Origin of the sequence: Methanolobus zinderi (genome assembly GCF_013388255.1) — an archaeon.
Lineage (GTDB): Archaea > Halobacteriota > Methanosarcinia > Methanosarcinales > Methanosarcinaceae > Methanolobus > Methanolobus zinderi.
In genome coordinates this window covers 460923-922295 of the sequence record NZ_CP058215.1, presented here as the reverse complement: position 1 = coordinate 922295, position 461373 = coordinate 460923, and the positions used below count along the sequence as shown (strand labels likewise).

Here is a 461373-nt window from a genome sequence, read left to right as displayed (position 1 = left end):
AGCCTATAGTAAGGAGTTATATCCATTGATTCTGCGATCACTCCCTGCGATTTTACAAGCAGGTAAACAAAAGAGACTATGAGGAAATATGGCAGAACACTGTATGAAAAGAAATTGCCTAGCTTGTCGGAGATGGCAGAAGAATCATACAGGTTTCTGTATTTCTTTGGAACAAGAAAATAATATGCTAAAAGGTTAAGCATTATTACAACCGGGACCATTACTGTCATCAGGGCAATAGCTGTCATTTTATCATTTCGCCTAAATTTTTTAACCAGAGTTACTATAAATTAGTATAATTAATAAATAATGTTTATGCCTGAACTCTTTATGGACAGATACTCAGGAATAAAGGCCAACACACTTCCTGCAAGAAATATTATCCTGAGACACTTAGATGTTTCGTTCGAAACGGGTCTTAGGGAAGAGGAACTCTGGAATATACATGACAGAGGAATGAAGAGATACAGAAATCTTGAGAGAAAGATATTCCAGACGGGTAAAGCTGTAAATCTTCCTGAAGCTGAAAAGAACTTGCTTGATCTGAAGATCGAACTATCGGAAAGAATCATAAGCTACTGCCACCTTTGTCAGCACCGTTGCATGGTTGATCGCCCTGCAGGTGAGAAAGGGTTCTGCAGACTTACGGACGTATCACGATATGCTGCGGAATTCATGCATATGGGAGAAGAGCCACAGCTTGTGCCCTCCCATACGATCTTTTTCACAGGATGTGTCTTTTCCTGCGTATTCTGCCAGAACTGGGATATTTCCACACACCCTGAAAACGGCAGGCAGGTCATACCGGAAGAGCTCGCACATATTATAGACAACATGCGTGCAAAGGGTTCTGAAAATGTCAACTTCGTTACACCCACACCTCACCTGATGAATGTACTGAAAATCGTCAGAAATATAGAAGTCAACATACCGGTGATATGGAATTCGAACATGTATCATTCTCCTGAATCTGCGAAATTGCTTGAAGGGGTAGTGGATCTCTACCTTGGTGACTTCAAGTACGGTAATGACAGGTGTGCATTCAGGTATTCAAAGGTCAGAAACTACATGGATACGGTGGGGCAGAATTTTAAAGCTGCAGCCCGTCAGGCAGAGGTGCTTGTACGACACCTCGTCATGCCGGGACATCTGGATTGCTGCACACGACCGGTCATGAAGTGGATAGCGGAAAATACTCCACAAGCAAGACTAAATCTGATGTTCCAGTACAGGCCGGAGTATATAGCCTGCAGATATCCTGAGATCAACAGACATCTTACAAATGAGGAAATAAAAAAAGCTCTCTTGATCGTAAAAGAGGAAGGACTTGAGGGGTAATAGTAATAACCAAAAAACGCAACGCTTTAAAATTAATGATACATTTCAAATTTCAATACATATTAAAAATTTACTAATGTTGGATACTAAAAAAAGAAATTTTTATTTCCTTAAATAATAGTATTTTTCTAGCAGCTTAATCGTGTATGTTGCCATTAGATAATTCAGATGCATTTGAGGATAGTCTTGAATATTAATTTGCTCACTTAATTGAGTGAGATTTTTTAATCGAGTTGAGACTAAAAAATTAACAAAATCTTCATTTAGAGAATCTAGCTTACTGTAGCTAAGTGTACCACAAATTTCATCGAATGCTAAAACTAATTCTCCATACAAATCACTTTCAATATCACCATCTGGAATTTCTCCAAAGTGAAGCAAGAAACAAATTTCTTTTAGCTGGTTTATTACATTAACAGTTTCTTCATACTTATCAATTAAATCTATGACAATATCAACACATTCTTCCATGTATCTGTGTAATTGTTCATAGTCTCTAGTTCTTTTATCATAAAGAAAGTCTTCCCAATTACAATTCTTGACAACCACAATCCTGAAGGAGCCATCAAGTGAAAAGGCAGGATACCACCCTACATCAATTGTATAGCGAATATCTTCAATATCATAATTCACTTGGAACAAATCTTCGTCTAAATCTTGTTCATCAAGGTTTCTACCAAGAATATATTTTTCTGGATTATAGATAGGACTTTTTGATTTGAACTCTATGTCTTCAAACATTGAATCACCATTAAGCTACAAAATATCAAAAAACTCACTAACATATACTATATCCTTCCTAAGCTTCAATTTTCAGATTTCAGTATTGTTCTTGAGAGCGTTTATGTAACTGTCTGCCTTCTCAGGAGATAACTTTCCCATGAACTCATTAAGTTCTCCACAATCTCCATCAGCATAATTACCCCACAATAAAGGGGCTTCTAAATTAGCTACTACACTTGCAATTGTCTCATAGCTTTCTTCACAGTAATCATACCATTCAGACAACATAATAAATTTAGCCCATCTTGCTATATCTAATTCTGTTACTTCATTTTGCTTGTATTTCTCTAAAACACTTGTTGCGTGTTCGTTACAAATAATTATGGAATAGGAATATTCAGGCGGAGCAAATGAATTCACATCAATAACATTAGATAGCTCTTCCATTGAAATTGATAAATCCCTGTATTGTTTGATCATATGAAGACTATCCATTTTCAGCACCCACTCCACATCTCCAACCGTTCCCTCACATGAGCATTAAGAGTAAACGGTTTATCCCCTTTTGCATTTTTCTTCATGTAGTGTAGTGTTCCCTTAGAAAATCCCAATTCCTTCCATTCAGAATAACTGATAGCTAATATCTTCTTCCTGATTTCATCAGTATCCTGTCTTTCAATCACGTAAGAAGGATTAACAAAATCAATTTTCCTCTTTTTCCCATTCAGGTATTGAGCCAATTCCCTTGTTTTGAATAAAAGGACATATCTCCACATCATTGATTTCTCCTGATAGGTTACTTTCTTGTTCATCCACGTCTGGAACTCCTCTGTAAGCTTCTTAGCTCCACTTGGTCTGAGTCTGAGTGAGTAGTTATCAGTCCTGATAAAGTCCTTCTTTTCCATCCTGTCCGTCTCAATGAGGTTAATTACAGCTAGATCAACAAGGAATCTGAAAGGCTCTTGAATGTCATAGGCTAAACTGTTCTTACCTGATGCCATCTCATGCAGGAAGCCTACATGAACGTCCATACCAACCGCATTGATAGTTCTCATACACTCAGCTTCAAGGAGTGCATAGCCATAGTTAAGCATACAATTGACCATATCACCTGCACCACTAGGACGTGTTTTGTATCTGCCTGTACGGTCATCAAATTCGTATTTTTCAGGAATGAACTTTTCAAACTGAGTCCAGTAATAGACAGCAACAGCCCCCTCAACACCCATGACTTCCTTGATGTTACTTGCATCAGCAAGCTTGGAAGAGTCCTTTGAAAAATCGTTGTCAATTTCAGGATAGCGTTGTTTCAGGTAATCCAGAACTACCTGAGTCTTGTCAAACTTGGCTTTAATGAACTCCTTGGCAAGCTTTAGCCTAGTTTCCTGATTCTCATAAGCGTGATACTGTGCAAACTTGGTTTTGACATTGGTACTTTCAGGAGGGAGCATGGTTGTTAGTAACTTACCATCCCAATCCAGAATAGTGACCTGCACATTATGTTTTATCAGCCATCTGATAGAATCAATGGTCATATTCCCATTCTTACCATAGACAACTATATTGTCTATGTCTATTTTCTGGGGAGAAAAGACATACTTTTCTGGTTCTATGTCTGTGGTATGTCTACCATCCTTAATATGCAATTTAGACCCATTCACACGTGTGTCTATTCCGTGTCCGTTGAGCAGTAGGAGTTTCATTGGGAGTCACCCTCCCTCATTTTCTTTTCTGTTTCTGCAAAGGCTTTACTTGCTTTTTTCTCATCAGAGTGGTCTATCATTCCCAGGTGATCCATACACTTGTATCTAATGTTAGACACAAACTGAGCAGGATCATGTTTTCCTTCTTTCATTAACTCTCGTTCAAGATGGAATAGCTTGGAAGGGTTGTTTACAACAATCTCTGCAATATAGGCGGGATGATAATCTTCTTCGACTTCAAGAGGATTGGCTAGAGTGGTGGCATCCTTAACAATTTGATCAATAATCGACTCATCTTTGTAGTAACTCAATAGATAAAGAGCAACGTTTCTAATATGTCCACTTTTACCTTTTGGCTCTCCATTTTTGTCTAAAACGTCTCTTAGAGCCTGCAACAAAGACTCTTTATCCTGGGGTTCTTTGCCTTTATTAGTAATATAATCGGAAAGTGTCACTAAGAATCTGTTTATCAGTTCAGGATTATCTAAAGCAAGGTTTTGCACAAGCAAATCTAACTGACTCTCATCAAAAGAATACATCATCTCAAGACGATTTAGTTCTTTCAAAGCCAGTTGTTTGTCAATATCATCACCATTTATTAAAAGATCGAGGACATCGTCAATATGTTCTTTAATTTTTAATCCTTCAGGTGTGAACAGGTACTTTGCTCGTTTGTCAGTTACCTTAAACCCATATTTATTAAGATCCTCATAACCTAAACTAAGGATTTTGCCTGATTCAATTAGCTCTTTTAGTCTTCTGTTAAGGGTAGGCTTGCTATATCCAAGGTCTATGATTTCTTCTCCCTTTTTATTAAGGGTGGTATGTTTTTTTATAAGGGCATCAATTAAGTGTTCCCTACGCATCTTACCGTTCTTGTTTAAATAGGCTATAACCTCTTCCTCGAATTCGATATCATCTTTTGACATACCCTATATCCTCACTTACTCTTAATGATATCATAATTGTTATAGTTTATATCATTTACTCTAAATTTACTATTATTATAGTTATCATTGTTAATATCAATAATTATATCATTTTATTAATCACCTAATAAGGTGATTGAAATGAATAGCAGAACAATAGCAACTTTGTCTCCTTACCTAAAGGAGAAACTTGAATTGATGTCAGACTATTTCGGGTGCTCTCAGGCTGAAGTTGTCAGAATAGCGCTTATGAAACTCTGGGAGGCTGAGAAGTGAGCAGACCTGAGTTTACCAAGGATTTCAGAACCTATGGTCAATGGCTCAAGGCTATGCCCAGAGATACCAGGTATGCAAAGGAGATCATCAGAAAACACAAGATGTTTCCAGACAAGAGTCTGAAGCAACTCAGAGACCTTAAAATAAGTGACTATGACCTTTCTAAAGCAGGATGGGAAACTCTGACATCTCAGCAAAGAATGGAGAGGCACAGGTCACTTCAGATTCTCAGAGCCATGAGAAAGGGTGCAAGTCTCAACCAAATGACAGAGAAGTTTGGGATGAAAAATAAAGATGCAGTCAAGCTTCTGGGACGTAACCTGTACAAAGAGAATGGAAGATGGAAGGCTACAAAAAACGATAGTCTTGAAGTTGAGATGAGGTTTTATGATCGAGACGCGGGTCATATAACGATAGTAACGCGGAATTCTAAAGACCGTTATTTGATCGCGGAATACAAGGACGCGGTTGATAGAACACTGAAAGGTGGTGATACATCCCGATTAAAGAAGTTCGAGGGCGTTAAGATTGTCGATAACGCGGGAAAGGAGCATTCATTTGAAACGCGGTTAGACCGCCTTTACGATATCGAGGAAGCTCAGGTTGAAGGTGAATTTCAGGAATTATATGTTAATTGAGGAGTGGTAACTATGAACAAAATTGAGTATAAGAGAAATATGAAAAGGCAAAAATTGGAAGGAAGAACAGCACTTAGGTGCATTCAATGTGGTGAGGATGACCCTGAACTGATAGAATTACATCATGTTTATGGAAGGAATAATTCAGAAGAAACAGTTCCCTTGTGTAAGAACTGTCATTTCAAGGTCACAAAACAGCAAAATAAACTACCTCGTAAGGTTAGATCAAGTAATGCTTCACGTGAGGATAATCTAAGGTTCATCCTTGTTTCTGTAGGAGCATTAATGGAAGGTCTGGGTAAACAGCTTCGTCTCATTGGTTTGGAGGCTGATTCAATATGAGCAAGATAGCTGTAAGGGGCTATACTGTGAAAGTAAAGAATCAACAGTATAACCCTTTTTACAATAACAATCTTCAATTAAGGCATGATAGGATATTTGTCTTTGATACTGAAACCACGATAGACCAGTATCAGAATCTGAAGGTTGGTTTCTTCCAGATATATCAAGATGGCTATATTCAGCATGACGGTCTCTTTTATAATCATCAAATGCTCAACGATAGAGAAACAAAGACCCTTCTAAACTATGCCAAAGAACAAGACATAGAATTGTACCTTTGTGAAGAGTTCGTTGATGATGTGTTTTATCCAGAGGTATTTGGATTAAAAACACTTTGTGTAGGATTCAACCTTTCATTTGACATAAGCAGACTGGCAAAGTTCGGTAATAATTCTAAGGCAAAGAACAGAGGAGGATTTACATTCACACTTTCAGATAACAAATTCAACCCTCCTATCGTGATCAAAAAACTTGGAGCAGCTAACAGTTCCAAGTTCACAACAATGTGGAATCAAGACGATGAGTATTTTTCAGGACATTTTCTTGATGCTCAAACGCTTGCAGAAGTCCTGCTTCAATATCATCATATATCCCTTGCAAATGCCTGTGAATTGCTCGATACAAGACACAAAAAGATGAAGGATATTAAACACGGTACTGTTACCAAAAAGTATCTTGATTATCTGATAAGGGATGTAGAGAGTACTTTTGATGTATATGAAGGATTGATCAATGAACTTGATCTCTACAATATTGATGTTCCTCCAACCAAAATATACAGTCCTGCTTCTCTTGGAAAATACGCTTTGAAGCAGTTGGGAATGAACTCATTGAGTGAACGGAATTTTGATTTTCCCGATAATATGAAAGGTCAGATAATGACCTCATATTATGGAGGTAGGTGTGAGTGCCGAAATAGGAAAGTTCCAACAAAAGTTACAACTCTTGATTTTACAAGCATGTATCCAACGGTTACAATGGTAATGGGTCTATGGAATCTCATGATTGCAGATTACATTGAAACACAGAATGTAACTGCGGAAATCAGAGAGTTACTGGAAATAGTCAATCTGGGATATCTGCAAAATGCGGATAATTGGAAAGACTTTGTTGTAATGGTTAAGCTTCGTCCTGATAGAGATATATTACCTGTGAGAATGGATTACAAGGAAGATAATGGTTCATTTAATGTTGGTGTCAATTATCTTTCCTCAGAGCATGAACTATGGTATGCATTACCTGATGTCATAGCTTCTGTAATTCTCACTGGCAAAGCTCCAGAGATCATTGAAGCTGTCAGATATGTTCCAATAGGCATTCAGGAAGGATTAAGAAGGTCTCAGATACTTGGAATTGATATTGATCCTGAAATGGATAATCTTGTTCAGGTTCTTGTTGAGGAAAGACAAAATATCAAAATTCAAATGAAGGGCATTGATTCAGAAAGTCCAGAGTATCAACAGCTAAAGAGCAGAGCACAGGCAATTAAGATACTTGTAAATGCCATGAGCTATGGGATATTTATTGAGCTTAATCCAGAGGACAGGAAAAGTGACATAGAGGTTTACGGACTTGACTCTTTCAGTACATCACAGAATAGGTATGAAAAGCCAGGTAACTTCTATCACCCTCTATTAGCAGTTATGATTACCTCTGGATCAAAGCTGTTTTTGGCAATGGCAGAGGCAAAAGTAGAGGATTTAGGGGCTAGACACTCCTATATGGATACTGACTCTATTTTTGTACCTCCTGAATATGCAGAGGATATTACAGAGTATTTCCAACCTCTAAATCCCTATAACTTAGATATTCCATTGCTAAAGCCTGAAAAGGTGGATTACTGGTTTTATGGAATCTCATCTAAACGCTATCCATTGTATAAATTCAGAAAAGGTAAGATCATATTCAAGGATTACAAGCTTCATGGATTAGGTCATCTGACAAATCCTTTCTCAAAGGATGGAAAAGGGGACTGGCATGAGGAAATATGGGAAGATCTACTGCAATTAGAATATGATATGATTAGTTCTAGAGATATTGTGGAAAAATACAGCAACATGTATGCTATCTCAAAGCTTGCTGTTAGCACTCCTAATGTATGGAATAGGTTCAAGAAGCTCAATAAAGGCAAGTCTTGGAAGGAAATGATTAAGCCTTTCAATTTCTTTCTTGTGGGATTTCAGGCAGTAGAAAAAGATGGCAGAGCAATAAAACCGCTTGCTCCTTTTTGTGACAATCCTCAAAAGATAGTTCATGAACCATTCATTGATTATGAAACAGGAGAGATCATGCAAGGGTCACACTACTTCAAATCGTTGAGTAAAACCATATTGCAGTATGCAGAGCACCCAGAACATAAGTTTGAGGGTGATATTGGACTTCTGGAAAGGAGACACATTCATGCAGATGGTGTCCTTTACATTGGGAAGGAAGCCAACAACATTGATGAAGAGGAATTAGAGCTTCAGAGAGCACAGACCTTCATTGATGAGGAAGGTATCAAGCAAAAGATACTGGCCATGACTCCAAAAGAAGCAAGGAAATATGGAGTTATGGAGAGGAGCACTCTCAAGAGGATGAAGGACAGGATTAAAAGTGACAAGCCTTTTAATTTCTGGACAAAGGAAGTGAGGAAATTGGTAAGTGTCTTTTGACGCTTACTTTTTTTTTTTGTAAATCTATGTTTTATAAAATTAAAAGAATGATAAATTAATTCATGTTTTTTCTTTTAATGTCTTCAAATACTTCTATTAACCCTATACCTCGACCAATATTCTCCAATCCCCAATTGCATAATTCAATTGCTTCATTCTTATTGCCCAGGAAAGTATGAACTCGTGCAAGTGTTAATGCTAATCTTACTTCAGTCATTGAATATTCTCTTAATCCATTCTTTCTTGGAATATCGGTAACAATGTCTTCAACAGTTATTGATGACAAAGGTTCTGGGAAGTTTTTGAATTTATCAAAGTAAGCAATTCCCTCTGTTTCAAAGACCTGAATCATTTCTTCTATGCTTAAATTAGCTTCATCTTCTGTATTTCCGTATGGCCACATAGAATCATTTATTGTGCTAGTTGGAGATTTTAATCTCTTTCTGAACTCACATTTGTATGGAGTCACTTTTTTAACATCAATCTCTTTTCCTAGGGTGTCAGGTAAAAAGTCTGTTGTAACTCCTAATTCAATCCAGCATCCTTCTCCCCATGTACAAGATTGGACAGTAGCAGTATAGATATAATGTTCATTGGTTATTTTTCGGTAATTAAATCCTGAACCTTTGAATCCCAGATTTCGAAGAGCTGGTGAAAACTCATTTTTAAGCAGTTTCTTGAATTCTGATGCCTTCATATCTATTTCGCTCTTTTAAGTTTATACAAAAGTTATTAGCGAAATTTGTGTACATCCAATATAAGTGTATTTAATCAAGAAACTATTTTAAAATAATTAGGAACTATCATATCCATTTTATTATCGTTGCGTTTTTTGGTTATTACTATTACCCAGGAAGGACTTGAGAGCATACTGGTCTGAACCGATGCATCCGGGAAAACTTATTCTGCTTCGACCACCACGATACCTCCGGGAGCCCAGGGATGTGAAACTATCTGGTAATCATAGTTTCCCGCTTCGGTAAACGTATAGCTGAAGGTGTCTCCCTCCCTCAGAGTGGGTGACTGGAATACATTGCTTTTGATGATCTGGGCAGGATGATCCTTTTTAACCCACTTGACAGTATCGCCTTCGGAAATTGTTACCATATAAGGCTCAAATTTGTAATTCTCAAGGTAAACAACAACGGTATCACCTTCAGTGGCGTTCTCATCTACCATGGAATCCTCCGATCGGGGGAACTCTTCTTCCATTTCCGCTACATCGGAAGGCCGGTCTTCCACACAACCTGCAAGGACCAGGAATACAAATACCATCAATAATGTAAGAATTGATTTTTTCATAAAGACCACGACTATTCAAAGTACGGCTCTTACCTAGATAAATGTTCGCAAGGAGGCGAATCTTAGCTTCTTTCCCTCTGCATCCTGTACATTTCCTCGATACGCCCAATGCTCTCGACATCTTCAAGGGATTTGTCATCCCGGACATTAACAAGTCTCGGAAAACGTAGAGCATAGCCGGATTCGTAATTGGTGCTTTTCTGGATCTCTTCGAAGGCTATCTCAAAGATTATCTCAGGTTTGACTTCAATCTTCTTTCCTGCTTCCATTATTATCAGATCCGAGAAAAGAGCGGTAAGTTCAGCCAGTTGTTCATCGGAAAAACCGGTTGCCACCTTACCAACAGGCAGGAAACGGCCGGTTTCGGGATCATGGCATGCAAGTGCATAGGAACCTATATAGCTGGTACGCCTTCCGTATCCCCATTCGGCACCTATGACCACAAGGTCCAGTGTTTCCATCACGGGTTTTTTCTTCAGCCAGTTCTTACCACGTTTACCGGGAGAATAGGGAGACTCTGGATTCTTTATCATTATTCCCTCATGGCCTGCCTTGAGAGCCTTCGAGTAGATCTCATTGATCATTTCCGGATCGTCCGTTACAACCTGGCTGTCCACCCGAATAGAATCCGCATTCTCGACACAGCTTTCAAGCAGTTCTCTTCTCCTGATAAGAGGCTCATCAAGAAGATTTTCCCCGTTAAGATACATGATATCAAAGATATTCAGAGTAAGGGGAATTTCTTTTGCGGTCAGTTGAATATCGTATTTTCTTCTGAAACGTTTCAGTATATCCTGAAAAGCCCGTGGATGTCCGTTCTCATCAATCGCCACTGCTTCTCCGTCAAGTATCGCAGAATCCGCATGAACATACTTTTTGATAGAGGCTACAATATCAGGCAGTGAATTGCTTATATCCTCAAGGCGGCGAGAGTAGAGTTTCACATTGTCCCCGTCCTTGTGGATCTGGACCCTTGCACCATCGAATTTCCACTCGATTGCAGGTGTGCCTATATCCGAGATGGCGGCCTCCAGTGTGGGTGCCACCTGTGCAAGCATCATCCTTATGGGACGATTCAGTTGCATGTCAAGCCCTGAAACAGCTTCCACGCCTCCCTGCTTTGCAGTGGTTGCCACAAGCCCGAGATCATTTGTGAGCATGAATCCGCGTTCTACAACTTCGACCGGAACATAAAAAGCAGCTGCTATGGCATCGCGCACTATACCTTCTCCCACGCCTATGCGCATATCCTCAACTGCAAGCCTTGCAATATAGCTTACTTCCTCAGGAGAAGCCGAGTTGAAAAGATATTGGAGGTTTTTTATCTTTGCTGTCTGTGATCCTTTTCCCGATGCCTTTGATATGGATTGGAAACGCTGGAATACCTCTGTCACCGAAAGCTCATCAAGCTCAGTTAAAAAGGATGAGAACGTTGCCTGTCCATTCGAATTCTTGCCAAGCGCTCTGACAGCGGTCTTGCCTATATCACCCGTCTCCTTCACAATATCCTCGATCTCATCAACTGAGAAACCGGACGATTTTGCAAGGGCTGAATAAAGAATTCCCGCACCGACACCTATATCCTCGCTACTCCACGCAGGAAAGACCTCACCCATCACAAAATGAGTTACTATGGGAAGCTCCTCTATGCTTACCCTGTCCAGCAGCTCAGCAACCTGTGAGGTCATCTCAAGTGAGCCCGGAGTATCTTCAATTACTTTACAGGCCTCTGCGAATTCTCTAAAGCTGGTCATGGTGATCTGTTAATCTACAGGACGATAAAGTCAGTTTTTGTAGAGAGATATTATGTCACTCAGGATAGCACTTGCGGTTTCGATGGAGCCCGCACCCCTTCCGGTGATAGTGATCGGACCGGATATATCAGTCTGTACGGAAAATACGTTCAGCGTACCTCCCACAGCAAGAGGATTATCCAGTGGTACCAGCTTAGGAGCAACATTTATCTTACCATCGTTAACCTCACCGATGAGCTTGATAGCATAACCGTCCCTATTTGCAAGCAAAAGGGCTTCCGGGGTTATCCTTGTGATCCCGGTTACAGTTACATCCCTGTAACTGGCATTCATTCCGAATATTACATTTGCAACGATCACAAGCTTGGAAGCCGTATCTATACCCTCAACGTCATATATCGGGTCAGCTTCGGCTATACCAAGTTCCTGAGCCTCTGCGAGCATCTGCTCATATGAGGCATGCTCTTCCACCATACGGCTGAGAATATAGTTACAGGTACCGTTGAATATGCCTTCCATACTCAGTATCTTATTACCTGCAAGGGTATCACATGCCAGATTGATGACAGGCATGGCTCCTCCGACGGTTGCCTCGAACTTGAGCTTTGAACCTGATCTGTTTGCAGTTTCGATCAGTTCACCGTATTTCAGAGCGAGAGGACCTTTATTGGATGTAACCACATCCATTCCTTTCTCAAACGCTGCAAGCATATTGGTAAGACCCACGCCTCCGTCATCGATGTTTGTAGGAGTGGTCTCGATCACAAGTTCATGATCGATGGTCTTTATAATATCAGTACCGCTGATCTTCTCGGAACCCACTACACCTTTTTTCTTTTTAGAATCAAGGACTGCAGCCAGATTCACACCTTCACTGTCAATTACAGCAGTTCTGGAGTCAGCTATCGCAACTATCCTGAGGTCTATACCTATGCTTTGCAGGTAATCTTTCTTAGCAAGCAGGACCTTTGCGACACCCTGACCTACAGCACCGAATCCTATCAATGATGCACGTATCGTTTTCATTCCATCAACCTCAACTGGCTCTCTACAGGTTCTATTACCAGCAAGTCCTTCTCTTTGGCAATATACTTGAGCAGGTCGATCACAGCCTGTAATTCCTTTTTGCTCACAGCATCTATTTTCAGCGAAGCCGACGATGGCATATTGATCTTAGGCATGGACAGGTTAAGATCAACTACCTCGGCGTAGCCCGTATTATCGATCTGATCGATGGTGTCCTGTATATCGGTGTGCACGATGTGACCGATCAGTATAACAGCACCGTGTTCCAGGAATCGTTTCTCATCCATGCTTACTACACGGACACCCCTTTCCTCAAGGTCGGCTACCAGATCCTCAAGGTGATCGGATTTGATCTCAAACTGCACCTGAACGGGAATTGTTCCGCGGGGTGTTTTCTTTTCGTGATGGTGAACCACGGAGATCAGATTACCTTTAAAATCGGAAATCGGTTTTAGCGCAAGCAGTAATTGGCCGGGGATATCTTGTAACTCAAGGTCCATTGAAACTCGCATATATACCCTCGTGTATAGGTTTAACTAAATTCAGTAATTTGCTACCCATACTCATTAGATACAGTTATACATTTTGGTTTGTATGATCAGAGCCTTCAAGGATTATAACATTGCCACGGCCTTTTTTGAATTTACGGATAATACCACGGTCCTCAAGATCGGACACCATGAGACTTACCTTTGCTTCGGAATGTCTGAGCCGGTCCCTCAGGTCCTTCTGCTTGATACGTCCCCCATTGCCTGCAATAATATCCACAACTTCCCGAAGGTCATCAGGCAGATCCGCAAGTTCATCTGAAAAAGCTGCAAGGTCACTGCCCTCGAAGTGGTCACTTCCCTCATGCGCATTTCCACCGTTACCGTCTGTTTTTCTTCTTGACAGCACATATGCCCCTGCAACTGTCATAGCCAGAGCTGCAAGGACATATATCAGCGTAGATGACAGGATACTGTTATCCTGATCGTCGTTCTCTGCAAGGTCGGCAAGCTCATCAAGTTCATCAAACTCTGTTCCGTTAAGCTCCTCTTCTTCATAATAGGTGGGAAGGAAAATTATGTCTATCACGTAGTCCCCATCATTGGTTATCGTGATCTCTTCCTCCGTATAGTGAACCAGGGTTGAATTCTGATAGTAACTGGCAGATATCACATAGTTTCCGGGAGCCAGATTGAATGAATATATACCATACCTTGCAACCATTGACTGGGGTGGGGTTGAATTTACCTCCACGATGACATTTTCCAGTGGTTGGAATGTATCCCATTCATAGATCGCACCATGCACCGTTGCCATTTCCTGAGCTCCGGTAATAGATATAATTGAAATGAGAATTAAAAAGAACAGAAAATATTGCTTTTTTTGTATCGACACAGACTGTATATTTATTCATTACATGCATATAATAGTTTCTCAAAGCCAAGAAAATAAAGCCAATTAAAGTATTATCAAGTAAAATAAGGCCTTATAAGGCTTGAAATCGAAGTATCAAGTATGAAATAATTGTCTAAAGTAAAGTATGCTTATATGCTCATCTGATCAAGGAAGAATTGCAGGCGCAAGTCCTCAGGATTATATTCCGGGACTGCAAATGCACGGGAATAAACAATTGAAATATGATTGAGGTAAAATAGATGAGAATCGGACAGAAATTAATAGCATATGTTGCTGTTGCACTCTTAGTAGGAAGCATATTCACAGCAACAGCTTTTGCTGCCGGAGACCGTATACAGGACCAGTTAAAAGATCAGGATAAAGACCAGTTGCGTGATGGATCATGCACAAGTTCTGTTTCCCTGTCAGCCGATACGGCAGAAACACCGGGTGACCAGGACAGAGATCGCCTGAAAGACAGATCTTGTAATGATGATTGCGACGGAACACCTGATCGTGATGGCTCGTGCCAGGAAGATTATGAAACCGTCGTTGCAACAGCTTCAGGACCTTCTGAACAGAAAGGGTACGGTGATTGTGATCGCCTGCGTGACGGTTCATGCCTGGACTAAATAAATATAGGGGTTAGCCCCCCTAACCCCTATTATATTAAAACATTGGAGAGAGAAACACAGAAGAGGTTGAAAAGATGAAAAACATGGGAATGAAAATTTTTGCATATATTGCCATTGTGTTGATGCTGGTAAGTGTTATTCCGGCTGTGGCAATCGCTGACTCGGATAACGGGCAGAAAAAGGGAATATATGGAAACAGTGGTCAGAATACAGATTCAGATAGTGATGACAGTTCTGAAGATAATGATGATGATGCCGGTACCGGTGATAAGATACGCGACAGGGACAGGGTAAATGCAACTGAGGATGCACCTCGCAATGCATTCGAAAACCGTGGTAATAATAACAATAGCGCAAAAGCAAACTACGGACAGACCAAGGATAAGTTCCTGAAGATCAAGGCAAACAACAAGAACCTCGATACAGCGGAAGCCATCAATGCAACCAAGGAATATCTCAACAGCACAATCGATGTGATGATCGAATCACTTGATGATGAGGAATATATAGAAGCGCTGAACGCTGAAAAGGAAGATATTGCCGCTGCAAGCACAAGGGCCGAACTTGCCGAATCCGCAAAGGATATCAGGGATATCTGGAAGGATGCCCGCAAGGAAAAAACAGTCACAAAAGCAAGATCTGTCAACAACAGGCTAAATGCAGTTATAAGGACATCCGAGGCCATGGCCCTCCGCCTTGAGAACGAGATCAAGCGTATGGAGCAGAACGGCGAAGATGTGAGTGAACTCGAAGCAATGCTTGAGGACTACAATGCACTCATTGACGAAGCAAAACAATACCAGGAACAGGCACGAGAAGCATATTCCGGTGGTGAGGACCAGGAAGAGATCATACGCAACATGAACCAGGCAGGAGAGAGTATAAAAGATGCCAACGCCATTCTCAAGAAAATGCTCCAGGCACTCAAACAGAACCGTGAAGGACTCGTTGTCCTGACAGGAGATGGTGCCCTCAATGCAGAAGGTGACGGAACAGCAGTCATTTCCGGTAACTTCACACTGAACTTTACGGCAAATGATTCCATGCTCGTGATTAAGGATATGGCACAGGATGCGGATATCAACACCACTGATGCAAGTTTTGCATCATCGAACGTTGATTCAGGTAACAGTGAATACAACAACAGGGCTTTTGTCTACCACAACCTGACAGGAGATGTGACAATTGAGGGCAGCCGCCTTACTGTAATGATACGCGGAACGGACATATCCCTCGAAGCGGACGGAAAAGGTACCGCCATGCTTTCCGGAGACGGAAGCTATGAAGTGAACGGGGCAGAAAGTTCATGGGCTGTGCCTGATGAAGATGAGGAGGAAGAGGAATCTGAAGAAGAAGAAGAAGAAGAAGAAGAAGTAGAAGAATCAGACGATGAAACGGAAGATGATTCATACGACAACGAAACTTCCAATAACGAGACAAACTATAATTCCTCGGACAATTCTTCATCCGGTTACGAAGGAAGTGGTAACTACACCTACGACGATGGCAACAACAGCTCTGATGAAGGAATAGGAAATGAGTCCACAGATTCTGGAAATCAGACCAGTACTTAAATGAGACATTTGAGGAGATAAAATGTTCAGGAAAAAATACATTCTAGTACTGGCAGTTCTGGCCCTGGGACTGATTGTATCAGGTTGTACGGACAGCACATCAACAGATGATGGAAACGTTTCAACTGTTTCGGAAAACGAGGATAACCCGGATGTCTCAGTTGCTGATGAGACGTTAAATAATGAAATGGTGGGGGTCACCGATTCAGAGATCCAGGATCTTGAAGCAGAGATGGAAGAGATTGAAAATCTGATCAACGATATGGATCAGGGAGAGGAAATATCCGTTGAAGAGATATGAAAAAAACTTTTCATGTCTCTCTCCTTTTTTGCTTACTCTTGTGACAAGCTGACAAAATATATAGAAGCTTTTATATAGAACAACAAACAATCAGCTATTGCTCATTACAGATTTGAAAAAATATCTCTACGAGGTAAATAATGGGGAATATGTTAAAAACCACAATTCTTCTTGCATCCCTTACAGGCTTACTGATATTGGTCGGACGCCTTGTAGGCGGGGTGTCAGGAATGATAATCGCATTTTTATTTGCGATTGTTCTGAACTTTGGCAGTTACTGGTACAGTGACAAGATAGTACTCAAAATGTACCGTGCTCAGGAAGTCACAGCTTCGGAGCAGCCGGAGTTGTATGGCATTGTGCAGAAACTTGCAATGCGTGCAAACCTTCCCATGCCAAAGGTATACATAGTTAATACATCCATGCCGAACGCATTTGCAACCGGCAGAGATCCACAGCATGCAGCAGTTGCAGCAACCACAGGCATAATGAACCTCCTGAGCTCAGAAGAGCTTGAAGGAGTACTTGCTCACGAGCTTGCGCACGTAAAGAACCGTGACACACTCATAAGTGCAGTCGCTGCGACCATAGCCGGTGTTATCACAATGATAGCCCACTGGGTTCAATGGGCTGCCATCTTCGGAGGATTTGGCGGAAATGATGATGAAGGAAACAATATAATCGGATTCATTGCACTCGCCATAGTTGCACCTATTGCAGCAACGGTAATCCAGCTGGCCATCTCAAGGTCCAGGGAATTCGCAGCAGATGAGGGCGGTGCACGCATATCACAAAAACCATGGGCACTTGCAAGTGCGCTGGAAAAACTTGAATATGGCTCTTCGAACTACAGGGAAAGAAGAGGAGACGTGCAGGCATCGGAAAGTACCGCACATATGTTCATCGTGAATCCCTTGAAAGGAAAAACTCTGATGAGCCTTTTCAGGACCCACCCCGAAACAGAGGAGCGTATCAGGCGCCTGCGTGCAATGTAAACAGAAATTTATTCACAGAATTTGAAAAGGCTCATCTGCCCCGGTTCGACCAGGTGGATGACCTCAATACTATTTTCTTCAAGCTTATTGGACAGATAATGCCTGTGGCATCCCTTGGGACTTTTTTCAGCACACATCAGGACGATCCTGCCACCGGTTTCGTTAACTTTTACTATCAGATCCATTAACTTCTCAAAGCCAGCCCTGAATTCGTCGGTATTCATATATTCGATATATGCAGAGTCTCGCATACCTCCGACATTTTCACAATGTACATAGCGTATACCGTTTTTAGGAAGGACTTTTTCCAAGGACTCCCTGTTGAAATCCTCAAAGGTGGACTGTGGGTATCTCCGGATATCCACTAGGTCCGTTATCCCGTTATTCAGAAGCATTTTAAGAAACTCATCAGGGGACCTGTTACCATACCCTATGGAATAGCATCTGTGCTTTGATGCATCTGGCAGGACCATCAGACAAAGAAAAGGATTCATTGATTTGATACCTCGATTTTTTCCAGCTTAGCAAGACCTGTTCATGAATGGAACATGTAGGGTTTATTTCTTTCGTTTGATCTCATATATCTGATCATGCTTTTGATACACATTATAATCGATAAGAATATCATTCAGAACGTCTATTTTTCTCATACTGAACCATGGATAGATGGAAGATAGGTCAGGGTTTACGTTAAAAGAGAAGTATGTAATATCCTTTTGTGTTAAGGAAGGTGTATTCCTGTGCCAGCAATCTTTTATAATGTCCTGTTCATTTCAACCCCATATCAAAGAGGTAAAAATGAAAGTAGCAGTCAATATCTCGAAAATCGATGGTGAATTATATGCGCCATCTTCAAAGAGTTATACCCACAGGGCAATAACAGTAGCTTCCCTATCTGATGAGTGTGTAGTCCACAGACCTCTCATTTCTGCAGATACACTTGCAACAATCCGTGCATGCGAAGCCTTCGGTGCCGGCATTGAGAGAAAGGATGACAGGTTAATTATCAACGGAATAAAGGGGAAACCCGCTGTTCCCGAGAATGTTATAGATGTTGCAAACTCAGGCACTACACTCAGGTTCATGACAGCCGTCGCAGCCCTGACAGATGGTGTGACCGTACTTACCGGAGATAGCTCTATCAGGACACGACCGAACCAGCCGCTTCTTGATGTTCTTGGAAGGCTTGGAGTCGAAGCATTTTCTACAAGGGACAACGGTTGTGCACCCCTGGTCGTAAGGGGAGGACTTAAAGGTGCCATCACGACCATTGACGGTTCAATTAGTTCCCAGTTCATTTCCGCACTGCTTATAGCATGCCCCCTCACAACAAAAAGTACAACACTGTCCATCAAAGGTGAAATGAAATCAAGACCCTATGTGGATGTTACTACCGAAATCCTCGAGGCTGCGGGCTGTGAGATCCTTCTTGAAGAAACAAATAATATCAAGTTCATCATCCCCGCTAACCAGAAGTATAACCTGAAGGACTATAAGGTACCGGGAGATTTCTCCTCAGCTTCCTATATACTGGCTGCTGCTGCAGTTACAGGCTCCACTGTGGCTGTTAAGAATATGTTCCCTTCAAAGCAGGGAGATATTGTGATAATCGAAGTACTCAAACGCATGGGTGCTGATGTTTCATGGGACAAGGTAAAAGGTATCATCAGAGTCACCGGAAACGGACTTAAAGGCACCACATTCGATGCCGGTGCAACCCCGGATCTGGTACCCACCATAGCTGTTCTGGCTGCATGTGCCGATGGCGTGACTGTGATCGAGAATGCAGAGCATGTGCGCTACAAGGAAACAGACAGGCTCCATGCCATGGCACTTGAGCTTACCAAGATGGGAATTACAGTAAAAGAGGAACCTGACCAGCTTACCATCACCGGTGGTGCATTAAGAGGTGCCAACCTGCACGGCTGGCATGACCACAGAATAGTAATGGCCCTGAGCATTGCAGGTATGGTGGCGGGAGATACGACCATCGATACCATTGAATCCGTGGAGATATCCTATCCTAACTTCTTTGAGGAAATGCAATCGATTGGAGCAGATTTCAAGATTTTTTAAAATATCTGAAATATGAAGAGGGATTCACTCCTCTTCATTTTCCGGAATACGAATGTTCAGCGGCCCTGCGGGAGCTGATCGCCTTCTTTCTCATGTAATCAGGGATCACGTCTTTTTCAACGACAACTCTGGAAGTGCCAACTCCCACAACTATCACCTTTGTTTCCACAGGTTCTTCGTTATCCCTGATGGACAGTTCTTTTTTGGTAACCTCAAGGTCCACTTCCTTCTCGGAATAGCCTGCTGATTTCATGTAATCCATTACATACCGCTTTGCAGTATTCGTAGCAAAATCAACGGCTTCAAGATATTCAGAGAACATCTGTCTTCCGTCCGGCGAGAACACGAAGTACCTGATGACCTCCTTTGCGTTCTTCAGTTCTTCCTTTGTTACATTTTCACCGGTGATAGGAGCAAAGTCCCTTTTTATCAGAATCTCCATACGCTTGATGCCCTTACCCACCAGTGCACCCACTGCATTTCCGACACTGGAATGCTCGGGCAGGACGATGTTGGCATCAATGAGCCTTTCCATCTCTTCCTTGAATGCGACAACAGGACCACCCAGAAGCACCACCGGAGTCTCGACCTTAAAGCGGGCGAAGTTATCACCAGAAAGCATATTTTCGATAACATGTTCAGGGATATCCTTAACCAGATAGGATATCAGGTCTGATGCCATGTTCCATGCGACCTTTCGTTTGATATCCTTACAGAGAATTTCTTTTTTGGTATTCATGAACTTGGCAAGTCTCTCAGCACCAAGCACCGATGCTTCCGTTTCCCATCTCTGGAAATCACCAAGCACATGAAGCGCGTCAGTGGGTGTGAAACCTATTGCCTGGATAAGCCTCTTCTGGATAAGACTGTCAAGTGCCTTTACACTTGGCTGCCTCTTGAGCCTGAGAAACAGTTCGGTGTATGATATCGGCACTCCCTGAATGGCATCATAGATCTCTTCCTCGGTCCTGCTGAGATCAATAGGCAAAAAGCCGGTCCTTACATAGAACTTGGTGGGCTGTATGTTCTCACAAAACAGTTTCCTGGAAGGGTTCTTACACTCCTTCAGTTTTTCCAAGAATCCCGTATACTCCACCGCAGCACGACATAGAGGGATTACCCTCCTCGGACCTACATGGAATTTCTGGTCCTTTGTCCATATATGACTGTCACCACCTGTTGCGGATGTTTCCATCCTGATGGCTTTGACCATGGTCTTCCAGCCACCTACGACAGCACCCTGACTGCTCAATTCAGGTATACCGTTTTTGATAAGAGCCACATCCGTACTGGTACCACCGACATCTATCATCGCACAGGTGTCATACTTTGTGAGATATGCGGCTCCGACCAGACTGGCAGCCGGGCCTGAGAATATAGATTCGATAGGTCTCTCAAGGGCCTCTTCCATGCCCACCACCGAGCCGTCACATTTGAGCATAAGCAGATTGGCATCAATACCCCTGGATTTGATATCCTGCATAATTGACTTGATGAAGCGATGTGTTATCGGCAAAAGCTGGGCATTCAAATAAGCGGTGATGGACCGGTCATAAGCACCCACTTCCTGAGATAACTCATGTCCGCAGACCACCGGCAGTCCAGTGAGATCACGTATGATTTGTTTTACCCGCAATTCATGCTCTGAATTCCTGTTACTGAAAAAGGATGAGACAGCAAATGCGGAAACCTGGTCCTTGATCTCCATGGCAAATCTTTTCACACCTTCTTCATCAAGGGGAGCAGACTCTTCCCCGTTACTTGTGTGACCACCGCTCAGCTGCACATAATATTTTGCGGGAAATCCTTCCTCAGGGATAACATAGTCTCCAACAAGTATCACACCAACAGGAAAACCTGTGTCTTCAAGTATGGTATTTGTGGAAAGCGTTGTTGAGACGGAAACCAGTTTTACATCTTTCACACATTCGGGCTCAAGTTCGTCGATGGCTTTCTTTATACCACCGATCGGGTCGGGATAGGTGGTCAGCACCTTCGTGCTATCAACGATCGCTCCATCCGAATCACGGACTATGACCGCATCGGTAAACGTTCCACCAGCATCGATTCCCAGACTGTATTGCATATCGGTTCACTCCTGGAAAATAAAGATAAAATTTACTAATTAATAGTGTAAAAAACAATGGTTTTGCAATATTTAAGCATTACCATACTATGTAGCAGGGTATAAGAAAAGAACAGAAACCGGAATTTAAACGTAAATTCAATAAAAAGAGTAAGTAGCAGGCATTAAGCCTGCACTTGTTTTAAATTTATTTTGCTGGTATGATGAGTGATCTCTCACCAGCAGGCTCGAACTCTCTGAGAGCTCCTCTGCCGAACTCCTTCCTTGGTGCGGTGAAGTCAAATGGCAGGAGGTTGTCTGCGAAAGCGACCTTGATCAGTGGGTTGACTGCGAATGCGTCTCCACGTCCTGCGTGTGCAGAAGCTGCAATAGCTGTGTAACCACCCTGGTGACCTACGTTCATTGCGTAGTTTGGATAGTTTGGTCCACGGAGTTCAACTGCCAGACCTTCGTCGGACTGGTAGGAGAGTACGTTTGTAGCACCACACTGGTCCTGCAGGTCGTATCCGAAGAAACCGAGTCTTCCGAGTGCTTCCTTGTGCAGGTACATTGAAAGGTACCATCCGGACAGACCGGCGTTTCCGTTTCCGGTTGCAATTGATACTGCGGAACCTGCTGCTGCGGAAAGGCTGGTTGCTCTCTGTGATCCACCGAAGTGGTCTTCGAGGGTTGTTGGGTACTTCTCGTAGTTCTCGAGACCGTAGATTGTGGACTCTGTTGCGATGTCCTTTACTACATCGAGGTTTGCTGCGATCTTGTTGTCTTTACCCTTGTTTGCTGCACCATCGTACTTGTCGTTGATGTAGTCAACGTTGTAGTAGAGGTTGTCATCAAGGATGTTGTTACAGTATGCTGCTGTTGCGTACTGGGTGAAACCTACACCACCGGACATGTATGATCCTAGCCAGATCTGGTCGTAAAGCATACATCCTGCACCGACTACTTCAAGAGCTACGTGTGCTGGGTCCTCTGCGTCTACACGGCTTGTCTGTACGATATCTGCCATGTGACCGAATGGAATTCCTCCAGGCTCGTTTGGTGCACGTGCACGTCTTGCTGGAAGCATGTCACCCATCTGGATAACACCAGCGTGCTTTGCTGCATATGAAAGGTCAGCTACTGCTGCTTCACCAGCACACATGCTGTATGCTGAAATGAATGACATACCGACCTGCATAGCCATCCACCTGCTTGTCTGACCACCGTCTGTGGTTCTGCTGACAATGGTTGGGATGTGAGCTGCCTGCCATGATGTCTTGCCTATTGCTTCCTTGATCTGCTCTGCCTGCTCTTCTGGGAATTCCTTGTTGATGTCAATAAGGAACTGGCTGTCGATCTCGTCTGCGAGTTCATCGTCACCGGTGAACATCTTGACGTAACAGTCATCTACAAGAGCTGGGTGTGTCTCGACCATGTGTTCCTGGACAACTGCTCCACCAGGAAGTGCGTGGTTGAGTGTCTCAAGGTAGTGGTTGATTGTTTCTGGTGTGACCTCGATACCGAGCCTCTTCTCGAGTGTCTCGTGTGCAAGGTCCATACCGACAACGATACTCCTTCTGATGTCATCCCACATCTGCTGCATTGCAGAGTTGTTGACGTAGTGAAGGTCATCGATCTCGACCATCATGTCTGTACCGGACAGGAATGATGGGGTAAGTGCTCTCTGACCGAGTGGGATACCACCACAGTGCATCATTGGGTTGTAACCGACAAGTCCTCTCTTCTTTGCAAGTTCTGCACCTGCCTTTTTCATCTCTAATTTTCTAGGGTTCTGATCGACACCAAGCCTGTAGTATTTTACATGCTTGTCTGTGATCTCACCGCCTTCCATCTTGTTGGTACCATGTTCTTTAGTGAACTTGATCTCCATCTGTTTTGCAAATTTCCTCTGTCTGTCATCTGCCATTATAATCACCTCAGTTCTCTGGCTTGAAGCCGTAGATGGTTCTCTGGTCAAATACTCTCTGGACCCACTCAATGACTTCGTCGTCGTCCCTGAATGCAACGTTGTCAACACGGTAGATTGTTGTCCTCTTTGCTGCTTCCTCTTCGGACATTGGCTTTCCGAGGTTGACCTTCTTGTCGATTGGTCTTCCTACCTGGTCCTTGTGCATAATGATGTTGTCGCCTTCTTTTCTTACCCTCTCGAGCATGTCGAACATTACACCGTCTTCAGGAAGCCTGAGTGAGTGACCGTGTACTGTTGCGCCCCTGAGGCCAGCGAGTGCCGGACAGGTCATTTCAGTCTCGATCTGGAACTTTGCAAGTTCTTCCATGTCCCTCTCACGAGCTTCAACTACCTGACGACCGGAAAGTGTACCTGGGTCGACACCTCTGAAGTTGATTGCTGCTGCGTAGGATCTGAAGTATGGGGTTGAAGGTGCGTTGTACATTGAGTCAACGAACTGTACGTACCTTACCCTGTCACCGGCCTTTGCGCCTGGTGTTGGCTCTACCAGTTCCCTGATTGAGTCTTCCGGTTCACCCATTTCTGCAAGAGGTGGGTGTGTGCTTGGGTAGTCACTGCCTGGTGCACGGTGACCAAGTATTAATGTCAGGTCTTCGTCGGAAATGTCTCTGAGCTTCTCGACCTTTCCTGACATGTGTTTCCTTCTGTTTTCTGCAACGGATGTTGCTCCTGGATAATATTGTGGTTCATATGCCATAATTAATCACTCCTGATTCTCTAATGATCTCATTGTGGTTTTCACGGCTTTCACGAGCTCGTTCAGCTTTTCCCTTGAACATGATTCTCCTCGTGTCACTCCGCTCACAATTTCCATCACCCTTCCTTTGGTTAAAATATCACTTTCCTGTGGTTTTACAAGCCGTGTCTTTACTCCTGCCATTGCAAAATCCTCGAAATCTACGGGGATCTGACAAACAACTACTGCAGGGACACTGGCTTCTTCAAGTATCGCCTTAACCTTCCGTACTACATGTTCCCTGATGTTCCCTGTGTGGATAACGGCAACCTTGTGCCTGTTAATCTGTGCTATCTCTTCAGGGTTGATACCGAAAGAGCCCGAACCCATATTGGTGTCCGGAACACCTGAACCGGTGCTTAGCACAAGCACACTGACCTGGATCTCCTCTCTGCGCATCCCGTATGTTAGTTCACAAACGGGTTTTGTTATATGTCTTCTTCCGGGACTCATTGCAACTGCAATCACATCGGCTCTGCCGGTCTCGGAAAGAGTTCCTCGCTGTGCAAGTCCTCCTCCTCTGCCAAGGCCCATGCCGTGTCTGCAGTCTACAACCTGTGTTTCCCGGTCAAACATAATTATTCATCCAAAAAGTCAGGTTTGAGGATACATACAGGATTATGTTTCAGTTTTCCCTTGGGATCGGTCATTCCCAGCATCAGAGGATCTGCACCAGGCCCGCGTTTTGCGTAGTCTGTCACAGTCTGTTTTGTAGGAATGAACTGACCTTCCCTGAACTCAAATGAGACCGGAAGGATATTTTCACAAACTTCCCTGACCTGCTCCTTTACATCGACATCGATGACTTCCATACGGATGCCACCGACATAAACGGCAAGTTCCATAGCCTGCCCTGCAACCTCAATTACTGTTTTCCCTAGATGATGCACAGGTTCACCCTTTGCAGGTCCGTACGGGACAGTATCGGGAAGTCTGGGCCCATGGACAAACAACCTTGTAACACCGTTGATATCAGCGATTGCGTTCAACAACTTCTGGGCTGTTTCCGGTTTGAGCAGTCTCGAAGGGAATATTTCAAGCTGCACACAGTTTGTGTCTGAAGAATTTACCATTTGTAATTACCTGTGATATTTTAGGAGGGTTTTGTGTCTTAGAGAGCTCCTGCCACTGCTTTGATTGGCTCCTTGAACTCTGGAATTGATCCGAATACGCTGCCGACAAGTCCTGATGTCTTCTCGATTGAGAACATCTGTGTGCCTGCGTCAAGTGAGACTGCTGCACATACACAAGGAATTGCGAAACCTCTGGAGTGCCTGGTTACAACGTGGTTACCGTTGAAGATACCTGGTCCACCGCCACCGTAGATAGAGTGGCTGAAGAATGAGAATCCTACTGCAGTACCCTGTGCCCTACCCATGTCACAGCCTGGAAGACCTGTTTCCTTCTCAAGCATATCGTTGAAGTAGAGGATGGTTGATGATACGTTCTGAGCTGCCCTGCCTGCACCACAGTTTACCATGGTTGCTGCAAGCTGACCGACTGCTGCGCATGCATTCCACATGGAAACGTCGTTTGCCTTGTAGAAGTTGTATCCGGATGGTGCTGTCTTGTCAACTGATATGATACCAGCTTCAAGAGCTCTGTCTACTGTAGACTCGATCACACTGCCTATTGTACCGTTCTTACCGTTCTCCTTTACGATGTCGTAAACGAAGTTGTTTGCGTTAAGACCCTGGTATGCAAGACCGAGTAACTGGTGTCTCTCGAATGGTCCTACAGCGTTACCCATCTCGTACATACCTACCTGCTCGAAGATGGATGAAAGTGCTGCTGCATTAATTGCCTTCTTTCCGGTAATTGCTGCGATGTGGTTTGTTGTGATGTTCCTCAGTGAGTAACCAAGACCTTCGTTCTTCTGTGGGATGCTGAGAATGGATGCGATGTTACCACCGGACATGTCCATGGTCTGTGGGTAGCTTCCCCATACAGCGGACTTTACGATTGGTGCATCGAACATGTCAGTGTTGAACATGTCAATGATTGTCTGGACAACAGCTGCACCTGTTACTGTACTTGCGGATACGAAGTCAGCACCTACCTGTGATCTTACACTAGGTACCTGTACAAGAAGCTGCTTTCCACCACCAAGCTCCTTTACATTGGTGTCGTCGCCTTCGTCTACACTTACGAGATCTGCTACAGCATCCTGAATTGCACCGGAGTTGCCGACAATATCATAGTCAAGTTCCCTACCAAGGATCTTTTTCTTTGCTCCACCCATGGAACCTGTCTTGAGTGCTTTCTCGATTCCTGCGAGATTGACTGCAACAGTTCTCTTGGTGTCTTTAATGATATTTTGTATCGCTGTGTTTCTTGTTGGCGCAATATCCATAAGATCGACGCCGCTTTCCAACAGTTTACCTCTGTCGTCGTAGATGTCTATTTTATCAGACACTTATATTTTCCTCCTATGTTTCTATACAGAAATAACCCTCCTGGAACCGCACATCCTAGGCAATGATAAGCAATTGCTCTGTACCACATCACATGTTATGTACGCAAAACTTTCCAGTGGGAATTCTCGGGAGTATTAAGTAACGATGATGTTTAAACCTTTTGCATCATGCCAGGCAAAGTTCAGTAACCGCCGATGACGGAATTAATTTTTTCAATAAAATAATTTAATATGATGGCAAAGGCATGACGGAACTTCGAATCATTTTCAGATGATACCTGTTTGCCACAAAGACTTAAGTAAGACATACATTATGTAAAAACCATTATGGAAATCACGGCAGACGTGGGTGGGAATCCAGGCATCGACTGCAAGGGATTCTGCACCTATTGTTATTTTAAGAAGGTAAAGGAAGTACAGCCTTTTGGTTGCAAATACTGTTTTCCCTTCCAGAAAGGTTGCGATTACTGCACAAGAGGTGTAAAGGAAGCCTATTCAGGATTCAAGCCTGCACAATACGTATTCCAGGAAACCTACCAGAAGATCAATTTCAGCTCAGGGAAGATCGATAAGATCACCGTCAGTGGCGGAGGGGATGTCAGTTGCTATCCCGAACTCATGCCACTTGTTGCCAACCTTGCACAGTTCGGCCTGCCCATTCACCTTGGATACACCAGTGGAAAGGGATTCAGTGAAGGCAATGAAGCAGAGTTCTATGTGAACTATGGTGTGACCGAAGTAACATTCACAGTATTTTCAACTGACCCTGAGATCAGAGGAAAATACATGAACGATCCAGAACCCGAGGCATCCCTGCAGGTCCTAAGAGATTTCTGTGCAGAATGTGATGTCTATGCTGCCGTTGTGGTGGTACCGGGAATAAATGACGGGGCAGTGCTTGAAAAGACACTTGATGACCTTGAAGAAATGGGTGCAAAGGGAACTATACTCATGCGTTTTGCCAACAGCCGGGATGAGGGACTTATACTTGAAAACTCACCGATAATGGAAGGTATAGAGACACACAGTATCGAGGAATTCACCGATATCGTCCATAGGGCAGCGGAAAAATACAACATGAGGATCACAGGAACACCCCTTGAGGACCCGCTTATCGGCTCACCCTTTGCCATCAGGAATGAAAAAGAAGCACTTGCCAGACTTCCAGAGGTCACCAAGGAAGCTACCTTGCTTACAAGCAGGGCTGCGGCTGACAGGCTTGCAACTGTGTTCGAAAAACTGGGTAGTAACGTCAATGTCGTACCTGTCGGAAAGGATATTGGCTGCCTGATGACAATCGATGACCTGCAGGAACTTGACCTGACCGATGTCAGGGAAACTGTCATACTTCCCGGCAGGGCATTTGTGCACGATCCCGAGGCAAAGAAGGTGCTCTCGCGTGACGGCGTGGACAGGTTCGTTCGCAGGGGACCGGATATGCTTTCCTATGACGGGGAAATGTCCATAGGAATGACAAAACAGGAAGTACTTGAATTTGAAATAGAGCAATTCACCGAGCTCATACAGGGAATAAACGCATACGGACTTGAATCCGAATAAAGGTGTTACATAAATTCCATCAGATCCATCTGTTTGGCCTTGTCGTTCTCGAAAAGTGACTGAATGTCAAGGCCTATCAGATCTATTCTCTGCTTGGTGTAATTGGAAACATTATATTTTTTCGCAACCAGCTTGGATACCTCAAGGTATTTCTTGACAGCACCTTCGTGAACGGTAAGGATTACCTTACCACCGCATTTCGGACAGATTCCTGTCAGAGGAGGTCTTCTGAACTTAGCCGCACATTTGAGACACCTGGTCCCCTGACGTGAGAAAGCCCGCAGATTTCCGAACATGTCAGGAAGGAAATGCGAGATAAGCACCCTTTCAGCAACATTGGGAGCATCAACAGCACGTATCTTATCAGCAAGCGCAAGCTGGGCATCCATCTTTTCCACCATGCTTCCCAGTGTCTTATAGGCACTGTTCAGCGGCCCGGCTGCAATATCGGAAGTATGGTGTGTGAACATGAAATTATCATACTGCAGGGGCGTACCAAGTCTGCCGCTTACCAGGTCGATCTTTTCTTCAAAATCCTTGGGGTTGGTATATTCCAGCGTTGCCTCATAGAACTCCAGTGGATAGTGATCACAAACATCGATATTGTGTGCTTCCTTATCAACCTCGCTGGGATCTATCCTGGTCGTGAGCACAAGGGGTGCGTCCATTTTCCCTCCCCTCTTCTCGGGAAGGTAATCACGGGAGAAGTTGAGCAGGCCGTCAAGTAGCAGCATGACACAGTCCTCATCCCCGTCACAGTTACGCCTCTTTGCAGCATGGAAGAAAGGATGAGCATATCCCACAGATGCCTTGGTAAAACCGACAAGTCTTCCGAGTACACCTGCCGATGTATGCGGCGCAAGTCCCATGAGCATGGCACCTACCATATCGTCAACGGTCTTTGCATTGTAATATGGCTCCTCACCGTAGTATTTGACCAGAAGATCGTCAATGTACTGCATCGTCCGTAAAAGATATTCGGCACAGTTATGTGAAACAACAAGATCCTGTACTTTAAGGCATATTATCTGGTCGTCACGCTCCAGCGGATTGCCATAGATATCCTCGGTATAGCCTATCTCCTTTAGTTTTGATACCGGTACACTCAACTCGTCGGGACGGATGTGTGTCAGAGGGATATCCGACATATCATATCTGACCGTACCATCCTTGAAGGTGAACAGCTTGTATTTTGCCCTGAGTATGCCCTTCTCAAGAGGTTCGGGTGTCATGTGCCTTGACATCATGCGCTTGACGCCCTTGAGTTCTATATTATCCCTTTCGCCCAGTTTCTGGAAGGCCTTCTGGTAAATTGTCTTGAAATCAAGGTTCTGCATCTTAACACAGGTGGTCTTGGTTCCGCATTTTGGACATTCTTCCTTCTGTACTGCGATACCGCATCTGGGACAGGACAATCTGGGAACAGTGAATTCCCCGCAGTCACACCTGTGTTCATAGCTGTTCTGTCCGCAGGAAGGACAGATCCTGTTGCCGATCTCAACACGGATATGACCGACCTTGCCATTCATGGAAGATTTATAAGAGGCTGCTGTCTCCATTTTTCTGGTATTTCCGCCGGCCTCACCTATGGGAAACAGTGCGTGCGGGGCAGGTGACATCTTTCGTCTGTTGGACTTTTCCGGACGGCCCATCCTTGCCCCGATCCTCATAGGAGCCCGGGCACGGACGATCAGACCGCTGATCCCGCATACCGCCTCAAGTATATCATCCGATGGAAGGCAGTCCCATGTTCTGTTCAGATTATCATCAATTCCGAGACATCTGATAAAGGGCAGAGGATCCTTTATGGAGATTTTGTCGTTTTCAACTCTGTGCAGCACAAGAAGGTTCTCAAGTATTGTCTTTATTTCCTTCTCAACTGCCAGCTTGTAAGGTAGTGTGATACATGACACCCCATCATCCACAGACCCATTTTCAGAAACAAATGACGATAACGCTTCAAGTTCCTCGATCCTGATATCATGCCAGAGATACGTGAATTTCGGATGAAGCGGTACACTATACTTCTTACAGATATCAAGTGCAAGTTCCTGTGACGGATCCCTGAGAACAGAAATATCGATCTTATCTTCAGGGGCTATCTTTTCATACTCCTGCATCCACCATTCAATGCAGTAGGAAGCAGGGATCAGCGGATGGTTGTTTTCAAGGAAATCCCCGTAGTTGATGAGAATTTCACCTATATCTATAATGTATTCTACCTCAGGGTGTAACTCATAGGCAAGTTCCTCATCATCTACCCGTATCACATCCCCGGACCTCAGGCGTACTGTCGGACCTTCAAGTGAATCCACGGGAGCCATGCCTGCGGCCTTGCCAGGTCTCTCCACCTTCAACTGGGTCCCTGCAACTATAAAGCTGTCAAGCAGGACCATGCTTGCAGGGCTTATTCCGGCTGCTGCAAAGGATGTGTTTCGTGAGCGTCCGTACCTGAGCCTGAAACCTCCCGGACGCATGGGGTGAGAGAACACCGGCCTGCCTGCTATCAGATCTGCAAGGTATTTTTCCTTGGGTTTTATTCCCTTTGATTCTTCCTTCGAATCATCGCCCCCTCCTTTGGGGCCTGAGATGATCTGATCCAGCCACTCCCAGCCATCCATTTCCAGCTTCTTTACGTGCTTCTGTACCTTGGGAGCTTTCAAGGCAAGACCTTCCGCAAGTACAAGAGCCATTCCTCCACGTACCCTGTTGGTTGGTATCCTCTCCAGATTACGGTAACCTTCCACCTCTTCAGCCTCTGTTGGTTCCCCGTCAAGGCAGATGGGGCAGTTCTCAACTATAAGCCGGATCTCTGCCTCGGAAGGCGTATACTGCAGGGTGGCAACACGTCTGTAAAGCAGGATCTCCTCCACGTATCTTTCAACCTCTTCCTTACGTGGCTTGAACCGGTCTATGCCAACGGCACGTCTTACATAATCACCCACAAGTACAGACAATGCCTGCGCGGTACCTCCCGCACTGCGTATGGGTCCTGCATAATATATCCTTATGAATTCGCTGCCGTCATCGTTCTTGTCGATATCCACGCGGTCGATACCTTCAATGGGAGCGGCCACAACACCTTCCGTAAGCATTGCAACTGACACACGAATAGCAGCTTCGATTGCCTCGGCCCTTGAAGAAAACTCGCCTACAACACCTTCAGCTACCGCCTTACCGATCGCAAGGGCTCCTTCCTCACGTGACATGCTCTCCTCGAACTTGCGTATCTCCTCGGCAACACCTTTGACACCTATCAGGTTCTCGACCCTGTCCGCAAGGTCCTTGGCAAGGGGAATCTCGATCTGGGGTTTGGGGTCCTTGCCCTTTGAACGTGCACTATTGGCAATCTCGATCTCACGCCGGAGTCTGGACTCAAGCCTTTCAAAATAAGCCTTCATGGAGTCGCTGACTACTATTTCGCCCACTTAGCTACCTCTGTTTTGGAATATGAATTGTGATCTATGCGTGTACGCACTCAAAGCTTAAAAGATATTGTTATGATATAAAAGCTACAGATTAATATTTAATATATAATTAAAACATATATATACAATATCAAATGATTTCCTGAAAAAGATTGAGAGGTATAAGATGAAAAAGATACTACTGACAGTTTTGCTTTTGGCAGCGATCTTTATGCAGCCCGCAAGCGCTGATATTTTTAGCGATCTTGATATGAAGGTCAACGAATACAATGAGAATGCAAGCCAGGTACCCTCTGCGCTCCAGAACATGCTCGGTAACGAGATTATCTATCTGATCATAGAGATGAATGATGGCTCAGAGCTACACATCAAAGCAGTTACTGAAAATGCCAGGATAACAACCTTCGAGCAGATAGAACCTGAAGAGAACATCGGAGCTACTCTCGAAGTGACCGCAAAGGAGAGTACCGTTCAGCAACTAATGAATTCAGAGAATCCACTGGGAATATTCATTGATGCAATGGAAAACGGCGATATCGTGATCGAACCCGTGGGCCTTGTTGACAGTATCAAATTCCAGGTAGCAAACGTCCTGCTTAAACTGTCAAGCATGCTTGGACTTGTGTAAAATAAGTTTTTAAGATCGTTTTAAATTTGGTCGTGCAGCTAGCGAACATCCAGTTCGCTGGCAAGATCTTTATAGACCCGGCCTTTGTCGGTGGTAATGAAGATGTTACCTTTCTGTTCTATAAGCTCTTTATCCTCCAGCCTTGTAAGATATTTGTTTGCTATTGTTGAATTTAAGTTCGCTCCATAAACGATCTGTGTCTTTTTTAGCGCCATTCATTGCGATCTTCAGAATAGCAAGTGTAATATCCAGTCTACTTCTTCTAATAAGAATGCCCCCCCGCATCTTTGTTCGTACATATAGTTCCGTTTCTGTTTTCCCTTGTTGTTATTATTGAGGAACAGCTATTTAACCTAATCGTTTTTGAATATTCTTTCGTAATAGAAATCGCGAATACAATACTACTTTCAGTACCCTTGATGCAACAAATCATTAACGGGACAACAGATAGATTTATAATTAATACCGCTGTACAAAGACCGAATACTCACATGCGGGAGTAACCAAGCGGTCAACGGTGGCAGACTCAAGATCTGCTCGCGTAGGCGTTCGGGGGTTCGAATCCCTTCTCCCGCACCAAGTTTTCATAAAAGCCGATTTTTAGTCCTTACCTTGCTTTTAATTAAAGTTTGAATACCTAAATGATTCAAACTACAGTAATGTCCAATTCTTCAGACGAATTTGTGGATACATTTGAATTACTCACAACCGTACGAACGTCCATCCCCGGATAACCGGCAGTATCAGCCCATACACGGGCCGAAAAAACTCCAGCATTTATTCCTATTGCTTTGAAAGTAATTATTTGTTCTTTGCCTGCTGGAATATCAATATCATAGTGATGATATTCTTCACCGAAAGTACTGGAGGTCTGTTTAAATTGAGGATCTGAAGAGATTATTGCTATACCCTCCAGATATTCATCCGGAATTACAATAGACCCTAGTATTTGGGGTTCAGTGCCGTTATTCATTATACTAACAACTATATCGAATTCCTGATCACTTTGAACCAATGATGGAGTTTGCACATTCATTAAAATTGTGTCAGGATAAGGATAAAAAATAATATATCCAAAAACAAGCACAAAAATCAATAATCCAATTTGCAGCAGGTTTTTTGCCATCTGTCTATTCTTATTCCTTATTGCAAAATAAGCAATAATTCCTCCAATAATATTGAAGATTATTGGAAGCAGATACCAGACATTACCTGGCTTTTTTGTTGAAGTAGCGTAAAGGTGTGTGCCACACATCCTGCAGTATTTACTATTGACCTCATTTTCAGCACCACATTCAGTACAATAAAACTTATCAGAATTCATTTTGCTCCCCAGCCCGTATCCACACTTTGTGTATATTCATTATAGGTACACAAATGATAAAAAATTATTTTTTAGATACAAAAATATAAAGTATCATACAGCCTTCTGAGTGCATTTGTTTGTACTAAAAAAGAGACAGAGACTACACCCTGCACCATTCACTTAAATTTTGAACTACTCACTTTAAAAACAGGTTGAGATGAAATCAGGCCCAATCAGAGGAAAATAAATAACATAAGATCTTATTCTATTCAAAAAATACAGACTATTACAATTATACTTATTCTGGCGTTCAAGACCAATATCCATTCCTGCGCCAGAATCAAAAGGTGATCCTTTTTGTCAGATATTTCCCATAATGATGTTGTTAGTGCCACCGTAGACATATTGAAAAGTGCCGAAACCGTCCTCCCGGAAGACGTTGTGAACTCCCTGAAAGCTGCAAAGCAAAATGAATCCTCATCTGTTGCAAAGGCACAGCTTGAAGCCATACTTAAAAACATTGAGATCGCCGGCAAAAGCGGAATACCCATGTGCCAGGATACGGGCATACTCATCTTTTTTGTTGAGATAGGCAGAGAGATCAGACTTGATTTCGATCTGGAGGATGCTATCATCGAAGGTGTCAGACAGGCAACCGAATCCATACCCTTACGCCCGAATGCCGTGCACCCCCTCACCCGCAATAACAAAGGCGATAACGTAGGGGATGGAATTCCCGATATCAAATACGATTTCGTGGAAGGAGACAGGATCAGGATTACCGTGGCCCCAAAGGGTGCGGGTTCGGAGAACATGAGTGCCCTGAAGATGTTCAATCCAACGGAAACTGAGGAGATTAAACGATTTGTTCTCGAAACCATCCTGAATGCCGGTGGTAAGCCATGTCCGCCGGTTGTTGTCGGCGTGGGTATCGGAGGTTCATTTGATAAGGCAGCAAGGCTTGCAAAATCAGCCCTGCTGGAAGATATGGATAAAATGAACGAATTTGAAAAAGATATCCTTGTAGATATCAATTCCCTTGGCATCGGACCCATGGGACTCGGAGGAGATACAACCGCCCTTGCAGTACATGTCAAGAAGGCCTTCTGCCATACAGCCTCCCTTCCTGTTGCGGTGAACATACAATGCTGGGCCAACAGGCATGCATCCGCCGTACTTGGAGGTGATGAGTAATGGAATACCACCTGACTACGCCTTTAAAGAAAGAGGATATCCTCAAGTTCAATACCGGCGATGTTGTCTACATATCAGGAACTATATTCACCGCAAGGGATGAAGCCCATGCACGCATACTGGAATTGACTGAAAAGGGAGAGGAACTTCCCTTTGACCTCGAAGGTTCTGTGATTTACCACTGCGGACCCCTGATGCAGAAAAGAGAAGAAAAATGGGAAGTTGTGGCAGCAGGACCTACCACAAGTGCACGTATGTCGAAAATGACACCACTGCTTCTGGAAAAACATAACGTTCTTGCACTTATAGGAAAAGGTGGAATGACAAACGTCAGCGAGGCTCTGGAAGATAGCTGTGTCTACCTGGCATTCACCGGAGGATGTGCAGCCCTTGCTGCGGAGAATATAAAAGATGTGCCGACCGTCCACTGGCTGGATCTGGGGATGCCTGAGGCAGTATGGGAACTTACGGTAGAGAATTTTGGCCCGCTCATAGTCGGTATTGATACAAAATGCAGTGACCTTTTTTCAGAAATAGAAGAAAGGGCCGGAAAGGTACTTTCCGACCTTAATATCTAATTTTGTGTATCAGATCAGGAATGTGAAAACGATCCATGCTATCATTGTCATGATTATGGAATGCTTCAGTCCTCTGGACACAGCTCCCTCACCCATCTGACCCGCAACGAGTCCGCTCATGAAACCCTGTATAACTGCGGTATGAAGCATTAACCGGGTATACTTAGCAGGGTCGAACGCACCTATGAACTGATTACCGGCACCTGCTGCAGATGCGGCTCTTCCGGCCTCGGCCATGGTGGGGACAAACGTGGAGGTAAGCATTGCTATTACAAAAAGGAAGACAAAGAACGACATGTAAATGATGACCACGTAGACCATCATATTTCCACGTCTTTCCTGCTCAAGCAGTTTGACTTCCCTTGCATCACGGGCTGCAGCTTCCAGTACGGATGAGACACGACCTCCGGCCCTGCTTGCCTGGTTGATAAGGGATACGGATCTGAGTATGATGGGAGTTGGTACCCTGTTTGCAAAGTTCTGAAGAGTTTGCTCGAAGGAAATACCCCACGACATTGACAGATCCATCTTCCTGACTTCTGTTGTCAGGGCCCCGTATTCTCCCTTGGAAACAGTATTAACAGATCTTGGAAGAGTCAGGCCGGCCCTGCTCATTTCAGAGATATCCCTCAGAAAAGTTGGCAGATATTCCTCGATCTTATCAGTATTACTGTACTTCTTCTGATATGCAATGGCAGGAGGCGTGATTATTATCAATGCAGTAAAAACGATAACATCATCTATAAGTGGCGTACCCCATGTCATGGACATTCCGAAAACAAATACCAGCAAAGCTACCGGAACACTCAGGATGAACGTATATTCAGGATTCCTGAAAAGTGTTTTTCCGGGACTTTTGAGGAATTCTTTAAAGACCACAAATTTCTTTGAATCTTCCATTTTCCTGGCGACCATGGAGTCTTCAAGTGCACACAACTCCTCCTCAGTAAGGCTCACTTCAGCAGGATGCAGGTCTTTCTTGAATAATTCCTTGAACTTCATAATCAGGTCTCCGGAGTCATACTGCTTATAAGGATAACATACATAATGCTACCAATCGGGATGATGGCATAGATTATCAGATACAGAAAGATCATCTGCGCATTACCCATGATAGACATGATCGATATAACCACTATCAGGAAAAGAGGTCCGGCCACAAAGGCAGTGACATATGTCTCTCCAAGAAGGCCCAGTGTCTCCAGAAACTCTTTTTGACGCTGTCTGTTTTCCAGAAGATACTGTTCTGTCTTTATCTCGAAATAGGTCTCAAGTTCTCCTCCTGAAGTTACAACCGTTATTGCTCCCTGCAGGAAATCCTGCAACATCAGAGACGGAGTTGTCAACGAAAGGTTCTTCATGGCGGTTACAAGGTCCGTACCAAGAACTTCAAGGTCACGCACCATATAACGACATTCAACAGAAACCTCACCATAGATGGGATTACTTGCAAGAGACCTGAAAAGGTCTGCAGGAAATACACCTGCTCCGGACATGGCGGACATATAGTTGACCGCATAAGGAAGCATTATATCTATTCGTCGTTTCCTGTCGCTTGACATCAATACAGGATAGAGCAGGAACAATTGATAGATTACAATGAAAACCACAATTGTGATTACGACTGCGCCAACTAACGCTATTAGCAGGGATTTGTACTCCAGATATGGCGCAAACCATGCAGGAAAGGTCAATCTTGTTGCCCTGAATTCGGGAACCCCAATGAATGTAATTATTAATATAAAGCCTATTAATGCAACAAGCGAACCTATTATGGAAGTCAGTACTGCGCCTGAAAGATAGGCATCATATGCTATATCCATCCTGTTTTTCAGCAGGTTATGCCGCAGATCGAAATATTCAAGTCTCTTCCTTGTGAAATAGTTCCCGAATATGTTGAATGCGAAAGTGAAATACGGATTAACCATAGAGATCCTGCCTTACAATCTTCATTATTGTTTCCGGTTCACGGTTGTATGTGACCACGATCTTTGCAAATTCCCTGAAGTGAATAATATTCTTCTCACGGGCCCACTCAAGGATGTCCTGGCGTCGCTTTAGTTCTTCACGCACCCTCTCTTCCGTCCATCCCCGGCTCTCCATCACACTTTCAACAACATACGACCTTCCTGAATACTGGAACATATCCCTGGAAGCATCCCAGGTGAATACATCGTTTGTGAGTAACTCACCGGTCCTCGGATCAACTCCTACGATCTCGGTCAGCGTCTTACACCTTCTGACACGTTCATCACCGACCTTTACCTGAACCTGGATTGATACAAGATCGAGAGCCTGTATCATGATCCTTGGAACATTTATCGGCGGGTTCTCAAGCCTGTGAACCACTGACTGCACCGAATCTGCGTGCATGGTGGAGAATGTTGTGTGACCCGTGGACATTGCCTGGAACAGCACATAGGCTTCTGCTCCTCGGACCTCACCCACAAGAATGTATTCCGGCCTTTGTCTCAGGGAAGCCCTCAATAGCTCGTACATCTCAATGGAGCCCTTGTCACCACCTGCAAATGATTGTCTGGTGACACCCGGAATCCAGTTGGGATGGGAAAGATTGAGCTCCCTTGTATCCTCGATGGATACTATTTTCATCTCAGGCTGGATGAAAAGAGAAACCGCGTTCATGGCAGTGGTCTTTCCTGATGCCGTACCTCCTGCAAAGATAAGACTCTTATTGGATTCCACAGACAACCACAAATAAGCCATCATGGCAGTTGAGAAAGTATGGAAATCTATAAGGTTGGTAGGTGTTATCGGGTTGTCCTTGAATCTCCTAATAGTGAAGGTACTTCCACGGGTAGTGATCTCCCTGCCCAGTGTCAGCTGTATACGGGAACCGTCCGGCATTGTTGCATCCAGAAGCGGATTTGCAATCGACACATGTCTGCCACATATCTGTGCTATCCTTATTGCAAAAGAGTCCAGTTCATCATCGTCTACAAACTCAATACTGGTAGGTATGGAGTTGTATTCCTTATGGTAAACATAGATCGGAGTATCAGGACCATCACATGAGATATCCTCGAGGAAGCTGTCCCTCATCAGTATATCGATCTCTCCGTAGCCCACATAATCCCGTATCAGGTGATAGATTATCCTTTCACGCTTCTTGGGAGAAATATCGATCTGATATTCCTGAAGATACGCCATTATATTATCACGTAAATATGTCTCTGCATTCTTTCTGGATATTTCTTTCAAATTTATGTCAAGAGTTTCCACGAATTTCAGTTTTATCGACTCAAGCAATTCCTCTTCCTTTTCAGTAAGTACAGGTTCAAGGGCCTGATACTGGAATTCATGCGTGGCCGGGTCGTATGCAATTCTCACATAGGCATAGGGAGGGTTTACCTCGTACAGTTCAACTTCCTTGTACGGACTGTCCGCAGGTATGGTGAAATCAACGATCGGGCCATGCTCGATCATGTTATAGGGATCAGTGTTGATTTTCTTTCTTGCAAAAATCTTGTTTACACGGTCCAGAAGGGTCTCGGTCTCTTCCTCTTCCTCATCTGTTTCTTCTTCAACAGGCTCTTCCTTGAAAACTTCTGTTGCTACCTTTTCCCACCTGAGCTCTAATTCATCGGATACCTCATCTACATATGAGCTGTCTGCCAGTGAAGCATCTACTTTACTTTTGAGCTCCTCTATGCTTACTACTTCATCATCAGGCAGGATCAGGTCTGCAAGTTCATCCACAAACGCATCCTCATCAGCAAACGGTACGGCCTCAAAAGTATTATCGTCAGCCAGACTTTCCTCCGGATCATTGATTCCGGAAAGACCATCAGGTAGTGAAACAGAACCATTATCCTTATCTGAAAGTTGCTCAGAAGATAAACCGGACTGCATTGAAGCAGATTGGTCCTCTTCAAGCACAATATGATCTGATGACAGCACTTTTCCAGTGTCTGTCGAAGATGTAGGATTCCCGGCTTTATTATTATCAGAAAGATTGGAGGAATCCTTTTTAACATCCTTTTCTTTAGCTATATCATCATCCATTTTACCAGCCCCGATCAAAACTAAACCCTGATACAGGAACTGTGCGATCTGCATTGTTCCCTTGTATACACACGAAAGACCTCACTTGCGGTTTATAGACAACAGTTTTCGTTTGCCCTTCTTTTTACTGTTCTTTTCCTCAACGAAAGTCTCAACCGCAGGAACTTTGATACCTGATATTTCAGCTGAGAGCCTGTTAAAGCCTACAGACACGGGAGATCCGGGATATTTAACTACAACAGGTGCTTTGAATGCCACAGAGTTCCTGATGTTAGGATCTTCAGGAAGTATCTCAAGGATCTTTAGGCCAAGAGCGGTCTCTATACGCTCACTGCTGAGTTCATTCTTTACTACTCCTGTCCTGTTCACAATAATCCCGAAGAACTGCTTTTCCAGAGAGTCAGAGATTGCTTTGACCTTCATCGCACCGGCCAGAGACGCAATATCAGGGTTCATTAGCTGTATAAGCTCATCTGCCAGAGATATTGCTGCCATGGAATTCTTACTGATACCCGTTGGAGAATCGATAATTATGAACTCGAAGTCGTCTTTGACACTTTCGACCAGACCTGCCAGCTTATCAGGATCGGTATTCAAAAAACTATGCAGAGAAATGCTGCCGGGTAATATCTTCAGGTTGCTTGGCCCATCATATATGGCATCCTTGATATCGGCATCACCTGAAAGAACATCATGCAAAGTTGTTTTTGTTTCAAGGCCAAGCATCAACCCTACGGTGGGCATACCCAGATCCATGTCAATGATAAGTGTTTTTTTTGCAAATCCTGCAAGAGCAGCTCCGATATTGATCACAGTAGTGGTAGAACCTGTACCACCTTTTCCTGATATGATTGTGTATATTTTTGCGGTCATAGAACACCCCGAGATCGAAAACAATCTTCTATAATTTTATTTAATTAAAAAAGGATGTATAAATATAAAAAGATATCTATAATATTTCCTTATCGGTACCGTAAGACCAAGCATTTATACAATGAAACTTACAGAGCCAGTAATGAAAGATAAAGACATCAAACTCTTCATATACCATGCAAGCCAGTGCGATCCAAAAAAGTGTACGGGTAAGAAGATGGCACGTTTTGAGCTTGCCAGGATGTTTGATAAGATCAACAGGATTCCCAGAGAATCCATTCTCCTGGACCCTATGGCTGAGAAAGCTCTCTCACCACATGACAATGCAAACAAAGGTATTACAGTACTTGATTGTTCATGGGAGCATGTGGAAGAGGTATTCCCGAAACTGTTGAAGCTCAGGCTGCAGCACAGGGCACTTCCTTTCCTGGTTGCGGGAAATCCGGTGAATTTTGGAAAGCCTTTCAAACTTACCTCTGCAGAGGCCTTTGCCGCTTCACTATATATTCTTGGCAATAAAGAACAGGCACACACAGTTATGAGCAAGTTCAACTGGGGACACACATTTCTGGAATTGAATCACGAACCCCTGGAAGAATATTCAGCCGCAAGGGACAGTAAAGAAATACTTGAGATTCAAAGCGAGTATATATAATAGTCCAAATAAGAATAACAGGTTATGACTATGAAACTGCAGATAGGTGTGATCGGTGCCGGCACATGTGATGCACAGCTACAGGAAAAAGCCAAACAGGTAGGTCAGGAGATAGCAAAAAATGATGCCTTCCTGTTATGTGGAGGACTTGGCGGAGTCATGGAAGCCGCTTCAAAGGGAGCAAGAGAAGCAGGCGGTACAACCGTGGGTATCGTTCCCGGAAACGACAGAGACAGCCCGAACCCTTATATTGACATTGCCATTCTCACAAACATGGGACATGCAAGAAATGCAATCATTGCCCAGTCATGTGATGCCCTGATAGCGGTGGGAGGAGAATACGGGACTCTCTCGGAAATTGCTCTTTCCCTGAAAATGGGAAAAAGTGTGATCACACTCGAATCAAAATGGGATATCGAAGGTACGACCAGGGCAGACTCCCCGCAACAAGCCGTAAAACTGGCCATCGAAGCTGCAAAGAAATCAAAATCAGCTCATATATCAAGTTCCAATCCGATGGGACAGTGATCCGAGCCTGTTACATCCGGCATAATGTAGGAATCAGTTATATTGCCCATGGCATTTTCGCTTGCATAGAAATAATCGATTCTCCAGCCGACATTTCTCTCCCTTGCACGGGTGCGCATGCTCCACCAGGTATATTGTTCAGGTTCCTTGTTAAAGTGCCTGAAAGTATCAACATAACCATGGCTCAGCAATTTATCGATCCATTCCCTTTCCTCCGGCAGGAAACCTGATACCTTTTCATTCTCTTTAGGTCGGGCAAGGTCAATTTCCCGGTGGGCTGTGTTGACATCCCCGCAGATTATCAGTTTTCTGCCCTTTCCTTTCAGTGTATCGGCATACTCCAGAAACGCATCATAGAATTCCATCTTATAATCAAGCCTTTCACTGGATGCCTTGCCGTTTGGGAAATAGGTGTTGAACAGTACAAAATCTCCGTAATCAGCTATCAGTGTACGTCCCTCACGGTCAAACTTCTCGATACCGAATCCGCATCTGATACTTTCAGGTTCGTTCTTGCTGTAGATCGCAACACCGCTGTAACCCTTTCTTTCAGCCGAGGAAAAATAACTGTTATAGCCATCAATGTTGATAAGCTCGTCCTTGAGCTGCTGCTTTTGTGCCTTTGTCTCCTGTACGCATAGAATATCGGGCTGCTCTTTCTGCAGCCACTCCACAAAACCCTTTTTTTGGACTGCCCTTATACCGTTCACATTCCAGGAAATAATATTCATTTTTGTCATCGTTATCCCTGCCTGACTTTTTTTAGTTATTGGGTATGCCACATCTAATTAAGTTTCCCCTGTAGCATACCAGTCGCCATTCTTCACGTTATCCGGGATCCTCTCCAGATACCGGATTATAGAACTATTTACAACTATATAGATTCCGATAAAAAGAGTTAAATAATAATAATTATTACTTAGTACTTGTTGTCAAATGGTATTTGCCACTAAAAGGCAAAACCGTTATTAACCCGAAACAACACACAAAAAGATATGATCAAAAAGGAAGCAAAAGACATCAAGTACACAAATCAGCGGATAGAGATACTGGATTTCCTCAGGAAATTCGATGGTCATCCCACTGTGGAAGATGTCTATGAAGGAGTAAGAAAGAAACTGACAAGGATCAGCAAAGCTACCGTATACAAAAACCTCAGGTTCCTGGCAGAAAAGGGTCTGATCAAAGAGGTTAACATAAAGGGTGTCTCAAGATTTGAAGCAAACCTTGTTCCGCATCACCATATAATCTGTATCGGATGCGGAAGTATAACCGACTATGAGTCAGAGGATCTGACCGACTATTCCCTCAAAGTAGCCGGGGACATTGAGAATTTCGAAGTGGAGAGTACAGATACGAATTTCTATGGAATATGTAAGGATTGTAAGGAGGAGTAAATGTGGAAGATATAGTAACAATGCCACTTATAGGGGACGATGCACCGTCTTTTAAAGCAGAAACGACCAACGGACAGATCAATTTCCCGACAGATTACAAGGGTAAGTGGGTGGTCCTTTTCAGCCATCCGGCGGATTTCACACCGGTATGTACCACCGAGTTCATGACCTTTGCAAGCATGCAGGATGAGTTCAAAGAGCTCAACTGTGAACTGATCGGATTGTCAATTGACAGCATATACGCACACATTGCATGGCTGAGAACCATCAAAGAGAAGATCGAATACAAGGGAATGAAGGACATTGAGATTACCTTCCCGGTAATCGCCGATCTTAAGATGGATGTGGCAAAGAAATTCGGAATGGTACAGCCAAATGCTTCGGACACCCAGGCCGTAAGGGCGGTATTCGTGATGGACCCGAAGGCAAAGATCAGGGCAATACTCTACTATCCGCTTTCCAACGGAAGGAACATGGATGAGATCAAAAGGCTCCTGCTGGCACTGCAGAAATCAGATGCTGAAGACATTGCAACCCCTGCAAACTGGCAGCCAGGAGATGATGTGATCATTCCACCACCAGGATCATGCGGAACAGCAAAGGAAAGAGTCGAGTCAGCAGAGGAAGGCAAGTACTGTCTTGACTGGTTCATGTGCTTCAGGAAACAATCCTGAGCAGTTATTTTATAAATACAGAGGTGAGAAAAATGGGAACAAAAGGAGTACAATTACTTGAAACACTTGGAGTGGATGTAAACGACCTGATCGAGTCCTTAAATAAGGCTCTTGCAGACGAATGGCTTGCATACTACCAGTACTGGGTCGGTTCAAAAGTGATCAAGGGTCCGATGAGAGAAGCTGCTGCTGCCGAACTTCTCGAACATGCAAATGACGAGCTCAGGCATGCGGATATGCTGTCCAACAGGATCATGCAACTCGGGGGAACCCCGGTGCTCTCACCGGAAGAGTGGAGCAAGATCGGCAACTGTGGTTATGAATCACCGGAAGATCCCTTTGTCAAAAGAATACTCGAACAGAACATAAAGGGTGAGCAGTGTGCGATCCAGGTCTATAATTCCATACTTGAGAAAGTAAAGGATAAGGATCCCGTAACATACGAGATCGTATTGGAGATCCTTACCGATGAAATCGAGCATGAAGATGACCTTCAGGCAGTGCTTGAAGACATCGAGCTTATACAGAAACAATAAACGGAGTGGTCTTATCCAGTCATCCCCTGAGTCACATGGCCGGGGGATGCATCCCCTCATTATCAGATAGATACTTTTTTTATTTACGCTACATCCACAGGAAATACTCGGCATACTGCGGTCGTTTTCCATTAGCTTCATGAGAATATTTCAGACTTTTTTTGATTGCGATAGATATATTTATCAGAATGTTTTTTAAACTAGAACATAAAAAGCCGATTAATATAAGTATTTTTATTATGTTACCGGTCTTAAATATTCTATTATTCATTTCATGAGGGACTCTGGAGATAATATGCATCTCATCATAGCAGAAAAACACATTGCAGCAAAGAGGATAGCAAATATCCTTTCACCGAAGAAGCTGAAAAAAGTACGCGTCAGCGGAGTTGATACCTACGAATTCGGCTCTGAAGAAGATAAGAAGGTGTTCATCGGACTCAGCGGGCATATAGTAAAGCTGGATTTCCCGAAGGCATACAACAACTGGCAGAAGGTTGAGTCAAAGGATCTTATTGACGCCGAGATCGTCACAGCTTCCACCCAGGTAAAAATCGTGTCCGCACTTAAGAAACTGGGTAAGCAGGCCACAAAGGTGACAATTGCCACTGACTATGACAGGGAAGGTGAGCTCATCGGTGTCGAAGCCCTTGACATACTGAAAAATGTGAATTCGGAAATCGAATTCGACCGTGTTCACTACAGTGCCATCACACCAAAGGAAATAGAGCAAGCTTTTGGAAATCCCACTAAAATAGATTTCAACCTGGCAGATGCGGGACATTCAAGACAGGTCATCGATCTTGTATGGGGTGCTTCGCTTACCCGTTTTATCTCTCTTGCCGCCGGGCGTCTCGGGAACATGTTCCTTTCCGTGGGAAGGGTACAGTCACCGACACTTGCCCTGATCGTCGAGCGGGAAAAAGAAAGGGATGTATTCATTCCCAAACCCTACTGGGAACTTTCAGCCAATCTCAGGACGGGAAAAGGTGAAGAATTCAAGGTCGAACACAAGACAAAGCGCTTCTGGAAGAAGGAAGAGGTTGACGAGATATTAAAAAAGATCGGAGACACCGCCACGGTATCCAGTGTCAACACATCCACCAAGACGGACAAACCTCCAACACCATTCAATACCACGGAGTTCATCAGTGCGGCAAGTTCCATCGGTTTCACGGCAGCAAATGCCATGAGGATAGCCGAATCCCTGTATATGAACGGTTTCATCTCGTACCCAAGGACAGATAATACAGTCTATCCCGAAAGTATTGACCTGAGGGCACAGATCGAGGTATTCAGCAAGGGACCCTTCAAGGAATATGCAAAGAAGCTTCTTCAGAAAAAAGAGCTAAAACCCACAAGGGGTAAGAAAGAGACAACAGACCACCCTCCTATCTATCCAGCATCCCTTGCAAAAAAGTCAGAGCTCAATGAACAGGAATGGAAGGTCTACGAACTTGTTGTCAGGCGTTTCTTTGCAACCTTTGCAGAACCCGCCCAGTGGCAGACCATCAGAGCGAGATTTGACATCGATTCCGAGGAATTCAAGGCCAATGGTGCGCGGCTGATAGTTCCCGGATGGAGATGGTACTATCACTATAATGCTCCGGAGGACAGGCTCCTGCCGGAACTTAAAGAAGGGGAAAAACTCGAGGTCCTGGATAAGATCATTGAGGACAAGGAAACAAAACCGCCCGGAAGATACGGACAGGGAAGACTCATACGTATCATGGAAGAGCTCGGACTCGGTACCAAGGCCACACGCCATGAGATAATAAGCAAACTATACTCAAGGGCATATATTCATGGAAACCCTCTTCAGCCCACCAAGACCGCCTATGCAGTGGTGGAAGCACTGGAGAAGTTCGCACCCACCATATCAAAGCATGATATGACAAGTAAGCTGGAAGCTGACATGGACCGGATAGCAGAGGGTCAGATACCGGAAGATGAAGTCCTGAACGAGTCAAGGGAAATGCTGTTCTCCATCTTCGAGGAACTTGAGGAGAACAAGGACAATGTCAGTGAAGCCCTGCGTGCCGGTCTGAGAGAGGATAAGATCATAGGTAACTGTCCTAACTGTGGCTCCAACCTCATGGTAATGCGTTCCAGAAAGGGATCAAGGTTCATCGGATGTGAGGGTTATCCCGACTGTAATTTCGCACTGCCGCTTCCAAGAGGAGGCAAGATCATAGTTACGGATAAGACCTGCGAGGATCACGATCTTTATCACGTCACAATTATCAATTCCGGGAAAAGGCCCTGGAAACTGGGATGTCCCCACTGCAATTTCGAAGAATGGCAGAAGGCCCAGGAAGAAGAGAAAAAGAATAATAATGGCAAGATCAAACCAAAGAAGATAACGGATATATCCGGTATCGGAAAGGTAACTGCAGGGAAACTTGAAGATGCAGGCGTATCCGAGGTCGATGATCTGATCGAAGTTGATGCTTTCGAACTTGCAAAGACCACTAACATACCTGTGAAAAAGATCAGGAACTGGCAGGATGCCATTGCCTGATAAAAAGGTGATTTATCTGAAATTAGAATTCAAAGGAGCTTCCAGGGAAGTAGGGCGTTCGGCAGTACTTGTTGATGACAGTATCATGCTGGACTACGGATTAAAACCAGGGGAACATACACAGTATCCACTCAACGGTTCAAAACCGGATGCAGTACTTGTATCACACGCACATCTCGACCATGCCGGCGCCGTTCCGAATCTTATGGATATGGCACCGGAAGTATTCATGACCCCGCTTACCTTCGATCTTGCGGCCATGCTTGCCAGGGATACCCTGAAGATCGCAGATAGAAAAGGAGAAGATGCAGGTTTTGACAGTATGGACCTGTCCCGGTTCATGCAAAAAACAAACACGATCGATCCGGATATTGAGTTCCATACCCACGGCTACAGGGCACAGTTCCATGACGCAGGTCATATTCCCGGTGCTGCTTCCATATATCTGGAAGGAAAGGATTCAAAGAGCCTCTTCTATACCGGTGATATAAATACGCTTGACACCAGACTGGTTTTTGGTGCAGGGGATTTCCCTGATGCTGATACCCTTATTATCGAGAGTACCTATTTCGGAGAGGATCATCCTCCGAGAAAGGAAATGGAAAACGCATTCATAGATTCTCTTATGGACACACTCAACATAGGAGGAAATGTGATCATTCCTGCCTTTGCCATCGGAAGAACACAGGAAATACTAATGCTTCTTGAGTCGCATGGCATCGGGGCGTATGTTGACGGGATGGGAGTTTCCGCCTACAAACTCATGATGAAGTATCCGCATTATCTGCGTAACCCCAACCAGCTCAAAAGGGCGTTCAAGAACGCTACCATTGTTTCGGGCAGAAAAAGGGATAAAGTACCCCTTGAGTCCTCAGTAATAGTCACCACCGCAGGAATGCTTAACGGCGGACCTGTTATGTATTATCTTAAGAAGATATTCAAGGACCCAAAATCCAAGATACTGATCACAGGTTACCAGGTTGAAGGAACAAACGGCAGAATGGCCCTGGATAATGGGGTCATAGAGAATGATGGTGTCATTCAGCAACTTGGAATAAAGGTTGAACAGTATGATTTCTCAGCCCACTGTGGTGACAGAGAACTGAAGGCCATCGTCTCCGAATTCTGCGACAGGGGTACCGAGCATGTATTCACCATGCATGGTGATGATACGGAAAGTTTTGCCGAATGGATTAGAGAAGAGATAGGTGTGGATGCCCACGCACCTGAGCTTGGAGAGAAATTCAACGTATAGATTCAGGCGTTTATGAGCCTGTCATTTTTCTTTTTAGCTTCTTCCACGGCAACCTTTAAATGCTCGATTGCCTCGGCATGCTCGGGATCGATCTTAAGCACCTTTGAGAAGCACTCTGCCGCATCGGCATAGCGGCCGATACCAAAATAAACAAGACCTTTTTTGTTCCAGACAATAGCAAACTTATTATCAAGTTCTATCTCCTTGTGAACCTTGCTATAACATTCAATAGCTTCGTTATGCCTGCCTGTGTATTCAAGGACATCACCCATATTGATCCAGGCATTATCATTCCTGGGATCGATGGACAAAATCCTGTTATAACATTTTATGGCTTCTTCGAACCTTCCAAGCTGGAAAAGTGCAACACCTTTGTTATACCAGACATCAGTGTCGTTCTTATTGAGTTTTAACGATCTTTCAAAACAGTCAAGTGCTTCCCCGTACATCGCGAGAAAAGAATAAGCAATACCTTTGTTGTTCCATATGAGTGCAATAGCCTCATTGCTCCAGATTTCAGGATTCCTGGTCTTGCACTCAAGTATGAGATCAAAGTACTCGATCTTTTCTTCCGGGTCCTCAGCTTCGAAAGCAAGCTTGAACCACTCTTCAGGGGTATCGTTTTCCATCCCGCCAACCAGCTCCGAGATTGCGACAACGAAATGAATGAACATATTTTAGCACATGCCATTAACATTCCAGTATATTCTTGTACGCATGACAATTGAGTTGTCAGATGAAACGGCATTCATTACAGGCCATTCGGAAGCATGTTCTTCGCATCATTTTAAACAAAGACAGCTCCTTTCAGCTAGCACCGAACAGATAACAACTATAATATTTTATTCATGCATGTATCACTGTGATGTAATGAAATATATTTTATTTGATATAAACTTTAGTATTTTAGGCTGACAGTGTCAAATCACAGAGCATAAGTCACATTCACAACATTGTTAGATACCAGATACCGACTTTCTGATCTCATGTACGGATCTTACCCTGTCCGCATCTTCACCAACAAGACACATTCCCTGTTTATCCACTGCCCATACACGGCATCGACCTTCAATGTCCCCGGGGACCTTTTCAGAAGGGATCTTTTCTATATCAAGACCGCAAGAAGCAAAACCGGGATAATCATCGGGATTTAGTTCCATGATACTGATAGCTTTTTTCAGATCAGACAGAAGGGCGTTAGCATCCTCTCTGTCCCAGTTCCTGATCCTGGAATAGATCACACTTAAAATCGCATCAGCCACATCCCTGTTGGCAAGTATCTTGTTCGATAGACAGATCGACGCATTATCATAACGTACCTCATCATCGGGACCCCTGAAGCAGAAGATACCTTCCTCCACCATTTTTACAAGATCAAGCGGTTCCCCCAGCTCGTAAATAGCATTCCTGATCACGGAGATATCCACATCGTACGTATCGGAGATTCTACTGATAGCTTTCTCGATGACCAGATCCTTATCAACATCCTTTATTTTCGTAAAATCACCTGGGTTTGTCCTTTCCGAGCATATCCATATCCCGGGCTGTGTTTATATTGGTAAATGAAAGAAGGTCTTTATCTATCTTAGATATTTCCTCACTTTCCAGAAACAGTACATCATCAAGTGCGGAAACAGGAGCCATCACCGACCTTAGACCCTCACCCACACACCTCTTCGTCTCAGAGAGCATGGGCTTTCTCCTGTACACCGCATGAAGTGGTTCTTTCTGCCCGGAGCTGTTTACCGGAAGTACTGCATCATGACCTTCCAATCTTTCGAAAAGCAGGTTGATAAGCTCCCCGTTAAGATAGGGCATATCGCACGCCACAACAAAAACATATTCACCTGATGCTTTTTTGAATCCTTCAAGCATACCCCCGAGAGGACCGATGTTTCTGAGCTTATCTATCACTGTTTCTTTTCCACAGACATACTCCCGAAACAGGTCGAGCTGTTCTTCATCCCTGAATGATACTACAACTTCGTCACTAACAGATTCCAGCACCTGCAGAGTATTTTCTATAAAAGTTCCTTCTTCCAGGGGTAACAATGCCTTCTCATATCCGTTCAACCTTGTTCCAAGGCCACCGGCCAGCAGAATTGAGGATCTTGTCACAGGCAAATCCCTCTGAAAAGTAGATATGAAATCATACGAGACCTCTTCTGCGTTCACTTCTGTATTCATCCAGAATTGACTGGAATTGTTCATGATCCTTTTCCTTGCGACGCTCCCTGGCCTTCTCTTCCCATTCAAATATCGCCTTATCAAGTGCTTCCGGATCGATGGTGGCAAGGTCATCCACCCTCTGCAGTTTCAGACCCCTGATCACAGGGATATCGGAATCATAGAAATACTCAAGGGCTGCATGAGGCATTTCTTCCGAGATGAGTACCGCCCTGACACCCGAATCCGCAAGTATGGAGGCTGTGACCGGGCCACCTCCACTCGGATCTTCAAGATATACAAGATCACCTTCCCTGATACCATAGGTGTCCTTTGTATGCTGTATTGCCTCCTTTGCAAAGGAAGCGATTATCTTCACAGACAGACCCTCACCCCTGATCTCCTTTTTATGAATCTGCTTGATACGTTTGGCCCGTTTGCGTTGTCTTTTGAGGGATTTGCGAACCTTCTTAATATCCCTCTTAAGCCGCTCTATCTCCCTGTCCCTGATAACTATTTCCTTGTCCTTGCGGACCTTCTGGTAACTTTCACTTCTTATCTTCCTGATCCGCATCTCAAGATTTTCTATGGTGCGCTCTTTCTGGTTTGATTCGTACTTGAGTTCCGCCACATAGTCCTTGAGCTGTTTTATCTGGGAGTTCTTCTGGTTTACCTCATCCCTGAGCTTGCGGACAAGATCGTTCAGAGCCGTCTCTTCTTCGGATTCAGGCTCGGGTTTTGACTCTTTCCTGACCACCGGTGAGGGCGTTATTTTCTCAATGGCATCCTCGATGGAGGCACCATGGATAACATGGAATTTCACCTTGTCAATATCAAGATGAGCAGGAGTCTTCTTCTCCACCCTGGAGAATACATTTTTGTAATTCTTATAAGTGGTCAGCGCGGCTGCAAGTGCATCTCGCTCATGATCGTTGGAATAACCAAACGGACGGGCCAGGGCTATTTTTTCTTCCGCCCGAATCTCCCCGCCCGGAGTGCCTATGACAGCATTGAAGCTGCGCCGTATCTTCTCAACAGCAGCAGGAGTCGGGAAAACATCAGTGGCTACAACTGCAGGTTTACCATAATCCGCTATCAGCTTGACAACTTCATCATGCGATATGCCCCGTATGCTCTGCAGGAAAAGTAATTCACCTTCAAGGGAAAGTATTGCCATACCAACGGTTGTACCGGGATCTATACCCACTATGGTATACTTTCTGCCTTTCTTTTTCAGTGGCAGATACTTTATCTTGTCCCTTTCCACACTTTTTACCGTCACCTGTACATCAGCCGTAGATGAAGGTTTCACAGGTACCCTGTCCCGCCTTGCTCTGACAGTGTATTCTGCTCTTACATACCCCCCGAAACCTTCGGTAATCTTGGACGTATACTCAAAACCCGTTTCCCGGGAGAACTTACGCAGTATGTCCTCTATCTCCCGGCTTTTTTGCCTCACAGCACCATGAACCTTCCTACGGTAGCGGTTCTGGCTCCAGCCGCCTCTGCCAAGGGAACGTGCCCTGCTGACCTTGATCTTAGTAAGGTCCTCAAAGAGCGAGACCTCACAGCCAACGCCGAGACTTGCAAGTACTGCACATGCTTCTGCTTCCTCATTGGGATTGAACTGATTGAATGTAAAATTGTGTTCCCTGGCAAGCCGGGTCAGGGGTCGCTGGTGAATGCCACCTGTAACCTGGACGAGTTTGGTGTTTTGCGGCAGTTTTTCCAGAAAACGGATAAGGTTCCGCTTATCAGCCGCAAGTTCGTAGATATTGTCCACAGCAATATATACAGGACGGTCTCTCTGGATCATGCGGAGAATCTTATGTCGGCGAAGCATCGTGTGATGGACGACCTCACCTTTCTCCAGAACAGCTACGGCGTATCTTGGTGCTTCCTGGGCCCTTGAGGAACCCTTTGCAATATCGATCCCGTAAATAACCCCATTTTGCATATATATTTGATTTATGTTGGTGATGTAATATAGTTATGACTCTTCAGATGCCTTTATTTCGTCAAGTATTGCCGGAATATCCCTGTCCAGGTCGTACTTGCGTTTGAAATACTCCAGAAGATTGCGGACATCCCTCTCAAGCAGCTCGTCGGCATGCGGATGGTTCGTCTCAACATATTGTGGCCAGTCAATGATCTGCACGCCTCCGTCATATACAAATACATTATACGCGCTGATATCCGAGTGAATAATACCTTTCTCATATGTTTTCTTCAATTGATCCATTATACGGTCAAAGAACCAGCCCGGATCCTCAAGCTTTGTTCTGTAGAGCAGGTCACCTTCTGCAATTTCCATGACAAGAGCATGTCTGTTATTATCAATAAGTCTTGGAACGGACACATCAGGATAGAGCCTGTTCATGATATCGGCTTCCCTTTTTGCGGCAAGCCTGGCTGCGTATATCCATGAAAAGTGTTCCTTGTTCTCGAGATGGGAACGCACACGTTTGACGCTCTTGAAGCTGGTCCGCCCCTCCCTGTGAAATTTTATGATGACACCCTGCAGCTCTCCCAGACCAAGTTCCGGCTCCTTTATGGCCTCAACAACCACGGATTCCTTACCGACACCGATCTCATCACCAATGGCACTTATTGTACCCCTTTTAACAAATGTGTTCACAGCAAGCGTATCATATGCATCGAAATATATCTGGTAGCCTTCATAAGGTGCATTTGTCATCACTACAAGATTTTTCTTTTTCAGCAGCCTCAACTTATATTCCAGAGTGGAGAATGGTATTTTTGTGATCTTGAGCAACTCATCCATGGGCACCCACTCATAGTGCTTCATACCCACTTCGATACCCTGTAGTATGCGAAGGTCCTTGCTGTCAAGTTCTTTGAAAACTTTTATGACGTCGCCTATCATTTGCTGTGTGATTGTCGGGATTGTTTACATGATTTGTGGTAAAAAGTACGATTTTTAGATGAAGTATTCAGAGGAACTTGTTCCATGCTTCCTCCTCAACCCTTCTGATAACTTCCTTCAGCGGTAATTTCATCTGTTCCGCAACCCTGCGGCAGTCCTCGTACTCTGCAGACATGTGCAGGATCTCACCGCTTCTGTCCTGTGCGATCTTGACCGCGACGGTAAATTCCCTGGAACCGAGCATAATATCCACACTGTCCATCCTGCGATCTGCAACATAGCGGTGTTTGGTGGAGATCACCCGTATACCGAGCGTGCCCGTCTCCTTCATGAGCTCTCTGGCCACACGGTCACTATTCTCAGGCTTTGTGATCACCTTGATTATATGACCGGACCTTCCTTTTTTCATGGTCGCGGGTATGATCGTTACATCCCTTGCACCAACTGACAGGAGTTTCTCAAAAAGGCTCCCGAGGATCTCACCGGTCACATCATCCACGTTGGTCTCAAGCACCTCAATCGTGTCCTTTGAAAGCGTATCCTGCACGTCCATCATCATTGAGCGTAGTACGTTAGGATCTTCGGTATCCGCATCTCCCGCACCATAGCCGGTCGATCTCACTATCCCGCGCGGCAGGTCCTCCAGGGGTTTTGCAAAATAGGCAAGTATGGCTGCACCGGTTGGGGTCAGCATCTCCATGCTTCCCTGTCCGTAGAATATCAGACCACTCTGTCTGAGTATCTCAAGGGTTGCAGGTGCCGGAACCGCCATTGCACCATGTGCCGAGTGAACCTTCCCACCTCCCACATTGACAGGGGTTGTAAATACCGCATCTACTCCAAGTTCATGGATGGCAAAACAGGAACCGATAACATCCGCAAGCGCATCCTTCTGTCCGACCTCATGGAAATGCAATTTGTCAAGTGGCAGGCCGTGAACCTTTGATTCCGCTTCTGCCAGTATCTTAAAAACACCCAGTACACTCTGCTCCACAGCAGCAGGCAGTCCGACTCCTTTGACTACATCAACTATTTCGGAATAATGTCTGGAATGGGTCTCATAGGGTACATCTATCCTCACATTTACAGCATCAATACCCTTTTTGTCGACCCTGTCAACAGACACCGATACATCAACAGCGGATTCTATCAACTCACGCAGCTTCTGACTGTCAGCTCCAAGATCTATCAGGCTGGCAAGTATCATATCCCCGGCGGCACCTGAGAACGGTTCGAATATTAGAGACCTCATTTCATCACATCTGTAAATTCATCTGTTTGGATTTTGAAACAATTAACGCTGATGGAAAACATCCACAGCAAACATCATTCCCTATCTACATCCCCATTTCTGGCCTTTGCAACTGTATTTGCGATCCTGGCTGCAAAAGAGCCAGCCACGAAGCCCGCGTCAATGTTCACAACCGAGAGAACTGAACATGATTGTAACATGGAAAGCAACGCAGCCTCACCCCTGGCTCCCGCACCATAACCTGTCGATACGGGAAGACCGATGACAGGCACATCCACAAGGCCTGATACCACTGTGGGAAGAGTACCTTCCCTTCCGGCTGCAACAACGATCGAATCAGGCTTTTTCTCCTGGAGTTTTAGCATCTCACCCACAAGCCTGTGAAAACCCGCAACACCCACATCGTAGATGGCAATTGTCTCGCATCCCATTTCATTTGCCACCATTCGCGCCTCCTCCGCAACATCAATATCAGCGGTCCCGGCTGTGATAATAGCAACAACACCACCGGTTCTTGGAGCCGGGGTGCCGTCATGGACCACGGCCAATGTTCTGTGAAGGCTCCATTCAAGTTCCTCAGGATCGAAGCCAGCCTCCAGCGCTGCTCTGTGATCTTTTCCAAGGCGGGTAATCAGGACACGACCTGTTGCTGAGACCTGGGCCTTTGCTATCTCCACGATATCATCAGGGTCCTTTCCTTCCGCAAGTATAGCTTCCATGATACCTGTCCTGTGCTTGCGGAATATGTCCACCTTGGCAATATCCGAAACCGGGACATAACCCATGCACCTGATCTGCTCTTCCGCAGCTTCAAGGTCCATCTCGTTATTCTTTATCTTATTGAGTATGTTCTTAAGTTCCATCTTAAACTCCGATATTGGGTCCATGGGATAGTATAATTTAAGATAATCTGACATCAGTTATAGTTTTAATTTCATACCGTTGCAGATACATACAGATACATGTACTAACTCTGTCACAAGTAGAGAATCAACAGAAAACTATAATATACATGAAACTGAGTCTCCAATATGGAAGGACCACTTGAAAAAATATATAGTTTGCCGACCGCAGCCCTGATGATCGTTGGTATTATACTGAGTGCCTTTTTGTTCTACGCCATGATGAGGTCTGCAGAAAACGGTAATGTAGTTATGGTAATCCTGCTTGCGGTTGCTATCTCGATCGTTGCGTTTGTTGTGTCACAGGCTGTTAAGTTCCAGAAATTCAAAGACCTCTGAAAAAGAAATAAAGATCATTCCATTCTTTTTCTGGCTTCTTCAACTTCATCGACAATACCGGGATATTCCCGGAACATGGAAAGTATATCCAGAGCTGCGACAAGATCTACAACACCGATAGCCCCGATAGCTTCACCTGCAAGAGTTCTTATCGGTGCCACTATTACGGATTTTCCCCTGTACACCCCTTCAGAAGGAACCGTCCTGACCACTGTATTGGTCCTGATCACCTCTTCGAGTACCGGACCCGTATATTCCCTGTCAACGATAATACCTCTTTCCATCCGTATACCCCTGGAATTCATACTACGGATAGTTATGGGAATACCCAGCAGGGTGTGTATGGCTACTGCAATGGGTTCCAGATCTTCAGCAGTGGAATCTGCACATATCTTCAAACAATAAATGCCATCATTTTCATTGTTGCATTCCATTTTACATCATTCCATATGTGAGGGGAGGATCATCCCCTCTTCTGAGCTTATTCAAGACCCATGATATACTTGTAAGCCGATACTGCAGCAACAGCACCATCGGAAACCGCAGTGACCACCTGCCACATTACAGTTTCACGACAATCACCTGCTGCAAATATGCCGCTGACAGAACTTTGCATTAAACCATCGGTCTTGATGAAACCATTCTTGGTTTTTTCGACATCAACGATTTCCGTTCTGGGACTTATGCCCACAAAAATGAATACCCCGTCAATATTCATCTCTTTGGTCTCGTTCGTCTTCACATTTTTCAGGCGTACCTTTTCTACAAGTTCATCACCCAGGATCTCTTCCAGAGTTGTGTCCCAGATGAATTCGATGTTCTCCTTTTCAGTAGCCCTTTTCTTCAGGAGGTCACAGGACCGGAGCTCATCCCTTCTGTGAATAACGTAGACCTTACCGGCGATATTGGAGAGGATCAGAGCTTCGGTGATGGCTGAGTCGCCCCCTCCAACCACAATGACCTCCTGACCGGCAAAGAAAGGACCGTCACAGGTTGCACAATAGGAGACACCTTTTCCAAGGTATTTACTCTCACCGGGAACTCCAAGCCTTCTGGGTTCCGCACCTGTTGCCATTATCACGGCCTTTGTCTCTATTTCCTCGTCAAAGGTGATAATGGTCTTGCTATCACCATTGTCCTTTATTGTCTTCACCTCTGCAGCCTTCATTTCGACACCTGCTGCGGTGGCATGTGCCTTGAAATGCTGCATGAGCTCACGCCCTGAAATCGAGGGGAAGCCCGGGAAGTTCTCAATTACGCTGGTAAGTGATATCTGCCCCTGAACTATGGATTTTTCAAGTACGATAACATCCATGCCATACCGGACGGCATATATACCCGCTGCCAGACCTGCAGGCCCTCCTCCTATAATGACAAGATCATACATTGTACCGACCATCAGGTTACGACATTACTTGCCTGTTCTCTGTCAGGAACACCAACAAAGGCAACCTCATCATCAATGATGGTTGTGGGTATCGAACGAATATGGAACTTCTGGGCAAGCTCTTTTCCTTCGGGAGTATCAAGTTCGACCTCATTATATTCAAAGCCATACTTGTCCTTCAGATCTCTCCAGAGACTCTTTGCTGCCGGACAGAAATGACACCATTCCGAATGTACTAGAGTTACTTTAACCAATTATACCACTCCTTATGATTTTGTTGATTTTAGTTAGTATTGATATATCTTGTTCCAGATTATATAAATTTGTAGGCTCACAGAGCAGGGTATTAATACCACCTGTCCACAAAAACAGGAGTGGCTTAGAAACAGGAAAAGGAGTTGATCGGTATACCACGATATTCAGTAGAAGAGTTCATTGAACAAACCTCCCAGAAAGATCTGGGCGAAGGAAAGTTCGAACTGGAACGGGACAGATTGCTCGAAGTGAACCTCGATGGAAGGCTGTGGACCAAGAAAGGCACCATGGTGGCCTATCACGGAGATGTCAAGTTCACACGTGAAGGAGTGCTGGAACACGGACTCGGGAAATTCATGAAAGAAGCATTTACAGGAGAAGGATTGTCCCTTACAAAAGCCGAAGGAGAAGGCAAGGTCTACCTGGCAGATAACGGAAAAAAGATATCCATAATTAATCTTCAGAACGACTCATTCTATGTCAATGGTAACGACCTGCTGGCCTTTGAAGAGGGAATAGACTGGGACATCAAGCTCATGAAAAAGATGGCAGGAGTGGTTTCAGGGGGATTGTTCAGTATAAAGCTTGAGGGTACCGGCATGGTAGCCATCACTACCTACTACGACCCCATAACATTGAAGGTTAACAAGGATGCACCGGTCTACACCGATCCCAATGCCACCGTCGCATGGTCTGGTAATTTAAAGCCGGACATGAAAACCGATATGTCGCTTAAGACCTTCATGGGAAGATCAAGCGGCGAGAGCATACAGATGGCTTTCAAAGGAGAGGGTTTTGTCGTGATACAGCCCTTTGAGGAAGTAGCATACCTTACAAACACGCCCTGATAGAACAAAAAAATGTGAAATATCTTTTTTTAGTTCTTTATTTATTTTTATCATCAGGCCTTGGTGATGCAGTCATATCTTACATTGGCCCTTATAAGCTCAGGGACATCACCCCACAGGCCCATGAACTCACCCTGTATTACAATAGCACCTTTTATCCCCGCAACATTTCTCACAACCTCAAAAGCTTCCTGTACAGCTTCCTTACCGATCCCAGTTGCGTTACCCAGTGCCGTTGCTGCAGAATCCGCAAGGGAGACATTGTCTGAGAAAACAACCGCCGCATCTGCCATCCCGAAACTGATGGAGGGTCCGACAGTACCTGAGGATGTGCATACACCTTTAATGGAATCTCCCGGCTCAAGGGTAAAACCCAGATCCTTCAGTGGCGATTCACCTGCATATATACCCATGACAATCGGACGATCATTGATAACAGCGATATCGCCGCCATTGTCCACAACGGCAAAGGATGCTCCGTTTTCAACCATCTCTTCCACTGCCAGGGATGAGATGGTACCTGCCACAGCGCTCATGGGCCCGATGCCCATTGCATTTCCAGCCTCTACCAGCCTCCTGACGATCTCCGGGGCATCACCCTGCAGTTCATAGGGTTCCAGGCTTGTTTTGAAAAATGGGTCTGAGGATATATACCGCTCAAGCTCCATGCGGTGATGGACAATGGCCTTCTTGGCAGCCTCTATATGTGACTTTTCATCTGCCTGTATGCTGACGATGGTTTCTTTCAGGCGATAATTCTCTTTCATGTTAGATCATTAAAATAAAAAAATAGCCTGAAAGGCTTTTTGTTTGCTAATCACAATATTAACCGTTATCGATGAGGCTCAGGGCGTTGTGCGGGCACATTTCAACACAGGTGCCACACTGTATACACTTGCTCTTATCAACAAGAAGGCTGTAATCCTCATCCAGTGAGAACACTTTTGTGGGGCACACGGACATACAGGCACCGCATTCCACACATTCATCCTCATCCCATTCTATGGGAGTGTCAAGCTTTCTGACAACCGCACCTTTTGATACCAGCGCAGACTTCATCTTCTCGAAGAGTTCTTCCTGGACATCAGCAACGACCTCACCGTGTGAGCGGTCAAAGTGTGCCTGGGAAACGTTCAGGAGTACACCGGTCTCAACAATAGCTTCCGCAAGAATGGGTTTTGTGACAATCTCCGATGATATATTGATCTTTACTTTCATATCAGTGCCTCCTAGCATACAGTTTACTGATGTCATCACTTGTGATAATACCTATAACGTGATTCTCCTTGTTCAGAACCGGAAGCGCAGACACTCCTTTCAGATCAAGGCGCCTTGCCACAACATCCACACGCTCATCAGTCTTTGCGGTTATGACCTTTCTTGTCATCATATCTTCCACAAGGTCGAACTTGTCCTGGGAGACCGCTTTTGAGATATCCCATGCAGTAACAATTCCCACAAGTGAACTATCCTTACTCACCACAGGGAGATGATTGAATTCGGAATCCATGATGATCTTTGCAGCCTTGTAGACACTTGCATCCTTCTCTATCGTCACCACATTTGTGGACATGATCTCTGATACAAAACTAACGCCTTCTGTCTCTTTCATTGGTTTTGCCGAAGTATTGGCAGGCAGGTTCTCCACCGGCATGGATACGAAGAAATCACCCTTTGATATCCAGTCCTTCAGCTCGGCTGCAATCTTCCTGGCTTTCTTGAAACTGGAAAGTGACGATGTTGCAGCCTCTGTGCCGTTGATCTCAATTGATCCTGACTTCAGCTCCGCATACGTAACCTGACGCAGTGCAGGACGATCTCTGCTGGGTACACTGTAATCAAGTATATTAGTAGTGATGTCCGCATCCGTTACTGCTGTAGCTTTTGCTACATTCTCGTCGAGTACCGGGATCGGAATACCCATTCCCACATACAATGATGTACCGTAACCTGTGAAATTCGCAGCTCTGATGTAGTCCGAACTCATCTTCTTCATATCACCCTGAACCATAAGGGTGCCGAACTGGCCTGCGGATGCATGCTGCGTACCCTGTCCCACGATGTATCCCTGGGTACCACCAAGGAAGATACGACTGCCTGTTCCTATGGTACGGTATTCAGGATCATTTGAAAGAGGGGACAGTACACCTGCACCCGAATAGGTCACATTTCCGTATTTGGGAAGCAAAGAGCCCATATAGGTGTGAATGGTCTGCTTGGTACCATTGGTCGCTGCATTATACTTCTGATATGCATTCCTCGGATTGACCATGATCGCCTGGTTCATATCATCAAGGGCCAGTGAAGTATCAAGTATCTTGCGCGGATAACAGTCAGTCCCGTGGGAGATCGCATGCAGATCCACAGATTTACCTCTTATGAGGTCTTCCATCACATGCGCTCCGCCATATTCCATGCCAAGTGAGTCCGAAAGCTGTGTAGCACCCAGGAACGCATCCACGGCGGCCACACCCGTGTAGGCCTCAACATCGTTCATCCACACCTTCTGCATTTTGATCGGCGGCTCAGAATGGCCGAAATTGAACCATACTCCGGATGAACACATGGCACCAAAGGTACCTGTGGTCACAACATCTACGTCCCTGGCAGCATCCTCCGGTCCAAGTTCCGCAACGATGTCCACCATTTCCTCCGCTGTGACAACGTTGACACTGCCATCCTTTATCTTTGAATTGATCTCATGAATTGTTTTTTTAACCATGCACTATTACCTCGGATACCATGAAAGGAATAATTTAGACTACTATAAATTACTTATGGTAATTTGAACTGAAGGATTACCGGACTAAAACAAATATCAATATAAGCTTTTTATCTACCGGGCAGATATAATATACGGATGATAAAACGAAGCATACCTGCGTCTTAAAAAGAAGGAAAAAGGCAGGAATGAGGACCGTACTGTCAGTCTATTTGGATTAGTCGCTTTTTACCGAAGTCCTTTGCTGTCAGAATGACCTCAAGGACGCCGTTCCTGTAATTTGCCTGTGCGGTGTCAGGGTCAACAGTCACAGGGAACTCTACATGCTCAAAGTATTCGATGTCACCACTGGAAGCCTTCAGTTCCATTGAGGACTCACTGGCATTCACTTCGATATCACTTTTCTCAACGCCCGGCAGTTCTGCTACTACATGCACCATATCATCGATCTCAAAGATATCGATTAATGGCTGTGTTTGTTCAATACGGACCTGATGTCTGTTCTCCGGGCTAAGATCTTCTTCGTAGTCCGGCATGTTGCCGAACTCCCTGATCTCAGGTTCTTCCCCTGGACGTTTAGATACGGAAAAACCATAGACGAAAGGCTGTTTAGAAATGTCGTCCAGATCCAGCCCGAACTTTTCCATCATGTGTTCAATGATATCCTCTATATCTCTGAAATCCTCATCATCCGGGAACTTATCAAAAAATCCTCGTCTTTTTCTTTTGTCCGACATTGAAACACCACGTTGATTTAGGAATAAGCCAATTAATTAAAGTACTCACAACTATTTTTCTCTTTTTGTATCCTAGCAGAATTGTAGAATAGGGCATCCCATATAAAATGACTCATTGAAAAGTAATGATCCATGTATTGTTCCTGAACTAAAGGATGAAAAAAAGCTTCGGAAGAAGATATTCTTATAAAGGATAGCACAAGCATATTTTATATGGCACAGAGTCCCGGCATCCCGGCTAAAAACGGGAAGGAACTCTTTCCACTATACACAGTCACGTTCATTGGTACCCTTGGCTTTGGTATAATACTTACCTTCCTTGTGTTCCTTGTAACTGAATACGGAGGCAATGCATTGATCTACGGACTACTTGCCTCAACCTATCCTGCCTTTCAGCTCATAGGAGCTCCCATACTGGGACGGTGGTCCGACATCCATGGCAGGAAGAAGATATTGCTTTTAAGCCAGATCGGAACACTTGTGGCATGGATAATCTTCCTTGCGGCCCTGTTCTTACCGGTTACCGAACTGATAGATGTCAATTCCGACATATTGGGAATCTTTACGATCACCCTCCCACTGCTTGCAATGTTCTTTGCACGAGCACTTGACGGGGCGACCGGTGGTAACGTGTCGGTTGCCAATGCATATCTTGCCGACCTGACATCAGAAGAAGAAAGAAACAAGAACTTTGGCAGGATGTCCGTTGCATCCAACCTTGGTTATGTGGTCGGACCCGCACTTGCCGGGGTCCTTGGTGCGACAGTCTATGGAGAGATCCTGCCAGTGTCCGCGGCACTGGTCATTTCGGTGATCGGTACATTGATAATCATTTTCTTCCTCCCGGAAACATCGGCATGTACCATGGAAGAGTATCCTGAGACAGAAAGTATCCGAAAGGTGCTCGGACAAGAACAAAAGGAATGTTTTGAGGTCGAAAATGGAAAGGACATAAAACTGCGGGACGTATTCAGGCTTGAATATATCCCTTTCATGCTTATGCTGTACTTTTTGATATTTCTGGGGTTCAACATATACTATACAGCCTTCCCCGTATATGCCGTGGATCTTCTTGAATGGAACCCGGCTACCCTGGGAATTTACTTCTCGGTCATCAGTGCCATGATGGCATTCGTACAGGGACCGATTCTCGAAAGACTGACACAGAGATACATGGAATCTGTCCTGATAGTTGTCGGTGGTTTCGTACTCGGATTACAATTCCTTCTAATAATTCCCGGTAACATATATCTGATCTACCTTGCAGCCATCTGCTTCGCATTCGGTAACGGAGTTATGTGGCCCAGTATCCTTTCTGTACTTTCAAAGTTTGCGGGAAAGACATACCAGGGGTCTGTCCAGGGTTTTGCCATGAGTTCCAGCAGTTTTGCAAGCATACTGGGACTTCTTGCCGGAGGAATTCTTTACACCCAGATCAAAGCCTTCTCCTTCCTCATAGCAGCAGTCATCATTTTTACCGTGGTATTCCTCTCATTCAGACTTATAAAGCTGGAGAAACAGAAAGAATGAGAAAACGTTATTGGGACAAAAACAAATATCATTTTACTGAAAAGATAAAAGGAGAATATATATGGTCGATCTCAAAGGTATGTTTACCAACGAAAATGTGGGTGGTCTTGACCTGCTCATAAGAGCTTTTTTAGGAACATTTGCTCTCACAACCCTGGCAGCAGGTATACTTAATGACAGCAAGCTGAAATGGGTGCTGGCAATAATAGGATTTGCAGGGGTCTTCACCTCCCTTACAAGGCATTGTACACCATATAACCTGCTTGGAATCAACACTGCAGAAAAGAATGAAAGTATATGCCAGATCACAGAGGAAGCAGAAAATGAAGAATAATTAACTGTAAACCTGCAGATCAATCTAATTCGAGCGAATCCGTTGTTTCAAATGACAACAGCCTGAAAGACATCAGGAAAGCTGCATAGACGATAACCGCTGCAATAATAAAGGTCCATATCCCGACCTGGGCATATATGAAGCCGCCGAACACAAGGCCTACGATACTTGCAATACTTGTAAAACTGGAAGATACACCCTGTACCACACCCTGATGTGTCCTTCCCGCAAGCTTTGAGAGTATCGACTGGATCGAAGGCCACATGAAGCCGTTGCCGATCGCAAAGAGAACTGCAGCAGCGTATGCAAGCAGAACATCACTGAATGCAAGCAGAACAAAATTCGTCCCGAGTATCAGACTACCTATGATCGCCAGCCTGCTGTCTGAAAGCTTCTTTGAAGCTCTGCTTAACACCGGACCTTCAACGATCACAAGCAGAAAGCTCAGCAGGGAAAAGAAAAAGCCCATTTCCGCAACATCCCATTCAAGCCTGTCTATGGCATATACCGGAAAAGCCGCATAGAACATATTAAAGGCAATGAAGAGGAGGAAATAGATCAGAAGCATATAAGGTATATGTTCGATAGCGAATGCATCCCTGAAACCTGATCTCTCTTTTCTGTCAGAGCCTGCACAATCCTTGTGCTCATTTACAAGAATCCTTTTTACATTGGATTTGCCCCTATCAGGATTTTGCACACACTTCCGTGATTCCGGAACAAAGAAGGCAATCAACAGAACTCCTACCAGTGATATTATGATGGCCGCCAGAACCGGCAATTTTTCCCCGTAGACCGTTACACTCAGAAGACCGGCAAGTGCCGGACCTGCTATGAATCCAAGGTTCATTGCCACCGACATACGGCCGAAATTCTTACTCCTATCCTTTTCCTCGGTAATATCAGCAACATATGCGTTTGCGACTGAAACATTACCACCTGTCAGGCCGTCAAAGGCCCTTGCAATGAACAGTAAGATCAATGGAATTGTTATTACGAACTCACCGAGAAGGTTCGAGTCAACATCACGGAGTGCCACGACCGGGATAAAGAGAGCCAGCATGAAGATCAACCAGGAGAGTAGGGTGCCTGTCTGACTTAAAAACAGGATCTTCTTCCGGCCGTAGGTATCAGACCACTTACCCAGCAGTGGAGCTCCAACTAGCTGGAAAGCAGGGTACATGGAAGCCAGTATACCATAGACAAGTGCATTCCCACCAAACCTCTCCACCAGGAAAACCAGAAACGGAAGTACAAGACTCAAACCCAGAGTACCGATAAAGTTCACGGAAAGGATCGGATAAATGGAGATCTTGCTGGAGTTGTCTTCTGACATTGTCGATTTAAATTAAAAATGAATACTATTTGGTTTTTTTGTACAAAGATGGTATCCTGCTCTGGCCAGAATGCCAGGTAAAAGATATATCTAAGGTGAACCCTACCCGGAAGGTATGGAAGAACTATACCTAAAGGACTGTTACCTAAAAGAATTTGAAGCTACGGTTGAAAGCGTGAAGGATGATAAATTCGTGGTGCTGGACAGAACCGCCTTTTACCCGAAATCAGGAGGCCAGCCGCATGACACAGGAGTGATCGTGCGTGACGACGAGGAGTTCCCTGTTGTTTTTGTAGGCAAGTTTGACGGAACAGTCAGTCATGAAGTATCAAAAGTCGGCCTCAAAGAAGGAGACAGGGTGAAAGGGATCATAGACTGGGACAGAAGGCAGCTTTTCATGAAATACCATACCGCATGTCATATACTCAGTGCGATAATCCATGATGAGACAGGTGCTAAAATAAGCGGGAACCAGCTTGCTGAAAATAAGACAAGGGTTGATTTCAATCTGGAGAACTTTGACAGGGAGCAGATCAAGGCCTATGAATCAAAGGTCAACAGGATAATAGATATGAACATCCCGGTGGATATCAGTCTTCTGACAAGGGAAGAAGCTTTCAGCATCCCTTCGGTGGTTAAGCTCAAGGACGCATTCCCTCCTGAACTGGAAGAAATAAGGGTGATAAGCATAGAGGACGTTGACAGGCAGGCCTGTGGAGGAACACATGTATCAAACACGGGAGAGATTCCTCATATCGAGATATTCAAGGCAGAGAATAAGGGAAAGAACAACAGGAGAGTATATTTCAGATTCAGGGACGAATAAGGACTGACATTGCTTCTGAGCGAATCTGCTCTTAAGAAAGCTGATCTGCCAGAGCAGGTTCTGCAATTTCCTCATTTTCCACATACACAGGTAAAAGTATATGGACATTGGTACCCACTCCTTCGGTACTTTCGATCCATATCTTTCCTTCGTGGACCTCGACAATGTTCTTTGAAAGATAGAGGCCAAGACCGTTACCACCATAACTGCGGCTCATGGACCCGTCAACCTGGTAAAAGCGTTCGAATATGCGTGAAAGATGGTTCTCAGGTATGCCGACACCATAATCCGAGATCTCAATGTGCATCCACTCGTTCTCCTCGGACAGCGATATTTCAACCTTCCCCGAATCGGTGGAGAACTTTATGGCGTTATCCAGAATATACACAAAAAGCTGCTTAAGTATCTCCGTATTGCCGTAAACAAAACGCATGTTCTTTCCGAATTTCCTGTCAATGGAGATATTCTTATCCTCGATCTTGAAGGAGAGACTGGCAATGGCATTTTCCATGAGGTCGGTCAAACAGAGGGGAGAGAATACATGTTTTTTCTTGAACTGAAATGAATTCATGTGCAGGAGAGATTCGATCAATGTGTAAAGGCGTTCGGAATTCGAGACAATTACCTTGAGACCATGCTTCTGCTTCTCGTTAAGTTCACCCAGCATGCCTTCGTACATGATCTCACTGTATCCTTTGATGGATATCAGCGGGGTCTTGAGCTCATGAGTCACATTGGATACGAACTCATCCTTCATCTGGTCCAGCGATCTGAGTTCTTCATAGGACCTGGTCGTCTTTTCCAGAAGTTCTATGTTCTCAACAGTTATTCCAGCAAGTTTACCCACGCTCTCAAGGACATACAGATCCTCCTCATCCAGGTAATAGCCCTCTTTAATGGATAAGGTGAAAAAACCGATTATTCTATTACGCGCCAGCATCGGGAAAACAACAAAATCACCATTCTGGCCTTCGGGGAATCCCGGATCTACCGTGGTGGCAAGAGATCCGTCCCTCTCACCGGATATCTTATCGTTTTCAAGGATGGCAGATACGAACGGATGGTCAAGAGAGATATTATCCACATGTTTTTTAATCCTGGCAGGAGCACCTGCATTCGCAACCATAACAGCTTTGCCTGCATCATGCCTGATCATATGTATAAAACCGTAGTCTGCTCCCAGGTAGGAAAGGACTTCATTTAACACATCATCTAAAAAAGAGTCACCATCAAGAGAATTAGCGGATATGGAAGTTGCTGAGTGCAGGATCAACAGGTCCTTTTCCTTTTTCGATACTTTTTTCTGCGCAATATCACACTTTGCCGACATGCCGGCAACCGAAATACCAGATAGCATGAACACCAGAAAGATAAAAGATGGAAGGTAGAGCTCACGTGAAGATAGCTCTGTGAAACGGCTTAGAATACTTCCATTTTCAATAACAGGGTTATTCAAAAAGTCAAAGCAAAGCAGCACAAGAAAGGCAAAAATCACTGAGACCAGAATAACTGAGAGTTTTTTATTCATGCACCACCTGTGAAAAACAATGCTGACTTTCTATAAGCTGTCATTGTTCTTATATTAAATATATAAAATCCACCTATATACCATATATATGTTCCGATTATGAAGTTCCTACACGCGGATAGGTAGTGCATACAGGTCTGCTACGTCATCTGATGCTTAACTTTTTAAGTAGTTAGAGATATCTAAAGTTGCTATCTCAAAGCCGATGAGCGTGAGATAAAAACGTAAGGCTTATGGGCAGCTTGCAGACAATTATAATACATATGGTTACTTAGTTCCATACCATAATGCAGAGATAATTATCATCAAATACATAATAATTATATTGATCTTGTGGAGATAAACATAATGAAAGTATTGGTCAGCGATCCGTTATCAGAGCAGGGATTGACAAAGCTCAATGAGCATTTCACAGTTGACGTGTTAACCGGTCTCTCAGAAGAAGAACTGGTGGAAAAGATACCTGATTACGAAGCTCTTGTTATCCGCAGCGGTACACAGGTTACAAGGAAGGTAATCGAGGCTGCGGACAAAATGAAGATCATCGGGAGAGCAGGAGTCGGAGTCGACAATATTGATGTAGAAGCTGCTACTGAGAAAGGAATTATTGTTGTTAACGCTCCGGAGGGTAATATGCTCTCGGCCGCCGAGCACACCGTCGCAATGATGCTTGCACTTTCAAGGAATATCCCTCAGGCCAATTCATCATTGAAGTCCAAAAAATGGGAACGCAAGAAGTTCATGGGTGTTGAGGTCAATGGTAAGACCCTTGGTGTGATCGGACTCGGACGCATCGGCGCAGAGGTGGCAAAGAGGGCACAGGGACTGGAAATGGATATTCTGGCATATGATCCTTTCATATCCGAGGAGAGGGCCAAAGAGCTTGGTGTCAAACTCATGAGTGTGCAGGAGATCGCAAAGGAAGCCGACTTTATCACAGTCCACACACCACTTACAAAGGAAACAAGGAACATCATCGATAAAGAAGAATTCGACATGATGAAGGACAATGCAAGGATCATTAATTGTGCACGTGGAGGCATAATCAATGAGGAAGCACTGGCCGAAGCTCTCAAGAACGGTAAGATCGCAGGTGCCGCAGTAGATGTGTTCGTAAACGAGCCACCCTTTGATAGCCCCTTGCTTGAATGTGAAAATCTCATAGCTACTCCGCATCTTGGTGCATCCACACAGGAAGCACAGATAAATGTTGCAGTCTCCGTTGCCGACGAAGTCATCTCGGTACTCAGAGGAGGAAGTGCAAAGAACGCACTCAACATACCATCTGTAAAGCCGGAGATAATGACCATGCTTGCCCCATATATCCAGCTTGCTGAGACCATGAGCAGTGCCTGCGCCCAGTTAATGGGAAAGAATTACGAGAGCATTGAGATCAGCTACCACGGAGAAATTGCGGAAAAGGATACAAGACCTATGACCGTTGCAGCGTTAAAAGGAATGCTCCAGGTAGCTCTCGGATCAGGGGTCAATTATGTCAATGCACCTTCGGTTGCAAAATCCAGAAAAGTCGAAGTTATTGAAAGTAAATCCGAAACCTCAGAGGAATATGCTTCCACCATAGGAATTAAGATCACAAAGGGTAATGAATCCGAGTCGATCATGGGTGCTGTAATAGGTGATGCAGGCAAGATTATCAGTATCAATGGAGAGCATGTAGATATAGTCCCATCCGGGTTTATCGTTGTTGCAAAGCACATCAATAAACCAAATGTCATAGGCCCTTGCTGCATTGTGCTTGGTAAGAACAATATTAACATATCAGGCATGCAGGTTGGCAGAGTTGAGGTTGGCGAAACAACCATTATGGCATTAAATGTTGATTCAGAGGTTTCCGAGCCAATACTCAAAGAAATGAGATCAGTAGAAGGAATTATTGACGCAAAACTGATCAGCCTCTGATTACACCTGTAGTAATATATTTAGCATATAGTCAGCAATATAGTTACAAAGGCGGAAGATGATCGTTTAAAATGATGCGAAAGCGAATATATCACCGGTTTCCTCACAGAGAGGTAGAATTCGAGCAGAAGTACCGCTATCACTCGGATCTACCCTTTTTTACAAAGGTCATGGCGAATATGGATGGCAAATTCGGAATGTTTGTCACCGAATCCGTGTCCCAGCGAGGGCACAGGATACAGGCCAAAAGGGAAATCCGTGTGGAGATCGTGACCAACGGTATAGACTTCGCCCCTCTGAGCTACGAAAATGTTGATGAGATCATCGGGACCATCGAAAATGAAGGAATCATCGATTTCAGGATATCTCTGAATTATAGTTACCTGGATGGCAAATATAACAGAGTCCCTTTCAGAGGCGACATCTACCTGGTGCGCGCAATCCTTGAGAATGAGTTACTGGTCCTTCAGATAAACCATATAGACGGACAGAAACGCACGGAATGTGGCAGGCTTGCGGATACGATCATCGATGAGCTAAGACGCGGATCATAAATGGATGAACTTAAACTGGTTGTTGCGAGCCCATTCAAGAAAAAAGCAACTTCCTCCCTTTCAATAAAGGATTTCGAGTTTGCTCTCTCCTTTGATCTGAAGTGGATGGCTCCGGATCTTGCATCAAAGGTACGGGACAAGGCCATCAGTTCCCGGCTCCTGCGGCTTGAGGGAGACAGGCTCATACCTTCTTTTGCAGTTGATAAGATAGAGATACCGCATGGTTTCAGGCCATCGGGGAATGTCTTTGCCGAGAAGAGCCCGATAGAGGAACTCATTACCATGATCTCAGCAAAGAGCGGTAAGAGTGAAAAGGAAACCATCGCCGGAATAAATACCCTTCAGGAACGCTTCGGTGACCTGGTTGATATTGAGATCGCGGCACTTATCCTTGCAAAGGAAAAGGGCTGCGATATCGAGGGCATATATCAGAAGGTCTATGACAAGTTCATGGATAATGACTGAATACATAAGCTTTATGTACTAGTAATGTTATTCAGAGTCACGAATCTATCCATGATAGATTACATGTTCTTACTTTACTGGCACCTTACGGATGTTCGAACGCGTTTAATGCGTGAGTGAGAATAATCTTGCGGAGGAACATTATGAGCAAGAAAACATATGTTAAAATAGTTAGAAAGACAAATCCAAGGATACCAAAGTTGATTGAGAATCTCAAACAGGTATCCCGTGATAATGATGTGCTCATCTGGAAGGATGTGGCAAGCAGGCTTGAAAAACCAAGGCAGAACTATGCTGAAGTCAATCTTAGCAAAATAAACAGGTATGCAAACGAGAATGAAACTGTTCTTATACCTGGTAAGGTCCTGGGTTCAGGAGCCATCGCTAAGGCAGCAAACGTTGTTGCACTGGGCTTTAGCGCAACAGCAAGGGAAAAGATCACCGACCTTGGCGGAAAGTGTTTGACGATCGAACAGATCCTTGAAGAGAATCCAAAGGGATCCGGCATAAGGATTTTGCAGTGAAGGTGATCAGAATGACAATAATTGATGCAGACGGACTCATTATGGGAAGGCTTGCAAGTACTGTTGCTAAAAGATTGCTTGATGGCGAAGAGATAGACATTATAAATGCTGACAAAGCAGTAATATCAGGTTCCAAGCTCAGTACCATAAAAGAATACGACGAGATGTTGAAGATCGGAAGTCGCGAATTTGGACCGTATTTCCCAAGAAAGCCAGACAGAATACTTAAAAGAACTGTCAGGGGAATGCTTCCTTACAAACGTTCAAGAGGAAAGGATGCAATGGCACGCCTTAAGATCTATATGGGTGTCCCTGAGGAATTCAAGGATAGGGAAATGACCACTGTTCCGGAAGCAGACATGAACCGTCTGAGCTCAAACAAGTACATAACCCTTGGAAGAGTCAGCAAAAAACTGGGTTCCAAATTCTGAGGAGATAAGAAATGTCGACTAAAATTGTAACTACATCCGGTAAAAAGAAGACAGCAATTGCACGCGCAACTGTTAAAAAAGGAACAGGAAAAGTGCGCATTAACAAGAAACCTCTTGAGATATACGATCCTGAGTTTGCCAAGCAGAAGATAGACGAAGCAGTCATGGTCGCAGGAGAGACTGCATCCACCCTGGATATCGATGTCACTGTAAGCGGCGGCGGAATCATGGGTCAGGCAAATGCTATCAGAACCGCTATTGCAAGAGGCATAGTAGATTGGACAAATGACACTGAGATCCGTGACACCTACATGGAGTACGACCGTAACCTGCTGGTAAACGATTCCAGACAGAAGGAAACCAAGAAGTTCGGCGGACCTGGTGCACGTTCCAAGTATCAGAAATCTTACAGGTGAGCTTTAAGAAATGATTCCAGTCCGGTGTTTTACCTGCGGAAAGGTAATTTCAAACTGTTGGGAAGAATACAAAAGACGTGTTCAGGAAGGAGAAAATCCCGGCAATGTTCTTGATGACCTCGGGGTCACAAGATATTGCTGCCGAAGGATGATCCTTTCACATGTCGAACTTGTAGACACGCTGGCTCCATACCAGTAAAGGGACCGTAGGGTAGCCTGGACCATCCTTCGGCGTTCGGGACATGAAGATATCATGCGGATCACGCCGGTACCTGAGTTCAAATCTCAGCGGTCCCATACCTTTTAAGGTAAACACTGGGGAGCCTGCAGCAAGTCATGAAACCACATTCGGAGGGATTCCGAATAAAAATCATTCAAATTAATTAAGACCATAGCAGGGTTGATTACAAGAGACTGTTTTGATGCTGATAGTGACTATGGTCGACTTATTTTAGTTATTATTGTTACGGAATTGTACGTTAGGTGATCGATTGAACACAGAACACTATACAAGGTATGAAAAAGCAAGGATCATTGGAGCCAGGTCATTACAGATTTCAATGGGAGCACCAGTGCTAATCGATGATCAAAATACAAATTCCCTTTATCTTGCAAGAAAAGAGTTTGAACTTGACATAATCCCGATTACTGTTAAAAGAGATTATTCATAAGGTGATAGTATGGATACAAATGAAGATATCAAAATTACTGAAGATACTAATACAGAAGTAGAGAGTGAAGAAACAACCGCAACCACCGAGGCAAAAGAAGCAGGGGAAGCAGAGAAGACCACATCACTTGTCCCGATCGATGAATATCTTGCAGCCGGAGTACATATCGGTACTCAGCAGAAGACCGAGAATATGATGAAGTTCGTATACCGTGTCAGAACCGACGGCCTCTATGTACTTGACATCCAGGCTACAGACGAGAGGATCAAGTTAGCTTCAAACTTCCTTTCCGAATATGACCCTGCAAGGATACTTGTGGTATCTGCAAGGCAGTACGGACAGTTCCCTGCAAAGATGTTCGCAAAGGCTATCGGAGCAAAGTCAATGGTCGGAAGGTTCATCCCCGGTACACTCACAAACCCTACGGTAGAGAACTTCTTCGAACCTGATGTGGTTATTGTTACCGACCCGACCGGTGACGCACAGGTCATTAAAGAGGCAAACGATATCGGAATACCTGTAGTGGCACTCTGTGACACTAACAACATGACATCCTTTGTCGATTTTGTCATCCCTACAAACAACAAAGGTAGGAAGGCACTTTCACTTGTGTACTGGTTGCTTGCAAGAGAAGTTTCAGAGTCAAACAATTCAGTATTCAACTACGATCTTGAGAGTTTCGAAGCAGGCGTCTGAGCCTGCCGTTTAGCTGTACAGGCATACTACAAATATAAAAAACCCGTATATCCCAGTAGGGGTGAACAGTAGTATGAGACAGACAACAGTTGCCGGCCAGTTTTATCCGTCGAATCAGAAGAGTCTTAAGAAAGAACTTAGCAGATGCTTTAGGAATGTAGAGATCCGGGAAAGGGACATCACAGGTGCTGTGATTCCCCATGCCGGATATATCTATTCGGGAGAAGTTGCAGCACATGCATATGCAGCACTTCCGAAAGCGGACACTTACGTATTCTTCGGTCCCAATCATACGGGATACGGATCTGCCATCGCTCTTTCACAGGAAAGCTGGTCAACTCCGTTCGGAAAAATAGAAGCCGACCAGGAAATGGGAAAACTCCTCGCCGGAACTATCATGGACTATGACGAGCTGGCACACAGGTATGAACATTCCATAGAAGTACAGCTACCTTTTCTCCAGTACAGATTCGGAGAAGGTTTTAAGATACTACCAATCTGCATGGGACTTCAGGATGAGGAAACCGCCGTGGAGGTAGGACAGGAGGTCGCACGTGCTGCAAAGGCAAGCGGTAAGAAAACCGTCTTCATCGCATCCAGCGATTTCACACATTACCAGCCTGCACAGGTGGCAGATGATAACGACCACTACCTGATAGATTCCATAATAAAGGGAGATATACCGGAATTTTACAGAAGACGTGAAGAGAGGAATATCACAGCCTGTGGTTTCGGACCCATCGCAGCCATGCTTACTGCATCAAAAGAATTCGGAGCAGAAAAAATAGACCTGCTAAAGTATGCAAACAGCGGAGATGTAAGCGGAGATTATTCACAGGTTGTGGGATATGCAGCACTGGTGGTTGAATAAGATATGCGGATGGATCTGGAGTTAATATGATAACGTGTTCTGCACCCGGAAAAGTTTACCTGTTCGGTGAGCACGCAGTTGTTTACGGACAAAGTGCCATATGCTGTGCCATCGACCTGCGTACAAGGGTGCAGGCAGAAGAACATGACTCCATTGTTATCGAATCGGTGCTCGGGACAACAGGTCTGGATCAAGAGGTGCATCCCTATGTTTCCAGAGTGATCGAAAAGATGAAGGCTTTCGGCAATATCCGGGGTGTGAGAATACATATAGATTCAGAACTTCCCGTGGGTTCAGGTCTCGGATCTTCCGCAGCTGTCACCGTGGCAAGCATACAGGCTTTGAACCAGCTTTATTCATGCGGACTGCAGCTTGAGGAAGTTGCGAGCATGGGGCATATAATCGAAAGGGAAGTGCAGGGAAATGCAAGTCCAACCGATACCTATGTGAGCACCATGGGCGGAGTGGTGATGATACCGGAGCGCCGCAGACTCAATGGTCTGGAATGCAGTATCATTGTCGGGAACACAGGAAAGTTCTCTTCAACCAGGGAACTTGTGGCAAATGTCGCAAAGCTGAGACAGGAATTTCCGGATATAATCGATCCCATATTGAATAACATAGGCAGGATGTCCCATCTGGCCGAAGAGCATGTCAACAGGTATGACTATGAGACCATGGGTAAGCTCATGAATGTCAACCAGGGTCTTCTTGATGCCATCGGCGTGGGAGGAGCTGAGCTTTCAGAGCTGGTATATGCAGCAAGAGATGCAGGTGCGATCTCAGCAAAGATCACAGGAGCAGGCGGAGGAGGATGTATGGTTGCACTTGCCAGTAAGCAGGATGCCGGTAAAATTGCCAGTGCGATCAGGAACAAGGGAGCCGAGGCAATTCTTACAAGTAACACGCAGGAAGGCGTCAGACTGGAGCCATAGTATGAAAAATAAAGGTATTACGATTTTAAAGATAGGCGGAAGTGTCATTACCGATAAAGGAAAAGATGAAGGCACTGCCAGACCTGAAGAAATAGAACGTATTGCCAGAGAAATATCAGGCTGTGATGCAGGACTTGTTATTGTACACGGAGCAGGCTCTTTCGGCCATCCACAGGCAAAGCGCTATGACCTTAACGCAAAGTTTGACCCCGAAGGAAGTATTATTACACATAACTCGGTAAAGAAGCTGAACAAACTCATTGTCGATGCTCTGAACGATGCCGGCGTCAACGCAATTGGAGTACATCCCATAAACTGCGTTGTTTCAGAGGACACCAGAATAAAGGACATGTACCTGGAACAGATACAGGCAATGATCGACAGCGGTTTTGTTCCTGTCTTGCACGGCGATGTGGTGATGGATAGAAAACTCGGTACATCGGTCCTTTCGGGAGATCAGATCGTTCCGTACCTTGCAGCTCAACTGGAAGCAGAACGTATCGGCATCGGAAGTGCCGAGAACGGTGTGCTTGACGCAAACGGCGGCACCATCGAAAGGATCACACCAGGGAATTTCGACCAGGTCAAAAGCTTTGTCAGCGGTTCCGCAGGTACCGATGTGACAGGCGGAATGCTGGGAAAGGTACTTGAACTGTTAAACCTAAGTGATTCATCAAATATTACTTCATACATTTTCAACGCAGGTCAGAAAGGAAATGTCTCTGGCTTTTTAAACGGAGAGAACATTGGCACTGCTATTTCAAAAGCTTAAGATCAGGGACCATTATTATGACTACTTCACAGAGAAAGATCGAACACCTTCATTTATGTGCTACGAGTCCTGTTGAATCAAGAAGATTGGGAGCGGGATTTAACGATATAATGCTTGTACATCGGGCTCTTCCGGAGATTTCAATGGACGAGATTGATCTGTCCGTGGAGTTCCTTGGAAAAAGGCTAGAAGCACCTTTCATGATAGCTTCCATAACCGGAGGACACCCCGGCACCACACCGATCAACGCAGCTCTTGCAGGTGCAGTTGAGGAGCTGGGTCTGGGAATCGGAGTCGGCAGCCAGAGGGCAGCCATAGAGGACCCTGCACAGGAAGAATCCTTCAGAGTGGTTCGTGACGAGGCACCAAACGCATTTGTGTATGGGAATATCGGTGCAGCCCAGATAAAGCAGTATGGCGTTGAAGGTGTGGAGAAACTTATCGAGATGATAGATGCCGATGCCATGGCAATACATCTGAACTTCCTGCAGGAAGCAATACAGCCAGAGGGTGACAGGGATGCCTCAGGTGCACTGGAAAGCATCAGGGAGATCTGTACACTCAAGACCCCGGTCATTGTTAAGGAAACTGGAGCCGGGATATCCCTTGAGGATGTAAGGCTCTTAAAGGAAGCCGGAGTTTCCGCCATAGATGTAGGCGGGGTCGGAGGAACCAGCTGGTCAGGTGTGGAAGTATACCGTGCCAGAGACAGAGAGGATATTATGTCGGAACTGCTGGGTGAGCTTTTCTGGGATTTCGGAATACCCACGGTACCGAGTATAATCGAATGCAATACAGCACTTCCAGTTATTGCCACCGGCGGTGTGAGGACCGGTCTGGACATGGCAAAATGCATGGCTCTGGGTGCATCTGTTGCAAGTGCTGCACTCCCCTTTGTTGAGCCGGCCATGAAAGGAAAAGCCGAAGTAGAAGAGAGTATCATGCGCATGCTTGATGAGCTTAAAGTGGCGATGTTCCTCTGCGGCTGCGGAGATATCAAAAAACTACATTCAGCGCCTACTGTAATCACAGGATGGACAAAGGAATACATTGAACTTCGGGGCTTTGATGCAAAGGAGTTTGCATTGCGCTCTGAGAAGAGTGATTTCCAGATAGTTTAACTGTCATCTATAAAGGATTAATAAGATAAAACAGATATTTTTATAAATATAAGAGGATAATATATGACTGAAATAGGTATAATCGCTGTTGGCGGCTATAATGAAATGGGCCGCAATATGACTGCGATCAGGATAAATGATGATATAATAATCATTGATATGGGTCTTCGCCTGGACAGGGTCCAGATACATGAAGATGTGGACACAGATCGCATGCACTCCCTTGAATTGATAGAGATGGGAGCCATTCCGGACGACACCATAATGAATGAGGTTAACGGGAATGTGCGTGCCATAGTCTGTACTCACGGACATCTTGACCATATAGGTGCGATCTCAAAACTCGCACACCGCTACACTGCACCAATCATCGCAACACCGTACACCACCGCACTGGTTAAACATCAGATCGATTCCGAGAGGAAGTTCGGTGTCAAGAACAATATCGTTGCATTGAAGGCAGGCGACTCAATGGAGATCACAAAGGACATATCTCTTGAGTTCGTGAACGCCCAGCACAGTATCATTGATACTGTCTTTGTGGCAATACACACACCAAGCGGGTCTATCATATATGCATGTGACTTCAAGCTTGACAGGACACCAACTGTTGGTGAGCTTCCGGACTTTGAGAGACTTAAGCAGCTCGGACAGGAAGGAGTCATTGCACTGATCACCGAGAGTACCAATGCGGGCAGGAACGGTAAAACACCTTCCGAAATGATCGCACACATGATGCTAAGGGACGTGCTTCTGGGTACCGAAGAAGCGGATGTGGGTATGATCGTTACAACATTCGCATCCCACATTGCCCGTATGAACTCCATTGTAAAGTTCGCTGGCGAGATGGGAAGGATACCCGTACTCCTTGGAAGGTCCATGGAAAGATATGTGGCAACCGCCCACCAGCTAGGATACATTGACCTGCCTGAGACCGTGGAGATCTACGGAAACCGCAGGGATATCGACAATGCACTGAAAAAGATCATGGATAAGGGTAAGGACAAGTACCTGCCGGTCGTTACCGGACATCAGGGAGAGCCCGGTGCAGTGCTTGGAAGGATCGCAACCGGAGAGACACCCTACAAGATCGAGACAGGTGACAGGGTAATCTTCTCTGCAAACATAATTCCAAACCCCATGACACAGGCAAACCGTTATTCACTTGAGACAAAGCTCAAGATGAAAGGAGCCAGGATATACGATGATGTGCATGTTTCAGGACATGCATACAAAGAAGATCACTGGGAACTGCTTCGTATGCTCAAGCCCGAGCATGTGATCCCCGCACACGGAACCATACAGATGCACAGCGAGTACATCAGGATGGCAGAAGATGCAGGCTATTCACTTGGCGACACACTGCATCTGCTGAGGAATGGAGAAGAACTCTACATCGAAGAAGAGTAATCATATATAAAAACCAGAAAAACAGTGAGAATTAGTATGGACTTAATTGGAGAGATAAAAAAAAGGTCTGTGCATGTTGATGAAGGCATCGAGGACTACCTCCCTGTCTCCAGACCCATAGAACTTTACAGGGCAGCCCGCTACCTGCCGGATGCAGGTGGAAAAAGACTTCGCCCTGCCATTGTGATGATCACTGCTGAAGCGGTGGGTTCAGACCCTGAAAAAGTGATTCCTGCTGCCGTAGCCGTGGAACTGGTGCATAATTTCACACTGGTGCATGACGATATAATGGACAGGGATGATATCCGCAGGGGAATGCCCGCAGTACATGTCAAGTGGGGAGAGGCAGCTGCCATACTTGCCGGGGATACGCTATATTCCAAGGCTTTTGAAATACTCACACACGCAGAAGGAGACCCCGAAAGGATCCTGAAGTGTATCGACATATTGTCCAGAACATGCAGGGATATCTGCGAGGGACAGTGGATGGATGTTGAGTTTGAGGAGCGCATGGATGTGACAGAGGAAGAGTATCTTGAGATGATCGAGAAAAAGACCGGAGTACTCTATGCTGCTTCATGTCAGATAGGTGCGATCCTTGGTGGAGCATCCGATGATGTCGCAGACGCCCTTTATGAATTCGGACGGCTGATAGGTATCGCATTCCAGATATATGACGATGTCATCGACATGATCACCCCGGAAGAGGTTCTCGGCAAGGTAAGGGGAAGTGACCTCATGGAAGGCAAGAAGACCCTTATAGCCATCCATGCCCTAAACAGTGGTGTAAAGCTTGACATATTCGGCAAAGGCAATGCCAGCAATGAAGAGATAAACAACGCTGTTCATGAACTTGAAGAATCAGGATCCATAGCATATGCAAGGGATCTCGCACTCTCATATATAGCCAGAAGCAAGGAATTGTTAGATGTTGTAGATGATTCCGAGTCAAAGGACATACTACGGGCAATCGCAGACTATATGATCCAGAGATCATACTGAACCTGCTACAGGAAAGCAGGTTTTTCTTTTTTTTATTTCAGCTTTTTATCTTTTCAACTTAGTTCATGACCTCACGGTTCATAAAATAGTAAGAACTACTAAGTGGCAAGTTATAAAAATCATATACGACCACCGGAATTTAAATGCCGGATGGCCGTTAGAATTAAAATGATACGGAGAAGACCGTATCACTAAACTATAGAATTATTCTTCCTCATTTTCAATTACAGCCTGTGCCGATGCAAGCCTGGCTATAGGCACACGGAACGGAGAGCAGCTTACATAGTTCAGTCCGATACTGTAGCCGAACTTAACAGAACTTGGTTCTCCCCCATGCTCACCGCAGATACCGATCTTGATATCCGGCTTTGTGGAGCGGCCTTTTTCAATACCGATCCTGACAAGCTGGCCAACTCCCTCCTGATCAAGAACTGCGAACGGATCACTTTCCAGGATGGTGTTTGTAACATATGAAGGGAGGAACTTACCTGTATCATCCCTGCTGAAACCGAATGTTGTCTGTGTCAGGTCGTTAGTACCAAAGGAGAAGAAATCAGCTTCCTCTGCAATCTGGTCAGCTGTCAGTGCTGCCCTTGGAAGCTCGATCATGGTACCTACCAGATAGTCCATCTTAACATTCTTATCCTTAAGAACAGATTCAACAACATTTACGATATGCTCTTTGACAGATTTGAGTTCGTTCACATGACATATCAGCGGGATCATGATCTCAGGTACTATATCTATACCCTCATGTTTGAGTTCACATGCGGCTTCAACGATCGCCTGCACCTGCATCTCATATATCTCGGGATATGTGATACCAAGGCGGCAACCCCTGTGACCGAGCATGGGGTTGATCTCTGTAAGGGATTCCACACGTTCCATCACATCCTTGAGATCATTGATCTCATTCATGTTGGCATCCGACATGGTAGCTTCGAGTTCCCTTAACTTTTCAGCCAGTTCATCATATTTTGGCAGGAACTCGTGAAGTGGCGGATCAAGCAGGCGTATGGTTACGGGATAGCCTTCCATTACACGGAAAATTCCTATGAAATCCTCCCTTTGCATTGGCAGGAGTTTATTGAGAGCCTTCTTTCTGGTCTCTTCATCTTCCGCAAGGATCATTTCCCTGACAACAGGTATCCGGTCATCTCCGAAAAACATGTGCTCCGTTCTGCACAGACCGATACCTTCTGCACCGAATTCCCTTGCAACAAGTGCATCATGGGGAGTGTCGGCATTTGTCCTGACTCCCATCTTTCTTACTTCATCGGCCCATGTGAGCAGGGTTTCCAGTTCCCCGGTAACTCCGGGAGTTATGAGGTCCACCTCTCCCTTGATGACACATCCTTTTGCACCATCAATTGAGATGAATTCACCCTCGCTTATCTGGAGCTCGTCAATGGTAAAGACCTTTTCAGTCATATCTATACTCACAGCACCACAGCCTGCCACACAGGGTTTTCCCATACCTCTGGCAACAACTGCAGCGTGTGATGTCATACCGCCACGGACCGTAAGTATTCCCTGAGCCGCATCCATACCTCCAATATCTTCAGGAGAGGTTTCAGCCCTGACCAGAATTACTTTTTCTTCCATGGCAGCCATTTCCTCAGCGTGCTCGGCAGTGAAAACAACCTTACCCACAGCAGCACCCGGTGATGCAGGCAGACCTGTGGCAATGATCTCATATTCGGACTCCGGATCGATCATAGGATGCAACAGCTGGTCGATCTGCTCCGGTTTTACCCTTGTAAGAGCTGTTCTTTTGTCAATGAGACCTTCATTGACCATGTCAACAGCAATATTTAAGGCGGCTGCAGCAGTCCTTTTACCGGTCCTGGTCTGGAGCATGTACAGATTACCTTCCTCAATGGTAAACTCGATATCCTGCATGTCCTTGAAGTGATTCTCAAGTTTCTGGTAGATGTCGACAAGCTGTGCATAAGCATCCGGCATTGTCTGCTTGAGGGTGTCAATGGGCTGTGGGGTCCTGATACCTGCCACAACGTCTTCTCCCTGTGCATTGATCAGATATTCACCGAAGAATTCCTTCTTACCTGTTGCAGGATCCCTTGTAAAGGCAACACCGGTACCGGAAGTCTCGCCCATATTCCCATAGACCATTGACTGTACGTTGACAGCAGTACCCCAGTCCTTGGGAATATTGTTAAGTTGTCTGTATTTTATGGCACGCTGGTTGTTCCATGAATTGAATACCGCATCAATTGCCATCTGAAGTTGTTCACGTGGATCCTGGGGGAAATCATTACCCGTCTTCTTACGGATTATCCCTTTGAAATCTTCCACCAGTTCTTTGAGTGCATCCACTGTCAGTTCCGTGTCAAGGTTTACATTGAGCTGTTCTTTCTTGGCCTCAAGAACCTTTTCGAAATTCTCATGTTTTATGCCCAGCACCACATCTCCGAACATTGCAAGGAATCTGCGATAACTGTCATATGCAAATCTTTCATTGCCTGTTTTTTTTGCAAGACCTTCCACGGTATCGTCATTAAGACCCAGATTAAGGACAGTATCCATCATACCAGGCATAGAGACACGTGCACCTGACCTTACCGAAACCAGTAAAGGATTATTCACATCCCCGAACTTCTTACCTGTTACCCTTTCAAGGTTCCCGATCGCGTCATTGACCTGATCGAGTGCACCATCAGGGTAAGCTCCCTTTTCAAGGTAGAGCACACAAACCTCAGTTGTGATAGTAAAGCCCGGAGGAACCGGAATTCCCAGGTTGGCCATTTCTGCCAGGTTGGCACCTTTGCCGCCCAGCAGATCTTTCATGCTATTTTTACCTTCTGTATCTTCGTTCCCGAAAAAATATACGAATTTTCTATCTGCCACCGAATTTCCTCCATGCATAAGGTATATGATGGATCATTAAAGTATAATTCGTGCCAACATAGACCTGTTATAACTTTAAACTTGTGGTCTGCTACGACATATCAGGGCTTGACCGGTGATTAAAATGCCCGGAATTTATCCGGAAAAACAACGATATATTTTTGTATAGATTTGCTTATGATATTAAAAATCCTGCGCAAACCATATATAGTATGGGGGTAAGATAGAGACCACATAAAATTAAGGAAACAATATTCTAAATACTACAGACATGAAAAGACTGGGTAAAATACTACATATTTCAAAGCAGGATGATATCATCATCAGAGGGAATGAAAAGAAATACTCCGGATCCATAAGAGATATGCCTAGAATCAACTCTTTTGTTCTTGATAAATCGATAAAAAGAATAGGGAAGATCTCCGGAATCTTTGGACCCGTTGATTGTCCTTTTTTTATTGTGAAACCGAACAAGGGATTAACCGATCCTGACCTGAAGAATCTGATCAACGACCGGGTATACGTTCAGTGAGAGTAAGGTAGTTTTGGATATTGAAGATAGCAGCTTGATTGAGAAATGTAAAACTTGGGGAATATATTTTATATCTATGATGAAAGGTGATTGAAATGGTCGAAGTCGAAAGAGTACGTTATTCTGATACCTCCGAAAGGGAGAAAATACGTGCAATGATCAAAGCACGTAAAGAAAAAGAAAAGGACATGGAAGTTGAGAAGGCAAAGGTCCAGTGTCCTGAGTGTGGGAGCCGCAGTTTAGTACAGGACTATGAGAGAGCCGAACTCGTATGTGCTGATTGTGGGCTGGTAGTTGACGCAGAATTCGTTGATGAAGGACCTGAATGGCGTGCATTTGACCATGATCAGAGAATGAAGCGCTCCCGTGTAGGTGCGCCTATGACCTACACCATCCACGATAAGGGTCTCTCCACTATGATAGACTGGAGGAACCGTGACTCGTATGGTAAGTCCATCTCATCCAAGAACAGGGCACAGCTTTACAGGCTGAGAAAATGGCAGCGTAGGATACGTGTGAGTAACGCTACCGAGCGTAACCTTGCATTCGCACTTTCCGAACTTGACCGTATGGCATCAGCACTCGGTCTTCCGAGGACGGTACGTGAAACCGCTGCTGTGGTTTACAGGAAAGCGGTCGATAAGAACCTTATCCGTGGAAGGAGTATTGAAGGTGTAGCAGCAGCAGCATTGTATGCAGCATGCCGCCAGTGCAGTGTCCCGAGGACACTTGATGAGATAGGAGAGGTATCAAGAGTAAGCAGGAAAGAGATCGGTAGAACATACCGTTTCATCTCAAGGGAACTGTCGCTTAAGCTCATGCCAACCTCACCAATTGACTATGTACCAAGATTCTGTTCAGGACTGAACCTTAAAGGAGAAGTGCAGTCCAGAGGAGTGGAGATCTTAAGGCAGGCTTCCGAGAAAGAGCTTACAAGCGGACGTGGTCCAACCGGTGTGGCAGCGGCAGCAATTTACATCGCATCCATCCTTTGCGGTGAGCGCCGTACACAGCGCGAGGTCGCCGATGTTGCAGGTGTGACCGAGGTCACGATCCGTAACAGGTACAAGGAACTTGCAGAAGAGCTCGACATCGAGATCATTCTCTGAGCACACATGTAATTAAATACAACAAACAAGGGAACAGCCATGCTGCTTCCTTTGTTCTGATTCTTTTTTGCCAAAGCTTTTTTTAACAACTGATCCGATTAAGCAGTGTCGACCATGCTGGAATTATTTGAGATGCTGGCCATAGGTTTTGCTGTGGGAATGACAGGTGCACTTGTACCCGGTCCGATGCTTTTTGCCACAATAGATACATCCCTGAAAAAAGGATGGAGAGCAGGCCCGGAACTGGTCCTTGGTCACGCTGCTCTTGAGCTGGTGATCTGCATACTGATATTATACGGGATTACAGCTGTAAGTGACAATACTATTCTTGCGATCTCCATCATTGGAGGAGCCACACTGATAATTTTCGGCTTACTCACGATCAGAGGGGCAAAAAAAGCGTCTGATCCGATAAACGAACATACAGGAACGAGTACAAGCCCCATTCTTGCGGGAATTGTCACGTCAGCATCAAATCCATACTTCTGGATATGGTGGCTTGCTGCCGGCAGTGCACTTGTATTACGAGGACTTGAGATCAGCATGTTTGCCGCGGCAATGTTTGTTATCGGGCATTGGACAGCCGATCTTGGCTACTTCACTTTTGTTTCCGCATCCTTTAGCAGGGGAAAGAAGCTCATGTCACCAAAGCTTTATGAAAGGGTACTGATGTCTTGCGGGCTGTTCCTTGTCCTGTTCGGGTCATGGTTTATCATAGGTGTATGAACATGAGGAAAACGTGTATCAGGGTTTTGAAAAAAGAAGGCGAGCCGATCCGCAGGGAATTAATTGAAAGGGAGATACTGGATAATTCCGCACGAATCGGCTCCGAAGGAGAGTACCTGTACCTGCCTCTGACAGAAGAAGCAGATGCAGAGTCCCTTGAGGATATACCGGGAAATTTCAAAGTTACAGAATATGATTTCGAGGAGCAGAAAGGACAATTGAAACTTGAGGACCTTCTGGATGAAGTTCCCCATTTTGAAGTTGTGGGCGATATTGCGCTTATTGAGGATGACATTACAGAACCTGAGGAGGTGGCTGATGCCATCATGAAGGTAAAGAAAAATGTCAAAACCGTACTTGCAGCCCTCGGACCTGTGGAGGGAGAATTCAGGACCCGCAGGTTCAGTACAGTTGCGGGAGAGGACAGGACAGATACGATTCACAAGGAATACGGATGCAGATATCATATCGACCTTGAAAGGGCTTATTTTACGCCCCGTCTGGCTACGGAGCGCTCACGCATACTGGAGCAGGTCAAAGAAGGACAGACAGTAGTCGATATGTTTGCAGGTGTCGGACCCTACAGTATAATGATAGCTAAAAAAAGTCCCGACATACGCGTTATTGCCATCGACAAAAATCCCGATGCAGTAGAGTTTTTGAAAAATAATATAGAATTGAACTCGGCCAGCAACGTGGAAGCCATAGAAGGCGACGCAAATCTGCAAGCCGAAAAACTGGGCCGGGTTGCCGATCATGTGATCATGAACCTGCCACACAACGCACAGGATTTTCTTGATGCTGCAATAAAGGTATGTGCACCCGGTGCAGTGATCCACTATTATGACATCACACCGGAAGATGAGCTGTTTGACAGCTCTTTAAAGCTTATAGAAGAGGCTGCCGGGCGCGCAGACCGCCGGATCAAGTTGATTGATCAGCGTGTTGTCCGCTCTTATGCTCCCCACCAGTTCAATGTCTGTATCGAGGTCAAAATTATATGATATTGACAGGGAATAAGCGAAATGATTAAATCACTGGATACGATTATAGGGTTCGCTCACAGTGCCTCTGTGGCTTAGCGGTATAGCGGCTGATTCGTAATCAGCAGGTCGGGGGTTCAAATCCCCCCGGGGGCTTACTAAAGGATACAGGTTTGAGTTATAGTTCGTTCAGAAATTATGAGTGGGAACAAAGTTCTGAATGCAATTCCGGACAAGTAAGCTTGAAAGAATAAATAGATATGATATAACTGAGAATAATATATTGTTGATTGTATCTGAACCAGGGAAAGTAATTATATAGTGATTTAGATGTGCGTAACATTTAATCATTTAAGCTGTATCATGAAATATACCTGCCAGAGGAGTGGTTATAAACATGACAAAACAGTTCACATTCGATCTGACATCTTAGAGAAAAGATGATCTGATGTGGAGCTGAAATGATAACTGTGGGAAGGGACATTAATGGGGAAAGATGAACACAAGCCGGCGGATAGCCTTTGGGGTGACTATCCGACCGGATACAGAGCATTATTTGATAACAATCATGCAGCTATGCTTCTTATAGACTCCGCAAGTCTTGAAATCGTGGATGCAAACAGTGCCGCATGTAACTTTTACGGATGGTCACGGGAAGAGATTATCAGTAAAAAAATATCCGATTTTAGTATTTTACCGGAGCAGGAACTAATAGCTAAGATCCAAAGGGCAAAGGATGAAAAACTCGATCATTGCCTTTTCGAACATAGGCTTGCAGATGGATCCCGGTGTAATGTTGATGTTCATTGTATTCCTTTAATAGTTGAAGATAAGGAACGTCTCTGTTTTACAATAACCAGGATTACTGATACAAAGAAACAAGAGATAACTTCAGAGGAAGCCATAGTACAGAGCGAAAAAAAGTACCGTGAGCTTTTTGAGAACAATATTAGTGGCATACTTGTCACGAAAAGCGTCAGAGATGGGAACGGATATCCGGTCGATTTCATTTTTCTGGAAGTGAATGATGCCTTTGAGACACATAGCGGCTTGAAAGCTGAAGATGTAATAGGAAAGCATGCAACTGAAGTATATCCTGGTATCGAAAACAGGAAAAACACCTTTATCGATATACATCGGGATGTAGTACTTAATGGGACCCCTATAAATGTTGAATTATATTCTGAAGAATTAAAGAGACATCTTAGTGTCACTGCATATCCAGTAGAGAAGAACATTGTTGTTGGTGTTTTTGAGGATATTACCGAGCGTAAGTTGATGGAAGAAAAGCTCAGGAAAAGCGAAAAGCGATTCCGGACACTTGCCGAAAATGCTGACGATATAGTATACAGCTATGAATATGTCCCAAAAAGGCGATTCACTTACATCAGTCCCGCCGTCACAAGAATATCCGGTTACACTCCCGAAGAATTCTATGAAGACCCGGACCTGCCTTTCAAGATAATGCATCCTGACGATCTGCCTGATACAAAGAATATATTGAAAGAACATAACGAGAGAACCACTTACACTTTCCGCTGGATAAAAAAAGAGGGGGATGTAGTCTGGATCGAACAAAAGAGCCTCTGGCATTATGATGAAAATGGAAAGGTCGTAGCATTTGAAGCAATAGCCAGAGACGTTACTAAAAATAAACAAATAGAACAAGAGCTGGCAGAGAACCAGGAAAAATACCAGATGCTTGCTGACGCCTCCTTTGAGGGTGTTATCTTTCACGATAATGGTGTCGTGATCTATGCAAACGATGCCATATGCCGTATAACAGGATATTCAAAAGAAGAAATACTGGGAAACAATATCCTGGAACTGGCTGTCCATCCCGATGATATTGAAATCACCATAGAACAGATGAAAAATAAGGTTGCACAACCCTATGAAGTCCGAGCTATCAGAAAGGATGGTACCCTGTATCCGGCAGAAGTTGAATCCTATGATGTAAATTATAAGGGACGCCGGGTTCGTGTGGCAGCAATAAGGGATATCACTGAACGCAAAAGGGCAGAAAAGGAATTACTGGAAAGCGAAGAAAGGTTCAAAGCACTTCACAACGCATCCTTTGGAGGAATCGGCATCCATGACAGGGGTTTGATCCTTGAATGCAACCAGGGTCTTTCCGACATGACAGGTTATTCCCAGGAAGAGCTGATAGGAATGAACGGTATGCTTCTCATAGCAGAAAAAGACCGGGATGAAGTGATGGAAAAGATACGTAGTGGTTATGAGAAACCGTATGAAGCAATGCTACATTGTAAAAATGGCAGTGAATATCATATCAGGCTGGAATCAAGAAATATACCCTACAAAGGAAAAGAGGTAAGGGTTACTGAGTTCAGGAATATCAGCAAACAGAAAAAAGCAGAAGAAGCACTCAGAGAGAGTGAAAGAAAATACCGTGGACTTTTTGAGAACAATATTAGCGGCATAGTGATAACGGAAATTATCACGGATGAAAAAGGATGTCCAATAAATTATGTTTTTCAGGAAGTAAATAATGCTTTTGAGAAACATACAGGTCTCAAAGACGAAGATGTAATAGGAAAGCGTGTGACTGAAGTGTTGCCAGGTATTGATAAAAAGAAAAATACTGCCTTTAATCTGCACAAGAAGGTGGCACTTACCGGAATTCCTACCAGTATTGAAACATATTCAGAGTACTTAAAAAGACACTACAATATCAATGCCTACAGAGTTGAAGAGAATATTGTTGCTAGTGTTTTCCAGGATATCACTGAAAGAAAAAATGCTGAGAACAAACTGATTGAGAGTGAAGAAAAACTTAGGTTGTTCATAGAACATGCCCCGGTGTCGTTAGCGATGTTAGACCGAGATATGCGACATATAGCCGTAAGTCGTAGATGGCTTGAAGATACCAGCGCTACTGAAAATATCATCGGCCTGTCACATTATGAACTATACCCTAATCTGAGTGATGAAATCAAGGAAGCACATCAGCGAGCCCTGAAAGGAGAAATTGTCCGCAAAGAAGAAGACTTTGTTAAACTACCTGATGCAAATGAGATATGGTCACGCTGGGAGGTCAGGCCATGGAAAGCAGCTGATGGCACCATTGGCGGAATTATCATCTTCTCAGAGAATATCACTGAAAGAAAAGAAGCTGAAGTCGCACTAAAAGAAAGTGAAGCCCTTCTGAATGAGGTAGGAACCATTGCTAAGATAGGAGGATGGGAGTATGATGTGGCAAGTGGAACCGGCAAATGGACCCCCGAGGTTTACAGGATCCATGAAGTGGAACTCAACTCCGACATAAGTGTCGCAGATGCTCTTGATTTTTATTCAGCGGACTCAAGAAAGATCATTGAAAAAGCATTCAACGATGCTATCAAAAAGGCAGAACCATATGACCTTGAACTGGAATTGATCACTGCAAAAGACAATCGTAAGTGGGTCAGGGTAAGTGGCCGTCCAAAAGTGGTTGATGGTAAGGCTGTGAAAATAACAGGTACAATGCAGGATGTAACCAATCGTAAACAGGCTGAAATTGCACTTCAGGAAAGTGAAAGAAAATACCGTGGTCTTTTCGAGAACAACATGAATGGCATACTTGTCACGAAAAGCATCAGAGATGAGAACGGATATCCGGTTGATTTCATTTTTCTGGATGTGAACAGTGCTTTTGAGGTACATACCGGATTAAGACTCGAGCAGGTAGTAGGAAGACGTGCAACTGAAGTGTATCCCGGGATCGAGGAAAGGGAGAACACCTTTATCCATCTGCACAGAGATGTGATACTGAGCGGAAGTCCACTCAATGTTGAAATTTATTCTGAAGAACTGGAAAAACACCTCAGTATTGCTGCATATCCCGTAGAAGAGGACATTGCTGCTGCCGTATTCCATGATGTGACCGAACGCAAAAATATAGAGACAGCACTAAAGAATAGTGAAAGTCAACTGCGCACATTGATAAATACTATTCCTGATCTTGTATGGCAAAAGGATGTCAACGGAGTATACCTTTCATGTAATACCAAATTTGAGGGCTTCTTTGGTGCAAAGGAAGAGGAAATCGTTGGAAAGACCGACTATGATTTTGTTGATAAGGAACTTGCTGATCTATTCAGACAGAAAGACATAGAGGCACTAGAAGCTGGCAGGCCTTTAGTTAATGAGGAATTCATCACCTATGCAATTGATGGACACGAAGAATATCTGGAAACCAGAAAATGTCCCATGTATGATCAAGATGGGAAACTCATCGGAGTTGTGGGCGTTGGTAGAGATATCACAGAGCGTAAACATAATGAGGAAAAATTACGTCAAAGTGAATCTCTCCTGAATGAAGTAGGGATACTCTCCAGAGTTGGAGGATGGGACTTTGATGTGGCAACTGGAGCCGTTAAGTGGACGCCTGAGATTTACAAGATATTTGACCTGGAGCCTGACTTCGAACTTGCTTATGGAAATACACTGGAATTCTATTCTACTGTTTCAAGGAAAAGTGTGGAAAAAGCATTCAACGATGCTATAGAAAAAGCAGAAGCATATGATCTTGAGCTTGAATTAACTACTCCAAAAGGCAATCATAAATGGGTCAGGACGATCGGACGCCCAACGATGGAAAATGGAAAAGTTGTAAAGGTAACCGGATCATTCCAGGACATCACGCAACGCAAAAATGATGAGAATAAACTCATTGAGAGTGAGGAAAAACTTAGATCATTTATAGAACATGCACCTGTCGCAATGGCAATGCTGGACCGTGATATGCGACATGTGGCAGTGAGCCGTTACTGGATCGATAAATATTCTCTTGCTGACAGGAATATTATCGGAATATCCCATTATGATCTTTTTCCGTATTTAAAAGAAGAACACAAAGAGGCACATCGCCGTGCTTTGAATGGCGAAGTTGTCCGAAAAGATGAAGATTATATTGTGCGGGCTAATGGAAGTGCAGAATGGGTACGCTGGGAGGTCAGACCTTGGAAAACAGCCAGTGGAGCCATTGGTGGCATTGTTATCGTAACAGAAGATATAACTGAAAGAAAACAAGCACAAGACAAACTGCTTGAAAATAAAAAGCTTCTCAGTGAAGTCAGTCGGATAGGTAAAATTGGCGGATGGGAACTGGACCTCATATCTGGTGAAACTACATGGACACCTGAAGTTGCAAAGATACATGAGCTGGATACAGATAGGGCAGCAAGTGTTGAAGATGGCTTATCATATTACCCTCCTGAATCAAGGGAGATAATTGAAAAGGCAGTAAATGATGCCATTGAAAATGCTGAACCATATGAGCTTGAGCTGGAGTTTGTAACTGCTAAAGGAAACAATAAGTGGGTCAGAACAAGCGGTTATCCGAAAGTGGTAGATGGAAAGGTCGTTAAAATCACCGGCACATTGCAGGATATCACTGAGCACAAAATTGCAGAAAACAAACTGCTTGAAAGCGAAGCTCTACTCAATGAAGTTCAGTAGTTCTCTAATTTTACCTTCATCTTGTTCCTTCTACTATTGAATTACCTTAAACATTGCACTACTAACTGGATTCTTAACTTTCTCCTAAGCCATTCTTCAACAAACAGAATAAACCTGGCAAATCTAAACTTATCCTCATCAATGGTTATTGGACCCGGTTTTACTATTGTGAAATGTTTTTTCTGGAGACAGAGCCATGCATTTCTCAGCAGGAACGATATTAGTGTAAAGAAGTATCTGAAAGTTACATCTTTTGTTGATGTTCTTGGTTTAACGATATTTCTCATCCTATATGATGACTCGATAGCAAACCGTCTTCTGTAGACGTTACTAACCTTCCTTTGAGACCATTTAATTCCATAAACAACAAAAGCAAGGTTTTCACACCCATATTTGCCTCTTTTACCTTTCAGATACTTGACATCAATTACAATATCCAGATGAACTTCTTTCTTTTGAGCATTCTTCATTACATATTCAGCAGACCTTGCTTTTCTCCCTTTAAGCAGTTGCTTGATTGCTTTTCCTCTTCTTACGACTGGTGTAATGTGAGGGATATCTTTGTTCTGTAAGAACTCAAACACATCAACTGAATAGAACTCTCGATCCAGACAAAGCACCTTGATATTGAAATCCAGTTCATCGATAAGATCTATGAAATAAGTGAGGTAATCAACCTTTGTTTTATTCCTTTCAACAGGAATAACTGCAAGAGTATATCTCTCGTTCTTGTTTATGATAGAGAGTGATACATATGAATAAAAAGAGTTAGTGGATTTCTTGGCCTGACTACGTATCACGTAGTCTTCATTGGATGAATCAACTTTTCCATAATATGGATCATTTGTAAAATCGATAGCAAACTCATACTTTTTCTCTGGTTTTAGAGTACTGACAGAACTTTGAAGAAGAATGCTTTGATTTGCCTGAACAAGCTCTTCAAGACTTAGTTTCCTGAGATGGTACCGTAAAGATGTCTCGCAGGGAATCTCTTGATAGTGTTTTGACGCAGAATGAACTGAACTTTTATCCACTGCCATACATATGGCAGTGTTAAATAGATCTTTAGAGCTAAGTTGACCGTTTATCTTGATATCGATATTATCTATAAGTGGTTTCAGAACAGCATCAATACATTGTTTTGGTCTTAATTCAAGTTTAGAATTGGTTCGTGAATTGGATGCTAGAAATGACATATGGCGGCGTTCCCGCCGCATATAAAGCTATCGGGAAGTATAATTCGGTGGCCTATTCAAAATTAGCGAAGTACTGACATTCTAAAAACGTCAAAAGCTGTAAAAACAAATGATAGATTCTTTATTCGCCATAGAAGTATAACCCGCACAATGGAGTATGATGAAATAAAGTATTTCCATTCATCAGAAACAAAAATTAATCAGGATATTCCAGAAGAAATGGATATTATAACTGTTCTCAACTACGGAAATAATAAAAATATTATAATAGATTCTGGAAAATCAATCCTTACATTGAATCAAGAGTTAAAAAATTTTCCGGAGTGCACAATTTATGCAAAGAATTATAATCGGTTTTACGACAAATGTTTCAATCTCAATGCATTTTTTCTCTAATCAGTGCTTCTTAAAACATATAATATATAAATATATTTCTCTAAAATTCCTGTATTTACGGAGTGCATATAAAAAACTAAATGGCATATAGTTTCAACTTAACTAAATTATTTTGCAACCGTATCTCAGGTTGTAAGCTAAAATATACTGGCATTGTAGTGTCTTAACGAATCCAAAAAGGTATTGTTAATCAACCATAGCTAATTCTTTATTCCTATACTTCATTAACAGAAGAACAGAGTATTTTAGCATTTCAAGACTTTTGGTATAACACTTTGTTTTTCTCCTCAGTCTTGCCAGAAAGTGTCTGAATATACTGTTATATCCTTCTACTGTATATGTTTCTGCCTTTGAGGTTGTATGAATGTTCTCAGGAAGGAATTCTGAATATGCTCTCCAGCTATCGGTCATTACTTCTCCGATCTGCTTTTTCTCTAGTTTTCTCCAGAGCTCTTTTCCAGTTTTGGTTCCTCTGTTCCCAAAAGAGCAGTTGATGAATCTTTTCCCAGTTCTATCAACAGCAATCCAGATCCAGCAGTAATTTTTTTTTGGTTGATGTAAGTATGCATTTCATCTAAGTCAACAACACCTATCTCGTTTTCGCTTTTTAGATCCTCTAACTCCTGTCCAAATTTCTTTATCCATTTTTGGACAGAAACATGACTAACTCCTAAATAACGTCCGATTGAACGAAATCCCAATCCTTCAAGATATAGCTGCAAGGCTTGTCTTTTGACCGATCGGGGAAAAGCAGTTGATTTAAGTTCGACTGTATAATTATATCCACAATCATGACATTTATAACGTTGACGTCCATTGATTATACCATTCTTTTTGTTACTGAAACTATTGCACTTTGGACAATCCATGATTAAACATACGTTGTCATAGTATATAACTATATATGGTTACCAATACCACTTGTTTTTTTTTAATTTATTGAGTAAACTTAAAATCTCCTGCCTGCTGTCAAAAAAAAGGATACGTAGAAAATTATTCGCCAACTCTTTTTTGGGCGGACTGTTCATCCGCCACAGAACCCTATAATGACCATGATACTGTCTCCGTCCTCAAGTACATGTTCGAACTCTGTCGATTTTTGTTTCCGTAAGGAAAGTTCCGTTAATATAAGCCTGGGTCCTCTCATCCTTTGGATTTTCTAATACTTCATCAGCCTGACCATGCTCGATTATTTCTCCGAGATAAAGATGAATTACATAGTCGGCAAGCCTCATTGCCTGGTGGATATTGTGCGTGACTATTACAATGGTATAGTCATTCTTCAATTTCAGAAGCTGCTGCTCGATATACTGTGATGATACGGGGTCAAGGGCGGATGTAGGCTCGTCGCAGAGAATGATCTCCGGTTCAACTGCAAGTCCTCTTGCAAGGCATAGTCTCTGTTGCTGACCTATTGATAACTGCGATGCCGGAGATTTTAGTCTGTCTTTGACTTCTTCCCACAAACCGGCAAGCTTGAGATATTTCTCAACAACAATATCAAGATCACGTTTCTTTTTCATGCCATGAATTTTTGGACCGTATGCGATGTTCTCGTAAATAGACATTGGAAGCGGGGTGGGCTTCTGAGCAAGTAATCCCATTTTCTTCCTGATGTTTACAACATCTGTTTTCCTGTCAAAGATGTCTTCGTCGTCTATCAGGATCTTCCCTGAATAGGTAACCTCATCTGTAAGGTCAATGAGTCTGTTCATGCACTTGAGCAACGTGGATTTACCGCAGCCAGAAGGGCCTATTATAGCAGTGATCTGATTTTTCGGTATTTCCACGGATATATTCTTTAACGCATGTTTTTTGCTGTAAAATACTTTTACATTATCGATTTTAATATGGGTTTCGGACATTTCATACACCTATTTTATGATGTATCTCGCATATTTTCTTGAAAGAATCCTTGCAGTTATGTTGATGACTAAAATTATTATCAAGAGAATTATAGCCGATGCATATGCTTTCTGCTGAATCTGCGGCAGGGGCGTCCCTAGCTGGAAAAATATAGCAAGTGGGAGAGATGCTGTGGCATCAAAAAGAGAAGTGGGAATGCGATCAGTATATCCTGCTGTGAAAAGTACGGATGCGGCATCCCCTATTCCTCTTCCAAAAGCTATCAACACTCCGGTCATAAGACCGGGAAGAGCCTGTTTTGCAACAACTCTCTGTACGGTCTCAAGTCTTGTTGCTCCAAGGGAAAATGATGCTTCTTTAAGTTCATAGGGAACTGTTTTTATGACCTCTTCCATTGATCTCGTCATGATAGGGAGTTCCAGAAGTGTGAGAACTATTATTCCCCCAAGCAGGGATGCTCTCATGTGAAAAAGCATCAAAATTGTGAACCCAAATGCCCCGTACACAATGGAAGGGGTGCCCCAAAGAATATCAAGTGAGAGGCGTGTCAGGTTTGATAGTTTTGTTCCTCCAGAATATTCTTTCTGGAGATAGAAAGCAATCCCGATGCTCAGGAAAAACGCCAGTATAGTACTAGCCGATGCAAGATACAGCGAACCTATGATGGCATTCAGGATACCTCCTCCTTTTCCTAAGTAATAACCGCCTTCTGCTGTCTTTGTGAGCATATCAAGGCTCAGAGCAGGTAAGCCTTTCCAGAGTATTATCCCGATCACTGTAAGGAGGCTGCTCACTACTATTGCAAGAGACAGTATCATCAATACACGAAAAATCAATTCCTCAATCCTTCGAATCTCCATCTAAATAACACCCTTTTCTATTTTAATAAGTACCATCCTTGCAAAGATATTGAATACCAATACAACGATAAAAAGCATCAATGCCGCAAGCAGTATCGCTGAATCGTAGAGAGGGACAGACATCATTTCACCGAAAGTATTTGCGATAAGAGCGGGAAGGGGATAAGCCGGATCAAAAATTGATGAAGGTACTCTGGATACGTTTCCTACAACCATAAGCACAGCCATTGTCTCACCAAACGCTCTTGAAAAACCAAGAACTATTGCCGCAAATATCCCGGGTTTTGCCTTCCTCAGAACTACATATTTGATGGTCTGCCACTTTGTAGCACCGACGGATAGGGAAACTTCTCTCAAATCCTGGGGAACGCTTCTTATAACTTCATTTGTAACCGAAATAATTATTGGGAATACCATAATCGAAAGCACAATTCCTCCTGCAAGGACACTGTACCCTCCTACGGTTTCCACGTCAAGGGCAGGAGCAAGGGTATTTTTAATGAAAGGTACTACTGCGAGCACACCCCAGAGACCGTATACAACCGAAGGGATTCCTGCAAGCAGATCAATCAGAGGATTGACAGCAGTCCTCAGACCTTTATCTGCATATTCTGAAAGGTATATTGAGCTTAACAGGCTTACAGGTACTGCAATTGCAAGAGCAAGTACTGTAACCCACAGTGTCCCCAGGATAAACGGAAAGAAACCAAACTTTCCTGAATAAGGGCTCCATTCTTTTGAGAACAGGAGATCGTAGATAGGTACTGTCGATAATATGGGACTTGCTCTGTAATAAAGGCTAGTAAGCATGAAAAAGAACAGCAGGCAGGCAAATGCTGTCATTGCGAGCATCATCCTGCTTGAAATACTGTCCTTGAGTCTTCTGATGTTCATAGTAATTTCTGCTCTTTCTTACATCCAGTGGGTTTTTCTTGTTTGTTCATGCCGGTTAATCGACTTTTTCTATTCCCTCGTTTATCTGATCCTGTGGAAGAACGATGTACCCTGATTCAGAAATGAACTTCTGTCCGTCAGTGAGTGTCCATTTGATGAAATCATCCACAATACCGGTTGGTTTGCCTTTTGTTACGAGGTTCAGATCTCTTGCAGGCGGTGAAGGAAACTGGTCATTCCCGATAGCTTCTACTAGCTCATCCAGTGTTCCGTAGAAGTCCTCATCAGTATCGATCTTGCCGTTCCCATTCAGATCAAGAGGTATTATCTCGATACCTTCTACAGGTTTTCGTGTGTTTGGATCATATGCAAAGTTAATGTTGTTATAACCGATTCCCAATTTGTCCTGCCTAACAGCTTCGGCAAGTCCCGGATCACCATTCACACCAACACCCTTAAGGTCTTCCTGCTTATAGTTGCCCAAGTATTTTGCCCATGTTGCAGGTGCACCTGCGGCATCCGAGCGAGTGTATACGTTGATCTTGTCATTGTTGCCCGTATCCCCTGTCGCCTGTCCCCATGTTTTTATGGTACCATTGATGTATATTTGCTCAAACACATCTCTTTTTAGTCCATTTTCCTTAAGTTGTGTAACTGCAGGATTATTACTATTGACTGTTGGCACAACGGCATCTTTTGTTATTGCTATCCAGTATGCACCTTTTTCCTCTTCTTCAGGTGTAATTTCTCTTGAGACCATGCCGATATCCACAAGCCCTCCCAGAGTATCAGCCATACCTTTGCCCGCTCCTCCGGCGCTGATGTCAAACTTCACTTTCGGATGCAGTTTTTGGTATTCCTCTCCCCATTTGAGCATCATAGGATACAGAGCAAAAGCACCTGAGATACGTATTGTACCTTCAGGTTCTTCCGCTGCTGGTGTCTGTGTATCGCTCGAAGATGTAATCTGGGTTTCGGATTCAGACCTGTCAACGCATCCGGATAACAATGCTACAATGAAAACCGTAAGTATAACAGTTATGAGAATTTTTCTATTCATTAATTCACCTCGAATTGTTTAACTTTTTGTTGGCCGTTTACAACAAATCAGGCTACGAATAAACCGGGACGTATAAATTTGTAACGAAATGGGTAATAATTGGCAGCGTAACTATAGTCTTTAACTCAACAAATCACACTTTTAATTTGTTCATTCAGTAGTTCTCTAATTTTACCTCCATCTTGTTCCTGCCACTATTGAATTACCTTAAACACTGTATTACTAACTGAATTCTTAACTTTCTCCTAAGCCACTCTTCAACAAACAGAATAAATCTTGCAAACCTGAACTTGTCCTCATCAATGGTTAGAGGACCTGTTTTTACTATTGTGAAATGTTTTTTCTGGAGACATAGCCATGCATTTCTCAGCAGGAACGATATTAGTGTAAAGAAGTATCTGAAAGTTACATCTTTTGTTGATGTTCTTGGTTTAACGATATTTCTCATCCTATATGATGACTCGATAGCAAACCGTCTTCTGTAGACGTTACTAACCTTCCTTTGAGACCATTTAATTCCATAAACAACAAAAGCAAGGTTTTCACACCCATATTTGCCTCTTTTACCTTTCAGATACTTCACATCAATTACAATATCCAGATGAACTTCTTTCTTTTGAGCATTCTTCATTACATATTCAGCAGACCTTGCTTTTCTCCCTTTAAGCAGTTGCTTGATTTCTTTTCCCCTTCTTATTACTGGTGTAATGTGAGGGATATCTTTGTTCTGTAAGAACTCAAACACATCAACTGAATAGAACTCTCGATCCAGACAAAGCACCTTGATATTGAAATCCAGTTCATCGATAAGATCTATGAAATAAGTGAGGTAGTCAACCTTTGTTTTATTCCTTTCAACAGGAATAACTGCAAGAGTATATCTCTCGTTCTTGTTTATGATAGACAGTGATACATATGAATAAAAAGAGTTAGTGGATTTCTTGGCCTGACTACGTATCACGTAGTCTTCATTGGATGAATCAACTTTTCCATAATATGGATCACTTGTAAAATCGATAGCAAACTCATACTTTTTCTCTGGTTTTAGAGTACTGACAGAACCTTGAAGAAGAATGCTCTGATTTACCTGGATAAGTTCATCAAGACTTAGTTTCCTGAGATGATACCTTAAAGATGTTTCACATGGAATCTCTTGATAGTGTTTTGACGCAGAATGAACTGAACTTTTATCCACTGCCATACATATGGCAGTGTTAAATAGATCTTTAGAGCTAAGTTGACCGTTTATCTTGATATCGATATTATCTATAAGTGGTTTCAGAACAGCATCAATACATTGTTTTGGTCTTAATTCAAGTTTAGAATTGGTTCGTGAATTGGATGCTAGAAATGACATATGGCGGCGTTCCCGCCGCATATAAAGCTATCGGGAAGTATAATTCGGTGGCCTATTCAAAATTAGCGAAGTACTGAAGTTGGAAGAATTGGAAAAATTGGTGGATGGGAGTTAGATGTAGCAACAAATGTAATTACATGGACACCTGAGGTCGCAAGAATCCATGAAACTGAAGAAATTGGCACCTTTGGGAAAGCAATAGAGCGTTTTACTCCTGAATCAAGAATTATACTTGAAAAAGCAACAAATGATGCTATAGAAAAAGGCGAGCCATTCGACCTTGAACTGGAAACTATCACCGGAAAAGGCAATTACAAATGGGTAAGAGCAAGTGCCCGCCCGAAGATAGTGGATGAGAGGGTCGTTAAGATAACAGGTACATTGCAGGATATAACAGCGCGCAAAGAAGCCGAAAAAGCACATATTGAAAGTGAAGAACGGTTTAAAGCACTACACAACGCCTCTTTTGGTGGAATTTTCATCCACAAAGACAATATCATAATTGACTGCAACCAGGGACTTTCAGAAATGACCGGCTACACGGTTGAGGAATTGATCGGGATGGACGGACTGCTGCTTACAGCCAAAGCGTACAGAGAGAAAGTAGTGGGCAATATTAATGCAGGTTATGAGAAGCCATACGAGTTGATGGGGCGTCGAAAAGATGGAAGTGAGTATCCGGTTTATGTACATGCAAAAGTTATTCCATATAAAGGAAGGAAGGTCAGAGCTGTTGAGTTCAGAGACATTACAGAGCAGAAGAAAGCAGAAGAAAAACTGCGTGAGTATGCTGATGAACTAAAGTTAAAAAACATTGAACTTGACAAAGCCCTGATAAAGGCAGAAGATGCCACAAAAGCAAAAAGTGATTTCCTTGCCAATATGTCACATGAGATACGCACACCAATGAACGGCATTATCGGAATGACGAACCTGCTCCTTGATACAAAACTTACCGAGCAGCAGAAACACTATGTTGATACCGTGAATAAAAGTGGTGAGGCACTACTCGAGATCATCAATGACATACTTGATATCTCCAAAATAGAGGCAGGTAAGCTGACTCTTGAAAAACTGGATGTTAATTTGAATGATATCCTGGAAGAAATGGAACCCATATTGTCTGTAAAAGCTCATGAAAAAGGACTTAAACTCAGATACGTGACAGATCCCGACGTACCATCTTACATCAAAGCTGACCCTGTAAGACTGAAACAAATACTGATAAACCTGGGCGGAAATGCCATCAAATTCACCCATGAAGGCGAAATTGTCATCCGGGTGAGCCAAAAATCCGAAACTGAATCAGATGTAACATTGCACTTTTCTGTAAAAGATACTGGCATTGGAATTCCTGATGACAAAAAGAGCCTGCTTTTCAAAAAATTCAGCCAGGTTGACACATCAACAACACGCAATTACGGAGGTACAGGACTTGGACTTGCAATCTCCAGGCAGCTTGTGGAGATGATGGGAGGCAGCATGGGTGTTGAAAGTGAGGAGAACAAGGGGTCTGAGTTCTGGTTTATTGTGAATTTTGAAAAGCATTCAGTATCCGGATTAAAAGATAAAGTGGCACAGGAAACACAGGATTCCACAAATAATGATGGCGCTAAAATACACAATGCTGATATGAGGATCCTGCTGGTTGAGGATAACATCATAAATCAGAAAGTTGCACAGAGTATCCTGAGTAAACTCGGACTTGACGCAGACATTGCAAATAATGGCATAGAAGCAATAAAGATACTTGAAAGAAAAGACCATGACCTTGTTTTTATGGACGTACAGATGCCAGATATGGACGGTTTCGAAGCTACCCGAATAATAAGAAACCCCAATTCTGCAGTCCGCAAACATGATATTCCTGTCATCGCAATGACCGCACATGCAATGGAAGGAGACAGAGAGCGCTGTCTCGAAGCAGGTATGGATGACTACATCTCAAAACCAATTGAGATTGAGGCACTTACCGGACTGCTGAACAGATATTCAGTAAAATCAAGTGAAAAAAACCATATTGATGATACATCTTCTGAAAAGAAGAATGCCTTTGAAAGTTTGCCGGTATTTGACAGCGAGGCATTCATGGAAAGAGTGCTGAATGATGTGAAGATAGCCAGATATATAATTGGGATCTTCCTGGAAAATGCGCCCAAAATGATTACTAGTTTAAAGGATTCTGTGGAGAAGGAAGACATAGGTAGTATCAGCAGCTGCGCACATTCCCTGAAAGGTTCTTCTGCAAACCTTGGAGGAGTGGCTCTGAGTGGTCTTGCCAATGAAATAGAAGCAGCAGTAAAAGCAGATAATATCGAGAACATAAGGGCCATGGTGCCAGAAGTAGAAAGGCATTTTGAATTGCTTGTGGCGGAACTGAAGGGCTTTGAAGCTGAGCACAGATAGCTGATCTGATATTTTGTATAATGTTCCGGATTCACAGAAGATGATCTGACAACTTAAGTATAACCTGTCTTCCCTGGACTTAATCCCCGATAAAATAAGCCTTGACAGTCCACATGGTTCCGATAAAGACCATGAACACACCGGTTAAACCAACATTGAAGATGATAGACGCAGGAATAGATATATTTCCGGTCTCACCACATGAACCTTCAGGAACCAGGTCAATTCCGAAAAGCCCGCATGTGGATGACAGGATAGCTACCAAGAAGACAATAACAAGACCTGCACCCACCATATATACCGGCGTTTTTAAGTGGTTCATACGCCGGTAATAATGTTCAAAAGATATAACTGTTGGCATATCAAAATTGTTTCAAACATATTTGAAATGGGTGTGTATACACCCGAATATGAATTTGTTAATTATATGAGCACATTCATAGTCGGTCCTTAGTTACAACTGCTTCAAGTAATCTACAGTATCGTTAAGGTCCCCTTCGGTCATATGCCACCTTGGCATCACAGGATCCAGTTCTTCTCCTGTAGGATCAACACCTTCTCTTATGGCTCTTTTGATGGTCTCATCAGTATAAGGAGGATGCTCTTCACCTTCTTCTGCTTCATGTTCTTCAGATGTAAGCGAATCATATCTTATGTCTGCCGGCAGTTCATAGGCCATCATGATAGGAACGCCGCCTTCACCGTTTACTCCATGACAGTTTACACAGCTTCCACCATGAACATAAAGCCAGTTCGGACCGTATGAGAATGGGATACGCTGTCCGCTTTCATTGTACCCTGTATAGTATATCATTTCACCATTTGAGTCAAACTGTGCATTATTACCCGGCTCTTCATATGGATAGACAGTGTCAGGATCTCTGATCCCACCCTGACCCATCATTCCTCCGGGCTGATTATAGCCCGGCATATAGTCCGTATAGCCCGGTGCGGGGTTATTCATCATACTAATTACCCATACCAGAAGTATGACTATGACAAGCCCCAGAAGTGCAAAGAAATATCTTTCGAATTTATTCACTCTCAAGTTCCCCTATTAATAGTGGGAATGAGAGCAATAAATACTTTAGGTAATTCTTGGATCACCATTTACGAATAAGTCTAAAATCCAGGGAATAAACTGAATTACATGCAAGTTATGCATGAATAAATATATTTTTATATTAGTACTGCATATTAAATTATAGGCCGGGTTCATAACGTACCACCAACAACCAACCACCAACCATTTTTATCCGGCCAATCTTCTTTTACAATCAATCTTATAAACCGATTATTTCAGGAAATATCGCCTATCTGCAGAAGGTTAAGAATTCCATGACAGTTACATGTGGTTGCTATAAACGGGAGCCTGTTTTCCAAATCGGCGTCTAAAGGCAGACACTCTAATTGATTCACATACTTCATGAAAGAAATCAGATTATCTTTGAGATCCCTGCCCTGTATCCCACCGATACCCGGTCCCATCTGACGGCTTTCGAATACCCAGCCGGGCCTACCCTGTTTAATTTCACGTGCATAACTGGTGATTGTCTTTGGTTTTTCCCCCTTGAAGTTATAACAGTAATTTTCCTGTCCCCTGCAGTTATCAGGACACAGTTCCCCGGGGCGGGCGTAAGAGAGGAAGATCGCACCATGCTCAGGAAAAGTTCCTGCCACAATATTTTCGGGAAATTCGGATACAATGCTCTGGAAAACATCCAGCCGATCCCTGTCAGCTTTATCCATGGAGACCTCACGGATAAGATCGGCATCCATATCAAGATTCACAAAGTCCGCAATAATATCAACGGCCGCATGTGACGGAACCGCAGGAATGATATATTCAGGTATGCCGTAACCCAGTAGAGAGGGAATGTCCTTTGAATCCATGCAGAAAAAATAGATTTCAGTGTTTTGAACGGTCCTGTTCTCCTCCGGTGGAGAACTAGCTCTAAGATAAGTATCTGTGTTCAGTGAATCGAGAATATCAGCCAGATCCTTCCTGTCCTCAAAAACCTTCCCAAGCTTTGAGGCCGGAGCCTTGCAATCGATATCTATGACAAGTACAAATGGCAGACCATGATCTTCTGCGTATTCCACGAATTTGCTCCCGATCTTCCCGCCGCCGATTACAAGATAATAACCGCTGATTATCGAAAGTGCGTTTACCCTGTCAATTTTAAGATCAATCTGTCTGCTTAAATCCGGGTCCATTATCCGATCACCCCTTCCAACACTGAATATTAAAGTAATTACTTCAAAGAAGATCATATTTTGCATATACCTGCATGATTTAATCCTTCCCGGAGAGCACGCTGTCAATACAGCTATTCAGATGATCACGTACTCTCCGGATATCAGGGTCCTGTGGCAGTTGAGCAATTGTTCTTTCAATATACCCTTTTTCCGCAACAAGACGAAACGTCTCAGGGAAGTGCATGTCAAAGACCCAGGCAAGCCTTGCGAGCCTTAAATCGTTGCAGGTCCTGACACCTGCAGTGCTTGAGATCCTGTTATTGAGTATATCATCGACCATATAGTGGGAGTATTCCGGAATATCCGGCAAACCCAATTCCAGTGCAGGGTTCGGCGATTTATCTTTCATGGAATAATGGTCGTCCAGGACCTTCAGAATATCCAGCTTATCCGCATCCCTGACAAGCCTACAATGGAAGAGGCACTCACGATCCAAATTCTGTGGGAGCTTTTTGGCATTGTGATGGGATATAGCTGTACAGATAATCTCCTGCTCTTCTGAAGGCAGGGGGGAAAGAACTTTCTCAAATCTCAATATATTTACACCCAGAAGGGCATGGTTCTCGGATTCCGAGTCCTTGAATGTACGATATTTCTGAAATTGCTCGAAGCGACCGATGTCATGGAAAAGTGCGATTGTCATTGCAAGATACAGCTCATCATCCGGCAGTTGTTCTGATCCGCAGATCAAGGAAGCATTCTGACAGACCCTCAGACTATGATCTTCCTTGAGTTCTATGTTCTGTGCAATGTAAGGGTCGTCCGAATAAAAGGACCTTACATATTGCGAAAACCATTTCCTGAAATACTGATAGTTATCTTTTTCCATCCAGTTCAAGATGCCATGAATATGTAAAGTTTTTTTCGATATATCATATAAATCAGATTTTTTACAACATGTTTAAATAACAAAAGAAACAAATTTTCATTTAAACGGGGTTGGAATGTTTCATCACTGAAGCATTTACTGGTAGATCAATTAGAAAGGGGTACATATAATGGCAAATCCATCGGTAACGAGTAGTGTATACGATTTAACGGGTGAAACTATCAATTTTCTCCCGACTTTACTGGCAGTAATAATACTGATCATCGTTGGCTGGATAGCGGGAAGAGCACTTGGTAAAATTGGAGCAAGTGTCCTTGACAGGATAGGACTTGATGATCTTATAGAGAAAACATCACTGGGAGCGATGTTTGACAGATCGCAGGTTACTGTAGTAGAATTCTTTGATGCAGCCATAAGATGGTTTGTTTATATTGTTTTCGCGGTTATTATTATTGACCTTTTGCAGATACAGATAGTAGCGGATTTCATCACAACGATAATTCTCTATATCCCGATCATACTCTCAGCATTGTTAGTCCTGATAATAGGTTTGCTTGTGGTTGATTTCCTCGCAGACCTGATAGAGAATATAATTGTCGCATCAGGAGTTGACGAACGTCTTGAGAGTACAAGTTACGGAAGTGCGATGAAGTCAAGCGGAGTCACTTTTTCCAGCTTGACAGCCTGGATCTTCAAGCTTTTCGGATATCTTGTATTCATTGTTGCCGCACTTGACATCCTCAACCTGCCAATGATAGCAGTGGTTATCGGAGAGATACTGGCATATCTTCCGAACCTGTTCGCAGGATTGCTCATACTTGTAGTAGGACTTCTTGCGATAGATCTCTTTGCAGACTATATCGGCAGTATGATGAAGACAATGGACGTTGAAGGCAGCGATATATGGATTCCCGCGCTCAGAGGTTTCCTGGCGCTGATAGTGGTCCTGCTTGCCCTTGACACATTGCTGATCGACACAAGTATATTCTATATACTTCTCGAACCGCTAGCATGGGGTATTGCGATTGTGGTTGCCTTCCGCTGGGGCATAAAGGAAGCCATAGTTGCTTACGCCAGAGAAAGGAAATAAACTTTCTATACCAGGCTCACAGGCCTGGTCACTTTTTTTAGAAGCGCACTACAGTGCGACGAAAACTGTTTTATATTTTTACCCGTTCCTGAACCTATAGACCAGTTCAGGGAACGTGCACTACAATGAAAATCAGTCTGTCAGACAAGATTGTTAATATGCCGCCATTCCATGTCATGGAAATACTGGAAAGGGCACAGGAACTTGAAAGAGAAGGAAGGAAAATCATCCACCTTGAGATAGGAGAACCCGATTTTCCCACTGCAGCACATATTTGTGAAGCCGCAACTGAGGCTATGTGTGCGGGCAACACGAAATACACTCACAGCCAGGGCCTGATCGAACTCAGGGAAGCCATAGTTGAAAAATATAAATCTCAATTCGGTGTGGACATCATTCCCGAACAGGTAATAATTTCTTCCGGAACCAGCCCTGCAATGCTTCTACTGTTCATGGCGCTTTTGAACCCCGGGGACGAGGTGATAATGTCAAATCCCCATTATGCATGTTATCCCAATTTTGTAAGGGCAGTGAACGGAGTTCCCGCTTTTGTTTATACCGACAGGGATGATGGATTTGTACTGCACGCTGAAGCTGTCATGGAAAAGATCAATGAAAAGACAAAAGCGATACTCATCAATTCACCATCAAACCCCACAGGTCAGGTACTGAGCCCCGGAACTTTACAGGATCTTGCGGACGTCGCAGGCAATGTCCCGATAATCTCGGACGAGATATATCAGGGACTTGTGTACGAAGGTGAGGACCACACCATTCTGGAATACACGGAAAATGCTTTTGTACTGAACGGTTTTTCGAAGCTATATGCAATGACCGGATGGAGATTGGGTTACCTGATAACCCCGAAAGAATACATAAGGACCCTGCAGAAAATGCAGCAGAACTTTTTCATATCCACGAACGCATTCGTGCAATATGCCGGAATTGCAGCCCTGCGAGGACCCCAGGATACTGTGAGAGAAATGGTCTCAACATATGACAAAAGACGTCGTTACCTCTTACAGAGAATAAAAGAAACGGGCATGGAAGTAAAGAGCGAACCAAAGGGTGCCTATTACATACTTGCTGATGCACGCAAGTTCGGAGAGAATTCCCTGGAGCTCAGTCAGAGGATACTCGAGGACATTGGTGTTGCAGTTACACCTGGAATTGATTTTGGAGACGGTGCCGAAGGCTATCTGCGCTTTTCTTACGCAAACAGTCTCGAAAACATAAAAGAAGGCATGGACAGACTACAGGAATATCTGGCTTCCAACAGATGACAGCCGATCATATATCAGTAATCAGTACTGACTTATTCCTATAGTAGTCAAACAACTCCCTTCCCCAGCTCAGTGCACCGGGGCTTTGCAAAAGTATGTGTTTATAGTCATATTTGATCTGGTCAGAGTTGGAAAGTAATCTTAGCATTATACCGTAATCATTCAGCGTAAAAGAAATCAGGTCGATATTATTATCATAGCGATACATTTCCATATTACTGTAGCCAAGAAGCCATTTTAAGTCCCCGGACCTCTCCTTTTTCAGCTTATTGAAAAGTTCACCGGTAATTATTACGGAAACTGATATATCCCTTTCCATATACTCTGAAAATATATCCCTGAAATTCGGGAATAAAAAAGTGGTCATACCCATAACGGATTTTGATTCTACCGAGCTTGTTTGAAACTCTTTATTTGCTTCACAGATTTCAAGAGGTGAGGGGTTAAAAACAGTGCACGGACCAATATCACTCATCTTTGTTAAGAGATGCGAAGGAATAAAATCCATGTTATATTTGCCCATAGCACTTAACAGTTCAAGCGTATTGATCAATGGGATCATTTTTTCGCTTATCATCCTGCCCATTACTGTTAATTGACATGAACCTTCGCTTACTGAAATAAGGTTCCACTCTTCCATCATCCTGATCTGGGGAAAAAGAGCCTGCCTATTGACATCGAAAGTTGCTAATATGTCCCAAATATCCCTTTTGCCATTTCTTAACAACAGAAGTATATCTTTCACCAGGCTTGAGGTGAATAAGATATTGAGTAGATTTTTATCCATATAGATCACATCGGAGATTCACGGATCCTGTTTTCCGGATATCAATATATTTATAGAATGCATCTGGAATAAAATGCTAACCGTATGGAAAATACAGGTCGATATTCCTGTAAATTATACATCCCATTATATAATTTTCCTATTGATAATATTATATTAGAAATCAGATGTATAAATATCTTATTCTTTGGTATTTTTTTACTATGTTAAAGAGATTTAAATAATTCTTAAAACACATTTCTCAAAGCCTGATAGAGAAAAGTCTGCAATCTGAAAGCTTTGAACTTAACAATTTTAGCCAAAGCTACAAAATATAGTAAACTTAGGAAGGTATATATAGGGATTCAATCATAGAAATTAACTATATAGTCGGCTTATTAAAAAATATTTTTATATGCTTACTTTATCCAGACTGCCCGCCAGAGAACACAAACCCGCATAGTGAGAATCCATGACAACAGAAAGAGTTGAAGATTACCTGAAGGCGATAGAAAAGGTGATCGAGAAAAAAGGTTATGCCCAGGTAAAAGATATATCAAGAGAGCTTGAACTGAGCTCTCCAAGTGTTACAGGAATGTTTAAGAAGCTTACCAAACTCGGCTACATAAACTACGAGAAGTATGGCGGAGTCACATTAACACCCGAAGGAGAAAAAATTGCCAAATGCACCATGGAAAAACATGGTGTGATAAGGGATTTCCTTGAGATACTGGGAGTTGAGGAAGAGACGGCAGATCAGGATGCATGTAAGATCGAACATGTTCTTGCCCCCGAGACCTTCGAGGTTCTTACAAAGTTTGTTGAATTCATTGACAGAAGGGAAGAGTGGCCATACTGGCTGGACCATTTCAGGCATTACTACACTACGGGCGAATATATCGAGTGCACCCCCGCAGCAAAGGATAGCTGCCCCCTGCATGGAAAAAAGACAAAGACTACATGATCTTGTTTTAAAATATTCCCACCTTTGAACTTAGAAAAAGGGAAATATCCCGTATAGATTTCAATGAGATCCCTGTCTAAAAAATACTAAAGACAGGGGCACGAAATCACTAAATATTAAAAGTGCGATTACGCTAAGTCAGTAACAGGGTGGAATAATTGCCCAGGGAATAAATTAAATGTCCGAGATCACACTTGATACCCTAATGCCCGGAGATCTGGCCAGAATTACCAAGGTACGGGTAAAGGGGCCTGCCAGGAGAAAGTTATTTGATATGGGGATGGTTGCGGGTTCGGAGGTAGAGCTCATAAGAAAAGCCCCGCTGGGAGACCCACTCGAATTCAGGATAAAAGGGTATAACCTTTCAATAAGGAAAGACGAAGCAAAACAGATCTTCGTTCATTTAATAGAATAGATCCTCACCTTCTTCAGAAGGAATGAACTCCAATCTTTTATTACTATAATACAGAGGACACAATGGAAAACAAAAAGATCAGAGTTGCCCTCGCAGGTAATCCGAATGTCGGTAAGACCACTTTATTCAATGCGATCACAGGCTCAAGGCAGCATGTGGGTAACTGGCCCGGAGTAACCGTTGAGAAAAAGAGCGGTATGAGGATCTACAAGGGTTATGAGATCGAGATCATAGACCTGCCGGGAACCTATAGTCTGACCGCTTATTCCATGGATGAGATCGTTGCAAGGGATTTTATCATCGAGGAAAAGCCCGACATAGTTATCCAGATAGTCGATGCCTCAAACCTGGAAAGGAATCTCTATCTTACCACACAGCTCATGGAGCTTGAAACGGAGATGATCATTGCTCTTAACATGTGTGACCTAGCACTGGAAAGAGGAGACAAGTTATACCTCGATAAAATGGAGGAGATACTGGCAGCCCCTGTTGTAAGAACAGTTGCAAGCAAGGACATTGGCATTGACGAATTGCTGGACAAGGTCATTGAGGAGAAAAACAATGAACAATATCATGGTCACGAGATAGGTTACGGCGATGAGATAGAGGCAATGATACTCGAGATCGAGAAAATACTTACAGAGGACCGGGAACTTGCCAACAAATATCCGCTCCGCTGGATGAGTATACGGCTGCTTGAAGGTGATGCGAATGTCCATGATAAGGTCTCGAGAAGTCCGGTTTCAAAAAAGATAAACGATCTGCTTGATTCCATCGACCAGGAGGAATACGAAGCAGATATCGCGGATAAGCGGTATGTGGCGATCAATGCCATCTTCCCCCAGTTATGCACCCGGTGCGATGTCAAACTGAGCAAATCGGATATGATCGACAGGGTGCTTACCAACAAATACCTTGGAATTCCCATATTTCTGGCCCTGATGTGGGGTGCCTTTGAACTTACATTTGCATTTGCCACCCCTTTCATGGACATGATCGAGATGGCATTCACCTGGCTGGCGAGTAATGTTGCAGGATCACTCCAGCCGGAATGGCTTGCATCCCTGATCGGTGACGGTATCATCGGAGGTGTCGGAGCTGTCCTGACATTTGTCCCGAATATATTCATATTATTCTTTCTGCTATCTCTTCTTGAGGGCAGCGGATATCTTTCAAGGGCTGCTTTCATCATGGACAGGCTTATGTACAAGATCGGCATGCACGGGAAGTCCTTTATCCCCATGCTCATGGGATTTGGCTGTAACGTACCGGCGATCATGGCAACCCGCAGCATAGAGGATGAGAAGGACCGACTGATCACCATACTTGTGGTTCCCTTCGTATCCTGCGGTGCCAGGTTACCTATATATGTACTATTTGCAGGGACTTTCTTCGGAAGGCAGGCAGGAACCGTCGTATTCATGATGTATGTACTCGGGATTGCGGTGGCGGTAATTTCCGCGAAATTCTTGCGGTCTACGATTGTCAGGGGCAGGCCCTCACCCTTTATCATGGAGATGCCACCTTACCGGGTACCCACTCTCAAGACCAGCCTGATCCATATGTGGGATAACGGAGCAATGTATATCAGGAAAGCCGGTACCATCATACTCTTTGGTGTTGTGGTCATCTGGCTGCTGGCATCATTCCCATGGGGCATAGAATACGGAAGCGAGGGAAGTTATGTTGGAATGATCGGTCATTTCTTCGAACCGTTAATGGAACCGCTTGGTTTTGACTGGAAGGTTACGGTTTCACTCATATTCGGATTTGTGGCAAAGGAAATAGTAGTGGCTTCCATGGGAGTCCTGTACGGAGTGGGAGATAATCAGGAGGCTCTGACACAGAACCTGATCGCCGACCCAGCCATCACAGCGCTAAGCTCATTGAGTCTTATGGTCTTCAGTTTGTTGTACATGCCATGCATTGCAACACTCGGAGTCATTAAGAAAGAGACAGGTTCCTGGAAGTGGACACTTTTTGCATTGATGTATGGAATAATTGTTGCCTGGATAATTGCCTTTATGGTATACCAGGGAGGAAAACTGTTCGGGTACTGAGGTTATGACATGAAAGGAAATAATGGCCACAAGATCGTATTCGCTCTTTTAATGGGTGCAATTTACACTCTTTTCGGGCTCATTCAGCTTATCACCGGATTCTCGAGATCACTGGGGATCTCAGCACCCGAAACCTTAAGCAGATTCATAGCAGATGTCCTGTTCATCCCTCCTGACGCAATCGGGGGGTTTGTGCTGGTACTGGTCGGAAGCGTATTTATTTACGGTTTTGCAGAACTGCATTCCGGAAAAGATGAAGGCATCGCCTATGTTTATGTGGGAATACTGCTCTCGCTCATATTTGCAGGCATATATGTACTTGCAGCATTTGGAAATGTACTTGAGGTCTATCTTTTGAAGAATGAGGCATTTGCCGGCTGGTCCATACTTGATGACCTGAGGCCTGAAATATACCTTGGAGCCGTGTCATTAGTTGCCTACCTGCAGTGGAAAGACCATTTTGATATCGAGAACTGATTTCAGGCGGGAGCATATGATAAAGGATCTATTGAAATACCTGTACGTAGAGAAACTTTCCATGGCTGAAACTGCCCAAAAGCTGGGTATTAGCTCTGAAAGACTAAAAGAGATACTGCAAAGCATGGAACACATGGGATATATCAAAATTGTAGAAGGGGACAACAGTCCCGGCTGTTCAGCCTGCGGATCCTGCTCATCGACATCTGTCTGCCATACAGATGGTGTTCAGACAACAGGGAAAAAGCTGGTCCTGACTGAAAAGGGACAGCGATTGTGCGAAAAGATATAGCTTTTACGCACACAGGAGTAAATCAAAACAACTTGATTTACCATACTTCCACCAGAGTATTCAATGGTACTGCTATTTTTTAATAATTCCATAAGTACTACAATCAATTTAAATAGTACTGTATATAGACATCAGTACCGTAACATATATTTTTAAGTTAGAACTCAGTACTTATGTTATAACTTCAAAAAATACTTCAAGGGATTCATATGAGAACAGGAGTTGCAATTGATCTAGGAACCAGTGGTATAAGAGCACAGAAGATAGACCTTGATAGCGGGGATATTCATAAGACGGTGATTACCCTTCGCAATCCTATTCCGGGTGCAAATGTAATGGACCACCTTGATTTTGCCATTACATACGGGCTGGAGCGTGCCCATGGCCTCCATGTAAATGCTGTCAGAGAAATTGTCGAGGCACTGGGAGTAAAAGCTGAGGAACTGCAGAGAATGGCTATCTGCGGTAACCCTATACAGCTTTCCATATTCCAGGGAATCCCTATCGACGATCTTGCATACGCAGGTGAGAGGAAAAAGGAGAAACTCAATATCAAGGAGCAGAACAGGGATGCACGTATCGTGGACTGTTCCGAGATTACAGGTCTTGAGGTCTACCCGAATGCCAAACTGGTAGTGCCGCCTGCTATCAGACATGAGGTCGGCGCCGATGCTCTTGCACTAATCATCAAGTCAGGTTTCCTTGACACAAAGGAAACTGCCATAGCCACTGACTACGGAACCAATGCCGAGATGGCCCTTATCCACGACGGTACCATTTATACGGGTTCTGCTGCTGCCGGTCCTGCAATGGAAGGACAGCAGATAAAACACGGAAAACTTGCATCTCCTTTTGTAATATCCGATGTTGAATTCGAGAACGGCAATATCCGCAACTATGTACTTGATGCTGAAATGAACACCGTAAAGGCAAAACTCATCAATCCCAAGAACGGTGACGTCGTAGAGGATGACAGTATCACTGCAAAAGGAATCACAGGAACAGGTGTAATTGCAATCCTTGACGCAGGTATGAAGAACGGCATAATACAGCTTCCAAAGATCGATACACCCGACCATATACTGTATCTGCAGGACAAGGTCAAGTTCTTTGAAAGCGATGTTCAGGAAGCAGGACTTGCCATCGGTGCCATACGTGCAGGACACCTTGCACTCTGTAATGCCGCGGGCATAGAGGTGGCCGATGTGAAGAAAGCATACATGTCCGGTGCTGCCGGAACCTATATGGATGCTGTCAAGGCCCATCAGATCGGTATGGTCCCGTATGATGTAAACGAGGTTATACAGATCGGTAACACTTCACTGCTTGTGGCACGGGAAGTATTGCTCTCTGAAGACAGATTGTGGGAGCTCCAGGAAATTGCATCCAGGATCGTAAGCAACCACGTCATGTTCGCAACGGATCCGGGCTTTAAGGAAGCATACATTCAGGAAATTTCATACTGGACGGAGGGAATGCCCTTTAAGATGCTCAAGAAGTTCCTGAAGAAGAAGAAGCTTCCAAAGATAGACCTCCCGGACCATGTTACCGAAGTTGACAAGCGGGTAGAGAAAGATATTCCGGTTCTGGGTGACGAAGGTCTTGAAGTGCTTGAGCAGGTCGGTACCTACCTTACAATGAAGATCGATTGTCCGGAGTGCCAGAAATGTGCCAAGGTCTGCCCCACTGATGCCCTATCAATTGATGACGAAGGTCTGGTGATGATAAGATCCGATCTCTGTGACGGAGCAAACTGTAAGAGATGTATTAATGCCTGTCCGAAGGACAAGTTCAAGTGGGAGAACCTGGAAGTTATGGAGATAGCAGAATAATCTCCATTTATCCTTTAACTAACAGAAGGACATATCATGAAAGTACTGGTGATAGGTGGATTCTTAGGAAGCGGTAAAACCTCCACCATTTTAAGGCTTGGAAGAGAGTTCAGTAACGCCGGCAAGAAAGTTGCCATTATAGTCAATGAGATCGGAGAAGTGGGCATAGATGGTGATGTTATCTCCAAGTACGGCCTGCAGACAACCGAGCTCACCAGCGGATGTATATGTTGTTCACTGAAGGTCAACATGAAGACCACTATCAATCTGTTGACCAAAGACTATGATCCGGAAATATTACTTATCGAACCTACAGGTATAGCGTTCCCTCAGATCATTAAGAACGAGATCAAATTAATGGATCTGAAAGATGTATCTATCCAGCCTCTTGTAACCCTGATTGACGGGAGCAGGTTCAAGCAGCTCATGAAAGAGGTCAAGAACTTCGCCATGAGGCAGATAATAGATGCGGAGATACTTGGTATCAATAAGGTCGATCTTGTGGAAGAGATACGCATACCCATCATAGAGGCCTCGGTACAACAGCTTAACCCCAAGGCCAGGGTAGTACTGCTCTCTGCCAAGCATGAAGATGAACACTGGCATAACTTTGTCAGGCTTACGCTTGGCGAGGAAGCCGAGGAAATTATACGAGAAGCGGAGCCTGCTGAGCTGAAGACAACCAGTCCTGACATACAGGTACTCGATAAAGATACAGGTCTGCCTATCGAGATGACAATGGATTCGATCGAGGCATCCGGTGTCACGAGTTATGCTACAGAATACGGCATTGCAAGCATTGATACACCCCTGGCCAGGTCCATTGGTCAGGAAGCCATGGAAAATATCAAGTCAGAGGTAATTCAGCACAGCCCTGAGTTTGTAGGACACATAAAACTGTTCGTGGAGTCGGAAACAGATACAGTTAAAGTGAACCTGACAGCCTTTGACAAAGAGGTGACCACGGAAGTATTCCAGACAGAGAACTCGAAAACTCCGCGCATGAAAATACTTTCTGCAGTCTCCGGCATACCATATGATACGCTCGTAGGTATCGTACAGGACACCATTGAAACCAAACTTCAGGCAAACGACATCCGTTTTACTCATAAGGTTCCGGACCATGGTCATGAGAATGATCATGAACACTGAGCTTGCCAGATGAAATAAATCATGCTCCTCTTTAAGAGGAGATTCTTTTACTTTTTTTGATGCAGATAAATTCAGAGATTATACAGCGCATATTCAGGAGGCAGCCTATAATGCCGGGACTGATGTCCTATATAAAGCTAACGTATAAGCCAGATTTGAATGTACTTCAGAAGCGTATAATAGATCTGAAGATATGTCGACCAAAAACCACTCATACTTAAATCGAACGGTAAACAAAGTTGTGATAAAACAGAATTTCTGACCAGATCCCATGTCACTGTGTTAACTCATGCATATATAATAAGTAGAATAAAAATCAGACATTTGATTTTTGGATTTTCAAAAGAAATAAATTTGTAAAGATAAGCAAAACAAAACAAAGCAACTTTATATAAAACAATTAAGCTTGAATAGAATAATCATTTTATTTAAAACTGACCCTTATACAACAGAACTATAATAATATAAAATTGTAAAAACTAAAATACTTATAATTGTGAGATAATCACTTTTCAAATATACTACCTCAGTAGACATTGGTTTTTAAAAAAAAAAAGATATCAGACGAAGGCCTGTGAAATATATTATTGAAATCTATTCCAACTCTATTATAAAATATCGAAACCGCTAGCTTTATATATCTGCCTCGATTAAGTGCTTGTGTGGAAATATGAAGTTGGCTAAAGGTTAAGGATGCTTGTCAGATTGTGGAGATCTTTCATGCGTCAGTTGTGCCTTTGCTAATGGATATCCATTGCCGCTTTAACCGTTGTTTTATACGGTGAGTGGCAGAAATCAATCTAGATACTAAGGAGGTAGAATAGATGGATATAGACCCAACCAAAATATTAGTCAGGTACAATGTGCAGAAAGAAAAAGCACAGACACCTGAAGACATGGCAGCTGAAATGTATCCTAAAGATGAGCCAGCAAGAACAATTGCTGCTGCAATCTTTGAGGGAGAAGAGGATGACGTAGTCGAAGGTCTTGAGAAGGCAATCGATGGTGGTGCAGACCCAATTGCACTTATCGATGATGTCCTCATGCCAGGTATGAAGATCGTCACCGACTTATATGACCAGGGTGTCATTTTCCTGCCAAACGTCATGATGTCTGCAGACGCAATGCTTGACGGTATAGAATTCTGTAAGGACCAGGGTGCATCACCAAAGGCAAAAGGAAAGGTTGTTTGCCACGTAGCAGAAGGTGACGTACACGACATAGGTAAATCAATTGTAGCAGCTCTTCTCAGAGCAGCTGGCTACGATGTAGTAGACCTTGGCCGTGATGTACCAGTAGATGAAGTTATCGCAGCTGTGAAGAAGGAAAGCCCAATGATGCTTACCGGAACAGCACTGATGACAACAACAATGTATGCATTCAAGGAAGTCAACGACAGACTTCTCGAGTCTGGAATCAAAGTACCATTCCAGTGTGGTGGCGGTGCAGTAAACCAGGACTTCGTTACCCAGTATGAACTTGGTGTATATGGTGAAGAAGCAGCAGACGCACCAAAGATGGCAGATGCAATACTGGCAGGCAAGGGCCTTGCACAGCTGAAAGATCAATTCCACAAACACTAAAGAGGTGAGAAGAAATGGTTAAAAGATACACTGATATGGCATACAAAGCTGCTGACGACATGATCTTCGGTAAGTCAGTATACCCAGTAAAAGCAGAACTCGGATTAGAGGTAGGTGCAGGATACGTAACAGCAGAAGTTAACTATGCACCAAGACCAGAAGCTGGTGTCTCCAAGGAGAAACTCGTTTCTGAATACCGCAGACTTACAACCGACATTATGGCAAGAGCTGTACAGATCGGTTTCCCAGCAGTATCACTTGAGACAGAGCACGTAGAGCAGATGACCAACAACCCAGACTGGGGAGGAGAAGTCGCTCACGTACAGAAGACAATCCTTGAAGAATACCACGAAGAATACGGAATCAAATGTGGTCTCAGGCACACACCTGGTGACATCCGTGAAGACCGTGACCTTCTTGCACTGATCGGTCCAAAGTACGACAAGCTCATGGAGTCATTCGAAGCAGTTGCAGAAGCAGGTGCTGACTTCCTGTCCATCGAAACAATGGGCGGTAAGGAAATTCTTGACTACGCAGTTCTTAGGAACGACGTACCAGGTCTTATCTACGCAATTGGCTGCCTCGGTTCAATGGACATGACCATGATCTGGGAAGACATCAGGAAGATCGCTGACAAGAAAGGCAGAATTGCAGCTGGTGACACAGACTGTGCACAGGCAAACACCGCAATGTTCATAGCTGGTGGTCTCCTTGACAAGAACCTTGCACACACCCTTGCAATCATCGCAAGAGCAATCTCTGCACCAAGGACACTCGCAGGATATGAAGCAGGTGCCCAGGGTCCAGGTAAAGACTGTGGATACGAGAACACAATCGTAAAGGCAATCACAGGATGCCCAATCTCACAGGAAGGAAAGACCTCAACATGCGCACACGCTGACGTAATGGGTAACCTTGTCATGCAGTGCTGTGACCTGTGGTCAAACGAATCTGTAGAATACCACGGTGAATTCGGCGGTACAACCGTACAGTGCTGGTCAGAGTCCCTTAACTACGATGCAGCAATGCTCAACGTAGCAACTGAGACCGGAAATGCAAAGATGCTCCGTGACATCCTCGTACTCTCTGACAAGTACAGAGACCCACAGGGATACGTCCTCGCATACGACAACGCATACAAGGTTGCAGAGTCAATCGTAAAGGACGGAGACGACCTGTACCTCCGTGCAAAGAACGCAGCAATCGCCTGTGTCGACATACTCAACGATGCAGACTCCAAGAAACTCATGATGTCCAAGTTCGAACAGAACGCACTTGCAGACGCAAAGGCATCCCTCGACGCAATGACCGACGAGGCAGACACCTTCATGAGCGAGAGTCTCGAGAAGTACAAGGCAGAAGTTGCAGTCTTCAGACCAGAAGACAACTACAAGTTCTAAATCTAGAACTTGTCTCTTTTTTTCTTTTTTTCTTAGTTTCAGTATATTTTATCATAGTGTAAAGTATGTATTTTGAAGGTAAAATAATAAAAAATAGAACCTTCAGTCACATCATGAACCTCTTAGGGTACCCTATTCCGGTAATTTGAATCACAGTCTCAAGAGGATCTTTTTTCCAGCCTTCGGGCGAAAATGTTTTCTGGATCACTTTAATTTCAACGTTATCTTTGCTTACTCCACATTCACCCATATATCCTATAACCGATTCTTTTCCATGGGCATTGGCATACCCTACAGCTTCACGATATCCTTGAAAAACACTCCTGCCCATTGGAAAAAATACAAAATAACCTTCATCAGGGTCTGCTACTGAAATTGGCCTTATAATAATTTCTATTCTTTTAATTCCTTTTCCGAATAGAGCACCTGCAGCATTTCCTACTTCTGCATGCCCGGGAATGACTATCCTAGCATCAATAATATTCTCCATATTTTCTTTATATGCAGAAACCGGTCCTCCAAGAAGAACAACAGGAATATCTACCTTAAATCTTGAATTAAACTCCCCGTCAACTATCTTTCTAATTCCGGAGCGATCAATTCCCGGAAGCATATATGACATCAGATTAAATGCCATGTTTCTTGATACGATCTCCTTAACGTTATTACAGAACTCATGAATGCTAACATTGCTAAGTCTTGCAAGTTTTTCAGCACCTGCTTTTGATGCCTCGACATCCCAGTAAGTATATTCCCCAAGGACATGGAGAGCATCTGTTGGGGTAAAACCAACAGCCTGTATCAGTCTTTTCTGTATAAGAGAATCAAGAATAGTGGTTGAAGGATATTTTTTTGATAAAACGGCAATCTCATCAATGTTTATCGGTTCATCACCAATCGCATTTAGAACTTCGATTTCATACTCATCCAGCCCGATTGGTTTAAACCCGGACCTCATGAAGAACTTCGTAGGCTGCACATTCCTGTCCAGAGAGCTTCTCAGCGGAACCGGACTTTTCTTTAATTTATTTAAAAAATCCGGATATCTGGAAGAAGCAAGGCAAAGAGGAACGACCCTCCTTGGACCTATATGTGTCTTTTTAGAATGTACCCATACATGACTATCTCCTCCCATGGCAGAGGTTTCCATTCTTGTAGCACGTACCCTTGTTTTCCATCCACCTACAATTGCCCCCGTTTCAGACAATTCCGGGACACCATCTATTATTGCTGAAACATCGGTACTCGTACCACCTACATCCACCACTGCACAGGTATCCAGACCTGAAAGGAAGGATGCACCCACAAGACTTGCAGCCGGTCCGGAAAATATTGTTTCCACAGGCTTATCCAGTGCATCCTTCAACCCCACAACTGTGCCATCACATTTCAGCATCAATAACCTTGCATTGATCTTTTTTCTTTTGATCTCATCCATTACGGAACGAATAAATTTATGAGAAATCGGAATCAACTGAGCATTCAAGGCCGCAGTAACTGCCCTTTCATAAGCACCAAGATCCTGAGACAACTCATGGCCACATACAACAGGCAGTCCTGTCACCTCATGTATTAGATCAGTAATGGCCAGTTCATGTTCAGGATTACGAGTACTAAAAAAGGAAGAAACTGCAAAAGCAGCGACATCATCCTTTACTCTTTCAGCGAATCTTCTAACATCATCAATGTCAAGTTTTTCAATTTCCTCACCATTGAAACCATGACCACCTGACGTCGAAAGTACATGTACCGCCGGGAAGTCCCCGTTTACAGGATGGTCCCCTACAAGAATAAGAGCTACCCGACATCCCGTACCTTCAAGAACCGTATTTGTTGCAAGAGTTGTTGATACAGATATCAGATTGATCTTTTCAAGGTATGTTGGATCAAGAGCTTCGATCGCATTTCTTATACCACCCACAAGATCAGGATAAGTTGTTAGCGCTTTACTTGAGCTCACCACAGAACCATCTGAATCCCTTACCAGAATTGCATCCGTATACGTACCCCCGGCATCTATTCCAAGACTAAATTGCATGATATAGAACTCCTTTAAAATTAGTTTCCCAACCGCAGTTGACAAACATAGTTTGTTTATTTTTTTATAAACAAAGATAAGATTTAGGTTCTATTAAAAATTTGTGAAAATATCAGAAAATACATCGGATTGATTAAAGAAAAAGTCTTGAAATGTCCAGGAAACAGAACTCAAAAAAGAAAAGGTTTGCATGCATAGTTAAGAACTATGTCATGCAGGTTGAATTTATGCGAAGTATTCGTCTCTTGCTTCGACCATTGCCCTGAGGTTTGAGCACTTGGTGTCAGGTGCGATACCACAGCCAGGAGCAAGTACGTCGATTCCGTCGTCAAGAGCTTTCTTTGCAGCTTCCTTTACCTTTGCTTCGTCGCCTGCAAGAAGTACGAATGGGCTTGAAACGTTACCGCAGATTGTTACCTTGTCGCCGACCTTTGCCTTTGCGCCTGCAAGATCCTTTACCTTCTCTTCAATACTGATGGATTCAAAGTGGCAGTCTGCCATCATTTCAAGAATTGGGGTTACGTCACCACAAACGTGGAGAATCATTGGACCGTTGACACCGTCAGCGAATTTCTGAAGTACTGGCTTGAGAACCTTGTCGAATGTGTCAGGAGCCATGAGGTCAGGAGAGGCTACAGGGTCTGGTACACTGATTACATCTGCACCTGCATCAAGGAGTGCATTTGCGTATTCGATACATGCATCACATGCGAAGTCGAGGATGGTCTGGAAGTCTTCTGGCTTCTTGATTGACCATTTCATGAACTTCTTAACACTTGCAAGGTCGGATGCGAGTGTGATAGGGCCTTCCATACCAGCGATAACAGGTACTTCTCCACCGGTCTTTTCCTTGAGGATTCCGAGTGCTTCTATTACTGCTGGGATCCTTCCCTGTTCAAGGAGGTTCTCTGGCATTTCAAGGTTGTCAACACCTTTTGGATATGGGTGACCTGTAACGGATGGCTGTCTGTTCTTTGTACCCATGTTGACTTCACAGCCCATTGCTTCTGCAAGTACTGTGAGACAGTATGGAGCCCTTACACCTTCGAGACCACATTCTGTGTATGTTGCCATTGCAAGGTCTGCCATCTTCTGTGCGTCGCTGTGTGCTTCTGGCCATTCAGCACCGGTCTTGTCCATCATTTCGACAATAGCGGTCTGGGTTACGGACAGTACAGGAACTTTGTCTACTTCTTCACCTTTCAACGCTTTTAAAAACCTTTCTTTCATGTTCATAATGAATCCTTCTCTTTAGAGTAGATTTTAATCACCTTGATTTACGTTACATCAGATATAAAACTATTGGATTGAAGCCGCTTTTGTGGGATTGTCCGATGAGAATACCAGCATGAAAGAGTGTTTTTATAAATTATATAGTGCATACGTAGTATGCATTCATTCATGATTGATGCTTAAGGCACTTAAAGAAAATGAGGTCAAAATCTGGCAGGATCCATCCCGGGATTTAATTCGTATAATCAACAAAAATGCTCAACAAGCTAATTCAAAATTAACTCCAGAACCTCTTGTTCTTTGCATAGTTTCTTTCAGCTACCAATATATCCCTGTAGAAAGCCTCTTCATCATGCCTCATCTTCTGGATCACGCGGGTTGCCATCTCAGGACCCACACCCCTGCTGGCAAGTGCAATCACAGCCTGTTTCCCGTGGGTCATTACGATATTGGCATTCCTGTAGACTCTTCTGATACGTTTTATATCATCAGGAGAACTCGCCTTATCCTGCTTCTGGACAAGTTTAACCTCATCTTCTTCCCAGGGTTTTAAAGAAGCTACCATACCGGAATCACAGACCGGACAGATAATCTCATCAGGAACGTTCTTGACCTTTCTTCTTGAGATCCATTTCTTACAGTGTACACAGAAGAGAATCACCCTGTCGTTCATTATTCTCTCCTTCAGAGCCATCACTATGGACCTGTCAGCCTTTTCAGGTGCTGTCAGGTCCCTTTTCATGGAAAAGCCCGCTCTGCCGATAGGGGTCGAAGGGGTTGTGATCACAACGATCTCACCTGAGTATATCTGCATAAATAGTTCCGATGCCCTTCGAACATCCAGCATGGTATGGAATATCTCCCTGATAACCTCGTCATACATGGCAGTTCCGCGATAGATCTCGAGCAGCTTCTTCATGCTTATCCGGTCATAGTCTATGTCCTTACTCAGAGCACCGAACTTCCTGGCAACATGTACCATTTTCCATTTCATGAGCGAGGTGTTCTTCAATGTCATCTCTATGATAGGTTCAATATGCTCGGGCTGGATATCACGTATCAGTTGTTCTATCTCACGTGCCTTTATCCTTCTTGGAAGCTGCAATCGTATCCTGTACGGATCTATCTCCTGGGAAACACTGCTGCCATATCTTGCAGCAAGAAGTGATGTCAGGACCTTTGCAAAAGTCTCGTTTGTATTATGTCCGAAGCAGGCATTGATAAGTACCGCATCCTCGTCATTCTCAATAAGCAGTATTTTTGAATCCGGAACCGGATAGTTACCTAAATATTGCTCTCTAATCAGGTTTACAAGTAGCAAAGCTCCGTTAAGATCCACCGGATAATCATGTGTAAGCTGCAGTGCTATATTCTCATCTTCCAGGCCCTCAATCATCCGGTCGGCAATAGTCCTTCGTATGGATCCGACTTCTCCGGCAACCTCAAAAGGTACTGGAATTTCCTCACCCACCCAACTCGGTATCTCTCCCATCCCGCGTACAGGCTCCACCTTGATCCTGTCACGGTCACTGTTCATCTCAATCACCCTCCACATATCACCCTTTGTAATGAAAACCGCCCCTGGAGTTACGAAATTGATGACAAAGGCCTCATCGAGCACACCAACGGTCCTTCCGGTAACCATATCGAATATCTCGTACTTTTTCTCATCCGGGATCATGGAGAGGTTATCATAATAGTACTGCCAGCTCTTCCTTCTGCGTGAGAAGACATCAGAACCCTCCTCATTCCAGACCATCCTGTAATCGTTTACCTGTTCCACTACCTTTTTGAACACATCAAAGCTCATGTCCCTGAAAGGATAGGCACGCTTGAAGATGGAGAACATCTTTTCAATCCCGACTTCTCCAAAGTCGAGCACAAGTCCTGATATCTGGTTGGCAACCACATCAAGGGAGTTCATATGCGGATCGATATCCTCAACCCTGCCGTCAAGTGCAAGTTTGCATATTGCCATGCTCTCGGCAACATCATCCACACCCATTGCCAGAACAGTTCCCCTGGAAACCTCATGTATCCTGTGACCCGCACGACCCACACGCTGCAGAAGCCTTGAAACCTGTCTGGGAGAGCCGTATTGTACAACGTGGTCCACATTACCGATGTCAATTCCAAGCTCCATGGATGACGTACATATAAGACCCCTGAGATCACCATTCTTGAAGGATTCCTCTGCCTCAATTCTTGAATCCACCGAAAGCGAGCCATGGTGCACGCCAATGGGCAGCTCGAGCATCTTAAAGCCGGATGCAAGAGCCTCAGCACTCTGTCTGGTATTGACAAAAATCAATGTGGAGACATTATCCTCGACAATATCCCGGATATAGCGCAGATGAGCTGCAAATTCAGGATCAGAACCTATTTTCTTGGCAAGCTCTATATCTTCTTCAATGGGAGCAGGTGTGAGTACAGTGAATTCCAGAAGTTTCAGCAGGGTCACGACCACAACCGAAACATCTCGCTCAGCACCCACAAGGAACTTTGCAACCTCTTCAGGATTACCTACTGTAGCTGAGAGTCCTATTCTCTGGAACTCGCCTGCCAGCTCCACAAGTCGCTCAAGACCGACAGCAAGCTGAGTTCCTCTTTTAGAGGATGCCATCTCATGTATCTCATCCACGACTACATGTGTCACGTAACTCAGGTTCTTCCGTAGGCGTGAACCTGTGAACATGGCCTGTAGTGTTTCGGGAGTGGTGATCAGAAAATCAGGCGGTTTGCGTGATTGCTTCTGCCTTTCGTACTGGGAAGTATCCCCATGACGCACCTGTACTTCAATTCCAAGTTCTGCACCCCACCACCGGATACGTGAGAGCATATCACGATTCAGTGCACGCAGGGGTGTGATGTAAAGTGCTGAAATACCTGTTCTTTGTTCTTTGGTTTTTGAGAGAATTGCATTGAATATCGGCAAAACGGCAGACTCGGTCTTTCCAGATCCCGTCGGAGCTACCAGGAATGTATGCTTTCCCTGCAAGATATACGGAAATACCTTTTCCTGTGGTTCTGTCGGAGCTTTAAAACCCTGTTTTTCCAGAGCTTCCTGTATCCGCGGATCGAATGAATCAAAGATATTCCCGAAACTCATTTATTCACACCTTTTTTCCTGCGTTTTAAGCGAGGTCTGCTCTCTTCCATCTTTCGAATAAATTTCAATGCTCCAAGTGGTGTCCCGTCAAGCAGATAGACCTGTGCATCATCGATATCCACTGCACCGGACGAGAACATGGGACCAAGCAGGTCATCATGCAGGGACTCATTGAACGCTACCCCGCCGCAAAGTTCGTTGAAGGATGGGACTATTATCAATTCCGGACCCTTCCATTTACCTTTCCCGGAATTCAGATCAAGACTTCTGAAATGTCCCTTGATCACGTCTGCTTTGAGTCTTGTCCTGATCCAGCTCTGCTCTGTTATCGAATAGCCAAGGGAATCTGTCAGGCGTATTGTCGGATGATTATGTGCGGTGATCATGTAATCCGCAAAGAGCAGATCAGGGTCTGGCCATGTATGACCATGCAAATAGCCAATTCCCTCTATTACTGAACCCCTCACAGGATGTACGGTTATATCCGATCTTTTCGGGACCAGATATTCGATACCTCCGTCATGGTTTCCCGGAAATATGTCAACTTCCGCATGTTCTGCCAGGGATTCAAGGAAATAGGGGATCTCATCTCTTTCCTGCCAGGATATCTGTGGAACGTTATGCTTCACGTCTCCCAGAAGGATGATCCTGCCCGGAGATTCTTTTTTTATATAGTCCAGCATACGGTCGAGTCCGAACTGCATGCGGCTCGGTATGGAAATACCACTCCTGTACAGGTCCCACTCTATACCCAGATGTATATCCGCAACAACAAGTGTCTTTGTTTCATTTTCCACCACAAGGGCGGGCTCATCGATAATAGGTCTCAGTTCTGTGGTCATTTGTTTGAAAATAATTCTTAGTTCCTTTCCTCAGCCATCCGGTCGACCTTTTCGGAAAGCGAGTCAACTGTGGTCCTCATCTCATTAAGTTCCTTCTGGATCTCCAGTATCTTCTGATACATAGGACTGCGATCATCCTTTATAGCCTGCTCCTGGGAGAACTTCTGCTTGCTTGGAAAAATGTAGACATATGTGAACATCATCCCGATAAATGCAATTACAGATAATCCGATTAAGAAGACAATGTAATGCGGGAAAAGAGTCCGGATATAACTGTCCCCTGAACTATAATACTGCAGCCTTGTTATCATGATGAAGTTCAATATGGAGAAAAGGAACATGGTCTCTCCTACCATGATAAGCAGGCCGCCAACTCTGGTGGACATTTTCCGCTGCTTCGGAACGAAGCGATCAATTATGGAACTCATCCAGAAGAGATTGGTTTGATGTGATATTTATATTTGTAGTTTATTTCTTAGAGAATTGTTTACTATGAAGATATGTTTTTATATAAAGAGTTCATCGTTGTTTTAGTTATATAATTAACTTACACAGTTTTACTAAGTTAAAATATAATCAAAAATATATAAAACCGTCCTGAAAAAGAAATATAATTTGGGCTGGTGGTAAAAATGAAATCAAAACTACTATTAGTACTACTTTTGATAGGCTTAGTCGCCTTTTCTGGATGTACAGACATAAGTGACTCATACAAGCCTGGAAGCTTTGGAACAACCGAAGAAGAACAACAGATCGTCGAGGCAGTAACAGAAAAGTATGGTGACATGACGGCCAGTGGCGAGCCAAGACTCCTTGAAGTGATGATGACATCATCAACACAGAACTTTATACCGGTAGATAAAGTACTCAAATATTCAAAGGATTCAGGAGAACTATACGCATGGTTCATCTACGACAACTTTGAGAACGACGTGATTAGTGTAGAATGGATATACCTTGATAACGATTACTCAATCCATACCTTTGAATCAGAAACAGGTGAAGACTTTGGGCGTGGAACATTCATACTCGAAAAGCCAGATGACGGCTGGCCGCTTGGAGATTACAAGGTAATAATAAGCGGAGCAGGAGTAGAAGAATCAGTAGAATTTGAAATAATTGACGGACAAACTGTTTCAATACCACTGGAACTGCTGGAAGGCATGGCAACAGACAGCCAGCAAGCTGAATTCGAAAGCACGGAAACAAGCACAACTGCATCCGGAATAACACCTGGCTGGTATCTTACAAAAGTTGAGGACTACGGCGACAAGGTAGCAAGTACAAATGACTACTACAGCTACGATGTAGACTATGAAAGAGGTAACGTCTGGACCAGTAACACAGGAGACAAAGGAGAGACGGTACAGGTCAGAACTATCAGCGAGGAACCAGAAGACTTCTACGCTGCTGAAGAAGAGATAGCTATCAATGTCAGAAAGGAAGGCGAACTGATAGCACCTGGTCAGCTTGGAATTGGAGACTCAAGTTCCATTACCATAGACATGGCAGACGTAGCAGTTGACAGAGGAACTTCAAGCCACTATTATCTTGAAGACGATACATACGGATCTTTCTTCTATATGGACTGGCGAGATGAAACCGGTGATGTAAAGGAAGGCACATTCAAAGCAAATGCACCTTCAGCAAACGCATTCGGCGGTTCATTCAGAATACTATATGGATATAGTAATGGTGCATACTACAGAACAAACTACATATACGAATGGAGAGAGTAATTCTCTACCATTCTTCTTTTTTCTTTCTGTTTATGAAAAGCTGAGATAGGTACTAGGCAATAAATAGAAGGTATACATACCCTATTTAATGAAAAATATTCAATTATTCAATTCTTGATAATACACAATCATTGAACCATGCCGGTACAGGACATTCTTTTGACAGGACCAGAGAGCCATCCGGCTTTTTTTCAGCAATCAATTGCATTTTGATAGAATTATCAAAAATATATGCCCTCCTGCAATGCTTTAGTGCAGGATATAGATTATCATGAGCCTTTGTATATCGTTCACGGATCTTGTCCTGTGGAACATCATGTTTTCCCCTTAATACACGCTCTGCCACCCGTTCACAATTGATCTCGGGGTCCTGTGTGCTAACGAAATATAAATATACAGCCCACCCATGTTCTTCTGCCATTTTAAGAAAATCAATTTTTGATGGATGAGAGAAGACTGTTTCAAATGAGAACAGTCTTTCTTTTGTTCTTATGAGGGAATGCCTCAGATAATCAGCAAGCATTGCGCCCATATATGAGTTACTGTTAACTATGTTAAAACGATTATCTTCAATCTTGATATCCTGAACATCAATGCCACAATTCCTGTAGAATGGAGATTGGAAAATAAAATCCCGAAATTCGTCCTCATCAACTGTTAACCCGAATTTGTCGAAATCAAGTACATCAATAGAATTTAGCTCATCAGGATTTATGTGAAAAGCAGGGTCAATAAGCCTGTCCTTTTCTTCAATAAATTGATCGACAAGTGAAGTTTTACCAGAGCCGTTCGGTCCGGCAAATACCCTCATGCGCTGTATCATATACGATATCGTCTCTTTTCCGGTGTAACTGAACTATTCTCAAGTCTTTTAATGAATTCAGTACTACCGTCAGGATAGACTTTGACAATATCATTACCACGTATTCTTGTTACAGGCAGACCGCAATTGAATGCGTTCATTATGGCATTGTCGGATGCATCTCTGGCAACCTTTTCAATTGTTCTTGTCCGTGTTCCACGACTTCGCTTACCTGATGATCGCATTGCAGATACCTCCGGTTCCTGAATTTAGATTATATAGTCGTTATACACAACATTTACATAAATACATTTGTGCCTGTTCTCTGATCGATACCTTTGATATAAAGAGGTAAATAAAAAAACGCTACAAGTTAGATGTGAGTAATGTCGCATGAAATCCGCAGACAACTCGAAAAAGGCCCGGAAACATCCACCTGAACAACTCTACGTAACTGATCGTGATGAGTGGAGGAACTGGCTTGATAAACATCACAATCAGAAAAAGGAGATCTGGCTGGTATACTACAAAAAACACACCAACAAGCCCCGTATACCGTACGATGATGCTGTGGAAGAGGCAATTTGTTTTGGATGGATAGACAGCACTGTAAGAACGCTGGACGATGAGAGATATATGCAGAAGTTCACTCCCCGCAAAAAGAAAAGCAACTGGTCCGACCTGAACAAAGAAAGGGCCAGGAAGATGATAAAAGCCGGGAAGATGACAGAAGCCGGCTGCGAGAAAATAAGAGAACTGCTTGTAGAGGATAAGAACGGTTTGAAAACCGGTAAAAAAGAAACGAAGAAGCAACTTGTGATCCCACCTGAGATAGAGAAGGTCCTTTCTGCAAATAAAAGAGCATGGGAGAACTTCAACAACTTAGCACCCGGATATAAAAGACAATACATTGAGTGGATACTCGATGCAAAGAAAGAGGAAACAAGACAAAGAAGACTCAAAGAAGTTATAAGCAGACTTGAGGAGAATAAAAAGCCAGGGATGCTATGAGCTGCTTTGATTTATAGCAGAAAATACAAGCGAGTTAAAAGGTATTAGTGTGAAATGGATTCAACTAAAGAGACTACAAGGATATTAGAAGATGTGAAGATGTGCCTAAAAAGGAAGCATGAATGGAAAAAGATGGGATTCTCAAAAGGTAATCTTTATTACATGAAAAAGAATGCTGAGGCTGATGAGCCATTTTCATCAAACTCTCATATAAAGGAAAGATTTGAGATGTTGGAAGGATGTAAATTAGAGATTTAACCGTCCTTTTTCGTTAATCTAAGAGCAATTGTTCCAGAAGAATTCTTTTCAAGACGTACATAGGTTAAGATCAATGTTTCATCTTCTATAGTATAACCTTGAATGCCACCACGATAGTTTGCAAAGAATTGCGTTTTTACAAAATCTTTTTCCGTGAGTGTATAGCCATCTGATATTGGAATTATTAAAGTTTCTATTTCAACATCGTTCGGAAGGTAGTTTGTAAGTGAAATATTCATGGAAATTGAATCGTTAGTAAAAGTAGGGTCTTCGAAACTCACCATTTTTGAATAAGTTGCTTCTGTATTCTTATAAAGAGCTACAGTAACATTCACTACTTTTGAAGTCTTATTCACTACAAAGGCATTTTCATCTTCTAGCACTTTATAACTTGAATAACCTTTATCTTCTAACTTATTATTTTTGAGAACAAGTTCTGGTTCTACCTTTGCCCATGAAATCAATACAGGCATTTTGATGGAGTAATCTCTGTATATCAACTCTTTTGCAGGAGAGATTTCATTTCTGAGAATATCTATTTCCTTTATCGAAATAAGTTCTACTTTCTCTTCATTTTCCATTACTTCATAACTAAACAAAAATGTTCCAAAGATATAAGGTATCAAAATTAACAGAAGCAAGAATACAAGAAAAGGCATCTTTTTTTCATTCTACATTTAAAAGATAAAAGTTTAATTTCTTTAAATATTGCTGGGATTGACTTTTTGTGAACTGCCAAATAAACACAGAAAAACAAAGACATAAAAAAAATGCTTGTAGAAATATTTCCGTTTACATGAGGATAGTAATCTCTAAATTGAGTAAACATAATCGCTAAAACGAGTTCTATATCAAGAAAGCTTAAAAAAATTACAAAAAGAAGATATCCAACAAAAATTTTTTTGAATATTCTTTCATTTTCATATAGTGGCTTATGCGAGATAAATAGAAGGACAAATATCCCAAAAAGTAAAAAAGAACAGATTTGTTTATATGTTCTAATTATTTCTTCTGTTCCTATATTTACAAAATCATACCCATTAAAAAAGTAGTTTAATGTGAAAATAATTCTAGCTAAAGGAATGACCAATCCTAAAAGTACAATGAATCCGCAGGTGATTGAAAAAGAAAGTTTGTCGAAATCTGAAAAACTATCCCATAATTCACTTCTGTAAAAATACATAATGAAAATTAAGAAACCTGTAACTATCATTATACTTAATAAACGAATATCTATTGATCCAAAAATAATGCTAGCAAAATAATCTTCCATTGTTTTTTATAATAAAGCTACTAACTTAAAAATTTTTGTACTTCAAAATGTAATGGAATTTATTTCAACGTCTCTAATTTTGATTCAAATTACGGTAGCGTAGGATGATAAGAAAAGCGTACACTTTTTTTAGTTGTATATATCCCATACCTATAATGAGATAGGTTAAATTTGACCCCCATAATAACCTTAAAGAACAACCTCAACATAACCCCTGCTAAATACAGAGGCTTTCAAAATGGAACATTGTCATTCACATGGAGAGAAACTCCAGAATCCTGTCAGACAGGCGAAGATCACCGGGAATATGAGCGTGGACGAACTTGTGTGTGCCATCGATGGCTGTGCCTTTGGAGCAGGCAAGCTGGCAGATGCGGTTGACATCTACACCGAGATGCTTGCAAACGGATCCACCAGTTTTTTCGGGCTTGCAGGTGCAATGGTACCTGCGGGAATGCGACAGATAGTAACCGATCTCATCTATGACGGTTACATCGATGTGCTTGTCACCACCGGTGCCAACATGGTACATGAGATAGTGGAATCAATGGGACTGCATCACTACAAGGGATGTGCGGAATGTGATGACGTCGAACTGAAAAACGATGAGATAAACAGGATATACGATGTCTATCTCCCTGAACCTTATTTCGTTGACTTCGAGGAGAAGATCAAGAGCATACTCTCAGATATTGGTCCCGAGACCATCTCCATCAGGGAATTCATGACACACCTCGGTAACAACATCGATGACAGGGACTCCATCCTCAGGGCTGCAGCCGACATGAACGTTCCAGTATACTGTCCTGCAATACAGGACTCCATGATAGGACTTCAGGCATGGCTCTACAAGCAGACCAACAAACTCAACGTCGATGTCTTTGCGGACATGAAAGAGATAATCGACATCTGCTACGAGGCAAAGAACCCCGGGGCAGTACTTATCGGCGGCGGTGTCCCAAAGAACTACATATTCCAGTCCATGTTGATCACACACCAGGAATTCGAGTACGCCATCCAGCTCACAATGGACACCCCGGAAACCGGAGGCTTAAGCGGTGCGACACTTGACGAGGCACGCTCATGGGGAAAGGTCAGCGAGACAGCACGCTCCGTAACAGTCCACTCCGATGCCACCATCACACTTCCGATAATGGTCGCAGCAGCAAGGAGCCGGCTGGCAAAGAAAGCCTGAGGAAAGTATCTGCTTAAAATCAAATCTGGAAGATAATTATGGAAAAGAACACAAGGCTCATACTCGCACTTGATGTACTTGACAGCGATGAAGCCATCAGAATATCAGAAGCTGTTACAGGTCACGTCGATGCCATAAAGGTTGGTTACCCCCTCGTACTTGCCAGCGGACTTCAGATCATAGGAAAGCTTGCAGAGTATGCATCCATAATAGCTGACTTCAAGGTGGCCGATATCCCTAACACGAACCGACTTATATGTGAGCAGGTATTCGATGCCGGAGCAGATGCGGTAATAGTACAAGGATTTACCGGACACGACAGCCTGGAGATATGCGTGGACCTTGCACGTGAGAGAAACAAGGACATCTTCGTGGTCACAGAAATGAGCCACCCAGGTGCGCTTGATCTAATGCAGGATGCAGGTGAGAAAATAGCACGAATGGCTGCAGACCAGAAAGCATCCGGTGTCGTGGCTCCTGCTACCCGTCCTGAAAGGGTTAAAGAGATCAGAAAGATAATAGGCAACGAACTTGCCATAATATCACCAGGGGTCGGTGCCCAGGGGGGCAGTGCTGCTGATACTATAATGGCAGGTACTGACTGGGTGATCGTCGGGAGAAAAATCTATCAGTCAGATGACCCTGCAAAAGCTGCAAAGGATATTGTTAGTGAAATTAAGGATGTACTCTAAAAGACTGAAGCTTTAAGATTAAACTAAGAAAAATGTGCCTGTGATGATAAAACCCTGCTGATTCGTGATGAACCCTATGAGTTCTGAGGCACATTCATATTACCTATAGCTTTTCTATACAACCTATAAAGACTATTTTTGATTCTTTGAGATATTCTTGCCTATGCACAAATAGATGGATGGAAAAATCCCACCATCTGAATTATTTACAATACTTAGATGTATTCCATTTTGTACACTTTGAATTTTTTATGCAAATATTAAATCAATACTAAAAATATGAAGTCCTGCAAACTTATAATTGTTTTAATCTTATACCGGGCAATACATGTAAAATAATTGTTATATGTAATATTGCTTCTTAAACCATATATTAAATAAAAATCCTATAAACATTAATACAATAGTTTTTGCATTTAAATAAATGCTTTTGGTATTTATATAAATAAATCATGGAGTGGTGGTAAATGAGGATTGGACAGTTTACGATTTGTTCTTTGGGAATAGTATTGCTAATAATGAGTATAGGAACTGCAGCAGCAGCAACAATAACAGTTGATGATGACGGTGGGGCAGACTATATTTCAATACAGACTGCCGTAAATAATTCAACTGATGGAGATACAATTCTTGTGTATCCGGGAACTTACAATGAGAATGTGGATGTCTACAAGCAGTTAAACATCACGTCAACAGGTGGTGCTTCGGTAACAAACGTGGTGGCTGCATCGGAAGGTGACCATGTATTCGACATCACTGCAGATGGAGTGTCAATAAATGGTTTCAGTGTAAGTGGCGCAGGATATTACAAAGCAGGTATCTATCTGCAATCTTGCAGCAACAACATACTTAAAAACAACAACGTGGAAAACAATTACTACGGCATCTATCTTCATTATTCCAGCAAAAATACGCTGACAAGCAACACAGCGGCAAATAATGATGACAAAGGTATCTGGTTACATCATTCCGACAACAATGTGTTGACAGACAACATAGCAGTAAACAATAATGATATCGGTATCTTTTTGAGTTCTTCCGACAACAATATGCTGGCAAACAATAACGTAGAAAACAATGCCATGGAAAGCATACGTCTTTTCTCCTCCAGCAACAACAAGCTGATAAATAATACAGCAGAAGACAATAACTGCGGCATTTCCCTGAGTTCTTCCGACAACAATGTGTTGACAGACAACACAGCAGCAAGCAGTAATGGCTATGGAGTCGAGCTGTATCATTCCAGCAACAACACACTGACAGACAACAACGTAGAAAACAATGTTCGCACGGGCATATATCTGTCTTCTTCCAGTAACAATAAGATATACAACAATTTCTTCAACAATCCGGACAATGCTGAGTTAGACGGGATCAACACCGGCAATATCTGGAACAGCACAAAGGCCGCAGGAACTAATATCGCAGGTGGCCCTAACCTGGGAGGTAACTACTGGGCAAAACCAGATGGTACAGGTTTCAGCCAGACACACATTGCTTCTGATGGGGATGGGATTTGCGATGTAAGTTATGTTCTGGACGGGGATAATACAGACTATCTACCATTGACGAATATCACAACTTCAGACAATCAGAGCACTGGAAATGTGATCACCGTAGATGATAGTGGTAGTGCAAACTATACCTCGATTCAGGCAGCGATAAATGCCGCCAGTCCGGGTAATACCATCCTTGTGTACCCAGGGACCTATACAGAGAACGTTGATGTGAATAAAGAGGTAATAATAAAATCTTATTCTGGTAACCCAGACAATACTATTGTTAAAGCTGCATCTTCAAATGATCATGTGTTCTATCTAAATGCAGATAATGTGACCATTAGTGGTTTAACTATAAAAGATGCTGATGCAGACGGTATTCGTGCTGGGGAGTTCCGAGGTTCTTCAGGTACAAGCAATAATAACACTCTGATCAATAATATTATAACAGGAAACGATTTTGGCATCAGTCTGAGTTATTCCAGTGGCAACGTTCTGGATAATAATAGTATATCAGGGAATAATATTAGCATATATATGGGTTTATACAGTGGCAATAATATTCTGAACAATAATAGAGTGTCTGACGGTATCTATCTGGAGATGTCCAGAAACAATATCCTGAGCAATAATAGGGTGACTGCCGACGACTACAGCTACGCTGGCATTCTACTGGAATTCGATAGCACCAACAATACTTTGCGTAATAATACGATTCTGGACAATAATCATGGTATCGTGCTGGAGAATGCTGCCTACAACAAGCTGGACAATAACACAATACTTAACAGTTCCGTGCATGGGATAATGTTAGATGGAGCTTACAAAAATAAATTTAATAATAATACGATAGCTAACAGTTCCAGCTTTGGTATTACGATATATCAGTCCGTTTACAATATGCTTGAAAACAACACTGTTTTAAGTAACGGAATCGGCATTTACCTCAATTTAGATAGCAACAATAATACCCTGACGAACAACATAGTGTCGGATAATGGGGATGGCATCAGTCTGAATTTCCATAGTGATAACAATGAATTGACTGGCAACACAATATCAAATAATAATCGTGGGATATATGTGGCAGATTCTGTTAACAATATGATTTTCAATAATTTCTTCAACAACTCTATCAATAAGGAATTCGGAACTGATTATGACATGGAATCTGATAATATCTGGAACACCACACAAACCGCACGCACAAATATCATGGGCGGTCCATACCTTGGAGGAAACTACTGGGCAACTCCCAAAGGTACAGGTTTCAGCCAGACCTGCACTGATTCTGACGGTGATGGCATTTGTGATTCGGCCTATGTTCTGGATGGAAACAATACAGACTATCTACCATTGACAGAGATCACAGCTCCTGAAAAGAAGATCAGTTCTTCGGGAGGAGGAGATGGCTTTGGTGAAGCAACAATAAGAGAACCGGAAAATGCAATTGATAATGCAACTATGTCGGCTCAGGATGATAGCAAGCTTTTGAGCGTGGAAAGCATAGAATATTCCGAGGAAGGAGAAGTTGAAACAATAGATGAAGCAACCGAGGAAGGCTCCGGAACAATTCCGGGATTCAGCGTTCTGCCGGCAATCGGTGTACTGCTGATAGCATACATAATTCACAGAAAGAAGGATCACTGATCGATCCTTCTACTTACTTTTTTATTCTGGTCGAGTTTAATGCAATGATGTCCTGCTTTCCGAAATTCAATTTTCAATTGAACGTATCTGTTCCATCACTTCCGGATTTCGAGGTTCATTTTCACAATATCTGCAAACACACCGTATTCCTGTGAATTCTCCACCGACTTCTGCATGTCTTCCAGGGACTTTTTCAGGGTCTGGATATAGACAGACTGCTGCTCGAGTTTGGTGCTCATCTTCTTGATATCCAAATGCTGGCGGTGAATCGTTACCTGTGTTCCGATGTCCTTTCTCGTAGTTTCCAGAAGCTCCTCCAGTTCCTTGCGTTGGGTTTCCAGTTCACTGGATGTGCTTTCAAGTTCCTTTTCAAGACGCTCGTTATTCTCACGCTTTGATTTGATGCTTTCAAGCTCGGATTCGAGTTCTGTTCTCTGAACATCAACCTCTTTCTGGTGAGCAAGAAGGCTTTCCTTTTCGATCTCAAGTTCCTTTTTGTGGCTGTCGATCTCTGACTGCTTCTCTTTGAGAGCATCTTCGGATTCGGAAAGGGATAGCTTTAGTTTTTCCAGCTCAGAGCGCTTCTCTTCATGAACCTTCAGTTCGGACTCATAATTTGAGACCGCTTCATTGAGTTTTTCTTTATTCTCAGTATGTACCCTGAGCTTCTCTTCGTAGCTCAGACGATCGGTCTCGTAATTTGCGATATTTTCCTCAAACTCACGGACCTTTCCTGCCAGCTCCTCGGATAGGGAATTTATTCTGCAAACTTCGGATTTCAGCAGCTTTCCGGATTCGAATGCAGCAAGCTTTCTCCTGACAAGATCGTATTCCTGTTTTTCCTGTACGCTTTTAAGTTCCCTGAGTTCACTCTGCTTCTGTTTGAATAGGGAATACTCCGCATTGTATCTTGATATGATATCCGTAAACATGCGTTCGTTCTCGCTATGCTTTTTGGCTTTTTCCTCATATCCACTGATAGCGTCCTCCAGCTCGTTTGCCCTTGGTTTGAGTTTGGAGAACTCGTTCTCGATCTGTGCCTTGATCTCCTCGACACCTGAGTTCTTTGCCATTAGCAAAGCTTCCTCGTTATCAAGTTCCTCTCTTAGTGTTCTCAGGTCGGCACGTTTGCGGTTCAGGTCCTTTAGTTCAGAAAAGTACCTTGACCTGACGATCTCTACGGCCCCGGAAAAGTTCAGACCTTCAATATCAAGTGTAATATCTTCTCCGGAGGATAGTTGTTCCTCCAGAAGTCTTGTTTTCTCATCAAGTTCGCCTTTCTTTTCCAGATAGGCCTGCATCTCTTCTTCATAAACGGATTGCTGGCTATGGAGTTGTGACCTGTTATCCTCAAGTGCTGAAAGCTGTTTTTCATAGTCAGTTCTTAACTCTTTCAATTCACTGAACTTTGCCTCGAGTTCTGATTTCTCTTTTTCAAAGGCCGAGCGTTTCTCATTCAGGTCATTTATTTCTACATCAGGAATCCGGTCCTCAACTTTGGAAGCTGCGGACTTGAGCAGAGCACATTTGCGGTTCAGGTCCTTTTCTCTTTTAGTCACTTCTTCCATCTGCTTTTTCAGAAGATCCTGTTTTTGGCGATACTCTTCCATTTCAGATTCGTACCTTGTCTTTACTTCCGCAAGGACGGTCTCTTTTTCCCTGTACTGTCTTATTTCAGCTTCATATTTTTCCTTGATATTTTCAAGATCGTATTCCAATTCTTTAACCCTGGGATTTTGCCTGTATGAACCGTTTTTAGCCTGTTCGGGGGAGTATGTAGCCCCATTTGCATCTCCTTCCTCGCCATTACCCTTGACAGGTTTCCGGTAGATATTGGGTGTGAAATCCTTCCGATTCTTATTTGCCTTATTTTCATTTTTTGACCAGGTTAATGAACTCATAACACCACATCCAGATCTCTAGATCAAACATTCATCTGCGCCCAGAATTCCCGGGGCATCCTCTCAGTTAGCTTCCTGGCACCTTCAGCCACAACGAAGTCCGGATCTTCAAATAAAGAGACCTTTCCTCCACCCAGCTCTTTCAGCTCGCCCTCAATAAAATTATCAATATTCTTTATCTTGCTGCAACCACCGCATACATAGATATTGTTCCTGACCAGTTCCCTCATATCAGGCTGAATATCGGATATCATTTTGGTCAGACCTGAAACAACATCAGGTATAACTGACTCACATGCAAATCTTAGCTCTTCTGTTATGGAGACATCCCTGGAAGAGTCCTCCAGCGGAAGTTCCACCTTACATTTAACATAGGAAAATCCCACATAGCCATGATCTTCCTTCCATTGCCTTGCAAGTTGCTTCGTAAGCTTTGAATCTTCATGTTTTTCTTTTATGAGGTTGATCAGTTCCTGGTCTATATTGTCCCCTGCAAAGGATATTTTCATATGGTCCTCATCCCCTGGGACATTACCGTTAACATGGCAGATATCCAGTTTACTCGCACCCATGTCCACAATAAGGGAATTTTCCAGAAGGCCGTTTCCATAGGCTACGCAGAAACTCTCATCGGCCACCATTGCACCGGTGAAGAGCCCCTCTGCCATTTCAAGGACGGCCTGCTTGTAAGCAGTATCAGCACCTGCGGGAACACCTATTATTGCATAACTTTCCCCGGAATCAAGCTTAATTCCCGCGCTTTTGAAACTTTGTTCCAGAATATATCTCAAAGGTCCGGGATCACTGCTGTTTCCCTGGATCATTTCCCTTACAGGTTCTTTTACAGGGAGGTCTGTTTGTTCAAGGGCAGCTTTTCCGAAAAGCACTTTCACATTTTCCGGGTCCTTCGGAAACTCTTCTCCTTCATAGGCAACAGCACAGTTCTCTACGATCTTTGTCCCCTCGCTTGTGCATACCGCTATGGTATAGGTACCGATATCAATACCGAGATAAAGTGTTTCCTGGCCATCTACAGGCTCGTTTACTTCATTTTCTGTTTGTTTCCCGTTCTGGATCTGTTCAGAATCTTCCAATTTAATACCCCGAGTCTTTGTCTGACCTCAAACAAGGAAAAATTGGAGTAAATCAGTATTTATGCATTATGAACATGAAACCGGGGCCTATGGCTATAATTTAATCGTGTATATACGAACAAATATACAAAAACAGACGTTACTGAGCTATCCAGCATATTCCAAAACATGTACAAAAAAATCACTGATTGGGAGCTTTTAGTTCAAACATACTTTTCCTTATGTTTGTGATATAGTACGTGTATAATACCGTCTGCCAGACCAAGACGTGGGACATGCATTTTATCGATCTTACCCCATTTCATGACCGAGAAGTAGATCTTGGAAGCCGGGATAATGACATCGGCTCTGTCAGGACGAAGACCAAGCTTTGTTATGCGTTGTTCAAGTGAGTATCCTTTCAGGAACTTATACACTTTATTCAGTTTCTTAAAAGAAATAGGCTTGCCCTCTTTTGTATTTGACATGGCGAATACTTTATTTATATTTCCGCCACTGCCTATTGCTGAAACTGGCTTATATTCCTCTGTTACAGATTTTACCCATTTTTTCATATCTTTCCATTCGTCTTTTGACACGAAGCCTTCAAGCATCCGAATTGCCCCGATATTGAAAGATCTGTAGGCAAGTACTTTTTTCCTGTTGAATACAATGATCTCAGTGCTTCCACCTCCCACATCTACATGCAGGTAGGAAGAAGAATCACCATCCGCGATGATCTTTTCGATACGGTTGGAATAGATTATCTTCGCTTCTTTCCTGCCGCTTATCACATTGAGATCGATACCACTTTTATCTTTTATCTTTTTGACTACCTTATCACTGTTTTCCGCTTCCCTCATGGCAGATGTGGCACATGCCATATAATCCATGGGTTCATAGGCATCCATCAGGTATCTGAAAGCGATCATAGTCTTAACAAGCTTTCTTATCTTTTCATCGGAAATGTTCCCATGAACAAAAGCATCATCTCCCAGGCGTATAGGCATGCGGAACTGGGATATTTTTTCATAGACGGGTTCAACACCTTCGGTATCAACTTTTGAGAGAAGCAGGCGAACAGCATTGGAACCCACATCTATTGCAGCAAATTTCATTAAGTGTCTCCAGTAGCTAATTCTTTTTCAAGGTAATCATAGATGTCTTCCTGGGCACGGAAAGAACCGTCACCATCTCTTTTGTAATGATTGTCCTGATGCTCATTGATTATCCTTGCCTTTGTATTATCAAGAAATTGCAGCTCCATGTATTCTTTCAGTTCCTTTTGTATCGATCTGTCATAAATAGGGGTGGCAACCTCCACACGCCTGTCCAGATTCCTTACCATCCAGTCGGCAGAGGAAATGTAATACTTTTCGTCGCCATCATTACAGAAAATGAAAATGCGTGAATGCTCAAGGTACTTGTCAACTATACTGATTACCTCTATATTCTCACTCTGATCCTTAACACCTGGCACTAGAGAGCATATACCTCTTACGATGAGCTTGATTCTGACACCTGCATTACTGGCATCATAGAGTTTGTTTATCATTCTGCTATCCACAAGACTGTTCATCTTCGCATGGATATAAGCCGGCTTTCCTGCCTTCGTATTCTCTATTTCATTCTCAATATATTGCTCGAATACATTGCGCATCTGAAGGGGAGATACGATCAAATGCTTATAATCATAGACTTTGTAGTTGTGGGCAAAGAAATCAAAGATCTTGTCCACTTCAAATGTCAGGTCCGGGTCTTTTGTCATAATCATATGATCACAATATAGCCTGGCAGTGGATTCATTGAAATTACCGGTTCCGATGCAGGAATAATGAACGAGCTCATTACCTTCGTTTCTTGTTATATGGCAGAGTTTTGAATGCACCTTCAATCCAGGAACTCCATCTATTATCCTTGCACCTGCCTGCTCAAGTTTCTGGGTCCAGTAAATATTGGATTCTTCATCGAAACGCGCCTGAAGTTCAATAACGACTGTGACCTTCTTCCCGTTCTTTATTGCATTTATAAGTGCATTGATTACGTTGGAGTTGCGTGCAACCCTGTAGAGAGTGACCTTTATGCTTGAGACATTCGGATCAATTGCCGCTTCCCTAAGTAGATCGATAAAGTGATCGAAGGACTGGTAGGGATAGTGAAGCAGGATATCCCCGCTTCTTATGGCAGCAAAAATACTCTTATGGCTCACAAGGTCTTTATGAGGCAGAGAAGGCTTCTTTTCGTAATAGAAGGAAGAAGGGCCGATCTTAGGGAAATTCATGAAATCCTTTGCGTTGTGATATTTTCCACCCGGAACAAGATTCTCAAATTTCTGAATACCCAGCCTCTTAAGTATGAAATCCAGAAGATAATAAGGCATATTCCTGTCATAAACAAAACGAACTGGCTGACCCCTCTTTCTTTCTTCAAGGCTTTCCGATACCTTCTCGAAGAAACTTTTCGTGACATCATCATCAATATCCAGTTCAGCATCCCTTGTCAGTTTGATCGTATATGCCTCAATAAAATCATATTCAAATGTCGAGAAAATATCCTTTAGGCCAAAACGGATTATATCGTCAAGCATTATCACACATTTCTTATCACCGGACTCAGGTAACATGATAAAACGTGGTAGCACATCGGCAGGAACCTCTATAAGAGCGAATTTTGAAGCATTTGGGTCCCATCTTTTTCTGACGTCGATAACAAGATAGATCACCTGGTTCTTAAGGTACGGGAAATCCGGGATATCTTTCAGCATAACAGGAATCAGACGTGGTCTTACCTTTTCCTGGAAATACTGTTCAATAAAAGAGCTCTGGTCTTCATTAAGTTCAGTTTCATCAACAATTATAATATCATTCTCTTCCATTTCCCGGGTCAGCTCAGCAAACACCCCGTCAAAATCATCACGTAATCGCAGTACCTTATGGTGTACTTCCTTCATTATATTTTTAGGAGATGCGCTTACCATGGCATTTGACTTCACCCCTGCGTCTATCATACGTTGCAGGGTTCCGACCCTTACACTGAAGAACTCGTCCAGATTCGAAGAAAATATCCCCAGAAACTTCAAACGTTCAAGTAAAGGGACCGAAGGGTCCTTTGCTTCCTGGAGTACTCTTTCATTAAATGAAAGCCAGCTGATCTCTCTGTTTATATAATCATTTACTTCGCCAGACATGGTATCCATTTTAAGTGATCTTAGGAATAGAACGATGCTTTCGTATTTTGGTAAAAGGACGGTAAACCTATTATATAAAATTTCATACAGGTCCATATATAGTCATATATAAAGCAATATAGTCATACTGTCGATACGTATTTGAATGGATTCATTCTTCAGGATGTGTAAATACCCGATATTGCCTTTGAGAACCTCAAGCTGAAATCAGGTTCAATGACATTCGCCCACGCTTGGGGGAAGGCATCAAGCAGATCCTGAAGTTCCTTTTTCCTGTATTCGATATAGGCATCAACACCAGGATAATCCTGCAGGCTACCGCTTTCAGATGATTTATTATTACCATCTTCACCCCATTTACCGGATTTCTCGAAGTTTTCCAGAAGCTCAAGTGCCACAACGGCATCATGCATATCTCCAAGATTATCCTGGAGCGCCTTCAAATCCTTTATTACACTTTTTGATTCCGAATCAAGTACCTCCCTGAAGAACTCAAGGGTGTAACGCAGTATCTTCACATCTATTCTAAGTTCATGGTACTGATCAAAAGAAGGAGTATGCTCTGTTTCGGGAGAGACAAGCACATCGTATGCCCTCACGGTTGCAAACTGTTCATATAAAAGCACCGGAAGTACGTCTTTTACTCTTGTAGGGACAGGTTCGCCTTTCTTAAAGGATTTCATTTTCCAGGATTTTTTGTGAAGGAGATGATCGGTAAAATTATTTTTGAATTTGTTAAATTTGGAATCATCAAGATAGACAAGCATCTTTCCCCGGTTCTTCGCCCTTTCTATCAAGATAGAGTCTGTGAGAGGGTCCATTTCCGCCCTTCTTTCAGGAGGGTGGTCTTCAAGGAACTCGTCGATCTTTTCAAGGAATACATCCAGATCACGCACTTTACCAAGCACCTTTCTAGTGGATTTTATGTTTTTGTAATGATCGGACATCTCCTTCATATCAAGGTAGTCTTCAAGAACTTCGATGGCAGAACGCATGCGCATGGCAGCAACCCTCATATCATGAAGTTCCTCGGTATCTTTTCCGACCTTGGTACCTCTTTCGTGCTCGACCATTTTACCGAAATGGTACATCAGGAGTTTGCGTGAGGCTTCACGCATCGTATCATCGGCTTTTACATTGGTCTTCTTCATGAAAATGAAATCAGAAAACGGAACCGAGGCTTTAGTTCCATTTGCTGTAGAGACGGAGTCCACATCTTTTTCAGACCCCTGCTGATCGGCCTTTTCAGCGACCTGATCATCTATAACTGCATCCTCTTCAGCTTTCACACTATAGTTAAAGGCCCGGGTCTCATCCGGCAGATCTGCATTATCAAAAATATCATCTCTGGTTTCAGTGACCTCATTAAGACCATGCCCGACGGTTACAAAGGTCTCGTCGTCTTTATCAGACACGGAATATTCAGATTTATCCGGATGTCCGGGCAAAAGATTGGTCAGAAGTATACCTGCAAATGTTCTCATAACGGAACCATCCCTGATATTGTTATCATTATATTCATTCTCCGACACGTTTATGTTTTTTGCAAGAGCCGACCTGTCTTCCATAAAGCTTCCCTGGTAAAGATAATAAACAGCATGATAATTGACAAACAAATTGATCATCAACAGGAATATCCCCAGAGAATAAGGTACTACTGCATATGCGAGCTCCGGATAGAACCAGCTTTCAGGATATAATACGGAAAATAGCAAAAGACCGCCCATGGAAAGAAAAACACCTGCAAGGAAGGATCTGCTACTAAAAGGAGTATTCTTTAGCACACTCAGGTTGATTCCCGCCATGGTCAGCATAAGCCCGAGTCCTGTAAGGATACATGAGGTCATGATCACCTGAGGTTCGGAATATCTTGATACCTCCGCAACCATAACAAAAAGTATTCCTGTCATTGAAAAAACAAGACCAGCGAAAAAAGAAAACACTGCTAAAGCAGTTTGTCCGGATCGTTCTGGAGATGACACTGTAACACCTGGATAATCGAATAGACCGGGTTTGCTTTAATATTATAATTTCAAATGTTTCATTTCCTTGATGGTCTTTCTGATTATCCGGTCCTGCATCTTTAGCTGGCGCATCCTGTTCTTTACCATACGCTTTCTGGACTTTTTGTTTTTGGATTTTTCAAGTCCCTTTTTCAGTGACTTGATATTAGATTCCACTTCAAGTTCCACAATTTCCTTGTTCTTGAGGATAGCTTTGACCGGACATATCTTGATACATTTGCCACAATTGATACAAATATCATTATCGATCAATGCCTTTCCCTTATTCATGGAAATCGCATCAACAGGGCATTTTTTAACACACTTTTTGCATGAAACACATTTCTTTTTAATTACCAGGGGCACAGTATCAACTCGACATAGTGTATTTATATAGACATTCATAATTAAACAATAAAAGCATTTCTTAAGGAATTGTATATAGTGAACAATAAAATAAATAGAACATATAAAAAGACGCTAATATCAATAGGTATTGAATAGATTAAAAAACTTATTTCCATAGATAAATTATCGTATTAGCTAAAAATAGTAGTGATTAAATGCTTGATAAGGTGGACCTGTCAAAAAGTATAGAAAAGGACGAATATGAAGACCTGATCGATGAGTTCACCATACGGCTTGGTGAACTACAGAGAAAGGCCTGGAAGCTGGGAATACCCGTAATTGTCGTTTTTGAAGGATGGCATGCATCCGGTATGGCAGAGATAATAAACCGATTTCTTATGCCTCTCAATCCCATGGGATTCGAACTCCATACCACAGGAAAACCATGCGCACAGGAATTGAGAAAACCCCTGATATGGAGATTCTGGACAAAGATCCCTGCAAGGGGTGAGATTGCCATCTTTGACAGAAGCTGGTACCGCAGAGCACTCCTTGAACATTTCATACATGACATACCCGAAAAAGAGATCACAAATTGTCTCAAAGGAATAACATATTTTGAAAAGCAACTTGCAGATGACGGTTACCTTATATTCAAGTTTTTCCTGCACATCAGCAAAGAAGTACAGCAAAAAAGATTTGAATATATAAATGGCAAAGGCATTCCACTTTTCATTTCCGAAGAAGAGGAACAGGACTATATCAAAGAATACGACAGGCTAATGCCTTTGACCGAAAAAATGCTTGAAAGGACAGACACATCCCATGCTCCGTGGAATATAACAGAGGCAAATGATCTCAATTTTGCAACTGTCAGGATCATGGCTACATTTATACAGGCTCTGGAGAACAGAATCGCAAAGGTGGAAGAAAAACACAAAGAGTCGGAAAATGAGAGAGACCATACATACATCAATAAATCCCTTAAGCCTTCTATACTGGAAACAGTCGATCTTAGCAGGAAACTTTCAGGCCATGAATATAAGAAAATGAAGGAGGAATATCAGGAAAGGCTCTGGAGCCTGCAATACAGGCTTTTCATGCAGAAGAGGCCTCTGGTACTGGTCTTTGAAGGCTGGGATGCATCCGGTAAAGGCGGAGGCATAAAACGGCTGGTACAGGTGATGAACCCGAGACTCTACAGGGTGATACCCATCGGAGTTCCTTCTGACGTAGAGCTTTCACATCACTATATGTGGAGATTCTATAATGAAATACCTGAAGCAGGCCATATGGCGATCTTTGACAGGAGCTGGTATGGACGGGTACTGGTGGAAAGGGTTGAGAATCTCTGCACCGACAGGGAATGGAAACGCGCCTACAGGGAAATAAACGAATTCGAAGAGATACTTTCCAATTACGGAACTATTGTATTGAAGTTCTGGATTCATATAGACCCGGAAGAGCAGCTCCAGAGGTTCAAAAAAAGAGAAAAAATACCTCATAAAAGATGGAAGATCACTGAAGATGACTGGAAGAACAGGGAAAAGTGGGACCTGTACGAAGAAGCAGCAAATGAGATGCTACAAAAGACCAGTACCACCTATGCACCCTGGACCATTGTTGAAGGTAATAATAAGAAATATGCAAGGGTAAAGGTACTCAGGACGGTTGTGGAAAAACTGGAACAGGAACTCGAATGAAATTGAAAAAATTCATGCAACCGGCCTGAATTTAACTGCCCTGTCAAGTACAAGACCCCACAGATCGCTCTTTTTCTCTGCTCTGCGGGCATCTATCTCTGATCCCGGCCCTTTTATTTCAATGATCACATCTTTATTCCTGGTCTCTATATTACTGATAACACTATCCATGCGGCTGTAATCCATCCCGTCGGCAATCCTGAGGATCGCTGCCATCCTCAGAATGTCATCCCTCATTTTTTGAGGTAATGCAGAGAACTTCTTTTTAACAAACAGTTTTGCCAGTTTGTCCTCGTGAATTTTCTTTTTATGGAGAAAAGTTGTCCACGGAAGTATCAGGTATAATGGAAATGGTATCTCTGCAGGGGACTGTCTCAGCAGTATATCCCTGCCTGCCTTATGATGCCCCTTCACATCGGTCGTTACTCCTACATCATGGACAAGTGCAGCCATTATCATTGTGTCTCTGAGGTCCGGGTCCAGACGGTGCACGGATATCAGCTCGTCAAAGAGTGCAAGGGAGTTTTCAGTAACCTTTCGTGCATGATTCCTTTCAACATCATAGTCATTCAATAATTCAGTAAAAGTTATTGGATCGATCTTTTTCCTGGAGGGAACTTTGCCGTAATCAAGTTTTCCTGCAGTCCGGGAAATATTCTCACGCCAGAGCTCAAGTCCGTTGTCAAACTTTGAGCTGCTGCCCGGCATCAATCCAAAATCCCCGACCATCACCTCTGCAAGGGACTGGAGCTCATCTTCGCTACCTTCCTGTAGTTCCACCTCAACTTCAAGGTAGGCTTTTTCATTCCCCTTACATTTAATAACAACATCATCAAGACTTAGCTCGGCAACATTTCTGGAATCATCCATAAGGTCACAACTTGTCCTTTCGTGTATAACCTCAAATAAAGAGAATAATTTGCCAGAGCCTATCACATTTAAAACAAAACTCTTAAGCCTTCCCTCATCGAGTTCGGAGACTTCACATTTTTCCGGAACTACAACTTCTATCTCTTCACGCTTCCGGATAACAGAATCTGTCTTTTCAAGCGATTTTAGAGTATAGGTGATCTTCCCGGGTTTTTCCCTGCATCTGAAAGAATAGCCTGCTGAATACAAAGCCATATCCAGCGTATCAAAATAAGTGTCTTTGAAATTGCTTTTTATTCTGTTAGCAACAGTAAATGTATCAATGGAATCAATGCTTGAAAGCTTTTCAAAAACAACTTCATCAGACAACAGGAACTTGGCTTCTATCTCCATCATTCGCCTCATTAGAAATACGTTCACAAAGATAAAACCTTTTCCTTATCTGAAACTAAGGACTCTCATCCAGATAATTCGAAGATATTAACAAACTTTCCGGTACAGCTGTGCGTTGGAAACCACCGGTTCGAAATAATCTTCAAGCTCTTCGGGCATTTTCTGGGTCTGCTCCATGGCAAGGTATCCTCCGTCCAGGGCATCATGGAACATCCTGATAACCTCTATCCGTTCACTCTCCTGGAAATGCAGCAGTACGTTCTTACAGAGTATAAGGTTCAGACCCTTACGTATGGGCTGCAGTTCCAGAAGATCGTGTCTTGTGAAATAAACACTCTTTCTGATCTCTTCAGAAAGAACGAAATGTCCAGGCTCATCGGCTGGCGAGAAGTACCTTTCAAAAATATTCTTTGGTATTCTCTGAACCTGTTCCCTGGGATAGACAGCTCTGCTGATGATATCACCAAAGAGATTACTGTTATCAATATCAGTTGCGTGTATCTTCACATTCCTGAAGATCATACCCATGTTCTCACGCAGCACCATTGCAAGTGAATAAGGTTCAGGCCCCATGGCACAGCCCGCATCCCAGATATGGATATACCGGCGGGTCCTGAGTTCAGGGATAACGTAATCCCTAATCATTTCAAGAGTCTGCATATCCCTGAAAAAGTATGTAAAAGCCATATTATATCTCTGAAGATTGTACCAAGAAAATATTACTTAATAATAAAATAAGTAACGTATTATATAAATTAATTGTTTTTGGGTTTCAAAGCATCAAACATATGCTGAAAAAAAGAAAAGTAAAATCCCCTGCCGATCAGGCAAGGGCAGCCACTTCATTCATTTCCTCGATTGTCAGAACTCTGGCAAGATCCAGCAGTATCAGAAGACGTTCATTGATCTTTCCGACACCTTTGATGTAATCCCTGCTGATCTGTGAAAGCACGAGATCAGGTGCTGGTTCCACACTGGATTTGGGGATTCTTAATACCTCATTGACAGAGTCTACGATCATACCCACAACATTGTTCCCGATCTCAACGACGATAACCCTGGAATTATCATCGGCATCCTTCAGGTTGAGATTGAATCTCTTTTCGAGGTTTACAACCACAATTACATTTCCGCGAAGGTTGATCACACCCTCTACAAAATCAGGAGATTGAGGGATCTGAGTTATCTCAGGCATCCTTATGATCTCCTGAACCTTTACAATCTCGACACCGAACTCCTCGCCACCAAGCTGGAAGATCACCAGCTGAAGCAGATCTTCGGTCACATTTGTTCCATCAAATGACAGTTCGTCCATGGATTTTCCTCACAACTTGATCAGACAAGAGCACTGTCCTTTGGTCCCATTTCAATTTCGCCCTGTTTCTTCTCAGGAGAATCCGGACCACTTCCCGGAGAGGTGGTTGCGCCTGTCGCCATTTCATCGAGCATGAACTTATCGACCACAGACTTCATCTCACCTGCAAGCAGAGCAAGGTCTTCAGCCGATCTTGAAAGTTCCTGCATGGTGGCGGTCTGCTCCTGTACGGCTGCAGATGCTTCTTCAGTACCTGCTGCAGATTCTTCTGAGATCGCACTGACCTCTTCAACAGAAGATGTTACCTCTTCTATGGAAGCGGACTGCTCCTGTGCAGCGGCTGCGATGTCCTGTACCATACTTGCGATCAGATCGCCGGCGGATACAACCTTCTCAATAACACTGGCAGCTTCATTAAGCGCTTCAGCACCTGTGGAAACCTCTTCGGATCCCTGCTGCATTGAAGTTACAGCATTGGAGGTTCCTTCCTGGATCTCGTGGATAAGACCTGCTATCTGTTTGGCGGCATTTCCGGAATCCTCGGCAAGTTTTCTGACCTCGTCAGCAACCACCGCAAAACCTCGTCCATGCTCGCCTGCACGTGCTGCTTCTATTGCTGCATTGAGTGCAAGCAGGTTTGTCTGGTCAGCGATATTGGTTATGAGATTTACGATCTCTCCTATCTGCTTGGACTTGCCGTCAAGTTCCATTATTACATGGGATGATTCTGAAGATGCGTCCTTGATACCATCCATCTTCACAAGCAGGTCCTTGGCAATGACACCCAGGTTGTGGATAAGCTCATTGGACTGCATAGCAGTCTCAGCTGCTTTCTGGGAATTGGTGGCTACTTCCTGGACAGTCCGGGTCATATCATGCATGGTGAGAGATACTTCTTCTGTCTTCCGGGACTGATTCTGCGAACCCTGGGATATCGCATTCACGGTCTCGGCAACCTCTGTTGCAGAGGAGGAAATTTCAGCTGATGAAGCAGACATATCACCTGCAATGACCACAACATCATCAGAACAGTTCTTTACAAGTGAAGCAATATTATTCATTGAGAGTCTTGTCTGCTCCACACCATCAGTAAGTTTTTTGAAATCACCTACACCTTCGATATGAACAGGACGCGTCATATCATTATCTGTTATTGCAGCCAGAACTTCCCCGGAGTCCTTGATAATTGATCGCAGGTCTTCACCAAACCCGTTCAGCGTTTCGGCAAGTGCCTTGAAATCACCTTTCATATCAGTTGTAATCCTTGCATCAAGCCTTCCCTCGGAGAATGCATTGATGACCTCTGAACTCTCTTTAACAGGAGTGACAATGGCATCCAGCGTCATATTAACACCCTCTACGATCTCTCTGAAATCACCTCCGTGCCTGGATGCATCCGCCCTTACTGCAAGGTTGCCGGACATTCCGGCTTCAGCAAGCATCCGTGAGTCATCCACAAGAGCATTTATAGCATCAATAGAAAGGTTCAGATTGTTCTTGATCTCATTGAAGTCGCCATAATATGTATCTGTGATGTTGTCGGGGATATCACCCTTTGCTATCCTCTCAATGTACTCGGCTGCTACATTAAGAGGGCCTATGACCGCATCGAACGCTGTATTGACAGCAACCAGGGCTTCATTGTACGTACCTTCGAACTTCCCGGTATCCGCCCTGAAATCAAGCTTACCCTGCGATGTTGCATTGCCCATTTCAACAAAGGCATCCACTAGACCCTGAATATTTTCCATCATTTCAATGTAGGCAGGTACGAACTCATCGTTCTCGCATCTCTGGCCTATTTCCCTGTAGACCTCCAGCATCTTAAGATCACCCTTAGATATCAACTTGGTAGTATTAAGTACTACAAGCTGATGTTCTATTGCCTCGTTGACACCCTGAGCCAGCTCACCAAAAATACCCTCGTAATCCTCACTTGCTTTTACAGTTAGATCGTTTACTGCAAGACTCTGTAGTACGGTATTGCATTCAGTCAGAGCACCCAGACCATCTATACACTGATTAAGGTTATTCTTGATCTCATTGAAATCACCTTTATATTCATCGGTGATCTTTTGCGGGACCTCACCTTTGGAAATGCGGTCCACATATTCCGCTGCAACTATTAGTGGTGATATAAGAGCATCAAGTGTTTTGTTTACACCCATTATGATCTGCTGACAATTGCCTTCAAATCTGCATTCATCAGCCCTTGCATCAAGCCTTCCGTTAATGGCCGCATCTGTAAGCTTGATGACTTCTTCGGTCACACCTACCTCTGTGCTGATGTCTGCCACATACTCCAGGGCACCTACAATATTTCCTTCTTTATCTTTGAGAGCAGAACCGGTATACCGTATCGGTAGTTCACCTGAAGGTAAATTTGCAGTGGTATCCGCAGTGCATACTTCACCTGTCTTCATAGCCTTGGCCAGTTGACAGTTTTCCGTATTACAGTGGGGAGTATTGAAAAGATCATAACATTTCTTTCCGGTGCAGGCTTCTGGAACCATTCCCACTGCAGCTGCACCTGCGGGATTCATGAAGGTCACATTGAAGTCGGTATCAATTGCCATAACAGGTGCTGGAATACTGTTAAGCAGCTCTACCTTAGATCTGGTATCTGCCAATGCGTTCTTTATCTCAGTCTGGTCCATAAATACTTCCAGAGAACCGATCACATTACCTTTGCGATCTTTTAGGGGTAATCCGCTGCAACTAATATGCACATCTGACCCGAGATCTGCCACAGCTTCCCCATGCTCTAAATTCCGTGTCCTCATGGACCTGGTACATACACAATCATCTGTCTGACAGATATTTGTCTTATAGTGACCATAACATTTTGTCTCGATCATTACTTCAGGATCCAGGCCTGCCGCTGCGGCGGCTTTGTCGTTGACATAAGAGATATTATAATCCTTATCTATGATCATAAAGGGCACGGGTACACTATTAATATGACCTACAAGGGTCCCCACAACATCGTTCATTCCCTGCACAAGTTTTGAATATTCGCCCTCTACCTTTCCGGCATCAGCACGTACTGTGAGCTTGCCCTCAATTGCAGCCTCTGTCAGTAACCCGGCCTCTTGAAGAAGAGTATTGATGGAATCTATACAGATATTGAGATTATTCTTGATCTCATTGAAATCACCTTTGTATTCATCGGTGATCTTCTGAGGGATATCACCTTTGGATATACGGTCGATGTATTCAGCAGAAACGATCAGAGGACCTATAACCGCATCAAGAAGTTCATTGATACCTTCAAGTACCTTTCTTGAATCACCATTATAGTTCTCAACCTGTGCACGTGCGTCAAGCTTACCCTCCACAGCCGCATCGATCAGGTGCATCACTTCGTCTACAAGAGTGTTATTTCCGGAAGGATGAACAGAAGCAGTATTTGTTTTTTTATTGTCCCCATATTTTAAACGTAAGTAATCTTCAAGGAGCATGTTCACCGATTCGGCTGCCTCTTTTTCCAGTGAACCGTTCTTTGGAGATATACGTGCATCCAGATCTCCCGAGTTCACAGCGTTTATTACGCTAATAAGTTCTGTTTTAAATCTGTCGTTCGTTCCAAACATATGTACCCGTCCATTGATGATATTGACGTTTTGATACTATTCAGCGCAAATGCGAATATGTTGAGCTTACGTCACCCATATTCGATAATCAGCTTTGATTAGCAAAAAGAAATTGCGAAGTATATTATATAAATATTTGGATATATTATTAATATAATATTATATGCCTGCGTATTTTTAGCAAAATCAGAAAGATCAGATGAAGAGACAGAAAGATTATCCAGATGTAATAATTTATATTGCCAGCAAATCACATATTATAAATAGAAGTTTGTGCAATCAAATATATAAAAACCTTAAAATTAAAAATGGCGACTGCAATGGAAAATCAGGGATCCGAACAGGATAGAATAAAAAACCTACTTAGATCAAATCCCAGGGGTATGAGCGTGACTGATATTGCCAGGGAATTGAAAATAAGCAGGAACACGACTGCAAAGTACCTGGAAATCTTACGCATCAGTGGCCATGTTGACATGGATTCCATCGGCACTGCCAAGGTATATTACCTGTCCCACAGGATTCCTGTGTCTACATTGCTCAACTTTTCATCAGAGTATATACTCGTGGTAAACAGCTACCTCCAGATAATCCAGGTAAACAGACAATTCCTGGATCTGCTGAAGATGGAAAAAAATGATGTTGTCGGAGAAAAAGCGGACAGGATTCTGAACTCGGTAAGCAGGGATAGAGAGATCATCTCAAAGTTACACGAAGCTATAATGGGAAAAGAACAGAAAGAGAAGCTTCATTTCTGCCGGGATGACAGAGAATGTTATTTCCGTGCCAGGATCATACCATCTACTTTTGATAATGGTGAACATGGAGCGACCCTTATCCTTGAGGATGTTACCGAGGAAACTTGTGATCATAATTCCTTACTTGAACATCGTGATAAGCTGGAGAAGCTTGTCCGTGCAAGAACAAAGGAACTGGAAGAAGCCAACAGTGCTCTTAAAAAAGAAATTGCTGAAAAGGAAAAAGCACAGAAGCTTCTCAAAGAAAGAGAGGAACGCTATCGAAGACTCTACATGGAATCTCCCCTGGGATATCAGGTCATGTCCATGGACGGAATTCTGCTGGATGTAAGTTCCGAATGGTTGCACACCATGGGATACACTGTAGAGGAGGTCATCGGACAAGCTTTTGAGAACTTCTTGCCCGAGAATAACAAAGAAATGCACATAAAACCGATTGACCTCAGGAATAGTGATGATACATTCCATTCATATTGTGAAATGGTCAAAAAGGACGGGTCGACAATTGTAGCAAGCTTTAGTTGCAACCTGGGCCATGCATCCGAGGAGAATAAGGAGCAAGTCCAGTGCATAATGAGAGATGTAACTCAACACAGGAAACTAGGGGAGAGTATCCAGAAAAACGAGAAGAGGTTAAAAGCGATACTGAACTCCCTGCACAATGGCATCGTTGTTGTTGATCCTGAAAGCTATGAAATAGTCTATGTCAATGATGCGGGCTGCAGTATCCTTGGAGATTCCGAAAAGAACATTCTTGGTAAAAAGTGCAGTGACCTCATCTGTTGCTCACCCGGTGAAAAATGTCCTGCTGCATCTGAAAATTCCGGAATACTTACCTCAAGTTGCATACTTGCAAAGTCCGACGGAAGGAACGTTCCCGTGATAAGGACAGTTACAGAAGCGGAGATTGACGGGAAAAAGCAGTACATAGAAAACCTTATTCTGGATGAGCGATAATATGACTTTGCTTCAATGATAACCTGTACCCGACAGGGTCTAAAAAAGCTATATTCATGCTAATTTTTTTATGTAGACTTTGTCATGAGAGTGCTGTTTTGAAAGATATATAAGTGCTTACCAGAAACTACATAAAAGAACATGATATATAAGATAGAAATTCATCTGAGACCTATTGCCAGATGACCTTTAATAATTATTCATAGTAATTATTCACAATAGTAGATATACTAAACACTGATACAGGAATTATTTCCCGGAGGAGTCCCATGAAAGTAAAAATAACTGAAACCATTCTTCGAGATGCGCATCAGTCTCTTATTGCGACCAGAATGCGCACCCGCAATATGCTGCCAGTAGTCGACAAACTGGACGAGATAGGATATTTTTCACTTGAGATGTGGGGTGGTGCTACATTTGACAGTTCCATAAGATACCTGAACGAAGACCCTTGGGAGAGGTTGAGGGAACTGAAAAAACACATGAAAAACACACCAGCCCAGATGCTCCTGCGGGGACAGAACCTGGTAGGTTACAGACACTATTCTGATGATGTAGTCGAGAAGTTCGTCAAAAAGGCTTACGAGAACGGAATCGATATATTCAGGGTCTTTGACGCGGTGAACGATATCCGCAATATGGAAAAGGCGATCACCGTAGCCAAAAAAGAAGGCGCACATGTCCAGGGAACTATCTGTTACACCATAAGTCCAGTACATACAATTGAGAAGTATGTAGAGCTTGGAAAGGGACTTGCAGAACTTGAATGTGATTCCCTGTGTATCAAGGATATGGCAGGACTTATCTCACCACAGCAGGCATATGACCTTGTAAAAGCCCTTAAAAGCGAAGTCAATCTCCCCGTGGATCTGCACTGCCATTGTACATCCGGAATGGCACCCATGAGCTACACTGCCGCATGCAGGGCAGGGGTTGACGTACTTGATACCGCACTCTCACCATTCGCTTGGGGTACTTCCCAGCCACCTACAGAGTCCATAGTTGCGGCACTGGCAGAAACAAAGCGTGCCACCGGACTGGACCTCGAGCTCATAGCAGAGGTTGCGGAATACTTCAAGGAACTCAAAGAGGAATACAGATGTGTCCTCAACCCGATATCCGAGCAGATCGACACCAACGTGCTGCTTTACCAGATACCCGGAGGTATGCTTTCAAACCTTGTGTCCCAGCTTAAGGAACAGAATGCTCTTGATAAGTACAACGACGTACTTGCAGAAATGCCAAAGGTCAGGGCAGAGCTCGGATACCCTCCGCTTGTTACACCAACAAGCCAGATAGTTGGAACCCAGGCGGTGCTGAACGTCCTCATGGGAGAGCGTTACAAGGTCATTCCCAAGGAAGTAAAGGACTACGTGCGCGGCCTCTACGGCAGACCACCCCAAAAGATCGATGATGCAATGGTCGGAAAGATCATAGGAGACGAAGATCCTATCACATGCAGGCCTGCAGACCTTCTCGAGCCTGAATACGAGAAGATGAAAAAGCAAGCAGAGGAAATGGGCCTCGTGAAAAAGGAAGAGGACATACTGACATACATCCTGTATCCTGCTATCGCTCCGGCATTCCTCAAGGGAGAAGTAGAGGAAGAGGAGCTCGTACCAGTCAGCACAGAGCAAAATCCGTGTGCATCAGCCAGCCCTGCTATAGTACCCACAGCTTTCAAGGTAGAAGTTGACGGAGAGATGTACAATGTTAAGGTCAATCCCGTGGGAGGCGTAGCAGTTGAGGAGACAAAGGAAGAGGTCACACCTGAATCCGTGGCCGGAGCAGTTACCAGCCACATGCAGGGAATGGTACTGTCCCTAAAAGTAGACGTAGGACAGCAGATCAACGAAGGTGACACTGTCTGTGTGATAGAAGCCATGAAGATGGAGAACGCCATCCATGCACCACACGGAGGAACTGTAAAAGAGATATTTATCGCTGAAGGTGATGCCGTAACCTCCGGTTGTGTGCTTATGAGTATCGATTGAGGGAGTAAGTATGTTCAAAAAGGTACTTGTTGCAAACCGCGGTGAGATCGCCATCAGGGCGATGAGAGCATGTCGGGAACTTGGAGTCCAGACGGTAGCGGTTTACTCGGAAGCTGATAAGAACGCTCTCTTTACAAAATATGCAGACGAAGCTTACTATATCGGCCCCGCACCCTCCAGCCAGAGCTACCTCAATATTGACAAGATAATAGAAGTAGCACTTGAGAGCGGAGCGGAAGCAGTACATCCGGGCTATGGTTTTCTTTCTGAGAACAGCACATTTGCCAGAAAGTGTGAAGAAGCAGGAATCGTGTTTATCGGTCCGCCAAGCAAGGCAATAGACCAGATGGGTAGCAAGATTGCTGCAAGAAATACAATGATAAAGGCAGGCGTCCCTGTTGTTCCAGGAACCGAGGGAGCCGTGGCAAGTGAAGAAGAAGCGGTGGAGATCGCAGATTCCATAGGCTATCCGGTAATGATCAAAGCATCTGCCGGTGGCGGCGGAATCGGAATGAAGATCGTACACTCCAAGGAAGGTTTCAAGACCGCGCTTCAGTCCATCCAGTCAGTTGCGTCTTCGGCTTTCGGAGATCCCACAGTATTCATTGAGAAATATGTGGAGGAACCACGGCACATAGAATTCCAGATCCTTGCCGACAAGTACGGGGATGTAGTCTATGTAATGGAAAGGGAATGTTCCATACAGCGCAGACACCAGAAGCTCATAGAGGAAGCTCCATCTCCGGTCATGACGCCCGAACTCCGTAAAGAAATGGGAGAGACCGCAGTCAGAGCTGCCAAAGCAATCGGTTATGAGAACGCAGGTACCGTTGAGTTCCTCTATTCCAAAGGAGAGTTCTATTTCCTTGAAGTCAATACCAGGCTGCAGGTAGAGCACACCATCACCGAAATGATCACCGGTATCGACCTTGCAAAACAGCAGTTACGTATTGCATGGGGAGAGAAGCTGCCCTTCAAGCAGGAAGATATAACCCACAGAGGCTGGGCGATCGAATGCCGTATAAATGCAGAGGATCCTCTTAACGATTTTTCACCATCACCAGGTAAGATCAGAAGATATCGTTCCGCAGGTGGCCCCGGAATACGGGTTGACAGCGGAGTCCACATGGGATACACAATATCTCCCTATTACGATTCCATGATCTCAAAACTCTGTGCATGGGGACAGACCAGAGAAGAGGCCATTGACCGCATGAAGCGTGCCCTGTACGAGTATGTGGTCGTGGGTGTTACAACAAATATCCCGTTCCACAAGGCTGTACTGCAACATCAGGCCTTCAGAGAAGGTAAGCTTACCACACATTTCATCGACGAACACAATATCATAGAGGATGTAAAGAAGGTCGTAAAAGAAGAGTTGGAAAAAGGGGTTACCCTGGCATCAGCACTCGATAACCGGGAGCAGAAAATTGCAGCTATCACTGCAGCCGTAGGTTCCTATATGGAAGCTGTGGAGAAACAGAAAAAATAATTAATCTGTGAGTAATATATAGTTTAGGGACTAATTATTCACTGGTGAGATAGCTGTGAATGGGAACAAAGCCGAGATTATCAGAATACTTCAGAGTTCGGGAGGCAAACCGGTATCCGGGCAGGAGATCGGATCAAAGCTTGGCATAACACGTGCAATGGTCTGGAAATACATAAGAGAGATCAGAAAGGACGGTTATGAGATCAAGTCCTCCCCAAAAGTAGGCTATGCCTTGAAATCCTCACCTGACATGCTTTATCCCGAGCAAATAAAAGCCGGGCTTGAGACGAGCCTGCTTGGGAGAGAGATTCTTTACTATAACGAAGTGGAATCCACCAACAGCATTGCAAAAGAGCTTGCGGCAAAGTGTCCAGAGGGTACCGTTGTCATAGCGGAAACCCAGAAAAAAGGGCGCGGGCGCATGGGAAGTGAATGGCAATCACTTCCGGGCGGCATCTGGTTCTCGGTCATTCTAAAACCTTCTGTTCCCCTTGAGTACACAGCAAAGATAACACTTGTTGCCGGCCTGGCCGTCAGCAAGGCTATGCGCGAGCTGGGAGTGGATGCCCGCATCAAATGGCCGAATGATGTGCTCATTCATGGGAAAAAGGTCTGCGGGATACTAACGGAAGTAGATGCTGAAGTGGAGAAGATAGACCATGTAATTCTCGGAATCGGCATCAATGCAAATGTCAGGCAGAGTGAATTCAGGGAAGAGATCAGGGAAGATTCCACAAGTCTTGAAGAAGAAGTCGGAAAACCCATCGACAGGATCGCTTTCATGAAACAACTGCTCTTTGAGCTCGAGCAGCAATACATCAAATTTACCACACAGAAGTTCTCGGATATCGTCAGTGAGTGGATATCCCTCTCCGATACCATCGGAAAAGAAGTGACCGTCACAACGCCTGTAAAGATAATCGAAGGTAAGGCGGTAGGCGTTACCGACAAAGGTGCACTTCTTGTCAAAACAAAGAACAACGTCAGAGAGGAGATCATTGCAGGACGCTGCCGGTATAGCAAATAATGGTCCGATCAGAAAGAAAAATCCAAAGGACCTCCGAAACATCATAATCACCCTAGTTCTGGTACTTTTTTTATTATCTTCTATTCCGGCCGTCACATGCGCAGAGGATGAACTGCTTTTAAACGGAACAGGCATCTTCCTGACTACCGGTGAGAGCTGGTCATTTGACCAGGGATATCAGCTCAGGGTCAAAAGCGTCAATCCGGCAAATGACAGAGTCTGGGTAGAGCTTTCTCTTAACGGGGAAATCCTGCACGAAGGCATACTGGGTGAAGGCGAGAGTCTTGTCTACTCCCATAACAGGGAAATCCTGAACATCACCATGGATACCATATACACAAGCCCCAGCGGAGAACTTGTCACATTCAAACCGGTTTACCAGTACCTGGATCCGGCACTTCCGGAACCTGAGGTACATGAAGACACAGAGGATAACCAATCGCAGGACGATATAGCAGATGACCAGTCAGAAGACAACAGCAGGTCAATACCCGGATTTGGGATTCTAATTGCATCCATAGTACTGACAACTGTCACATACTATTTTGCCAGGAAAGAACGTGACCAAAAATAAACAGGAAAAGTAAAAATAACGGGACATACCCGTCATTTCAGAATTTAAGATCTCCCTTTTCCATCAGGACCTTGAGATCCTCAAGGCTTAATCTGCCATTCTTATCAAGTTTCTCTTTAGCTGATTCCAGATGTTCTTCCTGTTTCTTCTCATCCTTTTCAAGATTTATTTCGTTGAGTTTCTCCAGATAGACATCCAGTTCTTCTCTCAGGTGAGCTATTTTTTCCTTGAGAGGATCGATCCTTTCCCTGATAGGTGCGGTAGCTTCGAACTTTGCAGTGATCTGGGAATGTGCAAGATCAGCCTCCTTGCGTACTTCATCAACCTGCTTGTATATATCGATCATCTCAAGATGATACTTCTGTGACTGTTCCGCAAGCCCCTGGATCTCATCACCCACATCCGCATGGGTATCGAATACTTCCTTTGAACTTTCATATGCTTGTATAAGTTCCTGATGAACCTCGTTCGCATCAAAGGCTGCATCAAGACGCTCCTTCATTGAAAGCAATCTCTCATACAGATCTATTTCATGATTTAAAGGGATGTCAGCATTTACGAAAACATCAAGGTCAGCAACATAGGATTTTGAAAGAGTTTCAACACTTCCCTTTGAAATTTTATTCAGGTCATCACGCTTGCTTTTTAGTTCGGATATCTCGGAAGAACACTGGCGTTTATTATCCTGGATCTCATTCCTTGTAGATTTAAGAGAAGCTATCTTTTCATTGAAGGCATCCCTTTTGGATTTGGCTTCACGGGCCTTTTTAACAAGTGCTTTTACCTGAGAGTTCAGTTCATTGCGCTTTGTTTTGAGATCATCCATATTGGTGCGGTGGAGTTTTAACTCCTTATAGATGGATTTTAACTCCCTGTCATGCTGGCCTATTTGGGTCCTGAGATCATTGACCTTGTTCTTTAACTCTTTTTCTGACATGTTTGAAAGATCATCGGTCATGCCTTCACCTCATTTACCTGTCCTGATGACAGTTTCTTCCAGTAGTCCAGCGCTTCCCTGTGACTGCCTATACGGTTCTCAAGCCATTTGTGCCGGGGAGCTATTTCATTTAGTTCTTTTTCAGAATCTGCCTTCTCTTTATCAAAATCCACATCAGAGTTCTTTATAGAGGACAGCTCCGTACTTGATGCAAGGGCATCGTTTACCCTTGCTTTGGCTAAAGCCACAGCATCCCTGATATTGGAATTGTCTGGACTGAGCGAGGACAGATTCTCAAGAATGGAATTGACAATCTTTTTCTCCTCTTCCGGCGGAAGCTGGGTCTTTGCCTTTGAGACCTCTGCTGAAACTTCCCTTAAAGCCTTCAGGAATGCAGAATCACCTTCAGCTAGTGATTTGAGATCATCCAGTTCCTTTTCAGCCTGATGGTAGAATAACTGCCTCTTTTCAGCCAGGATATCCAGCTTACTGTTCATTTCTTCTTTTTTCTGCTTGGAAGAACTTATGACAGAGTTCAGGGATTCCATCCGGTTCTCTATCCCGCTTAGCTCTGATGTATATTCGTCCAAAAAACGTTTATGCTTGTCAATTACCTTTTCAAGGAGTTCCTGTTTCTCATAGGTAGTAATATCTACAGCAGTTCCATCCTGGGCACTGTCACTCATAGATACACCTCACAATCTTAAATTCTGAATACCTGGGCATGTGCAACCCCATCGATAAATCTGACACAGTCCTTATCCACAACACCACATTCTATGGCACAGGATACGGACCGTTCCCCGAAGATATTGATATTGCCGGCACCTGCCAGGGTGTCCCTTACCCTATCTTCCGATACAAGGTCACCCTTATAAAAATCCTCCGAAATAGTGATACTTATATCGCCTTCTTTCAGGGTCTTTCCGATCAGTTCCCTGTCGCAAAGGGCAACGATCACATTATCACCGGATCTATGTATTTTAAGATACATCAAATCACATCTATTATACTACTTTTACATGGTCTTTATCTGGCTTGAGCAGATCACCTGTGCGGCGCATCTTGGAAATAAGCTCTTCAGCATGTTCTTTGTCTATCTGCTGTGCCTGTGCTTCAGCATAGACTTCCTCAAGAGGGGCTTTGCCTCCGGGGTGCCTTTCACCAACCGTTTTGATTACTTCTTTAATCAACTTTATCTTATCCCTCTGGCTCTTGGTAGTGCCCGAGGCGATAATATCAACATCCATTACACCGGTATCAGGGTCAACTCCAACCTGTTTAAGGCATGCATATACTATCCTGGTCGTCCTCTTGGCATCATCCATAGTGGCCACGTTACTGAGCCGAAGCCTTGCACTTGCCTCCGCAAGCCTGACCAGTGCTTCAAGCTGACGGGCTGTTACCGGAACGGGTGAATCTTTACCCTCACCCATTTTACGCAGGTCCATGTAGAACTTGACAAGGTGATCACGGGCATCATCCTCCATTACAGGATAGATGTTCCTCCGGGCATATGCAACGTATTTGCGCAAAAGGTCGGGATCGATGTCAGGCTTGACTACCTCCATATGTTCATCTACCTGATCCTGGGTGATCTCACTTGACATTATATTCTTACGCTGCTCGGAAAGTTCGCCTGCGTAATGGGATTTAAGAATGTGCCTGGCAATCCTTGAGTCCATGTCCTCGTTGGGAGTATCCAGCAACACGAAGATCATATCAAATCTCGACATTAGTGCCGGAGGCATGCTTATCTGCTGGGCTATACCTTCATACCTGTCAAACCGCCCGTACTTGGGGTTTGCAGCTCCCAGAAGTGCACAGCGGGATTTCAACGTGGCAATGATACCTGCCTTTGCCACGGAAATGGTCTGCTGTTCCATTGCTTCGTGAAGTGCACTCTTATCCTCGGAACTCATCTTGTCCATCTCGTCAATGGAAGCTATACCCATATCTGCCATCACAAGAGCACCTGCTTCCAGGGTCCAGCGCCCGTCTCCGAGATCGTCCCTGACAGCCGCTGCGGTAAGACCGCTCGAAGATGCACTTTTTCCTGATGCAAAAACACCCCTTGGTGCAAGTTTTACCATATAGCGTAGCAACTGACTCTTAGCAACACCCGGATCTCCCACGAACAGCATATGAATATCCCCACGCACCCTGGAACCATCCGGCAGGTGTTTTGGAACACCTGAGAAGAGCTGAAGGGAAAGTGCCTCTTTTACATCCTCGTAGCCGTAAATGGAAGGTGCAATGGATTTGATCACCTTATTGTAGATCTCAGGATTGTTGCTGAGTGCGAGTATCTCTTCCTCATCCTCCGGTGATATCGCGAGTTCATCGAACTCCTGATCCACATATTCGATTGAGTTGGCGTGCAGGACAAGGTCATAGAAAGGTGATTTTCCCTCCCTTGTAGTCCTCTGGTGGGACCGGAGAATTCCGTTGATGATCACACGATCACCGGGTTTTACTATCCCTGCAAGGTCGTCCTCAACATCCACGTCAAGACTCTGCGGCTGTGAGCCACCTTTAAGGTTCTCTGGCGATTCCTGAACCTGCAGTTTCTGTGCATCGATAAAAAGAGACTGGTTGATCATTATTTTGAAAGGACCTTTTCTACCACAGGTTTCTTCCTCACATTCCATGGGTTCCACAAACTTGAGCTCAGTTTGAGGAAGCATGGTGATATGTTCACAACGCATGCACTTAAAAGCTGCATTGAGGATCTTAGGGCGAACCTCTGTGGCTTTTCTTATCATACCGTCAATGGCCACCAGTTGCAGAAGATGTTTACTTCTAAGATCACGATTTGGTATTTTATTCGGAATCTTCACAAAACGAACCCTTGCATCTTCCAGCGATTTCTCAACAGGGAGGTCTATATCCTGGAGTGCATTATCAGCAGACGGAATGACATCATCGGGATGAAAAAGAAGTTCATCCGCCAGTTCCCTGTCAAATATTTCAAGATCGGAAAAATCAACATACAGACTACGCTGGTCAGGATAGTCGTTTGCAAGCTGGAGAATATTATCCCAGTAATACTTTTTAAGAAAAGTTCTGAACTTTTCGTCCCACTTACCTTCGGTCATTTTTACACAAGAATTTACGCAGAATTTCGGTTAAAGCATTATGTACACCGGACAGAATCCGGCAGGTTTGCAAGATGCACCTGAAACAATATGAATATTTCGAAACATCATTGAGTGTCAAAGATTATTCACGGATGTGCTGCTGTATCTTTCTCAGTATTCCCCTCAGGGTTTGCACTTCACGTTCAAGCAGACAGGCCCTTCCGAATATTCTCTTGATCATGAGCCTTGTCTTTTCCTTTTTATGTTCGGGGTAATCTATGTCATCCAGAAGCTCTGCAATGTGCTCATGCAGCAGGCGTACATCAAAGGCATCCGCAAGCGGCAGATCACCGGTTGTCAGCTCACTCAATTCATATAGTACAACCGCAACCGCATGTGACAGGTTCATGACCGGGTAGACCTCGGACGTGGGAATGGTCATTATCATGTCACAAAGGCTTAGCTCCTCCCTGCTAAAGCCCTGATCCTCCCTGCCAAAAAGTACTGCAACATTACCATCCATTCCGGATAGCCGTTCCCTGACCTCACGTGGTGAGAATGGAGGGATTCTCAGATGTTCGTCGAACTTAAGACCTGTAATACCGGTGGTACCTATAACAATACTGGAATCCTCTATGGCACCCTCAAGTGAGGAAACAACAGTCGCATTCTGAAGCAGATCCCAGGCATGGGATGACATCGCCCTGGCCTCAACTTCCGGTTTGCATGGGTTTACGAGCACAAGATCGGAAAAACCGAAGTTCTTCATTGCACGGGCCACAGAACCTACATTACCCTGGTACAGAGGTTCAACGAGTACTACTTTTAGATCCATGAGAATATTCCTTAAGTTTTTAAGCTGAATTATTAGGAGGTGATTATAATATAATCTGTGCCATCTTTGATACACCAGATGTCAGGATACTATTTATTTAAGCAGGTAGGAATTTATTGCCTGGAAAGTTTTTTGAGCATCGAGTCCCCTGATGCAGATATTTTCGATGCAAATCTTTAAATAATATCGATACTACAATCATGCAAACCAAAGCGGTTACTCATAGGTAAAAATGGATTTTGATTCTTTAAGATGGTAATTATATTTTGTGATGATATATCAGGAGAAAGGTAAAAATGAGTATGGAGTACTTTGCTGGCATTTCTGATGCCCTGAGACTTACTTTCGTACAGGTTATGATACTGGCTAACCTGTCAATTGGTATTTTCCTTATTGGAATGTATATAAATCTGAAAAAATGGGGAATGGGTTCCACCGGATACGGTCTTGAACCCTCTGGCAGTATTTTTGCGTTCCCCAAGATGCTCGCATATCAGATGAGCGAACATGCACATATCCATAATCAATCTGTGCTGGAAACGTTCTTCCTGGATATTCTATTCCAGAGAAGGATATTAAAAAGAAGCCCGCTCAGATGGTTTATGCACTTCACCATATTCTTTGGATGGATGGCACTCTTTGCACTCTCACTTGCGATGTTCCTCGTTGAAATGATATTCCTGATAGGTGAGGAGGTAGGATATGCACATTCACTGCCTGAATTCCTCGAACCTGTTGTATTCAGAGAGTTACTCGCAGTACCAAATGATGTATTCAGTTACATACTGCTTGTAGGTATCGTAATAGCAATATACAGAAGGCTTTTCATGACAAAGGTAAGAGAAGCAACCATAGCATACGACTCAATCCTTCTTATAGGCCTTACAGTTATCACGATAACAGGATTTGTTGCAGACGGAATCAGGACCGGAAGATTCTGGGGATTTGACATGCCAATCGAGTATGCACCACCTGCAGCACTGTTCCACGTGGTTATTTCACTGCTGTTCTGTATAGCATACATACCCTTCAGTAAATACATACACATGATAGCAATACCGCTTGCACTCCTTGCAAATAAAGGAGGAGAATAATAATGGCTAAGCGCGAACCTTCAATTAATACAGAAAACTTTACAGCTGTTCAGTTAATGGAACTTGATTCATGCAGCCGCTGTGGCGAATGTGTGAACTGGTGTCCAACCTACGATGCTTCCGGAGAGGACCCTGGTCTTGCACCAAGGGACAAGATCCTCAGATGGAGAGAGTTCATGAACAAGTCCTATGGCTTAAGAGCCAGACTCTTCGGACCAAAAGAGATATCGGAAGAAGAGATGGAAGAATTCAAGGACGACGTATATGGTTGTACCACATGCGGAATGTGTGCAACAGTATGTGAGTCCGCGATCAATACAGTTGAGCTATGGGAATCCATGCGTGCAAATCTTGTAAAGCGTGGAAACGGACCATTCGGCAAGCAGAGTGCTTTCCTCAAGCTCATCGGAGAATACAAGAACCCTTACATGGAAGACAATGCAAACAGGGTCAACTGGTTCCCTGAAGATGTAAAGGTCGAGGATGAAGCTGAGATCCTTTACTTCGGAGGATGTACCGCAGAGCTCAAGCAGCGAAAACTTGCACTTGCAACAACACGTCTTCTCAACAAGCTCGACATCAAGTTCACAATGCTCGGTGAAGACGAGATCTGCTGTGGATCAGCACTTATCAGGACCGGACAGTACTTCATCAATGACACTGCAAAGGTCAATGCCCAGAAGAACATCGACAACATCAAGGCAAAGGGTGCAAAGATCGTACTCTACGCATGTGCAGGTTGTTTCAGGGCATCACTTATCGACTGGCCAAGACTCACAGGGAAGGAGCTCCCATTCAAGGTAATGCATATCACAGAGTACCTGCAGGGCCTTATAGAGAAGGGAGATATCAAATGGGAGAAGTCCATCGACAAGAAGGTCACATACCATGACCCATGTCACCTTGGCCGCCACGTAGGTGTCTTCGAGCCACCAAGGGCTGTTCTTGAAGCAATTCCAGGTATCGAGTTTGTCGAAATGGAAAGGATCGAAGAGAACCAGCGCTGCTGTGGAGCCGGCGGTGGTGTGAAAGCAGGTATTCCTGACCTTGCACTGGGAGTCGCATCAACACGTGTTGACGATGCACTTGCAACAGAGGCTGACCTTCTGTCAAGCGCCTGCCCGTTCTGTAAAAGGAACCTCAGTGACGGAAGAGATGCAGTTGGCGCAAAGGATCTTGAAGTTGAGGACGTTGTAGTTCTCGCTGCTGAGGCAATGGGAATTGACCTCAGTGACGCACCTGAATGATTACGAACGCATAGGCAGAGTGATTATTCACTTTGCCATTTTTGACTTTTTAGCGATAATCTAGATATATTTTTAAGCCTAATTTTATGTGCTCATGACCATACCTTATGATTTTCTTGGAAAAGTATTCATAATCATCTCCCTGCTTGTTATAGCAGGAATACTGCTGGCACTGGTACTGGGCGCCTACAGCTACAAGAAGCGTAAGATACTGTTCCCGAATTTCACTCTCTTTGTGTTATACCTTTTCTACGGACCTGCTAAAATAATATGCAGGGTATTTTTCATTAATGATGCTATAGTGGATGAGATACTGGTGGAAGTGCGCAATGCCGTCATGATAGATAAATTCAAAAAAACCAAAGGTAATCGCGCAATTTTCCTGCCACAGTGCATGCGTCATCCCAACTGTAAGGCACGTTGTGATCCGATCAAGGGATACGAGTGCAAGATGTGCGGCCTGTGTGATATCAGCAGAATCCATGAAGCTGCAAAGGAACATGAATTTGACGTCTATATCATACCCGGAGGCAGTTTCGTTAAGAAGATAATCAAAACTCAAAGGCCTGAGAGCTGTATAGGTGTGGCATGCTATCCGGAACTCACAGAATCCATGCAGGGTGCATCACCGTTTATGGTGGTTCAGGGAGTTGCACTGATCCAGGACGGATGCTTTGATACAAAGGTCGATGTAGACGAGGTCATAAGGAAAATGGAGGAATGTGATGTATAGTCTTCTTGGAGAGGCCATACTTGTACTTTCCGTAGTATCCGTATTGCTGGCAAGTGTATCCCTGGCTGTAAGCAGGATGAGTTTCAATCACAATGTCTGGCTTGCAGGGTTCTTCGCAGAAGTTCTTGACTTATTCTATCTTCCGGTAAAGTTCTTTTTCTTCAGATTATCCGATACCAGGAAACTTGATAAGTGGATGGTTTCCCTGAAAAATATCGCCCATAGGAACAAGTTTGCTAAAACAAGAACAAGGATGATAATAGCCCCCCACTGTATGCGTTTCCTTGATTGTCCGGCATCCTCGACCAAATCCGGAATACAGTGTGTTTCCTGTGGAAAATGTGTTTTCACCAGGCTTAAGGAAGATGCGGAAAAGTACGGCTACAAGCTCTATATCGTTACAGGCTCTTCCTTTGTCAAACATATAATCAAGGATGGAAAATATGAAGGTGCCCTTCTGATCGCCTGCGACTACGAGCTAAATAAAGTAATGATGGGGCTCAAAGGAAAGAATATTGTCACATACGGTGTCCCCATGCTGAACGACGGGTGTTTTAACACAGAAGTTGAATACAGTGAGCTTCTAGAAACACTTGAAATGTTTGATGTAAATCGAAAGTTCTACAACCGGTGAAACTGATGTATGACCTGATTATTGTAGGTGGCGGCCCTGCAGGCTCTGCAGCAGGAAGGATCGCAGGAAGAGCAGGACTGAAGACACTGCTTCTAGAAAAAGAAATATTCCCACGATACAAACCATGCGGAGGAGCACTTTCGGACCATGCGATATCACACTTTGATTTTGAGTTCCCTGACGAACTGATCGAAAAAGAACTATACGGAGCCAGGATCTGCTTCAGGGACCGGGTTATCGAGCGCTACAAGGACTATCGCATAGCTGTGACGATCACACGTAGCAAGCTTGATAATTTTTTGCTTTCTAAGGCTCAGGAATCAGGTATAGAGATCCTTCAGGGTGAAAAGGTCATCTCCATATCAAATGAGGATGACTATGTTCAGGTCAAAACTAAAAACTCATCATACGAATCCAGATTCGTCATAATAGCGACAGGATCGCAGGGTACCCTTAAGAATATCGTCCGCAGAAAGGACAGCAAAAAAGAATATGGAGTCTGCATAGTCACGGAAGTCGAAGAAGAGAACGAAAGGATAGACAATTACATCCGTGACAGTATTGAAATGAGGTTCGGAGTTGCGGGCATGGGATACGGATGGATATTCCCGCACGATAATTATTATTCAGTGGGGATCGGAGGACTTGCAAGTCTTTTGTCAGATCCTAACAGTGCCATGCGGGAATATCTTGAGGACAACGGGTTTAAAGAGAAATACAGGTTCAATGGCCATGTGATACCATGTGGTGGCTACAAAAGAAAGATCACAGATCAGAGGATCCTGCTTAGTGGTGATGCAGCGGGCTTTGTAGACGCATTCAGTGGAGAAGGACTTGCATATGCCATAAGGTCCGGACAGATCGCAGCAGAGGTTATATCAGAAACATTGCACACAGGCAATAAAGATCTTACACATCTCAGAGAATACGAAAAAAGGTGTGACTTAGAATTCGGAGAGCATCTGAAGTATTCACTTGTCTTCGCAAAGATGATGCACAATTTCCCGGAAATATCCTTCAAGATATTCACAAGTGAAGAAGCTATCATTGACCGCTTCCTTGAGGTCGCAGCCTTCAGGTTAACTTACAAAGAGTACCTCAAGTGGTTGATCTTCAACTTCAGGCCCGGATGGCTTCTTAAAAATATATCCCGAAAAGCTTGATATGAGTGAGGAGAGTAAGCTCCCTTCTGTTAATGCAATACATCTATCTGCCTGGCAGGAGATGCGCTCCGAAGAGTTGCATTGACGGCATTCGGCTAAGCGTCATAAACCCGGATGATCAAAGATCAATCCTTTTCGACTTGCACCCACGAGGATTCGCCGTTCCATCCGCAATCCATGCGACCTCAGCCTCTCAGCATCACAGCATTAACATGGTACGGTATCGTTTCTGTGCCAGCACGCAGAAAAACTGCATGAGTTGCAACGCAACTGCCCGGACTCTCGCCCGGTGCCCTTTACAGGCACTCGTGTGTTTAAATGGTGGGGAGACTTTCCTCAGGCCATAAGGCCCGGCAGCCGTCCTTCCTCTCTCATGAAATTGAGCATAATCCTGCATAACGTATATATGTTTCGCATAAGCCGTCTGCATAGCTGATAAAATAATCATGGATATCACACAAAAACCAACGAAACCGTAAGACAGAAAATTTATAAAGAAACAGATTAAACCTTACAGGAAGGTGGTACTGTATGCTGTATAAGCGATATCTTCTGGCAGGCGTTATTCTTCTTACAATAATTCTACTGATAATGTTTGCAGAATTTATGGCAGGACCAACCACAGAATATCTGCAGTCGGAGAATACGCATAATCTTAAAATCGACACGATCGGTACAGCCGTTTTGGTCTTTATTCCACCAGCTCTGGCAGGATTTTATATTGTAGCCAGGCACAGGATGAAAAAGAGAGAAAAATAGAAGACAGGATATCAGAGTTTTAATACACCGCAGCCACAGCCACGTGTAAGCAGGAAGTCCATTTTGGACATAATTTCTTCTTTGTGGAAATCAGAAAGTTCCCCGAACTCATCCTTGTGTTTATCCAGAATATGCTCTTTCATTTTTTCTTTTACTTTTACAGGATCGTTATCTACAACAATGAAATCATCATTGAACCCGAGATCCCTGCATTTTAGTATATGAACTATGATAAAACCTCCCTGTCTTAAAATAACTGCTAATGGTTTATTAATCTTGTTTAGGTACCGGTTATTCCGCGATATCGTCGGACTACAACAGGAAAGATACACCTATCAGTATGAACAAAGCACCTGCCACAAGGGATATGGTTCTTTTATTGATCCTCTCCATTATCAGTTTTCCAAGGAAGATGGCAGCAGCTGAGAGTATAAACAGAGCAAAGACCACACCTATGAAAACCAGGATCGGTTCATACTGCGTGGCAAACAGGGCAGAGGCAAGCTGGGTCTTGTCTCCCATCTCGGCAACAAGTATCAGAGCAAATCCGGAAACAAATGGACTTTTCAACTCATAAGAGCCTTCATCGTCCTCTTCATCCCTTTTAACCAGAGTGATAATACCAAACAATATGAATATCAGTCCAGCACCTATTCTCACATACTCCATGGGAACCCTTTCGCTAATGAAACTTCCAAGTAATATGGCTAGTCCGTCTGTCAGGACGAATGCCAGCATAACACCTGCAAGCAAAGACAGGTATTTCCGGGTTTTTGTGGACAGGATCAGCACCGCAAGCTGGGTCTTGTCACCCAGTTCAGCAAGACCTACCAACAAAAAAGGAATCAGAATGTCCTGGATCATGAAGCAAATACCTGCAATGTCTTATTTAAAACAAACCATTGATGTTCATATATGAGGGGACTTTGTTTTTGGCCAGAAATGGAAGTTTAATGAAAATCAATTATTTGCTGTTGTAAAGACTATCAAATAAAATCAACAATAAAATATATATAGTAATTTACAGCCGATTTCCGACTTCCGGAATAAAGTTTATTAGCTAAAACAAGAAAACGGCTTCCTTATACACCATTGGACAAGCCAAAAAGAGGGGAAAACAAAAAAATATAAATATATCTTGAAGCCAACCGCTAGCCTACTATTGCTAGCCTAATTTAGGAAGAGGCCGGAAGTAGGAAGACCGGCCTAAAAATAGTATTTTAAAATAGAGGAAGTGAATATGCATGGTAAATCTTAGGCAACCAAATGCAAATGAAGCTACGAAGACCTTTAACAGGTCAAAGAGCGTTGTACCAATGTCAGGTATCTGTACACGTTGTGTGGACGGATGCCGTGGAAACTGTGAAATTTTCAAGTCTTCATTCAGAGGACGTGAAGTTCTGTACCCCGGACCTTTTGGTGAGGTCACAGCCGGTGCTGACAAGAACTACCCCATAGACTATTCCCACATCAACATTCAGGGATATGCTGTCGGCGCCGAGGGTATGCCAGAGGATATGGAACCAAGTCCCGAAACCGCAAGATTCCCGAACGTCAGTACTGAAACCGAGTACGGCTGGGATAAGAAGGTAAAGATGAGAGTACCGATCTTTACCGGAGCACTCGGTTCCACAGATATCGCAAGGAAGAACTGGGAACACTTCGCAATCGGTGCGGCTATTGCCGGTGTCACAATCGTTTGTGGTGAGAACGTATGCGGTATCGACCCCGGACTTAAGAGGGGAAGCGACGGCCTGGTGACAGAATCACCGGAAATGGATCGCAGGATCGAGCTTTACAAGAAGTTCTATGACGGCTACGGTGAGATGTTAGTCCAGATGAACGTCGAGGACACAAAACTCGGTGTTGCTGAATACCTTTCCAGCAAGCACGAAATGGACACCATTGAGCTGAAATGGGGACAGGGTGCAAAGTGTATTGGCGGAGAGATAAAAGTAAGCGACCTGGACCGTGCGATCGAGCTCAAGAAGAGAGGTTACATCGTTACACCTGATCCTGAACTTGCAGCCGTACAGGAAGCATTCAAGATGGGCGCCATCAGGGAATTCGAAAGACACTCAAGACTCGGCTTTGTCACTGAAGAAGGATTCCATGAGGAATGTGACAGACTCAGAGACCTCGGTTTCAAGCGTATTACCCTGAAGACCGGTGCATACTCCATGGCAGAGACTGCAATGGCAATCAAATACAGTTCAGATGCTAAGATCGATCTTCTGACATACGACGGTGCACCGGGAGGTACCGGTATGAGCCCATGGCCGATGATGGAAGAATGGGGAACTCCGACATTCTATCTCCAGTCACTGGTATACGAGTTCGCAGAGAAGCTCAAATCAAAGGGTAAGAGAGTACCTGACCTTGCAATGGCAGGAGGTTTCTCAAGTGAGGACGGTATCTACAAGGTACTTGCAATGGGTTCACCTTACTTCAAGGCAGTATGTATGGGCCGGGGCCTTATGATTCCGGGCATGGTTGGTAAGAATATTGGCAAGTGGCTTGAAGAAGGCAACCTTCCAAAGACAGTATCCGAATTCGGACACAGGCCTGAAGAGATCTTTGTTCACTACGAGGAACTCGAAGAACGCTATGGCAACGACATCAAGGATATTCCACTTGGTGCCATAGGTATCCACTCATATGCCGAAAAGACAAGGGTCGGACTCCAGCAGCTCATGGCAGGTTCCAGAAGGTTCAGCCTTCCGACACTTCAGCGTAAGGACCTTATGGCGCTTACAGAGGAAGCCGCAAAGGTATCAGGCATATCTTACGTGATGGACGCCTACAGAGACGTTGCAGAAGAAATACTCGATGGATAAGTAAGCCCTGCTTACTTTTTCTTTTTTACTTTTTTAAAAATAATAATTGCCGGAAGTCTTTAATCCTCGACTTCCATTGCCTGGATGATGTCATTTACCGTAAGCTCCCCCCTTGCAACCCTCAGAACCATGGGATAGATGTAAGAGCAGTCATCCATAGCAGCCCAGCGCTCCTCACCCACTCTCCTGATAAGTTCGTCCATAACCTTTCCGCAATCGTTACAATATCTTGTATTACTTTCAGCTCCGCATACAATACAATTCATAATTAACCTCCACTTTTGTATCCATTGTGAATCAATGGTTATTTTAAATGTGTGCTTTGATAGTATTTAGTTCTTGAGTATAGCAGTATAAAGCTGCCCTGACCTTAAACCCCGATCCCACTTTCAATACCGGTGAGAATATACCGCAGCGTTATATTAATATCGGACCAACCAGTATTGAGCAGCACACATAGCTAAAATAGAAAACACAGACCTGAGGTGAAAGTGTGTCTGATGATCTTTTTAATCTTAAAGCAGGATATGTCAATTTTAAAAATCCCATTGCACTAGCCCCAATGGGAGGTATAACAGATAGTGATTTTGCTAATAAGCATGCAGCCGATGCAGGGCTTGTGATACTCGGAGGATATAACCTTGATGAGAAAACACAGCAGGCTGCAGCTGACATGGTAGCAAGGGGAAGGGAAGAGTTTGTCTCAGACGATCCTTTCGAACATATAGAACAGGAAATCAATGCTGTAGGTAGCGGACCTTCAGTTGCCGTGAATGTGAGAAGTACCGATCCGGAACCATTGGTCAAGGCAGCTAGAATTGCAAAAGATGCAGGGGCCATTCTGGAGCTGGATGCCCACTGCCGCCAGGAGGAAATGACCTCCATAGGTGCAGGACAGGCATTGTTAAAAGACATACCCAGGCTCACCGAATTCGTGAAGAAGATAAAGGAGACCGGTGTTGTCCTCTCCGTAAAGGTCAGAGGAAATGTGGTCAACGACATTGAGCTTGTAAAGGAGTTGGAGTCCGCAGGTGCCGATATACTGCATCTGGATGCAATGATGGAAGGAGCAGGAGCAGACCTCAGGCTCATCAAGAATGTACGTGACTCCACATCAATGTTCCTCATATGCAACAATTCAGTAACCGATTTTGGAACGGCCAAGAATATGTTCTCAAGGGGTGCTGACATGGTCTCGGTTGCAAGGGGAGTTATGGACAACCCTGCACTTATAGGCCAGCTTGTCAAAAACGTTACAATGCTCCATGAGGACATGGGATGGTACAATGCTCCGAAACATGTATGCAGAGGAGAGGGTGATCTCAGAGGGCTTACATTCTGCTGTCTGCCTGTTAAACAGTGTCCGGTGCATGGAAAGATAGAAAAGCTCGGGTTTACTGCACAGGAGTTTGCAGATCTGAAAATGGACTTTGCAAAGGGTACAATGCTGGAGTACGGAGACAGCACGTGCTTTGGCAGTCTCGTATGGTGCTGTAAGATCTCAAAACCATGCTTCCTCAGGGACGGCGTGCTGGAAACTCTTGGACTTTCCGATGCTGAATACATGCGCCTGAAAAAGGAACTTGCAGACCATATACTTGAGAAGTCGAAGAGCCGGTAAGTATCACATATCGGATAGATGAGCCAAAAGCAAAGCTTCACTGTCAGAAGGGATGGCTATCCCCTGAGATCATATATCGCACGCTGTGCCCAGCTTGCCATGTGCCTGGAAGTGTCGGCTTCCCCGAAACCAGGAAACATAGACCGGCATGATGACTATGAGGACACACGTTACGAGCATTTCCTGGCATCCGCCATAAGCATGTATCCTGTGATGGAGGAGGCAGCTGAAAGTTTGCATGGTGCCGGGGAGCTGATAAAAAAGGCAGTCAAGGAAAGTGTCAGCTGGCAGAATGGAGGAAACACTCACTTTGGTGCCATTATACTGCTTGTACCACTTGCCATGGCAGCAGGAAAGACCTTTGATCAAAAGGATATGTTCACAATCGACGAGCTTACGAAATGTGCGCATAATATAGTGAAAAATACAGACACTTCTGATGCTATTGAGTTCTACGGTTGCTTTGACACTGCCGGTGTAAAGGTAAATCCCGTGGACGAGTTCAGCCTGCAGGATGAAAGGGCAACAAATGAACTTACAGAAAAAAACGTCAGTCTCTATGAACTCATGGAAATTGCAAAGGAATATGATCTGATAGCAAATGAATGGGTCTCGGGTTTTAAGAGATGTGCAGACTGTGCGGAGATTATTATAGGAGGTTTGCAGGACAGGATACTTCCGGGTAAGATTGATGTCGATATCAATGATGTGGTGGTTTACTCTTTTCTGAAAATACTGTCAGAGAATGAAGATACTTTCATTACCACCAAGTTTGACAGTAAAACTGCCCTCACGGTTTCATCTCAGGCAAAGTCTCTGCTACAAAATATATATAGTAAAGAAGTTAATTTTACTGATATAAAAGCCTCAATTGAAAAAATGGACGCAGAACTCCTGGAAAAGAAGATCAATCCGGGATCAACTGCCGATATAGTAATTGCCGGCATATTCATTGCTTTGCTTGCAGGAGTCAGATATTAATGTTGGATAAGGATTTTGATATTGACAGTTTCGGACTATATGAAGGAATATCCGAAACAATTGTTACAACTAACAAGGGCTGGACACCGAACGCAGCACCCATGGGAATCATACGCAAGAAAGACAAGCTGTTTATCAGACTCTTCAAGGGATCGAATACCTATGAGAATGTGCTGGCCGAGAAGAAGCTGGTTGCAAACATCACAAACGACCCCATACTATTTGCCCTTTCCACATTCACTGAACTGGATGATTCTGAGTTCGAATCAAAGACCTTCAACAATATAACGATATCCACATTAAAAGAAGCACAGTGCTGGGTTGCCTTTGAGTGCGTGAATTCGAAACTTACAAGTGAAGCTTTTATTTCCGAGCTTGTTCCGATCTATGCACATATTAACAAGTGTAAGATACGGGCTCCCAATCGTGGATTATACGGTGTTATCGAAGCCTGCATACATGCAACCAGGTATCAGCTTACAGAAGATGACAAATACCTGAAGTTGATCAAGGCATATGGTGACATTGTGGAAAAATGCGGCGGGGAAGCTGAGAAAGAGGCTATGAAGCTTATCTACGAGTATCTCTAGAAAGGCGGCGGAAAAATATAACCTGGAAAAATCGTTGTGGTCGCTATGAGAAAAACAGTCGCATGGGGCATCACAGGTGCCGGACATTTCCTTACATCAAGTTTTAAGGTATTCGACCAGATAAAAAAAGAACATGACATCAGAGTTAATACTTTTCTTTCCAGTGCAGCCGAAGAGGTCGTCAGGATGTACGGGCTTGAAAAAGAAATGGAAAAGATATCATGCGGAGAATACCTGGAGGAAATCTTTCCAGAAACACAGCAGGGAAAAAGCTGGCCTAAAACCGGTCGTTTTCTCCTTGACAAATACGATGCGCTTTTTGTGACACCTGCTACATCCAATACCGTATCCAAGATAGCAAGCGGTACCGCAGACTCACTTGTCAGCAATGCTGTGGCACAGGCTGTTAAGGGAAGTGTGCCTGTCTATGTGGTACCTGTGGATATTGCAGGGGTTGTTGTATCAGAACTCCCCTTCGGGATTGATAGAGAAATGTGCCGCAAATGTGATCCATGTCCTCCGTGGGAAGCATGTCCCAACGAAGCCATCACCGATCAGATAGACCTGCTAAAGTGCAGCGGATGCGGCATATGCAAGGAACTATGCGAGTTCGATGCTATCAAGGGCGGACCTGTTACGCTGAAAGTAAGGGACATAGATGCAAGAAATGTCGAAATTGTAAGGGAACTTGAAGGAATAACTGTTCTCGAGCAACCTGAAGATATACTAAACATTCTTTGAGCGATGTGATCTTCTGGACCTTCTAAGTCGGGTCTTTGCCTTTTTTAAATGACCTGCAAACATCTGCTTCACAACGTATGAAGCCGGGGTCAGGCGTCCACCGGCACTTGTCCTGCCTTCCCGAATAGCATCCAGAACCGCTTCCACGCTTCTCTCAGAGACATCGATCTCCGCATATGATCTGCCAACCATAGGAGCTTCGTGCGCATCACTTCCTCCGACATGAGGCAGACCAAGCTCATCCGCAACTTTTCTGGCCTTATTATTCGGTCCCTTCGTCATGCAACGGGAGTTCAGGACTTCCACAGCATCCGCATCAAGGCCCTTCAGATACCCTATTCCATGGGATGTTGTCTTGTAAGGATGTGGAATCACTACTACAGCGCCCTGTTCATGCGCTATTCTGATAGTCTCTTCAGGACTTAAGCCCGGTTCTATTTTTTCCTTAACACCTAAAACCAGTATGTGTCCCTTTGATGAGCTGACCTCCACACCAGGGATAACAATCTGTTCGGAGCCGATCTCAAGCGCCCTTCTGGCACACTCAAGACCACCTTCAATGGAATCATGGTCACATATTGCAAATCCGTCCAGACCGTTCTTTGCAGCATATTCCAGTATTTTATCATGCTCTGCATAGCTGTCCTTGGAAAAAACAGAATGAACATGGAGATCGAATCGCATAGGAGAATCTAAGGGCTGAGAGCTTATAAGGATTTTTATGGAAGATTAGTAGAAAAGTAGTGGCGAACGGGAAAATAGAAGTTTGTGGTTGGTTGGGTGGTTGGATAGGATTGGTGGTACATTAGAGAAGTTACCCGTTCGCATGTTTACAAACAACTTTATCGTATTTATATGTTACGTATACCGGAAACTTATATAATTTATCACTGATTTACTTTTTTTCCTGTAAAAGATTTTGCTTTGCTAATGATACTTTCTCTGGCTTCGAGGTCAATATTTATCGAATCGTCGTAATCAACATTGTGAACAACACCCTCATCGAACAACCAGGAGAGTGTGGACATTCCCTCTTCGGAAAGGGGCAGAGAAAGCTGCACACGGTCCCACTCTGGTAAATGCCTGCGTATTTCCTGCTTTAATGCATCGATCCCAAAACCTGTTTTTGCTGAAACTGCCACTGGATTCGGTGCAAGGTATCCAAGATTGAGCATGCGGTCATCCAGTTCTTCTTCCGTGAGCAGGTCGGCTTTATTGAAAACCGTTATTATTTCCACTTCCTGCAACTGCTCCCACATTGTCTCATGGCTCACGGAAAGTTTACGGTGGATGGTTTCCACGAGCTCACTGGAATCCACCACAAGGAGAACAATATCCGCAAAGAAAATCTCATTGAGAGTGGAACGGAACGCATCCACCATCCAGTGTGGCAAATCCTCGATGAAACCCACCGTATCAGTCAGCAGGACCTCCCTACCCTGAACTGTCAGGGACCTTGTCGTTGGGACCAAAGTTGTGAACAGCATGTTCCTTACGGTTTTGCTTTCATCAACAAGCATATTGAACAGGGTGCTTTTGCCGGCATTGGTATAACCTGCCAGGGCTACAAGGGAAAAGCCCTTGGAGTGACGGAAAGTGCGCAGTGAATCCCTGTCACGGTCCACATCACGTAGCTCATCCTTTATACGTGCAATACGATTCTTAACATCCTGTGCATAGGAATCCTCATAGCCTCCAAGACCCATAAAACCAGGGCGCTCTTCCTTTTTCAGTATGGATACTATTGCCCTTGCCTTTGGCAGTTCGTATTCAAGCCTTGCAAGCTCGACCTGTAACTTTGAGCGGTGTGTTGTGGCACGGCTTGCAAATATTTCCAGGATAAGCTGGAATTTATCGATCACTTCACAGCGACAGATCTCGGATATGTTGTAGACCTGCATTGTACTGAGCTGATTATAAAAGATGATCTTGTCAGCTTCCACATTCTGAACAAGCTGGGCAAGCTCCTCCACTTTTCCACTTCCGACCTGGTACTTGGGATCAGGATGCCTTGTCTGTGTCAGTTCAGAGACCACGGTATAACCTGCGGACCCTGCAAGCTCTTCAAGCTCCCTCAAACGAAGTTCGTTATCATGATCCTCGCTGCGGGGATCGTTTCTTTTAACAAGAATAGCACGTTTCATGATATGACAACAATAAGTTTGTTTACCTGATATTGAGTTCCCTGAGCAGAAGATTCCTTGCACTGAGAGATACATGGTGCGTGATCTCCATACAACGCCTTTCACTTAAGGATTCTTCATATTTGAAATCCATTGTGAACATACTGTCTATTAGCCATTGCGGCCGGTTATACATGTCGCCCGGCTCGGTGACGATTGTACCCTCGAAGCGTATTTCTGAGACCGTATCCTCGATCATCCTCACAACCATGGGAACATCGGGTGCGGAATCTTCCCTGAAGGAACGTATGCTGATCTGGTTCACCTTTTCAACATGATCCGGGGTTACGGATGCAGCAACCGCAGCACAGACCATAAGATAATAATCATCCACCCTGTGCCTGCCCGAAATGTCCACCGCAATTATCTCAAACATCCTTTGAAAGAAAATGGCGTATGATATTTAATGTATACGACTGCTCGGTCCTGAGCATTATTAAAACCAAAATTACATCTTGATCCTTCTGATATCAAGATACATCATCTGTTCATGCTCTTCAATAGCATAGAGTATTCTTTTTCTTACACTATTGGCAAATCTTACTGCTCTTGACATTACAGGAAGTATAAATTCATAGTTATATACCCTAAAATGAGTTTCCAAATTAAAATCCAGTTTTTGGTACAATTCTTGAATATCTAAGGTCAGAATATGCTGCAAGGTTTTTGGAAAATCTGACTCAATTGATGATGCAAGTGATGAAGAAATATCACTGTCAAGATAGTAGCCTGTATCTATTTTTAGTGTTTATAATACATAAGATGATTATAATAAAAGTGGGCTTAAATTAAAATAATGACTTAAAATCAGCAAACAAGAATAAACATAATCAATCGACCTAACTCAACTATTGATAAAAATACTTATATAGTAGCAAATACTTATATAGTAGCAAATACTTTAGACAAACGTTACATTGTAAAAATAACACAATACCACCTAAAAAAATACTATATTGCAATGTAAAATTAAAAAGGAGCCAAATATAATGAATATGAAACGAATAGGTATTGTATTTTTAGCTTCGTTAATCTTGATGGCAGGATTTGCGAGTGCGTCTGATGAAAAATCAGTAACAATAACTGATGAAGAGCGACTAGAATTAATTACTAAATTAGAAGGTACAAATATAACAAACGGCGAATTTATCAAAATAGCATTACCTGAATTATATGATGAATCCCCAAGCAAAGCTACTAGTGGATATTATCAACAAGAAAAAGTATGGTTTGGTTCATCTGATGTAACAAATAAAACAATTGATACTGACTTGGGTACAAAAAGTTTACCATTTGGTATTATGATGGGTACATCATCTATTGAAAAAGAGTCATCAAATATTAAATTTTCAAGCAAGTCAAATTTCTATGGAGCAACTCCAGTAGAGGTATATGTATACTCGGGATTGTATGATTCTAGTAGTAACTTAATTGGATTTTGTGCAAAAACAGCTGCATCAACCAAAGAAATAGAAGTAACGGCATATAAGCATTATTCATCTGGAACCTATAAAGTTGATGGTGTCCATGAGGCAGTTGCTCCACCTGGTTATGCTCCAGCAGTAATTACTTGTACATCATCATCTGGATGGGAAAACTTATAAAAATTAAATATGAACTAAAGCATATTCATTTTTTTTATATTTTGAGGAAACTATGAATCTAGCAGCCCTGAAATCAAAGAAAATATCAATAGTTCTTGGTACATCAGTAGCGATATTATTAATTGTGTTTGCTATTTTACAAATGCAATCAATAGGCTTTATAATGAGGCCTGGTCCTAAAAATAGTACTCTTGTATATGTATTAAGTTGCATTTTGCTGACTATTATAGCATTTGTATGTGAAAGAGAAGATAATAAAATATTAAAGTTGCTGGCTAACATTTTGTGGATTGTACTGTGGATTTTAATTATGTCTGGATTAATAATAGCAATGATTTATCTAGACATATTAATGGAACTGTAAAATGTAAAAAATGATAGAATAAGATTACATCTTTATCCTGCCAATATCAACATACGTGATCCCATCCCTGTCCTCAATTGCATAAAGCATTCTTTTCCTGACGCTGTTGGCAAGCCTTATGGCCCTTGACATAACCGGGAGCATGAACACATGATCTGTTGCAATGGAGTGTATCAGGTATTCGGAGTGCGGAATTTTGTCAACGGATACCATCTCTGCATAAACCCTGAAATGTGTTCCGAACTTAAAACCGGTCTTTGGTACAAGGCCGGAGTTACGCAGATCATTATATGCCATGTACTTACGCATGAAATCAGGTTCGATGGAAGAGGCTACAGAAGAGAAATCATTCAGGTCCATACTTTCTTCTGAGTCGCTTTTCTGAATATCTATCAGACCAAGTTCCAGAAGATAGGCCGATTCCACAAGAGAGAGTTGCAGACGTTCATTATCAAGAGGCTTTCCGTAGAATCCGTTTCCATGAAGATACTGAGAGGATTCTGAATCCCATACGATTACACGATCTTCGAGAAGAGTGGTCCTGATCTCATCCTGAGCCGGATTGATAAGTTTTGTTTTACCTTTGACCTTTACTTTTTTGACCTCATAGTAGGTAAGATCACTTTCTTCGTCAACGATTGCAAGGATCATCTGCTTGCGTACGTTCTCTGCTGCATTGACCGAAGGAAGCAGGTCTGACAACGGCATTGGTATACGTTCGGACCTAACATACACAAAACTCTTTGCAGGAGTTTTCCCAGGATGACCGCCTCTGGGATATACCCTGAAGTCGGTGACACCGGACTGCACATAAAAGCCCCTTTCCCTGAGGTCTTTGTAGACGATATACTTGAGCTCGAAGTATTGCTGTCTTTTTGCAGCTTCAGTGAAGAAATCCTCAAATCCCAGGACCCCATCATCCAGTTCAATATCAAGCTTGTTCTTGTAAAGGAGATACGCCGCTTCTACCAGTGTCAGTTCGAGGCTATCGTCTTTGGGACGTCCGTAATAGCCATTTCTGTAAAGCTCGTTTATTGCCTGTTTTCCGGAAATTACACGGTCCTGCATTAGTCTTCCTATCAATGAGCTCACCTGTGAATTGAAAAGTAAATCAGGGGACAGATATCATACAATCTATTTAATCATAGTGGAACTGATAAACAGAAGACTCTCAGGTCAGGATAAGCTTATCGACATCTTCATGCAATAAATTAAAGTGATTATTGGAAGGTGACCTGGTTGAAACACTATAACATAGAGCACATTGGAATCATTGTGAAAAATCCCATAGAAATGGGACACTGGTACAAAAAGGTCATGGGATTCAATATCAGATTCGAAGCACAGGATGAAGAGAAGGCAGTTGCCTTTGTCACAGATAGCAGTGAAAAAGTTATGCTCGAATTCGGAAAAGTCCCTGATGTATCACCACTCAGCAGGCAAACAGACCATCACCTCCAGTTCCATATAGCCGTTGAAAGCAATGACCCGGAAAATGATGTGGAGCATTTTGTCAGCAATGGAGCCAGATTTATTGAAAAATGTCCTCTCAGCAGACCCGGAGATTATCTTATCGTACTGGAGGATCCGTGGGGCAATTGCATACAGCTTGTGAAGAGAGAAAGCAAAATATTAACCCCTAAAGCATCATACAATAAACCAGAAAACAAATAATCAATGGAGATATCGAAATGGAAGAACATCCTTTAAAGACAATCATGGACGCAGACCCGGAACTTTTCAACCTCACGGAAATAACACGCAACACAGCACTTGGGGAAGGAACTATTCCTCTGAAGTATAAGTTGCTCATGGCAATGGCCCTTGATGCAGCCGACGGCGCGGTGGAAGGCGTGAAAGTGCTCGCCATGCAGGCCATGGATGAAGGAGCAACAAAAGAAGAGATAATGGAAGCAATACGTATAGCCCAGTATATATCAGGGATTGGCAGTGTTTTTATAGCTTCCAGAGCCCTTCAGGAAGTGCTATGAACTTTTTTGCCTGACGGGTCTGGACACCTGTCAGGCTCTCAATGATCTGTCATTTGCGGATTGAGTATAAAGATATTGTAGTTCAGCAGAGCTGCAAAGGATACCCATATCAGATATGGAATAAGCAGCAATCCTGCAGCTCTTGATATTTTGTAGAAGAGCCAGATAGTTGCCACAATGGCTATCCAGAGAAAGATGATTTCTATCAAGCCCAGAAGTGGTGACTGAAAGCCAAAGAATAATAGCGACCACAGGAAGTTCAGGAACAACTGAATACCAAATATACCTATGGCTGTTCTTACATCACGTTTCTCCCATCCTTTCTTCCATATAAGATACAGGGCTATACCCATCAGAAGATAAAGTATGGTCCATACCACCGAGAATGTCCAGCTCGGGGGCACAAAGAAAGGCTTTTCAAGAGAAGCATACCAGGTCGGGATCGCAGGCGCTGTGAATATCGATCCAAGTATTCCAACAAGCTGACAGATAACTATTGATGCTATCAGTTTTTTCCAGTCGATATTCCCGGTATCCAACCTTACCACCCGTTTATAGTTAGAACTGAATGCTATATATTAACCCCGGTACAAAAATTCTGGATAAAGAGATATTAAAACAAAATTTATTATCCAGGCAGGCATAAACAATACCCGGGTGGTAAATATGGTTTACATGTCATATATGGCAACGGATATCCAGTCTACAGGATTCTGGATAATCATAATAGCACTTGCTATCTGGGAGCTTATCTGGAAAGGTATCGGTCTCTGGAAAGCTGCAAGAAAGGATCAGAACTACTGGTTCATTGCCATGCTGATATTGAATACAGCAGGAATACTGCCGATATTGTACATTTTCTTTTTCCAGGAAGGGGAAAAGGGATTATAAAAACCTTATTTCATTTATTTTTCTTCACAAAATCCACAAAACTTCCCGCAAATTCCCGGTATGAGCTTGCAACCAGATGAGCGTAGCAGCCCAGCGTATTATTTACAGTGAGTCCGTCCCAGCCATCAATTATACCGGTTCCACGGGAGAGTTTGATTGCAAAGCTTGCATCCTTTGGAAGTTCGGTAACTTCAGAATGATGGAACTCATGTCCACGGAAGGAATTACCTGTTTTGCCGATCACTGAATCCGTTGCCAGGGAACCTATATTGTAACTTACCACACGTTTATGACCCATAAGGGTATGTCCGGGGAGAGCTCCCACCATCTCATGTGTGGATTCGGGCATTTCCGCCATGTGGTGTGCCCCTTTGCCTTTCACACCTGTGCTCAGCTTCTCTGTAAGATACATAAGCCCCCCGCATTCAGCATAGATTGGCATTCCAGAACATGAAGCATCGAGGATATCCTCACGCATGGATACATTGTTCTCGAGTTGTTCTGCGAAAAGCTCAGGGTAGCCTCCTCCAAGGTACAGGCCGTCCACATCCGGTAACTTGCTATCGTTCACCGGGCTGAAGTATTCGATCTTTGCTCCTGCCATCTCCAGCAGTTCAAGATTATCGTGATAATAGAAGTTAAAAGCCTCATCAAGAGCAACTCCAATGACCGGAGCTTCATCCTCAATATCCCTTGGGGAGAAAACAGTTTCTGAAGGCCTCTCAAGATCAGGAGCTGCGTTGGCTGTTTCCAGCAGCCTGTCAATCCGGATGCCGTCCTTGATTGTGTCCCGGATAAATTCGATCCTCTCATCGAAATTATCAGCACGGCGACGCTCCTCTATAGCCGGTACAAGACCGAGGTGCCTCATGGATATCTTCATGGAACTGTTGCGGCGGATCACACCAACAACAGGAATACCGGTATAATGTTCAATTGCCTCTGTTGCTTTTTTCTCATGTCTTGGGCCGCCGATATTGTTGAGGATAACACCTGCTATGTGAACATCCTTATCGAATTCCTTGAATCCGCTTACAAGGGCAGCCGCTGAGCGGGTGATACTTCTTGCATTGATGATAAGTATAACAGAACATTGCAGGATCTTTGCTATCTGTGATGTGCTGCCTGTATCCGTAAAGCTGTCAAAACCTTCATACAGGCCACGCACACCTTCAATGATTGCGATATCGGCTTCCTCATCCACTTCCGCACCATGAATGAAAACATCTCTCACACCTTCCTCATCCATCAGGAAACCATCGATATTCCTGGCCCTGCGACCCGTGATCTCGGAATAGTAGCTCGGGTCGATATAATCAAGACCCACCTTATAGGGCTGGACTTTATATCCAGCCTCCGTAAGAGCCGCAAGCAGACCGATGGTTATGGTAGTCTTGCCAGAGGAAGAACTTCCCGCTGACAGGAGTATTCTTGGTATATGTTTTTTTTCCAAAGATGAAGAAGCAACTGACATGATTACCAGCTTTTATCTTGTGAGCTCACGCAGCCTTGCATCCTCAAGAGCTGCAGGCATGACCGAGCTGTCGTTGTTCATTATAGCATTTGCAAGTTCGCGATAAACACTCGCAACAGAGGAATCCGAAGCTTTTTCAAGAACGGAGAAGCCATCTCTCTCACAATCCTGAACTATCTGCTCCTTCGGGATAAAAGCCATAAGCTTGCTGCCGATCTCCTCCGAGAACTTCCTGACGATCTCCTCTTCCCTTGTAACACTTCTGGAATTGCAGATAATACCGGACAGAGGCGTGTTGATCTTGGCAAGTCCCCGGCATATGTTATTAGCTGCATAGAGGGGCATGTATTCCCCGGAGGTAAGAATATAGGCTTCATTCACCAGACCCTTGCGAATGGGGGCAACAAATCCGCCACAGACGATATCGCCTGGCACATCATAGATGATCAGGTCCATATCTTTCATGGATTCACAGACCTTACTCAGCTTCTGGATCGCAACAATGATACCGCGTCCCGCACAACCAATTCCAGGCTCGGGTCCGCCGACCTCCACACACTTGACACCTTTATAGCCTTCGAAAACAACGTCCTTTTCAGTTACATCGATCTTCTGCCTTAGAAGGTCAAGGATGGTAGGTATTCTCTTTCCACCAAGAAGTGTGATGGAGGAATCGCTTTTCGGATCGCATCCAATTATCATTACCCTGTGACCCTGGTCGGCACAGGCAGCCGCAACATTGGAAGCAGTACTGGATTTACCGATTCCGCCTTTTCCGTATATGGCAATCCTCTTCTGTGCCATTATACTCCCTCCTCAGTATCAAGCATATCCTTTGCTACCTCGCGCATGGTGGCTCCGAAATCGGATTCCACAATATTGCTAACACCCAGGGTCTTCGGGTGCAGGTCAATCTCAACAAGCACATGCTCATGGCCCATTTCCCTTAGTGGAATCACCTGTCTCGGCCCATTGGTCACGGATATTACCTCCATTTCCTGCATACTGTCCATGGGTATTGCATGAGGCACACCGGAAATCACAGCAAAATCAAAACCCGAATACTTTTCAGCGATAATATTACTGACCTTCTCCCCGGTAACCGGATACTCATCCATGCCGCCTATATTCTCATGGATTGTAACTCCCTTTTCCCTGAAATCATTCATTATGCTCTTTGCATGATGACGTACACGAGGAAGACCGAGACTGTCATCCACATTTGCCATGTTGATAACATTGTCTTCTTTACCAAGCTGTGCAGCGACTTCGTTAATGGCAACCGTGATATCAGCGAACATGTAGCCGGTCTCTTTCTTGGCATTCATAATGGTCAGACAGCGCTTGCCTTCTTTCAGATAGTTGATGATCTTCTGGGCAACTTTGTATTTCACATCGCCCCTGGAAGGTTCAAGATACTCCCTACTGGCCGCACCATGACGTTTCTCAACATTTGTGGCCTCTTCAAGCAGGAATTTCTGTCTTTCAAGTTCTTCCGGATCTATGATACCTGCATCACAAGCTGATTCCAGTGCCAGAAGCACGCCTTTGGTATTGTTCGGATATCCTGCATGAACCTCAACCTCTATAACAGGCACATCAAGATTGGCATCCTGGACAGGTTCGCGAAGTTCCTCACCGATGATCATGCTGGCACATGTTCCCACCACGCCTATTAACTTCGGCTGGAACATATCATTGACCTTTTCAAGCAGAGAAGAGAGCTCATCACGGCCTCCGAAAACAAAACCGTTCTCATCAAGAGCTGTTGTCACAACATGTATCCCGTCCTCTTCCAGAAGCCTTGCGTGTTTGAAAGAACAACCAGGCGGACCATGAAGGATGGCAACATCAACATTCAGGTCACGTAAAGTGTAAAGCGCCGCCACTATAGAGCTTGGCCGCGGATGTATGATTGCTAAATCGTTTCCCATCATATTCATTCCGTAACTGTGTTTGATAAGTATTATATGATTGACAGGTGATTGTCAAAGTGTCTCTGGAACTTATATTTTATTGCTATTTATGTCAATATAAGTATGAAATTGTATACTGCAAAGGCTGCAATTTTTCTGCATAATCTACTTCTTCATCTTATAAAAGCATCGTTCATTCTAAAAAAAGCCATATTTTGAAAGAGTTTAAGTGACAGATATCCGACTATCAACGGAAACATTTCACACATGACAGGATCAGATCACCTTTTGATGACAGGTCCAGAGCATGTTCAAGCCCTTCTTCCAGATGTGACAGATGGGTGATCTTATCATGCTGAACAGATCTCATTCTCTCACCGACAAGTATGAGTGAATCAATGTCCTCAATCCTCCTTGAGACAAGATCCGCTACATCCCCAGGAGGAAGGCCCTCACACACCTGTGCAGCCTCTTCGCCAAGCACCATTAACACCTTTCCGGAAGCATCCTTATCAGGCCTTGCAAGTCCGTAGTCAAGGGATTTCTCTGCAGAGCGGATATCCATTCCTGAGTTAGAGTTGTCTATGAGGATCCTGCCTTCAAGTTTTTTTTCCTGCATGCGGCCCGCAAGACCTGCAAAACCGGATATTCCATCAGCAACCACGTCTTCAGCCACTCCCATGTACAGGGCAACAGTACCCGCAACTGTAAAAGCGGTCGTATATGAAGAGGCATTATAAAATGAATTCACCACAGCAGTAAGCTGTGAATTATCAAAGGATAGAGTCACTTTTTCCCCGTCAAAGATCATCTGAGAATCAGCGGAAAAGCTATCCGAATCACTGAAAGTAAGGAATTTTATGCCACGTTTACGGGCCAGTTCCACAGCTTTTGCGTCCTGTGCATTGAGAAACAGAACACCGTTCTCTTTTGTATATTCCACCATACTCAGCTTCGCATCGCTTGCCATGGAACTGGAGGCGGCAATACCATAGTCCGGCTCCAGAGTGGTGATAATACCGATATCAGCATTACCTGTACCTCCGATGGAGATCTCGAAGATACAGCAATCCATGTGAACTTCTTCAGACTTGAGAATATCAACAGCATGAAGCACACTGCCAGGTGCTATACTCAATCCCGAATATATCCTTTCAGCTTCACCATTTTTCCATATCTCCAGCCCACGGGAGGTATGGAGGGCCACAGTCATATTCCTTGACAGAATTTCAGCAAGCAGAGATGCGGTACTGGTCTTGGCCTTCGAGCCTGTGACCTCAATGACCCTGACACCATCAAGGGATCTCTCATTTGACAGGATCAGTCCCACCGCACGGTGATGACTGATGATATCTGTGCCTTCCTCCATTGCGGACCTCAACATCTCATATGAAGGATCCAGGTGAACCGGGCTTATGATCAGATCCAGATTGTCCACGGGAACAGCTTTTTTTGATACCCTGATACCGTAGTCACTTTCCAGACCATGGAGAGTATTATCATCTACAGTATCATAGACATCAATCGCGGTGACATTCAGGCCAAGCTCACTGAGTTTACGGGTAATTATCATACCCGCATGTGTCAGGTCGAGAACTGCAACATTGCTTTTCGGAGAGAACATGAAAACTCAGGCCAGAGGATGTTACATGTCTATTTAACGCTATCCTGTGGTATCGGCATATACGAAGATAGAAAAAAGGTGAAAAGGTAAAAAGTATACAAAGATCTAAACTAAACAAAGAATAAGGAGGCGAGTATCAGCAGAACTCGTCGTCCTCTTCATCTTCCTTGTAGCTGTCAGCACCTACCATTGCAGCAGATATTGAGTCTATACCATCAAGCCATTCCGCCACAAGTCCGAACGGAACTTCCTCCATGGTCTTGTCGGACAGCTCGTTGCCTTTCAGGATCAATGCCCCGATCTCTGCGACAGTGGCAAGGGCAATCTCTATATCATCCGATGACTCGGCTTCAAGGGCAACCTTTACCAGATCATCAACATTATCCTTTTCATCGTAGTCCCCGCTCAGGTAGCATTCACATGCTGCGAAGCTGCCTATCAGGGATGTCTGAAGGGAATCGATCATAAGGTCCGCATCCTCGGATATGGGATCGACTTCTGTAAGCGCTATATCCCTGATGCGAGACAACATCTGCATTGCGGATTCGGCAGATATCTGACCGCGATCGTATTTTGCAATGATCTTAAGACAGGCAAGGATGATGTCGTCTTCCATATTGACAAAGATCGCTCCTTCTTTCCCCTGTGGCTCCTCGGACTCCTCAAACTTGAAATCGCTTTCCCTGACCTTGTTCAACCAGTTCTTCCAGCGTTCTTCCGTATAAAAATCATGATGAAGAAAATCATCTTCAGTACCAGACATTTCCTTACCTCTATTTTTTTTAAATTATTAATCGTAAAGTTTGCTATATTAATACGATTTATGTCGTTATATAAAACATATTCGAGACAAATCTCAATATTAGATATTCAGTTATAACTTAAGTTCCACCTTTTTCAGGGAACATCCCGACAGGAGTTTTTCGTCAATGTTTTCTATTACATTGCTTACGACACACTTGTCTCCCTTTTTGATACCCTCAGGGTATATCAGATCATAAAGACTGTCATCGAAATCAGTGCATTTCGGTGGTTCATAACTTATTTTTGCACCGGCGATCGCTTTATTGGAATCAATGGCAGCTACGATTGGGGAGCTAACTACCTCAACTGCAAGTACTCCGTTTTCATGGATGAAACATTCGTGAACCGTATCACTCCTGATCTTCACAACACGGTACTTGCGTCCGGTATCCAGGCTCAGACATGTTCTTTTCAATTTACATTTCTGGCATTCGCGTGACTCGCCGAGGAATACGAACTCCTCCCCTTCTTTTGCAAGTCTTGAGCCAACAAGAGTGATAATAGTATCTGTATCTGTCATTGGGTCACCTTGAATAATTAATTATGAGATTACTTTCGTTATGCGTGCAACTTTTTCAGCGGCAGCAGGCGTCAGGCCTGTTCCAAGTATAGTGTATCTTTCAGGTCGGATCGTATGTGCAACAAGAAGCGCCTCTAATATATACTTATCTTCAATACCAAGTTCTTCAGCAGTTGTGGGCGCCCCTATGGTTTCAAGAGATTCCTTAATGCTGCGCCAGTCACCACCATGAAGATACATCATCATAATTGTTCCCAGTCCGCACTGCTCTCCGTGCAGGGCATGTTCCGGGGCAACCATATCAAGAGCATGGCTGAACATATGTTCCGAGCCGGACGCAGGTCTTGAAGATCCTGCAATGCTCATGGCAACACCACTTGAAACAAGGGCTTTGACAACCATCCGGACAGAGCTTTCAAGATCTGGCTTAATCGAATCCGCCGAGTCGATAAGTATCCTCGCGGTCATAAGGGACAGGGCAGCAGCATACTCGCTGAAAGATTCATTGGTCAGCCGGTGTGCAAGTTCCCAGTCCTTCACAGCAGTATAGTTGGATATGATATCACCACATCCCGCCGCAAGTAGCCGGAAGGGAGCCTTTGATATGATCTCGGTATCGGCAATAACAGCCATGGGTGCATTCGCTTCCACAGAAGTGGCCTTACCCTCGGTACGGATCGATGCTCTTGAAGACACAATGCCGTCGTGTGAAGCTGCAGTTGGGACACTCAGGAACGGAACATCCGCCTGTGTAGCTGCATATTTTGCAACATCTATGGATTTACCGCTGCCGACTCCAATGAGATAGGAAGATTTGTGTTCGGTTGCTTCTTTTTTAACCCTTTCAACCTCGGACATGGATGCATCGGTGGAACTGACTACATGTGCATTGTAGCCGCAATCTTCCAGAAGATCACAGACAACATCACCTGCTATTTTCTTAGTGGTAGTACCCGTAACGATCAAAGGGTCCTTTCCGAGCTTCAGGTCTCTGCAGACATCACTGATATTATTTATGACACCATGGCCTACCAGAATATCTCGTGGTAGCTGCATCCATTTCTTCATTCCATCTTGCATCGGGATCAATTCTATACCTGCTGATTCACTTTGGATATACTTTGTAATATGATAGCAATATAGAAGGTCTGCCCTTATAAAATAATACCTGTTGTCAGAATTACCTTCTACCATAAACTCTTAAATGTTGGTTGTATTAGGATATTCCTATAGTAGTTACTTGTGATCTAAAATGATTTCACTCATACAAGATATAAATCAGCTCATTAACAGGTACTATATTGAACCCATCTTACAGGATAGCGGTTACAATATTGTAAATACCATAACATGGGCCATCATTCTGGGAATCTGTGTATTCGGAATGGTAAAACTTCTCAAAAGATATGATGTCAGTATCAATGACAGACTGATAGGTTCCCTGATACCCTATATACTGGCAGGTGCGTCCTTCAGGGTGATAGAAGATACGGGTGCCATCGATCCACCCCTTAGTTATCTGCTCATAACCCCCAATATCTATTTCCTTGTAGCTTTCATTACTGTGATACTGCTTTTCATTTCAAGATTGATAAGCAATTTCGACAGCAAAAGAGACTTCCATCGTGTTTTCGCCTTTTTTGGAACCGCCTGGTTTGCTGTCAACATCGCTGCCCTGCTGTATATTGAAAATGTTGTGCTTCCCTGGGTGCCGTTCTTTGTTATCGGCGCTGCCGGCCTGATCCTCTATCTTACATACCTCGTGTTTGACAGGGCAGGCTCCTCAATGCTTAAGGACAAGCTTAACCTTTCGATACTGTTTGTCCACCTGCTTGATGCATCCTCCACAATAGTGGGAGTGGACCTGCTTGGATACTATGAGAAACATGTGGTACCGGCCTATCTCATTGACCTCACTGGTACGGCACTGGTAATGTATCCGTTAAAACTTTCAATCTTCATACCAGTGATATATATACTGGATACCCAGTTCGACGATGATGACGAGTCAAAGACCCTCAAAGAATTCCTGAAACTTGTTATAATAGTTCTCGGACTCGCGCCTGCATGCAGGAATACCATCAGAATGACCCTGGGAATCTAATTTATGGGGAGTGTTTAAATAATGTTCAATGAAGAGATCAGAACTACTTTTGGAAGCTATATTGCAGAGCTTAAACCTTATATACTGATAAGTACACTGCTTTTTGTTTTCTCGATTGCTGCAGGTTACATAGGATACGGCCTCAGTCCGGAATCTTCCGCAGATTCACTCTCAGGCCTTGAAGAGCTTGCGGAAATGCTTCAGAATCTTTCAGCCATTGAGATCATGCTTCTGATCTTCATAAATAACGCTTCCAAGATGTTGTTTTCAATACTTCTGGGACCTTTGCTTGGTATAGCACCACTGGCATTCCTGTTGATCAACGGTTTTGTCCTTGGTGTCTTTGCCCATATTCAAATAGTTGAGAACGGCCTTCTGTTCATTATCGCAGGCCTGACACCTCATGGTATTATTGAACTGCCCATGCTGATAATTTCATCGGCAATCGGAATAAGGCTTGGCCATGAAGCCTTCAGGACAATTCTTGGCAGGCCATCCGACCTTAAGGGTGAGCTTATAAAAGGAATCAAGTTGTTCTTTTATGTACTTCTGCCACTGATATTCATTGCCTCAGTTATCGAGACATTTATAACACCACTGGTTATTTTCCTTGTTTCAGGAACATGAAACAATGAAGCAGGCCTGTTGAAAGTGTGAACAGGTTTATTAACCACAATTTACATCTTTCGGACAAAATCGAGGTCATAAGATGATTGACAGAAAAGAGATCATAGAGATTATCGAAGATTATGATACTGATAAATTAAAGATAGGTGCCGTGGCCTCACACTCGGCACTGGATATCTTTGATGGTGCTGTTGAAGAGGATTTCAGGACACTGGCTGTTTGCCAGGAAGGGCGTGAGAAAACTTATACTGACTACTTCAAATCCCAGAGAGATGCAAGCGGTCAGATCACCAGGGGCATAGTGGATGAATCCGTGTGTCTGAAAAAGTTCAACGAGGTCATAAGGCCTGAGAACCAGCAGAGATTGGTCGATGACAATGTGCTTTTCATCCCCAACAGGTCATTTACTTCATATTGTGGTATTGACGATGTGGAGAACAAGTTCAAAGTACCACTGGTCGGCAGCAGGAACATGCTCAGAAGTGAGGAGAGAGGTCTGGAAAAGGACTACTACTGGCTGCTTGAGAAGGCAGGCCTCCCGTTCCCTGAAAGGATAGAGGACCCACAGGATATCGACGAGCTTGTGATGGTCAAGCTGCCGCACGCTGTCAAGAAGCTGGAAAGGGGTTTCTTTACTGCAGGCACGTACGAGGAGTATCAGGAAAAGTCACAGTCTCTTCTGAAACAGGGAGTTATCACTGAAGAAGCACTGAAAGAAGCAAGGATCGAGAGATACATCATTGGTCCTGTATTCAACCTGGATATGTTCTACTCACCCATAGAGTCCGAGATGAACAAACTGGAGTTACTTGGCGTAGACTGGAGGTTCGAGACAAGCCTGGACGGTCACGTAAGACTGCCTGCACCACAGCAGATGAACCTTGCAGAGCATCAGCTCACTCCGGAATATACCGTATGTGGTCACAATTCCGCAACCCTCAGGGAATCCCTGCTTGAAGAGGCATTCAGGCTTTGTGAAAAGTATGTGGAAGCCGCAAAGAAGTATTATGATCCCGGAATCATCGGTCCCTTCTGCCTGCAGACATGTGTCGATAAAGATCTGAACTACTACATATATGATGTAGCACCAAGGGTCGGCGGCGGAACAAACGTACACATGTCAGTCGGTCACCCGTATGGTAACACTCTCTGGCGCAAGCCCATGAGCACAGGAAGACGTCTGGCTTATGAGGTTCGCAGGGCCATCGAGACCGATCAGCTTGACAGGATCATAACATAAATATCAAAATATAGAACATTTGACGTGTAACCCGGGAATCGCTAAACTAATTTGGTGCTCCCGGACATATTTTTTTAGTTTTCTTACAAAACAGAGAAAAGTAAATACAATAGTTTTTATATAATTACATATATTATAATCTCTGTATGAATGTCCAGAGAGTAGCGACCGGAATATCAGAACTTGATAGCCTGCTTGAAGGCGGATATCCGAAAGGACATGGCATGCTTGTAAGCGGACCCCCAGGTGCCGGGAAGACCATACTTGCAACTCATTTTCTGCATCAATCATGCAAGGACGGGAAAAAATGCATGCTGATGCTCACACACGTAAATGTCGAAAGCTTTCTGGAACAGGCAGAGAACATAGGTTTTGATTTCAGGCGCTGCCTGGAGAACGGAACACTTCTGATAACAAAATCCTTCGAGGTACGCACCAACAAGATACAGAACGCCTCCAGGCTGGGAAGCGGAATCGGTTTTGTAGAGAAGGACTGCGTTGAGAACGTACAGGAAATACCCGATGATATTGAGGTCGTTGTCATTGATAACCTTGACATGCTGTCTCTCTATCATAATGTAGAGGAATTTGCTGATAAGTTCTTTACCATCAATGACCTGCTTTCAACAAAAAGATGTACCAGCCTTTTTCTCATAGGGCAGGAAGAATCAGGTATAAAACACAGTATCGCAGAACACATTGCCTTTGGCAGCCTTATGCTCTATACCAACAGGGATGAGAGAACAGGAAAGGGCATAAGGCAGCTATATATACCGAAAATGAGGTGTACCAACATTTCTCTGGAACCCGTGAGTTTCAGGATAACACCAGCAGGTATAAAGATAGAGAATATCTTCCAGAGGGATGAGATACTCAGGGACGCACTGGAATCGGCTGTCTGAGGATACTGCATCGGTTTGTACAGCATTGATCTGCCGTAGCTTGCTCAACTGTTCCGGTAGAGATAAATATCCTGCAGGAGCAAAATATTTACTATATAAAATGAATAATGTCTCGATTCAGAGTATGGTGAATAAATTTGATTATTGATTGAGCGGTTGAAATCATTTAAATATGATTAATTGAATGATAGCACAAATCTAAATTGCAATCAATAAGATCTTTCATACATTTTGTACATTCGAATTATTGCTCAACCCGGAGGGAAATTAAAAATTGAGTCAACCTAGCGTTAATATCGGCATGGTAGGCCATGTCGACCATGGAAAAACCACACTTGTCAGCGCACTGTCAGGTGTCTGGACAGACACACATAGCGAAGAGATGAAGCGTGGTATATCAATCCGCCTCGGATATGCGGATGCAACATTCAGGAAGTGCCCCAACTGCCCGGAACCGGAATGTTACACCGTTTCTAAAAAATGTGAAGGATGCGACGAGCCATCCGAAGAACTCAGGACAGTATCCTTTGTAGATGCGCCCGGGCACGAAACACTTATGGCGACCATGCTCTCAGGCGCTGCCATCATGGACGGAGCAATCCTTGTAATTGCTGCGAATGAGGAATGTCCGCAGCCACAGACCAAGGAACACCTGATGGCCCTGAATATTATAGGGATCAAGAACCTCATAATCGTGCAGAATAAGATAGACCTGGTGTCCAGGGAACAGCTCATCGAGCACTATCACCAGATCAAGGACTTTGTCAAGGGAACCGTCGCCGAGAACGCGCCTATCATACCGGTTTCCGCACAGCAGAACACAAATGTTGATTTCCTGATACAGGCAATGGAAGAGATCATACCCACGCCTGTACATAAAATGGATAAAGACGCGCACCTGCTTATCGCAAGATCATTTGATATCAACAAACCCGGAACTCCTATCAAGGACATAACAGGCGGAGTTATCGGCGGTACTCTCACAGAAGGCTCACTGAGTGCAGGTGATGAGCTGGAGATATGTCCCGGTATCAAGATCGAAAGTGAAGGCACTACCAGATGGGAACCCATAAAGACCACGGTTACCAGGATCGTAGCCGGAAAAGAGCCTGTGGAAGAAGCAACCCCCGGAGGTCTGCTTGCAGTGGGAACAACCCTTGACCCTTCACTGACAAAGAGTGACACCCTCACTGGACAGGTTGCAGGTCTGCCCGGAACACTTCCACCTACTCATGATGATTTCACACTTGAGTTACACCTTCTCCAGAGAGTTGTAGGAGTAAGCGACGAGGAAGAGATCGACCCCATAAAGACAAGTGAACCACTGATGTTAAATGTCGGTACTGCTACCACTGTGGGAGTAGTTACCAGCGCCAGAAAGGATGTTGCAGAGGTCAAGCTCAAAAGACCGGTGTGCGCAGACATCGGAGGGACAGTGGCCATCAGCAGACGTGTAGGATCCAGGTGGCGCCTTATCGGTGTAGGAGTAATCCAGGATTGAAAGTAATTATAGATACAAACGGCCTGATGATACCTGTACAGTTCAATGTCGATATTTTTGATGAGCTCAGAAGACTTGGATATAACAGGTTCATTGTGCCGCTTTCTGTGATAAGGGAACTGGAATCGCTTCAAAAGGGACTGAGAGGGAAGGATAAAACCGCTGCAAAGGTCGCGTATTCACTTGCCCGCAGATGTGAGGTCGTCGAGACATCAGGACATGCCGACGATGTCATAGTAGACCTTGCAGGAAACTGTGATGCAGCCGTACTTACCAACGACATAGGCCTGAAAAAAAGACTTGAAGACAAAAATATTCCCATCATATGCCTGCGCCAGAAGAACAGGCTTGAAAGGATCACAGATGAAGTTTAAAATCAAATGAATATCAAATTAATCATATCAGGATAATTGGAGCCGATCACATGTACAAAAAGATGAAACTAGCGGACACGATTCGTGTGGCACCAGACCTTCTTGGCGGAGACGTGAAAACAAATGTCAAAGCTGCCCTGAAGGATAAGCTGGAAGGCAGGATAGACAAAGCCCTGGGTGCCATTGTTGCCGTTACCGAAATAGATAAGATAGGAGAAGGGCACATCCTTGTGGGCGATGGTGCTGTGTACTATGATGTTACTTTTGAAGCTATAGTCTTCGTTCCGGTGATACAGGAAGTCATTGAAGGAGAAGTTGTCGAAACCGTTGATTTCGGTGCCTTTATCAGTATAGGCGCAATGGACGGGCTTTTACATGTGAGCCAGATAACCGACGATTTCATGTCCTATGACGGGAAGAACGGCAGGCTTGTAAGCAAAGGTGGCGGTAGGTCCCTTTCAGAGGGTGACAGGGTAAGAGCCCGCATAGTAGCAGTAAGTATCAACGAAAGGGAACCCAGGGAAAGTAAGATCGGACTCACCATGAGGCAGCATTCCCTCGGAAAGATAGAATGGATAGAAGAGGCTAAAAAGCCTAAAGCCGAGAAGGCGGAATAATAAGGAGGCAGACAGATGAGTGACCAGGTTTGTCGAGAATGCCATCGTATAATCTCCGGACAGACATGCCCCATATGCGGATCCAGTAACCTCAGTGCTGACTGGAGCGGCATGGTCATAGTAATTGATCCGGAACGTTCAGAGATCGCAAAGAAGATCGATGTGAAAGTTGCCGACAAGTATGCTCTGAAGGTGCGTTAATTGGGCTCGCAGATCGTTCTGTACGAAGAGCTGAGGCCACTTTTTAACAAAATATTTGGCGTTCTGTATACAGGGAACGGTGATGACACCATCAGGGAGCTTTCCTCAGACCTGGAAAGTCCCACAAAACTTATATCCGTCGGTGATGTTACTACATTCCACTTGCTCAACTTAAATATCATACCGGATGTCCTGATAGTGGATGACCGGACAAAACGCGGACCGGCTTCAGACCGGGTCGTTGTAGGCACAAAGCATAAGGGCTTCACTGAAATATTCGTAGACAATCCAGCCGGGGTAATAACCGAAGATCTGATAGATGCCGTTGATAACGCCATCAGTTCAGATGAAAATGTCAGGATATTCGTGCGCGGCGAAGAAGACCTTGCAGCTTTACCCGCCATTCTCATGGCACCACAGGGTTCAGTTGTTCTGTACGGACAACCGGATCAAGGTGTCGTACTCGTAAAAATCACTCAATCCAAAAAGGAAGAGATCAGAGACCTGCTAAGCAAGATAATTGGCGCGCAGGATAATAAGGAAGAATTAAGAACCATTTGGAGAAAATTAGATGGACATCAAAATCATTAAGGAGAAAAACAACGCACTCCTGAACAGGCGTGAGTTGAACCTGGATATCGGCTTTGACGGGGCAACCCCCTCCCGTAGCGAGCTTAAAGCAAAAGTGGCAGCTATGCTTAACGTAGCCCAGGAACTTGTAATCATCCAGAAGATGGAAAAGCAGTTCGGTAAGCAGGCAGTAAGCGCATATGTGAAGATATATGAGAATGCCGACCGTATGAAGCAGGTCGAAGCAAAGTATGTCATTGAAAGAAATGCAATGCCTGAGCCTGAAGTTGAAGAAGAGGCAGAGGAAGCTGCTGAAGAAGAAGGTGCAGCAGAAGAGACTGAAGCTGAGGAAGCCCCTGCAGAATAAGGTGATACAATGGCAGTAAAGGATTACTACAAGGTAAGCGGCGATTCTATCGAAAGGACACACCAGGCATGCCCCCGCTGCGGTGAAGGCGTATTCCTTGCAGAGCACAAGGACAGGCGTTCCTGCGGAAAATGCGGCTACACTGAGTTTAAGAAATAATTTATTTCATCTACTTTTTTCACAGCCTCCGGGGTTGTGAACTTCTTTTTTAATTTCCCATAAAATTCTGGTTTTTTGAGCAACTACCACCAGCCTTAGCTTTGGGCTTTTGAACTGATATCAATTACATCATCGTACTGTACAAACCCATGAGCATAGTTTTTTAATTTTATTTTTTAGCTTTGTTCAGTAAGATTAAAATAGAAGATGTGTATTATCTGAACCAGTAACATATGATAATGTCATATTTATTTGTATAAAGCATTGGCAGAATAAAAGTTGCAATTATAAATAATGTATACTATCTAAAACGAACTAAAATCTTATTGGTTGGTAGGTTGAAATGAATACACTTTACGCAGCAGTAGTAGGCATCCTTATCGGCATATCCATATTCGGCCTGAAGACAGGAGTAGGATGTGGATTTTCAAATCTGGAAAAGAAGAAAGTGCTCTTCCTGGCAGGTTCTTACTTTTTGTTATCTGTGATACTGGGAAGTCTCGTGGGCTTTGTGAATCAATCATATCTGGAAAGTATTGCAAGCCTAGGGATGACATTACACGTATTTATCGCAGTTATCCTGATAGCGGCAGGGATCTATACGCAGAAGAAATGGAACTGCGGGCATGACGTCTCAAAGAAGACATTTCTGGTGATATCAGTTCCCTGCCCGGTCTGCCTGACGGCTCTGTTTGTTTCCTGTATGATACTTGCTTCAAGTCTTGAGATCAGTGGATGGAAAGTAGGTATTATAGTCGGAATCGTTTTCTTCTTATCAGTAGTATCATCAACCTTTATTTTCAGGAAGATGAAACGCTCTCCCGAAGATCTGGGAACCGTGATGATGTTCCTCGGGATATTCTATATGCTCGGAGCAATGCTTGTTCCGGCATATATCAAAGCAAAGCAGATGAATATCTCAGCTATCGAAAGCGCTAATTTTGAGATACTTCCATTGATCGTTTTTTCAATCTTCATCCTTGGAGGTTTTGCTTTTAATCATATGAGAGGTCAATAAAAATGGATACAACTTCGTCTTTGTACGGTATATTATACACGTTCTCGTCTTCACTACTGTACCCGGTAGTGATCATACTCCTGTTACTGGTACTTTTTTCACTGGTACTAATCGGAGAGTTCCTTTCGGAATATGCAAAACGCAACCGTGATATGAAAAACCTTGAGAGTTGCTGCCTTGAGGTCAGGGACAGACTCACTGAAAAATCCTTCGGAACAGCAGCAGATGGCCTTCGCAACCTCAAACAGAACTTCATGGTCACAAGTTTTGCAAAGGAAGCTGCAGCTCATCTTGAAAAGAATACTATTCCTGCAATAGAGTGGCTGTCACAGGAATATGAAATAAAGATGGCAAAACGTCTTGAGCAAACACGGATCGTGGCAACCATCGCACCTATGCTTGGACTTATGGGCACACTTATCCCACTGGGACCGGCACTCATCGGATTGTCCCAGGGTGATATCGTACAGCTTGCAAATAATCTCATGATCGCTTTTGCAACAACCGTAGTAGGGCTGTTCGCCGGAACCATAGCCTATGTGCTCACACAGGTCAGAAAGAGATGGTACTGGCAGGACATGGCTGATATTGATTACATCCTTGATACACTGGAGGTAAGCGAGTGAAAAGAAGGAGAAGATACAGACGAACAGGACTTCTTACCAATGAGGATGAGCAGAGCCCTCTCACAGGTGTTGCCAATCTCTTCGACATTGCCATGGTCTTCTCTGTGGCACTGCTTATTGCACTCGTAATGTCATACCAGCTCCCGGAACTCCTGAGTCCCACGGATGATATCACCATCGTAAAGAATCCGGGACAGCAGGATATGAAGATTATTGTAAAGGATCAGGGAAAACCCATTGAGGTCCTTAACATGACAGACGAGATAGGAGGCGGAACCGGGGAGGCTCTGGGAACGGCCTACAAACTGGCTGACGGAAGAGTGGTATATGTACCTGAGGAGGAAAATAAAACTTCAACTTAATTTTTTCTCGATTAAAACAACTTAATTTGCTTAAAAACAGATAATATTGATTTAGTATAATATGAAATAGATAAAAACAAAAGATGGTTAGAGCACTTCGGAAAAAGCTTGGCGGCACTCCCGAAGTGCTCTGCACGCTATCGGGTGGATAACATGCAAGAAAGAACTATACTGGTAATGGTATTAAGTGTATTGTTGTTTGCATCAGCAACAACGGTTGTATCGGCAGAAGAACAGAAGATAAACATAACATATATCTCATTTGCACCCCACGCCTCTCTTAAAGAAGCCAGTGTGAACGGTTCCATTGCAGATGACATTTCATACACATATATACAGGGTTATGGGACTTCAGGTCCCAGCGACGAATTGCTGAACGCATCTGAAAACGGATACCTTAACACGCAGGATGTTATTTTCTGCTATATGCTGAACTCTGCGGTTTATGAGCCACTGGAACAGTATTTTGAAGAGGCTCATGAGAACGGTGTTTCTTTAATAGACCTGACATCTGCAGGAGTTCCCGTTTGCTTTGATTACACTTCCGATGGAGATCGGGATGATCCCATATGCTATTATTACGATAATATGGGAATCGATTCCAATATCAGCAAGAGATACGGAGAGAATTTGTTGATGTATCTTGCCAAAGAATACGGGAATAATTCTGAAATTACCGATAACTGGCCGGTTATAAAAATTACATATGCCGGATGGGGGACGTATGCCAATACCCTGGAAAGGGCAAGCTGGACAAATCCGTACAGCCAGAACATGGAATTCAGATTCATCCCTACATACAACTACAGCGATTTAAGCGCACATACAGATGAGATAATAGCTGCCGGAGAGAATGGGACCCTGGCTGAGCAGGATGCTATCTTCTGCGAGATGATGAAAGGTTCCATTTACAATGCCACCGATCAGTGGTTACTTCAGGCACATGACAATGGAACTACACTAATTGATATCTATACATCCTCATCAGAAGTACCTGAGTACTTCGACTACAAATACAATGGTTCTGAAAATATAACGCTGATCAATTCATACAACAACATTGAATCGGAATTTGCCAGCGCTCCAAAGAATGCCGAGAATTTCCTGATATGTCTTGCAAAGGAGTATTCTGATAAAACCGAAACTACCGGTAGCTGGAATTACGTGAGTGTGAACCAGACACTGCCAGCCATGGGTCTGTATCATCCGGATTATACTGATGGTTACTTTGAGACCACAGAACAGTACCTCGAATGGTACCAGCAGTACAATTACGGGGAGCACCGGATCTATGATCCAGATCGACCGACCATTGGAATGTGGTTCCATAGGGATGACGTCCAGAACGGAGATCTTGAAATAATTGATGCACTCATAAGAGATCTGGAAGCCAAGGACTGTAACGTGATAGCAGGATTTGATGTATTCAATGACAATATCATAAATTACTATTGTAACGACTCAGGTGAACCACTAGTACAATGCGTTATTTCACTGAAGAGTTTCAGGCTTAATTACTGGGATAATGAAAAAGGTCTTGAGGAACTTGAAGAGCTGAACGTGCCGGTTCTCCGGGGAATGGTTGTCGGAGAATCCACTGATCCTGCGGACGCTAACAGGGGAATCCCGAGCGGACAGGTAGTCTACAAAACTATCGGCCCGAACGTAGACGGAATATTCGAGTTTATCGTACTTGGCACTGAAGTGTATGACGAGGAGACCGGGGCCAGTGAATATGTGCCAATGGATTATCAGATCGACTGGATAGCAAACCGTTCTATCAACTGGGCTGAGCTCAAACTTAAAGAGAACCAGGACAAAAAGGTAGCTATTATCTATTACAATTATCCGTCAGGAAAAGATAATATCGGTGCAAGCTACCTCGATACCATCTCAAGTATGCGATTATTGCTCGACAGGATGGAAAATGAAAATTACACTGTTAGCAATGTCCCCGAAAACAACAGCCAGCTTCTGGAGATGATATGGGCACAGGGTATAAACGCAGGTTCTTGGGCACCGGGAGTTATGGATGAGATGGTCGAGAACAGAACGGAGTGGGGACTTCAACTCATACCCATGGAAACATACAGGCAATGGTTCGAGCAGGAAATACCGGAAGACCTTAGAGAGGATGTTATCGAACAATGGGGAGAGCCCTGGGCAGAGGAGCTACCACAGAATCAGAGCTTAATGATATGGGAAGATAATACAGGAGAACAGTATATTGTTATACCCACAGTCCGATTTGACAACGTGTGGATCATGCCACAACCTGCAAGAGGATTCATGCAGAACGATGATACACTCTACCATAGCAGTCTTGTTCCACCACCACATCAGTACATCGCATTCTATCTCTGGTTGAATGATGACTGGGATGCCGATGCAATAATCCACCTTGGAACACACGGTACACATGAATGGCTGCCAGGACAATCATACGGAATGAATCGTTCGTCCGAGTGGGCCCCTCTGCTACTGCAGGACCTTCCCAACATCTACCCGTATATCGTTGCAAACGTAGGTGAAGGATTAACCGCTGAGTATAGGGGCAATGCGCTCATCATAGATCATCTTACACCTACGATAGAAAGAGCAGGCACATACGGTGAAATCGCCAATATGTCCCTGCTAATGCAGGAATACTACGGACCTGAACTTTCAGTCCAGACCAAGCAGGCATACCAGATGTCAATTATCGATGAAATGGTAAGCTGCGGACTGGATACGGACCTGGAAGTCAATGCAACAGAACTTTATCTCTATAATGAGACACAGTTCGATAACTTCATCCGGAACACCCTTCACGAATATATCGAAGAAATTGAGGGAGAGAATATACCTTACGGGATGCATGTTCTTGGAGTGGTGCCTGCAATGAATACCTCCGGTCCCGAAAGAGATGAACTCTCTGCAATGGTGAGGCAGATGATGGGAAGCAAGTTCGAGGCAAATGTCACTACAGCTTTTTATCCGGAAGACGAATATCCGCTTGGTATCCCTTCAAATGATACAAAAGTGGACAGACTCGTCTGGGAAGTTGTCACGAATGAGACCGACATCAACGACTCACAAATAATGGTCTACGGGGGTACAAACGAATCTGTCACTCAAAGCCTTAGCTCAGGACTCCTGTACAGGCAACGGCTTCTTGATAGCGCCATCGAGATGGACAGAGTGATCTCAGCTCTTAATGGCGGGTTCATACCGGCCGGACCGGGTACGGACCCTATAATGAACACAAATGCAGTACCAACCGGCCGCAACTTCTATGGAGTGAACCCTGACCTTTACCCATCAGTTGCGACCTGGAACCTTGGAAAGGCACTTGCACAGGAATTACTCATTGACTATTATGAGGAACATGGAGAATATCCGCGTAAAGTATCATTTTCCAGATTCGGAGTGGAGTTCATAAGAGACCATGGAACACTTGAAGCAGAAGCACTCTATCTGCTGGGTGTGAAGCCACACTGGGACGAGAACGGAGTTGTTGACGGTCTTACACTTCTCTCAGAGGAAGAACTTTTACCAAACTACGATTCCTCAAAACCTGGAAGACCGCGCATTGACATTGTTTACACCACCGCGGGCATGAGAGATGCATTCCCTGACAAACTGAAGATGCTGGATGAAGCTGCCAGGATGGCAAACCTTGCAGAATCGACCAATTATCCAAACTATGTCAATATCAGCACCCAGGCAATCTATGGAGAGCTTTACAGTTCTTTCCTCAACAGTACAGGCAACGAGACATATGCTGCCGAAATGGCTTCCAAACTATCTACAATGCGCTGTTTTGCCGTAAAGGATGGTACCTATGAGATAGCCGTGGCAAATGCAGTCGATTCAAGCGGAACCTGGGAGAACGATACCGAAATCGCTGAACTATACATTGACAAGATGGGATATGCCTACGGTACTGACCTGTGGGGATTCGATTGTTCAGAGCTTCTCATCGGCAATCTCAGAAATGTTGATGCATCTGTACACTCTGACTCCTCAAACCTCTATGATACACTTGACAACGACGACTTCTACCAGTATTTCGGTGGATTGAACATTGCGACAAGATATGTCAGCGGCAAAACACCGGAAATGTATGTCTCGGATACCCGCAATCCTGACGATGCACGCATAATAGGCATGCAGGAGTACCTGAATATCAACATCCGCTCCAGATATCTCAATGACAAATGGATCGAGGGCATGATGAACTCGGGTTATTCAGGAGGCAGGATGATGGCCGAATTTGTGGACAATCTCTGGGGATGGGAAGTTTCAAATCCGGAGCTTGTTGATGATAGCATGTGGGAGACCGTCTATAACACCTACATAAATGAAGAGATGAAGGAATTCTTCAATGCAAACAATCCCGGAGCCTATCAGTCCATTACCGGAAGAATGCTGGAAGCGGTTCGTAAAGGATATGTAGACCTGCCGGATGAGATGGTCAATAACCTTGTGAAAGAATATACCGAATCAGTTGCGGAGAACGGAGCTACCTGCTGCCACCATACATGTGGAAACATGTTACTCGATGAATTCGTGCAGGGGAATATGGGAGCTGCCGGCGTTAGCCAGGAAGTTCAGGATGAATATGAAGCTAAATTGAATGATGCAATCCAACATAAGGCGCCTGAGTCACAGCCACAGACGAAATCATCTTCCGGAAGCAGTTCAACCGGATCAGACTTAAAAGTTACTGAGCCGGGAACAGGTACCTCCAACCAGACAATGATAAGTGATTCCGGAGCAGGAACAGATATGAACTCACCGGCCCAGGATTCGACAAAATCCGCCCCAGATGACTATGTTGAGGGCTACGAGATGACAAAGGAAAGTGTCAGCAATCCGGATAGCAGTAGCTTCTCATTTACAGGTTCGGATATTGTAGCCTCTATTCTGGTGTTTGCCGGAGTCGGGGCTATGTACTTCGGATTCTGGAAGAGGAGGAAGTTGTAAAACATTTTTGGCGCTTTTATCTAAAAAGCGCCTATTTTTACTTTTTTATGCATCTGATTTTTATTATTTACTTTTTTAAAAAAAATTGCAAAAAGATATATAATATTGAATGTTTTACCTTTTTAAGGATGTAAAGCAGGGGCTGGCTATTAACATTCTTTTGATCACTTGCGTATCTCATACTTAGAGATATATTGTGAGTTCAAATTTCAAACAAAAAGGTGGATGTCTGGTAATGTACACAAAACGTACCTTGTTCTTTTTGATTCTTGTTTTTTTAATGATCTTTACAGCATCATGTTCAGATAATGAAAACATAAGTCTGGCAGATAACAGCGGAAATCATATTTTTCTTAAAACAACTACGATAAATACGGATAAACTTGCAGAGGAAGACGGACAGGAAGTTGCCGTATCTTCAAATTCAATTGAAGAAGCCATTGATGTTACAGAACAATACTACATTGCACAGTTCAGAGGACCTGTCTTTGAAGATCAGAAAGAAGAACTGGGTCAGACAGGGGCAGTACTGTACGACTATCTACCTGACAATGCATTCATTGTGAGAATGAACGCTTCTGTTATACCAGAGGTAAGTTCACTAAACTTTGTAAAATGGATAGGCGAATACCGGGCCTCCTACAAGTATGAACCTGCAATCACAGTCACAGCAAACAAACTGACGTCTGAATCAGAAGTGGAAAAAGCAGATTTGCTGGTAATGGTCTTTGATGCAAGTGAAAATTCCAGAATAGATGAAGAGATCACTGAGATACAAGGAACTGTGACAGAGAATTCCAATAATATCCTTCGGATAAAGATCCCAAAGAGCAGAATAGATGAACTTGCGGCTATCAATGGTGTTAGCTGGATAGAGGAATATCGGGAACCTGTTCTTTTGAATGACATTGCCGCAGGTATTGTCGGCGTAACGCCTGTTCACGATACACACGGATTGAATGGTAGTGGACAGATAGTTGCCGTTTGTGATACCGGTGTAGATACAGGTGTTGATGATGAATCCATGCATGCAGATATTAGAGGAAGGATACTGGATTTTGTCTATCTTTCTGATGACGGTGCAGCAGATATGCATGGTCATGGAACACATGTTGTTGGTTCGATCCTCGGTAATGGTGCGGAGTCAGGCGGCCAGTATAAAGGAATGGCACCCGAAGCAAGCCTTGTTTTTTTAGAATTTCTGAATTCAAATGGTACTTTGTCTGTTCCATATTATATTAACCAATCAGTTTTTCAGCCTGCGTATGATCTTGGTGCAAAGATGCACTCCAATAGTTGGGGTTACACAGGAGAGTATGGAAATTATACGATATTTTCAAAGCAGGTAGACCAGTTTATGTGGGAAAATCCTGATATGCTGATTTTGTTTGCAGCTGGTAACTACGGTGTAGACCAGGATGATGACGGTATTGTGGATCAGAATTCTATACAGGATCCGGCAACTGCTAAGAACTGTATTGCAGTAGGCTCTTCTGAAAATAACAGAAGCAGTTTTATTAATACATGGGGAGATTCTTACGGTTTCCCGATTGATGTAGATAAAAGAGCAGATAATATTGAAGGCATTGCAGCCACAAGCAGCAGGGGACCTACAACTGATGGAAGGATAAAACCCGATTTGATCGCACCTGGAACATATATCGTGTCAGTAAAGTCCAGCCAAGCCAGTATTAACTCATGGTATTTAAATGAAAACTATGCCCCTATGAGTGGAACCAGTATGGCAACACCGATAGTCGCCGGCTCTGCAGCTCTTATCAGGCAATACTACAGTGATACTGAAGGTTTTTCAAACCCAAGTGCGGCACTAATCAAGGCAACCCTGATTAATGGTGCCCACGACATGACCCCCGGACAGTATGGAACTGAAGAGTATCAGGAGATTGAAGGCAGGCCAGATTACTCACAGGGATGGGGGCGAATCGATTTGGAAAATTCATTGTTCCCACGATATCCGGAAGTCATCGCCTATTTTGATAAGGAGACAATCTCTGACACAGATGATTTCTGGGAGTTTGATTACGGATACATAGAAGAAGGCGAGCCCCTGCGTGCAACACTCGTATGGACCGACTATCCGGGATCCGAGGCTGCAGGAAAAGTACTTGTGAACAATCTTGATCTTACAATCACAGACTCATTTGACACATACTACGGAAATTATGATCTGAATAATGCTCCAGATACTGCTAACAACGTAGAGGGAGTGGAAATAGATGAAACCATAGCCGGAGATTATAAAATCAGAGTTGACGGTACAAATGTACCGGAAGGACCACAGGACTTCTCCCTTGTACTGTCGTTCACCTGCGACAACAATGAATTCCCCGCAAACGGATCATCTACAGATGATAGTTCTACAGTTGTTTCCACGAATGTAGTTCATCCTGGAGGAGTGGACCGGAGTTCCATACAGATGATGATCAACGACTCAACTGTGGACTTTACTGCCGTTGAAATCGACGGTGGATATAGAATCTCTTATAGTACGCCAACTGCTTACCAGAATGGAGATTATAATGTTTCAGTGAATGCGCAGACGATTAGCAGACAGGAATTCTCATATAATTGGGAATTTAATATGAATGCTTCACCTGTCACTAACCATGCTCCTGTTCTTGATACAATCGGTGATCAGACGGTTGATGAACTTACAGAACTTACATTTACAGCAACGGCAAATGATTCAGATTTGCCGGAAAACACACTTACTTTCAGTCTTTCAGGAACAGTACCAAATGGTGCAGCAATAACATCTGATGGAGTATTAACATGGACACCAACAGAGTCACAGGGACCTGATTCTTACACGTTTGATGTAGAGGTATCGGATGGTTCTCTGACAGACAGTGAGACCATAACAGTAACAGTTAAAGAAGTCAATGTTGCTCCGGTACTTGATTCAATAGGCGATCAGACAATTGATGAACTTACAGAACTTACATTTACAGCAACGGCAACTGATTCTGACATTCCTGAAAACACACTTACTTTCAGTCTTTCAGGAACAGTACCAAATAGTGCAGCAATAACATCTGACGGAGTATTCACATGGACACCAACAGAGTCACAGAGACCTGATTCTTACACGTTTGATGTAGAGGTATCGGATGGTTCTTTGACAGACAGTGAAACTATAACAGTAACAGTTTATGAGGACAATGCTCCTCCTGAATTTGACTCAATTTCCCCAAAGATTATAGAAGTAACCAAGAATCTACAATTCTTCATCAACGCAACCGACATAGATAGTAATGACCTTACGTACTCTAATGAAAGTATTTTGCCAGATGGAGCAACATTCAACGATACTTCCCTTCTATTCAACTGGACCCCAACAACTGACCAAAAAGGAACTTACGATATAAATTTCAGCGTGACCGATGGTGAAAAAAGTGATAATCAAACAGTTACAATAACTGTAAAAGAATTATCAGCATCCACAACACCAGCCACATCAATAAGCTCCGGCAGTTCAGGCGGTGGCGGTGGCGGAGGCACCACCGGGGAAGAATATGAGAACATCGAGATCAAAGACGTAAACTCACTCTTCGTAGGAAAGGACAAGGTAGCCAGATTCGAGTTCGATAATCCGGATCTTGACATAATGTACGTTGAATACACTTCATTGAAGAATGCAGGCACAATAAGCGTAACAATCGAGTCCCTGAAGGACAAATCAACATTTGTTCATACCTTGCCTTCCGGAGAGATCTACAGGAACATGAATATATGGGTCGGTAAAACCGGCTATGCTATTGATGCAAACATTGCCGACCCTGTCATAGCATTCAGAGTCGACAAATCCTGGATCAATGAAGAAGACATAGATGATGACTCTATTAGTCTCAACAGATACAGCGATGGTTCATGGAGCAGATTGGCAACTGAGATCGTGGACTCTGACGAGGATTTCCTTTACTTTGAAGCAGAGACACCGGGCTTTTCTCCCTTTGCGATCACAGGAATAAAGATACAGGATGAAGCAAAACTGGCCGATGGGTCGGAAACTCTGTATTCCACACCGGAAAATGGCGATAACGATTCAGTACTGGAAGGAGAAGTCACGGTAAACGAGACTGAAGCAGAACGTACTTTAGATGCACTATCCGGTCCGATCAGCCTTTTGCTTATTTGCCTTGCCTGTTTGCTTATAAGGAAAAAGTGATTCATGTTTCAAAAGGACTATTATAAGAAACTGTATCAACAAATCTTTTTTTATTAATCAGTATGTATAAATATATTTAGGCCAATATCCAGACATCCCAAATAGCCAAGGATGTTGGTTCATGCATACTAAAAACACGATACTTGTAGCCATTATTCTCATATTATTACCCACTACGCTTGCAGTTTCCGGAAGTACGGATAATACAGATCTTAATGACAATAATCTCATCCTCTTAAAAGCCGCTCATATAAATACAGATACTTCAGGAGAAGAGGAATTGCAGACTGAAGAGAAGACGACCAGTAAATACTCCATCCAGTCTGCAGAAGATGTTGATAGATATTATATCGTACAATTTACCGGACCAGCCCGGGAAACATGGAGACAGAATATAACAGCCAGAGGAGCCACCATCTACAATTATGTTCCCAACAACGCTTTCATTTTCAAGATGAGCACTGATGTAAAAGCAAATGTCGAATCCCTGGATTTTGTCAAATGGGTAGGCGAATATCAACCATCATACAAGTACGAGTCAGAGCTGACAGGCGAGGAAGGGATTCTGACATCCAAAGCAGATACAGATACAGAAGAAACATACCATGTAATCCTGTTTTCTGAATCCGATTACAAGAGAATTATTTCTAATATTGAAAATCTCGGAGTCAGGATCCTTTCCGGTTCAGGAAATGTACTTCGAGTAGAAACTTCTGCCGACAAAATTCCTGAGATAGCATCCATCAGTGGTGTCAGCTGGATCGAAGAATACGTCCTACCGACTATTAACAATGATGTTGCCGCAGGAATCATCACTGTGGATACCGTCCGCAACACATACGGATTAAACGGTAGCGGACAGATCGTGGCAGTCTGTGATACCGGACTTGACACGGGAAATAAAGAGACGGTGAATGACGATTTTAGAGGAAGAGTAATAGATATTTTTGATGTGGCAGATGACGGGGATAAGCGAGACTTATATTCAGGCCATGGGACACATGTAGCTGGTTCTGTTCTGGGAAATGGAAATCTTTCAAATGGACTGTATGCAGGGATGGCGCCTGAAGCAAAATTAGTATTCCAAGCAATTGGGGAATATAGTCATGAGAAAGAAAAAGAAGTTTTAGATTTGCCAGCTAACCTGAAAGACGTTTTCTTTCAAGCCTATAACACCGATACGAGTACAAGAATACATACCAATAGCTGGGGAGGAGATTCAAGTGGTGAGTATACTACTGAATCTCAACAGGTTGATTCTTTCGTATGGGAACATCCAGACATGCTAATCGTTTTTGCTGCTGGCAATGAAGGTCCAAATAGTAACACAATTGGTTATCCGGCAACTGCAAAAAATGCGCTGACTGTAGGTGCTTCTGAAAATGACAGACCTGAAGAAGGACACTATTCAGATAACGTCAATGATGTTGCATCTTTTAGTAGTCGTGGACCTACCGCAGATGGCCGAATAAAACCAGATGTTGTTGCTCCGGGAACATTCATTGCTTCTACAAGATCGAGTGAGGCAACAACCGATACTATACATGGTAAAGCAATTAATAGCAATTATCTTTACCTGAGCGGCACAAGTATGTCAACACCAATTGTTGCAGGTTCTGCTGCTCTTATCAGACAGTACTACACCGATATAGATAACGTGTCCAATCCGAGTGCTGCACTCATAAAAGCCACATTGATTAACGGAGCATGTGATATAAATCCGGAAAGTACCGGCAGACCAGATTATTCCCAGGGATGGGGTCGCGTTGATATTGAGAACTCGATATATCCCCAGTATCCTTATGTCATTGAATATTTCGATAATCCTGAAGCATTAAATGATGACCAGGATAATGTTAGTTACAATCCTGAATGGAATATCAGTTATAATGTAGCTGAAAATTCAGACAATTTAAGGGCAACGCTTGTCTGGACAGACTATCCAGGATTTGATGCTGCAGACAACGTGCTTGTGAATAACCTGGATATGATATTAGTCACGCCAGACAACAGCGAAAAATATGGAAATCTTGGATCTGTACCTGATACTTTGAATAACGTTGAAGGTATCGAATTACAAGACCCTGCTCCTGGAACATATAACATAATAGTGAATGCAACAGCAATCCAGAAAGGACCTCAGAACTTCTCACTTGTCCTATATTACAAAGCTGATGTAAATGAATACCCTAAAAATAATAATTATACAACTAATGGCTTAACTCCTGTTTCGATTAACCTTACACATGCACATGGAATCAACCCAGATTCAATAAACATGACAATAAATGGTTTGTGTGTTAATTCCACCCCCTATCCCATAGATGGCGGATTCAATGTATCGAACCAGACTGCAGAACCATACCAGGAAGGATATTACAATGTATCCATAACTGCTCTGACAAACCAGAGCGAAGAGATAAGCTACGAATGGACATTCTACGTAAGTGTAGAAGATAATGTAATAACAATAGACGATATTGCAGAGAGTTCAGTAATACAGGAAAATACAGTCAATATCAACATCAGTGACAGTAAGTACTGTAACTTCTGGTACAACGTTGACAATGGAGAGAATTCCTCCACAGAAACAGGATTCTGGTTCAATACAACCCTCAACCTGACAGAAGGTCAGCATAACTTTACAGTCTTTGCTGAGGACATAACTGGATTCGTAAATTCAACCACTGTGAACTTCACAGTATTCAACAGTCAGCCAACAATTGATTCACCAGAGTCAGGAACTATCTACTACCTGCCAGCAGATAATTTCTCACTTAACGGAACTGCAGGAATAGCGACCAATATATCAGTATATGTCAATGGAATCATTACCAATGAGTCATGGCCTGTTTCAAACGGCATGTTCAATTTAACAAACATCCCATTGTCGAATGGAACGAATACCATCAACGTTACTTCAATTTACAATAATTCCGAGAACAACTATTTCAGTTCCAACACAACAATATATCTTAGTCTTGGAGAGACTTTCAATACTGAAGGAAATGATGAAGCCATCCTTTCTGTCCCGGGTATCAGCAATAATGTCAGTCATTCTGTCCTTAACTTCAATATCACAGGCACATCAGCAAATCCCGGAAACATCTCTGCTGCTATTGTAAGAGGAGAGGAGCCTGTGGACGGTTCGATTCTTGCAGCAAGTCCAATCGATATCAGAGTGATTAATGAGTCCGATGTTAACTATTCGTATCAGTTCGGAAGAAATGTATCCCTTACCCTCGGATATGACACCTACCTTGTAACAAATGCAGAAAAATTGATGCTTGCCTGGTACAATCCAGAGGAAGACGCTTGGATTTCCTTCAGGACTAGTAGAAATACATCTGCACACACGGTAACAGCAAATATCACCCACCTAAGCATTTATGCGCCGCTGGAAGATAATACTGCACCTGTAATCAGTGATCTTACGTACTCAAGTACCCGGTCATCAGTAACACTGACATGGAACCAATCTCAGGACACAGATCATGTGGAGATATGGAAGAACGGAGTATTCTTAAAGAACAGTTCTGCAGGACAGACCACGGATACAGGACTTTCTGAAGCCACAGACTACGATTACGGGCTCAGAGCCATAGATTTTGCAGGCAATACAGGTAACTGGTCCAATATCAGTGCTACAACGGCTGCAGTAATAACTACCACATCCAGCTCCTCCGGCGGAGGAGGCGGTGGTGGCGGAGGCGGCTCCACAGGTGAAAAATATGAAAATATCGTCTTCAAGGATGTACTCACATTATATGCCGGAAAGGACGAGGTTGTGGACTTTGATTTCAATGATGATAAGAACGACATAGATTATGTCCGCTACCTGTCACTGAAGAATGCGGGAAAAATCACTGTGACTATAGAGGTTTTAAAGAATACTTCCACATTTTCCAATAGCGTAGCCTCCGGCACAGTTTATAAGAATATAAATATCTGGGTCGGAAAAACAGGTTATGCCACAGAGGAAAACATCAGGGACCCTGTAATCGGATTCAGGGTTGACAGGGAATGGTTGCTTGAAAATGATATTGATCAGTCATCCTTAGAGCTTCAGAGATACTCAGGAGGGGTATGGAATAAGTTATCCACCGAACTGTGTGGCTCTGATGAGGAATACCTTTACTTTGAAGCAAAGACACCTGGTTTTTCACCTTTTGCCATTACAGGCATGAGTACGGAGATTCAAACAGAGAATATCGTTGACGGTACTGTCCTGATGGAAGAAGAAATCGAAACGAATGAAGATCCTCTTGCAGAGAACACATCAAGATCAGGAACGGAATCTTCAACATCTTATGCAATGTTATGGGTCTATGCCGGATTTGCAGGACTGATCCTTGCCATCGCCTATCTCCTCGTAAGAAAACAGCAAAATTAATATTATGATGCTGACCATTAAACGCTGGAGAATCAGACTTGAAAAAAGCAGTCCTTGGTATAGAGGGCACCGCATGGAATCTCAGCGTTGCTATCGTAAATGAAAAAGATGTCATATCAGAAGCCACTGATATGTACGTTCCTCCGAGCGGAGGGATTCACCCACGTGAAGCGGCACAGCATCATGCAAAGTATGCTTCACTTATGGTAAAAAAGGCCCTGGACGAAGCTCAGGAAAAGGGTATCGAAGTATCCGATATCGACGCCATCTCTTTTTCACAGGGACCCGGACTTGGTGCCTGCCTGCGTACCGTGGCAACCGCTGCAAGGATGCTTGCGATAACTCTGGATGTTCCGCTCGTTGGTGTGAATCACTGTCTGGCCCATGTCGAAGTGGGTCGCTGGAAGACACCTGCTGATGATCCCGTTACACTTTATGTCAGTGGTGCCAATTCACAGGTGCTTGCATACAGGATGGGAAAGTACCGCGTTTTTGGTGAAACCCTGGACATAGGTCTCGGAAATGCCCTGGACAAGTTTGCAAGGAGTGCCGGTCTCAGCCATCCAGGGGGTCCGAAGATCGAGCAGCTGGCCGGACAGTCAGATAACTACATACCCATGCCCTATGTTGTAAAGGGAATGGATCTTTCTTTCTCAGGACTCTCGACAGCAGCAACCGAAAGCCTGACAAAGTATCCTCTTGAGGATGTGTGTCACTCCCTGCAGGAAAATGCCTTTGCCATGGTTGTGGAGGTGACGGAGCGTGCACTTGCCCATACAGAAAAGAATGAGGTTTTGCTTGCCGGTGGTGTGGGAGCTAACGCACGTCTCAGGGAAATGCTGGACATAATGTGTGAGGACAGGGGAGCATCCTTCTATGTGCCTGAAAAGAGGTTCATGGGAGATAACGGGGCCATGATAGCGTATCTTGGACTTCTGATGTACGAAGCAGGAGACACTCTGGACATTGAAGATTCACATGTGAACCCCAATTTCAGACCTGATGCCGTGGATGTAAGCTGGCGTGAGTAAAATGATGAGGTTATAAGATGTATCTTACAAGGGGTGCCGAAGCCACTGTCAAACTGGAAAATGAATTAATTGTCAAAGAAAGAGTGCCTAAAAGGTACCGCCTCAAGGAACTTGACGAGCGAATCCGGAAGGAACGTACAAAGGCCGAGGCACGCCTGATATCCGAAGCCAGGCGTCTGGGAATTCCTACACCAATAATACATGATATTCAGAACTCGACAATTGTGATGCAGTACGTTCCGGGAACCCCACTCAAACATGTGATCGACGAAAGCCTTAGCCAGCAACTTGGGGAGCTCGTGGGCAGACTGCATACAGGAGGAATCATTCACGGAGACCTCACGACTTCAAATCTCCTGCATTACAAGGACAGGATATATATGATAGATTTCGGACTGGCTTTCATGGATCCCGGGATAGAGGCAAAAGGCGTGGACATACATGTCCTCTTCCAGACTTTTGAAAGCACACACCACGATCATGAAGCACTTACAGATGCATTCTGCAAAGGATACAGACAGACATGCGAAAATGCAGAGGAAGTTCTGGAAAGAGTAAAGGAAATAGAAAAGAGAGGAAGATATGCATAAGATAGTTTTTGTGACGGGAAATAAAGGCAAGTTCGGAGAGGTAAAGGAAATACTTGAGGCAAAAGACATCGAAGTTATCCAGAACAGGGACGGATACCCCGAGCTACAGGAAGATGACCTTGAGCCAATAGCAGCCTACGGTGCAAAATGGGCTTCTGAAAAACTGGGAATGCCGGTAATGGTAGATGATTCCGGCCTGTTCATCAAAGCACTTAATGGCTTTCCCGGACCATATTCCGCTTTTGTAGAGGAGAACCTGGGTAATAAGAAGGTTCTCAGGCTGATGGAAGATGAAAAGGACCGATCTGCGACATTTAAATCCGTCATCGGATACTGCGAACCCGGCGGCGAGCCCGAAGTGTTCACAGGAACCGTAGGGGGAAATATATCCTTTGAAGAACGCGGCACAGGTGGTTTCGGATACGATCCTATTTTCGACTATAACGGAAAGACATTCGGCGAGCTTGGAAATGAAGAAAAGAATAAGGTCTCACATCGCAGAAGAGCCCTGGATAAATTCTTTGAGTGGCTGGATTAAGACATAATGCACAGGGGAGGATTGGGTTGAAAGACAGAAGTTTCTGGAAGGACACGAACGGTATCGATACAGTTCCCCAGAAAATGATCTTTTACCTCATGATCACCGGAGTAATCCTTGTACTTGTTGCAGTTTCGTGGAACAATGTTTCTATATACCTTACTGATTCACAGATTGAAAAAGAGGTCAACAGCCTTTCGGTAGAACTGCTTTCAATACAGAAAGGATACCCGAGGGACCTGAGTGAAGTGGACGGTACCGAAGGCTCCATGTGTGTGGTACAATTATCTCTCCCTGACAGCGTGCAGTACCTGTCGCTGGGAGTGGATCCCGATCCTGACCTTGACGGAAATCTCAGTAACTCCGTCTGGAATGCTGAAAACAATACCATTATCATCCAGCATTATAATGGTGTTAAGAAGAGATTTCTGATCGGCGGTGAGAAAATTAATTTCCGCAAAGGTAGTCTTGATAAAAACGGAAACTGGAACCTGGATACCAATAATCTCTCCGAAAATAAAGGAATCGTGGTTCAGAATCCTGTTACAGGTGAATTCATATTCGAACTTGTACTATACGATAAAAAATACACCCTTTCCCATTTTTGAGTTGCCGATCCGGATTACCGATCAGTATCTCAGCAGGATATACTTTTCATTGAAGTAAGCACCAGGAGTTGTAAAGTCGAACACCACAAGAGCTCCTGCTTCCGGCCTGACCTGGAATGATACTTCGGTTCTTGGTTTGAGACCTTCGTAGTCCTCATCATCTTCTCCGAATACCTGACGGATATCCACTATGATCTCCATGATATCCCCGGTCCTCAGCACAGGCTGAGTGGCTTTGAATGCTGCCTGATCACGGGAGCGTATCGGACTGACTGAGAAGTACTCTTCTGTAGGAGTGTGTATCTCAGTGCTTGTATCCGCTGTATCGTATCTTATATTGGCAACATGCTCACCGTCTGAAAGATATATGATCAGTTGTGAAAGATCTACATCCTCACTACCCGGACCAAGGGATACTGAAATGTGCAGTTTTGTGATCTCACCGTAATCCACAATATCATCAACAACTATAGTACCGGAAGTAGTACCTGAAGTCGTATCTACCGTGAAATTATGATTGCCTTCCTGTGAAAAACGATACTCATAGAAAGAGCCAGCCTCTATGGGAACAGCAGATTGACCATCAACTGAAACATTGAAAGCTTCGGCATCAGATATCCATTCAACCATATGGCCTTTAGAAATCGATAAATTAGCAGGAGACACAGTTCCGTTTGAAACCGTTACTGTAGAATAAGCTGCACGTTCACCTTCCACACGGTCAACACGCATGTTGGAAGCTACCTCCCTGGTAGTCTCCTGACCTGTCTGAGATGCCTTCTGCTGAAGTACACCGGATGTTTTGATAAGGAGTGCTGATGCTACTGCAGCTACCAGTACCATGGATATGAAAATGATTAGGGTACCTATACCTACCTGTGCACGGCTGTCGCTGTGCATTGTCTGCTTCTGATTTGCTTTCGTGCGACTTCCCTCATCAACGTTTTAGCAATCGTGTAACAAGAGTATATAGTTTATAGTATATTAATGCTGTTATTTAACAGAAGTTGAAATTAACAGACTAATATACTGAGATACCATATCATCTCAAACGTTACACAACATAATATAACATACCTAATATTTAAATTATACCATTAATATGTTATTTCAAATATAATATGAAACATATCAGACAAAATAAGCTTTATCCAGAAGAATAGCTCTTGCCGGTGCTGCCTCGCATCCATGAAGTTTCAAAGGAAGGCAGATAAAACTATACAGACCGGACTCAGCTTCGCAAAGGTTCAGGTTTTCCACAATATTTATTCCATTCTCCAGAAAAAGTCTGTGATTTTCCAGAGACGGAGCGATATCCACGGAAAGAGTGTCAATGCCGACTGTCCTGAAACCATGATCCACTATCCAGGAACCTGCATCTGATCCCAAAAATATTGGATCCGCCGGAGAACTTCTATCCTCACTGTCACAGGAAGAACCGGTCCTTATCAGCAAAATACAGGCATCATCAGCATCACCATTAAAACTTTCCAGAGCAAGGTCCAGATCCTCAGCGGAAATGTCCGCGCTCACAAAGGACAGATCAAGAAGAAGAGCCAGACCCATCAGTGATTCAATTGGAATCTTTTCAACATGAGACCCGCCTTCAAATATATGAGCAGGGGCATCCACATGGGTCCCTGTATGAGTACCGAATGTGACCCTGGAGACAGCATATCCTTCGAAATCAACCGAGGCAACAGATTCAATCACAGTTTCCGGGTCGCCAGGATATACGGGAGTCTCAGGAGATATGCCTTCAGTGATGTCGATGATTTTCCTGTGCATTTTAAACACTTATAACAGGACTAACTTTTCAGAAAACGCAAGGAATTATCAAGTACCGCATTTGCCTGTCTTTCACTAAGTCCTGCGCCCATGGCAATCAGTTTCGCATAATCACGGGTAATGAGATTATCGGGACTATGTGCATCGGTATCCACAACAAGTGTGGCACCTGCCTCCATTCCGGTATTTGCTACATGACCGTTTGTCCTGTTATGTCCGTTACGTGCAGTGATCTCAAGGCACACATCATTTTCACGGGCATTCTCAGCTTCCTCAAGAGTGATAAATCCGGGATGTGCAAGAATGTCAACATCACTGAGTTCAACGGATGCGGCATTGGTACCAGGCATGACGGGCTCACTGATAGTTTCACCATGCACTACAATGATCTCAGCGCCAAGATCCTTTGCCTTTTTTGCCAGCGGAGCGATCTTTCTTGGTGGCACATGTGTTATTTCGACACCCACTACAACCTGTATGTCAAGCTCATCTTCCAGATATTTGGCCTTGCTGACATTTTTCAGGACATGCTCGACATTGGAGAAATCAACATGGTCGGTAATTCCGATCGCCCTGTAACCCTTTACCACAGCCCTTCTTACCAGCTCACTGGGAATCAGTTCCCCATCACTGAAAATAGAATGAGTATGCATATCTATCATGAAAACACCTTTATCCGAAATTTATACATGCCTATGCATCTAACTCTAATAAAACCATCCATGAGCTTAAAATCCGGGAGCCTTTATTTATCGGCAAGATTCATATTCCATAATTATAATCTAGCTACTATCGTATTTCTATCAGGAAGGATGAAAAATTGACAGGAATCAGAAGACTGGTGCTTGATGTACTAAAGCCTCACCATCCATCGATCGTAGAGTTCTCCCAGACACTCAGTGTAATTGACGGTGTCTATGGTGTAAACCTCAGTCTTTATGAAGTGGATCAGCAAACAGAAACTGTAAAGATAACGATCGAAGGGGACGATCTGGACTATGAGGCCATAAAAGATTCTATAGAGAATCTCGGTGCCGTGATACACAGCGTGGATGAGATCGCTGCAGGTAAGAGGCTGGTTGAGGAAGTGGAAACGCTTCAGGAAAGATAAAATCTTAAATCTGTAATCATAGTCTAGGTATTTTTGTAAGCCTTTACAAGATTGTCCATGATTCCTTCATGTTCAACAGGGAATCGATCAGAGGTGAATATCTTTAATGATTCGTGATAGGCATTTACTGCATTTTCTGAATTTACTTTCTTGTTTTCAATCTTAGAAAGTTCGAAATATGAATTGCCCAGATTATTTTGAACAGTAGCATATTCCAATGGTTGAGTATCCATGGACAGAATTGTAAGAGCTTCTTTATACGCAGTAATTGCCTTATTGATATGAAATTCCTGATCAGAAATCTTTGACAATTCCAGATAGGTGTTCCCGAGATTGTTCTGTACACCTGCATATTCAACGGGATATACATCTTTTCTGAAAACCCTTAATGACTCATTATAGTGACTTATGGCAGTCAGGAAGTATTCTGAATTATTGTGATGAACACCCATTTTCCTGTAGGCATTTCCAAGCTTGTTGTTAAGCGAAGCAAAATAAAAAGAATCACGTGCCATTGAGAAGTACTGGAGCGATTGCTCATAGGAAGCTATAGAAATTTGAATATCATTTTCCCTGTTGTTCATTCCATGTAACTTTAAATATGCATCACCCATACCATACCGGACAAGGGCAAACTCCCGGGGACAAGAATCCTGCGTAAGATAGTTTTCCGCCATTGTGTATGAAGAGATACTTTTTTGTAAATCTGTAGAATTATGAGTCTGATAAGCTATTTCTTCGTAGGTTTTACCGAGATAATAATAATTAAGACCGTATTCTTTTTGAAAATTATCAGGTGAGATTAATCCAAAAACCGAGTTATAGGTATTTACAGCCTGTTCATAATTCCCGTTTTTGCGGTGATTATCAGCTCTTTCCCATAAGCTTTCTACTTTACTTATTGTTTGCTCTGTTGTATAATAATCAAAAAGCATGGATCCAGCTACTATGAAAATCGCAAGTAACGCAATTATAACAATGTATTTGGGAAATTTCATTGGAACATATGACATTGAGCCGGATCCCCACCGTTATTATGAACGTAGTATTAACGCAGCGGTAAAAATAAGTTACTATGTCAGGCAAATCAATAATATCCAGCCGGACTAAAAAACGAAATTTCAGGAATCCACTTTACTGACAACATCCGCAAAGGCGAAATTGGGTTTTACGTCCTTAATTTTAATCCTCACACGGTCGCCAATTTCAACATTCTTGACAAAGACCACGAAGCCTTCTATAAGAACCGCTCCGTCTCCGCTTGAGCCAAGCTCATCTATCTCAACATCGAACTCATCCCCTCTGCGAACCGGGGCCGTAAGGAATTTCTTACCAACCACATAGGTCTCGGCACTCTGGGAGCGTGAAGCCTGCGGAGAGTAGGAACGTGTGAATGTGAAATTATTTCTCACTTCATCAAGGAAATCCTTGAACATATCGCCCTGGAAGACCTTTACAACGAAGTTGCCCCCGGGTTTTAATATCTTCTTGGCACATTCAAGGGCTGAGGTGGTGAGGTCTATGGATCTTGCGTGATCCAGGCTCCAGTTTCCCGAAAGGTTCGGTGCAGCGTCACATATGACAACATCGGCACCCGCCTTACCAACCATATCAAATATCTGTGCTATGGTCTTATCCGAGGTGATATCGCCTTTTATGGTTTCAACACCTTCGATGGGACTGATCTTCTTAAGATCTACACCAACTATCCTACCGCCGGAGAGCTTTTTTGCAACCTCGAGCCATCCACCGGGTGCGGCTCCAAGATCCACTACCGTGTCCCCGCGTTTGATCACATTATGTTTTTCATTGATCTGGAAAAGCTTGTAAGCAGCCCTGGATCGAAAACCCTCGTCCTTGGCTCTCCAGTAATAAGTATCCCGTCTGTCTCTTGCCATAAGAATCTGCTACCTGATTAAATCCAACTATCAAATAACTTATGCCGATTTCAGGGATTCTATTCTCTCACTGAGAGTACTTATCTCCGACTCAAGATCAGACATATCGTCCTGAAGCCAGAAACTATAATCATAATACTGGTTCAGAATGTCACTGTACCACTCTTCAAGTCCCTCAAGGTCTTCGAAGCAGGCCTTTCCCTGCTCCAGAGAATCGATCTTACTTTCAAGGTTCTTTATTCTTTTATGGAGGTTGCTATGAAATCTGTCTGCTGCCTTACTAAGGTCCACTTCCCTTTCAGACATCTGCAGTATATCAATCACTTCGCTCAATTCGAAAGGCACTTCAGGAAAAGCATTCGGACCGGGAATATAGTATGAATGCTCATCTTCTTCAAGTCCTGCAACTTCCTCCCAGGAAACAACGGCTACAAGATGCCCCTTTTCAGCTTCATCACACATATCCCTTATAGAAGACTCGGATAGCGTAACATCATCCCTTAGAAGAGAGAGTTCCTTTGATATGGAATATAATTCTTCGATATTCAGGGCACCTAACGCGTCGATAATTCCACAGAGCTCTTCTTTATTTTTCATCCTAATTCAACCTGTTAAATCCTGTATCTGCGATAGATCAGCAATTGTTTCATCAGATCGGGGATATTGTGCTTCTCGACACGGATATCCGACGAAGAGAAGACCCGCTCAATATCCAGAGCCAAGTCAGAGGTCATTTCTTCTGCGAGCTGGCGATCACCTGCTATGACAAAATAGTCCGCTGAATCTCCATATTCATCGATCAGGTCCCTGAGAGCCGGCTTCACCTTGTCGATATGGTGTGCTATATCCTCATCCCTGAGACGTTCAAACCTTCTCTGACTGAATCCTCCTTTAGCATGTTTTGCCTTGACACTGCTTTTTACCAGCTGAAAAGAATCAAGATTCTCCGAATCATGAGAATATCCAATCAATGATTCCCCCGCATGTGCTACCAAAAACAGGATGCTGGCTCTGGTCCTTAGCAGTTTGAGTACAGGAGCGGTGTCAAAAGTATTTCCTGTGCTCCAGCAGGATCGTTTTAAAGGCAAAGGAGGCACAATTAATTCAGTGATCATGAAATCCGGAGAATAGAAAAGCACAAGACCGGTGGGTGAATCCACTTTATCCACCATTGCAATGGTTTCACTGTCCAGCACTTTCAGAGCATCATCATGATACTCTAAATTTTCCATCTTTGAACCTGCAGCAATATACACAGTAACCAGAGAATCTGCAGGATCTTTTACGGATGAGAGTGCCAGAAGGAATTCTTCTGTCCTTTGTTTACTGAACCGGTCAGTACGACTGAAATATAGTTCTCCCGACGTGTCCTTTCTTGCCTTTTCAAGTTCATGTTCGAGAGTTTGTAGTCTTACCTCAGCTGCTTTGAGCTTCTCCTCAGCTTCCTGTTTTGCAGCAACCGCCTTCTTTTCCGATACAGCACTTTTTTCATACCTTTTATTGGCGGTATTTACATCCAGTTCAAGTTCGAAGAGATGCGACTGAAGCTTACTGATCTCTTTTTCCAGCTCTTCTTTACCGGAGTATTTTCTGAAGATGTAGTTGATATTGTCAAAGACTCCTTCTTTTTCAGACATCTAAATGCAATAGAGATGTCCTGTATAAAAAATCTGTCTATTGTCGAATGCCGGATAACGCTGCTTTGCGGCGATTAAAAAGAATAATGAAATAAAAAAATGAAAAATATCAGGCATCCATCGCAAGACGGAAGCCTATGGTAGAATCACCGTCACGGGGATCCTGTCTTTTTCTGTATGCTGACTCCAGTGCATTTGCATTGCTAGAATAGCCACCGCCTCTGGCAATCCTTAAGGATCCGGCCCCTTTATCGACTGCACTGCCATCTTCCTGTGCATCTGAATAACTGTCCAACCAGCTATCCTGTACCAGCTCCCATACATTGCCATGAACATCGTAAAGGCCCCAGGGATTAGGGAGTTTTTGACCTACCTCATGTGTTTTATCGTAGGAATTTTCCTGATACCATGCGTAGTCACCGAGGAAAGGACCTTCTTCGTCATCAACCTCCCCGAAGGAATAAAGAGTGCTTGTCCCTGCCTTTGCAGCATATTCCCATTCGGCCTCGGTCGGAAGCCTGTACTTTGTAGTATCTTCCATCTCATTGAGTTTGTCGATGAATTCCTGTACCTGATTCCATGATATACTTTCAACAGGCAAATCATCGCCCTTGAACTCGGAAGGATTATTTTCCATCACTTCTTCCCACTGTGCCTGGGTTACTTCATAGGTTCCGATATAGAATGCATCGTTGAACCTTACTTCATGAATGGGTTGAGAGTATGCATACTTTGATGTACCCATGTCAAAACTTCCGGCTTCTATTTTCTGAAATTCCATTCCGATAGAGTTGGTAAACTCATCACCGGAATCGCCGCTTGCTGCCGAGCTGCTTACTGTGCTACCGCTGCCACTATCATCGGAAGCGCATCCTGCAACTGATATAGCCACAAGGAGCACTGCCAGGATCGTTATTAGTTTTTTTCTGCCAATCCGCATAATACCACTTGATTCATTTTTTCAGACATTATGATATTAATAGATGTCTATTTTGTTGCATGGCGACAGTAGTTACTTATGCATTATTTTCATATAACCATAAGGCAGTGTACAGTTTTAATTCAAAATAAATATATAAATAATAACATCATTCAGACTGGTTTGTGGTTAGAAGATGAAAAGAATAAGAGTACTACTTATAAGCATATTACTTATAGCAAGCACAGGACTGGGTTGCGTCGGCTTGTCTGAAGAAGCATCTCCTGAATCAGGCGATATTACAATAGGTGCATTATTGCCACTTACCGGCAATCTCGAGTCAATAGGGCAGGCAAGCCAGACTGCGCTTGAAGAATCGCAAGAGGATGTAAACGGTTATTTTTCAGGACTTGGCTCCGAAAAAAATGTGGAAATTGTCGTGAAAGATACTGAGAGCGATCCGGAAACCGCACTGGAGAAGCTCAGGGAACTTGACGAGATGGGAATAAAGATCGTTATCGGACCTCAGGCAAGTGAGGAAGCTGAAGCTGTTCTTGAATACGCAACTGAGAATGGTATCGTACTTATCAGCACTGCATCAACGGCTCCCTCTTTAGCAATCCCCGATGATAATCTGTACAGGTTTGTTCCTGATGACACAAACCAGGGCGCAGTACTGGCCACACTCATGGGAGAAGACAATGTTACCGCGGTTGTACCTGTATACAGGGATGACGTATGGGGAAGCGGATTAACTGATGAAGTGAAAAAGAACTTTGAAGATCGTAATGGCACATTCCTCGAAGGTGTGGTCTACGATGCAGATAATGAGAATCTCTCCACAGAGATAGAAAAGCTAAATGATGAGGTTACGTCAGCCACTACAGAATACGGAAATGAAAATGTAGCCGTGTTCCTTGCCTCATACAGTGAAGCAACTGAGATTTTCTCCCTTGCACAGGACTATTCTGCACTCTCTGATATCAAATGGTATGGCAGTGACGGCATAGCACTGAACGAGGAGCTCATAAGGGACAATGATTCTGCCGCATTTGCTGCTGAAGCGAATATTATGACACCGATATACGGATATGAGGAAGAGAATGACAGGTACATGGCCATCGAATCAAGAGTGGAGGAAAAACTGGGAAGACTTCCTGAAACATATGCACTGGCCGCATATGATGCACTCTGGATAGCTACATTCGTAGATCTTGATTCTGTACCGGAAAGCGATGAAAGTATCAGGCTGGCAATGAACACCCTGACTGACACATACTTCGGAGTCACCGGCTGGACAAAACTCGATGAGAACGGTGACAGGGAAAACTGGGACTATGACATCTGGACAATTTCCGAAACGGATTCTGGCCATCAGTGGGAACGTGCCGCAAGATACCAGGTCGATCCGGGAGAAGAAGGAAAATTGATATTTGTTGAGTGAATGGTGGTGCCTTGCACCACTATCTTTTATTTTTCTATTGATTTTGCTACCTGTTTTCAATTATAAGCCGAACATATCCAGAGGGATTGGTATCGATTGAATTAAAAGATACACAGATTAGAAATTACCCAACCTTCTTAAATACTAAAAAGCCACTTACCACAAATATATCGGACTTAAAGGAAGAAAAACTAATGGACTTAGAACCACTGAAAAAACTAGACAATTTAAGAAGTGTTTCTTTCGAAGGCTGCAATTGCTTTATACATGAAGATCATCGGTGGGTTTTACCAGTTATCCATGATGCCCAGGTAAAAGAAATACTTCCAAAGCCCTGTACAATAATTATATTTGATGCACATCATGACGCTTCAGATCCAATTTGTCCTGAAGATATTCGTGAGTTAAGAAAATCTGGTTTTGACACTTCTGATTTAATTGATTTATGCAAAAACAAGTTGAAAAAGATGGATGACGATTGGTTAAAAGCAGGAATGGAACTGGGACTTATTGATGATGTAGTCATATTTGGAGTTGATAACTATTTTGATAAAGAAAAACTTCGAGAATATGAAGATCATTGTGGAGTTAAACACAGAATCGAAATGATACAGTCCATAATTAGTGAATTAAGTGATAATCAAGGAGATCTGAATGATTTAGCTAGAAGTAAAGAGCTTTGCGGGTTATGGGATATTTTAGGTTGGGAATATAGTCCCGAACATGGGTTCATGTTTTCAGACGATAAAAAAAGTATTCTTTTAGATATTGATCTTGACTGCTTTGCTGTCTTTTGGAGAGAATACCATTTTCCATGGCCACATGAAGTCTTTGAAAATGAATTTTTCAGACCTAGCCAGCATTCAACAACGTCTGGATGGAATGCTGCAAAATTTTTGGAGGAATTTATTAGTCGAGCTGCTTTAATAACTATTGCTGAGGAGCCTGATTTTTGTGGTGGAATCGAAAAATCAAATATTATTTTTGATCGTGTCAATAAATATCTATTTCAAAAAAGACTTTCAATTGAAGCTGAATAACAAAAATAATGAATATTATTGACAATTCTATCAAAATTAATATGGCTTGAATAAATGATAGAAATAGACAATGCTACATATAAAAGTAATAATGTGGATCCAAGTACTCCATATTTTGTGCTTCAGTTTCTCCCATTACTTTACCCACTTTTCGCGAAACTGAAATAGTAACTGGCATTTTAGAATATACAAATGTATTATTCCAGTCAAGCTTAGTTAGTGATATTATTTCCTGACAAACCTGTAATAAAGAGGTATCTAGATTGAAAGGTTTAATTTTAAGAGCGCTAGGGATTGAAAAACCGGGATAGGTACCTAGTGATGGAACAAAACCTGTTGTGAACAAAAATCCGATAGACTCATCTTTCAGTGACAAAAAAGTTCCTCGTAAAACAGGATAAGATGTTTGAGTGAATAACTTTAAATTTGAATTTAAAATAGTTATGAAATCTCTTAACTCAACATTGTTTGTGGCATCTTTGAATCCTTCTAGTTCATCATCCCAGAAGTTGGAACTCTTGTGAACTACAATTCTTGAAGGATAATTTTTTCTTATTGATTTATAATGTTCTAAAACATAAGTTATTAGATTATAAGCATCATTTTTAGAAAGATGAGGACTATTAGGATATTCTTTGTTTATCCAACTGAAAGATTCACCTCTCAACACAAAACTTTCTCCTGTATCTAAGAAAATTTGCGCTAGACTTGCCCTTCTTGTCTCTTCTCCTTTTTCTTTGAAGAAGGAAATACCTACATAACAAGTATTTTCCTCTAAATGTGTTAGTTTCCAAGGGTGACCTCTTTGGCATTTGTATAGCATTCCTACAACAATATTCCAAGCGACTAAACATCTCTCTTGGGTTCCTTTAAGCAAGAGCGTTTCATATCTTATTACCTGTGTAGGGATTTTCAATTGCATCCCAACTAGTTTAATTCGACTATGAAAATCATCGACTCCGACTTTTATAGTAGGTTTATTTGTACCAGAACATTCGCATATTTCATAGAATTGTTGAGGTATACTTATTAAAATAATATCAGGAGGAGTTTCCTTTTCATAAATTATTTTTAATTTCCATTTTATAATATCCAAAGCTTTCTTCGACGAAAATCTTGCATTTTTTATTTCATGAAAATCATGCATATCGATAACAGATTCCCACTCTGGATTAAATACAAATTTAAAACCCAAGTTTGAACTGGAATCTAACCCTGGAAAAGGGATTTTCCATGGTTTAATCTCACCTGAGGGAGAGATTTTATTTTGGAACGATTTGAATAATTGTTTTGTTAAGGCAATTGATTTCGATGAACCAATTATACCAACTTTGAATTCCCTCAAATCTTGAATCTGTAAACCCGAAAAACGTGGCCCATATTTAATTAATCCAATACAAGGATTTAATGAAGTGCCACCGTTTTTGAAAAGTAAATGTGGTTCTTGGATATAATCAACGTGAAAGTCATCCACAGTTATTCCTCATAGTCGGTTATTTGAGAATAGAAATTATCCTCATAATCAAAATTTTCATTAAATACTTCTCCAATTTGTGCTTTGCAGTCTATTTCAAATAACATTTCTTTAAAAGAAAACTGATTCTTTGAAAAATGATCAAAGTTAAATAAATTTGATTGCGAATGCTTAGTCCACTCTGGAAGACCAATAGCCTTCAATAAAAAGAATAATTTACTTTTTTCATTATCGTTAAATGCTTTAATTGGAGCAAACTTATAATTCAATTTCTTTGCATTTTCACCTTTAATTAGTCGCTTCCCATTAGTACTAAACAATCTAAAGTTGTCAAATATAGCGTAAAACTTGCCATTTAGTTCTATAACATCAAATTTAATACTTCGATGAGATACAAAATTAACTGAACCATCAGCCCTTCTATATACTTTTGATAGATATCTTAATTTTTCATCTTTGACTTTTACCTTTATTTCATCTTGATTTAAATTTCTATGAGGATTATACAGAGCCTTTCGTTTTCGATCATAATAAAAACCCTTTTGGAATGCACTTAAGATAATTTGACTTCTAATTAACTGAGAAACAAGCTTATTCTCCTGTACTATATCAATATTTGAAAACTTAAAACTGCCATATGAATTTACTTCACAATATTCTGACAATACATCCTCAGGAATTTCTTCAACTGAGTACAATATACCATTGTACTGTACAAAACTATCGGCAAATGGTTGTTTCCAAAAGTCAGTAGTTCTCTAATTTTACCTTCATCTTGTTCCTTCTACTATTGAATTACCTTAAACATTGCACTACTAACTGGATTCTTAACTTTCTCCTAAGCCATTCTTCAACAAACAGAATAAACCTGGCAAATCTAAACTTATCCTCATCAATGGTTATTGGACCCGGTTTTACTATTGTGAAATGTTTTTTCTGGAGACAGAGCCATGCATTTCTCAGCAGGAACGATATTAGTGTAAAGAAGTATCTGAAAGTTACATCTTTTGTTGATGTTCTTGGTTTAACGATATTTCTCATCCTATATGATGACTCGATAGCAAACCGTCTTCTGTAGACGTTACTAACCTTCCTTTGAGACCATTTAATTCCATAAACAACAAAAGCAAGGTTTTCACACCCATATTTGCCTCTTTTACCTTTCAGATACTTGACATCAATTACAATATCCAGATGAACTTCTTTCTTTTGAGCATTCTTCATTACATATTCAGCAGACCTTGCTTTTCTCCCTTTAAGCAGTTGCTTGATTGCTTTTCCTCTTCTTACGACTGGTGTAATGTGAGGGATATCTTTGTTCTGTAAGAACTCAAACACATCAACTGAATAGAACTCTCGATCCAGACAAAGCACCTTGATATTGAAATCCAGTTCATCGATAAGATCTATGAAATAAGTGAGGTAATCAACCTTTGTTTTATTCCTTTCAACAGGAATAACTGCAAGAGTATATCTCTCGTTCTTGTTTATGATAGAGAGTGATACATATGAATAAAAAGAGTTAGTGGATTTCTTGGCCTGACTACGTATCACGTAGTCTTCATTGGATGAATCAACTTTTCCATAATATGGATCATTTGTAAAATCGATAGCAAACTCATACTTTTTCTCTGGTTTTAGAGTACTGACAGAACTTTGAAGAAGAATGCTTTGATTTGCCTGAACAAGCTCTTCAAGACTTAGTTTCCTGAGATGGTACCGTAAAGATGTCTCGCAGGGAATCTCTTGATAGTGTTTTGACGCAGAATGAACTGAACTTTTATCCACTGCCATACATATGGCAGTGTTAAATAGATCTTTAGAGCTAAGTTGACCGTTTATCTTGATATCGATATTATCTATAAGTGGTTTCAGAACAGCATCAATACATTGTTTTGGTCTTAATTCAAGTTTAGAATTGGTTCGTGAATTGGATGCTAGAAATGACATATGGCGGCGTTCCCGCCGCATATAAAGCTATCGGGAAGTATAATTCGGTGGCCTATTCAAAATTAGCGAAGTACTGACATTCTAAAAACGTCAAAAGCTGTAAAAACAAATGATAGATTCTTTATTCGCCATAGAAGTATAACCCGCACAATGGAGTATGATGAAATAAAGTATTTCCATTCATCAGAAACAAAAATTAATCAGGATATTCCAGAAGAAATGGATATTATAACTGTTCTCAACTACGGAAATAATAAAAATATTATAATAGATTCTGGAAAATCAATCCTTACATTGAATCAAGAGTTAAAAAATTTTCCGGAGTGCACAATTTATGCAAAGAATTATAATCGGTTTTACGACAAATGTTTCAATCTCAATGCATTTTTTCTCTAATCAGTGCTTCTTAAAACATATAATATATAAATATATTTCTCTAAAATTCCTGTATTTACGGAGTGCATATAAAAAACTAAATGGCATATAGTTTCAACTTAACTAAATTATTTTGCAACCGTATCTCAGGTTGTAAGCTAAAATATACTGGCATTGTAGTGTCTTAACGAATCCAAAAAGGTATTGTTAATCAACCATAGCTAATTCTTTATTCCTATACTTCATTAACAGAAGAACAGAGTATTTTAGCATTTCAAGACTTTTGGTATAACACTTTGTTTTTCTCCTCAGTCTTGCCAGAAAGTGTCTGAATATACTGTTATATCCTTCTACTGTATATGTTTCTGCCTTTGAGGTTGTATGAATGTTCTCAGGAAGGAATTCTGAATATGCTCTCCAGCTATCGGTCATTACTTCTCCGATCTGCTTTTTCTCTAGTTTTCTCCAGAGCTCTTTTCCAGTTTTGGTTCCTCTGTTCCCAAAAGAGCAGTTGATGAATCTTTTCCCAGTTCTATCAACAGCAATCCAGATCCAGCAGTAATTTTTTTTTGGTTGATGTAAGTATGCATTTCATCTAAGTCAACAACACCTATCTCGTTTTCGCTTTTTAGATCCTCTAACTCCTGTCCAAATTTCTTTATCCATTTTTGGACAGAAACATGACTAACTCCTAAATAACGTCCGATTGAACGAAATCCCAATCCTTCAAGATATAGCTGCAAGGCTTGTCTTTTGACCGATCGGGGAAAAGCAGTTGATTTAAGTTCGACTGTATAATTATATCCACAATCATGACATTTATAACGTTGACGTCCATTGATTATACCATTCTTTTTGTTACTGAAACTATTGCACTTTGGACAATCCATGATTAAACATACGTTGTCATAGTATATAACTATATATGGTTACCAATACCACTTGTTTTTTTTTAATTTATTGAGTAAACTTAAAATCTCCTGCCTGCTGTCAAAAAAAAGGATACGTAGAAAATTATTCGCCAACTCTTTTTTGGGCGGACTGTTCATCCGCCACAGAACCCTATAATGACCATGATACTGTCTCCGTCCTCAAGTACATGTTCGAACTCTGTCGATTTTTGTTTCCGTAAGGAAAGTTCCGTTAATATAAGCCTGGGTCCTCTCATCCTTTGGATTTTCTAATACTTCATCAGCCTGACCATGCTCGATTATTTCTCCGAGATAAAGATGAATTACATAGTCGGCAAGCCTCATTGCCTGGTGGATATTGTGCGTGACTATTACAATGGTATAGTCATTCTTCAATTTCAGAAGCTGCTGCTCGATATACTGTGATGATACGGGGTCAAGGGCGGATGTAGGCTCGTCGCAGAGAATGATCTCCGGTTCAACTGCAAGTCCTCTTGCAAGGCATAGTCTCTGTTGCTGACCTATTGATAACTGCGATGCCGGAGATTTTAGTCTGTCTTTGACTTCTTCCCACAAACCGGCAAGCTTGAGATATTTCTCAACAACAATATCAAGATCACGTTTCTTTTTCATGCCATGAATTTTTGGACCGTATGCGATGTTCTCGTAAATAGACATTGGAAGCGGGGTGGGCTTCTGAGCAAGTAATCCCATTTTCTTCCTGATGTTTACAACATCTGTTTTCCTGTCAAAGATGTCTTCGTCGTCTATCAGGATCTTCCCTGAATAGGTAACCTCATCTGTAAGGTCAATGAGTCTGTTCATGCACTTGAGCAACGTGGATTTACCGCAGCCAGAAGGGCCTATTATAGCAGTGATCTGATTTTTCGGTATTTCCACGGATATATTCTTTAACGCATGTTTTTTGCTGTAAAATACTTTTACATTATCGATTTTAATATGGGTTTCGGACATTTCATACACCTATTTTATGATGTATCTCGCATATTTTCTTGAAAGAATCCTTGCAGTTATGTTGATGACTAAAATTATTATCAAGAGAATTATAGCCGATGCATATGCTTTCTGCTGAATCTGCGGCAGGGGCGTCCCTAGCTGGAAAAATATAGCAAGTGGGAGAGATGCTGTGGCATCAAAAAGAGAAGTGGGAATGCGATCAGTATATCCTGCTGTGAAAAGTACGGATGCGGCATCCCCTATTCCTCTTCCAAAAGCTATCAACACTCCGGTCATAAGACCGGGAAGAGCCTGTTTTGCAACAACTCTCTGTACGGTCTCAAGTCTTGTTGCTCCAAGGGAAAATGATGCTTCTTTAAGTTCATAGGGAACTGTTTTTATGACCTCTTCCATTGATCTCGTCATGATAGGGAGTTCCAGAAGTGTGAGAACTATTATTCCCCCAAGCAGGGATGCTCTCATGTGAAAAAGCATCAAAATTGTGAACCCAAATGCCCCGTACACAATGGAAGGGGTGCCCCAAAGAATATCAAGTGAGAGGCGTGTCAGGTTTGATAGTTTTGTTCCTCCAGAATATTCTTTCTGGAGATAGAAAGCAATCCCGATGCTCAGGAAAAACGCCAGTATAGTACTAGCCGATGCAAGATACAGCGAACCTATGATGGCATTCAGGATACCTCCTCCTTTTCCTAAGTAATAACCGCCTTCTGCTGTCTTTGTGAGCATATCAAGGCTCAGAGCAGGTAAGCCTTTCCAGAGTATTATCCCGATCACTGTAAGGAGGCTGCTCACTACTATTGCAAGAGACAGTATCATCAATACACGAAAAATCAATTCCTCAATCCTTCGAATCTCCATCTAAATAACACCCTTTTCTATTTTAATAAGTACCATCCTTGCAAAGATATTGAATACCAATACAACGATAAAAAGCATCAATGCCGCAAGCAGTATCGCTGAATCGTAGAGAGGGACAGACATCATTTCACCGAAAGTATTTGCGATAAGAGCGGGAAGGGGATAAGCCGGATCAAAAATTGATGAAGGTACTCTGGATACGTTTCCTACAACCATAAGCACAGCCATTGTCTCACCAAACGCTCTTGAAAAACCAAGAACTATTGCCGCAAATATCCCGGGTTTTGCCTTCCTCAGAACTACATATTTGATGGTCTGCCACTTTGTAGCACCGACGGATAGGGAAACTTCTCTCAAATCCTGGGGAACGCTTCTTATAACTTCATTTGTAACCGAAATAATTATTGGGAATACCATAATCGAAAGCACAATTCCTCCTGCAAGGACACTGTACCCTCCTACGGTTTCCACGTCAAGGGCAGGAGCAAGGGTATTTTTAATGAAAGGTACTACTGCGAGCACACCCCAGAGACCGTATACAACCGAAGGGATTCCTGCAAGCAGATCAATCAGAGGATTGACAGCAGTCCTCAGACCTTTATCTGCATATTCTGAAAGGTATATTGAGCTTAACAGGCTTACAGGTACTGCAATTGCAAGAGCAAGTACTGTAACCCACAGTGTCCCCAGGATAAACGGAAAGAAACCAAACTTTCCTGAATAAGGGCTCCATTCTTTTGAGAACAGGAGATCGTAGATAGGTACTGTCGATAATATGGGACTTGCTCTGTAATAAAGGCTAGTAAGCATGAAAAAGAACAGCAGGCAGGCAAATGCTGTCATTGCGAGCATCATCCTGCTTGAAATACTGTCCTTGAGTCTTCTGATGTTCATAGTAATTTCTGCTCTTTCTTACATCCAGTGGGTTTTTCTTGTTTGTTCATGCCGGTTAATCGACTTTTTCTATTCCCTCGTTTATCTGATCCTGTGGAAGAACGATGTACCCTGATTCAGAAATGAACTTCTGTCCGTCAGTGAGTGTCCATTTGATGAAATCATCCACAATACCGGTTGGTTTGCCTTTTGTTACGAGGTTCAGATCTCTTGCAGGCGGTGAAGGAAACTGGTCATTCCCGATAGCTTCTACTAGCTCATCCAGTGTTCCGTAGAAGTCCTCATCAGTATCGATCTTGCCGTTCCCATTCAGATCAAGAGGTATTATCTCGATACCTTCTACAGGTTTTCGTGTGTTTGGATCATATGCAAAGTTAATGTTGTTATAACCGATTCCCAATTTGTCCTGCCTAACAGCTTCGGCAAGTCCCGGATCACCATTCACACCAACACCCTTAAGGTCTTCCTGCTTATAGTTGCCCAAGTATTTTGCCCATGTTGCAGGTGCACCTGCGGCATCCGAGCGAGTGTATACGTTGATCTTGTCATTGTTGCCCGTATCCCCTGTCGCCTGTCCCCATGTTTTTATGGTACCATTGATGTATATTTGCTCAAACACATCTCTTTTTAGTCCATTTTCCTTAAGTTGTGTAACTGCAGGATTATTACTATTGACTGTTGGCACAACGGCATCTTTTGTTATTGCTATCCAGTATGCACCTTTTTCCTCTTCTTCAGGTGTAATTTCTCTTGAGACCATGCCGATATCCACAAGCCCTCCCAGAGTATCAGCCATACCTTTGCCCGCTCCTCCGGCGCTGATGTCAAACTTCACTTTCGGATGCAGTTTTTGGTATTCCTCTCCCCATTTGAGCATCATAGGATACAGAGCAAAAGCACCTGAGATACGTATTGTACCTTCAGGTTCTTCCGCTGCTGGTGTCTGTGTATCGCTCGAAGATGTAATCTGGGTTTCGGATTCAGACCTGTCAACGCATCCGGATAACAATGCTACAATGAAAACCGTAAGTATAACAGTTATGAGAATTTTTCTATTCATTAATTCACCTCGAATTGTTTAACTTTTTGTTGGCCGTTTACAACAAATCAGGCTACGAATAAACCGGGACGTATAAATTTGTAACGAAATGGGTAATAATTGGCAGCGTAACTATAGTCTTTAACTCAACAAATCACACTTTTAATTTGTTCATTCAGTAGTTCTCTAATTTTACCTCCATCTTGTTCCTGCCACTATTGAATTACCTTAAACACTGTATTACTAACTGAATTCTTAACTTTCTCCTAAGCCACTCTTCAACAAACAGAATAAATCTTGCAAACCTGAACTTGTCCTCATCAATGGTTAGAGGACCTGTTTTTACTATTGTGAAATGTTTTTTCTGGAGACAGAGCCATGCATTTCTCAGCAGGAACGATATTAGTGTAAAGAAGTATCTGAAAGTTACATCTTTTGTTGATGTTCTTGGTTTAACGATATTTCTCATCCTATATGATGACTCGATAGCAAACCGTCTTCTGTAGACGTTACTAACCTTCCTTTGAGACCATTTAATTCCATAAACAACAAAAGCAAGGTTTTCACACCCATATTTGCCTCTTTTACCTTTCAGATACTTGACATCAATTACAATATCCAGATGAACTTCTTTCTTTTGAGCATTCTTCATTACATATTCAGCAGACCTTGCTTTTCTCCCTTTAAGCAGTTGCTTGATTGCTTTTCCTCTTCTTACGACTGGTGTAATGTGAGGGATATCTTTGTTCTGTAAGAACTCAAACACATCAACTGAATAGAACTCTCGATCCAGACAAAGCACCTTGATATTGAAATCCAGTTCATCGATAAGATCTATGAAATAAGTGAGGTAATCAACCTTTGTTTTATTCCTTTCAACAGGAATAACTGCAAGAGTATATCTCTCGTTCTTGTTTATGATAGAGAGTGATACATATGAATAAAAAGAGTTAGTGGATTTCTTGGCCTGACTACGTATCACGTAGTCTTCATTGGATGAATCAACTTTTCCATAATATGGATCATTTGTAAAATCGATAGCAAACTCATACTTTTTCTCTGGTTTTAGAGTACTGACAGAACTTTGAAGAAGAATGCTTTGATTTGCCTGAACAAGCTCTTCAAGACTTAGTTTCCTGAGATGGTACCGTAAAGATGTCTCGCAGGGAATCTCTTGATAGTGTTTTGACGCAGAATGAACTGAACTTTTATCCACTGCCATACATATGGCAGTGTTAAATAGATCTTTAGAGCTAAGTTGACCGTTTATCTTGATATCGATATTATCTATAAGTGGTTTCAGAACAGCATCAATACATTGTTTTGGTCTTAATTCAAGTTTAGAATTGGTTCGTGAATTGGATGCTAGAAATGACATATGGCGGCGTTCCCGCCGCATATAAAGCTATCGGGAAGTATAATTCGGTGGCCTATTCAAAATTAGCGAAGTACTGAAAGTTGTTAAATTTACTTTTAGCCTTCAATTTAGCTTTAAATAAAAATTGAGGGTAAGAATCAACTAAAAATATATTGCTATCCAATTTCTCAGTTTCATATACAATTTTTTCAGTATCATCGAGATAATCTGCTTTAGAATCGTAAATATTATCAGCTTTTATTTGCTCAATCGTCTGCAACAGTTTAATGTAACTAGTTTTCCAAACATCGGTAGAATTCACAAATGAACAAAATTTTTCAAAATTTAAACTTTGTTCTTTTAATGTACCACAAACTTTAGTATAAAATGATTTTAACTCTGTTTCAGATTGTTTCGTTAATTCAAATATTTGTTTCCATTTGCGTGCATTAGATACATCTGCAGCGAAAATAATTAAATTAAATTCCTCTTTTGAATATAATAAACAGTACTTTCCGTATTCTACCAAAAAATTTAAATCAGTCAAGCTTAATTTTGTATCTTTTATTTCAACTACGGTTTTTTTATTACCATCGACTTTTGGATTCCTAAAAATCTTATCTTGAAAAACGCCTTCAATATTTGAATCATACTCTAAGAAATAACCCTTTAGACCTAACAACTCAATTACTTTTTTTCCATATTCCTCACTTTTTTGAGTTGTTGCTTCCCTTTCCCCTTCTAAATTGATAAAAGCCATATAATCATCTTGACTTAGGAAATAATGAAATATTTGAATACAATATCAGTTTAATTCCTTAAATAAGTTAAGAATTTTAAGGATAGAAAGGATAAGTGATTTCAAATGCATAATTCAAATTACTACCCAACCCCCTTAAATACTAAAAATCCACTTATTTAATCAAAATAAGGACATAATATGCCTCAAAATCCAAATGAACACCCCACCCTCTGGATAAAATCCAGCAAATCCCGGTCACTCCAGGGAAAGACCATCGTGCTTGCAGTCACAGGCAGCATAGCTGCTGTCAGGGCAGTGGAGCTTGCACGGGAACTTATCCGAAGGGGTGCTGATGTACATGCTGTTATGAGCGAGGCAGCCACCTGGATAATCAACCCCATGGCCCTGCACTATGCCACGGGTAACGAGGTTATCACCTCAATCACCGGGAAGGTGGAGCATGTGGAATTCTTTGGGGATCAGGGCAGGGCGGACCTTCTGCTTATCGCACCTTCTACAGCAAATACCATAGGGAAAATAGCTGCAGGTATAGACGATACACCTGTGACAACCTTTGCTACAACTGCTATAGGGGCAGGAAAGCCTGTGATGGTGGTGCCTGCAATGCATGAAGACATGTACAATCATCCCGCCGTTGTGGAGAATATAGAGAAAATCAAGGAATGGGGCATCCTTTCTGTCGGCCCCAGGGTTGAGGAAGGGATTGCCAAGATAGCAGGCAATGACGAGATTGTGCTAGAGGTCGAACGCCGGACAGACAACAAAAGCCTGGAAGGGAAAAAGATACTCATTACAAGCGGTTCCACTGCCGAAGCCGTTGATCCGATACGTATACTCACTAACAGGGCATCGGGAAAAACCGGAATCGAACTGGCACTGGAAGCCTACCGCAGAGGAGCAGAGGTAACCATTACACACAGGGAAAGGCTTGGAATAAGCGGAATTAATGAGATCCATGCAGAAAGCGCAGAGCAGATGACAAATGCTGTGCTTGAGGAGCTCGGAAGAGGTTATGATTTACTAATAAGTGCGGCTGCAATTGCCGATTATACAGTTGACCCGGCTCAGACCAAGATCAAGTCAGGAGATGATCTTACATTATCCTTTAAACCCACACGCAAGCTCATCAAAGAGGCAAGAGCCGCATATCCTGAAGTGAAAATCGTTGGATTCAAGGCTGAAACCGGCATTGGTAAAGAGGAACTTTTCAGGCGTGCACAGGCTACACTGGAAAACTCGGGGCTTGACATTATCGTTGCTAATGATGTCAGTTCCGGAGGAATGGGAACGGATGAGAACAGTGTACACATAATCCGACCGGGCAGGAAAGATCAGCCCAGTATCAGCGGTTCTAAATCAGCGATTGCTGCTGCCCTCATAGATGAGATCACTATAATACTTTCTTCAGGGGAAGAAAACTAATGCCAGCGGACAGGATCAGTGCAAAGGCTTTTGCACCGGCTCATATTACCGGATTTTTTGAAGTGCATGATAGTACTGACCCCTTAAGAAAATGCTCTACAGGTTGCGGAATAGTACTTAATGAAGGTATTGAGACCACCGTAAGTTGCGGAGAGGGGATTGAAAAAACAACCGTACTGCTTGACGGTGTAGAAGTAAAGGGAAGTACGATCCGTACTGTTGTTGAAAGTTTAACTGACAGACCTGTGAAAGTAGAATGTAAAGCATACATACCCATTGAATCAGGCCTTGGCGCATCGGGTGCAGGCGCCCTCGGAACGGCATATGCACTCAATTGCGCACTTGAGCTGAACCTCACAGCCAGTAAACTGAACCAGATAGCACATGTTGCGGAAGTTAAGAACAGCAGCGGGCTTGGGGACGTGGCTGCCCAGTCACTTGGAGGAGTGGTGATAAGAAAGACACCCGGTGCTCCTGGAATCGGAAACTATGACAGGATTCCGGTAAAAAAGCAGGACATCTGGTGTGTGGTGCTTGGCGAGCTGTCAACATCATCCGTACTCAGCAACAGGGAAGCTGTTGAGAGCATCAATCTTGCCGGAAGGTCTGCAATGCAGAGGTTAATGGAAAAACCCACACTGGAGAACTTCATGCTCTGCTCCAGGGATTTCACTGTTAATACAGGCCTGGCGGACAATACGATAACAGATATAATGGAAACTGTGGAATCCAAAGGCGGAATAGCATCCCAGGCGATGCTCGGGAACACCGTGTTTGCGGTGGCAAGGGAAACAGAAGCTGATGAAAAGATCACAGATGCACTTTCCGAATACGGGGAAGTGCTGAATTACAAGATCAATACCGGCAGTATAAAGATCATTTGAGGATATGGGTAATTATAGATGCACCCTGAAATAGTATCTTAACTCATTGAACAAAGGTCTCAAAAGGAAAAGAACAGCAAAATTCTTGATTTAAATACACCACCAGGACAAGGAGAAGACAGACCCAATGACAGACATTCCCAGAGAACATCCCAGATATGAATCCCTTATGACAAGGGAAAAGATCGTAGAGGGAATCGGTATCGGCATTACGAGCAAACAGGGCCTGGTGGCACAGGGACGAGGAGAGGCTTTCGATTATCTCATAGGAGAACGGACGACCGAATCCGCTGCATTTGCCGAAAGGGCTGCTGTGGCGCATATTCTTCTTGCTGAAAATCCCATAATCTCTGTAAACGGAAACACTGCAGCCCTTGTACCTGAAAGTATGGTCACGCTTGCGGACGTGACCGGGGCTACGCTGGAAGTAAATCTTTTCCACAGAAGCGATGCCAGGGTTCACAGGATCATAGAACATCTCAAATCCCATGGTGCCGGGAGGGTACTGGGTGGCAGTGCAGAAAAAAGACTTGACCTGTCCCATGACCGGGCGATCGTTGACGAGGAAGGTATTTTCAGTGCGGATGTGGTACTTGTACCACTTGAGGACGGGGATCGCTGTCAGAAACTGGTGGAAATGGGAAAAGTTGTTATCAGCATAGACCTGAACCCCCTTTCCAGAACATCCCTGAATGCCAGCGTATCTATAATAGATAATGTGACCCGTGCACTGCAGAACATGACCCAGTTTGCAAGGGATATGAAACACGACAGCAGAGAATCCCTTCAGGAGGTTATTAACTCATACGATAACCGTAAATTCATACCTGATGCCCTGTATGCGATTCAGGAAAGACTGAAGCACCAGGCAGAAGAAAGAGGTGTACAATGGATCTGATTGAGCGTACAAGAGGATTTGTTACAGAAGTACTTGCCGATGAGCCAAGTACACACGACATTTCTCATATAGAGCGTGTAGAGACACTTTGTGCCAGGATACACAGGGAGGAAGGTGGTGATCTCCGGGTGTTAAGACTTGCGGCCCTTTTACATGATGTGGGAATCGTTAAAGAGCATCAGGAAGGAGGTAACCATGCAGAATACGGTGCTCAGATCGCGAGGGATTTTCTGATATCCGAAGGTGCTGACAGTGATCTCACAGACCATGTTGCATCCTGCATCCTGACCCACAGATTCAGCAGGGGAATGAAAGCCGAAACCATGGAAGCCTGCATACTCCAGGATGCTGACAGGCTGGATGCACTTGGAGCGGTGGGAATATTCAGATCACTTGTTTCCATGGGAGCGTTGAGGTCCCTGAAGCATACGATAGGTACTGTCAAGGAGACTTCCATGAATGCATACACGGAAGATCCTTTTGACGGATTCTATGATTATATGGAAAGAAAACCTTTCAGGATAATGGACAGACTTAACACTGAAACCGCAAAAGAAATAGCAAAGGAGCGGCTCAGGATAATGCACCTGTACCTTGAAGAGCTAAAAAGAGAGACCAACCGGGAGAACTAAAGATGGCTGACATCATAATTAAGAACGCATACATACTGACAATGGACCCCGATAGAGAGGATATAGAAAACGGGGTAGTGGTTATCGAAGATGGCAAGATCAAGGAGATCGGTAAGTCCACAGAGAGTAAGGCTGATAAAGAAATAGATGCCGGAGGGAATGTGGTAATGCCGGGCCTGGTGAACACCCATTGCCATGCGGGAATGACACTGTTCAGAGGGTATGCGGATGATATGCCATTGCAGGACTGGCTTGAGAATCACATATGGCCTGCGGAGGCGAAGGTAAGCGACGAGGATATCTATATTGGTACACAGCTTGCCTGCCTGGAGATGATAAGGTCCGGTACAACAGCTTTTGCTGACATGTATATCCATATGGACAAAGTTGCGCAGGCTGTAGATGAATCCGGAATAAGAGCAGCACTTTCCTACGGCATGATAGACTTTGGAGATAAAGAGAAGGCGGATGTCGAGCTTGAAGAGGGCAGCCGCTTTGTAAGGGAATGGAACGGAAAGGCAGACGGCAGAATTACCACAATGTACGGACCTCATGCACCCAACACATGTTCCAGGGACTTCCTGATAAGGGTCAAGGAGCAGGCCGTAAAGGACAATGTCAGGATACATATCCATGTCCTGGAAACAGAGGCCGAGTTAAACTATATGAAAGAGCAATTCGGAGTCTGTTCGATACATTTCCTCAAGGATATCGATTTCTGGGGAGATGACGTGCTTGCAGCACACTGCATATGGCTTTCCGACGGCGACATCAAGATACTTGCAGAACACGGAGTGAATATCTCACACAACGTGACAAGTAACATGAAACTTGCCTCAGGCATAGCCCCTGTTGCAAAACTGCTTGCTGTTGGTGCCAATGTCTCTCTCGGAACCGACGGATGTGCTTCCAATAATAATCTTGACATGTTCGAGGAAATGAAGACCGCAGCACTTCTCCAGAAGGTAAGCATTATGGACCCAACGGTCCTTCCTGCACGCCAGGTCCTTGAAATGGCGACCGTGAACGGTGCAAAGGCACTTGGTATAAAGAGCGGCATGATCAAAGAAGAGTACAATGCAGACCTGATTATCGTCGACATGAACAAGCCACATCTTACACCCGCATATGATATTGCATCACATATGGTATATGCCGCAAACGGTAGGGATGTGAAGACCACCATCGTAAACGGAAAGATCCTGATGGAGAATTATGAGGTCAGATGTCTCGATGAGCAGAGTATCATTGAGAAGATGAAGAAGACTTCAAAGGATCTGGTCTCAAGAATTAACTCTTAAATATAATATGAGTGAGTATAAGCAGCAATAATTTCAGAATATCCAGATTATCAGAGGCGATACTAAATGAGTAATAAAGAAATGATTGAGTCCGGAAACCAGAAGATAGAGTGGGCTCGCAATCACATGCCGGTCCTTGCAGCGGTGAGGAAGCAGTTCGAGAAGGAAAAACCACTTGAAGGTCACAGGGTCGCAATGGCACTGCATGTGGAAGCTAAGACTGCAGTACTTGTGGAGACACTGGCAGCAGGTGGTGCGGAAGTTGCGATCACCGGATGCAACCCCCTGAGTACGCAGGACGACGTATCACTTGCCCTTGATACCAGGGAGTGCATTGATTGTCATGCAAGCTATGACTGTTCCACCGAGGATTACTACGAGGCCATAGACAAGGTACTTGATTTTGAACCTGACATCACGATCGACGATGGTGCAGACCTTATCTTCAAGATGCACACCGAGCGTCCTGAGATGCTTGCAACAATACTCGGAGGGTGCGAGGAAACCACCACAGGTATCCACAGACTAAAAGCAATGGAAAGGGAAGGCGCACTGAAGATGCCTGTAATTGCTGTCAACGATGCCATGACAAAGTTCCTCTTTGACAACCGCTACGGTACGGGACAGTCATCATGGGATGGCATCATGAGGACCACAAACCTGCTTATTGCCGGAAAGAACGCTGTTATCGGCGGATATGGCTGGTGTGGAAAAGGTGCAGCACTGCGTGCCAGAGGGCTCGGTGCAAACGTAATTGTTACCGAGATCGATCCTATCAGGGCTCTTGAGGCCCGCATGGACGGGAACGAGGTCATGCCTATGAAAGAGGCTGCAAAGATAGGAGACATATTCCTCACCACAACGGGCAACCGTGATATCCTCTCAAGGGAACACTTTGAGGTGATCAAGGACGGTGCAATACTTGCCAACTCAGGTCACTTCAATGTGGAGATCAATCTTGAGGATCTTGAGGACATGGCACGATCGGTACGTACTGTCAGGAAGAATATCAAAGAATATGACCTTGGTGACAGGAAGGTCAACGTGCTTGCAGAGGGCAGGCTTGTAAACCTCGCTGCAGGCGACGGACATCCTGCGGAGGTTATGGATATGAGCTTTGCAAACCAGGCACTATGTGTCAGATACATTGCAGAGAATACACTTGTTGACGGTGTCCATGCCGTCCCCCATGAGCTTGATGTCAGCGTAGCCGAGATGAAACTCGAATCAATGGGAATCAGCCTTGATAAACTTTCATCGGAACAGGATGAATACATGAGCAGCTGGTCATGCGGCACATAAGCCGCATACATTCTCTTTTTTACTCATAATCAGATCGAATAAGTATGAGTATCACTGCCATGTCTTTTTCTGACCATCAGCCTTAACTAAGGTAAACGTTAAGTAGGAGCGCGGTTGTAGCAATTGAGAAAGAGAATTCCTGTCAACTGTATAAAAAGCCTGACTAATCATATATATACATTATGAGATTTAATTATTTATTCTGATATAAATAAAATACAAAACAAATAAATATAAATAGTCAGATAGCTTTACAGGATGCAGATGTCAGCAAAGACCAAGGTTCCCACAAGGTATTTATACCATGGATTCCTTTTGTCACCGCTACACCGAAGAAAGGACGTGCAGTACCTCCAGCAAAAACCACACAAACCACAATGGGCTCGTAGCTCAGTCAGGCAGAGCGTCTGGCTTTTAACCAGACGGCCTAGGGTTCAAATCCCTACGAGCCCGCCACTTTTTGCGAGGAGTGTTCACGTTCACATTTTTGAGGGAGGAGAATAAGTGAGAAAGTTTAGCCTGCTCGACCATGAGTTAATCCCGAAACATGAGATCATGTCGGAAGAAGATTTAAAAACTGTTTTAAAAATGTACAATATCGGGAAAGAACAGCTTCCAAAGATCAAAGTTGATGACCCTGTAATCCAGGAGATAGGAGCACAGGCAGGGGAAGTTGTAAAGATTACCCGAAACAGCCAGACCGCCGGGGAAGCGTATTATTATCGACTTGTCATTGCTTGAGATCATAGATGCATTTCACAAGCGCACAAGGACATTTCACCATGTTTTTTTCATTATACCATTAATTGCATAAAGAGGGTGCTATCATAGCGTTAAGTAAAGGACAGATTGCGAACTCATTTTTCACGAAAGATAAGATCGTGCAACATCACATCGATTCCTACAACAAGTTTCTGGAGAGCGGGCTTCAGAAAATAATCGATGAACAGAAAATAATTGAGACGGACCTTGAAGATACATATATCAAGCTGGGCAAGATCAGGGTAGAGAACCCTATTGTAAAAGAGGCTGACGGAGCCATCGAAAGACTCTATCCGAACGAAGCCAGGCTCAGGAACCTCTCATATTCCGCTCCGCTTTACCTACAGATGAGTGTGGTCGAAGGTGAAGAGGAAAAGGAACCACAGAAAGCAAAGATCGGACAGCTCCCGGTTATGATAAAGTCCAATATCTGTAACCTGCAGGACATTACAGATGAAGAGATGGTCAAGTTCGGAGAAGACCCCCTTGACCCCGGAGGATATTTCATCGTTAACGGAACCGAGCGTGTGGTCATGACGCTCGAGGACCTTGCTCCGAACAAGATCCTCACCGAATTCGGAGAAAGATACGGTGACACCATAGAGGTTGCAAAGGTATTCTCCCAGAGGAGAGGATACAGAGCACTTGTTGTTGTGGAAAGAGGAAGAAAGTCACTGCTGGAGGTATCATTCCCGTCCATATCAGGACGTGTCAATTTTATCACACTCATGAGGGCGCTCGGTGTTGAGACTGACGAGGATCTGGTAAAGATCGTATCCACCGACCCCGAGATCATGAAGTTCATGTTCGAGAACCTTGAAGAGGCAGAAGTCGATACCATGGAGGAAGCCATGGAGAAGATAGGTTCCCGTGTGGCCTCCGGACAGGCAAGGGACTACCAGATAAAGCGTGCCAATTACGTGATCGACAGATATCTCCTGCCACACCTTGGAAACGAACCCGTGAACAGAGTGGCAAAGGCGAATTTCCTGGGAAGGATGGCCGAGTCATGTTTCGAACTTGCCCTTGGAAAGAGGACAGAGGATGACAAGGACCACTATTCCAACAAGAGACTGAAGCTCACAGGAGACCTGATGGAGGATCTTTTCAGGGTTGCTTTCAACAGACTTTCCCGTGATGTAAAGTATCAGCTTGAAAGAGCAAATATGAGAAACCGTGAGCTAAATGTTATCACCCTTGTAAGGGCAGATGTGCTTACTGACAGATTACAGCACCCGCTTGCAACCGGAAATTGGGTAGGTGGCAGGACAGGTGTGTCACAGCTTCTTGACAGGACCGACTACATTTCAACACTGTCACACCTGAGGCGTGTAATCTCCCCGCTCTCAAGGGCACAGCCACACTTCGAGGCCCGTGACCTGCACCCGACACAATGGGGAAGGCTATGTCCCTCGGAAACCCCTGAAGGTCCTAACTGTGGACTGGTCAAGAACTTTGCGCAGATGGTGGAGCTTTCCACAGGTACCGATGATGACAGAGTCATTAAGAACATATTATATGATCTGAGCGTCGTACCGACCAAACTGCATTCCACAAGTATGAAGCTGCCGGGCTACGACGGGGAACTTGAAGACTACATTGAAGAACTTGACAATATCCAGCCTGCGGAACAAGAAGAGGAAAAAAGTTCAGAACCGCTGGGGTATGCGAACTATTCAGATACACTCGATGACAGTATAGGAGGCAATGTCGATGAATGAGGCTAAAGTGTTCCTTAACGGAGAACTTGTGGGAACACACACAGATCCTGTAGAACTGGTGGAAAGCATCAGGAAGCAGCGCAGAGAAGGGCTGATCTCCAGCCAGATCAACGTGACCCTGTATGAGGATATTCACGAGGTGATAATCAACTCGGACATGGGTCGTGCAAGAAGGCCTCTTATCGTTGTCGAGGACGGGAAGTCACTTGTAAGCCAGGAAGAACAGGAACAGATCGCTCTTGGAGAACTGACTTTTGATGAGCTTCTCAGCGAAGGTAAGATCGAGTATCTGGATTCCGAGGAAGAAGAAAATGCATTCATTGGCCTCTATGGAGAAGATGTCACTGAAAACCATACCCATCTGGAGATAAACCCCGGCCTGATGCTGGGAATATGTACCGGGATGGTACCTTATCCAGAACACAATGCATCACCACGTAACACAATGGGTGCTGCGATGGTAAAGCAGTGTATCGGTGTGTCCACATCCAACACTAAGCTCAGACCGGACACCCGTGCACACCTTCTGCACTATCCACAGAAGGCAATGGTAAGGACACAGACATGTGAGGCTATTCATTTTGACGAAAGACCTGCAGGACAGAACTTTGTCGTTGCAGTCATGTCCTACGAAGGACACAACATTGAGGATGCACTGGTCTTCAACAAGGGTTCCATTGAGAGAGGTCTTGGAAGAAGCCACTTCCTGAGGACATTTGAGGGTGAGGAAAGAAGATACCCCGGTGGACAGGAAGACAAGTTCGAGATCCCCGACTCTGAGTTCAGAGGTGCACGAAGCCCCGAAGCCTATGCAAACCTCGATGTCGACGGTCTCGTAAACCCCGAAACAGTCGTCGGACCAAATGATGTGCTTATCGGAAAGACAAGTCCCCCGCGTTTCCTTGAGGAACAGTCGGACTTCGGTATCACCGTAGAGCAGCGCAGGGAAAGTGCAATTACCATGCGTTCCAACGAGAAGGGTATCGTCGATACCGTACTGCTCACAGAATCCATCAACGGTACCAGACTTGCAAAAGTAAAGATAAGAGACCAGAGAATTCCTGAGATCGGCGACAAGTTCGCATCCAGACACGGACAGAAAGGAGTCATCGGACTTATCGTACCATATAATGACATGCCGTTCACTGAGAAAGGAATGGTTCCTGATCTTGTAATCAATCCACACGCAATCCCTTCACGTATGACCGTGGGTCACGTGCTTGAGATGATCGGTGGCAAGGTCGGTTCCATGGAAGGAAGACGTATCAACGCAACAGCATTCTCAGGAGAGTATGAGGATGACCTGCGTGCAGGACTCAGGGAACAGGGATTCGCACACACAGGCAAGGAAGTATTCTTTGACGGAGTGACCGGAAAGAAGATCCAGGCCGATGTGTTTGTAGGAGTTATCCTTTACCAGAAACTGCACCACATGGTTGCATCAAAGATGCACGCAAGGTCCCGTGGTCCGGTACAGGTGCTTACACGCCAGCCAACCGAAGGACGTGCCCGTGAAGGAGGTCTGCGTTTCGGAGAAATGGAGCGTGATGTGCTTATCGGCCATGGTGCTGCAATGACATTGAAGGAAAGATTACTGGATGAATCGGACAAGGTGGTTGAGCTTGTATGCGGCCACTGTGGAATGATCGCCACGTTCGACAGGAAGAGGAATGTAAGATATTGTTCGAACTGTGGTGCTGAGACTGATATCCATCCGGTGGAAATGAGCTATGCATTCAAATTACTACTCGATGAGATCAAGTCCCTTGGTGTGGCTCCCAGGCTGCAGCTCGAGGACGCGGTGTGAGGTGATATGAAATGAAAGATCTGCCATCAATTCCAAAAAGAGTCGGTGCTATCAAATTCGGTTTGTTATCACCTCGCGAAGTAAGGAAAATGAGTGTCACATCCATCATCACTGCAGATACCTATGATGATGACGGATATCCAATTGACATGGGACTCATGGACCTCAGGCTTGGAGTCATTGACCCGGGTCTTAAATGTAAGACGTGCGGAAGCCGTGCAGGCGAGTGTCCGGGTCACTTCGGACATATCGAGCTTGTTGCTCCTGTGATCCACGTGGGATTCAACAAGACCATCCGTAAGAGCCTGCGTTCCATCTGCCACAACTGTAGCAGACTGCTTCTGGAAGCCGGCAAGAAGGATGAATTCCTTGCACAGCTGGACAATTCCAGGGAAATGGGACATCTTCCGGACGACATCGTGAACGAGGTATTCAAGGAAGCCCGCAAGACAAAGGTCTGCCCTTACTGTTCTGCTGAGCAGAAGGAGATTAAGTTCGAGAAACCCAGTGATTATATAGAGGACGGGCACAAGCTGACCCCGACCGAGATAAGGGACAGGTTCGAGAACATCCCGGACGAGGATGTAAAGGTACTTGGAATGGACCCTTCAAGCGCAAGGCCGGAGTGGATGGTGCTTACCGTACTTCCGGTACCACCTGTCACAGTCAGGCCATCCATTACACTCGAATCTGGCCAGCGCAGTGAGGACGACCTCACCCACAAGCTTGTGGACATTATACGTATCAACCAGAGATTCCAGGAGAACCGTGATGCTGGTGCTCCACAGTTGATCATTGAGGACCTGTGGGAACTCCTGCAGTACCACGTAACAACTTTCTTTGACAACGAGGTATCCGGCGTACCACCTGCAAGACACAGATCCGGAAGGCCACTTAAGACCCTCACCCAGCGTCTTAAAGGTAAGGAAGGAAGGTTCAGGGGAAGTCTTTCAGGTAAGCGTGTGAATTTCTCCGCACGTACCGTAGTATCACCCGAACCGAATCTCAGTATCAACGAGGTAGGAGTACCTTTCGAGGTTGCAAGACAGATGACAATACCCGAAAGAGTGACTACCAGGAACATCGAGCTTTTACGCATGTATGTCTCAAGAGGAAACGAGGTCCATCCGGGTGCCAACTATGTCATACGTGATGACGGAAGGCGTATCAGGGTTTCCGAGATCAATAAGGAAGAGCTTGCCGAGAAAGTGGAAGTCGGCTGGACAGTGGAAAGACAGCTCATGGACGGGGACATTGTTCTGTTCAACAGGCAGCCATCCCTGCACAAGATGAGTATCATGGCTCACAGGGTCAAGGTACTTCCATTCAAGACATTCAGGCTCAACCCTGCCGTATGCCCGCCATACAACGCTGACTTTGACGGTGACGAGATGAACATGCACGTTCTCCAGACCGAGGAATCAAGGGCTGAAGCCAGTATTCTCATGCAGGTTCAGGAGAACATTCTATCTCCGCGTTTCGGAGGTCCGATCATCGGCGGTATACATGACCACATCTCAGGACTTTTCCTGCTTACAAGGAACGAGAACGCGATCACAAAGACCGCAGCGCTTGAGCTGCTCAGAAAATCCGATATCAGAGACCTGCCGGACCCTGCAAGCTATTCAGAAAGCGGTGAACCGCTGTGGAACGGTAAACAGATCTTCAGCCAGATCCTTCCGAAGGGACTCTATCTGGAGTTCCCTGCACAGGCATGTTTCAAGTGTGAGACATGCAAGAAAAAGGATTGCGAATATGATGCCTATGTTGTCATAGAGGATGGAGAGATGCTCCAGGGTACCATTGACGAGCAGGCAATCGGTGCTTTCAAGGGCAAGGTCCTTGATAAGGTCATGAAGGAATACGGTTCCGAGGCCGGCGCCAAGTTCGTAGATGACTTCACAAGGCTTGCGATCCGAGGAGTGATGAAGACCGGACTTAGTTTCGGTATCAGTGATGAAGACATTCCACACACTGCAAAGGTCCAGATCTCAAATCTCCTGAATGAAGCTGAAGAGAGAGTCGCAAAACTCATCGAAGCCTATGAGGCAAAGGAGCTTGAGCCACTGCCGGGACGTACCCTTGAGGAAACAATTGAAATGAAGATCATGCAGGAACTTGGTAAGGCTAGGGACCAGACCGGTAACATTGCAGGTCAGCAGCTTGGTCTTGAGAACTCTGCTGTACTGATGGCAAAGTCAGGTGCAAGGGGTTCAATGCTTAACCTTACCCAGATGGCAGCCTGTGTAGGACAACAGGCGGTTCGTGGTGAAAGGATAAGGAGAGGTTACTCGGGAAGGACACTTCCGCACTTTGACAAGGGTGACCTTGGAGCAGACGCACACGGTTTCGTAAAGGCCAGCTATAAGAGCGGCCTGAACCCGACCGAATACTTCTTCCACGCAATCGGTGGTCGTGAAGGTCTTGTGGATACTGCGGTCCGTACATCACAGTCAGGTTACCTCCAGAGAAGACTTGTAAACGCATTGCAGGATCTTGAAGTACAGTATGACGGTTCAGTGCGCGAGACCCGTGGTGTTGTTGTACAGTTCAAGTATGGAGAGGATGGTATAGACTCCACAAAGAGTGATTACAGCAAGCCGGAAGCAGTCCACCATCTTGTCAAGATGGTGACAGGAAGAGAGGTGGTATAAGATGAGCATCAGTGAAGCTACGATCGATTCAATGATCGAACCATTGGATCTGCCTATGAATATTAAGAAGACCCTGAGAGAAGATGCCATCAAGGTCGGTGTAACCAAGAAGGAGCTCGAGGATATTATCGAGCGCCTCATGGCCAGCTATGAGTATGCCTGTGTGGAGCCATGTGAAGCTGTGGGAGTAGTATCCGCACAGTCCATAGGTGAGCCGGGTACACAGATGACCATGCGTACTTTCCACTACGCGGGTGTGGCCGAGATTAACGTTACACTCGGACTGCCCCGTCTTATTGAGATCGTGGATGCAAGAAAGCAGCCAAGCACACCGATGATGACCATCGCACTGGAAGAAGGCTATGCCACTGACAGGGACATGGCACGTGTGCTTGCATGGGAGATAGAGGCAACACATATCGAGCACCTTGCAGATATCACAACTGACCTTGCAAACATGCAGCTTATCATCGACCTGCACGAGAAGACACTCATGCACAGGTCCCTCACAGCTGATGATATCGCTGACAAGCTCAGGGATTCACTGGATGTCATGGTAACGATTTCCGAAAATGTCCAGAACCAGATCATACTGACACCGAATTCCCCTTCATACAGGGAACTTCTGCAGCTTGCAAAGAATATCCACAATATAACTCTCAAGGGTATCGAAGGTATCAAGAGGGTAGTTATCAGAAAGGATGGCGAGGAGTACACCCTTTATACCGAGGGTTCACAGCTAAAGGATGTCCTCCAGATCGAGGGCGTGGATGTCACAAGAACGTACACCAATAACATCGGTGAGATCTATGATGTATTCGGCATCGAGGCCGCAAGGAATGCGATCATCACCGAAGCAACCAACACACTTTCGGAGCAGGGTCTTACTGTTGACATCAGACACATAATGCTTGTATCCGATATCATGTGTTCCGACGGTGAAGTTAAGCAGATCGGAAGGCACGGAATTTCCGGAGAGAAGGCCAGTGTGTTCGCACGTGCTGCTTTCGAGGTCACTGTCAATCACCTGCTTGATGCGGGAATGCGCGGTGACAGGGACGAGCTCAACGGTGTGACCGAGAACATCATTGTCGGACAGCCTATTAAGCTCGGTACAGGCGACGTACACTTAATTTCCAGGTAAACAATATGATGTAACTTGGGAAGAACAACCAGAAAGTACATATAAGGAATCATTTATTAGAATACAAATCTCAAATTGATTATAAATGAGTTGATGTAAATGGATATTAACATTGATAAAGCACTTATCAAGGTCATCAGGACCGGAAAGGTCATTATCGGCTCTAACCGGACCGTTGATGCTGCTGAGAAGAATGAAGCGAAGATGGTAGTACTTGCGGCTAACTGTCCGCAGGAAATAAGAGAGAAAGTTGAGAGTACAAACGTACCTGTACTGAATTACCCGGGCCCCGGCACTGAACTCGGACCTGCATGCGGTAAACCTTTCATCATTGCAGCAATGGCCATTCTTGACAGTGGCGAATCTGACATATTAGCTGCATCATAAAAGGGAGTTGCCTTACTTGAGTGAGATCAAGCTGTCTACAGAAGGGATCAGATATATCGCATTATTTGAAAAACTGACCGGAGCAACTGTCAGGGATTGTATAATCGATGACGGACGCATAATATACGTGATCAAGGCAGGCGACATGGGTGCTGCCATCGGAAAGAACGGGGATCACATAAACCGGATGAAAAAAACTGTGGATAAGCATATCGATCTTGTAGAATACTCAGAAGAACCTGTCACATTCATCAAAAATGCATTCGGCCCGGTAACTGTTAAATCAGTCAATATCGTGAACCGGAACAACAAGCGATTAGCTTATGTAGAAGTATCCAATAAGGACAAGGGGCTTGCCATTGGACGGAATGGAAAGAATATAGAAAAGGTCAAGCTTGTTGCTAAAAGGCATCATGATATAGATGACGTTATCCTGCAATGATAATTGCAAAGCCAACTCACAATAATACATAATCGGAGGACATAATTAATGCCAAATGGAAAATATGCAGCTCACACCCTCAAGCGCGTTCGCAAGAATGCAAGGTGGAAGGACCCCAGATATAACAGACGTGCACTGGGTCTTGACGTTAAAGCTGACCCTCTCGGAGGAGCACCTCAGGGAAGGGGCATCGTGCTTGAGAAAGTGGGTGTAGAAGCAAAACAGCCGAACTCGGCTATCAGGAAATGTGTAAGAATACAATTGATCAAGAACGGTCGTCAGGCAACAGCTTTCTGCCCTGGAGACGGTGCCATTAACTTCATTGATGAGCACGATGAGGTCACAGTCGAAAGGATTGGTGGCCGCATGGGTGGTGCAAAGGGTGATATCCCCGGCGTACGTTTCAAGGTCATCGAAGTGAACAACGTATCCCTCAATGAGATGGTCATCGGCCGCAAAGAAAAACCAAGGAGATAATTCATATGATCAAGTTATTCGGCAAATGGGATTTCGCAGAGGTCGAAGTCGCAGATCAGGGAATCAAGAGCTATGTGAACTTAGACCCTGTGATCCTTCCGCACAGCAATGGAAAGCATGCCAGGCAGCAGTTCAACAAGTCCGACATATCCATTGTCGAGCGTCTGGTGAACAATGTAATGCGCAATGAGCAGAACACAGGCCAGAAGCAGACCGCACTCAGGATAGTTGACGAGGCCTTTGACATCATTAACTCAAAGACAGAGAAGAATCCTGTACAGGTACTTGTGGAGGCTATTGCCAACGCGGGACCAAGAGAAGAGGTCGTCAGGCTCAAGTACGGTGGTATATCCGTACCAAAGGCGGTAGACACATCATCACAGAGGCGTGTGGACACTGCACTTAGATATATTACAATGGGTGCCAACCAGGCATCTTACAAATCAAGAAAGAGTGCAGCCTCCTGCCTTGCATCAGAGCTTATCGCTGCTTCAAACCGCGATGCCAAGTGCTTCTCGATCAACAGGAAAGATGCAAAGGAAAGAGTAGCAAAGGCAGCACGTTAACGCTGATCTTTTATTTCAGGCAAAACTAGATTCAGGTAATTAACATGGGTAGAAGAAAGAAGATGGTTGAGCGTGTCACAGCGCTTATGAAAGAACCAGAAATGATTCGTAACATAGGTATTGTTGCACATATTGACCACGGTAAGACCACATTATCAGATAATATCCTCGCCGGTGCCGGCATGATCTCAAAGGAACTTGCAGGCAGGCAGCTCTTCATGGACTCAGATGAAGAGGAACAGGAAAGAGGTATTACAATCGACTCGTCCAACGTATCCATGGTGCACGAGTTCGATGGAGATGACTACCTCATCAACCTTATCGACACACCGGGTCACGTAGACTTCGGTGGTGACGTAACACGTGCAATGCGTGCTGTGGACGGAGCAGTAGTGGTTATCGATGCAGTAGAAGGTACGATGCCACAGACCGAGACCGTACTCAGACAGGCACTCAAGGAGCACGTAAAACCAGTACTGTTCATCAACAAGGTAGACCGTCTCATCAATGAGCTCAAGGTCGATTCACAGGAGATGCAGATCAGGCTCGGTAAGCTGATCGATCACGTGAACAAGCTCATCAAGGGAATGAACGAAGAGCGCTACAAGGCAGGATGGAGGGTCGACGCAGCAGAAGGTACTGTCGCATTCGGTTCAGCTCTGTACAACTGGGCTATCAGTGTCCCTATGATGCAGAAGACCGGCATCAGTTTCAATGATGTTTACAATTTCTGTCGTGACGAGGACATGAAGTCACTGGCTGAGAAATGCCCGCTTCATGAAGCAGTTAACGACATGGTCATCAGGTTCCTTCCAAGCCCGATCCAGGCACAGGAAGACAGGGTCAGCGTAATCTGGCACGGTGACAGGAAATCCGAGATCGGACAGTCCATGAAGAATGCTGATGATGAAGGAGACCTTGCGTTCATGGTCACAGACATCTCAATGGACCCACACGCAGGAGAAGTCGCAACCGGAAGACTGTTCAGTGGTTCACTCTCACGTGGTATGGAAGTGTTCGTATCAGGTGCTGCAAAGAAGAACAGGATCCAGCAGGTAGGTATCTTCATGGGTCCGGAAAGGATCGAAGTGGAGAACATCCCTGCAGGTAACATTGCAGCAGTAACAGGTCTTAAGGACGCTATCGTCGGTTCAACAGTAACCACCCTTGAAGGAATGACACCGTTCGAGAGTATTACACACGCCAGCGAACCTGTAGTTACAGTAGCTGTGGAAGCAAAGCACATGAAGGACCTTCCAAAGCTTGTAGACGTACTCAGACAGGTAGCAAAGGAAGACCCCACACTCAGTATCACACTTAATGAAGAGACCGGCGAGCACCTGATGGCAGGTATGGGTGAACTTCACCTTGAGGTCATCGGCCACAGGATCCAGCGTGACAAGAACGTTGAGATCACAACAACCCCGCCGATCGTAGTATATCGTGAAACCATACGCAGTGGAGTAGGTCCTGTTGAAGGTAAATCACCAAACAGGCACAACAGATTCTACGTTATCGTCGAACCACTCGAGGAAGATGTCAGGAAACTCATCCGCAGTGGAGAGGTTTCAATGCGCATGCCGGAACTCGAGCGCAGAGAGAAGCTCATGGAAGCCGGCATGGATAAAGATGAAGCTAAGGGCATAGTCGATATCTACGAGAGTAATATTTACCTCGATATGACCAAGGGTATCCAGCACCTGAACGAAACCATGGAACTCATTCTTGAAGGATTCGTAGAGGTAATGAAGGCAGGACCTCTCTCAAGAGAGCCATGTATGGGCGTAAAGGTCAAACTGGTCGATGCCAAGCTTCACGAAGATGCGGTACACAGAGGACCTGCACAGGTAATCCCTGCATCAAGGCAGGCAATCCAGGCTGCAATGCTCATGGCAGATGACACACTCCTTGAACCATACCAGAAGGTATTCATCCAGGTACCCCAGGAACAGATGGGCGGAGCTACCAAGGAGATCCAGGGACGTCGTGGAATCATCATCAACATGACAGCAGAGGGTGACATGACCATCATAGAGTCCAAGGCACCTGTAGCAGAGTTGTTCGGTTTCGCAGGAGACATCAGGTCCGCAACCGAGGGACGCGCGATGTGGAGTACCGAGTTCGCAGGATTTGACACATTGCCGGCAAACCTGAACAGCGAGATTGTCGGTTCCATAAGAGAGAGAAAGGGATTGAAGAAGGAGCTTCCACAGGCATCTGACTTCCTGAGTCAGTAATTGTGGGAACTGCAGCACGTCTGCAATCCCCCTTTCGTCAGAAAGGTTTAAACGTGAAAACATCTATTAGGACAAATCAAATTGAAGTAATTATAAATCAATAAAGGAGATATTTAAAATGGCAGCTGATAAACCACACATGAACTTAGCGGTTATCGGTCACATTGACCACGGCAAGTCCACACTTGTCGGTAGATTGATGTTCGAGACAGGAGCAGTACCTGCTCACCTGATCGAGAAATACAAGGCAGAAGCAAGAGAGAAAGGAAAAGAATCCTTCGCTTTCGCATGGGTAATGGACTCCCTGAAAGAAGAGCGTGAGAGAGGTATCACAATCGATATCGCTCACAAGAGATTCGACACCGACAAGTACTATTTCACCATTGTGGACTGTCCAGGTCACCGTGACTTCGTAAAGAACATGATCACCGGTGCATCCCAGGCTGATGCAGCTATTCTTGTAGTAGCAGCACCTGACGGTGTAATGGCCCAGACAAAGGAGCACGTGTTCCTTTCAAGGACTCTCGGTATCAACCAGCTTATCATTGCTGTGAACAAGATGGACGCAGCACAGTACAGCGAGGACAGGTACAACCAGGTAAAGAAGGATGTCAGCCAGCTCCTCGGTATGGTAGGATTCAAGGCAGCAGATGTTCCGTTCATCCCAACCTCAGCATTCGAGGGTGACAACATCTCAGGCCCAAGTGAGAACACACCATGGTACACCGGTCCATCCATCCTTGAGTCACTCAACGCACTCCAGGAACCAGAGAAGCCAGACAAGCTTCCACTCAGGATCCCTGTACAGGACGCATATACCATCTCAGGTATCGGAACCGTACCTGTAGGCAGAGTAGAGACAGGTATCATGAAGAAGGGAGACAATGTCGTCTTCAACCCAAGTGGCACTGCAGGAGAAGTAAAGTCAATCGAAATGCACCACGAGGAAGTCCCACAGGCAGCACCTGGTGACAACATCGGATGGAACGTAAGAGGTGTAGGTAAGAACGATGTCCGCAGAGGAGATGTCTGTGGTCCTAGCGACAACCCACCATCAGTTGCAGACGAGTTCACCGCACAGATCGTAGTGCTCCAGCACCCATCCGCGATCACAGTAGGATACACACCGGTATTCCACTGCCACACTGCACAGACCGCATGTACACTTCTCGGACTCAACAAGAAGCTTGATCCAAAGTCAGGTCAGGTCAAGGAAGAGAATCCAACCTTCATCAAGGCAGGAGATGCAGCAATCATTACCGTAAAGCCAACAAGGCCAATGGTAATCGAGCCAGTGAAGGAAATCCCACAGCTCGGAAGGTTCGCCATCCGTGACATGGGTATGACCATTGCAGCTGGCATGTGCATGAGTGTCCAACAGAAATAAGACACTCTACTATTCCTTTTTTTAGGGGATGAACATGTCACAGAAAGCAAGAATAAGATTATCAGGGATCAGCCCGGTAAACCTGGACGGAGTCTGCGAACAGGTAAAAGCAATTGCGGACAGAACAGGGGTAAGCATCTCAGGACCGGTCCCGCTACCAACCAAAAAGATGGTAGTACCGGTCAGGAAGAGTCCAAGTGGCGACGGAACCGCTACATGGGATCACTGGGAAATGCGCGTACACAAGAGACTCATCGACATTGCAGCCGATGAACGTGCACTCAGGCAGCTCATGCGCATTCAGGTCCCAAAGGACATCAACATTGAGATAGTATTACAGAACTAAAAACACTATAGTTATTGTTTACAATAACTATACACCTTAAAACGTTACAGAATTTTCTGTAACACCCCAACCCTTCTTTTGAATTTTTTATTGAAGACGGTAGTCTTTGATTAAAGATTACGTTCACACTGTTAAACTTCTGAAATCTTCAATATTTGTACGTACTTCAATTCTCTTAAATACAACTGTCAAAATACATCAGTAACGTAGTTAATATATCAATTAAAGACTCAATTTAATTGGGGTTATATAATGACAGAACGGGTACTGATATTAGGAGCAGGTTATGCCGGCTCGGTTGTGGCCAATATCCTTGCAAGAGAGTTCAGGAACAAAATCGCAAAGGATGAACTTGAGATAGTTGTTTTCGATAAGAATAAAACGAGTATAAATCAGGGCGGTTTTACATTCCTGCCATTTGATCTCTATACTCCGGAGGATATTATCCGGCCAAGAAAGAAACTTATAAGCCCGAGGGTGAAATCCATATACGGAGAGGGTGGAGAGGTTAGTGCAGTGGACCTTGAGAAAAGGGAAGTTACCGTGAAGGACGGGAAAAAATACAGATACACCTACCTTGTTATCGCAATGGGCTGCAGAGCCGACATGGAAGCAGTTGCGGGGCTTGCTGACGATCTTAACACATTCTATACTTCAATAGAGGATGCTCTGAAGGTGCGGGACCTTGTGAAGAATATGGATGGCGGAAAAGTGGCAATATCTGTTGCCTCCATGCCGATACCGTGCCCCGGTGCACCTGTTAAGTTCACCTTTATGCTTGACAGTTATCTTCGCAATGTGAAAAAGAACAGGGATGACGTACAATTGACACTTGTCTGGCCCATGGAACCCATAGGACCACCTGAGTTCAATAAGATGGTAAGCGGACAATTCGAGGAAAAGGGTGTAGAGGTCATCAGGAACTTCCAGCTTGCGAGTGTGGATGCCACAAATAAGGAACTCACCTCAAAGAACGGGGAAAAGGTCAATTATGATCTCCTTATCGCTGTGCCTCCCCACAAAGCACCACAGGCACTGATAGATTCGGGCCTGACAGATGATAAGGGATGGCTGCCTGCTGACAAGGCCACACTCCAGTACAGGGGACCGGCAGGAAACTTCGACAACGTATACGTACTGGGAGACCTGGGACCCGCCGATATTCTCAAGACAGGCATAGGAGCACATTATCAGGCAATCGCTGTGAGCCAGAACCTGATTAACCGGATCTACGGCAACGGTATGGAAATATCTTATGAGGGTGAAACAGGATGTCCGATCATAACAGATACCGAAACTCCGACCACACCTGGTAAAGGCTATATTGCCACCTGGAAATACGGAGTACCTCCTGCAGCTTTTAAGCCAACAAAACTCGGATGGTACCTGTATCGTATGTATTACCACGTACACTGGGACATGAGTGTTAAGGGATTATTCTGAGGAGGAATCGACATGGCAGACGAAGTTATTACTAACCAGATATCAGGAATTGAAATTGCACCTGAGGATGTTGAAGCTTTACTGGACCTGATAAGAACCTCAAGGATCCTGCAGGACTACATGAACGATCAGACAGCACACGGCATGGCTGAGATAGCAGCGGTTTACTTCAAACTAATCAATGCAATGATCAGTACCGATCTTGTGGATGTGATCGAGAGAGGAGTGCAGGACCCGCAGCTTGACAAAGCCCTGCTTGATCCTCCAAAAGCAGGAGTTGCGACTTTACTCAAAGAAATGCAGGATGAGGACTTACAGAAAGGTCTTGGTATCATGCTGGAGCTGCTGAAGGCGATAGGCAGGGCTGCCGGGGATTGAAAGTTATTGGGAATTGAAAGAGCAAAAGGGAATAGGAATTCGGAAAATTTCCTGATCTATTTTTCTATTTTAGTGATTAGGAGATTTTAACTTCAATATAAAAACTGTCCCTTTTGGATAGTTATCTTCCACAGTTATTTCACCATATCTTTCCACTATCTTACTGGCAATGTACAGCCCAACTCCCGTATGGCCTGTTTGTCCATACTTATATCCTTTTTCAAATATGTGAGCCTTGGCCTCATCTGGAATACCCTGCCCATTGTCAGCAATTCTTACCTCGCACATTTCCGATGATTGTTCCAGTGTGACGTCAATTTTCTCAGCTTTGCCATGCAGGATTGCATTTCTGATTATATTTGCTATTACTGAATTCAGTGTCCTGTCAGCTATCACTCTACATTCCCCCGCCACATGTATCTCAACCGGGAAGTCCTTTGAAATTTCCCATATCATCTCTTTTAACTCAAGGGAACCGGGTTTGATTGAATACTCAGAATTTTCCAGATCACGCATTTCATTTATCAGCTTAAGACTCCTGTTAACAGCACCCTTTGACATGTTAATCTCTTCGGCATCTACCCTGTAGCTCAGGTTATCCAGTGCCATGTAAATCACATTCAAATCATTCAGTATGTCATGTCGAAGAATCTTATTCAAAAGTTCAAGTGTTTCGGAGAGATTTTCCTGGACTTGCTTTTCCTTTCGCAGTTTGTCCTCATTTAATTTTAGATCCCTGTACAGGAGGTCATATGGTTTTGCAAGACCTGTTACTATAACAGCCTTGTACATCAGATAAAACGAAAGCAGTTTCAAAAAGTGGCCCACAAGATTTGAAAAGTCATATACACCTATATAGAACGTAAATGCAAGTTCGGCAAGTATTGTAAGAATAATGGATATCGAAAGAAGTTTAAGCACATAACTGTCGAATCTGTCCTTGTTCCTCAAAAGCATTAAAAGGGCTCCCAGCAGTATCAGCGAGATCAGGTATTCGCTTGTGATCTTAAAAGTGGTAAGGCCGGAACCTTCAATGTAGCAATCCGGAAACATGCCCATAAAAATTGATGATAATAGCAGAGAACTTATTATAAAATAGATGATAAGTGTTTTTTGAGCGTTAAGATAACGATCTAGGAAAAAGGGTGCAATTAAAAGTGAGATACTCTGGATATATCGTGCCAATATCCACAACTGAGTCGCAAAATTTGCACCGTAGCCTGGAAAAACACCCATTCCACTATATCCAAGAGTGTGAAGAAGATCTATGATTGCAATAAAAAGATAGGATATACCAACAAGAAGCAGGTAATTATTCTTCATGAATGATCTGGAGTTCCAGACAATCACAAATACTGATGAAGCCACCAGTATGCTGAATATCTCAGCAAGACTGTGAAATAGAAGATAATTTCGGGTGCTTATCAGATAAAGACCGGAAAGAATGATTAACACAGCTATTGTTTCTCTATAACATGATGAAAGGATGCTGTCAGCTCTTGTAAAATCTGTTGATTGATCTGACTGCTTTTGAGAACTCATATTTTTTTGCTACTTAATATCGGAAAGGTAGCTTTATTTGCTTTTTGGTTTTGACCTACAATAAAATATATTAATCTAAACATCATTTATATATGACCATTCACAATTGTGACTATATCGATTATAGTCGAATATTTAAACCTGGAAGAGAAAAATATCACTTACAAAGGTAGAATCCATGAACGTTATCAGCAAAGAGAATCCTGACCCGGTTTCACTCAAAGAAGAGATTGAAAGGCTCAAGCAGGAAAGGGATGCCATAATACTTGCTCACAATTACCAGATTCCTGAAGTACAGGACATAGCTGACTTTATCGGAGACTCACTGGAGCTCGCCAGAAAAGCGGCTACCCTGGATAATGATGTTATTGTCTTTTGCGGTGTTGATTTTATGGCTGAGACAGCAGCTATTCTCTCCCCTGATAAAACAGTCCTGCTGCCCGCGGCTGAGGCTAACTGCCCAATGGCGGATATGATAACTGCAGGCGAGCTGAGAGTTCTGAAGGAGAGGTTCCCTGATGCAGCAGTCGTCTGTTACGTTAATACCACAGCCGAGGTCAAAGCTGAGAGCGATATATGCTGTACTTCCTCCAATGCAGTAAAGGTTGTGGAATCACTGGAAGAGGACAGGGTTATATTTGTCCCGGACAGGAACCTCGGATCTTACGTCGCAAGATTCACCGATAAGGAAATACTGCCATGGGAAGGTTTCTGTTTCGTGCACGACAGGATCACAACCCTGGACGTGGAAGAGGCACGCAGACAACACCCGGATGCAGAAGTTCTCGTGCATCCCGAATGCAGGGCAGAGGTAATTGATCTTGCGGACGAAGTCTACTCCACATCAGGAATGATCAAACATGTCTGTACAGGTCCCGGCAAGGAGTATATAATCGGTACGGAGATCGGAATACTGCACAGGATGAAAAAAGATTGCCCGGACAAAGAGTGTTATCCGCTGTCCCCACAGGCAATATGCACAACCATGAAAAAGACCGATCTCTCCAGAGTGTACAACTCTCTCGAAAGCCTTACGCCAAGGATAGTTGTCCCGGAAGAGACCGCAGACAGGGCACGCAAAGCAATAACCAGAATGCTGGAGGTCCGCTAACAGGAAAAACGGCTCATTCGTCATCTGAATTTGTGCTGCAAATACTGCAGTCGCATCTTTTACTATAGTTAAGATATTCCATCTCGGAAGAAAGGCCGTTCCAGATCAGGAGTCTGTCCGTAAGCAGCTCACCGCTTCCAACAAGGTATTTGATAACCTCGTTTGCCTGCACCATGGCAATTATACCCGCGGTGGCGCCAACAATGGGAAAAAGCTCACCCGGCGGAGCGGAAGGAAAAAGACAATGCAGACATGCGGTTTTTCCTGGTATTATGGTTGTTGCCTGGCCATCGAAACCCCTGACAGCCCCGTGCATAAGAGGAATACCCTTATCCCGAGATACCCTGTTCAGGAGAAAACGCGTATCATAGTTGTCCATGGCATCCACTATAAGATCGGAGTCTCCTATGAGTTCCGACACGTTTGACCCGTCTATGGTACAGTTGAAGGTCTCCACCTCAACATCAGGATTGATAGAATGGATTTTCTCTTCAACGGAAACTACCTTCTCTTTGCCGATATCGGGATTCCAGTGGAGTACCTGCCTGTTAAGGTTGGAAAGATCTACGGTATCCTTATCTGCGATCCTCAGATGACCGACACCGGCAACAGCAAGGTACAACGCTACCGGACATCCGAGCCCACCTGCGCCTGCAATGAACACACGTGCATTCTTCAGACTTCTCTGTCCTTCTTCTCCAAAGAGCATGATCTGACGGGAATAGCGTATTAGTTCCTGCTCACTCAACATGCTTTCAGATTTATCTCAAGACTAAAAAACCTGCTCCTGCAAATCATGCAAAAGCTACTTTAGTATAAAAAATCAATCCTCAATCGTGAATCGATACTGAAAACAGCTATTTAAGATCAGAAACGAGTAGATATTATGAAATTACCCTGCCAGATGATAGTCTGGGATGTACTTCCCGCCATAAGAGCAGCAATCGCAGAGGAACTTGCTAACTGCGGCCTGAGCCAGCAGGAAATCGCAAAAGAGCTCGATATGGCACCTTCAGCAGTCTCACAGTACCTGTCCAAGAAAAGAGGCTACAAGATCGTATTCGAGGACAATATCAAGGAATCCATACATGTACTTGCACAGGACATAAAAGACAAGCGTGTAGAAGACCTGCCTGCCAGAATATGCCGGATATGCATGCAGATGCGTGAAGAAGATGAACAGTGCAGTCATCAGAAATAGAGTTTTTTATTCAAGCCCGCAGCTTATCTGTGAGGAGGCATCCTATGGACATAAAAAACATCAGAAATGATTTCCCGCTCCTCAAGGATCTTGCCTACATGGACAATGCCGCAACCAGCCTTTCTCCTGAAACTGTTATTCATGCAATGAACGAATTTGAAAGGCATTACCGCTCAAACGTAGGAAGAGGAGTACACAGGCTGACAACGGTCTCAACCCAGCGTTACTGGGATGCACACAGGAAAGTAGCGGAGTTCATAGGCGGTGAAAATGGCACTACTGTTCTCACCAGGAATACCACAGAAGCTGTCAACATGGTTGCCTGCGGGATTAAATGGCAAAGTGGAGACAGAGTTGTGAGTACACTGCTGGAACATCACTCAAATTTCCTTCCCTGGATGAAGCTGGGTGAAAGAGGAGTGGATTTTACACTGATCGAGCCTCACCCGGATGGCAGCATAGATTCCGCTGCTTTTGAAGACGCAATCGATGATAATACCAGACTGGTAGCACTGACCCATGCATCCAACGTCCTTGGAAATGTGCTGCCGGTAAAGGAGATCGCATCGATATGCAAGGAACACGGAGCAAAACTTCTGGTGGACGCCGCACAGTCGGTTCCACATATGCCGGTAGATGTAGAGGAGATAGGATGTGATTATTTTTGTTTTTCAGGCCATAAGATGCTCGGACCCACGGGAACCGGCATACTCTGGATGAAAGAAGAAGATATTGAACCTCTATTACTCGGAGGCGGGGCCATTGACAGTGTTTCCCGGGATAAGTATACACTTGCTGAAGGGTATCAGAAATTTGAAGCAGGGACACCTAACATCTCAGGCATGATAGGTCTGGGATATGCCGTCGATTACCTGGAAAAGCTGGGAACGGATAAGATCGAAAGACATGAGAAAAAACTCACCGGCCGATTGATTCAGGGACTTGAGGAGATAGAAAACGTGCATCTTTACGGTCCTCATGAACTTGATCACAGAATCGGGGTAGTTTCCTTCAATGTGGAAGGGATACATCCGCATGAGGTATCACACATACTTGACGAGGCTTCCGGTGTGATCACAAGATCAGGAGAACATTGCTGCCAGCCACTTATGGAATATATGGGACTTCAGAATGGCACTGTACGGGCAAGCGTTTACCTTTATAATACAGAAGAAGAGATAGACCTCCTTCTGGATACAGTTGAAGAGATCACCCGGAGGTTATGAGATGTTCAGAGAGTTACCATGTATCAAAGCAGAAGGGGAATCGTTCACACAGGATGTTCATCCGGTCATAGAGGAGATGCCACTTGCTGTCAGCGTAAATGGGCGCCATGCTCTCACGGCCATGACAAGTCCCGTGATGCTCAGGGAATTCGTTATCGGTTTTCTGTATACCGAGCGTATCATCAAGGATATTGAAGAGATAGAATCTATCCGCTTTGAGGAAAATACCGCAAGTGTACTCACGACAAATCCCTTCAAAATACTCACATCGCAGAAAACCGTGCTAAGCGGCTGCGGCGGAAGTATGTCCTTCCTTGATGTTGAGAAGCTTCCTGAAATAGATTCGGACCTCACGATCGATGCAGATAGCATAAGGGAATCCGTGAAGGAGGCTCTGCATTCCGAACTGCATGTTAAGACCGGAGGCATACACGTAGTCGGCCTGTATGGCAAAGATGGCAGGGTAGCGGTTGTGGAGGACATAGGCAGGCATAATGCCCTGGACAGGGTGATAGGATATGCCCTGGAGAAGGATATCGACCTTTCGGAAACATATGTTATATGCTCAGGAAGGATATCTTCTGAGATGGTACGTAAATGTCTTGTGGCAAATATCCCGGCCATAATCTCAAGGGGTGCCACCACAACGCTGGCGATTGATATAGCAAAGGCCAGAGGGCTGACTATAATCGGCTTTGTCAGAGGGAAGAAGATGAATATCTATTCAGGAGGACAGCGCGTAGCAGATATGTCCTCCGGGGATGCCGGCTATCTCGAAGCAAAGATGGAAGAAGAGAAAGAGATATGATCCGGGCTTAACCGCCAAAAACAACGTGGATAATACGGATCTCATCCTCATTGCGGAGGACATGATCCTCGGGTATTACCTCACCGTTCATGACCACTATGACCTCGCTCTGGCTGATTTGAAGCTCCGAGAGGAGATTCTCCACAGTCAAGGAATCGATATCCATCTCTTTTGTTTTTCCGGAACTTAAGTTTATTTTCATTTACTTACAACTCTTATGATTTTAGTAATGCTTACAAAAGACTTGTATTCACGATTGTGAATGTGCAGATAGATCAAACCCATATTTAAGTGCTGTGAAAAATAGTAAAGATACTGAATAAAATTGCTGAACTATAGAGCCTAAATATCTTACTTTTGACTATATGTATTATTTGCCAATGACTTATTTATGGAGAGGTAATAGGAGTCTTCGGTGCGGGGCCTTCTCCAACATGAATCACACCTCCTAAAACTGCTAGTCTCTCAGAAATCCGCCCCCACCATTTCTTCTGAGTCTTTTAACGGGGTTTTCAAAATCGGGCCAGTGAAAGTATTATGCATCAAATTTATCTTTAATGACGTATAATCACAGGCTGCAAATAATCATTTTAAATGGACCTGTAGTGTAGCGGATATCACTTGAGCCTCCGGAGCTTAGAACCCGGGTTCGATTCCCGGCAGGTCCGTAACAGACTCCCGGTCCTGTGAACATGAGTAAAAAGCAAAATTCAAAAAAGAAGAACTCTTCAACTGATCAAAATATCCGGAAACGCAGAATCGTGATGGTACTGGGAGTTCTCCTTATAGTTGCAGGATTTTTGGGAATAGATCTGAACCCGGAAGATGATGATGGGTGGACCGTTTCTGATGAAGGAATACTATCCTATGCCCGGATGGAAGAGATTCAATATAGTTATGAAGAGCTGAACGGTAACACCACTGATACCCTGAAACTTATCACTTTTGAAAGCCGGGGAGCTCAGATAGAGGGAATTCTAAGAATACCACAGTCTGATACCAGAGTTCCGGGAGTGGTATTACTTCCCGGAGCAGGTGTCACAAAGGAAATGCAGAATAGAGTGCCTGAAACATTAGCAGAGCTGGGATATGCATCGTTTACGATAGACCAGCGCAATCTGGGAGGCATCAACCCCGAATCAGATCTCGAGCTTTTCAAAAAAGGCGAGGAGCCTCTGGAATACCTGATGGTATACGATGCCATGATGGCTGCTGATGTTCTGCAGGACCAGGCCCGTGTGGAGGATAATATCGCAATGCTGGGGCTTAGCAACGGCGGAAGGTTTGCAATTATTGCAACTGCCATAGATCCTGATATAAAAGGCGTGATCGCCATCAGTACAGGTGGCTATGATACAGACTCCATTGACAGGAACATGGTGGCGGATGAAACTGCTTATAGGTTCTACACATCCATAGACCCGGATAACTACCTGGATATGATCCCACCCCGCAGGCTGGTCATGTTCCATTCAGTCAATGACAGCATTGTTCCCTATGAGATGGCACACAAGACATTTTCAAAAGCAGAGGAACCAAAAGCTTTCTATGGACTTACAGGGGACACTCATGGATACAGCCACGCCGCAGAGGGGTATCTGGAAAAAGAACTGGATCTGATATTTAACTGATTTCGGAATCCGGGATTTTTAAGAAAAGCTGTTAATGAATTTAGTTAACTAACAATGTATAGGAGGCCTTTTTGCAATGATTTATATGTATGCAAGTCCAAATAAGAGTGGGGGTTTAGAACGAGGTCTTCCTTACTTGATACCATATTCCTATCGGAGAAAAGGAAGAATCTTTTATTGCTCTTAAAAAAGGGTCCGAAAACAAAAGAAGAGATAAAGGATTTTTTCGATTTTCCCTGGAAATCCATGATACCGCAATTAAAAAAGCTTCTTGAGTGGAATCTCCTGAGCTATAACAAGGACAGTTATGCTCTTACACCAACAGGAGAAGCCATAGTGGATAATATGGAAAAGCTCCTCATGAGCCTGGACGTGCATGAGAATAACATGGATTACTGGATAGACCATGACCTTAGCCCGATACCAAAGGAATTGCTGTACAGGATAGGAGAGCTGGGTGAGTGTGAAGTGCTGGAGCCGAACCTGCCAAGTATCTTCGAACAACAGGAAGAGATGCTCAAAAGGATCAACGGTTCAAGTCACATATCAACGTTCATTTCCATATATCATCCTTCATATCTGCTGCCATATTCCAGTTTTCTTGACCAGGGTGTCGATGTCAGTGTGATCATGACGGATCAGGTATACAACATATTCAAAGACGACACACATTCGCAGATCGATGGCCCGTTTAGCGAGAATTCACTCTCGCAATCGCTTAAAAAGGAATATGAGAAGGAGATCGGAATACTTCTGAACGGTGGTAACTCAGATATTTCCATCTATAAGGACAGAACAAAACCCGTAAGTATCACTGTAAGTGACCAGTGCATGTCTTTCTCACTCCTTGACAAAAACGGAAGATGCACTAACCGTATAATCCTGAGTTCCGAACCAACGGCAATCAAATGGGGTGAAGAACTTTTCAACTATTACAAAAGCAGGTCCGAAATACTGAGCGACTGAGCCCGGACTTGATCTGTTCCGGGAAGGGACTTCTACAAACACTTAAAGTTTGGACCATTGTTTTTGAAGCACCTGGGCAGGTGCTTCAGTGGTCAGTACACACCCTTAGTAAAAGTTAGTTGGTTGAGGTTGTCAAGATGTGTACATATAAATCTAGGATTTATTCGTATATAACCAAACCTTGCACTACCATATACAAGAGAAAGGAATAGTATAAAACCAAAAGATTGGCAAAAGGAAATAGAATGTTCTTAAAGCTTTATCTCAGGAAGACGTCACTTTAAGATACTTTTATAGACTTTATTCAGTTAATCACGTTTGATCGGAGATACGCGTATAAAAGCCTGTCCACAGGCTGAATAAAAACCCTCTCTCTCATTTTCGTAAGCATTCTCATTGTGATATGAAGCTGTTGTCCTTTTTCGCTTGCTTATGGTAGTGCTTGCCGCTGTAACCAAGTTGTTCCCTCCTGGCAGAAAATTCCCTCAATGGAAAAATCCTTGATGTAATATAAAAAATCAAAATATAAATATATTACTGATCAAATTTACAGCTGACAATATATTAAATATAGATTCAGAAACTATTTTCCACGAACAGGGTGAAAGGATGTTTGCAGACAGACAGTATCCGGTGCATAAGAACAATATCAGGGGAATTATCTTTGATATGGATAACACCCTCTTTGATTTTGTGGAGGCAAAGATATCTGCCTGTACGGCTATTATTGAACATATTGGCAATGGAGACGGACATGAACTCTTCAATTACTTCCGCAGGGGCATACATGGGTTTGAGAGTACCGAGAACATAAGTGATTATATGAAAGACAACGGTCTCTTTTCCGAAAACCGTTTTCTTGAATGCTGTGGTATATACGAAAAAGAGAAGCTACGATCAGTACGACTCTATCCCGGCGTCAGGAACACCATAACGAAGCTCAGGTCAATGGACATCATGCTGGGGATACTTACGGATGCGGAAATGAAGAACGCCAGGGCAAGACTGGAGAAGGTCAGGCTTTACGATCACTTTGATTCGCTCTTCACATTCGATATCACCGGATCTAAAAAACCTTCACACGGGGCATTCACCTACGCCCTTGATTCCATGAAACTCGAAGCCAGTGAAACACTGTTTGTAGGAGACAGTCTGAGAAGGGACATCGCACCTTCCAGACGTCTCGGAATGCTGACAGCTCATGCGATCTACGGGGACAGGAACACCGACATGGACAGGGAGAATATTGAGGAAAAGCCGGATCATGTGCTCAATAACTTCAGCGATATACTTGAGCTTATAAAAGACGGAGACGAAGATGAAGAACACGAATTATGATGTCATCGTAGTCGGAGCCGGACCTGTGGGTTCCACGGCAGCAAGATATGCTGCCATAAACGGTGCAAGCGTGCTGATGGTGGAGGATCATGCATCCGTTGGTTCACCAGTGGGATGTACGGGACTGCTGAGCACGCGGGCGGTAGCCGAGTGTGATGTCAGACCGTCTGACAGATTCGTCCTGAACAGTGTACGTGGTGCCTTCGTACATCCCATGAACGGGGAGAGCCTTCCCATCGATGGTAAAGAGAAAAAGGCATACGTGGTCTCAAGAAAGAACTTTGACAGGACCCTTGCATCCATGGCACTTGAAAGTGGTGTTGAACTAAAGCTCAATACAAGGGCTACGGACCTGAAATACGTAAACGGTGTTCAGAAATTATCCGTAATTGAGAACGGTCAGCATAGAGAGATAAAAACAGGTGTGGTCATCGGTGCCGATGGTGTGCGTAGCCGTATTGCAAGGATGGCAGGACTCGGGAGTGTTAAAAAAATACTGCCGGGAGTACAGATAGAAGCTCCTTACAACTCACCTGATACGGACTTTGTAGAACTCTTCGTCGGCTCACAGGCACCTGGGTTCTTTGGCTGGGCTGTACCTGTTGATGATAAGATATCACGCATAGGACTGGCAATTGACAGCAATACAGATGAAAGTGTTCTGACCTGCCTTGACCGAATGCTGAAAAACAACCCCCATATTGCGTCACGCCACAGGGGAGGACATCTAGACCTTGTGACAGGAGGGATACCCATCGGACCGCTTGAAAAGACCTATGCCGAAGGTACTCTTATTGTAGGAGATGCTGCGGGACAGGTCAAACCAACTTCCGGCGGAGGAGTCTATACAGGCGCCGCGTGTGCCAAGATAGCAGGAGAGCTTGCTGCAAAGGCTGCACTGGAGGATGATAATTCCGCACAGAGGCTTTCAGAGTATGACCGCAGGTGGAGAGAGAAACTTGGCAGGGAACTTGCGATCGGAATGAATATCCATAATTTTATTGCAGGACTTGAAGATGAAAAGATGGATGAGCTTATAGCTTCCATGAACAAAGAATCAATACTTGAGACAATCACCGAGTACGGTGATATGGACCATCCATCAATAGTCGTAAAAAAACTACTTAGACCATCAAACTCCAGACATCTGCTAGGGGTTTTCAGTGCCTTTGCAAAAGCTGTGCTCTAATTAGTAGATACTTACGCCTCTGACCGTTCTGAGAGCCAGGAGTTCCTCAACAATACTACCCGGAACCTTTGTATCAGTGATTATTGTAAGTTTTGGCTCCGTGGTGAAGAACGGGTCATCCGAGACCGCCTGCCTGATGCTTATATCATGATGCGCGATGACTGTGGATACCTCTGCGATGATGCCTTTATTTACCGCATCATCCGGCGTGATTATGATGACACCAAGTCCCAGTAACGGGGCTACATCACGCAGGAAGGGGATCGATCTTACATTCTGGAAGATCTTGCGCAGGAGTTCATCGGATAATATTGTCTCTGTTGTCGAGTCCACAACACGCCTGTCGACACCCGCCTCCCTTGCGAGCTGGGTATGGGCGATTTCGATAGCACCTGATATTACCTTCCCTTCATCGTTGACCTGGAAGCCGCGCTCGAACAGAAGTCGCAGAACTTTCTGTTGTGCGGGATGTTTTTCAAATTTATTGAGTAGTATACTCCACATAACACCATGTAATCCCTGAAAGTATTAAGAATTTAAGGTTATTCAGGCACTCTAACAGATAACATTATTGAAAGAAGAAAGAAGAAAAGCATTTTAAGGATTAGGTCATTTAATACAGTCTGCTAGTTATTTAATAACGCACGTTTACCCGGAGTTGAAACGCTCGTTATCCGGATGGAAAAAGATCATCCTGCCATTTCTAAAGAAGTCAGTTTTACCGGGAATATCGGACAGCTTGCTCTTAAAGGAGGAACAGAATGAAAACATACAGGGACTATGATGACCTTCCGAAGATAAAATTGCCATATGGGCAGGAAGTGTCAATCAGTGACAGTACGATACGTGATGGTGCCCAGATGCCAGGTATCGTTGTGAGAAGTCATCACAAAGTGAAGATATACGAATATCTGCACAGAATAGGCATTGAAAAGCTGGAGACATTCGTCTACAACGAAAGGGACAGAAAAGCCATCAGTCTGATGCAGGACATGGGATACGAATTCCCCGAGATCACAGGCTGGGCCCGTGCAAATCCTGCAGACATAGACATGGTCCTGGATGTTGACGGTATTGAAGAGACAGGCATCCTCATGTCAGTGTCAGACCCGCACATCTTCGACAAGATGGGTCTGCCAAGCCGTGAGGCGGCTGAAGAGAAGTACTTGGAAGCACTTCAGTACGCTGTTGACCATGGCCTCAGGACAAGAGCACACATTGAGGATATGACCCGTGCTGACAACTATAATTTCGTCTTCCCTCTTATCGAGAAGATCATAGACATCGATCCAGAGTGTACGATACGTATCTGTGATACAATCGGTTACGGTGTACCTTTCACAGGTGTGGATGAACCTTACGGCATACCCACCATTGTCAGGTACCTCAAGGAAAAGATCAACGTCAAGAATATCGAGACCCACTGCCATGATGATTTCGGCCTTGCAGTTCCGAACTCTTTAGCAGGCTACTGGCATGGCGCCAACTGGTCGAATGTCACTTTCCTTGGAATCGGGGAAAGATCAGGTAACGCAGAAATGGAAAAGCTGCTTCTTTTCCTGAAGAGGCGTATTGAAGGATTCGACAAATATAATCTTGACTGTGTTGCCGAGTTCTCCCGGTACATGGAGAAGGAGATCGGTATCAGAATACCAAGGAACAAGTCTGTTATCGGTAACAACGTCTTTGCCCATGAGTCAGGAATCCACACAGCAGGTGTAATCAAGAATCCGTTCACCTACGAACCATATCCACCTGAGATCGTTGGAGGAAAGAGGAACTTCCTTGTGGGTGATTCGTCAGGTATTGAAGTCCTGAGGTTTAAGGTACAGGAGACCCTGAATGAACTGATGGATGTTAACATCGAGATAGAGAAGAATGACAAGCGTCTGCGTTCCATACAGGCCGATATCCAGAAGCTCTACAATGAGGATAAAAGGGTTTCATGTATTTCCGATGAGGAAATTCTCGGATACGTCAAAAAATACTTCATGTTCAACCCCATGGTCAGAAAAGAAATGCATCGTGATGAAGACGGCGAAAAAGAAGTCAAATCAGAGGCCACACCCGGCATCAAACCGCGCATGCATGATACCATAGACTGAACAAGAAATAATTAATTTTTAATATATTATCTGCTGGCTGGAAATACCCAGCAGAATTGTATGGCGGGATTTCCGCCATTATCTGTTTTTTAGAGAAAATTGTCCTGAGACGTATCAGCTTGTATGATCTTCAGGCTCATCAATTTCTATAACATCCGCGATTGGAGCGTTGTTCTTTACGGATTCGATACCTTTCATACAACCTGCCTTACTTGCGTAGGCCTGACTGACTGCAATGATCTCCCCGTTCGGAGCCTTCAACCTGAATCTGTACTTATCACTCTTGTCCCTGAACATTTCAAATTTTGGCATATAATACACTCTCCTTATGTAAAACAGGTAAGCTATCTACTCCCTGTATTAGTCCCCGATATAGATTAGCAGAGCCATCTATTAAAAAGTTTGGGGATATGTCCGGGGATAAAGTGATTCTGCAGTCCGGTCGGTAAAAGAAGACGCATCTGTCTTCCCAACCCAGGCAGAAGCGGAAGCTTTAGCTCCCTGATCACAGTGCTAATTTTGATACTAAAAAGCCCCGCCCGAAACCGGGGCTTTCCTTTTGTTTCCACAATAGAATTAAATAGAATCGATGATCCCATTCAAAGTCGCACTGGGCCTCATGGCCTGGGATCTCAACTCCTCATCCGGAGCGTAGTATCCTTTGATATCCATAGCTTTACCCTGAGCTTCTAACAACTCATTGGCAATCTTCTCTTCATTTTCCACCAGATCTTTAGCCACAGGTTCAAAAATCGCTTTTAACTGGCTATCTTTCTCCTGATCAGCCAGAGCCTGAGCCCAATACATTGCCAGATAAAAATGAGATCCTCTGTTATCGATCTCATTCACTTTTCTTGAAGGTGATTTTCCGTTTTCCAGAACAAGCTCTGTTGCTTTATCCAATGTTTCTGCTAAAACCAGAGCTTTAGGATTATCATAACTGTTGCCCAGATGCTCCAGAGAAGCAGCTAAGGCCAGGAATTCCCCCAGAGAGTCCCAACGCAGGTGACCTTCCGATTCAAATTGCTGTACGTGTTTGGGTGCCGAACCGCCGGCTCCTGTCTCGAAAAGTCCACCGCCATTCATCAGGGGAACGATTGATAGCATTTTCGCACTGGTCCCCACTTCCAGAATGGGGAAGAGGTCTGTCAGATAATCTCTCAAAACATTTCCCGTCACAGAGATCGTATCTTTGCCATCTTTAATTCTCTCCAATGAAAACCTGGTCGCTTCAACAGGAGATTTGATCAATAGTTCCAGACCATCAGTATCATGATCTTCCAGATATTTATTCACTTTTTTAATGAGCTGTAAGTCGTGAGCTCTGTTCTCATCGAGCCAGAAGACTGCAGGATCGCCTGTCTCTCTGGCTCTTCTCACGGCCAGCTTGATCCAGTCCTGAATTGGTGCGTCTTTCGCCTGACACATGCGGAAGATATCTCCTTCCTCTACCGGCTGTTCAATAAGTACATTACTGTTGTCATCGATAACCTGAACTTTTCCTGTACCAGTCATCTCAAAGGTCTTGTCATGTGAGCCATATTCTTCAGCTTTTTGCGCCATAAGCCCCACATTGGAAACGCTTCCCATTTTTGATGGATCAAAGGCACCGTGTTTTTGACAGAACTCAATAGTTTCCTGATACACTCCCGAATAAGAGCGGTCTGGAATTACGGCTTTCATATCTTTCAGTTTCCCGTCTGGTCCCCACATGCAGCCTGATGAGCGGATTGCTGCAGGCATGGAAGCGTCGATGATAACATCGCTGGGAACATGGAGATTGGTAATCCCCTTATCGGAGTTAACCATAGCCAATGCCGGTCTTTTTGTATACACAGCTTCGATATCTGCTTTGATCTCAGACTGTTTATCTTCAGGCAGATTCTGGATCTTTGTATAGAGATCTCCCAGTCCGTTGTTGGGATCTACACCCAATTCTGAAAGCAGATCACCATATTTATCAAATATATCTTTAAAGAAGACTTTGACCACATGACCGAAGATAATAGGGTCGGAAACTTTCATCATTGTCGCTTTCAAATGAACGGAGAATAAGACATCTTTAGCTCTGGCATCTTCTATCTGTTCAGCCAGAAATGCCTGAAGCGCTTTTTTGTTCATAACAGCTGCATCAATGATCTCTCCGGTCTGAAGAGGGGCTTTGTCTTTTAATATTGTTTTATTACCAGCGTCATCCGTAAAGATAATTCTGTAATTGCTAGCCTCTTCAATTTCAACAGATTTTTCACTGCCGTAAAAATCTCCCTCAGCCATGCTGGCTACATGGGATCTGGAATCGGACTTCCATTCCCCCATGGAATGGGGATGTTTTTTCGCATAATTTTTTACAGCTTTAGGAACTCTGCGGTCAGAATTCCCTTCTCTAAGTACCGGGTTAACAGCACTGCCTTTGGCAATATCGAATTTCGCTTTGATCGCCTTTTCTTCATCATTGGAAGGATTTTCGGGATAATCGGGCAGATCATACCCTTTAGCCTGGAGTTCTGCGACTGTCGCTTTTATCTGGGGAACTGAAGCGCTGATATTGGGTAATTTGATAATGTTGGCTTCCGGAGTTAAGACCATCTCTCCCAATTCGGAAAGGGCATCGGAAATCTTCTGGTCCTCCGTCAGTCTTTCGGGAAACTGGGCAATGATCCTTCCCGCCAGGGAGATATCCCTCGTTTCCATAGTGATTCCGGCGTTTTTCACATAAGCCTGTACAATAGGCAGGAGCGAACTGGTTGCCAAAGCCGGAGCTTCATCGGTTTTTGTATAAATGATCGTAGATTTCTGTGACATGTTAATCCCTTTATCTGTAAATTAATATTGCTCAAATGCAATACGTTTTTTAGCAAATTGTAATTTGACAGGAAACAAATAATTTTCAAATAGTTCCGTTTTTCAGTATTAACTATATCCCCGAAGTATTTCACTCATATTCTCACGTTCCAATAATTCATATAAACGTAAAGAGCAAATTGCTTTATTAACGACTACATCATATATATGTCATGCCCAAAAGAAAAAAATAAAGCGGAATCAGACCAAAAATTCAGCTTTTCCCGTAAAGTCCGGTGACCTTTGCCAGATTTATCAATCTCAGGATCGTTACAGAAAAAACGTAGATCAGACCCACTAACAGAACTATAAGAATAATAGTCGCTTCTAAGGAAAGATCCGCATAGAACAGGGTTGCAGAGGCAATGGATATAAGAATTATCTGACCTACCAGGGATAACAGGCTAAGCCAGACATACTTTTTCTTTACAAAAATCGTCAAATCCATGAGAGATTATTGATGTCAGAATCATTTATACATGTTTACCAACTCACATCTTTCCGGCAATTAACTCAATGAGAAATCTACAACACTAGAATTTTACATCATGATAACATATGAACAAACATGACACCTGATTTCCCGATCACAGATGAACATATGCACATAGACCCCAGAGCCAAAGGTCTAAAGGCGGTCAAGGATTTCCAGAACACAGGTGGAACTCATATATTCCTTGTGATGAAGCCAAGCTGGACACTTGGAATTAAGGTCACAAAGCCCGAAGACCACATATCTGTCTTTGAGGAAACCATCGACATCTCAAAACAGATAAACGAGACTGGAATCACATCCTTCCCGGTCCTCGGAGTCCATCCCGCAGAGATCACAAAACTCATCGAATACATGGACCTTGAAAAAGCAGTTGAGACAATGAAAGGCGGCCTGGAGGTCGCTGCAGGCTATGTGGAAAAAGGACTGGCTGTGGGGTTGAAAAGTGGAAGACCTCACTATCCTGTTTCCGAAGAGGTATGGGATGCTTCCAACGAGATCATGGAACATGCCTTCAGCCTTGCCGCAGACCTTGACTGTGCAGTCCAGTTGCATACAGAAAGCGTGGGTAAGCCTGAGCTTATTGATATCACAGAGCGTGCAAAAAAGACAGGTATCAAGCTACACAGGGTGGTCAAACACTATGCTCCACCACTGATTGATGTCTGCGAGAACCTAGGAATATTTCCGGGAGTGCTTGCCGGCAAGGGAGCCATTGAAGAAGCGCTTGAGCAGGGAACCCGCTTTATGATGGAAACCGATTATATTGACGATCCTGAAAGACCGGGTGCGGTACTGGGACCAAAGACGATTCCAAGAAGAACCCTCAAACTTGTGGAGCAGTTCGGAGAGGAGCCATTCTGGAAGGTCCACAAGGAAAATCCCGAGAAGGTCTACGATGTGGATATCGAGATATAATACCCAAGTCTGACGGAATCATTACGAAGCCATATACGTCATCCGATCAGCAGAATATATACGTCCATTACGTTCGTTCCCGTGGGACCTGTAATGAGCAGATCTCCGATCTCCCTGAAGAACTCATACGAATTATTCTGCCGGAGCAGGGCCTTTGCATCTATGTGCACATTTTTGCTCTTCTCAAGGGAATAACCATCCGCAAATGCCCCGGCAGCATCCGTGGGACCGTCGTTACCGTCTGTTGCCGCCGGAACAAAGAGGATGTTTTCAAGTCCCCGGGTTTCAAGCGCAAAAGACAGGGCCATCTCCTGGCATCTGCCACCTTTGCCCTTCCCTTTTATCCTTACAGTGGTTTCCCCGCCTGCAAGAATACAGGCAGGGGGTGACAATGGCCTGGATTCCTTTCTTTCCTCTCTGGCAATGGCTGCAAAGACCCTGGCGATCTCACTTGCCTCGCCAACCAGTGAAGATGTGAGCACCAATGTGTTGTATCCCAGTTCCTTTGCCCTTTTTTCCGCTTCATGCAGCGCGAGGGAATTGTTTCCTACAAGGTAATGATGACATCTTTCAAAAACCGGGCCTTCGGATTTGGGAGTATCTTCCACCACACCCTCAAGTCCGTCCTCAACCAGGCCCTCTACTGCAGGAGACAATTTCAGATCGTATTTTTCAACAATTTGCTGGAAATCCTCAAAGGTAGACCTGTCAGGCACAGTGGGTCCGGAAGAGATGACGTCAAGGGGGTCGCCCACGACATCCGAAAGAATAAGGCTGATAGACTCTGACGGGTAAGCCATCTTCGCAAGTCCTCCACCCTTTACAGCAGACAGGTGTTTTCTTATTGTATTGATCTCATCGATGGTTGCTCCCACACGCATGAGCTTATTTGTCAGGCTGATAAAATCCGAGAGGGAAATACCTTTTCTCGGCAGGGTCATAAGTGCTGAGCCTCCTCCGGAGATCAGGAAAAATACAAGGTCCTTTGATCCGGTCTTTTCCAGAAGGTCACGGATGCACTCTGCCGCGATCACACCGTTCTTATCGGGGATAGGGTGACCTGCCTCCATGATGTTCACTTTCTTCAGTGATCCCCCAAAGCCATACTTCGTCACCGCACAACCACCGGACAGATCATCTCCCAGAATTTCCTCCAGAGCCTTTGACATGGCAACCGAGGCTTTCCCGAAAGCTACCAGATAGATATTCTCATAAGAAGATATATCGAATGAATCCGCCCCGACATTGAGACGGTCACCTTCCCTGCTTACTGCCCTAAGAACGCATGAGAAGGGGTCCACTCCAGAAATGATATTTGAAACTATATCCCTGGCATCGGATCTCAAATCATCAGACATGTGATCCCTCTATCCGACTACAAAGAATCATTCTTTAAGCTCTCCCGTAAAGTGCAGTCAGTTTTCCTTCTGCAAGAACATGCCCCTGCATACCCTGTTCCAGCTCATCGATCTTTGATCCTCCCTCCAGTTCAAGTTCGGTGTCAAGGGCAAATACCCTGAATACAAATTCGTGAGTGCCCGAGGGAGGACAGGGGCCTGTATAGGAAGCTTTTCCGTAACTGTTCCGGCCCACAACACCCGGGACACTGTTTTCTTCAATCCCTGATTCGGGTATTATGTTCCATACAGCCCAGTGAACGAAATTACCTGAAGGGGCATCCGGGTCTGTAATAATCAATACCAGACTTTTTGTTGCCTCGGGCAAATTCTCAAATTCAAAAGGAGGATTGACATTTTCCCCGTCACATGTATACTTTGCCGGTATCTTATCCCCATCTTCAAAAGCACTACTTGTAATCATAATGTCATCTTCCCCGGAATTATTCTGTATATCCCCATCCGATTCGTTGATAAGACGATCCGGTTCCTCCTGTGATTCGTTACTGCTATCTGCTATGCATCCTGAAACCAGACTTACAAATGTCAGAATCATTAAAACGATAACAAATCCCGACAAATTCCTGGATATCATGAACACACCCCGGAAGGATAAGGATTACAGCATATCCTGATTAAAACTCAGCATGCTGACTATTTAGCGCTTTTGCACCACAGTTATGTAGAAATAATCACTTCATATGAGTCTTAAAAAGAATGAAGGATTTTACTGCTCTGCCTGTTCGCTGTCATACTGTATTCCGCCTGAAGTTGCTTGCTTTTCTTCCGGCATGATAACCCAGGCGATCACATAGGCCAGGACACCAATTATCCCAAAACTGAATATGGTGATCACTGCCCAGATAAGTCGTATCACAACAGGATCTACACCTATATATTCACCGATTCCGCCGCATACGCCTGCTATCATCCTGTTGTCCTTCGATCTTGTCAATTCTTTGCCCATATTTTCACTACCCAATCCTGATAATTTTATTCTTCACATCTACTTTAGCAAAAGTTAGCATATAAACTTACCTGTAAAGAAGAGAATATACGGAATAATTACAAATGACAAAGCCTGCAATTGGAATTCTCGCATTCCTCATTCTCAAATTTCCATTTAAGGCCCCATCTTTTTATATTCTGGATAACCCTGATGAAATCCTCGCCGCCTTCGGTCAGAGAATACTCACTCTTAATGGGAACTGTGGAATCATCGATATTCTTCTCAATAAAACCCTGCTCTTCCAGTTCTTTTAGCCTTGTGGACAGGGTTTTGGGAGTAACATCCTGCAGTTTGCCTTTTAGCTCATTGAAACGCTTTTTTTTGTTCTCGCCCTTGTAGAGCTCGAGTAGGATGCACAGGGACCATTTTTTCCCTATGATGTCCACCGTTTTATAAATAGTACAGTCTTTCATGATATCTAATTGGAAACCATCCAATATATAAGCCACTATACTTAATATATCAGGGTAAAGTAAAATATTATCGATTAAGGAGTGATATAATGGAAAGATCAAGAGATTTACTTGAAAAGGGAGCAATTCTGCAAAGGGACAAGCAAACATATGCAATAGCACCACACCTTCCAGGTGGTATCGTCTCAGCAGAGCAAATGCGTAAGATTGCGGATGTTGCTGAAAAATATGATGCTGCAACACTAAAGGTTACCTCATCCCAGAGAGTTGCCATTGTCGGACTGAAAGAAGAAGACCTTGATAATGCATGGGATGACCTTGGAATCAAACCAGGTGCTGCAATCGGAGTTTGTGTAAGAAGCATAAAGATATGCCCAGGTACGACATTCTGTAAGCGCGGACAACAGGACTCAGTGGGTCTTGGACTCAAACTCGACGAAAAGTATCATGGAATGCCATTACCATCAAAGTTCAAGATGGCTGTATCCGGTTGTGCAAACTCATGTTCAGAGCCTGCTATAAAGGATATCGGTATCATGGGTACAAGGAAAGGATATACCGTCATGGTCGGAGGAAATGCAGCTCTTAAACCAAGAATCGGTGATATCATCGCAGACGAGCTGGATGAGGATGAGGTTCTTGACCTGGTAGACAGAATCATTAAATTTACCAAGAACAATGATTCAAAGCACCGTCTTGGCAGAGTGATCGACGAGATGGGACTTGACAAGTTCAAGGAAGAAGTCGGAATCAGATAATCCGGTCCTGCAAAAGAACCGGGTCAATCGGGGATTTTCCCCGTCACTTTTTCTTAAAACGGAGTTGCTATTATCGAAGATACTGAAAAAATAACAAAGATTGCAGTTATAAGATGCGATATTGTCTCCGAGGCATGTCCGGGAGTAGGCTGCTTCATGGCATTTAACAAACGCAGCATGCATTTCAACAATTATGATGATAAAGCTGAAATGGTAGCCTTTTTTACATGCGGCGGATGTTCCGGAAGAAGGGTATATCGCCTGATCAAAGCGATCAAAAAGCGCGGGGTTGATGTGGTACATCTGAGCTCTTGCATGCAGATGGAAAATTATCCCAGATGCCCGCATATAGATGAAATAAAAAAGACTATCATGGATGCAGATATAGAAATTATTGAAGGAACACATCACTGATAGTGGGGAAAATATCATGGTCAATAGAACGATGGTTAAGATAGATGAAGAGAAATGTACAGGCTGTGGAAAGTGTATCGCCCCATGTGCAGAGGGTGCCATAGAGCTTGTAGATGGCAAGGCTAAGGTCGTATCTGAGGAACTCTGTGACGGAATGGGATTCTGTATCGGAGTATGTCCTGTCGGTGCGATAACTGTAGAACAAAGACAGGCACTGGAATTCAACCCTGAGAAGGCCGAAGCCCAGCCCAAAAAGACAGATTCATCCATACAATGTTTCAAATGCGGTTGCGGAGAAGATAATGCGTACCTGCTCCCTGTCAGGCACGGCATGGAAAGCCTGTGGGTATGCACACGCTGTCTTCCGCAGTTGATACACGGATAATATTGCATGAAACTTGAGATTGAACTTACAGGGCCAGCAGACTACCTGTGTGATTATACATTCAATTTCCACTGGCATAATCAGGATATCGGATCCGATGATGTAATACCCGGCCAGAAAGATACACAGTACAGCTACGGCGACCTTGTAAGAAGTTTGAAGGCAGAGGAGGAGGTACACATCAAAGGAGATGCAGGTAAGAACTTTGCATATAGCATGGGTGCCGACCTGAAACACTTTGGCGGAAGCGGAAATGCCGAAAACGCAGGAAGGGTATTCCTTGACGGGAATGTCGGTTCTGAAGCTGGAATGGGAATGGTATCCGGCATACTCTATATTAGTGGGCAGATAGAGGAGCCATTTGGGAATATCATTGAAGTTGTCTCGGATATCGATGGCTACCGCAAATTCCGCTCTGTCACTGATATTGTCTGCAACGGTCCAGGTAGTGATGTTATCATCTCAAATAGATACAATGCAGACGAAGGGACACTGATCCTGGATGACGGCATTCCCAGAGGTACGGTTGGTGCACGGTGCCACAAACACGTGAACATAATTATCAAAGGTAATACCCACAACGGAACAGGTGTCCTTATGAAAGAGGGTGTTGTTACCGTCCACGGTAATGCAGGCATGAATGTAGGATCCCACCTTGACGGCGGGACAGTTATCGTTCAGGGAAGTGTAGGAGAATTTGCAGGCGCGTATATGAAAAGCGGAATACTCACCTTCCATGAAGCAAAGGGATTTATCGGAGCCGGCATGTCAGGCGGATCGATCTATTCAAAAGCTAAAGTAAAGGCCAGCCCGCCTGCCACAAAGGTCAGAATGAAAGGAAATGACATCTCTCTCATAAGAAAACTAATGGACGCCGGAAGAGTGGAGTCCATGCTCTACAATAAATACGAAGTCGGCGAGGAAAAAGAGAAATATATGGAAGTCCGTATGAGGGACGGATCCATTGTTATGAGGAAAATTGAATGATAGTGATCATTCAATATCAATGAATTTGAGCAGATTTGTTCCTCCGGGACGACCACGACCTGATGGCTGTCCCTGTGTGAGAATGATCATATCGCCAGTACCTACGATTCCTGATCTTTTCAGATGCCCGGTTGCAAGGGCTTCCCAGTCATCCACACCATCCTTTACGTATGTCGGGTAGACAGCATACTGCAGAGCAAGCTGCTCACATGTATTGGCATAGCGGCTGAATGCAAGTATCCAACGGTCGGGTCTGAAGCGGGAGATATTTCTCGGGGTCTTTCCTGATACCGTGGGAGTGACAACATATTTTATTTCCAGTACCTGGAGAGCATCATTGACCTGCATGGAGATCATATCCTCCACACCAAGGTGCATGCGACGCAGAGCCCTTTTCATAAGTTCTATGCCTTCCTTGGTCTTACTTCTCCATTCCTCAGTGGAAATTGCGATCTGCACCATCATCTTCACTGTTTCCACAGGATACTTACCCACAGCAGTTTCTGCCGAGAGCATCACCGCATCCGTGCCGTCTATAATAGCATTCGCAACATCCGTTGCCTCTGCTCTCGTAGGACGGATATTCTCGACCATGGATTCGAGCATCTGGGTAGCAGTGATCACCGGTTTGCTGAGAAGGTTTGCCTTGTGTGTGATGTCCTTCTGCACTACCGGGACATTCTCAATGGGTATTTCCACACCCAGATCCCCGCGGGCTATCATGATACCATCACTTTCCCTGATGATTTCGTTGATATTCCTTACAGCAGCTTCCCTCTCGATCTTGGCAACGATGAATATCTTTTTTCCTTTATCTGCCGCATAAGCACGCAGTTTCCTGATGTCTTCCCCGGATTCCACAAAGGACACACCAAATACATGCAGTCCTTCTTCGAGGGCAAAATCAACAATTTCCAAATCCCTGCCTGTGATCGGGTCAATGAAAAGGGCCGACCCCGGTATATTTAGTCCTTTATTGGAAGAGAGGGGACCTCCGACCACTACTTCACAATGAACATAATCACCCTGTATATCAGTACATTCCAGCTGAATAAAACCGTCATTGAGATAGAGAGGTTTGCCTACATCTATGCTTTCGGATAATCTCTGGTAGTTCACAGGGATCAGTGATTCCGTTCCCGCTACATCCTTTGTGGTCAAGGTCACTTTTTCCCCTTTTTTCAAAAACACCGGCTCTTCAGAGAAACTACCAACCCTCATCTTAGGACCAGGCAAATCTGCCAGTATTGTGACCACCCTGTTCAGCTCTGATGACAGGGCCCTTATTCTTTTGATCACCTTTCGCTGGTCTTCCAGATCACCATGAGAGAAGTTCAGCCTTGCAACGTTCATACCACTCAGTATCAGCTCCCTCAGAACATCCTCGGAAGAAGATGCGGGACCAATCGTACACACGATCTTGGTTTTGTTCTCTGACAGGTGCATTGTTTCATCCATCCTCAGTTCCACCTTTACTTACCATATGGAACTGACCGAATTAAGGTTTATTCCGCAGTATTCAAGCGGCTTTATATAATCCTGAATTAAATGATAAGTCATCAAGAATTGTTATAATGATATAAAACAATATTAATTATCGGAGTGAAACTATGACAAATACGGTTTATGAACTAAAGGATGAACAAAAGCAAGAGCTTTCGTCCATGTTCGGGAAAGGGGTCAATTTCAGTGAAAAGGAAAGACACTACTACACACATGATGTAGGCGCGTTACCCGGCCTTGTGAAAAAAGTGGTAGGCAATACAAAACCTGCTGCAATTGTAAAGGTTGTCAATGAGGACAAAGCAGTCGAACTTATGAATTTCGCGCGCAAGTACGGAATTCCCGTGGTACCAAGGGCAGGTGCATCTTCAGGTTACGGCGGAATTATCCCGACGCGCGGAGGCATTGTCGCAGACGTGACTCCCATGCGGAAGATAATCGATGTCGATAAGGAGAATCATCTTGTTACCGTGGGTGCAGGCATTGTCTGGTACGACCTGGAAACAAAGCTCAATGAAGAAGGACTCGCAGTGCAGGCTGTACCTTCAAGTGCACTTTCAGCAACCGTTGGTGGCTGGCTTGCCCAGAACGGCGTAGGTTACGGAAGTTATGAATATGGCTGGTCACAGGATACCATGGAATCCGCCCGTGTGGTACTTCCAAACGGTGAGGTAAGGGATTTCTCAGGAGAGGAACTCAATAAGATAATCGGCACCATGGGAACGACCGGTATCATCACCCAGGTAACCCTCAGGGTCAGGGATTATGAAAAGACCGCCGCGATCTCTGCGGAGTTCCCGGATTCAAGCAGCATGAAGGAAGCTATCAGGAAGACCGGGGAGAAGAACATACCCATATGGGCAATCTCATTCATCAATCCCCAGTGGGCCGGCATGAAGAACCGTGCACCATACAAGACACACTACGGTGAAACAGTTGAGGAAGACAGGCCGGAGCTTCCTGAATCGTATATTTGTAATTTCGCCTATCCCGAATCAAGGGATGTCAGCGGTCTAAAAGAGGTCATTGAGGAGGCAGGAGGAAAAGTACTGCCTGAAGAGATCGCAGAACATGAGACTGAGGAGTGGTTCAGGTCCATGAAGGTCAAGAGGCTCGGACCCTCGTTCATACCTGCTGAAGTTGTGGTTCCTGTGGACAAGATCGATACCATGTTCAAAGAGATCGGTGACAGGGTCGGACTGCCGGTGCTCGTGGAAGGCATGGTTACAAAAGGTGATGAAGCAGTTATGCTCTGTTTCATGCCACACTCGGAAAAATCATTCAAGTACAATCTTGCATTCCCGCTTGCTCTGAGTATTGTTAAAATCGCTGAGGAGAACGGTGGAAGAATCTACTCATCAGGACTGTACTTCTCGAAACAGGCAGAGAACGTCTTTGGCAAGCGACTTCCAGCCATCCAGGAGTTCAAGAAGCAGATCGATCCGGATGATATAATGAACCCGGAGACACTCACGGGCAAGCCGATGCTCAGGACAGGACTATCGTTTGCAAAGACATTTGAGCCAATGGCACGTGCGGTGGGCAATATGTCCGGGGTGGACAAACAGGAATTCAGCGAGACAAAAGGCATTCCCGGTGATATCGTATCACATGCATACACCTGTGCACAGTGCGGATACTGTGTCAACGAATGTGACCAGTACTACGGCAGGGGCTGGGAATCCCAGTCACCAAGAGGCAAGTGGTTCTTCCTCAAGGAATACTTTGCCGGAAGGATGGACCTTGACCAGGAACAGGCCGATACCTTCCTTGCATGTACCACCTGTGAGATGTGTGATTACTACTGCCAGCTTGACCTGCCCATCGAGCGCTCATGGATGACTCTCAGGGAGAATCTTGTCCAGAAGAGAGGCATGATGACCATCCCACCCTTTGAAATTATGGCACAGAGTCTTGATAATCAGAGGAATATCTGGGCCAGCTACAGAACTGACAGGGACAAGTGGATGCCGGATGACATCCGGGCAAAAATCAAGGACAAGGCTGATATCGCCTATTTCGCAGGATGTACCGCATCCTTTGTTGAGAAGGACGTTGCCGTGGGAACAGTCAGGCTGCTTGATGATGCAGGTATAGATTTCACGTATCTCGGAGACAAGGAAGCCTGCTGTGGTATACCCATGCTGGTTGCAGGAAAATGGGATGTCTTTGAGAGAATACTGAAAATGAACATTGCCAACATGCAGAAAGCAGGTGCCAAGACGGTTGTTACATCATGTCCCGCCTGCCTGCTTATGTGGAGGACCATCTACCCGCAGTGGGCGGAGAAACTCGGTATGGACTTTGACATCGAAGCAAAGCATTATTCCGAAGTCCTCATGGATAAGCTGGATGTGCTCAAACCCAAGTTCAAGGTACCACTGAACAAGACTGTTGCATGGCACGATTCATGCCACATTGGCAGGGCCGGTGCGGGAATATATGATGCACCACGTGAACTACTCAAGGCGATTCCCGGTATAAAGTTCAAGGAAATGGAGCACAACCGTGAGAAAGCGCTCTGCTGTGGTTCCGTGGTCACGCTTATAGATGAGCCTGATGTTGCCAGCAAAATTGGTAACGTACGTCTTAAGGAAGCCGAGGATCAGGATGCTGACATCATGGCCGCACTTTGTCCTTGCTGTGTTGTTCAGTTCAGGGTGGCTGCACAGGAGAATAATGTCAATATGGAGATACAGGACCTTGGTGCGCTTGCAGCCCGCAGTCTTGGTTACGACATACCGGATTCCACAAACGATGCACTTGTTGCCTGGGCGACCTTCGACAAGATGATCGAGCTCATGGAACCCGAGAACATGACCGAGATGATGGTGGAACTTCTGCCTGACATGATCGATGCCATGCCTTCATACATGCAGACCATGATGAAGACGGTAAAATACGTACCGGGAATGGATGCCCTCATGAAACCAATGATGCCAAGGATGATGCCACTTCTTATGCCATCCCTTATGCCAAAGGTGATGCCCAAGATGCTTGTGGCTGTCGAGAAGAGAGTACCCATGCCCGATCACATGAAGGAGCAGATGCCGGATCTTATGCCGTCGGCAATGGAGAATCTGATGCCGAACATGCTTCCGCAGATAGCACCACTGCTAACTCCGAAGATGATCGAGTATATCAAGGCAAACTGAGAACAAAAAGAGAAGGAAAAGGCCATTTGGCCTTTATTTTCTTATTTTATTTTTTAAAATAATCTACTTTGGAATCGGCTTATCAGGCGTTACACCGTAATATTCTGTCCTTGCCTTACCCCATAAACAGCCATTCTTTCCCATGATCTTCAGCTCAAGGTTCTGCAATGACTTGCACAGGCTGTTCCCGGAGCGTGCTCCCTTGCAGATGATGCAATAGTTCTCACAGAAAACAGGTGCCTTTTTCTTATCTGCCATAATGACCTCCGTTATTAGTATACTTCCTGATACACCTTAATGTTTTCCAAACAGAGCCGTATCACATGCTCTATAGTTTGGATTGTACTTCCTTTGCAAATTCCTTTGCCTTCTGCACACGGCTTTCGTCAGGCTGTCCCTTTGTGGCCGGACCCATCTCTCCGAACTTCTTCATCTCGGGGTCATCTGCCTGCAGGAGCATGTCGATCACAGGCTGGGCGAGTTCTCCCTGACAGTCGAATTTACCGAGGACGTTGGCACCGGCGGCTGCCTGCTCGGCTGAACCTGTCCATGAGTGGATTGCCTCAAAGCCTTCGGGGACTGCATGTGTCATGAATATGGCGATATTCTTGCCTGCTGTTTTCTCTGATAAGAAGGTCTTTACCTTGGGCGGAATATCGAACTGCATCACAGGAAAACCTATGAACGCAAGATCGTATCCTTCAAGATCTGATACCTCTGCTATGGGTTTGATCTCCTTTTCCCCTTCAAGTTCGTCATAAATGGCTTCTGCGATCTTCTTTGTGTTTCCGGTCTGGGTCATGTAGGTTACTAGCGTCTTCATCTGAATACCTCTGCTTTTTTGATAATTAGTGTATCTGCTATAGATTTATATAGATAAGCGTCAGGAAAATGTAGTTTTTGGGAAGAGATACAATAAAATGACCTGAAATAAATTTATAAATACCACCAATTTTTTGCTAGCATGCTACTGATTATCACATAACATATATGAATCTAAAATGCATCTTTTAAATAATATATTAGTTCCAAAATTAAATTATCAACTATTTATTTTCATCTAGTACACGAAGGAGAGATCATTTTGGGAAAACACAAAAAAACGGCTCTGTAGAAAACCTATTTCCTATTTAATTTAGACAGTAATCGTTTAAAAAGGATAAAACCCCAAAGTGTTAACTTGCTAGCGAAAACACAAAGGGGATGTTTAGTGTTTTGTCTAATAAGTACTTAAAGTTTGTTGATGCAGCTTTAGCTGCATCAGGAAACTCGCATTTGGAGATATACAGTTGTAAGTATTCCAAGAGGAAGTATACGCAACACCAGCTAATGGCTTTGGTTTTGCTGAAGGAGTATTTGAAAACGGATTATAGAAGTATTGTAGAACTTATTCAATTGATGAATCCAGTTAAGTCCAGAATTGGATTAAAACAAGTTCCACATTATACTACACTTCATAAGTTTGTTAGAAGAATTAAATCTGTTTATTTCAATGGATTATTAAAGCAAACACTTGATCTGTTCTACTCACATGGAGAAAGAATAGAAGTTACTGCTATTGATTCAAGCGGGTTTACAAGTGGTTATTGTAGCTACTATTATTCACTCAGAACAAGGAAAAAACGTAGATCATTTCTTAAAGTAAGTATATCTGTTGATACTGATAAGTTGCTAGTTACTGGTTTTAAGATATCAGGTAAACCTGTTCATGATACAAAACATGCAAAGGCATTGCTGAAGCAATGCCATAGAACTCGAAGATCAAAATACTATCTAATGGATAAAGGATACGATTCAGAAGCCATACATTCACTAACAAGAGAACAACTACAAGCAATTGCTATTATCCCTTTAAGACACAGGAAGAGAAAAAGAATAAAAGGTAAGTTCCGCAGGAAAATGATACAAGAGTTCGATGAAAAACTCTACCATAATAGAAACCTTGTTGAAACTACGTTCTCAGTGCTCAAAAGGAAATATGGTGAAGAAATCAAGGCCAGGAAGTACTGGAATCAGGTTAAAGAGATTAAAATGAAACTAATAGTGCACAACCTTGGCAGGTGTGCCAAGGTTGTCTATGTGATTCAGATGAGGATTTCTACAGAGCCAAAAAAACAATTGTTTTTTTACTGGGACTTTTAATTGCGTTAAGTCTCACAATACCAACAGCAGAAGCTGTGGAGAATAAAACAATCACAGCAATATACGAAAACTTTTCCGATGTTTCGCGATTTCAATTGAATGGAAATGCAACTCAGTATAATAGCAATACATTACGCTTGACTCCAAGCCTAGTAGATCAGCATGGAAGTGCGTTCCTTAAGGACAAAGTCTCTATCGGAAACGATAGTTCATTCAGTACATATTTTACGTTCAAGATTAGTAATCTTGGAGGTAACTATCCTCTCAAAGGAGCCGATGGTCTAGTTTTTGTTATTCAGCCGAATTCAAATGACAAAAGTAGTAGAGGATCGGGGCTTGGATATGAATACATTAATAATAGTATTGGTGTTGAATTCGATACTTATGATAATTCACCTGTAGAGTCAGGGTCAAGCTCGGACGCTGCAGGCAACCATATAGGAGTAAATATTAATGGAAATATAACTTCTTTGAGCATAACAGATCTAGACCCTAATAAAATCAATTTAAGGAGCGATGATGTAAAGCATACTTGGATAGACTATAATTCAAGTACTAACAGTATTGAAGTAAGAATCAACACCACAAATACAAGACCAGACAATCCTCAGTTAATTCATAATTTTGAAGAACAAGGACAGACACTTCGCGAAATCATAGGCTATGAAGAGGCATATATTGGTTTCACAGCAGCTACAGGTGGCGCTTGGGAAAACCATGATATTCTTTCCTGGCATTTCACTAACACATATGATCCTATAGACATAAACACTTATTCTTACAATGAAGCACCAACACAGGTAATCCTTACATCAAATCCCACCAACTATACCACAGCATGTAATGTAACAGCAACTGTGAAAGACGCTAATGGTAATACAGTATCTGACTGGCCGGTCTCATTCTCAGCAACCAACGGTACATTTGATTCAAATACATCAGGCAGCACTGATGCCGAAGGTAATTTCACAGCAGCATTCTCGTATTCTGGAGAAGACATAACCACTATCACAATAAAGGCTACAGCTGAAGGCGGAGCATACGAGGAATATCTTCTTAAAACCGCAAACGAGGCACCTTCAACTCCTGGAGAATTCACTACACCTACAGAGAACCAGATACTTAATGGCGGAGAGACACTTACAGTGGAGTGGGGAACATCAACAGACCCGGAGAATGATGCTGTAAAATATGATCTCTGGTTCTTTAACAGCACGTGGACAAAGATCGAGAATCTGCTGAATACAAACAGCAGCTCATTCACATTACCCGAAGATAATACAGACAACGCAATGTTCCGTGTTTACGCTAATGACACAATGGATAACTCCTCAGCAAGAGATGTTACTTTTACAATAGATTCTACAAAGCCTGTAATCGAGATATCAGGGAATCCAGTCGACTGGCAGAACACCAGTGCAACTATCGACGTAAATATCACTGATCTTACTTCAGTACAGGTCAAATGGGCTGCCGGAGTACAGGATGCAGCTTACTTTAGTTCATCAGGTAATGAAACTAATGACCCACACACATTCACTGTAGCTAACAATGGAAGCTACACTGTGTATGCAAAAGATGCTGCAGGAAACACGAATATCACAGCATTCGATGTCACAAAGATCGATACTGAGAATCCTTCTGTCAGCTTTGGTACAAATGGCAGCAGTACATATGCCACCAGCCATAGTACCACAGTAAGTGCAAGCGATACAGTATCAGGTCTTCAGGAACTTGGATTTGCATGGACCCAGTCAGTTGATGAGACTTCGGTCAGCTCATGGACATCGTTTAACAGTGGCGATACCCTTACAAATGACAGCGTCAGCGGTGACTGGTATCTTCACGTCAGAGCTGTTGACAATGCCAGTAATACTATCCATTCCGTTTCCAATGTGTTCAAGCTGGATAATGAAGCTCCGGCGTATAGCTGGATACAGAAGCCGGTCAGTGCAGATACCGGTGACAATATCACAATCGAGTTGAACGTAACTGACAATGCCGGCATAAGCTTTGCAAACATAACGGTGGATGGTCAGGAGCACCAGATGGATGAAAACTCAGGTAACTATTCCTGGAATATTTCCATTCCTGCCAGTGACTCCGGAACACTTGTAAGCTCAATCGATTTCAACTGTACTTTCACAGATATTGCAGGTAATGTCAATAGCACAGGTGACAATCTAATCAATGTTGCAATCGTGCCTATAGCAGATTTCTCAGCCAATGTTACAAGAGGAACGGAACCACTTGCAGTCAACTTCACCGATAATTCATCCGGACTTGTTGAAAGCTGGTCATGGGACTTCGGGGACGGAAATACATCCGCAGACCAGAATCCGGTTCACATATTTGATTCCGGCAATTTCACGGTGAACCTTACTGTAACAAACACAAACGGAAGCTCATCCTCTCTGATGAACATAAGAGCCGCACCGGAACCTGAGTACACATTAACACCTGAGGATGCGGAGCAGATATCACTCTATGGGGACGAGATTAACTTCAGCATAAGCAGCACACTGCTCTCAAGCTTTGAATGGTTCATTGACGGCACTCCGTTAAATGGTGCAGGAGTGACGACTGATGCCAGCACAGATGATTCATCCAACAGCTCATACTGTAACATCAATACCAGCCAGTACTTCAATCAGGATGACTACTATATGGGCATCTACAATATCTCTGTCAGCGTCAGCAACCAGAGTATTGGAAGAACAGACAACTCTTCATGGGAGTGGACAGTAACAAGATCCTCTTCCGCAAGCAACAATGATGATATCGCTTTTATCATCAACCAGTCTGCAAACGTAACAACTTCAGGCAATGAGTCACAGGTGGTTTTCAACACTACTGACGATTCAAGGACAGATAATGATGGAATTCATGGAAGTATTATTGCAATATCTTTCAATACCACAAACGAAAGTACCGGTATCCTGACAAAGATCGAATTCCTCAACAGATCCAGTATCAACGTAACAGACTCCGGATTTTCAGCTGATTCCGTGTACCAGTACTTTGACATAAGTTTCAACAACGAAACCCTGGTAAACAACGGTAGTGACAGGAACATCGAGTTCAGAGTTCTGAACGAACGTAGCGGAAAGGTTCTGGTAAAAAGTTCTGTCAGGCTCAGGCACTGGTCAAACCCTGCATGGGAAGCTTATACACCTGAGTTCACCAGAAACGATGGAACATATTCATACTTTACTGTCAGAAACCTTTCAGGATTCTCCCCATTCACAATTACATGTGATTACGAGCAAGTATCTTCGGGCACAAATACAGATGACGGCATGCCATGGTATCTTAAGAAGATGCTGTTGGGAATCGGCTCAGAAGAGGAGATTTCCGAAACAGAAACAGCGGCCAATACGGGCAGTGAATCCGAGGACAGCGTTGTCTTTGATGATAGCGATGAAGTAAAAACAGTTGAGGGAAATGTAGCGGCCGAATCTGAAGATACAGGAGATTCAGAAGATGACAATAGTACCGGGATGCCTTTCGGAATAGTGGCAGTTCTTGCACTAGCAGCATCTGCAGCTGTTTTCCTGAGAAATAAAGGAGGAAGAGATAAGCTTTAAACTTAGATTAAATCACGTGTTAGTGGTCTATAAGACCATTTTTTTACTTTTCTTATTTTTAGGTCAACTTTACCGCTTTGTTTTTGTTTATATTAAATCAGCTTTTAAAGATAATACTGCGTTTCAAATCATCAGAACAACCGGATAATTAGAAATATCAACAGACAGATAAGAATAGGGTAGCGAATCCTATAATCATTCAATCAGAATCACGCGGAGGAACAATATGGGTTTATTCGACAGAATGGGAACAGTGGTCAAAGCGAAGATGAACAAACTGGTCAACCGTATGGAAGACCCCAGGGAGACACTGGATTACTCTTATGAGAAACAACTAGAGATGCTCCAGAATGTCAAACGGGGAGTGGCTGATGTCACAACCTCGAAGAAGAGATTGCAACTGCAGCGTTCAAAGCTCCAGAAGAGCATCGACAAGCTCGACAGCCAGGCAAAGGATGCAATAAAGGCTGACAGAGAGGATCTTGCAAGAATGGCACTTGAGAGAAAAGCCGCCCTGAACACTCAGGTGGAAGATCTTGACATACAGATAGCGCAGCTTGAAAAGGAACAGGAGAAACTGGTTGCGGCCGAGAAACGCTTATCCACAAAGGTGGAGATGTTCAGGACACGCAAGGAAACGATCAAAGCGAGATACTCATCTGCCGAAGCCCAGGTCAAGATCAACGAATCCGTTTCCGGTATTGGAGAGGAGATGGCTGATGTGGGTATGGCTATCGACAGGGCGGAGAACAAAACAGAAGAGATGCAGGCACGTGCCTCTGCCATTGACGAACTACTGGAATCAGGGACACTGGATGACCTGACAAGCAGCGGTGACGACATCGACCGGGAACTTTCAAAGATGCATGCACAGACCGGAGTGGATGCGGAACTTGCTAAACTCAAGGAAGAGGTGAAGAAATGATCATAAGAATTGCTGAGGAAGGACAGTATGAGGTTCCTGGCAGCCTCCTGGACGAACTTAACATCATTGATAACAGAATAGTGGATCTGGTAGCAAAGGAAAAAGAAGAGGAATATACAACTGAGCTCTCAAAGCTCATCGGGATGATCCGCTCCAATGGAAAAAAACTTGATGATAGCGAACTCAAGGAATCCGATATCATTGTCCCACCGGATGACCTGACACTTAAAGAAGCAAGGGAGATCTTTACAGGGGATGGCCTGATCGAGGACTGAAAAGGCAAAAACAGATCAAAGTCCGGATATCAGAATGGCATTCCCCAGAGGGGATACCATTTCTCCACATTTTTTTCAATTGGTAGCTCGTTTTCCATTAAGGACTTAAGTCTCATTTCCATTGAGTTGTCCCTTTTGTGACCTTCCAGAGGTACGAAAGGATAGTATCCGTCCTGTTTGAAATTATAAATCCAGTAAACAGGACCTTTGCTCTCAAAACGATAGACAGCGCAGAGCAATTGCTCTCCGAATCCCTGTTCTATCAAAGTCTGGGAAACCATATGGATATTGGTCACAAGGTCCTCGAAATCCTCATCCTTCAGGATTACCCACAGGAAATTGTACTCGTCCTTCTCAAGCCGAAAAGAGGTACCTGTTTCCTGTGTACTGTATTTCAAAAGACCCTCGATCTCATCCCTGGCAGTCTCATACTTTGACATCTCCATTGGCTTGAAACATATACCTGCCGAACTCGAGGGCTCCAGACGGAGGTCCAACTCCATTGTCACCACTGCAGTTGATATTGCAAAGAGCCGGTCAGTTTTGGCTTCAGGAAGACTGCCCCTGCCAAGCAGGGAATTGAACACATCTATCAGGCCCATCAGAGTTCAAGCTCCCTCTGAATTTTTTCAAGTGCAGCTATCCTCTTCTCGACGGACGGGTGAGTAGAGAGCAGATTCATCATCGAACCGGATACTGCCGGTATGATGAAGAAGGCATTCATTCCTTCCACCTTGCGCAGATCATCATTTGGAATGCGCGGCATTACGTCACTTATCTTCAGCAATGCGGAAGTGAGATTTGAGGGTGTGCCGGTTATGATCGCAGAGCCCCGGTCAGCAGCAAATTCCCTGTACCGGGACAGAGCGCGTATCAGCAGGAAACTCACAAGCCAGACCGCAATAGACACAAGCCACACTGCGATTATGCCGCCTGAATCTCTCCTGTTTCCGCCTCCATAGCCTCCGAAGTATATGCTGTATCTCACGAAGTAGAAAGCGATTGTCGAGATGAAACTGGCTATTGTAAGTATTGTCATATCCCTGTTCTTGACATGACTGAGCTCATGGGCAAGTACCGCCTCCAGTTCTCCCTGGTTTAGCCTGTCCATAAGTCCGGTGGTGACCGCCACAACCGCACTGCTGGGACTCTTTCCTGTTGCAAAGGCATTCGGGACCTGTGTATTGACAACTGCGATCTTTGGCTTCGGAAGATCTGCTATGGCACACAGGCGGGTAATTGTCTGGTGAAGGTTCGGAGCCTCGGCTTCTGAAACCACCTTGGCGTTCATGCTCCAGAGTACGAGCCTGTCGGAGTAATAATACTGTATACCCATGAACAGAGCTATGAAAAGTAGCATGAACAGAGGCGGGGCACCTGAAGACCAGAGGAATGCAAGGAAGAAAAGGTAAACTGCCGCAAGCAGGAACATCGTGAGCAACATCCTTCCTTCAAGTCCAATATCCCGTTTCCATTTTACCATAAGAGACCCCTTCATACAATGCTAACTTTAATGTATGCTTTCATCTTTTATTAAAGGAACTTAAGCAAATATAGTTTCTTATTGCAGCAAGAGGAAGCCGTAAATGCAGAAACCAGCCATATCACAGCAATATACTATTTATACTAGGAGAGCGTTAATGGGGATACTTTTTTGTGACTTTATCACAATTGATAAAATCATTCACTGAACACGTTAGTAGTATACACCGTAAAATCTACCTTTGAATTATGAGAATACAGCCATGTCTCTGAGCAATATAATCATAAAAGGCGCGAAGGAACATAATCTTAAAGAACTTGACCTGACACTTCCACGTGATAAACTGATAGTGATCACCGGACTCAGTGGCTCAGGAAAATCGTCACTTGCTTTTGATACGATCTACGCCGAAGGGCAGAGAAGATATGTGGAATCGCTTTCGGCATATGCCCGGCAGTTCCTGGGGCTTATGGAAAAACCCGATGTCGAATACATCGAAGGTCTGTCACCTGCAATATCAATAGAGCAGAAGACCACAAGTAAGAACCCGAGATCCACAGTGGGGACCGTTACCGAGATCTATGACTATCTCAGGCTGCTCTATGCAAGGATAGGTATCAGACACTGTCCCGAATGTGGCCGCATAATCGAGACTCAGAGCGTTGACCAGATAATCGACAGTATAATGAAACTTCCCGAGGGTACGAAGATACACGTGCTTGCACCTGTTGTCAGGGAAAGGAAAGGAGAATACAGGAAGCTGCTTGCTGACCTGCTGGCAGAGGGTTTCACACGTGTACGCATCGACGGGGAAGTGTACACACTTGAGGAAGCACAGGATATAGAACTGGAACGCTATGTCAAGCACAATATAGAGATACTTGTGGACAGGTTAGTGATAAAAGAGGGCGTCGAGGAGCGACTTGCTGACTCCGTTGAAGCCGCACTTGAGAAGAGTGGCGGTACCCTGACAGTTCAAGTCCTTGAAGGAGAAGAGCTGACCTTCAGCGAGAATCTTGCATGCTCCGAGTGTGGCATCGGTTTTGAGGAAATGGAACCTGCCGCATTCTCGTTCAACAGCCCGCAGGGAGCATGTCCCGAATGTCACGGACTCGGAACTTCTATGGAGTTCGATCCGGACTTGATAGTTCCTGATAGGACCCTTACACTGCGTGAAGGGGCAGTTGAGCCCTGGAGCGGAAAGAGCAAGGACGGCTACCACATGCAATCCCTGGAATCACTGGCAAACCACATGGGATTCTCAATGGATGTGCCATTCCAGGACCTTGACCCTGAAGTACAGGAAATAATATTCTACGGCAGTGACAAACGCATACCATTCGTACACAAAGGCAGGAACGGTGGCATGTGGAGACATACCGGCAGGTTCAAGGGAGTTATCGCAAACCTGTCAAAGATCTTCGAGAAAACCGATTCAGAGAGCAGCAAAGACAGGATGCGACGGTATATCAGCACAAAGCCCTGTCATGTATGTGATGGAAACAGGCTGAAGCCCGCAAGTCTTGCTGTCAGAGTCAACGGTTCCAACATTATCGAAGTCACGAAAATGTCCGTGGAAGAAAGCCTGCATTTCTTCCAGCTGACCGAGACAAAGCTTGATGAGCGTGAGTACACCATTGCACGCCTCATACTAAAAGAGATAAAGTCAAGACTTGGTTTCCTTATGGATGTGGGGCTTGATTACCTCAGCCTCAGCAGGTCGGCTGCAACACTTTCAGGAGGCGAGGCACAACGTATCAGGCTTGCGACCCAGATCGGCTCAAGTCTTATGGGTGTACTGTATATTCTGGACGAGCCAAGCATCGGCCTGCACCAGAGAGACAATCTGCGACTCATCAATACCCTGAAACATCTCAGGGATATAGGCAATACCGTGCTTGTGGTGGAACACGATGAAGAGACCATCTGCAGCTCGGACCATGTTGTGGACATGGGACCCGGAGCCGGTATCCACGGCGGGGATATAGTTGCCGAAGGTACCCCGGATGAGATAAAAACCAATTCTGCTTCACTTACGGGAAAGTACCTGAGTGGAAAACTGGCAATTGAAATACCTGATAAACGACGCAAGCCTGAGAACAGCCTTGTGCTCTACGGTGCCAGAGAGAACAACCTGAAGGGCATCGATGTGCAATTCCCACTTGGAGTACTTGTATGTGTCACAGGTGTATCGGGATCAGGCAAGAGTACACTTATCAACGAGACACTTAACAAGGTACTTGCCAAGAAGCTCAACCGTGCAAGGGAGATTCCCGGCAAATATAAGGATATAGACGGGCTCGAGAATGTTGACAAGGTCATAACCATAGACCAGTCGCCAATTGGAAGAACACCGCGGTCGAACCCTGCAACTTACACTAACCTCTTTACACCGATCAGAGAACTCTTTGCACAGACAAAGATGTCACGGACTCGTGGCTACAAACCGGGACGTTTCAGTTTCAATGTCCGTGGTGGCAGGTGTGAGGCATGCAAGGGTGACGGAATAATCACCATTGAAATGCATTTCCTGCCCGATGTCTACGTACCCTGTGAGGTCTGCCACGGTAAACGCTACAACCGTGAGACCCTGGAAGTGACCTACAAAGACAGGAACATCGCCGAGGTGCTGGACATGACAGTGGAGGAAGCCCTTGAGTTCTTCGAGAACATACCGTCCGTCAGCCGCAAACTGCAAACTCTCTACGATGTAGGTCTGGGTTACATCAAACTTGGCCAATCGTCCACGACACTTTCCGGTGGAGAGGCCCAAAGGGTGAAACTGGCAACAGAGCTGAGTAAGCGTTCCACGGGTAAGACCGTCTACATACTGGACGAACCCACCACCGGACTGCATTTTGATGATGTCAAGAAACTCCTTGAAGTGCTCCAGAGACTTGTGGAAGGTGGAAATACAGTCATTGTGATCGAACATAATCTAGATGTGATCAAAACAGCCGACTGGATTATCGATCTCGGACCGGAAGGTGGAGACAAAGGCGGCGAGGTTATCGCAGAAGGTACACCCGAGGGAGTTGCAAAAAGCGATTTTTCCTATACCGGGAAGTTCTTGAAAAAAATGCTTGCAAAGTGAATCCTTACAAATTGAATGATGAGTGTGGGCTGCGATATCAGTCCATTTCATCAATCATATGCTGGAAAAGTAATTTTTCTTATCCGCAACGAACCTGTCATAAGAATAGCCATCTGTAAACTCCTGTATCGAAAGCATAGAATTGAATATGTCTTCCAGATAATCACCTGCCTCCCTTGTGCTCATACTTCCACCACCTCCGCAAGAATATGTCTGCCAATCCGTGGCTTCAAAGCGGTTTTTGATACAAGATCTACCCTTACTCCAAGAGCATCAGATAATTCCAGTTCCAACCTCACGTATTCCAGAAGGCTGACAGGCTTACTGAATTCCACAAGTACATCCAGATCACTTTGAGGGGTTTGTTCATTGCGTATGTACGAGCCAAACACCCCAAGATACTTGATAGAATACTTTTTTTGTAGTTTCGGCAGCATTTCACCCAGTTGCCTGATGTATTGGTCTTTATCCATATAGGAGATTCCTGAATTCATACCGGTTTAACTCCGTTATAGGAAGAAATAGACATACTACCTTATTTTTCTTATCCAATAAGGCAGAAAAATCTGTATTGCAAGATTACTTCAGATCCGAATCCTGCGTATGCTATTCTCATCTTAAAGAAACATAGATGCGTTGCCTATTATATACATCAAAACACCACTATCAAAATAAGAGCTATGGGAAGCTCATAAATTACAGCGGGGTAAAATAAATGACAGGAAGAGAGTGTAATTTATCGTTAGATGAACTCCTGAAACTTGAAGGCGTGGCAGCGGCAGGCATTTTCAGTGAGGAAGGCAAACTCGTTGATTATAAGTCCGAAATGAAGATGCCGGAAGAGATGGCAGACATGACATCAAAGTTCTGCGGTACCGTGAACATGATGTTTGATGCTCTGGCCACTGCCTATACAAAGCTCTATCAGGTGAACTGGGTACCACAACACAACTGGATGTACAGCGGTGGAGACTGGATAATTATTGTTTCAGGCACCAGGGGTGTGTTTGTGGAGAGCGAGAAGGCAGATGTTGAGAAGATAATCAAAGCACTTGGATTATGCTGAACACAGCAGATAAGCTGAACAACAGATAAGACTGGAAAGCCTCAGGATAACAGACCCGTAAGTCTTTTTTAGCACTGAAGTCAAGCGTTAAAGATAATAGAGATAGTCTTAGTTAATAAGATGAAAATATCTCTAATTAAGGGGAGTTATAAATGAGTTCAAAAGATAATCTTGAAGCAGCATTTACCGGCGAATCGATGGCAAACAGAAGATATCTGGCTTTTGCTAAAAAAGCTGATTCCGAAGGATATCCTCAGATAGCCAAACTCTTCAGGGCAGCAGCGGCTGCAGAAACAGTTCATGCCCACAACCATCTTCAGCGCATGGGTGGGGTCGGAACCACAATGGACAACCTGAAAGAGGCCATCGGCGGTGAGAAATACGAGTTTGAGACGATGTACCCCGAGTTCATCGAAGAAGCAAAGAAGGAAGAGGACAACAGGGCCCTCTGGAGCTTCGAGGTTGCAAACAAAGTCGAGAAAGTTCATGCCAGGTTGTTTGAAAAGGCACTTGAAGAGATCGGCAGCAATTCAGAGACCGATTACTATGTGTGCAGTGTTTGCGGACATACCCATGAAGGCAAGCCTGAAGGCAACTGCCCGGTATGCGGAGCACCTGAATCAAAATTCGATAAAGTAGACTGAAAACTTTGTTTCATTAAATAAATCTAAAACAGTTCCTGTACTGAAATCTGTACAGGTAACTTTTTCTATAAAATTAAGGAAAAACGGGGGTAAATAGTCCCCGATATCAGTTATTTTTTAGTTTCTTCACAAGCATCTCGACCTGCTCCACAGCAGTGCCGATATACCTGTCAGGGTCCACGAGATTTACGATATCATCCTCGCTCAGGTAATTGGCAACATCAGGATTTGCCATCAGGACTTCCTTGAAGTGCTTGCCTGATTCATGGGCTTCCATTGCACTTGAGCGTACGAGCTCATGAGCTTCCTGGCGACCCACACCTCTTTTTGCAAGTTCTATCATCACAGCCTCACCCATATTCAGTCCCCTGAGCAGGTCCAGATTGCGACGGATGTTCTCGGGATAGAACCTGAGATTCTCGATCACACCGATACCCAGCTTGATTATGTGGTCTGTCAGGACACAGGCTTCGGGGAAGACTATCCTTTCACATGAGGAATTGGTCAGGTCACGCTCGTCCCAGAGAGTATTGTTCAACAGTTCCGGTTCGACCATTGCACGCACGATCCTTGCAAGCCCGCATATCTGCTCGGACTTGATAGGGTTTCTCTTATGTGGCATGGTTGACGATCCCACCTGCTTCTTTCTAAAGCTCTCCTCAACTTCTGCGATTTCGCTTCTCTGCAGGGAGCGTATTTCTACAGCTATCTTATCAAGAGTTGTCACGGTATTGGCCATCCACATGACAAACTCAGCATGGCGATCTCTCTGGATGATCTGATTGGAAACATCCACAGAACCGATCTCGAGATATTCCATTACACGTTTCTGGACCTCGATACCATCCTTGCCGAATGCTGCCTGGGTTCCCACTGCCCCGCTCATCTGTCCTACAAGCAGGCGCGGTTTGAGCTGTTCCAGACGCTCGATGTGGCGTGCGACCTCGGATGCCCATATGGCAAAACGCAGACCGTAGGTGGTCGGGACACCGATCTGCCCGTGAGTTCTTCCGGCACAGACCAGGTGCTTGTGTTCGTCTGCCTGCACCAATAAGACGTCCAGAAGCTTCTGCATCCTGTCCTCAATTATCTTTACAGCTTCCTTGAGCTGCAGCCCTGTTGCGGTATCCAGCATGTCGTTGGAGGTGGCACCGAAATGCACCCATTTACCGGCATCTTCCTCACATTTCTCAGAAATGGCAAGCACAACCGCCATCATATCATGGTGAATCTCATTTTCGATCTCATTTACCCTTTCAAGTTCCACCGTGCCAATGCTTGCTTCAATTATGTCTGCCGCTTCCTTGGGGATAAGGCCGATATCGGCTTCTGCCTTTGCAAGTGCAGCTTCAACAGTCATGATCTTCTCAAGCCTGTTCGCCTCACTCCAGACAAACTTCATTTCCTCGGTTCCGTAACGATATTCGATTGGATGGATTGCCATTATTAAGATCTCCATATGGTATTACTATAGTATCACAATCACAATACTATCATCAAGTGAATGAGTCTTGCTATTATCCGTATCTGATAAATAGGCTTTGAACGTCAGAGAGCAAAAAAAAGAAATAGATAAGTGATTGGTGTCTGAAGAGATCAGACATCAACAACATCTGCTGTTCTGGGGAAATCTCCCTTGAAATTCAGATTCCCGGCCTCTACTTCCAGGGTCTCTATATTCAACCCCGGCATCTTTACAAGATGCGAGTTGATGAGGTTTTCAAGCTCCTGTTCTCCCTGCACCGTACTGCTTTCAGGTATCGGCAACAGGCCCACTTTTGCACTGGAGATATCCACCTGAATTGAGCTGTCATCTGCCTTTTCAAAACTACCTTCAGCATAAACAGGACCTCTGAAATTATAACACATCTCGTTCAGATCTATATAGGCAGACATCTGTGCCTGGTTATTTTTTCCGAGTTTGAGCTGTATGTCCTTGAGAGGACCATCATTATTAGTTGCCTGAAGATACGAACTGAGCTGGGAGCTTGAAAGGCTCAGGTCCATGGGAGAAGTATCGGAATATTGAATGTTGCTTGTGAGTGTATAAGCTGAGACCGGATCGTTCAATGTGACACCCTGTTCTTCAATAAGCTCATCAAATATCACAGGGTTCACTTCCACACCCAGATCTACTGCTTCGTCCGTTCCCATCAGTTCTGTCGTCCTGGAACATATACCATACCTGAAGCTGCAGCAAGAGATAGAATTACAAAAAGAATCGCTGCAAACGCTACAACAATTATCTTAATCCCGGGATTTTAACAATTTTTGTGTTTTGTATCATCGTTATTAGAGACCATCCGGTTCACTCCTTTAAGGATCCACCATTTTAGAAAAAAAAGGGTCACAGTTCAGGTTTAAAAGCATTGTTATCTACTTATGAAATAAAATTATAAGAGTTTGTATGATTTTAACTTGTAAATATTAATGTAAAAACACCGATTATTATAAATATAAGCTAGTAGGAAAAAGGAAAGACGTTTCATATAACCGTTCCAATAAGATAAAAAGATGGTGAAAACTATGGAAGAAACGAATTTTGGCAGGATTTTCAAAAAAGCAGTTAGAAACTGTGTGCGGGTGATCTGAAATGGCCCTTGACACAGGAGATACTGCCTTTATAATTATTTGTACAGCTCTTGTAATGCTTATGACACCCGGTGTGGGACTTTTCTACGGAGGAATGGTACGCAAGAAGAACATTATCTCCATGATCGCAATGTCTTTTATCGCCTTTGCAATCGTAAGTATTCAGTGGGTACTTTTCGGATATTCGCTTTCATTCGGGACAGATATCGGAGGATTTATAGGAGGACTGAACTTCCTGGGACTTCAGGGTGTGGGACTTGATGGCGAAGGAATACCGGATATGCTTTTCATGGTGTTCCAGCTTGTGTTCGCTGGAGTCACACTCGCAATTCTGACATCAGGCGTCGCAGGACGTATCAAGCTGAGTTCATTCATCGTACTTGGGTTACTCTGGACAACTCTCGTATATGATCCCCTGGCTCACTGGGCATGGGGAGGCGGCTGGGCAGGCGAGCTTGGTGCCCTTGACTTTGCAGGAGGAACCGTGGTTCACATCAGTTCTGGATTCGGTGCCCTTGCCCTGGCAATGGTCATCGGAAACCGTGCAGGCTTTGGAAAATACAGCATGGAAGCGGAGAATATTTCCACTACTTTGCTCGGTGGGGCACTGCTGTGGTTCGGTTGGTTTGGATTCAATGCAGGAAGTGCACTCGCAGCAGACGGACTTGCTGTCAACGCTCTTGTGGTCACGAATATATCAGCAGCCGCCGGTGCAATAACCTGGATGCTGGCAGCCTGGATCAAAGGTAAGCCAAGTTCCCTGGGTATGATCAGTGGAGCTGTTGCAGGTCTTGTGGCCATAACCCCTGCATCAGGATTTGTCGGACCCATGTCAGCCATACTTATCGGTGGTTTTGCAGGAGTACTCTGTTTCAGTGCACTACTGTTCCGTGAACGCAGAGGTCTTGATGAAAGTCTTGATGCCTGGGCTGTACACGGCATGGGCGGATTCTGGGGTGCAATCGCAACAGGTATCTTTGCAAGTGCAGCTATAGGAGGAGTAGACGGCCTTATCTACGGAAACGTAAATCAGTTCCTCATACAGGTACTTGACGCATCCGTTGCCATGATATACGCATTTGTTGTGACCTTCATACTGGCAAAGATAGTTGACAAGGTCATGGGACTGCGTGTAACCGAAGAAGAGGAATACGTAGGACTGGATATTTCCCAGCATGGAGAATCCACAACAGCCTGAGGTGATGATAGTGAAAAGAGTAATAGCAGTTATCAGACCCGAGAAACTCGAAGACGTAAAGTCGGCACTGGAAGAGAAAGGTTACTTTGCAATGACAGTGCATGAAGTAAAGGGCCGTGGTGCACAGAAAGGAATCTGTCTCCAGTACAGGGGAAAGCAGATCAAAGTGGATATGATCCCAAAGACTGAGATCGAGATGGTCGTAGGCGACGAGGATGTACGTCCTATAATAGATCTTATCCGCAAGAATGCACGCACCGGCAAGTTCGGAGACGGGAAGATATTCGTATCTCCTGTGGAGATCGTTGCGGGCATCAGGACAGACGAAGAGATAGTATCGTAAATTTAACATGTGGGTGAAAACCCACAAACCTATCTTTTTTACAGCATACACATATATTCCAGATGGAATATAGATTCCATAGGAAAAATACATATTTTATAAAGCAGAATAATTTCTGCATACATTAATGAAGGTGTCACAATCAAGACAATAGTAGACTTACATTCACACACGACATTTTCCGATGGTGATATGCAACCCGGGGAACTGGTGGGGTATGCTTCAGAACTGGGGTTGAAGGCATTAAGTATCACGGACCATGATACTGTGGAAGGTCTTGACATTGCTGAAAAGGAATGTGAAGGCAGAGGAATTGAATTCATACCGGGTATAGAATTTACCACAAAACTTGACATCCCACAAATGGAATTACATATTCTCGGTTATGGTTTTGACAGGGAGGACACGGAGCTTCTCAAAAAAACAGATGAAGCCAGGAACAATGCCTTCAAATATGCCAGAAAGGTATGTTCTATGCTGGAATCCTACGACTGGACAATCGATTACTCAGTACTTGAAAACGCCAGCGGGATATTAACAAAACACGACATCTGTACATCTGTTCTTAAAGGCGACATAACTAACTACGATTTCCATAACGAGTGGCTGGGTGAAAATTCAAGGTTCTATGTTGAAATAGAAAAATTCAAAGCCGAGGAAGCTATCAGAACAATACATGAAGCAGGTGGAAAGGCAATCTGTGCACACCTGTTAAGGAGTCTGGACATGTTTGGAAGTACGCAGATGCTGTCCACTGTAGCCGGGTCATTGATCCATGGCGGCATTGACGGATTTGAAGTATTCTATGGTAACAGTACAAAGAAACAGATAGAAACTATGTATAATATCTGCAGGAAACATGATCTTCTGATGACAGGGGGCTCTGACTTTCACGGGCATGCAAGAAAGGGTCGCTGCTCACTTGGAGGATACAACACATACGGAATCAATTACAACCAGCAGAGACTGATCGACATGCTCCGCATAAAAAGAACCGGCATCGGATCATTTACGGAATCCGCAAACAAAGAGCGTGTCCTGCAAAAAGTATAAGGAAATCTATTTCAAGGTACATACCAGTCAAGCGGGATCACCGCTTCGTCATTCTTTTTCTTTTCAGCCATTATAGGATAGCCTGTATCAACATCCTCCAGGAGTTGCACGATCAACCCGCAGCTTTCACCTTTCAGAATATACTGGACCACACTTGCTTTTGTTTCCACAGGAGCACCCTTTGATCCCCATTCGGGTATTCTGATTTTTATTACATCACCGATATTCGGAGGAAGCATGTCTTTGAATTTTTCAACCTTACGGAGCTCAAGTGGATATCCTGTTCCCTCAAGATTGTTTTCAACCTCATGCAAATCCAGCTCCAGAGCAGCAGCTATTTCCTCATTGGAATAACCCTGCTCATAAAGAAAGCCGGTTGATCCTTTTTTCATATGATCAAGATCGGAATACAGGACCGGACGCGTTCTGCACATCTCTTTCATTTTTTCTATTTTTTCACTATCAAATTCATTTGCCATTATCTAGCTCCTGCAAGTCATAGATTGAACCTTGCTACCTGTTCCTGATTGAACACCTGACTCAAACCAGTCAAGAATGGAGAACATCAGAGATGCAGATCCTTTGACAAAATCTTGTTTTGAAATTATAGCATCCTCATTCTGGATATACCGATCATCCACAAGATCGTTCCTGCAGTTTTCCACCAGATCATGAATACTTTTTTCGTCAGTCTCAGGATGAAACTGTACAGCAAGCACATTAGCACCATAAATAAAGCCCTGTTCCCTGCATGCGTCACTTTCAAACAGACGGATGGCTTTTTCGGGAAGTTCAAAGGTATCACCATGCCACTGGAATGCAGTGAACTCATCGGGAAAGCCGGAAAGCAGACCAGCTACTTCATATTTCCCTGTCAATCTTACTTTATGCCAGCCTATCTCCTTATATCTGTTTTGTGTTACCTTCGAGCCAAGTATTTCAGCAAGCATCTGTGCCCCGAAGCAGATACCAAAAACTGATTTACCAGTATCGAGACATTTTTTCACGAATTCCTTCTCCGGTTTCAGCCAGGAAAAACTGTCTTCCTGGTATACGCTCATAAGACCTCCCATTATAACAAGCAGATCAAATTCATCCGGGTCGGGAAAGGTATCACCCGCATATGGCATACTCTTTGAAAGGGTATGACCTCTGCTCAGGACCCACTGATTGATATTACCTAAAGTCTCGAATTCAAGATGCTGTAAACAATGTATCCTCATTGCAATCCACTCGTATCCATAATCAGCAGCATTTTAAACACTTTTTGGACATTTACCTATATTACTCAGTACAAAAGTACTCTCCCTCGAACCGGAACTTCCGGTAGATCTCACAATCCTTACAAAGGCATCCTGCTTTCTTACCAAAGGCCGGACTTTTGCCCTTTGAACAGAACATGTACTTCCCTTTTTCAGGATACGAGGGGCATGAAGGACATCTGCAGCCCTTTGAATGATGATAGGAAGTGCAAACTCCGAAATATTTTCCCTGTTTATCAGACACGAATATCCTCCTCAGTATTCATACAACGAACTGTCCTTTCTGCCAGTCGTTTATAATCCTGATGGCAGTTCTTGTTTCGTCAATCTCTCCTTTTTTCTTCAGGAAATTGTTGCGCTTGCCTATAGCCTCAAGGGATTCATAGACATCCAGGTCCCCTATATCGACCTTATAGAATGATTCCAGTTCAGCTTTGTTCTCAGAGCACATGACTTCTATTATCTTCATCGCCACACCGACAGTATCCTTTAAGTGAGTGGCATCTTTTATGCCCAGAAGACCCTGCATAATCTCGTCGAACTCATTTGAGGGAATTACCCCCGGAGTGTCGATGAACTTGATACGGGAACCTGCATTTACATGTTGCACACCCTTTGTGTGGCCTGATATAGAAGAGGTTCCTGCCTTATGTTTTCCACTTACACCGTTGATTACCGAGGATTTGCCCGTATTGGGATAGCCAAGGCAGCCTACAAGGATATCACGATCCATGATTGTGGAAGCCTCCACAACTTCCAGGATCTTGTGTCGCAGGATGGTCGTGCCGAACCTGTCTTTCCCTGATACGAATACTGCAGGGACAAACTTTGAAAACCTACTTTTTGTCTTTTCAAGTTTCTCTTTTGAAACAAGGTCACATTTATTGAGAACGATAATGAAGGGTTTATCTGCGCGAATTATTTGCTCTTCGACATAATTGTTTCTAGTCTCGTCAGGAAAGCGGGCATCAACTACTTCCAGAAGTATGTCTGCCCGCCTGATCACATCCATGACCAATGCCCGATAACTTGCCATGATGTTGCTATACAGTCAGAGAATATAGAAGTATTGCAGTTAAACGACTGGGCAGTACAAATGTTTATCACGCAGGCTTGCAGATTATTGATGGAGTTTAATAGCATGAAATCCATTTCCATTGATCCCCAGACATGTACGAATTGTGGCACCTGCATGGAAATATGTCCACTGAGCCTGATCATCCCGGGCAGTGAGGGCATGCCTTTCATGCCGGACGAAGTGGGAGCGTATTGCACGAAATGTGGCAATTGTGAAGCTTTTTGTCCTGAAGGTGCGATTACACCTCAATTTAAAACCACACACCCAATAATATCTGAAGATGACGTGCATGCAATTACGCCCGGTCAAATGGGAGTCTACATGCGGCAACGTCGATCAATTCGTAATTACAAAGACAGGATGGCAGACAGGGAAACGATAGAGGAGATTCTTGATATAGTCCGCTACTCACCATCGGCAATGAATAACCAGCCCGTACACTGGCTTATTATCCATGACCCTGATGAAGTGCGCAAGCTTACACGCCTTAGCATCGAATGGATGCGTAAAATCCATGACAGTGAGCAAATGCACCCACTGAAGCCCGTGGTGCCTTCACTCATTGAAGCCTACGAAGCCGGAAAGGATCCCATATGTCGCGGAGCACCACATGTAGCAATAGCACACGCCGCCGAGGCAAACCCCATGGCTTTTACGGACAGCATAATAGCCCTTTCATGGTTTGAGCTTGTAGCCCCGGCATTTGATCTGGGGACCTGCTGGGCAGGATTTCTGAAAATGGCTGCATCAGAACATGAGCCACTTATTAAGGAACTGGACCTGCCCGAAGGACATGTAGTCCAGTATGCAATGATGTTTGGATATCCGAAGTACAAAGTACAGAACATACCCGGAAGAGAACCTGCCAGAATAAGCTGGAAGTAAACACATTACAGGAGAATAAATCCATATGAAAACGATATTAAATGAAAACTGTGAAAGATGTCCGAATATGTCAGGCGGACAATGCCAGAGCATAGAACAGGTATATTCCATCCTGAAAGAAGATCCTGAGCAATCCATTAACCCGGATTATGAAAACTATGCGCAACTATTTACCGAATGTAAGGAATTTCCCTGTAAGCAGATAAAACTCGGACCGATAAGTTGCAGCTACTGCCCTTATCTCGAGGGCAAGGCTTACTAATCACTATTTAGTTCTGTCCCGTTGCATACCTTTCAGCTCTTTTTTTATTTTACAAATACTGTTGAGGATGAGAACATAGCAATAACGATTGCTGTGGCCTTAAATTGACATTACAAATTATAACACATGTATATTATTTATTTTAGATAAAATATCAATATGTTTAAATGTCATTAAATCCTGAAATAATTGATAATTGTTACAAAATGCAATTAAGATCTGGAGGGGTGATCTATCGGAGATGTGTGCAGATAATGAAAAAACCCTTACTTGATGTTATATTCGCATCCGAGAAGAGAAAGAACGTGCTGCTGCTTCTTGGCAGCGGACCCAAAAAGATGGAGACCATACTCGACCATCTAAAAACCACCAGGCCCGCATTATTGCCTCAAACAAGGATACTGGAAGACCATCATCTAATAACCCAGTTTGATGATATTTACCAGCTGACAACTATAGGAAAGCTGCTGATAAGACAGGTCGAGCCACTTTTGCTTACCGTTGATGTCCTGGACGAGGATATTGATTACTGGGGAAGCCGTAAGCTGGATTTTCTTCCCGAGCACCTTCTGGAAAGGATCGGTGAGCTTTCAGACAGCATGATAACAGAACCTGAATCCATGGATATACATGACATAAACCATGAATTCTATGAGAGGTCTCTGGATTCTAAAAATGTATACTTTATCTGCAGATTCGTATATCCGAACTTTGGACAACTGGGCAAGGAATGGATAAAGAACAGAACGAATGTATCAATCATTGTTGATAAAGGATTACTGGAGAAAATAAGGGATAGTTATGCAGATGTGTTCAGAACTTTCATAAAAAGCGGTTATGTCAAACTCTTTCTATATCCGGAAGAGATCCGGTTTATGAAATTCGGTCTGACGGATAGTGCATTCTTTTTACTTTTATTTAACCAGAATATAAGATACGATAATAAATATCTTCTGAGTTTCAGTCAGAGTTCACTGGAATGGGCAAAAGAACTCTTTGAACATTACTGTAAAGAATCTACACCAGTACCAGTAGAAGATATTTGAGAGAGAGAGAGAACTCAGGCTAAAACAATAATTCGTAAAATTGATGGTGCGGGAGGTGTGATTCGAACACACGAACTCCTACGAGACTAGGCCCTGAACCTAGCGCCTTTGGCCTGGCTGGGCAACTCCCGCAAAGTGAATGCTGTTTAGTAGTGCTTTTTCTAGTTAAAGTTTGTGTTTGAAAAAGCAATTCAGCACATTAATTTCAACAGCAGAGCCTTCTGGGCATGCAGGCGGTTCTCAGCCTGGTCGAAAACCACGGAATGAGGACCATCCATGACATCCGCAGAGATCTCCTCGCCACGATGTGCCGGAAGGCAGTGCATTACTATTACATCCTGCATTGCAAGATCCACCAGTTCTGAATTGATCTGGTATGGCATGAGTTCCTTCAGACGTTTTTCACGCTCATCCTCATCGCCCATGGAAATCCACACATCGGTGTACAGAATATCCGCATCCTTTGCAGCTTCTGCGGGATCCTGAGTTATCGTGACCTTGCCACCCAGTTTCCTTGCCTGCTCCACTATATCCTCATCAGGCTCGTATCCGGCCGGACATGCCACTGAAATCTCCATACCCACCAGTGCACATCCGAGTATTGCGGAATTACAGACATTGTTACCATCACCAATCCAGGCATATTTAAGACCCTGGAGCCTGTTCTTGTATTCACGTATGGTCAGCAGGTCAGCGAGTATCTGGCATGGGTGTTCAAGATCCGAAAGAGCATTTACAACAGGTACAGCTGAATGCTCGGCAAGTTCCTTCACCGTATCATGACTGTAAACCCTGGCAACTATACAGTACAGATACCTTGAAAGCACAGCAGCAGTATCTGCCACGGTCTCACCTCTGCCAAGTTGCATATCCCTGGTGTTAAGATATAATGCATGACCTCCAAGGTCCGACATGGCGACCTCAAAGGAAACCCTGGTACGTGTGGATGATTTCTCAAATATCATCCCCATACTCTTATTCTTGAGAAGGTCCGTAACCTTTCCCTTCAGGCGCTTTTCTTTCATATCCGCTGCCATGTCAAGCAATTCGATTATCTCTTCATGGGAAAGATCGGTCATCGATAGCAGGTGCTTCATGGTATCATTCCGTAAATCATGTAATCAGTTTCCGCGTATCGCCTTCATATGGTCGATACGTCTCTGTATAAGATCCTTTTTACCTATATCCCGCCTTGAATGCAGGTCACCGCTTATGTTCTCAAGCGCGTTCTGGGCGATCTCCTCAGCCCCGGCAATTGAGTCGGCCATACCTACAACGGCCACAGCCCTGGATCCGGTGGTGTAGACCTTGTTGTCCTTTTCATAAACACTTGAATAGAATAACAATGCATCGCCGATATCACCCACAACTACTTCCCGGTCTTTCGTAGGGTTGTCCGGATATCCTGCGGGAACGGCATATTTACATACGGTGGCTTTTCCGCTGAACTTTACATCCAGTTTGTCAAGGGTTCCGGTAACCATTGCAGAGAGCACATCCACATAATCGGTTTCAAGAAGCGGAAGTACGTTCATTGCCTCCGGATCACCGAAACGGGCATTGAATTCGATCACCTTCGGGCCATTGGCAGTTATCATGAACTGGCCATAGAGGGTTCCTTTGTAACCCACGCCTGTAACTTTTTTCAGTGCGGCCACTGTATCCTTCATGATCTGTTTTGCCTGGATGACATCATCCTCGATCAGGAAAGGCAGCAATTCACCCGGTGCATTGTATGAGCCCATGCCACCCGTGTTGGGACCAAGGTCACTTTCAAAGGCACGCTTATGGTCCTGTACTGTGGGCATGAAAGCAAGATGTTCACCGTCAACAAATGCCTGAAGTGTAAATTCCTCACCCTTAAGGTTCTCCTCGACAACTACACGATCCCCGGAAAGAAGACCTGCGGCATATTCTTTGGCTGCATCGATATCAGGAAGCTGGTCACCCATGACCTTAACACCTTTTCCGCCGGTAAGACCCGCAGGTTTGATGGCAACATCGCCGAGCTTTTCGATAAAAGCAAACATCGCTTCCTTTTCATTAAAGACCTCGAACTCAGGGCAGCCTGCAATATTGTTATCCTTCATGAAATTACGCGCCCATGCCTTGTTGAACTCGATCTCTGCAACTGCCTTTTTCGGACCTGCGGTACTGATACCCGCATCCTCGAGCGCATCGGCAAGCCCTGCTGCAAGAGGAGCCTCCGGACCTATCACTGCTATCTGGATATTGTTCCTGACAGCAAACTCAACTACCTTCTCCACATTGGTTTCCTTCTCCAGAAGGAAATCCTCACATAAGTGTGCAATTCCGGGGTTCTTCTTGGACATCACTGCATAGATATAAGGGTCTTTCCTGCTCCTTGCGAGCGCTGCTGTTATGGCGTGCTCCCTTCCGCCGCCACCGACTACTAGAATGTTCATGCCTTAAGACCTCGTTTTAAAAATATTGATATCAAACGTTTAATAATAACCTGCCAGATGCCAGAATGTGATTTCTTTACCTTATTGCTTAGTAGGAATTAGAATAGCACAAAGTTCAATTTCTTAAAATAAATAATTTACCATTTTACTTACAGGACTATTGCGAGGATGAAACGAGTTCACCTGCCCTGACAAGGGGAATAAGCCGTACATCCATGGAATCCAGGTTTTCAGATGCGCCGGATTCACGGTCCACTACAGTCACCACAGCTTCCACTATCGCACCTTCTGAACGAATCGCCTTAATGGCATCACTGACAGAGCCCCCGCTTGTGGTTACATCCTCAAGCAGCACAATCCTGGAGCCTTCCCGGACATCGCCGACAAAACGACCGCCAGTCCCATAACTTTTATCGGACTTGCGTATCAGCACCAGAGGAAGTCCTGATTCAAGGGATACTGCAGTTGCCAGCGGAACACTGCCAAGCACGACCCCGCCCACAGCATCCGCATGCATCCCGCGGATGACCGTGCTGGCTTCCCTTGCAATCTTTTTCAGGGTCACCGGATCCGTACTCGCCTTTTTGATGTCCACATAATAACTGCTTTTCTTTCCGGAAGCAAGTGTAAAATCTCCGAACCTGACAGCCCCGCATTCTTTCAGGGCATTTATAAGTGACTGTTTGCTATTCAAGGATTCCTGCATGATAAACACAACTCTGAATAAGTTCCATCTATAATTTCGATCTATCTGGTTCCAGTTACTAGGTTGATGTCGAATATAAGTCTCACCATTTAATTTCATATCCTGCCTGATAAAAGTAACATATCACCACGGTTCCTTTTTCACACCGATAAGATATCCTATTACATTGGTCACAAAATGCAGCAACGGAGTGATTATCAGCACCGCAAGGATAACCTGATAGGTGAAATTCTCAGAAAACCATACAGGGGAGGCAAGATATGTTAGCAGCCATGCTCCCAGCACAAAATCAAGCTGGTCTATCACCGGCAGGGGAGCACCTCTTTTGAAACCAATTCTTCGCTTGAAAAAGCTCATGAACATGTCACCGAAAAGAGAACCGAAGGCAAGTGTAAAGAGGACCACAAGAGCACCGGGAAGTTCTCCGAATGAGGGTAGCTCAACCCCGAATAAGAAATCGTTGATTGTCAGGTAATATGTCTGAAGCAGGCCAAGAAGCATTCCGCATATGGTTCCTGCCAGAAGTCCCCTGTAGGTCTTCCCGTCACCGAGTATCCGGCGCCCGTCTCCAAGCTTTCTGCCACCATCAATTGGCTTACCACCACCAAATACAGCAGCAGTCGAGTTAGGGATGTAGGCCGGAAGCATAAGCCACATCGCAGTAAGCACAATATCGATCATATTAATCATAACTCGTTTTAAATAATAATCCAATGCTCTGCATGAGAGCATAACCAATATATAAATTGTCGCAATATCCAACTCAGACTTTAGATATATATATCTTGTAGACATTGGCAGGAAAGAGATGAAAGGTAAAAAACCTCTTCTTACATCAAAGAACACAATGTTTGCCACTGTGCTTGTATTCCTGCTGCTGGCAACAATAATCATGATGGGAATGATCACCCCCCTTATCGCAAAACTCACAACCGGAGTGGAGGTCAGCCTTGAACCCGATTATTTTAACAACAGGACAGCTTTACCTACCGCTGCGCTGGTACTCTTACTCAGCACCTGTCTTCTTGTGGGATACATGGGACAGAAGAACACACTTGTAGTGGTAGGTGGTTATGCTTTACTATCAGTTTTCTTTGCCATCATATCGCCTTTCGGAAATCTTCCAATTGACGTATCCGTCCCTATCATCTCTGTTGCCCTGATGGCGACGATCTATAAGATCGGAAAAGCCCTCGGCAGAGATTCATTCCGGGGAAAGGCACGCGGTGTGAGTGCACACCTGATACACCTGGGGATACTGTTCATACTACTCGGCATCGTGCTTAGCTCGAACATGAAAGTAGAAGGAACAGGCGTGGCATCCCTGGAAGAAGTTGCCCATTTTGAAGGACAGGATTACGTACTCAGGATCACAGGCATGGATTCTTCGTACAGGGGAGAAGCATATCAGCAATATCCCGGATCATCCTATGTTACCCGGATCGACTTTGACATCTACAAGAGAGGAGAATACTTCCGGGAGGGTGAGATGGAATATATCACTGACTTCAAGTGGGGACAGAGCTACACCACGACTTATATCCACAGAGGACTCACGGAAGAGCTGTTCATTGCTCCCAGGGTAGTTGACCTTCAGGAAGGCAGAACAGACATCTATATGCGGACCGTACCCTTCATAAATTTCCTCTGGGGTGGTATGTATCTCATGGTCATCGGAATCGTCCTTCTCCTGATAAGCGACCGTCACAAAGACGGCAGGCTAAAACAGGAAAATGAGAAGAAAAAGACAAAGGGAGCCAGAAAATGAATTTTGGAATGATACTCATCTGGCTTGCGTTCATCACAGCTCTGGGAGCCACGGCATATTCTCTCTTGAAGATAAGGACCGACAGGCAGAAATTCGGTATGCTCTCAAAGAAACTGGAGATCGCATGTGCCGTAACAGTGACACTGGCAATGCTTACACTTATTTTACAGTTACTCTCCGTGAATGCATCCTATGACTATGTGTTCAGCCACTCAAGCACTGATCTTGCCTGGTATTACAGGATATCGGCATTATGGGCCGGCCAGGAAGGATCAATGCTGCTCTGGGCCTGGGCAATAACGATGATACTTCTTGTGGTCCAGTATACCGGCTCAACAAAGCAGCTTGCAGGTACCCGGTTGATGGACCTTACCAGGATGACATCCCTTGGAATCACATCAGTCTTACTGCTGTTACTGGTTTTGAAGAACCCCTTTGCAGCATACCATGTAGTTCAGGATGTCGGGGTTGAGCTGACAAACTGGAATCCCTTTGTCACACTCTATGATGTGGCATACGGCCAGGGCATGAACCCCCTGCTCCGCAACCCCTGGATGGCAGTACACCCACCTGTACTTTTCCTGGGATATGCCGCATTCACGATACCCTTTGCAGCAGCAATTGCAAACCTTGTCATAAAGGATGAGAGATGGACGGATATAGCAAGGGACTGGATGCGTGTGGCATGGCTTTTCCTTACACTGGGAATCGGCCTTGGCGGTTTCTGGGCATATGAAGTACTTGGATGGGGAGCATGGTACTGGACCTGGGATCCCGTGGAAACCTCGTCACTCATTCCCTGGATCACAGCCACCGCTTTCCTGCATGCAAGAACACGTGCAACTTACGGAGAATACCAGTTCCTTGCACCCCTGCTTGCGGTACTCTCGTTCATACTGGTGATATTCGCAACCTTTGTTACCAGAAGCGGAATGTGGGCATCGGTTCATTCATGGCAGGATTTCAGCCTTGAGGGACTGGTAATAGCTATCTTCCTTGTGGTATTGACAGGCAGCAGTGTGGTCCTGCTTGCAAGAAGGTACTTTGAGGATGAGGAATAACCCTCAGACTCTACTACTGCTTTTATTTCATTTTTTATTCTTTGACAGCAGATACATTGATCCTTCTGAAAGCCTCAAAATAAGTACCATCTGACTGTAGAGCAGCCTCTTTTGCCTTTTCAATCACCATGTCCCTGAAAAGAGCGGAGTTATCTTCCGGCAAAGCATTCATGAAAGGAACCAGACTTGGCTGCTCGATCCAGCCTGCAAACGATTGTTCATCAGGGAAATAACGGTCTGCATCTTCCATCCAGACCCTGTACTCCCTGAATCCTGCTGAGGACAGGATTTCTTCATAACTTTCTGCATGAGGCATATACCACGGCCATTCAAAATCATGCACGATCTCCCCGAACACACTACTATCCATGGATTCCTTCAGTATTCTTATAAGTGTAGGACAGTTGCCCTCTCCTGCGAACTGCATCCTTAGAATACCATTAGGTTTGAGAGAAGCATGTATTTTATGCAGCACACTATTATGATCTTTAATCCAGTGCATGGCCGCATTGGAGAATACAATATCGAATTCCTCTTTGAAGTTTATGTCATTGATATCCGACAGCAGGAATTCCATGTTCTCAAGCTTATGGAAGCGGGCTCTTTCAAGCATCGAATGGGAACTGTCAACCCCGACGACCCTTCCTTCGGGCACTCTTTCAGCAAGGGCTTTCGTGATCAGGCCATTCCCACAACCCAGATCGAGTATATGCTCCGAACCCTTAAGTCCAAGCTCTTCAATGACTTTCTCGCCCCATTCTTTCTGATGTAAAGAAGAACTCTCATACTTCTTACCATCAAAACCGCATCCCATAGAATTAGCGGCCTCCCTGGTCCTTCTCAGTAAAATCTTCAGTTTTCAGTTTGCCATTCTCCTCGATGAGAACTTCGATCTTCCTCTCAGCCCTGGCCAGTTTGCTGTTGCATATTCTTGCAAGCTTCATACCCTTTTCAAACAACTCAAGGCTTTCATCAAGAAGCAACTGGCCCCTTTCCAGCCTGTCAACCAGAGATTCAAGCTGATCCAGTGATTCCTCGAAACTCGTATCATCACAGATCTCTTCATCCCCGCCTTCCTGGCCTTCTCCGGTATCTTCAGGTTTTTTCATTGTACCTTCCTTTTACAGTTACATTAAACATGATCATCAGAAATTCCTTCCACTTTACACCGGATCTTCCCGTCACTGACTATAACACCGATATCATCACCTTCGGATACATCCTCTCTGCTGCGAATAACTTTATTGTCTTCTGTCCGGATCGCAATGCCGTATCCTCGCTCCAGTGTTTTGAGAGGACTCACTGCATTCAGCCGTCCTGCAAGACCACAGAGCTGGTTTTGTTTTGACTCTATTATCCTTTCGGAAAGCCGCCCCATCCTGAGCGTCAGCTCATCCACTCTCTGAGAGTTCTGGCGCAGAAAATCGTTCAGCTTTTCCGGCTCGATCCTGCTGCAAAGGTAGTCAAGCCTGTCCGAATAGTCTGAGACCGAACGTATTGCAGCCTGTTCCATACGCTGCGAAAGTGACAGGACATGTCTTTTCAGATCCATGCTGTCAGGTACTGCCAGCTCCGCTGCAGCAGAAGGTGTCGGAGCCCTGAGATCCGCGGTAAAATCAGCAATAGTATAGTCGGTCTCATGACCCACTGCGGATATTATCGGAACCCGGGATTTCGCAATTGCCCTTGCAACCACTTCCTCATTGAAGGACCACAGATCTTCCAGAGAGCCTCCGCCTCTTCCGAGAATTATCACATCCACATCTGTCCGGTTGAGCCACTCGATGGAAGATACAATACTTGCAGAGGACATCTCACCCTGAACGATGGTCGGAGCCAGGAGTACATCAACAGGATACCTGCGTCTGAGCACGTTCAGGATGTCATGTATGGCAGCTCCCGTAGCAGATGTGGTAACCCCGATCTTGAGCGGATACTTAGGGATAGGCTGTTTGCGGGACACATCGAACAGACCTTCGTCCTGTAATCTTATCCGGAGTTGCTCATATGCTTTATATAACTCACCTATACCGTCCGGTCGCATATCAAGAACCCGGAGCTGGTACTGTCCCCGGACCGTGTAGACATCCAGCGAGCCGAATATCAGCACGCGCATGGAGGATTCGGGATCGAATTTCAGGGATCTGTTAGTTGATCGGAAACTGACACAGTTTAGCTGGCTTCCTTTGTCCTTCAGCGTGAAATAGAAGTGCCCGGAGCTATGTTTGGTAAGGTTGGAGATCTCACCCCTAACCCATATCTGACCCAGCTGCGGATCATTTACCAGCAATTGCCTGATGTGATCGTTTAACTGTGATACCGTATAGATTCCCATTCTTGTACTCCGGCTGTTTTGAGAATGTTGTAATGCTATTATATTCTGAAGGAAGCTGTGTGAAAGTATTGTATTAACATTTATATTAAGCGTTCCCGGATTTTTGTACACTCTGTAAATAATAACATATTCAATAAAATAATCGTCAAACCAAATTCGCAAACTTTTAATATTTTATCATATTTGTTTTCAAAACTTTATTATGGAGATTAAAAAGTGATGCCAGAAGGATCTGATACTATAATACAACCCACCCCAAAAGAACAGGATACGGAAATAGTATCCTGTAATGATACAGTATCCCCGTCTCCGGCAAAGAGAACTTTAATACCTCACAGAATCAGAGAAATCAGATTCGGAGACTTGATAGGAAGTATCAGTTCCAGAATATCCCTGTCAAAAGACCGGAAAAAAGAAGATGATATTGAGTGTCCTTACAGGATAAGGTCATCCAGAAGACACAGGACGATAATACTGAATTGCAGTGAATGTACCTTTGGATCCAGTTTTGAGAGTGAAAATTGCAGGAAGAGCATATTCAGAATACTAAGAAAAGAGCCGGCGGCTGACAGGCTCGTATTATCAAGACTTTATGAAAGAGACTATGAAGGCAGGGACCTGGATTCGATCTATGCTCTGGCACATTTGTATGAGAGATTAAATGCATATTCCACCGCAGAACTTGTTGACACTTGCTGTCCGGATGATACCATCAGTAAAAGATGTGAAAACTATCGCAGAGAACTGCTGGATACCATCATAGAAAGTTCGGAATCTGACCCATTGAAAGCCTGTGCAATTACGGAGAAGTGTACAGAGCGATTCGGACTGAACAATAAGCTCTATGGAGAATATACTGAATGTGATAGCTGTCTGCTGGGATTCATCGATGCCCTGGAAGAAATGAACCATTACACGATGGATATCCGAAGAAAGTTAAATGCAGATATCACAGACCCGGAAAAACCGGAATACGAACGATACCTGCGGTCCTATGTCAGGCCTCCCTTCTCCACTTCGAGGATATATACGGAACCTCCCGAGAATACCGTTTTCCTTGAATGCTACGATATCAGTCACGGAGATGAAAGATCCCTACCTGTTTCCATCTACCAGCTAACAGACCGCCCCGAGAAAATGTACATCATAAACCCGGTGGAATATTTTCTGGAATCAGATGATCTGGAAATCCTGGAAGCTGTCAGAAAGAAGATGATCCGCCACCGTCCAAAGGACCTTCACTTCGCAAACCCTGCAAATTCAAGGAACTATTTCAGGTTGCTCGGAAAGCGTTTACTGGCAGAGGAAGCCGAAATAAACAGAAGCAAGCTTGAGCCGTCCAGATCGAAACTCTATTCTGATATTCTGGTCAAGTACACAACAGGACTGGGGATACTCGAGGACCTGCTAGCGGATGACAGGATCACCGATGTATATGTCAACGCGCCTGCGGACCGGAATCCTGTTCATGTTGTTATGGACGGCGAGGAATGCATAAGTAACATCTTTCTGTCACAGGAAGACATGGACTCCATGGTCTCCAGACTTAGATCCATAAGCGGTCGCCCCTTTGGAGAAGCAACACCTGTACTGGAGATGTTCCTCAAGGACTACGATGTAAGGGTATCGGTAATAGGCGACCCATTGAGTGCAAAGGGAATAGCATATGCCTTCAGGAAACATGCCAGTGATCCCTGGACACTGCCACGGCTCATCAACACAGGATCCATATCCCCGCTTGCTGCGGGAATGCTTAGTTTTCTGATGGACGGGCAGGCATCCGTACTTGTTGCAGGTGGAGTCGGTGCCGGCAAGACATCGCTATTGAGTGCAATGCTACTTGAGATTCCCCAGAAATACAGGATACTTACAATCGAGGATACACCTGAGATTCCCATAGAGGATCTGCAGGATCTCGGCTGGAAGGTGCAGGGACTCAACTCACAGTCGGCTATCGTCAAGTATGGTATTGAGATCGAACCATCCACGGCTCTGCGTGCTTCCCTGAGACTGGGTAGCTCCTCCCTTGTTATGGGAGAGGTAAGAGGACCTGAGGTTGCGGTCCTGTATGAGGCAATGCAGGTTGGTGCTGCCGGCAATTCCGTTATCGGAACCATACACGGGTCCTCGGCCAGGTCGGTGTATGAAAGAATAGTACATACACTGGAAGTACCTCCCGCATCGTTCAAATCAACGGATGCGGTCATCGTATGCAGCAATACCCGCATTTCCGGGAGTATGAGCTCAAAACGCAGGGTCATTCAGATATCCGAAGTGAACAGGAGCTGGGATGAGGATGACATGGACACCGTGTTTTCCGATATATTCAGATACGACGCCTCTGCGGATTCGCTGCTTCCTGAGGATATACTGGACAGGGGCCAGTCCGCCCTGATAGCAAAGATCGCGGACAAATGGGAGATCACCATAGACCAGGCATTGAGCCATATACAGTTGCGGGCAAAGATCAAAGGACTTCTGGCAGAATACGGAAAAACAGATCCTTTCTTTGTCAGGGCTTCCACAGTTAGCGCATGTAACAATATGTTATGGCTGCTGATGGATGAAGAGGTATCCCTCAATGGCGGAGCCAACCTTCAGAGGATGTACAGCAGATGGCTGGACTGGTTCAGGGAGTTTGCACTGGACAATTCTTCCCTTTCAAATGATACGTCTGAACAGGAGGCTCTGGCCAGGACCCAGGGAATAATAGCAGGTGATCTTTCTGAGCAATGCTGAGAACTGGTATTATAATGGCTGTAAGTATACTTTCAGTCATTTCAGCTGGCTTATACAGGACATTGCCGGTTTCAGAAGAAGATCCGAAAAAGCAGTAAGCGAAGAGTACAGGAACTCGATAATATACACAGGATTCGACCTTGAACCATATGAGACTGCCTTCTTTTCCTACTTTGTTGCCGGTTCTATGCTGATATTGATACTCGCGATCGACTTTATCATATTCAGACTCATAAGCTTTGAATCCGCAACAATAAAAATAACCATTGTACTGAGTTTATTGATACCGATAATTGCACTTGCATATCTCAGCGAATACATCAAGATATACGCAAGGTGGATGAAGGTCAGCTCGCTCGGGGATATGCCCGAGATACTCAGCTATATGGTCATGTCCATGAAGATCGTACCGAACATGGAAGTTGCCATACGATTTGCTGCGGAACATTCCACAAGACCCCTGGCAAAGGACCTGAGGAAGATGTTATGGAACCTGCATGTCAGGGAATACAAGGGCATGGAAGATGCAATGATAGGATTTGCGGAGATATGGGGCAGGAACAGTGAGTATTTCAAAAGATCACTTCACCTGGTCAAGAGCTCAACAAGCGAGCCCGACGAGGCACAGAGAATCATTACCCTGAACAGGGCACTTGATATAGTCCTGGAAAGTACGAAAAGGCTGATGGAGACCTTTGCCTCGAAACTGAAGAATCCCACATATATCCTCTACTCGGTTTTTATCCTAATACCACTTGCACTTGTAGCCCTGATGCCAGCCATAACAGTGGTCGGTATTCGCTTCGGGATAGGGACGCTTGTGGCACTATATAACATAATACTTCCTCTGCTCACTTTCGGATATGCTGAGTATATACTGCTGCAAAGGCCGGCCACATTTGTTCCCCAGAGCATACCGGACAGCCATCCGGAACTCAGGCACATAAGAAAGAAAAAGACACTGGCGATGGTCATTTCAATCTGCATGGGCGTACTCATAGCATCTTCCGGGTATCTCTGGAACTTAATCGGAAATCCCGGCAATATCATAAGCACGGCAACACTTGAAGGAATCCTGCCATCAGGTCTGCTGGTAATACTGGGTTTTGTTTTTGCAGTTTCATTTTACCTGAATACGAGTTACATGCCATACAAGAAAATAAGGGATGAGATCAGGAGAATGGAATCCGAGTTCTCGGACGCGCTCTTTGTCCTGGGAAGGAGAATATCCGAGGGAAGGGCAACAGAAGAAGCCTTCATGCATGCTGCCAGTACGATGCAGGGCTCAGAGATAGCAACGGCATTTGAAAGGATCTCCCTGAATCTCATTAGTGTAAGAGCCGACATACTTACTGCAATATTCGACGATGAGATCGGCGCCTTCAGGGATATCTACTCGGATCGAATACGAACTACCATGATGCTCTTTGTTGAGAGCGCTCACAAGAGTCACGAGGCTGCAGGTGTTGCCGTGGTCAAGCTTGCAGACCACCTGAAGGAACTCCAGGACGTGGAGCTGAATATCAAGCAATCACTCTATGATATGACATCCACCATGAGGTCCACAGCAGCCATATTCGCACCACTTATCGCAGGTGTTACAATGGCACTTTCGGAAGTTATCACAAAGATACTCCAGAATATATCGAACAGCATCTCACGCCTTCCTGCTGACATGATACCCGGATCTGCCCAGATCTCACCTGCAAACCTTGAACAATCCATCCCTTCGGACCTGTTCATGCTCTCGATCGGTGTGTACCTGATATTGATCACGGTCATACTTACACGCTTTGCAGGGACCATCGAGTATGGAGGCGACAGGGACCGATTAATGTACGATCTCGGACAGGTACTTCCCATCTCAGCTATTGTTTTCACGCTGTCCACTGTGGTGTCAAGAATAATATTCAGGGGACTTGTGTGATTTGGAATCACCTTCCGCAAGCTTAAATATTCAATAGCCTCTTTTTTAAAAGGGAGTTACATTCATGAAACAATCAATAGGAGCTAAACCACTTGCATTCCCGGCCCCGGCATGGGTGATCGGTACGTATGATATGTTCGGAAAACCTGACGCTGCAACCGTCGCGTGGGGAGGGATCACATGTTCCAGCCCCCCGTGCATCGGCATATCGCTGAGGGAAGCAACCCAGAGTTACAAGAATATCATGGAAAAAGAGGCCTTTACCGTTAATATACCCTCTGAAAAGTATGCCAGGGAAACTGATTACTTTGGCATGGCAAGCGGTAAGGACGAGGATAAGTTCGAAGTCAGCGGGCTCACACCCGTAAAAAGTGATAATGTGTATGCACCGTACATCGAAGAATTTCCCCTGATACTGGAGTGCAAACTCATACATAGTTTTGAGATCGGACTTCACACCCAGTTCATCGGGGAGATAGTCGACATCAAGGCAGATGAATCAGTACTTAACAAAGGGACACCCGACATTGAAAAGGTTAAACCTGTAGTATTTGCACCTGAGACCAGAAACTACCATGCCATAGGAAAAGTACTTGGAAAAGCATTCTCAATCGGCAGAGAGATTAGCAAGAAGTGAGCTGGAATGCTCACTCGATATAAACCAGGGCCTTGTTGGGACAGGTCCTGACACATTCCATACATACGGTACACAGATCATAGTTCACACGAACCACACCATCTACCCTGTAAAGAGCATCATGCGGACAGATATTATTACATTTCCCGCATTTCCTGCAGCCTATCACTGCGATATGGCCTTCTATCTCATTCATTGACTTAGAAGAGGGGACTATTTTACATTAAATTGTTGTAAGTAGAATTTTACCAAGCCTTATATACATGTAAAAGCTAGATTGCGCCAATGAGTGAAGCGAAGCAGAGTGAGACAGGTTCTTTTCATACATTCCTGCCCGAGGGCTGTAAATTATGTCATATCGGAGCCAAGATGGTGCTTTTTGTTACAGGGATATGTCCAAGGGATTGCTTTTATTGTCCGGTGTCCATAGAGAGAAGAAACGAGGTGGTCTATGCCAACGAAAGACCTGTGAGCTCCGACAGGGATATTATCGAAGAAGCAAGGCAGATGGATGCACTTGGCACGGGAATAACCGGAGGAGAGCCACTTCTCAGACGTGAAAATGTTCTTCACTACATAGAATTGCTTAAATCTGAGTTCGGAAAAGAGCATCATGTCCACCTTTACACTTCAATGGCCCCTGAAAAGGAAACCATAGAAAAGCTTGCGCAAGCCGGTCTGGACGAGATCAGGTTTCACCCTCCGGTTGATATGTGGGGTGAGATCAGGGAAAGCAAGTACTCAGAATCCATAACTAATTCAAAAGAGCATGGGCTTGATGTCGGGATAGAGATTCCTGCAATTAACGGGATTGAAAAGGTAGCAGAATTTGCTAAAGAATATGATTGCTTCCTCAATTTAAATGAGCTGGAGTTCTCGGACTCCAATGCTGAAAAGATGAAAAGTAAGGGTTTTGTGCTTGAAAGCGACCTGTCAAATGCTGTTGAAGGCTCCCGTGAGACTGCAAACAGAATTGTTCCCATTGCCGGTAAAATGCATTTTTGTTCATCCACTTATAAGGACGCTGTGCAACTAAGGGAGCGTCTGATACGTATCGCCCGGAATGTGGCAAGGGACTTTGATGAGATCACCGATGACGGAACCATTGTTTACGGCGAGATCACCTGCCTGAATGATAGCTGCAGGGAAAATGTGATAGAGTGTTTTATGGAAGAGGAAGTTCCGGAAGATATGTCAGAAATCACAGAATCCGGCTTGCAGACAGCGTGGTGGATACTGGAAGAGCTGGCGGACATGATCAGGGAAAATACTGATGAGATGTTCATAGTGGAAAGATATCCTTTTGAAAAGGGATTAATTGTTGAAAAGATACCTGTTTGAAAGCTAAATTATATATGTTAGAATGAGATAAGTAGAACGATTTTCGTTGCCTTGCGGTTTACGATTACAAGTACAATAGTTTTATAAGATAAAATAACATATAAAAAAAAGAGGTGTTTGTACTGGAAACGATAGAAGAGCGAGTAAGGGACAGGCTCATAAAATATCTTAGTCGCGATGACACAGGCATACGTAAAGTAGTTCTTAAATTATTCCTAAAAGGTGGTAAATTCACTACAGGTGACGTTTACGAACATCTCCACAATGCAGATTTTGATGTCAGTTACAGAGGAGTTTCAGCAATGGTAGGTCTTATGAACACCAGGCTTGGAATACTCAGCATTGATGTTACCGGCGATCATAACATATACCTGTTGAAGGAAGATTACAGGGACATAGTTAAATCTGTTCTAGAGAATTACTGATCACTAAAAACCCCGTTATTATTATAGATGCACTTATAAAAAACGTAAAAATTCCCATTGCTTAGCAGCCAATCGAAAATATGTGGTGTTTAAAATATTGAAACACATACCTCAACTGATCTATCGAGGATATGAACATCTCCTTACACAGGAAGTCAAAAACGCCCCTATTCCAAGGCACGTAGCAATCATAATGGATGGTAACCGCAGGTATGCCCGTAAACTGGGCCAGATCACAAATTTCGGGCATCGCCAGGGTGCGAGTATTACCGAAAAAGTGATAGAATGGTCCTGTGAGCTGGGCATAGAACATCTCACAATTTACGCATTTTCCACTGAGAATTTCAACAGATCAAATGATGAAAAAGAAAATCTTTTCGATCTGATAAGGGTCAAGTTCGATGAGATCGGAGAGGACGAAAGGACCCATGAAAGAAAAATGCGCGTCCATGCCATTGGCGATATTGAAAAGCTGCCGGATCAACTTCAGGAGTCCATCAAGAACGTGGAACTTGTAACATCTGTTTATGACAAATTCAACCTCAATGTTGCAATTGCCTATGGAGGCAGACAGGAAATCGTCCAGGCTGTCCGCGAGATCGCATCAAAGGTTGAAAGGGGAGAGATCTCCCTGGAAGATATCAATGAGGAAACAATTTCAAATCACCTCTACCCCGCGGATGGAACAGCACTTCCCAACGTGGATCTTATCATCAGGACGGGAGGAGATGAAAGGGTTTCGAATTTCCTGCCATGGCAGGCCAATGGTAATGAATGTGCATCCTATTTCTGTGCACCTTTCTGGCCGGAGTTTCGTAAGATAGATTTCCTTCGTTCAATAAGGGTATACCAGACCCGTGCGGAAGAGAGAAAACAACAGACTGCACTTCGTGCAGCCCATTTCCTGAAAGTTCTTGGTAAAACAGAGGTCAATGATATGAGAAAACTTTCCAGGAAAGGAAAAGCTCAACATTGAGCTCAGAGAATTCAAAATAGAAAGGAAGTATGGGATTACTTCCTCAAAAAGAATTATTCATTTTTTGTACATTTACGGATTATGTATCCAGTATGGTTTGTAGCCATAGTATTCGGAGATTCTTGTAATATAATCCCTGTGTTCTTTTGTACCGGTGCCCGGCCAGTTGGCCTTGTCAAATCCCGGAGCATTCTCAAGTGTATTCTTGTCAACATCAAGGACAAAGCTATGTGAATCCGGCTTTTTGCTCAGCGCCTGCCACGGGACCGCAAATAACTTGTCACCGATTCCAAGGAAACCTCCGAACGAAAGTACGGCATATGCAACCATTCCTTCATCCAGGTCGAGCATAACTTCCTCGATCTTCCCCAGATCCTCACCCTCTGGATTTGTCACGGAATCTCCTTCAACACTACTGGCAGATAATACCTTTGGAACTGTCAATGCTATCACTCCCTGAATTTCATCTTCTTAAAATATCTGTTTGCCAGATTTATGTAGAAAATTAAACTCTGACCTTATTTTCTATTCTGACGTTCGATATCTTCTCTTTCTTTATTTTCTATGTCCTCAATTGCCTCTCTTCTCGATTTTGCTGTCGTATCCTCAGCACGTATATTTTCGATCCTTTCTTCATCTTCTTTAAATTTCTTAGCCATATTTACTCCCCTCTATTCAGCGTAGACCTGATCACGGGTTTAAACATAATTCAAACAGAAACCCGATTCTACGCATTTTAATTCTGCTGGCTATAATGGGGTATACCCAATTCAAAATGAGGGTTCATAAGTATATATTCATTCGGCACCTAAGCTCAGTAAAATGCCTTCTGATAACAAAAATAGTTCAGACGATTGGTCTTTTAGTTAAAATTTGATATCTTTAGATTATAATAGAAAAAGACATATTTCACTGTAGTACACAAAAAAATGCGGTCAAAAGTCGTGAAAACTGATGTTGAAAGTATGGTGCGGGAGGTGTGATTCGAACACACGAACTCCTACGAGACTAGGCCCTCAACCTAGCGCCTTTGGCCTGGCTGGGCAACCCCCGCACATGATAATGACCGGGAAAGTTATCTCTGGATAGTATTTATCTGACAAAGCAGCCTATGATAGAAAATATGGTGCGGGAGGTGTGATTCGAACACACGAACTCCTACGAGACTAGGCCCTCAACCTAGCGCCTTTGGCCTGGCTGGGCAACCCCCGCACGAGCATTGTCAAATAAATGTTCAGGAGAAAAATCTCCTGGCCGGCTTACAGGGAATCTAAGATTTCCCCCATCCGGGCGGCTTTGTCCTTAATGTTCTTCCCTGCATTTATAATTAACTCCTGGATAGTGTAAGAGCCATCCGATTCCATAGTCAGAATGAAAGAATTCTCATCCTGGGAAACTGTGATCGCATCGATATCACACTTTTCAGCACAGAGTTTGCAGAGTATACACTTGAAAATATCCTCTTCGGATATCTCAGCTCCTTCAGGCCCCATCTTGATGATGCTCTGCGGACATTCCTTGATGCATGCAGTACACATGTCACAGTTGTTGAACGTGACGACTGGCATGTTCTTGTATCCACAGGCAACACCTGCCTGCCATTTAGCATGCTGGTAGCCATAACCCACATGGGCTATTGCTTCAAGCACTACCTTCTGACCTTCTCTCAGGTCAATGATGGGAATATTCGAATCTGCAGGCTGTACCGTTTCATCAGAGGAAATAAGGTCGCCTGAGTATACTATTTTGGGCCCTTCGGCACTGAGAGTCAGGGAGACCTTGCACGCAGGACATTCTGTGCCGCCGCAGCTACACTCCTCCATGGGTACAAGTTCGTCCATGTTCGCAGCCAGAGGGATAAGACCAAGCCTTAATGCAAGCTGTTCGTCAAAGAGGACAGACGTATTGTTGTATATGTTGACATCGTCAATTGCAAGTGTAGGTACATCGGAGAGGGCCGCTCTCCTTATACCGTTCGCAAAGGCTGCACTTACATTGGACAATACGAATTTTGCAGACCTCTCAGATATCTCCAGTACGTCTATTTCCATTGTCATGAGTTTCTTATCCGCTTAGATTATACTCTTCTTCCGCCTTTTGGACGGGTTCCGTCGTGTGGCACAGGAGTTACATCCTGTATCCTTCCGATCTTGATACCTGCCCTGGCAAATGACCTGATAGCAGCCTGTGCTCCCGGACCCGGACTTCTCTGCTTGTTTCCACCAGGTGCACGTACCTTGATGTGAACGCCTTCGATTCCCTTGTCCTTGAGTACGTCAGCAAGCTGACTTGCCATCTGCATTGCAGTATATGGTGAGCTTTCATCACGTGCAGCCTTTACGACCATACCACCAGATGATTTTGCCAGTGTTTCGGCACCTGTGATATCTGTCACGGTGATGATTGTATTGTTAAATGAACATTTGATGTGGGCAATGCCCCAGATTCCGTTTGTGGCCATGTCTTTATTCCTCCTTCTCTACTCCTGCTACAGATGATGCTACCTGTGCCGGCCTTTCTGCATGGCTCTCACTGGCAAGCGGAGACGTACCATAGTAATCGATACGCATTTCCTCTTCTTTTGAGATCAGCATACCAGGAACAGTTACTCTCTTACCGTCGATGGCAATGTGACCATGGGTAATGAACTGTCTTGCCTGCTTTGGAGTGCGTGCAAGTCCGAGCCTGTGGACCTGTGTCTGTAACCTGCGCTCCAGAATGGAGTTTGTCTCCAGACCGAGAATATCATCGATATTTGCATCGCCATGGATTATTGAATAGCGAATGAGCCTTGCAAGGATCTGGTCAGACTCTGTCTTAAGGTGACCTGTGAGTTCTCCTTCTGCAGATTCTGCCAGAAGTCTGCGGGCGTCTGCCCTGTACCTTCTCAGAATACTGTGTGCCTTCCAGAGCTCCTTCTTGTTACGGAGACCGTACTTTTTGACAAGTTCAACCTCACCGGCCATCCTGGTAGCCTGCCAGGGGTGCTTTGGAGTATCGTAACTCTTTCTCTTTTTACCTGGATATCCCATAAGATCACCTCAATTACTTCTTCTTGCTAACGCCGATGGTTGAACCACGCCTGCCGGTGGATTTTGTTCTCTGGCCTCTGACCTTCAGGCCTCTCTCGTGTCTTAGACCACGGTATGCCCTGATCTTCTTGAGAGTGTTGATATCCTCTCTAAGTGTAAGCATAATGTCCTGTCCCAACAGGTGCTTGTCGTCCCCGGTCAGCGGATCCTTCTGCCTGTTGAGCATCCACTTGGGCATGTTGCCCTCAAAATTGTTAATTGCTGAATCGAGTTTTGCAACGTCCTCATCTGAAAGATATCCGATGAGCCCGTTCGGGTCGATTCCGGTACTGTCCACAATGATCTTTGATGTCCTTATACCAATACCACGAATACCTGTCAGTGCATATATTACAGGTTGATTACCCTGCAAGTCAGTATTCATGATACGGACAAGATGTCTAATTTCTTCGTCTGCCATTTACTTTCCTCCTTAAGGATGCAACGCATCCCGTAGCCCCGGGATAAACACCCGGCACACCCCGAATTAGGGGTAATGATATTCTAATGATAGAACGTGACTCGGCTGTATATACTATTTTTTGTATTTAAGATTATTCATGCAAGAAATAGTAATGCAAGCGAGGATTCACTATATGTTTATTGCTTAAATACTTTGTCACCTCAAATGTGAGTATTTGCATTACAGGATGCCGAAACCAGGATAATGACTGTGACGGAGGACTGGATGGCAGCCCTCCGACAATAGATCAATCTTTTGATCAGTCTTTTAGGAGCATACCTGAAGGCAATTTGCCAACAACTTCCAGAGGAACATCTTTCGATTTGAAGATGAACATTCCGACAAATGCACACACCACACCAAATATCATCGTTTCCTTGTAACCTGAGAATTCAAGGATCAGACCTCCGGCCACAGAACCTGCAATACTTGCTGCGGCAATTACAGAGTTGAGGATTCCGGAAGCTGTGGCTTTTTCCCTGTTGCGCTGGACCAGCAACTGGTTGGCGCCTACAAAGAGGAAGGACCATCCAAAGGCTATGAGCAACATTCCCGGGACCATGAAGACAAAACCAGGTGCCAGGAAATATACCATAAATGCCATGCCTGTCAGGATAAAACCCCATTTCACGAGCCATTCGTTCCTGAGACTATCAAGTCTGCGCATCACAAGGAACTGAATGAAGGGATTTATGGCAAAGATGATACCTATCCAGAAACTGGATGCTCCCATTTCTGCCAGATAGAGGGGCAGGGCTATCCAGACCGCTCCGGCACCTGCGTGCCTAATGAAGACAGAAATATAGGTGGGGCTGTTATTTACAAAAGTTTCCACTGAGAAATAACTTACATTGACAGAAGGCTTCTGTACATCCTTCAGACCCAGGGCGGTGACAAAGGCAACGCAGTAAAAGAGCGAGGACAGCATGAAAAGATACTGTACATCCTCAACGAACGCTGCCAGCAGGAAGCCTGCCATCCATCCGAGGGAGCCATAGGAGCTGAACTTCCCGATACTTCCCTTCTGGTAGTAAATGTAGACTATCAGTGCGGCAGGGTATATACTCATACTGAAACCGGCCAGGGCTCTAATGAGCGTAAGCGAGACGGCATCGTATGCAAATATCTGAAGGAAGAAAGACAGTGCCGACATTATCAGACCGGCAAGTACTATGGGGCGCAGACGATTTATATCCGCGGCTTTGCCGAATATGAAGGATGACAGGAAGGAAGCAGCACCAAATGCTGCGGTTATTATCCCCACCTCTAAGAAAGAAGCACCAAGGGACTTGGCGAATATGGGGATAAAGAGGTGTGACATCGTGTGTGAAGAGCTTGCCAGGAATTGGATCGTATTGATTTTCATGGTGGTTGCGGACCCAAAACGCAGCAGAGTATTTTAAACTATGTACATATAATTTTAGGTAAGTAAATAATGACACTAAGCCTCCTGATTTTGATAATTCATGACAAACAATCATGAAAAATGACTAATAATCGTGTTAAACAGGAAATGATTTGTGAACAAAATGGATGGTTTGGCAATAGAGATTCCTGCACGAACTTGCTGCGATAAAGTTACACAAAATAATAAACACATATTAATAAATAAATATAAATTAAAAACGCATTATAAAATATATATTTATGGCCATAAACTATATATTAATAGCAAGATATAATTAACGCGATGGAATCAAAACTCAGATACTATTTTGGGTCGATGGTGTTCCTTTCTGGCCTTATATTGTCCATAAGTGCAATTGGATTTGCTATAATGGTTAATCTCAAAAGGACATCTGATCCTTCTGAAATAATAACCACCTATGGCCTTCTGGGCGCTGGACTTTCCTTCATATTACTGGGAATTAACCTGATGGTGAGTCAGCGTAGACCTTACGGACTCTATAGTAATTGGGTAATGATATTCGGATTCCTGTCTTCGATCTTCGGTGTAACACTCTTTGCATCACTCTATCCAGGAGGGTGGGCATATCCAAATGTCAGCTATGTATCTTTTGCATATGCTGCCGGGATCTGCCTGCTTTCAGGGAATGCTTTTGCGAACGCTGTTCTAAAACTTATAGAAGAGCGTTCCACACAGCTGGCTGAAACGGGTTCAGTTAACCAGTACTCCATAGAGGATATCGAAAAGGAAGTTGAGAAAACCCTGAACAGATCCTTTTCAGATGCTACCAGTTTTTCCAAATTCAACCTGGGCATAAAAGAGGAGAAATCGGATTTTGTCCCCGGAAAAACCCTGAAAGAATCTAAACAGGACAGGATTGAAGTAAAGGATAGCATCCGGGAAGTCGAATGTCTGCAGAATACTATTAGTGGGAAGGTCAAAGTGGACGATTATGGCATCGATCTGACAACAAAAATGTTAAGCGCAACGATGAAACAGAACGCAGAGGTACAGGACAAGAGTTTGTCCAGTAAACTTAAAACCAAACTTAATTCGATGAGGAGATAAAAATGGCTAAAGGACTTGATGTTGGAACTATGAATATCATATGTGCGGAAAAAGGAAAAGGTGACTCCATATCCTTTGCACAGCAGAGAAACGCGTTTTTGGAAATGGAAGCAGGTGATCTGGCACAGAATATGCTGAACAGTGCCAAGATATTATACACCCAGAAGGGAGACATAATTAACGTACTTGGTGAAGATGCCTTTAAATTCTCCAACGTATTCAACAAACCTATCAGAAGACCGATGAAACAGGGAATTATCAGTCCTGATGAGAAGGAATCCATCCCGATGATCAAGCTGATCATTGAAAGGGTGCTCGGACAGCCTGAAAAGGACGGAGAGATCGCATATATCTCAGTTCCCGCAAGCCCTGTGGACAGTAATGTCAACGTGCTCTACCACAGCAAGACCGTTGAGGCTCTGGCACAGAGACTTGGTTACCAGACAAACCTGATAGATGAAGGTCTGGCAGTCGTATTCTCAGAGCTTGGAGACTTTAATTTCACAGGTATCGGAATAAGTGTAGGAGCAGGTATGACCAACATAACCGTTGCCTACCTTGCAACTCCGATAGTCTCCTTCAGTATTGCAAGAGGTGGAGACTGGATCGATGAACAGGTATCCAGTGCCACAGGTGTTGCAAATGAAAGAATCACGGCAATAAAAGAGAGTGATTTTTCACTTGACTCAGAATACGAGATAGGAAGCGTCCAGGGTGCACTTGCTCTGTACTACGATGCACTGATAACCTATCTTATTGCAAACCTGAAGAAAAAACTTCTCGAGGTTGCACCACCTGATGCAGAGTTCCCGATCGCTATCGCAGGAGGCAGCAGCCGTGCTAAGGGATTCCTTGAGATGTTCGAAAAGAGGATATCAGAAGCAAACCTGCCCATAAACATCTCCAAGGTAAAGAAGAACAAATACACAAACTCAGACTCAAAAGATCCTATCTACTCCATCGCAAGAGGATGCCTGATCGCATCTCTTACAAGAGAAGAAGCTGAAGTTGTGGAGGAACCCGAAGAAGAAAAGACAGAGAAAGCCAAAAAGGCAGCCACAGCTTGATCTTTTTTTCTTTCCCTTTTTTATTTTTTGTTCTTTATTTTTTCAAATACCAGAAATGAAATTAGCCATTATTATTTTTGACACATTGGCAAATAGTAATCTTAGAAAATAACTATACTATTAGCTTATAGCTTAATGTATCTTAATTCTATAGAAAAGATTGGCGCCGAGAGGGGGATTCGAACTCCCGAGGGGCGGATGCCCCACAAGCTTTCCAGGCTTGCGCCCTACCGCTAGACTATCTCGGCACGCATGATTTATTGTGTTTTTTCTGGCTTGCTGTGCCAGCCTTGCGGATAAGTGCCAGCATCCATTATTACTCTTTCGGTCACTGCTGCAATTCCATGCTCTTGATTGAGCATTTCTTCAGCATCCATCCGGGACTTGCACAGGGCAACAGCCTCACCTTTTAAAGAAAAGAGACAGATAGTATTATCCTTTTTTATATTACTATCGACGCTTACTATGCCGGGAGTCGCAAACTCCGCACCCCTGCATACCGCATCAACGGCACTGTCCCGGATAATGATCTTCGGGAGATGACTGAGACCTTCTTCCATTGGACGCACGTACTTACGTAAGTAAGACTCATCGCCATCCTCCTTCCAGAAAACATAGGCATCCTTGAGCTGATGTAGTGTAACAAGAGTATCTTCATTGAAAGGACCTGTCTTTGTCCTGCGCAGCTGCTGCATATGAGCCCCGCAGCCAAGTGCGGCTCCGATATCATGGCAGAGTTTACGCAGGTAGGTTCCTGCCTCACATCCGACCCTCATCAGCACGGATCTATCCTTTACCTCAATCACCTCGAGATAGTAGATCATCCTTACACGCACCTCACGCTTTACAGCAGACACCACAGGTGGCATCTGGAAAATGGGACCCGTGAACTGTCTGCACATGCTACGGACCCTTTTCTCGGGAACAGGTTCATGCAGACGCATCAGGCAGATATATTCCTTGCCTGAGAGACGCAGGGCAGAAACGGCCTTTGTGGCCCTGCCAAGCATAATAGGCTGTACACCTGTCACACCAGGGTCCAGTGAGCCCGAATGTCCGGCCCTGTTCAATTCCAGAATATCCTTTACCCAGGCAGTCACCTCATGACTGGTGGGACCGCGCGGCTTATCAAGATTGACAATTCCCATCTCGATATAATCCCTGATCGGACGCTCTGCAGGAGGACATCCGTATTCAGGATCAGTTATAGCCTCTGCTTTTTGAATTAGTTCACGTGGATATTCGGATGGTAAAATATCAGAAGCTGTCATGAGATAACCTGCCGGTTAATTGTTATCAGAAAAGTTTTCGATCGCACAGGAAATTATGTCTGCGATACTGAACTGGTCCCATCTGTCAGAATCGATTACCAGGTCATATATTGACAGGTCATTTATATCAATATCATAAATTGTGCTATAACGGATGGCCTCTGATGCTTCCCGCTCTTTTGTTTCCAGCAGCTTCTCATCAAAGGAACCGGATTCGCGCCCTGCAATACGGCTGACCCTCACTTCCACAGGAGCCTTTATCCAGACCCTGAGTGCCCTGTCTGCCATATGGCCTGCGAGCCTTCCCTCAAGGATCACATTATCCCTTGTATTGGCAATTTCCTTCTGGCGTTCATCGATCTTGAGATCTATGGAGTCATCAGACTCTGCAAGCTCACCAAACTCTGCCAGTGTCATGCCGTATTCTTTTGCAAGGGAGCGAAACACCTCTCCCGCAGAGATCATCTCAAGCTCATGCTTCTCTGCAAGAATACGGGAAACAGTGGTAGTACCACTGCCCGGAAGACCACTGATAGTCAGCAGCAATTAAACTCCACCGACGTCCAGTGCCTTTCTTATAAGCTGACTCACTGCCAGAGAAGCGATGAAGTACCAGAATATCCAGTGCTGGAAAGGACCGATGATGGTATCGGTCAGTATCTGTTCACCCCAGAAGGGGAAAACCATGGTTGCAGCTTCATGACCACTGATATAATAATACGCCCACATAAAAAGCGGAAGCGATATTATACTGATATATGCCATGGGTTTGAACTGCTGTTTTGACATCTCCATCTGCTGGGACATCATTTCACTCCGCTCAGCTTCCATCTTCTTCATCAGTGAAGTGTTATTGGAAAGTTGAGCTTCCCTGAACTGCTTCTGGAACACACGCATCTTTTCCTGGGTAGAGCGCATCAGTTCCCAGTCCATGGTATATTTCTGGATCAGTGATGCGTAAAGAGCAGTTATCGATGCCATTATGAACAAGACAATGTGGAAATTACTGGCACCCAAGAGAGTCACAAGAGGGTCCATGATAAAGCCAACGGACTGCCCCAGGGAATTCCTGAAATCCTGCCCCAGTATAACTATACCCAGCATCAATGATATACCCAGAGCAAGTAATACCTGCTCCAGCTTATTCTTAAATTCGGCATTTGCCAAAGCATCACCTTATTTTAAATTTTACTTGTAGCGATCCATTATTTCGGAAATGGTCTCAAACACTTTATCCACGGAGCCGTTTCCGTCTACATTCACAAGGAGTCCTTTCTCCTCATAATAGTTGATAAGAGGTTTGGTCTTTTCGTTGTATACTGCAAGCCTCTGCCTGACAACATCCTCGCTGTCATCGTCACGCTGGTAGAGCTGTGCACCGCATGCATTGCAGAGCCCTTCCTTCTCCGGAGGGTTGAACATGACATGATAGCTCTCACCACAGGAACATGTCCGGCGTCCGCTGATCCTCTTTACGACTTCCTCATCGGATACGTCGATATTGATCACAACGTCCAGTGGCTTTGAGATCTCTCCAAGGATATCCTCAAGGGCATCAGCCTGTGGTATCGTTCGAGGATAACCGTCCAGGAGATAACCTTTCTCACAGTCAGGCTCTTCCAGCCTGTCCTTGATAAGACCGATCAGCACCTGGTCAGGAACAAGTTCTCCCTTGTCCATATATTCCTTGGCCTTGAGACCAAGCTCGGTGCCCTCACGGACATTTGCCCTGAGGATATCACCTGTAGAAATATGAGGAATGTCATATTTCTGTGACAATTCCTTGGCCTGGGTGCCTTTTCCCGCACCCGGAGGACCGAATAATACTATATTCATAATCAATCATCACCTGATTTAGATTTATTCCTGTCCGAAGAAGGACCTCACCATCGGGTGCATCTCCATCATCTGCTCGGATGCTATATCCTCATAGAGACGGTACACAATACTCACTGTCAGCAGAAGACCTGTACCTCCTGCACCTCCAAGAGTACCAAGCAGACTGGCTACCAGTGTGAGCAAACCTATGAAAGCACCACCGATAACGGTTACCTTCGGGATGTATCGCATCATTACCTTCTCGATACTGCCTATATTCCTTCTGAAACCTGGAATCTGCATGCCGGAATTGAATATCTTCCTTGCAGTGGGCTTTGCACCCATTCCGGTTGTTTCGATCCAGAACAGAGCGAATACAATACCACCAGCTATGAGGAATACTGCATCTGTCAGCACATGAAGAGCAATCTGCCATGTTGCCGGGGCAGCTACACCGTAACTTGAGAACGATTCTCTGACAAGTGACGGTATCCAGTCATACGGACTGTGGATCGGAGCAAGGTAGTACATCAGACCACTGACAGGGGTCGAGCCCACGTATTCTCCGAGGAAGGTTATCCCCCTTCCACTGAGCACGATCCCGATAAGCTGTATATTGGCCTGCAGCGCCCTGACCAAGATCATCGGAAGGACTGAAGCATAGATAAGCTTTACAGGGAACTTACCTCTTGCACCTCTTACGGCACTGTGTGCCAGAGGTATTTCAATACGGGTACTTTCCACATATACTACCAGCAGGAAGATGATCACCGTACTCACAAGGGCAAGTATACCGCCGTTGACCAGCATGAACATCAGGCCGTCACCTGTAAACAGATAGTCAGCCCCTACGTTCTGTATTATGTATATCCATTTGGGGAAGAAACCCGTTGGTAAACCGGAGGTGTCCGCCGTCCAGTTGAAAAGTCCTGTTACGATCTGCTGGGATACACCGGCAACGATGAACAGGCCTACACCAGAACCGATTCCCCATTTGGAAACCACTTCATCCATAAAGAGTACAAGTACGCCTCCAATGAATATCTGAATAAACAGAACGGCTGTGATTACACCGGTACCAACACCAAGTGTTGCTGCAAGTGTCGTATCGGGCTGAATATAACCACCGGCTATCTGCGGTAAAGCCTCAAGGACGATCATAACAAAAACCAGTGCCTTCTGGGCACCCTGGAAGAATGCCTGGTCGTCCGGGTTAGACATATCGAGTTTAATTACATCAGCACCGACCAGCAACTGCAGTACGATTGAAGCAGTGACTATAGGACCTATACCAAGAAGCATCAATGATCCGGATGCTCCTGCAAAGAATGCTCGATAGGATTTGAACAGGTCGATCGAATCCGGGGACAATCCAAAAAGCGGTACATTGGCAAGCGCGAAATATAGCACAAGTATACCAAGCGTCCACATCAGCTTGTTTTTGAAGTGCACGTGCCCTTCGGGACTTGCGACCGCAGGCAATCTGTTAAAAATTGGTTTTAAACTTTCCTTAAGACTCATTAATTCCACCCTGACTGGGAAATCCATATTTTTTGGGGTAAAACAACCCTGAAATAGCCTTAACCATTTATAAATATACTCTATATATTTAATATAAAAGAATAAAATACATAAATAAATATGTAATGCCTATACGGCATTACTCTTCAGGTTCTGTACAGGACCCGCCTGCGTTCTCTATTTTACTCCTTGCGGTAGCTGAGAACTCACAGGCTGTCACAGTCAGTTTCTTTGAAACCCTGCCGGCACCGAGAACTTTCTCAATACCAAGGCCATTGAGATCTATTGAATAGACCTCTCCGTCGAGTTCCGCAAAACCGTCTTCAACAAGCTGATCTGCGAGCTCATCCAGTTCTCCCACATTTACGATGGAAGTGTCCCGGATGGTCTTTGGCGGGCGGCTGAAACCTTTCTGGTGACCACGCCTGTAACCGAGCTGAAGTGCACGGGTTGCGTGGTGTTTGTTCTCACCGGATCTGCCTCTTCCACCACGGTTTCCGGCACCACGTCTGTTCTTTGTGGTACCGCCGCCGCAGGTGCGTGATCCTCTGAATTTCTTAGTGTTACTTTTTGACATGCAGATCACCTCATCTTCTTTAACAGGAGATTGATGTCCTCGCCGTTGTTACCAAGAACACCACCCTGCTGTGCGGATCTCTTTATGCCGGCGTGGCCCTTCCTTGGAGGATGGAGCCTGAAAACCGGTTTAAGATCCGGAACATCCTTGATCGTTGCATTGCCATCGATAAGTGCCTGAGCAAATTCCTCAATGGATGCAAAATCCGTGTTCTCAGCAATATACTCATCTGTAAGCTTTACGCCACCCTGGAGCATTCCACGGTTCTTGAGCATCTCAGTGAGAGTTTCCACATCGATGGGACCGTATGCTACAAAGTCCTTGACCTTCTGGATCATACCCTTGTTGTGAGGGTTGTCGCTGAGAAGGACGCAGTGGTTTATCCTGTTTAGGCGGAGCATTTTAAGTGTGTCCTGAATGGACTGCCTGACATTGACGTCACCACGTACTCTTACAAGAGCGTACATTTTCAAGCCTCCTCTTCAAGACGGACAGGCTGCCTTACAGTACCGGTGTTGTGCAGTGCATTGAAAGTCGCTTTTGCGAAGTTCAGTGTTGTCCTTGTGGTACCTTCGGTCCTTGTCCATACATCCTTGATGCCTGCTTTCTCGAGTACCTTTCTTGCAGTGTCTCCTGCGGCAAGGCCAAGTCCACGTGGAGCAGGTTTAAGCTCTACGATGACACTTCCTGCCTTACCCCTAACCTCGGATGGTACGGTATGTTCACGGCCGCATGCACATTCCCATGAGCCGCATCCACGTTTGACCTTTACGATATTGATCTTGGCATTATCAATTGCCTTTCTGATCGCAGGGCCGACCTGTACGTCCTTTGCCTGGCCAAGACCTACAAAACCGTCACCGTTTCCTACGATAACAGTTGCTCTGAACTTGACACGGCGTCCGGAGTCAGTCATCCTCTGGACCATGTTGATATCGAGCACCTCATCTTCAAGATCAGGTAACAGAATATCGATAACTTTGGATTCTCTTACCGGAAGACCGGAATCGATTGCCTCGTCCATGGAAGTGATCTGCCCTTCATGAACGAGTTTTCCGAGCCTTGTCTGCGGAACCCATTCTTCTTCATAGTTGTATGCCATATAATCACCTAATTGAAGTCAGCAGAGATTTTATCCTTAACTGCATCGAACAGTTCCGGCAGATTCGATCCTTCCACATACTCTGCTACATGTTCTCCTCTTATACGCTCGTCTGAAGGCAGAATTGACGGATTGTGAGGGATCTCAAATCCGGAGTCAACAATACCTTTCAGGGTCGCATATACACGTGATCCGGGAGATGCTGCCTGGAGTCCCAGGTCAAGTACACCATATTCGAATCCCTTGCTCTGTGCCTTGTAACCGAACAGAAGACCGGTCAGGTACGCAGCCGTTGTGTTACCGGTGGATGCGTCATAGCCGTACTTCTTGAGCTCGGTTGAAAATGTGGATGAAAGGGTTACGTCCCCTTTCTGCTCCGGAGCGATGAGCTGGACCTGCATATGCTTTGAGCTCCTGCGCACGACCACACGGTCCTCTTTTGAGAGGAGCAGTCTGAGTCTCTGGTGATAGTCCGTGCGACCTTCTCTTCGTCTCCTGAAAGCGACTTTATATCGGGGTCCTGTTGCCATAATCAGATCCCCCTGAAGTTATGATACAAATAATTCATTATTATTCCTCACCACGTTTAATGAGTTTCTCGGACTCCAGGTGTGCTTCCAAGTGAGCTACACTGCGGTATTCGCCACCCTTTGCCTTGCGGTAGACCTTGCAATAGGCGGACTTGTCAAGTGAACCGTCTGCACGCAGCTCTTTAAGTCTTCTTCTCAGAGCACGGATCTTCTTCATCCACTGCTCTTTGCTTGGGTTACGTGCACCCTGTTTACCTTTCCTCTTACCATATCCTTTGCGGTGTCCGTACTTACGCTTGGCATCCCTTACTCTTGCACGTCCGCGGCTGACACCCTTTACAGGTACTGCCTTGATGTTGCCGAGCTCGATCTGCTCACGTATGTCAGCTCTTGTGATGGCGACTGCAATATCAGCTGCAGCCTCCGGGTTGAGCCATACTCTGTTAACACCACAGCCAAGGACCTGAGCAGCTATCCTTTTCTGATTTGTAAGATCGGTCATCTCACTCACTCCTCAGTGGGTTCAGGACTTTAATACCAAGCTCTGAAGCCTTTGCCTGGATGATTGATTTCTTCCTTGCACCGACCTTTCCAGCGATCCTTATTGCCTCAGTGGAGGCATCGACATTGTCAAGATCACTGACCGTGTTCACAAGTACCTCGGAGTATCCTGAAGGGTGGAAACCCTTTACAACCTTCGGACTACCGTAGCCTACCTGTGCAATAGCGCCCTTTGCCTTGTAGTGTCTGCGCTGCTTACCGCGTAGACCCCTCGGGCGTCTCCAGTTTGAATCCAGACGCTTGTACTTGTGGGAATCTGTCCTTTTGAAATTGGGCTTTTTGCCCTTCTGGACCTTTCTTGCCTTAAAAAGGCGTTTGATTTTTCCTTCCATTCAAATCACCTACGCTGTCTTCTCCACTATGTATATTCCATCCTGGAATATACGCGGGTCAAACCTTTTGATCTTTGTTGCCTGCTCGATGTTAGCAGCTGTCTGGCCAACATCTTCCTTGTTGACACCTGTGATGATCACTTCATCACCACTTACCTTAACGGTAGTGTCACCAAGTATCTTTGCTGATCTGGACTTCTTTTCACCGAGGAAGTTGCCTATTGTAAGCTTATTACCCTCTGCTTTTACCTGCATCGGGAAGTGAGAGTAAACAACTTTCATACGATACTCAAAGCCTTCAGTTACCCCATGTAGCATATTTCTGACATGGGAAGCAAAGGTTCCGACCATTGCTTTCTGGGTCTTCTTGCTGAATGGAGTATCGATGATTATCTCAGAGTCCGCAATCTCAATATTAATGCCTGGGTACCAGAACATTCTTTCATTCTTGCCTTTTGGTCCGGACACTGAGAGGATCTTCCCTGAGAACGTAACTGTGACATCCTCGGGAATGGGGATCTCTTTTTTGATTTCTTTTGCCATGATATCCCTTCTCCATCAGTAAACATAAGCAAGTAACTGTCCGCCTACGTTATTCTCACGAGCTTCGTACTGTGATATTACACCCATGGATGTAGTCAGTATAATCGTACCGAAGTTCCTTGCAGGGAGAAACTGCTTTTCCCATCTTTCGAAATCTGCAGCACCTACTGAATAACGTGGCTTGATAGCACCACATTTGTTGATCCTACCAACAAGCTCTACCTCATAAATACCTGCCTTGCCATCTTCTATAAATTCGAACTCACCGATATATCCGCGGGACTGCATAACCTTGAGGACAGTTCCGATGAGTTTTGAAGCGGGCTGAATTTTACAGGAGCTCTTTCCTATAGCTTCAGCGTTCTTTATAGTGGATAATGCATCAGCAAGTGGATCTAATAATACCATTTATCTCACCTCACGTATATTTCTCGAATCCCATATCGTGGGCAATCTCACGGAAACAGTGTCTGCACAGGTAAATATCATATTTCCTGACAAGTCCCTGTTTTCTGCCGCATCTCTTGCATTCGTGTGCGCCCCTGCCGAAGTTCTTTGTGGTTCGAACCATTAGATAACCTCCACTGAATATTTGTCTTTAAAGAAGGAAATTGTATCATCCTTTGTTATCCTGTGTGATGCGGGGATTCTGGCCTTTGTTATCCTTCTCTTACTGATCCTGTATCCGGGACGGTTGACAACTACATTGACATCCATTCCAAAGATACCAATGTTTGGATCGTACCTCATTCCCGGGAAGTCAGTGTGTTCCTCAATACCGAAGGTAACATTGCCGTTCTTATCAAACTGTGATGCACGGAGCTCTTTCTCTACAATGTCCAGTGCGGTGGTCAGGAACTTCTCGGCACGCTCTCCTCTGAGGGTTACCTTGCATCCGATAGGTTCGTTCTTCTTTATACTGAAAGAAGGCAGGGTCCTCTTGGCGTATGTCCTGATGACCTTCTGTCCTGTGACTTCACCGAGTATACCTTCGGCGTCAACAAGATGCTGACCGCTTTCGCCCACACCCATGTGGACTACGACCTTATCAACAACAGGAGTCCTCATTACATTACTCAACTGCCTCACCACCCAGTTTGATCTCTGGTTCGTCCTCACCAATGACCACCACATAGTCTTCGATCGTCTCGAAGTCATAGTCACCGGATATGGAAACAGTGTTGTTCCTTGAACTGCGGACTGTATTGATCTCCTTTATTGTGCCTATCTCACCGGTGTGTCTTCCACCGACGATCATTGCAATATTGCCTACTTCGTACTTGATGTGTTTGAGTACTTCCTTGTCAGGCAATGAAAGGATGATCGAATCCTTTGTACTGTAATCGTTGGATCCCAGAACGTTTGATCCGTCACTGAGGTTGAGCTGTATGGCTCCGCCCTTGATTACAGTCTTACCGTTGATCCTGCACAGCTTGTTCACATCGGCATCCTCAAGCTTATGGAGCTCGAGTCTTCCCTTGCGATCAAGCAATACACGGTAAGATACCTCTGCATCGGGTATTGAGATTACGTCAAGTAAGCCGATAGGGAATCTGAGATCCTTTTTGACTATACCGTCGACAAGTATCTTACCCTCTGAGAGAACACGCTTTGCCTCTGCACGGTTGTCAACTATACCCAGCATGTCCCTCAGTACTATACCGAGAGGTATACTCTGTTCTTTGTGATGTGGACCAGGTCTTGTAGTAGTGATCCACTTATTAGATTTCTTTGATATCTGCCAGCTGTTTGGTACAGATATTCTCTTTTGATGTTTGGCCACAGAATCACTTCCTGCTGATTATTGATTCTCTGCGCTCATCCTTCATGTTAAGGGTTGTGATAACCACATTGGAAGGATACACAGGTCTTGCAACTTCTGTTCCGTCTGCCTTGGACACGCTGACCCCTTCAATTACGATGGTACCGTGCTTGAGAGAGATACCTTCGACTTTTCCTGTGCTGCCTGCGTGGTCTCCACGCATGACCTTCACGGTATCGCCTACAATTACTCTTGCAGACCTGCAACCGTACTTCTCACGCAGTTCCTTTGAAAGGGGAGCACCCATGTACTTCTGTTTTACATGAAGAGGAGCATTGTATCTTGCTTTTCTCTGCTTTCTTGGCTGATTTGATACCATTTTTCACACCTCATGCAACCATAGATGCCGTGGTACCGATCTTTGGATACCTTTCAGCTACTTCCCTTGCTACCGGTCCCTTGAAGTCAGTTCCTTTAGGGACACCGTCCTTGTCAACTATGACAACAGCATTATCCTCAAAGGCGACCCTCAGACCATCCGGGCGACGGAATTCCTGCCTCTGGCGGACTATAACTGCCAGAAGGATCTGCTTACGCATCTCAGGAGTCCCTTTCTTCACAGATACAACGCACATGTCACCGATACCGGCTCTTGGGTGTCTGTTCTTGACACCGCGGTATCCCTTGACAGATACGATCTCGACTACACGGGCACCTGTGTTGTCCACGCAGTCGATCTGTGATCCTGCGTTCAGAGAACGCGGGATGTTAGATCTGACACCTTTCATGCCTGAGCCTCCACCTTAATCACTACATATGATTTGGTCTTGCTCAGTGGTCTGCATTCTGCGATCGTCACAACATCCCCTTCCTTTGCATCTATGCAGGAAGGATTGTGTGCATGGATCTTAGATTGCCTTTTCTCATATCTCTGATATTTCTTGATAAGCATCTCATGCTTGCGCTGGATGACCACGGTCCTGTCCATATCATCGCTTACAACGGTCCCTACAAGGACCTGTCCGCGAACAGGCAGTACTCCATGGAATGGACAATTAACGTCATTACACTCCTTTTCCGGAGCCGGGACATCCAATCCAATATCTCTTGCCATGATTATTACCTCATGCGTATTTTCCTAATGTTCTTGGTTCTGTTCTCGGGTTGTGAGAGCAGTAGGTTCCCTTCTATTTTGACATGCCTTCTGGCATGTTTGCCCGATATGCGGCCGGGTATCTGAAACACAAAGGTCGTGCCTGTTTTTGGAACCATCTTCTTCTGACCTTCCTCTGTTTGAACAATGATCATGTTCCTCGTTTCATCAACCACTTTGCCGCGTATATTGCTCAGTGTGGGATTGGTAGCGTCTTCAATTTTAACTACCAGCCCGATTAATTCGTGGAATATAAGTTTTGAAGGAGTGATTTCCACTTCAGATCTCCTTCATTTCTCTCTGGATGGTCTTGATCCTGGCAATTGTACGCCTGAGCTCCCCGATCCTTCCGGGGTTATCAGGAGCTCCTCCTGCAGATGAAAGTGCACGCTCACGTGTGAGTTCGTCCTTCATCTTGTCAAGTTCATCCATCCTTTCTTCAGGGGACATGTCCCTGATCTCGTTCAAGCGAAGAATTGCCATTACTTATCCTCCTTGTGAACACGTGCGATAGGATGCCAGTAATCGTAGCCTTCATGCTTGTGCTGCCAGACGTCATCCATAAGTCTGCGCTGTTCGTCAACGAGACCTTCCATAGGTTCTGGTTCCTCAGGAGCATTCTCAGGTGCTTCTTCGGTGGCCTCTTCGACCGTTTCCTCAGAAGTCTCCTCTGAAGCTTCCCCTTCTGCTGCCGGCTCTTCAGCTTCTTCAGTAGCTGATTCCTCAACAACTTCCTCTGCTTCCTCTTCGTCAGCAACCTCACCTTCAGCTTCTGTCTCCACAAGCTTCTCGATGTCACTGCCTTCTTCCTCAGTAGCAGCTGCTTCTTCAGGCACCTCTTCGACGATGTCCTTCAGATGGAAGGAGTCAGGAAGTACAGCACCAGGAGGAATGATCCTTACTTTACATCCAAGGGTTCCGAGTTTTCTTACAGCGGTTGCAAAGCCCTCGTCCACGATATCATCCACAGGTTTTCCTGCGTGCTTGATGTATCCGTTTACGAGTTTCTCTACCCTGGACCTTGCACCGGTCAGTTTTCCGGAAATGACGATCTCACAGCCAAGTGCACCTGAGTTCATGATAGCCCTCATGGTGTTGTGGCCTGCCTTCCTGAAGTACCATCCTCTCTCGATGGAGGATGCAAGGCGTGATGCCATCATCTGTGCATTGAGTTCGGGCTTTCTGACTTCCTGCGCATCGATCTGCGGGTTGTCGACATCATAAAGTCTGTCGATGTCCCTGGTAAGTTTACGAATGACCTTACCTGCCTTACCGATTACCATACCGGGTTTCTCGGAGTATATTGTGATCTGTGTACCCATGGGAGTACGGTTGATATCCATTCCACCGTAGCCTGCCCTGCTGAGCTGTTTTGAGAAAAATTCATCCATGGAGGCCTTTACGTATCCTTCCTGAACGAATTTCTTTTCTATTGCCATTAGCGCACCTCGTTCAAAATAATCTCGATGTTTACAGTTTCCGTGTTCTTGGGACTACCACGTCCACGTGCCCTTGGCCTCATTCCGTGGATGACACGACCGCGCTTTGTAGCAACATGAGCTATGTACATCTGGTCAGGTTCAAGCCCCTTATATTCAGCATTGCTCCTTACGTTCTCCAGGATCTTCAGATAGGCCTGTGCAACTTTGACAGGATATCTGCCTGTTGCCATGGGACCCTTTCTGTGTCCTGATCCTTCATGGTGTCTCTTGAAAGGAACTGCCTGCTTCATTCCTATAACATCTTCGAGGTACCTCTGGGCGACTTCGATACGCATACCTTTGATCGCGGTTCCGACCTCGCGGGATTTCTTAGGTGATATGTGAAGCTCCGAACCCATCGCCTTAGCAGATGTCTTCGGGTCAAACTCCATTGTATATCCGATTCTTGCCATACATTATCACCTTACTTCAACGGAACGAACTTGCTTGAACGGGTTGCTCCGACACCTGCACTTCCGTGGTTAACCTTGGAGCGAGTTGCTGCGAATTCCCCGAACCTGTGTCCGATCATTTCCGGCTGTATCTCTACTTCCACAAATGTTTTGCCGTTGTATATTTCGATATGTTTTCCCACCATGTCAGGGAAAACTATCAGATCCCTGTAGTGGGTACGTACCTTATCCTTGTCCTGAAGATTCTGGATTACCTGTTTTCTGCCTTCTGTGAAGCCTTTTTTGATAGTTCGGCGTTCACGGGATGGCAAAAGTTCAGCAAACTCCTCGACGCTCAAGGATTTGAGCTGTTCAACCGTCTTGCCACGGTATGTATATTCACCTTTTCGTTTTGGTAATTTGGATGATGATTTTCTTGCCATGATTTAAGCCTCCGGTTTAACGCTTTCCTGTCCTGCGTGCTGCTATCTGGCCTACTTTACGTCCCGGAGGTGCATTCCTGCTGACCGTGGTAGGTCTTCCGGGATGCTGCCTGTTACCTCCACCGAACGGGTGATCGATTACATTCATGGCGACACCTCTTACACGGGGATACTTTGCAGCTCTTGTCTTCAACTTGTGATACTTCTTTCCTGCCTTGAGAAACGGTCTGTCAACCCTTCCGCCACCTGCAATAATACCAATTGTTGCACGACATCTCGGGTTGAACCATTTCATCTCACCTGAAGGCATCTCAAGGACTGTCTTACCACGTTCATGGGAAATTACTGTTGCATATACACCTGAAGAACGTGCAAACCTTCCTCCGTCATTGGGTTTACCCTCAATGTTACAGACAGGGACACCTTCCGGGATCTCTGCCAGTGGCAGGATGTTTCCTGGTTTTACTTCTGCGGATATTCCGCAGGCGATCTCGTCGCCCACCGCAACGCCTTCCGGTGCAAGGATCAGACGTTCCTCGCCGTTATCGAAAGATACCTTTACTACCGGTGCAGAGCGTGCCGGATCGTGTGTGACCTCAAGCACTGTACCGTAAACAGTGTCATTCGAGTCAACACGAGGGTGCTTCATTGAAGCCTTATACCTGTGTGATGGTGCTCTGTAAGTAGGGGTTCCACGACCTCTGTTCTGTGATATGATTCTTCTTGCCATACAAATTCACCTCACATCAGACCTATCCTTGTAGCTATTTCGTGGGCAGCCTCTGTGCCTTCGAAAGTCACTATGGCCTTCTTGAGACCTTTCATTGTGCTCATAGTACATACCGAGGCAACCGGGAAACCATAAAGTTTCATGACCTCGGCCTTGATCTGATTCTTGTTTGCGCGGGAATCGACAACAAACTGGAGTTTGTTGTCTTCCAGAAGCATCATTGCTTTTTCAGTGATGAATGGGTATTTGATTGCGCTCATTCGAACATTCCCTCCAGGGCAGCTATTGCAGATTCTGTCCATACTGTCAACCTGCCGGCGTGTGTTCCCGGTGCAAGGATCTCGGTATTAAGGGAATCCACTGATATTACATCCACACCTGCAAGGTTCCTTGCAGATCTGAAAAGAGCGGAATCGCGTGCCGCTACAATGAGGACGCTCTTTCTGTTCTTGAATCTTCTTCCACGGAGCTTTCCTCTTCCGGCCCTTACGTTCCTACCGTCCTTTGCGCGAAGTACATCGTCATAGACACCTGCTGCCTGCAGGAAACTGACAACGTCCTTTGTCTTTTCAAGGTCTTCTAGGGCATTTTCTGCCACCAGTGGAAGCTGAGCATCGAATCTGTGTCCGCGTCCCATTACCACTTCTGCGTTAGCTGTACTTGCTATGGCTGAACGGATTGCCATACGCCTTTCTTTTCTGTTTACTTTCTCTGTTCTGTCGGTTTCGGTCTTCGGAGGATGTGCTCTCCTACCGCCGACAGCCTGAGGAACTCTTGCTGCACGGCTACCGTTTGAGAGCCTCGGGATCTGTGCAACACCTCTGCCTGATCCCCATGACTCTGCTGAGGTTTCCATACCTGCATACAATTTGGTACCATAGGGCTGCAGCCTGTTTGCCTGTGCCGTAAGTACAGCTCTTTTGATAAGATCAGGCCTGTATGCCTCATCGAATACTGCAGGAAGCTGCACATCGCCCTTGCTGTTACCGGATAAATCAATAATGTTTGCTGTGGCCATTCACTTCACCCCTGTTTGGATTGTGTGCTCACATGAAGGAGCTGTGGTTCACCCATTGCAGTCGCCTTTGACCTCATTGGTTCTCTGAGCCTTACAAGCCTCTTGGAGGGTCCCGGGATGCTTCCTTTGAGCAGTACATAGTCCCCTCTTACAAGACCGTAGTTCAGGAAACCACCTTCAGGGTTGATCTCCTCGCCATCTGTGGAGACCTTCATAATACGCTTGTTGTATTCTGTTCTCTGGTGGTATCCCATCTGACCCATCTGCGGAACTCTCCAGCTGACACGTGCCGGGTGGAAAGGACCAAGGGTTCCTATCTGCCTGAGACTTCCCTGCCTGGAGTGCTTGTTCTTCGCAAGGTTGATACCCCATCTCTTTACGGGGCCCTGTGTTCCTTTTCCGGTGGTGATGGCTGCCACGTCAACAAATTCACCGTTGTTGAATACGTCGCTGATCTTCACTTCGGATCCAAGTAAGGACTTTGCGTAGTCGAACTTTTCCTGCACACTTGAGCCGTTGACTGCGGTTTCCATGATGTCCGCATTCTTCTTGGGAATACCTGTGAGCTTCTTTGGTAAGGTGTAGGTTACGACCTTGATGTCAGAAACACTACCTTCTTCGATCATCTTAGTGATCTTATCCAAAGCTTCCTCGGTATTGGACTCCTTTGGTAACTTGATTGTCTTTCCAAGACTTTCGTCGACATCGGAGCTCCACGCATCAGCAACAGCCTTCTCACCATAGTGAGTGTTATTATAAGCACGGATAGCAGCAACACGAATAGCAGGTGTTTCCACAACTGTGACAGGTACTGAGATCTCCATGCCTTCAGTCAGACTGTTCTTCACATCATCAACCAATATCACGTGGGTCATGCCCACCTTATACCCGGCAAAGTCCTGGAGCTTTGGTTCTCCTGCGGACTCTGGCCATGAGTTGAATCTTGGGATGTGGCTTTGTGCTCTTTTGCGCGGACTGAAAGCGAGTGAACCTCGTCTTGGTCTATGCCCTTTTGCCATTCTTATTCTCCTGATTACACATTTTCTTCTTAAGTGAGACCACACAAAGTATGGCCAAGATGCAAAAAAGTCATCAAGTCAACCAGAATCGACCTGAATCAAGCGTTAATACACTACGTGAACTCCACGTATACTAGCGTACACGCATTCAGCGTAGCGACCTGCCGTTTCCACTATATCTGGTGGATCCTGGCATACCCTTATTGGGGCAAACTCCGGCGTCATCTCGAAAAGATTTAAACATCTCTGCATTGTGGTGAACTTTATTGTACACTGCGGGCATTCCTGAAGAGGCCCTATACTTCATGTTAAATCCGACTTTTTCGCACTGTAAGTTTAATCTGGTCAGATCATCTTCACCTGATCTAACGTTGCGCCATTAAACGTATATTTACTATTTAAACTCTTTGCACGATAATAAAGATTCTACTGCTGGACTGCAACATCAGAAAAATCTGCAAGCTAATTGAAAAATCATATAAGTATTAATGTACTTGTATACGTACCTGAATTCTAAAACAAGGAGTTAGAAAGTGGAAGTCAAAAAAGCCGTAATCCCTGTCGCAGGTCTTGGAACAAGGTTCCTCCCTGTCACAAAATCCATGCCAAAGGAAATGCTTCCTATAATAGACAAGCCAGTTATCCACTATGTAGTGGAGGAAGCCATAGCATCCGGAATAGATGACATCGTATTCATTACCGGCAGGAGCAAGAGATCCATTGAGGATTATTTCGATGACTCCCCGGAACTTGAGAATCATCTAAGGGAAAAGAAAAAAGAGAACCTATTAAAGATAGTGCAGGACATCTCATCACTGGTAGATATACACTATATCAGGCAGAAAGAGCCCCGAGGACTCGGGGATGCTATCTACACGGCAAAGAAACATATCAATGACGAGCCCTTTGCGGTACTGCTTGGTGACGACATAATTGTGAATCAAGAACCCTGTACCAAACAGTTGATCGATAACTTCGTGAAATACGGCAGGTCCACCATAGCTGTGGAAGAAGTACCACAGGAAAAGATCAGCAGCTACGGTATCATTAAAGGTAAGCCCATAGATGATTCATTATACACTCTGGACAATATTGTTGAAAAACCAAAAGCTGAAGATGCTCCATCCAATATAGGAGCAATAGGAAGATACGTATTCACTCCAGAGATACTTGACTGCATAAAAGAAACAGCAAGTGGTGTGGGTAATGAGATACAGCTCACGGATGCCATACGCCTTTTAAACGAAGAACAGATGATATATGCATACAGGTTCAGGGGCCAGAGATACGATACCGGTGACAAGGTAGAGTACGTCAAGGCGATAGTTGATTTTGCACTTAAAAACAAAGATATGCGAGGACAGATCGAGGAGCATATCAGAAGCAAGCAGATAGATCCTGGCTCAAGTCCGGAAAAAAAGGATGTTGCTAAGAAGATCCTAAGCAAGTAAAATGAAACTAGCTAAAATATCAGGGATGAGCTGTGATCATCCCTGTATTACAGACCTGCCCATCTCAAAAGCCCTGATATTGATGTCAACTGTTTTCGGAGGAACCAGTTCCTTAACACATTCAAGCAGGGTATCAACAGATACAGGCAGATAGTTTGATACCGCACCCACCATGACAACGTTCATGGATTGCGGATGTCCCGCCTCCTTTGCAAGATCCGTAGCATTGAAGGCCTTGACTTCCCTTTCTTCTTTCATCACGGAGAGAATATCATCGATATCCGGATAAGTACAGAGTCCTGAAGTAACAGTGACCGGAAGTATCGGTTCCGTATTGACCAATATCACTCCGTCCTCTGCAAGGTATTCCATATATCTCAGTGCTTCACTTGGTTCCAGTGCAAGCAAGACATCGGCACCTTTCAGAGGTATCATCGAACCAAGCTCGCATCCGAGCCTGATATGGTTCACAACCGAGCCACCACGCTGGGCCATACCATGGGTCTCTGCGGCTCTGACGGACATATCTTCCTTTACAGCAGCCTTGCCTATGATATCAGATGCAAGGATGGTACCCTGTCCGCCCACACCCGCAATTATTAGATCGAATATGGATATTCCTTCTGCACTCATTTCTTCACCTCCGAGATAGCCTCGAACATGCACAGGCGGTCACATACCCCACAGCCGGTACACATCATATTAATCGAAGCTTTTTTGGTCTCCACGTCAAATTCAATTGCCGGACAGCCAAGATATACACATTTCTTACATCCCACACATTTGTCAGCGTCAATGGTAAATGGTTTTCTGCGAATACCAGAGCGCTTTGCATCGATAACACAGAGCTGTTCCGTGATAACAACGGAAGTTCCCTTATAATCCTTCGCTTTCCTGAAGACCTCCTCGGCCTTATTGAGATCGTAGGGATCAACGGTTTCTACAAAGCCGGCTCCCATACCCTTACAGAGTGTTTCCAGACAGACCTCCGTTGTCTGCTCACCTGTTGCAAGTTTACCCATACCCGGATTTGGCTGGTGCCCGGTCATTGCGGTGGTGCGGTTATCTACTATAGTTACTGTAATATCCGCCTTATTATAGATAGCATTAAGAAGACCGTTCATGCCCGTGTGGAAGAATGTGGAATCACCAATGGAGCAGCATATGGGCTTTGTCTCTCCTGCCTGATACATTCCGCTTGCAACGGTTATGCTTCCACCCATACAGAGCGTCGTATCCACGGTGCCACTCTGGATTCCAAGGGTATAGCAACCGATATCACTGGGGAATATTGCATTTTTCCCATAGACCCTTTTCATGACATGGAAAGTAGCCCTGTGAGAACAACCCGGACACATGACAGGCGGACGCATTGGCAGTTCAACCCTGCATCTGTCATAATCAAAGTCCTCACCCGTATCAGCCGGGACATCCGACCTTCCAAGTCCCAGCACCTCCGCAAGGACATCTGCACATACATCGGTATTCAGCTCGAATATCCTCGGAATCGGACCCGGCATCTTACCGATTATCTCAACATCTGAGCCTGTTTCCTGTGCTATGATCCTAACCTGCTCTTCGACGACAGGCTCCATTTCCTCGAAAATGATTATACGATCGGCGTTCTCCATGAGAGTACGTATCTTTTTCTCCGGAACAGGATAGGTTCCTATCTTCAGGAATGAAGCATCAATTCCCTGTCTGATCACAGCTTCCTTTGCATAGACCGAAGCAATTCCCGATGCTATTACACCAACACTTGCACCCTCGCTCAGTTCAAGCTCATTCCAGGGCGAGTTCTCAAGTTCCGCAAGAATATCCTTTTGCAGCTCCAGCAGATGAGGGTGCTGTATCCTGGCGTTCTTGGGAACCATGACCCATCTTTCCAGATCCTTCTGGAAGTCAGCTGCAGGCATATCCTCTTTCACAGGACCCAGCTCCACATCGGACTTGCCATGGGATATGCGTGTTGTCGGCCTGAAAATTACAGGTGTCTGCAACTTGTTTGAAATTTCGAACGCATAGGGCATCATATCCTTTGCTTCCTGGGGTGTGCATGGATCCAGGCACGGGATCAGCGAGAACTGTGAATACCTGCGTGTATCCTGTTCGTTCTGAGATGAGTGACATGACGGATCATCAGCAACGATGATAACCATGCTTCCTTTTACACCCGTATATGCCAGCGTCATAAGAGGGTCCGCTGCGACGTTCAGACCCACATGTTTCATGGTGACCACGGAGCGCACACCTGCCATGGCTGCGCCGGCCGCTACCTCAAGGGCAACCTTCTCATTGACCGACCATTCTACGTAAAAATTCCTTTCCTTCATTCCTGCCAGTGTACCGATGATCTCTGAAGACGGGGTTCCGGGATAGCCGGATATGACCTGTCCGCCCCCTTCAACGATACCGCGCGCGATTGCAACGTTTCCAAGCATGTACTCGCGTTTTACCATGAGAATCTCCTGCCAGCGTATACTTAATGATTATTGATAAAGATATCTGAAAACAAGAATCGTGCTAAAATGTGACAATTAATTCATGGGAATGAAAATTCAGAGAATAAAAATAAGCCCGTCATAAATAAACTTCAGGCTCACCAGCCCGATACAGATCAGCACAAAAGTCCTGAACTTCTTCTGAGGTATCCTTGAAACAGCTCTCTTCCCGACAAAAGAACCAGCTATTGCTACAAGAAAAAGAACAGGTATATAATAGTAATACTCCTGTGGAAGATAACCGCTTGCAAAATAGACAGGGATCCGAGAGATATCTACTGCAAGTGATATCGCTGCTGCAGTGGAGATGTAGACCGATTTTTCGAGATTATAGGATGTAAGGAACGAACTCCGCAGAGCTCCGCCAGTGCCAATCAATCCCGCAAAGAAGCCGGATATACTCCCCCCAAGCAAAGTGTTCTCTGTTGTCGGCTTCACTGACAGGTCGGGCCGGGATATTGAGATCACCACATACACCAGAAGAAATACACCGAGTATCATTTTCAATACAGACTGTGAGACATAGCTGACAAGAAAGGCACCGATAATAGTCAGTATAACACTGGGAATCCCGAACCTGATGATCAGTTCCCTGTTGAAGCCGTGTCTGAAGAAAGTGACCCTGCCAATATTTCCGGACATATGGAAGATGGCTACTAATATTAGAGCGGTTCTGAAATCAAAGAAGAACAGTGCTATTGGAAGAAAGACAGTGGATGAACCGAAACCCGCCATTGTCCCGAGAACCTCCGAGAAGAATGCGGCAATAATAAAGAGAATACCCGGCTCTGGCATTGAGATGATATTTGTGAATTAAAACTTAAAAGAGTTGTGAAACAAGAAAGTAGCATCATAATCGATAACTATAAAACCAAAGAGTAATGTGCAATATCACTATACTATATAATGAAGACTCTTAAGAATCCCATATCCCTCTTTTAAGAAACCCAAGGTGGTTCATTTCATGGCTCAGGAAATTGAAGAAAAGGTCATTGAGGCTAAAAAAGCATCCATTATTCTTGCAAGTGTCAATACCGGGACAAAGAATGCTGCTCTTGAAGCAATGGCACAGGCACTTGATGATAATCGTGATCAGATTCTGGCAGCAAACCAGAAGGACGTGGAAACTGCAGAGAAGCTCAAAAGAAAAGGCGAGCTTTCCCAGGCACTTGTGGACAGGCTCAAGGTCAGTGACAGCAAGATAAGCGGAATGATAGACGGCATCCGTGATGTCATTGAACTGAAAGACCCGGTTGGTGAGACCATCGCTGCACTTGAACTTGATCAGGGACTGGAGCTCTTCCAGGTAAGTAGTCCGATTGGGCTCATAGGCGTTATATTCGAGTCCCGCCCCGATGTTGTTCCACAGGTGATGTCACTCTGTCTTAAAAGCGGGAATGCCACCATATTCAAGGGTGGCAGCGAGGCACTCAATTCCAACCGCGTGATATTCGATCTGTTAAAAGAAGCTGCGGAATCCGTAAAAGGTATGCCTGCAGGCGCATTCCAGCTCATGGAAACAAGGGAGGAGGTAAATGATATCCTGAGCATGGATGCATATATCGACCTGCTCATCCCCAGAGGATCCAATGCCTTTGTAAAATACATGCAGGATAATACCAAAATACCTGTCCTGGGTCATGCGGATGGTATATGCCATGTATATGTTGATGAAGATGCAGACCTTACAAAAGCATATGATGTCTGTTTTGATTCCAAGGTCCAGTATCCCGCAGTATGTAATGCAATGGAGACCCTGCTTGTCCATGAGAAGGTAGCTGAGAAGTTCCTCCCAACAATGGCGAAAAGGTTTGATGAAGCAGGTGTGGAGATGCGCTGTGACGAGCAGTCCTATTCGATCCTTGAGATGATCGATTTCCTGAAGAGTATTCTCAGGGCAACTGAGGAGGACTGGAGTACGGAGTATAATGACCTGATACTTTCCATTAAGATCGTGGAGTCCATGGAAGAGGCCATCGAGCACATCAATACCTACGGTTCACATCACACAGATGCAATCATCACAGAGAACAAGTTCAAGAAGAAGGATTTCACAGATCTTGTGGACTCATCCAGCGTTATGATCAATGCATCCACAAGATTTGCAGACGGTTTCAGGTATGGAAAGGGTGCTGAGGTCGGCATCAGTACCAATAAAATTCATGCCAGGGGACCTGTTGGCATGGAAGGTCTGCTTATCTATAAGTATGTACTTGTGGGTGATGGTGAGAGGGTTGCAGATTACGCAGGACCCGAGGCCCGTAAGTTCACCCACAGGAAGATCAACAGGAAGGCCTCGGACGTACTTGACACTACACTGGAATAAATGGCTATCAGAAACAACTTCAGAACAGAGGCGTATCTTTGATCGACCGGAAGGATATCTTTGACGATATCGATAAAATCGTAATTAAGATCGGTACCTCTTCCATCAATACAGAGGAGGAAAAGCTGAATCACCCTTTCATGGACAATATCGCTTCCCAGGTTGCCGCTCTGCATGAGATGGGGAAGAAAGTTATCCTTGTTAGCTCCGGTGCCATAGGAATCGGCATCGATATGCTTAGCTTTGAGAAAAGACCGCGGGAAATTCCGGTAAGACAGGCCTGTGCAGCAGTGGGACAGAGTGTGCTCATGCAGGAGTGGAGCAATTCTTTCTCCAGACATAACCTCAAGGTCGCGCAGATCCTTATTACATACGAATCATTTTCCAGCAGACTCACTTACCTGAACCTGAGAAACAGTATATCCACATTGCTCAGCTATGGCGTGATCCCTATAATCAATGAGAACGACCCGATCTGCGTCAATGAGATCGAAGCTACCTTCGGCGATAATGATAAGCTCTCTGCTATGGTGGCAAGCAAGATCGAAGCCGACCTTCTGATAATACTGTCAGATATCGATGGCCTCTATGACAAGAACCCAAAACGGAATCATGATGCAAAGTTCATAAGTGTTATAGAGGAGATCACACCCGAAGTGGAAAGCTATGGAGGCAGTCCGACCAGTATGAAAGGGGTCGGAGGAATGAGAACGAAGATCGAAGCTGCCAAGATCTGCCATATGTCCGGCTGCAACATGGTAATTGCTAACAGCAATGTGGAGAACGTTGTTAAAAATATCCTGGATGCCGAGGAAATAGGCACTCTGTTCGTTGCCAATGAGGAAATCCATAAGAACAGGATAAGATGGATACTGCTTTCAAAAACATGCGGATCGGTTGAAGTGGATACCGGTGCAAGGGATGCCATTCTTAACAGCATGAGCCTGCTGCCCTCGGGTATCGTTAATGTGGAAGGTGTTTTTGATCGGGGAGATATCATAGAGATAAAATGTGATGGAGAAACCTTTGCCAAGGGAATTACAGACTACACTTCCGGGGAACTGGAAAAGATAAAGGGCAAGCACACAAACATGATAGCCGATATTCTTGGTTATAAGAACCACAACCATGTTATCAAAAAAGAGAATATCGGGCTTTTTAATGGGGAAAATAGTCAGGAAAAGTCCCAGTCCTGATTTCACAGAGAATTATACACTTAGCAGCAGCCCGGCTTATCTTTATTCACACATAACCTGGTATCTGAAAAACAATATCAACTGGGAGAACCATGACCGCAGCAGATAAACCTGGAGAGGATATCCAAAAGGAAGTTCTGAAGAAGATCAAGCCTTCCGATGAGGAGAAAAGAAAACTTTTCATGGTAGTGGATGAACTGCTCGAAAAAGCAACTGATACTGCCCGAAAAATGGATATCGACATTGGCAGAGCAATGCTTGTGGGTTCTGCTGCCAGAGGAACGTGGATATCAGGCACCCATGATCTTGATATTTTTATCTCATTTCCTGAGGAGACCAGCAGGGAGGAACTTGAAGAATCCGGCCTTCTGATTTCAAGGGAGATCGCAAAAGATGCGGAGGCTTTTGAAGAGAGATATGCCGAGCATCCGTATCTTAATATGAGATACAGGGGATTCGACGTGGATCTGGTGCCATGCTTTGCGGTCAACTCGGCATCCTGTATCAAATCGGCAGTTGACAGGACACCCTTCCATAACAGTTTTGTAAAAGAACATATAGATGAACTCCAGGATGAGGTACTGCTGTTAAAACAGTTAATGAAGGGTACAGGCGTCTATGGTTCCGAACTTCGCACCCAGGGATTTTCCGGCTACCTTGCTGAATTACTGATAATCCACTATGGTTCTTTCAAGGACGTTGTCTCAGACGCATGCGAGTGGAAGCCCGGAATGGTCATCGATCTGCTGGGACATGGGACCGCTAAGCATGAAGAGCCTCTTGTGGTCGTCGACCCCACTGACCCCGGGAGAAACGTTGCTGCTGCACTTTCAGTTGACAAATTTGCCCGCTTCATTGAAATATGCAGATCATATCTAGACAGGCCTTCACTGGAATTCTTTTTTCCAAAACCGCAAAAACCCCTGAATGACGATGAAATATCCGGAATCATAGAAGAGCGTGGAAGCTCCTTTCTGGCAATTGTCTTTAAGACTCCGGACCTTGTCGAAGACGTCCTGTATCCCCAGCTTGATAAAATGGAAATAAGTGTGAAGGCACTTCTTGAGCAATATGAGTTTACCGTAATAAATAGCGGCACATGGTCAGGTGAAGATTCTGTTGTGGTTATAGAGTTACTCTCATCAGCTCTCCCTCTGGTGAAAAAGCATCATGGACCCCCTATATGGGTACGCGATCATTCACAGGGTTTCAGGTCCAAGTATGAAGGAGCAGATGAAACTTTTGCACTCTACATTGAGGATGGAAGATATGTTGCGGATATCAGAAGGAAGTTCCCCACTGCAAGAGAAGTCCTTGAAAACAGGCTGACGGACTGTTCCATGGGTAAGCAGCTTTCAAAAGCTGTGAAAAAAGAACACATGATACTTGAAAATAAACAACTCTGCAATATCAGAGATGCTGATTTCCGGGTGTTTATGAGAAAGTGGCAAAAAAACGGAATTCCATAAACTCAAAGCAGGCCTTCCTGTCTTTTCTGGTAAAAGAAGTACTGCTGTGCATATCCACAGTATCTTCCGAAATACATACGACCCCAGTTACCTATCTTGCTTTTTGTAACAACACCGTTGAAGTAATCCTGATTTCCGTATATGGTCCTTACAACCTTTTCCACATGAGTATCAACCGGGAAAGCCTCCATTTTCTCAAACGCAAAAAGGAGTATGCAGTCCGCAACCTTTTCCCCTATGCCTTCAAGGAACATCAGCCTCTGTTTTGCAGCATCATAATCCATTTTGAAAATGTCATCCAGCACAAGGTTCCCTTCCTCCACATGCCTTGCTGCCTTTATAACACGTCCGCCCCTGAAACCAAGCTTGCAGGCCCTCATGTCCTCGTCACATGCATGTATAAGTGAAGCAGGATCTGGAAAACTATAGTAGCCTTCCTCTATTTCCTCCCCGTAATTTTTGCACAGCATGGAAATACCGCGTTTGATATTGGGAATACTCCAGGCGGTTGCAAGTATATAGGATATGAGGCATTCCCATGGATCCTGTCTTATCAGACGCAGACCCCTGTATTTCCTTATAGCTTCATCCATGAACTCATCCTTATTGACCTCCTGCAGGATTGTATCGAGGTCATCGTCAAAGCGGAAATAATTCTCAAAAAAAGACTCTGGTAATCCTGAATCCACCAGAACCTCACCGCTTTTTGGATCCTGCTGAAGGCGTACCACATCACCGTTGACCACCCCTGTCCACCAGCCGTCGATATAATCCCATCTGAAAACCTGGCCGCAATCAAGCGTATATTCCAGGTTGAAGTTCTCACGGAAAAGTGTGTACATTGTCATGCTCTAAGTTCGAGTTCTCTTAAGAATATAGCGGAAGAGATCGTGTCTCCAAGTCCTACGGTTGCTACCGGCTCAGCGCAGATTCGTGTCGGAACGGCACATATGGAATATCCCCGGTATTTCCTGAAAACAGAGTATCTTCTTGTAATGTCATACTCACCGGGAGGGATGTAGTCGATGATCTTCTGCATCTGCTTTTTACCGGTCTTACTTTCACTTATACTGGAAGCGATCTGCAGAAGTTCTTCCCGGCTGTAGAGTTTACCGTAGCATGCAAAAGTTGCAGCACAGTCCACCCCGAAGTGCAGTGACTCAAGTACCTGCTCCGCTTCTGAGCGTGTATCTGATGACACCGACAAAACAAACTCGTGTGTATGAACCTGTAGCCTTTTCTGACCTGAAGCTTTGCACAGGGACACTGCAGTTTCAATTATGGCTCTTGAATCCATTTCAAGAATGCCCGCAGCATCCAGTTCATTCATACGGGCCAGTGTTGCGAGCTCATCCTCGTTCAATCCGATATTATCAACAACCGGAACCAGACTGTTGAACACATCATTTGCCATTTCTTCCGATTCAAAATGTCCCAGCTCAGCATGGATATGCAGGTGTTTGTTTCGCTTTTTCCACTCACTCAGCTGTTTTATTGATCTGTTAAGCTTTTCCTTATAGCTGCTCCCGTCAGGATACTCTTCTCTGAGCAGATGATAACCCGAGATAAGCGCCCCGTCCATTTCATTTATATGTTCAAGAGCATAGTTCCTGAACTGTTCATCGATGTGAAGTTCCAGATTTAGCGGATCATAGCTTGCAATGAACCTATTCTCTCTGGGTACTGATATCCCATTCCCGGAAAAAACAAAGCTGTCACCCTGTTTGAAATCAAAGACAAAATGTATCAGCTCACCTTCATCGCCAATATGTTTTGCCAATATTTCCTGATCCCTGCTGCTTACTGCTTCACCTCCATCTGGAATGTATATTGCCCTTTCCGAGAAAAAAGACATCTGCAACTCGGATGGATTTGCCACATTTGGAACCACCCTGGATGCGCCGAGTTCAGAGAGGACATTTGCCATAATACCCATATTGCCGCCCATCCTCATGAACGAAGCTTTCAGAAAGTTAGTCCGAAGCCAGTTGAATACCTCTTTGTCCCGAATCAACCATTCGGCACCGGTTCCATGCCTCATGCATATAAAGAGCCCTGCAAAGAAATCAGGTATAGAAGATATATGACCCGGAGGATCTTTCATCTTCTCAGCTATTTCCTCCTTATATCCTTCAGCAATTTCGGACATCTTCTGACCGTCCACCTTATAGATGGCATCGATATTGGCATTATAAGCGCAGAGAATATTCATGCATCTACTCCGGGCATTTCACTCTGCCCTTTTCTTTGATCTTGGTCAGCATTGCAATAAAAGTTCCTGCCGAGATAGCATCCCCTATGCCTACGGTGCCAACAGGGTCTTTTACTACTTTTGTAGGTACGATCACGAGACTGTGTCCAAGAGCATTTACACACCCGTTCTCGAAATCTTCCATGGTGCAGATACCCTGCCTTACAAGATACGAGGCCAGGCTGTACAGATTCTCATATCCCTTTTCATAAACAGGAACCCTGAGACCTATTTCCGCATCTTCTATACTGCTGATACCGCCTGTTGATGCCTGGGTAGCAGCAAGTATTGAAGCAAACAGAAGTGCTTCCCTGTAGTCCTCCACATCAATCGGGCTTTCCTGTGATACAAGGGACATGAAGTGGCCGAGCGAGTGTATGTTGACTACCTCCAACTCAAGCTTTTCAAGGAGTATGATCGCACCTTTGTAAAGGGCAATGACGCTATCCTCATCTTTACCCATGGCATCGTAGGCCAGGCGCTCGTAACCCAGTACATTAAGGGCATTGGCAACCTCGATCGTATCAAGGCCAAGAGAAGTTACATGCTTTTTCACTATATCGGTCAGTATTGCTTTTCGGATAACCTTGTTCTGTATGGACGTGAACTCAACATGGATAGGCATGTCGGGATTACACTCTTTGAGGGATTCGATAACATTGACAGCCCTCTCAACATAGTGATGATAGCTCAGGCCATCTCCGTAATCCTCCCTGATGATCTGATAACCTGCAAGTATGGCTCCGTCGATCTGATCCCGGATCTGGGGAAGCTTCTCGTATATCTTACTGTCCATATTGATCCGTAGCCAGTCGGGTCTGGATGAGACAATAAGACGGTTGTCCCTGGGCACTTTGAAGCATTCCCCTGCACAGCAGACTTTGGTTCCCTTTGAGTACTCTATTATCCAGTTCACCTTGGGCTTTTGCTCACGGTCCCGGATATGCATGGGGTGTCTTAGAATTAGTTTTCCGTCCTCGATGAAAGGATATTTCAGGTTGGGTGAATCCACGAAGTATTCGGCCTGCTCCCGGGATAACCACGGCACATAGGTGATAACGTTGTTCAGTCCCAGGTTTGCCAGCAGGTTGGACATGATGCCAGCCTGTCCCCCCATCCGGGCATAATCAAAGACAAGATTGTCCATGAGCCAGTCATGGATATCAGTAGTATGGGTTGGCACTTCCGCAGCCTTCCCGTCACGCATTGAGATTACAAGCCTCGCCATGAAATCAACCGGATCATCGATCACACGGGGATACTCCACAACCCTCTTCTGGATGGAACCGCAACCAATGATGCCCACAAGCTTCTTCATTTCCTCTTCTTTTATGTGCTTGATAGCATCGATGTTACTATTATAGGCTACGAAAACTCCCCTGATATCGCCCAATGAAGCTTTGATATTCTCAAATGCTTTTGCGTATTTCTTCTCCCAATCTTCTATTTCCATAACTCACACCCGGTGAATATAGGATATGACTGGAATTTATATATAAAGATTGGATGTGAGTAGAGGGATTAAATGGGTAAACGCATGGATACTTATTCATAATAAGCATCCAATATCTCTTCAAAATCATAGATAAAGACCATTCCTGAGTTATAATCGGGCTGTATAGTATACTCGGAACCTCTCTTTACTACTAATGCTATTACAACATACTTTCCATCATCTGAGAACGTACCTGATGAGAATGAATCTACAAAATCAATTTTTCGATGTCTGCTACTCACAATCTTTCTTTTCGACTCGATATCCCATACGATAAGCCTGGAATAGTCCATAGCCATGATATACTTTCTATCCCTTGACAATGCAGTGCTGTCAGGTGAAAGTTCCAATCCCCTCAAACGGTACAGTTCCTCGTAAGAGTTTCCATCCCAGACAATTACCTCACTGCGATAAATACTACCTGCCGCAAGGATATTTCCATCATCAGAGAATTGAAGGTCAGCAACCGCCCTTTCCTTTATCGTCCTGACAATCTCTTCATTTTCCAGATCAAAAACAACTATTCTGTCAGGGTTGATACTGTTGTCAAAACTTGCAACCAGATATTTTCCATCAGGTGTGAATGTGATCGAGGTTGCTTTGTAATTATCACTTGTAATTGAATTCACAACTTCGCCAGTTTCAATATCCCATAAAGTTATTGTACAACTCTCAGGGTTTGCAGTCATTTCCGTACAGGCAGCATAGGTAGTTTCGTCCGGGGAAATAGCGGTATCTTCTATGAGAATATCGTTTATCTGATGAGTTCTGAAAGTTCTGCTTGCAACACCTATGCTATGTGTCATGTTGTAAAGTGTCAGATGTGATGCTGTCATTCCGCCATAATGCGGATGATTGCTATTGGAACCTACTAAATAGTAGTTTCCTGGTTTAGAAAACTCAATGTCTACAAGATTGTAGTATGGTTCACGTTGTTTTACAGTAGCACCGCTTTCATCATTCATAACATGATAACCATAGAGTAAGTCGAGATCCGCTGTATCCCATAGGTTTACTATCCCAAGTGTGCTGCTTACAACAAATTTTCCATCAGGTGAAATGTCTATATTTTTCACACCACTTCCAGCTACGAGTGATGTTTTATAGGGCTCAAACTCGTCAAGTGATTTTGCTGGAGAGACAAAATCCCAGACATCTGTCATTACTCCTGGAACTATGGACATTAAGAGTAACAAGAAAATAATCGAAGCAATCTTCTTTTTGTATTCTGTCATGGTGATGAACTCATAAGTTGGTAACAAGTTTCAAATATATCAATGGAATTTGAAAAAATATTACAGGAATATATAAAATCAATGAATCATATTTATTTTTATCGTATTGATTGAAACTGGGTTTAAAAACAGATATTTCCCCTATTTAAGCAACAAGATTGCCAGATAGACATAGCTGAATTTTCCTTTCAACTGGGGGATTCTATAATTATATATTTGGAATCTACCTAAATGATAATTCCAAAAACACAACCGGCCTCACAAAAGACCGGTCGTCTCATCCATGCCAAGCATGATGTTCATGTTCTGTATGGCTGCGCCTGAAGCACCTTTGCCCAGATTGTCAAGACGGGAAATCACCTGTATCTGCTCCTCGTTGCCGTAAATGTAAAGGTCCAGATAGTTTGTATCATTGCTTCCCTGCACATCAAAGGCATTATCCACCAGATCCTCTGTCTCATCAACTACGTGAACACGGATGAATATGGAATCTCCATAATATTTCCGGTAGAGCTCATACAAGGCCTGTTTTGTAACTGATATTTCCAGATCCTTCACGGACAGAGGCAATGTGACCGCCAGTCCCCTTGGAAAATTAGAAACTACCGGCATGAGAATAGGATTCACCTTTAAACCGGATTGAACCATGATCTCAGGCACATGCTTGTGAGTAAGACCCAATGCGTATTGCCTTGGTGCTTTGTAGGCCTGCAATTCTGTAGTTTCATAGGTTTCGATCATTTTCTTCCCGCCACCGGTGTAGCCGGTGATCGAGAACAACGGGACAGCTGTTTCCTTTGAAATGATGCCTTCCTCTACCAGTGGATACAGTGCAACGATAGATGCCGTTGCGTGGCAGCCGGGGTTGGAAACCCTGCTTGCACCGGCCACCTTTTCCCTGTGTGCGGCGGAGAGTTCGGGTAATCCGTAAGCCCATGAATCATTGATACGGTTAGCTGTTGATGCGTCGATGATCTTCGTGTTCGGATTTGTGACCAGACCCACGGTATCTTCGACCGCTTCATCCGGAAGGCAGAGGAATACCAGGTCAGCCTCGTTGAGCAAATTCTTCCTTAGTTCCCTGTCATGGCGCTTTTCGTAGGGAATTTCCAGAATCTCCACCTCTGGATGGTTCGCCAGACGTTCATTTACCAGTAAGCCAGTGGTTCCATGCTGTCCGTCCACGTATATTTTGTACATTGTCTTCCTCAGATACCCTAACTATTGTATTGTTATTCTATATTTCGGCCCTGAAATGTTTTTCATATTTCAAAAAAGATACATGAAACCACTACTTTTCAGCTTTCTTTCTTCGTATCGGGGCAATAAAGAATATTATGAAAAAAACCAGAATAGAAGTGACAGCAAAAGCTATTCTGGTGATATAAAAAAGTGTATCCAATGTATCCTCTATATACTCATTTTCCTTTATATCCTGAAAGTCCCAGAGAAAAACAGCATCACCGCTTAGCATTGTACTATAAACCTCAAAGAAAATTCCATCTTCATATGCATTTGAAAATGCCTTCTCAGCTGATTGATAGTACTCCGAACTCTCAAAAAGGTCGCCACCGTTTGCAAGATAAGTCATATTTGGAGAAAAAGAAACACAATCAAGCCAATAAGCATTTGAGCTCATAGAAAAGTCTGCAATCTTTTCCTCGGTATCAACATCCCATACCAGCAGATTGCCATCGTAAACAACTGCAACATATTTCCCATCTGGAGAAAGGTCATATGAAACAAATGAATCAGCCATCCCATACATTTTAAAGTCCCGATATAGATTTCCATTCGTAGAATTGAATATTTGTATTGAATTCGTATTTCTGGAACGACCTGCAAATATACTTCCATCATTTGAAAATTGAATCTCTTCTAGAGACCCTGTGTTCAAACTAAAGCTGGGAGTTTCATTTTTCCAATCCCAAAAAATGGTTTTTGAGGGTTTTTCATCGTTAAGGTAATTCACAGAAAGGTAACGACCATCTGGAGTAAATGCTAATGAGGATACCTCGTCATTGTTACTTTCCAGAGATACGATTGATGTTTGCGGCAATATTGACCAAATTTTAACAATGTTAGTTCCATTTGATATATCATTGCTAAAAGAAGCTGCATAGTACTTTCCATCAGGAGAAAATGCTACACTTGTTACTACATCATTTTTCATATAGTGTTTTAGATATTCGCCTGTTTCAACATCCCATAAGTAGACCTCGGATATAGAAATTCCAGGGTTGTCACGTTCACGGTATCCTATAGCATATGATTCAAAATCAAATAGAGTCCCTCCTGTCAGAACATACTTTCCATCAGGAGAGAATTTTACAGAATACACATGTGTTTTGTCATGTTTACCAAGAAGAGCCATTAAACGCTCTTTTTCTGTTACATTGTTAGGATCAGATATGTTCTCTCCAGTCTCGAGATTCCAGATAAGGATATCTCCATAATAGTCCCCAATTACAAGGAACTTTTCATCAGGAGAAAAATCCATTGTATGTACATTGGTTATAGATGGATAAGAAACCTTGATCGGGACCGGTTCATTTGTGGCAGACACCTGAGGTAAGAATGTTATGATGATGAATAAAAGGGATATAAGTATGTAAATTGTCTTTTTTTGAGAAAACATGATAACTATCCAATTATTGCTGTCAAATCAAAGTGTCTATTAGGTTACCAATCATATTAAAATAATTACAACAGCAATTAATAGAATCATTATATATATTTTTCTAAATTGGCTCAAAATAATAAAGAATAGAGTTTGAAAAAGGAAAAAAAGCAACAATGTAAAAAGAACCTCAGAGGGATTACTCCCTCAGATCACGAATAAGTATTAGGTCGTATACTCGGCATTGATCCTGACATAATCGTACGTCAAATCACAGCCCCATGCAGTCGCACTCTCATGTCCCATACCGAGGTCGGTTATGATGCATATCTCTTCCTTAGCCATAATAGATTTGAGCTGTGACAGACTTTCCTCATCGTTCCTGACAACCTGACCGTCCTTTACAAGTTCGACAACCTCGGTTCCGGCTGAGAAGGAGAGAGATACCTTCGTCTGGTCCATATCGGCACCTGAGTAGCCTGCTGCCACAACGACACGTCCCCAGTTGGGATCCTCTCCGAAGATGGCGGATTTGACCAGCGGGGAGCGGACTATCGACTTGGCGACAAGGCGGGCATCTTCCGAACTTGCTGCACCTGTGACCTTGGATTCTATCAGCTTGGTGGCTCCTTCGCCGTCTATGGCTATCATCTTGGCAAGCTCGGTGAGTACGAGGTCAAGACCTGCCTGAAGGTCGGTTTGTTCGGGAGTGATGCCGGACTGTCCTGTGGCTGTCAGCAGTACCATGTCGTTGGTGCTCGTATCACCGTCCACCACTATCATGTTGAAGCTCTTGTCAACTGCAACTTTCAGGCACGACTCCAACACATCGGATGATACTTCTGCATCCGTGTAGACGAAGGCAAGCATGGTACCCATATTCGGCTCGATCATACCTGAACCCTTGGCGATACCTCCAATGCGGACACCGGACTCCATCTCGATGGCAACTTCCTTGGGGACTGTGTCGGTCGTCATGATCGCGCGGGCTGCTTTCATGCTTGCATCTGCATCCTCGCCCATGGATTCCATGACCTCATCCAGATGATTGCTGATCCAGTCTGTATCCAGTTTACGTCCCACAACTCCAGTGGAAGCCACGCCTATGACTTCTTCATGGACACCCAGTTTTGATGCAAGTATGGACGCCATGGTTCTGGCATCATCAAGACCCTGAGTACCTGTGAAAGCATTTGCATTGCCACTGTTAACGATCAGTCCGGCTAGCCTGCCGTTCTTTGAGATATGCTCCCTAGTTACCACCAGCGGAGCTGCAATTACCTTGTTCCTGGTATACACCCCGGCAGCATTTCCCTCAGCCTGAACGACCGCCATTCCCATCTTTGTGGGTTTGATACCGCCGGCACGTACGCCTTTTACCGCACAGATACCGCCTTCAATGAAATTCATATAATCCCTTTACAGTTTACCAAGTCCGCGGATGATATCTCCGCGTGTGACAATTCCGACAAGTTTCTCATCCTCGACCACAGGCAGCCTGTTGATCTTGTGCCTTGTGATGCTTTCGGAAGCCTTCTCAATAGTGTCATCGGGAGAGACTGTGTACACCTTTTCCTTCATGATATCTGCCACAGGTTGTGAGCCTACATCCTCAAGCATGCGTTTTGTGTCCTCCCAGTTGATAAGTTCCCTGATAGGCACCTCGATGACCTCGAAAGGGCTGGGAAGCCAGAGTCCACCGTGTTCAGGCACTTCAAGCAGCCTGAGCAGGTCACCTTCGGATACGATACCAACCACTTTGCCATCTTCCACAACAGGAAGTCCGCTTATATCGTTCTGCTTAAGCAGACGTGCAACATCCCCGATAGTATCCTCAGGACTGCACATCACAACATCCGGATTCATCACATCTCTAACTTTCATGGATATACCTATTGCTTAATTCTATTTCAGCGTTGCCAGCCTATACTTAAACAACATTACCACAAACATTTAACTAAATGATACTTAGTATAAATAGGGGAATTATAATGGATGAAAGAGTCATATACTCACTCGGGATATGGTCTGTCAAAACCGGTAAGGAAGATGATTTTCTAAAAAACTGGAAAGATTTTGCTAATTGGACCATTCAAAATCAAAAAGGAGCTCGTAGTGTTATAATGTTGCAGGATTCAGAGCAAAAGAACAGGTATATTTCTCTTGGTCCATGGGATAATGCTGAAAGCTTGCAAGAATGGCGGAAAACTCCCGAGTTTAAGGATGCTTTTGTGAAATTCAAAGAGCTGTGTAATGAAATTGAACCACATACCATGGTAAAAGTTGTAGACATGTCACCTGAACCAGTTCAAAAATAATAATTTTCTTCAAATACTCGAACCTAATAAGAATTGCATTCAATCACAAATCTATAAGCCATATAAGTATGCCATCTAGGAAGATGCAGGGATTTTTTCCAACTTGACTCTAAAATCGCAGTTGACTAAATCCGCATACTAGCCTTTATGTAAAAACCAAAACGATATCCATTTTGTAGTTTTCTGGATAGAAATTTATAAACATTAAAGGACAGTCAATCAAACCATCCTTTCGTCCTCAGACAGAACCGCACCAGCATGAGCATCACGGGTACCTCGATGAGCACACCCACAACAGTTGCCAGTGCCGCCCCGGATGAGAGTCCGAACAGAATTGTTGCAGTGGCTATAGCAACCTCGAAATGGTTCGATGCTCCTATCATTGCAGAGGGAGCAGCGTCTTCATAACTGAGTTTCAACAGCTTGGAAAGACCATATCCTAGCAGGAATATGAAAACGGTCTGGATGAACAGGGGAACTGCAATCCAGAGTATGGTCAGCGGATCCGAAAGGATCACCTCGCCCTTGAAACTGAAGAGCAGAACCAGTGTAAGCAGGAGAGCAACAATGGTTACCGGTGTGAGCAGGTGTACGAATTTCGTATTGAACCATTCCTCACCCTTTGTCCGTATAATCAGTTTTCTGGAAACGTAACCTGCAAAGAGCGGCAGTGCCACATATATCCCGATGGACAGTGCAAGTGCCTCCCAGGGAACCGGAAGCCTTCCCACACCCAGCAGGAAACCGCCCAGAGGACCGTAGAGCAGGAGCATTGCAAGGGAGTTTATCGAGACCATAATAAGAGTGTGCCCGTCATTGCCTTTTGCCAGATAGCCCCATACAAGTACCATCGCGGTACAGGGTGCGATACCGAGCAGGATACAACCTGCAAGATAACTGCGCCAGAGGGGAATCTCCAGCATTTTTACACCATCGTTCATGACAACGGTACCCTCACCGTAGCTCGCTCCCACAGGCAGGTCAAGACCCAGGGGCATCTTAACAAGGTCGGTAGCTTCGGGGCCTATAAAGCCAAGGAAGACCGTTCCAAGGAAGAACAGAGAGATCGCATACATTGTGAACGGTTTTATCGCCCAGTTGATGAAAAGGGTCAGGCTTACAGGCTTGATGTTCTTCCCGGCCCTGAGCACCTCACCAAAATCAATTTTCACCATGATCGGATACATCATGAAAAACAATGCAATGGCTATGGGAATAGAGACAACCGGGGCATCACCCACGTATATTGAAAGACTGTCAAGATAGAGTGCCAGATCCGGGGCGAACCTTCCAAGCAGAATTCCCCCGATGATACATAGAATCACCCAGAGAGAAAGATATTTTTCAAAAAAGCTCAGTCCCTGGGGTTCCTTGGTTACACATGCTTCTGCCATAGGATTTTCCTCATTATTTCCATTTCACAAATTATCACTAAGTATATACTTCAATGCAATTATCAAGTATTTCAAATATATTTGAAACAAAGACCTGCAAGAATATAAAGATATGCATACTTACAAAAGAAAAATATTCAGTAAGAGATGTAGAATTTATAGATACTCGATTGCTTCAAGAAACACAGTAATTATGCCTAAGCAAAAGTAAGAGATAGCCAGTCTTTTATCTCATCCCTTACATGCCGGAAAACCTCAAGCTGTTCTTCCTCTGACCCGACAGCATCGGCGGGGTCCCTGAAGCTTTTGTGAATGACTTCTTTTGCCTGAGGCTGCCCGACAGTTTTTGCCGGCTCATCAGGAAGTTCAAGAGACGTGCTGCAGACGGGGCAGTTCTGCCTGGCCCGGTCACAGACAGTGATAGCAATATCAAATACCGTATCCTTAAATTCTTGTGTGGCTTTGGATCGGTGGGTGGAGATGTCAATACCAATCTCCTCCATAATCTTAATAGCCCGTGGATCAACAATTGTAGCCTCGATACCGGCACTGTAGACTTCATAACTGTCACCGTACATGGATCTTAGAAGACCTTCGGCCATCTGAGACCTTGCGGAGTTGTGATAGCACAGAAAGAGGACCTTTTTCTTTTCCTGCAGCTCTGGACTTACTACTGCATTTACATTCTTTTGCATGACAACACCTGGAGATATGATCAGTGATTTCCCTTAATATCGGATGTTGTTTCTTCAGCAAATTCTTCTACTCTTTTCTTAATGGAATCCCTGAGAGTACGTGCCTGTTCCAGTTTCTCGTCATCAGTACCTGTGAAGGATTCTGGATCCGGGAAAGGCCAGTTTAACTGAACAAATGGTTTTGAGAACAAAGGACATTCCTCTTCATGTGCTCTGTCACATACAGTGATCACATACCTGAAATGCCTCCCTTCTTTGAAAAGATCCCATGCTGACTGGGGTTTCTTTTCGCTGAGATCAAATCCCTCCTCCTCCATAACCTTCAGGACAAAAGGATTCAGACTGGTTGGTTTATATCCTGCACTTTCAACTTCAAACCTGTCCCCTCCAATCCTTTTTAAGTACTCCTCAGCTATCTGACTCCTTCCACTGTTATGCACGCAGATGAACAGTACTTTTGTCTTATCACTACTAGATGCCATAAGTTCATTGTGCCAAAGCAGGAAAGATAAACTTTACCTATAGAGATTATATAATCTATTGTCAGCCACATACTTCGCAGATGTCCAAACGACTATCTACCTTGTAGACGGCATGTCGACCGCCTACTTCGTAGAAGGCTCATCGACCATTCACCTTGTAGATGGTCTATCGACCTTCTAGTTCCTAGAAGGTCTAACGGTCACCTACTTTTTAGGCGACCTATCAAAGAATATGTTCTTTCCTTTGACACTCAACGGAAGAGCCATTGCAACATCCGCATCCATCATATCAAAATAGCATGCTGCTGCTCCTGCACTGTACAGAATACGGTTATCAACACAGAGGTCCTTTGCTTTTGCAGCTGCACATCCCACTGCAATTCCAAGGTCCATATACTTGATCATGCAATGCGGGCCTGTGAACTCAACTTTTACCTTCTTAGTATCAAGCATTTCCTTACATGTCTCAAAGCCACAGGCTCCGCAGTCGAGCCCACTTGCACCGGATGATTTCAAACCGATGAGAATTAGTGAATCAGCATCCCTGACATTCTTTGCATCCCTTATCAGGAACTTCAAACCTTTGATCTCGCTGAGCTCTTCCATCTTATCTGCAAGTTCGTTCTTCTCACTTTCATCCAGCATACAGGTTACGATATCATCAATACCCTTGCCCTTTGGTGCGGTCCTTGCAGCAACAAGTATTGTCTTTGCGAGCGATTCCATTACTTCGGTTTCAGCGTTCAGTTTCATGAAAAATAGAATGAGAAACTCCTATTTATGCCTTAAGATGAAAAGATTCTCCGGCAATTGGGCCGGAGATTCAAAAATACCGGATTGACCTTATTTTAATTTCCAGGTTAAAGGCTGATAGGAGCTGAGCCTGATGAAAGGTCTTTCTTATCAAAACCAATACCTTCTTCTGTTAGTACTTTCTGAATTGCCTCATCAATAATACCAACAAGAGTGTCCTTTGGTACAAGGGTCACGGCTGACAGGAATCTCAGGTGCTGTTCGCCATCAACTGATTCATCGAGAATCTCCACAAAAGGCTCGCCATGTGCGGATGTAAGGTTTGCCTTAATCAGTCCTTCCCCGAATTTCATGGTCATCTTCACATGACCTATGAACTCAGGGTTTACTTCCTGAAGTTTCTCCTTAATCTGGGACAGCAGATGTACAAGGATATTTGTTACCCGGTCAGGGTGCAGCTCATCGGCATGCAGTGAATACTCACCGGAATAGTTGCCAACATCTGACATCTCAATGGAGTTGAGGTTGCTGCCCGTATATGCTGCGTGGCTTTCACCTGCAAGCAAATCCAGGAAACGCTGGAAATTGGCATCTTCCTTCTTTGCAGAGAATTCAACCACCAGTGCATCGGGATTTAACTGGAGAACCGTCATTGTTGATTTAGCTATGGTTTCCGCGTCCACCAGGTCGATCTTGTTGATGCAGACAATCTCTGCTTCCTTTATCTGGTTGGCTATAAATACCGGAATCTGGTCCACCTCCATCTCGATCCTGCTTGCATCGACCAGTGATACCACCGGGGCAAAGCTCAGATCCTCAAGGTCCATGAGCTCTATATGTTCCTTGATCTGCATTGGGAAAGCAATGCCGGTTGGTTCAATGATAACGATATCAGGATTGTATTCCTCCACCAGGGTTTGCAGCGTGAATTCCATGCTGATCCTGAGTGAACAGCATATGCAACCACTTGTCAGCTCTTTTGTAACAAGACCAGAATCGGAGATAGTCTCTCCATCTATACCCACTTCTCCTATCTCATTAACTATGATAGCTATCTTGTGTCCCCTGGAAATAAGGTGTTTTCCAAGGTTTCTTAAAGTCGTGGTCTTTCCGCTTCCCAGAAAACCGCCAATGATTATAACTTTCAATTATATCAGCCTCGATTGCAATAAAATGAATATAGAAAAGGTGCCGGTGATTTTATATCATTTTGACGCCCGGCAGAATCAGCTCCTACCTCCATTTATAAATTATCATTCACTGTCGGATGAGTCATCGTTTTTTAGGGGTAGTAAGATATGGAAAGTACTTCCCTCTCCTTCCTGACTCTTGACCCATATATTGCCTTCGTGGTCCTCGATGATCTTTTTGCATATATACAGACCCAGACCGGTTCCACCATACCTCCTTTTTACAGAAGCGTCCACCTGGTAGAATCTCTGGAAGAGATTTGAGATCTTGTCTTCGGGAATACCTATCCCGGTATCTCTGACATATATGTGCAGGGAACCGTCATCCACTTCCGCACCAACATCGATCCTACCACCCTGCGGAGTGAACTTGATCGCATTATCGATCAGGTTGATCATCACATCCGTAAGTTTGTCCTTATCGCCCCTTATCAGTGGCAGGTCTTCCTCAACATACTTATTGATCTCGATGTCCTTTTTCTCGGCTTGTAAAGACAAATCCTGTATCGAATTGTCAATAACATCGGATATCATGAGATCGTCAAAGGAATAGGAGAGCTTACCGGCCTGTGCCCTGCTGATATACAGGAGAGAATCCACAAGTTTGCGGAGACGTTCGGAATTGCGGATAACGGTATCAACTGCTTTTTTCTGCTGTTCGTTCACCGGGCCGAGCGTACCGTCCCATATTAACTGACTGTAACCCTGTATGGATGTTAGCGGGGTCTTGAATTCATGGCTCACATTGGACAGGAACTCATCCTTCATCAGGTCAAGGGATTTTAATTCCTCGTTAGCCTGTGACAGTTCGGCATTGGCCTTTGAAAGGTCCCTGTTTGCCTGTGCCAGCTTGGAAGCAAATTCACGAAGAGTATCCTCTGCCCTCTTTTTCTCCATCATCTGCCACATTCCTTCCATAAGGAGTGTAAGCTGCCTGACATCGGCCTGATCGTAAGGATCTTCCTTGTTACCTACACCGGCAACACCCACCACTTTTCCGCCTTCGATGATTGGAACGCTCATATAGCGTTTCATCTTTATATGACCCTTAGGATAACCACGTTTGAACTTATTGGAAGCCTCGTAATCGTTGACTATGATCGGATGTTTCTGACGGACAGGTTCTCCCCACAGACCGGTGGAATCAAGAAGATAATCAAACTTCTTCTCCTGTTTCACATTGCAATCCGTCATCACGTTCTTTGACCAGGAATATATGGACAGTACAGTTCCTTTCTCATTAAGGAAGGCAAGATATCCCATCCTGCTCTGTGTCAGTTTCACGGCCTCTTCCTGTACGAAATCGGCTATTTCCTTGAAGGTTTTATCTGTCATCTGGTTGAGCCTGAGAAGGGTTTCAAGCCTGGACTCGTCAAGACGTAATGCCTCTTCAGCTTTTTTGCGGGCAGAGATATCTGCAAAAATACCTATGCCACCAAGGAAAGTACCATTGTGCGCAATATTCGGGCTGTAGTCAGCCTTGATGAAGACCTCTTTGCCACTGATTACTGTATGATACTCACCCTCGAAGTGACCAGCCTTTCTTGAAAGAACATCATTGATCGCCTTTTTCATCTTTGGGTCTTTGATCTGTGTGACCATATTGAAGCCGATGATATCTTCTTTGTCTTCCAGGCCTATAATTTGTAAAAACTTCTCATTACAATGGGTTACCATTCCATTCTGATTGAAATTGAAAATACCCAGAGGAGAGTTCTCGAATATAAGACGGAATTTCTTTTCGGCTTCAAGAGCAGCTATTTCAGCTTTTTTACGCTCAGATATATCTTCAAATACCCCAATTCCGCCAAGAAAAGTACCGTCATCTGCTATATTCGGACTGTAATCAGCCTTGATATTGACGGTAATATCAGTTGAAACAGTATGATACTCACCCTCAAAATGTCCGATTTTCCTTGAAAAGACATCTTTGACTGCTTTTTTCATCTGTTCATCTACGATTGAAGCAACCAGATTGAAACCTATGATATCTTCTTTCTTCTTAAGTCCCATTATTTCCAGGAACTTCTCATTACAGTGTGTTAGCATGCCCTTTTCGTTAAAATGAAAGATGCCAAGAGGAGAATTCTCGAAGATCAGGCGGTATTTTTTTTCATTTTCAAGAGCAGCTTCTTCAGCTTTTTTGCGTTCAGTGATATCCTGTAATGCTCCGGTGACACTCACGACCTTACCATTTTTTGTTACTGGATTTCCGATAGTCCTAACCCATTTATGTGTACCTTTAGCTGTGATCAATTCCAATTCAATGTCGTAAGGTTCGCCTTTTTCTACAGCATCATGGACAGCTTTTTCAATAATTTCTCTTGACCCCGGGGGGTAGAAACTTAATCCAAATTCAACATCTGTAGGTGTTGAAGAGTCTAATTCATGAATTCTAGCAATTTCAGGTGTCCATGTCCCCTTGCCAGTTGATGCATCAAATTCCCAGCCTCCTATTTTGGCAATCCTGCTGACCTCAGTGAGAAGAGCTTCACTCTTAACAAGTTTTTCTTCAGCACGTTTACGCTCAGTGACATCTATTATTATACCCTGATAGTAGGCAGGCTCCCCGTTCTCATCCCTTATAAGGTAGGACCTTTCGGTCACCCATCGCGGCTCTCCTGACTTTGTCAATAGGCGGTAATCCTTTGAGTAATAGAATTTCCCTTCGATCTCCAGTTGTTCAGCAGAAGTCTTTACAATATCAAGATCATCAGGATGGACAATATCCGCATAGGTCAGCTCTCCGGATGTGAAATTTTCAGGGATATAACCGAACTGAGCTATGTTCTCGGATATGAACTCTATTGGCCAGTCTTTTTCCGCTCGCCAGAGAACAGCAACCACCGGACTTCTCTTGTATATCTCTTCCAGTCTTTCAATGGATTTGAACTGGTCTCTCAGTTTCTTGTGGCTTATCTCCTGCTGGGAGGTCTTACCAACTGTCCCGATCATCCCGGCGTATGAGCCATTTTCATCGGTCAGGGGTAGCAGGACCCCACTGTGATAGACATACTGACCATCCGGTTTTATGAAAGGGAAGATATCATAACTTTTCGAACGCAGGTTTTCCTTTGCAAGGTTAAAAAGCTCAATGAAGCTTAGTTCCTCCTGATTTACCTGTCTTGGTACGAACTTGTCCAGTTTTTGTCCCAGAACATCGTCCTTTGAGAAACCGGAGATCGCTTCCATACCTTTATTGAAATATACAATCCTGTCGTACCTGTCAACAGCCCAGACACCGGTCCATATATCCTCGAGTATGTTCTCAGGAAAGCGTCTTTCACTGACAAGAGGTTTGCATGTGGAAGAACTCTGGAGAAGGGTCCATATACCTTTTTGTTTTACTACCGTACCGTCATGCATCTCTATAATATCAAGTATCTCGGACCTTGTACGGGCCTCAAGGAGGAATGCGAACAGAGCAATGATATTTTTCCTGCGTATGATATCAATGCCCTTCTTCTCAAATTCCATGAATCTCTTCCAGGAGTCCTCACCCACTATCGTGAACTTATCAGCGATCCTGAGCCCGCTGAATCCACCGGAAATAGCCGTATCATGTATTTCCTGCCACTTCCTGAGGGTTCTTTCGGATACGGGACCTTCATCTGCAATATAGCATTCCGTACAGGGCATTATTATTAGCTGGCCGCTCCGGAGATAAGAATCTACATCAATACCTTCGTCCCTGAGGAAATTTTCAGCACTCTCGCGGGTGATCTGTCCTGAAACCGCCCAGATACAGCATTCATTCTCTTTCAGACCTGCATCCAGAAATGCTGCTACCACACTCATGAATTCTTCAGTGGTCTCGTAGAGAAGAGAAAAGTAATTCCCCTGAGGCATGTCACTTACAAAATCAATGTTTGAATTTATTGTATCGACCCTGATGCTATGACCCCGCAAATACTGTAACTTCCACTATTAGTTAATAATCATATATTATATGTATCTAAGCACCAGAATAAATTATCAGGACTGAAACCATCAGCCTTCATAATATATCCTGTATATCTTCCCGGCATTATCATCACTTACCAAAAGCGAGCCGTCCTCTGCTACAATAACATCTACCGGTCTGCCGATAACTGTTTCATTCTGTCTCAACCAGCCTGTGGCAAAGTCATTGACACCCAGCGTATCCATATCAATATTCACTATCTTGTATCCGGTGGGTACTTCCCGGTTCCAGGACCCATGATAGCATACGAACAGGTCACCCTGATACTCTTCAGGAAACATATTCCCATCATAGAACGCAAGACCTAGAGGGGCGGAGTGTGCCTGCAGATCAACCAGACTCGGGGTCCTGTTCTCACAGGGATTTCCGGTCGAGTTGTTAGTATCAAACTCGGTATCATGGATATTCTGACCATAACAGATAGGCCATCCGTAGTCATTACCTTCTTCGATCAGGTTGATCTCATCAGGAGGAAGATCATCTCCAAGCCAGTCACGTCCGTTGTCCGTGGCATACAATTCTCCGGTTTCCGGATGGAATACCATACCCACGGAGTTTCGCAATCCACTGGCAAACACAGTGCAGTTGCTCCCATCAAGATCACATCTGGTTATGGCAGCCCGGCGCTCATCCTCTTCATAACAGACATTGCATGAGGAACCCATGCTCAGATAAAGAGAATCGTTGTTTACCTTCACCGTTCTCGTGGAATGACCACCGCTTGGTAGATCATCGATGAGGACCTCGGTACTATTGGCATCTGCCCTAAGATTATTATCATCATCCCGTACTCTGATCACACGATTCTCTTCTGCAATATAGAACCAGCCATCCGAGTAGTCCAGACCATGAGGGTAATTCAGTCCTGAAATGAAAACACCGACCTCGTCGGCTTCATTGTTACCATCCCTGTCAGGCAGTACAGCGATCAGTTCCCTGTTAGGTATTGATACGTATACCACTCCGTCCTTCTCAAGTAACATACGTGGTCCGGGGTCGGGACCCGGGTAGGATACCAGACTGCTTCCCAGATTGTCAGCATAGGTATCTATAGCAAAACCAGGAGGAAGAGATATATCAGCGGTTCCGTCAGACCCCGCTGAAGGACGCACACCCAGATAATCATAGGCTACAAAAGCAAGGATAATTACAAACACTAAAATAAAAAGTAAGCTCCACCAAAAACTCCTGCCTGAAGAATCGTCTAGCATCTTATAACCCCGAATTTTGCTTAATTAAAATTGGTTCTGAGGGAATAAAAGGGTTTGGTGAATGGTTTTATATGATTGCCAAAAAGGTGCTTTCGATTACAGCATGCCATAGCGACTAAAAACCATAATTATAAATAATTTCAAGTTTCTCTATTTTCAGTAAATACTGAAAGTTGAAATATAAGGAACAGGTGGATAATATGACAGGAGAAGACCTTGCAAAGAAAAAATACGAATGGATGAACAAAATGGAAAAGGAAGGAAGAATGAAGTCTAACCCCAGCGAAGACCATGCCATAGGACTCAGGACCCTTCAAAATCCGGCACGTCGTAAAATACTCGGGATGCTTAAGGACTGTCCGCTCTGCATAGAAGAGATCGGTGAAAAGTTGAATATCAGCAACACACAGGCAAAGTTCCACGCAGATATGCTGGAGAATGCACTATATATCGATAAAGTAGAGAACAGTGAACCCACAGTTTATCAACTATCCCCCCGGGGTGAAGCTTTTCTAATGAATGTGGAGGAGAGCAAATAATGACCATACAGGATAAAGCCGATGAGATCGACAGGAAGATCGGCTTTTACAGCATGAAAAAAGCTATCATGCAGGATGGAGCTATTGACAGGAGAACAAAGAAACTCCTTGCAGTTGCGAGCGCGGTTGCTGTGGGTTGTGACACCTGTTTTTCAACAAACCGGAAATTTGCAAAGGAAGCCGGTATTTCAGACGAGGAAATCGAGGAAGCAATATTAGTTGCCTCACTGATCAGGCTGGGTTCGGGGCTGAATTATACGTGGAAAACGATAACTGATGAGTGACGAACATGCCAGATTAGATAAATCCGCATAACTTTTTTAGAGAAAACGTTATAGGCATAGACCTCAGACTAAAACAACGAAGATATAGCTATCTGGCATCCTTCCATTTGAAATTGAGGCTATTCCATGGATAAAAAAAGAAAAAAGGTGGCAAAAGTAGCACCTTTGCATCCTTGTGATGAAAGAGGAAACAATAATACACAGCATTCCCCATTGCTTTCACCAAAAAAAGAGACAAAAAATGTATCCTGGATACCCAGTGATCCTGCAAGTCCAAAAGAGGAATTCACCGAGCTTATAACCCAAAATCTGAAAGCTGAAGGATTCGATGAGATCTCCTCAAGGATCATAGGAGTTCTTTTCATAGAACCCGAGGAAATGTCACTTGAAGAGATTGCCATCGAAACAGGATACAGCCTGTCTGCGGTCAGCACAGCCATGAAGAACCTTTCTCAGTTCCACATTGTAAGGAGATTCCAGAAACCGGGTTCAAAAAAAGCTTTCTTCTTTCTGGACAAGAACCTCATATCAATTGGTGCGCAGGCACTGAGAATCAAATACGACAATGTGATCCTTCCATCCAAAAGGATATTGCCAGATATCATTGAAAAGTATGAGCAGGAGAGCTCTGAAAAAGCTCGCAATGAACTGGAGATCATTCTACGCTACTACAGGCAAATAGTAAAACTCGAATCTGTGGTAGGGGATTTTCTGGATGAGATCGAGAAAATAGTTCTTGATGAAGAGTGAGGAAACATTATTTTCACCCTGCTCACAACACAATTATTAACCATCCCGACTATGTAGGTATCCTCAAAATTCAAGGACGAGAATTATGGACGGGAAAAAACAGATATACCTTGCAGGCCCCCTTTTTTCGAAGGCTGAAAGGGACTTTAACCTGTATCTCAGGGACAGATTGGTGGAGATCGGATTCAGTGTATTCCTCCCACAGGAAGATGGGGATGACACAATTTCAAGCCGGCTTGAAGATCGGATGAAGAACATCTTCATGAATGACGTAAAAGGTATCGATGAGTCGGATATTGTGCTTGCCGTTCTGGACGGTGGCAGTGACGTTGATTCCGGAACAGCATGGGAAATGGGATATGCCTATGCAAAAGGAATACCTGTGCTTGGTCTTAAAACAGATTTCCGGACATTCGGAGACGAAGGAATTGTCAACCTCATGATGGAGATGTCAATGGACAGACTGGAGAGGGACGTCGAGGATATCCTGAAAGTGCTTGAAGATTACAGATAAGCCGCACTTTTTTGATAGGCCGATCAGCCATTTTTTCTTTTCTACAGTAACTGCCGGCCAAATCGGATACGTTCTTAATAGTTGCCATCATCTTTATTTCAAAATCCAATGGAAAGGTGGCATGTTACAAAGGTTTACTTCCCTGTTCCCGGTGTGGGCAATACTGTTCTCGGTAGTCGCTTTGTTCTATCCGGGCATATTCCTGCCCTACAGCAGTGCAATCCCCCTCCTGCTCGGGATAGTGATGTTCGGAATGGGCATGACGCTTTCCATCAGTGATTTCCTGCTTGTTTTCAGGAGACCCGGAGTAGTACTTTTCGGAACTGCGATTCAGTACATTCTGATGCCCTTGATCGGTTTTGCCCTCTCAATGGCTTTCTCGCTTTCACCGGAGCTTACCGCAGGTGTCGTACTCCTTGGTTCATGCCCCGGCGGTACAGCTTCCAATGTCATATGTTACCTTGCAAAGGGTGATGTTGCACTCTCCATTGTTTTGACCTCTGTATCAACTCTCCTGTCCTTTGTGGCCACACCACTGCTCACATGGATCTACATCGGCCAGACAGTACCTGTTGATATCTACGGGATGGTGATCAGCATCCTGCAGATAGTAATAGTACCGGTAGCCATGGGCATAGGACTCAACACCCTTCTTGGTTCCAGAATTGACAGCATCCGGCATGTGTTTCCCGCAATTTCAGTAATTACCATAGTTTTCATAATAGCAATAATCATGGCCCTGAACAGAGAAACTGTTATGGCTGCCGGCCTGCTGATCATAAGTGTGGTTGTCATACATAACCTGCTCGGGCTTGCAGGTGGTTATGGTCTTTCAAGACTTGCAGGTTTTAGTGAAATAGAAGCCAGGACGATCTCCTTTGAAGTAGGAATGCAGAACTCCGGACTCAGCGTTGCCCTTGCAATCGAGCATTTCTCAGAAATAGCAGCCCTTCCGGGTGCACTTTTCAGTATCTGGCACAATATATCCGGGTCCTTCCTTGCGTCTTACTGGTCAGGTAAAGAAATTCAGGAATAAGTACACTGCTTTAGGAAAATTAAAAAATAAAAAGAAGCTTTCAGGAAATTATTCGTTCAGACAGGCTTTTTCCCTGATATCCTTTTCAAAGACTTCCCCGTTTGGATCTTTTTCTGAGAATATCTGGCCTTCAAAACAGTAGACTTCGGCACCTTCTGACCATGCATCAGGAGGAAGACCGGCTTTTAAGCAAGTATGGCTCAAAAACTCTACCTCATCCATTTTATTCTCCGGTGCCACCTGAGGAAGAAGCAAACCCTGTCTGTAGCCGCTCTTGACTATAAGACCATGCCTGCCGATCTCAATAGAAGACGGTAGATCCTCGGGTTCCACATCCATTTGCCGGGGCTGTGTAAGAACAGTCACCTCCACCGTAACAAAGGTCATCTCATCGATACGCACAGGCGGAAAGCGGGGGTCCCTGAAACCAGCCGAGATGGCCGAATCCGTTATCGCATGTTTCAGAGGGGAATCGGCATACGGATGGCCTATGCATCCTCTCAGCTCTCCGCTTTTATTAAGGGTTACGAAAACTCCCCTGGGTTCGTCAAAAATAGACGGAAGCTGCATCTCCGAGCCGTCTATCATCTCTCCTGTACGCAGGTATGTCTCTATTGCATCCCTTGCAAGATGTACAGCCGTCTTGCCTTCTTCTTCCGTAAGCAATACTGATTTATCTTCCATACACACACTCCGATTAAGTTGATTACTGCAGGCTCAGTTTACCTAGCAAGCTGCAGGTCTTTACAGACTATAATCTAAAATGTGTAGCTCATGAGTTATGTTTGTATCGCGAGGCAGCCTTTTTAAAAGCCTCGATTCCCGGCAGAACCATACCTGCAAGATAATCAATGCATGCACCACCGCCGGTACTAAGATGGGAGAATCTGTCATCATATCCCATATTTCGAACCTCTGCAGAGATGTGACCTCCACCTGCTATGGAATATTCCGAGTGCACCGCCGCCTTTATTACCTCATGAGTCCCCAGTGCAAAGGGCTCAACTTCAGAAAGGCCTGCAGGTCCGTTGAGTACAACCGTCTTTGCATTCCTGAGCTCCTTTGAATAAGCCACAATGGTCTCGATACCAATATCATTTATAGGTAAACCATCGGCAGGAAGCTCATCAACCATAACCTCAACTCTTTTTCCGTCATCGTTGAGTGCAACATCTTCGGGAAGGCCGATCTGACCGTCAAACTTGTCCATTATCTGCTTTCCACGTTCGATCTGGTCAAGGTAACCCTGGGATTCTATGAAATCCATACTGGTCTTACCTATATCAACACCGATGGCAGCAAGCATGACGTTTGCAACAACACCGGTCAGGAGCACACGGTCAGCGCTTCCGTTTGTAAGTACGTTCTCGGCAACCTTAAGCGAATCGTCCACCTTTGCACCACCCAGCACAAAGATACAGGGACATTCACTGCCCTTAAGACCCCTGTCAAGGGAAGTTATCTCTTTTTCCATGACCCGTCCGGCTCCGCTTGGCAGAACCTCTGTAAAGCCGGTGATAGATAGCTGGGACCTGTGTGATACGGCAAAAGCATCGTTTAGGAATATATCCATAAGAGGTGACAGTTTTTTTACCATATGGGTCTGAGCATGTTCTTTTGCAGGACGTTTCAGGCTTTCCTCGGCATAGAACCTGACATTCTCAAGCAGGATGACATCTCCTTTTTCCATGGAAGCTATCCTGGTCCTGGCATGACTTCCGAAAATATCATCCACATACTCCACCTCTTTTCCCAGATACTGCGACATCCTTCGAGCATGTGGCTTCGTGGTCGTGAAATCACTTTTTCCGGCCCGGCTCTGGTGTGCCAGTAAAACGACCTTGGCGTCTTCAAGGTCCTTTAATGTGGGTATATGGCTTTTTATCCTCATATCATCAAGGATATTCTCCTCAGGGTCCATCGGTACATTCAGGTCCACTCTCACAAGGACAGTTTTTCCATCCACATCAAAATCATCGATAGTAAGATAATCTCTAGAAGTCAAAGTTCCATCACCGTTATATTTGTCACCTGTAATCTCTGGCAATATAGACTCTATATACATAATATGTTTATGTGATATAAATACAGACAATTATCATTAGTTTTGATGTGAATGGACCGGCACAATTATATTTTTTGTGTATGCTAGTCGAATTGTCTATGCTAACTGTAGTGCTAAGTGAAGACTAAAGCCAACCCTAATCCAAAAACTAATATTAGTTGACCCGTAATTTTCAACGGTGATAATATGAAGATTATAGGAATTTCAGGAAGTCCAAAACCAGGCGGCAACAATGATCAGCTTGTAGAGAAGATGCTTGGCATAGCAAAAGACAGAGGTTTTGAAATCGATAATATCCTTATATCGGATTCGGAAATTGCCCCCTGCACAGCATGTGGAGTCTGCGGCAAAGGAGAAAAGTGTCCGATAGATGACGATATGCAACCGGTCTATGATAAACTATTAGATGCAGACGGTATCGTGGTCTCATCCCCGGTATACTTCGGAACCATGACCGCACAGCTCAAAGCACTTTGTGACAGAAGCGTCCTCCTCAGAAGACAGGGTTTCAAACTGAGTAACAAGGTGGGTGCTGCGATGGCTATCGGCGGATCAAGGAACGGAGGCCAGGAAAAGACAATACAGTCAGTACACGAATGGATGCATATCCATGGCATGGTTGTTGTAGGCGACGGAGGACACTTCGGAGGAATACTCCGCAAACCTGCCGCAGAAGATGACGAAGGTATGAAAACAGCAGAAGATACCATCAATAAGATGTGTGATGTTCTGGAATTGATGAAATAAGCATAAATACTTTTTCAGGGGTTCAGATCCCCTGTTCTCATTTTATCTCCCATAACAAACGATTTAAACAAATTGATACAATATTGTTCTGGGGAACAATATTCCAAGCGGTGTTATTATGGGAGAAAATACCAGTCTTCAGACAGAAGATCTCAAGTTCGACCCACCTGATGATTTTGTTAAGAACGCAAATATCAATGATCCTGAGATCTACAGAAAAGCGGATGATGATCCAGAAGGATTCTGGGAAGAACAGGCAGAAGAGATCGAGTGGTTCAAAAAATGGGACCGTGTGCATGAATGGGACGCACCACATTCTAAATGGTTCATCGGCGGAAAACTGAACGCATCATACAATTGCCTTGATGTAAATGTAAAAAAGAATCCGGATAAACTTGCTATCATCTGGGAAGGCGAGAACGGAGATATCAGGAAATATACCTACAGGGAACTTCTTGAGGAAACTGCCCGCCTTGCCAATGCACTCAAGGAGCAGGGTGTGAAAAAAGGCGATATTGTTACTATCTATCTGCCAATGATACCCGAGATTATCATATCCATGCTCGCATGTGCCAGAATAGGTGCTCCGCACAGTGTGGTGTTTGCTGCCTTTTCCGGAGGTTCGCTATGTACACGGATCGAAGATGCAAAAAGTGATCTTATTATAACCTGTGACGGTTACTACCGCAGGGGAAAGATAGTCGAGCAGAAAAAAAAGGCAGACACCGGATTGAGTTCATGTGAGTCTGTGAAAAAGGTCATCGTGGTCAAAAATCTTGGAAATGAAATTGATATCGAGTCAGGAAGAGATATCTGGTGGCATGATATCCTAAAGGATACCGATCCTGTGTGTGAGCCGGAAGTTATGGATTCCGAGGATATGCTGTTTCTGATGTATACCAGCGGTACAACAGGAAAACCAAAAGGTATCGTACACACCACCGGTGGCTACATGGTTGGAACCCACATAACCGCTAAGTGGATATTCGACCTCAAGGATGATGATATATACTGGTGTACAGCCGACTGTGGATGGATCACAGGACACTCTTACATCGTTTACGGACCTCTCTCAAATGGCACGACTGTCCTGATGTACGAAGGAGCGCCTGATTATCCTGAAAAGGACAGGTTCTGGGATATTGTGGAAAGACATAAGGCAACCATACTGTACACAGCTCCGACCGCGATCAGGTCTTTTATGAAATGGGGAGATGATTGGCCCGCGAAACATGACCTTTCAACACTCAGGCTGCTTGGTTCTGTGGGAGAGCCCATCAACCCGGGTGCATGGATATGGTACCATGAGAAGATAGGAAATAGCAGATGTCCTATTGTGGATACATGGTGGCAGACAGAGACGGGAATGGTGATGATATCGCCGCTTCCGGGTGTCACAAGCACCAAACCGGGAAGTGCCACATTTGCGTTTCCAGGGGTAAAGGCGGCAGTACTTGATGAGAAAGGAAAGGAAATGCCTCCTGGAAAGGACGGACTGCTGGCAATCACAAGACCCTGGCCCAGTATGGTAAGGACAATACACGGAGATGAAGAAAGGTTTATTGAGACATACTGGTCAAAATGGGACAGAGATACATATTTTGCCGGAGACGGAGCAAAAATGGATGAAGATGGTTACTTCCTTATAAGTGGTCGTATCGATGATGTCATACAGGTCTCCGGACATCGTATCGGTACCGCTGAGATCGAAAGTACACTGGTATCACATCCGTCGGTTGCTGAAGCCGGCGTTGTGGGCAGATCGGATGAGATCAAGGGTGAAGTGATCTATGCCTATGTGATATTGAAAACAGGCATATCCGGCAACGATGAGCTCAAAAAGAAACTTACAGGTCATGTTGATGCAAACATCGGACCATTCGCGCGTCCCAGAAGAGTGATCTTTGCCGATGAACTGCCAAAGACCCGAAGCGGAAAGATCATGCGCCGCGTTCTCAAGGCAATAGCCAACGGTAAAGACACAGGTGATGTGACAACACTGCAGGACCCTGATGTTGTCGATGTACTAAAAAACAGGACAAAAGAAGCTGAATCAGTTTAAGTTGATGGTGAAGTAGAGGAACAGATCTCTCCCTGACCATCATTCTTTGATATTTTGATATTTGCTCAGAGTTCCAGATCCATAACTTCGGCAATCGAACTCAAGTCAACGTTACTTTCCAGAAGGTCCACTATCCTGTCAAGTTTGACCTGCTGTTTTATGTGAGCATGACCGATCAACTGTTCCATCCTCTCAATGGTTGTCATGGTGTCACCACGCACAAGGATTACCGGAATATCCGCTTCCTCCGCACTTGCAAGAACAGCACCGCTCGGGAGCATGTTTCCTGTAAGTATCAGGCACTTTACCCTGGACTCAATGGCAGCCATCTGTATATCTGCCCTGTCACCACCGGTTATTACGGCGCTGTTGGGAATCCTTCTGAAGTACTTGATGGCAGAACCTGCTTCCATTGCCCCTACAAGGTAGTTTTCCACAAACTCGTCAAGGCGGTCAGCGCCCACAAGAACCTCCGCACGAAGGCCTTCGACAATCTCCGAAATCGGGACGGATCGAAGCGTCTTATCCTGTGGTATGACTCCGAAAACCTTGATGCCTTTCTTTTCAAGGAAGGGAACAACAAGTTCGGTAACTCTTTCCATCATATCCTCAGGTACCTCATTAAGTATTATGCCTGCAAGTATATCCCTGTCCTGTATTATACGGAGATCACAAAGTATACGGTCAACCGCATAGATAGAATCAAAGCGCGTCACAAGCAGCATCTTTGTCCCGAGCTTGGAGGCAATCTCAGGGTCGGAAAGATTGTACATTGCTCCTCCTCCGATACCGCCCGTACCTTCGATAATGACAACATCCTTTCCTTCCGAGATTGAAGAATAGGCCTCCATAAGTCTGTCGTCAAGATCCTTTTTGACGCCGGTCAGTGCATCGTCTATCAGGCTGTCGGTCAGATGGATCGGAGTGATGATCTTTGTCGGGTCATCGAGCTCCAGCATCATCTTAATGCCTTCGGCATCCTCATCCGTAAGAGAGCCGTGGACGTCGATCAGGAGATTTCCCACCGGCTTCATGTATCCGACTGCATAACCTTTGTCACGGAATATCTTGCCCAGCCCCATACAGATAGAGCTTTTACCTGAGAACTTCTCTGAAGAACTAACCAATATCGATGCCATTATCTTGCTCCCTTGAACCTGATTTTCATTATTTAAAGCCTGCTTTATATTATGATAGTAATTGGTACTTATTTTACGTCTATGGTGAACCGCACATCCATTGCGACACAACCCTGCCCGTCCTGCATTACCATGAGAGGATTGATCTCAAATTCCAGTATCTCGGGAAAATCTGTTACAAGTTGTGAGATCCTCATAAGCGTATCTATGATAGAATTTATATCCGAAGGTGCCTCCCCTCTGACACCTGCGATCAGAGGATAGCTTTTTATGGACGAGACCATGTGCTTTGCCTCCTCTTTACTTATGGGTGCCACAGCAAAGGAAACATCCTTGAGGAATTCCACATAGGTGCCTCCGAGTCCGAACATGAGCAGGGGACCAAATTGTGGATCACGGTTCATACCGATGATGACCTCCTTTCCGCCTGAGACCATCTTCTGCAGCTGTACACCGGATATCCTCGCCTCCGGCATATAGCGGTGAACGTCCGACATCATTGAATTATAGGCACGTTCGATATCATCCGCATGCTGCAGATTCAGGCGTATACCTCCCACATCGGTCTTATGGGATATGTCAGGAGAGACTATCTTCATCACAACCGGATAGCCGATCTCCTCTGATGCCTCTACTGCTTCAGGAAGTGATTTTACTATCCTGGAGTCAACAACATTGACCCCGTAGGAGGACAATATGTCCATGGATTCGAGACCAAGAATGCGTTTCTTGTTTGAGACTGCATCCCTGATGATCTTACCGGCAGTATCTCCGTCCGCATTAATTGAAGGTGGAGATACGTATTTTCTCTTCTTTATCGAATAGTATGTACAGAGCGCATCCATACTGGCAACAGCCCGCTCAAGGGAAGGATAATTGGGGATACCGTTCTTTTGCAGTATCACCTCACCCTCTGCAACACGGGTACCTCCTGCAAGGTTGCACAGAATGGGTTTCTCTGAGCCCTTTATGGTATCCACTACCTTTTCTGCGATCTCAGTAATGTCGGTCATTGCCTGGGGAGAAACTAGAAGGATTATACCGTCCACGTTCCCGTCAGCAAGTACCGTTTCCAGAGCATGTGCATATACGTCCGCGCTGGCGTCACCGAGCACATCCACAGGATCATATATGTTAGCAGCCGGGGGAAGTGTCTCCCTTAATTCATTAATAGTATCTTCTTCGAAAGATGCAATATTCAGTCCCGCACTGGAACATGCATCCGCTGTGAGTATCCCAAGACCTCCGGCATTTGTTACGATTGCGATATTCCTGCCTTCAGGAAGAGGATATGCCGAGAAAGCCCTTGAAAGATCAAGCATCTCTATCAGGGAGTCTGCCCTTATCACTCCACTCTGCCGGAAAGCCGCATTATAGGCAGCATCAGATCCGGCAAGTGTTCCTGTATGTGAAGATACAGCCCTTGAACCCACAGAAGTTCTTCCTGACTTAACAATCACCACAGGCTTTGATCTGCTCACACGTCTTGCTATTTCTATAAAATCAGGACCGCTCTTCACACCTTCCAGATAAGCGGAAATTACAGCAGTGGAATCATCGGTTTCAAAGAATTCCAGGAAATCATTCTCATCCAGGTCTGCCTTATTCCCCAGACTTACGAACTTGGAAAAGCCCACATTTGTCCTGTCAGCCCAGTCAAGGGCCACGGTACATATCGCACCGGATTGTGACATCATTGCGATATTGCCTTTGTGTGCCTTATTTGCAGCAAAGGTGGCATCAAGTCCTGAATCTGTGTCAATAATACCAAGACAATTGGGCCCCACCATCCTGATATCGTATTTTTCACATAGCTCGAGGCATTCGCGCTCCAGGCGTGCACCTTCCACACCAGCTTCCTTGAAACCTGCGGATATGACCACAATATTCGATATACCTGCGCGTCCGCACTGGTCTATTGCCTCAGGTACGAATTTTGCCGGGATCACTATTACTGCAAGGTCGACGTTCATCTCTTCCGGAACGTCAAGAATGCTTTTATAAGCCTGGAAGCCCAGTATCTCACCATCATTCGGGTTTATCGGAACGATATTCTCGAAACCACCTGATATCAGGTTCTCAAGTACCGCCCTTCCGACTTTTCCCTCTTTCCTGGAGGCACCTATCACTGCTACAGCATCCGGATCAAACATTCTCTCAAGCATGATTTTCCCTGAATTTCCCTTGCTATACCTAAGCTGCGATTGTACATAAAATATTGGGAAAGATAGTGATAAGTCCTACGTAAGAATATATCCTGTTGTATAGGAGGGATTATCTTCTAAGACGCCTGATTACCTCTCCACCCTGGCTTCTCAACTGGGGCCCGATCTCATCAAAACTTATATTCTGCTTTATAAGCACAAAACCAACGGCCCACAATAAGAATAAAACAAGGCCCAACAGCGTTAAAGCATACGATGCTACGGAGTCGCCAAAAGTTCCAGCCCCATCCTGACCTGATGGATCATTTTTCAGAAGACTTGTATTGCCTTCAGAGGAGTTGTTTATCCTGGCGGCAGGAAGGCTTACGGATGTACTCTCATCCATGCTTGAGATGGCAAATATTGAAAAACCAAGAGTTTCAGAGGTATAATACACAAATTCCTCGTCCTCATCCACTTTTTCCGTATCCAGGGGAATCCATTTATCGTGATAGTTGTACAGCAGTATCGCATCATGGTCTACGTCGTTGGATTCCAGCCATTGTTTTTCAACTTTGAAATTGACCTTTCCTTCAGTAAGCTTGTAAGGGGAATACTACCCGCTCCCGATCCAGACGTTGGAGTTCTCATAGACCAGACCGGGGGCATTCCCTGCTGCAAAACCGGAAGTGTCCTTTAGTGATTCGACAATGGTCTTTACCTGTCCACCGCTCAATTGCGGGATGAAACTGATCGATGTGATACCGGTCCTGCCTTTATTGAACTGAAAGGTCACTTCTTTTCCGCTTACGATTGATGCAAAGGAAAGATCTGTAAATTCGATATTTTCGTATGCTTCCTGTGACTGGGTATTTGTACCTTCCCTCATAGCTCCTGAACTGGAAGAAGAAGAAGGCTCGGAATCATCGGAATCACCTGAGTCTTCAGAATTCGTATTTTCGGCAGAATCTGCTGATTCTTCAGTGCTCTCTTCAACACTATCATCTGTAAGGTCATTGGTTTCAGTTTCAGAATCTGACTGGTTATCACCCTCATTCGGTTCATCGTCATCTGGAGAGGAATTATCGGAAGATTCACTGTCGCTGGCCTGATCTTCTTCCTCATTATCTGTTTCATTGGAGTTGTCAGTGCCTGAATCGGAATCATTGCTGTCATTTTCCGGATTGTCTGATCCGCTGCTTTCTTCAGAAGAGTTTTCGCCTTCGCTATCCTCTGATTCGTTGTTTTCTTCAGAACTACTGTCGCTATCTATGTCCTCTGCTTCGTTATCGTCTCCAGAAGAATTATCATTATCTGTATTCTCTGACTCATTCTCATCCCTGGAAGACTTATCTTTCTTTGTATTATCAGGTTTTACTTTATCCTTTTTGGAATTGTCTTTACCGGAATTATCTTTTTCATCATCAGATTCGTCATCATTTGAATCATCTTCTGAAGAGGAGTCGTCCTCCTTATTATCTTCTGTATTCACGTCAGAGGAATTGTCATCTTCAGAGAAACTTGCACTCTCACTGCTCTCTCCACTTTCACTATCATTGTCACTTACATTATCTGCTTCCGGGTCATCAGAAGAATTAGCATTCCCACTATCATCTGCGCTTTCTTCACCAGATTCCGTGTCATCGGCAGAAGAATCATCGGTTTCACTATCGTTTTCACTGTCATTTGTTACACCATTATCGGATGTCTCACTATCATCAGAAGTATCTTCTTCGCTTTCGTTAGAACCATCAGTTTCCGTATCATTGGATTCTGAGTCATCAGAAGAGGAATCATCCCTGCTGTTATTATCTTCGGTATCCTCACTGTCATCCGAGCTCGTGGTTTCGGTTTCAGCGTCTTTATCATCTGTTTCCGAATTTGAAGAATCACCTGTTTCTGATTCATCATCAGAGCTACTACTGCCTGAATCGGAGTCATCTTCCGTGGATGGATCACTTTTTTCCTTTTCCTTTCCGCCAGAGGAATCAGCGTTATCTTCATCAGAAATATTAGAAATATCATCAGAGTCGGCACTTGCCAATCCTGAGACAGACAGAAATAAAGCAATACATATAAGCCAAACAATTATTTTCCGATAGTTACTGCAGACCATATCCCCGTTTCCTGGTCTTTGTAAGAAAGAGAACAATTTGTGCATACCCACCAACAACAAGCTTATTTTGGTCCGGGCTGCAATAAACATTATAGAAACTAAATTCAGTATCAGAGTATCTTATCAGAAAAATATAGAACCGGGAAGGCTTCAGAAAATGCTATAGTTATTTAGTATCCTAATTCGAAATTAACTTCCTAGCGTTTGATGCGACGATAGCGCTTTCCGTCATGATTACTGACTCTTGAGCGAACTCTTTCATAGCATTCTTCACAATATTCCTTATTCCTGTAACCAAGCAGGCCTATGAAAACAACACCAGCCAGAACCAGTGTTACCCAGATGAACGTTGAAGACTTTTCCTCCTGGGTCGCAACATTGCTTTCAGGTTCTGCCTTCTCATCAACCGACTTTTTAACATCACTTCCACCTGAAACCGATTCTGTCTTCTCCTCGCTGGCCTCTACACTGGTAATTTCTTCAGTTATACTGGAGATAGCGAATGGAGAGAAGCCAGGAGTCTCGGCTACGTAGAAGAAGTACTCGTCATTCTCGCCGGTCTGTGAGGTCGGAAGCTGCGTCCAGGAAGATCCAGAATACCTGAGCAGTTTGATTGAATCGGCATCTACACCCCTGGACTCGATCCAGCTCTTCTCAACCTTGAACACTATCTGTGCATCGGAAATCAGACGTGGAATCAGCTTGCCATCCCCTACCCAGATATTGAGGTTCCTGTAGACCTTTCCAGAAGGAGCACTTTTTACCAGTGTGGATGTGTCCTTGAGCACTTCAATAATGGTCTTTGTCTGTCCACCATTGATACTGGTAGTGAAACTTACAGAGATGATGCTGTTATCCTCTCTGCTGAATTCGAACATTGTTTCCCTGTCCTTCACAACAGGCTTGAGTGTGTAGTCCTTGAACTCAATGTTCTCATAGGCCTCACCGGTGGTCTGGGAGCCACCTCCGCCACCACCGCCGGAACTACCACCCGAGGTTGAGCTTGTGTCGCTTGATGAATCAGTTACAGTTATTGAAACTGTCATGGAGTCATTAGCTCCCTCTTCATCAGTAACATTGAATTTAACAGAGTGAGTTCCTTTCTGGTCTTCAGAAGGAGTCCAGTCAAAAACCTGGGTTGAGGCGTCGAAAGTTGCATTTTCTGGCAAAGCACTCACATTTGAATAAGTAAGTTCGGCATCATCATCAGTATCTGTTGCACTGATAGTGAATTAGAGATTCTCGTCCACCTTTACTGTTTGGTTATCAATTTCTTCGAATTCAGGAGGGACATTAACATTTGTAACAGTGATCTCCATTACTTCAGAATCACTGGAACCATACCCGTCAGAAACACTGAACTCAACATAATAGGTTCCATTAGCTGTATAATTGCTTGTCCAGGAACCTTCACCAGAAGTTGGATTGAAATCATCAAACAGATCGGTCCTGTTACAGGTGAAAGTACCAGAATCACCGTCAGAATCTGTTGAGTTAATATCTACAGTAACGGTTTCTCCTTCCTTGATAGTAACAGGTGTATCAACATCAGTGATGTAAATTGGATTGTTAGGTAGCTGAACATTGTCTGCTACTCCACTTGACAGAGTAGAAGTGGTTGCATTGTAAGCATAAACTGTGATGTTGGACCACTCATGTGCCAGAAGACCAGTATCATTGAACTCGGAGATACTGTCATTGATCCAGCTTCCATCATGACTGATATTATAACTGTCTGCAATATCACCACTATCTGATTCCCACGTATGCAAAATCCAGGAGTCTCCTGTTGAATTATCTAAAATTACAGGCTCGCTGGCTGCTGCGCTCGCAATGAACACAGGGTTGAATATCGAAAGCATAATTGATATGCTTATAAGGACTCTTACATTATTCAATAACCTATTTTTAACATCGTTTTTGGTGAAAGGATGCATAGTACCACCCTTGTTGACAATTTTTAATTAAACTCCAGATTGACAAGATCTAAAGTTTTACTCCACTTTTTAGCCAGGCTACGCTGGCATAATCTACTGTATTATGTATGTTTATGCGGACATTCAGTGCATTCACTGATGCCCCCACGAATCTCCACTAATTAGCAATAGTCAATAATATATTATAAATTTATTTATTTTGCTCAAATTTATAATATATCTATAATTAATATAATAAGATTCAGAAAATGATTCTGTAAAACCCTACCGGCAAAGTATTTCTACAATGCAGGAATATCCAGCCAGTGCGACCAAAAGGTCCTAACAGAGATGAATTGCCTTGGATCTTATATCCGGAAAAATCAAAGAGAACATTTATCAGTGGCTACAGAACGAGTCGGTAATATCTAATTCTCTCGCACTGCTTGTCGGCACACTCACAGGACTGGCCATCGTTCTTTATGACCATGTGCTTGAAGGCAGCGAAGAGCTCTTCTTTGGCAGTTTCTATGGCCTGCCACGATACTATGTAATCCTGATACCGGCGATCGGTGGATTGGTCGTAGGAATACTTGTTCACTTCTTTACAAGCACCAGACGCTATGATATTGAGGAGGTCATCGAAGCCACCACACTCAGAGGCGGACGCATATCTGCCCGAAACGCCTTCCTGGAGGTCCTTGCATCCGTCATATCCATAGGTTCCGGGGGTTCTGTGGGGAAAGAAGCACCTGTGGTACTTGCCGGATCAGGGCTCGGTTCATCACTTGCAAGGGCACTCAACATATACGGGAACAGGGTTAAGATACTTCTAGGATGCGGTGCTGCCGGCGGTATAGCCGCGGCATTCAACGCACCTCTTGCAGGAGTGGTATTTGTTGTTGAAGTCATACTGGGAGAGCTGGAAGCCAGTACTTTCATACCAATAGTTATATCGTCGGTCTTTGCCACCCTTGTGGCCAACACCATATTTGGTGTCAGGATCATCCATGCCTCAAACTATGAGCTCGTAAGTCCCTTTTACGAGTCAGTACTGTATCTGGGACTCGGGATATGCGCGGGTATTGTAGCTGTCCTGTTAATGCGGTCACTGAATTCAACACACGATCTTTTTCAGTCCCTGAAGGTTCATCCCGTATTGAAACCAGCAATTGGTGGTTTCTTTGTAGGAATGATCGGGTACTTCTACCCGCAGGTATTCGGTGTCGGATATGATGTAATAACAGACGCACTTGCAAACGAGCTGGCACTTAGCCTCATGATCGTGTTGATTTTTCTGAAAATTATTGCATTCTCGCTGACACTGGGGTCCGGAGGATCGGGAGGGTCGATTGTGCCTGCACTCTTTACAGGTGCCATGCTGGGCGGAGCATACGGCACCATAGCACATGGGATATTCCCGGAAGTAACAGCACAATCAGGTGCCTATGCCCTTGCAGGTATGGGGGCGGTCCTGGCAGGCACAAGCCATGCACCTCTTGCCGCAATACTGATCCTTTTCGAACTGACGCGCGATTACAACCTGATACTACCCATCATGTTTGCATGCGTTGTCAGTAATCTTGTCTCAAGCGCATTGAACCCTGAATCGATATTCACAGAAGGACTGCGCAAACGTGGTTTCATCATACGCAAAGGTAAAGAGGTCGACATTATGGAATCACTGCTTGTCAGGGATGCCATGAAACATAATGTCCAGACAGTTTCCGAGAACAAGAAGGTGACCGCCCTTATAGCCCTGATGCAATCGAGCCGACATGCCGGATTTCCGGTACTTGACCCCAATGGCAGGTTATGCGGTATTGTTACCCTCAAAGATCTCAGAGACAAGGTAAAGAAAGACGAATTTGAAAAGAGCATCTGTGAAATAGCAAGCAGAGAAGTGGAAGTAGCTTACCCCGACGAGACGCTCAATACAGTCTTAAGGCGTCTTGCCGCAAAGGATATAGGAAGATTACCTGTGGTATCAAGGAATGACGAGACAAAACTTCTGGGGATAATAACCAGAAGTGATATTGTCAAACTTTACGATAAGAAGATCATTGATAAAGTTCAGCAGCAAAATCGATCAAAGATATAAAAGATTTAAGAGACCGATTCTCATCAGCTTATGATATTGCCCAGGAAATATCCGGGCGTAGCATCATATATACTGACCCTGCAAAAAGTTCCGGGAGAAGCACCGGAATCCGGGCTGCATTCGGGAATGACCACAGGAAGATAGGAAGCCGTACGTGCCATCATACCCTGCTGTTTTGCCTCCTTGGAGAGAAAAACGGTGAACTCCCGGCCGATCATGGAATTCTTGGTATCAAGCTTTATCTTCTCGCACAACTCATGGAGTTCGTTGGACCTGCTGACAATGATACGGGAGTCAATCTGACGGTACTCCAGGGCTTTTGTAAGAGGGCGGGGAGTGTATCTTGAAATATTCACCTTATCCGGCCTGAATTCTTCGATCCACTGCCGGGTCTTCAGCAAATCCTCTTCACTCTCGTCCGGATAGCCCACTATAATATCCGTGAAAAGTGTCAGGTCATCAAACCTTTCCCTGAAACTTCTGATCACATTATTAGCCTCTTCTATGCTATGATAGCGGTTCATCCTTTCAAGAACACTATCAGAAGCTGACTGTATGGGAAGATGCAATAACTTGTATACTTTCTCATTCTCAAAGGCATCAAGCAGATCATCCAGAATGGGGATTACAGAAAAAGGATTCATCATACCCACACGCACCTTGAAGTCACCGGGTATCCTGCAGATCATATTCAGCAGTTCAGGAAGCAGCACATCCCTATCTGCTCCATACTGACCGTTATCCTGCGAGGTCAGCCATATCTCCCGGCAACCTTCGGAAATAGCACTTTTGATATCCTCAAGGATTTCCTCAGGTTCAAAGGACCTTAGCTTTCCCCGGGCAATACTGACAATACAGTAGGCGCAGGAATAGTTACACCCCTGGGAGAGCTGGCAGATGTGTATGTTGGGATTGAAGCGCATGCGAGCTACGTTCTGGAAACCCTCCGGCTCCTGCTGGAAGAACTGGGTTCCTTTCTTCCCGGAATCAAGGGAATCAAGGATCTGGGAAACCTTTGAGATTGAATTGACGCCAAGGATGTGAGCTTCGGGATTCTGAGCCAGGATATCGTCAAGCTGTACCTCGGGCATGCAGCCGGCTACAATCACTTCTTTACCAAGTTCTCCTGCCTGCCTTATCTTGTGCAGGATCTTCTGTTCTGTGGAATATTTTACAGTGCATGTGTTGATAAGCAGTACATCGGCATCCTTCTCGGGAACAAGAGAGTGTTTACTATCCCGGATAGCAGCTTTCATAATTTCTGCGGATGCCTGACTTGCAGAGCATCCGTAGGTAGATACGTGAACCTTCATTTTAGATTACTGGTAACGCAGAGGCGTTTCTTCCTTATCGTGGATATAAATAGTATCTGTAAATTTGACAACACCGGAGCTGCCCATTGTAATACTGTGTACCCTTGCATCACCTTCGCCGAACAGGCTTACTCCGTTAAGTATGGGTCCTGAGGTGACACCTGTGGCCGAGAATATAACATCCCTTCCGGGAACCAGACGATTTGTGTCAAGCACATCGTTAATGTTGTCTTCGGTAATACCCATGGTAGCAAGCCTTGGCATCTTCTCTGCCTTTTCCTTTGCAACCTCATCATCGGATTTACCGTTGGCAACAGTCGGAAGAATAAGACGTGCAAGGATCTTTCCGCCAAGGCATTTCATGGCGGCTGCGGTAAGAACAGCTTCTCCGGACCCTCCTGCACCGAGCACCATGTGTACACCCGATCCTCTTATCGCTGTGGATACACCAGGCATGAGATCACCATCTTCTACAAGTATGACACGTGCCCCTGCATCTCTTATTTCTTTTATCTTCTTTTCATGTCTGTCCCTTTTAAGGATGACAACAACAAGCTCATCCACGTTCCTGTTAAGTGCCTCGGCGACAATTTCAAGATTGTCCCTTACAGGCGCATCGAGATCTATCTTATGATATGGATGCTCACGTTCATACTTCACGACTTCCGGACCCACCACTATCTTGTCCATGTAGATATCGGGTCCGTGGAAAAGTCCTCCCCTCTCAGCCATTGCCATAACAGCGATAGCTCCGGGAAAACCGTTTGCTGCAAGGTTGGTACCTTCAAGAGGATCAACGGCGATATCCACTTCAAAGTCCTCTTCCCATGTTCCGACCTTCTCCCCGATATAGAGCATAGGAGCTTCGTCCCGCTCACCTTCACCTATCTTGATAATGCCTTTCATATCAAGACAATTGAGCATCCTGCGCATGGCTTCCACTGCCACCTGGTCAGAATAGTGTTTATCCCCGCGACCCATCTGGTAGGATGCTGCTATAGCTGCGGCTTCAGTAACGTGCAATAACCTTGGCAAAAGTTCGGCTTCTATCGAACCTGCACACTTGATCATCTCTTCTGCGGTTTTCGGATGAGACATAATTAATTTCCCCGGATTTCAATTAATTTCCACATAAACAGATTATGTGACACATGTATTAACAATTTCCATATTAGAATCCCGACCTTTCAGGCCGGAGATTTAAGATTCTTATTTCAGTAAGTCCACAAGGGCCACCCTCTCGAGAACCAGATCGGGTATCATTTCTTCTCCCGCGGCCTCAATCTCTTTTTCACCTATATCGAACTGTGAGAGAATGGCATCCCTTTTGCCGGGACCGTATTCGATAACATTTTTACTGCTTATGAGTTTTTCCAGTGATGCGATAGAAGCGGATATACTTTCCGGATTACCCAGCACTACAAACACAAGGTCCATTTCACCTTCGTGTAAACCCATGGAAAAAGCATCTCCTATCTGCCTTTTCCCTGCTGCGTACCTCATGATCTCAATTCCCGAATCATTGGCTGCGTTGGATTTATTATCAATCGCACGTAGTGCCTTCTCGATGGCAAAAACAATATGCTTCTCTCCTGCGATCTTTTCTGCGTTCATGGCCTGGATTATCGTCCCGTTATTTGAAGAGATATCAGAGATCCGCTTCAGAAAACGTGGAACATTCTCTATATCCGTGTGACCGCAGAATATCTTAAAATCCATGTGCTGGAATTGGAGCTATCCCGGATAAGCATAACGGTATCCTGTAAGCATTAAAGATTGCGCAAATTATATTTTCCGGGGAAGCAGATTAATTATGGGAGGTTAGACCTATGGACAAATCTTGTGATATGCAAATCGGGGACCAGTATTCATGTGAAAACTGCGCCTTTGAGATGGAAGTGATCGTTCCCTGTGACGTATGTGACGAAGGCAGGATCATGTGTCCGTGCTGCGGAGAGAACATGCATCCAAAAGAATAAGATGAGTTTAAATACACATTTTTATTATCTTTTTTAACTTCAAAAACAATATCCGAGCAAAAACAGCTTTAATTCCCGTATGTTTTATTTAGCTTGACACTTATTAGCAGCACAAGAACCTAATATAAGAAAGATTGTCTTTACAAAGTTAAGACACAAAATTGATATTTAGATTTTACCAAGTAAATCACGATTTTATCAAAAATCAAAAACCGGCGTGAGAAGGTGCGAACTATGGAACAGGATTATAATCCGCATGCAGTAGAAAATAAATGGCAGAGCCGCTGGAATGAAAGCCGGGTCTTCGAACCGGAACCCGACGAGAGGGAGAAGTTCTTCATAACGATCCCCTATCCTTACTTAAACGGTAACTTACACGCCGGACACACCAGGACCTTCACAATAGGCGATGTTGTCGCAAGACACAGGAGAATGCTGGGTTATAATGTACTCTACCCAATGGGTTTCCATGTAACAGGTACCCCTATAGTCGGACTTGCAGAACTTATCGCTAACAGGGATCCCCAGACAATGGATGTTTATTCCAGGTTGCACAAGATCCCTGAAGATATCCTGCCATCACTTGACACACCCGAGAAGATAGTGGACTATTTCAGTGTGGAAGCTGAGATCGCAATGCGCTCCATTGGTTATTCCATAGACTGGCGTAGGAAGTTCACAACCACAGATCCCACATATAAGAAGTTCATTGAATGGCAGTTCAACCTGCTGCATGACAAGGGCCTGATTGTAAAGGGATCACATCCTGTAAAATGGTGTCCTAATGACAATAATCCTGTAGAGGACCATGATATCCTCCACGGTGAAGAGGCAACGATTGTCGATTACACGTTCATCAAGTTCGAGTATGACGGTATGATCCTGCCATGTGCCACCCTGCGTCCCGAGACAATTTTCGGAGTCACGAACCTCTGGGTCAACCCTGATATCGAACATGTCAAAGTAAAGGTAAAACAGGACGGAAAAGAGGAGTTCTGGATAGTAAGCAGGGAAGCGTACAATAAGCTGACCTACACTGACAGGGAAGTAGAATTTGTGGAAAAAGTGCCCTCTGAATCTATAATAGGTATCAAGGTAAAGAATCCCCTCACAGAAAAAGAGATTATCACACTGCCCGCATCATTTGTAAAAGGAGGAAACGGAAGCGGAATAGTCATGAGTGTGCCGGCACACGCACCATATGACTATCTGGCGGTCAAAGACCTCTATGACAGGGATCTTTCCGAATATGGCATTACTGAAAATGTCCGGGATATAGAATTCATTTCACTTATCCAGGTAAAGGAGTTCGGAGAATATCCCGCTGTAGACGCTGTTGAGCAGCTCGGAGTAGTGGACCAGAAGGACCCGAAAGCAGAAGAGGCAACCAAACTCGTATACCGTCGCGAGTTCCACGGTGGTGTGCTCAAGGAGAATACCGGAGAGTACGCAGGAATTGCAGTCTCCAAGATCAAGGACGTACTCACCAGAGACCTTCTAGATAAAGGAATCGGAGAGATATTCTACGAATTCAGCGAGCCTGTTGTCTGTCGCTGCGGAACGCCATGTGTTGTGAACATGGTGAAGGGTCAGTGGTTCCTGAACTATTCCAACCCCGAGTGGAAGGATAAGGTCTACAGATGTATCGAGAATATGGAGATAATCCCTGAAGAGATAAGGGTGGAGTTCAACAACAAAGTAGACTGGCTCAAGGACAAGGCATGTGCCAGGAAGAAGGGACTCGGCACAAGACTGCCCTTTGACACGGACTGGCTTATCGAATCCCTTGGAGATTCGACTATCTACATGTCCTATTACATCACCAACAAGTTCTTCTCAAACGGCATACTTCCGGAACAGCTCAAACCCTCACTCTTTGATTATGTACTTCTTGGGAAAGGTACGGTACAGCAGGTTGCAAAGGATACAGGGCTTGATGAACCGCTCATTGCAAACATGAAGTCAGACTTCGATTACTGGTATCCGGTGGATCTCAGATCCTCAGGAAAGGACCTTGTACCAAATCACCTGCTCTTCTTCCTCTTCCACCATGTAGCGATATTCGACGAGGACAGGTGGCCCCGTGCGCTGGCAGTGAACGGTTTCGTATCCCTTGAAGGACAGAAGATGAGCAAGTCCAAGGGACCCATACTCACACTGAAGGAAGCAGTTGACACATACGGTGCAGATGTCTCACGTATGTACATCCTATCCAGTGCTGAGCAGACACAGGATGCTGACTGGAGAAATGCAGGTGTCGAGAGTGCCAAAAAGCAGATGGAAAGGTTCTACAAGCTGGCAAAGGAGATCATCGACTCAGGTGCAAGTTCGGGAATTGATGGAGAACTTCAGCTGATCGACCGCTGGATGCTCAGCAGGTTGCAGCAGTTCGTGAGAGATACAAATAATGACATGACATCCATCAGGACAAGGGGTGCCTTGCAGAATTCCTTCTTCCTGCTGTATAATGACGTCAAATGGTACCAGAGACGCGGCGGAAGCGCGGTACTCTATGACGTACTTGATACATGGGTACGCCTGATGGCACCTTTCACACCTCATATCTGTGAGGAGATCTGGTCTGCCATGGGACACGGTGAAGGAGACTATGTATCCCTGGCACCATATCCGATATTTAACCCGGAATATGTGGACAATGATGCAGAGCTTGCCGAAGAGCTTATAGGTAATACACTCTCGGACATCGAGGAGATTATCAAGGTCACAAAGCTCACCCCGAAGAAGGCTGTGCTGTATACGGCTCCTTCATGGAAGACAGAGGCTTTCAAACTTGCTCTGAAGATGCTGCATGAAGAGGATTTAAATCCCGGCAAGCTCATCAAGACACTTATGTCCGACCCCGAAAACCGCAGATACGGCAAGGAGATACCAAAGTATGTGCAGAAGCTTGTCCCGGACATCAAGAGTATGAAAACAGAGAGACTTGAAAGATTGCTTGGCTTTGACCTTGACGAGCAGAGCATACTCAAAGAGAACGACAGATGTCTTGAGAAGGAGATCGGATGTCCTGTTGAAGTATACACAGCAGACGATCCGGACTATGATCCCGAGAACAAGTCAAGGTTTGCAGCACCCCTGAGACCTGCCATATACCTTGAATAATACTTTTTGTGGCATTGTCACACAGACTTTGCCATACCATATTTTATTCTAATTCAAATAGTTATACATACACTCATATGATTTATTTAGCCGCTCGCTAAAATTTAAGTTTTTGAATAAAATCATCCACACCAGGTTATTAGGATAGAGTCTCAAAAAAGACTCGAATTAGCTTTTAAATTCTGGAATTTAATCTTCTTAAGACTAATGTTTGGGATATTAAATCCAAAATGCATATTACTCTTGTTTCATACTACAAAGCTAAGGGCACTATTTTAATCATCAGTGTCAGATTTGAGAGTAAATATATGGGGTCTGGGAAATCTGAAATAATAGATATCACCCATGGAGGAGTAAGTGGTAAAGTAGCAATCTTTATTCAAAAAAACAATCCATCATTTTATGAAAAGAACATTCTTCCTTCCATATCGCTGGTACAGGATTTTATCATAAAACCCTTGGTAAAGAAAGAAATAGAAAAAAAACTTGATGAAGAAAATTACCCCATTTTTGAGGTTATTGAAATCGAAACGATAAATAGATGCAATGGTGATTGTGCTTTTTGTCCGGTTAACAAAAAAGTGGATTCTCGACCTTTTAAGTTGATGGAACGGGAACTGTTCATTTCTATAATTAATCAGTTGAGCAATTTAAATTTTTCAGGCAAGTTAAACCTTTATTCAAATAATGAGCCATTGCTAGATGAAAGAATTATAGAATTCGCTGAAATTGCGAGACTGAATTTGCCCGACGGACATATCCATTTATTTACAAATGGAACACTACTCACAGTGGAAATGTTCCAAAAACTGATTCCAAATCTGGATTTTCTCCTTATAGATAACTATCACGATAATGACACTCTTAATGATCCGGTCCAGGATATTTTTGATTTTATAAAGGAAAAGCAAGAATTTCATAAAAAAGTAAAAATCCGACTTATACGCAAGAATGCAATTAGAACAACGAGAGGTGGACAGGCACCAAATAAAAGTAAGATTTCTAATTTAACTTCTCCCTGTATTAGTCCATTCAATACTTTTATAGTCAGGCCGGATGGTAAAATAAGCCTGTGTACCCGAGATGCCCTTGGAACATATACTCTGGGAGATCTGACAAAACAAAGTATTGTAGAGATATGGAATGGCAAAGAATTCTGGACTATTAGAAATAAAATACTTCAGGGGAGAAATAAGCTCAATTTATGCAAGGATTGTGACGCATTTGCTTATGTGCCTCATAATATCTTAAGCTTGTTCCATGTTTTACGTGATAAATAAATTTAAAAAAAAGGCTATGCTCCAGAAATAATACATCGCCGGCAAGAGGATAATTGCAAGCAATGACAATGATATCTTTACAAGAAAAATAAAAGAATATAAAAGGAGATCTGCAAAAGATGTATTAAAGCAAATAAATATATATCAAAATTATATATAATTCATATGCTGCATACTACCACAAAAGAGGGTGCAAGGCTGAAAAACAGAAAAATCCTGTTCAAAACTATTTTGACGTGCCTAATACTGATATCTTTTCTAGTGCAGGTGCCCGCAGCCCTTGCGGACAATCAGGATAATACTGTCCGGGTAGGTGTTTTCCATAATGAACCTCTCGTAATTATTGGCCAGGACGGAGAAGTTACAGGCCTTTATGCCAGTATAATCGAGACGATCGCAGAGAACGAAGGATGGGAAATTGACTATATTCCGGAATCTCTGGAAGATAATCTTGAGAGGCTGAAGAATAGTGAGATCGATATTATGGTCTCTGTTCCCCGCTCACCGGAAATGAGTGAGGAGTATATCCTTACTAATGAAAGTGTCACGACCATCTGGGGTGTTGTATATACCTATTCAGGTTCGGATATTGGCTCCATGCAGGACCTTCAGGGAAAGAGAATAGCTGTCCAGAGCTCAGACATATTCTACAAAGACCTGAATGCAAGTACTTCCGGCAGTAATTCAAGCTATAGCTTTGTTGAAACAGACAGTTACAGCGAGGTTCTCAGTCTGGTGGAGAAGGAAGAAGTTGATGCCGGAATAGTTTCAAATCTTTACGGGGAATCCGTTGAAGATGATTATTCAATTTCCGGTCTGTCTATAGTAATAGCTCCTACTGACATGGTATTTGCTCTTTCGGACGGCGCGGACCCACAGATGGCAGAAACCATTGATATTAATGTCAGGCAACTGAAGGAGGACCCCCAATCAGTATACTACTTCGCACAGAGCAGCCAGCCGAATCTTAATACCTGGGAGAGCCCTGCATGGCTCAAACTCAGCGTTGGTGTCGGTGGCGGGCTTCTCCTGCTCTTCATTATTTTAAGCTTCGTCCTGAAGAACAAGATAGAGACAAAAACGGCGGAACTCAATTCAAAGAACCAGGAGCTTGAAGTAGAAGTGAGGGAGAGGAAAGCTGCAGAAACAAAACTCAAACTGTATTTCACCCAGCTCAAACATTCCAATGAGCTGAAGGACCTTTTCACGGATATACTCAGGCATGATCTGATAAATCCTGCCACAGTGATAAAAGGATATGTGGAGTACCTTATCGAATATGAGGAGAACGAACAGAAAATATCAGCCTTAAAAGCTATCGAAAGGAACAACCTGAAACTTATTGAAATGATCGAGAACGCAGCCAATCTGGCAAAGCTGGAAAGTGTTGAAGAGCTTGACTTTGAGGAAACGGACATAGGAAATATTCTGGAGGAGGTTGTGGAAAACCTTCAGCCAAAAGCCGATGAAAAACAGATAAGTATCGATTTCAGACCCGAAGGAAAATACACTGCAAGGGTAAACAGGATAATAGAGGAAGTATTCTCGAACCTGCTCTCCAACAGCATAAAATACTCACCCGAAGGATCAACGATAGAAGTTGTGGTTTCGGAATTTGATGACAGAAGCTTGAAGGTGTCGATAATGGATGAAGGAGAAGGAATCCCTGATGCCGACAAACCACTTATATTCGACCGTTTTGAACGTGTCGGAAAAACCAACATAAAGGGAACAGGATTGGGTCTTGCCATTGTAAAACGTATAATGGAACTGCATGACGGGGATGTGGGAGTGGAAGATAATCCCAAAGGAAAAGGAAGTTTATTCTGGGTTACACTTCACCGCTGAAAACAATCGATTTTCAGTACAGGTCAGGCCTTCTGTCATCAAGAGCTGTTATAGCTTTCCTGACATCTGATGTCTTCTCTGTGTCTATATCATACACAAGTATTGACTCTTCTTCCCCTGCTTTTCTAACAAGCTCGCCGGATGCGTCCACTATCATGGAACTTCCGAAAAAGGACTTATCGGGGTCGCTGCCTGTACGGTTGCAGGCAATATGAGGTATCTGGTTCTCTATGGCCCTTGCCCTGACAAGTGTCTGCCACAGATCACTGCGTGGTTTTGGAAACTCGGCAACTGTTACCAGCATATCGGAACCCATGAGACTGAGCTTTCTGGAGACTTCCGGGAAGCGCAGCTCATAACAGATCTGAAGGCCTATTGTAAGTTCTTTGCTTTGCAGTTTGATTGGTAATATGGAATCACCCGGGGAAAAATATTGCTTTTCCTTTTGGAAAGGATGGGTTTTACGATAGGTACCGGTTATTACACCATTATCGATACAAAATCCCAGGTTGAAGTATTTCTCCCCTTTATCTGATGATATTTTCTCGATGATAGAGGATATTATGATACAACCTTTGTCTCTTGTAAGTTCGGAAAGTTTCCTTAAGGTCGATCCGCCCTCATACTCGGCCGAACCGGGCATATCATCATAACAAAAACCGGTGGAGAAAACTTCCGGGAGTACTATGATCTCTGCGCCCTGCGAGAGAGCGTTATCTATCATGAAAATAGCTTTTTCTATATTCTTTTCTTTCTGGCAGAGGCATATATCTGTCTGGATGCATGCAATTCTGACTTCAGTCATACTAACGTAGCTTCTTTTGATTTTTATCCGAAATCCGCGATAGTCGTTCTTTTGGTCCGTGGTGTCAGGCCACTCATGTCCAGTGAAAGTCTGAGTATCTTTACAAGCAGGCAGTTGGCGTCTTCAAGAAGAACACTGCCATCCATACTGACCTCATATGCAGGATCACCCGGAGGTATGCTTATCTTTGTTATGCCTGAAATATATTCCCTCAGATTTTCATTATTCGATTCTTTTATCATATGCTCTGGACCGGACAGTTGATCGTTTATACTTTTCGTGGTAAAACCGATTTTCAGCAGCTCTTCTTTGAAAACCGGCCTGTCAAGTATGGTGGTCATGACGTAGACCGCGAGAGCAAGGCCAATATTGTGGTCAAAATGTTTTATCTCTCTGGCTATCAGCGAGTAAATATCAGGCTGTGAATTATCACCCTCCGTATCTATCTTTCTGTATACCTTGGAGGGAGGGATGTCGATCTCATCAAGTTTCTTCATGTCCCTGAGAGCACGCAGATATCCTGTCATTATAAGGCGATGTTCATTGACACCGACCTCTTTTAATTCACGTGTGATAGCGCTTATAGAAAGCTGTTTACCTTCTAGGATTTCATAAATGCTAGAATAGAGATTTTCAGGCATGTTTTTCTCGTACCAGTATTGATAACAAACTTGGATAAACCTATCGGTCAAATTTATTTGCAAACTCCTGTTGAGGTAAGTATAAGAACAATAAATCACATAACACCTAAGTCCTTCCGTGTATTTGTGGACAGGCATTGCACATCCCGCCGTAGCCCGTGGACTTTATGAAAAAGGAACAGCTACAAACGTAATGTTCCTTGCTTTGATTGAAGTGATACCGGGATGGGGTTGTATTTTGAAACTGTCTGAAAACAAAACACATTTATTTATCAAAAGCCAATATTAGAGGTACTAAATTACACTTATTTAAGTTAGAGACATCCCACAGGAGCCAATTGAGAGGTTCGAATGTGGTAATTACAGGTCCATATTATGAGGTAATTAAATGAGTAAACGAACAAGAATTATTAATGACCCCTCTGAACTCGTACCTCTGCTTCAAGTTTTTGGATCAAAGAGACACAAGAAAGTTTTTGATGAATTACTTAATCTATGGATGACCAAAGATGATCTGGAAGAGGTATTAGGTACTGATGTGACATCAAGTATCAGTATACTCAAGAAAAGCGGACTCATCGAAAGTCAATGGCATATGCCGGAACCGGGAAAAACGCCTGAGAAGGAATATCGTACATCATATTCAAAAGTACAGACAAATTTTCAGTGTTCTTTTGAGGATATGAGTGACATTATAATGCTGACCTTCATGCCATATGAGGAAGTACAGGACATCATTGAAGAACTTGAAAATCTTGTAGAGCAGGGAAATAATTCGATGAGCAGCCTTACCAGGGCCTTGAACAAGAGTCCTTTGTATATTCGTGCTGTTGCCAGACGTTCCGATAAACTGTCCGTGATGGGACAGAGGCTAAAAATGATGGATGAGGAATAAGAATGATAGAACTCCTTCATAGCAAAAGTGGCATAACCAAATTCCAGATACTGATCGAGGTGGCTGCCCATCAGCCAAACGTCAGGCAAAAGGAGATAGCTGAAAAAATAGGCGTCACTCCCCAGGCGGTTTCCGAGTATATCAAAGAACTCGTCGCCGAGGGACACATCTACTCAGAAGGAAGGGTTCGCTACCGTATCACCAAACAGGGAGTGGAATGGGTACTTGAGAACGCAAATGATATGAAACGTTATGCCCGCTATGTAATGAGTGATATCATAAGTCATGTATCAACCTGGACTGCAATAGCGGAAGAGGACCTTGAAAAAGACACTAAGGTCTATCTTAAGATGAGGGAAGGACTCCTGTACGTAGGTACTGAAGAGGTTACAAGCGCATCCGGCACTACTATATCCGATGCTACGAAAGGAGAGGATGTGGGAGTTACCGACCTTATGGGCCTTATAGACCTTGAGAACGCCAGCATAACCATATGCAGGGTGCCAAGGGTGGAGCGCGGCGGTTCAAAGAATGTTGATCTTGAACGCCTGAGATCCCTTGCAAGATCTAAAGCCTATATTGCTATTGTGGGCGTGGAATCCTTAGTCGCCCTGAAAAAGATAGACATGGAGCCGGATGTTATGTTCGGTGCCAAGGAATCAGTGATCGAAGCTGCATATCATGGTCTCTCATCACTTGTGCTGGCAATAGACGAGGAAGTCCCCACGATCCTTAGCAGGCTCGAAGCAGAGAATCTGGAATACGAGCTTGTTGACCTGAGTATTCAATAGATCAAACAGAAGGGATTTCAAATCACCGTCAAATGCATCATAATTTCTGACACACATCTTGAAAAGGAAGAAATACCACCGTATCTTTCAGAACTCATTGAGGATTACGATCTGATAATACATGCCGGAGACTTTAGTTCACCGCAATTTTACAGGGCACTGGAATCTACCGGGAAATTAAAGGCAGTACACGGAAACTCTGATCATACGGAACTGAAAGAGCTGCTTCCCGAGGAGCTGGTCTTTGAAGTCGAGGACGTTAAAATAGGTGTTGTGCATCAGGGCGGACTGTCTGTGGTCGATACCACATCAATAAGATATAAAGCACTGGAGATGGGAGTTAATGTACTTATATTCGGACATCTGCACAGGCCTATTATAGAAAAAAGCGATGTACTTCTGATCTGTCCCGGATCGCCGAATAAACCCAGGATGTCAGATCCAAGCGCAGTAGAGCTAGTTGTAGACAATGGTTCTGTGAGCACGAAGTTGATTGAGATCACAGGACAATCGTGCAGTTACGTTGATTTCTCCAGGAAGCTCGGGGAAAAATAAAATCGTCCTTCACTTTTTTATTATTTCAGTCCTTATTGTTCACAGTCTCTGTTTTAAACATTACACCTGTGCCTTTCAAAGTCATATGGACTTTATCACTAAAGCGCAGGATTTCATCCAGGTCCACATTATCGCTCCATTCATATACATAGTCATATGCGCCCTGCATTGTTTTAAATCCAAGAGACATAAGACTCCTGTTTACCTCTGAAGGCGTCGTACCTTCACTACTGTACCAGAGCAGAAGATAGGTCTTCATTGAATCACCCTCAAATAATAGATGATACAGAGGCTTATGATACTTTTGGTTATATTTTTTAATATATGAATAAAAAAAGCAAGTATCGGAAAAGTAGGTGCATAGAGATGCACCGGAAAAATGTTTATTATCAGAGTGTCTCTTTCAGTGACCTGAGAGCCTGTGAGACCATTGAATAATACTGCTTCAGATCAGGGTCATAATGTTCCTTCGCCTTTACAGAATCCGGAGAACCGTTCTCCAGTTCCTTCAGACGTGCAAGCGTCTTCTTTGCAGTATCAACCACCCACAGATCCCTTGTCTGTCCGTCAACCACATGAATGGATTCCGGACGTACCGACGTAAGTACATCTCCTTCCCCGGTTGTGTAGGTACTTGGTTTACCGACTATTGCAACAAAGGCAGGAGTATCACATTCCGAAAGGATCTGTGCAGCCTCCGGCTGATACTGTCCGGCATATATCATGAAAGAACCCGTAGGATCTATCACTCTGCCACGCCAGTATTCGGAATCACTTCCTATATCCTCTTTCTCCACAAGGGTACCGACTATGAACAAACGGTTCACCCTGGCACCAGTAGGTATAAGCAGATACTGTGGTGCATACTGGTCATCTCCATCCTTATAGGTCAGGTTTGATTCCCTGAACTCCTGGGCAAAGACCCTGCGTGCAACTTCCCTAGTATAGCCCGCCATTTATACCGCCTCCGCAGCAGTGATGAGTTCATCCAGTTCCGCCTGATCCAGAGCAAGCTTTTGATCAATGGAATCAACCAGCAGGTACCTTTCAATTCTTGAACCGCTGATCGTATAATATTTACCGACCAGGGCTTTTTTCATCTGTTCAAGCACGACTCCCTGGTCAAGGGCATCCGCAGCCATTGCTATGGCGTTTTCCAGGGTCATATCTGTAATATCTTCTGAAATATCTCTTTTGATAATTGCATCCTGGGTTGTGGTACCGTCATCCATTACGGCTTTTATCCTCAGGTCATAGATGCCGTCGACCTTCCCGTGTTCCATACAGGCACCCTTTGTCAGGGCTCTGTTGCACTCAGGACATCTCTTAATAAGGCCGGAACCTGACTGTATATCCACCATGGCACCTGTGAATGTTGCGGTGGAGCTTCCTACTTCCAGATCCTCATCAATGCTTTCAATAGAACTGGTCTTGTTGAGATTTATCTGGAATTTGCCGTTCCATTCATTCACAACAATATTCTTGAAAAGATAGCTTTTGCCTTCCTCAACATCAGGGAGTTCGGCTCTTTCCCATTTTGTAAACTTGATAGTGCCGGTCTCATCACCTACAAGACCCACCTGTGATATGGATTCATGGGTATTCTCCCAGAGCTGTACCACTTTTGCCTTCACATTGGCCCATTTACCATCGGAATTCAGATCAGAGACCATTTTCTGGGGCGATTCTGACTGACCTGTATAAAAATCATTTCTGGGTATATTGTGTTCTTTCAAAAAATAGTTCACAACACTTCTTCTTGCTTCCTCTTTGGGGACCTTGAACTTATTGATCATCTTGTCAAGTCTTTCTTCAATGTCTTCCAGAGGAATCTCTACCCCTAATTCCAGAAACTTTGAGTTAATCTCTTGTGCAATGTCTTTCATTTTCAAACCTCGGCCTCTTGTTTGTTCGTCTTTTTGGAGAGGCAGATATATTGTATGCAGTACTGCTATAAATACAAATAGTAAGCGGGGTGAAAGTATTCAGGCAGATATGAGCCCCAATTTCTGTGAATACCTCACCTGATCCGTTTACCGGTGAAGGATATCGGCAACTTCCTTTGCTGAGTCACCCTCACCGATAACGGTCACAAGATCATCATACTCCAGTACGAAGTTACCATTTGCGATATGGGATTTCTCATCCCTGCGTATCATAAGCAGAAGGCTGTTCTCAGGAAGGGACAGTTCCTTGATGGCCTTGCCGACGATCTTCGGATTTGTAACCCTGGCCTCCAGTATCTCACCTTCTTCACCCACCTCGCACAGGGAGAACATGGAGCTTCTGCCCACCATATTATCCAGCACCAGGGCGGTGGTCATCTGAGGACTCATGGAGCGGATCCCAAGGTCCCAGAAAGCGTGGAGATTCTCCATACTGTTGACCCTGGCAACTATCTGTTCTTCCTTCAGGCCGAACTTACTCTTGGCGATCTGTGAGACCAGCAGGTTGGTATTATCCTGATCTGTGGTTGCCACCACATATTTGGCTTTTTCAATACCCGCTGCCTTTAGCACATTGATGTCCTCTGCATCCCCGTGTACAGCCCTTATACCCTGTTTGAGCAAACGGCTGCATTTCTCCTCGGAGTTATCGACTACAAGGACGTTCTCTCCCCTCTTTTCAAATCTTTCGGCCAGAATCTTTCCGACCTCTCCTCCACCTATTATCAGAATTTCCATTGGTATGACTCCTAGTAAATTGGCCACACTCTTGGCCATTGTGCCTGTCAAGATTACTGTGATTATTACTGTTAAGAAGACAAGACCTACCAGCGTGTCCCCGCCTGCAATATCAAGGGCATCCAGCCTCAGTGCAAAATAAGTTGCAATGGATGCGGGAACAACTCCCCTTGGGCCGATAAAAGAAATGAAAGCTTTTTCCTGTACCTTAAGGCGGGAACTGATGGTCGAGATGAAGACCGCTGCCGGCCTGACCAGAACCATAAGCAGCACTACAACCAGTATTCCGTTCCAGCCCAGGTTGAGAATGTTCTGGAAACGCAACATGGCAGCAAGAAGAATGAATATCAGTGAAAGCATTACAAGTACAAGATCCGACTTAAACTCCTTGAGTGCCTCTTTATGCGGTATCTTTGAAGTACCGATCATAATTCCAAATACTGCCACAGCCAGGATTCCTGATTCATTACCCAGAAGTTCAGATGTAACATACGCTGCAAGAACCAGAGTAAGGGTAACCAACCTTGCAGTCTGGTCGGTTACCACCGAACCACTGGAAAGAGCACGCTTGAGTAGCTCACCACTGAGACTACCTATGACCAGACCGATCAGTAGCCTCTGCAGTATGAAAGCAACTGCTTCAAAACCTGAAAGCTGGGATACTATCCATTCGAACATGAACGCAGCAATAATAACACTTGCAGCGTCATTGAGCACACCTTCTATTTCCAGTATTTTGCTGATCTTGTGGCTGACGTGTATATTCCTTACAAGCGGAGTTATTACCGTCGGTCCGGTAGCTGCCACAAGTCCTCCGAAAAGAGCTGCGAGTTCTATTGGCAGGTCAAGAAGTAGATAGGTTACGGCAGTGGCTCCTATGAAAGTAATCAGTACGCCGATTGTCGTGAGCTTCAGAGCTGTTTTCTGAATGGTCCTGATGCTCTTGAGATCAATATGAAGACCACCGTCAAAAACGATGATAGCAACTGAGAACGAAACAATGGCGGTCAGTCCGTCACCAAAAAGCATCGGATTAATGATGCCAAGTACTTCAGGTCCTGCAATTATACCTTCAAACAAAAGAAAAAGTATGATAGGAACCTTGAATTTTCTGCTGAGAAACTGGGCGATAAGGCTCATGGAGAGCACGAAGACCGCCAGACCTAAAAAGTATATAGAGTTCACAAGAAATCCCCGTTATGAATGTAATATAATCTCACTTAATTTCACTAAGCTGATCATGATATATGATCCATCTGTAAAATATCATCTTATTTCTTATCCCCGCAACAATGGTCATAAGCATTGCCTTTTATCAGTAACATTATTCAGGACTATATCTTTTTCGTCTATACAATGCAATATATTATATTAAACATTACCATTGTTTCCCGGACAGTATTGCCAGCAGGGTCACTACTTTCGCATATTTAGGACTTCACACACAATGTTTAAAATAGAAAAACATGATTAATGATACTTACGAAATAAAAAGCAGATTACATAATAAACATTTTCAGGTTTAAGTGATACAAATGGTTTCAATTAGGGAAGAAGATATAAAGATACCTTTAGACGTTCCGCTCGCTGCTCGTGAAACATATATCCGCAACTATATGGAGATCACAAGAGAAACAGGCAGAATGATGCTTTTTGCAGGTGACCAGAAGGTAGAGCACCTTAACGATGACTTTTTCGGAGAAGATATTCCGGAAGATGACAATGATCCGGAACACCTCTTCAGGATCGCATCAAAGGGAAAAATAGGTGTTTTTGCCACCCAGCTAGGCCTTATTGCAAGATACGGAATGGATTACGCTGATGTGCCATACCTTGTGAAGATAAACTCAAAAACAAATCTCGTGAAGACAAAGCAGATGGATCCGTTCAGCAACCAGCTATATGACATTGAGCAGATCGTGGAATTCCGCGAGAACAGCGGACTCAAGATCCTTGGGATCGGATATACCATCTATCTTGGAAGTGAGTTCGAGGCTGATATGCTCAACCAGGCAGCCCAGTTGATATACAACGCACACAAGCATGGACTCATAACAGTGCTCTGGATATACCCGAGAGGAGCTGCGGTTGCCGACGAGAAGGACCCACACCTGATAGCAGGAGCTACCGGTGTCGGTGCAACCCTCAATGCTGACTTCGTTAAGGTGAACTACCCGAAAAAGGAAGGTGAAAAATCCGAAGAGGTGTTCAAGGAAGCAGTTCTGGCCGCCGGAAGGACAAAGGTTGTATGTGCAGGCGGATCCAGTGATGACAGCGCAAAGTTCCTGGAAAAACTGCATAAACAGATACACATAAGCGGTGCTCAGGGTAATGCAACCGGAAGGAATGTTCATCAGAAATCCCTTGACGAAGCTGTCAGAATGTGCAATGCGATCTATGCTATCACAATAGATGATGCATCGGTGGATGAAGCCCTGAAAATATACGATAATAAGTAATTCACAGGGATAAATTCTATACTTTCCTTCTTTTTACAGGTTCAAATACGGTTTCTCTACTTGAAACCGTCTTTTATTTTTAAATCGTGCCTTATATCCATGAAAGCTATTCTTTTTTGAATAGTCACCCGGTAGATATTATTGAAATATAATTGATGAGATTCTGTCAAAATAAAACTATTATGAAATATTTATATATTAATAGTCGGAATATTTTTTCTGGCCAGACTGGAAAATAAATACCAGTCAGAAAAGAAAGCAGATTCATGTAGGCAAAATGAAAGGAAAAACGCTAAGCTTCAAAAAACAAACACTACAGGAAAAAACATCAAGAGATGTAATCCTGGTTGTTATCATTGCGGTTTTCCTGTTCATTGTAAGTAATCTGGCAGGCATATCAAGAATTTTAATAGAAGAGCCGGACCTCTTTGTCAGATTCAGAATCGGAGAACTGTCAATAATACTCATGTTCCTGCTTATTATTTCACTCATTTTTTCCCGCAGGCGTTACCTGGAACTCAGAGACAGTTATGATAATTTTGATTCTGTTGAGAGAATGAAGGACGAATTCATATCGAACTTAAGGCATGAGCTGAAAACTCCCCTTATACCGATAAAAGGCTACTCCGAACTGATGCATGAAGAGGATCTCGGATGCATAAATGAGAAACAGAAAGATGCCCTGTGTAAAATCCTAGACAGTTGTGAAAGGCTACTTCACAGAATAGATTCACTGATCTTTATGAGCATAGCAAGTTCCGGGGATATCGAGTATTCCTTCAGTCATTTAAGGCTGGAGGATGTAATAGACGGTGCGATATCCAGCCTGAACCCTGAGATCAGCAGAAAGCAGCAACTTATCGAGAAGGATATTGAAAAGGAGCTACCCTTTATCTACGGAGACAGGGCTTACCTGAAAGAGGTATTTGTTCAGATACTGGACAATGCCATCAAATTCTCACCCGAGCAAAGTTCAATTCAAATCTGTGCATATGAAGGATATAAAAGCCTGCATGTCAAGATCACAGATAAGGGCAGCGGGATACCTGAAGAAGAGATTGAAAACGTTTTTGAAAGATTTTACCAGACAGATGGTTCGATCACCCGTAAGTATAACGGAAACGGCCTGGGGCTATATGTTGCCAGGTCAATAGTAAAAGCCCACCATGGCAACATCTGGATAGAAAGTGAAGAAGGAAAAGGCACAACTGTTCACGTAAAACTTCCGGAAACAGATATGAATTTCCAAAAAACGACCGGGATTTACCCGGTACGCTAAAGAGAGTTGTTTTAATTACAGGAGCAGTCAAAATCAAAGCCAACCAGGAAACTACCTGTACCGTGTATGTTCTCAAGTCCCAGTCTTTCCTTGATATATTCATCACTTGGCGGAGAGGGGGAGGCAAGTGTTGCATTGCAGACCTGTGGAACTTCATCTACCTCTGAACAGGGTTTTGGAGGGAGAACTACAATAAGAGGATTCTTTTTAGCATCCATGCGTTTGAGTACACCTACATCATAGATGACAATATTACCTATGACCAGATTGGTTTTACAGCATTTGTATTCCTCAAGTTTTTTCTCATCAGCTATATCCTCGCCAACTACACAACCCTCGTGCATGAGGATGACATTCGGACCTTCAGGCCACTCAAAATCCATATTCGTTGTGAAGGCAAAGATGACATCATTTTTCAGAACCTGCTTGACACCTTTGTTATCACCTCTTCCAAGACCCATGAGAGTCATCTCGTCGGCTTTCTTCTCGAGTTCCCTTATGGTCTCACGGTCCTCCTCTGTCAGGATAAGGGTATCACCCACACCTTTCATATTTTTAATACTGCAACTTACCTGTTCAATTATATCTTCACGCTGCATGCTCGACCCTCCTATATTTATAATGTTGACAAGATTTGAATGTTTTTTTTGGTTTAATAGTTATCTGTATTTAAGTATGGCGGACACTTACGAAAATGAAAAAGCCTGCAAAAATATCAGGTTACAATCCGCAGAAAACCCACTTTCGGCTCATATACATGTCCTCGGGAGAGAAGGGAACGTATGGAAGAATCCACTTCTTCGGCTGATATATCCTTCAAGCCGGCTTCCTTTAAAAGTAAAGCATATTCCACACCTTTACCCTCATTCATTTGTTCAAGGAGTTCCAGTATTATGCTTTCCGTATCCGACCGGGAACCATCTTCCGATGACAGGCCTTCGTCAATTGTTAACAGGGCATTTCTGATGTCCTCTCTTAGATCCTTAAGGTAGGTCACATCAGTATGATAATAGTCCATTGCAAGGCAGACCCCTTCTTTGATATAGGAAGGAGTACCCTCGCTTGACAGGTATTCTATGATCCCTGTCTCACTCATGTCCGATGAGAGGACATCCTCAAAGATATCGAGACGATCAAGTGTGAGCCTTGCAGTTTCAACAACCCATCTGTTACGGACATTCTCATCCGCAATGTTAATCTCCTCTGGCCTTACAGATACGAACACGGAACCATCACCCGGTTCATATGATCGTACCTTCCCCACCACTGTCACATATGAAGGTACCTCTACGGTGGACAGAAATACCGAGGCTTCAGGCTGATAATTGCCCGAGTATACCGTGAATGTACCTGTGGGGTCAGAGATGCGTGCTCTCCATAATTCTTTCTCTCCGCCTTTCTGATTGCCTATATCCTCAACCTCGGTGACGACCCCGGCTATAAAAAGACGGTTTACCTTGGCACCTGCCCTTGTAACAAGGAAGTTGGGAGAATGCAGGTCCTGTTCACCAGACTGATCGGCACCCGGGCTTATCTGGAACTGTGAATCATTGAATTCCCTGGCAAATAATCTGTAAGCCATCTCTCTTTCAGCCATTAGCTGTCACCTTCCTGTCAATCCGCCCGATGAGAGATCCGACCTTTTCTTTCAGGTCATAGTCCGGATACCATGCAGACTTTGCCACCACAGTAACACCAAATTCGTTCCTTGAAGAGTTACCCCTTACGGCAATATATTTCCCCGTAAGCTTACGCCTCATATCCTCGAACACCACATCCCTGGATATTGAATCAAGGACCATCTTTTCAGCCTCATACATACTTTTCCCGTAAATTGCTTCGGAAAGCTCACTGTTCAGCATCACATGAACGGAGCCCGTGCCGTCATCGAGTATCAGTTTCATGCGCATATCGGAGATACACTCCACCTGTCCGTGGGCCCGGCAGTTTGACTTCTGTGTGACACGGTTACAGACCGGACAGCGCTCGATCATCCCCGAGCCAGGCCTTACGGAAATGATATCCCCGATAAGCATAATATCGAACATCCCGCTGTTATCAAGTATACGGGAAGCGGGCAGAGCTTCGGGTGGCCTGCTTGCCGAATCAAAAGTGAAAGGAAGCTCATAGGCCTCTTCGACTGGTTCTACGGTGGTGCCCTGATTGAAATTGATAGAAGGGATTCCCCGGAAAACCCTGACAGCCGCATTTTCAAAACTTATGAAACTGCCGATGTCAATACCTGTAAGAGGTATCCATGAAGTGAACGGGAGTTTAGCTGTCTCGTCTGCCATCACACCTTCAACTATGGTCTGGACCCTGCCTTTCAGGGAAACATCCCTGTGATACATCTCGACTATAACCACCACAGAGCTTGCAAGCACATCAACAGAAGAGATATCCTTTAGTTTCTTCGGGCCCGACAGAGCAGGTATTTCGCTATCAGGTAAATAATTATCCGGCAACTTTTCCACCACTGAGCGTTTACCGAAATAGAGTTCCGTACGATTGTTCCACATCCTGACGTATGCATTCTTGATCCGCACAACATCACCTGCCTCAAGAGACATATCGTCCCAGCAGGTAAAGGAGCAAATCCCTGTGGAATCACCAAGGGAACCCGAGAAAATAGTCCTGTGCTCGTTTTTCACAACTACCTTTTTCTCTTCTATACCAATGATACGCCCCGTTATCTCAAATCCGCTCATGCCTGCCACAAGATCCTTTACATGCACTGCAGAAGGAGAACTTAACATGAATTTATTGATAACAGTCCTTTTTGCTTCTTCCAGCGGAACTTTAAAATTAAGTAACTTTTCCAGTTCCGCCTTTATCTCTTCCTTATATTCATTACCAAGCGCCCTGCTTAATTCCTCTACATGGGGCGCAGTTACTTCATCCATGATGGCCTCCGTTAAAGAAAGAAGGTTGATGTTTTAGAATATCCGGTTATCAGCAATAATATATAGCATTTTAGGTACGTTTTGCTAAAATTATCAGCTATTCTTACTCATTCCCATAAGCTATGCAACCGATATGCCTGGTTAAAAATTTCTAATCCTCCTACTTGCAGGCAAGACATTACCGATAACTGATAAATACAGCCACAATACCCTCCAGTATCAGAAGACCTGCAATCAACCATAGCGTCAATTGATCACCCAATAATGTATTCATCACCAGGATCACACCGATGATAATACTTATAACACCGAAAGTTTTGCTGCCCACGGCTTCCCTGAAAGTTCCCATGATGAATGTGGCACCTATGAACATGCCCATGAAACCCAGGATGAATAAAAGGATTTCCGGGAGGATGGAGCCGGGTTGAGAAGAAGATATCAGGACTATAAGACCTGCCAGTATACCAGTAATACCACCGGCTACTTTCCATATCCAGCGTGACCTGTCAAGATAGGCATAGAATATCAGGATCAATCCCTGGATAAGCCACCAGATACCTATAAAGAATATAATTACCGACAGGGTTGCTTCAGTCAATATCAGCAACAGTAATCCTAAAATTATGGAGATTATTCCTCCGATTAACAGAGCCTTTCTGTTAGCACCGCCCGCTGAAGCTGTAGTTACCACACTACCCACCCGATATTATAGCACACAAATTCTGTCTTGTATTAATAATTACTATACAATAAACTGAATATAAGGATTATGAATCTTTGAGGTGAAATAGAGTTACGACATAAATAAGTCCTGTATTTTGCCATTGCATACTTGTTTTATTTCCAGGCTGCCAGCAGATTCATTCAGATCAAGTATCCCGGCTTATGCCATAATATCATGTGTTGTGGAAATATATATCAACAAGCAAACAGCAATTGCTTTATGGAGTGTGCTTGGGACAACTAATATGTCCCAATCATGGAGTGATAATAAATGCCAAAACTTGCAATTGTATATCTGAGTACTCAGGGACACACGAAGATGATGGCAGAAGCCATCGCAGAAGGTGCAGAAGAAAGACATGTGGATGTTGACATCGATAATTTCTATGAATGGGATCCGAATGAAGCAGCACAATACGATGCCATTGCAGTGGGTTCTTCGACCTTCTATTACACCATGCTTGATCCCATAGCAAAGTTCATTGACAAGCTTGTGGAAGCAGGGGTTGATGGGAAGATCGGCGCAGCTTTCGGATCATACGGATGGAGCGGAGAAGCACCTGTACAGATAGCTGATAAATTGCGTAACGGAGGAATGGAGGTCATCGACCCGGTACTCAGGATCCAGCACAAACCAACGGAAAAGGATCTTTTTGAGTGCAACCGTCTGGGAAAGGATCTGGCTGAGAAAATGAAACACAGATAATCATCCCTGTTTCTGGAATCCCCGGAACTCTATATCGACAAGATCAGGCTGTTAATGAAGAAATTGCATTTACTGCAAGCTGGATATGTATTAAATGCAGTTATGAAACATTAATACAGGATTAAGCATATTTATATACTTTATTTACCAATTAACTTATATAGAATGCTCCATTAGAAGATGTAAGTTACATAGAGGGATTTTTATGACAATAATACCATTTGCACCCATTGAAAGGGTAATAAGAAATGCTGGAGCTCAGAGAGTAAGCGAATCAGCGGCCATAGCCCTGACAGAGATGCTTGAGTCATATGGACTCGAGATATCAAGAGAAGCAATAAAACTGGCAGAGCATGCCGGAAGAAAAACCGTTAAAGCAGAAGATATCAAACTCGCAAAAGAGATGCTGGACAAGTAAGTCCTCAACTCTTGTTTTGTATAGCTTCTATTATTTCTGTTTTTTTTAATTTATACATTACCCGACAGCAGGTCGAACAGACCAATACCTGATACCGTAACAAAGCTGACTATCAGGCCTGCTATCATTACACCTATAAGTATTGCCGGAAGGGCATGTCTGAACTTGATTCCAAACACAAAGGCAGCAGCACAGCCAGTCCATGCACCGGTCACAGGCAGAGGAACGGCAACAAAAAGTGTCAGTGCCAGGGTTCCATACTTTTCAAACCTTTCAGTGTGATTCCTTCGTGTCCGGTCAAAAAGCCAAGAGAAGAAGATATCAAAAATCCTGAAACGTCTCAGATACGTTGATACCGGCTCCAGGAAGAGGAGAAGGGGAATTACAGGCAGCATATTCCCGATCACGGCCAGGAAATATGCCGACACAGGAGCCATATCATACACACCTATTGCAATGGGTATGGCACCTCTTAATTCAGCAATCGGAATCGCGCTGATGAAGATGGTCGCCAGCCAGTGGGGGACAGAGCTGAAAAGCTCAAGGAGCTGCTCCTCCAGAGGCATTGTGACTCACTCCGTTCCCGATAATGCAAAATGAGCAAGTAGTGATTCCAACTGGATGCGCTCGTTTGCACCTTCTGTCAGTCTGAAATCAACCTCGGCTATAACATCCACAAGTTCGACCATTTTCCTTTCAGGAATATCCAGCTCGAACATTGCCCTGTAGATCTGGCCGACAACATCCTCACCCGAGAGTCCCTGTTCCAGTAAAAAGCTGTCCAGATGCTCCCTCGCAGCAGTGAAATTACCTGACAGGGCCGTCTCGATTAGCTCACGAACCTGCTCAGGACGTGCCGTGGCAGTAATCTTATAGATTGCGTCCTTGTGTATCGTATCTGCGATCAATGCTGCAGCCTGAAGGCCGTTGATAGCTTTTCTCATATCACCCTGAGCCACATATTTTATGGCATCAACACCATCGTCAGCGATGTCCAGACCCTCACTTTCAGCTACCAGACGTACACGTTCGGCAACCGCCTCGTCGGAAAGGGGCCGGAATCTGTATACGGCACACCTTGACTGTATGGGTTCTATAATCTTCGATGAATAATTGCAGGAGAGAATAAAGCGGCAGTTATTCGTATAACGCTCCATTGTACGCCTGAGGGCTGACTGGGCGTCGGATGTCAGCGCATCGGCTTCATCAAGAAAGATGATCTTGAAGTCCGCCCCGCCAATAGGTGATGTTTTTGCGAAATTCTTTATCTTGGTTCTTACGATATCAATTCCACGTTCATCTGATGCATTGAGCTCCGTGAAGTTCTCCTGCCACGAGTCAGCAAAGAGCTCGCGTGCAATGGACACGGCTGTGGCAGTCTTTCCCACGCCAGGCGGACCGGAGAACAAAAGGTGAGGAAGATTCCGTGTCTGAATATAGGATCTTAACCTTTCGACGGTTTCGCTCTGGCCGACCACATCATCAAGCTTAAAGGGCCTGTATTTCTCAATCCATATCTCTTCTTTAATCTCTAAACCCTCCGGCTGGAAAAAGTATTATCTGGTCGCATAAATAGCTGGCGTTATTTTTTAACCTTTCGTACAATAAAAATAATATATTTGAGGAAGGTGGCAACACCGACCTCAAAGGAGTCTTATTCGTATACCATCCTGTAGGCGTAATCACCTATTATAGGTATCTTGAACTTCATACCCCTGAGTGCAAGGAAAGCAAGCAGGATTACCAGAAACATAGACGGGAATCCCATGAAATCGGCCAGTATCCATCCCACATAGGGAATCCAGGCAACCAGGAATACTATCAGGGACAACGGCAGGAATACCATGAGTGACTGCATTGCATGGAACCTTACGAACTTATTATCCGGCTCGATGAGCAGGAGAATGATCCCTGCTATCCAGATGCCGACATAGCTCAAAGCTGCGACTATATTCTCATCCAGACCTATTCTTGTATCGTATGTCATGATCTTACCTCGCCTCTATGGTGTTCTGCGGACATTTCTCTACACATATTCCACAAGCTGTACACTTATCCTGATCGATCACCGCAATGAAGTTCGTGACCTTTACAGCATCTTCCGGACAGTTCTTCTCACATATCTTACAGCCTATACAACCCACGTTACAGACCTGCTTGACAGTTTTACCCTTGTCTTTGGACATACAGAGTACATGTACCTTCTCAGATTCCTTTGCAAATACAAGGATATCGTTCGGACATGAGGCTATACAGAGTCCGCAACTGGTACAGAGGTTCTTATTTATATGCGGAAGGCGGTCCTCACTGATGGTTATGGCATCGAACGGACATGCCCTGACACAGGTACCACGACCCATGCAGCCGTAATTACAGCCTTTCTCACCGTCTGAGAGCATCATGACAGCCTTACAGTCCTCAAAGCCCACATAATCGAATCTGTCGATACAGTTGACTCCACCGTTACATCGGACAAACGGATACTGGGTCTCACCCTCGGAAACCTCCTGTCCGACAATTCCACCGATCTCCTTTGCAACGTCAAAGCCACCTACAGGACATCCGTTAATAGGGGCATCTTCGTCAACAACACGCTCTGCAAAGTCGGCACATCCTGCAAATCCACATGCTCCACAGTTAGCACCCGGAAGGACATCAATTATCTCTTCCACAAGAGGATTGGTCTCTACCTTGAATTTCTTGGAAGCGACAATGAGCATTATACCCACTGCAAGACCTAGACCTCCAAGGATGGCCATTGCCTCTACCAGAAAACTACCAGGAATATTCATATTGGTATCACCCAGAAGTAATTAACAAATGCCAGTGACAGCATGGTTGCAATGAAGAAGGCCTGTGGAAGACCTCTTATTGATGAGGGTATATGTACGAAGGTCGAACGTTCCCTTATTGATGCCATCATTATCATGACAATGGTATATCCAACACCTGCAGCAATACCGAACACAACACTCTGTACCAGGTTATATTCGGAAAGCACATTCAGCAACACTACACCAAGCACGGCACAGTTGGTTGTGATCAACGGCAGGTAGATTCCCAGTGAGCGATAGAGTGAAGGAATATTTTTTCTGACAACGAATTCTACAAGCTGTACAAGTGCGGCTATGACCACGATAAAACTGATCAGGTCAAGGAACTCCATACCTGTTGGTATCAATACGTAAGTGTATATCATATATGATACCGTTGCAGCCATCGCCATAACGAAAATGACCGCTCCGGACATTCCCGCAGCACTTTTGAAGTCCTTGGTAACTCCTACAAAAGAGCAGAGTCCAAGGAACTGGATAAGAAGGAAGTTCTTAATGAAAACTCCTTCCATGAATATTGCAAATAAAGCTTTTTCTACCATAATTAACCACCTTTCGCCCTTTTCTTTGCTCTCTGATAGTTCACGATAGCCATGAGAACACCAATTGTAAGGAATGCACCTGGTGGCAGAATCATTGTAGTCACATCAGGGTTAGCAGGAAGAGAAAACAATGTGTAACCGAAAGTTATAATCTGTCCTGTTCCAAGGATCTCCCTGATCCCACCTATAAGCATCAATACCAGCAGGAAACCAGTGGATATTCCAAGCGCATCTATGAAAGAATAGAAGACATTGTTCTTGTTAGCATATGCTTCAGCACGTCCAATGATCACACAGTTTACCACGATCAGGGGAATGAAAACACCCAGAGCCGCATACATTGGCGGGAAGTAGGCTTCCATTAACATATCCACAATGGATACGAATGTAGCAATGATTATGATAAATATCGGAAGCCTTACAGCAGAAGGGATCTGCTTCCTGAGTGCCGAAACGAAAATGTTTGCGAACACCAGTACGAAAGCCGTACCTGCGGACATACCGATCGCATTCTCTACCGATGTGGTCACAGCCAGTGTCGGGCAGAGACCCAGTACCAGTCCGAAGATCGGATTGTCCCTAGTAATTCCACGAATATATTCACTTAATGGATCCATTTATATCACCTAAGCCTCTGCTTCCTCTATCTCCTCTATCTTTGCATCCATTGCATCGACCACCGCCTGTGAAGATATGGTGGCACCTGTTATGGAATCTATCGAGCCTCCGGAACTTGAAAGAGCAAGTTGCGATACAGGAATATCCTCAAACTGACTTCTGAACTCAGTATTGGTGATCTTTGAGCCCAGACCCGGGGTTTCCTCATGGCTTAAAACATCCATCCCCAGTACATTCGAGAATGATGAATCAACTGCACCGGCCACGACAATCGGACCCTGTGCACCACCCTGTTCCCTGAAGAAGGCATAACCAATGATATTACCGGAATCATCCACTGCACGATAATAGAGTATCTCTCTTTCACCTTCAGCATTTTCTGCTCCCTCGACAGGTTCGAAGTTCTGGGCATTTGGCATCAGTTGACCCAATATTTCTTTCTGAGCAGCTATCATGTTCTCTTCAAGCTGTGCACTGGTAGGGATATATGTAATCGCAAGTAACAGTGCAGCAAGCACCGATATTAGCACAAGTTTACCTATGACAACAGCAGTTTGTTTGTTTGAATCAGTCATCCGATATCACCTCAAATTTCAGGGCAGAGGGAATCTTTTCCATCACACGGTTATAGCTGCGCTCGAGAACCGATTCCTGACTGAATGATGCCGGAATGGTCCTTGCTTCAACAAATGATGCCACACCATTTGCAAGGAAAATACCATAGAGGGTACCATCCACATAATTTCCGAACAGTCCGTATATGGAAACAAGCAGTCCGCACACAACACCATAGATAAGGCGTCCCTGTTTTGTGACCGGGGTTGTCGGTGAATCCGTTGCAAGGAAGATTATACCGAATATGACCACGCCTACCATTGCAAATGAGAGCTCTTCTGTCAATTCAAGGAAAGTGAACATCGTAGCCAGATACAGGAGTGGATTCAAAACGCCTTCCTGTACAAGGGTTACAATCTCGCTTACAAAAGCTATGATCTGATTGAAGAAGAATACTGTCAGGAAGAACAGCAGTGGTACTCTCCATTCCACATATCTCTTATAGATCAGATACAGACCTGCCAGAAGTGCTATAGGAGATACTCCGACAAGCAGACCAGCACCGGGTTCAAGCAGAAGATCAGAAAACTGACCTATGTGCGGGATGGATAATGGTGTCATGGGATCTGACCAGGCACTCCTGATAAAGACCCATGCAACAAGCACCGGATTGAATATATAGGAACCTATTCCTCCGAAAGCGTGTTTTCCAATTGATATCGCAATGAAACTACCTACCACCGGCAGCCACAGAGGAGCTTCCGGTGGTGTAAGTAATGCAAGCATAAGACCGATCATTGCAGCATGGCCGTCCTTTATCGTGACATCCTGTTTGAATATCATCTGTATGCCGTATTCGGTTGCGACTGCTGCAAGTATTCCTGCCAGCAGGATACCAAGAGCCGGTAAACCGAAGAAATAGATCGAGATAAGACTTACAGGCAGAAGTGTCAATATTTTAGCACGGTTGATCGAGCTGAAGGTTATCCTCTGCTTTTTGTGTGGTGGGGCTGAGATCGTATAAACCATCTTACTCACCTCCACAGCAACCAAGTTTCAAATTAGACGATTCCTTGGGAGCAGCATCCTCATATGCTTTTCCTATAGCATCATTCGCATATCTGATCAACTGCAGAGTGGGTATCTTTGAAGGACACACAACAGCACATCTGCCACATTCAATGCAGTTCTCTATGTGCATCTGACGAGCTTCATCAAAACGACCCTGGTCGGCCAGAACAGTAAGTCTGCTCGGTACAAGGGATACGGGACATGCATCAACACAGCGTGCGCAGTGGATACAGGCAATGGCCTCATCACGGAGAACCTCTTCCTCTGTAAGGAGACTTATCCTTGTGGTTCCCTTGGTCACAGGCACTTCATCAGTATACTGTGCAACACCTGTGATAACTCCGTTCGCAACGATCTTTCCGATCTCTCCCTCAAAGTTGCAGCTTTCTATAATATCTTTAAAAGGTGTGCCTATTCTAACAAGCATATATTCCGGACAGTCTATCTTACCTTCAATTGTGATGACTGTTTCGTAGTATGGCCTACCTTCATGCACTGCGTCATATAAAGCTTTCGCTGATTTGACACCACATACTGCAACACCTACATCTGTTGGGTCGTTGCCTATTTTGACCTTACGTCCCGTTACATTATAGGTAAAGAAATTAAGGATCTTCTTTCCATAGATACGTTCCTGGGAAGCTACTAGGATATTTGAATCCTGATCTTTGAAATAGTGTCCCAGTCTGCGCTTTCCCACAAGGGGAGCAACTTTTAATGCCTTCCCGTTGACCTCAACACCCTCGAAGGCCTCAATGGATTCCTTATCATCCTTTCTCACTATGATAGCTCCCTTTGAAGCACCTGCAGCCTTCATAAGAAGTTTCAGGGCATCTATCATCTGATCAGCATACTCTTTTGGAGTCTTGTACTTGCCACCTATCCATTCGGATGATGTTGAATTGATAAGAACGGTATCTATGTTCTTACCCTCCGGTTTCAGGACCGCATGGGTCGGTGCCCCGTAATGTTCTACGATACCTGCCTCCTGTATGAGCGTGATCAGCTCTTCCGGGGAAGCATGCTCTGAGGAGACAAAATCCACAGTTTCCATGGAGTCTGTTGGCTCTATGATCACACTCAGAACCTTGTTCCCGTTTGGGTGTGGTGCCTCTTCTATAGCCAGAACCTCTCCGCAAACACTTGAATGCACATCCGATGAATAATATGATGTGGATTTACCGATCTTCTGACCTATCAGCACCTGATCACCCTTTTTAACCAGGGCTTCGCAAATAGTGCCCTGGTGCTGTTTTAAGGGGATAGTTACTTTTTCCGGTATTTTTTTCAGTCTTTTACTTTCCACGATTTTCACCTCAGAATGCCGGCTCCCTTTCTACCTCGGTAGGTGCCTGATCCGGTATCGAGACCTCTATTTCCGATCCTGTAAAGTCACTGTCTGCTCCGGCCGGGTCCTCTTCATATCCCAGACCTTGCCAGTCAATGGCAGTTGCAGTGCTTCCATGACAGTCAGCGCAGACAAGGGGCTCTGCAAGCCCTGTGTTTGAACCTGCAATATTATGGCTTACAGGGAAGTACATTTCAACATGTCTGAGTACTGCATTCGGATAATCGGGATTACCGTCAGAATTTCCATCGAATGAGCGGATCTCATCCACGGTAACCTCACCATCGCTGTTCTGATCAGCTTCCAGTACAATAGAAGGTGTGATCGGATCACCTATAGCAGAACTTGTGTTCGGATTAGCTGCAACATCCGCATCAAGGCCTTCATCCCACCAGACACCGGTGATGGTGTTGAATGGTTTCAGCATTGAATCCTCACTCATGTTCGTTTTCACTGGCAGGCTGTTGTAGGGAATTCCATCATACCAGGATATGGTAGGAGTGAAATCGGAATCATAGGTCACCTCTTCCCTGCTACCATTGGCCCAGCTAAAGGAACTGACCACAGGCCCTCCTTCGATTCCTGTTCCCGGCAGTGCGGGTATGTGACATGTCTCACATTCAACAGCCGAAAGGTGACCATCCACCAGCGCACCATGGGATATGCCTTCGTGGCATCCTGCTGAATCACAACTCTTAACCTCACCTCCCATGTCTTCAAGTACTGATTCTGGAGCATCGATAACTTCAGGGCTGCCTATCTGGTGGTCTTCTGTTTCATGACACTCGTAACAGTTCACATCAGCATGCACATCGTATTGGGCATAGTCCTCATCTGCCCAGGCTACACCGGTCTGTGAGGCTGCATCTATATGACAGGTGCTTGCACACTGTTCAGCCCTTGGGCCTGCGTTAACCTCATCATGTATTTCCGTAACCAGCGGTAGCGGGGTCAGTACATCAAGCATATAGCTGACAACATATAGTGGCTCCTGCTGCATTTCAGTACGCGCTTCTTCAAGAGCGGCCTCAGTGGCAATGTCAAAATTACCGGAAGCTATGGCCTCAGACCTTGCTTCATAATCGTACAGGTCGTTCTGCTCATGGCAGGACATACAGTCGAGATCTACACCGTACTCTTCCATATATCCGCCACCGGGGTGAACCTGCCCGTATGTCAGAGCTCTTTCTTCACCTTCGATACTATCGACATCCACACCATATTCCATAAGAGATGTCCATTTGTTAAGATCCTGCTCTACGTGATATGATTCTGCGACCTCTTCATCCATACCCGGATGGCAACCGCCACAGGAGGCATCCGACCATTCCTGCTCGGTCATATAGTGAACAGCAAGAGCATCGTTACCACTGTAACCCGCAAAGGCATAAACACCAGCCGCAGCGAACATAAAGATCAGGATTCCAATCAGAATAGTATTAAGTTTATCCATATCTAGCTCACTGCTCCTTCTTCTCCGCCGCTTCTTCGAGCTGTTTGATAACTATAACAACATTGTTTCTCAGGCTCTGCTCGTTGAGGATCTTCATGTCATCTGAAACATACTTACTTATCTCGAATGACTTACGGACAACTCTTACATTGAAGTCGAAAACCCTGTCAAGCAGCCCTTTTTTAGGAGTTACGCCAAAAAAGTCCACATCCATGTGGTTACCAAGAACATTTGCCTTGAGTTCGATCTTATCAAGAGGAGAATCAGGCTTGACATAAATAATATGATGTTTTACAAAGCCGAAATGTTTTTCGATTCCTCTCCAACCATACTCTTCCATTAACTGATGAAGGGCGACGACTAGGTACTTGTCCTTACTTGAACTACCTCCCGTACCTGTTTTTGTGTTGGGATTGCTCATAATATTACTTCCTTCAAACAAATGATATAACGAAATAGACCGGAAACTTCTTTCCTTCTACTGTACCGTCGTACATAAATATCAATTATCTCTTTTCATACGACATGATGTATAAAACTGTTGCCATTGTCCTGATAGCGATTTTCACAGGATTATTAATGATAAATTATGCTCCGGGAATAGCAGAAGATGAAGCAGAAGCCGGACAAATATATTCTACCACCAGAAGTCTCATGGACACCACCGTGACAGTAAGTGTCCTGAGCTCCGATGAGACCGCTGCTCAGGCATCCATAGAAAAAGCATTCGAAAGGATAGAGTACGTAGACCGGCTGATGAATAACTATGATAATAACAGTGAACTCAGTACACTTAACGAGCAGGGATATCTTAACAATTCCAACCCCGATATATTATATGTAGTCAACAGGTCGGACCACTACTCAGAAAGCAGCCAGGGAGCATTTGATATTTCCATACTTCCGATACTTGAGCTGTGGAAGAGTAAGTATAGTCCCGGAGGAACTTATCAGGATCCAACTCCTGAAGAGATAAACCAAACCCTGGAACTTGTGAATTATTCCGCAATCAGTGTAGAGGGCAGCAATATCACCCTTGAAAATGAAGGTATGATGATCACCCTCGGAGGAGTTGCCAAGGGCTATGCCGTGGATCTTGCCATCGAATCCCTGCTGGAGGACGGCATTGAATCCGGATTTGTCAATGCCGGCGGTGACGGAAGATATATCGGCCATAAACCGGATGGCACGCCATGGAAGGTTGGTCTGCAGAATCCCGACAGAGCCGGAGAAGCGGTTGTGGTAATGAACATGGAAGACATGGCAGTTGCTACCAGCGGAAACTATGAACGCTATTTCAATGATGCTGCCAGAGTATCCCATATATCCGACCCCAGAACAGGATATCCTTCACAGGATCTGATCAGTGCTACTGTAATAGCTGAAACAGCAATGGATTCAGATGCTTTTGCCACTGCAGTGTTTGTAATGGGAGAAGAGGATGGTCTTGAGATGATAGAGGATCTTGACAACGTAGAATGTCTAATCATAACATCTGATAAAAGACTGGTTCGCTCAAGCGGATTTGCAGAATACGAAAGCACTACATAAGTACAAGTGGATAAGGGATGATCCTTCAGGGTTATCCCAGTTTCACTTCATGGAGTGTTTCGTAGACAGGACCCGTGGGAGTAAGAGTGCTTTTCTTTAGCCTGATGGAGTCTACCTGCATGCTGCCCACATCTATGTCTTTTAATTCCTCGAGCAGCTTCATGAAATCCTCTTTTTTCTTTTTTGGAAGATATTTTATCCTTGCAAGGGTTGCATGTGCACTGAAAGGATGAAGGTCTTTAGAAAACTGGAAGGTTGCCAGTGATTCATCCACAAGCTTATACAGTTTCTCGAAATCACCCTCACAACCGAGCCAGATCACCTTCGCAAAACGAGGTTTCGGGAAGACACCAACTCCTCTGACTGTTGCCTCGAAGGGTTCACATGATACCGAATCAAGCGCCTTTGATATATCCCCGATCCTCTCGTCAGGGACCTCACCAAGAAATTTCATGGTAATATGTACAATTTCCGGATTAACAAACTTGAATTTAAAATCATCAAATTTAGCCTGAACATCAGCAACCTTTGAGTGTAACTCTTCAGGCAAATCCACTGCTACGAAAACTCTCACCAAACAGATCACCAAAATATCATTTAATCTAAGAATTTATATTGTTGACGCTACAAGCAAGTTTTTATTTATAATGAAAGATATTATAATTACTGCCTTGAATAATGGCATACAAGAGGGACAAAATGGAGAGAATCAAGACAATTCTGAAATCTGCAGTAAAGCTGGCAGAAGATCTGGAAGCAACTGCAATAATAGTGTCCGGAGATATCAGTCTTGATGGTATCGACACAGATATACCTGTATTCTTCAGTTCAAGGCGAACAAAGAGTATTATCGATCATCTGGTATCCACCAGCAAAGCCAGGGAAGAAAAAGTCAGGGGAGTAGCCGATGACATCACACAACAGGCTACCGGGAAGATAGATCATTTGGAAGATCTATCCGCCACCGAATATATGCTTGGGGAACTGGAAATGGGACTGGTGGTGGGTGTCATTGAGACTACGGACTCCATCGGGATAATTGTTCATAACCTTGAGGATAACCGGCTTGTGCAGTCACTGAAGACATGCGAGGAAAGAGTACCCGCGGAAGTGATGCGTACGGTCCTGAAAATTGCCTTTGATATATCAAGCACCGGACGTGAAGGAAAACCTGTCGGTACGGCCTTTATTCTGGGAGATGTGGAAGAAGTTATGGCTCGCTCTCACCAGATAATTCTCAATCCCTATGCTGGTCACAGGGATGAGGACCGGGACCTCCTCAATAAAAAGAACTGGGAGTCGGTAAAGGAGTTCTCACAACTTGACGGCGTCTTTGTCATATCCGATGATGGGAAAATGGAAGCTGCCGGCAGATATCTGGATATTGATGCCCGGGATATACGCCTGGACAAAGGACTTGGTGGACGCCATGTTTCTGCTGCCGCCATCACAAGGGACACTGTAGCCATAGCGATAACTGTCTCAGAGTCAGGCGGACTCATACATATCTATATGGACGGAAAAGAACTGATGTCCATAGAATCCACTCAAAGGGCAATGTTCTGCACTCTGCAAGAAGATAAAAACGAGAATTAAAAACAAAGAAAGAAAGGTTTGCCGGCATAAGCCGGACTTTTCTGTTCAGTTCTATTTTTGTGTTTAGTATGGTATCTTTATCTTACCGACTTCGTCCATGATCAGTGCAACAGCAAGATAGAGTGATGCAAGACCAAGGAGAAGGGTGATTACACCTGCGATCATACCTGGTATGAGTGCAATGCTGAAGAATGTAAGGTCAAGCAGTATAAATACAAGTGTTATGCCTTTTACACCGATCTTGAGAGTTACTATTGTAAGCAGAGTTGCTACAATACCCCAGATAATAAGGTACCAGAAACCTGCACCTGCACTCATTGGGTCCATTATTCCACCGAATATTCCTATGGTTGTTGCTATCTGAATAAATGCCCATGAGAACCAGAACAATGCGAATGCACCGAATGCAGATGCACCGAAGGTGTCGCCTTTTTTCCATAGCTCAAGACTTGCGAACAACTGGGCAAAACCACCCAGGAATATAGCTGTTGAAATCACCATTACAGCATCAGCGAACATTCCCATGATCATCAATCCAAGGAACGTTGCTGCAAATCCAAGACCAAAGAAACCCAATGGTGCAGGGCTTGCGGTCGTATCTTTAATTACTACTTCTCCATCCATAGTTTAATCACTTCCCTAACATAGATTTTAGATAATTGTAAATTAATTCCAATGTTTTTTTACTATTCGTTATAACTAACATTGAAGGCTTTCAAAACCAAACAGCCTTAATTTATTTATGAATATAGTTTCCAAATGTATTACGTTCACTTTCTCCAATGTACCAGTTTCACCTCCTGATAATGACTTTGATAAAGAGGTATATATCATTTTTGATTATGACTAATAGTGAAAAGAGTTATTATCAGTTTAATCTTGTATTTAATACATATAATAGCCTAGAATTGAGAATAAAATTCTTTAAAACATTTTTTTATGAAAAAAAGCAATTATAAATTATTTTTACAAATAATAAATATAACTATATAAATATAATAAACAAAACAGGCCTTTTAACTGCAATTGTGATTTATTTATGCACAACCGTCCCGAAATGTTTATTAAGTAGAATGAGAGAGTAACCTTTCTTATAAAAGTATCCCAAAAGATTAAATATAATAAATATTTTTAAACAGGCTTTTTTTTCAAATGTACTCCAGAATAAAACTTATTATGTACCTGATGGAAAACAAACAGGTACAGTGAATGAAAGAATAAAAAATAAAGAGATAAGTGTATTTTTCACCAATGATTATATTTTAAACCTCAGGAGTGCAGCGATGCCTCCAAGAGAAAGTAGTTTTTCCCCGGGTTCAAATATTGTACTGAAGATCACAATATTTCCCCTTGCATGCTCAACCGATTGGAGGAAATTATCAATGTTACCTTTTTCCCTTTCCGTACGGAGGTACTCATCGGCCACGAGCAGTGTTTCAATCGCCCCAAAGTTCTGTGCAGACTCCACTTCCTCCGAACCATAGGCAGCTTTTCCGTCGGTTGATATCTCCCTGAGCAGATCATCCATAAGTTTGGATTCCCTGGCAATCCTGGACTCTTCCATGATCCTGTCGACTGCGCCTCTTTTCAATACTTCCTGGAATCCGGATATACCTACTGATGCCGTATCTTCAACTATTGCCCTTGAAGCCAGCTCCTGATCCTTTTCATCCAGGAACTTCATAAAATCATCCTTGGTGAAACCCGGACCTGCAACAACTATGGCCTCCGAACCGGAAGCTGCATGAACCAGCTGGTCGGCTATCTCGTTGAAAAACACCTCCCTGAGAGTGCCCTCTCCTTTTCCGGAGGACTGGGTTATATGAGAATATTGTTCGATACCGTAATGGCGTACAAGACCTATGTCCGCATCTCCTTCTTCAATAGCAACGATAACAACCTTCGGACGTTTAGAAGATGCTTCAGCTTCATCCACACGCTCCAGTTGATCCTTTTTCCAGGTCTTGATTATGGAAACATTGGTACCGTCCTCAACATTTATAGTATGATAGGAACCCGAATCCATGCCATGCTCGATGACACCATGTATCCTGAGCCTGTTGGAGAATCTATGGAATTCAAGATCCTCTACCCTGATCCCGAGCCTGACATTCTTTTTCTCCACCTTTTCAGGTCTTAATTTATCACTGGAGGTATCTGCCTTTCTCTTTGTCAGAGCGAAAACAAGGTCACCTTTCTCTATTATGTACTTGAGATGCCACAGGTCATCCAGAGTCTCGGGAGTTATGGCAATCTCACCTTCTCTGCCTTTCAGACTTCTCTTTGTTACGCGCATTGATGAACTACCTGCAAATACATGAAACCTGACTGCTTATAAAACCTGACAGTCATATTCTACATCACACTTTAATATCAGACTCACCCGGAGGAACCATCATGGCTATCTTATCAGGGGAGGCAATTTGCTTTACAAAATTAACTTCCTTTAATTTATCAACGTAGATCTTGTATATCTTTTTCGCTATATCGTTCTGGTTGAACTTCCCGGGAACAATTTCCACAACATGTTTGCCGTTTTCCCGTACAGCCGATACAGGGCCACCGATCACCCTGGTCTCCTTATCCAGCTCCAGTGCTAAAGCAGCACCAACCTGGACGTCACGATAATAGTTACGTTCTCCACGTATAGCAAATGAACCTTTCTTCAGGTACTCACCGGATTCCGGCGTCTTTGAAACCTGTTCCGGCTTTACCCAGTAGCAATCTCCACTGAACTGTGCTGACTTCCAGATACTTGAATATGAGACCACAAACTCCGCAGCTTCCTGAAGTGCCTGCTCGGTAACATCCCTGCCCTCTGTCTTTACAACAGTCATTGGTGCACCCGGCGCCTGAGTATGGAAGACCACGTCGTTCTTGTCCATATACTTCTTGACAATTTCTTCATTGGTCTCGGCATCCCTTCCGCCGACCACAAGGAAACCGTCTGAAGTGAAGAACCACCTGAAACGGTCGTACCAGTGTTTCTTGAGACGGACCTTCCGCTTCTCTGAAGATGCTTTCTTTTCTCTCTTCTGCATGGCAAGCTTTGTTTCTTCTATAGCTTTGAGAGCACCGTCTTTTTTCTTATTCAGTTTCTTTGCCTTATCATAATACTGCTGGGCGTTCTGGGGTATCGAGAGCCTCAGATCGATAGTAGCTTTCGTACCCTCGAGGTCAAGCACTATCTTCCCGGAGGATGAATCAATGCTCACGATCCTCTTCGCAGCAGGCAGGCTGTCCTTTGCTTTTTTAATAGTTTTCCTGATCTCATCCCAGCTGTAGCCCTTGTCCCGGGCCTGGTCGAGCACATCCATAGTTTCTTCGATATCGACATAATGAGCGTATATCTTTTCAGCTATCTCGATCTGCCTGTCGGCATCCTCACCGAACTTCTCAATTGCTTCCTGCTGTTTTTTAAGACGTCTCTCAAAAACGTCCACCTTTTCCTTCTTTACCCCTTCTTCTACTTCCCTGACCTCTTCGGCTGCCTTTTTACCGAAGAACTCATCAAGGGCTTTGTTGAAAGAAGGACAGGACTCTTTTTCCAGATCAGAGTAAAGTTCCAGTTCAAAAGGAACCGCATCAAAGGGCTTGGTCTCACCGTTTATATCCTTTTTAATAAGATAGGGTTTCAGCTCACCTTCAAGCAAGGGTGTGAACAGGCTTTTGAATGAATCCGCAAGAGCGGATATTGAACTGTCATCCAGCTCCTTTGCAGGAAGTTTCTTGTCAACCCCGGATCTCAAGCATACCTCTTCTGCAAGCACTCCTCCAAGATTGAATTTCGAGGCAATTGTTCTTACAACGTCCGAATCAGATGATCTGAATTCCTCCCTGAGATCATCTTCTCCTGCATCAACAGGACTTATCTGGGCTTCCGGATACTGGTAGACCTCACCACTGCGAATCCTCCTTCCCCTGAAGGTCACGGGTTTCATGGGCAAGATAATCTTCCTTTCCGAATCAAGCAGAACAATATTTCCCGGAGAGAACAGCTCTGCAACCAGTATGGTATCCACTCCTCCACGGACCACACCGATTTCGATTATCCTGTCAAAATCATATTGTTTTATATAAGTGATACGTCCACCCATAATATGCTTTCTCAGAAGCATGGGGAAAGACTGTGGAATTTTGGGACTCTGGCGAATGTGTTCACTCAGATGTGCACGTTTTCCAGCCTCGATAATAAGGTTGTCCCTGCCCTTATGGAAAACAAATATACTAATACGCAACTCATCGGTTGCGGGCTGGTAAACCTTGCCGATCTTCGCATCTATAATAGAATTCTCACCTGAGCCAAGTTCAAGAACCAGCGCAGCCACATCGGCACTCGTCATTTCTTTCTTCATGCCGGGAGTATAATGCAAACGGAGACTATAAGTTTTATGTCAAATAAAGTCAATTAGACCTACGCGCCAGAGCCAGGCAGCCGGAGAACACGTACCCATGAATGAGAAAACACGCTCTTTTCTTGTATCCAGATTCCAGGAATACTATTCGCAGGCAGAACTGAGACTGCCACCTGAGTTCACATCAAGGGAATGGGGATTCCTTGAGTTTACCACAGGCGATCCTTTCATGAGAAGGCACAAGGAGTTCGGATCAGAAGGAGAACTGCGTGATTATCTTAGAGGGATTGCACCTGCGCACGCATATTATTCGGTTGCCTATTACGAGTATCCAGGAGCTCGTAAGATGAAAGAGAAGAACTGGCTTAAGGCAGATCTGATCTTCGATATAGACTCTGACCATCTTCCAGGAAAGATAAACTCATACGGCGATATGCTTGAGAAAGGAAAACGGGAAACACTAAGGCTGCTGGATTTTCTTGTCAGTGATTTCGGCTTTGACGAGAACGATGTCCACGCTGTATTTTCCGGTGGCAGAGGATATCACTTCCACATCAGTGACCCCTCGGTACTCTCTCTTGGAAGTCCGGAAAGACGTGAAATCGTGGACTATATCAGCGGGAAGCTCAATCCAGAGATGCATTACAGTAAAGAGTGGCTAGTTGGAGAACACGGAAGCGGTACTGATACTTTCAAAGGTAAGACCGCTGTGCCCTACAAATATGCGTTGAAGAACTATGACAGCGGCTGGGGAAAAAGAATTGCACATTATATAGTACAGTATCTAATAGCCGAGTCCGTCAAGGAAGACAAGAACATGTTCCGGGAACTCAGAGAACTCAAGGGCTTTGGAAGAAGTAATGCAAAAAGATTCCAGGAGCTTAAGAAAATATCAAAGAAGCCGGAAGTGCTCAGGAACATAGTAGACCATGGAAGGCTGGATTTCGGACACATCGACGATTTCCAGGACGTGGTCAGCCTGTTAATAAAACAAGCCGCTGAGATGTCAAAGGTCAATTTCGGCAGCACCCAGGTGGACGAGCCTGTAACCGCAGATATCAAGCGACTCATCCGTCTGCCCGGCTCACTTCACGGGAAGTCCGGAATGAAGGTGACGGCACTGGGTATCGATGAACTTGAAGATTTCGAACCTTTGAACGATGCTATTGTGTTTGGCGACAGAACGGTAAAGATAAAAGTTATAAAACCATTTGCAGTTCAGATGAAAGGAAAGGACTTTGTGCTGGAGGAGGGCGTTCAGGAACTCCCCGAATACGCCGCAGTCTACTTCATGTGCAGAGGTGCAGCAGAATATGGATCGCACTGAGCTTAAGAACACACTCCGTGAAGAGGGCAGCTCTTCAATAAAAGGAATCCATCCGGACTTTTTCGAGGAAGTAGCGGAATATGTGAAGGAGCTTGAGGAAGAGATCGACAAGATCAACAACCCCAGATCAGTGGAATCGAAGATGCTGGAGGATGAGCTGCAGAGCGCCATGACGGATGTGGAGGTCATATTCATCCGCCGGCTTAAAAAAACAATTGTGACAGCCACAACAACTGCCTTTTCCAACAGACCTCCGCAGGACATACATAAACTCCTTCCCGAGGAAAGAAGAGTATATGATGCTGTCCTTTCAACAATTAACACCGCCAGACAGGAATTACTTGAACCGATACTCGACCCGCATGCCGGCAGTAAAGTTAAAGAGGACAGGAAGCCAAGTATAACTGAAGAGAGTGCCGGGAAAAATGCAATAGCTGAAAAGTCAGGTCAGGGAGAAACAGGTGCTTCGCCGGAAACTGCCATGGACAGGCAGGAAAAAGAGGCAATAGGCAAAAGTAATATAAATGAAGAATTCGTTGTTGTGCGAATACTGGAGGACCTGCCTACTTTCAAGGCTATGGATAATCGAAATTATACATTGCGTGCGGAAGATGTTGTTGTTTTACCGGCCCTGAATGCAAAAGGACTAGTCAAACGCAACGTAGCACAGATGATCACTACTAATTGACTTAAAACTTATTTAAGGTGTAGAAATGAAGATCCCGAAGAGATTCAAAACATATTGCCCTTCATGCAAGAAGCACACAGAAGTCGTCGCGGAAAGAGTGAGGAAGGGTAAAGCATCGTCATTAACACATATCTCAAGACAGAAGAAACGCCAGACAGGAATCGGCAACAGCGGTAAATTCTCAAAGGTGCCTGGAGGAGACAAACCCACCAAGAGAGTATGGCTGAGGTACAAGTGCACAGAGTGCAACAAGTCCCATCAGAGACCCTGTTTCAGAGCAAAGAAGTTCGAATTTGCGGAGTGATGTGAATGAACAAACCAAAGAGCAGATTCCTGCGTGTCAAATGTAATGACTGTGAGAACGAGCAGGTCATTTTCGGAAGCGCGAGCGAGAAGGTAACATGTCTTGTATGCGGAAGGACACTCGCAGAACCAACCGGCGGAAAATCAACAATCACAACACATATTCTTGAAGTTCTTGATTAAAGTGATTTATAATGGATAGAAACAATTGGCCAGAAAGCGGAGATTTTGTTGTCTGTACCGTAAAGGACGTAACCGACTTCGGTGCATACACAACACTCGAGGAGTATGATGGAAAAGAAGGATTCATCCATATCTCCGAAATCAAGGCCGGATGGGTCAAATATGTCAGGGACCACGTACGTGAAGGACAGAAGATCGTCTGTAAAGTACTTAACGTGGATTCATCCAGAAGGCATATAGACCTGTCACTAAAAGATGTTAACGAGCATCAGAAGCGTGCCAAGATCCAGGAATGGAAGAACGAGCAGAAAGCTGCCAAGTGGCTTCAGTTCGTGGCAGAAGAGACAAAGACCGATAAAGATGAGATGCAGAAGGTCAGCCAGAAACTGGTTGAGAACTTCGGAAGCCAGTATGCCGCATTCGAAGAAGCTGCCATGACCGGAGTCAATGCCTTCAGCGACATCAAACTCAAGAAGAAAATTGCCAGCAGCATTGCCGAGGTCGCTCAGAACAACATCAAGCTGCCCTTTGTGGACATCGCAGGTTATGTCGATCTGACATGTAATCTTCCCGAGGGAATCGAAGTAATAAGGACTGCCCTTGAAGCAGCCAATAAGGTCGATGACGAGGATGACGTGCGTATCGACATCAGTTACACCGGTGCACCAAGATACAGAATAAAGGTCATAGCTCCGGATTATAAAAAGGCGGAATCCGTGCTGAAGAAATCAGCAGATATTGCCGTTGATACTATCGAAGAACTTGGTGGGAAAGGCGAATTCCACAGACATAATGATGCTGTAAAGGCGTGATGTATCTTTGGGGTTGAAGATCTACAGGTGTAAGAACTGCGGCAGATACACACTTGAAGAAAAATGCCCGGTATGCGGCTCACTTACAGTGGATCCCAGACCGGCTAAATTTTCCCCCGAAGACCCATATGGGAAATATCGCAGATTAGCCATAAAGGAGAATGATCTATGAAGGGGACAAAAGTAATTCGATTAAGAGAGGAAGTTCAGCTTAATAATCCTGTTTTTCTTGTAGGGCTTCCAGGCGTAGGACATGTCGGAAAACTTGTTGCAGAGCACCTGATCGAAGAACTGGATGCCGAGAAGACCCTCGAGATCTATTCACATCATTTTCCACCACAGGTACTGGTGGACGAGAACAGTGAGATCCATACTGTCAATAATGAGATGTATATCTGTTCCATTGAAAAGTGCGATATTCTGGTACTTGTCGGAGACCACCAGAGTTCCACCGGAGAAGGACACTATGAACTCTGTGACCTGTACCTGGACATTGCAGAGGAATTCGGGACCCAGAGAATCTATACCCTCGGAGGTTTCCCCACCGGACAACTAACCTATTCAGATGAGGTACTTGGAGCTGTAAATAACCAGGAACTCATTGACGAGCTCAAAGAAACAGGTGTTGTTTTCAAGGAAAACGAGCCAGGAGGAGGAATCGTTGGTGCTTCCGGACTTATACTGGGTCTTAGCAAATTCAGGAATATCGATGCAGCATGCCTGATGGGACTTACCTCAGGATACCTTGTTGATCCGAAAAGTGCCCAGTCGCTGTTGAAGGTCATATGCGGGATATTCGATATCGAAATCGATGAAGGTCCTCTTGAAGAGCGTGCAAAGGAAATGGAAAAGATCGTTGCCAGGCTCAAAGAGGTAGAACAGCAGCAACAGGGAATATCGGATGCCAATATCAAGGATGATGACCTCAGATACATAGGCTGAAGGTGTCCGATGAAAATAAACGCCGATCTGCACATACATTCTAAATATTCAATGGCATGTTCCGGCAAAATGGACCTGCCGACAATTGCAAGAGAGGCTTCAAAAAAAGGCATTGACCTGGTCGCCACTGGCGACTGCACCCATCCCCAATGGATGAAGGAGATTAGAAGTCATGCCATCGATGATGAGAATATCGTCATCGAAAATACTACTTTTTCAATAACAACTGAAATAGAGGACAAGAACCGTGTGCATCACCTGCTGATACTGCCATCCGTATCAAAGGCACAGGAACTGGCTGAATCAATAGGAAAATATGGTAACCTTTCAACAGACGGCCGTCCCACTGTTCGCCTTGACGGCAGCGAGATAGCAGAGACAGCAAAGGAGCTTGGAGCACTCATCGGACCGTGTCATGCATTCACCCCCTGGACGGCAATGTATGCATACCATGATTCCCTTGAAAGCTGCTATGGAGACATGAAGGATTATGTTTCTTTTCTCGAGCTGGGTCTGAGTGCAGACAGCGATTACGCAGACCGCATAAGTGAGCTTCACAGACTTACATTCCTCACAAACTCCGATGCGCATTCCCCCTATTCCAATAAACTAGCAAGGGAATTCAACCGGATAGAGCTTCCCGAAGTTTCATTCGAAGGCCTGAAAAAAGCGATTATAAGGGAGAATGATTACGGAGTCACAATGAACATCGGATTCTATCCGCAGGAAGGCAAGTACAACGAATCCGCATGTATCAAGTGTTTTACCCATTATTCCCTTGAAGACAGTATATCTAACAGATGGAAATGCAATATCTGCGGAGGACGTATCAAAAAAGGAGTGGTGGACCGGGTGAACGAGCTTGCGGATCTCTCAGAACCACAGCATCCTGACCACAGGCCGCCCTATATCCATCTGATGCCGCTCTCGGAAATAATAATGATGGCACTCGGACATGCGAGCATCAATACCAAGGGAGTGCAGACCGCATGGAACGCTCTGCTGGAAAAATTCGGAGATGAGCTGAATGTACTGCTTCATGTGGAACCTGAAAACATGGATTTTGTTGACAGGAGAATCGTGGATGCAATTACCGCCTTCAGGGAAGAAAAGGTAATTCTGTATCCCGGAGGCGGAGGAAAGTACGGCTGGATAGAGATGCCGGAGGAAAAAAAGGACGAAGGCAACGACCATAAAAAGAGCCAGAGTTCCCTCTTTGATTTCTAATCTCGATACTTATATAATAGATAAAAACTATCAGAAGCAACGTGCCGAGGTGGCAGAGCGGACTAATCCGATGACGGAAAAGTCACGGAGTCCAAACGCGACCGGCTCGAGACCGGTTTCTCCGGGAGGAGTGCTTGGGTTCGAATCCCAACCTCGGCGTGTATTCTCATAAATAAGGCCAATAAGTAAGGTAAAACAGATCTCATATAAGAGATTTTTTTCTTATTTGACCTGAACTCATTTTAATGACACTGAAAATCTCATCTTTTGTCAGAGACTATATTGAATACCATACGAAATTAACTTTATTATCGGATAAAAACAGATAATAGAATATCAGTCGATTGGTATAATTAAATAAATATCACTATATTTTATTCTATTCAGGTAAGATTATTCTTTAAAAAAGCTACCCTGAAGCTTATTTATGGATTTATGACATACACATATACAAAATTTCTAACAAAATTATAAATAGTTTTAATATTAAAGAAACAAAAAGATAAAAAAGGATTTTTGTTCATACATGGAACCTCAATACTCATGCACCGGTAGCGAAGAAAGGCCGAAGTGCAATAATGATAAAGAGCTGCTGGAAAAGCATATCCTCGATCTTGAAAGGAAACTGGAATCCAGGGAACTGGAACTGCAGCTAACCCGTAACTTTTACGAAGAAAGACTTGAGAATCTCAATGATGTACTTTTTGCAGTGGATGAAAATGGTGTTTTCATGTATCTTAATTCTGCTATTGAGAATATTACCGGATACAAAAGAGAAGAGGTTCTCGGAAAACCATTTACTAAACATGTTCACCCGGAAGACCTTCCCGGACTCCTGAAAGATATCGAAAGGACAATCTCCGGAGAAAAAAAGCCTTACATGTTCCGCATAATCAAAAAATCGGGCGATATCGGCTATGTGCATACAACATCCCGTGCGATCATAAAGGAATCAAAAGTAGTCGGAATAAACGGATTGATGGTGGATATCAAAAAACTCAAGCAGGTCGAGTCCAGACTCAAGGAAGAAAGAGACATTGCACAGAAATATCTTGATGTCGTAGCCGTAGCAATACTTATGATAGACAGGGAGGGAAACATCAACCTTATAAATAAAAAAGGATGCGAGATGCTCGGCTTCAGGGAAGATGAAGCCCTCTCAAAAAACTGGTTCGATATCTATTCCCCGGAGTATTCAAGAGAAGAAGAAATTGAGAAATATAGAAAAGTGATGAACAGGGAAATTGACCTACCCCAGCATTTCGAGTCATCCGTTTATATACCGGATAGAGGAATAAGGACCTTTCAGTGGCACAACATCCTATTAGATGACGAGAACGGGAATATAAAAGGTCTTCTGACATCAGGAGAAGATATCACTGAGAGGAAAAAAGCTGAAAAGACACTTATAATGGCCAAACTCATAGCTGAAAACGCAAACAGGACTAAAAAGGAATTTATATCCACGATCAGCCATGAGCTCAGGACACCGCTCAACCACATAATAGGCTATTCACAGGTTCTGCATGAAGATAATTCAGGTTCACTGACAGTAGAACAAAGAAAGTATGCAAAGGTAATAGAAGATAGTGGAGACCAGCTGCTCAAAATGGTAAATTCCATGATAAGCCTTTGTGAGATCGAGAACGGAACACTTGAGATTGTGGAAAATGATTTCTCATTCGCTGCTGTGATAAATGAGATCGAGAGTTTCCTGATGCCTGTTGCAAAAAAGAAAAACTTGACCCTGAGATTTGACATCAACTATAGTATTGATGAAATATATTCAGATGAAGATAAGGTCCGGACTATTATCTATAATCTCACCCATAATGCAATCAAGTTCACCCCTCCTGGCGGAGATGTAACTGTAAAAGTCTCATCCTTTGGCCGGGATTTTATCAGAATATCCGTAATTGATACCGGAATCGGGATCTCAGAAAAAGAGCAGCAGAAATTGTTCAGGCCTTTCTGCCAGGCGGATTCATCCCTTAACAGGAGATATAACGGAACAGGGCTCGGGTTATCCCTGGCCTATGAACTTGTTGAAATGCTTGGCGGAAAAATGCATCTAAAAAGTGAACCAGGAAAAGGAAGCACCTTCAGCTTCACAGTTCCCATATGTCGCTATTGAAACATATCAGGCATTTTTGATCTTTACTGCGGTACCGTATGCGAGCAACTCTGCAGCACCCGCCATTGTCTGTGATGTGGTGAACCTTACATTCACAACGGCATCTGCATCCATATTCTTTGCCTGGTCGATCATCCGGGTAAGAGCCTCTTTTCTGGCCTGTGCAAGCATATCCGAATAACCTCTCAGCTCACCGCCAACAAGGTTCTTCAGGCCTGCGGCAATGTCACTTCCAAGGTGCTTTGCACGGACAGTGTTTCCGAAAACCACACCTATTATCTCGACTTCCTTACCATCTATATCGTTTGTTGTTGTTACCAGCATAGTATTCCTCCTTTATTCATTCTCTGTTATTCAAATCATCATTATTCAGATTGTAATCCGCTTTCTGAAGTGTGAAGATAAATGTGCTGCCTTTGTCGGTTTCACTTTCAACTCTGATGGAGCCACCCATGCCCTCGACTATTCCTTTGCTTATGGCAAGGCCGAGGCCGCATCCGCCTACTTTGCGCGTAGAAGTGCTGTCGATCTGGTAGAACTTATCGAATATATGTTCAAGATTCTCAGGATCGATGCCAATACCGTTATCACTCACACTTACCTCTATTTTTGCGGCAAGCTCTTTTGCAGATACGCGTATCTCCCCACCGACCGGAGTGAACTTGACGGCATTACTGAGCAGATTGACAAATACCTGGATGAGTTTGTCCTTATCGGCGTACACCTTCGGAGCAGGCTCAGGCATGTTTACTTTGATATCAATGTTCTTATCCCGGGCGGGTTTTGAGATATTCTCCAGGGAATGATCCAGGGCCTCACCGAGGTTGATGTTCTCCATCTCGAAATTCATCCGGTTGGATTCTATCCTTGAGATATCCAGAAGGTCGTCCACCATTCTGGCCTGCCTGTCAACATTTCTGTTAATGAGGGCAAGCATTTGCTTTCTCGTATCCTGATCACATTTTTCCTCAAGCAGGAACTCACTGGAAGTTTTCATCGCCGTAAGAGGTGTCTTCAGTTCATGGGAAACCATGGACAGGAATTCGGTCTTTAACCTGTCAAGTTCCTTGAGCTTCAGGTTTGCAGCTATCAGGGACTCGTTGGACTGCTTGAGCTCATGAGTCTTTTTCTCCACTTCATCTTCAAGGCTCCTGTTCCAGTTAAGCAGTATGAAGTAGACCTGTGATCCCAGAAAGAGTATGAAAAGCACTGAAAGGCCTGCAACGGTAAAGAGCTTCACATAAACAGATACGATCAGCCTGTCAACAGCACTGCCCGGACTTGTAAGACCCAGGGACCAGTTCTTATTGTACCATGAAACAGGGGAGTATGAAATAAGAATATCCTGGCCCTGATCCGAGCCTGTATCAGGGTACTTTCCGTTTCCTTCCTGACCGCTTATCTGGGCCTGGACTATATCCAGACGCTCTACTTCATAGCCACTGATGTAATCGAAGTAGTCAGTACCTTTCTCATAGGTGCCAGACTGATCATAGATTATCTCACCTTCACTGTTGAGCAGATAAACAGAGTTCGAGCTGTTTGACGTTGCATCAAACTGGCGGATAATGTTCTCATCGGAAACAATTCCAAAGATCGTACCCCTGAACTCACCATCCTCGAAAACAGGAACCCATACAAAGGAGCCATAGATGCCTTCCATTGTCATCCTGGGCTCGGAAATATATACCTCACCGGTCCTTCTCACTTCTTCAAAAGCCCATTCATTGTTGTTCTCATGGAGATTGTAGCCATAGGGTACATTTTCCGAAGGATAGCCGGATACGACCGTACCATTGGCATCGATGAACTCGAGTACGTGATATATTTCGGCCGCCTTATAGATGGTTTCGAAATCCGAGACAAAGAGGTCCTCAGGTACCCCCTGCTCGTTCCTGGCCATCACCTCCAGCAGCAGCACTCTTTCATTGAGCAGCTCCTCAAGGGATGAAGAAATATATTGTGTAAGGATCAACTGCTGGTTCTGATACTGATCCTCTACGATGGATCTTACCTCAACATTGGCCCTCATCCAGAAAAAGACGATTGAGCCGATAAGAAGCAGTACTATCACTGCAAATACTATAAGGTTCCATCTACTTTTTTTATCCAGCATGGGATGAAATGATTATTTATCGAAGGAGAGATTCAGAACTTAGTTCTTCTGAGCACGGTCCTTATGCGGGCCTTCAATTCCTTCAGGTTGAAAGGTTTTGTCACATAGTCATCCGCACCCAGTTCAAGTCCCTCTACCTTGTCGTCGGTCTCGCCTTTTGCCGTCAGCATGATAACAGGTATGTGCCTTGTGGAAGGGTCTGACTTCAAGCGCTTACAGACTTCAAATCCATCCATTCCTGGCATCATTATGTCAAGCAGGATAGCATCGGGGTTTTCAGTCTTTGCCTTTTCAAGTCCCTCAAAGCCATCCAGAGCAACAACCACATTATAGCCCTCAGATTCCAGTGCCACCCTGAGTGCGGTCAGGGCATCCAGCTCCTCATCAACTATGAGCAGCTTCTCACGGGTATCACTGAGGAAATCGATTCTCTGTTGCACTATGCTCTCATCCAGATCAAGAGAGCTGGCAATCTCTGCGGTGCTTATACCGGGGTTCTCTTCCATGAGTGCAAGGGTTTTGGGGTCAATGTTTTCCGTATCCATGATAATACTACCTGGAATTATCAATATAAATACCCTGATGATGCTATTAAAACCTTTCCAAATATCAAAGAGCTTATATCTTGATTAGACCGGCTGTCCGAATAAAAGAAAACCTTATAATCCATAACCGAATATCTTAGTAAAGATTAAAATGGATGCGCTGGAAGAGATTTTTGGAAAGACAGCCCAGATGACCGTTCTGAAAAACCTGATTTCACACCGGGACGAGTCAACATATCTTTCGGGAATTGCAGAAGAGACAGGCCTTTCCCATTCCAGTGTGGCAAGGGTTATATCCCCACTCATTAAAAGCGGGATAGTTATCGAGAAACCTCTGGGAAAGCAGATACGTACATTCCGTCTCAATCTTGAGGATGAAAAAACACAACTGATACTGGACTTTTATAAGAAGCTTAATGAAAAAGCCGGTAAGCAGTAGCTACTTTTTTCTAAACCTGTCAAATTCTAAAAAATAAAGATTAGTTTTCCTGCTCAGAAACCTCTCTGCCATTCCCCTGTGAACTTCCAAGCAGCAACACTGCCATATGACCGGCCAGCTCTGCAAGCAGGTTCATAAGATGCAATGAAACAATCCCCACAAATATGCCTATAACTGCCGTGACAAGAGCTTCAGACAGAGTATCTACCAGGAACGGGCCAATGTATATGGGACTGAAGTGATACAATACCGGAGACAGCACCATACTCAGTGTCAATGTTATAAGAACTACCGTAACCACAAGGGACAGGATACCCATGGGGAATTTCAGGATAAGATAAAGCAGGGATTTCCATGTAACGGGATTCTTCAATCTTTTCACACCTTTGCCAACAATACTGTCATCAGTAGCCGGACCCCGGGACATTGGAGATATATTCACATCCAGAAGCCATATCGCAAGCTGACGTTCAAATGATGCAATTTCCCACCAGGCCAGGAATATCAGTATGAGTATGGGAATGCCTACCCATATGATCACCAGACTGAATCCCAGTGACAGGCCGCTTACCAGAAATACGAAGTAAGCGGTACCAAGGGGAAATGTGAACAGCAAATACAGAATATTCAGGTAGGTCTGCTTCCTGAAAGCAACGTTCACGAAATTCGCCAGTGCACCTATTTGTTCACGCATTGTTGTCTCTCTGTAAATAAATCCAATGTTTTTACGAATCAATTTTAAATATCTGATCATTCCAGCTTTTAAAGCGGAATCAGACGATCCTTATCTGCCATATTCCCGAATCCTTTGTGGCCTTCTCACAAAGAAATACAGTAAAGCTCCCAGGAGATGGGTAAAGAGGATTATGATCACCCAAATCAGCTTATCATTACCCTGTGAGGGTTCTTTCATGGCACAATCCACGAGCATCCATATCCAGAAAATGGTCCCTACTATGCCTATCCCGAAGAAGAGAAAGACCATCAGAAAGGGAATTCCGATAAATAGACTGTCTATCATATTAACTCCTCAACTCTAATTTCATTCATGTCTTAACGCGTCCACAGGATTCATCTTTGCAGCCTTGTTGGCAGGATATACACCTGCAAGCAGCCCTACGATGATCGATACGAACATTCCCACAAAGATCAGGTCAAGAGGGAAGATATACGGCAGTCCCATGGCACTGTCTGCCAGATAGGCACCAAGTACCCCAAGACCTGTGCCAAGTACACCTCCGATCAGTCCCACTACCATTGATTCCACAATGAACAGGGAAAGTACTTCATGATTCTTGTAACCCAGGGATTTCATGATACCTATCTCATTTGTCCTTTCAGTAACGGTTACCAGCATGATGTTCATGATACCAATGGAACCCACGATCAGTGAGATCAACGCAACTGAAGTAAGCAGAGATCCAAGGGCAGCAGACAGCTGATCGACCTCTTCCAGTATTTCGGCCTGGTTCATCAGGGCATATGGCTTTGCATCTTCATTATCAATATCCCTGGATGAAACACCAAGGTCCCTTGCAAGCCTTTTATCAAGTTCGTCAGTAACATCATCTATGGATTCCAGACTTGATGCAGCCGCAAAGAATCCCCAATAGTAATCTTCTCCCATGATCTCGTTCATGGTTGAAACGGGGATGAATATCCTGACATCGGACTCGATACCGCTTTGAACAAAGGTGGTATCGGGATCTTGTATTATACCCTTGACCTTGAACTTCTGGGTCACAACCTCGCCGTCCGCTCTTGTGAACGTCAGCTCAATGGTATTCTTTTCCGATATCTTCTTATCGAATTTCTCATAGGCTACATCATGTCCCAGAACCGCCATGTATTTGTCATTGTCATCAAGGAAACTTCCGGACTCCATTTCGATGTTCGCGACTTGCTCATAATCCTGGGAAACACCCTGTACCTGTATCTGTCGGGTAGTGGAGATGAACCTGGTTTCGGCTACCTCCTGACTTAAAGGAGAGACACCGGTTATTCCGGGGGTATTCTTTATCAGTTCCAATTCACTATCATGGAAAAGATTGGATTTTTTACCTTCTACAATAATGAAATTATTACCCACCGAACCTATTTCCTCTGTAAAGAACTCATTGAAACTCGCTCCCAGAGAAACATTGGCGATCACCGCTGCAACACCGATGACAATACCAAGGGTGGTAAGTGCAGATCTCATTTTAGAACTGCCGATACTACCCAGTGCCATTTTAACGGAATGTGTTAGGCTGAGCATAGTGAATCCACCTGAAACTTCCATCAGTTATTCTGCTTTCTGCGTCTGTACAGGAACACAGCAGGTAGTCCCAGCAAAACAGCTATACCCAGACCTGCTGCAACAGTATTGTTACCGCCTTCATTCTCGGAGACCGTTGTCACTTCACGGCTACCTATTTCGGTTACATGCTCGTTGATCCCGTTTTTGTACTCAACCTCAATTGATACAGGATAGGCTTCCTTTTCACCGTCACCTGTTGCCTTGATCTCAATGGTGAACAGCTCATCCGAATCCATTGAACCTATATAGTACTCCTCAGGGGCAAAATTAAGTTCATCAGAATACAATCTTACACTTACTGAGTTGAGTGTATTGGGATGCATGTTAGCCACATCGAACTCGAAACTACCTTCACCATTCGTGATTACCAGTGGTTTTGAAGGTATTACCTTAATTGCTGAAGAATCAACTGTGAGGGGGATTCTCCAGTTGCTGTTATACTCGTAGGAATTTCCCACCGTCGAGAGCTGAAGATAGTATGTACCATCCCCGGTTTCTTCGCTTACCTCAACATTGTAACTTAAAGATAGGGAATCACCGGGACCGATCACACCGGAACCTTCGTAACTGTCACTTTTGATTTCTATACCTTCAGAACCTTTCAGAACCGCAGACTGCACCCTGGCATTTGTGTCATATTCGACACCATCTATAGTCACAGAGTTGCTTGTCGCGGTATTGGTAAGAGTAAAACTTATTGTACCTCTGTCACCCGGCATGAAAACTTCAGGATCGCTTGTCACAGAATCAAGCTGTAAAGTGCCTTTACTGTCAAATGAAGCCGAGCCGACTTTCAGGTCAAAGGTTTTCCTGAACCATGTGTCGCCTGAATCGGTCTGGTAATATATGTCAACGCTGCCTGTACCGACCCTGGCGCCATCATCCACGAAGAGGCGATACTCTTTTACCGCAGCATCTTCGGGTGAAAGAATACCAACCTTTTTTATCGCATTCTTTTCTGAGTCCAGAGAGAAAGGATATTCGGGCTCAAGTTTCATGGATACTGCATCCGCACGGCCATAACCGATATTCTCGACCTTTACAGACACATCAACATATTCACCGATCTGTGCAGGGAACGGATCGTATTCTATAATATCCACCTTGAGATTTGCAGCCGAGTCTGCCGATGCAGGGGCCATAAGTGCAGAGAATAACAATCCGATACAAAGTATTGAACCTATAATCTTCCGAATAGAATCTTTTATTTCAGCCATATCAACCACTTCAATTATTTTCGATCTTTCCATCCCTTATCAGCACGACCCGGTCCACATATTTTTTCATCTCAGGATCGTGTGTGATCATAACAATAGTACAACCCTTACCGTGAAGTTCGGAGAAGATCCCCATGATCTCTTCACTTGTTTTTGAATCCAGATTACCCGTAGGCTCATCCGCAAGTATCAGGGAAGGGTCGTTTATCATCGAGCGGGCTATTGCAACCCTCTGGCGCTGCCCACCGGAAAGTTCGGTTGGCTTGTGATGCAGCCTGTCATCAAGACCTACCAGAGTCAGCAGGTCCTTTGCTCTCTGTGCTGCATCGATATTCTTCTTCGAGTTTGAATAGGTGGGGAGAAGCACATTCTCATATGCACTCAGGCGTGGGATCAGATTGAAGTTCTGAAAAACAAAGCCAATCTCAAAACCACGCAGTTCCGCAAGTTCATTATCCGATATGGAAGCAGTGTCCTTTCCCATCAACCGGACACTGCCGCCTGTCGGTCTGTCAAGACATCCTATCATATTCATCAGAGTACTTTTGCCTGAACCGGAAGGACCCATGATAGCGACAAACTCACCCTTTTTAACATTGAGATCGATACCGTGGAGAATGGGAACTTCCATCTCACCAAGCTGGTAACTCTTTTTCAGACCATTTATTGTAATTACATTCCATATGGAATCCGAATCCGAACCATTCAAACTACTGCCAACCATTAATATACCTCTAGTTTTCGTCGTAAAACCTGACTATTTATCGACAAATTAGACTACATGCTAAAAGTACTTAAGCATTTCTATAAATCGACAGGTTAGCCAAAAAAAGGTAGATTATAAATGACCAGCATCATTCATGTCGCAAAGCTTCCACCGGATTCAGTCTGGAAGCCCTGCTTGCAGGATACACACCTGCCACAAGTCCTACGACAAAGGATATGAAAAAGCCCAGAAGTATAAGATAAGGTGGAAACACCCTGGGAATATCGAGGTAGGTTTCAACAGCAAAAGAACCGATCATTCCCAGAAGTGTGCCAAGAATACCGCCTATTATTCCGACAATTACCGATTCCAGCATGAAAAGAGTCAGAATATCGGACCTTGTAAAACCCAATGCCTTGAAAAGTCCGATCTCCTTTGTTCTCTCGGTTACGGTTACAAGCATGATGTTCATGATACCGATAGAGCCGACTATCAGAGCCACAAGTGCGATAACCGTGATCAGTATCGTGAGGGAATTTGCAAGAGAATCCAGTTGTTCCAGAATATCAGCCTGGTCGAAGATACGATATGGTTTTGCATCCTCATTATCGAGTTCACGTGCGGAAACACCGAGATTTCTTGCAAGCCGTTTATCCACCTGTTCTGAAACCTCCCTGACATCTTCCGCTGATTCTGTCTTGGCGGAAAAACCACTGTAATCCTCGACCCCAAGAATCTCATTCATGGTATCGATTGGAATATAGATGCTCACATCCCTGTCAGGACCACCCTGTACGAAAGTATTGTCCTCACCTTCGAGTATTCCCTTGACCCGGAACTTACGGGTGACGGTGCTGCCATCGTTCCTGCGGAAGGTTATGTCAATATAGTTCTTGATAGACACTTCCTTATCGAACTTCTCCTCGGCAACCTCCCTTCCAAGAACAGCAACATACCTGTCCTTATCGGTCAGGAAATTACCCTCATCCACTACCAGGTTGGATATGTCCTGTGAATCCTCTCCCACCCCCTGGACATCAATCTGGCGCGTAGCCGAAAGATAGGTAACCGCTGCTGTTTGCTGGTTAAAGGCCGATGCACCCACCACTCCGGGAGTATTCCGTATGACCTCAAGTTGTTCGTCATAGAAGATATTGACATCCTGACTGTAGATGATAATGAAATTGGAACCAAGGGAGCCGAGCTCATCGGTGAAGTACTGGTTGAAACTCGTACCAAGTGAGACATTGGCAACAACCGCAGCCACACCTATGATTATCCCCAGTGTGGTCAGGGTCGAGCGCAGTTTTGCACTCCTGATGCTTCCGACTGCAATTCCAGATGCCTGCCTGATGTCTATCATAGTGAACTTATTCCTTCCTCAATGCCTCTACCGGATTCATGTTAGCTGCCTTATTGGCAGGATATACACCTGCTATCAGGCCGACTATAATGGCTACCGCAAAGCCAATAAATATCTGTTCAACCGGGAAGATATTGGGTAGTTCCAGGTAATTATTAACAATAAGTGCCGCCCCTATACCCATGGCAGTCCCGAGTATTCCGCCAATCAGCCCCACTACCATTGACTCGATAATGAAAAGTGCCAGTATATCGTTTTTTGTGTAGCCCAGAGACTTGAGCAGTCCGATCTCCTTTGTCCTCTCAGCTACTGTCACCAGCATGATGTTCATGATACCGATGGAACCAACTATCAATGAAATGAGTGCAACCGAGGTCAGCAAAGCCGTAAGTGCGGTTGAGAGCTGATTGGTCTGCTCTAATATCTCAAGCTGATCGAATAGAACATAGGGCTTCGCATCATCATTCTCAAGGTCCCTGCTGGGAACCCCCAGACTGCGTGCCAGACGTTTATCTATTTCCTCACCTGTCGGACCCACGGCTTCAAGACTCTCGGCTTTTACGAAGAAACCACCGTAGTAGTCAACACCCAGTATCTCATTCATGGTATCGATGGGAATGAAAATGCGGATCTCGGGTTCGACCCCTGTCTGGGCAAAGGTTGTGTTTGGATCCTGGACCACGCCCTTGACGATGAATTTTTGTGTAATTACTCCACCATCCTCTCGCCTGAAGGTAATTTCAATCGGATTCTTTACGGATATCTTCCTGTCGAATTTCTCATTCGCAACCTCGGCACCCAGTACTGCCACATACTGGTCGTTATCATCAAGAAAGGTACCTGAATCCATATTAAAATTAGCAACTTCGGCATAGTCAGAGTTCACTCCCTGAATATCTATCTGACGCGAGGTCGAAAGGTAGGTAACCTGGGCCATTTGCTGATTTATGGGAGACACACCTACAACCCCGGGTGTATTCCTTATCAGTTCAAGCTGGTTCTCGAAAAAGATATTATCATTCTGACTATAGATAACAATGAAGTTGGAGCCCACTGCACCTATCTCGTCGTTAAAGAACTCATTGAAACTTGCTCCCAGTGATACATTGGCAATGACCGCAGCAACCCCTATGATAATACCAAGGGTAGTAAGTGCAGACCTCAGTTTGGAGCTGCCGATACTTCCCAGAGATATCTCCAGAGACTGCTTCAGACTCAGCATTAAGCCAGCACCTTATTCTTCTTTTTCCTTCCTGCGGCGATACATCATATATCCTGCAACAGCTATTGCCACCACTATCAGGACACCGATGGCAATACCCAGCTGATTGTCTTCCTCAACCAGTGCGTGCTCGATCTCCCGGACATTTACAACACTGCCATGGTCGTTCATTCCGTTCCTGTAGTCCGCACTTATGACAAGCTCTGAGGAGAGTTCATCTTCCGGGTCAATGGCATTCGCATCAAATTCTATTGTGAACAACTCATCGGGATCCATCGTGCCTATGAAGTATTCAGCCGGGGAGAATTCAAAGCCTTCCGCCTCAAGCTGTATGCTTACCGATGAAAGCACATTGGGATGAATATTGGCCACATCGAACTCGATGGTCCCTTCACCATCCTCGATCCTGAGCGGGGTCGAGGGAATAACTCTTACCGCAGAGGAGTCTACCTCGAGCGGAATTCGCCAGTTGTTGTTATAGACATGTGAGCTTCCTACGGTTGAGAGTTGCAGATAGTATGTACCATCCTCCACATCATCCTCAACCATCACATTATAGGTCAGGTTGAGAGACTCACCCGGTCCTATTACCCCGTTACCGTAATAAGTGTCCGTGGTAACTACTATCCCTTCCGGAGCCTCAAGGGTTGCGGACTGGACACGCGCATTCGTATCATATTCCTCACCATCCACTGTCACGGTATTCGTGGTGGCCATATTCATAAGCATTATTTGCACTGTCCCACGGTCACCGGGCATAAAGACCTCGGGTTCTATGCCAGGACTGCCCTGAAGCTGCACATTGCCCCTGCTGTCAAAGGTCGTGGAGCCGACCTGGATATCAAACTCTTCTTTATACCAGGTATTGTCCGTATCTTCCTGATACCATACCTCGATGGTCTCTATACCTTCCCTGGCATCGTTATCCACAAAAAGACGGAATTCTTCAACTGCCGCATTATCAGGCGTCAGTATGCCTATTTCCTTTATGGCATTGCTCTGGGAATCAAGAGAGAATGGGTATTCGGGAACCATGCGGATCTTGACATCGTCACCTCTCGCATAACCCAGGTTTTCCAACTTTACCCAGACAGTGACATACTCCCCGATCTCGGCGGGTATGGGTTCATAACGCAGTATGCTCACCTGCAGGTCCGCGCCCTCTGCTGCTGTGGCAGGCATACTCAATAAGAGAAGTATAATTGCAAAACTAATTGCGTATTTCAAAATCTTTCCGGGAACTGATGAATTCAGCATGTTTCCTCCTTATGTTGCACCTATTACTCCGTCTCTTAAGTGGACCACACGATCCGCATATCCTGTAAGCTCCGGGTCATGTGTGATCATGATGATAGTTCTTCCCTTATCGTGAAGGTCAGTGAAAATATTCATAATCTCGTTACCGGTCTTCGAGTCCAGGTTTCCGGTGGGTTCGTCGGCAAGTATAAGAGAAGGATCATTGATCAGTGCCCTTGCTATTGCCACCCTCTGCTGCTGACCGCCGGAAAGTTCTGTGGGTTTGTAGTTCATACGATTCTGTAATCCTACAAGTTCGATCAGTTCCTGCGCCCTTTTCCTGCCATCAATTCCCTCCTTCTTGTTGGCATATGTAGGCAGTTCAACATTCTGGATGGCACTGAGCCTCGGAACCAGATTGAATGTCTGGAACACAAAGCCGATCTCAAAGCCACGCAGTCTTGCAAGCTCAACCTCTGAAAGCTGGTTGACATCCTTGCCCATCACAACAACCTTGCCGCAGGTAGGCCTGTCCAGACAGCCGATCATATTCATAAGAGTACTTTTGCCCGAACCTGACGGACCCATGATGGCAACAAATTCGCCTTTTTTAACAGAGAGATCTATGCTTTTCAGGATAGGGACCTCCATATCACCCACCTGATAGCTCTTGCACAGATCAACAAGTTCTATTACGGATTCATTTTCTCCTGAGCCTTTATTCTCTTCACCCATATTTTCCCCGGAATTCAGGATACAGACCGGAAGCACTCCTGGAAGTTGCTAATTTTCCGATAAAAGAAGAGATGTTTGAAAATATAAATACTTTATTTGGAGAAATCTGGCTAAAAATCCCCGAAACAGGCAAAAGTATAAATATATAGATGATGAAAAGGTTCGACTATAAATCGTCAAGTTTGATTATAGAGACATTGTGTCTGAACAAATGGACGTGGTAAAAAATGCTGGAAGTACTTACTGACCCGAATGGGTTTTTCAAGAAAAGAAGTGATCAGAAAGTTGAATTTAAGACTCCGTTGATAATAATAGCTATATTAGCTATCATATCAGCAGCCAGTGCTTTTATAATTGCACAAGGGGTCATGGGAGCATTGCCGGAAGAAGCTGCAGCTTTTGCAGGAATCGGAGCAGCTATTGGAGCAATTGTTGCTTTTTTTGTGGCCTTTGTCATGTGGGTGATCTATAGTGGAATATTCTACCTGATATCAATGGTATTCAACGGTGAAGGCGACTTTAAAAAGGTACTTGAGTTCGTATCCTACGGATTCATACCTTCAATAGCAAGCTCTTTGATAGGCACCTATTTCACTACCAGGGTATATTCAAATATCGACTGGTCGACTCAGGATCCCCAGCTTCTGCAGGAAGCACTCTTATCCGACCCTTCCCTGCAGATATCTGGAATCATAGGGATACTGTTTTTACTATAGAGTGCAAACATCTGGATATTCGCAATGGTACATTCCAGGAATCTGTCCGTTAAAGATGCGGCAATCACCGTGGGAGTACCTATCATAATATACATCCTTTATACACTATACCAATTGAGAATATTCGGTGCATTAATTTGAAAACGATTGTAAAAACTATCATGGCAGCCTTTTTGATTCTGGCTGCCTGTTCCTCTTTTGCTCTTGCAGATACTGAGATAACACCGGCGGTCACACTGAGCTATTCAATGGAACCTGAAGTCCTGATGCCCGGAGATACCGGGACTATAACGATAACAATGCAAAAGAATGCATATATTGCCAATGCAGCAATTGAGGGGAATGAGGTTATTGAAATACTTGGAGAAAGCTATACGGATGTAGGTCTTGTAGGACCTGGAGACACACTTGAGCTTACGTTCAACGTAAAGGCCAAAGATGATGCACCTAATGGAGTTCATTTCCTTGACCTTGAAATTACCGGTGGGAGTACTGCGTATGACTTCAATTCCAGGATACCCGTAAAGATAGATGACAGGGACCTGAAGCTTATCATATCCGACCTGCCGTCCACCCTGATGAACGAAGTATCTTCTGTGAATGTAGAAGTAGTGAATCAGAGACCGAATGAAGTAAATAGTGTGATTGTTAGTCCCGAGGCAGAGGGTATTGTCTTCAGTCCCTCTGAAGTATTCATCGGTGCCATCCCGGGAGGAAATAAGTCAACAGCGACTTTTTTCATGAATACGATGAACTCCGATTCAGAGACCAGCAACGTATCTTTTACTGTATCCTATTTCAACGGAGATAACTTCCACAATGCCGGAAAGACCACAAGACAGGTTGACATCATAGACCAGAACTCGCTTATATTTACCTCCATAGAGATGGAAAAAAGCGGTAACAAGTACACATTCTCAGGAGATCTCAACAACTTCGGGACAACCGATGCAAAGAATGTCATCGTATCAATCCCAAAGTCGGAGTCAGTTGTTCCGGTCCAGCCCTACGCAAAGTATTTTATCGGAACCCTTGAAGCTGATGACTTCAGCAGTTTTGAACTCTCGGCAAGTGTACTGTCAGGGGATGTCTCCAGTATCCCGGTTTTGATAGAGTTCAGAGACCCTGATAATGCCTACATTTCCATTGAAGAGAATATCGCTATAGACGGACAGCAGGTTTTTGCAGGTAACAGCGAGGAAGATAGCGGAAGTTCCCTGGCGCTCTGGGCCGTTGCAGGAATATTTGCAATTGCCATTGTGGCACTGATCGGATATTCATGGAAAAAGCGCAGGGACGAGGCAGAAGCTTTCGAAGACGAAGAAATTGAGCCCTCCGGGGAATAAGTATCAGGTATCGGTGCTGATATGCCAGAACCCATTGTAGAACTCAGAGATGTGACAAAGATCTACACCCTCGGGAAGAACAAAATATACGCCCTGAACAAGGTGAACATTTCCATTGAAGAAGGAGACTTTGTCACAATAATGGGATCATCGGGCTCGGGAAAGAGCACACTTCTAAATATGGTCGGCTGTCTTGATCTGCCCACAAGCGGTAAGATCCTGATAAACGGCACGGACATCTCGAAACTGGATGACAACGGACTAACATCGATCAGACGCAACAACATCGGGTTCATATTCCAGCAGTTCAACCTCATCCAGACACTAACTGCCCTTGAGAACGTGGAAATGCCCATGTTATTCAATGGCACATCTCCGGAAAAGCGCAGGAAAAAGGCAATGAGACTTTTCGAAAGGGCACAACTGCCTCCGGAATACGAAGAGCACAAGCCCAACGAACTCTCCGGCGGTCAGCAGCAGAGAGTGGCAATAGCAAGGGCGCTGGCAAATGACCCTCCAATCCTGCTTGCCGATGAACCTACCGGAAACCTTGATTCCAAAACAGGAAACAGTGTAATGAAACTCCTGCAGGAGCTAAATAGTGCAGGAACGACGGTTATCGTTGTAACACACGATCCAAAGCTTGAGGATTTCTCAAATACAACCATAAGGCTGCAGGACGGGGTGATATGTGATGAGAATTGCTGATCCCCTGAAAAATAACATGTATGCCGAGCTTGCCAGAAGAAATCTCAAACGGCAGTCCATCCGGACAATACTTGCAGCCATAGGTATAATCATAGGAGTCATCGCGATTTCCTCCATGGGCATACTGGGTAATACCATGAAACTGTCCGTTACCGATTCCTTTGCGGATGTCGGTGACAAGCTCATGATATACCCCGCACCCGGAGAGGAATCAATAACCGAGAAGCAGATCGACCAGATCAGAAAGGTAGCCGGTATTGACGAGATAATCCCTCTCAGATCCCACGGGGAAAGAGTGGAATATAAGAACGAAGAGAGCTTTGCTTCGGTCTACGATATTAAAGAAGAGGGACTGGAGAGCCTTGCCGAGCTTGATGAAGGTCGATATTTCAAATCCGGCTCCACAGATTGTGTTGTCGGTTCAAGTGTGGCTGAAAACCTGGAGATCAGTGTCGGCAGCAAAATAGTGATTGATGATTCCAAACTGAGGGTCGTCGGCATTCTAAAGGAACGGGGACTCGGTTTTGATATCGATACTGACAGCGGGATATTCACTTCTTCCGAGATGTATGAAAAACTCTACCCGGATGAAGACGAAGGGTACAGCTCGACAATAATAACAGTCGATGACATCAATGAACTGGAAACCGTCCAGCAGGACATCGAGGACAGGATCAACAGGAAAGATGAGCTCATAACAGTCTTTGCCACCAATATGATTACCGAAAGTATCGACAGTGTCTTTGACGCAATCTCGCTTTTCCTCATGGGTATCGGTTCAATTTCCCTGCTTGTGGCCGGCGTCAGTATCCTGAATGTTATGCTCATGTCTACCATGGAGCGTACCAAGGAAATAGGAGTCATGAAGGCGGTGGGCGCATCCAGAAAGGATATACTGAAAATGTTCCTGCTGGAAGCACTCTTCCTGGGAGTTGCCGCAAGCCTTATAGGCGGTTTGCTGACCCTTGGAGGCAGTTATATGATAATCTCCTTCATTATGGACGATTCAGCCTACATACTGAAGTTCTCTAACATTATCTATATCCTGGAAGGAGTCTTCTTCGGAGTGGGTACGAGCCTGCTTGGCGGAATGTATCCTGCATGGAAGGCCTCAAGGATGAAACCACTGGATGCGCTCAGGTACGAGTGATTTAATTCAGGTTTTACTTCCCGGATTTATTTTTTTTGACCGGGCTTTCTTCTCTATTATTTTTATAGTCTTCTCATTGGTTAGTTCCCGGATAGCGTCCCTTGCTATCCATCCCGCAGCCTTGCAGTCGATTGAAAGCAGTTCATTCGCGGCTTCAAGAGATTTTGAGTTAAGATACAGATTTCTTTTTCCTATCTGCCGGAGCGCCCAGTTAACAGCTTTTTTAACATAGTTGCGGGCATCACAGGACTCGCGTACAATAAAAGGGAAAAATTGCTCAAATACATCATCGCCTGCTTTTTTATCACTCACCGCCAGGCGGGCCATGAGCACAAAACCCGCCCTCTTCACGAATTCTTCTTCTCTTGAACTCCACTCTTTAGCTTTTTCATATGCAAAAGGAGTTTTCCCAAAAAGGTTCATGCAACACTGATCACATATCTCCCAGTAATCAAATTCCCTTACCCACTCTTCCATCTGTCTTTCTGTAACCATATCAGGCGGACAGATCATGCTGGCAAGGATACGGGTTTCACGGTAATTATTCTCCCATAGAAGAAGAGCCAGATCATAATCCCTGCCTGATTCCTTGGCAAGCCTGCGCAACTCGGGGATGGACACACCAAAGGCCTTCCCGGGAGTTATGCCAAAACCGGCCATTCCCTCTATTGCACCGGGATCGGAAAGTGATTCCAGTCTTTCGATGATCTTATGGTATTTTTCACCTGTAGCATCCATACATATTCCTTAATTCCGGAACAGACATCCTGTAATTTATTCTATATTAAAATTTAAAGAAGTACTCTTCATAAAAATGCATTGCTATAAATACTATCACTGAATAAATTTGATTTAAATTACAGGAGCCTCAAAATGCTTAAACTGCTGAAAATGCGACTTTTTCTTGTTTTCCTGATATCCTTCTTGTTGATGCTTGCTTTTAGCGGTAGCTCACTTGCCCAGGAATGTCCTGAAGATACCGGAATAGGTATCACTGATTTCTATTCTGACATCGAGAGTGGTGACCTGACAGTATATTCCGCAACAGAGCTTGAAGGAATGGAACTTGAACTCTCGCTAGAGCATGAAGGCGAAGTACTTGATGAAAAGACGCTTCCGGTCAGAAGAGTTGCTCCCGGCTCAAACGCAATAAAGGTCTTCGAGTGGGATACGGACACCAGGGATGACGGCAGATACACAGTAGATGTACGGATATTGAAAGATGACTGCGAACTGTACACCAATACTTACTCTTTTGTACATGGCAGGCAGGTCATCCCGAGGGTAACTGTCGATGATCTCATTGCCAATTCCGAGGGTTTCAGCCTTATGATCACTCCTGTACAGCCTGTTCTCGTTGATGTAAACTACATGCTTGTAGACGGCTCTGACGTTATATACATGAACGAGCAGGAGAGAGTTGCCCTGAACACAGTGCCACTGGAGGTAAGTGAACAGTGGAATACACTGCTGGAAAACGGCAGGGAATACAAAGGCCGGGTTAAGGTCAAAATGTACACTCCATCCGATGTCATTGGATCCATGCAGGAATTCACTGCAAAGGATGATGTTTTCATAAGTGATACCTATCAGGATGAAATTGGTGCCAGCGCAACCATAGATGGCATTTCACAGGTTCCCTTCGAAGGTTCGGTAAGATTCACGGTCATGAATAACGATGGTAGTGGAACTATTATTGAGAGCATTGTCCGGGATTCCCCTATACTTCTCAGTGGTGATGACGAAACGGTAGAGGCAATATGGGAAGAAAGACTTCCGGAAGGGACCTACAGGTTGAGCATAGAGGTCATAGGCAATGATGGTGACCTGCTTGATGTCAAAGAAACTATCATTGAAGCCGAAGCACCACGCAATGTGACAAATACTACTAACGAAACTGAGACCACAAATCAAAGTCCCGGTTTCCTCGGGACCCATTCAATTGTTATCATCGTTGCAGCCATTTTTGTTCTCAGGCTGAAGAAAAGGTGGTAGACACCGGATGCGTTACGAGCTCTTCATCGCAATCCGGCATATAGTAGCAAGAAAACGTCAGACTATACTTTCAGTTGCAGCTATCGGGCTGGCCGTAATGATCTTACTTGTTTCACAGGCGTTCATGGCAGGTTTTACCCAGGAACTCTATGACAAGACCGTAGCCAACCTGCCCCATGTAACAGTGTCGCCCCGGGAAGGTGATGACTACATCCACCTCTACCAGAACATTGTCACTAAGATAAACAGCATGGATGAAGTGGTGGCTTCATCTCCATACCTGGTGGGGGAAGCTTCTTTCGAGTTCAGGGACAATACCAATAACGCGGCGCTTAAAGGTGTCATCCCCCCGGAGGAAGAGGCGGTTGCCCACGTTCAACAGGATGTGATCGTGGGAAGCTTTGAAGAGCTTGCATATTCCACAAATACCATCATGATCGGGGACGACCTTGCAGATGATCTCGAAGTTGAGCCAGGGGATTCGGTGGAAGTATCGTTCCCGAATGCAAATACGCTTTCTTTGGAAGTCATAGCGATATTCGATACCGGGACACCAGTGGATGAAAGCCTGACCTATACATCCCTTGAGACGGCCCAGAGATTCTTTGATACGGGCAATGTCATCAACGGCATATCCCTGAGGCTGGTGGACTATAATCAGGATCAACAGGTCGCATCCACTATACAGGCAGAAGGCTACGATGCAAGCGGCTGGACCGAGACCAATCCCGAGATACTGAGAACCATTGCTATTGAAAGCACATCCAACAACATTACACTGGGTTTTATCCTGCTTATTGCATCATTCGGAGTGGTAAGTACGCTTAACATGGTCGTGATGGGTAAAATCAGAGAGATAGGCATCCTCATGGCAATGGGTGCCAATAAATCCAATATAAGAATGATCTTTTTGATGGAAAGTGGCCTGCTGGGACTTGCAGGTGCATTACTTGGCACAGTTGCAGGCATTATTATTGCACTTGCCATAGGCAACTATGAGGTTCCCCAGGGAGCATACGAAGGAACACTGGAAGGCATTTCGTACATACCTGTAATAATAAGACCACTGGACGTGCTCATCATAATAACTGCCGTCTTCCTGCTGAACCTGATTGCAGGGATCTACCCCGCACAGCGTGCAGCCAGTTTTGACCCTGTGACGGCGATATCTGCAAAATGAAAAAGAATATCTTTGCAGGGAGCTACTCAAAACCCCGGGTAGAGACAGGAAAGTCAATACCTTCAAATCTGCATCTTGCTAATTTCTTTTCAAACAACAGATATAGAAAGAACTTGAACATTGCATACAGACGGAAGTAGAGCGAGAACAGAGTTACCGGGAAGGGGCCATCGATATACACTATATGTTTGTCATCACGCAACGAATCGTCAGTAAAACGAACGATACCGTCAAAATGTGATCTTTCAAGAACAGTGCCCTGCTCCATACGAGGACCGACGATGATAACATCTTTTTCCATGCCATCCTCGCTCAGACTGTTTTCCACAAATCCATAATTAAAAAGGACCGGTATCGGGGAAAAGAACTCTATATTGAATCTAGACCCTACCTTGTGATATTTCAGAAAACTGTACTTGGGGGTCTCTACCAGAATTCTCATGTGAGCATATTGGTAAAGATACTACAAAAAAGTAACATAGGAGTGCGAACGGGAAGAAGGGTTGAATGCACAGGTTGGTGACATTGGTTTGTGTGGAGAGGTACTAGAAAACCCGTTCGCAATTATACAAACGACATTATAGGATAAAAATATTTCGTCTCCATACGAACAAAACATACAGAAGAAAAAGTAAGTGAAAAGATACGGATCATATCATTCACTTTCGATAGCTTCAACCGGATCCAGCCGGGCGGCACGCCTTGCAGGATAGACGGCTGCGACTATGTTGATCAGGAAGGAAAAGATGATCGCATAGACAAAGTTAAG

At 44.3% G+C, this 461373-nt stretch carries 458 protein-coding genes, 10 tRNA genes, 1 other RNA gene and 1 pseudogene (2 of these 470 running past the window's edge); 217 read left to right on the top strand and 253 right to left on the bottom strand.

Annotation, left to right across the window (positions count from 1 at the left end; genetic code table 11):
• Window positions 1-248 carry the start of a phosphatase PAP2 family protein gene (locus HWN40_RS04630; protein WP_176964645.1) on the bottom strand. Its footprint begins 610 nt before the window's first position, so 248 of the gene's 858 nt are visible here — the first part of the coding sequence; its start codon is at window positions 246-248; its stop codon lies off the left edge, out of view.
• Window positions 249-315: 67 nt separating this feature from the next.
• On the opposite strand from HWN40_RS04630, the gene HWN40_RS04625 reads away from it, so the two are divergent.
• Complete coding sequence (locus HWN40_RS04625; RefSeq protein ID WP_246275977.1) at window positions 316-1338, top strand: radical SAM protein; 1023 nt, start codon at window positions 316-318, stop codon at window positions 1336-1338.
• 102 nt (window positions 1339-1440) lie between these two features.
• On the opposite strand, the gene HWN40_RS04620 is transcribed toward HWN40_RS04625, so the two are convergent.
• The 4 genes from HWN40_RS04620 to HWN40_RS04605 all read right to left on the bottom strand — a co-directional run bounded on the left by HWN40_RS04620 (window position 1441) and on the right by HWN40_RS04605 (window position 4693).
• A complete protein-coding gene (locus HWN40_RS04620) occupies window positions 1441-2079 on the bottom strand; it encodes a hypothetical protein (RefSeq protein ID WP_176964643.1) in 639 nt (212 codons plus the stop codon).
• A gap of 72 nt (window positions 2080-2151) precedes the next feature.
• Entirely contained in the window at window positions 2152-2556 is a 405-nt protein-coding gene (locus HWN40_RS04615; protein WP_176964642.1) for a hypothetical protein, read from the bottom strand.
• Window positions 2557-2558: 2 nt separating this feature from the next.
• Window positions 2559-3764, bottom strand: coding sequence for a CRISPR-associated endonuclease Cas1 (gene cas1, locus HWN40_RS04610; protein ID WP_176964641.1), 1206 nt, complete (start codon window positions 3762-3764; stop codon window positions 2559-2561).
• Window positions 3761-4693: a hypothetical protein gene (locus HWN40_RS04605; protein WP_176964640.1), complete on the bottom strand. Its 933-nt coding sequence runs from the start codon at window positions 4691-4693 to the stop codon at window positions 3761-3763. Before HWN40_RS04605 ends, cas1 begins: the two co-directional genes overlap by 4 nt.
• Before the next feature lie 141 nt (window positions 4694-4834).
• On the opposite strand from HWN40_RS04605, the gene HWN40_RS13625 reads away from it, so the two are divergent.
• Genes HWN40_RS13625 through HWN40_RS04590 form a run of 4 tightly spaced genes read left to right on the top strand, consistent with a single transcriptional unit; the run spans window position 4835 to window position 8603 of the window.
• Entirely contained in the window at window positions 4835-4969 is a 135-nt protein-coding gene (locus HWN40_RS13625) for a hypothetical protein (RefSeq protein ID WP_281361397.1), read from the top strand.
• A complete protein-coding gene (locus tag HWN40_RS04600) occupies window positions 4966-5607 on the top strand; it encodes a hypothetical protein (RefSeq protein WP_176964639.1) in 642 nt (213 codons plus the stop codon). Before HWN40_RS13625 ends, HWN40_RS04600 begins: the two co-directional genes overlap by 4 nt.
• Window positions 5608-5619: 12 nt before the next feature.
• Window positions 5620-5949, top strand: coding sequence for an HNH endonuclease signature motif containing protein (locus HWN40_RS04595; RefSeq protein ID WP_176964638.1), 330 nt, complete (start codon window positions 5620-5622; stop codon window positions 5947-5949).
• Window positions 5946-8603 carry a hypothetical protein gene (locus tag HWN40_RS04590; RefSeq protein ID WP_176964637.1) on the top strand — a complete coding sequence of 886 codons (2658 nt, stop codon included), beginning with the start codon at window positions 5946-5948 and terminating at the stop codon, window positions 8601-8603. The genes HWN40_RS04595 and HWN40_RS04590 overlap by 4 nt, the downstream gene beginning before the upstream one ends.
• Window positions 8604-8658: 55 nt before the next feature.
• Here HWN40_RS04590 and HWN40_RS04585 read toward each other — a convergent pair whose 3' ends face one another.
• The 6 genes from HWN40_RS04585 to HWN40_RS04560 all read right to left on the bottom strand — a co-directional run bounded on the left by HWN40_RS04585 (window position 8659) and on the right by HWN40_RS04560 (window position 13990).
• On the bottom strand, window positions 8659-9300 hold the full coding sequence (locus HWN40_RS04585) for a DUF4304 domain-containing protein (RefSeq protein WP_176964636.1): 642 nt from the start codon (window positions 9298-9300) through the stop codon (window positions 8659-8661).
• 203 nt (window positions 9301-9503) lie between these two features.
• Window positions 9504-9905: a cupredoxin domain-containing protein gene (locus HWN40_RS04580; protein ID WP_176964635.1), complete on the bottom strand. Its 402-nt coding sequence runs from the start codon at window positions 9903-9905 to the stop codon at window positions 9504-9506.
• Window positions 9906-9967: 62 nt separating this feature from the next.
• Window positions 9968-11659 carry an ATP-dependent DNA ligase gene (locus tag HWN40_RS04575; protein WP_176964634.1) on the bottom strand — a complete coding sequence of 564 codons (1692 nt, stop codon included), beginning with the start codon at window positions 11657-11659 and terminating at the stop codon, window positions 9968-9970.
• A gap of 30 nt (window positions 11660-11689) precedes the next feature.
• Window positions 11690-12685 (bottom strand): homoserine dehydrogenase, encoded by a 996-nt coding sequence (locus HWN40_RS04570; RefSeq protein ID WP_176964633.1) that lies wholly within the window; start codon window positions 12683-12685, stop codon window positions 11690-11692.
• Window positions 12682-13197: an amino acid-binding protein gene (locus tag HWN40_RS04565; RefSeq protein ID WP_176964632.1), complete on the bottom strand. Its 516-nt coding sequence runs from the start codon at window positions 13195-13197 to the stop codon at window positions 12682-12684. Before HWN40_RS04565 ends, HWN40_RS04570 begins: the two co-directional genes overlap by 4 nt.
• 64 nt (window positions 13198-13261) lie before the next feature.
• Window positions 13262-13990 carry a helix-turn-helix transcriptional regulator gene (locus HWN40_RS04560; RefSeq protein WP_176964631.1) on the bottom strand — a complete coding sequence of 243 codons (729 nt, stop codon included), beginning with the start codon at window positions 13988-13990 and terminating at the stop codon, window positions 13262-13264.
• Between the two features lie 338 nt (window positions 13991-14328).
• Here HWN40_RS04560 and HWN40_RS04555 point away from each other — a divergent pair, with 338 nt between their 5' ends.
• From HWN40_RS04555 to htpX (HWN40_RS04540), 4 genes are all read left to right on the top strand, one after another.
• Window positions 14329-14700, top strand: coding sequence for a hypothetical protein (locus HWN40_RS04555; RefSeq protein WP_176964630.1), 372 nt, complete (start codon window positions 14329-14331; stop codon window positions 14698-14700).
• 77 nt (window positions 14701-14777) lie between these two features.
• A complete protein-coding gene (locus HWN40_RS04550) occupies window positions 14778-16277 on the top strand; it encodes a hypothetical protein (RefSeq protein WP_218165483.1) in 1500 nt (499 codons plus the stop codon).
• A 22-nt stretch (window positions 16278-16299) separates the two neighbouring features.
• Window positions 16300-16578: a hypothetical protein gene (locus HWN40_RS04545; protein WP_176964628.1), complete on the top strand. Its 279-nt coding sequence runs from the start codon at window positions 16300-16302 to the stop codon at window positions 16576-16578.
• A 140-nt stretch (window positions 16579-16718) separates the two neighbouring features.
• The gene (gene htpX / locus HWN40_RS04540; protein ID WP_176964627.1) at window positions 16719-17573 is read left to right on the top strand and encodes a zinc metalloprotease HtpX; all 855 of its coding nucleotides are present in this window, start codon (window positions 16719-16721) and stop codon (window positions 17571-17573) included.
• An 8-nt stretch (window positions 17574-17581) separates the two neighbouring features.
• On the opposite strand, the gene HWN40_RS04535 is transcribed toward htpX (HWN40_RS04540), so the two are convergent.
• A complete protein-coding gene (locus HWN40_RS04535; protein ID WP_246275976.1) occupies window positions 17582-18067 on the bottom strand; it encodes a DUF488 domain-containing protein in 486 nt (161 codons plus the stop codon).
• A 304-nt stretch (window positions 18068-18371) separates the two neighbouring features.
• Here HWN40_RS04535 and aroA point away from each other — a divergent pair, with 304 nt between their 5' ends.
• Window positions 18372-19649: a 3-phosphoshikimate 1-carboxyvinyltransferase gene (gene aroA / locus HWN40_RS04530; RefSeq protein WP_176964626.1), complete on the top strand. Its 1278-nt coding sequence runs from the start codon at window positions 18372-18374 to the stop codon at window positions 19647-19649.
• Window positions 19650-19683: 34 nt separating this feature from the next.
• On the opposite strand, the gene HWN40_RS04525 is transcribed toward aroA, so the two are convergent.
• From HWN40_RS04525 to mcrB, 6 genes are all read right to left on the bottom strand, one after another.
• Window positions 19684-21735 carry a hydantoinase/oxoprolinase family protein gene (locus HWN40_RS04525; RefSeq protein ID WP_176964625.1) on the bottom strand — a complete coding sequence of 684 codons (2052 nt, stop codon included), beginning with the start codon at window positions 21733-21735 and terminating at the stop codon, window positions 19684-19686.
• Window positions 21736-21922: 187 nt separating this feature from the next.
• Window positions 21923-23641 (bottom strand): coenzyme-B sulfoethylthiotransferase subunit alpha, encoded by a 1719-nt coding sequence (gene mcrA / locus HWN40_RS04520; protein ID WP_176964624.1) that lies wholly within the window; start codon window positions 23639-23641, stop codon window positions 21923-21925.
• Between the two features lie 10 nt (window positions 23642-23651).
• Entirely contained in the window at window positions 23652-24401 is a 750-nt protein-coding gene (gene mcrG / locus HWN40_RS04515; protein ID WP_176964623.1) for a coenzyme-B sulfoethylthiotransferase subunit gamma, read from the bottom strand.
• Between the two features lie 6 nt (window positions 24402-24407).
• Complete coding sequence (gene mcrC / locus HWN40_RS04510; RefSeq protein ID WP_176966281.1) at window positions 24408-25019, bottom strand: methyl-coenzyme M reductase I operon protein C; 612 nt, start codon at window positions 25017-25019, stop codon at window positions 24408-24410.
• Window positions 25019-25513, bottom strand: coding sequence for a methyl-coenzyme M reductase operon protein D (gene mcrD / locus HWN40_RS04505; RefSeq protein ID WP_176964622.1), 495 nt, complete (start codon window positions 25511-25513; stop codon window positions 25019-25021). The genes mcrC and mcrD overlap by 1 nt, the downstream gene beginning before the upstream one ends.
• A 38-nt stretch (window positions 25514-25551) precedes the next feature.
• A complete protein-coding gene (gene mcrB, locus HWN40_RS04500) occupies window positions 25552-26856 on the bottom strand; it encodes a coenzyme-B sulfoethylthiotransferase subunit beta (protein WP_176964621.1) in 1305 nt (434 codons plus the stop codon).
• 327 nt (window positions 26857-27183) lie between these two features.
• Between mcrB and mmp10 the strand changes: the two genes are divergently transcribed.
• The gene (gene mmp10, locus HWN40_RS04495) at window positions 27184-28416 is read left to right on the top strand and encodes a methyl coenzyme M reductase-arginine methyltransferase Mmp10 (RefSeq protein WP_176964620.1); all 1233 of its coding nucleotides are present in this window, start codon (window positions 27184-27186) and stop codon (window positions 28414-28416) included.
• A 5-nt stretch (window positions 28417-28421) separates the two neighbouring features.
• Here mmp10 and HWN40_RS04490 read toward each other — a convergent pair whose 3' ends face one another.
• Window positions 28422-31844 (bottom strand): DNA polymerase II large subunit, encoded by a 3423-nt coding sequence (locus HWN40_RS04490; protein WP_176964619.1) that lies wholly within the window; start codon window positions 31842-31844, stop codon window positions 28422-28424.
• A 166-nt stretch (window positions 31845-32010) separates the two neighbouring features.
• Between HWN40_RS04490 and HWN40_RS04485 the strand changes: the two genes are divergently transcribed.
• Complete coding sequence (locus tag HWN40_RS04485; protein WP_176964618.1) at window positions 32011-32472, top strand: hypothetical protein; 462 nt, start codon at window positions 32011-32013, stop codon at window positions 32470-32472.
• 38 nt (window positions 32473-32510) lie between these two features.
• On the opposite strand, the gene HWN40_RS04480 is transcribed toward HWN40_RS04485, so the two are convergent.
• Complete coding sequence (locus tag HWN40_RS04480; protein WP_246275975.1) at window positions 32511-32687, bottom strand: winged helix-turn-helix domain-containing protein; 177 nt, start codon at window positions 32685-32687, stop codon at window positions 32511-32513.
• 278 nt (window positions 32688-32965) lie between these two features.
• On the opposite strand from HWN40_RS04480, the gene HWN40_RS04475 reads away from it, so the two are divergent.
• Window positions 32966-33051, top strand: a tRNA-Leu gene (locus HWN40_RS04475).
• 67 nt (window positions 33052-33118) lie between these two features.
• Here the strand turns inward: HWN40_RS04475 and HWN40_RS04470 are convergent.
• Window positions 33119-33796 (bottom strand): zinc ribbon domain-containing protein, encoded by a 678-nt coding sequence (locus tag HWN40_RS04470; protein WP_176964617.1) that lies wholly within the window; start codon window positions 33794-33796, stop codon window positions 33119-33121.
• A gap of 339 nt (window positions 33797-34135) precedes the next feature.
• Here HWN40_RS04470 and HWN40_RS04465 point away from each other — a divergent pair, with 339 nt between their 5' ends.
• Complete coding sequence (locus HWN40_RS04465) at window positions 34136-34972, top strand: fumarate hydratase (RefSeq protein ID WP_176964616.1); 837 nt, start codon at window positions 34136-34138, stop codon at window positions 34970-34972.
• On the top strand, window positions 34972-35550 hold the full coding sequence (locus HWN40_RS04460; RefSeq protein ID WP_176964615.1) for a FumA C-terminus/TtdB family hydratase beta subunit: 579 nt from the start codon (window positions 34972-34974) through the stop codon (window positions 35548-35550). The genes HWN40_RS04465 and HWN40_RS04460 overlap by 1 nt, the downstream gene beginning before the upstream one ends.
• Window positions 35551-35559: 9 nt before the next feature.
• On the opposite strand, the gene HWN40_RS04455 is transcribed toward HWN40_RS04460, so the two are convergent.
• The 4 genes from HWN40_RS04455 to minD form a co-directional block, all read right to left on the bottom strand.
• Complete coding sequence (locus tag HWN40_RS04455; protein WP_176964614.1) at window positions 35560-36552, bottom strand: type II secretion system F family protein; 993 nt, start codon at window positions 36550-36552, stop codon at window positions 35560-35562.
• A gap of 2 nt (window positions 36553-36554) precedes the next feature.
• Window positions 36555-37478, bottom strand: coding sequence for a type II secretion system F family protein (locus tag HWN40_RS04450; RefSeq protein WP_176964613.1), 924 nt, complete (start codon window positions 37476-37478; stop codon window positions 36555-36557).
• Complete coding sequence (locus HWN40_RS04445; protein WP_246275974.1) at window positions 37471-39573, bottom strand: type II/IV secretion system ATPase subunit; 2103 nt, start codon at window positions 39571-39573, stop codon at window positions 37471-37473. The genes HWN40_RS04450 and HWN40_RS04445 overlap by 8 nt, the downstream gene beginning before the upstream one ends.
• An 81-nt stretch (window positions 39574-39654) precedes the next feature.
• Entirely contained in the window at window positions 39655-40446 is a 792-nt protein-coding gene (minD, locus tag HWN40_RS04440) for a cell division ATPase MinD (protein ID WP_176964612.1), read from the bottom strand.
• Between the two features lie 142 nt (window positions 40447-40588).
• On the opposite strand from minD, the gene HWN40_RS04435 reads away from it, so the two are divergent.
• Window positions 40589-41101 (top strand): DUF367 family protein, encoded by a 513-nt coding sequence (locus tag HWN40_RS04435; protein ID WP_176964611.1) that lies wholly within the window; start codon window positions 40589-40591, stop codon window positions 41099-41101.
• 30 nt (window positions 41102-41131) lie between these two features.
• Window positions 41132-41629 carry a TIGR00725 family protein gene (locus HWN40_RS04430; protein ID WP_176964610.1) on the top strand — a complete coding sequence of 166 codons (498 nt, stop codon included), beginning with the start codon at window positions 41132-41134 and terminating at the stop codon, window positions 41627-41629.
• On the opposite strand, the gene HWN40_RS04425 is transcribed toward HWN40_RS04430, so the two are convergent.
• Window positions 41596-42369 carry an exodeoxyribonuclease III gene (locus HWN40_RS04425; protein ID WP_176964609.1) on the bottom strand — a complete coding sequence of 258 codons (774 nt, stop codon included), beginning with the start codon at window positions 42367-42369 and terminating at the stop codon, window positions 41596-41598. The two genes, HWN40_RS04430 and HWN40_RS04425, sit on opposite strands and share 34 nt — an antisense overlap.
• Before the next feature lie 255 nt (window positions 42370-42624).
• On the opposite strand from HWN40_RS04425, the gene HWN40_RS04420 reads away from it, so the two are divergent.
• The 5 genes from HWN40_RS04420 (at window position 42625) to HWN40_RS04400 (ending at window position 48012) form a co-directional block, all read left to right on the top strand.
• Window positions 42625-43026: a Fur family transcriptional regulator gene (locus HWN40_RS04420; RefSeq protein WP_176964608.1), complete on the top strand. Its 402-nt coding sequence runs from the start codon at window positions 42625-42627 to the stop codon at window positions 43024-43026.
• A gap of 20 nt (window positions 43027-43046) precedes the next feature.
• Window positions 43047-43700, top strand: coding sequence for a peroxiredoxin (locus HWN40_RS04415; protein ID WP_176966279.1), 654 nt, complete (start codon window positions 43047-43049; stop codon window positions 43698-43700).
• Window positions 43701-43732: 32 nt separating this feature from the next.
• Window positions 43733-44236, top strand: coding sequence for a ferritin-like domain-containing protein (locus HWN40_RS04410; protein WP_176964607.1), 504 nt, complete (start codon window positions 43733-43735; stop codon window positions 44234-44236).
• 295 nt (window positions 44237-44531) lie between these two features.
• Window positions 44532-46757, top strand: coding sequence for a DNA topoisomerase I (locus HWN40_RS04405; RefSeq protein ID WP_176964606.1), 2226 nt, complete (start codon window positions 44532-44534; stop codon window positions 46755-46757).
• The gene (locus HWN40_RS04400; RefSeq protein WP_246275973.1) at window positions 46744-48012 is read left to right on the top strand and encodes an MBL fold metallo-hydrolase; all 1269 of its coding nucleotides are present in this window, start codon (window positions 46744-46746) and stop codon (window positions 48010-48012) included. Before HWN40_RS04405 ends, HWN40_RS04400 begins: the two co-directional genes overlap by 14 nt.
• A 2-nt stretch (window positions 48013-48014) precedes the next feature.
• Here HWN40_RS04400 and HWN40_RS04395 read toward each other — a convergent pair whose 3' ends face one another.
• The 7 genes from HWN40_RS04395 to larB form a co-directional block, all read right to left on the bottom strand.
• Window positions 48015-48686: a tetratricopeptide repeat protein gene (locus HWN40_RS04395; protein ID WP_176964605.1), complete on the bottom strand. Its 672-nt coding sequence runs from the start codon at window positions 48684-48686 to the stop codon at window positions 48015-48017.
• A gap of 282 nt (window positions 48687-48968) precedes the next feature.
• The gene (locus tag HWN40_RS04390) at window positions 48969-49439 is read right to left on the bottom strand and encodes a hypothetical protein (protein WP_246275972.1); all 471 of its coding nucleotides are present in this window, start codon (window positions 49437-49439) and stop codon (window positions 48969-48971) included.
• Window positions 49440-49515: 76 nt separating this feature from the next.
• Window positions 49516-50199: a molybdenum cofactor guanylyltransferase gene (locus tag HWN40_RS04385; RefSeq protein WP_176964604.1), complete on the bottom strand. Its 684-nt coding sequence runs from the start codon at window positions 50197-50199 to the stop codon at window positions 49516-49518.
• Window positions 50162-52135, bottom strand: a complete 1974-nt coding sequence (locus HWN40_RS04380) for a DUF460 domain-containing protein (protein ID WP_176964603.1) — start codon at window positions 52133-52135, stop codon at window positions 50162-50164. The genes HWN40_RS04385 and HWN40_RS04380 overlap by 38 nt, the downstream gene beginning before the upstream one ends.
• Before the next feature lie 33 nt (window positions 52136-52168).
• Entirely contained in the window at window positions 52169-53065 is an 897-nt protein-coding gene (locus HWN40_RS04375; protein WP_176964602.1) for an RIO1 family regulatory kinase/ATPase domain-containing protein, read from the bottom strand.
• A 67-nt stretch (window positions 53066-53132) separates the two neighbouring features.
• The gene (gene larC / locus HWN40_RS04370; protein ID WP_176964601.1) at window positions 53133-54317 is read right to left on the bottom strand and encodes a nickel pincer cofactor biosynthesis protein LarC; all 1185 of its coding nucleotides are present in this window, start codon (window positions 54315-54317) and stop codon (window positions 53133-53135) included.
• 74 nt (window positions 54318-54391) lie between these two features.
• Complete coding sequence (gene larB / locus HWN40_RS04365; protein ID WP_176966276.1) at window positions 54392-55180, bottom strand: nickel pincer cofactor biosynthesis protein LarB; 789 nt, start codon at window positions 55178-55180, stop codon at window positions 54392-54394.
• A 168-nt stretch (window positions 55181-55348) separates the two neighbouring features.
• Between larB and HWN40_RS04360 the strand changes: the two genes are divergently transcribed.
• Window positions 55349-55558: a hypothetical protein gene (locus tag HWN40_RS04360; RefSeq protein ID WP_176964600.1), complete on the top strand. Its 210-nt coding sequence runs from the start codon at window positions 55349-55351 to the stop codon at window positions 55556-55558.
• 14 nt (window positions 55559-55572) lie between these two features.
• Here HWN40_RS04360 and HWN40_RS04355 read toward each other — a convergent pair whose 3' ends face one another.
• From HWN40_RS04355 to HWN40_RS04345, 3 genes are read right to left on the bottom strand one after another with little or no spacing between them, the layout of a single operon-like run.
• Window positions 55573-55992: a DUF2111 domain-containing protein gene (locus tag HWN40_RS04355; protein ID WP_176964599.1), complete on the bottom strand. Its 420-nt coding sequence runs from the start codon at window positions 55990-55992 to the stop codon at window positions 55573-55575.
• Window positions 55993-56039: 47 nt separating this feature from the next.
• Window positions 56040-56957, bottom strand: a complete 918-nt coding sequence (gene trxB, locus HWN40_RS04350) for a thioredoxin-disulfide reductase (protein ID WP_246275971.1) — start codon at window positions 56955-56957, stop codon at window positions 56040-56042.
• On the bottom strand, window positions 56957-57199 hold the full coding sequence (locus HWN40_RS04345; RefSeq protein WP_176964598.1) for a glutaredoxin family protein: 243 nt from the start codon (window positions 57197-57199) through the stop codon (window positions 56957-56959). Before HWN40_RS04345 ends, trxB begins: the two co-directional genes overlap by 1 nt.
• Window positions 57200-57343: 144 nt before the next feature.
• Between HWN40_RS04345 and HWN40_RS04340 the strand changes: the two genes are divergently transcribed.
• Complete coding sequence (locus HWN40_RS04340) at window positions 57344-58048, top strand: AIM24 family protein (RefSeq protein WP_343044097.1); 705 nt, start codon at window positions 57344-57346, stop codon at window positions 58046-58048.
• A gap of 53 nt (window positions 58049-58101) precedes the next feature.
• On the opposite strand, the gene HWN40_RS04335 is transcribed toward HWN40_RS04340, so the two are convergent.
• The 4 genes from HWN40_RS04335 to hsp20 all read right to left on the bottom strand — a co-directional run bounded on the left by HWN40_RS04335 (window position 58102) and on the right by hsp20 (window position 61507).
• A complete protein-coding gene (locus HWN40_RS04335) occupies window positions 58102-58815 on the bottom strand; it encodes a UPF0280 family protein (protein ID WP_176964597.1) in 714 nt (237 codons plus the stop codon).
• A gap of 58 nt (window positions 58816-58873) precedes the next feature.
• A complete protein-coding gene (locus HWN40_RS04330) occupies window positions 58874-59266 on the bottom strand; it encodes a 4Fe-4S binding protein (RefSeq protein ID WP_176964596.1) in 393 nt (130 codons plus the stop codon).
• A 1-nt stretch (window position 59267) separates the two neighbouring features.
• Window positions 59268-60770: a homocysteine biosynthesis protein gene (locus tag HWN40_RS04325; protein WP_176964595.1), complete on the bottom strand. Its 1503-nt coding sequence runs from the start codon at window positions 60768-60770 to the stop codon at window positions 59268-59270.
• A gap of 203 nt (window positions 60771-60973) precedes the next feature.
• Window positions 60974-61507, bottom strand: a complete 534-nt coding sequence (gene hsp20, locus HWN40_RS04320; protein WP_176964594.1) for an archaeal heat shock protein Hsp20 — start codon at window positions 61505-61507, stop codon at window positions 60974-60976.
• A 213-nt stretch (window positions 61508-61720) separates the two neighbouring features.
• Here hsp20 and HWN40_RS04315 point away from each other — a divergent pair, with 213 nt between their 5' ends.
• Together HWN40_RS04315 and HWN40_RS04310 are read left to right on the top strand one after the other, a co-directional pair.
• Window positions 61721-63037 (top strand): MFS transporter, encoded by a 1317-nt coding sequence (locus HWN40_RS04315; protein WP_176964593.1) that lies wholly within the window; start codon window positions 61721-61723, stop codon window positions 63035-63037.
• Window positions 63038-63098: 61 nt separating this feature from the next.
• Entirely contained in the window at window positions 63099-63371 is a 273-nt protein-coding gene (locus tag HWN40_RS04310) for a YgaP family membrane protein (protein ID WP_176964592.1), read from the top strand.
• A gap of 19 nt (window positions 63372-63390) precedes the next feature.
• Here the strand turns inward: HWN40_RS04310 and HWN40_RS04305 are convergent, their stop codons facing one another.
• Window positions 63391-64707: an MFS transporter gene (locus HWN40_RS04305; RefSeq protein ID WP_176964591.1), complete on the bottom strand. Its 1317-nt coding sequence runs from the start codon at window positions 64705-64707 to the stop codon at window positions 63391-63393.
• Between the two features lie 115 nt (window positions 64708-64822).
• Here HWN40_RS04305 and alaXM point away from each other — a divergent pair, with 115 nt between their 5' ends.
• Complete coding sequence (gene alaXM / locus HWN40_RS04300; protein WP_176964590.1) at window positions 64823-65533, top strand: alanyl-tRNA editing protein AlaXM; 711 nt, start codon at window positions 64823-64825, stop codon at window positions 65531-65533.
• Between the two features lie 31 nt (window positions 65534-65564).
• Here the strand turns inward: alaXM and HWN40_RS04295 are convergent, their stop codons facing one another.
• The gene (locus HWN40_RS04295; protein ID WP_176964589.1) at window positions 65565-67061 is read right to left on the bottom strand and encodes an ATP-binding protein; all 1497 of its coding nucleotides are present in this window, start codon (window positions 67059-67061) and stop codon (window positions 65565-65567) included.
• A gap of 348 nt (window positions 67062-67409) precedes the next feature.
• Here HWN40_RS04295 and serA point away from each other — a divergent pair, with 348 nt between their 5' ends.
• From serA to HWN40_RS04215, 16 genes are all read left to right on the top strand, one after another.
• Window positions 67410-68981: a phosphoglycerate dehydrogenase gene (gene serA / locus HWN40_RS04290; RefSeq protein WP_176964588.1), complete on the top strand. Its 1572-nt coding sequence runs from the start codon at window positions 67410-67412 to the stop codon at window positions 68979-68981.
• Window positions 68982-69052: 71 nt separating this feature from the next.
• On the top strand, window positions 69053-69535 hold the full coding sequence (locus HWN40_RS04285) for a hypothetical protein (RefSeq protein WP_176964587.1): 483 nt from the start codon (window positions 69053-69055) through the stop codon (window positions 69533-69535).
• Complete coding sequence (locus HWN40_RS04280; RefSeq protein WP_176964586.1) at window positions 69536-70000, top strand: DUF2240 family protein; 465 nt, start codon at window positions 69536-69538, stop codon at window positions 69998-70000.
• A gap of 143 nt (window positions 70001-70143) precedes the next feature.
• Window positions 70144-70524 carry a 50S ribosomal protein L18e gene (locus HWN40_RS04275; protein ID WP_176964585.1) on the top strand — a complete coding sequence of 127 codons (381 nt, stop codon included), beginning with the start codon at window positions 70144-70146 and terminating at the stop codon, window positions 70522-70524.
• Between the two features lie 11 nt (window positions 70525-70535).
• Window positions 70536-70955 carry a 50S ribosomal protein L13 gene (locus HWN40_RS04270; RefSeq protein ID WP_176964584.1) on the top strand — a complete coding sequence of 140 codons (420 nt, stop codon included), beginning with the start codon at window positions 70536-70538 and terminating at the stop codon, window positions 70953-70955.
• A gap of 11 nt (window positions 70956-70966) precedes the next feature.
• Window positions 70967-71371: a 30S ribosomal protein S9 gene (locus HWN40_RS04265; RefSeq protein ID WP_176964583.1), complete on the top strand. Its 405-nt coding sequence runs from the start codon at window positions 70967-70969 to the stop codon at window positions 71369-71371.
• Window positions 71372-71381: 10 nt separating this feature from the next.
• On the top strand, window positions 71382-71570 hold the full coding sequence (locus tag HWN40_RS04260; RefSeq protein ID WP_176964582.1) for a DNA-directed RNA polymerase subunit N: 189 nt from the start codon (window positions 71382-71384) through the stop codon (window positions 71568-71570).
• Window position 71571: 1 nt separating this feature from the next.
• Window positions 71572-71668 (top strand) — tRNA-Pro (locus tag HWN40_RS04255).
• A gap of 194 nt (window positions 71669-71862) precedes the next feature.
• Window positions 71863-72042, top strand: a complete 180-nt coding sequence (locus HWN40_RS04250) for a DNA-directed RNA polymerase subunit K (RefSeq protein ID WP_176964581.1) — start codon at window positions 71863-71865, stop codon at window positions 72040-72042.
• Between the two features lie 9 nt (window positions 72043-72051).
• Window positions 72052-72738 carry a 30S ribosomal protein S2 gene (gene rpsB, locus HWN40_RS04245; protein ID WP_176964580.1) on the top strand — a complete coding sequence of 229 codons (687 nt, stop codon included), beginning with the start codon at window positions 72052-72054 and terminating at the stop codon, window positions 72736-72738.
• A 73-nt stretch (window positions 72739-72811) separates the two neighbouring features.
• Window positions 72812-73609 carry an MEMO1 family protein gene (locus HWN40_RS04240; protein WP_176964579.1) on the top strand — a complete coding sequence of 266 codons (798 nt, stop codon included), beginning with the start codon at window positions 72812-72814 and terminating at the stop codon, window positions 73607-73609.
• Between the two features lie 26 nt (window positions 73610-73635).
• Window positions 73636-74544: a mevalonate kinase gene (locus tag HWN40_RS04235; protein WP_176964578.1), complete on the top strand. Its 909-nt coding sequence runs from the start codon at window positions 73636-73638 to the stop codon at window positions 74542-74544.
• 1 nt (window position 74545) lies between these two features.
• Entirely contained in the window at window positions 74546-75316 is a 771-nt protein-coding gene (locus HWN40_RS04230) for an isopentenyl phosphate kinase (RefSeq protein WP_176964577.1), read from the top strand.
• 11 nt (window positions 75317-75327) lie between these two features.
• Window positions 75328-76437, top strand: a complete 1110-nt coding sequence (gene fni / locus HWN40_RS04225; protein ID WP_176966273.1) for a type 2 isopentenyl-diphosphate Delta-isomerase — start codon at window positions 75328-75330, stop codon at window positions 76435-76437.
• 63 nt (window positions 76438-76500) lie between these two features.
• The gene (locus HWN40_RS04220; RefSeq protein WP_176964576.1) at window positions 76501-77847 is read left to right on the top strand and encodes an RNase J family beta-CASP ribonuclease; all 1347 of its coding nucleotides are present in this window, start codon (window positions 76501-76503) and stop codon (window positions 77845-77847) included.
• Window positions 77848-77883: 36 nt separating this feature from the next.
• The gene (locus HWN40_RS04215; protein WP_176964575.1) at window positions 77884-78849 is read left to right on the top strand and encodes a polyprenyl synthetase family protein; all 966 of its coding nucleotides are present in this window, start codon (window positions 77884-77886) and stop codon (window positions 78847-78849) included.
• Between the two features lie 204 nt (window positions 78850-79053).
• Here HWN40_RS04215 and ppdK read toward each other — a convergent pair whose 3' ends face one another.
• A complete protein-coding gene (gene ppdK, locus HWN40_RS04210) occupies window positions 79054-81717 on the bottom strand; it encodes a pyruvate, phosphate dikinase (protein WP_176964574.1) in 2664 nt (887 codons plus the stop codon).
• Between the two features lie 271 nt (window positions 81718-81988).
• Here ppdK and HWN40_RS04205 point away from each other — a divergent pair, with 271 nt between their 5' ends.
• The 6 genes from HWN40_RS04205 (at window position 81989) to HWN40_RS04180 (ending at window position 90530) form a co-directional block, all read left to right on the top strand.
• A complete protein-coding gene (locus tag HWN40_RS04205) occupies window positions 81989-82249 on the top strand; it encodes an H/ACA ribonucleoprotein complex subunit GAR1 (RefSeq protein ID WP_176964573.1) in 261 nt (86 codons plus the stop codon).
• Between the two features lie 95 nt (window positions 82250-82344).
• The gene (locus HWN40_RS04200) at window positions 82345-83358 is read left to right on the top strand and encodes a transcription initiation factor IIB (protein WP_176964572.1); all 1014 of its coding nucleotides are present in this window, start codon (window positions 82345-82347) and stop codon (window positions 83356-83358) included.
• Window positions 83359-83472: 114 nt separating this feature from the next.
• A complete protein-coding gene (locus HWN40_RS04195) occupies window positions 83473-84084 on the top strand; it encodes a LysE family transporter (protein WP_176964571.1) in 612 nt (203 codons plus the stop codon).
• Window positions 84085-84086: 2 nt separating this feature from the next.
• On the top strand, window positions 84087-85088 hold the full coding sequence (locus HWN40_RS04190; RefSeq protein ID WP_176964570.1) for a class I SAM-dependent methyltransferase: 1002 nt from the start codon (window positions 84087-84089) through the stop codon (window positions 85086-85088).
• A 63-nt stretch (window positions 85089-85151) separates the two neighbouring features.
• Window positions 85152-85223, top strand: a tRNA-Thr gene (locus tag HWN40_RS04185).
• 330 nt (window positions 85224-85553) lie between these two features.
• The gene (locus tag HWN40_RS04180; protein WP_176964569.1) at window positions 85554-90530 is read left to right on the top strand and encodes a PAS domain S-box protein; all 4977 of its coding nucleotides are present in this window, start codon (window positions 85554-85556) and stop codon (window positions 90528-90530) included.
• Window positions 90531-90571: 41 nt separating this feature from the next.
• Here HWN40_RS04180 and HWN40_RS04175 read toward each other — a convergent pair whose 3' ends face one another.
• On the bottom strand, window positions 90572-91726 hold the full coding sequence (locus HWN40_RS04175; RefSeq protein ID WP_176964462.1) for an ISH3 family transposase: 1155 nt from the start codon (window positions 91724-91726) through the stop codon (window positions 90572-90574).
• Window positions 91727-91876: 150 nt separating this feature from the next.
• Between HWN40_RS04175 and HWN40_RS04170 the strand changes: the two genes are divergently transcribed.
• On the top strand, window positions 91877-92122 hold the full coding sequence (locus HWN40_RS04170) for a hypothetical protein (protein WP_176964461.1): 246 nt from the start codon (window positions 91877-91879) through the stop codon (window positions 92120-92122).
• Between the two features lie 186 nt (window positions 92123-92308).
• Here the strand turns inward: HWN40_RS04170 and HWN40_RS04165 are convergent.
• From HWN40_RS04165 to HWN40_RS04140, 6 genes are all read right to left on the bottom strand, one after another.
• Window positions 92309-92991, bottom strand: a protein-coding gene (locus tag HWN40_RS04165) for an IS1 family transposase (RefSeq protein WP_425487364.1) whose coding sequence is annotated in 2 segments (ribosomal slippage) — window positions 92309-92664 and window positions 92664-92991 — 684 coding nt in all. Because the reading frame shifts where the segments join, the coding sequence is not laid out codon by codon here.
• Window positions 92992-93192: 201 nt separating this feature from the next.
• Window positions 93193-93987: a phosphate ABC transporter ATP-binding protein PstB gene (gene pstB, locus HWN40_RS04160; RefSeq protein WP_176964459.1), complete on the bottom strand. Its 795-nt coding sequence runs from the start codon at window positions 93985-93987 to the stop codon at window positions 93193-93195.
• A 9-nt stretch (window positions 93988-93996) separates the two neighbouring features.
• Entirely contained in the window at window positions 93997-94848 is an 852-nt protein-coding gene (pstA, locus tag HWN40_RS04155) for a phosphate ABC transporter permease PstA (protein WP_176964458.1), read from the bottom strand.
• Window positions 94849-95742, bottom strand: coding sequence for a phosphate ABC transporter permease subunit PstC (pstC, locus tag HWN40_RS04150; RefSeq protein WP_176964457.1), 894 nt, complete (start codon window positions 95740-95742; stop codon window positions 94849-94851). It lies immediately after the preceding gene.
• 55 nt (window positions 95743-95797) lie between these two features.
• The gene (locus HWN40_RS04145; RefSeq protein ID WP_176964456.1) at window positions 95798-96802 is read right to left on the bottom strand and encodes a PstS family phosphate ABC transporter substrate-binding protein; all 1005 of its coding nucleotides are present in this window, start codon (window positions 96800-96802) and stop codon (window positions 95798-95800) included.
• A gap of 202 nt (window positions 96803-97004) precedes the next feature.
• Window positions 97005-98159 carry an ISH3 family transposase gene (locus HWN40_RS04140; RefSeq protein ID WP_176964568.1) on the bottom strand — a complete coding sequence of 385 codons (1155 nt, stop codon included), beginning with the start codon at window positions 98157-98159 and terminating at the stop codon, window positions 97005-97007.
• Window positions 98160-98507: 348 nt separating this feature from the next.
• Between HWN40_RS04140 and HWN40_RS04130 the strand changes: the two genes are divergently transcribed.
• Entirely contained in the window at window positions 98508-100565 is a 2058-nt protein-coding gene (locus HWN40_RS04130; RefSeq protein WP_176964567.1) for a PAS domain-containing hybrid sensor histidine kinase/response regulator, read from the top strand.
• A gap of 79 nt (window positions 100566-100644) precedes the next feature.
• Here the strand turns inward: HWN40_RS04130 and HWN40_RS04125 are convergent, their stop codons facing one another.
• The 4 genes from HWN40_RS04125 to HWN40_RS04110 form a co-directional block, all read right to left on the bottom strand.
• Window positions 100645-100887: a hypothetical protein gene (locus HWN40_RS04125; RefSeq protein ID WP_176964566.1), complete on the bottom strand. Its 243-nt coding sequence runs from the start codon at window positions 100885-100887 to the stop codon at window positions 100645-100647.
• 132 nt (window positions 100888-101019) lie between these two features.
• Complete coding sequence (locus tag HWN40_RS04120; RefSeq protein ID WP_246275970.1) at window positions 101020-101607, bottom strand: c-type cytochrome; 588 nt, start codon at window positions 101605-101607, stop codon at window positions 101020-101022.
• Window positions 101608-101864: 257 nt separating this feature from the next.
• A complete protein-coding gene (locus HWN40_RS04115; protein WP_176964565.1) occupies window positions 101865-102782 on the bottom strand; it encodes a hypothetical protein in 918 nt (305 codons plus the stop codon).
• Window positions 102783-102861: 79 nt separating this feature from the next.
• Window positions 102862-103653 (bottom strand): HD domain-containing protein, encoded by a 792-nt coding sequence (locus tag HWN40_RS04110; RefSeq protein ID WP_176964564.1) that lies wholly within the window; start codon window positions 103651-103653, stop codon window positions 102862-102864.
• A 169-nt stretch (window positions 103654-103822) separates the two neighbouring features.
• Between HWN40_RS04110 and HWN40_RS04105 the strand changes: the two genes are divergently transcribed.
• Both HWN40_RS04105 and HWN40_RS04100 read left to right on the top strand, forming a co-directional pair.
• Window positions 103823-104743: a mechanosensitive ion channel family protein gene (locus HWN40_RS04105; RefSeq protein WP_176964563.1), complete on the top strand. Its 921-nt coding sequence runs from the start codon at window positions 103823-103825 to the stop codon at window positions 104741-104743.
• A 125-nt stretch (window positions 104744-104868) separates the two neighbouring features.
• On the top strand, window positions 104869-106026 hold the full coding sequence (locus tag HWN40_RS04100) for a pyridoxal phosphate-dependent aminotransferase (RefSeq protein ID WP_176964562.1): 1158 nt from the start codon (window positions 104869-104871) through the stop codon (window positions 106024-106026).
• A 7-nt stretch (window positions 106027-106033) separates the two neighbouring features.
• On the opposite strand, the gene HWN40_RS04095 is transcribed toward HWN40_RS04100, so the two are convergent.
• Window positions 106034-106771: a helix-turn-helix transcriptional regulator gene (locus tag HWN40_RS04095; protein WP_176964561.1), complete on the bottom strand. Its 738-nt coding sequence runs from the start codon at window positions 106769-106771 to the stop codon at window positions 106034-106036.
• Window positions 106772-107264: 493 nt separating this feature from the next.
• On the opposite strand from HWN40_RS04095, the gene HWN40_RS04090 reads away from it, so the two are divergent.
• The 9 genes from HWN40_RS04090 (at window position 107265) to mtaB (ending at window position 116967) form a co-directional block, all read left to right on the top strand.
• Window positions 107265-107756: a metal-dependent transcriptional regulator gene (locus HWN40_RS04090; RefSeq protein ID WP_176964560.1), complete on the top strand. Its 492-nt coding sequence runs from the start codon at window positions 107265-107267 to the stop codon at window positions 107754-107756.
• A 178-nt stretch (window positions 107757-107934) separates the two neighbouring features.
• Entirely contained in the window at window positions 107935-108171 is a 237-nt protein-coding gene (locus HWN40_RS04085; protein WP_176964559.1) for a FeoA family protein, read from the top strand.
• A gap of 62 nt (window positions 108172-108233) precedes the next feature.
• Entirely contained in the window at window positions 108234-110231 is a 1998-nt protein-coding gene (gene feoB, locus HWN40_RS04080) for a ferrous iron transport protein B (RefSeq protein WP_176964558.1), read from the top strand.
• 9 nt (window positions 110232-110240) lie between these two features.
• Entirely contained in the window at window positions 110241-110708 is a 468-nt protein-coding gene (locus HWN40_RS04075; RefSeq protein WP_176964557.1) for a hypothetical protein, read from the top strand.
• 16 nt (window positions 110709-110724) lie between these two features.
• The gene (locus tag HWN40_RS04070) at window positions 110725-111000 is read left to right on the top strand and encodes a sigma-70 RNA polymerase sigma factor region 4 domain-containing protein (RefSeq protein ID WP_176964556.1); all 276 of its coding nucleotides are present in this window, start codon (window positions 110725-110727) and stop codon (window positions 110998-111000) included.
• 209 nt (window positions 111001-111209) lie between these two features.
• On the top strand, window positions 111210-112832 hold the full coding sequence (locus HWN40_RS04065) for a methylamine methyltransferase corrinoid protein reductive activase (RefSeq protein ID WP_176964555.1): 1623 nt from the start codon (window positions 111210-111212) through the stop codon (window positions 112830-112832).
• 36 nt (window positions 112833-112868) lie between these two features.
• The gene (locus HWN40_RS04060; protein ID WP_176964554.1) at window positions 112869-113984 is read left to right on the top strand and encodes a GTP-binding protein; all 1116 of its coding nucleotides are present in this window, start codon (window positions 112869-112871) and stop codon (window positions 113982-113984) included.
• A gap of 824 nt (window positions 113985-114808) precedes the next feature.
• Complete coding sequence (gene mtaC, locus HWN40_RS04055) at window positions 114809-115567, top strand: methanol--corrinoid protein MtaC (RefSeq protein WP_176964553.1); 759 nt, start codon at window positions 114809-114811, stop codon at window positions 115565-115567.
• A gap of 14 nt (window positions 115568-115581) precedes the next feature.
• Window positions 115582-116967, top strand: coding sequence for a methanol--corrinoid protein co-methyltransferase MtaB (gene mtaB / locus HWN40_RS04050; protein ID WP_176964552.1), 1386 nt, complete (start codon window positions 115582-115584; stop codon window positions 116965-116967).
• 106 nt (window positions 116968-117073) lie between these two features.
• Here the strand turns inward: mtaB and HWN40_RS04045 are convergent, their stop codons facing one another.
• From HWN40_RS04045 to HWN40_RS04025, 5 genes are all read right to left on the bottom strand, one after another.
• Window positions 117074-119005, bottom strand: coding sequence for a hydantoinase/oxoprolinase family protein (locus HWN40_RS04045; protein WP_176964551.1), 1932 nt, complete (start codon window positions 119003-119005; stop codon window positions 117074-117076).
• Between the two features lie 225 nt (window positions 119006-119230).
• Window positions 119231-120241 (bottom strand): methylcobamide:CoM methyltransferase MtaA, encoded by a 1011-nt coding sequence (mtaA, locus tag HWN40_RS04040; RefSeq protein ID WP_176964550.1) that lies wholly within the window; start codon window positions 120239-120241, stop codon window positions 119231-119233.
• A 274-nt stretch (window positions 120242-120515) separates the two neighbouring features.
• Complete coding sequence (locus HWN40_RS04035; RefSeq protein WP_176964549.1) at window positions 120516-123347, bottom strand: DEAD/DEAH box helicase; 2832 nt, start codon at window positions 123345-123347, stop codon at window positions 120516-120518.
• Window positions 123344-124189 carry a metallophosphoesterase gene (locus tag HWN40_RS04030; protein WP_176964548.1) on the bottom strand — a complete coding sequence of 282 codons (846 nt, stop codon included), beginning with the start codon at window positions 124187-124189 and terminating at the stop codon, window positions 123344-123346. Before HWN40_RS04030 ends, HWN40_RS04035 begins: the two co-directional genes overlap by 4 nt.
• 17 nt (window positions 124190-124206) lie before the next feature.
• Window positions 124207-124617, bottom strand: a complete 411-nt coding sequence (locus HWN40_RS04025; RefSeq protein WP_246275969.1) for a hypothetical protein — start codon at window positions 124615-124617, stop codon at window positions 124207-124209.
• Window positions 124618-124851: 234 nt separating this feature from the next.
• Between HWN40_RS04025 and HWN40_RS04020 the strand changes: the two genes are divergently transcribed.
• Entirely contained in the window at window positions 124852-125928 is a 1077-nt protein-coding gene (locus HWN40_RS04020) for a hypothetical protein (RefSeq protein WP_218165482.1), read from the top strand.
• A gap of 103 nt (window positions 125929-126031) precedes the next feature.
• Here HWN40_RS04020 and HWN40_RS04015 read toward each other — a convergent pair whose 3' ends face one another.
• Both HWN40_RS04015 and HWN40_RS04010 read right to left on the bottom strand, forming a co-directional pair.
• On the bottom strand, window positions 126032-126739 hold the full coding sequence (locus tag HWN40_RS04015) for an ATPase (protein WP_246275968.1): 708 nt from the start codon (window positions 126737-126739) through the stop codon (window positions 126032-126034).
• A gap of 8 nt (window positions 126740-126747) precedes the next feature.
• Window positions 126748-126975: a hypothetical protein gene (locus tag HWN40_RS04010; protein WP_176964545.1), complete on the bottom strand. Its 228-nt coding sequence runs from the start codon at window positions 126973-126975 to the stop codon at window positions 126748-126750.
• A 148-nt stretch (window positions 126976-127123) separates the two neighbouring features.
• On the opposite strand from HWN40_RS04010, the gene HWN40_RS04005 reads away from it, so the two are divergent.
• On the top strand, window positions 127124-127741 hold the full coding sequence (locus tag HWN40_RS04005; RefSeq protein ID WP_176964544.1) for a YdeI/OmpD-associated family protein: 618 nt from the start codon (window positions 127124-127126) through the stop codon (window positions 127739-127741).
• Window positions 127742-127795: 54 nt separating this feature from the next.
• On the top strand, window positions 127796-127999 hold the full coding sequence (locus HWN40_RS04000) for a hypothetical protein (RefSeq protein WP_176964543.1): 204 nt from the start codon (window positions 127796-127798) through the stop codon (window positions 127997-127999).
• Here HWN40_RS04000 and HWN40_RS03995 read toward each other — a convergent pair.
• Both HWN40_RS03995 and HWN40_RS03990 read right to left on the bottom strand, forming a co-directional pair.
• Entirely contained in the window at window positions 127996-128580 is a 585-nt protein-coding gene (locus HWN40_RS03995; protein ID WP_176964542.1) for a hypothetical protein, read from the bottom strand. The two genes, HWN40_RS04000 and HWN40_RS03995, sit on opposite strands and share 4 nt — an antisense overlap.
• Before the next feature lie 47 nt (window positions 128581-128627).
• Entirely contained in the window at window positions 128628-129272 is a 645-nt protein-coding gene (locus HWN40_RS03990) for a hypothetical protein (protein WP_176964541.1), read from the bottom strand.
• 238 nt (window positions 129273-129510) lie between these two features.
• Here HWN40_RS03990 and HWN40_RS03985 point away from each other — a divergent pair, with 238 nt between their 5' ends.
• From HWN40_RS03985 to HWN40_RS03975, 3 genes are all read left to right on the top strand, one after another.
• Complete coding sequence (locus HWN40_RS03985) at window positions 129511-130467, top strand: deoxyhypusine synthase (protein ID WP_176964540.1); 957 nt, start codon at window positions 129511-129513, stop codon at window positions 130465-130467.
• Between the two features lie 38 nt (window positions 130468-130505).
• Entirely contained in the window at window positions 130506-131159 is a 654-nt protein-coding gene (gene pyrF / locus HWN40_RS03980) for an orotidine-5'-phosphate decarboxylase (RefSeq protein ID WP_176964539.1), read from the top strand.
• Between the two features lie 518 nt (window positions 131160-131677).
• Entirely contained in the window at window positions 131678-134308 is a 2631-nt protein-coding gene (locus tag HWN40_RS03975; protein ID WP_176964538.1) for a right-handed parallel beta-helix repeat-containing protein, read from the top strand.
• Between the two features lie 95 nt (window positions 134309-134403).
• On the opposite strand, the gene HWN40_RS03970 is transcribed toward HWN40_RS03975, so the two are convergent.
• The 6 genes from HWN40_RS03970 to HWN40_RS03945 form a co-directional block, all read right to left on the bottom strand.
• Window positions 134404-136209: a coiled-coil domain-containing protein gene (locus HWN40_RS03970; RefSeq protein WP_176964537.1), complete on the bottom strand. Its 1806-nt coding sequence runs from the start codon at window positions 136207-136209 to the stop codon at window positions 134404-134406.
• A 23-nt stretch (window positions 136210-136232) separates the two neighbouring features.
• Window positions 136233-137303: a rod shape-determining protein gene (locus tag HWN40_RS03965; RefSeq protein WP_176964536.1), complete on the bottom strand. Its 1071-nt coding sequence runs from the start codon at window positions 137301-137303 to the stop codon at window positions 136233-136235.
• 203 nt (window positions 137304-137506) lie between these two features.
• Window positions 137507-138400: a Ppx/GppA phosphatase family protein gene (locus HWN40_RS03960; protein ID WP_176964535.1), complete on the bottom strand. Its 894-nt coding sequence runs from the start codon at window positions 138398-138400 to the stop codon at window positions 137507-137509.
• Entirely contained in the window at window positions 138400-140469 is a 2070-nt protein-coding gene (gene ppk1 / locus HWN40_RS03955; RefSeq protein ID WP_176964534.1) for a polyphosphate kinase 1, read from the bottom strand. Before ppk1 ends, HWN40_RS03960 begins: the two co-directional genes overlap by 1 nt.
• Before the next feature lie 158 nt (window positions 140470-140627).
• The gene (locus HWN40_RS03950) at window positions 140628-142451 is read right to left on the bottom strand and encodes a CHAD domain-containing protein (protein ID WP_425487365.1); all 1824 of its coding nucleotides are present in this window, start codon (window positions 142449-142451) and stop codon (window positions 140628-140630) included.
• A gap of 42 nt (window positions 142452-142493) precedes the next feature.
• Window positions 142494-142838 carry a DUF362 domain-containing protein gene (locus HWN40_RS03945; RefSeq protein ID WP_176964532.1) on the bottom strand — a complete coding sequence of 115 codons (345 nt, stop codon included), beginning with the start codon at window positions 142836-142838 and terminating at the stop codon, window positions 142494-142496.
• A gap of 197 nt (window positions 142839-143035) precedes the next feature.
• Between HWN40_RS03945 and pap the strand changes: the two genes are divergently transcribed.
• A complete protein-coding gene (gene pap, locus HWN40_RS03940; protein ID WP_176964531.1) occupies window positions 143036-144523 on the top strand; it encodes a polyphosphate:AMP phosphotransferase in 1488 nt (495 codons plus the stop codon).
• A gap of 12 nt (window positions 144524-144535) precedes the next feature.
• Here pap and HWN40_RS03935 read toward each other — a convergent pair whose 3' ends face one another.
• From HWN40_RS03935 to HWN40_RS03920, 4 genes are all read right to left on the bottom strand, one after another.
• On the bottom strand, window positions 144536-145789 hold the full coding sequence (locus HWN40_RS03935; protein ID WP_176964530.1) for a CYTH domain-containing protein: 1254 nt from the start codon (window positions 145787-145789) through the stop codon (window positions 144536-144538).
• A gap of 84 nt (window positions 145790-145873) precedes the next feature.
• Entirely contained in the window at window positions 145874-146473 is a 600-nt protein-coding gene (locus HWN40_RS03930; protein WP_176964529.1) for a CheR family methyltransferase, read from the bottom strand.
• A 136-nt stretch (window positions 146474-146609) separates the two neighbouring features.
• A complete protein-coding gene (locus tag HWN40_RS03925; protein ID WP_176964528.1) occupies window positions 146610-147101 on the bottom strand; it encodes a chemotaxis protein CheW in 492 nt (163 codons plus the stop codon).
• A gap of 20 nt (window positions 147102-147121) precedes the next feature.
• Window positions 147122-150694, bottom strand: coding sequence for a methyl-accepting chemotaxis protein (locus HWN40_RS03920; RefSeq protein WP_176964527.1), 3573 nt, complete (start codon window positions 150692-150694; stop codon window positions 147122-147124).
• Window positions 150695-151083: 389 nt separating this feature from the next.
• Between HWN40_RS03920 and HWN40_RS03915 the strand changes: the two genes are divergently transcribed.
• From HWN40_RS03915 to HWN40_RS03895, 5 genes are all read left to right on the top strand, one after another.
• Window positions 151084-152409, top strand: coding sequence for a PAS domain S-box protein (locus HWN40_RS03915; protein ID WP_176964526.1), 1326 nt, complete (start codon window positions 151084-151086; stop codon window positions 152407-152409).
• A 269-nt stretch (window positions 152410-152678) separates the two neighbouring features.
• On the top strand, window positions 152679-154403 hold the full coding sequence (gene oadA / locus HWN40_RS03910) for a sodium-extruding oxaloacetate decarboxylase subunit alpha (RefSeq protein ID WP_176964525.1): 1725 nt from the start codon (window positions 152679-152681) through the stop codon (window positions 154401-154403).
• Between the two features lie 10 nt (window positions 154404-154413).
• Entirely contained in the window at window positions 154414-155895 is a 1482-nt protein-coding gene (locus HWN40_RS03905; RefSeq protein WP_176964524.1) for an acetyl-CoA carboxylase biotin carboxylase subunit, read from the top strand.
• Between the two features lie 55 nt (window positions 155896-155950).
• Complete coding sequence (locus tag HWN40_RS03900; protein ID WP_176964523.1) at window positions 155951-156922, top strand: biotin--[acetyl-CoA-carboxylase] ligase; 972 nt, start codon at window positions 155951-155953, stop codon at window positions 156920-156922.
• Window positions 156894-157496, top strand: coding sequence for an S-layer protein domain-containing protein (locus tag HWN40_RS03895; protein ID WP_176964522.1), 603 nt, complete (start codon window positions 156894-156896; stop codon window positions 157494-157496). The genes HWN40_RS03900 and HWN40_RS03895 overlap by 29 nt, the downstream gene beginning before the upstream one ends.
• Before the next feature lie 37 nt (window positions 157497-157533).
• On the opposite strand, the gene HWN40_RS03890 is transcribed toward HWN40_RS03895, so the two are convergent.
• From HWN40_RS03890 to HWN40_RS03870, 5 genes are all read right to left on the bottom strand, one after another.
• Entirely contained in the window at window positions 157534-158454 is a 921-nt protein-coding gene (locus tag HWN40_RS03890; RefSeq protein WP_176964521.1) for a coiled-coil protein, read from the bottom strand.
• The gene (locus HWN40_RS03885) at window positions 158451-159119 is read right to left on the bottom strand and encodes a hypothetical protein (RefSeq protein WP_176964520.1); all 669 of its coding nucleotides are present in this window, start codon (window positions 159117-159119) and stop codon (window positions 158451-158453) included. The genes HWN40_RS03890 and HWN40_RS03885 overlap by 4 nt, the downstream gene beginning before the upstream one ends.
• Before the next feature lie 17 nt (window positions 159120-159136).
• Complete coding sequence (locus tag HWN40_RS03880) at window positions 159137-159427, bottom strand: DUF424 domain-containing protein (protein WP_176964519.1); 291 nt, start codon at window positions 159425-159427, stop codon at window positions 159137-159139.
• Window positions 159428-159440: 13 nt separating this feature from the next.
• Window positions 159441-161531 carry a minichromosome maintenance protein MCM gene (locus HWN40_RS03875; protein WP_176964518.1) on the bottom strand — a complete coding sequence of 697 codons (2091 nt, stop codon included), beginning with the start codon at window positions 161529-161531 and terminating at the stop codon, window positions 159441-159443.
• Between the two features lie 124 nt (window positions 161532-161655).
• Window positions 161656-162354 carry an RNA methyltransferase gene (locus tag HWN40_RS03870; protein ID WP_176966270.1) on the bottom strand — a complete coding sequence of 233 codons (699 nt, stop codon included), beginning with the start codon at window positions 162352-162354 and terminating at the stop codon, window positions 161656-161658.
• Between the two features lie 296 nt (window positions 162355-162650).
• On the opposite strand from HWN40_RS03870, the gene HWN40_RS03865 reads away from it, so the two are divergent.
• From HWN40_RS03865 to HWN40_RS03845, 5 genes are all read left to right on the top strand, one after another.
• Entirely contained in the window at window positions 162651-163442 is a 792-nt protein-coding gene (locus HWN40_RS03865; RefSeq protein ID WP_176966269.1) for a respiratory nitrate reductase subunit gamma, read from the top strand.
• 2 nt (window positions 163443-163444) lie between these two features.
• The gene (locus HWN40_RS03860) at window positions 163445-164689 is read left to right on the top strand and encodes a (Fe-S)-binding protein (protein WP_176964517.1); all 1245 of its coding nucleotides are present in this window, start codon (window positions 163445-163447) and stop codon (window positions 164687-164689) included.
• A 94-nt stretch (window positions 164690-164783) separates the two neighbouring features.
• Window positions 164784-165422: a DUF116 domain-containing protein gene (locus HWN40_RS03855; protein WP_176964516.1), complete on the top strand. Its 639-nt coding sequence runs from the start codon at window positions 164784-164786 to the stop codon at window positions 165420-165422.
• The gene (locus HWN40_RS03850; RefSeq protein ID WP_176964515.1) at window positions 165415-166056 is read left to right on the top strand and encodes a DUF116 domain-containing protein; all 642 of its coding nucleotides are present in this window, start codon (window positions 165415-165417) and stop codon (window positions 166054-166056) included. Before HWN40_RS03855 ends, HWN40_RS03850 begins: the two co-directional genes overlap by 8 nt.
• Window positions 166057-166061: 5 nt before the next feature.
• Window positions 166062-167219 carry a geranylgeranyl reductase family protein gene (locus HWN40_RS03845; RefSeq protein WP_281361384.1) on the top strand — a complete coding sequence of 386 codons (1158 nt, stop codon included), beginning with the start codon at window positions 166062-166064 and terminating at the stop codon, window positions 167217-167219.
• Window positions 167220-167222: 3 nt separating this feature from the next.
• Here HWN40_RS03845 and rnpB read toward each other — a convergent pair.
• An RNA gene (rnpB, locus tag HWN40_RS03840) (RNase P RNA component) lies at window positions 167223-167592 on the bottom strand.
• Between the two features lie 158 nt (window positions 167593-167750).
• Between rnpB and HWN40_RS03835 the strand changes: the two genes are divergently transcribed.
• A complete protein-coding gene (locus HWN40_RS03835; protein WP_176964514.1) occupies window positions 167751-167978 on the top strand; it encodes a hypothetical protein in 228 nt (75 codons plus the stop codon).
• Between the two features lie 11 nt (window positions 167979-167989).
• Here HWN40_RS03835 and HWN40_RS13620 read toward each other — a convergent pair whose 3' ends face one another.
• Both HWN40_RS13620 and HWN40_RS03825 read right to left on the bottom strand, forming a co-directional pair.
• On the bottom strand, window positions 167990-168121 hold the full coding sequence (locus tag HWN40_RS13620) for a hypothetical protein (RefSeq protein ID WP_281361382.1): 132 nt from the start codon (window positions 168119-168121) through the stop codon (window positions 167990-167992).
• Between the two features lie 169 nt (window positions 168122-168290).
• Complete coding sequence (locus HWN40_RS03825; protein ID WP_176964513.1) at window positions 168291-168842, bottom strand: TMEM165/GDT1 family protein; 552 nt, start codon at window positions 168840-168842, stop codon at window positions 168291-168293.
• 380 nt (window positions 168843-169222) lie between these two features.
• Between HWN40_RS03825 and HWN40_RS03820 the strand changes: the two genes are divergently transcribed.
• Window positions 169223-170815 carry an FMN-binding glutamate synthase family protein gene (locus HWN40_RS03820; protein WP_176964512.1) on the top strand — a complete coding sequence of 531 codons (1593 nt, stop codon included), beginning with the start codon at window positions 169223-169225 and terminating at the stop codon, window positions 170813-170815.
• A gap of 59 nt (window positions 170816-170874) precedes the next feature.
• On the opposite strand, the gene HWN40_RS03815 is transcribed toward HWN40_RS03820, so the two are convergent.
• Window positions 170875-171081 carry a hypothetical protein gene (locus tag HWN40_RS03815; RefSeq protein ID WP_176964511.1) on the bottom strand — a complete coding sequence of 69 codons (207 nt, stop codon included), beginning with the start codon at window positions 171079-171081 and terminating at the stop codon, window positions 170875-170877.
• 227 nt (window positions 171082-171308) lie between these two features.
• Here HWN40_RS03815 and HWN40_RS03810 point away from each other — a divergent pair, with 227 nt between their 5' ends.
• Genes HWN40_RS03810 through HWN40_RS03795 form a run of 4 tightly spaced genes read left to right on the top strand, consistent with a single transcriptional unit; the run spans window position 171309 to window position 174748 of the window.
• Window positions 171309-172436, top strand: a complete 1128-nt coding sequence (locus tag HWN40_RS03810; RefSeq protein ID WP_176964510.1) for a methanogenesis marker 9 domain-containing protein — start codon at window positions 171309-171311, stop codon at window positions 172434-172436.
• A gap of 18 nt (window positions 172437-172454) precedes the next feature.
• Window positions 172455-173417 carry a triphosphoribosyl-dephospho-CoA synthase gene (locus HWN40_RS03805; RefSeq protein WP_176964509.1) on the top strand — a complete coding sequence of 321 codons (963 nt, stop codon included), beginning with the start codon at window positions 172455-172457 and terminating at the stop codon, window positions 173415-173417.
• The gene (locus HWN40_RS03800; RefSeq protein WP_176964508.1) at window positions 173417-174007 is read left to right on the top strand and encodes a DUF447 domain-containing protein; all 591 of its coding nucleotides are present in this window, start codon (window positions 173417-173419) and stop codon (window positions 174005-174007) included. Before HWN40_RS03805 ends, HWN40_RS03800 begins: the two co-directional genes overlap by 1 nt.
• A gap of 45 nt (window positions 174008-174052) precedes the next feature.
• Window positions 174053-174748 (top strand): dihydromethanopterin reductase (acceptor), encoded by a 696-nt coding sequence (locus tag HWN40_RS03795; protein WP_176964507.1) that lies wholly within the window; start codon window positions 174053-174055, stop codon window positions 174746-174748.
• Here HWN40_RS03795 and HWN40_RS03790 read toward each other — a convergent pair.
• The 3 genes from HWN40_RS03790 to HWN40_RS03780 form a co-directional block, all read right to left on the bottom strand.
• On the bottom strand, window positions 174734-175432 hold the full coding sequence (locus HWN40_RS03790; RefSeq protein ID WP_176964506.1) for a CehA/McbA family metallohydrolase: 699 nt from the start codon (window positions 175430-175432) through the stop codon (window positions 174734-174736). The genes HWN40_RS03795 and HWN40_RS03790 overlap by 15 nt on opposite strands.
• A gap of 203 nt (window positions 175433-175635) precedes the next feature.
• On the bottom strand, window positions 175636-176892 hold the full coding sequence (hflX, locus tag HWN40_RS03785; protein WP_176964505.1) for a GTPase HflX: 1257 nt from the start codon (window positions 176890-176892) through the stop codon (window positions 175636-175638).
• Between the two features lie 22 nt (window positions 176893-176914).
• Window positions 176915-177307: a DUF2209 domain-containing protein gene (locus HWN40_RS03780; RefSeq protein WP_176964504.1), complete on the bottom strand. Its 393-nt coding sequence runs from the start codon at window positions 177305-177307 to the stop codon at window positions 176915-176917.
• A gap of 613 nt (window positions 177308-177920) precedes the next feature.
• On the opposite strand from HWN40_RS03780, the gene HWN40_RS03775 reads away from it, so the two are divergent.
• Window positions 177921-178535 (top strand): hypothetical protein, encoded by a 615-nt coding sequence (locus tag HWN40_RS03775; RefSeq protein WP_176964503.1) that lies wholly within the window; start codon window positions 177921-177923, stop codon window positions 178533-178535.
• A 388-nt stretch (window positions 178536-178923) separates the two neighbouring features.
• Here the strand turns inward: HWN40_RS03775 and endA are convergent, their stop codons facing one another.
• Window positions 178924-179982, bottom strand: coding sequence for a tRNA-intron lyase (endA, locus tag HWN40_RS03770; protein WP_176964502.1), 1059 nt, complete (start codon window positions 179980-179982; stop codon window positions 178924-178926).
• Between the two features lie 156 nt (window positions 179983-180138).
• On the opposite strand from endA, the gene HWN40_RS03765 reads away from it, so the two are divergent.
• Both HWN40_RS03765 and HWN40_RS03760 read left to right on the top strand, forming a co-directional pair.
• Window positions 180139-180573, top strand: coding sequence for a VOC family protein (locus HWN40_RS03765; RefSeq protein ID WP_176964501.1), 435 nt, complete (start codon window positions 180139-180141; stop codon window positions 180571-180573).
• A 17-nt stretch (window positions 180574-180590) separates the two neighbouring features.
• Window positions 180591-180890 carry a carboxymuconolactone decarboxylase family protein gene (locus HWN40_RS03760; protein ID WP_176964500.1) on the top strand — a complete coding sequence of 100 codons (300 nt, stop codon included), beginning with the start codon at window positions 180591-180593 and terminating at the stop codon, window positions 180888-180890.
• 38 nt (window positions 180891-180928) lie between these two features.
• Here the strand turns inward: HWN40_RS03760 and HWN40_RS03755 are convergent, their stop codons facing one another.
• Window positions 180929-181438 (bottom strand): TspO/MBR family protein, encoded by a 510-nt coding sequence (locus HWN40_RS03755; RefSeq protein ID WP_246275967.1) that lies wholly within the window; start codon window positions 181436-181438, stop codon window positions 180929-180931.
• Window positions 181439-181556: 118 nt separating this feature from the next.
• On the opposite strand from HWN40_RS03755, the gene HWN40_RS03750 reads away from it, so the two are divergent.
• Window positions 181557-181781: a DUF5652 family protein gene (locus tag HWN40_RS03750; protein WP_218165481.1), complete on the top strand. Its 225-nt coding sequence runs from the start codon at window positions 181557-181559 to the stop codon at window positions 181779-181781.
• 10 nt (window positions 181782-181791) lie between these two features.
• Here HWN40_RS03750 and cfbB read toward each other — a convergent pair whose 3' ends face one another.
• From cfbB to HWN40_RS03715, 7 genes are all read right to left on the bottom strand, one after another.
• A complete protein-coding gene (cfbB, locus tag HWN40_RS03745; protein WP_176964498.1) occupies window positions 181792-183255 on the bottom strand; it encodes a Ni-sirohydrochlorin a,c-diamide synthase in 1464 nt (487 codons plus the stop codon).
• Between the two features lie 12 nt (window positions 183256-183267).
• Entirely contained in the window at window positions 183268-184062 is a 795-nt protein-coding gene (gene cfbC / locus HWN40_RS03740) for a Ni-sirohydrochlorin a,c-diamide reductive cyclase ATP-dependent reductase subunit (RefSeq protein ID WP_176966265.1), read from the bottom strand.
• Complete coding sequence (gene cfbD / locus HWN40_RS03735) at window positions 184059-185192, bottom strand: Ni-sirohydrochlorin a,c-diamide reductive cyclase catalytic subunit (RefSeq protein WP_176966264.1); 1134 nt, start codon at window positions 185190-185192, stop codon at window positions 184059-184061. The genes cfbC and cfbD overlap by 4 nt, the downstream gene beginning before the upstream one ends.
• Window positions 185193-185418: 226 nt before the next feature.
• Window positions 185419-186795, bottom strand: a complete 1377-nt coding sequence (gene cfbE / locus HWN40_RS03730; protein ID WP_176964497.1) for a coenzyme F430 synthase — start codon at window positions 186793-186795, stop codon at window positions 185419-185421.
• A gap of 136 nt (window positions 186796-186931) precedes the next feature.
• Window positions 186932-187558, bottom strand: coding sequence for a DUF2150 family protein (locus HWN40_RS03725; RefSeq protein WP_176964496.1), 627 nt, complete (start codon window positions 187556-187558; stop codon window positions 186932-186934).
• 111 nt (window positions 187559-187669) lie between these two features.
• Window positions 187670-188119, bottom strand: coding sequence for a UPF0179 family protein (locus HWN40_RS03720; protein WP_176964495.1), 450 nt, complete (start codon window positions 188117-188119; stop codon window positions 187670-187672).
• A gap of 21 nt (window positions 188120-188140) precedes the next feature.
• The gene (locus HWN40_RS03715; protein WP_176966263.1) at window positions 188141-189199 is read right to left on the bottom strand and encodes an NAD(P)-dependent glycerol-1-phosphate dehydrogenase; all 1059 of its coding nucleotides are present in this window, start codon (window positions 189197-189199) and stop codon (window positions 188141-188143) included.
• A 172-nt stretch (window positions 189200-189371) separates the two neighbouring features.
• On the opposite strand from HWN40_RS03715, the gene HWN40_RS03710 reads away from it, so the two are divergent.
• From HWN40_RS03710 to HWN40_RS03610, 21 genes are all read left to right on the top strand, one after another.
• Complete coding sequence (locus HWN40_RS03710; RefSeq protein ID WP_176964494.1) at window positions 189372-190223, top strand: DUF63 family protein; 852 nt, start codon at window positions 189372-189374, stop codon at window positions 190221-190223.
• Between the two features lie 21 nt (window positions 190224-190244).
• On the top strand, window positions 190245-190850 hold the full coding sequence (locus HWN40_RS03705; protein WP_176964493.1) for a stage II sporulation protein M: 606 nt from the start codon (window positions 190245-190247) through the stop codon (window positions 190848-190850).
• An 82-nt stretch (window positions 190851-190932) separates the two neighbouring features.
• Window positions 190933-192090: a formate--phosphoribosylaminoimidazolecarboxamide ligase family protein gene (locus HWN40_RS03700; protein ID WP_176964492.1), complete on the top strand. Its 1158-nt coding sequence runs from the start codon at window positions 190933-190935 to the stop codon at window positions 192088-192090.
• Between the two features lie 146 nt (window positions 192091-192236).
• Window positions 192237-192992 (top strand): RAD55 family ATPase, encoded by a 756-nt coding sequence (locus HWN40_RS03695; protein ID WP_176964491.1) that lies wholly within the window; start codon window positions 192237-192239, stop codon window positions 192990-192992.
• 274 nt (window positions 192993-193266) lie between these two features.
• The gene (locus tag HWN40_RS03690) at window positions 193267-194493 is read left to right on the top strand and encodes a translation initiation factor IF-2 subunit gamma (RefSeq protein ID WP_176964490.1); all 1227 of its coding nucleotides are present in this window, start codon (window positions 193267-193269) and stop codon (window positions 194491-194493) included.
• Window positions 194490-194867, top strand: coding sequence for a PIN domain-containing protein (locus tag HWN40_RS03685; protein WP_176964489.1), 378 nt, complete (start codon window positions 194490-194492; stop codon window positions 194865-194867). Before HWN40_RS03690 ends, HWN40_RS03685 begins: the two co-directional genes overlap by 4 nt.
• A 50-nt stretch (window positions 194868-194917) precedes the next feature.
• Window positions 194918-195484, top strand: a complete 567-nt coding sequence (locus HWN40_RS03680) for a DNA-directed RNA polymerase (protein ID WP_176964488.1) — start codon at window positions 194918-194920, stop codon at window positions 195482-195484.
• 15 nt (window positions 195485-195499) lie between these two features.
• Window positions 195500-195685, top strand: coding sequence for a transcription elongation factor subunit Spt4 (spt4, locus tag HWN40_RS03675; RefSeq protein ID WP_176964487.1), 186 nt, complete (start codon window positions 195500-195502; stop codon window positions 195683-195685).
• The gene (locus tag HWN40_RS03670; RefSeq protein WP_246275966.1) at window positions 195686-196276 is read left to right on the top strand and encodes a GTP-dependent dephospho-CoA kinase family protein; all 591 of its coding nucleotides are present in this window, start codon (window positions 195686-195688) and stop codon (window positions 196274-196276) included.
• Window positions 196257-196622, top strand: a complete 366-nt coding sequence (locus tag HWN40_RS03665) for a 30S ribosomal protein S24e (protein WP_176964486.1) — start codon at window positions 196257-196259, stop codon at window positions 196620-196622. The genes HWN40_RS03670 and HWN40_RS03665 overlap by 20 nt, the downstream gene beginning before the upstream one ends.
• Window positions 196623-196631: 9 nt before the next feature.
• Window positions 196632-196781, top strand: a complete 150-nt coding sequence (locus tag HWN40_RS03660; protein ID WP_176964485.1) for a 30S ribosomal protein S27ae — start codon at window positions 196632-196634, stop codon at window positions 196779-196781.
• A 343-nt stretch (window positions 196782-197124) separates the two neighbouring features.
• Window positions 197125-197799: a DUF2162 domain-containing protein gene (locus HWN40_RS03655; RefSeq protein WP_176964484.1), complete on the top strand. Its 675-nt coding sequence runs from the start codon at window positions 197125-197127 to the stop codon at window positions 197797-197799.
• Between the two features lie 2 nt (window positions 197800-197801).
• On the top strand, window positions 197802-198425 hold the full coding sequence (locus HWN40_RS03650; protein ID WP_176964483.1) for a MotA/TolQ/ExbB proton channel family protein: 624 nt from the start codon (window positions 197802-197804) through the stop codon (window positions 198423-198425).
• Window positions 198422-198787: a DUF2149 domain-containing protein gene (locus HWN40_RS03645; protein ID WP_176964482.1), complete on the top strand. Its 366-nt coding sequence runs from the start codon at window positions 198422-198424 to the stop codon at window positions 198785-198787. The genes HWN40_RS03650 and HWN40_RS03645 overlap by 4 nt, the downstream gene beginning before the upstream one ends.
• Before the next feature lie 153 nt (window positions 198788-198940).
• Window positions 198941-203755, top strand: coding sequence for a cobaltochelatase subunit CobN (locus tag HWN40_RS03640; RefSeq protein ID WP_246275965.1), 4815 nt, complete (start codon window positions 198941-198943; stop codon window positions 203753-203755).
• A 235-nt stretch (window positions 203756-203990) separates the two neighbouring features.
• Window positions 203991-207944, top strand: a complete 3954-nt coding sequence (locus HWN40_RS03635) for a PGF-pre-PGF domain-containing protein (protein WP_176964481.1) — start codon at window positions 203991-203993, stop codon at window positions 207942-207944.
• Between the two features lie 121 nt (window positions 207945-208065).
• Complete coding sequence (locus tag HWN40_RS03630; protein WP_176964480.1) at window positions 208066-212337, top strand: S8 family serine peptidase; 4272 nt, start codon at window positions 208066-208068, stop codon at window positions 212335-212337.
• A 38-nt stretch (window positions 212338-212375) separates the two neighbouring features.
• Window positions 212376-213368 (top strand): bifunctional N(6)-L-threonylcarbamoyladenine synthase/serine/threonine protein kinase, encoded by a 993-nt coding sequence (locus tag HWN40_RS03625; protein ID WP_176964479.1) that lies wholly within the window; start codon window positions 212376-212378, stop codon window positions 213366-213368.
• Between the two features lie 17 nt (window positions 213369-213385).
• Window positions 213386-213958 carry a Kae1-associated kinase Bud32 gene (locus HWN40_RS03620; protein ID WP_176964478.1) on the top strand — a complete coding sequence of 191 codons (573 nt, stop codon included), beginning with the start codon at window positions 213386-213388 and terminating at the stop codon, window positions 213956-213958.
• Window positions 213951-214496, top strand: a complete 546-nt coding sequence (locus HWN40_RS03615) for an XTP/dITP diphosphatase (RefSeq protein ID WP_176964477.1) — start codon at window positions 213951-213953, stop codon at window positions 214494-214496. Before HWN40_RS03620 ends, HWN40_RS03615 begins: the two co-directional genes overlap by 8 nt.
• Window positions 214497-214522: 26 nt before the next feature.
• Entirely contained in the window at window positions 214523-215104 is a 582-nt protein-coding gene (locus HWN40_RS03610) for a hypothetical protein (protein WP_176964476.1), read from the top strand.
• Between the two features lie 21 nt (window positions 215105-215125).
• On the opposite strand, the gene HWN40_RS03605 is transcribed toward HWN40_RS03610, so the two are convergent.
• From HWN40_RS03605 to HWN40_RS03595, 3 genes are all read right to left on the bottom strand, one after another.
• Entirely contained in the window at window positions 215126-216004 is an 879-nt protein-coding gene (locus HWN40_RS03605; protein ID WP_176964475.1) for an archaellin/type IV pilin N-terminal domain-containing protein, read from the bottom strand.
• A gap of 231 nt (window positions 216005-216235) precedes the next feature.
• Window positions 216236-216892, bottom strand: coding sequence for a cyclase family protein (locus tag HWN40_RS03600; protein WP_176964474.1), 657 nt, complete (start codon window positions 216890-216892; stop codon window positions 216236-216238).
• A 20-nt stretch (window positions 216893-216912) separates the two neighbouring features.
• Window positions 216913-217554, bottom strand: coding sequence for a histidinol phosphate phosphatase domain-containing protein (locus HWN40_RS03595; protein WP_176964473.1), 642 nt, complete (start codon window positions 217552-217554; stop codon window positions 216913-216915).
• Between the two features lie 158 nt (window positions 217555-217712).
• Here HWN40_RS03595 and HWN40_RS03590 point away from each other — a divergent pair, with 158 nt between their 5' ends.
• Window positions 217713-218003, top strand: coding sequence for a DUF211 domain-containing protein (locus HWN40_RS03590; protein WP_176964472.1), 291 nt, complete (start codon window positions 217713-217715; stop codon window positions 218001-218003).
• Between the two features lie 23 nt (window positions 218004-218026).
• On the opposite strand, the gene HWN40_RS03585 is transcribed toward HWN40_RS03590, so the two are convergent.
• From HWN40_RS03585 to HWN40_RS03565, 5 genes are all read right to left on the bottom strand, one after another.
• Window positions 218027-219016 (bottom strand): tetratricopeptide repeat protein, encoded by a 990-nt coding sequence (locus tag HWN40_RS03585; protein ID WP_176964471.1) that lies wholly within the window; start codon window positions 219014-219016, stop codon window positions 218027-218029.
• A 108-nt stretch (window positions 219017-219124) separates the two neighbouring features.
• Window positions 219125-219901: a 23S rRNA (uridine(2552)-2'-O)-methyltransferase gene (locus tag HWN40_RS03580; RefSeq protein WP_176964470.1), complete on the bottom strand. Its 777-nt coding sequence runs from the start codon at window positions 219899-219901 to the stop codon at window positions 219125-219127.
• Window positions 219902-219940: 39 nt separating this feature from the next.
• Window positions 219941-220498: a DUF7109 family protein gene (locus HWN40_RS03575; protein ID WP_176964469.1), complete on the bottom strand. Its 558-nt coding sequence runs from the start codon at window positions 220496-220498 to the stop codon at window positions 219941-219943.
• A gap of 14 nt (window positions 220499-220512) precedes the next feature.
• On the bottom strand, window positions 220513-221538 hold the full coding sequence (locus tag HWN40_RS03570; protein ID WP_176964468.1) for a Vms1/Ankzf1 family peptidyl-tRNA hydrolase: 1026 nt from the start codon (window positions 221536-221538) through the stop codon (window positions 220513-220515).
• A gap of 109 nt (window positions 221539-221647) precedes the next feature.
• Window positions 221648-222478, bottom strand: a complete 831-nt coding sequence (locus HWN40_RS03565) for a formylglycine-generating enzyme family protein (protein ID WP_176964467.1) — start codon at window positions 222476-222478, stop codon at window positions 221648-221650.
• Window positions 222479-222653: 175 nt separating this feature from the next.
• Here HWN40_RS03565 and HWN40_RS03560 point away from each other — a divergent pair, with 175 nt between their 5' ends.
• Window positions 222654-223901 carry an ABC transporter substrate-binding protein gene (locus HWN40_RS03560; protein ID WP_176964466.1) on the top strand — a complete coding sequence of 416 codons (1248 nt, stop codon included), beginning with the start codon at window positions 222654-222656 and terminating at the stop codon, window positions 223899-223901.
• An 86-nt stretch (window positions 223902-223987) separates the two neighbouring features.
• Window positions 223988-224941 (top strand): hypothetical protein, encoded by a 954-nt coding sequence (locus tag HWN40_RS03555; protein WP_176964465.1) that lies wholly within the window; start codon window positions 223988-223990, stop codon window positions 224939-224941.
• A 73-nt stretch (window positions 224942-225014) separates the two neighbouring features.
• Here the strand turns inward: HWN40_RS03555 and HWN40_RS03550 are convergent, their stop codons facing one another.
• The 3 genes from HWN40_RS03550 to HWN40_RS03540 form a co-directional block, all read right to left on the bottom strand.
• The gene (locus HWN40_RS03550) at window positions 225015-226415 is read right to left on the bottom strand and encodes an argonaute/piwi family protein (RefSeq protein ID WP_176964464.1); all 1401 of its coding nucleotides are present in this window, start codon (window positions 226413-226415) and stop codon (window positions 225015-225017) included.
• Between the two features lie 2 nt (window positions 226416-226417).
• Window positions 226418-227113, bottom strand: a complete 696-nt coding sequence (locus tag HWN40_RS03545) for a hypothetical protein (RefSeq protein WP_176964463.1) — start codon at window positions 227111-227113, stop codon at window positions 226418-226420.
• 97 nt (window positions 227114-227210) lie between these two features.
• Window positions 227211-228365 carry an ISH3 family transposase gene (locus HWN40_RS03540; RefSeq protein WP_176964462.1) on the bottom strand — a complete coding sequence of 385 codons (1155 nt, stop codon included), beginning with the start codon at window positions 228363-228365 and terminating at the stop codon, window positions 227211-227213.
• Between the two features lie 150 nt (window positions 228366-228515).
• Between HWN40_RS03540 and HWN40_RS03535 the strand changes: the two genes are divergently transcribed.
• Window positions 228516-228761 (top strand): hypothetical protein, encoded by a 246-nt coding sequence (locus HWN40_RS03535; protein WP_176964461.1) that lies wholly within the window; start codon window positions 228516-228518, stop codon window positions 228759-228761.
• A 186-nt stretch (window positions 228762-228947) separates the two neighbouring features.
• Here HWN40_RS03535 and HWN40_RS03530 read toward each other — a convergent pair.
• From HWN40_RS03530 to HWN40_RS03500, 7 genes are all read right to left on the bottom strand, one after another.
• A protein-coding gene (locus HWN40_RS03530) for an IS1 family transposase (protein WP_425487364.1) occupies window positions 228948-229630 on the bottom strand; the annotation gives its coding sequence in 2 pieces (ribosomal slippage) (window positions 228948-229303 and window positions 229303-229630; 684 coding nt in all).
• A 201-nt stretch (window positions 229631-229831) separates the two neighbouring features.
• Window positions 229832-230626 (bottom strand): phosphate ABC transporter ATP-binding protein PstB, encoded by a 795-nt coding sequence (gene pstB, locus HWN40_RS03525; protein ID WP_176964459.1) that lies wholly within the window; start codon window positions 230624-230626, stop codon window positions 229832-229834.
• A gap of 9 nt (window positions 230627-230635) precedes the next feature.
• Window positions 230636-231487 (bottom strand): phosphate ABC transporter permease PstA, encoded by an 852-nt coding sequence (gene pstA / locus HWN40_RS03520; RefSeq protein ID WP_176964458.1) that lies wholly within the window; start codon window positions 231485-231487, stop codon window positions 230636-230638.
• Window positions 231488-232381, bottom strand: coding sequence for a phosphate ABC transporter permease subunit PstC (pstC, locus tag HWN40_RS03515; protein ID WP_176964457.1), 894 nt, complete (start codon window positions 232379-232381; stop codon window positions 231488-231490). It abuts the gene before it with no gap.
• Window positions 232382-232436: 55 nt separating this feature from the next.
• Complete coding sequence (locus tag HWN40_RS03510; protein ID WP_176964456.1) at window positions 232437-233441, bottom strand: PstS family phosphate ABC transporter substrate-binding protein; 1005 nt, start codon at window positions 233439-233441, stop codon at window positions 232437-232439.
• Window positions 233442-233643: 202 nt separating this feature from the next.
• Window positions 233644-234798: an ISH3 family transposase gene (locus HWN40_RS03505; RefSeq protein ID WP_176964455.1), complete on the bottom strand. Its 1155-nt coding sequence runs from the start codon at window positions 234796-234798 to the stop codon at window positions 233644-233646.
• 52 nt (window positions 234799-234850) lie between these two features.
• Window positions 234851-235537, bottom strand: a complete 687-nt coding sequence (locus tag HWN40_RS03500; RefSeq protein ID WP_176964454.1) for a hypothetical protein — start codon at window positions 235535-235537, stop codon at window positions 234851-234853.
• A gap of 180 nt (window positions 235538-235717) precedes the next feature.
• Between HWN40_RS03500 and coaBC the strand changes: the two genes are divergently transcribed.
• The 21 genes from coaBC to HWN40_RS03395 all read left to right on the top strand — a co-directional run bounded on the left by coaBC (window position 235718) and on the right by HWN40_RS03395 (window position 257730).
• Window positions 235718-236962, top strand: a complete 1245-nt coding sequence (gene coaBC, locus HWN40_RS03495; RefSeq protein ID WP_176964453.1) for a bifunctional phosphopantothenoylcysteine decarboxylase/phosphopantothenate--cysteine ligase CoaBC — start codon at window positions 235718-235720, stop codon at window positions 236960-236962.
• Entirely contained in the window at window positions 236962-237846 is an 885-nt protein-coding gene (locus tag HWN40_RS03490; protein WP_176964452.1) for a pantoate kinase, read from the top strand. The genes coaBC and HWN40_RS03490 overlap by 1 nt, the downstream gene beginning before the upstream one ends.
• Window positions 237847-237973: 127 nt before the next feature.
• On the top strand, window positions 237974-238744 hold the full coding sequence (locus HWN40_RS03485) for a 4-phosphopantoate--beta-alanine ligase (protein WP_176964451.1): 771 nt from the start codon (window positions 237974-237976) through the stop codon (window positions 238742-238744).
• Window positions 238735-239376, top strand: a complete 642-nt coding sequence (locus HWN40_RS03480; protein WP_176964450.1) for an HD domain-containing protein — start codon at window positions 238735-238737, stop codon at window positions 239374-239376. Before HWN40_RS03485 ends, HWN40_RS03480 begins: the two co-directional genes overlap by 10 nt.
• Before the next feature lie 2 nt (window positions 239377-239378).
• Entirely contained in the window at window positions 239379-240677 is a 1299-nt protein-coding gene (locus HWN40_RS03475; RefSeq protein WP_176964449.1) for an amidohydrolase family protein, read from the top strand.
• 66 nt (window positions 240678-240743) lie between these two features.
• Complete coding sequence (locus tag HWN40_RS03470; protein WP_176964448.1) at window positions 240744-241979, top strand: adenosylhomocysteinase; 1236 nt, start codon at window positions 240744-240746, stop codon at window positions 241977-241979.
• Window positions 241980-242358: 379 nt separating this feature from the next.
• Window positions 242359-242435: transfer RNA gene (locus tag HWN40_RS03465), tRNA-Lys, on the top strand.
• Between the two features lie 48 nt (window positions 242436-242483).
• Window positions 242484-242720: a DNA-directed RNA polymerase subunit H gene (locus tag HWN40_RS03460; protein WP_176964447.1), complete on the top strand. Its 237-nt coding sequence runs from the start codon at window positions 242484-242486 to the stop codon at window positions 242718-242720.
• A 140-nt stretch (window positions 242721-242860) separates the two neighbouring features.
• Complete coding sequence (locus tag HWN40_RS03455) at window positions 242861-244462, top strand: DNA-directed RNA polymerase subunit B'' (RefSeq protein WP_246276015.1); 1602 nt, start codon at window positions 242861-242863, stop codon at window positions 244460-244462.
• On the top strand, window positions 244455-246269 hold the full coding sequence (rpoB, locus tag HWN40_RS03450) for a DNA-directed RNA polymerase subunit B (RefSeq protein WP_176966260.1): 1815 nt from the start codon (window positions 244455-244457) through the stop codon (window positions 246267-246269). The genes HWN40_RS03455 and rpoB overlap by 8 nt, the downstream gene beginning before the upstream one ends.
• 11 nt (window positions 246270-246280) lie before the next feature.
• Window positions 246281-248923 (top strand): DNA-directed RNA polymerase subunit A', encoded by a 2643-nt coding sequence (locus tag HWN40_RS03445; protein WP_176964446.1) that lies wholly within the window; start codon window positions 246281-246283, stop codon window positions 248921-248923.
• Window position 248924: 1 nt separating this feature from the next.
• The gene (rpoA2, locus tag HWN40_RS03440; protein ID WP_176964445.1) at window positions 248925-250067 is read left to right on the top strand and encodes a DNA-directed RNA polymerase subunit A''; all 1143 of its coding nucleotides are present in this window, start codon (window positions 248925-248927) and stop codon (window positions 250065-250067) included.
• A gap of 99 nt (window positions 250068-250166) precedes the next feature.
• Window positions 250167-250454 (top strand): 50S ribosomal protein L30e, encoded by a 288-nt coding sequence (locus HWN40_RS03435; RefSeq protein ID WP_176964444.1) that lies wholly within the window; start codon window positions 250167-250169, stop codon window positions 250452-250454.
• A gap of 16 nt (window positions 250455-250470) precedes the next feature.
• Window positions 250471-250896 carry a NusA-like transcription termination signal-binding factor gene (locus tag HWN40_RS03430; protein WP_176964443.1) on the top strand — a complete coding sequence of 142 codons (426 nt, stop codon included), beginning with the start codon at window positions 250471-250473 and terminating at the stop codon, window positions 250894-250896.
• Between the two features lie 48 nt (window positions 250897-250944).
• Complete coding sequence (locus HWN40_RS03425) at window positions 250945-251373, top strand: 30S ribosomal protein S12 (RefSeq protein ID WP_176964442.1); 429 nt, start codon at window positions 250945-250947, stop codon at window positions 251371-251373.
• Between the two features lie 5 nt (window positions 251374-251378).
• Complete coding sequence (locus tag HWN40_RS03420; protein WP_425487363.1) at window positions 251379-251939, top strand: 30S ribosomal protein S7; 561 nt, start codon at window positions 251379-251381, stop codon at window positions 251937-251939.
• Window positions 251940-251983: 44 nt separating this feature from the next.
• Window positions 251984-254176: an elongation factor EF-2 gene (locus HWN40_RS03415; RefSeq protein WP_176964441.1), complete on the top strand. Its 2193-nt coding sequence runs from the start codon at window positions 251984-251986 to the stop codon at window positions 254174-254176.
• 118 nt (window positions 254177-254294) lie between these two features.
• Window positions 254295-255563 (top strand): translation elongation factor EF-1 subunit alpha, encoded by a 1269-nt coding sequence (gene tuf / locus HWN40_RS03410; protein ID WP_176964440.1) that lies wholly within the window; start codon window positions 254295-254297, stop codon window positions 255561-255563.
• Window positions 255564-255597: 34 nt separating this feature from the next.
• A complete protein-coding gene (gene rpsJ, locus HWN40_RS03405) occupies window positions 255598-255909 on the top strand; it encodes a 30S ribosomal protein S10 (protein ID WP_176964439.1) in 312 nt (103 codons plus the stop codon).
• 252 nt (window positions 255910-256161) lie between these two features.
• The gene (locus HWN40_RS03400) at window positions 256162-257352 is read left to right on the top strand and encodes an NAD(P)/FAD-dependent oxidoreductase (RefSeq protein ID WP_176964438.1); all 1191 of its coding nucleotides are present in this window, start codon (window positions 256162-256164) and stop codon (window positions 257350-257352) included.
• Window positions 257353-257364: 12 nt separating this feature from the next.
• Complete coding sequence (locus tag HWN40_RS03395; RefSeq protein ID WP_176964437.1) at window positions 257365-257730, top strand: DUF1641 domain-containing protein; 366 nt, start codon at window positions 257365-257367, stop codon at window positions 257728-257730.
• A gap of 69 nt (window positions 257731-257799) precedes the next feature.
• Here HWN40_RS03395 and HWN40_RS03390 read toward each other — a convergent pair whose 3' ends face one another.
• Window positions 257800-259185: a sensor histidine kinase gene (locus HWN40_RS03390; RefSeq protein ID WP_176964436.1), complete on the bottom strand. Its 1386-nt coding sequence runs from the start codon at window positions 259183-259185 to the stop codon at window positions 257800-257802.
• Window positions 259186-259450: 265 nt separating this feature from the next.
• Here HWN40_RS03390 and nadA point away from each other — a divergent pair, with 265 nt between their 5' ends.
• On the top strand, window positions 259451-260383 hold the full coding sequence (gene nadA / locus HWN40_RS03385; RefSeq protein WP_176964435.1) for a quinolinate synthase NadA: 933 nt from the start codon (window positions 259451-259453) through the stop codon (window positions 260381-260383).
• Between the two features lie 13 nt (window positions 260384-260396).
• On the opposite strand, the gene HWN40_RS03380 is transcribed toward nadA, so the two are convergent.
• The gene (locus tag HWN40_RS03380) at window positions 260397-261134 is read right to left on the bottom strand and encodes a HesA/MoeB/ThiF family protein (protein WP_176964434.1); all 738 of its coding nucleotides are present in this window, start codon (window positions 261132-261134) and stop codon (window positions 260397-260399) included.
• Between the two features lie 135 nt (window positions 261135-261269).
• Between HWN40_RS03380 and HWN40_RS03375 the strand changes: the two genes are divergently transcribed.
• From HWN40_RS03375 to fdhD, 3 genes are read left to right on the top strand one after another with little or no spacing between them, the layout of a single operon-like run.
• The gene (locus HWN40_RS03375) at window positions 261270-261584 is read left to right on the top strand and encodes a transcriptional regulator (RefSeq protein WP_176964433.1); all 315 of its coding nucleotides are present in this window, start codon (window positions 261270-261272) and stop codon (window positions 261582-261584) included.
• A gap of 44 nt (window positions 261585-261628) precedes the next feature.
• Window positions 261629-262810 (top strand): aminotransferase class V-fold PLP-dependent enzyme, encoded by a 1182-nt coding sequence (locus tag HWN40_RS03370; protein ID WP_176964432.1) that lies wholly within the window; start codon window positions 261629-261631, stop codon window positions 262808-262810.
• 1 nt (window position 262811) lies between these two features.
• Window positions 262812-263618, top strand: coding sequence for a formate dehydrogenase accessory sulfurtransferase FdhD (fdhD, locus tag HWN40_RS03365; RefSeq protein ID WP_176964431.1), 807 nt, complete (start codon window positions 262812-262814; stop codon window positions 263616-263618).
• Between the two features lie 7 nt (window positions 263619-263625).
• Here fdhD and thiS read toward each other — a convergent pair whose 3' ends face one another.
• Complete coding sequence (gene thiS / locus HWN40_RS03360) at window positions 263626-263820, bottom strand: sulfur carrier protein ThiS (RefSeq protein WP_176964430.1); 195 nt, start codon at window positions 263818-263820, stop codon at window positions 263626-263628.
• 394 nt (window positions 263821-264214) lie between these two features.
• On the opposite strand from thiS, the gene HWN40_RS03355 reads away from it, so the two are divergent.
• The 3 genes from HWN40_RS03355 (at window position 264215) to HWN40_RS03345 (ending at window position 266215) form a co-directional block, all read left to right on the top strand.
• Window positions 264215-264286: transfer RNA gene (locus HWN40_RS03355), tRNA-Arg, on the top strand.
• A 24-nt stretch (window positions 264287-264310) separates the two neighbouring features.
• Window positions 264311-265249 (top strand): alpha/beta hydrolase, encoded by a 939-nt coding sequence (locus HWN40_RS03350; RefSeq protein ID WP_176964429.1) that lies wholly within the window; start codon window positions 264311-264313, stop codon window positions 265247-265249.
• A gap of 246 nt (window positions 265250-265495) precedes the next feature.
• Window positions 265496-266215: a helix-turn-helix transcriptional regulator gene (locus tag HWN40_RS03345; RefSeq protein ID WP_176964428.1), complete on the top strand. Its 720-nt coding sequence runs from the start codon at window positions 265496-265498 to the stop codon at window positions 266213-266215.
• Between the two features lie 308 nt (window positions 266216-266523).
• Here the strand turns inward: HWN40_RS03345 and HWN40_RS03340 are convergent, their stop codons facing one another.
• Complete coding sequence (locus tag HWN40_RS03340) at window positions 266524-266673, bottom strand: hypothetical protein (protein WP_176964427.1); 150 nt, start codon at window positions 266671-266673, stop codon at window positions 266524-266526.
• Between the two features lie 151 nt (window positions 266674-266824).
• Between HWN40_RS03340 and HWN40_RS03335 the strand changes: the two genes are divergently transcribed.
• Both HWN40_RS03335 and HWN40_RS03330 read left to right on the top strand, forming a co-directional pair.
• Window positions 266825-267553 carry an HAD family hydrolase gene (locus HWN40_RS03335; protein ID WP_176964426.1) on the top strand — a complete coding sequence of 243 codons (729 nt, stop codon included), beginning with the start codon at window positions 266825-266827 and terminating at the stop codon, window positions 267551-267553.
• Window positions 267534-268742, top strand: a complete 1209-nt coding sequence (locus HWN40_RS03330; protein WP_176964425.1) for an NAD(P)/FAD-dependent oxidoreductase — start codon at window positions 267534-267536, stop codon at window positions 268740-268742. Before HWN40_RS03335 ends, HWN40_RS03330 begins: the two co-directional genes overlap by 20 nt.
• On the opposite strand, the gene trpY is transcribed toward HWN40_RS03330, so the two are convergent.
• Window positions 268743-269246, bottom strand: coding sequence for a TrpY family transcription regulator (trpY, locus tag HWN40_RS03325; protein ID WP_176964424.1), 504 nt, complete (start codon window positions 269244-269246; stop codon window positions 268743-268745). It abuts the gene before it with no gap.
• 257 nt (window positions 269247-269503) lie between these two features.
• Here trpY and HWN40_RS03320 point away from each other — a divergent pair, with 257 nt between their 5' ends.
• Entirely contained in the window at window positions 269504-270847 is a 1344-nt protein-coding gene (locus tag HWN40_RS03320) for a homocitrate synthase/isopropylmalate synthase family protein (RefSeq protein ID WP_176964423.1), read from the top strand.
• A gap of 114 nt (window positions 270848-270961) precedes the next feature.
• On the opposite strand, the gene HWN40_RS03315 is transcribed toward HWN40_RS03320, so the two are convergent.
• From HWN40_RS03315 to HWN40_RS03305, 3 genes are all read right to left on the bottom strand, one after another.
• Window positions 270962-271159: a YegP family protein gene (locus HWN40_RS03315; RefSeq protein WP_176964422.1), complete on the bottom strand. Its 198-nt coding sequence runs from the start codon at window positions 271157-271159 to the stop codon at window positions 270962-270964.
• 264 nt (window positions 271160-271423) lie between these two features.
• Complete coding sequence (locus tag HWN40_RS03310; protein WP_176964421.1) at window positions 271424-273649, bottom strand: NADP-dependent isocitrate dehydrogenase; 2226 nt, start codon at window positions 273647-273649, stop codon at window positions 271424-271426.
• A gap of 253 nt (window positions 273650-273902) precedes the next feature.
• Window positions 273903-274136 carry a hypothetical protein gene (locus HWN40_RS03305; RefSeq protein ID WP_176964420.1) on the bottom strand — a complete coding sequence of 78 codons (234 nt, stop codon included), beginning with the start codon at window positions 274134-274136 and terminating at the stop codon, window positions 273903-273905.
• A 120-nt stretch (window positions 274137-274256) separates the two neighbouring features.
• On the opposite strand from HWN40_RS03305, the gene HWN40_RS03300 reads away from it, so the two are divergent.
• Window positions 274257-275099 (top strand): TatD family hydrolase, encoded by an 843-nt coding sequence (locus tag HWN40_RS03300; protein WP_176964419.1) that lies wholly within the window; start codon window positions 274257-274259, stop codon window positions 275097-275099.
• Window positions 275100-275137: 38 nt separating this feature from the next.
• Here the strand turns inward: HWN40_RS03300 and HWN40_RS03295 are convergent, their stop codons facing one another.
• The 4 genes from HWN40_RS03295 to HWN40_RS03280 all read right to left on the bottom strand — a co-directional run bounded on the left by HWN40_RS03295 (window position 275138) and on the right by HWN40_RS03280 (window position 277918).
• The gene (locus HWN40_RS03295) at window positions 275138-276457 is read right to left on the bottom strand and encodes a glycerate kinase type-2 family protein (RefSeq protein WP_176964418.1); all 1320 of its coding nucleotides are present in this window, start codon (window positions 276455-276457) and stop codon (window positions 275138-275140) included.
• Between the two features lie 34 nt (window positions 276458-276491).
• Window positions 276492-277091: a YbhB/YbcL family Raf kinase inhibitor-like protein gene (locus HWN40_RS03290; protein WP_176964417.1), complete on the bottom strand. Its 600-nt coding sequence runs from the start codon at window positions 277089-277091 to the stop codon at window positions 276492-276494.
• A gap of 132 nt (window positions 277092-277223) precedes the next feature.
• Window positions 277224-277463, bottom strand: a complete 240-nt coding sequence (locus HWN40_RS03285) for a PspC domain-containing protein (protein ID WP_176964416.1) — start codon at window positions 277461-277463, stop codon at window positions 277224-277226.
• A 98-nt stretch (window positions 277464-277561) separates the two neighbouring features.
• Entirely contained in the window at window positions 277562-277918 is a 357-nt protein-coding gene (locus tag HWN40_RS03280; protein ID WP_176964415.1) for a winged helix-turn-helix transcriptional regulator, read from the bottom strand.
• Between the two features lie 89 nt (window positions 277919-278007).
• On the opposite strand from HWN40_RS03280, the gene HWN40_RS03275 reads away from it, so the two are divergent.
• From HWN40_RS03275 to HWN40_RS03260, 4 genes are all read left to right on the top strand, one after another.
• A complete protein-coding gene (locus HWN40_RS03275) occupies window positions 278008-278676 on the top strand; it encodes a nitrite/sulfite reductase domain-containing protein (RefSeq protein WP_176964414.1) in 669 nt (222 codons plus the stop codon).
• A 69-nt stretch (window positions 278677-278745) separates the two neighbouring features.
• Window positions 278746-279090, top strand: coding sequence for a CGGC domain-containing protein (locus tag HWN40_RS03270; protein ID WP_176966257.1), 345 nt, complete (start codon window positions 278746-278748; stop codon window positions 279088-279090).
• Between the two features lie 16 nt (window positions 279091-279106).
• A complete protein-coding gene (locus tag HWN40_RS03265) occupies window positions 279107-279475 on the top strand; it encodes an ATP-binding protein (protein WP_176964413.1) in 369 nt (122 codons plus the stop codon).
• 6 nt (window positions 279476-279481) lie between these two features.
• Entirely contained in the window at window positions 279482-280462 is a 981-nt protein-coding gene (locus tag HWN40_RS03260; RefSeq protein ID WP_176964412.1) for a formylmethanofuran dehydrogenase, read from the top strand.
• A gap of 6 nt (window positions 280463-280468) precedes the next feature.
• On the opposite strand, the gene pyk is transcribed toward HWN40_RS03260, so the two are convergent.
• On the bottom strand, window positions 280469-281908 hold the full coding sequence (gene pyk, locus HWN40_RS03255) for a pyruvate kinase (protein WP_176966256.1): 1440 nt from the start codon (window positions 281906-281908) through the stop codon (window positions 280469-280471).
• A gap of 164 nt (window positions 281909-282072) precedes the next feature.
• Here pyk and HWN40_RS03250 point away from each other — a divergent pair, with 164 nt between their 5' ends.
• Window positions 282073-285120 carry an FAD-binding and (Fe-S)-binding domain-containing protein gene (locus HWN40_RS03250; protein WP_176964411.1) on the top strand — a complete coding sequence of 1016 codons (3048 nt, stop codon included), beginning with the start codon at window positions 282073-282075 and terminating at the stop codon, window positions 285118-285120.
• A 63-nt stretch (window positions 285121-285183) separates the two neighbouring features.
• Here HWN40_RS03250 and HWN40_RS03245 read toward each other — a convergent pair whose 3' ends face one another.
• Together HWN40_RS03245 and HWN40_RS03240 are read right to left on the bottom strand one after the other, a co-directional pair.
• Window positions 285184-285378 carry a hypothetical protein gene (locus HWN40_RS03245; protein WP_176964410.1) on the bottom strand — a complete coding sequence of 65 codons (195 nt, stop codon included), beginning with the start codon at window positions 285376-285378 and terminating at the stop codon, window positions 285184-285186.
• A gap of 70 nt (window positions 285379-285448) precedes the next feature.
• Window positions 285449-285943: a flavodoxin family protein gene (locus HWN40_RS03240; protein ID WP_176964409.1), complete on the bottom strand. Its 495-nt coding sequence runs from the start codon at window positions 285941-285943 to the stop codon at window positions 285449-285451.
• 380 nt (window positions 285944-286323) lie between these two features.
• Here HWN40_RS03240 and HWN40_RS03235 point away from each other — a divergent pair, with 380 nt between their 5' ends.
• The 4 genes from HWN40_RS03235 to pspAA all read left to right on the top strand — a co-directional run bounded on the left by HWN40_RS03235 (window position 286324) and on the right by pspAA (window position 292049).
• A complete protein-coding gene (locus HWN40_RS03235; protein WP_176964408.1) occupies window positions 286324-287262 on the top strand; it encodes an IS5 family transposase in 939 nt (312 codons plus the stop codon).
• Window positions 287181-290849 (top strand): lectin-like domain-containing protein, encoded by a 3669-nt coding sequence (locus HWN40_RS03230; protein ID WP_343044096.1) that lies wholly within the window; start codon window positions 287181-287183, stop codon window positions 290847-290849. The genes HWN40_RS03235 and HWN40_RS03230 overlap by 82 nt, the downstream gene beginning before the upstream one ends.
• Window positions 290850-291075: 226 nt before the next feature.
• On the top strand, window positions 291076-291774 hold the full coding sequence (locus tag HWN40_RS03225; RefSeq protein ID WP_176964406.1) for a PspA/IM30 family protein: 699 nt from the start codon (window positions 291076-291078) through the stop codon (window positions 291772-291774).
• The gene (pspAA, locus tag HWN40_RS03220; protein ID WP_176964405.1) at window positions 291771-292049 is read left to right on the top strand and encodes a PspA-associated protein PspAA; all 279 of its coding nucleotides are present in this window, start codon (window positions 291771-291773) and stop codon (window positions 292047-292049) included. Before HWN40_RS03225 ends, pspAA begins: the two co-directional genes overlap by 4 nt.
• A gap of 29 nt (window positions 292050-292078) precedes the next feature.
• On the opposite strand, the gene pspAB is transcribed toward pspAA, so the two are convergent.
• Window positions 292079-292651 carry a PspA-associated protein PspAB gene (gene pspAB, locus HWN40_RS03215; RefSeq protein WP_176964404.1) on the bottom strand — a complete coding sequence of 191 codons (573 nt, stop codon included), beginning with the start codon at window positions 292649-292651 and terminating at the stop codon, window positions 292079-292081.
• Entirely contained in the window at window positions 292651-293532 is an 882-nt protein-coding gene (htpX, locus tag HWN40_RS03210; protein WP_176964403.1) for a zinc metalloprotease HtpX, read from the bottom strand. Before htpX (HWN40_RS03210) ends, pspAB begins: the two co-directional genes overlap by 1 nt.
• 262 nt (window positions 293533-293794) lie before the next feature.
• Between htpX (HWN40_RS03210) and uvrA the strand changes: the two genes are divergently transcribed.
• Window positions 293795-296626, top strand: a complete 2832-nt coding sequence (uvrA, locus tag HWN40_RS03205) for an excinuclease ABC subunit UvrA (protein ID WP_176966255.1) — start codon at window positions 293795-293797, stop codon at window positions 296624-296626.
• Between the two features lie 54 nt (window positions 296627-296680).
• On the opposite strand, the gene HWN40_RS13615 is transcribed toward uvrA, so the two are convergent.
• Window positions 296681-296812 carry a ribonuclease HepT family protein gene (locus tag HWN40_RS13615; RefSeq protein WP_281361375.1) on the bottom strand — a complete coding sequence of 44 codons (132 nt, stop codon included), beginning with the start codon at window positions 296810-296812 and terminating at the stop codon, window positions 296681-296683.
• Window positions 296809-297099: a nucleotidyltransferase family protein gene (locus HWN40_RS03200; protein ID WP_246275963.1), complete on the bottom strand. Its 291-nt coding sequence runs from the start codon at window positions 297097-297099 to the stop codon at window positions 296809-296811. The genes HWN40_RS13615 and HWN40_RS03200 overlap by 4 nt, the downstream gene beginning before the upstream one ends.
• A 242-nt stretch (window positions 297100-297341) precedes the next feature.
• Between HWN40_RS03200 and HWN40_RS03195 the strand changes: the two genes are divergently transcribed.
• A complete protein-coding gene (locus tag HWN40_RS03195; protein WP_176964401.1) occupies window positions 297342-297692 on the top strand; it encodes a DUF2173 family protein in 351 nt (116 codons plus the stop codon).
• A gap of 152 nt (window positions 297693-297844) precedes the next feature.
• Complete coding sequence (locus HWN40_RS03190; protein WP_176964400.1) at window positions 297845-298336, top strand: rubrerythrin family protein; 492 nt, start codon at window positions 297845-297847, stop codon at window positions 298334-298336.
• Window positions 298337-298442: 106 nt separating this feature from the next.
• Here the strand turns inward: HWN40_RS03190 and purB are convergent, their stop codons facing one another.
• Window positions 298443-299780: an adenylosuccinate lyase gene (purB, locus tag HWN40_RS03185; RefSeq protein ID WP_176964399.1), complete on the bottom strand. Its 1338-nt coding sequence runs from the start codon at window positions 299778-299780 to the stop codon at window positions 298443-298445.
• A gap of 152 nt (window positions 299781-299932) precedes the next feature.
• Window positions 299933-300490 carry a hypothetical protein gene (locus HWN40_RS03180; protein ID WP_176964398.1) on the bottom strand — a complete coding sequence of 186 codons (558 nt, stop codon included), beginning with the start codon at window positions 300488-300490 and terminating at the stop codon, window positions 299933-299935.
• A 439-nt stretch (window positions 300491-300929) separates the two neighbouring features.
• Between HWN40_RS03180 and HWN40_RS03175 the strand changes: the two genes are divergently transcribed.
• The 3 genes from HWN40_RS03175 (at window position 300930) to HWN40_RS03165 (ending at window position 303522) form a co-directional block, all read left to right on the top strand.
• Entirely contained in the window at window positions 300930-302126 is a 1197-nt protein-coding gene (locus HWN40_RS03175) for an ammonium transporter (protein WP_176964397.1), read from the top strand.
• A gap of 4 nt (window positions 302127-302130) precedes the next feature.
• Entirely contained in the window at window positions 302131-302469 is a 339-nt protein-coding gene (locus HWN40_RS03170) for a P-II family nitrogen regulator (protein ID WP_425487362.1), read from the top strand.
• 108 nt (window positions 302470-302577) lie between these two features.
• On the top strand, window positions 302578-303522 hold the full coding sequence (locus HWN40_RS03165; protein ID WP_343044103.1) for a PHP domain-containing protein: 945 nt from the start codon (window positions 302578-302580) through the stop codon (window positions 303520-303522).
• Between the two features lie 11 nt (window positions 303523-303533).
• Here HWN40_RS03165 and HWN40_RS03160 read toward each other — a convergent pair whose 3' ends face one another.
• The 4 genes from HWN40_RS03160 to HWN40_RS03145 all read right to left on the bottom strand — a co-directional run bounded on the left by HWN40_RS03160 (window position 303534) and on the right by HWN40_RS03145 (window position 305820).
• Window positions 303534-304001, bottom strand: a complete 468-nt coding sequence (locus HWN40_RS03160; protein WP_176964394.1) for a hypothetical protein — start codon at window positions 303999-304001, stop codon at window positions 303534-303536.
• 3 nt (window positions 304002-304004) lie between these two features.
• Entirely contained in the window at window positions 304005-304745 is a 741-nt protein-coding gene (locus HWN40_RS03155) for a type 1 glutamine amidotransferase (RefSeq protein WP_176964393.1), read from the bottom strand.
• Window positions 304746-304806: 61 nt separating this feature from the next.
• Complete coding sequence (locus HWN40_RS03150) at window positions 304807-305028, bottom strand: DUF2769 domain-containing protein (protein ID WP_246275962.1); 222 nt, start codon at window positions 305026-305028, stop codon at window positions 304807-304809.
• A gap of 18 nt (window positions 305029-305046) precedes the next feature.
• Window positions 305047-305820 (bottom strand): GTPase, encoded by a 774-nt coding sequence (locus tag HWN40_RS03145; protein WP_176964392.1) that lies wholly within the window; start codon window positions 305818-305820, stop codon window positions 305047-305049.
• A gap of 105 nt (window positions 305821-305925) precedes the next feature.
• Here HWN40_RS03145 and HWN40_RS03140 point away from each other — a divergent pair, with 105 nt between their 5' ends.
• The 3 genes from HWN40_RS03140 to HWN40_RS03130 all read left to right on the top strand — a co-directional run bounded on the left by HWN40_RS03140 (window position 305926) and on the right by HWN40_RS03130 (window position 308055).
• The gene (locus HWN40_RS03140) at window positions 305926-306747 is read left to right on the top strand and encodes a nitroreductase family protein (RefSeq protein WP_176964391.1); all 822 of its coding nucleotides are present in this window, start codon (window positions 305926-305928) and stop codon (window positions 306745-306747) included.
• 25 nt (window positions 306748-306772) lie between these two features.
• Entirely contained in the window at window positions 306773-307009 is a 237-nt protein-coding gene (locus tag HWN40_RS03135) for a hypothetical protein (RefSeq protein WP_176964390.1), read from the top strand.
• 254 nt (window positions 307010-307263) lie between these two features.
• Window positions 307264-308055: a helix-turn-helix transcriptional regulator gene (locus HWN40_RS03130; RefSeq protein ID WP_176964389.1), complete on the top strand. Its 792-nt coding sequence runs from the start codon at window positions 307264-307266 to the stop codon at window positions 308053-308055.
• Window positions 308056-308099: 44 nt separating this feature from the next.
• Here the strand turns inward: HWN40_RS03130 and HWN40_RS03125 are convergent.
• From HWN40_RS03125 to HWN40_RS03105, 5 genes are all read right to left on the bottom strand, one after another.
• Window positions 308100-308187: transfer RNA gene (locus HWN40_RS03125), tRNA-Leu, on the bottom strand.
• 59 nt (window positions 308188-308246) lie between these two features.
• Window positions 308247-309152, bottom strand: a complete 906-nt coding sequence (gene argF, locus HWN40_RS03120) for an ornithine carbamoyltransferase (RefSeq protein WP_176964388.1) — start codon at window positions 309150-309152, stop codon at window positions 308247-308249.
• Between the two features lie 24 nt (window positions 309153-309176).
• The gene (gene purD / locus HWN40_RS03115) at window positions 309177-310481 is read right to left on the bottom strand and encodes a phosphoribosylamine--glycine ligase (protein ID WP_176964387.1); all 1305 of its coding nucleotides are present in this window, start codon (window positions 310479-310481) and stop codon (window positions 309177-309179) included.
• Between the two features lie 157 nt (window positions 310482-310638).
• Window positions 310639-311187, bottom strand: a complete 549-nt coding sequence (pyrE, locus tag HWN40_RS03110) for an orotate phosphoribosyltransferase (RefSeq protein WP_176964386.1) — start codon at window positions 311185-311187, stop codon at window positions 310639-310641.
• Window positions 311188-311310: 123 nt separating this feature from the next.
• Complete coding sequence (locus HWN40_RS03105; RefSeq protein WP_176964385.1) at window positions 311311-311868, bottom strand: CDP-2,3-bis-(O-geranylgeranyl)-sn-glycerol synthase; 558 nt, start codon at window positions 311866-311868, stop codon at window positions 311311-311313.
• A gap of 127 nt (window positions 311869-311995) precedes the next feature.
• Here HWN40_RS03105 and HWN40_RS03100 point away from each other — a divergent pair, with 127 nt between their 5' ends.
• On the top strand, window positions 311996-312955 hold the full coding sequence (locus HWN40_RS03100; protein WP_176964384.1) for a cytochrome c-type biogenesis CcmF C-terminal domain-containing protein: 960 nt from the start codon (window positions 311996-311998) through the stop codon (window positions 312953-312955).
• A complete protein-coding gene (gene ccsA, locus HWN40_RS03095; protein WP_176964383.1) occupies window positions 312952-314016 on the top strand; it encodes a cytochrome c biogenesis protein CcsA in 1065 nt (354 codons plus the stop codon). Before HWN40_RS03100 ends, ccsA begins: the two co-directional genes overlap by 4 nt.
• Window positions 314017-314050: 34 nt before the next feature.
• On the opposite strand, the gene HWN40_RS03090 is transcribed toward ccsA, so the two are convergent.
• From HWN40_RS03090 to xseA, 3 genes are read right to left on the bottom strand one after another with little or no spacing between them, the layout of a single operon-like run.
• Window positions 314051-314830, bottom strand: coding sequence for a class I SAM-dependent methyltransferase (locus tag HWN40_RS03090; protein ID WP_176964382.1), 780 nt, complete (start codon window positions 314828-314830; stop codon window positions 314051-314053).
• Window positions 314831-314834: 4 nt separating this feature from the next.
• The gene (locus HWN40_RS03085; protein WP_176964381.1) at window positions 314835-315125 is read right to left on the bottom strand and encodes an exodeoxyribonuclease VII small subunit; all 291 of its coding nucleotides are present in this window, start codon (window positions 315123-315125) and stop codon (window positions 314835-314837) included.
• A 23-nt stretch (window positions 315126-315148) separates the two neighbouring features.
• Complete coding sequence (gene xseA / locus HWN40_RS03080; protein WP_176964380.1) at window positions 315149-316351, bottom strand: exodeoxyribonuclease VII large subunit; 1203 nt, start codon at window positions 316349-316351, stop codon at window positions 315149-315151.
• Between the two features lie 219 nt (window positions 316352-316570).
• Between xseA and HWN40_RS03075 the strand changes: the two genes are divergently transcribed.
• The 3 genes from HWN40_RS03075 to HWN40_RS03065 all read left to right on the top strand — a co-directional run bounded on the left by HWN40_RS03075 (window position 316571) and on the right by HWN40_RS03065 (window position 321654).
• Entirely contained in the window at window positions 316571-319090 is a 2520-nt protein-coding gene (locus HWN40_RS03075; RefSeq protein WP_176964379.1) for a type II/IV secretion system ATPase subunit, read from the top strand.
• Window positions 319068-321017 carry a hypothetical protein gene (locus HWN40_RS03070; protein ID WP_176964378.1) on the top strand — a complete coding sequence of 650 codons (1950 nt, stop codon included), beginning with the start codon at window positions 319068-319070 and terminating at the stop codon, window positions 321015-321017. The genes HWN40_RS03075 and HWN40_RS03070 overlap by 23 nt, the downstream gene beginning before the upstream one ends.
• Window positions 321018-321081: 64 nt before the next feature.
• A complete protein-coding gene (locus tag HWN40_RS03065) occupies window positions 321082-321654 on the top strand; it encodes a flavin reductase family protein (protein ID WP_176964377.1) in 573 nt (190 codons plus the stop codon).
• Window positions 321655-321664: 10 nt separating this feature from the next.
• Here HWN40_RS03065 and HWN40_RS03060 read toward each other — a convergent pair whose 3' ends face one another.
• Entirely contained in the window at window positions 321665-321850 is a 186-nt protein-coding gene (locus tag HWN40_RS03060) for a DUF362 domain-containing protein (RefSeq protein WP_176964376.1), read from the bottom strand.
• A gap of 89 nt (window positions 321851-321939) precedes the next feature.
• On the opposite strand from HWN40_RS03060, the gene HWN40_RS03055 reads away from it, so the two are divergent.
• From HWN40_RS03055 to uppS, 3 genes are all read left to right on the top strand, one after another.
• Window positions 321940-322995, top strand: coding sequence for a radical SAM protein (locus HWN40_RS03055; RefSeq protein WP_176964375.1), 1056 nt, complete (start codon window positions 321940-321942; stop codon window positions 322993-322995).
• A 113-nt stretch (window positions 322996-323108) separates the two neighbouring features.
• Window positions 323109-323420: a DUF2551 domain-containing protein gene (locus HWN40_RS03050; protein ID WP_176964374.1), complete on the top strand. Its 312-nt coding sequence runs from the start codon at window positions 323109-323111 to the stop codon at window positions 323418-323420.
• 94 nt (window positions 323421-323514) lie between these two features.
• Entirely contained in the window at window positions 323515-324396 is an 882-nt protein-coding gene (gene uppS, locus HWN40_RS03045; protein ID WP_176966253.1) for a polyprenyl diphosphate synthase, read from the top strand.
• Window positions 324397-324468: 72 nt separating this feature from the next.
• On the opposite strand, the gene HWN40_RS03040 is transcribed toward uppS, so the two are convergent.
• The 9 genes from HWN40_RS03040 to HWN40_RS03000 form a co-directional block, all read right to left on the bottom strand.
• Entirely contained in the window at window positions 324469-324840 is a 372-nt protein-coding gene (locus HWN40_RS03040) for a PRC-barrel domain-containing protein (protein ID WP_176964373.1), read from the bottom strand.
• A 74-nt stretch (window positions 324841-324914) separates the two neighbouring features.
• Window positions 324915-325055, bottom strand: coding sequence for a hypothetical protein (locus tag HWN40_RS03035; protein ID WP_176964372.1), 141 nt, complete (start codon window positions 325053-325055; stop codon window positions 324915-324917).
• Window positions 325056-325362: 307 nt separating this feature from the next.
• Window positions 325363-325450 (bottom strand) — tRNA-Leu (locus HWN40_RS03030).
• A 70-nt stretch (window positions 325451-325520) separates the two neighbouring features.
• A tRNA-Leu gene (locus tag HWN40_RS03025) sits at window positions 325521-325608 on the bottom strand.
• Between the two features lie 47 nt (window positions 325609-325655).
• Window positions 325656-326453, bottom strand: a complete 798-nt coding sequence (locus HWN40_RS03020) for a DNA-directed RNA polymerase subunit D (RefSeq protein ID WP_176964371.1) — start codon at window positions 326451-326453, stop codon at window positions 325656-325658.
• A gap of 20 nt (window positions 326454-326473) precedes the next feature.
• A complete protein-coding gene (locus HWN40_RS03015) occupies window positions 326474-326857 on the bottom strand; it encodes a 30S ribosomal protein S11 (protein ID WP_176964370.1) in 384 nt (127 codons plus the stop codon).
• A 4-nt stretch (window positions 326858-326861) separates the two neighbouring features.
• On the bottom strand, window positions 326862-327428 hold the full coding sequence (locus tag HWN40_RS03010) for a 30S ribosomal protein S4 (protein WP_176964369.1): 567 nt from the start codon (window positions 327426-327428) through the stop codon (window positions 326862-326864).
• 13 nt (window positions 327429-327441) lie between these two features.
• Window positions 327442-327888 carry a 30S ribosomal protein S13 gene (locus HWN40_RS03005; RefSeq protein ID WP_176964368.1) on the bottom strand — a complete coding sequence of 149 codons (447 nt, stop codon included), beginning with the start codon at window positions 327886-327888 and terminating at the stop codon, window positions 327442-327444.
• Window positions 327889-328189: 301 nt separating this feature from the next.
• Window positions 328190-329296, bottom strand: a complete 1107-nt coding sequence (locus tag HWN40_RS03000) for an MFS transporter (RefSeq protein WP_176964367.1) — start codon at window positions 329294-329296, stop codon at window positions 328190-328192.
• A gap of 324 nt (window positions 329297-329620) precedes the next feature.
• Here HWN40_RS03000 and HWN40_RS02995 point away from each other — a divergent pair, with 324 nt between their 5' ends.
• Complete coding sequence (locus HWN40_RS02995) at window positions 329621-330406, top strand: cell division protein CdpA domain-containing protein (protein WP_176964366.1); 786 nt, start codon at window positions 329621-329623, stop codon at window positions 330404-330406.
• 2 nt (window positions 330407-330408) lie between these two features.
• Entirely contained in the window at window positions 330409-331473 is a 1065-nt protein-coding gene (locus HWN40_RS02990) for a disk-shape morphogenesis protein volactin (protein ID WP_176964365.1), read from the top strand.
• 161 nt (window positions 331474-331634) lie between these two features.
• On the opposite strand, the gene HWN40_RS02985 is transcribed toward HWN40_RS02990, so the two are convergent.
• The 29 genes from HWN40_RS02985 to rpl3p form a co-directional block, all read right to left on the bottom strand.
• Window positions 331635-331721, bottom strand: a tRNA-Ser gene (locus HWN40_RS02985).
• A gap of 9 nt (window positions 331722-331730) precedes the next feature.
• Window positions 331731-332744, bottom strand: coding sequence for an RNA-guided pseudouridylation complex pseudouridine synthase subunit Cbf5 (locus HWN40_RS02980; protein WP_176964364.1), 1014 nt, complete (start codon window positions 332742-332744; stop codon window positions 331731-331733).
• Window positions 332745-332759: 15 nt separating this feature from the next.
• Window positions 332760-333290 (bottom strand): (d)CMP kinase, encoded by a 531-nt coding sequence (cmk, locus tag HWN40_RS02975; protein WP_176964363.1) that lies wholly within the window; start codon window positions 333288-333290, stop codon window positions 332760-332762.
• The gene (locus tag HWN40_RS02970) at window positions 333291-333911 is read right to left on the bottom strand and encodes a DUF106 domain-containing protein (protein ID WP_176964362.1); all 621 of its coding nucleotides are present in this window, start codon (window positions 333909-333911) and stop codon (window positions 333291-333293) included.
• Between the two features lie 21 nt (window positions 333912-333932).
• A complete protein-coding gene (locus HWN40_RS02965; protein WP_176964361.1) occupies window positions 333933-334580 on the bottom strand; it encodes an adenylate kinase in 648 nt (215 codons plus the stop codon).
• A 24-nt stretch (window positions 334581-334604) separates the two neighbouring features.
• A complete protein-coding gene (gene secY / locus HWN40_RS02960) occupies window positions 334605-336083 on the bottom strand; it encodes a preprotein translocase subunit SecY (protein ID WP_176964360.1) in 1479 nt (492 codons plus the stop codon).
• A gap of 139 nt (window positions 336084-336222) precedes the next feature.
• Window positions 336223-336660 carry an uL15m family ribosomal protein gene (locus HWN40_RS02955; protein ID WP_176964359.1) on the bottom strand — a complete coding sequence of 146 codons (438 nt, stop codon included), beginning with the start codon at window positions 336658-336660 and terminating at the stop codon, window positions 336223-336225.
• Between the two features lie 5 nt (window positions 336661-336665).
• A complete protein-coding gene (locus HWN40_RS02950) occupies window positions 336666-337127 on the bottom strand; it encodes a 50S ribosomal protein L30 (RefSeq protein WP_176964358.1) in 462 nt (153 codons plus the stop codon).
• A gap of 2 nt (window positions 337128-337129) precedes the next feature.
• On the bottom strand, window positions 337130-337762 hold the full coding sequence (locus HWN40_RS02945; protein WP_176964357.1) for a 30S ribosomal protein S5: 633 nt from the start codon (window positions 337760-337762) through the stop codon (window positions 337130-337132).
• 8 nt (window positions 337763-337770) lie between these two features.
• Window positions 337771-338292: a 50S ribosomal protein L18 gene (locus HWN40_RS02940; protein ID WP_176964356.1), complete on the bottom strand. Its 522-nt coding sequence runs from the start codon at window positions 338290-338292 to the stop codon at window positions 337771-337773.
• Window positions 338293-338332: 40 nt separating this feature from the next.
• Window positions 338333-338794 carry a 50S ribosomal protein L19e gene (locus HWN40_RS02935; RefSeq protein ID WP_176964355.1) on the bottom strand — a complete coding sequence of 154 codons (462 nt, stop codon included), beginning with the start codon at window positions 338792-338794 and terminating at the stop codon, window positions 338333-338335.
• Window position 338795: 1 nt separating this feature from the next.
• On the bottom strand, window positions 338796-339185 hold the full coding sequence (locus tag HWN40_RS02930) for a 50S ribosomal protein L32e (protein ID WP_176964354.1): 390 nt from the start codon (window positions 339183-339185) through the stop codon (window positions 338796-338798).
• Window positions 339186-339194: 9 nt separating this feature from the next.
• Window positions 339195-339728 carry a 50S ribosomal protein L6 gene (locus HWN40_RS02925; protein WP_176964353.1) on the bottom strand — a complete coding sequence of 178 codons (534 nt, stop codon included), beginning with the start codon at window positions 339726-339728 and terminating at the stop codon, window positions 339195-339197.
• Between the two features lie 15 nt (window positions 339729-339743).
• Window positions 339744-340136 carry a 30S ribosomal protein S8 gene (locus tag HWN40_RS02920; protein WP_176964352.1) on the bottom strand — a complete coding sequence of 131 codons (393 nt, stop codon included), beginning with the start codon at window positions 340134-340136 and terminating at the stop codon, window positions 339744-339746.
• 10 nt (window positions 340137-340146) lie between these two features.
• Window positions 340147-340299 carry a 30S ribosomal protein S14 gene (locus HWN40_RS02915; protein WP_176964351.1) on the bottom strand — a complete coding sequence of 51 codons (153 nt, stop codon included), beginning with the start codon at window positions 340297-340299 and terminating at the stop codon, window positions 340147-340149.
• Window positions 340299-340796 carry a 50S ribosomal protein L5 gene (locus HWN40_RS02910; RefSeq protein WP_176966252.1) on the bottom strand — a complete coding sequence of 166 codons (498 nt, stop codon included), beginning with the start codon at window positions 340794-340796 and terminating at the stop codon, window positions 340299-340301. The genes HWN40_RS02915 and HWN40_RS02910 overlap by 1 nt, the downstream gene beginning before the upstream one ends.
• 4 nt (window positions 340797-340800) lie before the next feature.
• Window positions 340801-341511 (bottom strand): 30S ribosomal protein S4e, encoded by a 711-nt coding sequence (locus HWN40_RS02905; RefSeq protein WP_176964350.1) that lies wholly within the window; start codon window positions 341509-341511, stop codon window positions 340801-340803.
• A gap of 4 nt (window positions 341512-341515) precedes the next feature.
• A complete protein-coding gene (gene rplX, locus HWN40_RS02900; protein ID WP_176964349.1) occupies window positions 341516-341869 on the bottom strand; it encodes a 50S ribosomal protein L24 in 354 nt (117 codons plus the stop codon).
• Window positions 341870-341879: 10 nt separating this feature from the next.
• Window positions 341880-342278 (bottom strand): 50S ribosomal protein L14, encoded by a 399-nt coding sequence (locus HWN40_RS02895; RefSeq protein WP_176964348.1) that lies wholly within the window; start codon window positions 342276-342278, stop codon window positions 341880-341882.
• On the bottom strand, window positions 342275-342604 hold the full coding sequence (locus HWN40_RS02890) for a 30S ribosomal protein S17 (protein WP_176964347.1): 330 nt from the start codon (window positions 342602-342604) through the stop codon (window positions 342275-342277). The genes HWN40_RS02895 and HWN40_RS02890 overlap by 4 nt, the downstream gene beginning before the upstream one ends.
• A gap of 5 nt (window positions 342605-342609) precedes the next feature.
• Window positions 342610-342921: a ribonuclease P protein component 1 gene (gene rnp1 / locus HWN40_RS02885; protein ID WP_176964346.1), complete on the bottom strand. Its 312-nt coding sequence runs from the start codon at window positions 342919-342921 to the stop codon at window positions 342610-342612.
• A 1-nt stretch (window position 342922) separates the two neighbouring features.
• Window positions 342923-343126 (bottom strand): 50S ribosomal protein L29, encoded by a 204-nt coding sequence (gene rpmC / locus HWN40_RS02880; protein ID WP_176964345.1) that lies wholly within the window; start codon window positions 343124-343126, stop codon window positions 342923-342925.
• On the bottom strand, window positions 343126-344082 hold the full coding sequence (locus HWN40_RS02875; RefSeq protein ID WP_176964344.1) for a 30S ribosomal protein S3: 957 nt from the start codon (window positions 344080-344082) through the stop codon (window positions 343126-343128). The genes rpmC and HWN40_RS02875 overlap by 1 nt, the downstream gene beginning before the upstream one ends.
• On the bottom strand, window positions 344082-344537 hold the full coding sequence (locus tag HWN40_RS02870) for a 50S ribosomal protein L22 (RefSeq protein ID WP_176964343.1): 456 nt from the start codon (window positions 344535-344537) through the stop codon (window positions 344082-344084). Before HWN40_RS02870 ends, HWN40_RS02875 begins: the two co-directional genes overlap by 1 nt.
• An 11-nt stretch (window positions 344538-344548) precedes the next feature.
• Complete coding sequence (locus HWN40_RS02865; RefSeq protein WP_176964342.1) at window positions 344549-344959, bottom strand: 30S ribosomal protein S19; 411 nt, start codon at window positions 344957-344959, stop codon at window positions 344549-344551.
• 16 nt (window positions 344960-344975) lie between these two features.
• On the bottom strand, window positions 344976-345689 hold the full coding sequence (locus HWN40_RS02860) for a 50S ribosomal protein L2 (protein ID WP_176964341.1): 714 nt from the start codon (window positions 345687-345689) through the stop codon (window positions 344976-344978).
• A gap of 11 nt (window positions 345690-345700) precedes the next feature.
• Window positions 345701-345949 carry a 50S ribosomal protein L23 gene (locus tag HWN40_RS02855; RefSeq protein ID WP_176964340.1) on the bottom strand — a complete coding sequence of 83 codons (249 nt, stop codon included), beginning with the start codon at window positions 345947-345949 and terminating at the stop codon, window positions 345701-345703.
• A complete protein-coding gene (gene rpl4p, locus HWN40_RS02850; protein ID WP_176964339.1) occupies window positions 345946-346707 on the bottom strand; it encodes a 50S ribosomal protein L4 in 762 nt (253 codons plus the stop codon). Before rpl4p ends, HWN40_RS02855 begins: the two co-directional genes overlap by 4 nt.
• A 5-nt stretch (window positions 346708-346712) precedes the next feature.
• A complete protein-coding gene (gene rpl3p / locus HWN40_RS02845; protein ID WP_176964338.1) occupies window positions 346713-347726 on the bottom strand; it encodes a 50S ribosomal protein L3 in 1014 nt (337 codons plus the stop codon).
• Window positions 347727-348259: 533 nt separating this feature from the next.
• Here rpl3p and galU point away from each other — a divergent pair.
• Entirely contained in the window at window positions 348260-349177 is a 918-nt protein-coding gene (galU, locus tag HWN40_RS02840) for a UTP--glucose-1-phosphate uridylyltransferase GalU (RefSeq protein ID WP_176964337.1), read from the top strand.
• A gap of 36 nt (window positions 349178-349213) precedes the next feature.
• Here the strand turns inward: galU and HWN40_RS02835 are convergent, their stop codons facing one another.
• The 3 genes from HWN40_RS02835 to HWN40_RS02825 all read right to left on the bottom strand — a co-directional run bounded on the left by HWN40_RS02835 (window position 349214) and on the right by HWN40_RS02825 (window position 352473).
• Window positions 349214-349810: an indolepyruvate oxidoreductase subunit beta gene (locus HWN40_RS02835; protein ID WP_176964336.1), complete on the bottom strand. Its 597-nt coding sequence runs from the start codon at window positions 349808-349810 to the stop codon at window positions 349214-349216.
• On the bottom strand, window positions 349807-351636 hold the full coding sequence (gene iorA / locus HWN40_RS02830; RefSeq protein WP_176964335.1) for an indolepyruvate ferredoxin oxidoreductase subunit alpha: 1830 nt from the start codon (window positions 351634-351636) through the stop codon (window positions 349807-349809). The genes HWN40_RS02835 and iorA overlap by 4 nt, the downstream gene beginning before the upstream one ends.
• A gap of 99 nt (window positions 351637-351735) precedes the next feature.
• Window positions 351736-352473, bottom strand: a complete 738-nt coding sequence (locus HWN40_RS02825) for a sulfite exporter TauE/SafE family protein (RefSeq protein ID WP_176964334.1) — start codon at window positions 352471-352473, stop codon at window positions 351736-351738.
• A 169-nt stretch (window positions 352474-352642) separates the two neighbouring features.
• On the opposite strand from HWN40_RS02825, the gene HWN40_RS02820 reads away from it, so the two are divergent.
• From HWN40_RS02820 to cca, 3 genes are all read left to right on the top strand, one after another.
• Window positions 352643-354004: a glutamate-5-semialdehyde dehydrogenase gene (locus tag HWN40_RS02820; RefSeq protein ID WP_176964333.1), complete on the top strand. Its 1362-nt coding sequence runs from the start codon at window positions 352643-352645 to the stop codon at window positions 354002-354004.
• Between the two features lie 38 nt (window positions 354005-354042).
• Window positions 354043-355200 carry a glutamate 5-kinase gene (gene proB / locus HWN40_RS02815; RefSeq protein WP_176964332.1) on the top strand — a complete coding sequence of 386 codons (1158 nt, stop codon included), beginning with the start codon at window positions 354043-354045 and terminating at the stop codon, window positions 355198-355200.
• Window positions 355201-355292: 92 nt separating this feature from the next.
• Window positions 355293-356669, top strand: coding sequence for a CCA tRNA nucleotidyltransferase (cca, locus tag HWN40_RS02810; RefSeq protein WP_176964331.1), 1377 nt, complete (start codon window positions 355293-355295; stop codon window positions 356667-356669).
• Window positions 356670-356671: 2 nt separating this feature from the next.
• Here cca and HWN40_RS02805 read toward each other — a convergent pair whose 3' ends face one another.
• The 8 genes from HWN40_RS02805 to HWN40_RS02770 form a co-directional block, all read right to left on the bottom strand.
• Window positions 356672-357517 (bottom strand): DNA-3-methyladenine glycosylase family protein, encoded by an 846-nt coding sequence (locus HWN40_RS02805; protein WP_343044095.1) that lies wholly within the window; start codon window positions 357515-357517, stop codon window positions 356672-356674.
• Complete coding sequence (locus HWN40_RS02800) at window positions 357514-358881, bottom strand: ADP-dependent glucokinase/phosphofructokinase (RefSeq protein WP_176964330.1); 1368 nt, start codon at window positions 358879-358881, stop codon at window positions 357514-357516. Before HWN40_RS02800 ends, HWN40_RS02805 begins: the two co-directional genes overlap by 4 nt.
• Window positions 358882-358885: 4 nt before the next feature.
• Entirely contained in the window at window positions 358886-360373 is a 1488-nt protein-coding gene (gene pfkC, locus HWN40_RS02795) for an ADP-specific phosphofructokinase (protein WP_176964329.1), read from the bottom strand.
• Window positions 360374-360465: 92 nt separating this feature from the next.
• The gene (locus HWN40_RS02790) at window positions 360466-361599 is read right to left on the bottom strand and encodes a WD40 repeat domain-containing protein (protein WP_176964328.1); all 1134 of its coding nucleotides are present in this window, start codon (window positions 361597-361599) and stop codon (window positions 360466-360468) included.
• Window positions 361600-361908: 309 nt separating this feature from the next.
• Window positions 361909-362850 (bottom strand): N-acetyl-gamma-glutamyl-phosphate reductase, encoded by a 942-nt coding sequence (gene argC, locus HWN40_RS02785; RefSeq protein ID WP_176964327.1) that lies wholly within the window; start codon window positions 362848-362850, stop codon window positions 361909-361911.
• A 91-nt stretch (window positions 362851-362941) separates the two neighbouring features.
• A complete protein-coding gene (locus tag HWN40_RS02780; protein ID WP_176964326.1) occupies window positions 362942-364288 on the bottom strand; it encodes a WD40 repeat domain-containing protein in 1347 nt (448 codons plus the stop codon).
• 207 nt (window positions 364289-364495) lie between these two features.
• Window positions 364496-365680, bottom strand: a complete 1185-nt coding sequence (gene argJ, locus HWN40_RS02775; RefSeq protein WP_176964325.1) for a bifunctional ornithine acetyltransferase/N-acetylglutamate synthase — start codon at window positions 365678-365680, stop codon at window positions 364496-364498.
• A 9-nt stretch (window positions 365681-365689) separates the two neighbouring features.
• Window positions 365690-366154 carry a CBS domain-containing protein gene (locus HWN40_RS02770; protein WP_176964324.1) on the bottom strand — a complete coding sequence of 155 codons (465 nt, stop codon included), beginning with the start codon at window positions 366152-366154 and terminating at the stop codon, window positions 365690-365692.
• A 107-nt stretch (window positions 366155-366261) separates the two neighbouring features.
• Between HWN40_RS02770 and HWN40_RS02765 the strand changes: the two genes are divergently transcribed.
• A complete protein-coding gene (locus HWN40_RS02765) occupies window positions 366262-366588 on the top strand; it encodes an antibiotic biosynthesis monooxygenase family protein (RefSeq protein ID WP_176964323.1) in 327 nt (108 codons plus the stop codon).
• A gap of 215 nt (window positions 366589-366803) precedes the next feature.
• Here the strand turns inward: HWN40_RS02765 and arsB are convergent, their stop codons facing one another.
• From arsB to HWN40_RS02730, 7 genes are all read right to left on the bottom strand, one after another.
• On the bottom strand, window positions 366804-367982 hold the full coding sequence (gene arsB / locus HWN40_RS02760; RefSeq protein WP_176964322.1) for an ACR3 family arsenite efflux transporter: 1179 nt from the start codon (window positions 367980-367982) through the stop codon (window positions 366804-366806).
• Window positions 367983-368179: 197 nt separating this feature from the next.
• Window positions 368180-368677, bottom strand: coding sequence for an arsenate reductase ArsC (locus HWN40_RS02755; RefSeq protein ID WP_176964321.1), 498 nt, complete (start codon window positions 368675-368677; stop codon window positions 368180-368182).
• Between the two features lie 20 nt (window positions 368678-368697).
• Window positions 368698-369159, bottom strand: coding sequence for an arsenate reductase ArsC (locus HWN40_RS02750; protein WP_176964320.1), 462 nt, complete (start codon window positions 369157-369159; stop codon window positions 368698-368700).
• A 204-nt stretch (window positions 369160-369363) separates the two neighbouring features.
• The gene (locus tag HWN40_RS02745) at window positions 369364-369912 is read right to left on the bottom strand and encodes a ferredoxin domain-containing protein (protein ID WP_176964319.1); all 549 of its coding nucleotides are present in this window, start codon (window positions 369910-369912) and stop codon (window positions 369364-369366) included.
• A 107-nt stretch (window positions 369913-370019) separates the two neighbouring features.
• Window positions 370020-371060 carry a CobW family GTP-binding protein gene (locus HWN40_RS02740; protein ID WP_176964318.1) on the bottom strand — a complete coding sequence of 347 codons (1041 nt, stop codon included), beginning with the start codon at window positions 371058-371060 and terminating at the stop codon, window positions 370020-370022.
• 105 nt (window positions 371061-371165) lie between these two features.
• Window positions 371166-374951, bottom strand: coding sequence for a PAS domain S-box protein (locus HWN40_RS02735; protein WP_176964317.1), 3786 nt, complete (start codon window positions 374949-374951; stop codon window positions 371166-371168).
• A gap of 141 nt (window positions 374952-375092) precedes the next feature.
• The gene (locus HWN40_RS02730; protein WP_176964316.1) at window positions 375093-376277 is read right to left on the bottom strand and encodes a PQQ-dependent sugar dehydrogenase; all 1185 of its coding nucleotides are present in this window, start codon (window positions 376275-376277) and stop codon (window positions 375093-375095) included.
• A 200-nt stretch (window positions 376278-376477) separates the two neighbouring features.
• Here HWN40_RS02730 and HWN40_RS02725 point away from each other — a divergent pair, with 200 nt between their 5' ends.
• The 5 genes from HWN40_RS02725 to HWN40_RS02705 all read left to right on the top strand — a co-directional run bounded on the left by HWN40_RS02725 (window position 376478) and on the right by HWN40_RS02705 (window position 379400).
• Complete coding sequence (locus HWN40_RS02725) at window positions 376478-376816, top strand: winged helix-turn-helix domain-containing protein (RefSeq protein WP_176964315.1); 339 nt, start codon at window positions 376478-376480, stop codon at window positions 376814-376816.
• Window positions 376816-377100, top strand: coding sequence for a carboxymuconolactone decarboxylase family protein (locus tag HWN40_RS02720; protein WP_176964314.1), 285 nt, complete (start codon window positions 376816-376818; stop codon window positions 377098-377100). Before HWN40_RS02725 ends, HWN40_RS02720 begins: the two co-directional genes overlap by 1 nt.
• Window positions 377101-377226: 126 nt before the next feature.
• Window positions 377227-377850, top strand: a complete 624-nt coding sequence (locus HWN40_RS02715) for a GbsR/MarR family transcriptional regulator (protein ID WP_176964313.1) — start codon at window positions 377227-377229, stop codon at window positions 377848-377850.
• Between the two features lie 85 nt (window positions 377851-377935).
• Window positions 377936-378364 (top strand): nucleoside 2-deoxyribosyltransferase, encoded by a 429-nt coding sequence (locus HWN40_RS02710; protein WP_176964312.1) that lies wholly within the window; start codon window positions 377936-377938, stop codon window positions 378362-378364.
• A 121-nt stretch (window positions 378365-378485) separates the two neighbouring features.
• Window positions 378486-379400: a bile acid:sodium symporter family protein gene (locus tag HWN40_RS02705; RefSeq protein ID WP_176964311.1), complete on the top strand. Its 915-nt coding sequence runs from the start codon at window positions 378486-378488 to the stop codon at window positions 379398-379400.
• Window positions 379401-379448: 48 nt separating this feature from the next.
• Here HWN40_RS02705 and HWN40_RS02700 read toward each other — a convergent pair whose 3' ends face one another.
• Together HWN40_RS02700 and HWN40_RS02695 are read right to left on the bottom strand one after the other, a co-directional pair.
• Window positions 379449-380084: a TIGR00296 family protein gene (locus HWN40_RS02700; RefSeq protein WP_246275960.1), complete on the bottom strand. Its 636-nt coding sequence runs from the start codon at window positions 380082-380084 to the stop codon at window positions 379449-379451.
• 88 nt (window positions 380085-380172) lie between these two features.
• Window positions 380173-381405: a phosphoglycerate kinase gene (locus tag HWN40_RS02695; protein ID WP_246276013.1), complete on the bottom strand. Its 1233-nt coding sequence runs from the start codon at window positions 381403-381405 to the stop codon at window positions 380173-380175.
• A 246-nt stretch (window positions 381406-381651) separates the two neighbouring features.
• Between HWN40_RS02695 and HWN40_RS02690 the strand changes: the two genes are divergently transcribed.
• Complete coding sequence (locus HWN40_RS02690) at window positions 381652-382212, top strand: flavodoxin family protein (protein ID WP_176964309.1); 561 nt, start codon at window positions 381652-381654, stop codon at window positions 382210-382212.
• A gap of 118 nt (window positions 382213-382330) precedes the next feature.
• Entirely contained in the window at window positions 382331-384274 is a 1944-nt protein-coding gene (acs, locus tag HWN40_RS02685; protein ID WP_176964308.1) for an acetate--CoA ligase, read from the top strand.
• Between the two features lie 65 nt (window positions 384275-384339).
• On the opposite strand, the gene HWN40_RS02680 is transcribed toward acs (HWN40_RS02685), so the two are convergent.
• The 5 genes and pseudogenes from HWN40_RS02680 to HWN40_RS02655 all read right to left on the bottom strand — a co-directional run bounded on the left by HWN40_RS02680 (window position 384340) and on the right by HWN40_RS02655 (window position 391535).
• A complete protein-coding gene (locus tag HWN40_RS02680) occupies window positions 384340-385413 on the bottom strand; it encodes a phosphotransacetylase family protein (RefSeq protein WP_176964307.1) in 1074 nt (357 codons plus the stop codon).
• A 68-nt stretch (window positions 385414-385481) separates the two neighbouring features.
• Window positions 385482-387578, bottom strand: coding sequence for an acetate--CoA ligase alpha subunit (gene acs / locus HWN40_RS02675; RefSeq protein WP_176964306.1), 2097 nt, complete (start codon window positions 387576-387578; stop codon window positions 385482-385484).
• Window positions 387579-387687: 109 nt separating this feature from the next.
• Window positions 387688-389601 (bottom strand): annotated as a pseudogene (locus HWN40_RS13680) (PGF-pre-PGF domain-containing protein).
• 269 nt (window positions 389602-389870) lie between these two features.
• Window positions 389871-390899 (bottom strand): PGF-pre-PGF domain-containing protein, encoded by a 1029-nt coding sequence (locus tag HWN40_RS02660; RefSeq protein ID WP_281361430.1) that lies wholly within the window; start codon window positions 390897-390899, stop codon window positions 389871-389873.
• 6 nt (window positions 390900-390905) lie between these two features.
• On the bottom strand, window positions 390906-391535 hold the full coding sequence (locus tag HWN40_RS02655) for an Ig-like domain-containing protein (protein WP_176964303.1): 630 nt from the start codon (window positions 391533-391535) through the stop codon (window positions 390906-390908).
• A 415-nt stretch (window positions 391536-391950) separates the two neighbouring features.
• On the opposite strand from HWN40_RS02655, the gene HWN40_RS02650 reads away from it, so the two are divergent.
• Window positions 391951-393690, top strand: coding sequence for a chloride channel protein (locus HWN40_RS02650; RefSeq protein ID WP_425487361.1), 1740 nt, complete (start codon window positions 391951-391953; stop codon window positions 393688-393690).
• A 23-nt stretch (window positions 393691-393713) separates the two neighbouring features.
• Here HWN40_RS02650 and HWN40_RS02645 read toward each other — a convergent pair whose 3' ends face one another.
• The 3 genes from HWN40_RS02645 to cgi121 form a co-directional block, all read right to left on the bottom strand.
• A complete protein-coding gene (locus HWN40_RS02645) occupies window positions 393714-395003 on the bottom strand; it encodes a tRNA (N(6)-L-threonylcarbamoyladenosine(37)-C(2))-methylthiotransferase (protein ID WP_176964302.1) in 1290 nt (429 codons plus the stop codon).
• Between the two features lie 6 nt (window positions 395004-395009).
• The gene (glpX, locus tag HWN40_RS02640; RefSeq protein ID WP_176964301.1) at window positions 395010-396101 is read right to left on the bottom strand and encodes a class II fructose-bisphosphatase; all 1092 of its coding nucleotides are present in this window, start codon (window positions 396099-396101) and stop codon (window positions 395010-395012) included.
• Window positions 396102-396212: 111 nt separating this feature from the next.
• Entirely contained in the window at window positions 396213-396722 is a 510-nt protein-coding gene (gene cgi121, locus HWN40_RS02635; RefSeq protein ID WP_176964300.1) for a KEOPS complex subunit Cgi121, read from the bottom strand.
• 110 nt (window positions 396723-396832) lie between these two features.
• Between cgi121 and HWN40_RS02630 the strand changes: the two genes are divergently transcribed.
• The 4 genes from HWN40_RS02630 (at window position 396833) to HWN40_RS02615 (ending at window position 403233) form a co-directional block, all read left to right on the top strand.
• Window positions 396833-396982 (top strand): hypothetical protein, encoded by a 150-nt coding sequence (locus HWN40_RS02630; protein ID WP_176964299.1) that lies wholly within the window; start codon window positions 396833-396835, stop codon window positions 396980-396982.
• Between the two features lie 234 nt (window positions 396983-397216).
• A complete protein-coding gene (gene leuS / locus HWN40_RS02625; protein WP_176964298.1) occupies window positions 397217-400105 on the top strand; it encodes a leucine--tRNA ligase in 2889 nt (962 codons plus the stop codon).
• 230 nt (window positions 400106-400335) lie between these two features.
• The gene (locus HWN40_RS02620; protein WP_176964297.1) at window positions 400336-401385 is read left to right on the top strand and encodes a radical SAM/SPASM domain-containing protein; all 1050 of its coding nucleotides are present in this window, start codon (window positions 400336-400338) and stop codon (window positions 401383-401385) included.
• 261 nt (window positions 401386-401646) lie between these two features.
• Complete coding sequence (locus HWN40_RS02615; protein WP_176964296.1) at window positions 401647-403233, top strand: ATP-binding protein; 1587 nt, start codon at window positions 401647-401649, stop codon at window positions 403231-403233.
• A 13-nt stretch (window positions 403234-403246) separates the two neighbouring features.
• Here the strand turns inward: HWN40_RS02615 and HWN40_RS02610 are convergent, their stop codons facing one another.
• Window positions 403247-404038, bottom strand: a complete 792-nt coding sequence (locus HWN40_RS02610; protein ID WP_176964295.1) for a nitrilase-related carbon-nitrogen hydrolase — start codon at window positions 404036-404038, stop codon at window positions 403247-403249.
• A 23-nt stretch (window positions 404039-404061) separates the two neighbouring features.
• The gene (locus HWN40_RS02605; protein WP_176964294.1) at window positions 404062-404679 is read right to left on the bottom strand and encodes a hypothetical protein; all 618 of its coding nucleotides are present in this window, start codon (window positions 404677-404679) and stop codon (window positions 404062-404064) included.
• A gap of 388 nt (window positions 404680-405067) precedes the next feature.
• On the opposite strand from HWN40_RS02605, the gene HWN40_RS02600 reads away from it, so the two are divergent.
• Genes HWN40_RS02600 through HWN40_RS02590 form a run of 3 tightly spaced genes read left to right on the top strand, consistent with a single transcriptional unit; the run spans window position 405068 to window position 406920 of the window.
• Complete coding sequence (locus HWN40_RS02600; protein ID WP_176964293.1) at window positions 405068-405574, top strand: ArsR family transcriptional regulator; 507 nt, start codon at window positions 405068-405070, stop codon at window positions 405572-405574.
• A gap of 2 nt (window positions 405575-405576) precedes the next feature.
• Window positions 405577-406365 carry a DUF7839 domain-containing protein gene (locus HWN40_RS02595; RefSeq protein ID WP_176964292.1) on the top strand — a complete coding sequence of 263 codons (789 nt, stop codon included), beginning with the start codon at window positions 405577-405579 and terminating at the stop codon, window positions 406363-406365.
• A complete protein-coding gene (locus HWN40_RS02590) occupies window positions 406366-406920 on the top strand; it encodes a YfcE family phosphodiesterase (protein ID WP_343044102.1) in 555 nt (184 codons plus the stop codon). It begins immediately after the preceding gene.
• Between the two features lie 25 nt (window positions 406921-406945).
• Here the strand turns inward: HWN40_RS02590 and HWN40_RS02585 are convergent, their stop codons facing one another.
• From HWN40_RS02585 to HWN40_RS02570, 4 genes are all read right to left on the bottom strand, one after another.
• Window positions 406946-407179: a hypothetical protein gene (locus tag HWN40_RS02585; protein WP_176964291.1), complete on the bottom strand. Its 234-nt coding sequence runs from the start codon at window positions 407177-407179 to the stop codon at window positions 406946-406948.
• A gap of 130 nt (window positions 407180-407309) precedes the next feature.
• Complete coding sequence (locus HWN40_RS02580; protein WP_176964290.1) at window positions 407310-407876, bottom strand: RPA family protein; 567 nt, start codon at window positions 407874-407876, stop codon at window positions 407310-407312.
• Window positions 407877-408806, bottom strand: coding sequence for a replication factor A (locus HWN40_RS02575; RefSeq protein ID WP_176964289.1), 930 nt, complete (start codon window positions 408804-408806; stop codon window positions 407877-407879). It lies immediately after the preceding gene.
• 147 nt (window positions 408807-408953) lie between these two features.
• Window positions 408954-410789 (bottom strand): cation:proton antiporter domain-containing protein, encoded by a 1836-nt coding sequence (locus tag HWN40_RS02570; protein ID WP_218165480.1) that lies wholly within the window; start codon window positions 410787-410789, stop codon window positions 408954-408956.
• Window positions 410790-411139: 350 nt separating this feature from the next.
• Between HWN40_RS02570 and HWN40_RS02565 the strand changes: the two genes are divergently transcribed.
• A complete protein-coding gene (locus HWN40_RS02565; protein ID WP_176964288.1) occupies window positions 411140-412063 on the top strand; it encodes a beta/alpha barrel domain-containing protein in 924 nt (307 codons plus the stop codon).
• Window positions 412064-412340: 277 nt separating this feature from the next.
• Window positions 412341-413342, top strand: a complete 1002-nt coding sequence (locus tag HWN40_RS02560) for a sensor histidine kinase (protein ID WP_176964287.1) — start codon at window positions 412341-412343, stop codon at window positions 413340-413342.
• Window positions 413343-413353: 11 nt separating this feature from the next.
• Here HWN40_RS02560 and HWN40_RS02555 read toward each other — a convergent pair whose 3' ends face one another.
• The 4 genes from HWN40_RS02555 to HWN40_RS02540 form a co-directional block, all read right to left on the bottom strand.
• Window positions 413354-413941 (bottom strand): hypothetical protein, encoded by a 588-nt coding sequence (locus HWN40_RS02555; protein WP_176964286.1) that lies wholly within the window; start codon window positions 413939-413941, stop codon window positions 413354-413356.
• A gap of 116 nt (window positions 413942-414057) precedes the next feature.
• Entirely contained in the window at window positions 414058-414939 is an 882-nt protein-coding gene (locus HWN40_RS02550; RefSeq protein WP_176964285.1) for an RPA family protein, read from the bottom strand.
• The gene (locus tag HWN40_RS02545) at window positions 414932-416245 is read right to left on the bottom strand and encodes a Single-stranded DNA binding protein (RefSeq protein WP_176964284.1); all 1314 of its coding nucleotides are present in this window, start codon (window positions 416243-416245) and stop codon (window positions 414932-414934) included. Before HWN40_RS02545 ends, HWN40_RS02550 begins: the two co-directional genes overlap by 8 nt.
• Window positions 416246-416423: 178 nt before the next feature.
• Entirely contained in the window at window positions 416424-416936 is a 513-nt protein-coding gene (locus HWN40_RS02540) for a DUF308 domain-containing protein (protein ID WP_246275959.1), read from the bottom strand.
• Between the two features lie 303 nt (window positions 416937-417239).
• On the opposite strand from HWN40_RS02540, the gene HWN40_RS02535 reads away from it, so the two are divergent.
• Window positions 417240-417674, top strand: a complete 435-nt coding sequence (locus HWN40_RS02535; RefSeq protein ID WP_176964283.1) for a flavodoxin domain-containing protein — start codon at window positions 417240-417242, stop codon at window positions 417672-417674.
• A gap of 205 nt (window positions 417675-417879) precedes the next feature.
• Entirely contained in the window at window positions 417880-418092 is a 213-nt protein-coding gene (locus HWN40_RS02530) for a histone family protein (protein WP_176964282.1), read from the top strand.
• A 50-nt stretch (window positions 418093-418142) separates the two neighbouring features.
• On the opposite strand, the gene HWN40_RS02525 is transcribed toward HWN40_RS02530, so the two are convergent.
• The 11 genes from HWN40_RS02525 to HWN40_RS02475 all read right to left on the bottom strand — a co-directional run bounded on the left by HWN40_RS02525 (window position 418143) and on the right by HWN40_RS02475 (window position 426934).
• Entirely contained in the window at window positions 418143-418658 is a 516-nt protein-coding gene (locus HWN40_RS02525) for a COG2426 family protein (protein ID WP_176964281.1), read from the bottom strand.
• Window positions 418659-418664: 6 nt separating this feature from the next.
• Window positions 418665-419621, bottom strand: coding sequence for a replication factor C small subunit (locus HWN40_RS02520; RefSeq protein WP_176966244.1), 957 nt, complete (start codon window positions 419619-419621; stop codon window positions 418665-418667).
• 125 nt (window positions 419622-419746) lie between these two features.
• Entirely contained in the window at window positions 419747-420079 is a 333-nt protein-coding gene (locus HWN40_RS02515; RefSeq protein ID WP_176964280.1) for a DUF4870 domain-containing protein, read from the bottom strand.
• A gap of 4 nt (window positions 420080-420083) precedes the next feature.
• Window positions 420084-420884, bottom strand: coding sequence for a Fe-S cluster domain-containing protein (locus HWN40_RS02510; protein WP_176964279.1), 801 nt, complete (start codon window positions 420882-420884; stop codon window positions 420084-420086).
• On the bottom strand, window positions 420881-421468 hold the full coding sequence (rnfA, locus tag HWN40_RS02505; protein ID WP_176964278.1) for an Rnf electron transport complex subunit RnfA: 588 nt from the start codon (window positions 421466-421468) through the stop codon (window positions 420881-420883). The genes HWN40_RS02510 and rnfA overlap by 4 nt, the downstream gene beginning before the upstream one ends.
• 2 nt (window positions 421469-421470) lie before the next feature.
• Window positions 421471-422085 carry an Rnf electron transport complex subunit RnfE gene (gene rnfE / locus HWN40_RS02500; RefSeq protein WP_176964277.1) on the bottom strand — a complete coding sequence of 205 codons (615 nt, stop codon included), beginning with the start codon at window positions 422083-422085 and terminating at the stop codon, window positions 421471-421473.
• Between the two features lie 9 nt (window positions 422086-422094).
• Window positions 422095-422661, bottom strand: coding sequence for an Rnf electron transport complex subunit RnfG (rnfG, locus tag HWN40_RS02495; protein WP_176964276.1), 567 nt, complete (start codon window positions 422659-422661; stop codon window positions 422095-422097).
• Window positions 422654-423670 carry an Rnf electron transport complex subunit RnfD gene (gene rnfD / locus HWN40_RS02490; RefSeq protein WP_176964275.1) on the bottom strand — a complete coding sequence of 339 codons (1017 nt, stop codon included), beginning with the start codon at window positions 423668-423670 and terminating at the stop codon, window positions 422654-422656. The genes rnfG and rnfD overlap by 8 nt, the downstream gene beginning before the upstream one ends.
• Window position 423671: 1 nt before the next feature.
• Entirely contained in the window at window positions 423672-425018 is a 1347-nt protein-coding gene (gene rnfC, locus HWN40_RS02485) for an Rnf electron transport complex subunit RnfC (protein ID WP_176964274.1), read from the bottom strand.
• A 10-nt stretch (window positions 425019-425028) separates the two neighbouring features.
• Window positions 425029-426513, bottom strand: a complete 1485-nt coding sequence (gene mmcA / locus HWN40_RS02480; protein ID WP_176964273.1) for a methanogenesis multiheme c-type cytochrome — start codon at window positions 426511-426513, stop codon at window positions 425029-425031.
• A gap of 7 nt (window positions 426514-426520) precedes the next feature.
• On the bottom strand, window positions 426521-426934 hold the full coding sequence (locus tag HWN40_RS02475; protein ID WP_176964272.1) for a hypothetical protein: 414 nt from the start codon (window positions 426932-426934) through the stop codon (window positions 426521-426523).
• A gap of 104 nt (window positions 426935-427038) precedes the next feature.
• Between HWN40_RS02475 and HWN40_RS02470 the strand changes: the two genes are divergently transcribed.
• Window positions 427039-428064, top strand: a complete 1026-nt coding sequence (locus HWN40_RS02470; protein ID WP_176964271.1) for an FAD:protein FMN transferase — start codon at window positions 427039-427041, stop codon at window positions 428062-428064.
• Between the two features lie 31 nt (window positions 428065-428095).
• On the opposite strand, the gene thpR is transcribed toward HWN40_RS02470, so the two are convergent.
• A complete protein-coding gene (gene thpR / locus HWN40_RS02465; protein WP_343044094.1) occupies window positions 428096-428638 on the bottom strand; it encodes an RNA 2',3'-cyclic phosphodiesterase in 543 nt (180 codons plus the stop codon).
• A 104-nt stretch (window positions 428639-428742) separates the two neighbouring features.
• Here thpR and HWN40_RS02460 point away from each other — a divergent pair, with 104 nt between their 5' ends.
• The gene (locus HWN40_RS02460) at window positions 428743-429660 is read left to right on the top strand and encodes a DNA integrity scanning protein DisA nucleotide-binding domain protein (RefSeq protein ID WP_246275958.1); all 918 of its coding nucleotides are present in this window, start codon (window positions 428743-428745) and stop codon (window positions 429658-429660) included.
• Between the two features lie 63 nt (window positions 429661-429723).
• Here the strand turns inward: HWN40_RS02460 and HWN40_RS02455 are convergent, their stop codons facing one another.
• From HWN40_RS02455 to rqcH, 3 genes are all read right to left on the bottom strand, one after another.
• Window positions 429724-430284: an acetate uptake transporter gene (locus HWN40_RS02455; RefSeq protein WP_176964270.1), complete on the bottom strand. Its 561-nt coding sequence runs from the start codon at window positions 430282-430284 to the stop codon at window positions 429724-429726.
• 631 nt (window positions 430285-430915) lie between these two features.
• On the bottom strand, window positions 430916-431956 hold the full coding sequence (locus HWN40_RS02450) for an mRNA surveillance protein pelota (protein WP_176964269.1): 1041 nt from the start codon (window positions 431954-431956) through the stop codon (window positions 430916-430918).
• Between the two features lie 64 nt (window positions 431957-432020).
• The gene (gene rqcH, locus HWN40_RS02445) at window positions 432021-434015 is read right to left on the bottom strand and encodes a ribosome rescue protein RqcH (protein ID WP_176964268.1); all 1995 of its coding nucleotides are present in this window, start codon (window positions 434013-434015) and stop codon (window positions 432021-432023) included.
• A gap of 97 nt (window positions 434016-434112) precedes the next feature.
• Between rqcH and priS the strand changes: the two genes are divergently transcribed.
• The 10 genes from priS (at window position 434113) to HWN40_RS02395 (ending at window position 441631) form a co-directional block, all read left to right on the top strand.
• Window positions 434113-435342 (top strand): DNA primase catalytic subunit PriS, encoded by a 1230-nt coding sequence (gene priS / locus HWN40_RS02440; protein WP_176964267.1) that lies wholly within the window; start codon window positions 434113-434115, stop codon window positions 435340-435342.
• On the top strand, window positions 435329-436030 hold the full coding sequence (locus tag HWN40_RS02435; RefSeq protein WP_176964266.1) for a hypothetical protein: 702 nt from the start codon (window positions 435329-435331) through the stop codon (window positions 436028-436030). Before priS ends, HWN40_RS02435 begins: the two co-directional genes overlap by 14 nt.
• A gap of 25 nt (window positions 436031-436055) precedes the next feature.
• Window positions 436056-436334 carry a 50S ribosomal protein L44e gene (locus tag HWN40_RS02430; protein ID WP_176964265.1) on the top strand — a complete coding sequence of 93 codons (279 nt, stop codon included), beginning with the start codon at window positions 436056-436058 and terminating at the stop codon, window positions 436332-436334.
• 5 nt (window positions 436335-436339) lie between these two features.
• Complete coding sequence (locus HWN40_RS02425; RefSeq protein ID WP_176964264.1) at window positions 436340-436516, top strand: 30S ribosomal protein S27e; 177 nt, start codon at window positions 436340-436342, stop codon at window positions 436514-436516.
• Between the two features lie 11 nt (window positions 436517-436527).
• Window positions 436528-437328, top strand: coding sequence for a translation initiation factor IF-2 subunit alpha (locus HWN40_RS02420; protein WP_176964263.1), 801 nt, complete (start codon window positions 436528-436530; stop codon window positions 437326-437328).
• Between the two features lie 7 nt (window positions 437329-437335).
• On the top strand, window positions 437336-437500 hold the full coding sequence (locus HWN40_RS02415; protein WP_176964262.1) for an RNA-protein complex protein Nop10: 165 nt from the start codon (window positions 437336-437338) through the stop codon (window positions 437498-437500).
• A complete protein-coding gene (locus HWN40_RS02410; protein WP_176964261.1) occupies window positions 437497-438270 on the top strand; it encodes a proteasome assembly chaperone family protein in 774 nt (257 codons plus the stop codon). Before HWN40_RS02415 ends, HWN40_RS02410 begins: the two co-directional genes overlap by 4 nt.
• Before the next feature lie 9 nt (window positions 438271-438279).
• Window positions 438280-439497: a TIGR00375 family protein gene (locus tag HWN40_RS02405; protein ID WP_176964260.1), complete on the top strand. Its 1218-nt coding sequence runs from the start codon at window positions 438280-438282 to the stop codon at window positions 439495-439497.
• Window positions 439498-439540: 43 nt separating this feature from the next.
• Window positions 439541-439656: transfer RNA gene (locus HWN40_RS02400), tRNA-Ser, on the top strand.
• Window positions 439657-440023: 367 nt separating this feature from the next.
• Window positions 440024-441631, top strand: coding sequence for a PAS domain-containing sensor histidine kinase (locus HWN40_RS02395; RefSeq protein WP_176964259.1), 1608 nt, complete (start codon window positions 440024-440026; stop codon window positions 441629-441631).
• A gap of 6 nt (window positions 441632-441637) precedes the next feature.
• Here the strand turns inward: HWN40_RS02395 and HWN40_RS02390 are convergent, their stop codons facing one another.
• The 3 genes from HWN40_RS02390 to HWN40_RS02380 are packed head-to-tail and all read right to left on the bottom strand — an operon-like array spanning window position 441638 to window position 444292.
• Window positions 441638-441955 carry a YbjQ family protein gene (locus tag HWN40_RS02390; protein ID WP_176964258.1) on the bottom strand — a complete coding sequence of 106 codons (318 nt, stop codon included), beginning with the start codon at window positions 441953-441955 and terminating at the stop codon, window positions 441638-441640.
• Between the two features lie 16 nt (window positions 441956-441971).
• Window positions 441972-443747, bottom strand: a complete 1776-nt coding sequence (locus tag HWN40_RS02385; protein WP_176964257.1) for a sensor histidine kinase — start codon at window positions 443745-443747, stop codon at window positions 441972-441974.
• Window positions 443748-443779: 32 nt separating this feature from the next.
• Entirely contained in the window at window positions 443780-444292 is a 513-nt protein-coding gene (locus HWN40_RS02380; RefSeq protein ID WP_176964256.1) for a response regulator, read from the bottom strand.
• Window positions 444293-444443: 151 nt separating this feature from the next.
• On the opposite strand from HWN40_RS02380, the gene HWN40_RS02375 reads away from it, so the two are divergent.
• Window positions 444444-444731 carry a MarR family transcriptional regulator gene (locus HWN40_RS02375; protein ID WP_176964255.1) on the top strand — a complete coding sequence of 96 codons (288 nt, stop codon included), beginning with the start codon at window positions 444444-444446 and terminating at the stop codon, window positions 444729-444731.
• A gap of 40 nt (window positions 444732-444771) precedes the next feature.
• Here the strand turns inward: HWN40_RS02375 and HWN40_RS02370 are convergent, their stop codons facing one another.
• The 9 genes from HWN40_RS02370 to HWN40_RS02330 all read right to left on the bottom strand — a co-directional run bounded on the left by HWN40_RS02370 (window position 444772) and on the right by HWN40_RS02330 (window position 453509).
• Window positions 444772-445425: a sensor domain-containing protein gene (locus tag HWN40_RS02370; protein WP_176964254.1), complete on the bottom strand. Its 654-nt coding sequence runs from the start codon at window positions 445423-445425 to the stop codon at window positions 444772-444774.
• A gap of 90 nt (window positions 445426-445515) precedes the next feature.
• Window positions 445516-445752 (bottom strand): PLDc N-terminal domain-containing protein, encoded by a 237-nt coding sequence (locus HWN40_RS02365; RefSeq protein WP_176964253.1) that lies wholly within the window; start codon window positions 445750-445752, stop codon window positions 445516-445518.
• Window positions 445753-445773: 21 nt separating this feature from the next.
• Window positions 445774-446988: an ABC transporter permease gene (locus tag HWN40_RS02360; RefSeq protein WP_176964252.1), complete on the bottom strand. Its 1215-nt coding sequence runs from the start codon at window positions 446986-446988 to the stop codon at window positions 445774-445776.
• A 23-nt stretch (window positions 446989-447011) separates the two neighbouring features.
• A complete protein-coding gene (locus HWN40_RS02355; RefSeq protein ID WP_176966241.1) occupies window positions 447012-448247 on the bottom strand; it encodes a COG1361 S-layer family protein in 1236 nt (411 codons plus the stop codon).
• A 10-nt stretch (window positions 448248-448257) separates the two neighbouring features.
• Window positions 448258-448971 carry an ABC transporter ATP-binding protein gene (locus HWN40_RS02350; RefSeq protein ID WP_176964251.1) on the bottom strand — a complete coding sequence of 238 codons (714 nt, stop codon included), beginning with the start codon at window positions 448969-448971 and terminating at the stop codon, window positions 448258-448260.
• A 130-nt stretch (window positions 448972-449101) separates the two neighbouring features.
• The gene (locus HWN40_RS02345; RefSeq protein ID WP_176964250.1) at window positions 449102-450316 is read right to left on the bottom strand and encodes an ABC transporter permease; all 1215 of its coding nucleotides are present in this window, start codon (window positions 450314-450316) and stop codon (window positions 449102-449104) included.
• A 7-nt stretch (window positions 450317-450323) separates the two neighbouring features.
• Window positions 450324-451538 carry an ABC transporter permease gene (locus HWN40_RS02340; protein WP_176964249.1) on the bottom strand — a complete coding sequence of 405 codons (1215 nt, stop codon included), beginning with the start codon at window positions 451536-451538 and terminating at the stop codon, window positions 450324-450326.
• Window positions 451539-451550: 12 nt separating this feature from the next.
• Entirely contained in the window at window positions 451551-452795 is a 1245-nt protein-coding gene (locus HWN40_RS02335) for a COG1361 S-layer family protein (RefSeq protein WP_176964248.1), read from the bottom strand.
• A 9-nt stretch (window positions 452796-452804) separates the two neighbouring features.
• Window positions 452805-453509 carry an ABC transporter ATP-binding protein gene (locus tag HWN40_RS02330; RefSeq protein ID WP_176964247.1) on the bottom strand — a complete coding sequence of 235 codons (705 nt, stop codon included), beginning with the start codon at window positions 453507-453509 and terminating at the stop codon, window positions 452805-452807.
• A 227-nt stretch (window positions 453510-453736) separates the two neighbouring features.
• Between HWN40_RS02330 and HWN40_RS02325 the strand changes: the two genes are divergently transcribed.
• The 4 genes from HWN40_RS02325 to HWN40_RS02310 all read left to right on the top strand — a co-directional run bounded on the left by HWN40_RS02325 (window position 453737) and on the right by HWN40_RS02310 (window position 457429).
• Entirely contained in the window at window positions 453737-454225 is a 489-nt protein-coding gene (locus HWN40_RS02325; RefSeq protein ID WP_246275957.1) for a Yip1 family protein, read from the top strand.
• 137 nt (window positions 454226-454362) lie between these two features.
• Entirely contained in the window at window positions 454363-455571 is a 1209-nt protein-coding gene (locus HWN40_RS02320) for a COG1361 S-layer family protein (RefSeq protein ID WP_246275956.1), read from the top strand.
• A gap of 21 nt (window positions 455572-455592) precedes the next feature.
• Window positions 455593-456279, top strand: a complete 687-nt coding sequence (locus HWN40_RS02315; RefSeq protein ID WP_176964246.1) for an ABC transporter ATP-binding protein — start codon at window positions 455593-455595, stop codon at window positions 456277-456279.
• A complete protein-coding gene (locus HWN40_RS02310) occupies window positions 456266-457429 on the top strand; it encodes an ABC transporter permease (protein WP_176964245.1) in 1164 nt (387 codons plus the stop codon). The genes HWN40_RS02315 and HWN40_RS02310 overlap by 14 nt, the downstream gene beginning before the upstream one ends.
• 6 nt (window positions 457430-457435) lie before the next feature.
• Here HWN40_RS02310 and HWN40_RS02305 read toward each other — a convergent pair whose 3' ends face one another.
• The gene (locus HWN40_RS02305) at window positions 457436-458167 is read right to left on the bottom strand and encodes a DNA alkylation repair protein (protein WP_176964244.1); all 732 of its coding nucleotides are present in this window, start codon (window positions 458165-458167) and stop codon (window positions 457436-457438) included.
• A 135-nt stretch (window positions 458168-458302) separates the two neighbouring features.
• Here HWN40_RS02305 and HWN40_RS02300 point away from each other — a divergent pair, with 135 nt between their 5' ends.
• A complete protein-coding gene (locus tag HWN40_RS02300; RefSeq protein WP_176964243.1) occupies window positions 458303-459424 on the top strand; it encodes a hypothetical protein in 1122 nt (373 codons plus the stop codon).
• Window positions 459425-459431: 7 nt separating this feature from the next.
• Window positions 459432-460604 (top strand): ABC transporter permease, encoded by a 1173-nt coding sequence (locus HWN40_RS02295; RefSeq protein ID WP_176964242.1) that lies wholly within the window; start codon window positions 459432-459434, stop codon window positions 460602-460604.
• Between the two features lie 22 nt (window positions 460605-460626).
• On the opposite strand, the gene HWN40_RS02290 is transcribed toward HWN40_RS02295, so the two are convergent.
• Together HWN40_RS02290 and HWN40_RS02285 are read right to left on the bottom strand one after the other, a co-directional pair.
• Window positions 460627-461046, bottom strand: coding sequence for an inorganic diphosphatase (locus HWN40_RS02290; protein WP_176964241.1), 420 nt, complete (start codon window positions 461044-461046; stop codon window positions 460627-460629).
• Between the two features lie 213 nt (window positions 461047-461259).
• On the bottom strand, window positions 461260-461373 hold the 3' portion of the coding sequence (locus tag HWN40_RS02285) for an ABC transporter permease (RefSeq protein ID WP_176964240.1). 1056 nt of this gene lie beyond the right edge of the window; the window shows 114 of its 1170 coding nt (coding positions 1057-1170); its start codon lies off the right edge, out of view; it ends in the stop codon at window positions 461260-461262.

Coding starts and splice junctions, on each gene's coding strand:
- HWN40_RS02645 (WP_176964302.1), bottom strand. CDS start 395,003: ATGAAGGTTCACGTATCTACCTACGGATGCTCTGCAAGTCAGGCATCC.
- HWN40_RS02380 (WP_176964256.1), bottom strand. CDS start 444,292: ATGGATACGGAAAACATTGACCCCAAAACCCTTGCACTCATGGAAGAG.
- HWN40_RS04175 (WP_176964462.1), bottom strand. CDS start 91,726: ATGTCATTTCTAGCATCCAATTCACGAACCAATTCTAAACTTGAATTA.
- HWN40_RS04275 (WP_176964585.1), top strand. CDS start 70,144: ATGAGCAAGAAAACATATGTTAAAATAGTTAGAAAGACAAATCCAAGG.
- HWN40_RS03485 (WP_176964451.1), top strand. CDS start 237,974: ATGACAGACATTCCCAGAGAACATCCCAGATATGAATCCCTTATGACA.
- HWN40_RS02820 (WP_176964333.1), top strand. CDS start 352,643: ATGGCTCAGGAAATTGAAGAAAAGGTCATTGAGGCTAAAAAAGCATCC.
- feoB (WP_176964558.1), top strand. CDS start 108,234: ATGGAAAACAAAAAGATCAGAGTTGCCCTCGCAGGTAATCCGAATGTC.
- HWN40_RS02475 (WP_176964272.1), bottom strand. CDS start 426,934: ATGAGCAATCCCAACACAAAAACAGGTACGGGAGGTAGTTCAAGTAAG.
- HWN40_RS02345 (WP_176964250.1), bottom strand. CDS start 450,316: ATGATAGACATCAGGCAGGCATCTGGAATTGCAGTCGGAAGCATCAGG.
- HWN40_RS02995 (WP_176964366.1), top strand. CDS start 329,621: ATGGAATCAAAACTCAGATACTATTTTGGGTCGATGGTGTTCCTTTCT.
- uvrA (WP_176966255.1), top strand. CDS start 293,795: ATGTCTCTGAGCAATATAATCATAAAAGGCGCGAAGGAACATAATCTT.
- thiS (WP_176964430.1), bottom strand. CDS start 263,820: ATGAAAATAAACTTAAGTTCCGGAAAAACAAAAGAGATGGATATCGAT.
- HWN40_RS03315 (WP_176964422.1), bottom strand. CDS start 271,159: ATGCCAAAATTTGAAATGTTCAGGGACAAGAGTGATAAGTACAGATTC.
- HWN40_RS04400 (WP_246275973.1), top strand. CDS start 46,744: ATGCCATTGCCTGATAAAAAGGTGATTTATCTGAAATTAGAATTCAAA.
- HWN40_RS03320 (WP_176964423.1), top strand. CDS start 269,504: ATGAAAACATACAGGGACTATGATGACCTTCCGAAGATAAAATTGCCA.
- HWN40_RS03090 (WP_176964382.1), bottom strand. CDS start 314,830: ATGGGATGCGGTTTTGATGGTAAGAAGTATGAGAGTTCTTCTTTACAT.
- rpoB (WP_176966260.1), top strand. CDS start 244,455: ATGAATGAGGCTAAAGTGTTCCTTAACGGAGAACTTGTGGGAACACAC.
- HWN40_RS03000 (WP_176964367.1), bottom strand. CDS start 329,296: ATGAAAATCAATACGATCCAATTCCTGGCAAGCTCTTCACACACGATG.
- HWN40_RS03790 (WP_176964506.1), bottom strand. CDS start 175,432: ATGCGATTCGATCTCCATGTTCATTCTGTTTTTTCCAAGGACAGCTAT.
- HWN40_RS02620 (WP_176964297.1), top strand. CDS start 400,336: ATGCATATTACTCTTGTTTCATACTACAAAGCTAAGGGCACTATTTTA.
- hflX (WP_176964505.1), bottom strand. CDS start 176,892: ATGAAACGTGCTATTCTTGTTAAAAGAAACGATCCCCGCAGCGAGGAT.
- HWN40_RS04110 (WP_176964564.1), bottom strand. CDS start 103,653: ATGGAAAAAGATAACTATCAGTATTTCAGGAAATGGTTTTCGCAATAT.
- HWN40_RS02705 (WP_176964311.1), top strand. CDS start 378,486: ATGTTACAAAGGTTTACTTCCCTGTTCCCGGTGTGGGCAATACTGTTC.
- HWN40_RS04385 (WP_176964604.1), bottom strand. CDS start 50,199: ATGAATACAGAAGTGAACGCAGAAGAGGTCTCGTATGATTTCATATCT.
- HWN40_RS02745 (WP_176964319.1), bottom strand. CDS start 369,912: ATGAAACTGAACGCTGAAACCGAAGTAATGGAATCGCTCGCAAAGACA.
- HWN40_RS02915 (WP_176964351.1), bottom strand. CDS start 340,299: ATGGTTCGAACCACAAAGAACTTCGGCAGGGGCGCACACGAATGCAAG.
- HWN40_RS04525 (WP_176964625.1), bottom strand. CDS start 21,735: ATGCAATACAGTCTGGGAATCGATGCTGGTGGAACGTTTACCGATGCG.
- HWN40_RS04360 (WP_176964600.1), top strand. CDS start 55,349: ATGGAAGGACCACTTGAAAAAATATATAGTTTGCCGACCGCAGCCCTG.
- HWN40_RS03920 (WP_176964527.1), bottom strand. CDS start 150,694: ATGTTTGGAACGAACGACAGATTTAAAACAGAACTTATTAGCGTAATA.
- HWN40_RS04075 (WP_176964557.1), top strand. CDS start 110,241: ATGAAAGGAAATAATGGCCACAAGATCGTATTCGCTCTTTTAATGGGT.
- HWN40_RS03395 (WP_176964437.1), top strand. CDS start 257,365: ATGGCAGACGAAGTTATTACTAACCAGATATCAGGAATTGAAATTGCA.
- HWN40_RS03630 (WP_176964480.1), top strand. CDS start 208,066: ATGCATACTAAAAACACGATACTTGTAGCCATTATTCTCATATTATTA.
- HWN40_RS13625 (WP_281361397.1), top strand. CDS start 4,835: ATGAATAGCAGAACAATAGCAACTTTGTCTCCTTACCTAAAGGAGAAA.
- HWN40_RS04000 (WP_176964543.1), top strand. CDS start 127,796: ATGGATTCAACTAAAGAGACTACAAGGATATTAGAAGATGTGAAGATG.
- HWN40_RS03995 (WP_176964542.1), bottom strand. CDS start 128,580: ATGGAAAATGAAGAGAAAGTAGAACTTATTTCGATAAAGGAAATAGAT.
- HWN40_RS02920 (WP_176964352.1), bottom strand. CDS start 340,136: ATGGTATTATTAGATCCACTTGCTGATGCATTATCCACTATAAAGAAC.
- HWN40_RS03380 (WP_176964434.1), bottom strand. CDS start 261,134: ATGTTGAGTGAGCAGGAACTAATACGCTATTCCCGTCAGATCATGCTC.
- tuf (WP_176964440.1), top strand. CDS start 254,295: ATGGCAGCTGATAAACCACACATGAACTTAGCGGTTATCGGTCACATT.
- HWN40_RS03480 (WP_176964450.1), top strand. CDS start 238,735: ATGGATCTGATTGAGCGTACAAGAGGATTTGTTACAGAAGTACTTGCC.
- HWN40_RS03975 (WP_176964538.1), top strand. CDS start 131,678: ATGAGTATAGGAACTGCAGCAGCAGCAACAATAACAGTTGATGATGAC.
- HWN40_RS04240 (WP_176964579.1), top strand. CDS start 72,812: ATGAGACAGACAACAGTTGCCGGCCAGTTTTATCCGTCGAATCAGAAG.
- HWN40_RS03820 (WP_176964512.1), top strand. CDS start 169,223: ATGGTAAATCTTAGGCAACCAAATGCAAATGAAGCTACGAAGACCTTT.
- cas1 (WP_176964641.1), bottom strand. CDS start 3,764: ATGAAACTCCTACTGCTCAACGGACACGGAATAGACACACGTGTGAAT.
- HWN40_RS02300 (WP_176964243.1), top strand. CDS start 458,303: ATGCTTAAACTGCTGAAAATGCGACTTTTTCTTGTTTTCCTGATATCC.
- HWN40_RS02605 (WP_176964294.1), bottom strand. CDS start 404,679: ATGCCTGAAAATCTCTATTCTAGCATTTATGAAATCCTAGAAGGTAAA.
- HWN40_RS03925 (WP_176964528.1), bottom strand. CDS start 147,101: ATGGACGAACTGTCATTTGATGGAACAAATGTGACCGAAGATCTGCTT.
- HWN40_RS03825 (WP_176964513.1), bottom strand. CDS start 168,842: ATGATCCAGGACATTCTGATTCCTTTTTTGTTGGTAGGTCTTGCTGAA.
- HWN40_RS03400 (WP_176964438.1), top strand. CDS start 256,162: ATGACAGAACGGGTACTGATATTAGGAGCAGGTTATGCCGGCTCGGTT.
- HWN40_RS02700 (WP_246275960.1), bottom strand. CDS start 380,084: ATGGAAGATAAATCAGTATTGCTTACGGAAGAAGAAGGCAAGACGGCT.
- xseA (WP_176964380.1), bottom strand. CDS start 316,351: ATGGGAATCTATACGGTATCACAGTTAAACGATCACATCAGGCAATTG.
- HWN40_RS02430 (WP_176964265.1), top strand. CDS start 436,056: ATGAAGATCCCGAAGAGATTCAAAACATATTGCCCTTCATGCAAGAAG.
- HWN40_RS02730 (WP_176964316.1), bottom strand. CDS start 376,277: ATGCTAGACGATTCTTCAGGCAGGAGTTTTTGGTGGAGCTTACTTTTT.
- HWN40_RS03775 (WP_176964503.1), top strand. CDS start 177,921: ATGAATATGAAACGAATAGGTATTGTATTTTTAGCTTCGTTAATCTTG.
- HWN40_RS02470 (WP_176964271.1), top strand. CDS start 427,039: ATGATGTATAAAACTGTTGCCATTGTCCTGATAGCGATTTTCACAGGA.
- rplX (WP_176964349.1), bottom strand. CDS start 341,869: ATGGTATCAAATCAGCCAAGAAAGCAGAGAAAAGCAAGATACAATGCT.
- HWN40_RS02315 (WP_176964246.1), top strand. CDS start 455,593: ATGCCAGAACCCATTGTAGAACTCAGAGATGTGACAAAGATCTACACC.
- HWN40_RS03055 (WP_176964375.1), top strand. CDS start 321,940: ATGAGTGAAGCGAAGCAGAGTGAGACAGGTTCTTTTCATACATTCCTG.
- HWN40_RS02525 (WP_176964281.1), bottom strand. CDS start 418,658: ATGCCTCTGGAGGAGCAGCTCCTTGAGCTTTTCAGCTCTGTCCCCCAC.
- HWN40_RS02340 (WP_176964249.1), bottom strand. CDS start 451,538: ATGCTGAGTCTGAAGCAGTCTCTGGAGATATCTCTGGGAAGTATCGGC.
- HWN40_RS03005 (WP_176964368.1), bottom strand. CDS start 327,888: ATGGCAGACGAAGAAATTAGACATCTTGTCCGTATCATGAATACTGAC.
- HWN40_RS04470 (WP_176964617.1), bottom strand. CDS start 33,796: ATGAATTCTGATAAGTTTTATTGTACTGAATGTGGTGCTGAAAATGAG.
- HWN40_RS04405 (WP_176964606.1), top strand. CDS start 44,532: ATGCATCTCATCATAGCAGAAAAACACATTGCAGCAAAGAGGATAGCA.
- HWN40_RS03175 (WP_176964397.1), top strand. CDS start 300,930: ATGGCCCTTGACACAGGAGATACTGCCTTTATAATTATTTGTACAGCT.
- HWN40_RS02410 (WP_176964261.1), top strand. CDS start 437,497: ATGAAGGGGACAAAAGTAATTCGATTAAGAGAGGAAGTTCAGCTTAAT.
- HWN40_RS02330 (WP_176964247.1), bottom strand. CDS start 453,509: ATGGGTGAAGAGAATAAAGGCTCAGGAGAAAATGAATCCGTAATAGAA.
- HWN40_RS03295 (WP_176964418.1), bottom strand. CDS start 276,457: ATGTCTGATGATTTGAGATCCGATGCCAGGGATATAGTTTCAAATATC.
- HWN40_RS04285 (WP_176964587.1), top strand. CDS start 69,053: ATGATGCGAAAGCGAATATATCACCGGTTTCCTCACAGAGAGGTAGAA.
- HWN40_RS04425 (WP_176964609.1), bottom strand. CDS start 42,369: ATGACAAAAATGAATATTATTTCCTGGAATGTGAACGGTATAAGGGCA.
- HWN40_RS03620 (WP_176964478.1), top strand. CDS start 213,386: ATGTATCTTACAAGGGGTGCCGAAGCCACTGTCAAACTGGAAAATGAA.
- HWN40_RS02460 (WP_246275958.1), top strand. CDS start 428,743: ATGGCATACAAGAGGGACAAAATGGAGAGAATCAAGACAATTCTGAAA.
- HWN40_RS04455 (WP_176964614.1), bottom strand. CDS start 36,552: ATGAAGTTCAAGGAATTATTCAAGAAAGACCTGCATCCTGCTGAAGTG.
- HWN40_RS03780 (WP_176964504.1), bottom strand. CDS start 177,307: ATGTTTGAGATAATTGCGGTGGACATTTCGGGCAGGCACAGGGTGGAT.
- HWN40_RS03470 (WP_176964448.1), top strand. CDS start 240,744: ATGAGTAATAAAGAAATGATTGAGTCCGGAAACCAGAAGATAGAGTGG.
- HWN40_RS02780 (WP_176964326.1), bottom strand. CDS start 364,288: ATGTTTTCTCAAAAAAAGACAATTTACATACTTATATCCCTTTTATTC.
- HWN40_RS03710 (WP_176964494.1), top strand. CDS start 189,372: ATGATTTCACTCATACAAGATATAAATCAGCTCATTAACAGGTACTAT.
- HWN40_RS04270 (WP_176964584.1), top strand. CDS start 70,536: ATGACAATAATTGATGCAGACGGACTCATTATGGGAAGGCTTGCAAGT.
- HWN40_RS03225 (WP_176964406.1), top strand. CDS start 291,076: ATGGGTTTATTCGACAGAATGGGAACAGTGGTCAAAGCGAAGATGAAC.
- HWN40_RS02790 (WP_176964328.1), bottom strand. CDS start 361,599: ATGTCCATAGTTCCAGGAGTAATGACAGATGTCTGGGATTTTGTCTCT.
- HWN40_RS03415 (WP_176964441.1), top strand. CDS start 251,984: ATGGGTAGAAGAAAGAAGATGGTTGAGCGTGTCACAGCGCTTATGAAA.
- HWN40_RS03280 (WP_176964415.1), bottom strand. CDS start 277,918: ATGAAAGACTGTACTATTTATAAAACGGTGGACATCATAGGGAAAAAA.
- HWN40_RS02610 (WP_176964295.1), bottom strand. CDS start 404,038: ATGACTGAAGTCAGAATTGCATGCATCCAGACAGATATATGCCTCTGC.
- HWN40_RS04570 (WP_176964633.1), bottom strand. CDS start 12,685: ATGAAAACGATACGTGCATCATTGATAGGATTCGGTGCTGTAGGTCAG.
- HWN40_RS03180 (WP_176964398.1), bottom strand. CDS start 300,490: ATGGGAACGGACGAAGCAGTAGATCTGGGTGTGGAAGTGAACCCTGTG.
- mcrD (WP_176964622.1), bottom strand. CDS start 25,513: ATGGTAAATTCTTCAGACACAAACTGTGTGCAGCTTGAAATATTCCCT.
- cfbB (WP_176964498.1), bottom strand. CDS start 183,255: ATGTCAGTTGCTTCTTCATCTTTGGAAAAAAAACATATACCAAGAATA.
- HWN40_RS04535 (WP_246275976.1), bottom strand. CDS start 18,067: ATGAATCCTTTTCTTTGTCTGATGGTCCTGCCAGATGCATCAAAGCAC.
- HWN40_RS03420 (WP_425487363.1), top strand. CDS start 251,379: ATGATCAAGTTATTCGGCAAATGGGATTTCGCAGAGGTCGAAGTCGCA.
- HWN40_RS02630 (WP_176964299.1), top strand. CDS start 396,833: ATGGACAAATCTTGTGATATGCAAATCGGGGACCAGTATTCATGTGAA.
- HWN40_RS04060 (WP_176964554.1), top strand. CDS start 112,869: ATGAAAGTACTGGTGATAGGTGGATTCTTAGGAAGCGGTAAAACCTCC.
- HWN40_RS02365 (WP_176964253.1), bottom strand. CDS start 445,752: ATGATAGACAGTCTATTTATCGGAATTCCCTTTCTGATGGTCTTTCTC.
- HWN40_RS03700 (WP_176964492.1), top strand. CDS start 190,933: ATGATTGACAGAAAAGAGATCATAGAGATTATCGAAGATTATGATACT.
- HWN40_RS03880 (WP_176964519.1), bottom strand. CDS start 159,427: ATGTATCTTAAAATACATAGATCCGGTGATAATGTGATCGTTGCCCTT.
- HWN40_RS02535 (WP_176964283.1), top strand. CDS start 417,240: ATGCCAAAACTTGCAATTGTATATCTGAGTACTCAGGGACACACGAAG.
- HWN40_RS02305 (WP_176964244.1), bottom strand. CDS start 458,167: ATGGATGCTACAGGTGAAAAATACCATAAGATCATCGAAAGACTGGAA.
- HWN40_RS02865 (WP_176964342.1), bottom strand. CDS start 344,959: ATGGCAAGAAAATCATCATCCAAATTACCAAAACGAAAAGGTGAATAT.
- HWN40_RS03595 (WP_176964473.1), bottom strand. CDS start 217,554: ATGATAGATATGCATACTCATTCTATTTTCAGTGATGGGGAACTGATT.
- leuS (WP_176964298.1), top strand. CDS start 397,217: ATGGAACAGGATTATAATCCGCATGCAGTAGAAAATAAATGGCAGAGC.
- fdhD (WP_176964431.1), top strand. CDS start 262,812: ATGTTCAGAGAGTTACCATGTATCAAAGCAGAAGGGGAATCGTTCACA.
- HWN40_RS03140 (WP_176964391.1), top strand. CDS start 305,926: ATGAAATCCATTTCCATTGATCCCCAGACATGTACGAATTGTGGCACC.
- glpX (WP_176964301.1), bottom strand. CDS start 396,101: ATGTCTCATCCGAAAACCGCAGAAGAGATGATCAAGTGTGCAGGTTCG.
- HWN40_RS02455 (WP_176964270.1), bottom strand. CDS start 430,284: ATGGATGGAGAAGTAGTAATTAAAGATACGACCGCAAGCCCTGCACCA.
- HWN40_RS04025 (WP_246275969.1), bottom strand. CDS start 124,617: ATGAGTTCCATAATTGATCGCTTCGTTCCGAAGCAGCGGAAAATGTCC.
- HWN40_RS02890 (WP_176964347.1), bottom strand. CDS start 342,604: ATGGCAAGAGATATTGGATTGGATGTCCCGGCTCCGGAAAAGGAGTGT.
- HWN40_RS03935 (WP_176964530.1), bottom strand. CDS start 145,789: ATGATGGAGATAGAAGCCAAGTTCCTGTTGTCTGATGAAGTTGTTTTT.
- HWN40_RS03445 (WP_176964446.1), top strand. CDS start 246,281: ATGAAAGATCTGCCATCAATTCCAAAAAGAGTCGGTGCTATCAAATTC.
- HWN40_RS04580 (WP_176964635.1), bottom strand. CDS start 9,905: ATGAAAAAATCAATTCTTACATTATTGATGGTATTTGTATTCCTGGTC.
- HWN40_RS03195 (WP_176964401.1), top strand. CDS start 297,342: ATGACAGGAAGAGAGTGTAATTTATCGTTAGATGAACTCCTGAAACTT.
- nadA (WP_176964435.1), top strand. CDS start 259,451: ATGAACGTTATCAGCAAAGAGAATCCTGACCCGGTTTCACTCAAAGAA.
- HWN40_RS04230 (WP_176964577.1), top strand. CDS start 74,546: ATGAAAAATAAAGGTATTACGATTTTAAAGATAGGCGGAAGTGTCATT.
- purD (WP_176964387.1), bottom strand. CDS start 310,481: ATGAACATTCTAGTAGTCGGTGGCGGCGGAAGGGAGCACGCCATAACA.
- HWN40_RS03130 (WP_176964389.1), top strand. CDS start 307,264: ATGAAAAAACCCTTACTTGATGTTATATTCGCATCCGAGAAGAGAAAG.
- HWN40_RS03245 (WP_176964410.1), bottom strand. CDS start 285,378: ATGGCAGATAAGAAAAAGGCACCTGTTTTCTGTGAGAACTATTGCATC.
- HWN40_RS03640 (WP_246275965.1), top strand. CDS start 198,941: ATGCAAGAAAGAACTATACTGGTAATGGTATTAAGTGTATTGTTGTTT.
- htpX (WP_176964627.1), top strand. CDS start 16,719: ATGGGGAATATGTTAAAAACCACAATTCTTCTTGCATCCCTTACAGGC.
- HWN40_RS04280 (WP_176964586.1), top strand. CDS start 69,536: ATGGATGAACTTAAACTGGTTGTTGCGAGCCCATTCAAGAAAAAAGCA.
- HWN40_RS02375 (WP_176964255.1), top strand. CDS start 444,444: ATGGATGCGCTGGAAGAGATTTTTGGAAAGACAGCCCAGATGACCGTT.
- HWN40_RS03850 (WP_176964515.1), top strand. CDS start 165,415: ATGTATAGTCTTCTTGGAGAGGCCATACTTGTACTTTCCGTAGTATCC.
- HWN40_RS03805 (WP_176964509.1), top strand. CDS start 172,455: ATGAGCCAAAAGCAAAGCTTCACTGTCAGAAGGGATGGCTATCCCCTG.
- ppk1 (WP_176964534.1), bottom strand. CDS start 140,469: ATGTCTGGCGAAGTAAATGATTATATAAACAGAGAGATCAGCTGGCTT.
- aroA (WP_176964626.1), top strand. CDS start 18,372: ATGAAAGTAGCAGTCAATATCTCGAAAATCGATGGTGAATTATATGCG.
- HWN40_RS03715 (WP_176966263.1), bottom strand. CDS start 189,199: ATGCAAGATGGAATGAAGAAATGGATGCAGCTACCACGAGATATTCTG.
- HWN40_RS04125 (WP_176964566.1), bottom strand. CDS start 100,887: ATGAACCACTTAAAAACGCCGGTATATATGGTGGGTGCAGGTCTTGTT.
- HWN40_RS03605 (WP_176964475.1), bottom strand. CDS start 216,004: ATGCACAGCGACAGCCGTGCACAGGTAGGTATAGGTACCCTAATCATT.
- HWN40_RS02765 (WP_176964323.1), top strand. CDS start 366,262: ATGGATGAAAGAGTCATATACTCACTCGGGATATGGTCTGTCAAAACC.
- HWN40_RS02450 (WP_176964269.1), bottom strand. CDS start 431,956: ATGCGCGTAACAAAGAGAAGTCTGAAAGGCAGAGAAGGTGAGATTGCC.
- pyrE (WP_176964386.1), bottom strand. CDS start 311,187: ATGCAGGAATCCTTGAATAGCAAACAGTCACTTATAAATGCCCTGAAA.
- HWN40_RS03370 (WP_176964432.1), top strand. CDS start 261,629: ATGGACATAAAAAACATCAGAAATGATTTCCCGCTCCTCAAGGATCTT.
- HWN40_RS02530 (WP_176964282.1), top strand. CDS start 417,880: ATGACAATAATACCATTTGCACCCATTGAAAGGGTAATAAGAAATGCT.
- oadA (WP_176964525.1), top strand. CDS start 152,679: ATGAAAGTAAAAATAACTGAAACCATTCTTCGAGATGCGCATCAGTCT.
- rpsB (WP_176964580.1), top strand. CDS start 72,052: ATGGATACAAATGAAGATATCAAAATTACTGAAGATACTAATACAGAA.
- argJ (WP_176964325.1), bottom strand. CDS start 365,680: ATGAATTTCATTGAAGGCGGTATCTGTGCGGTAAAAGGCGTACGTGCC.
- HWN40_RS04330 (WP_176964596.1), bottom strand. CDS start 59,266: ATGAAAGTAAAGATCAATATATCATCGGAGATTGTCACAAAACCCATT.
- HWN40_RS02825 (WP_176964334.1), bottom strand. CDS start 352,473: ATGCCAGAGCCGGGTATTCTCTTTATTATTGCCGCATTCTTCTCGGAG.
- HWN40_RS03135 (WP_176964390.1), top strand. CDS start 306,773: ATGAAAACGATATTAAATGAAAACTGTGAAAGATGTCCGAATATGTCA.
- HWN40_RS02545 (WP_176964284.1), bottom strand. CDS start 416,245: ATGGATGAAGTAACTGCGCCCCATGTAGAGGAATTAAGCAGGGCGCTT.
- mcrA (WP_176964624.1), bottom strand. CDS start 23,641: ATGGCAGATGACAGACAGAGGAAATTTGCAAAACAGATGGAGATCAAG.
- HWN40_RS03650 (WP_176964483.1), top strand. CDS start 197,802: ATGGATACAACTTCGTCTTTGTACGGTATATTATACACGTTCTCGTCT.
- HWN40_RS03985 (WP_176964540.1), top strand. CDS start 129,511: ATGGAACATTGTCATTCACATGGAGAGAAACTCCAGAATCCTGTCAGA.
- HWN40_RS04065 (WP_176964555.1), top strand. CDS start 111,210: ATGAGAACAGGAGTTGCAATTGATCTAGGAACCAGTGGTATAAGAGCA.
- HWN40_RS03665 (WP_176964486.1), top strand. CDS start 196,257: ATGGACATCAAAATCATTAAGGAGAAAAACAACGCACTCCTGAACAGG.
- HWN40_RS02940 (WP_176964356.1), bottom strand. CDS start 338,292: ATGGCAACAGGACCCCGATATAAAGTCGCTTTCAGGAGACGAAGAGAA.
- HWN40_RS02370 (WP_176964254.1), bottom strand. CDS start 445,425: ATGCGTGAACAAATAGGTGCACTGGCGAATTTCGTGAACGTTGCTTTC.
- argC (WP_176964327.1), bottom strand. CDS start 362,850: ATGTACAAAATATACGTGGACGGACAGCATGGAACCACTGGCTTACTG.
- HWN40_RS03345 (WP_176964428.1), top strand. CDS start 265,496: ATGATACCGCAATTAAAAAAGCTTCTTGAGTGGAATCTCCTGAGCTAT.
- HWN40_RS04145 (WP_176964456.1), bottom strand. CDS start 96,802: ATGAATAGAAAAATTCTCATAACTGTTATACTTACGGTTTTCATTGTA.
- HWN40_RS04560 (WP_176964631.1), bottom strand. CDS start 13,990: ATGGCAACGGTGCATGGTGCGATCTATGAATGGGATACATTCCAACCA.
- HWN40_RS03680 (WP_176964488.1), top strand. CDS start 194,918: ATGTACAAAAAGATGAAACTAGCGGACACGATTCGTGTGGCACCAGAC.
- HWN40_RS03240 (WP_176964409.1), bottom strand. CDS start 285,943: ATGAAGACGCTAGTAACCTACATGACCCAGACCGGAAACACAAAGAAG.
- HWN40_RS02895 (WP_176964348.1), bottom strand. CDS start 342,278: ATGAAAGGTGTCAGATCTAACATCCCGCGTTCTCTGAACGCAGGATCA.
- HWN40_RS03970 (WP_176964537.1), bottom strand. CDS start 136,209: ATGAGTTCATTAACCTGGTCAAAAAATGAAAATAAGGCAAATAAGAAT.
- HWN40_RS02680 (WP_176964307.1), bottom strand. CDS start 385,413: ATGGCATCGATATTGGTTAGTTCTTCAGAGAAGTTCTCAGGTAAAAGC.
- HWN40_RS03190 (WP_176964400.1), top strand. CDS start 297,845: ATGAGTTCAAAAGATAATCTTGAAGCAGCATTTACCGGCGAATCGATG.
- HWN40_RS02335 (WP_176964248.1), bottom strand. CDS start 452,795: ATGCTGAATTCATCAGTTCCCGGAAAGATTTTGAAATACGCAATTAGT.
- HWN40_RS04555 (WP_176964630.1), top strand. CDS start 14,329: ATGAGAATCGGACAGAAATTAATAGCATATGTTGCTGTTGCACTCTTA.
- HWN40_RS03505 (WP_176964455.1), bottom strand. CDS start 234,798: ATGTCATTTCTAGCATCCAATTCACGAACCAATTCTAAACTTGAATTA.
- pfkC (WP_176964329.1), bottom strand. CDS start 360,373: ATGGAAATAGAAGATTGGGAGAAGAAATACGCAAAAGCATTTGAGAAT.
- rpl3p (WP_176964338.1), bottom strand. CDS start 347,726: ATGGCAAAAGGGCATAGACCAAGACGAGGTTCACTCGCTTTCAGTCCG.
- HWN40_RS02565 (WP_176964288.1), top strand. CDS start 411,140: ATGGTTTCAATTAGGGAAGAAGATATAAAGATACCTTTAGACGTTCCG.
- HWN40_RS04575 (WP_176964634.1), bottom strand. CDS start 11,659: ATGACCAGCTTTAGAGAATTCGCAGAGGCCTGTAAAGTAATTGAAGAT.
- HWN40_RS04070 (WP_176964556.1), top strand. CDS start 110,725: ATGATAAAGGATCTATTGAAATACCTGTACGTAGAGAAACTTTCCATG.
- HWN40_RS02990 (WP_176964365.1), top strand. CDS start 330,409: ATGGCTAAAGGACTTGATGTTGGAACTATGAATATCATATGTGCGGAA.
- HWN40_RS02950 (WP_176964358.1), bottom strand. CDS start 337,127: ATGTACGCTCTTGTAAGAGTACGTGGTGACGTCAATGTCAGGCAGTCC.
- HWN40_RS03285 (WP_176964416.1), bottom strand. CDS start 277,463: ATGGGCAAAGAATTGACAAGATCGAAGGACAACAGGATGATAGCAGGC.
- mmp10 (WP_176964620.1), top strand. CDS start 27,184: ATGGAAATCACGGCAGACGTGGGTGGGAATCCAGGCATCGACTGCAAG.
- HWN40_RS03930 (WP_176964529.1), bottom strand. CDS start 146,473: ATGGCTTTTACATACTTTTTCAGGGATATGCAGACTCTTGAAATGATT.
- HWN40_RS03200 (WP_246275963.1), bottom strand. CDS start 297,099: ATGGATAAAGACCAATACATCAGGCAACTGGGTGAAATGCTGCCGAAA.
- HWN40_RS02770 (WP_176964324.1), bottom strand. CDS start 366,154: ATGAAAGTTAGAGATGTGATGAATCCGGATGTTGTGATGTGCAGTCCT.
- HWN40_RS02390 (WP_176964258.1), bottom strand. CDS start 441,955: ATGCTGGTAACAACAACAAACGATATAGATGGTAAGGAAGTCGAGATA.
- HWN40_RS04380 (WP_176964603.1), bottom strand. CDS start 52,135: ATGCAAAATGGGGTTATTTACGGGATCGATATTGCAAAGGGTTCCTCA.
- pspAA (WP_176964405.1), top strand. CDS start 291,771: ATGATCATAAGAATTGCTGAGGAAGGACAGTATGAGGTTCCTGGCAGC.
- HWN40_RS03835 (WP_176964514.1), top strand. CDS start 167,751: ATGCTGTATAAGCGATATCTTCTGGCAGGCGTTATTCTTCTTACAATA.
- HWN40_RS02395 (WP_176964259.1), top strand. CDS start 440,024: ATGGAACCTCAATACTCATGCACCGGTAGCGAAGAAAGGCCGAAGTGC.
- HWN40_RS03375 (WP_176964433.1), top strand. CDS start 261,270: ATGAAATTACCCTGCCAGATGATAGTCTGGGATGTACTTCCCGCCATA.
- HWN40_RS02360 (WP_176964252.1), bottom strand. CDS start 446,988: ATGCTCAGCCTAACACATTCCGTTAAAATGGCACTGGGTAGTATCGGC.
- HWN40_RS03020 (WP_176964371.1), bottom strand. CDS start 326,453: ATGACAATGGAAATAGACGTACTGGAGATATCTGAGAGGTCTGCAAAA.
- HWN40_RS03535 (WP_176964461.1), top strand. CDS start 228,516: ATGGAGTATGATGAAATAAAGTATTTCCATTCATCAGAAACAAAAATT.
- HWN40_RS02435 (WP_176964266.1), top strand. CDS start 435,329: ATGGATCGCACTGAGCTTAAGAACACACTCCGTGAAGAGGGCAGCTCT.
- pstA (WP_176964458.1), bottom strand. CDS start 94,848: ATGGAGATTCGAAGGATTGAGGAATTGATTTTTCGTGTATTGATGATA.
- HWN40_RS04460 (WP_176964615.1), top strand. CDS start 34,972: ATGGAATACCACCTGACTACGCCTTTAAAGAAAGAGGATATCCTCAAG.
- mtaC (WP_176964553.1), top strand. CDS start 114,809: ATGGATATAGACCCAACCAAAATATTAGTCAGGTACAATGTGCAGAAA.
- HWN40_RS04480 (WP_246275975.1), bottom strand. CDS start 32,687: ATGGCGCTAAAAAAGACACAGATCGTTTATGGAGCGAACTTAAATTCA.
- HWN40_RS04445 (WP_246275974.1), bottom strand. CDS start 39,573: ATGGATGATGATATAGCTAAAGAAAAGGATGTTAAAAAGGATTCCTCC.
- serA (WP_176964588.1), top strand. CDS start 67,410: ATGAAAGTATTGGTCAGCGATCCGTTATCAGAGCAGGGATTGACAAAG.
- rpsJ (WP_176964439.1), top strand. CDS start 255,598: ATGTCACAGAAAGCAAGAATAAGATTATCAGGGATCAGCCCGGTAAAC.
- HWN40_RS03475 (WP_176964449.1), top strand. CDS start 239,379: ATGGCTGACATCATAATTAAGAACGCATACATACTGACAATGGACCCC.
- HWN40_RS04595 (WP_176964638.1), top strand. CDS start 5,620: ATGAACAAAATTGAGTATAAGAGAAATATGAAAAGGCAAAAATTGGAA.
- HWN40_RS02600 (WP_176964293.1), top strand. CDS start 405,068: ATGAGTAAACGAACAAGAATTATTAATGACCCCTCTGAACTCGTACCT.
- mtaB (WP_176964552.1), top strand. CDS start 115,582: ATGGTTAAAAGATACACTGATATGGCATACAAAGCTGCTGACGACATG.
- HWN40_RS02750 (WP_176964320.1), bottom strand. CDS start 369,159: ATGGCATCTAGTAGTGATAAGACAAAAGTACTGTTCATCTGCGTGCAT.
- pstB (WP_176964459.1), bottom strand. CDS start 230,626: ATGTCCGAAACCCATATTAAAATCGATAATGTAAAAGTATTTTACAGC.
- HWN40_RS03330 (WP_176964425.1), top strand. CDS start 267,534: ATGAAGAACACGAATTATGATGTCATCGTAGTCGGAGCCGGACCTGTG.
- HWN40_RS04190 (WP_176964570.1), top strand. CDS start 84,087: ATGAGGAAAACGTGTATCAGGGTTTTGAAAAAAGAAGGCGAGCCGATC.
- cfbD (WP_176966264.1), bottom strand. CDS start 185,192: ATGATGGGAAACGATTTAGCAATCATACATCCGCGGCCAAGCTCTATA.
- HWN40_RS03235 (WP_176964408.1), top strand. CDS start 286,324: ATGTTTAGTGTTTTGTCTAATAAGTACTTAAAGTTTGTTGATGCAGCT.
- trxB (WP_246275971.1), bottom strand. CDS start 56,957: ATGGTCGGTACAATGTATGATCTTGTCATTATAGGAGGAGGGCCTGCA.
- HWN40_RS04195 (WP_176964571.1), top strand. CDS start 83,473: ATGCTGGAATTATTTGAGATGCTGGCCATAGGTTTTGCTGTGGGAATG.
- HWN40_RS02875 (WP_176964344.1), bottom strand. CDS start 344,082: ATGGCAATAGAAAAGAAATTCGTTCAGGAAGGATACGTAAAGGCCTCC.
- pstC (WP_176964457.1), bottom strand. CDS start 232,381: ATGAACATCAGAAGACTCAAGGACAGTATTTCAAGCAGGATGATGCTC.
- HWN40_RS04005 (WP_176964544.1), top strand. CDS start 127,124: ATGAAATCCGCAGACAACTCGAAAAAGGCCCGGAAACATCCACCTGAA.
- HWN40_RS04030 (WP_176964548.1), bottom strand. CDS start 124,189: ATGACCACAGAACTGAGACCTATTATCGATGAGCCCGCCCTTGTGGTG.
- HWN40_RS04295 (WP_176964589.1), bottom strand. CDS start 67,061: ATGAATAAAAAACTCTCAGTTATTCTGGTCTCAGTGATTTTTGCCTTT.
- HWN40_RS02735 (WP_176964317.1), bottom strand. CDS start 374,951: ATGCCTCAGGGGAATTACTTTTCTCTTCTCTACGAGACCACTGAAGAA.
- HWN40_RS02310 (WP_176964245.1), top strand. CDS start 456,266: ATGAGAATTGCTGATCCCCTGAAAAATAACATGTATGCCGAGCTTGCC.
- HWN40_RS03800 (WP_176964508.1), top strand. CDS start 173,417: ATGTTGGATAAGGATTTTGATATTGACAGTTTCGGACTATATGAAGGA.
- HWN40_RS04035 (WP_176964549.1), bottom strand. CDS start 123,347: ATGAGTTTCGGGAATATCTTTGATTCATTCGATCCGCGGATACAGGAA.
- HWN40_RS03585 (WP_176964471.1), bottom strand. CDS start 219,016: ATGTCATATGTTCCAATGAAATTTCCCAAATACATTGTTATAATTGCG.
- rnfE (WP_176964277.1), bottom strand. CDS start 422,085: ATGGATCCATTAAGTGAATATATTCGTGGAATTACTAGGGACAATCCG.
- HWN40_RS02710 (WP_176964312.1), top strand. CDS start 377,936: ATGGACGGGAAAAAACAGATATACCTTGCAGGCCCCCTTTTTTCGAAG.
- HWN40_RS04335 (WP_176964597.1), bottom strand. CDS start 58,815: ATGAAAGAGAATTATCGCCTGAAAGAAACCATCGTCAGCATACAGGCA.
- HWN40_RS03565 (WP_176964467.1), bottom strand. CDS start 222,478: ATGCGGATTGGCAGAAAAAAACTAATAACGATCCTGGCAGTGCTCCTT.
- HWN40_RS03065 (WP_176964377.1), top strand. CDS start 321,082: ATGAAACAATCAATAGGAGCTAAACCACTTGCATTCCCGGCCCCGGCA.
- HWN40_RS02350 (WP_176964251.1), bottom strand. CDS start 448,971: ATGGTTGGCAGTAGTTTGAATGGTTCGGATTCGGATTCCATATGGAAT.
- HWN40_RS03260 (WP_176964412.1), top strand. CDS start 279,482: ATGAAACTTGAGATTGAACTTACAGGGCCAGCAGACTACCTGTGTGAT.
- HWN40_RS02295 (WP_176964242.1), top strand. CDS start 459,432: ATGCGTTACGAGCTCTTCATCGCAATCCGGCATATAGTAGCAAGAAAA.
- HWN40_RS04325 (WP_176964595.1), bottom strand. CDS start 60,770: ATGGTTAAAAAAACAATTCATGAGATCAATTCAAAGATAAAGGATGGC.
- HWN40_RS13620 (WP_281361382.1), bottom strand. CDS start 168,121: ATGAAAGAGCATATTCTGGATAAACACAAGGATGAGTTCGGGGAACTT.
- HWN40_RS03160 (WP_176964394.1), bottom strand. CDS start 304,001: ATGGCAAATGAATTTGATAGTGAAAAAATAGAAAAAATGAAAGAGATG.
- HWN40_RS02910 (WP_176966252.1), bottom strand. CDS start 340,796: ATGAGGACTCCTGTTGTTGATAAGGTCGTAGTCCACATGGGTGTGGGC.
- HWN40_RS02980 (WP_176964364.1), bottom strand. CDS start 332,744: ATGACAGCTTCTGATATTTTACCATCCGAATATCCACGTGAACTAATT.
- HWN40_RS03560 (WP_176964466.1), top strand. CDS start 222,654: ATGAAAAGAATAAGAGTACTACTTATAAGCATATTACTTATAGCAAGC.
- spt4 (WP_176964487.1), top strand. CDS start 195,500: ATGAGTGACCAGGTTTGTCGAGAATGCCATCGTATAATCTCCGGACAG.
- HWN40_RS03890 (WP_176964521.1), bottom strand. CDS start 158,454: ATGACCGATGATCTTTCAAACATGTCAGAAAAAGAGTTAAAGAACAAG.
- HWN40_RS02965 (WP_176964361.1), bottom strand. CDS start 334,580: ATGAATATAGTATTATTCGGTCCTCCGGGTGCGGGAAAAGGCACCCAG.
- HWN40_RS02715 (WP_176964313.1), top strand. CDS start 377,227: ATGGATAAAAAAAGAAAAAAGGTGGCAAAAGTAGCACCTTTGCATCCT.
- HWN40_RS04310 (WP_176964592.1), top strand. CDS start 63,099: ATGGTCGATCTCAAAGGTATGTTTACCAACGAAAATGTGGGTGGTCTT.
- HWN40_RS03155 (WP_176964393.1), bottom strand. CDS start 304,745: ATGAGGATACATTGTTTACAGCATCTTGAATTCGAGACTTTAGGTAAT.
- HWN40_RS03750 (WP_218165481.1), top strand. CDS start 181,557: ATGGTTTACATGTCATATATGGCAACGGATATCCAGTCTACAGGATTC.
- HWN40_RS03060 (WP_176964376.1), bottom strand. CDS start 321,850: ATGAATGAGATAGAAGGCCATATCGCAGTGATAGGCTGCAGGAAATGC.
- HWN40_RS02690 (WP_176964309.1), top strand. CDS start 381,652: ATGAAGATTATAGGAATTTCAGGAAGTCCAAAACCAGGCGGCAACAAT.
- HWN40_RS02325 (WP_246275957.1), top strand. CDS start 453,737: ATGCTGGAAGTACTTACTGACCCGAATGGGTTTTTCAAGAAAAGAAGT.
- HWN40_RS02855 (WP_176964340.1), bottom strand. CDS start 345,949: ATGAGCGCAATCAAATACCCATTCATCACTGAAAAAGCAATGATGCTT.
- HWN40_RS03795 (WP_176964507.1), top strand. CDS start 174,053: ATGAGAAAAACAGTCGCATGGGGCATCACAGGTGCCGGACATTTCCTT.
- HWN40_RS03845 (WP_281361384.1), top strand. CDS start 166,062: ATGTATGACCTGATTATTGTAGGTGGCGGCCCTGCAGGCTCTGCAGCA.
- acs (WP_176964308.1), top strand. CDS start 382,331: ATGGGAGAAAATACCAGTCTTCAGACAGAAGATCTCAAGTTCGACCCA.
- HWN40_RS04375 (WP_176964602.1), bottom strand. CDS start 53,065: ATGATAGGCGACGTCATAAAAGTTTTCAAAGAACTTGACAGCAAGGAC.
- HWN40_RS04305 (WP_176964591.1), bottom strand. CDS start 64,707: ATGTCAGAAGACAACTCCAGCAAGATCTCCATTTATCCGATCCTTTCC.
- HWN40_RS02800 (WP_176964330.1), bottom strand. CDS start 358,881: ATGAATATTCTCTGCGCTTATAATGCCAATATCGATGCCATCTATAAG.
- HWN40_RS13615 (WP_281361375.1), bottom strand. CDS start 296,812: ATGAGCACAAGGGAGGCAGGTGATTATCTGGAAGACATATTCAATTCT.
- HWN40_RS03035 (WP_176964372.1), bottom strand. CDS start 325,055: ATGGCTAAGAAATTTAAAGAAGATGAAGAAAGGATCGAAAATATACGT.
- HWN40_RS03875 (WP_176964518.1), bottom strand. CDS start 161,531: ATGACCGAAGGTAAGTGGGACGAAAAGTTCAGAACTTTTCTTAAAAAG.
- HWN40_RS02290 (WP_176964241.1), bottom strand. CDS start 461,046: ATGAGAATTCTGGTAGAGACCCCCAAGTACAGTTTTCTGAAATATCAC.
- HWN40_RS03615 (WP_176964477.1), top strand. CDS start 213,951: ATGCATAAGATAGTTTTTGTGACGGGAAATAAAGGCAAGTTCGGAGAG.
- rnfG (WP_176964276.1), bottom strand. CDS start 422,661: ATGACTGATTCAAACAAACAAACTGCTGTTGTCATAGGTAAACTTGTG.
- HWN40_RS03600 (WP_176964474.1), bottom strand. CDS start 216,892: ATGCACAGGAAAATCATCGACATCACTGAAGGCATATCTCCTGAGACT.
- HWN40_RS03580 (WP_176964470.1), bottom strand. CDS start 219,901: ATGGCAAGAGACAGACGGGATACTTATTACTGGAGAGCCAAGGACGAG.
- HWN40_RS03010 (WP_176964369.1), bottom strand. CDS start 327,428: ATGGGATATCCAGGTAAAAAGAGAAAGAGTTACGATACTCCAAAGCAC.
- argF (WP_176964388.1), bottom strand. CDS start 309,152: ATGAAGCACCTGCTATCGATGACCGATCTTTCCCATGAAGAGATAATC.
- mtaA (WP_176964550.1), bottom strand. CDS start 120,241: ATGAACATGAAAGAAAGGTTTTTAAAAGCGTTGAAAGGTGAAGAAGTA.
- HWN40_RS03500 (WP_176964454.1), bottom strand. CDS start 235,537: ATGGCTTTTATCAATTTAGAAGGGGAAAGGGAAGCAACAACTCAAAAA.
- HWN40_RS04415 (WP_176966279.1), top strand. CDS start 43,047: ATGCCACTTATAGGGGACGATGCACCGTCTTTTAAAGCAGAAACGACC.
- HWN40_RS04620 (WP_176964643.1), bottom strand. CDS start 2,079: ATGTTTGAAGACATAGAGTTCAAATCAAAAAGTCCTATCTATAATCCA.
- HWN40_RS04565 (WP_176964632.1), bottom strand. CDS start 13,197: ATGCGAGTTTCAATGGACCTTGAGTTACAAGATATCCCCGGCCAATTA.
- HWN40_RS03725 (WP_176964496.1), bottom strand. CDS start 187,558: ATGTCTGGTACTGAAGATGATTTTCTTCATCATGATTTTTATACGGAA.
- HWN40_RS02725 (WP_176964315.1), top strand. CDS start 376,478: ATGACAGGAGAAGACCTTGCAAAGAAAAAATACGAATGGATGAACAAA.
- HWN40_RS04085 (WP_176964559.1), top strand. CDS start 107,935: ATGTCCGAGATCACACTTGATACCCTAATGCCCGGAGATCTGGCCAGA.
- HWN40_RS04015 (WP_246275968.1), bottom strand. CDS start 126,739: ATGAGGGTATTTGCCGGACCGAACGGCTCTGGTAAAACTTCACTTGTC.
- HWN40_RS02575 (WP_176964289.1), bottom strand. CDS start 408,806: ATGAAAGACATTGCACAAGAGATTAACTCAAAGTTTCTGGAATTAGGG.
- HWN40_RS04545 (WP_176964628.1), top strand. CDS start 16,300: ATGTTCAGGAAAAAATACATTCTAGTACTGGCAGTTCTGGCCCTGGGA.
- acs (WP_176964306.1), bottom strand. CDS start 387,578: ATGCTTGAGAGAATGTTTGATCCGGATGCTGTAGCAGTGATAGGTGCC.
- HWN40_RS04090 (WP_176964560.1), top strand. CDS start 107,265: ATGACAACAGAAAGAGTTGAAGATTACCTGAAGGCGATAGAAAAGGTG.
- HWN40_RS04100 (WP_176964562.1), top strand. CDS start 104,869: ATGAAAATCAGTCTGTCAGACAAGATTGTTAATATGCCGCCATTCCAT.
- iorA (WP_176964335.1), bottom strand. CDS start 351,636: ATGGTAAAACGCGAGTACATGCTTGGAAACGTTGCAATCGCGCGCGGT.
- HWN40_RS03720 (WP_176964495.1), bottom strand. CDS start 188,119: ATGACAGATACAGATACTATTATCACTCTTGTTGGCTCAAGACTTGCA.
- purB (WP_176964399.1), bottom strand. CDS start 299,780: ATGGCAATCCATCCAATCGAATATCGTTACGGAACCGAGGAAATGAAG.
- larB (WP_176966276.1), bottom strand. CDS start 55,180: ATGGAACTTAAGAACATACTCAATAAGATAAAGAATAACGAGATGGAC.
- HWN40_RS04590 (WP_176964637.1), top strand. CDS start 5,946: ATGAGCAAGATAGCTGTAAGGGGCTATACTGTGAAAGTAAAGAATCAA.
- HWN40_RS03990 (WP_176964541.1), bottom strand. CDS start 129,272: ATGGAAGATTATTTTGCTAGCATTATTTTTGGATCAATAGATATTCGT.
- HWN40_RS04550 (WP_218165483.1), top strand. CDS start 14,778: ATGAAAAACATGGGAATGAAAATTTTTGCATATATTGCCATTGTGTTG.
- HWN40_RS04180 (WP_176964569.1), top strand. CDS start 85,554: ATGGGGAAAGATGAACACAAGCCGGCGGATAGCCTTTGGGGTGACTAT.
- HWN40_RS04315 (WP_176964593.1), top strand. CDS start 61,721: ATGGCACAGAGTCCCGGCATCCCGGCTAAAAACGGGAAGGAACTCTTT.
- rnfD (WP_176964275.1), bottom strand. CDS start 423,670: ATGGTTTATACGATCTCAGCCCCACCACACAAAAAGCAGAGGATAACC.
- larC (WP_176964601.1), bottom strand. CDS start 54,317: ATGAGGTCTCTAATATTCGAACCGTTCTCAGGTGCCGCCGGGGATATG.
- HWN40_RS03435 (WP_176964444.1), top strand. CDS start 250,167: ATGGATATTAACATTGATAAAGCACTTATCAAGGTCATCAGGACCGGA.
- ccsA (WP_176964383.1), top strand. CDS start 312,952: ATGAATTTTGGAATGATACTCATCTGGCTTGCGTTCATCACAGCTCTG.
- HWN40_RS04410 (WP_176964607.1), top strand. CDS start 43,733: ATGGGAACAAAAGGAGTACAATTACTTGAAACACTTGGAGTGGATGTA.
- HWN40_RS03300 (WP_176964419.1), top strand. CDS start 274,257: ATGACACCTGATTTCCCGATCACAGATGAACATATGCACATAGACCCC.
- HWN40_RS04605 (WP_176964640.1), bottom strand. CDS start 4,693: ATGTCAAAAGATGATATCGAATTCGAGGAAGAGGTTATAGCCTATTTA.
- HWN40_RS02945 (WP_176964357.1), bottom strand. CDS start 337,762: ATGGCATACAACTATGAAGAAGAATGGGTTCCGCAGACAAGGCTCGGA.
- HWN40_RS03275 (WP_176964414.1), top strand. CDS start 278,008: ATGGAAAGATCAAGAGATTTACTTGAAAAGGGAGCAATTCTGCAAAGG.
- HWN40_RS03145 (WP_176964392.1), bottom strand. CDS start 305,820: ATGGCAAGTTATCGGGCATTGGTCATGGATGTGATCAGGCGGGCAGAC.
- HWN40_RS02595 (WP_176964292.1), top strand. CDS start 405,577: ATGATAGAACTCCTTCATAGCAAAAGTGGCATAACCAAATTCCAGATA.
- rpoA2 (WP_176964445.1), top strand. CDS start 248,925: ATGAGCATCAGTGAAGCTACGATCGATTCAATGATCGAACCATTGGAT.
- HWN40_RS04450 (WP_176964613.1), bottom strand. CDS start 37,478: ATGGTTAATCCGTATTTCACTTTCGCATTCAACATATTCGGGAACTAT.
- HWN40_RS02870 (WP_176964343.1), bottom strand. CDS start 344,537: ATGGCAAGAATCGGATATACAATGGAGTTTGACCCGAAGACATCTGCT.
- htpX (WP_176964403.1), bottom strand. CDS start 293,532: ATGGTAAAATGGAAACGGGATATTGGACTTGAAGGAAGGATGTTGCTC.
- HWN40_RS03570 (WP_176964468.1), bottom strand. CDS start 221,538: ATGTCTGAAAAAGAAGGAGTCTTTGACAATATCAACTACATCTTCAGA.
- HWN40_RS04170 (WP_176964461.1), top strand. CDS start 91,877: ATGGAGTATGATGAAATAAAGTATTTCCATTCATCAGAAACAAAAATT.
- priS (WP_176964267.1), top strand. CDS start 434,113: ATGAATGAGAAAACACGCTCTTTTCTTGTATCCAGATTCCAGGAATAC.
- HWN40_RS04200 (WP_176964572.1), top strand. CDS start 82,345: ATGGTCGAAGTCGAAAGAGTACGTTATTCTGATACCTCCGAAAGGGAG.
- HWN40_RS03960 (WP_176964535.1), bottom strand. CDS start 138,400: ATGAAATTTGCTGCAATAGATGTGGGTTCCAATGCTGTTCGCCTGCTT.
- HWN40_RS02935 (WP_176964355.1), bottom strand. CDS start 338,794: ATGACCGATCTTACAAATCAGAAAAGGATAGCTGCTCAGGTCCTTGGC.
- pstB (WP_176964459.1), bottom strand. CDS start 93,987: ATGTCCGAAACCCATATTAAAATCGATAATGTAAAAGTATTTTACAGC.
- HWN40_RS04585 (WP_176964636.1), bottom strand. CDS start 9,300: ATGAAGGCATCAGAATTCAAGAAACTGCTTAAAAATGAGTTTTCACCA.
- HWN40_RS03170 (WP_425487362.1), top strand. CDS start 302,131: ATGATAGTGAAAAGAGTAATAGCAGTTATCAGACCCGAGAAACTCGAA.
- HWN40_RS03015 (WP_176964370.1), bottom strand. CDS start 326,857: ATGGCCACAAACGGAATCTGGGGCATTGCCCACATCAAATGTTCATTT.
- cgi121 (WP_176964300.1), bottom strand. CDS start 396,722: ATGGATTTTAAGATATTCTGCGGTCACACGGATATAGAGAATGTTCCA.
- mcrG (WP_176964623.1), bottom strand. CDS start 24,401: ATGGCATATGAACCACAATATTATCCAGGAGCAACATCCGTTGCAGAA.
- HWN40_RS04220 (WP_176964576.1), top strand. CDS start 76,501: ATGACTGAAATAGGTATAATCGCTGTTGGCGGCTATAATGAAATGGGC.
- HWN40_RS04215 (WP_176964575.1), top strand. CDS start 77,884: ATGGACTTAATTGGAGAGATAAAAAAAAGGTCTGTGCATGTTGATGAA.
- HWN40_RS03865 (WP_176966269.1), top strand. CDS start 162,651: ATGGAGTACTTTGCTGGCATTTCTGATGCCCTGAGACTTACTTTCGTA.
- HWN40_RS04115 (WP_176964565.1), bottom strand. CDS start 102,782: ATGGACCCGGATTTAAGCAGACAGATTGATCTTAAAATTGACAGGGTA.
- mmcA (WP_176964273.1), bottom strand. CDS start 426,513: ATGGATAAACTTAATACTATTCTGATTGGAATCCTGATCTTTATGTTC.
- HWN40_RS03100 (WP_176964384.1), top strand. CDS start 311,996: ATGAAAGGTAAAAAACCTCTTCTTACATCAAAGAACACAATGTTTGCC.
- HWN40_RS03310 (WP_176964421.1), bottom strand. CDS start 273,649: ATGTCACAGAAATCTACGATCATTTATACAAAAACCGATGAAGCTCCG.
- cfbE (WP_176964497.1), bottom strand. CDS start 186,795: ATGTTCTCTCCGAAAAGCAATGTTGCAGTTCTCGACCTGACACATGCG.
- HWN40_RS02385 (WP_176964257.1), bottom strand. CDS start 443,747: ATGCTGGATAAAAAAAGTAGATGGAACCTTATAGTATTTGCAGTGATA.
- HWN40_RS03705 (WP_176964493.1), top strand. CDS start 190,245: ATGTTCAATGAAGAGATCAGAACTACTTTTGGAAGCTATATTGCAGAG.
- HWN40_RS03350 (WP_176964429.1), top strand. CDS start 264,311: ATGAGTAAAAAGCAAAATTCAAAAAAGAAGAACTCTTCAACTGATCAA.
- HWN40_RS03885 (WP_176964520.1), bottom strand. CDS start 159,119: ATGAGTGACAGTGCCCAGGATGGAACTGCTGTAGATATTACTACCTAT.
- HWN40_RS03290 (WP_176964417.1), bottom strand. CDS start 277,091: ATGATATCCAGGAATTTGTCGGGATTTGTTATCGTTTTAATGATTCTG.
- pyk (WP_176966256.1), bottom strand. CDS start 281,908: ATGCACCTGTCAGAGAACAAAACCAAGATCGTGTGTACGATTGGTCCC.
- HWN40_RS03655 (WP_176964484.1), top strand. CDS start 197,125: ATGAATACACTTTACGCAGCAGTAGTAGGCATCCTTATCGGCATATCC.
- trpY (WP_176964424.1), bottom strand. CDS start 269,246: ATGTGGAGTATACTACTCAATAAATTTGAAAAACATCCCGCACAACAG.
- HWN40_RS03855 (WP_176964516.1), top strand. CDS start 164,784: ATGACCATACCTTATGATTTTCTTGGAAAAGTATTCATAATCATCTCC.
- HWN40_RS02580 (WP_176964290.1), bottom strand. CDS start 407,876: ATGGCGGGCTATACTAGGGAAGTTGCACGCAGGGTCTTTGCCCAGGAG.
- HWN40_RS04140 (WP_176964568.1), bottom strand. CDS start 98,159: ATGTCATTTCTAGCATCCAATTCACGAACCAATTCTAAACTTGAATTA.
- HWN40_RS02860 (WP_176964341.1), bottom strand. CDS start 345,689: ATGGCAAGAAGAATCATATCACAGAACAGAGGTCGTGGAACCCCTACT.
- HWN40_RS03575 (WP_176964469.1), bottom strand. CDS start 220,498: ATGAAAAATAAAGAAGAGCTCTGTGGAATTATCGACGCGTTAGGTGCC.
- HWN40_RS03305 (WP_176964420.1), bottom strand. CDS start 274,136: ATGGATTTGACGATTTTTGTAAAGAAAAAGTATGTCTGGCTTAGCCTG.
- pstA (WP_176964458.1), bottom strand. CDS start 231,487: ATGGAGATTCGAAGGATTGAGGAATTGATTTTTCGTGTATTGATGATA.
- HWN40_RS04260 (WP_176964582.1), top strand. CDS start 71,382: ATGATTCCAGTCCGGTGTTTTACCTGCGGAAAGGTAATTTCAAACTGT.
- HWN40_RS02955 (WP_176964359.1), bottom strand. CDS start 336,660: ATGTCAAAAAGTAACACTAAGAAATTCAGAGGATCACGCACCTGCGGC.
- hsp20 (WP_176964594.1), bottom strand. CDS start 61,507: ATGTCGGACAAAAGAAAAAGACGAGGATTTTTTGATAAGTTCCCGGAT.
- HWN40_RS02930 (WP_176964354.1), bottom strand. CDS start 339,185: ATGGAAGGAAAAATCAAACGCCTTTTTAAGGCAAGAAAGGTCCAGAAG.
- HWN40_RS03815 (WP_176964511.1), bottom strand. CDS start 171,081: ATGAATTGTATTGTATGCGGAGCTGAAAGTAATACAAGATATTGTAAC.
- HWN40_RS04105 (WP_176964563.1), top strand. CDS start 103,823: ATGGCAAATCCATCGGTAACGAGTAGTGTATACGATTTAACGGGTGAA.
- HWN40_RS02405 (WP_176964260.1), top strand. CDS start 438,280: ATGAAAATAAACGCCGATCTGCACATACATTCTAAATATTCAATGGCA.
- HWN40_RS03860 (WP_176964517.1), top strand. CDS start 163,445: ATGGCTAAGCGCGAACCTTCAATTAATACAGAAAACTTTACAGCTGTT.
- HWN40_RS02925 (WP_176964353.1), bottom strand. CDS start 339,728: ATGGCAAAAGAAATCAAAAAAGAGATCCCCATTCCCGAGGATGTCACA.
- HWN40_RS02550 (WP_176964285.1), bottom strand. CDS start 414,939: ATGGCTGAAAGAGAGATGGCTTACAGATTATTTGCCAGGGAATTCAAT.
- HWN40_RS04625 (WP_246275977.1), top strand. CDS start 316: ATGCCTGAACTCTTTATGGACAGATACTCAGGAATAAAGGCCAACACA.
- HWN40_RS04430 (WP_176964610.1), top strand. CDS start 41,132: ATGAAACTGCAGATAGGTGTGATCGGTGCCGGCACATGTGATGCACAG.
- secY (WP_176964360.1), bottom strand. CDS start 336,083: ATGAGTCTTAAGGAAAGTTTAAAACCAATTTTTAACAGATTGCCTGCG.
- HWN40_RS04420 (WP_176964608.1), top strand. CDS start 42,625: ATGATCAAAAAGGAAGCAAAAGACATCAAGTACACAAATCAGCGGATA.
- HWN40_RS03905 (WP_176964524.1), top strand. CDS start 154,414: ATGTTCAAAAAGGTACTTGTTGCAAACCGCGGTGAGATCGCCATCAGG.
- rqcH (WP_176964268.1), bottom strand. CDS start 434,015: ATGAAGAAAGAAATGACGAGTGCCGATGTGGCTGCGCTGGTTCTTGAA.
- HWN40_RS03075 (WP_176964379.1), top strand. CDS start 316,571: ATGCCAGAAGGATCTGATACTATAATACAACCCACCCCAAAAGAACAG.
- HWN40_RS03660 (WP_176964485.1), top strand. CDS start 196,632: ATGGCAGTAAAGGATTACTACAAGGTAAGCGGCGATTCTATCGAAAGG.
- HWN40_RS04355 (WP_176964599.1), bottom strand. CDS start 55,992: ATGGAATGCAACAATGAAAATGATGGCATTTATTGTTTGAAGATATGT.
- pstC (WP_176964457.1), bottom strand. CDS start 95,742: ATGAACATCAGAAGACTCAAGGACAGTATTTCAAGCAGGATGATGCTC.
- pspAB (WP_176964404.1), bottom strand. CDS start 292,651: ATGGGCCTGATAGATGTGTTCAATTCCCTGCTTGGCAGGGGCAGTCTT.
- HWN40_RS03490 (WP_176964452.1), top strand. CDS start 236,962: ATGCCAGCGGACAGGATCAGTGCAAAGGCTTTTGCACCGGCTCATATT.
- arsB (WP_176964322.1), bottom strand. CDS start 367,982: ATGGCAGAAGCATGTGTAACCAAGGAACCCCAGGGACTGAGCTTTTTT.
- HWN40_RS03510 (WP_176964456.1), bottom strand. CDS start 233,441: ATGAATAGAAAAATTCTCATAACTGTTATACTTACGGTTTTCATTGTA.
- HWN40_RS03105 (WP_176964385.1), bottom strand. CDS start 311,868: ATGATCGATATTGTGCTTACTGCGATGTGGCTTATGCTTCCGGCCTAC.
- HWN40_RS03540 (WP_176964462.1), bottom strand. CDS start 228,365: ATGTCATTTCTAGCATCCAATTCACGAACCAATTCTAAACTTGAATTA.
- HWN40_RS03250 (WP_176964411.1), top strand. CDS start 282,073: ATGACAAATACGGTTTATGAACTAAAGGATGAACAAAAGCAAGAGCTT.
- alaXM (WP_176964590.1), top strand. CDS start 64,823: ATGGAAGAACTATACCTAAAGGACTGTTACCTAAAAGAATTTGAAGCT.
- rpmC (WP_176964345.1), bottom strand. CDS start 343,126: ATGGCAATTCTTCGCTTGAACGAGATCAGGGACATGTCCCCTGAAGAA.
- HWN40_RS02655 (WP_176964303.1), bottom strand. CDS start 391,535: ATGCTTTCGATATTCAACCCTGTGTTCATTGCGAGCGCAGCAGCCAGC.
- HWN40_RS02835 (WP_176964336.1), bottom strand. CDS start 349,810: ATGAGTGCAGAAGGAATATCCATATTCGATCTAATAATTGCGGGTGTG.
- HWN40_RS03265 (WP_176964413.1), top strand. CDS start 279,107: ATGGTCAATAGAACGATGGTTAAGATAGATGAAGAGAAATGTACAGGC.
- coaBC (WP_176964453.1), top strand. CDS start 235,718: ATGCCTCAAAATCCAAATGAACACCCCACCCTCTGGATAAAATCCAGC.
- HWN40_RS02805 (WP_343044095.1), bottom strand. CDS start 357,517: ATGACAATGTACACACTTTTCCGTGAGAACTTCAACCTGGAATATACG.
- HWN40_RS03760 (WP_176964500.1), top strand. CDS start 180,591: ATGGAAGAACATCCTTTAAAGACAATCATGGACGCAGACCCGGAACTT.
- HWN40_RS04615 (WP_176964642.1), bottom strand. CDS start 2,556: ATGGATAGTCTTCATATGATCAAACAATACAGGGATTTATCAATTTCA.
- HWN40_RS04395 (WP_176964605.1), bottom strand. CDS start 48,686: ATGTTCATTCATTTCGTTGTCGCAATCTCGGAGCTGGTTGGCGGGATG.
- HWN40_RS04045 (WP_176964551.1), bottom strand. CDS start 119,005: ATGCAATTTAGTCTTGGAATAGATGCCGGGGGTACGTATACGGATGCA.
- minD (WP_176964612.1), bottom strand. CDS start 40,446: ATGACCGCAAAAATATACACAATCATATCAGGAAAAGGTGGTACAGGT.
- HWN40_RS04205 (WP_176964573.1), top strand. CDS start 81,989: ATGAAAAGACTGGGTAAAATACTACATATTTCAAAGCAGGATGATATC.
- HWN40_RS04435 (WP_176964611.1), top strand. CDS start 40,589: ATGAAAGATAAAGACATCAAACTCTTCATATACCATGCAAGCCAGTGC.
- cca (WP_176964331.1), top strand. CDS start 355,293: ATGACCGCAGCAGATAAACCTGGAGAGGATATCCAAAAGGAAGTTCTG.
- HWN40_RS02560 (WP_176964287.1), top strand. CDS start 412,341: ATGAAAGGAAAAACGCTAAGCTTCAAAAAACAAACACTACAGGAAAAA.
- HWN40_RS02720 (WP_176964314.1), top strand. CDS start 376,816: ATGACCATACAGGATAAAGCCGATGAGATCGACAGGAAGATCGGCTTT.
- HWN40_RS02510 (WP_176964279.1), bottom strand. CDS start 420,884: ATGAATATTCCTGGTAGTTTTCTGGTAGAGGCAATGGCCATCCTTGGA.
- HWN40_RS04485 (WP_176964618.1), top strand. CDS start 32,011: ATGAAAAAGATACTACTGACAGTTTTGCTTTTGGCAGCGATCTTTATG.
- rnfA (WP_176964278.1), bottom strand. CDS start 421,468: ATGGTAGAAAAAGCTTTATTTGCAATATTCATGGAAGGAGTTTTCATT.
- HWN40_RS03635 (WP_176964481.1), top strand. CDS start 203,991: ATGTACACAAAACGTACCTTGTTCTTTTTGATTCTTGTTTTTTTAATG.
- HWN40_RS03335 (WP_176964426.1), top strand. CDS start 266,825: ATGTTTGCAGACAGACAGTATCCGGTGCATAAGAACAATATCAGGGGA.
- HWN40_RS03085 (WP_176964381.1), bottom strand. CDS start 315,125: ATGAAAAAACCTGAAGATACCGGAGAAGGCCAGGAAGGCGGGGATGAA.
- HWN40_RS02585 (WP_176964291.1), bottom strand. CDS start 407,179: ATGAAGACCTATCTTCTGCTCTGGTACAGTAGTGAAGGTACGACGCCT.
- HWN40_RS02420 (WP_176964263.1), top strand. CDS start 436,528: ATGGATAGAAACAATTGGCCAGAAAGCGGAGATTTTGTTGTCTGTACC.
- HWN40_RS02515 (WP_176964280.1), bottom strand. CDS start 420,079: ATGACATACGATACAAGAATAGGTCTGGATGAGAATATAGTCGCAGCT.
- HWN40_RS02755 (WP_176964321.1), bottom strand. CDS start 368,677: ATGCAAAAGAATGTAAATGCAGTAGTAAGTCCAGAGCTGCAGGAAAAG.
- HWN40_RS02425 (WP_176964264.1), top strand. CDS start 436,340: ATGAACAAACCAAAGAGCAGATTCCTGCGTGTCAAATGTAATGACTGT.
- HWN40_RS02355 (WP_176966241.1), bottom strand. CDS start 448,247: ATGGCTGAAATAAAAGATTCTATTCGGAAGATTATAGGTTCAATACTT.
- HWN40_RS03695 (WP_176964491.1), top strand. CDS start 192,237: ATGAATGTCCAGAGAGTAGCGACCGGAATATCAGAACTTGATAGCCTG.
- HWN40_RS02555 (WP_176964286.1), bottom strand. CDS start 413,941: ATGCAGCGTGAAGATATAATTGAACAGGTAAGTTGCAGTATTAAAAAT.
- pyrF (WP_176964539.1), top strand. CDS start 130,506: ATGGAAAAGAACACAAGGCTCATACTCGCACTTGATGTACTTGACAGC.
- pap (WP_176964531.1), top strand. CDS start 143,036: ATGCTTGATAAGGTGGACCTGTCAAAAAGTATAGAAAAGGACGAATAT.
- rpl4p (WP_176964339.1), bottom strand. CDS start 346,707: ATGGCCACAGCAAACATTATTGATTTATCCGGTAACAGCAAGGGCGAT.
- HWN40_RS03425 (WP_176964442.1), top strand. CDS start 250,945: ATGCCAAATGGAAAATATGCAGCTCACACCCTCAAGCGCGTTCGCAAG.
- HWN40_RS04010 (WP_176964545.1), bottom strand. CDS start 126,975: ATGCGATCATCAGGTAAGCGAAGTCGTGGAACACGGACAAGAACAATT.
- HWN40_RS04265 (WP_176964583.1), top strand. CDS start 70,967: ATGTCGACTAAAATTGTAACTACATCCGGTAAAAAGAAGACAGCAATT.
- HWN40_RS04235 (WP_176964578.1), top strand. CDS start 73,636: ATGATAACGTGTTCTGCACCCGGAAAAGTTTACCTGTTCGGTGAGCAC.